This window comes from Pseudomonas sp. R4-35-07 (assembly GCF_003852235.1).
GTDB lineage: Bacteria > Pseudomonadota > Gammaproteobacteria > Pseudomonadales > Pseudomonadaceae > Aquipseudomonas.
Window position 1 is genome coordinate 113,936 of the sequence record NZ_CP027732.1, and the last position, 461,373, is coordinate 575,308.

The 461,373-nt window shown below is 60.0% G+C and carries 351 protein-coding genes, 5 tRNA genes, 4 rRNA genes and 10 pseudogenes (2 of these 370 only partly in view); 193 read left to right on the forward strand and 177 right to left on the reverse strand.

What is annotated here, in order from left to right:
• The 3 genes from C4J89_RS00545 to C4J89_RS00555 all read right to left on the reverse strand — a co-directional run.
• Positions 1–98, reverse strand: partial view of an NAD(P) transhydrogenase subunit alpha gene (locus tag C4J89_RS00545; protein ID WP_124413458.1) — the beginning only. The gene continues 226 nt to the left of window position 1, outside the view; the window shows 98 of its 324 coding nt (coding positions 1–98); the start codon lies at positions 96–98; the stop codon falls past the left edge of the window.
• Between the two features lie 15 nt (positions 99–113).
• A complete protein-coding gene (locus tag C4J89_RS00550) occupies positions 114–1,235 on the reverse strand; it encodes a Re/Si-specific NAD(P)(+) transhydrogenase subunit alpha (RefSeq protein WP_124413459.1) in 1,122 nt (373 codons plus the stop codon).
• Positions 1,236–1,687: 452 nt separating this feature from the next.
• The gene (locus tag C4J89_RS00555) at positions 1,688–2,587 is read right to left on the reverse strand and encodes a LysR family transcriptional regulator (protein ID WP_124413460.1); all 900 of its coding nucleotides are present in this window, start codon (positions 2,585–2,587) and stop codon (positions 1,688–1,690) included.
• A gap of 157 nt (positions 2,588–2,744) precedes the next feature.
• On the opposite strand from C4J89_RS00555, the gene C4J89_RS00560 reads away from it, so the two are divergent.
• The 9 genes from C4J89_RS00560 (at position 2,745) to C4J89_RS00605 (ending at position 13,344) form a co-directional block, all read left to right on the forward strand.
• Positions 2,745–3,926: an acyl-CoA dehydrogenase gene (locus C4J89_RS00560; protein ID WP_124360672.1), complete on the forward strand. Its 1,182-nt coding sequence runs from the start codon at positions 2,745–2,747 to the stop codon at positions 3,924–3,926.
• Positions 3,927–3,939: 13 nt separating this feature from the next.
• Positions 3,940–5,160, forward strand: coding sequence for a CaiB/BaiF CoA-transferase family protein (locus C4J89_RS00565; RefSeq protein WP_124413461.1), 1,221 nt, complete (start codon positions 3,940–3,942; stop codon positions 5,158–5,160).
• Between the two features lie 564 nt (positions 5,161–5,724).
• Positions 5,725–7,261, forward strand: a 16S ribosomal RNA gene (locus tag C4J89_RS00575).
• A 122-nt stretch (positions 7,262–7,383) separates the two neighbouring features.
• Positions 7,384–7,460: transfer RNA gene (locus C4J89_RS00580), tRNA-Ile, on the forward strand.
• Positions 7,461–7,470: 10 nt separating this feature from the next.
• Positions 7,471–7,546, forward strand: a tRNA-Ala gene (locus C4J89_RS00585).
• Positions 7,547–7,785: 239 nt separating this feature from the next.
• A 23S ribosomal RNA gene (locus C4J89_RS00590) occupies positions 7,786–10,677 on the forward strand.
• Positions 10,678–10,848: 171 nt separating this feature from the next.
• Positions 10,849–10,964: ribosomal RNA gene (gene rrf / locus C4J89_RS00595) — 5S ribosomal RNA — on the forward strand.
• A 109-nt stretch (positions 10,965–11,073) separates the two neighbouring features.
• Positions 11,074–11,189 (forward strand): 5S ribosomal RNA (gene rrf, locus C4J89_RS00600).
• Together the 16S, 23S and 5S rRNA genes with 2 tRNA genes alongside form the textbook arrangement of a ribosomal RNA operon.
• A gap of 274 nt (positions 11,190–11,463) precedes the next feature.
• Positions 11,464–13,344, forward strand: a complete 1,881-nt coding sequence (locus tag C4J89_RS00605) for a methyl-accepting chemotaxis protein (protein WP_124360674.1) — start codon at positions 11,464–11,466, stop codon at positions 13,342–13,344.
• Positions 13,345–13,412: 68 nt separating this feature from the next.
• Here the strand turns inward: C4J89_RS00605 and C4J89_RS00610 are convergent, their stop codons facing one another.
• From C4J89_RS00610 to C4J89_RS00625, 4 genes are all read right to left on the reverse strand, one after another.
• Positions 13,413–16,790 carry an amino acid adenylation domain-containing protein gene (locus tag C4J89_RS00610; protein ID WP_124413462.1) on the reverse strand — a complete coding sequence of 1,126 codons (3,378 nt, stop codon included), beginning with the start codon at positions 16,788–16,790 and terminating at the stop codon, positions 13,413–13,415.
• Positions 16,787–17,734 (reverse strand): diiron oxygenase, encoded by a 948-nt coding sequence (locus C4J89_RS00615; protein WP_124360676.1) that lies wholly within the window; start codon positions 17,732–17,734, stop codon positions 16,787–16,789. The genes C4J89_RS00610 and C4J89_RS00615 overlap by 4 nt, the downstream gene beginning before the upstream one ends.
• Positions 17,731–18,489, reverse strand: a complete 759-nt coding sequence (locus C4J89_RS00620; protein ID WP_124360677.1) for a DUF3050 domain-containing protein — start codon at positions 18,487–18,489, stop codon at positions 17,731–17,733. The genes C4J89_RS00615 and C4J89_RS00620 overlap by 4 nt, the downstream gene beginning before the upstream one ends.
• 374 nt (positions 18,490–18,863) lie before the next feature.
• Positions 18,864–19,574: a GntR family transcriptional regulator gene (locus C4J89_RS00625; protein ID WP_124360678.1), complete on the reverse strand. Its 711-nt coding sequence runs from the start codon at positions 19,572–19,574 to the stop codon at positions 18,864–18,866.
• A gap of 321 nt (positions 19,575–19,895) precedes the next feature.
• Here C4J89_RS00625 and lapG point away from each other — a divergent pair, with 321 nt between their 5' ends.
• Positions 19,896–20,519, forward strand: coding sequence for a cysteine protease LapG (lapG, locus tag C4J89_RS00630; RefSeq protein WP_256657439.1), 624 nt, complete (start codon positions 19,896–19,898; stop codon positions 20,517–20,519).
• A 14-nt stretch (positions 20,520–20,533) separates the two neighbouring features.
• The gene (gene lapD / locus C4J89_RS00635; protein ID WP_124413463.1) at positions 20,534–22,480 is read left to right on the forward strand and encodes a cyclic di-GMP receptor LapD; all 1,947 of its coding nucleotides are present in this window, start codon (positions 20,534–20,536) and stop codon (positions 22,478–22,480) included.
• Positions 22,481–22,606: 126 nt separating this feature from the next.
• Here the strand turns inward: lapD and C4J89_RS00640 are convergent, their stop codons facing one another.
• Together C4J89_RS00640 and C4J89_RS00645 are read right to left on the reverse strand one after the other, a co-directional pair.
• Positions 22,607–22,945 (reverse strand): hypothetical protein, encoded by a 339-nt coding sequence (locus C4J89_RS00640; RefSeq protein ID WP_057725300.1) that lies wholly within the window; start codon positions 22,943–22,945, stop codon positions 22,607–22,609.
• 151 nt (positions 22,946–23,096) lie between these two features.
• The gene (locus tag C4J89_RS00645; RefSeq protein ID WP_124413464.1) at positions 23,097–39,533 is read right to left on the reverse strand and encodes a retention module-containing protein; all 16,437 of its coding nucleotides are present in this window, start codon (positions 39,531–39,533) and stop codon (positions 23,097–23,099) included.
• Between the two features lie 338 nt (positions 39,534–39,871).
• Here C4J89_RS00645 and C4J89_RS00650 point away from each other — a divergent pair, with 338 nt between their 5' ends.
• From C4J89_RS00650 to C4J89_RS00685, 8 genes are all read left to right on the forward strand, one after another.
• On the forward strand, positions 39,872–41,230 hold the full coding sequence (locus C4J89_RS00650; protein WP_124360682.1) for a TolC family outer membrane protein: 1,359 nt from the start codon (positions 39,872–39,874) through the stop codon (positions 41,228–41,230).
• A gap of 40 nt (positions 41,231–41,270) precedes the next feature.
• On the forward strand, positions 41,271–43,427 hold the full coding sequence (locus C4J89_RS00655; protein ID WP_124360683.1) for a type I secretion system permease/ATPase: 2,157 nt from the start codon (positions 41,271–41,273) through the stop codon (positions 43,425–43,427).
• The gene (locus tag C4J89_RS00660) at positions 43,417–44,781 is read left to right on the forward strand and encodes an HlyD family type I secretion periplasmic adaptor subunit (protein ID WP_124413465.1); all 1,365 of its coding nucleotides are present in this window, start codon (positions 43,417–43,419) and stop codon (positions 44,779–44,781) included. The genes C4J89_RS00655 and C4J89_RS00660 overlap by 11 nt, the downstream gene beginning before the upstream one ends.
• A 214-nt stretch (positions 44,782–44,995) precedes the next feature.
• Positions 44,996–45,862, forward strand: coding sequence for a TauD/TfdA family dioxygenase (locus tag C4J89_RS00665; protein WP_124413466.1), 867 nt, complete (start codon positions 44,996–44,998; stop codon positions 45,860–45,862).
• 60 nt (positions 45,863–45,922) lie between these two features.
• A complete protein-coding gene (locus C4J89_RS00670) occupies positions 45,923–46,843 on the forward strand; it encodes a LysR family transcriptional regulator (protein ID WP_124413467.1) in 921 nt (306 codons plus the stop codon).
• Positions 46,844–47,080: 237 nt separating this feature from the next.
• On the forward strand, positions 47,081–48,616 hold the full coding sequence (locus C4J89_RS00675; RefSeq protein WP_124413468.1) for an MFS transporter: 1,536 nt from the start codon (positions 47,081–47,083) through the stop codon (positions 48,614–48,616).
• A gap of 15 nt (positions 48,617–48,631) precedes the next feature.
• Positions 48,632–49,690, forward strand: coding sequence for an HlyD family secretion protein (locus C4J89_RS00680; RefSeq protein ID WP_124413469.1), 1,059 nt, complete (start codon positions 48,632–48,634; stop codon positions 49,688–49,690).
• Positions 49,687–51,135 carry an efflux transporter outer membrane subunit gene (locus tag C4J89_RS00685; RefSeq protein WP_124413470.1) on the forward strand — a complete coding sequence of 483 codons (1,449 nt, stop codon included), beginning with the start codon at positions 49,687–49,689 and terminating at the stop codon, positions 51,133–51,135. The genes C4J89_RS00680 and C4J89_RS00685 overlap by 4 nt, the downstream gene beginning before the upstream one ends.
• Before the next feature lie 36 nt (positions 51,136–51,171).
• Here C4J89_RS00685 and C4J89_RS00690 read toward each other — a convergent pair whose 3' ends face one another.
• The 4 genes from C4J89_RS00690 to C4J89_RS00705 all read right to left on the reverse strand — a co-directional run bounded on the left by C4J89_RS00690 (position 51,172) and on the right by C4J89_RS00705 (position 55,701).
• A complete protein-coding gene (locus C4J89_RS00690; protein ID WP_124413471.1) occupies positions 51,172–52,395 on the reverse strand; it encodes a type II toxin-antitoxin system HipA family toxin in 1,224 nt (407 codons plus the stop codon).
• Positions 52,373–52,732 (reverse strand): helix-turn-helix transcriptional regulator, encoded by a 360-nt coding sequence (locus C4J89_RS00695; protein WP_124365330.1) that lies wholly within the window; start codon positions 52,730–52,732, stop codon positions 52,373–52,375. Before C4J89_RS00695 ends, C4J89_RS00690 begins: the two co-directional genes overlap by 23 nt.
• A gap of 105 nt (positions 52,733–52,837) precedes the next feature.
• Positions 52,838–53,542, reverse strand: coding sequence for a DUF3142 domain-containing protein (locus C4J89_RS00700; protein WP_124413472.1), 705 nt, complete (start codon positions 53,540–53,542; stop codon positions 52,838–52,840).
• A complete protein-coding gene (locus C4J89_RS00705) occupies positions 53,539–55,701 on the reverse strand; it encodes an outer membrane assembly lipoprotein YfiO (RefSeq protein WP_124413473.1) in 2,163 nt (720 codons plus the stop codon). The genes C4J89_RS00700 and C4J89_RS00705 overlap by 4 nt, the downstream gene beginning before the upstream one ends.
• Positions 55,702–55,860: 159 nt before the next feature.
• Here C4J89_RS00705 and C4J89_RS00710 point away from each other — a divergent pair, with 159 nt between their 5' ends.
• Genes C4J89_RS00710 through C4J89_RS00725 form a run of 4 tightly spaced genes read left to right on the forward strand, consistent with a single transcriptional unit; the run spans position 55,861 to position 60,570 of the window.
• Positions 55,861–56,631 (forward strand): efflux RND transporter periplasmic adaptor subunit, encoded by a 771-nt coding sequence (locus C4J89_RS00710; RefSeq protein ID WP_124413474.1) that lies wholly within the window; start codon positions 55,861–55,863, stop codon positions 56,629–56,631.
• The gene (locus C4J89_RS00715; RefSeq protein WP_124360695.1) at positions 56,628–57,947 is read left to right on the forward strand and encodes an efflux RND transporter periplasmic adaptor subunit; all 1,320 of its coding nucleotides are present in this window, start codon (positions 56,628–56,630) and stop codon (positions 57,945–57,947) included. Before C4J89_RS00710 ends, C4J89_RS00715 begins: the two co-directional genes overlap by 4 nt.
• A complete protein-coding gene (locus C4J89_RS00720) occupies positions 57,947–60,043 on the forward strand; it encodes an HlyD family efflux transporter periplasmic adaptor subunit (protein ID WP_124413475.1) in 2,097 nt (698 codons plus the stop codon). The genes C4J89_RS00715 and C4J89_RS00720 overlap by 1 nt, the downstream gene beginning before the upstream one ends.
• 11 nt (positions 60,044–60,054) lie before the next feature.
• On the forward strand, positions 60,055–60,570 hold the full coding sequence (locus C4J89_RS00725) for a GNAT family N-acetyltransferase (RefSeq protein ID WP_124413476.1): 516 nt from the start codon (positions 60,055–60,057) through the stop codon (positions 60,568–60,570).
• Here C4J89_RS00725 and C4J89_RS00730 read toward each other — a convergent pair.
• Together C4J89_RS00730 and C4J89_RS00735 are read right to left on the reverse strand one after the other, a co-directional pair.
• On the reverse strand, positions 60,546–60,854 hold the full coding sequence (locus tag C4J89_RS00730; protein WP_124413477.1) for a hypothetical protein: 309 nt from the start codon (positions 60,852–60,854) through the stop codon (positions 60,546–60,548). The two genes, C4J89_RS00725 and C4J89_RS00730, sit on opposite strands and share 25 nt — an antisense overlap.
• Positions 60,855–60,903: 49 nt before the next feature.
• Positions 60,904–61,494 carry a phage tail protein gene (locus C4J89_RS00735; protein WP_124360699.1) on the reverse strand — a complete coding sequence of 197 codons (591 nt, stop codon included), beginning with the start codon at positions 61,492–61,494 and terminating at the stop codon, positions 60,904–60,906.
• A 201-nt stretch (positions 61,495–61,695) separates the two neighbouring features.
• Here C4J89_RS00735 and C4J89_RS00740 point away from each other — a divergent pair, with 201 nt between their 5' ends.
• The 23 genes from C4J89_RS00740 (at position 61,696) to C4J89_RS00850 (ending at position 102,830) form a co-directional block, all read left to right on the forward strand.
• A complete protein-coding gene (locus C4J89_RS00740; RefSeq protein WP_124413478.1) occupies positions 61,696–63,309 on the forward strand; it encodes a glycosyltransferase family 39 protein in 1,614 nt (537 codons plus the stop codon).
• A gap of 110 nt (positions 63,310–63,419) precedes the next feature.
• Complete coding sequence (locus tag C4J89_RS00745; protein ID WP_124415985.1) at positions 63,420–64,262, forward strand: sulfotransferase; 843 nt, start codon at positions 63,420–63,422, stop codon at positions 64,260–64,262.
• 49 nt (positions 64,263–64,311) lie between these two features.
• Positions 64,312–72,189 carry an Ig-like domain-containing protein gene (locus C4J89_RS00750; protein WP_124413479.1) on the forward strand — a complete coding sequence of 2,626 codons (7,878 nt, stop codon included), beginning with the start codon at positions 64,312–64,314 and terminating at the stop codon, positions 72,187–72,189.
• A 41-nt stretch (positions 72,190–72,230) separates the two neighbouring features.
• Positions 72,231–73,745: a TolC family protein gene (locus C4J89_RS00755; protein WP_124413480.1), complete on the forward strand. Its 1,515-nt coding sequence runs from the start codon at positions 72,231–72,233 to the stop codon at positions 73,743–73,745.
• Positions 73,729–74,340 carry an adenylyl-sulfate kinase gene (gene cysC, locus C4J89_RS00760; RefSeq protein WP_124413481.1) on the forward strand — a complete coding sequence of 204 codons (612 nt, stop codon included), beginning with the start codon at positions 73,729–73,731 and terminating at the stop codon, positions 74,338–74,340. The genes C4J89_RS00755 and cysC overlap by 17 nt, the downstream gene beginning before the upstream one ends.
• A 9-nt stretch (positions 74,341–74,349) precedes the next feature.
• The gene (locus tag C4J89_RS00765) at positions 74,350–74,607 is read left to right on the forward strand and encodes a DUF2789 domain-containing protein (protein WP_124360704.1); all 258 of its coding nucleotides are present in this window, start codon (positions 74,350–74,352) and stop codon (positions 74,605–74,607) included.
• Positions 74,608–75,027: 420 nt separating this feature from the next.
• Positions 75,028–75,438, forward strand: a complete 411-nt coding sequence (locus C4J89_RS00770; RefSeq protein ID WP_124360705.1) for a MarR family winged helix-turn-helix transcriptional regulator — start codon at positions 75,028–75,030, stop codon at positions 75,436–75,438.
• Positions 75,435–77,513 carry an FUSC family protein gene (locus C4J89_RS00775; RefSeq protein ID WP_124413482.1) on the forward strand — a complete coding sequence of 693 codons (2,079 nt, stop codon included), beginning with the start codon at positions 75,435–75,437 and terminating at the stop codon, positions 77,511–77,513. The genes C4J89_RS00770 and C4J89_RS00775 overlap by 4 nt, the downstream gene beginning before the upstream one ends.
• Positions 77,510–77,719 (forward strand): DUF1656 domain-containing protein, encoded by a 210-nt coding sequence (locus C4J89_RS00780; protein WP_003187469.1) that lies wholly within the window; start codon positions 77,510–77,512, stop codon positions 77,717–77,719. Before C4J89_RS00775 ends, C4J89_RS00780 begins: the two co-directional genes overlap by 4 nt.
• Entirely contained in the window at positions 77,716–78,606 is an 891-nt protein-coding gene (locus C4J89_RS00785) for an HlyD family secretion protein (RefSeq protein ID WP_124360707.1), read from the forward strand. The genes C4J89_RS00780 and C4J89_RS00785 overlap by 4 nt, the downstream gene beginning before the upstream one ends.
• Entirely contained in the window at positions 78,603–80,045 is a 1,443-nt protein-coding gene (locus C4J89_RS00790) for an efflux transporter outer membrane subunit (protein ID WP_124413483.1), read from the forward strand. The genes C4J89_RS00785 and C4J89_RS00790 overlap by 4 nt, the downstream gene beginning before the upstream one ends.
• Before the next feature lie 77 nt (positions 80,046–80,122).
• Positions 80,123–80,755: an NADH:ubiquinone oxidoreductase subunit N gene (locus C4J89_RS00795; RefSeq protein ID WP_124365346.1), complete on the forward strand. Its 633-nt coding sequence runs from the start codon at positions 80,123–80,125 to the stop codon at positions 80,753–80,755.
• 145 nt (positions 80,756–80,900) lie between these two features.
• The gene (locus tag C4J89_RS00800) at positions 80,901–82,397 is read left to right on the forward strand and encodes a YdgA family protein (protein ID WP_124369134.1); all 1,497 of its coding nucleotides are present in this window, start codon (positions 80,901–80,903) and stop codon (positions 82,395–82,397) included.
• 304 nt (positions 82,398–82,701) lie between these two features.
• Positions 82,702–85,182: a poly-beta-1,6 N-acetyl-D-glucosamine export porin PgaA gene (gene pgaA / locus C4J89_RS00805; RefSeq protein WP_124413484.1), complete on the forward strand. Its 2,481-nt coding sequence runs from the start codon at positions 82,702–82,704 to the stop codon at positions 85,180–85,182.
• A gap of 12 nt (positions 85,183–85,194) precedes the next feature.
• Positions 85,195–87,192: a poly-beta-1,6-N-acetyl-D-glucosamine N-deacetylase PgaB gene (gene pgaB, locus C4J89_RS00810; protein ID WP_124360712.1), complete on the forward strand. Its 1,998-nt coding sequence runs from the start codon at positions 85,195–85,197 to the stop codon at positions 87,190–87,192.
• A 2-nt stretch (positions 87,193–87,194) separates the two neighbouring features.
• Positions 87,195–88,535 carry a poly-beta-1,6-N-acetyl-D-glucosamine synthase gene (pgaC, locus tag C4J89_RS00815; RefSeq protein WP_124360713.1) on the forward strand — a complete coding sequence of 447 codons (1,341 nt, stop codon included), beginning with the start codon at positions 87,195–87,197 and terminating at the stop codon, positions 88,533–88,535.
• 2 nt (positions 88,536–88,537) lie between these two features.
• Entirely contained in the window at positions 88,538–89,020 is a 483-nt protein-coding gene (pgaD, locus tag C4J89_RS00820) for a poly-beta-1,6-N-acetyl-D-glucosamine biosynthesis protein PgaD (protein ID WP_124360714.1), read from the forward strand.
• 528 nt (positions 89,021–89,548) lie between these two features.
• Positions 89,549–91,270: a ShlB/FhaC/HecB family hemolysin secretion/activation protein gene (locus tag C4J89_RS00825; protein WP_124413485.1), complete on the forward strand. Its 1,722-nt coding sequence runs from the start codon at positions 89,549–89,551 to the stop codon at positions 91,268–91,270.
• Positions 91,271–91,301: 31 nt separating this feature from the next.
• Positions 91,302–100,433 (forward strand): filamentous hemagglutinin N-terminal domain-containing protein, encoded by a 9,132-nt coding sequence (locus C4J89_RS00830; RefSeq protein ID WP_256681765.1) that lies wholly within the window; start codon positions 91,302–91,304, stop codon positions 100,431–100,433.
• Positions 100,430–100,735 (forward strand): hypothetical protein, encoded by a 306-nt coding sequence (locus tag C4J89_RS00835; RefSeq protein ID WP_124413486.1) that lies wholly within the window; start codon positions 100,430–100,432, stop codon positions 100,733–100,735. The genes C4J89_RS00830 and C4J89_RS00835 overlap by 4 nt, the downstream gene beginning before the upstream one ends.
• A gap of 271 nt (positions 100,736–101,006) precedes the next feature.
• Positions 101,007–101,630, forward strand: a complete 624-nt coding sequence (locus C4J89_RS00840) for a hypothetical protein (RefSeq protein WP_124413487.1) — start codon at positions 101,007–101,009, stop codon at positions 101,628–101,630.
• Between the two features lie 186 nt (positions 101,631–101,816).
• Positions 101,817–102,299: an SMI1/KNR4 family protein gene (locus tag C4J89_RS00845; protein ID WP_124413488.1), complete on the forward strand. Its 483-nt coding sequence runs from the start codon at positions 101,817–101,819 to the stop codon at positions 102,297–102,299.
• 138 nt (positions 102,300–102,437) lie between these two features.
• Complete coding sequence (locus C4J89_RS00850; RefSeq protein WP_372238963.1) at positions 102,438–102,830, forward strand: hypothetical protein; 393 nt, start codon at positions 102,438–102,440, stop codon at positions 102,828–102,830.
• A gap of 143 nt (positions 102,831–102,973) precedes the next feature.
• Here C4J89_RS00850 and C4J89_RS00855 read toward each other — a convergent pair whose 3' ends face one another.
• Positions 102,974–103,231 carry a hypothetical protein gene (locus tag C4J89_RS00855; protein ID WP_124413490.1) on the reverse strand — a complete coding sequence of 86 codons (258 nt, stop codon included), beginning with the start codon at positions 103,229–103,231 and terminating at the stop codon, positions 102,974–102,976.
• A 344-nt stretch (positions 103,232–103,575) separates the two neighbouring features.
• On the opposite strand from C4J89_RS00855, the gene C4J89_RS00860 reads away from it, so the two are divergent.
• From C4J89_RS00860 to C4J89_RS00870, 3 genes are all read left to right on the forward strand, one after another.
• Complete coding sequence (locus C4J89_RS00860; protein ID WP_177413020.1) at positions 103,576–103,968, forward strand: DUF2846 domain-containing protein; 393 nt, start codon at positions 103,576–103,578, stop codon at positions 103,966–103,968.
• 74 nt (positions 103,969–104,042) lie between these two features.
• Complete coding sequence (locus tag C4J89_RS00865; RefSeq protein WP_124413492.1) at positions 104,043–104,735, forward strand: hypothetical protein; 693 nt, start codon at positions 104,043–104,045, stop codon at positions 104,733–104,735.
• 396 nt (positions 104,736–105,131) lie between these two features.
• Positions 105,132–107,720 (forward strand): autotransporter outer membrane beta-barrel domain-containing protein, encoded by a 2,589-nt coding sequence (locus C4J89_RS00870; protein ID WP_124413493.1) that lies wholly within the window; start codon positions 105,132–105,134, stop codon positions 107,718–107,720.
• Positions 107,721–108,353: 633 nt separating this feature from the next.
• Here the strand turns inward: C4J89_RS00870 and C4J89_RS00875 are convergent.
• On the reverse strand, positions 108,354–108,941 hold the full coding sequence (locus C4J89_RS00875; protein ID WP_124413494.1) for a hypothetical protein: 588 nt from the start codon (positions 108,939–108,941) through the stop codon (positions 108,354–108,356).
• A gap of 16 nt (positions 108,942–108,957) precedes the next feature.
• Positions 108,958–109,569, reverse strand: coding sequence for a hypothetical protein (locus C4J89_RS00880; protein WP_124413495.1), 612 nt, complete (start codon positions 109,567–109,569; stop codon positions 108,958–108,960).
• 270 nt (positions 109,570–109,839) lie between these two features.
• On the opposite strand from C4J89_RS00880, the gene C4J89_RS00885 reads away from it, so the two are divergent.
• The 6 genes from C4J89_RS00885 (at position 109,840) to C4J89_RS00910 (ending at position 114,713) form a co-directional block, all read left to right on the forward strand.
• Entirely contained in the window at positions 109,840–110,520 is a 681-nt protein-coding gene (locus C4J89_RS00885) for a CsgG/HfaB family protein (protein ID WP_124360727.1), read from the forward strand.
• Positions 110,521–110,549: 29 nt separating this feature from the next.
• Positions 110,550–110,912 (forward strand): DUF4810 domain-containing protein, encoded by a 363-nt coding sequence (locus tag C4J89_RS00890; RefSeq protein ID WP_124360728.1) that lies wholly within the window; start codon positions 110,550–110,552, stop codon positions 110,910–110,912.
• The gene (locus C4J89_RS00895) at positions 110,909–111,559 is read left to right on the forward strand and encodes a DUF799 domain-containing protein (RefSeq protein WP_124413496.1); all 651 of its coding nucleotides are present in this window, start codon (positions 110,909–110,911) and stop codon (positions 111,557–111,559) included. The genes C4J89_RS00890 and C4J89_RS00895 overlap by 4 nt, the downstream gene beginning before the upstream one ends.
• A 206-nt stretch (positions 111,560–111,765) precedes the next feature.
• Positions 111,766–113,388, forward strand: coding sequence for a VWA domain-containing protein (locus tag C4J89_RS00900; RefSeq protein WP_124413497.1), 1,623 nt, complete (start codon positions 111,766–111,768; stop codon positions 113,386–113,388).
• A gap of 153 nt (positions 113,389–113,541) precedes the next feature.
• Positions 113,542–114,114: an RNA polymerase sigma factor gene (locus C4J89_RS00905; RefSeq protein ID WP_124413498.1), complete on the forward strand. Its 573-nt coding sequence runs from the start codon at positions 113,542–113,544 to the stop codon at positions 114,112–114,114.
• On the forward strand, positions 114,111–114,713 hold the full coding sequence (locus C4J89_RS00910; RefSeq protein ID WP_124413499.1) for a hypothetical protein: 603 nt from the start codon (positions 114,111–114,113) through the stop codon (positions 114,711–114,713). Before C4J89_RS00905 ends, C4J89_RS00910 begins: the two co-directional genes overlap by 4 nt.
• A gap of 292 nt (positions 114,714–115,005) precedes the next feature.
• Here C4J89_RS00910 and C4J89_RS00915 read toward each other — a convergent pair whose 3' ends face one another.
• Positions 115,006–115,257: a hypothetical protein gene (locus C4J89_RS00915; RefSeq protein WP_124402679.1), complete on the reverse strand. Its 252-nt coding sequence runs from the start codon at positions 115,255–115,257 to the stop codon at positions 115,006–115,008.
• Positions 115,258–116,077: 820 nt separating this feature from the next.
• On the opposite strand from C4J89_RS00915, the gene C4J89_RS27335 reads away from it, so the two are divergent.
• From C4J89_RS27335 to C4J89_RS00945, 5 genes are all read left to right on the forward strand, one after another.
• A complete protein-coding gene (locus tag C4J89_RS27335) occupies positions 116,078–116,410 on the forward strand; it encodes a 4-fold beta flower protein (protein ID WP_372238978.1) in 333 nt (110 codons plus the stop codon).
• 403 nt (positions 116,411–116,813) lie between these two features.
• On the forward strand, positions 116,814–117,371 hold the full coding sequence (locus tag C4J89_RS00930; protein ID WP_124413501.1) for an ATP-binding protein: 558 nt from the start codon (positions 116,814–116,816) through the stop codon (positions 117,369–117,371).
• On the forward strand, positions 117,368–118,426 hold the full coding sequence (locus C4J89_RS00935; RefSeq protein ID WP_124413502.1) for an N-acetyltransferase: 1,059 nt from the start codon (positions 117,368–117,370) through the stop codon (positions 118,424–118,426). The genes C4J89_RS00930 and C4J89_RS00935 overlap by 4 nt, the downstream gene beginning before the upstream one ends.
• Positions 118,404–118,817: an ASCH domain-containing protein gene (locus tag C4J89_RS00940; protein WP_124413503.1), complete on the forward strand. Its 414-nt coding sequence runs from the start codon at positions 118,404–118,406 to the stop codon at positions 118,815–118,817. The genes C4J89_RS00935 and C4J89_RS00940 overlap by 23 nt, the downstream gene beginning before the upstream one ends.
• 46 nt (positions 118,818–118,863) lie before the next feature.
• Positions 118,864–119,427 (forward strand): GNAT family N-acetyltransferase, encoded by a 564-nt coding sequence (locus C4J89_RS00945; protein WP_177413003.1) that lies wholly within the window; start codon positions 118,864–118,866, stop codon positions 119,425–119,427.
• Here C4J89_RS00945 and C4J89_RS00950 read toward each other — a convergent pair.
• The 3 genes and pseudogenes from C4J89_RS00950 to C4J89_RS00965 form a co-directional block, all read right to left on the reverse strand.
• Positions 119,403–120,707 (reverse strand): hypothetical protein, encoded by a 1,305-nt coding sequence (locus C4J89_RS00950; RefSeq protein WP_124413504.1) that lies wholly within the window; start codon positions 120,705–120,707, stop codon positions 119,403–119,405. The two genes, C4J89_RS00945 and C4J89_RS00950, sit on opposite strands and share 25 nt — an antisense overlap.
• A gap of 636 nt (positions 120,708–121,343) precedes the next feature.
• Positions 121,344–121,997: pseudogene (locus C4J89_RS00960) on the reverse strand (DUF927 domain-containing protein); the annotation flags it as partial.
• An 85-nt stretch (positions 121,998–122,082) separates the two neighbouring features.
• Positions 122,083–122,159, reverse strand: a tRNA-Arg gene (locus C4J89_RS00965).
• Between the two features lie 370 nt (positions 122,160–122,529).
• Here C4J89_RS00965 and gabD point away from each other — a divergent pair.
• Together gabD and gabT are read left to right on the forward strand one after the other, a co-directional pair.
• Positions 122,530–123,972 carry an NADP-dependent succinate-semialdehyde dehydrogenase gene (gene gabD, locus C4J89_RS00970; RefSeq protein WP_124360737.1) on the forward strand — a complete coding sequence of 481 codons (1,443 nt, stop codon included), beginning with the start codon at positions 122,530–122,532 and terminating at the stop codon, positions 123,970–123,972.
• A gap of 179 nt (positions 123,973–124,151) precedes the next feature.
• Positions 124,152–125,429: a 4-aminobutyrate--2-oxoglutarate transaminase gene (gene gabT / locus C4J89_RS00975; protein ID WP_124402684.1), complete on the forward strand. Its 1,278-nt coding sequence runs from the start codon at positions 124,152–124,154 to the stop codon at positions 125,427–125,429.
• A 78-nt stretch (positions 125,430–125,507) separates the two neighbouring features.
• Here the strand turns inward: gabT and C4J89_RS00980 are convergent, their stop codons facing one another.
• The 4 genes from C4J89_RS00980 to desA form a co-directional block, all read right to left on the reverse strand.
• Complete coding sequence (locus C4J89_RS00980) at positions 125,508–126,707, reverse strand: hypothetical protein (protein WP_124413505.1); 1,200 nt, start codon at positions 126,705–126,707, stop codon at positions 125,508–125,510.
• A gap of 13 nt (positions 126,708–126,720) precedes the next feature.
• Positions 126,721–127,608 (reverse strand): nitrilase family protein, encoded by an 888-nt coding sequence (locus C4J89_RS00985; RefSeq protein ID WP_124413506.1) that lies wholly within the window; start codon positions 127,606–127,608, stop codon positions 126,721–126,723.
• A gap of 171 nt (positions 127,609–127,779) precedes the next feature.
• Positions 127,780–128,781 carry a sensor domain-containing diguanylate cyclase gene (locus tag C4J89_RS00990; RefSeq protein ID WP_124413507.1) on the reverse strand — a complete coding sequence of 334 codons (1,002 nt, stop codon included), beginning with the start codon at positions 128,779–128,781 and terminating at the stop codon, positions 127,780–127,782.
• 188 nt (positions 128,782–128,969) lie between these two features.
• A complete protein-coding gene (gene desA / locus C4J89_RS00995; protein WP_124413508.1) occupies positions 128,970–130,154 on the reverse strand; it encodes a delta-9 fatty acid desaturase DesA in 1,185 nt (394 codons plus the stop codon).
• 166 nt (positions 130,155–130,320) lie between these two features.
• On the opposite strand from desA, the gene dibA reads away from it, so the two are divergent.
• From dibA to C4J89_RS01025, 6 genes are all read left to right on the forward strand, one after another.
• Positions 130,321–132,234: a phosphodiesterase DibA gene (gene dibA / locus C4J89_RS01000; RefSeq protein ID WP_124413509.1), complete on the forward strand. Its 1,914-nt coding sequence runs from the start codon at positions 130,321–130,323 to the stop codon at positions 132,232–132,234.
• 299 nt (positions 132,235–132,533) lie between these two features.
• Positions 132,534–132,716, forward strand: a complete 183-nt coding sequence (oscA, locus tag C4J89_RS01005) for a sulfur starvation response protein OscA (RefSeq protein WP_010565387.1) — start codon at positions 132,534–132,536, stop codon at positions 132,714–132,716.
• Between the two features lie 146 nt (positions 132,717–132,862).
• Positions 132,863–133,873 carry a sulfate ABC transporter substrate-binding protein gene (locus C4J89_RS01010; protein ID WP_124384594.1) on the forward strand — a complete coding sequence of 337 codons (1,011 nt, stop codon included), beginning with the start codon at positions 132,863–132,865 and terminating at the stop codon, positions 133,871–133,873.
• A gap of 196 nt (positions 133,874–134,069) precedes the next feature.
• Entirely contained in the window at positions 134,070–134,888 is an 819-nt protein-coding gene (gene cysT, locus C4J89_RS01015) for a sulfate ABC transporter permease subunit CysT (protein WP_124413510.1), read from the forward strand.
• Between the two features lie 13 nt (positions 134,889–134,901).
• A complete protein-coding gene (cysW, locus tag C4J89_RS01020) occupies positions 134,902–135,774 on the forward strand; it encodes a sulfate ABC transporter permease subunit CysW (protein ID WP_122686303.1) in 873 nt (290 codons plus the stop codon).
• A 3-nt stretch (positions 135,775–135,777) separates the two neighbouring features.
• Positions 135,778–136,758: a sulfate/molybdate ABC transporter ATP-binding protein gene (locus tag C4J89_RS01025; protein ID WP_124360744.1), complete on the forward strand. Its 981-nt coding sequence runs from the start codon at positions 135,778–135,780 to the stop codon at positions 136,756–136,758.
• A gap of 142 nt (positions 136,759–136,900) precedes the next feature.
• On the opposite strand, the gene C4J89_RS01030 is transcribed toward C4J89_RS01025, so the two are convergent.
• From C4J89_RS01030 to C4J89_RS01040, 3 genes are all read right to left on the reverse strand, one after another.
• Positions 136,901–137,425 carry a DUF962 domain-containing protein gene (locus C4J89_RS01030; RefSeq protein WP_124413511.1) on the reverse strand — a complete coding sequence of 175 codons (525 nt, stop codon included), beginning with the start codon at positions 137,423–137,425 and terminating at the stop codon, positions 136,901–136,903.
• 102 nt (positions 137,426–137,527) lie between these two features.
• Positions 137,528–137,938, reverse strand: a complete 411-nt coding sequence (uraH, locus tag C4J89_RS01035; protein WP_124360746.1) for a hydroxyisourate hydrolase — start codon at positions 137,936–137,938, stop codon at positions 137,528–137,530.
• A 28-nt stretch (positions 137,939–137,966) separates the two neighbouring features.
• Positions 137,967–138,440, reverse strand: coding sequence for a heme-binding protein (locus C4J89_RS01040; RefSeq protein ID WP_124360747.1), 474 nt, complete (start codon positions 138,438–138,440; stop codon positions 137,967–137,969).
• Between the two features lie 100 nt (positions 138,441–138,540).
• On the opposite strand from C4J89_RS01040, the gene C4J89_RS01045 reads away from it, so the two are divergent.
• Positions 138,541–138,906: a response regulator transcription factor gene (locus C4J89_RS01045; RefSeq protein WP_124413512.1), complete on the forward strand. Its 366-nt coding sequence runs from the start codon at positions 138,541–138,543 to the stop codon at positions 138,904–138,906.
• A 117-nt stretch (positions 138,907–139,023) separates the two neighbouring features.
• Here the strand turns inward: C4J89_RS01045 and C4J89_RS01050 are convergent, their stop codons facing one another.
• Positions 139,024–140,028: an AraC family transcriptional regulator gene (locus C4J89_RS01050; RefSeq protein WP_124365386.1), complete on the reverse strand. Its 1,005-nt coding sequence runs from the start codon at positions 140,026–140,028 to the stop codon at positions 139,024–139,026.
• A gap of 101 nt (positions 140,029–140,129) precedes the next feature.
• On the opposite strand from C4J89_RS01050, the gene C4J89_RS01055 reads away from it, so the two are divergent.
• Positions 140,130–141,200, forward strand: coding sequence for a fatty acid desaturase (locus C4J89_RS01055; RefSeq protein ID WP_124413513.1), 1,071 nt, complete (start codon positions 140,130–140,132; stop codon positions 141,198–141,200).
• Here the strand turns inward: C4J89_RS01055 and C4J89_RS01060 are convergent.
• On the reverse strand, positions 141,187–142,002 hold the full coding sequence (locus C4J89_RS01060; protein ID WP_124360751.1) for an ABC transporter ATP-binding protein: 816 nt from the start codon (positions 142,000–142,002) through the stop codon (positions 141,187–141,189). The two genes, C4J89_RS01055 and C4J89_RS01060, sit on opposite strands and share 14 nt — an antisense overlap.
• The gene (locus C4J89_RS01065) at positions 141,999–143,573 is read right to left on the reverse strand and encodes an ABC transporter permease (RefSeq protein ID WP_124413514.1); all 1,575 of its coding nucleotides are present in this window, start codon (positions 143,571–143,573) and stop codon (positions 141,999–142,001) included. Before C4J89_RS01065 ends, C4J89_RS01060 begins: the two co-directional genes overlap by 4 nt.
• Positions 143,574–143,850: 277 nt before the next feature.
• Here C4J89_RS01065 and C4J89_RS01070 point away from each other — a divergent pair, with 277 nt between their 5' ends.
• Positions 143,851–144,852 carry an ABC transporter substrate-binding protein gene (locus C4J89_RS01070; RefSeq protein ID WP_124413515.1) on the forward strand — a complete coding sequence of 334 codons (1,002 nt, stop codon included), beginning with the start codon at positions 143,851–143,853 and terminating at the stop codon, positions 144,850–144,852.
• A gap of 105 nt (positions 144,853–144,957) precedes the next feature.
• Here the strand turns inward: C4J89_RS01070 and C4J89_RS01075 are convergent, their stop codons facing one another.
• The gene (locus C4J89_RS01075; RefSeq protein ID WP_124360754.1) at positions 144,958–145,878 is read right to left on the reverse strand and encodes a LysR family transcriptional regulator; all 921 of its coding nucleotides are present in this window, start codon (positions 145,876–145,878) and stop codon (positions 144,958–144,960) included.
• A gap of 181 nt (positions 145,879–146,059) precedes the next feature.
• On the opposite strand from C4J89_RS01075, the gene C4J89_RS01080 reads away from it, so the two are divergent.
• A complete protein-coding gene (locus C4J89_RS01080) occupies positions 146,060–146,965 on the forward strand; it encodes a TauD/TfdA family dioxygenase (protein ID WP_124365392.1) in 906 nt (301 codons plus the stop codon).
• A gap of 135 nt (positions 146,966–147,100) precedes the next feature.
• Here the strand turns inward: C4J89_RS01080 and C4J89_RS01090 are convergent, their stop codons facing one another.
• Positions 147,101–148,708, reverse strand: coding sequence for an alkaline phosphatase family protein (locus C4J89_RS01090; RefSeq protein WP_124413517.1), 1,608 nt, complete (start codon positions 148,706–148,708; stop codon positions 147,101–147,103).
• 121 nt (positions 148,709–148,829) lie between these two features.
• Positions 148,830–149,774, reverse strand: a complete 945-nt coding sequence (locus C4J89_RS01095) for a LysR family transcriptional regulator (protein ID WP_124413518.1) — start codon at positions 149,772–149,774, stop codon at positions 148,830–148,832.
• Between the two features lie 155 nt (positions 149,775–149,929).
• Between C4J89_RS01095 and C4J89_RS01100 the strand changes: the two genes are divergently transcribed.
• Positions 149,930–152,269: a TonB-dependent receptor gene (locus C4J89_RS01100; protein WP_124413519.1), complete on the forward strand. Its 2,340-nt coding sequence runs from the start codon at positions 149,930–149,932 to the stop codon at positions 152,267–152,269.
• Here the strand turns inward: C4J89_RS01100 and C4J89_RS01105 are convergent.
• Positions 152,240–153,439 (reverse strand): CynX/NimT family MFS transporter, encoded by a 1,200-nt coding sequence (locus C4J89_RS01105; protein ID WP_124413520.1) that lies wholly within the window; start codon positions 153,437–153,439, stop codon positions 152,240–152,242. The two genes, C4J89_RS01100 and C4J89_RS01105, sit on opposite strands and share 30 nt — an antisense overlap.
• Positions 153,440–153,795: 356 nt before the next feature.
• Here C4J89_RS01105 and C4J89_RS01110 point away from each other — a divergent pair, with 356 nt between their 5' ends.
• From C4J89_RS01110 to C4J89_RS01155, 10 genes are all read left to right on the forward strand, one after another.
• Positions 153,796–154,602, forward strand: a complete 807-nt coding sequence (locus tag C4J89_RS01110; protein WP_124413521.1) for an energy transducer TonB — start codon at positions 153,796–153,798, stop codon at positions 154,600–154,602.
• A 25-nt stretch (positions 154,603–154,627) separates the two neighbouring features.
• Positions 154,628–155,350 carry a MotA/TolQ/ExbB proton channel family protein gene (locus C4J89_RS01115; protein WP_124365087.1) on the forward strand — a complete coding sequence of 241 codons (723 nt, stop codon included), beginning with the start codon at positions 154,628–154,630 and terminating at the stop codon, positions 155,348–155,350.
• Between the two features lies 1 nt (position 155,351).
• Positions 155,352–155,753 carry a biopolymer transporter ExbD gene (locus C4J89_RS01120; RefSeq protein WP_124360761.1) on the forward strand — a complete coding sequence of 134 codons (402 nt, stop codon included), beginning with the start codon at positions 155,352–155,354 and terminating at the stop codon, positions 155,751–155,753.
• A gap of 288 nt (positions 155,754–156,041) precedes the next feature.
• A complete protein-coding gene (locus C4J89_RS01125) occupies positions 156,042–156,623 on the forward strand; it encodes an alpha/beta hydrolase (RefSeq protein WP_124413522.1) in 582 nt (193 codons plus the stop codon).
• A 47-nt stretch (positions 156,624–156,670) separates the two neighbouring features.
• Positions 156,671–157,597, forward strand: a complete 927-nt coding sequence (locus C4J89_RS01130; protein ID WP_124360763.1) for a sigma 54-interacting transcriptional regulator — start codon at positions 156,671–156,673, stop codon at positions 157,595–157,597.
• A gap of 106 nt (positions 157,598–157,703) precedes the next feature.
• Complete coding sequence (locus C4J89_RS01135; RefSeq protein ID WP_124360764.1) at positions 157,704–158,486, forward strand: MetQ/NlpA family ABC transporter substrate-binding protein; 783 nt, start codon at positions 157,704–157,706, stop codon at positions 158,484–158,486.
• A 371-nt stretch (positions 158,487–158,857) separates the two neighbouring features.
• Positions 158,858–159,523, forward strand: a complete 666-nt coding sequence (locus tag C4J89_RS01140; protein WP_124360765.1) for an amino acid ABC transporter permease — start codon at positions 158,858–158,860, stop codon at positions 159,521–159,523.
• On the forward strand, positions 159,504–160,163 hold the full coding sequence (locus tag C4J89_RS01145; protein WP_124413523.1) for an amino acid ABC transporter permease: 660 nt from the start codon (positions 159,504–159,506) through the stop codon (positions 160,161–160,163). The genes C4J89_RS01140 and C4J89_RS01145 overlap by 20 nt, the downstream gene beginning before the upstream one ends.
• Positions 160,160–160,936: an amino acid ABC transporter ATP-binding protein gene (locus C4J89_RS01150; RefSeq protein ID WP_124360767.1), complete on the forward strand. Its 777-nt coding sequence runs from the start codon at positions 160,160–160,162 to the stop codon at positions 160,934–160,936. Before C4J89_RS01145 ends, C4J89_RS01150 begins: the two co-directional genes overlap by 4 nt.
• Positions 160,933–161,787, forward strand: coding sequence for a transporter substrate-binding domain-containing protein (locus tag C4J89_RS01155; RefSeq protein WP_124360768.1), 855 nt, complete (start codon positions 160,933–160,935; stop codon positions 161,785–161,787). Before C4J89_RS01150 ends, C4J89_RS01155 begins: the two co-directional genes overlap by 4 nt.
• Before the next feature lie 116 nt (positions 161,788–161,903).
• Here the strand turns inward: C4J89_RS01155 and C4J89_RS01160 are convergent, their stop codons facing one another.
• On the reverse strand, positions 161,904–163,067 hold the full coding sequence (locus tag C4J89_RS01160) for an AAA family ATPase (protein ID WP_124413524.1): 1,164 nt from the start codon (positions 163,065–163,067) through the stop codon (positions 161,904–161,906).
• A 121-nt stretch (positions 163,068–163,188) separates the two neighbouring features.
• Here C4J89_RS01160 and C4J89_RS01165 point away from each other — a divergent pair, with 121 nt between their 5' ends.
• From C4J89_RS01165 to C4J89_RS01180, 4 genes are all read left to right on the forward strand, one after another.
• Positions 163,189–164,271 (forward strand): efflux RND transporter periplasmic adaptor subunit, encoded by a 1,083-nt coding sequence (locus tag C4J89_RS01165; RefSeq protein ID WP_124413525.1) that lies wholly within the window; start codon positions 163,189–163,191, stop codon positions 164,269–164,271.
• On the forward strand, positions 164,268–165,338 hold the full coding sequence (locus tag C4J89_RS01170; RefSeq protein WP_124360771.1) for an efflux RND transporter periplasmic adaptor subunit: 1,071 nt from the start codon (positions 164,268–164,270) through the stop codon (positions 165,336–165,338). Before C4J89_RS01165 ends, C4J89_RS01170 begins: the two co-directional genes overlap by 4 nt.
• Entirely contained in the window at positions 165,335–168,391 is a 3,057-nt protein-coding gene (locus C4J89_RS01175) for an efflux RND transporter permease subunit (RefSeq protein ID WP_124360772.1), read from the forward strand. The genes C4J89_RS01170 and C4J89_RS01175 overlap by 4 nt, the downstream gene beginning before the upstream one ends.
• A 250-nt stretch (positions 168,392–168,641) precedes the next feature.
• Positions 168,642–170,831, forward strand: coding sequence for a glycoside hydrolase (locus C4J89_RS01180; protein ID WP_124413526.1), 2,190 nt, complete (start codon positions 168,642–168,644; stop codon positions 170,829–170,831).
• 94 nt (positions 170,832–170,925) lie between these two features.
• Here C4J89_RS01180 and C4J89_RS01185 read toward each other — a convergent pair whose 3' ends face one another.
• The 12 genes from C4J89_RS01185 to C4J89_RS01240 form a co-directional block, all read right to left on the reverse strand.
• Positions 170,926–171,552 carry a bifunctional 2-polyprenyl-6-hydroxyphenol methylase/3-demethylubiquinol 3-O-methyltransferase UbiG gene (locus C4J89_RS01185; protein ID WP_124413527.1) on the reverse strand — a complete coding sequence of 209 codons (627 nt, stop codon included), beginning with the start codon at positions 171,550–171,552 and terminating at the stop codon, positions 170,926–170,928.
• 39 nt (positions 171,553–171,591) lie between these two features.
• Positions 171,592–172,236: a methionine ABC transporter permease gene (locus tag C4J89_RS01190; protein WP_034117212.1), complete on the reverse strand. Its 645-nt coding sequence runs from the start codon at positions 172,234–172,236 to the stop codon at positions 171,592–171,594.
• On the reverse strand, positions 172,226–173,341 hold the full coding sequence (locus C4J89_RS01195; RefSeq protein WP_124413528.1) for a methionine ABC transporter ATP-binding protein: 1,116 nt from the start codon (positions 173,339–173,341) through the stop codon (positions 172,226–172,228). The genes C4J89_RS01190 and C4J89_RS01195 overlap by 11 nt, the downstream gene beginning before the upstream one ends.
• A complete protein-coding gene (locus tag C4J89_RS01200; RefSeq protein ID WP_124413529.1) occupies positions 173,338–174,153 on the reverse strand; it encodes a MetQ/NlpA family ABC transporter substrate-binding protein in 816 nt (271 codons plus the stop codon). Before C4J89_RS01200 ends, C4J89_RS01195 begins: the two co-directional genes overlap by 4 nt.
• Positions 174,154–174,297: 144 nt before the next feature.
• On the reverse strand, positions 174,298–175,650 hold the full coding sequence (locus C4J89_RS01205; RefSeq protein WP_124413530.1) for an LLM class flavin-dependent oxidoreductase: 1,353 nt from the start codon (positions 175,648–175,650) through the stop codon (positions 174,298–174,300).
• Positions 175,650–176,843 (reverse strand): SfnB family sulfur acquisition oxidoreductase, encoded by a 1,194-nt coding sequence (locus C4J89_RS01210; protein WP_124413531.1) that lies wholly within the window; start codon positions 176,841–176,843, stop codon positions 175,650–175,652. Before C4J89_RS01210 ends, C4J89_RS01205 begins: the two co-directional genes overlap by 1 nt.
• Positions 176,844–176,867: 24 nt before the next feature.
• Positions 176,868–178,109 carry an SfnB family sulfur acquisition oxidoreductase gene (locus C4J89_RS01215; protein ID WP_124413532.1) on the reverse strand — a complete coding sequence of 414 codons (1,242 nt, stop codon included), beginning with the start codon at positions 178,107–178,109 and terminating at the stop codon, positions 176,868–176,870.
• Positions 178,110–178,296: 187 nt separating this feature from the next.
• Positions 178,297–179,073 carry a hypothetical protein gene (locus C4J89_RS01220; protein ID WP_124413533.1) on the reverse strand — a complete coding sequence of 259 codons (777 nt, stop codon included), beginning with the start codon at positions 179,071–179,073 and terminating at the stop codon, positions 178,297–178,299.
• Positions 179,074–179,383: 310 nt separating this feature from the next.
• Positions 179,384–180,130, reverse strand: coding sequence for an L-cystine ABC transporter ATP-binding protein TcyN (tcyN, locus tag C4J89_RS01225; RefSeq protein ID WP_124413534.1), 747 nt, complete (start codon positions 180,128–180,130; stop codon positions 179,384–179,386).
• A 3-nt stretch (positions 180,131–180,133) separates the two neighbouring features.
• Positions 180,134–180,799 (reverse strand): cystine ABC transporter permease, encoded by a 666-nt coding sequence (gene tcyL / locus C4J89_RS01230; RefSeq protein ID WP_003187646.1) that lies wholly within the window; start codon positions 180,797–180,799, stop codon positions 180,134–180,136.
• On the reverse strand, positions 180,799–181,593 hold the full coding sequence (gene tcyJ, locus C4J89_RS01235) for a cystine ABC transporter substrate-binding protein (RefSeq protein ID WP_124413535.1): 795 nt from the start codon (positions 181,591–181,593) through the stop codon (positions 180,799–180,801). The genes tcyL and tcyJ overlap by 1 nt, the downstream gene beginning before the upstream one ends.
• Positions 181,594–181,870: 277 nt before the next feature.
• Positions 181,871–182,866, reverse strand: coding sequence for a D-cysteine desulfhydrase (locus C4J89_RS01240; RefSeq protein WP_124360784.1), 996 nt, complete (start codon positions 182,864–182,866; stop codon positions 181,871–181,873).
• 246 nt (positions 182,867–183,112) lie between these two features.
• Here C4J89_RS01240 and epsC point away from each other — a divergent pair, with 246 nt between their 5' ends.
• The 3 genes from epsC (at position 183,113) to mgrA (ending at position 187,579) form a co-directional block, all read left to right on the forward strand.
• The gene (epsC, locus tag C4J89_RS01245) at positions 183,113–184,039 is read left to right on the forward strand and encodes a serine O-acetyltransferase EpsC (protein ID WP_124360785.1); all 927 of its coding nucleotides are present in this window, start codon (positions 183,113–183,115) and stop codon (positions 184,037–184,039) included.
• A gap of 399 nt (positions 184,040–184,438) precedes the next feature.
• Positions 184,439–186,400 carry a choline transporter BetT gene (gene betT, locus C4J89_RS01250; protein WP_218565848.1) on the forward strand — a complete coding sequence of 654 codons (1,962 nt, stop codon included), beginning with the start codon at positions 184,439–184,441 and terminating at the stop codon, positions 186,398–186,400.
• Between the two features lie 141 nt (positions 186,401–186,541).
• On the forward strand, positions 186,542–187,579 hold the full coding sequence (mgrA, locus tag C4J89_RS01255; protein ID WP_124413537.1) for an L-glyceraldehyde 3-phosphate reductase: 1,038 nt from the start codon (positions 186,542–186,544) through the stop codon (positions 187,577–187,579).
• Positions 187,580–187,725: 146 nt separating this feature from the next.
• Here the strand turns inward: mgrA and tauD are convergent, their stop codons facing one another.
• The 7 genes from tauD to C4J89_RS01290 form a co-directional block, all read right to left on the reverse strand.
• Complete coding sequence (gene tauD / locus C4J89_RS01260) at positions 187,726–188,562, reverse strand: taurine dioxygenase (RefSeq protein WP_124413538.1); 837 nt, start codon at positions 188,560–188,562, stop codon at positions 187,726–187,728.
• Positions 188,563–188,576: 14 nt separating this feature from the next.
• On the reverse strand, positions 188,577–189,413 hold the full coding sequence (gene tauC, locus C4J89_RS01265; RefSeq protein ID WP_124413539.1) for a taurine ABC transporter permease TauC: 837 nt from the start codon (positions 189,411–189,413) through the stop codon (positions 188,577–188,579).
• Positions 189,410–190,189: a taurine ABC transporter ATP-binding subunit gene (gene tauB, locus C4J89_RS01270; protein ID WP_124413540.1), complete on the reverse strand. Its 780-nt coding sequence runs from the start codon at positions 190,187–190,189 to the stop codon at positions 189,410–189,412. The genes tauC and tauB overlap by 4 nt, the downstream gene beginning before the upstream one ends.
• A 13-nt stretch (positions 190,190–190,202) precedes the next feature.
• Positions 190,203–191,180 carry a taurine ABC transporter substrate-binding protein gene (gene tauA, locus C4J89_RS01275; protein WP_124408813.1) on the reverse strand — a complete coding sequence of 326 codons (978 nt, stop codon included), beginning with the start codon at positions 191,178–191,180 and terminating at the stop codon, positions 190,203–190,205.
• Between the two features lie 246 nt (positions 191,181–191,426).
• Positions 191,427–193,010 carry a glutamate--cysteine ligase gene (gshA, locus tag C4J89_RS01280; RefSeq protein WP_124406013.1) on the reverse strand — a complete coding sequence of 528 codons (1,584 nt, stop codon included), beginning with the start codon at positions 193,008–193,010 and terminating at the stop codon, positions 191,427–191,429.
• 214 nt (positions 193,011–193,224) lie between these two features.
• Positions 193,225–193,608: a PaaI family thioesterase gene (locus C4J89_RS01285; protein ID WP_124360793.1), complete on the reverse strand. Its 384-nt coding sequence runs from the start codon at positions 193,606–193,608 to the stop codon at positions 193,225–193,227.
• Complete coding sequence (locus C4J89_RS01290; RefSeq protein ID WP_124413541.1) at positions 193,608–195,932, reverse strand: Tex family protein; 2,325 nt, start codon at positions 195,930–195,932, stop codon at positions 193,608–193,610. The genes C4J89_RS01285 and C4J89_RS01290 overlap by 1 nt, the downstream gene beginning before the upstream one ends.
• 355 nt (positions 195,933–196,287) lie before the next feature.
• Here C4J89_RS01290 and ompR point away from each other — a divergent pair, with 355 nt between their 5' ends.
• Both ompR and C4J89_RS01300 read left to right on the forward strand, forming a co-directional pair.
• Positions 196,288–197,028 carry a two-component system response regulator OmpR gene (gene ompR, locus C4J89_RS01295; protein ID WP_003236035.1) on the forward strand — a complete coding sequence of 247 codons (741 nt, stop codon included), beginning with the start codon at positions 196,288–196,290 and terminating at the stop codon, positions 197,026–197,028.
• Between the two features lie 117 nt (positions 197,029–197,145).
• Positions 197,146–198,459 carry an ATP-binding protein gene (locus C4J89_RS01300; RefSeq protein WP_124360795.1) on the forward strand — a complete coding sequence of 438 codons (1,314 nt, stop codon included), beginning with the start codon at positions 197,146–197,148 and terminating at the stop codon, positions 198,457–198,459.
• Positions 198,460–198,600: 141 nt separating this feature from the next.
• On the opposite strand, the gene rimK is transcribed toward C4J89_RS01300, so the two are convergent.
• The 3 genes from rimK to C4J89_RS01315 form a co-directional block, all read right to left on the reverse strand.
• Positions 198,601–199,506, reverse strand: a complete 906-nt coding sequence (gene rimK / locus C4J89_RS01305) for a 30S ribosomal protein S6--L-glutamate ligase (protein WP_057725432.1) — start codon at positions 199,504–199,506, stop codon at positions 198,601–198,603.
• The gene (locus C4J89_RS01310; RefSeq protein ID WP_372238979.1) at positions 199,503–199,919 is read right to left on the reverse strand and encodes an ATP-dependent zinc protease; all 417 of its coding nucleotides are present in this window, start codon (positions 199,917–199,919) and stop codon (positions 199,503–199,505) included. Before C4J89_RS01310 ends, rimK begins: the two co-directional genes overlap by 4 nt.
• A gap of 78 nt (positions 199,920–199,997) precedes the next feature.
• Positions 199,998–200,777 carry an EAL domain-containing protein gene (locus C4J89_RS01315; RefSeq protein ID WP_124360797.1) on the reverse strand — a complete coding sequence of 260 codons (780 nt, stop codon included), beginning with the start codon at positions 200,775–200,777 and terminating at the stop codon, positions 199,998–200,000.
• Positions 200,778–200,893: 116 nt separating this feature from the next.
• Between C4J89_RS01315 and C4J89_RS01320 the strand changes: the two genes are divergently transcribed.
• Complete coding sequence (locus tag C4J89_RS01320) at positions 200,894–201,301, forward strand: RNA-binding S4 domain-containing protein (RefSeq protein WP_124360798.1); 408 nt, start codon at positions 200,894–200,896, stop codon at positions 201,299–201,301.
• 137 nt (positions 201,302–201,438) lie between these two features.
• On the opposite strand, the gene C4J89_RS01325 is transcribed toward C4J89_RS01320, so the two are convergent.
• A complete protein-coding gene (locus tag C4J89_RS01325) occupies positions 201,439–202,242 on the reverse strand; it encodes a phosphatase PAP2 family protein (protein ID WP_124413543.1) in 804 nt (267 codons plus the stop codon).
• A 123-nt stretch (positions 202,243–202,365) separates the two neighbouring features.
• On the opposite strand from C4J89_RS01325, the gene hslO reads away from it, so the two are divergent.
• Positions 202,366–203,268: an Hsp33 family molecular chaperone HslO gene (gene hslO / locus C4J89_RS01330; protein WP_124369215.1), complete on the forward strand. Its 903-nt coding sequence runs from the start codon at positions 202,366–202,368 to the stop codon at positions 203,266–203,268.
• 179 nt (positions 203,269–203,447) lie between these two features.
• A complete protein-coding gene (locus C4J89_RS01335; RefSeq protein ID WP_124360801.1) occupies positions 203,448–204,989 on the forward strand; it encodes a phosphoenolpyruvate carboxykinase in 1,542 nt (513 codons plus the stop codon).
• 43 nt (positions 204,990–205,032) lie between these two features.
• Here C4J89_RS01335 and C4J89_RS01340 read toward each other — a convergent pair whose 3' ends face one another.
• Together C4J89_RS01340 and C4J89_RS01345 are read right to left on the reverse strand one after the other, a co-directional pair.
• Positions 205,033–206,583: a hypothetical protein gene (locus tag C4J89_RS01340; RefSeq protein WP_124413544.1), complete on the reverse strand. Its 1,551-nt coding sequence runs from the start codon at positions 206,581–206,583 to the stop codon at positions 205,033–205,035.
• Positions 206,584–207,645: a hypothetical protein gene (locus C4J89_RS01345; RefSeq protein ID WP_124413545.1), complete on the reverse strand. Its 1,062-nt coding sequence runs from the start codon at positions 207,643–207,645 to the stop codon at positions 206,584–206,586.
• Between the two features lie 316 nt (positions 207,646–207,961).
• Here C4J89_RS01345 and C4J89_RS01350 point away from each other — a divergent pair.
• Positions 207,962–208,234, forward strand: a pseudogene (locus C4J89_RS01350) (phosphoenolpyruvate carboxykinase (ATP)); the annotation flags it as partial.
• 57 nt (positions 208,235–208,291) lie between these two features.
• Here C4J89_RS01350 and C4J89_RS01355 read toward each other — a convergent pair.
• The 5 genes and pseudogenes from C4J89_RS01355 to C4J89_RS01375 form a co-directional block, all read right to left on the reverse strand.
• On the reverse strand, positions 208,292–209,155 hold the full coding sequence (locus C4J89_RS01355) for a DMT family transporter (RefSeq protein WP_256681767.1): 864 nt from the start codon (positions 209,153–209,155) through the stop codon (positions 208,292–208,294).
• A 161-nt stretch (positions 209,156–209,316) separates the two neighbouring features.
• Positions 209,317–209,673, reverse strand: a complete 357-nt coding sequence (locus tag C4J89_RS01360) for a DUF1493 family protein (RefSeq protein ID WP_124360802.1) — start codon at positions 209,671–209,673, stop codon at positions 209,317–209,319.
• Positions 209,674–209,959: 286 nt separating this feature from the next.
• Complete coding sequence (locus tag C4J89_RS01365) at positions 209,960–210,442, reverse strand: hypothetical protein (protein WP_124413546.1); 483 nt, start codon at positions 210,440–210,442, stop codon at positions 209,960–209,962.
• Between the two features lie 273 nt (positions 210,443–210,715).
• Positions 210,716–211,039 carry a hypothetical protein gene (locus C4J89_RS01370; RefSeq protein WP_124413547.1) on the reverse strand — a complete coding sequence of 108 codons (324 nt, stop codon included), beginning with the start codon at positions 211,037–211,039 and terminating at the stop codon, positions 210,716–210,718.
• Positions 211,040–211,313: 274 nt separating this feature from the next.
• Positions 211,314–211,466 (reverse strand): annotated as a pseudogene (locus C4J89_RS01375) (YhfG family protein); the annotation flags it as partial.
• Between the two features lie 162 nt (positions 211,467–211,628).
• Here C4J89_RS01375 and C4J89_RS01380 point away from each other — a divergent pair.
• The 3 genes from C4J89_RS01380 (at position 211,629) to C4J89_RS01390 (ending at position 215,467) form a co-directional block, all read left to right on the forward strand.
• Positions 211,629–212,804 (forward strand): tetratricopeptide repeat protein, encoded by a 1,176-nt coding sequence (locus tag C4J89_RS01380; RefSeq protein ID WP_124413548.1) that lies wholly within the window; start codon positions 211,629–211,631, stop codon positions 212,802–212,804.
• Between the two features lie 270 nt (positions 212,805–213,074).
• On the forward strand, positions 213,075–215,012 hold the full coding sequence (locus C4J89_RS01385) for an ATP-dependent DNA helicase RecQ (protein WP_124413549.1): 1,938 nt from the start codon (positions 213,075–213,077) through the stop codon (positions 215,010–215,012).
• Between the two features lie 23 nt (positions 215,013–215,035).
• Positions 215,036–215,467 (forward strand): thioesterase family protein, encoded by a 432-nt coding sequence (locus C4J89_RS01390; protein WP_124413550.1) that lies wholly within the window; start codon positions 215,036–215,038, stop codon positions 215,465–215,467.
• 144 nt (positions 215,468–215,611) lie between these two features.
• Here C4J89_RS01390 and C4J89_RS01395 read toward each other — a convergent pair whose 3' ends face one another.
• The 3 genes from C4J89_RS01395 to fdhD all read right to left on the reverse strand — a co-directional run bounded on the left by C4J89_RS01395 (position 215,612) and on the right by fdhD (position 219,502).
• The gene (locus C4J89_RS01395; protein ID WP_124360808.1) at positions 215,612–216,100 is read right to left on the reverse strand and encodes a glycine zipper domain-containing protein; all 489 of its coding nucleotides are present in this window, start codon (positions 216,098–216,100) and stop codon (positions 215,612–215,614) included.
• A gap of 217 nt (positions 216,101–216,317) precedes the next feature.
• A complete protein-coding gene (locus tag C4J89_RS01400) occupies positions 216,318–218,666 on the reverse strand; it encodes an FdhF/YdeP family oxidoreductase (protein WP_124360809.1) in 2,349 nt (782 codons plus the stop codon).
• Positions 218,663–219,502, reverse strand: coding sequence for a formate dehydrogenase accessory sulfurtransferase FdhD (gene fdhD / locus C4J89_RS01405; RefSeq protein ID WP_124406020.1), 840 nt, complete (start codon positions 219,500–219,502; stop codon positions 218,663–218,665). Before fdhD ends, C4J89_RS01400 begins: the two co-directional genes overlap by 4 nt.
• Before the next feature lie 211 nt (positions 219,503–219,713).
• Here fdhD and lysM point away from each other — a divergent pair, with 211 nt between their 5' ends.
• The gene (gene lysM, locus C4J89_RS01410; RefSeq protein ID WP_124360811.1) at positions 219,714–220,154 is read left to right on the forward strand and encodes a peptidoglycan-binding protein LysM; all 441 of its coding nucleotides are present in this window, start codon (positions 219,714–219,716) and stop codon (positions 220,152–220,154) included.
• A gap of 109 nt (positions 220,155–220,263) precedes the next feature.
• Here the strand turns inward: lysM and yrfG are convergent, their stop codons facing one another.
• Positions 220,264–220,926, reverse strand: coding sequence for a GMP/IMP nucleotidase (gene yrfG, locus C4J89_RS01415; protein WP_124413551.1), 663 nt, complete (start codon positions 220,924–220,926; stop codon positions 220,264–220,266).
• A gap of 87 nt (positions 220,927–221,013) precedes the next feature.
• On the opposite strand from yrfG, the gene nudE reads away from it, so the two are divergent.
• Together nudE and cysQ are read left to right on the forward strand one after the other, a co-directional pair.
• Positions 221,014–221,580, forward strand: coding sequence for an ADP compounds hydrolase NudE (gene nudE, locus C4J89_RS01420; protein ID WP_124360813.1), 567 nt, complete (start codon positions 221,014–221,016; stop codon positions 221,578–221,580).
• Complete coding sequence (gene cysQ, locus C4J89_RS01425) at positions 221,577–222,413, forward strand: 3'(2'),5'-bisphosphate nucleotidase CysQ (RefSeq protein WP_124413552.1); 837 nt, start codon at positions 221,577–221,579, stop codon at positions 222,411–222,413. Before nudE ends, cysQ begins: the two co-directional genes overlap by 4 nt.
• Before the next feature lie 127 nt (positions 222,414–222,540).
• Here cysQ and C4J89_RS01430 read toward each other — a convergent pair whose 3' ends face one another.
• The 7 genes from C4J89_RS01430 to rfbB are packed head-to-tail and all read right to left on the reverse strand — an operon-like array spanning position 222,541 to position 229,612.
• Positions 222,541–222,996 (reverse strand): thioesterase domain-containing protein, encoded by a 456-nt coding sequence (locus C4J89_RS01430; RefSeq protein ID WP_124415988.1) that lies wholly within the window; start codon positions 222,994–222,996, stop codon positions 222,541–222,543.
• 26 nt (positions 222,997–223,022) lie between these two features.
• A complete protein-coding gene (locus tag C4J89_RS01435; RefSeq protein WP_124402742.1) occupies positions 223,023–224,408 on the reverse strand; it encodes a sigma-54 dependent transcriptional regulator in 1,386 nt (461 codons plus the stop codon).
• Positions 224,405–226,213 (reverse strand): ATP-binding protein, encoded by a 1,809-nt coding sequence (locus C4J89_RS01440; protein WP_124365448.1) that lies wholly within the window; start codon positions 226,211–226,213, stop codon positions 224,405–224,407. Before C4J89_RS01440 ends, C4J89_RS01435 begins: the two co-directional genes overlap by 4 nt.
• A 36-nt stretch (positions 226,214–226,249) precedes the next feature.
• Entirely contained in the window at positions 226,250–227,119 is an 870-nt protein-coding gene (gene rfbD / locus C4J89_RS01445) for a dTDP-4-dehydrorhamnose reductase (RefSeq protein ID WP_124413553.1), read from the reverse strand.
• Entirely contained in the window at positions 227,116–227,661 is a 546-nt protein-coding gene (gene rfbC / locus C4J89_RS01450; RefSeq protein WP_124360818.1) for a dTDP-4-dehydrorhamnose 3,5-epimerase, read from the reverse strand. Before rfbC ends, rfbD begins: the two co-directional genes overlap by 4 nt.
• The gene (gene rfbA, locus C4J89_RS01455) at positions 227,658–228,533 is read right to left on the reverse strand and encodes a glucose-1-phosphate thymidylyltransferase RfbA (RefSeq protein ID WP_124360819.1); all 876 of its coding nucleotides are present in this window, start codon (positions 228,531–228,533) and stop codon (positions 227,658–227,660) included. Before rfbA ends, rfbC begins: the two co-directional genes overlap by 4 nt.
• The gene (rfbB, locus tag C4J89_RS01460; protein ID WP_124413554.1) at positions 228,530–229,612 is read right to left on the reverse strand and encodes a dTDP-glucose 4,6-dehydratase; all 1,083 of its coding nucleotides are present in this window, start codon (positions 229,610–229,612) and stop codon (positions 228,530–228,532) included. Before rfbB ends, rfbA begins: the two co-directional genes overlap by 4 nt.
• A 185-nt stretch (positions 229,613–229,797) precedes the next feature.
• On the opposite strand from rfbB, the gene C4J89_RS01465 reads away from it, so the two are divergent.
• The 4 genes from C4J89_RS01465 (at position 229,798) to C4J89_RS01480 (ending at position 236,003) form a co-directional block, all read left to right on the forward strand.
• Positions 229,798–232,704 (forward strand): aminotransferase, encoded by a 2,907-nt coding sequence (locus C4J89_RS01465; protein ID WP_124413555.1) that lies wholly within the window; start codon positions 229,798–229,800, stop codon positions 232,702–232,704.
• 121 nt (positions 232,705–232,825) lie between these two features.
• Complete coding sequence (gene aguA / locus C4J89_RS01470; RefSeq protein ID WP_124413556.1) at positions 232,826–233,932, forward strand: agmatine deiminase; 1,107 nt, start codon at positions 232,826–232,828, stop codon at positions 233,930–233,932.
• 237 nt (positions 233,933–234,169) lie between these two features.
• A complete protein-coding gene (locus C4J89_RS01475) occupies positions 234,170–234,385 on the forward strand; it encodes a hypothetical protein (RefSeq protein ID WP_124360823.1) in 216 nt (71 codons plus the stop codon).
• A gap of 301 nt (positions 234,386–234,686) precedes the next feature.
• Positions 234,687–236,003: an OprD family porin gene (locus C4J89_RS01480; protein WP_124360824.1), complete on the forward strand. Its 1,317-nt coding sequence runs from the start codon at positions 234,687–234,689 to the stop codon at positions 236,001–236,003.
• A 106-nt stretch (positions 236,004–236,109) separates the two neighbouring features.
• Here the strand turns inward: C4J89_RS01480 and C4J89_RS01485 are convergent, their stop codons facing one another.
• The 5 genes from C4J89_RS01485 to C4J89_RS01505 all read right to left on the reverse strand — a co-directional run bounded on the left by C4J89_RS01485 (position 236,110) and on the right by C4J89_RS01505 (position 241,418).
• Positions 236,110–237,687, reverse strand: a complete 1,578-nt coding sequence (locus tag C4J89_RS01485; protein ID WP_124413557.1) for a M48 family metallopeptidase — start codon at positions 237,685–237,687, stop codon at positions 236,110–236,112.
• A 13-nt stretch (positions 237,688–237,700) separates the two neighbouring features.
• On the reverse strand, positions 237,701–238,066 hold the full coding sequence (locus tag C4J89_RS01490; protein ID WP_124369238.1) for a hypothetical protein: 366 nt from the start codon (positions 238,064–238,066) through the stop codon (positions 237,701–237,703).
• Between the two features lie 37 nt (positions 238,067–238,103).
• Positions 238,104–239,447, reverse strand: coding sequence for a CHASE2 domain-containing protein (locus C4J89_RS01495; RefSeq protein WP_124413558.1), 1,344 nt, complete (start codon positions 239,445–239,447; stop codon positions 238,104–238,106).
• Between the two features lie 124 nt (positions 239,448–239,571).
• A complete protein-coding gene (locus C4J89_RS01500; protein ID WP_124413559.1) occupies positions 239,572–240,570 on the reverse strand; it encodes an NADP-dependent oxidoreductase in 999 nt (332 codons plus the stop codon).
• Positions 240,571–240,629: 59 nt separating this feature from the next.
• Entirely contained in the window at positions 240,630–241,418 is a 789-nt protein-coding gene (locus C4J89_RS01505; protein ID WP_124413560.1) for an SDR family oxidoreductase, read from the reverse strand.
• Between the two features lie 192 nt (positions 241,419–241,610).
• On the opposite strand from C4J89_RS01505, the gene C4J89_RS01510 reads away from it, so the two are divergent.
• On the forward strand, positions 241,611–242,186 hold the full coding sequence (locus C4J89_RS01510) for a TetR/AcrR family transcriptional regulator (RefSeq protein WP_124413561.1): 576 nt from the start codon (positions 241,611–241,613) through the stop codon (positions 242,184–242,186).
• A gap of 11 nt (positions 242,187–242,197) precedes the next feature.
• On the opposite strand, the pseudogene xerC reads toward C4J89_RS01510, so the two are convergent.
• The 4 genes and pseudogenes from xerC to C4J89_RS01530 form a co-directional block, all read right to left on the reverse strand.
• Positions 242,198–242,764, reverse strand: a pseudogene (xerC, locus tag C4J89_RS27050) (tyrosine recombinase XerC); the annotation flags it as partial.
• A 359-nt stretch (positions 242,765–243,123) separates the two neighbouring features.
• Positions 243,124–243,553: pseudogene (locus C4J89_RS27340) on the reverse strand (DUF4158 domain-containing protein); the annotation flags it as partial.
• A gap of 158 nt (positions 243,554–243,711) precedes the next feature.
• Positions 243,712–243,975: a bacteriocin immunity protein gene (locus C4J89_RS01525; protein WP_124360831.1), complete on the reverse strand. Its 264-nt coding sequence runs from the start codon at positions 243,973–243,975 to the stop codon at positions 243,712–243,714.
• On the reverse strand, positions 243,975–246,092 hold the full coding sequence (locus C4J89_RS01530) for an S-type pyocin domain-containing protein (protein WP_124413562.1): 2,118 nt from the start codon (positions 246,090–246,092) through the stop codon (positions 243,975–243,977). Before C4J89_RS01530 ends, C4J89_RS01525 begins: the two co-directional genes overlap by 1 nt.
• Before the next feature lie 321 nt (positions 246,093–246,413).
• Between C4J89_RS01530 and C4J89_RS01535 the strand changes: the two genes are divergently transcribed.
• Entirely contained in the window at positions 246,414–247,181 is a 768-nt protein-coding gene (locus tag C4J89_RS01535; protein WP_124413563.1) for a DNA adenine methylase, read from the forward strand.
• A 56-nt stretch (positions 247,182–247,237) separates the two neighbouring features.
• Here the strand turns inward: C4J89_RS01535 and C4J89_RS01540 are convergent, their stop codons facing one another.
• The 11 genes and pseudogenes from C4J89_RS01540 to C4J89_RS01595 all read right to left on the reverse strand — a co-directional run bounded on the left by C4J89_RS01540 (position 247,238) and on the right by C4J89_RS01595 (position 259,076).
• Positions 247,238–247,726: a hypothetical protein gene (locus C4J89_RS01540; RefSeq protein WP_124413564.1), complete on the reverse strand. Its 489-nt coding sequence runs from the start codon at positions 247,724–247,726 to the stop codon at positions 247,238–247,240.
• Positions 247,727–248,135: 409 nt separating this feature from the next.
• Positions 248,136–248,633 carry a hypothetical protein gene (locus C4J89_RS01545; protein ID WP_124413565.1) on the reverse strand — a complete coding sequence of 166 codons (498 nt, stop codon included), beginning with the start codon at positions 248,631–248,633 and terminating at the stop codon, positions 248,136–248,138.
• A gap of 94 nt (positions 248,634–248,727) precedes the next feature.
• Positions 248,728–249,453 (reverse strand): hypothetical protein, encoded by a 726-nt coding sequence (locus C4J89_RS01550; RefSeq protein WP_124413566.1) that lies wholly within the window; start codon positions 249,451–249,453, stop codon positions 248,728–248,730.
• A 4-nt stretch (positions 249,454–249,457) separates the two neighbouring features.
• Entirely contained in the window at positions 249,458–250,588 is a 1,131-nt protein-coding gene (locus C4J89_RS01555) for a hypothetical protein (RefSeq protein WP_124413567.1), read from the reverse strand.
• Positions 250,572–252,986 (reverse strand): sensor histidine kinase, encoded by a 2,415-nt coding sequence (locus C4J89_RS01560; RefSeq protein ID WP_124413568.1) that lies wholly within the window; start codon positions 252,984–252,986, stop codon positions 250,572–250,574. The genes C4J89_RS01555 and C4J89_RS01560 overlap by 17 nt, the downstream gene beginning before the upstream one ends.
• Positions 252,979–254,679, reverse strand: coding sequence for a class I SAM-dependent DNA methyltransferase (locus tag C4J89_RS01565; RefSeq protein ID WP_164487583.1), 1,701 nt, complete (start codon positions 254,677–254,679; stop codon positions 252,979–252,981). The genes C4J89_RS01560 and C4J89_RS01565 overlap by 8 nt, the downstream gene beginning before the upstream one ends.
• 314 nt (positions 254,680–254,993) lie before the next feature.
• Positions 254,994–255,290 (reverse strand): hypothetical protein, encoded by a 297-nt coding sequence (locus C4J89_RS01570; protein WP_124413570.1) that lies wholly within the window; start codon positions 255,288–255,290, stop codon positions 254,994–254,996.
• Positions 255,287–256,267, reverse strand: coding sequence for an integrase domain-containing protein (locus C4J89_RS01575; protein ID WP_124413571.1), 981 nt, complete (start codon positions 256,265–256,267; stop codon positions 255,287–255,289). The genes C4J89_RS01570 and C4J89_RS01575 overlap by 4 nt, the downstream gene beginning before the upstream one ends.
• Before the next feature lie 897 nt (positions 256,268–257,164).
• A complete protein-coding gene (locus C4J89_RS01585; RefSeq protein WP_038445259.1) occupies positions 257,165–257,494 on the reverse strand; it encodes a hypothetical protein in 330 nt (109 codons plus the stop codon).
• 1 nt (position 257,495) lies between these two features.
• Positions 257,496–258,829, reverse strand: a pseudogene (locus C4J89_RS01590) (tyrosine-type recombinase/integrase).
• A 171-nt stretch (positions 258,830–259,000) separates the two neighbouring features.
• Positions 259,001–259,076, reverse strand: a tRNA-Thr gene (locus tag C4J89_RS01595).
• A gap of 328 nt (positions 259,077–259,404) precedes the next feature.
• On the opposite strand from C4J89_RS01595, the gene bcsQ reads away from it, so the two are divergent.
• Complete coding sequence (gene bcsQ / locus C4J89_RS01600; RefSeq protein ID WP_124413572.1) at positions 259,405–260,298, forward strand: cellulose biosynthesis protein BcsQ; 894 nt, start codon at positions 259,405–259,407, stop codon at positions 260,296–260,298.
• A 241-nt stretch (positions 260,299–260,539) separates the two neighbouring features.
• Here bcsQ and C4J89_RS01605 read toward each other — a convergent pair whose 3' ends face one another.
• The 5 genes from C4J89_RS01605 to C4J89_RS01625 form a co-directional block, all read right to left on the reverse strand.
• A complete protein-coding gene (locus C4J89_RS01605; protein ID WP_124413573.1) occupies positions 260,540–261,727 on the reverse strand; it encodes a methyltransferase in 1,188 nt (395 codons plus the stop codon).
• The gene (locus C4J89_RS01610; RefSeq protein WP_124365093.1) at positions 261,708–262,397 is read right to left on the reverse strand and encodes an ABC transporter permease; all 690 of its coding nucleotides are present in this window, start codon (positions 262,395–262,397) and stop codon (positions 261,708–261,710) included. The genes C4J89_RS01605 and C4J89_RS01610 overlap by 20 nt, the downstream gene beginning before the upstream one ends.
• A 38-nt stretch (positions 262,398–262,435) precedes the next feature.
• Positions 262,436–263,131, reverse strand: a complete 696-nt coding sequence (locus tag C4J89_RS01615; protein ID WP_065883173.1) for an ABC transporter permease — start codon at positions 263,129–263,131, stop codon at positions 262,436–262,438.
• A gap of 74 nt (positions 263,132–263,205) precedes the next feature.
• On the reverse strand, positions 263,206–263,958 hold the full coding sequence (locus C4J89_RS01620; protein ID WP_057725474.1) for an ABC transporter substrate-binding protein: 753 nt from the start codon (positions 263,956–263,958) through the stop codon (positions 263,206–263,208).
• A gap of 13 nt (positions 263,959–263,971) precedes the next feature.
• Positions 263,972–264,745: an ABC transporter ATP-binding protein gene (locus C4J89_RS01625; RefSeq protein WP_124365477.1), complete on the reverse strand. Its 774-nt coding sequence runs from the start codon at positions 264,743–264,745 to the stop codon at positions 263,972–263,974.
• 554 nt (positions 264,746–265,299) lie between these two features.
• Between C4J89_RS01625 and gabP the strand changes: the two genes are divergently transcribed.
• Positions 265,300–266,691 (forward strand): GABA permease, encoded by a 1,392-nt coding sequence (gene gabP / locus C4J89_RS01630; protein ID WP_124406044.1) that lies wholly within the window; start codon positions 265,300–265,302, stop codon positions 266,689–266,691.
• Between the two features lie 117 nt (positions 266,692–266,808).
• Here the strand turns inward: gabP and C4J89_RS01635 are convergent, their stop codons facing one another.
• Positions 266,809–267,222, reverse strand: a complete 414-nt coding sequence (locus C4J89_RS01635) for a hypothetical protein (RefSeq protein ID WP_057725477.1) — start codon at positions 267,220–267,222, stop codon at positions 266,809–266,811.
• A gap of 140 nt (positions 267,223–267,362) precedes the next feature.
• Between C4J89_RS01635 and C4J89_RS01640 the strand changes: the two genes are divergently transcribed.
• The 8 genes from C4J89_RS01640 (at position 267,363) to C4J89_RS01680 (ending at position 285,879) form a co-directional block, all read left to right on the forward strand.
• Positions 267,363–268,328: an arsenic resistance protein gene (locus C4J89_RS01640; RefSeq protein WP_124413574.1), complete on the forward strand. Its 966-nt coding sequence runs from the start codon at positions 267,363–267,365 to the stop codon at positions 268,326–268,328.
• A gap of 86 nt (positions 268,329–268,414) precedes the next feature.
• The gene (locus tag C4J89_RS01645; RefSeq protein ID WP_124413575.1) at positions 268,415–270,022 is read left to right on the forward strand and encodes a hypothetical protein; all 1,608 of its coding nucleotides are present in this window, start codon (positions 268,415–268,417) and stop codon (positions 270,020–270,022) included.
• A 238-nt stretch (positions 270,023–270,260) separates the two neighbouring features.
• On the forward strand, positions 270,261–271,979 hold the full coding sequence (locus C4J89_RS01650; protein WP_124413576.1) for a ShlB/FhaC/HecB family hemolysin secretion/activation protein: 1,719 nt from the start codon (positions 270,261–270,263) through the stop codon (positions 271,977–271,979).
• Positions 271,980–272,010: 31 nt separating this feature from the next.
• Positions 272,011–281,712, forward strand: coding sequence for a filamentous hemagglutinin N-terminal domain-containing protein (locus C4J89_RS01655; protein ID WP_124413577.1), 9,702 nt, complete (start codon positions 272,011–272,013; stop codon positions 281,710–281,712).
• A gap of 518 nt (positions 281,713–282,230) precedes the next feature.
• Positions 282,231–282,785, forward strand: a complete 555-nt coding sequence (locus C4J89_RS01665; RefSeq protein WP_124413579.1) for a hypothetical protein — start codon at positions 282,231–282,233, stop codon at positions 282,783–282,785.
• A 150-nt stretch (positions 282,786–282,935) separates the two neighbouring features.
• A complete protein-coding gene (locus C4J89_RS01670; protein ID WP_124413580.1) occupies positions 282,936–283,718 on the forward strand; it encodes a hypothetical protein in 783 nt (260 codons plus the stop codon).
• 132 nt (positions 283,719–283,850) lie between these two features.
• The gene (locus tag C4J89_RS01675; protein WP_124413581.1) at positions 283,851–285,044 is read left to right on the forward strand and encodes an IS4 family transposase; all 1,194 of its coding nucleotides are present in this window, start codon (positions 283,851–283,853) and stop codon (positions 285,042–285,044) included.
• Positions 285,045–285,174: 130 nt separating this feature from the next.
• Positions 285,175–285,879, forward strand: coding sequence for a hypothetical protein (locus C4J89_RS01680; RefSeq protein WP_124413582.1), 705 nt, complete (start codon positions 285,175–285,177; stop codon positions 285,877–285,879).
• A 571-nt stretch (positions 285,880–286,450) separates the two neighbouring features.
• On the opposite strand, the pseudogene C4J89_RS01685 reads toward C4J89_RS01680, so the two are convergent.
• From C4J89_RS01685 to C4J89_RS01705, 5 genes and pseudogenes are all read right to left on the reverse strand, one after another.
• A pseudogene (locus C4J89_RS01685) lies at positions 286,451–287,121 on the reverse strand (hypothetical protein).
• A gap of 169 nt (positions 287,122–287,290) precedes the next feature.
• Positions 287,291–287,366: transfer RNA gene (locus tag C4J89_RS01690), tRNA-Phe, on the reverse strand.
• 103 nt (positions 287,367–287,469) lie between these two features.
• Positions 287,470–287,742, reverse strand: coding sequence for an oxidative damage protection protein (locus C4J89_RS01695; protein ID WP_124360851.1), 273 nt, complete (start codon positions 287,740–287,742; stop codon positions 287,470–287,472).
• Complete coding sequence (gene mutY / locus C4J89_RS01700; protein ID WP_124360852.1) at positions 287,739–288,806, reverse strand: A/G-specific adenine glycosylase; 1,068 nt, start codon at positions 288,804–288,806, stop codon at positions 287,739–287,741. Before mutY ends, C4J89_RS01695 begins: the two co-directional genes overlap by 4 nt.
• The gene (locus C4J89_RS01705) at positions 288,803–291,019 is read right to left on the reverse strand and encodes an AsmA family protein (RefSeq protein ID WP_124413583.1); all 2,217 of its coding nucleotides are present in this window, start codon (positions 291,017–291,019) and stop codon (positions 288,803–288,805) included. Before C4J89_RS01705 ends, mutY begins: the two co-directional genes overlap by 4 nt.
• Positions 291,020–291,343: 324 nt before the next feature.
• Here C4J89_RS01705 and C4J89_RS01710 point away from each other — a divergent pair, with 324 nt between their 5' ends.
• The 7 genes from C4J89_RS01710 to C4J89_RS01740 all read left to right on the forward strand — a co-directional run bounded on the left by C4J89_RS01710 (position 291,344) and on the right by C4J89_RS01740 (position 297,290).
• Positions 291,344–293,005 (forward strand): OFA family MFS transporter, encoded by a 1,662-nt coding sequence (locus tag C4J89_RS01710; RefSeq protein WP_124360854.1) that lies wholly within the window; start codon positions 291,344–291,346, stop codon positions 293,003–293,005.
• A gap of 279 nt (positions 293,006–293,284) precedes the next feature.
• Entirely contained in the window at positions 293,285–293,878 is a 594-nt protein-coding gene (hisB, locus tag C4J89_RS01715; protein WP_003237513.1) for an imidazoleglycerol-phosphate dehydratase HisB, read from the forward strand.
• Positions 293,878–294,516 (forward strand): imidazole glycerol phosphate synthase subunit HisH, encoded by a 639-nt coding sequence (gene hisH, locus C4J89_RS01720; RefSeq protein ID WP_124413584.1) that lies wholly within the window; start codon positions 293,878–293,880, stop codon positions 294,514–294,516. Before hisB ends, hisH begins: the two co-directional genes overlap by 1 nt.
• On the forward strand, positions 294,517–294,777 hold the full coding sequence (locus tag C4J89_RS01725) for a DUF2164 domain-containing protein (RefSeq protein ID WP_122305409.1): 261 nt from the start codon (positions 294,517–294,519) through the stop codon (positions 294,775–294,777). It abuts the gene before it with no gap.
• A gap of 90 nt (positions 294,778–294,867) precedes the next feature.
• On the forward strand, positions 294,868–295,617 hold the full coding sequence (hisA, locus tag C4J89_RS01730; RefSeq protein ID WP_124413585.1) for a 1-(5-phosphoribosyl)-5-[(5-phosphoribosylamino)methylideneamino]imidazole-4-carboxamide isomerase: 750 nt from the start codon (positions 294,868–294,870) through the stop codon (positions 295,615–295,617).
• Between the two features lie 83 nt (positions 295,618–295,700).
• Positions 295,701–296,471, forward strand: a complete 771-nt coding sequence (hisF, locus tag C4J89_RS01735) for an imidazole glycerol phosphate synthase subunit HisF (RefSeq protein ID WP_003171107.1) — start codon at positions 295,701–295,703, stop codon at positions 296,469–296,471.
• A gap of 63 nt (positions 296,472–296,534) precedes the next feature.
• Positions 296,535–297,290 carry an ABC transporter substrate-binding protein gene (locus tag C4J89_RS01740; protein ID WP_124413586.1) on the forward strand — a complete coding sequence of 252 codons (756 nt, stop codon included), beginning with the start codon at positions 296,535–296,537 and terminating at the stop codon, positions 297,288–297,290.
• 166 nt (positions 297,291–297,456) lie between these two features.
• On the opposite strand, the gene C4J89_RS01745 is transcribed toward C4J89_RS01740, so the two are convergent.
• The 4 genes from C4J89_RS01745 to gpmI form a co-directional block, all read right to left on the reverse strand.
• Entirely contained in the window at positions 297,457–298,230 is a 774-nt protein-coding gene (locus tag C4J89_RS01745) for a divergent polysaccharide deacetylase family protein (RefSeq protein ID WP_124413587.1), read from the reverse strand.
• Position 298,231: 1 nt separating this feature from the next.
• Positions 298,232–299,548 (reverse strand): S41 family peptidase, encoded by a 1,317-nt coding sequence (locus tag C4J89_RS01750; protein ID WP_124413588.1) that lies wholly within the window; start codon positions 299,546–299,548, stop codon positions 298,232–298,234.
• Positions 299,549–299,578: 30 nt separating this feature from the next.
• Positions 299,579–300,874 carry a murein hydrolase activator EnvC gene (locus C4J89_RS01755; RefSeq protein ID WP_124413589.1) on the reverse strand — a complete coding sequence of 432 codons (1,296 nt, stop codon included), beginning with the start codon at positions 300,872–300,874 and terminating at the stop codon, positions 299,579–299,581.
• 258 nt (positions 300,875–301,132) lie between these two features.
• On the reverse strand, positions 301,133–302,659 hold the full coding sequence (gene gpmI / locus C4J89_RS01765; protein WP_124413591.1) for a 2,3-bisphosphoglycerate-independent phosphoglycerate mutase: 1,527 nt from the start codon (positions 302,657–302,659) through the stop codon (positions 301,133–301,135).
• Between the two features lie 151 nt (positions 302,660–302,810).
• On the opposite strand from gpmI, the gene C4J89_RS01770 reads away from it, so the two are divergent.
• The 3 genes from C4J89_RS01770 to secB are packed head-to-tail and all read left to right on the forward strand — an operon-like array spanning position 302,811 to position 303,994.
• A complete protein-coding gene (locus C4J89_RS01770) occupies positions 302,811–303,224 on the forward strand; it encodes a rhodanese-like domain-containing protein (protein ID WP_124360862.1) in 414 nt (137 codons plus the stop codon).
• 1 nt (position 303,225) lies between these two features.
• Entirely contained in the window at positions 303,226–303,480 is a 255-nt protein-coding gene (grxC, locus tag C4J89_RS01775) for a glutaredoxin 3 (protein WP_124365491.1), read from the forward strand.
• A 34-nt stretch (positions 303,481–303,514) separates the two neighbouring features.
• The gene (secB, locus tag C4J89_RS01780) at positions 303,515–303,994 is read left to right on the forward strand and encodes a protein-export chaperone SecB (protein WP_012721755.1); all 480 of its coding nucleotides are present in this window, start codon (positions 303,515–303,517) and stop codon (positions 303,992–303,994) included.
• Between the two features lie 120 nt (positions 303,995–304,114).
• On the opposite strand, the gene C4J89_RS01785 is transcribed toward secB, so the two are convergent.
• Entirely contained in the window at positions 304,115–304,570 is a 456-nt protein-coding gene (locus C4J89_RS01785) for a tRNA (cytidine(34)-2'-O)-methyltransferase (RefSeq protein WP_003171120.1), read from the reverse strand.
• Here C4J89_RS01785 and C4J89_RS01790 point away from each other — a divergent pair.
• Positions 304,569–305,009, forward strand: a complete 441-nt coding sequence (locus tag C4J89_RS01790; protein WP_124360864.1) for a hypothetical protein — start codon at positions 304,569–304,571, stop codon at positions 305,007–305,009. The two genes, C4J89_RS01785 and C4J89_RS01790, sit on opposite strands and share 2 nt — an antisense overlap.
• A 450-nt stretch (positions 305,010–305,459) precedes the next feature.
• Here the strand turns inward: C4J89_RS01790 and ntrC are convergent, their stop codons facing one another.
• The 4 genes from ntrC to glnA all read right to left on the reverse strand — a co-directional run bounded on the left by ntrC (position 305,460) and on the right by glnA (position 310,499).
• Positions 305,460–306,896 (reverse strand): nitrogen regulation protein NR(I), encoded by a 1,437-nt coding sequence (ntrC, locus tag C4J89_RS01800; protein WP_003218003.1) that lies wholly within the window; start codon positions 306,894–306,896, stop codon positions 305,460–305,462.
• Positions 306,893–307,978 carry a nitrogen regulation protein NR(II) gene (gene glnL, locus C4J89_RS01805; RefSeq protein ID WP_005783937.1) on the reverse strand — a complete coding sequence of 362 codons (1,086 nt, stop codon included), beginning with the start codon at positions 307,976–307,978 and terminating at the stop codon, positions 306,893–306,895. The genes ntrC and glnL overlap by 4 nt, the downstream gene beginning before the upstream one ends.
• Positions 307,979–308,350: 372 nt before the next feature.
• Entirely contained in the window at positions 308,351–308,887 is a 537-nt protein-coding gene (locus tag C4J89_RS01810; protein WP_124413592.1) for a chorismate mutase, read from the reverse strand.
• Between the two features lie 205 nt (positions 308,888–309,092).
• Positions 309,093–310,499 (reverse strand): glutamate--ammonia ligase, encoded by a 1,407-nt coding sequence (gene glnA, locus C4J89_RS01815; protein ID WP_124360867.1) that lies wholly within the window; start codon positions 310,497–310,499, stop codon positions 309,093–309,095.
• A 334-nt stretch (positions 310,500–310,833) separates the two neighbouring features.
• Here glnA and thiI point away from each other — a divergent pair, with 334 nt between their 5' ends.
• Together thiI and typA are read left to right on the forward strand one after the other, a co-directional pair.
• On the forward strand, positions 310,834–312,288 hold the full coding sequence (gene thiI, locus C4J89_RS01825; protein WP_124360869.1) for a tRNA uracil 4-sulfurtransferase ThiI: 1,455 nt from the start codon (positions 310,834–310,836) through the stop codon (positions 312,286–312,288).
• A gap of 139 nt (positions 312,289–312,427) precedes the next feature.
• Positions 312,428–314,248, forward strand: coding sequence for a translational GTPase TypA (typA, locus tag C4J89_RS01830; protein WP_053140412.1), 1,821 nt, complete (start codon positions 312,428–312,430; stop codon positions 314,246–314,248).
• A gap of 176 nt (positions 314,249–314,424) precedes the next feature.
• Here the strand turns inward: typA and C4J89_RS01840 are convergent, their stop codons facing one another.
• Positions 314,425–314,859: a YkgJ family cysteine cluster protein gene (locus C4J89_RS01840; RefSeq protein WP_003237464.1), complete on the reverse strand. Its 435-nt coding sequence runs from the start codon at positions 314,857–314,859 to the stop codon at positions 314,425–314,427.
• Positions 314,860–315,087: 228 nt separating this feature from the next.
• Between C4J89_RS01840 and C4J89_RS01845 the strand changes: the two genes are divergently transcribed.
• The 4 genes from C4J89_RS01845 to C4J89_RS01860 all read left to right on the forward strand — a co-directional run bounded on the left by C4J89_RS01845 (position 315,088) and on the right by C4J89_RS01860 (position 319,836).
• Positions 315,088–317,538, forward strand: a complete 2,451-nt coding sequence (locus tag C4J89_RS01845) for a glycogen/starch/alpha-glucan phosphorylase (RefSeq protein WP_124413593.1) — start codon at positions 315,088–315,090, stop codon at positions 317,536–317,538.
• 256 nt (positions 317,539–317,794) lie between these two features.
• Complete coding sequence (locus C4J89_RS01850; protein ID WP_124360871.1) at positions 317,795–318,805, forward strand: class 1 fructose-bisphosphatase; 1,011 nt, start codon at positions 317,795–317,797, stop codon at positions 318,803–318,805.
• Between the two features lie 176 nt (positions 318,806–318,981).
• Complete coding sequence (locus tag C4J89_RS01855) at positions 318,982–319,236, forward strand: lipoprotein (RefSeq protein ID WP_033897714.1); 255 nt, start codon at positions 318,982–318,984, stop codon at positions 319,234–319,236.
• A gap of 30 nt (positions 319,237–319,266) precedes the next feature.
• On the forward strand, positions 319,267–319,836 hold the full coding sequence (locus C4J89_RS01860; protein WP_124360872.1) for a lipocalin family protein: 570 nt from the start codon (positions 319,267–319,269) through the stop codon (positions 319,834–319,836).
• Positions 319,837–319,931: 95 nt separating this feature from the next.
• Here C4J89_RS01860 and C4J89_RS01865 read toward each other — a convergent pair whose 3' ends face one another.
• Positions 319,932–321,296: a formimidoylglutamate deiminase gene (locus tag C4J89_RS01865; protein WP_124413594.1), complete on the reverse strand. Its 1,365-nt coding sequence runs from the start codon at positions 321,294–321,296 to the stop codon at positions 319,932–319,934.
• A gap of 78 nt (positions 321,297–321,374) precedes the next feature.
• Here C4J89_RS01865 and hutC point away from each other — a divergent pair, with 78 nt between their 5' ends.
• The 20 genes and pseudogenes from hutC (at position 321,375) to C4J89_RS01970 (ending at position 346,262) form a co-directional block, all read left to right on the forward strand.
• Positions 321,375–322,154: a histidine utilization repressor gene (hutC, locus tag C4J89_RS01870; protein WP_177412738.1), complete on the forward strand. Its 780-nt coding sequence runs from the start codon at positions 321,375–321,377 to the stop codon at positions 322,152–322,154.
• Positions 322,151–322,711, forward strand: coding sequence for a HutD family protein (locus tag C4J89_RS01875; RefSeq protein ID WP_124413595.1), 561 nt, complete (start codon positions 322,151–322,153; stop codon positions 322,709–322,711). The genes hutC and C4J89_RS01875 overlap by 4 nt, the downstream gene beginning before the upstream one ends.
• Before the next feature lie 383 nt (positions 322,712–323,094).
• Complete coding sequence (gene hutU / locus C4J89_RS01880; RefSeq protein WP_124413596.1) at positions 323,095–324,798, forward strand: urocanate hydratase; 1,704 nt, start codon at positions 323,095–323,097, stop codon at positions 324,796–324,798.
• A gap of 141 nt (positions 324,799–324,939) precedes the next feature.
• Positions 324,940–326,400 carry a cytosine permease gene (locus C4J89_RS01885; RefSeq protein ID WP_124413597.1) on the forward strand — a complete coding sequence of 487 codons (1,461 nt, stop codon included), beginning with the start codon at positions 324,940–324,942 and terminating at the stop codon, positions 326,398–326,400.
• A 68-nt stretch (positions 326,401–326,468) separates the two neighbouring features.
• The gene (locus C4J89_RS01890; RefSeq protein WP_124413598.1) at positions 326,469–327,434 is read left to right on the forward strand and encodes an ABC transporter substrate-binding protein; all 966 of its coding nucleotides are present in this window, start codon (positions 326,469–326,471) and stop codon (positions 327,432–327,434) included.
• Positions 327,435–327,505: 71 nt separating this feature from the next.
• Positions 327,506–328,357 carry a proline/glycine betaine ABC transporter permease gene (locus C4J89_RS01895; protein WP_124360879.1) on the forward strand — a complete coding sequence of 284 codons (852 nt, stop codon included), beginning with the start codon at positions 327,506–327,508 and terminating at the stop codon, positions 328,355–328,357.
• On the forward strand, positions 328,354–329,178 hold the full coding sequence (locus C4J89_RS01900; protein WP_124360880.1) for a glycine betaine/L-proline ABC transporter ATP-binding protein: 825 nt from the start codon (positions 328,354–328,356) through the stop codon (positions 329,176–329,178). The genes C4J89_RS01895 and C4J89_RS01900 overlap by 4 nt, the downstream gene beginning before the upstream one ends.
• 132 nt (positions 329,179–329,310) lie before the next feature.
• The gene (gene hutH / locus C4J89_RS01905; protein WP_124413599.1) at positions 329,311–330,819 is read left to right on the forward strand and encodes a histidine ammonia-lyase; all 1,509 of its coding nucleotides are present in this window, start codon (positions 329,311–329,313) and stop codon (positions 330,817–330,819) included.
• Positions 330,820–330,858: 39 nt separating this feature from the next.
• Positions 330,859–332,391, forward strand: coding sequence for a histidine ammonia-lyase (gene hutH, locus C4J89_RS01910; protein WP_124413600.1), 1,533 nt, complete (start codon positions 330,859–330,861; stop codon positions 332,389–332,391).
• Positions 332,392–332,557: 166 nt separating this feature from the next.
• Entirely contained in the window at positions 332,558–333,763 is a 1,206-nt protein-coding gene (gene hutI / locus C4J89_RS01920; protein WP_124413602.1) for an imidazolonepropionase, read from the forward strand.
• Between the two features lie 11 nt (positions 333,764–333,774).
• Complete coding sequence (gene hutG, locus C4J89_RS01925) at positions 333,775–334,575, forward strand: N-formylglutamate deformylase (protein ID WP_124413603.1); 801 nt, start codon at positions 333,775–333,777, stop codon at positions 334,573–334,575.
• A 518-nt stretch (positions 334,576–335,093) separates the two neighbouring features.
• Positions 335,094–336,305 carry an RNA-guided endonuclease TnpB family protein gene (locus tag C4J89_RS01930; protein WP_124360886.1) on the forward strand — a complete coding sequence of 404 codons (1,212 nt, stop codon included), beginning with the start codon at positions 335,094–335,096 and terminating at the stop codon, positions 336,303–336,305.
• Between the two features lie 145 nt (positions 336,306–336,450).
• Positions 336,451–337,422: a prolyl aminopeptidase gene (pip, locus tag C4J89_RS01935; RefSeq protein ID WP_124360887.1), complete on the forward strand. Its 972-nt coding sequence runs from the start codon at positions 336,451–336,453 to the stop codon at positions 337,420–337,422.
• The gene (gene dtd / locus C4J89_RS01940) at positions 337,419–337,856 is read left to right on the forward strand and encodes a D-aminoacyl-tRNA deacylase (protein WP_124360888.1); all 438 of its coding nucleotides are present in this window, start codon (positions 337,419–337,421) and stop codon (positions 337,854–337,856) included. Before pip ends, dtd begins: the two co-directional genes overlap by 4 nt.
• 267 nt (positions 337,857–338,123) lie before the next feature.
• Positions 338,124–339,875: a glucan biosynthesis protein G gene (locus tag C4J89_RS01945; protein ID WP_065950185.1), complete on the forward strand. Its 1,752-nt coding sequence runs from the start codon at positions 338,124–338,126 to the stop codon at positions 339,873–339,875.
• Positions 339,868–342,440: pseudogene (mdoH, locus tag C4J89_RS01950) on the forward strand (glucans biosynthesis glucosyltransferase MdoH); the annotation flags it as partial. The gene C4J89_RS01945 and the pseudogene mdoH, both read left to right, overlap by 8 nt.
• A gap of 183 nt (positions 342,441–342,623) precedes the next feature.
• Positions 342,624–343,433: a transporter substrate-binding domain-containing protein gene (locus C4J89_RS01955; protein ID WP_124413605.1), complete on the forward strand. Its 810-nt coding sequence runs from the start codon at positions 342,624–342,626 to the stop codon at positions 343,431–343,433.
• Positions 343,434–343,643: 210 nt separating this feature from the next.
• Complete coding sequence (locus tag C4J89_RS01960) at positions 343,644–344,441, forward strand: transporter substrate-binding domain-containing protein (protein ID WP_124360892.1); 798 nt, start codon at positions 343,644–343,646, stop codon at positions 344,439–344,441.
• Positions 344,442–344,575: 134 nt separating this feature from the next.
• On the forward strand, positions 344,576–345,535 hold the full coding sequence (locus tag C4J89_RS01965) for an amino acid ABC transporter permease (RefSeq protein WP_124360893.1): 960 nt from the start codon (positions 344,576–344,578) through the stop codon (positions 345,533–345,535).
• Positions 345,528–346,262, forward strand: coding sequence for an amino acid ABC transporter ATP-binding protein (locus C4J89_RS01970; RefSeq protein WP_124360894.1), 735 nt, complete (start codon positions 345,528–345,530; stop codon positions 346,260–346,262). The genes C4J89_RS01965 and C4J89_RS01970 overlap by 8 nt, the downstream gene beginning before the upstream one ends.
• Positions 346,263–346,314: 52 nt before the next feature.
• Here the strand turns inward: C4J89_RS01970 and C4J89_RS01975 are convergent, their stop codons facing one another.
• From C4J89_RS01975 to C4J89_RS01985, 4 genes and pseudogenes are all read right to left on the reverse strand, one after another.
• Positions 346,315–348,222: a methyl-accepting chemotaxis protein gene (locus C4J89_RS01975; protein WP_124413606.1), complete on the reverse strand. Its 1,908-nt coding sequence runs from the start codon at positions 348,220–348,222 to the stop codon at positions 346,315–346,317.
• A gap of 133 nt (positions 348,223–348,355) precedes the next feature.
• On the reverse strand, positions 348,356–349,228 hold the full coding sequence (locus C4J89_RS27345) for a methyl-accepting chemotaxis protein (RefSeq protein WP_372237489.1): 873 nt from the start codon (positions 349,226–349,228) through the stop codon (positions 348,356–348,358).
• A 33-nt stretch (positions 349,229–349,261) separates the two neighbouring features.
• A pseudogene (locus C4J89_RS27350) lies at positions 349,262–350,272 on the reverse strand (methyl-accepting chemotaxis protein); the annotation flags it as partial.
• Positions 350,273–350,381: 109 nt separating this feature from the next.
• On the reverse strand, positions 350,382–351,572 hold the full coding sequence (locus tag C4J89_RS01985; RefSeq protein ID WP_124413608.1) for a murein transglycosylase A: 1,191 nt from the start codon (positions 351,570–351,572) through the stop codon (positions 350,382–350,384).
• A 126-nt stretch (positions 351,573–351,698) separates the two neighbouring features.
• Between C4J89_RS01985 and C4J89_RS01990 the strand changes: the two genes are divergently transcribed.
• A complete protein-coding gene (locus C4J89_RS01990) occupies positions 351,699–352,148 on the forward strand; it encodes a cytochrome c (RefSeq protein WP_124413609.1) in 450 nt (149 codons plus the stop codon).
• A 5-nt stretch (positions 352,149–352,153) separates the two neighbouring features.
• Here C4J89_RS01990 and C4J89_RS01995 read toward each other — a convergent pair whose 3' ends face one another.
• Positions 352,154–352,549, reverse strand: coding sequence for a DUF1090 domain-containing protein (locus C4J89_RS01995; RefSeq protein WP_124360899.1), 396 nt, complete (start codon positions 352,547–352,549; stop codon positions 352,154–352,156).
• 39 nt (positions 352,550–352,588) lie between these two features.
• On the reverse strand, positions 352,589–354,250 hold the full coding sequence (gene ligB, locus C4J89_RS02000; protein WP_124413610.1) for an NAD-dependent DNA ligase LigB: 1,662 nt from the start codon (positions 354,248–354,250) through the stop codon (positions 352,589–352,591).
• 98 nt (positions 354,251–354,348) lie between these two features.
• Between ligB and C4J89_RS26860 the strand changes: the two genes are divergently transcribed.
• Positions 354,349–354,489, forward strand: a complete 141-nt coding sequence (locus C4J89_RS26860) for a hypothetical protein (RefSeq protein ID WP_164487585.1) — start codon at positions 354,349–354,351, stop codon at positions 354,487–354,489.
• Positions 354,490–354,549: 60 nt separating this feature from the next.
• On the opposite strand, the gene metK is transcribed toward C4J89_RS26860, so the two are convergent.
• Both metK and C4J89_RS02015 read right to left on the reverse strand, forming a co-directional pair.
• Positions 354,550–355,740 (reverse strand): methionine adenosyltransferase, encoded by a 1,191-nt coding sequence (gene metK, locus C4J89_RS02010; protein WP_124360902.1) that lies wholly within the window; start codon positions 355,738–355,740, stop codon positions 354,550–354,552.
• 19 nt (positions 355,741–355,759) lie between these two features.
• On the reverse strand, positions 355,760–356,755 hold the full coding sequence (locus C4J89_RS02015) for a metalloregulator ArsR/SmtB family transcription factor (protein ID WP_124360903.1): 996 nt from the start codon (positions 356,753–356,755) through the stop codon (positions 355,760–355,762).
• Between the two features lie 259 nt (positions 356,756–357,014).
• On the opposite strand from C4J89_RS02015, the gene tkt reads away from it, so the two are divergent.
• The 6 genes from tkt (at position 357,015) to fba (ending at position 363,408) form a co-directional block, all read left to right on the forward strand.
• Positions 357,015–359,012 (forward strand): transketolase, encoded by a 1,998-nt coding sequence (gene tkt / locus C4J89_RS02020; RefSeq protein ID WP_124360904.1) that lies wholly within the window; start codon positions 357,015–357,017, stop codon positions 359,010–359,012.
• 169 nt (positions 359,013–359,181) lie between these two features.
• Complete coding sequence (epd, locus tag C4J89_RS02025; RefSeq protein WP_124360905.1) at positions 359,182–360,237, forward strand: erythrose-4-phosphate dehydrogenase; 1,056 nt, start codon at positions 359,182–359,184, stop codon at positions 360,235–360,237.
• Between the two features lie 17 nt (positions 360,238–360,254).
• Entirely contained in the window at positions 360,255–361,418 is a 1,164-nt protein-coding gene (locus C4J89_RS02030; protein ID WP_057014011.1) for a phosphoglycerate kinase, read from the forward strand.
• A 31-nt stretch (positions 361,419–361,449) separates the two neighbouring features.
• Entirely contained in the window at positions 361,450–361,677 is a 228-nt protein-coding gene (locus C4J89_RS02035) for a hypothetical protein (RefSeq protein WP_124413611.1), read from the forward strand.
• A gap of 60 nt (positions 361,678–361,737) precedes the next feature.
• Positions 361,738–362,070 (forward strand): MliC family protein, encoded by a 333-nt coding sequence (locus C4J89_RS02040; protein WP_124413612.1) that lies wholly within the window; start codon positions 361,738–361,740, stop codon positions 362,068–362,070.
• 273 nt (positions 362,071–362,343) lie between these two features.
• Positions 362,344–363,408, forward strand: coding sequence for a class II fructose-bisphosphate aldolase (fba, locus tag C4J89_RS02045; RefSeq protein WP_003177554.1), 1,065 nt, complete (start codon positions 362,344–362,346; stop codon positions 363,406–363,408).
• Positions 363,409–363,641: 233 nt separating this feature from the next.
• Here the strand turns inward: fba and C4J89_RS02050 are convergent, their stop codons facing one another.
• Entirely contained in the window at positions 363,642–364,307 is a 666-nt protein-coding gene (locus C4J89_RS02050) for a polysaccharide lyase family 7 protein (protein ID WP_124360908.1), read from the reverse strand.
• Positions 364,308–364,617: 310 nt separating this feature from the next.
• On the opposite strand from C4J89_RS02050, the gene C4J89_RS02055 reads away from it, so the two are divergent.
• Genes C4J89_RS02055 through C4J89_RS02065 form a run of 3 tightly spaced genes read left to right on the forward strand, consistent with a single transcriptional unit; the run spans position 364,618 to position 367,580 of the window.
• A complete protein-coding gene (locus C4J89_RS02055; protein WP_124413613.1) occupies positions 364,618–366,723 on the forward strand; it encodes a bifunctional diguanylate cyclase/phosphodiesterase in 2,106 nt (701 codons plus the stop codon).
• Between the two features lie 42 nt (positions 366,724–366,765).
• A complete protein-coding gene (locus C4J89_RS02060) occupies positions 366,766–367,266 on the forward strand; it encodes a M48 family metallopeptidase (RefSeq protein WP_065937088.1) in 501 nt (166 codons plus the stop codon).
• Positions 367,267–367,283: 17 nt separating this feature from the next.
• The gene (locus tag C4J89_RS02065) at positions 367,284–367,580 is read left to right on the forward strand and encodes a helix-turn-helix domain-containing protein (RefSeq protein WP_124413614.1); all 297 of its coding nucleotides are present in this window, start codon (positions 367,284–367,286) and stop codon (positions 367,578–367,580) included.
• 105 nt (positions 367,581–367,685) lie between these two features.
• On the opposite strand, the gene C4J89_RS02070 is transcribed toward C4J89_RS02065, so the two are convergent.
• Positions 367,686–368,138 carry a GNAT family N-acetyltransferase gene (locus C4J89_RS02070; RefSeq protein ID WP_124402818.1) on the reverse strand — a complete coding sequence of 151 codons (453 nt, stop codon included), beginning with the start codon at positions 368,136–368,138 and terminating at the stop codon, positions 367,686–367,688.
• A 199-nt stretch (positions 368,139–368,337) separates the two neighbouring features.
• Between C4J89_RS02070 and C4J89_RS02075 the strand changes: the two genes are divergently transcribed.
• The gene (locus tag C4J89_RS02075) at positions 368,338–369,075 is read left to right on the forward strand and encodes an ABC transporter substrate-binding protein (RefSeq protein WP_124365528.1); all 738 of its coding nucleotides are present in this window, start codon (positions 368,338–368,340) and stop codon (positions 369,073–369,075) included.
• A gap of 96 nt (positions 369,076–369,171) precedes the next feature.
• On the opposite strand, the gene yccS is transcribed toward C4J89_RS02075, so the two are convergent.
• On the reverse strand, positions 369,172–371,355 hold the full coding sequence (gene yccS / locus C4J89_RS02080) for a YccS family putative transporter (protein WP_124413615.1): 2,184 nt from the start codon (positions 371,353–371,355) through the stop codon (positions 369,172–369,174).
• A gap of 217 nt (positions 371,356–371,572) precedes the next feature.
• Here yccS and C4J89_RS02085 point away from each other — a divergent pair, with 217 nt between their 5' ends.
• On the forward strand, positions 371,573–372,721 hold the full coding sequence (locus tag C4J89_RS02085) for a DDE-type integrase/transposase/recombinase (RefSeq protein ID WP_124413616.1): 1,149 nt from the start codon (positions 371,573–371,575) through the stop codon (positions 372,719–372,721).
• Positions 372,722–372,856: 135 nt separating this feature from the next.
• Here C4J89_RS02085 and C4J89_RS02090 read toward each other — a convergent pair whose 3' ends face one another.
• The 9 genes from C4J89_RS02090 to betI form a co-directional block, all read right to left on the reverse strand.
• A complete protein-coding gene (locus C4J89_RS02090; protein ID WP_124365530.1) occupies positions 372,857–374,035 on the reverse strand; it encodes an NAD(P)/FAD-dependent oxidoreductase in 1,179 nt (392 codons plus the stop codon).
• A 157-nt stretch (positions 374,036–374,192) separates the two neighbouring features.
• Entirely contained in the window at positions 374,193–375,530 is a 1,338-nt protein-coding gene (gene dbpA, locus C4J89_RS02095; protein WP_256657486.1) for an ATP-dependent RNA helicase DbpA, read from the reverse strand.
• Positions 375,531–375,660: 130 nt separating this feature from the next.
• Positions 375,661–377,088 carry a multidrug transporter subunit MdtD gene (gene mdtD, locus C4J89_RS02100; protein WP_124413617.1) on the reverse strand — a complete coding sequence of 476 codons (1,428 nt, stop codon included), beginning with the start codon at positions 377,086–377,088 and terminating at the stop codon, positions 375,661–375,663.
• Positions 377,089–377,123: 35 nt separating this feature from the next.
• Positions 377,124–378,014: an alpha/beta fold hydrolase gene (locus C4J89_RS02105; protein WP_124413618.1), complete on the reverse strand. Its 891-nt coding sequence runs from the start codon at positions 378,012–378,014 to the stop codon at positions 377,124–377,126.
• Between the two features lie 182 nt (positions 378,015–378,196).
• The gene (locus tag C4J89_RS02110) at positions 378,197–379,513 is read right to left on the reverse strand and encodes a TldD/PmbA family protein (protein ID WP_124413619.1); all 1,317 of its coding nucleotides are present in this window, start codon (positions 379,511–379,513) and stop codon (positions 378,197–378,199) included.
• On the reverse strand, positions 379,513–380,955 hold the full coding sequence (locus C4J89_RS02115) for a TldD/PmbA family protein (protein WP_124413620.1): 1,443 nt from the start codon (positions 380,953–380,955) through the stop codon (positions 379,513–379,515). Before C4J89_RS02115 ends, C4J89_RS02110 begins: the two co-directional genes overlap by 1 nt.
• 208 nt (positions 380,956–381,163) lie before the next feature.
• A complete protein-coding gene (gene betA / locus C4J89_RS02120; protein ID WP_124413621.1) occupies positions 381,164–382,870 on the reverse strand; it encodes a choline dehydrogenase in 1,707 nt (568 codons plus the stop codon).
• A gap of 160 nt (positions 382,871–383,030) precedes the next feature.
• Positions 383,031–384,503: a betaine-aldehyde dehydrogenase gene (betB, locus tag C4J89_RS02125; RefSeq protein WP_124413622.1), complete on the reverse strand. Its 1,473-nt coding sequence runs from the start codon at positions 384,501–384,503 to the stop codon at positions 383,031–383,033.
• Between the two features lie 112 nt (positions 384,504–384,615).
• Positions 384,616–385,209 (reverse strand): transcriptional regulator BetI, encoded by a 594-nt coding sequence (betI, locus tag C4J89_RS02130; protein ID WP_124360922.1) that lies wholly within the window; start codon positions 385,207–385,209, stop codon positions 384,616–384,618.
• Positions 385,210–385,587: 378 nt separating this feature from the next.
• Here betI and C4J89_RS02135 point away from each other — a divergent pair, with 378 nt between their 5' ends.
• Positions 385,588–387,522 carry a BCCT family transporter gene (locus C4J89_RS02135; protein ID WP_256681804.1) on the forward strand — a complete coding sequence of 645 codons (1,935 nt, stop codon included), beginning with the start codon at positions 385,588–385,590 and terminating at the stop codon, positions 387,520–387,522.
• 169 nt (positions 387,523–387,691) lie between these two features.
• Here the strand turns inward: C4J89_RS02135 and choV are convergent, their stop codons facing one another.
• The 3 genes from choV to C4J89_RS02150 form a co-directional block, all read right to left on the reverse strand.
• Entirely contained in the window at positions 387,692–388,870 is a 1,179-nt protein-coding gene (choV, locus tag C4J89_RS02140; protein WP_124413624.1) for a choline ABC transporter ATP-binding protein, read from the reverse strand.
• Complete coding sequence (choW, locus tag C4J89_RS02145; protein WP_124413625.1) at positions 388,867–389,712, reverse strand: choline ABC transporter permease subunit; 846 nt, start codon at positions 389,710–389,712, stop codon at positions 388,867–388,869. The genes choV and choW overlap by 4 nt, the downstream gene beginning before the upstream one ends.
• A gap of 69 nt (positions 389,713–389,781) precedes the next feature.
• The gene (locus C4J89_RS02150) at positions 389,782–390,729 is read right to left on the reverse strand and encodes a choline ABC transporter substrate-binding protein (RefSeq protein WP_124365538.1); all 948 of its coding nucleotides are present in this window, start codon (positions 390,727–390,729) and stop codon (positions 389,782–389,784) included.
• 416 nt (positions 390,730–391,145) lie between these two features.
• Between C4J89_RS02150 and C4J89_RS02155 the strand changes: the two genes are divergently transcribed.
• Positions 391,146–392,522, forward strand: coding sequence for an L-serine ammonia-lyase (locus tag C4J89_RS02155; protein ID WP_124413626.1), 1,377 nt, complete (start codon positions 391,146–391,148; stop codon positions 392,520–392,522).
• 35 nt (positions 392,523–392,557) lie between these two features.
• Here C4J89_RS02155 and C4J89_RS02160 read toward each other — a convergent pair whose 3' ends face one another.
• Positions 392,558–393,832, reverse strand: a complete 1,275-nt coding sequence (locus tag C4J89_RS02160; RefSeq protein ID WP_124413627.1) for an MFS transporter — start codon at positions 393,830–393,832, stop codon at positions 392,558–392,560.
• A 123-nt stretch (positions 393,833–393,955) separates the two neighbouring features.
• On the opposite strand from C4J89_RS02160, the gene C4J89_RS02165 reads away from it, so the two are divergent.
• Complete coding sequence (locus C4J89_RS02165) at positions 393,956–394,849, forward strand: LysR family transcriptional regulator (RefSeq protein WP_124413628.1); 894 nt, start codon at positions 393,956–393,958, stop codon at positions 394,847–394,849.
• An 87-nt stretch (positions 394,850–394,936) separates the two neighbouring features.
• Positions 394,937–395,323, forward strand: coding sequence for a type II toxin-antitoxin system PemK/MazF family toxin (locus C4J89_RS02170; RefSeq protein WP_124402828.1), 387 nt, complete (start codon positions 394,937–394,939; stop codon positions 395,321–395,323).
• Positions 395,324–395,515: 192 nt separating this feature from the next.
• On the opposite strand, the gene C4J89_RS02175 is transcribed toward C4J89_RS02170, so the two are convergent.
• The 20 genes from C4J89_RS02175 to C4J89_RS02270 form a co-directional block, all read right to left on the reverse strand.
• The gene (locus tag C4J89_RS02175) at positions 395,516–395,911 is read right to left on the reverse strand and encodes a hypothetical protein (protein ID WP_124369316.1); all 396 of its coding nucleotides are present in this window, start codon (positions 395,909–395,911) and stop codon (positions 395,516–395,518) included.
• Between the two features lie 26 nt (positions 395,912–395,937).
• Entirely contained in the window at positions 395,938–397,164 is a 1,227-nt protein-coding gene (locus C4J89_RS02180; RefSeq protein ID WP_124413629.1) for a beta-ketoacyl-ACP synthase, read from the reverse strand.
• Positions 397,164–397,892: a 3-ketoacyl-ACP reductase FabG2 gene (locus tag C4J89_RS02185; protein ID WP_124413630.1), complete on the reverse strand. Its 729-nt coding sequence runs from the start codon at positions 397,890–397,892 to the stop codon at positions 397,164–397,166. Before C4J89_RS02185 ends, C4J89_RS02180 begins: the two co-directional genes overlap by 1 nt.
• The gene (locus C4J89_RS02190) at positions 397,889–398,350 is read right to left on the reverse strand and encodes a hotdog family protein (protein WP_124360932.1); all 462 of its coding nucleotides are present in this window, start codon (positions 398,348–398,350) and stop codon (positions 397,889–397,891) included. Before C4J89_RS02190 ends, C4J89_RS02185 begins: the two co-directional genes overlap by 4 nt.
• Entirely contained in the window at positions 398,347–399,513 is a 1,167-nt protein-coding gene (locus C4J89_RS02195; RefSeq protein WP_124360933.1) for a beta-ketoacyl-[acyl-carrier-protein] synthase family protein, read from the reverse strand. Before C4J89_RS02195 ends, C4J89_RS02190 begins: the two co-directional genes overlap by 4 nt.
• A complete protein-coding gene (locus C4J89_RS02200) occupies positions 399,510–399,992 on the reverse strand; it encodes a hypothetical protein (protein WP_124413631.1) in 483 nt (160 codons plus the stop codon). The genes C4J89_RS02195 and C4J89_RS02200 overlap by 4 nt, the downstream gene beginning before the upstream one ends.
• Positions 399,989–400,738 carry a class I SAM-dependent methyltransferase gene (locus C4J89_RS02205; protein ID WP_124413632.1) on the reverse strand — a complete coding sequence of 250 codons (750 nt, stop codon included), beginning with the start codon at positions 400,736–400,738 and terminating at the stop codon, positions 399,989–399,991. The genes C4J89_RS02200 and C4J89_RS02205 overlap by 4 nt, the downstream gene beginning before the upstream one ends.
• Positions 400,735–401,982 (reverse strand): NAD(P)/FAD-dependent oxidoreductase, encoded by a 1,248-nt coding sequence (locus tag C4J89_RS02210; protein ID WP_124413633.1) that lies wholly within the window; start codon positions 401,980–401,982, stop codon positions 400,735–400,737. The genes C4J89_RS02205 and C4J89_RS02210 overlap by 4 nt, the downstream gene beginning before the upstream one ends.
• A gap of 33 nt (positions 401,983–402,015) precedes the next feature.
• Positions 402,016–404,334, reverse strand: a complete 2,319-nt coding sequence (locus C4J89_RS02215; protein WP_124413634.1) for an MMPL family transporter — start codon at positions 404,332–404,334, stop codon at positions 402,016–402,018.
• The gene (locus C4J89_RS02220; protein ID WP_124413635.1) at positions 404,318–404,968 is read right to left on the reverse strand and encodes an outer membrane lipoprotein carrier protein LolA; all 651 of its coding nucleotides are present in this window, start codon (positions 404,966–404,968) and stop codon (positions 404,318–404,320) included. The genes C4J89_RS02215 and C4J89_RS02220 overlap by 17 nt, the downstream gene beginning before the upstream one ends.
• A 29-nt stretch (positions 404,969–404,997) precedes the next feature.
• Positions 404,998–405,423: a thioesterase family protein gene (locus C4J89_RS02225; protein WP_124413636.1), complete on the reverse strand. Its 426-nt coding sequence runs from the start codon at positions 405,421–405,423 to the stop codon at positions 404,998–405,000.
• Entirely contained in the window at positions 405,416–406,957 is a 1,542-nt protein-coding gene (gene hutH, locus C4J89_RS02230; RefSeq protein WP_124413637.1) for a histidine ammonia-lyase, read from the reverse strand. The genes C4J89_RS02225 and hutH (C4J89_RS02230) overlap by 8 nt, the downstream gene beginning before the upstream one ends.
• Positions 406,941–407,876, reverse strand: a complete 936-nt coding sequence (locus C4J89_RS02235) for a glycosyl transferase (protein WP_124413638.1) — start codon at positions 407,874–407,876, stop codon at positions 406,941–406,943. The genes hutH (C4J89_RS02230) and C4J89_RS02235 overlap by 17 nt, the downstream gene beginning before the upstream one ends.
• Complete coding sequence (locus C4J89_RS02240; protein WP_124413639.1) at positions 407,873–408,607, reverse strand: glycosyltransferase family 2 protein; 735 nt, start codon at positions 408,605–408,607, stop codon at positions 407,873–407,875. The genes C4J89_RS02235 and C4J89_RS02240 overlap by 4 nt, the downstream gene beginning before the upstream one ends.
• A gap of 171 nt (positions 408,608–408,778) precedes the next feature.
• A complete protein-coding gene (locus C4J89_RS02245) occupies positions 408,779–410,446 on the reverse strand; it encodes an acyl-CoA synthetase family protein (RefSeq protein WP_124413640.1) in 1,668 nt (555 codons plus the stop codon).
• Positions 410,443–410,988, reverse strand: a complete 546-nt coding sequence (locus C4J89_RS02250) for a hypothetical protein (RefSeq protein WP_124365556.1) — start codon at positions 410,986–410,988, stop codon at positions 410,443–410,445. Before C4J89_RS02250 ends, C4J89_RS02245 begins: the two co-directional genes overlap by 4 nt.
• On the reverse strand, positions 410,985–411,239 hold the full coding sequence (locus tag C4J89_RS02255) for an acyl carrier protein (RefSeq protein ID WP_003209389.1): 255 nt from the start codon (positions 411,237–411,239) through the stop codon (positions 410,985–410,987). The genes C4J89_RS02250 and C4J89_RS02255 overlap by 4 nt, the downstream gene beginning before the upstream one ends.
• 9 nt (positions 411,240–411,248) lie before the next feature.
• A complete protein-coding gene (locus tag C4J89_RS02260; RefSeq protein WP_124360945.1) occupies positions 411,249–411,524 on the reverse strand; it encodes a phosphopantetheine-binding protein in 276 nt (91 codons plus the stop codon).
• Positions 411,502–412,314, reverse strand: coding sequence for a 1-acyl-sn-glycerol-3-phosphate acyltransferase (locus C4J89_RS02265; protein ID WP_124413641.1), 813 nt, complete (start codon positions 412,312–412,314; stop codon positions 411,502–411,504). The genes C4J89_RS02260 and C4J89_RS02265 overlap by 23 nt, the downstream gene beginning before the upstream one ends.
• Positions 412,290–413,009 (reverse strand): beta-ketoacyl synthase chain length factor, encoded by a 720-nt coding sequence (locus C4J89_RS02270; protein ID WP_124413642.1) that lies wholly within the window; start codon positions 413,007–413,009, stop codon positions 412,290–412,292. The genes C4J89_RS02265 and C4J89_RS02270 overlap by 25 nt, the downstream gene beginning before the upstream one ends.
• A 315-nt stretch (positions 413,010–413,324) precedes the next feature.
• On the opposite strand from C4J89_RS02270, the gene C4J89_RS02275 reads away from it, so the two are divergent.
• Both C4J89_RS02275 and C4J89_RS02280 read left to right on the forward strand, forming a co-directional pair.
• A complete protein-coding gene (locus C4J89_RS02275; protein ID WP_124360948.1) occupies positions 413,325–414,095 on the forward strand; it encodes a ParA family protein in 771 nt (256 codons plus the stop codon).
• Between the two features lie 481 nt (positions 414,096–414,576).
• On the forward strand, positions 414,577–414,801 hold the full coding sequence (locus tag C4J89_RS02280; protein WP_124413643.1) for a DUF6124 family protein: 225 nt from the start codon (positions 414,577–414,579) through the stop codon (positions 414,799–414,801).
• Between the two features lie 128 nt (positions 414,802–414,929).
• On the opposite strand, the gene trxC is transcribed toward C4J89_RS02280, so the two are convergent.
• A complete protein-coding gene (trxC, locus tag C4J89_RS02285) occupies positions 414,930–415,364 on the reverse strand; it encodes a thioredoxin TrxC (RefSeq protein ID WP_124413644.1) in 435 nt (144 codons plus the stop codon).
• 223 nt (positions 415,365–415,587) lie between these two features.
• Here trxC and C4J89_RS02290 point away from each other — a divergent pair, with 223 nt between their 5' ends.
• Together C4J89_RS02290 and C4J89_RS02295 are read left to right on the forward strand one after the other, a co-directional pair.
• Complete coding sequence (locus tag C4J89_RS02290; protein WP_124413645.1) at positions 415,588–415,884, forward strand: type II toxin-antitoxin system HigB family toxin; 297 nt, start codon at positions 415,588–415,590, stop codon at positions 415,882–415,884.
• Positions 415,881–416,282 (forward strand): type II toxin-antitoxin system HigA family antitoxin, encoded by a 402-nt coding sequence (locus C4J89_RS02295; RefSeq protein WP_124413646.1) that lies wholly within the window; start codon positions 415,881–415,883, stop codon positions 416,280–416,282. The genes C4J89_RS02290 and C4J89_RS02295 overlap by 4 nt, the downstream gene beginning before the upstream one ends.
• Positions 416,283–416,286: 4 nt before the next feature.
• Here C4J89_RS02295 and selO read toward each other — a convergent pair whose 3' ends face one another.
• The 5 genes and pseudogenes from selO to C4J89_RS27360 all read right to left on the reverse strand — a co-directional run.
• On the reverse strand, positions 416,287–417,750 hold the full coding sequence (gene selO / locus C4J89_RS02300; RefSeq protein WP_124413647.1) for a protein adenylyltransferase SelO: 1,464 nt from the start codon (positions 417,748–417,750) through the stop codon (positions 416,287–416,289).
• Between the two features lie 49 nt (positions 417,751–417,799).
• Positions 417,800–421,177: a mechanosensitive channel MscK gene (gene mscK, locus C4J89_RS02305; RefSeq protein WP_124413648.1), complete on the reverse strand. Its 3,378-nt coding sequence runs from the start codon at positions 421,175–421,177 to the stop codon at positions 417,800–417,802.
• A gap of 48 nt (positions 421,178–421,225) precedes the next feature.
• Positions 421,226–422,968, reverse strand: a complete 1,743-nt coding sequence (locus C4J89_RS02310) for a potassium/proton antiporter (RefSeq protein WP_124360955.1) — start codon at positions 422,966–422,968, stop codon at positions 421,226–421,228.
• A gap of 227 nt (positions 422,969–423,195) precedes the next feature.
• Complete coding sequence (locus C4J89_RS27355) at positions 423,196–424,068, reverse strand: methyl-accepting chemotaxis protein (RefSeq protein ID WP_371850830.1); 873 nt, start codon at positions 424,066–424,068, stop codon at positions 423,196–423,198.
• A 30-nt stretch (positions 424,069–424,098) separates the two neighbouring features.
• Positions 424,099–424,875: pseudogene (locus tag C4J89_RS27360) on the reverse strand (MCP four helix bundle domain-containing protein); the annotation flags it as partial.
• A 223-nt stretch (positions 424,876–425,098) separates the two neighbouring features.
• On the opposite strand from C4J89_RS27360, the gene C4J89_RS02320 reads away from it, so the two are divergent.
• Both C4J89_RS02320 and C4J89_RS02325 read left to right on the forward strand, forming a co-directional pair.
• Entirely contained in the window at positions 425,099–425,329 is a 231-nt protein-coding gene (locus C4J89_RS02320) for a hypothetical protein (protein WP_124360957.1), read from the forward strand.
• Positions 425,326–425,616: a cell division protein ZapA gene (locus C4J89_RS02325; protein WP_057724383.1), complete on the forward strand. Its 291-nt coding sequence runs from the start codon at positions 425,326–425,328 to the stop codon at positions 425,614–425,616. Before C4J89_RS02320 ends, C4J89_RS02325 begins: the two co-directional genes overlap by 4 nt.
• Here the strand turns inward: C4J89_RS02325 and C4J89_RS02330 are convergent.
• Entirely contained in the window at positions 425,613–427,415 is a 1,803-nt protein-coding gene (locus C4J89_RS02330) for an acyl-CoA dehydrogenase (RefSeq protein WP_124413649.1), read from the reverse strand. The genes C4J89_RS02325 and C4J89_RS02330 overlap by 4 nt on opposite strands.
• 291 nt (positions 427,416–427,706) lie before the next feature.
• A complete protein-coding gene (gene putA, locus C4J89_RS02335) occupies positions 427,707–431,660 on the reverse strand; it encodes a trifunctional transcriptional regulator/proline dehydrogenase/L-glutamate gamma-semialdehyde dehydrogenase (protein WP_124413650.1) in 3,954 nt (1,317 codons plus the stop codon).
• A 462-nt stretch (positions 431,661–432,122) separates the two neighbouring features.
• Between putA and putP the strand changes: the two genes are divergently transcribed.
• The 4 genes from putP to C4J89_RS02355 all read left to right on the forward strand — a co-directional run bounded on the left by putP (position 432,123) and on the right by C4J89_RS02355 (position 437,474).
• Positions 432,123–433,607, forward strand: coding sequence for a sodium/proline symporter PutP (gene putP / locus C4J89_RS02340; protein WP_124360960.1), 1,485 nt, complete (start codon positions 432,123–432,125; stop codon positions 433,605–433,607).
• Between the two features lie 205 nt (positions 433,608–433,812).
• The gene (locus C4J89_RS02345; protein ID WP_124413651.1) at positions 433,813–435,834 is read left to right on the forward strand and encodes a type VI secretion system tip protein VgrG; all 2,022 of its coding nucleotides are present in this window, start codon (positions 433,813–433,815) and stop codon (positions 435,832–435,834) included.
• Positions 435,834–436,559 (forward strand): DUF4123 domain-containing protein, encoded by a 726-nt coding sequence (locus tag C4J89_RS02350; RefSeq protein WP_124413652.1) that lies wholly within the window; start codon positions 435,834–435,836, stop codon positions 436,557–436,559. Before C4J89_RS02345 ends, C4J89_RS02350 begins: the two co-directional genes overlap by 1 nt.
• A 78-nt stretch (positions 436,560–436,637) precedes the next feature.
• Complete coding sequence (locus C4J89_RS02355; RefSeq protein WP_124413653.1) at positions 436,638–437,474, forward strand: 23S rRNA (adenine(2030)-N(6))-methyltransferase RlmJ; 837 nt, start codon at positions 436,638–436,640, stop codon at positions 437,472–437,474.
• A gap of 534 nt (positions 437,475–438,008) precedes the next feature.
• On the opposite strand, the gene msrA is transcribed toward C4J89_RS02355, so the two are convergent.
• The 4 genes from msrA to aceE form a co-directional block, all read right to left on the reverse strand.
• Positions 438,009–438,656 (reverse strand): peptide-methionine (S)-S-oxide reductase MsrA, encoded by a 648-nt coding sequence (gene msrA, locus C4J89_RS02360; RefSeq protein WP_124360964.1) that lies wholly within the window; start codon positions 438,654–438,656, stop codon positions 438,009–438,011.
• A 72-nt stretch (positions 438,657–438,728) separates the two neighbouring features.
• Positions 438,729–441,422 carry a bifunctional diguanylate cyclase/phosphodiesterase gene (locus C4J89_RS02365; protein ID WP_124413654.1) on the reverse strand — a complete coding sequence of 898 codons (2,694 nt, stop codon included), beginning with the start codon at positions 441,420–441,422 and terminating at the stop codon, positions 438,729–438,731.
• Between the two features lie 302 nt (positions 441,423–441,724).
• The gene (gene aceF / locus C4J89_RS02370; protein ID WP_124413655.1) at positions 441,725–443,371 is read right to left on the reverse strand and encodes a dihydrolipoyllysine-residue acetyltransferase; all 1,647 of its coding nucleotides are present in this window, start codon (positions 443,369–443,371) and stop codon (positions 441,725–441,727) included.
• A gap of 11 nt (positions 443,372–443,382) precedes the next feature.
• Positions 443,383–446,028, reverse strand: coding sequence for a pyruvate dehydrogenase (acetyl-transferring), homodimeric type (gene aceE, locus C4J89_RS02375; RefSeq protein ID WP_124360967.1), 2,646 nt, complete (start codon positions 446,026–446,028; stop codon positions 443,383–443,385).
• Positions 446,029–446,411: 383 nt separating this feature from the next.
• On the opposite strand from aceE, the gene glnE reads away from it, so the two are divergent.
• The 8 genes from glnE to C4J89_RS02415 are packed head-to-tail and all read left to right on the forward strand — an operon-like array spanning position 446,412 to position 456,364.
• Positions 446,412–449,351: a bifunctional [glutamate--ammonia ligase]-adenylyl-L-tyrosine phosphorylase/[glutamate--ammonia-ligase] adenylyltransferase gene (gene glnE / locus C4J89_RS02380; RefSeq protein ID WP_124413656.1), complete on the forward strand. Its 2,940-nt coding sequence runs from the start codon at positions 446,412–446,414 to the stop codon at positions 449,349–449,351.
• Between the two features lie 54 nt (positions 449,352–449,405).
• Positions 449,406–450,440 (forward strand): lipopolysaccharide heptosyltransferase II, encoded by a 1,035-nt coding sequence (gene waaF / locus C4J89_RS02385; protein WP_124402858.1) that lies wholly within the window; start codon positions 449,406–449,408, stop codon positions 450,438–450,440.
• Position 450,441: 1 nt separating this feature from the next.
• On the forward strand, positions 450,442–451,503 hold the full coding sequence (gene waaC, locus C4J89_RS02390) for a lipopolysaccharide heptosyltransferase I (protein ID WP_124360970.1): 1,062 nt from the start codon (positions 450,442–450,444) through the stop codon (positions 451,501–451,503).
• Positions 451,503–452,627 carry a glycosyltransferase family 4 protein gene (locus tag C4J89_RS02395; RefSeq protein WP_124360971.1) on the forward strand — a complete coding sequence of 375 codons (1,125 nt, stop codon included), beginning with the start codon at positions 451,503–451,505 and terminating at the stop codon, positions 452,625–452,627. The genes waaC and C4J89_RS02395 overlap by 1 nt, the downstream gene beginning before the upstream one ends.
• Positions 452,624–453,430, forward strand: a complete 807-nt coding sequence (gene rfaP / locus C4J89_RS02400) for a lipopolysaccharide core heptose(I) kinase RfaP (protein ID WP_124413657.1) — start codon at positions 452,624–452,626, stop codon at positions 453,428–453,430. The genes C4J89_RS02395 and rfaP overlap by 4 nt, the downstream gene beginning before the upstream one ends.
• Positions 453,430–454,164, forward strand: a complete 735-nt coding sequence (locus C4J89_RS02405; protein WP_124360973.1) for a lipopolysaccharide kinase InaA family protein — start codon at positions 453,430–453,432, stop codon at positions 454,162–454,164. The genes rfaP and C4J89_RS02405 overlap by 1 nt, the downstream gene beginning before the upstream one ends.
• Positions 454,161–454,913 (forward strand): lipopolysaccharide kinase InaA family protein, encoded by a 753-nt coding sequence (locus C4J89_RS02410; RefSeq protein ID WP_124413658.1) that lies wholly within the window; start codon positions 454,161–454,163, stop codon positions 454,911–454,913. Before C4J89_RS02405 ends, C4J89_RS02410 begins: the two co-directional genes overlap by 4 nt.
• Entirely contained in the window at positions 454,913–456,364 is a 1,452-nt protein-coding gene (locus C4J89_RS02415) for a lipopolysaccharide kinase InaA family protein (RefSeq protein WP_124413659.1), read from the forward strand. Before C4J89_RS02410 ends, C4J89_RS02415 begins: the two co-directional genes overlap by 1 nt.
• A 127-nt stretch (positions 456,365–456,491) precedes the next feature.
• Here C4J89_RS02415 and C4J89_RS02420 read toward each other — a convergent pair whose 3' ends face one another.
• A complete protein-coding gene (locus C4J89_RS02420; protein ID WP_124413660.1) occupies positions 456,492–458,570 on the reverse strand; it encodes a TonB-dependent receptor in 2,079 nt (692 codons plus the stop codon).
• A 206-nt stretch (positions 458,571–458,776) separates the two neighbouring features.
• On the opposite strand from C4J89_RS02420, the gene C4J89_RS02425 reads away from it, so the two are divergent.
• From C4J89_RS02425 to C4J89_RS02435, 3 genes are all read left to right on the forward strand, one after another.
• On the forward strand, positions 458,777–459,112 hold the full coding sequence (locus C4J89_RS02425) for a YceK/YidQ family lipoprotein (RefSeq protein ID WP_124360977.1): 336 nt from the start codon (positions 458,777–458,779) through the stop codon (positions 459,110–459,112).
• Positions 459,113–459,244: 132 nt separating this feature from the next.
• Positions 459,245–461,002: a carbamoyltransferase gene (locus tag C4J89_RS02430; protein WP_124413661.1), complete on the forward strand. Its 1,758-nt coding sequence runs from the start codon at positions 459,245–459,247 to the stop codon at positions 461,000–461,002.
• A protein-coding gene (locus tag C4J89_RS02435; RefSeq protein ID WP_124413662.1) for a GNAT family N-acetyltransferase crosses the window boundary here: on the forward strand, positions 461,003–461,373 show its 5' end (the start). It continues 526 nt past the right edge of the window; the window shows 371 of its 897 coding nt (coding positions 1–371); its start codon is at positions 461,003–461,005; its stop codon lies off the right edge, out of view.

Consider the following 461,373-nt stretch of genomic DNA (forward strand, 5'->3'; position numbering starts at 1 on the left):
AGCGCGGGTGTCACGTTCCAGACCACGTGGTAACCGACATAAATCGCCAGCACAAAGATGATCAGGTTGTAGATACCGGGGGAGATAAGCTCTTCCATCGTCTGAATCCCTGCTTAGGCGTTTTTGCGGATGACTTGGCCGTCGCGGCACATCAGGCACGCGGCGACGATGTCGTCTTCGAGGTTGATTTCAAACTGCCCTTCCTTGGTGAACACCAGCTTCAGGAAGTCCAGCAGGTTGCGTGCATACAAGGCCGACGCATCGGCGGCCACGGCGCCGGCCAGGTTGGTCGGGCCGCAAATGATCACGCCGTTTTCCACCACCACTTGATCTGCGACCGTCAGCGGGCAGTTGCCGCCCTGGGCTGCCGCGAGGTCAATGACGACCGAGCCCGGCTTCATCTGTGCGACGGTTTCGGCGCTGAGCAAGATCGGTGCTTTGCGACCGGGGATCAATGCCGTGGTGATGACGATATCGGCTTGCTTGGCGCGCTCGTGCACAGCCAGGGCCTGGCGCTGCATCCAACTGGTGGGCATCGGGCGTGCGTAACCACCGACGCCGACCGCGCATTCACGTTCCTCATCGGTTTCGTAAGGCACATCGACGAACTTGGCGCCGAGGGATTCGATCTGTTCCTTTACGGCCGGGCGTACATCAGAGGCTTCGATTACTGCACCCAGGCGTTTCGCCGTGGCGATGGCCTGCAAACCGGCGACGCCAGCGCCAAGGATCAGCACGCGGGCCGCTTTCACGGTGCCTGCGGCGGTCATCAACATCGGCATGAAGCGCGGGTAGTGGTGGGCAGCCAGCAATACCGCCTTGTAGCCGGCAATGTTGGCTTGTGAAGACAGCACATCCAGGCTCTGGGCCCGCGAGGTGCGTGGCGCCGCTTCGAGAGCGAAGGCCGTGATGCCGCGTTCTGCGAGCTTGGCGATGGTTTCGTTGCTGAACGGATTGAGCATGCCCACCAATACGGTGCCGCTTTTGATCAGCACCAGTTCGCTGTCGCTGGGGGCAACCACCTTGAGGATCAGTTCGGCGCCAAACGCATCGTTGGCGCTGCCAATGGTTGCGCCTGCCGTTTCATAGGCACTGTCGACGATGCTGGCTTTAATGCCTGCGCCGCTTTGTACAGTGACCTTATGGCCCTGGCCGATCAGCTTCTTGATGGTTTCCGGGGTGGCAGCCACCCGCGTTTCACCGGTCTGGGTTTCGAGAGGAACACCAATGTGCACGTCAAATCTCCTGCATGATCTTTTTGCTTTTGATCTTTTTGTAAAAAGGCCAGTGCGCCGTGAGTGGCGCAGCTGGGGCGGCCGATCAGCACGATCCCGCTGAAATGACAGCGGGGCGCGGCATTTTGCAGGCGAACTTTACGGCCTTCAAGGGATTATGACGGGTGACGAAAAATTAACTACAAGTCACCCTGTGACTGATTGTCGCAACGCATAGGAATAACCTTATTAAATACAGGCTGTTAAGCACTTTTGTAGTGAAATATACAGTTTCCACATGGTCATGGTGAATAGTCGGTTATTGACCCGTGATGGTCGCTATAGGCCATGAAAATCATGGCTTTGAGCCTCATCTGTGTTCGGCAGGTACAGTCTGTTTAAATGCGACATCTACGTATATCTGTAGGGCTGTTGTTTATCTGACTACAAGGTCAATAAATTGCCGTACGCCTTTAAATATTGGAGTTGTAGCGCTGAGATTGGCCGATAAGCCAGTCTCGGAACGCATGCAATGAAGCAGATTCGACCTTTCGTTCTGGAATCATCAAGTAATAGGCCTTATCGCTGCTCAGGGTCTGGTTAGCGGCGATCATCAACTGTTTCTCCTGTAACTCCCGCTGGATCAAGAAGGGCGGGATCAACGCGATGCCCATGTCATGCATAGCCGCCTGGGACAACATTGAGAATAGCTCGTAACGCGGGCCTGTCATGTCGCGGGGAACGCTCAGTTGCTGGGCGTTGAACCACTGGCGCCAGGCATAAGGGCGGGTTGTCTGCTGCAGCAGAGGCAGTTCGGCGATTTCCCGAGGAGTGAAGTGCGCAAGGTCGCCGAGTAAGCGTGGGCTGCAGACGGGCACCGGGTTTTCACCCATGAGCCGATGGGATTCCGTGCCGGACCAGTCGGCATCGCCGAAGTAGATCGCAGCGTCGAACTCGGTGTCGGCAAAGAGGAAGGGGCGTGTGCGGTTGGTCAGGTTGACCGTCACTTCCGGATGCTGCTGTTGGAAGTCCTTCAGGCGCGGGATCAGCCACTGGGTGCCAAACGTCGGTACCACCGCCAGTTCGATCACGTTCGCGCCCTGCTGGCCCATGACTGAAAGGGTATCGCGCTCCACCGCATCCAGTTGCTTAGCCACTCTGCGGCTATAGGACAGCCCCGCCTCGGTCAGCTTCACCCCGCGCCGCGAGCGCCGAAACAGTTCGACACTCAAAAACTCTTCAAGGCTGGCGATCTGTCGGCAGATCGCACCTTGCGTGATGGAAAGCTCCTGCGCCGCCTTGGTGAAGCTCTCGTGGCGGGCTGCTGCTTCAAAGCTGATGAGCGCGGTAGTGCTGGGGATTTTCCTGCGCATGTACATTGTCCTCACATGTAAGGCGCATTTTTGGCCTTATCGAGCATCACGAAGTGAGAAATTAGCACAAGCTCATGCAGAAACCTCGTTTGCCCTCTGCACCTTCCCGACCTAGTCTGCATGCACGACGTTTGATTCTTTTCGTGAGGACTTATTCATGGCTGGCAAGGCAAGCTTCAACTGGATCGATCCACTGCTGCTGGATCAACAGCTCACCGAAGAAGAGCGCATGGTGCGTGACAGTGCCGAGCAATTTGCTCAGGACAAGTTGGCGCCTCGAGTGCTTGAAGCTTTCCGTCATGAAAAGACCGACCCTGCGATCTTCCGCGAGATGGGCGAAACCGGCTTGTTGGGAGCGATGATTCCCGAGCAATACGGTGGCAGTGGCTTGAACTACGTCAGCTATGGGTTGATTGCCCGTGAAGTCGAGCGTGTCGATTCCGGTTATCGCTCGATGATGAGTGTGCAGTCCTCACTGGTGATGGTGCCGATCAATGAATTCGGTACCGAGGCGCAAAAGCAGAAGTACCTGCCGAAATTGGCCTCGGGCGAATGGATCGGCTGCTTCGGTCTCACCGAGCCCAATCATGGTTCTGATCCAGGCGCGATGATCACCCGTGCGCGTAAAGTGGAGGGCGGCTACAGCCTGAGCGGCGCGAAGATGTGGATTACCAACAGCCCGATCGCCGACGTGTTTGTGGTGTGGGGCAAGGACGACGCCGGCGACATACGCGGTTTTGTCCTGGAGAAGGGCTGGAAAGGCCTGAGCGCGCCGGCGATTCACGGCAAGGTCGGCCTGCGGGCGTCCATCACCGGCGAAATCGTGATGGATAACGTATTTGTACCGGAAGAGAACATCTTTCCGGATGTGCGTGGCTTGAAGGGGCCTTTTACTTGCCTGAATTCGGCACGATACGGCATCTCCTGGGGCGCGCTGGGCGCTGCGGAGTTCTGCTGGCATACCGCGCGTCAGTACACCCTTGATCGCCACCAGTTTGGCCGGCCATTGGCCGCGACGCAGTTGATCCAGAAGAAGCTGGCCGACATGCAGACCGAGATCACGTTGGCGCTGCAAGGCTGCCTGCGGTTGGGTCGGATGAAGGATGAGGGGACGGCGGCGGTCGAGATCACTTCGATCATGAAGCGCAACTCATGCGGCAAGTCCCTGGATATCGCGCGCATGGCCCGGGACATGCTGGGTGGTAACGGCATCTCCGACGAGTTTGGGGTGGCGCGCCATTTGGTCAACCTGGAGGTGGTCAACACCTATGAAGGTACCCATGACGTGCATGCCTTGATCCTGGGGCGCGCGCAAACCGGTCTTCAGGCGTTCTATTAATAGGAGCATGGGCATGGGCGCGCTTTCGCATCTGCGAGTACTGGATTTATCGCGAGTACTGGCGGGCCCTTGGTCCGGGCAGATACTTGCGGACCTCGGGGCCGAGGTGATCAAGGTCGAAAGGCCGGGCAATGGTGACGACACGCGCGCCTGGGGGCCGCCCTTCCTCAAGGATGCTTATGGTGAGAACACCAGTGAGGCGGCGTACTACCTGTCTGCCAACCGTAATAAGGAATCGGTGACCATCGACTTCACCAAGCCTGAGGGGCAGAGGCTGGTGCGTGACCTGGCTGCCAAGTCGGACATCCTGATCGAGAACTTCAAAGTGGGTGGCCTGGCGGCTTATGGTTTGGATTATGAGTCGCTCAAGGAGATAAATCCGGAGCTGATCTATTGCTCGATCACCGGTTTTGGCCAGACCGGGCCTTATGCCACGCGTGCCGGCTATGACTTCATGATTCAAGGGTTGGGTGGGTTGATGAGCCTGACCGGTCGGCCTGAGGGGGATGATGGCGCGGGGCCGGTGAAGGTTGGGGTGGCATTGACCGATATTCTCACGGGGCTTTATTCAACCGTGGCTATCCTGGCAGCCCTCGCTCACCGGGATCACGACGGCGGCGGGCAACATATCGATATGGCGCTGCTGGATGTGCAGGTGGCTTGCCTGGCTAATCAGGCGATGAATTACCTGACGACGGGGGTCTCGCCAAAACGCCTGGGCAACGCGCATCCGAATATCGTGCCTTATCAGGACTTTCCTACGGCCGATGGTGATTTCATTCTGACGGTGGGAAATGACGGGCAGTTTCGCAAGTTCGCCGAGGTGGCTGGGCAGCCACAGTGGGCGGATGATCCGCGGTTCTCTACTAACAAGATGCGGGTTGCCAATCGTGCGGCGCTGATCCCGTTGATTCGTCAGGCGACGGTCTTCAAGGCCACGGCAGAGTGGGTATGGCAACTGGAGAAAGTAGGCGTGCCGTGTGGGCCGATCAATGATCTGGCGCAAATGTTCGCTGATCCGCAGGTCAAGGCGCGGGGGTTGGCCATGGAGCTGCCTCATGCTTTGGCGGGGATGGTGCCTCAGGTCGCCAGCCCGATCCGGCTTTCCAAGACGCCTGTGGAGTATCGCAGTGCGCCGCCGCTGCTGGGTGAGCACACGCTTCAAGTGCTGCAGAGTGTACTGGGGCTGACGCCGTTGAATGTGGCTGCTTTAAGAAAGTCTGGCGTCATCTGAGTGCGCTCTCTATATAGAAGAGGTATCTGTCGGTCGTTTTATGATCAATCCTAATTATTTGATAAGAAAACGAAATTAGAAGTTGACGGCAGATTTTGTGCGCCTATAATTCGCCCCACTTCCGGCGCAGTCGAAACGGAAAACTTCTTGGTAAACAATGAGTTAAGTAGTTTTCGGCAGCAAGTTGCTTCAGTCCATCGAAGCCAAAAAGAAGTTGAAAAAGAGGTGTTGACAGCAGCGTGTAACGCTGTAGAATTCGCCTCCCGCTTACGAGAGATCGCAAGCGCAAGTGGTTGAAGTTGTTGAAGAAATCTTCGAAAACTTCTGAAAATAACCACTTGACAGCAAATGAGGCTGCTGTAGAATGCGCGCCTCGGTTGAGACGAATAGCTCTTAACCAACCGCTCTTTAACAACTGAATCAAGCAATTCGTGTGGGTGCTTGTGGAGTCAGACTGATAGTCAACAAGATTATCAGCATCACAAGTTACTCCGCGAGAAATCAAAGATGTAACCAACGATTGCTGAGCCAAGTTTAGGGTTTCTTAAAAACCCAAAGATGTTTGAACTGAAGAGTTTGATCATGGCTCAGATTGAACGCTGGCGGCAGGCCTAACACATGCAAGTCGAGCGGTAGAGAGAAGCTTGCTTCTCTTGAGAGCGGCGGACGGGTGAGTAATGCCTAGGAATCTGCCTGGTAGTGGGGGATAACGTTCGGAAACGGACGCTAATACCGCATACGTCCTACGGGAGAAAGCAGGGGACCTTCGGGCCTTGCGCTATCAGATGAGCCTAGGTCGGATTAGCTAGTTGGTGAGGTAATGGCTCACCAAGGCGACGATCCGTAACTGGTCTGAGAGGATGATCAGTCACACTGGAACTGAGACACGGTCCAGACTCCTACGGGAGGCAGCAGTGGGGAATATTGGACAATGGGCGAAAGCCTGATCCAGCCATGCCGCGTGTGTGAAGAAGGTCTTCGGATTGTAAAGCACTTTAAGTTGGGAGGAAGGGCAGTTACCTAATACGTGATTGTTTTGACGTTACCGACAGAATAAGCACCGGCTAACTCTGTGCCAGCAGCCGCGGTAATACAGAGGGTGCAAGCGTTAATCGGAATTACTGGGCGTAAAGCGCGCGTAGGTGGTTTGTTAAGTTGGATGTGAAATCCCCGGGCTCAACCTGGGAACTGCATTCAAAACTGACTGACTAGAGTGTGGTAGAGGGTGGTGGAATTTCCTGTGTAGCGGTGAAATGCGTAGATATAGGAAGGAACACCAGTGGCGAAGGCGACCACCTGGACCAACACTGACACTGAGGTGCGAAAGCGTGGGGAGCAAACAGGATTAGATACCCTGGTAGTCCACGCCGTAAACGATGTCAACTAGCCGTTGGGAGCCTTGAGCTCTTAGTGGCGCAGCTAACGCATTAAGTTGACCGCCTGGGGAGTACGGCCGCAAGGTTAAAACTCAAATGAATTGACGGGGGCCCGCACAAGCGGTGGAGCATGTGGTTTAATTCGAAGCAACGCGAAGAACCTTACCAGGCCTTGACATCCAATGAACTTTCCAGAGATGGATTGGTGCCTTCGGGAACATTGAGACAGGTGCTGCATGGCTGTCGTCAGCTCGTGTCGTGAGATGTTGGGTTAAGTCCCGTAACGAGCGCAACCCTTGTCCTTAGTTACCAGCACGTCATGGTGGGCACTCTAAGGAGACTGCCGGTGACAAACCGGAGGAAGGTGGGGATGACGTCAAGTCATCATGGCCCTTACGGCCTGGGCTACACACGTGCTACAATGGTCGGTACAGAGGGTTGCCAAGCCGCGAGGTGGAGCTAATCCCAGAAAACCGATCGTAGTCCGGATCGCAGTCTGCAACTCGACTGCGTGAAGTCGGAATCGCTAGTAATCGCGAATCAGAATGTCGCGGTGAATACGTTCCCGGGCCTTGTACACACCGCCCGTCACACCATGGGAGTGGGTTGCACCAGAAGTAGCTAGTCTAACCTTCGGGAGGACGGTTACCACGGTGTGATTCATGACTGGGGTGAAGTCGTAACAAGGTAGCCGTAGGGGAACCTGCGGCTGGATCACCTCCTTAATCGACGACATCAGCTGCTCCATAAGTTCCCACACGAATTGCTTGATTCATTGAAGAAGACGATAGAAGCAGCTTTAAGCTCCAAGCTGATAGCTCTTAGCTAATCAGTTGCGCTCGAAATTGGGTCTGTAGCTCAGTTGGTTAGAGCGCACCCCTGATAAGGGTGAGGTCGGCAGTTCGAATCTGCCCAGACCCACCAATTTTGTTATGGGGCCATAGCTCAGCTGGGAGAGCGCCTGCCTTGCACGCAGGAGGTCAACGGTTCGATCCCGTTTGGCTCCACCATTAACTGTTTCTGCTGTTAGAGTTTAGAAATGAGTATTCCGCTGTGAATATTGATTTCTAGTCTTTGATTAGATCGTTCTTTAAAAATTTGGGTATGTGATAGAAAGATAGACTGACCGTTACTTTCACTGGTAACGGCTCAGGCTAAGGTAAAATTTGTGAGTCGCTCTTAATTGAGTATGATCGAATTTTCGGCGAATGTTGTCTTCACAGTATAACCAGATTGCTTGGGGTTATATGGTCAAGTGAAGAAGCGCATACGGTGGATGCCTTGGCAGTCAGAGGCGATGAAAGACGTGGTAGCCTGCGAAAAGCTTCGGGGAGTCGGCAAACAGACTTTGATCCGGAGATGTCTGAATGGGGGAACCCAGCCATCATAAGATGGTTACCTTACACTGAATACATAGGTGTATGGAGCGAACCAGGGGAACTGAAACATCTAAGTACCCTGAGGAAAAGAAATCAACCGAGATTCCCTTAGTAGTGGCGAGCGAACGGGGACTAGCCCTTAAGTGGCTTTGAGATTAGCGGAACGCTCTGGAAAGTGCGGCCATAGTGGGTGATAGCCCTGTACGCGAAAATCTCTTAGTCATGAAATCGAGTAGGACGGAGCACGAGAAACTTTGTCTGAATATGGGGGGACCATCCTCCAAGGCTAAATACTACTGACTGACCGATAGTGAACTAGTACCGTGAGGGAAAGGCGAAAAGAACCCCGGAGAGGGGAGTGAAATAGATCCTGAAACCGTATGCGTACAAGCAGTGGGAGCCTACTTTGTTAGGTGACTGCGTACCTTTTGTATAATGGGTCAGCGACTTATTTTCAGTGGCGAGCTTAACCGAATAGGGGAGGCGTAGCGAAAGCGAGTCTTAATAGGGCGTCTAGTCGCTGGGAATAGACCCGAAACCGGGCGATCTATCCATGGGCAGGTTGAAGGTTGGGTAACACTAACTGGAGGACCGAACCGACTACCGTTGAAAAGTTAGCGGATGACCTGTGGATCGGAGTGAAAGGCTAATCAAGCTCGGAGATAGCTGGTTCTCCTCGAAAGCTATTTAGGTAGCGCCTCATGTATCACTGTAGGGGGTAGAGCACTGTTTCGGCTAGGGGGTCATCCCGACTTACCAAACCGATGCAAACTCCGAATACCTACAAGTGCCGAGCATGGGAGACACACGGCGGGTGCTAACGTCCGTCGTGAAAAGGGAAACAACCCAGACCGTCAGCTAAGGTCCCAAAGTTATGGTTAAGTGGGAAACGATGTGGGAAGGCTTAGACAGCTAGGAGGTTGGCTTAGAAGCAGCCACCCTTTAAAGAAAGCGTAATAGCTCACTAGTCGAGTCGGCCTGCGCGGAAGATGTAACGGGGCTCAAACCATACACCGAAGCTACGGGTATCACGTAAGTGATGCGGTAGAGGAGCGTTCTGTAAGCCTGTGAAGGTGAGTTGAGAAGCTTGCTGGAGGTATCAGAAGTGCGAATGCTGACATGAGTAACGACAATGGGTGTGAAAAACACCCACGCCGAAAGACCAAGGTTTCCTGCGCAACGTTAATCGACGCAGGGTTAGTCGGTCCCTAAGGCGAGGCTGAAAAGCGTAGTCGATGGAAAACAGGTTAATATTCCTGTACTTCTGGTTATTGCGATGGAGGGACGGAGAAGGCTAGGCCAGCTTGGCGTTGGTTGTCCAAGTTTAAGGTGGTAGGCTGGAATCTTAGGTAAATCCGGGATTCTAAGGCCGAGAGCTGATGACGAGTTGTCTTTTAGACGACGAAGTGGTTGATGCCATGCTTCCAAGAAAAGCTTCTAAGCTTCAGGTAACCAGGAACCGTACCCCAAACCGACACAGGTGGTTGGGTAGAGAATACCAAGGCGCTTGAGAGAACTCGGGTGAAGGAACTAGGCAAAATGGCACCGTAACTTCGGGAGAAGGTGCGCCGGTGAGGGTGAAGGACTTGCTCCGTAAGCTCATGCCGGTCGAAGATACCAGGCCGCTGCGACTGTTTATTAAAAACACAGCACTCTGCAAACACGAAAGTGGACGTATAGGGTGTGACGCCTGCCCGGTGCCGGAAGGTTAATTGATGGGGTTAGCTAACGCGAAGCTCTTGATCGAAGCCCCGGTAAACGGCGGCCGTAACTATAACGGTCCTAAGGTAGCGAAATTCCTTGTCGGGTAAGTTCCGACCTGCACGAATGGCGTAACGATGGCGGCGCTGTCTCCACCCGAGACTCAGTGAAATTGAAATCGCTGTGAAGATGCAGTGTATCCGCGGCTAGACGGAAAGACCCCGTGAACCTTTACTATAGCTTTGCACTGGACTTTGAATTTGCTTGTGTAGGATAGGTGGGAGGCTTTGAAGCGTGGACGCCAGTTCGCGTGGAGCCAACCTTGAAATACCACCCTGGCAACTTTGAGGTTCTAACTCAGGTCCGTTATCCGGATCGAGGACAGTGTATGGTGGGTAGTTTGACTGGGGCGGTCTCCTCCTAAAGAGTAACGGAGGAGTACGAAGGTGCGCTCAGACCGGTCGGAAATCGGTCGTAGAGTATAAAGGCAAAAGCGCGCTTGACTGCGAGACAGACACGTCGAGCAGGTACGAAAGTAGGTCTTAGTGATCCGGTGGTTCTGTATGGAAGGGCCATCGCTCAACGGATAAAAGGTACTCCGGGGATAACAGGCTGATACCGCCCAAGAGTTCATATCGACGGCGGTGTTTGGCACCTCGATGTCGGCTCATCACATCCTGGGGCTGAAGCCGGTCCCAAGGGTATGGCTGTTCGCCATTTAAAGTGGTACGCGAGCTGGGTTTAGAACGTCGTGAGACAGTTCGGTCCCTATCTGCCGTGGACGTTTGAGATTTGAGAGGGGCTGCTCCTAGTACGAGAGGACCGGAGTGGACGAACCTCTGGTGTTCCGGTTGTCACGCCAGTGGCATTGCCGGGTAGCTATGTTCGGAATAGATAACCGCTGAAAGCATCTAAGCGGGAAACTAGCCTCAAGATGAGATCTCACTGGGACCTTGAGTCCCCTGAAGGGCCGTCGAAGACTACGACGTTGATAGGTTGGGTGTGTAAGCGCTGTGAGGCGTTGAGCTAACCAATACTAATTGCCCGTGAGGCTTGACCATATAACACCCAAGCAATTTGACTACTCCTGACTTTAAAAAAGCAGAAGCATCAGATTGCGGTGTGTGAAGACGCAATGAACCGAAAGTTCGATACTCACAAAACACCGACTTCTATCCCATACCCAATTTGCTGAAGCGAGGCCATCTGGCCACGACTCAGTACCCGAATTTCTTGACGACCATAGAGCATTGGAACCACCTGATCCCATCCCGAACTCAGTAGTGAAACGATGCATCGCCGATGGTAGTGTGGGGTTTCCCCATGTGAGAGTAGGTCATCGTCAAGATTAAATTCCAGAACCCCTGTTTGCGTACGCAAACAGGGGTTTTGTTTATGTAGAAGTCCATGAATTTCACCGGTACGTTGCTAGCGCAACGATCTGGTACACAGAATTTCTTGACGACCATAGAGCATTGGAACCACCTGATCCCATCCCGAACTCAGCAGTGAAACGATGCATCGCCGATGGTAGTGTGGGGTTTCCCCATGTGAGAGTAGGTCATCGTCAAGATTGAATTCCGAAACCCCTGTCTGCTTACGCAGACAGGGGTTTTGTCGTTTAGGGTTCTAAGTGGCTGATAATCGACTGTGCTCATACCGCCTGTCGTTCTCTTACGCTAAAAGCGGAAGATTCACACAAATCTCTAAGTTTTATCGATTTCTGGCCGAAAGCCTGACGAGCCATGCGTGCACCGAAATAGAGCGGTCGCAGAGTCCGCCTATCGCGATACATGGAATGTTCCACTCGGCACGCTCACCCCCCTTTGGCAAAAGAAGTCGATGAAATGAATCTCAAGTTCAGTCATAAAATTCTGTTGGCTGCGTCAGGCGTCGTGGTTCTGGCCTTCGCGCTATTCACGTTCTACAACGATTACCTGCAGCGCAACACGATCAGGCAGAACCTGGCGTCCTCCATCCAGCAATCCGGAGAGCTTACCGCCAGCAGTGTGCAGAACTGGCTCAGCGGCCGTATCCTGGTTCTCGAGAGCCTGGCACAAAACGTTGCCCATCAAGGCAGCGCCGCCGACCTTCCCGGCTTGGTCGATCAACCGGCGCTCACCTCAAACTTCCAGTTCACCTACGTTGGCCAAATCAATGGAGTGTTCACCCAGCGCCCCGACGCGAAGATGCCCGAAGGCTATGACCCACGTCAGCGCCCTTGGTACAAGCAAGCCGTAGCAGCCGACAAAACCATGCTTACCCCGCCTTATATGGCGGCTGTAGGCGGCCAGATCGTGACGATCGCCATGCCGGTGAAGAAGAACGGAGAGTTGTTGGGCGTGGTGGGTGGCGACTTGAGCCTGCAAACCTTGGTGAAGATCATCAACTCGGTGGATTTTGGCGGTATTGGTCATGCATTCCTGGTCAGTGGTGATGGCCAGGTCATCGTCAGTCCTGACCAGGACCAGGTGATGAAAAACCTCAAGGATATCTACCCGGGCACCCAGGTGCGCATCGAGAAGGTTAACCAGGAGGTTGTCCTCAATGGACAAGACCGAATCCTGTCCTTTACACCAATCAACGGGTTGCCGGGGGCTGACTGGTACATCGGTCTGTCTATCGACAAAGATAAAGCCTATGCCGCACTGGGTAAATTTCGCACTTCAGCGTTGATCGCAATGCTCATCGCCGTGGTGGCGATTGCCGTACTGTTGAGTGTGCTGATTCAGGTGTTGTTGCGTCCGCTGACCACCATGGGCGTTGCCATGCAGGACATTGCCCAGGGCGAAGGTGACCTGACCCGACGCCTCGACGTGACCAGCAAAGACGAGTTCGGTGAAGTCGGTAGCGCATTCAATCAGTTTGTCGAGCGGATCCACGCCTCGATTTCCGAAGTGTCCTCGGCCACCCGCCAGGTGCATGACCTGTCCCAGCGCGTAATGGCGTCGTCCAACGCGTCGATCATCGGCTCCGATGAACAAAGTGCACGTACCAACAGCGTGGCTGCTGCTATCAACGAGCTGGGTGCCGCTACCCAGGAAATCGCACGTAACGCCGCTGATGCCTCGCAGCATGCCAGCGGTGCCAGTGAGCAAGCTGATGATGGGCGCAAAGTGGTCGAGCAAACCATCCAGGCGATGTCGGAACTGTCGCAGAAAATCAGCCTGTCCTGTACCCAGATCGAAACCCTTAACGCCAGCACCGACAACATCGGACACATTCTCGATGTGATCAAGGGCATCTCCCAGCAGACCAACTTACTTGCGCTTAACGCGGCAATCGAAGCTGCCCGTGCCGGCGAAGCAGGGCGTGGGTTTGCCGTGGTGGCGGATGAAGTGCGTAACCTGGCTCACCGTACCCAGGAATCGGCAGAAGAGATCCACAAAATGATCACTTCGCTGCAAGTGGGTTCGCGTGAAGCCGTGACCACCATGAACGCCAGCCAAGTCTCCAGCGAGGAAAGCGTTGAAGTGGCTAACCAGGCCGGCGAGCGTCTGGTCAGCGTGACACAGCGAATCGTTGAGATCGACGGCATGAACCAATCGGTCGCCGCTGCCACCGAGGAGCAAACGGCGGTGGTTGAAACCCTCAATGTCGACATCAACCAGATCAACCTGCTGAACCAGCAAGGCGTGGCCAATCTCAACGAGACGCTCAAGGACTGCGACGCGCTGTCCCAGCAGGCCAGTCGATTGAAGCAATTGGTCGACAGCTTCAAGATCTGATCCTCGCTGTATCGGAGCGAGGCCTCGCTCCGATACAGCCGAGCAACTTCAATGCGGGCCAAAGCCGCTCAGAGAAAGCCGATGGCCCTGAGGTAGTCACAGCCCTTGCGTAACAGTGCGGGGCTCTTTGGCGGATACTGTGTGCCCATTTGTTCCAGGCCCCACTGCGCGTTGCTGTAATGGATCATCGACGTGTCGCCGATGTCTTCACCCAACCCATCAAGGTAAAAGCCCAGTACGCCGAACAACGCATTGTCGTGGCGCACTGTGCGCAACGCCCGTTGCCAATGTTGAAGGCTTACCCGTTCGAAGGTGTGTCCGGCCTGGCTGAACGCATTAAGGTACTGGTCCCAGCTCAAAGGTTGAGGATTGTGCAGGTTGAAGACGTTTCGCCCAGGGACAAAACGCGCGCTGTGAAACGCGATGAAGCGCGCCAGGAAGTCCACCGGCATCAGGTCGAAATTGCCCTCCATTCGAGGAACCCTGCCCAACTGCAGTGACCCTTTGAGCATCAACATCAACCGATTTTTATGGGGTTGGCAGACACCGTTCCGGCTGTTGAAACTGATATTCCCTGGCCGATGAATATTCACCCATGCCCCTTGCTCGACTGCACGCCCCAACAACCGCTCGGCCACCCACTTCGAGAGGTTGTAGCCGTTTTTTACATAGAGCGGCAACGCGCGGCTTGCGGGTGCTTCGAGCACATACCCATCAGTGTCGAGGCGACTGCAGGCTGACAGCGTTGAAATGAAATTGAAAACTTTCTTACAGTGGGTCTCGCAAAGGCGCAGGCATTCAAACACCGGTTCGACGTTGTCGTTGGCCAGTGCTATGTAGTCCATCACATGGTTGACCTGCGCCGCATTGTGCACCAGCACACCATGATTGCGGGCGAGGTGGTCGTACGCCTCTGCAGACAGACCCAGGCGGGGTTGGCGCAGGTCGGCGGCATACACCTGCACTCGGCTCAGGTCCAGCTGTTCCAGGCGGTATTCGCGCAACGCCTGAGAGAATCGGTCCGCCGCCGACTGGCCTGGGAGCGCCCGGACCAGGCACGCTACCTCCTGCGCCCCACCCGCCAGCAAGGCCTGGACGATGTGCACGCCGACAAAGCTGTTCGCCCCTGTGACAATCGCCTTGCGTGGATCCCCGGCGCGTGCCTCGGGCAGCACCTTAAGCGTCAAGGCTCGGGACGCATCTTTTTCCATCTGGCTGAACGATGTATTCGGCAGCGCTGCGCCCTCCATCTGCAAGGCCAGCGTACGAATCGTCGGCGCTTCAAAAAATTGGCTCAAGGAGAGGCTGCGGCCAAACTGCTCGCGCAGGCGCAGCAACAAGGTGGACAGCAGGATCGAATGGCCGCCTAGGTTGAAAAAGCTGTCGTCGATCGACACGTCACCGGCAGGCAACCCTAACAACTCCCCCCACAGGTCTACCAACTGCGCCTGGACTGGCGTGAGCGTGCTGCAACGCGTCATCTCCTGGGCGCGGGTAATTGGCGTCTCCCGCAACGCCTTGCGATCGATCTTGCCGTTGCTCGAAGCGGGGAGGCTCGGCAGCTCGCTCCAGGCGACAGGTTGCATATGTTCAGGCAGCCACTGCCGTGCGTGCTCCTTCAGGCTGGCCAGCGTGGCGCCGGGTTCGGGCTGGGCCGCAAAGCCGATGATTCTGTGCGTCTGATCAATCACCACTGCCACTTGGCGAAACAACCGACTGCTGCGCAGGCAGTGCTCGATCTCCTGAGGTTCGACCCGAAAACCGCGGATCTTGACCTGGTCATCCCGTCGGCCGCCCAACTCGATACCGTCTTGCGTCCATTTCGCCAGATCGCCGCTGCGGTAAGCCTGCAGCCATTGCCCGTCGGGCAACGTCAGCTTGATGAACGGGGAGTCGGCCTGCGGTGGTCCGTTCATATAGCCCAGGCTCACGCCCGGTCCTGCGAGGTACAGATCGCCCATCACCTGCTCGTCCACCGGTTGCAGCTGGTCGTCCAGGATCAAGACCTGACTGTTGGCAATGGGCAGACCGATGTTGCGATTGCTATCACCAAGCCGAAACGTTCGATGGGTTGCCAGTACCGTGGCTTCGGTGGGGCCATAGAGGTTGTGAAACTGGCATTGGCCGGCCATTCGCTCGATCACGTAGGGTTCGCAAAAGTCGCCGCCGGTGAGCAGGTGTGCGAGGCCCAGCGGCTGGTCCAGCGGCAAGATGCCGAGCAGTGCCGGTGGCAAGAAAGCATGAGTGACGCGTTGCAGGCGAATCAGCTCGACCAATTGCCGGGGATCGTGACGTTGTTCTGCGCTGGGGACAATCAATGCTGCGCCCGCGATCAAGGCAGGGAAAATATCGATCAGTGAGGAGTCAAAGCTCAGCGGCGAAAATTGCAGGACGCGACTCTTATCGTCCAGCGCCACACAGGTACCGAGCCAGGCCGTGAAATGCGCCAGATTATGTTGGCTGAGCAGCACACCCTTGGGTTGCCCCGTGGTGCCAGAGGTAAAAAGCGCCATGCACGGCGCATCGGCCTGGGGACGATGGCGCATCAGCGGCTGTGTGGAGTCGATGCCGTGTGGGGTGAGCGTACTGACATCAAGTGAAACGAATTTATCCCGCAACGGGTGCAGGCCATTTTCCAGTAATACGCCTGCACCTGCGCTTGTCAGCATGCTGTGCTGGCGTTTTACCGGATGGTCCGGAGACAGCGGCAAATACACCGCGCCACAGCCCAGCACCGCCAGAATGCTTGCGTAAAGCTCGGTAGATTTTTCCAGGCATACACCCACCACCGGTGGTGTTTCAATGCCCTCCAACAGGGGCAGCAGGTGTTGCTGAATCGCCACGGCTTTTTCCTGAAGCTGGCGATAAGTCACCCTGCGCCCCGCAATATTAAGCGCTGTACGATCGGCGAAGGCATTCAGGCTGGCCTGCAACCGTTCGATCATGGGCACCTGTGCCGCCCGCAGCAGTGCCGGATCGGCTGTACGGTTGAATCGATGCATGAACGCCAGTGACTCCAGTCCTCGCAATCCCTGTTCGGGCAAGGTGCCCGGGTTGGTCGTTGCACAGAAATAACCAGGGTCTCTCGAGAATCCGCTGACCAATGACGCTACCCACTCCACCAGAGCGTGCGCCGCACGACGACGCAGGCGCTGGCCGTTGCCGCTGGGCTCCTCGGCAACGTCGTGCACGGCCAACAGGCGCCGATCACGGTCATAGCAGCGAAACTGAAGTGCGGGTAACCCAGTTTCGGACACGGGGCCGATGCCCAGGCGCAGGCTCATCCACGGCGCATCGGTGGATAAGGCTGACGGTGACTGGCTGCCGTCCTCAATCACCAGGTCGACCGACCCCGCCCCCGCGATATGCCCGTATTGTTCCAGAACCTGCTTGAGGGCCCCCAGTGCTTCACTGGCACCGCCCCATTCAATCGTCAAGCGCCTCATGCCAGCCTCCCCGCCGCGGGCAGGTAGTCGTCCAGTGCGCGTGCCACGCTTGGGGTGTGCAGCACGCCGCTGTGGTGCAGGAAGCTCATGATGTTGCCGATCAACGGGTGCTGGCGGGTGATAGGAAAATCCAACGCAATGATTTCATCCTGCAGCGCCAAACGAATATCGGTACTGACATCCAGGTGTTCGATCAACTGCAAGTCGAAGCCTTTCTGTATGTCGTTGGTCAGGTAATGGGCCAGAAAAGTCGGGAGCACGCCGGCAATGCTGTCGCGGTCTTGCGCGCTTGCCGACTGCCAGTAGATACGCACCAACTGTGTCCAGAACTGTGCGTGGCGCCCTTCATCGAACAGGTGATCGGCCATCAGGCCGCGTACGGACGACTTGATACTGTCGTCCTTGGAAAAGGCCGCCACATCATGGGTGACGGTGTTTTCGGCGATGGCCACGACAATCAACTCGACGGCATCGTGCAGGTGCTCCGGTGCCTGCGCCTGCGCGGCCGGCAAGGCGCGGCTCAGTTCGATCTGCCCCGGCAGGTCCAGGGGCTCGATACCGGTCAACGCTACGGCTTGCTGCAGGAAGTCCAGTGCCACCAATGCGTGGTAATCCTCATCCACCACGACGGTCATTGCATCGTAGCGGCAGGCGAGGGGGAGGGGCAGCGAGAAGCGATTCTTGGCAATACGGCGGGCAAGTTTATCGACGATCTCGGTTTCGAAAACCACGATGTCATGGATGAATCGATAAAAGCTTTGCACCAGCACAAAGTCGCGGCATTGCGAGCAGCGCTCGAGAAAGGTCGCACTCAATACAAGGGGTTGGCGGCTCAGGGGATAGATCAGTTTGCCGTCGTTTTCCAACATGCGGCGCGGGCGTGTGCGGATGGTTGCGCGCCGCTCCCAGTCTTCGGCAAAGGAGTGATAGCCGGTGGCGCTCATGGGTGTACCTCATGCATTGAGGCGTGTACGTCGTCCCAGAAGGTCATGCGGCTTTCCAGGGCACCGAAGGCAGCGCTATCGGCTTGTCGCTGGCGAGTCGGGTCTGCGCCGATCAAATGCTGGAGCACCTGCTCCGCCGCCGGGCCGTGCTCCTGGCTATCCAACTCGATATGACGGTTGAGGTAGTGACACAAGATGGGTGCCTGATGAGCAATCAAGGGGCTGCTGCACAGAAGGCGCTCGAACATGGATGCAATGACGCCTTCACGACCATGCAGGAAGGCCGCCGCGACGCAGTGGGTGGGGGCGCTGAGTGCGATCTGCCATGTGCTGTCGACAAAGCGCGGCACGCCGGGGGGCGCACCGATCATTCGCAGCGCTGCGCTGACCTCTACACCCTGGTGTTGCAGGTCAATGAAACGTGCGATGACACGGGTATTGGCGCCCACCTCCGCCATGGCTTCCAGATACAGCTCAAAGTGACTGCAATGGCCTCGCGTCGGATGTTCGTCCGACTCCTCGCCCAGCACGATTTCATTGATCAGGCGTGCGGCCTGCGGATTGGCTGGCGGGAGCCAGGGTATTTGGGTGCACGTAAGGTCCTGTTGCAGGCGTTTGGTCAGGGTCATGAAGTCCCAAACCGCAAATACATGGCTTTCCATAAAGTGTTGTAATTTGCTAAGAGAAGTTATTTCAGCAAATAACGGGTGACGGTACAGTTTAAGTTTCTTTTGTTCGAGCGAATGATGATGCATGGTTGACGCCTATGAAGTTGTTGCGACTGCTCTAGTTGCAGTGATGGATTTTGTAGTTGTTAGTTGGAAGATTAGCGTTACGGCGCGCCCACGCGAGGAGCGCTGGCTCAATACGCGGGCAGCGATTGCAAGGTTTTTGGGTGAGTCGCTGATACTAAGCTGATTAAACGTTTGGATGAGCTTATAAGTGTATTAAATGTTTTTTCGAACAAAAACTTCCCGGAGAAATAGTTGTTTGAGGTGTGAGAAGTTTCCTTATATAACGCCGATTTGATTAAGGCTTGCCGGTTTGTTCACAGTGTTATCAACGCGGGACGCTTCCTGATAAGGGATGGTACCCCGCGATGCTCAGGCTCAAGAGAGGTACGAGCGCCTTATGACGTGGCTGTTCTATTCGCAGTTTCGAGGCTATTGAGGTATCTATTGATGACCTCCATGCCTCGCATCAAGTGATTACGCAGTGTCAGGATGCTTTCATCGATTTTCTTCTGCACCACCAGGTTGAGCAGTTCGCGGTGATCCTCCTGTGACGTCTCGCCCAGTCCCATCGCCTCGAGGTTGAAGCGCAGAAACCGCTCCTCTTCATTCAGCCCATGTTCCACCAATTTGAGCAGGCGATGGTTAGGCGCCTTGCCATACAGGATCATGTGAAACAGGCGATTGAGGCGACCGATCTCGCTGTAGTCTTTCTCGCATTCCAGCGCAGTGATACAGGCCTCTGCCTTGGCAATGTCCGACTCCGTGAGCAATGGGATCGACAAGCGCAAGGCTTCGGACTCCAACAGCATGCGCAGGGCATAGGTCTCAGCCGAATTGTCCTCGATCAAGGGCGCAACCACAGCGCCTTTGTGAGTCACCACATGCAGCAGGGATTGTGCCTCCAACTGGCGCAAAGCTTCGCGCACCGGCATACGGCTGACGCCGAACAGGCTGGCGAGTTCTTGCTGGCGCATAGCAGTGCCACAAGGCAATCGACCATCGAGAATGGCGTTACGCAACGTTTCTTCAATAACGGCGCGGGCAAGATGAGCGGGAATAGGTCCGCTGACCTTGATACTGCTTAAAGGGTTCGGCTTCTGTGTCACGGTTACGCTACCCTCCTTTCTTGAGTAATAAAGTGTGTTTATTGGATCCAATGAACACTAGAGATGGGCCATGCACTTGTCAAACAGCCAGAGTTTCCGTTTGTAAGGGCCCACAGCGTGTATTTTGTACGTCCCACAGGAGGCGGTTATAAACTCGCTCCACCGATGAATGATCGCACTGTGCCATTGTTTTTTGTGAGACGAAGCTTCACCATCCCTTGAAATTCCGTCTCTCTTCATGGACTGAACGCCTTGGCGGTAAGTTTTATTCCCTATCGAGTTTTTTGCTGGCTCTTATCAGCGATCTTATTGGCCGGCCTGATGCTTGGCGGGCTGCATGCCGATTGGGATTTCTCGCAGATCAGCCGCAAGGCCAGCGCCTTGTACGGGCCGTTGGGCGAGGGCCAGCAACGTATTGACGCGTGGCAGCGGCTGCTGAGCACCGAAAAACAGGTCAGCGAGCAAGACCAGCTCAAGGTCGTCAACGTGTTCTTCAACAAACAAATGACCTACGTGGAGGACATCGATCTCTGGCGCGCGGTCGACTATTGGGAGACACCCATCGAAGCACTCTGGAAGGGCGCCGGTGACTGTGAAGACTACGCCATCGCCAAGTATTTCAGTTTGCGTCATCTGGGCGTGTCCAGCGATAAATTGCGCATTACCTACGTCAAGGCCTTGCGTCAGAATCGTGCGCACATGGTCCTGACCTACTATTCGACCCCCGACGCGATCCCGTTGGTGCTCGACAGCCTGATGGACGACATTCTGCCGGCAACCCGCCGTACCGATTTGATCCCGGTGTATTCATTCAACGCCGAGGGGCTGTACCTGCCCGGCGCCAAGGGCAACAAGAAAGTCGGCGATACCAAACGCTTGTCGCGCTGGCAGGATGTGTTGAGAAAAATGCGTGCGGAAGGCTTCCCAGCCGAGCCTGCCAACTAGGAGTAACTGATCGGATGTCTTTGTTCAAACAGCTGTTGATCGCAATCTGTCTGTTCCTGGTGGTCGCCTTCAGCGGCAGCTTCATGGTCAGCCTGGAAAGTTCGCGCACGCAATACGTCAACCAATTGCGCTCCCATGCGCAGGATGCCGCGACGGCACTGGCGTTGTCGCTGACTCCCAATATCGACGATCCGGCCATGGTCGAGTTGCTGGTCAGCTCGATCTTCGACAGCGGTTATTACGCCAGCATCCGTGTGGTGGACTTGGCCACGGACCAAACCATCGTCGAGCGCAGCGGCATACCCGACAACAATGGCGTGCCCCATTGGTTTGTAAAGTTGATCGGCCTGGAGCCGGCCGGTGGTGATGCGCTGGTGAACCGTGGTTGGGAGCAGGCGGCGCGAGTCGAGGTGGTCAGCCATCCGATGTTCGCCCTGGCCAAACTCTGGCAGAGCGCCCTGGGCAGCCTTGGCTGGTTGCTGCTGTGCGGTGCGGTCAGCGTGGTGCTCGGCGGGCTGTTGCTGCGCCGGCAACTGAAGCCGTTGGACTATATGGTCAAGCAGTCCCACGCGATCGCCCGTCGGGAATTCCTCAGCCTGCCTGACCTGCCGCGTACGCCGGAGTTGCGCCGGGTGGTGCAGGCCATGAACCAAATGGTGGAAAAGCTCAAAGCGCTGTTCCAGGAGCAGGCCGAGCGCAGCGAAAAGTTGCGCACTGAATCCTATCAGGACAACCTCACCGGCCTGGCCAACCGCCGCTATTTCGAGATGCAGCTCAACGCCCGAGTCAGCAACCCCGAAGAAACCAACTCCGGCTACTTGCTGGTGTTGCGCGTCAAGGACCTGGCCGGCCTGAACCAGCGCCTGGGCGGCCAGCGTACCGACCAGCTGCTGCAAGCGGTCGGCGAACAACTGCTGCGCCAGTGCGAGCCGTACCCGGAAACCCATAACCTCGTGACCCGTATTCGTGGCGGCGAATTCGCCGTGCTGGCGCCTGGGCTCACGCGTGAAGAAGCGCTGCAATTGGCGCAGAACCTTGAAAGCACGTTGCTCAGCCTGCAGGCCACCGGCGCCAGCGATGTTACGCCCGTGGCCTACATCGGCCTGGCACCGTTCAACCATGGCGATGCGCCGCAGGCGCTGCTGACCCTCGCCGACCAAGCTTTGGCTCAAGCCGAAGGGCAGGGTGACAGCACCTGGGCGTGCCTCGACCACAGTGCCGCCGCCAGCGTCGGTGATGATCACCATGCCTGGCACACACTGTTGGACCAGGCGCTGACCCAACAGCGTTTCGAGTTGTACTTCCAGCCGGTGGTGGCCAGCCAGGACCCGCAATTGGTCTTGCACTACAAAGTGCTGTCGCGCTTGCAGGACTTTGACGGCCATACCCTACCCGCCGGGCGTTTCCTGCCGTGGCTTGAGCGTTTCGGCTGGTCAGCCCGCCTGGACCGCATGATGCTGGAGCAGGTGCTCAAACAGATGAGCGGCCACAGCCACAACCTGGCGCTGAACCTCTCAGCCGCAACCTTGCAGGATCCTCAGGCACTGCAACGCATTTATGACCTGCTGCGCCAGCACAGCAACCTGGGCTCGCGCCTCACCCTGGAGATCGGTGAAGAGCAACTGCCGGAACAGCTTGTGTTGGAACAGATGACCCAGCGCCTGCGCGAGTTGGGCTTTTCCCTGAGCCTTCAGCGTTTCGGTGGGCGATTCAGCATGATCGGCAACCTGGCCCGCCTAGGCCTGGCGTACTTGAAAATCGACGGCAGCTACATCCGCGACATCGACCAGGAAAGCGACAAGCGCCTGTTTATCGAAGCCATCCAGCGCGCGGCCCACAGCATCGATCTGCCGTTGATTGCCGAACGTGTGGAGACCGAAGGTGAGCTGAAGGTGATTCGTGAGATGGGGATTTTTGGCGTGCAGGGCCAGCTGTTCGGCGAGCCCGCGCCCTGGAAATAACGCAGAACCAATGTGGGAGGGGGCTTGCTCCCGATAGCGGTGTATCAGTCGCCTAAATATCGACTGGTCTACTGGTATCGGGGGCAAGCCCCCTCCCACATTTTAGAGCCGATGGAACTCTAGGGCTCAGATAAGCCCTTTCTCATCATCATTGATCAACTGGCTCAACCCACCCAACGCTTCCCGCGCCTGGTTACGGTCCATCAATTTGGCCTGAGCCGCAGGCGGCAGGTCGGTCACGCTGATGACGCCCTTGCGGGTGAGCACCTGGATCAAGTCGTCCAGTACCCGGATCATCTCCAGGTCACTCTGTTTGAGCTGGGCCAGGCTGGTTTCCACCACTTCGTTGGCGTACCAGGCCTGGATCTCATGGTGATCGGCCGGCAGCGTTTCGGTGGATTCGGCAAAGGCGGCGGCCTCTACGCGACTCAACGCGCCCTGCGCATCACGTTGCACGTAAAACATAAGAACCCCCTCGAAAAAAGCCACACATCGTCAGCCGCATAGGGCGGTCGTGTGTTGATAAGCGCGAGTATGCGATGCAACCGGCCGCCAGGGCCAGCAACGTATCGCCCAAATAAATCGGCCGCCTCGAGGGCGGCCGATAAACCCAAGCTTAGGCGGTGTGATCGATCTTGATGGTCGGGTCGGCACCGCTGATCAGCGAGTTGATGTTGGTGTGGGACCAATCATTGCCTTCCAGCTTGATGGTCACATCCGCATTGGCCAGGCCACCGGCGGCGTTGAGCTTGCCTTCGCTGCTCACCTGCAGGGTCGACACGCCTTCTACCGTGGTGATCTTGAGGTAGTTATCGATGGTGCTGTCCGTCTCGCCCTTCAACAGATCACGCAGGTCAATTCGGTCACCTTCCGACGCCTTGAAGTCCTTGATCACATCGTTGCCGATGTCACCGGCCTTCCACACGAAGGTGTCGGCACCCGCACCGCCGATCAGGATGTCGTTGCCCTGACCGCCCATCAACGTGTCGTTGCCGGTACCGCCCAGCAAGATGTCATTGCCCTTGCCGCCGTCCAGCACGTCGTTGCCGCCCTGGCCGAACAAGATGTCATCGCCATTGCCGCCGAGCAGCGTGTCGTTGCCGTCCTTGGCGCCGGACACGTCGAAGTCCGCGTAGTGCTCGGTGACGTACTGGTGCACGTTCGAGGTGCTAACCGCCGAGACAGCCACACCGGCTTTCTGCGCCACGAAAGCCTGCAAGGCGTTGTAACCCTCGCCGGTCACCCCGCTGAAGCTCACCAGGTCGCCAAAGAGGATGTCATTGCCGTCGCCACCGCTGATGCTGTCCGCACCCGGCAGAGTCGCCTCGGTATGGCCGAGGATGGCGTTGGCCAGGTCTTTCGGATCGATATTGGCCTGTGGTTTGCCATCGCTGTCGTAAGGCTTCAGGTCGCTTAAGCTGATGTCGCTGTTGATCCCGATCGCTTCCACCTGCGACAGCCCGCCCAGCAGCGCAAAGGCGCTCTTGGAATTAGCCAATGTTGCCGCGTCAGTGCTGTTGCCTCGGCCGTCAAGATTGGACAGCTCAAAGGTGCCGTCGCCCTGAGCGCGCACCAGGCCCAGATTGGCGGCCGTCCACCAGAAGCCGTTCCAGGTTTGCAATTGAGCGGCACCCGAGGTGTCGATGCTGAAGTAATGGGTGTTATCCAGGTACTTGCCGACCGAGGTGCCGGGGGTGTAGTTGGCCGTCGTCACCACGTCATCGAACTTGACGTTGCCGTACAGCGTCACGTTGGTCTGCTCGCCGCTCTGGTAGAACGTCGGCTGACCGTCGGTGATGAAGTACGTCAGGTTGGTTGCGCCGGTGTTTTTGCTCGCCAGGTCGCTCTGGAAGAAGTTGGCGGTGGTCTTGAACACGTCTTCGTAGTTGGTGCCGCCTTCCGACACCATCGAGTCGAGCACCACTTTGAGCTGGGCCAGCGCATTGGGGGCATTGAGGTTGATGGCAATCGACTTGTTCACCTGGCTATCGAAGTCGGCCAGGAAGATATTCACCGTGCCCGACGTGTTGGCGCCCAGGCTGTTTTTCAGCGAATTGAACACCGTGGTCAATGAAGCCTTCGCCGCGTCGATCGATGCGGTGCTCATGCTGCCGGAACTGTCCACCATGAACGCGATGTTGTAGTTCTTGCCCTGCACCACGTTCAGGCCGCCGATGTCGGCTACCACGATGTCGTTGCCATCGCTGCCGATAATCGAGTCGCTGCCCGACGTGCCGGTTACCGAGTTATACGCCGCCGGGTAGACCGTCACCGGCAATTGCGCGGTGGTGCTTGCCGAGCCGCCGATGCTTTCGGTCGACGTCGAGGTCACGGTCAGGTTGAACTGGCCGCTGTAATAGGTCGGCGGCTTGATGGTCAGGGTGCCCAGGTCCCAGCCGCTGACGTTGACTTCGCCCACGGTTTTCGTCGCGGTGAAGGTGTGTCCCGACGCGTCGGTAAGCACCGAGCCTGCCGGAATGCCGCCGATCTTCACCGCCAGGGTTTCCGAACCATCGGTGTCGGTCAACGCGGTGGTGATCTTGGACAGTTTGACGCTGCCGTTTTCCAGGCCTTCGTTGAGCTTATAACCCACGTAGTAACCGTCACCGTTGCTGCCATGCAGGTCGGACACGGTCACGCCGGCATTGGTCAGGTCGGCGATGCCGGTGTACAGCGGGACGTTGCTGGTGCTCAAGTTCTGCGTCGCGCCGCCATTGATAGACAGGTTGACGTCAAAGCTACCGGGGCCCGCCTGGTTGGCCTGATAGATCTCAAGACTGTAGTAACCGCTGACCGCCGGCGTGAACGTACCGCTGAACTTGCCGCTGTTAGTGCCCCACAGGCCGCTGGCCACGTCTTTACCGCCGACGTTGATCAGCAGGCTGTCATCGGCGACGCCGCTGAAGGTGTAGTTCTTACCGGCTTCCATATACATCAGGCCGGAGATTTTTCCGCCTGAACCTGGGGTGACGTCGGTGGTGGACTCGACATTGGTCACCACCGCCGTGCTGTTCGGCGTGCCGGCGCCATCGATGGCTTTTTTCAGCACGTCCGGTGCGGCGCCGTTGCCGTTGGTGCCAAGGCCGGGAAGGCTGTTCCAGCTCTGTTTGATCAGGCCGACCGAGTTGACGTTGTTGTCAGCCACACCCAGGGTTGGCGCGTCGGCCACTGGGGTGATATCGACTTTCACCGTGGCGCTGGTGCCCAGGTCCTTGCCGTCGGTGGGCTGGAACTTGAACTGTGCGTAATCGGCCTGCTTGTTACCGATGCCCGTGCCGCCATAACCGTCGGCGCCGGACTCGTTGGCGTTTGGCGTAAAGCGTAACTGGCCGCCATCGATCTGGGCTTTGGTAAAGGTCTGGCCGCTGGTCACGTTGGTCCAAGTGGTGCCGTCGGTTGCCAGGTATTGCAGTTTGCCGGCCACCGGCAGGTCGGTGATTTTCACGCCCAGGCTGGCTGATGGCGAGTCCACGTCGCTCACGCCGAAGTTTGCCCAGGTCAAGGCCAGCGCAGTGTCTTCCGTACCGGTCACGGCCCCGCCCGTTGCCACTGGCGCATCGTTGACCGCCACCACGTTGACTGTGGTGGTGGCGACGTTGGAGTAATTGCCGCCGTCGGTCACCGCCACGGTAATGGTGCGCGGCGTGGTGCTTGGGTCGTGGCTGGTGTTGGTGAACGTGATGTTCTGGATACGCTGCATGTAGTCAGCCAGCGTCGCGCTGCCCGACAACGTCAGGGTGATACTGCCCGTCTGATTGTTGGTGCTGACGCTGATGCCGTTCACGCTGTTGCCCAGGTTCAAGGCATCACCGGCTTGTGCGTTGGTCAGGGTGACCGTTGCGCCCGTCAGCAGGGTGCTGTCCGGATCGGTGATCTTGATATCGGTGTCGGCAATCGACACACCCGGCCCGGTGGTGCCTTCGGTGAAGGTGGTCTTAAAGTCGTTGCCACTGGCACCGCTGGAGTTGTTGGCGTCCAGGTCGATAACCGGTGGCGCATCGTTGTCGAGGATGTCAGTGCTGACAGTGCCCTTGTCGATCACCAGGTTCTCGAAGTTACCGCCTGTGGCCTTGTCGATGGTGATGACGATTTTTTCGGTCGGCTCGGTGATTCGGTCATCAAGCGTGCGGATATCAAACGGCACGCTGCTGGCGCCGGCTGGGATCTTCACGGTGTACACACCATTGAAATCCGAACCATCGGTGGCCGTGCCGCTGTACTTGAGGGTGACGGTTACATCGGTTTGCGCCGGGTTGCTCAAGGCCAGGGTGTAGTGCGCCGTACCGCCCTCGGTCACCGAAGCGTCGCCGCTGATGCTGAGGGTGGTGTTGGTGACCACATCCGTGACTTTGGTGACCACGGTGCTGCCGTCGACCATCAAGTGCTCGTATTTGTCGCCGCCACTGACTACGGCACTGATTTTGGCAGTGACATCATTGGCGCCGACATACGCATCGTTCGGTGCGGTGGCCGTGGTGAAGTTGCTGGACTTGCCGTTGCCGATGGTAATGGTCGAGCCGTTATCCAGCTTCACCACCAGGTCGGAACCGACGTTGGTCACTGCCGCACCATTTTTGTCGACCAGCGACACGGTGTAGACGATCTGCCCGCCCTCGCTGACTGAACCCGTGGCCTTGAGCACCACGGTTACATCGTCGATGGTGTCGTTGATCGTGGTGGTTGCGCCGTTGCCTGCGACTGCCAGTTTTTCGAAGTTGCCGCCAGTTGCGTCGGTGATCTTGACCGTTTGAGTGCTCTTGTCGATGAACACGTCATCGCTTGGCGCGGGCACAGTTACGGTACCGACGGTGTCGCCAGCCTTGATCGTGATGCTCGAACCGTTGTCCAACTTCAGGGTGACGTCGCTGCCGGCCTTGTTGCTCAAGGTGGCGGTGTAGGTGATCTGGCCACCCTCGTTGACGGCGCTTGGCGCGGTCAGCGTGACGCTGGTGAGGTCGGTACTGCCTGGGGTATCCGTGACGGTCGTGTTAACCGCTGTGGTACCCGGCACCAGGTTTTCAAAGTGCTCGCCACCGGTCACGCCTTTAATGGCGGTGGTGACGGTTTGATCGCCTTTGTAGACATCGTTCGGTGCCACGCTGGTAACCGTACCGCTGGATTGGTTCACGCCGATGGTGATGGTTTTACCGTTATCCAGAGTGACAGTCAGCGGATTGGTGGTGTTGTTCACCAGCGCGCCGTTTTTATCCACAAGGGTAGCGGTGTAGACGATGTTGCCACCTTCGCCGACGGTAGGAGTGGCGGTCAGAACCACGTCGACCTTGTCGATGGTGTCGTTGACCGTGGTGGTTGCGCCGTTGCCTGCGACTGCCAGTTTTTCGAAGTTGCCGCCAGTTGCGTCGGTGATCTTGACCGTTTGAGTGCTCTTATCGATGAACACATCATCGCTTGGCGCAGGCACAGTCACGGTGCCGACGGTCTCGCCAGCCTTGATCGTGATGTTCGAACCGTTGTCCAACTTCAGCGTGACGTCACTGCCCGCCTTATTAGAGAGCGTAGCGGTGTAAGTGATCTGACCACCTTCGTTAACCGCGCTTGGCGCGGTCAGCGTGACAGTAGTGGTATCAGCAGTGTCTGGGGTGTCGGTGACGGTGGTGTTAACCGCTGTAGTACCTGGCACCAGATTTTCAAAATGCTCGCCACCGGTCACGCCTTTAATGGCGGTGGTGACGGTTTGATCGCCTTTGTAGACGTCGTTCGGTGCCACGCTGGTAACCGTGCCGCTGGATTGGTTCACGCCGATGGTGATGGTTTTACCGTTATCCAGAGTGACAGTCAGCGGATTGGTGATGTTGCTCACCGGCGCGCCGTTCTTATCCACAAGGCTGGCGGTGTAGACGATGTTGCCGCCTTCGCCGACGGTGGTGGTCGCGGTCAGGACCACATCAACCTTGTCGATGGTGTCGTTGATCGTGGTGGTTGCACCGTTACCTGCAACTGCCAGTTTCTCAAAGTTGCCACCAGTCGCGTCGGTGATCTTGACGGTCTGGGTGCTCTTGTCGATGAACACGTCATCGGTCGGAGCAGGTAGGGTCACGGTGCCGACGGTATCGCCAGCCTTGATGATGATGCTCGAACCGTTGTCGAGTTTCAGCGTTACATCAGTACCTGCCTTGTTGCTCAAGGTCGCGGTGTAGGTGATCTGACCACCTTCGTTAACTGCACTTGGCGCAGTCAGGGTGACGGTAGTGGTATCAGCTGTGCCCGGAGTGTCCGTGACAGTGGTGTTAACCGCTGTGGTACCCGGCACCAGGTTTTCAAAGTGCTCGCCACCGGTCACGCCTTTAATGGCGGTGGTGACGGTTTGATCGCCTTTGTAGACGTCGTTCGGTGCCACGCTGGTAACCGTGCCGCTGGATTGGTTCACACCGATGGTGATGGTTTTGCCGTTGTCCAGAGTGACGGTTAGCGGATTGGTGATGTTGCTCACCGGCGCGCCGTTTTTATCCACAAGGCTGGCGGTGTAGACGATATTGCCGCCCTCGCCAACGGTAGGAGTGGCGGTCAGGACGACGTCAACTTTGTCGATGGTGTCGTTGATGGTGGTGGTTGCGCCGTTGCCTGCGACTTCCAGTTTCTCAAAGTTGCCACCAGTCGCGTCGGTGATCTTGACGGTCTGGGTGCTCTTGTCGATGAACACATCATCGGTCGGAGCAGGCACAGTCACGGTGCCGACAGTGTCGCCAGCCTTAACAGTGATCGACGAGCCGTTATCCAACTTCAGGGTGACGTCACTGCCGGCCTTGTTGCTCAAGGTCGCGGTGTAGGTGATCTGCCCACCTTCGTTGACGGCACTTGGCGCGGTCAAAGTGACGGTAGTGGCATCCGCTGTAGCTGGTGTGTCGGTGACAGTGGTGTTAACCGCTGTAGTACCAGGCACCAAGTTTTCGAAATGCTCGCCACCGGTAACGCCTTTGATGGCGGTCGTGACGGTCTGGTCGCCCTTGTAAACGTCATCCGGTGCAACAACCGAAACAGAACCGCTCGACTGGTTCACACCAATGGTGATGCTCTGGCCGTTATCCAGGGTGACGGTCAGCGGATTGGTGATGTTATTCACCGGCGTGCCGTTTTTATCCACAAGGCTGGCGGTGTAGACGATGCTGCCGCCTTCGCCAACGGTAGGAGTCGCGGTCAGAACTACATCGACCTTGTCGATGGTGTCGTTGATGGTGGTGGTCGCACCATTACCCGCAACTTCCAGTTTCTCGAAGTTGCCGCCGGAAGCGTCGGTGATTTTGACGGTCTGAGTGCTCTTGTCGATGAACACATCATCAGTCGGTGCTGGCACAGTCACAGTGCCGACGGTATCGCCGGCTTTGATGGTGATGCTCGAGCCGTTGTCGAGTTTCAAAGTTACGTCACTACCGGCCTTGTTGCTCAGGGTCGCGGTATACGTAATCTGCCCCCCCTCATTGACGGCGCTTGGCGCGGTCAGCGTTACGGTAGTGGCATCTGCTGTACTTGGTGTATCAGTGACGGTGGTATTGACCGCCGTGGTGCCTGGCACCAGGTTTTCGAAGTGCTCGCCACCGGTCACACCTTTGATGGCGGTGGTGACGGTTTGATCGCCTTTGTAAACGTCGTTTGGCGCCACCGTGGTAACCGTGCCGCTGGATTGGTTCACACCGATGGTGATGGTTTTGCCGTTGTCCAGAGTGACAGTCAGTGGATTGGTGATGTTGGTAACCGCATTCCCTGACTTGTCGACGAGCGACGCGGTGTAAACGATGTTGCCGCCTTCACCAACAGTGGTGTTGGCAGTCAGAACCACATCGACCTTGTCGATGGTGTCGTTGATCGTGGTGGTTGCACCGTTACCTGCAACTTCCAGCTTCTCGAAGTTGCCGCCCGTGGCGTCAGTGATCTTGACCGTTTGAGTGCTCTTGTCGATGAACACATCATCAGTCGGAGCAGGCACGGTCACGGTGCCGACGGTCTCGCCAGCCTTGATGGTGATGTTCGAACCGTTGTCGAGTTTCAGCGTGACGTCACTGCCGGCCTTGTTTGAAAGCGTGGCGGTATACGTAATCTGCCCGCCTTCGTTAACCGCGCTTGGCGCGGTCAGCGTGACGGTAGTGGTGTTGTCGGTACCCGGTGTGTCGGTAACAGTGGTGTTAACCGGAGTAGTACCTGGCACCAGGTTTTCGAAATGCTCGCCACCGGTCACGCCTTTAATGGCGGCGGTGACGGTTTGATCGCCTTTGTAGACGTCGTTTGGTGCCACGGTGGTGACCGTGCCGCTGGATTGGTTCACGCCGATAGTAATGCTCTGGCCATTATCCAAGGTCACGGTCAGTGGATTGGTGATGTTAGTCACCGGCGCGCCGTTCTTATCCACAAGGCTGGCGGTGTAGACGATGTTGCCGCCTTCGCCAACGGTGGTTGTGGCGGTCAGAACCACGTCGACCTTGTCGAGGGTGTCGTTGATGGTGGTGGTCGCACCATTACCCGCAACTTCCAGTTTTTCGAAGTTGCCGCCCGTGGCGTCAGTGATCTTGACCGTCTGAGTGCTCTTATCGATGAACACATCATCGGTTGGCGCAGGGACGGTCACGGTGCCGACGGTATCGCCCGCTTTGATCGTGATTGATGAACCGTTATCCAGCTTCAGTGTGACGTCGCTACCCGCTTTGTTTGAGAGCGTGGCGGTGTAGGTGATTTGACCACCTTCACTAACGGCGCTTGGTGCAGTCAGCGTAACGGTCGTGGTGTTATCGGTACCCGGCGTATCGGTAACGGTCGTGTTGACCGGAGCAGTACCTGGCACCAAATTCTCGAAGTGCTCGCCTCCGGTCACGCTCTTGATGGCGGTGGTGACGGTTTGATCGCCTTTGTAGACGTCATCCGGCGCAACAACCGAAACGCTGCCGCTCGATTGGTTTACACCAATGGTGATGCTCTGGCCGTTATCCAGGGTGACAGTCAGCGGGTTGGTGATGTTAGTCACCGGTGCGCCGTTTTTATCCACAAGGCTGGCGGTGTAGACGATATTGCCGCCTTCGCCGACGGTAGTGGTGGCGGTCAGAACCACGTCGACCTTGTCGATGGTGTCGTTGATTGTGGTGGTTGCACCGTTACCTGCAACTTCCAGTTTCTCGAAGTTACCGCCAGAAGCGTCGGTGATTTTGACGGTCTGGGTGCTCTTGTCGACGAACACGTCATCAGTCGGTGCTGGCACGGTCACGGTGCCGACGGTGTCGCCAGCCTTAACAGTGATCGACGAGCCGTTATCCAACTTCAGGGTGACGTCACTGCCGGCCTTGTTGCTCAAGGTCGCGGTATACGTAATCTGCCCACCTTCGTTAACCGCACTTGGTGCGGTCAGCGTAACGGTGGTGGTGTTATCGGTGCCAGGGGTATCAGTCACAGTTGTGGTGACTTTATCGGTACCCGGCACCAAGTTTTCGAAATGCTCGCCACCGGTCACGCCTTTGATGGCGGTAATGACGGTTTGATCGCCTTTGTAGACATCATCCGGCGCAACAACCGAAACGCTACCGCTCGATTGGTTCACACCGATAGTGATGCTCTGGCCGTTATCCAAGGTCACGGTCAGTGGATTGGTGATGTTAGTCACCGGCGCACCGTTCTTATCCACAAGGCTGGCGGTGTAGACGATATTGCCGCCTTCGCCGACGGTAGTGGTGGCGGTCAGAACCACGTCGACCTTGTCGATGGTGTCGTTGATTGTGGTGGTTGCACCGTTACCTGCAACTTCCAGTTTCTCGAAGTTGCCGCCAGAAGCGTCGGTGATTTTGACGGTCTGAGTGCTCTTATCGATAAACACGTCATCAGTCGGAGCAGGCACGGTCACGGTGCCGACGGTCTCGCCAGCCTTGATGGTGATGTTCGAACCGTTGTCGAGTTTCAGCGTGACATCAGTGCCGGCCTTGTTTGAAAGCGTGGCGGTATACGTAATCTGCCCACCTTCGTTGACTGCGGTTGGCGCGGTCAGCGTGACGGTAGTGGTGTTGTCGGTACCCGGTGTGTCGGTAACAGTGGTGTTAACCGGAGTAGTACCTGGCACCAGGTTTTCGAAGTGCTCACCGCCAGTGACAGTCTGAATGGCAGTGGTGACGGTCTGGTCGCCTTTGTAAACATCATCCGGTGCCACGGCGGTGACCGTGCCGCTCGATTGGTTTACCCCGATGGTGATGCTCTGGCCATTATCCAAAGTGACGGTCAGCGGGTTGGTGATGTTGGTCACCGGCGTACCGTTCTTATCCACAAGGCTGGCGGTGTAGACGATGTTGCCGCCTTCGCCAACGGTAGGAGTGGCGGTCAGAACTACATCGACCTTGTCGATGGTGTCGTTGATTGTGGTGGTCGCACCATTACCCGCAACTTCCAGTTTCTCGAAGTTGCCGCCAGAAGCGTCGGTGATTTTGACGGTCTGAGTGCTCTTATCGATAAACACGTCATCGGTCGGAGCAGGAACAGTCACGGTGCCAACGGTATCGCCGGCTTTGATGGTGATCGAAGAGCCGTTGTCCAGCTTCAGAGTGACGTCACTGCCGGCCTTGTTGCTCAAGGTCGCGGTGTAGGTGATCTGTCCACCTTCGTTAGCTGCACTTGGCGCAGTCAGGGTTACGGTGGTGGCGTTATCAGTGCCTGGGGTGTCAGTCACAGTTGTAGTGACTTTGTCGGTGCCCGGCACTAGGTTTTCGAAATGCTCGCCACCGGTCACGCCATTGATAGCGGCGGTGACGGTCTGGTCGCCCTTGTACACATCATCCGGCGCAACAACCGAAACAGAACCGCTCGATTGGTTTACCCCAATGGTGATGCTCTGACCGTTATCCAGGGTGACGGTCAGCGGGTTGGTGATGTTGGTCACCGGCGTACCGTTCTTATCCACAAGGCTGGCGGTGTAGACGATGTTGCCGCCTTCGCCAACGGTAGGAGTGGCGGTCAGAACTACATCGACCTTGTCGATGGTGTCGTTGATCGTGGTGGTTGCGCCATTGCCTGCGACTTCCAGTTTCTCGAAGTTGCCGCCGGAAGCGTCTGTGATCTTGACTGTTTGAGTGCTCTTGTCGATGAACACGTCATCGGTCGGAGCAGGCACAGTCACGGCGCCGACGGTGTCGCCAGCCTTGATGGTAATGCTCGAACCGTTATCCAACTTCAGGGTGACGTCGCTGCCTGCTTTATTTGAAAGCGTGGCGGTATACGTAATCTGCCCACCTTCGTTGACTGCGGTTGGCGCAGTCAGCGTGACGGTAGTGGTGTTGTCGGTACCCGGTGTGTCGGTAACAGTGGTGTTAACCGGAGTAGCACCTGGCACCAGGTTTTCGAAATGCTCGCCACCGGTCACGCCTTTGATAGCAGCGGTGACGGTCTGGTCGCCCTTGTACACATCATCCGGAGCCACAACCGAAACAGAACCACTCGACTGGTTCACACCAATGGTGATGCTCTGCCCGTTATCCAGAGTGACGGTCAGCGGATTGGTGATGTTGCTCACCGCCGCGCCGTTTTTATCCACAAGGGTAGCAGTGTAGACGATGTTGCCACCTTCGCCGATGGTAGTCGTAGCGGTCAGAACTACATCGACCTTGTCGATGGTGTCGTTGATTGTGGTGGTCGCACCGTTACCTGCAACTTCCAGTTTCTCGAAGTTGCCGCCAGAAGCGTCGGTGATTTTGACGGTCTGGGTACTCTTATCGATAAACACATCATCGGTCGGAGCAGGCACTGTCACGGTGCCGACAGTGTCGCCAGCCTTAACAGTGATCGACGAGCCGTTATCCAACTTCAGGGTGACGTCACTGCCGGCTTTGTTGGAAAGCGTGGCGGTGTAGGTGATCTGCCCACCTTCGTTGACGGCACTTGGCGCGGTCAGCGTAACGGTGGTGGTGTTATCAGTGCCAGGGGTGTCAGTCACAGTTGTGGTGACTTTATCGGTACCCGGCACCAAGTTTTCGAAGTGCTCGCCACCGGTCACGCCATTGATAGCGGTGGTGACAGTTTGATCGCCTTTGTAGACATCATCCGGCGCAACAACCGAAACAGAACCGCTCGTTTGGTTTACACCGATGGTAATGCTCTGGCCGTTATCCAACGTCACGGTCAGCGGGTTGGCGATGTTATTCACCGGCGTACCGTTTTTATCCACAAGGGTAGCGGTGTAGACGATGTTGCCACCTTCGTTGATGGTAGGAGTGGCGGTCAGAACTACATCGACCTTGTCGATGGTGTCGTTGATCGTGGTGGTCGCACCGTTGCCTGCAACTTCCAGCTTCTCGAAGTTGCCGCCAGTGGTTTCGGTGATCTGAACGATCTGGGTGCTCTTGTCGATGAACACGTCATCGGTCGGAGCAGGCACGGTCACCGTGCCAACGGTGTCGCCAGCCTTGATGGTGATGCTCGAACCGTTGTCCAACTTCAGCGTAACGTCACTGCCCGCTTTATTGGAAAGTGTCGCGGTGTATGTAATCTGACCACCTTCGTTAACTGCACTTGGCGCGGTCAGCGTAACGGTGGTGGTGTTATCGGTACCCGGCGTATCGGTTACGGTCGTGTTGACCGGAGCGGTACCCGGCACCAAGTTTTCGAAATGCTCGCCACCGGTCACGTCCTTGATAGCGGCCGTGACGGTTTGGTCGCCCTTATACACGTCGTCTGGAGCTACAACCGAAACAGAACCGCTCGTTTGGTTTACACCGATGGTAATGCTCTGGCCGTTATCCAACTTCACGGTCAGCGGGTTGGCGATGTTATTCACCGGCGTACCGTTTTTATCCACAAGGGTAGCGGTGTAGACGATGTTTCCACCTTCGCCGATGGTAGGAGTGGCGGTCAGAACTACATCGACCTTGTCGATGGTGTCGTTGATCGTGGTGGTCGCGCCATTGCCTGCAACTTCTAGTTTTTCGAAGTTACCGCCAGTGGTCTCGGTGATCTGAACGGTCTGAGTACTCTTATCGATAAACACGTCATCAGTCGGAGCAGGCACGGTCACGGTGCCAACGGTGTCGCCAGCCTTGATGGTGATGCTCGAACCGTTGTCCAACTTCAGCGTAACGTCACTGCCGGCTTTGTTGGAAAGCGTGGCGGTGTAGGTGATTTGACCACCTTCACTAACGGCGCTTGGTGCAGTCAACGTAACGGTCGTGGTGTTATCGGTACCCGGCGTATCGGTAACGGTCGTGTTGACCGGAGCAGTACCCGGCACGAGGTTTTCGAAATGCTCGCCACCGGTCACGCCCTTGATAGCGGCCGTGACGGTCTGGTCGCCCTTGTACACGTCATCCGGTGCAACAACCGAAACAGAACCACTCGACTGGTTCACACCAATGGTGATGCTCTGGCCGTTATCCAAAGTGACGGTCAGCGGGTTGGTGATGTTGGTCACCGGCGCGCCGTTTTTATCCACAAGGGTAGCGGTGTAGACGATGTTGCCACCTTCGCCAACGGTAGGAGTGGCGGTCAGGACGACGTCAACTTTGTCGATGGTGTCGTTAATCGTGGTGGTTGCGCCATTACCCGCAACCTCCAGTTTTTCGAAGTTGCCGCCAGTGGTTTCGGTGATCTGAACGGTCTGAGTGCTCTTATCGATGAACACGTCATCGGTAGGTGCAGGCACAGTTACGGTGCCGACGGTGTCGCCAGCCTTGATAGTAATGCTCGAACCGTTATCCAACTTCAGGGTGACGTCGCTGCCTGCTTTGTTGGAAAGCGTGGCGGTGTAAGTGACCTGGCCACCTTCGTTGACTGCGATTGGCGCGGTCAGTGTGACGGTAGTGGTGTTGTCGGTACCCGGTGTGTCGGTAACAGTGGTGTTAACCGGAATAGCACTTGGCACCAGGTTTTCGAAATGCTCGCTCCCGGTCACGCCTTTGATAGCAGCGGTGACGGTCTGGTCGCCCTTGTACACATCATCCGGAGCCACAACCGAAACAGAACCACTCGATTGGTTTACACCGATGGTGATGCTCTGGCCGTTATCCAAGGTGACGGTCAGCGGGTTCGTGATGTTGTTCACCGGCGCGCCATTCTTATCCACAAGGCTGGCGGTGTAGACGATATTGCCGCCTTCGCCGACGGTAGGAGTGGCGGTCAGGACGACGTCAACTTTGTCGATGGTGTCGTTGATCGTGGTGGTCGCACCGTTGCCTGCAACTTCCAGCTTCTCGAAATTACCGCCAGTGGTCTCGGTGATCTGAACGGTCTGGGTGCTCTTGTCGATGAACACGTCATCGGTCGGAGCAGGCACGGTCACCGTGCCAACGGTGTCGCCAGCCTTGATGGTGATGCTCGAACCGTTGTCCAGCTTCAGCGTGACGTCACTTCCCGCTTTATTGGAAAGTGTCGCGGTGTATGTAATCTGACCACCTTCGTTAACTGCACTTGGCGCGGTCAGCGTAACGGTGGTGGTGTTATCGGTACCCGGCGTATCGGTTACGGTCGTGTTGACCGGAGCGGTACCCGGCACCAAGTTTTCGAAATGCTCGCCACCGGTCACGTCCTTGATAGCGGCCGTGACGGTTTGGTCGCCCTTATACACGTCGTCTGGAGCTACAACCGAAACAGAACCGCTCGATTGGTTCACACCAATGGTGATGCTCTGCCCGTTATTCAGGGTGACGGTCAGCGGATTGGTGATGTTAGTCACCAGCGCGCCGTTCTTATCCACAAGGCTGGCGGTGTAAACGATGTTGCCGCCTTCGCCAACGGTAGTCGTAGCGGTCAGAACTACATCGACCTTGTCGATGGTGTCGTTGATTGTCGCCGTCGCACCGTTACCCGCAACTTCCAATTTTTCGAAGTTGCCACCAGTAGTCTCGGTGATCTGAACAGTCTGGGTGCTCTTATCGATAAAGACGTCATCGGTAGGTGCAGGCACCGTCACAGTGCCAACGGTATCGCCGGCTTTGATGGTGATGCTCGAACCGTTGTCCAACTTCAGCGTGACGTCGCTGCCGGCTTTATTAGAAAGCGTAGCGGTGTAGGTGATCTGACCACCTTCGTTCGCCTCGGCCGGAGTTGTCAGCGTGACGGTCGTGGTGTCGATGGAGTCGGTAATGGTGGTAACCGCTGGCGTCGTACTAGGCACCAGGTTTTCAAAGTTGCCGCCGGTTGCGCCAGTAATGGTGGTGCTGATGGTGCTGCCGTTGACGTAGACATCGTTGGCCGGGGTATCGACTACAACGGTGCCCACGGACTCGCCGGCCTTGATGGTGATCACCGAGCCATTGCTCAAGGTGACGTTCACCGGCGTCTGCGCCGGGTTGGTCAAGGTCGCGGTGTAAGTAATCTGGCCGCCTTCGGTCACAGCCGTGTCGGCTGTCAGCGTAACGGCGGTGGTATCGACCGAATCATTGATGGTCGTAACGGCAGGCGTCGTACTCGGCACCAGGTTTTCAAAGTTGCCGCCGGTTGCACTGGTAATAGTGGTGCTGACAGTCGACCCATTAACGTAGACGTCGTTGGCCGGGGTATCGACTACAACGGTGCCCGTCGACTCGCCGGCTTTGATGGTAATCACCGAGCCATTGCTCAGGGTCACGTTCACCGGCGTCTGCGCCGGGTTGGTCAAGGTCGCGGTGTAAGTAATCTGGCCGCCTTCGGTCACAGCCGTGTCGGCAGTCAGCGTGACGGCGGTGGTATCGACCGAATCAGTGATGGTCGTAACGGCAGGCGTCGTACTCGGCACCAGGTTTTCAAAGTTGCCGCCGGTCGCGCCCGTAATCGTGGTGCTGACGGTCGAACCGTTAACGTAGACATCGTTTGCCGGGGTATCGACTACAACGGTGCCCGTCGATTCACCGGCTTTAATGGTAATCACCGAGCCATTGCTCAAGGTGACGTTCACCGGCGTCTGAGCCGGGTTGCTCAGGGTAGCGGTGTAGGTGATCTGACCCCCTTCGGTCACAGTCGAACCGGCCGTCAGCGTGACAGTGGTGCTATCAACCGAATCGGTAATCGTAGTGACCGCAGGCGTGATGCTCGGCACCAGGTTTTCAAAGTTGCCGCCGGTTGCGCCGGTAATAGTGGTGCTGACAGTCGACCCATTAACGTAGACGTCGTTGGCCGGAGTATCGACCACGACCGTACCCGTCGACTCGCCGGCTTTGATAGTGATCACCGAGCCATTGCTCAAAGTGACAGTCACCGGCGTCTGTGCCGGGTTGGTCAAGGTCGCGGTGTAAGTGATCTGCCCCCCTTCGGTCACGCTCGAACCGGCCGTCAAGGTCACGGTGGTGGTGTCGAGGGTGTCCGTAATCTGCGTCACGGCCGGGTTAGGGTCGAGGGTCAGCACCAGGTTGTTACCGCCGGTGGTGCCGGTGACGTTGACGCTGATCTGGCTGGCGTCGATGTACGGGCTGTCATTAGGTGCCAGGGGCACGTTGACGGTGCCGGTCAGTTGGCCGGACGGGATGGTGATCACCGCGCCGTTGGACAGGGTGACAGTCAGGTCGCTGGTGCCGGGCTGGGTCACGGTGGCGGTGTAGGTCAGCACGCCTCCGGCTTCGGTGATGCTAGGCGTGGCGCTCAGGCTCAGGGTCGCAGGCTGCAGCGCCAAGTTGCCGTTGCCGGTAGAAGCCTGGGCACCCGTAAAGGTGTTCAGGGTTGACGTGCCCTGGCCGATAGGGGCGGTGGGAAAACCGATCGTCGGGTCGACACGGCCGGCGGTCGCGTCCAGCACTACAAAGCTGTGGCCCCCGCCTGCGGCGCCGTTACCGGCAGCGGTTGCGCCTGCTGCCGTGGCTTCGAGGTCGGTGGTCGGGTCGGCGCCGGCGGCGATGGCTTGTTGCAGTTCGGCTACCGATGGCGCGGCCTGTTCGGTGGCGGCGGCCAAGTCGGCAGTGGAGTCCGGCATGTCGGCGCTCCACTGGGTGTCGCGGCCCAGGTCCAGTGTGCGCCCATCAGCCAGTTCCAGGCTCACCGCGCCCGACAGGCCCGTGTCAATCTGGTCGCCCGCGAACAGGCGATCACCCTCTACCAGGACACGGCGCGTGCCTTCCGGAGAAATAACGAACACTTGACCAACAATGCTTTTGACGATGGCAACAACATTGCTCATTAAATATTTCTCCGGCGATCCGTTTCTGATGATTTCCATGTGGCCACTAAAGAGTAGGGCCAAACTGGAGGGGGCGTAGTCTAGATAGTTACTGGCGTCAAATATTTGGCTGGAATTTTTAGTTATCTAGTTTATGCCAAACTATTGACCTTATGGCCGCCATCCTAAACAATCGCCTCCGTAATGTCACATTGATATTTATGCGGCGAACCGTCCTACATGTGTGAAGCAGTTCCGCTTTTTGAACTTTCCGACGTACGGTCATTACGGTAGCCATTATCCGACGCGGCGGCGCCAATCGCTGTGATTTGAGACAAGAAGTCCTGGGGAATTTTTTAATGCGTCTGCACCTGCTTAAGGCAATACCGTTCGTTCTCGCCGCCAGTTTTGTACAAGCCCAAACACTGCCCCAAGCCATGCAACAGGCACTGGATGTGCACCCAGAGATTCAGGCCGGTGTAAACAGCCGTATTGCCGCCGATTACCAGTTGCGTGCGGCGCAGGGTGGGTATCTGCCGCGTGTTGATTTGAATGCCGGCTATGGCCGTGCAGGCACCGATAACGCGTCCACCCGCCTCGCCAATGGCACGGGCGGCAACCACTGGGAAACCCTCAATCGCGGCGAGTCCAGCCTGCGCCTGCAACAAATGATTTTTGACGGTTTCGCCACCTCCAGCGAAGTCGGGCGTCAACAAGCCAACGTCAACGCCCGTGCCTACTCCCTGCTCGGTACATCCGAGCGCACCGCGTTGACCGTTGCCCAGGTTTACCTGGAAGTGTTGACCCGTCGCGAGTTCGTGCGCCTGGCCGAAGACAACCTGCGCAACCACGAACGCATCTACGATCAGATCAAGCTGCGCACCCAGCGCGGCGTCGGTAACGGTGCCGACCAGGACCAGGCCGAAGCGCGTCTGGCCCAGGCCCGCAACAACCTGATCACCGAGCAGACCAACCTGGCGGATGCGCAAACCAACTACCTCAGCGCCGTTGGCCAGATGCCCGACCAGCTCGAGCGCCCGGCACCGTTCATGGCCATGCTCCCGGCCGACCTGAATGAAGCGCGTCGCCAGATGCTCGACAACAGCCCGGTCCTGCGCTCGGCCGAGTCGGACATCTCTGCCGCCGAGAAGCAGTACGCCGCCGCCAAGTCCAGCTTCTATCCGCGCTTTGATGCTGAGCTTGGCACCAACGCCGACAACAACGTCGGCGGCGACGCCAACCACAGCAACGGCTGGGAAGCCATGGTGCGCATGCGCTTCAACCTGTTTGCCGGTGGCAGCAACAAAGCCGACCTGCAATCGAAGTCGTACCAGGCCAACCAGGCCCTGGACATCCGCAACAACGCCCTGCGCCAGCTCAATGAAGAACTGGGCCTGGCCTGGAACGCCTTGAACAATGCCAACGCGCAACTGCCGGTGGCCCAGCAGTATGTGGACCACAGCACCCGCGTGCGCACCTCCTACCAGCAACAGTTCAGCCTGGGCCAACGTACCCTGCTGGACCTGCTCGACAGCGAGAACGAATTGTTCACCGCTTCGCGTCGCCTGGAAGAGATCAAGAACATTCAGTTATTTACTCAGTACCGAATCAAGGCGACCATGGGCCAATTGCTCAAAAGCCAAGGCGTAGTCGCTCCAATGGCCTCCATCGTGCAAAACGATGTGAAGCCCAAAGTCCAGCTGCCTGGGATGAACTGAGTCACCCCATAGCCCCATCTGTTAGTCGAGAGTGCACCGCGTGGAATCCGAAGTCAGTCGAGTTCATCTCAGTCATGATCCACGCACGCTGCACGACGACCCGTTACTCGACGGGTTGTTGGCACTCTGCGCCCTGCACCAGAAACCGGCCAGTGCGGCCATGCTCACCACCGGCCTGCCGCTGCCTTCGCAGCGCCTGAGTGCCGAACTGCTGGCGCGTGCTGCCGCGCGTGCCGGGCTGCAGGGCCGGCTGTTGCAACGCAAGCTCGAACAGATCCCGGCCATCGCGTTGCCAGCGCTGCTGCTGCTCAAGGATGGGCGCAGTACTGTGCTGGTCGGCTGGCAGGGCGACGATGAAGCGCGGGTGCTGCTCAGCGAAAGCGACGGCGGGGAAGTGCTGATCAAGCGTGAACTGCTGGCCGCTGACTACATCGGCAAAGTCTTCTTCGCCCAGCCGCAGCACAAATTCGACGTCAACCATGGCACCCTGATCCCGCGGGCGCGGTCCTGGTTTCGTGACACCCTCAAGCGCTCGCGCTGGCTGTACACCGACGCCATCGCCGCCAGTTTTTTGATCAATATCATCGCCATGGCCGCGCCGCTGTTCGTGATGAACGTGTACGACCGCGTGGTGCCGAACCAGGCCACCGCCACCCTGTGGGTGCTGGCCGTGGGCATCTGTGGCGCGTACCTGTTCGACCTGGTGCTCAAAAGCCTGCGCAGCCTGTGCCTGGACCTGGCCGGTAAAAAAACCGACCTGATCATCTCCGCCACCTTGTTCGAGCGCATCGTCGGCATGTCGATGAAATACCGCCCGGCGCGGGTCGGCAGCTTTGCGCAGAACATCCATGAGTTTCAAAGCCTGCGCGACTTTCTCGCCTCGCTAACACTTACCAGCCTGATCGACCTGCCGTTCACGCTGCTGATTTTCCTGGTGATCGCCCTGCTCGGCGGCCATCTGGTATGGATTCCGGTGCTGGCGTTCCCGATTGCCCTGGGTATCGGCTACGCCCTGCAGAAGCCGTTGGTCGCGACCATGGAACGCACCATGGCCCTGGCCGCCGAGCGCCAGTCGAGCCTGATCGAAACCCTCGCCGGGCTGGATGCGGTCAAGGTCAACAACGCCGAGAGCGAACGCCAGTACGGTTGGGAACAGACCATCGGCACCTTGAGCCGGCTCGAACTGCGGGTGAAGTTGCTGTCGGGCCTGTCGATGAACATGACCCTGCTGATCCAGCAACTGGCCGGCGTGATCATGATCGTCTTCGGCGTGTACCAGATTATCGACGGCAACCTGAGCATGGGCGGCCTGATTGCCTGCTACATGCTCAGTGGCCGCGCGTTGAGCCCGCTGGCCTCGCTGTCGGGCCTGCTCACGCGCTACCAGCAAGCCAAGGTCACTATGACCTCGGTGGACCAGATGATGGAACTGCCCCAGGAGCGCAACTTCGAAGAGCGCCCCATGAGCCGCCGCACCCTGCAAGGCGCCATCGAGTGCCGGGGCCTGAACTTCACCTATCCGAACCAACAGAACGCTGCGCTGAAAAACATCAACCTGGTGATCAAGCCAGGGGAAAAAATCGGCATCATCGGCCGCAGCGGTTCGGGCAAAAGCTCCCTGGCCAAATTGATCGTCGGCCTTTACCAGCCTGACTCCGGCGCGTTGCTGGTGGACGGCGTGGATGTGCGCCAGATCGATGTCAGTGAACTGCGCCACAACATCGGCTACGTCGCCCAGGATATCCAACTGCTGGCCGGCACCCTGCGTGACAACCTGGTCAGCGGCGCACGCTACGTCGAAGACGAAATGGTCCTGCAAGCGGCGGAACTGGCCGGCGTGCACGAGTTCGCGCGCCTGCACCCGCAAGGCTACGAACTGCAAGTCGGCGAGCGTGGGCAGAACCTGTCCGGCGGCCAGCGCCAGAACGTCGCCCTGGCTCGTGCGCTGCTGCTCAACCCACCCATCCTGCTGCTGGACGAACCCACCAGCGCCATGGACAACACCGGTGAAGAGCGCTTGAAACAACGCCTGCACGCCGTGGTGCAAAACAAGACCGTGGTGTTGGTGACGCACCGTGCCTCGCTGCTCTCCCTGGTAGACCGCCTGCTGGTGGTCGACCGTGGGCAGATTCTCGCGGACGGCCCGAAAGCCGTGGTCATGGAAGCGTTGAAGAAGGGGCAGATCAGTGTTGCTTAACTCCATAAAAAGCGCGGTCGGCCGCTACTTCAAAGGTTCCGACTCGCTGCAGGGCCAGCCGCTGCCCGAGGTCAACAAAGCGTTGATCGAAGATGCGCCGCGAGTCATCCGCCTGACCATCTGGGCCATCATTGCCTTCTTCCTGTTCCTGGTGGTGTGGGCGGGTTTCTCCGAAATCGACGAAGTGACCCGTGGCGACGGCAAGGCGATTCCGTCGTCCAAATTGCAGAAAATCCAGAACCTGGAAGGCGGTATCGTCGCCGAGCTGTACGTCAAGGAAGGCCAGATCGTCGAGGCCGGTGCGCCGCTGATTCGCCTGGATGACACGCGGTTCGTGTCCAACGCCGGGGAAACCGAAGCCCTGCGCCTGGCCATGCAATTGCGCGTCGAACGCCTGAGTGCGCAGGTGGATGATCGCCCACTGAACATTCCCGACGAGGTGCTCAAGGCCGCGCCCAGCCAGGCCGCCAACGAACGCTCGCTGTATGAAAGCCGTCGCCAGCAGTTGAAAGACGAAGTCGGCGGCTTGCAGGAGCAACTGGTGCAGCGCCAGCAGGAATTGCGCGAGTTCACCTCCAAGCAAGGCCAGTACCGCAGCCAGCTGTCCCTGCAACGCCAGGAAATCAACATGTCCGAGCCGCTGGTGGCCCAGGGCGCGGTGTCGCCGGTGGAAGTGCTACGCCTCAAGCGCGCCGAAATGGAAACCCGCGGCCAGCTGGACGCCACCACCCTGGCAATCCCCCGCGCCGAATCGGCGATCAAGGAAGTGCAGCGCAAGATCGACGAAACCCGTGGCAAATTCCGCAGCGAAGCCCTGACCCAACTCAACGAGGCCCGCACCGAACTGAACAAGGCCGAATCCACCGGTCGCGCCCTGGAAGACCGCGTCAGCCGTACCCTGGTCACCTCGCCGGTGCGCGGGATCGTCAAGCAGCTGCTGGTCAACACCGTCGGCGGCGTGATCCAGCCGGGCAGTGACATGGTGGAAATCGTGCCGCTGAACGACACCCTGCTGGTGGAAGCCAAGATCCGCCCGCAAGACATCGCGTTCCTGCACCCTGGGCAAGAAGCGGTGGTCAAGTTCACCGCTTATGACTACACCATCTACGGTGGCCTGAAGGCCAAGCTCGAACGCATCGGCGCTGACACCATCACCGATGAAGACAAGAAAACCACCTACTACATGATCACCCTGCGCACCGACCGCAGCCACCTGGGCACCGATGAGAAGCCGCTGCTGATCATCCCCGGCATGGTCGCCTCGGTGGACATCATCACCGGCAAGAAAAGCATCCTCAGCTACCTGCTCAAGCCGATCATCAAGGCGCGGGCCGAGGCGTTGCACGAGCGGTAATCTCTATAGGCTGCTCGGGCCTCATCGGGGGCAAGTCGAATCGTCGCACCGCCCCTCCCACACTTGATCTGTGAACGCATTCAAATGTGGGAGGGGGCTTGCCCCCGATAGGGCCATCAGCATCACCCAAAGCATATGGATATGCCCTAACAGTATTTAAACTTCCATTCTTAGACCTATAAATTCACTCCCCTGTCTGCCGGAAGTGAATCCAATGTCCACCATCAACCAAACCTTCGACATCCGCCCCTTCCCCGGCAGTGTCGGCGCCGAAGTCATCGGCCTGGATCTATCCCAACCCGTCAACGACCAGGACTTCGCCCGCATCCATCGCGCACACCTGGACCACCACGTCATCGTGTTCCGCGACCAACGCATCACCCCCGAACAACAGATCGCCTTCAGCCGCCGCTTCGGTGTGCTGCAAATCCATGTGCTCAAACAGTTCCTGCTGGCCAATCACCCGGAGATCCTGATCGTCTCCAACATCATCGAAAACGGCCAATCCATCGGCCTGGGCGACGCGGGCAAGTTCTGGCACTCGGACCTGTCGTACAAAGAGCTGCCCAGCCTGGGCTCGATGCTGCATGCCCAGGAACTGCCGTCCGAAGGCGGCGACACGCTGTTTGCCGACATGCACAAAGCTTGGGAGCAACTGCCCGAGCACCTGCGCAACGCCGTCGAAGGGCGCCGCGCCGCGCATTCCTATACCGCGCGTTACAGCGAGAGCAAATTCGAGGGTAACTGGCGTCCCACCTTGACCCCTGAACAGCTCGCCCAAGTGGCCGAAGTGGAGCACCCCATCGTGCGCACTCATCCTGAAAACGGCCGCAAGGCACTGTTCGTCAGCGAAGGCTTCACCACCCGCATCGTCGGCCTGCCAGAGGACGAAAGCCGCGACCTGCTGGCCCAGCTCTACGCCCACAGCGTGCTGCCGGCAAACATCTACCGGCACCAGTGGCAGCCTCACGACCTGGTGTTCTGGGACAACCGCTCGCTGATCCACCTGGCGGCCGGCTGCCCGAGCCATCTGCGCCGCAAGTTGTTGCGCACCACCATCCAGGGCGACGCGCCGTTCTGAACCGCTAAAGCCTGCTAGGATTGCGTCCAGTTCACTCCCGACCGAACACGAGTGCTTGGCATGCAACTACCCGACATGAACCTTCTGGTCGCCCTCGACGCCTTGCTCGATGAAGGCAGCGTGGTGGGCGCCGCGCGACGGATGAACCTGAGCCCGGCGGCCATGAGCCGTACCCTCACGCGTATCCGCGAGGCGGTGGGTGATCCGATCCTGGTGCGTGCCGGCCGCGGCCTGGTGCCGACGCCCAAGGCGCTAGAGCTGCAAGCTCAGGTGCGCAACGTGGTGGAGCAGGCGGCGTTGTTGTTTCGCTCGGCGGACCAGGTCGATTTGAGCACCTTGCGCCGCCGCTTCAGCGTGCGCGCCAATGACTTTTTCATCGGCGTGTATGGCGGTCGGCTGTTCGACACCCTGCAACGCGCGGCGCCGTTCTGCGAACTGCGCTTCGTGCCCGAAGGCGACACCGACGATGAAGCGCTGCGCGAAGGGCGGTTGGACCTGCGGGTGAGCAATACCATGCCGGCTGGTCCCGAAGTGAAGGTGCAGAACCTGTTCTCGACCACGTTTGTTGGCCTCGCGCGGGAAGATCACCCGCTGTTCGACGAAGAGATCACCGCCGCTCGGTTTGCCAGCTATTCCCACATCAGCATCTCGCGACGCGGCATCGCCCGTGGGCCCATCGATACCGCCTTGAATGCCCAGGGCCTGGAGCGCCACGTCGCAATGATCGCCCCCGGCTTTCACGGCGCGATGTTCATGTTGCCCGACTCCGACCTGCTGCTGCCGGTGCCCAAGGAAGCCCTCCTGAGCGCCCGGCGCCTGAAGCTGCCGCTGCGCTCTTTCGCCTTGCCGATTTCGCTGCCGACCCTGGTATTGGCGCAATCCTGGCACCCGCGCTTCGACAAAGACCCGGCGCACAAATGGCTGCGCGAGACCATGCGCGAGAGCTGCCACGCCACCTGGCTGGAAGCCCAGCCCAGCTGATTCTGAAGCCACACACAGTCAAATGTGGGAGGGGGCTTGCCCCCGATAGCGGTGTTTCAGTTTCACATCAGGTGACTGTCACCCCGCAATCGGGGGCAAGCCCCCTCCCACATTAAAAGCCCTGCATTACCCGGTGGATTGCGTATGACGCACTTATAACCTGCCAACAAGTCACTTTTTGTCATGCATTTGCCTGATTAAACTACTCGGGTATTCCCCATTCCGAGTTACCTGTCCATGACTTCCCTCGCTGCCCCCGCCTTCGAGGCCGCAGCCAAACCCACTGCGCCCAGCCCTCCGGTGTTCGGCCCGCGCATCATCATCGGCCTGGTCGGCGTGTTGCTGGCGGTGCTGGTGTCTGGCCTCAACGAAATGGTGACCAAGGTCGCCCTCGCCGATATCCGGGGTGCGCTGTACATCGGCTTTGACGAAGGCACCTGGTTGGTCGCGGCGTACACCGCCACTTCCGTCGCGGCCATGGCATTCGCGCCGTGGTGCGCGGTAACGCTCTCCCTGCGCCGTTTCACCCTGGGTGCCATCGGCGTGTTCACGCTGCTCGGCATCCTGTGCCCGTTTGCGCCGAACTACGAAAGCCTGTTGCTGCTGCGCACCGTGCAAGGCCTGGCCGGTGGCGCGTTGCCGCCGATGTTGATGACCGTGGCGCTGCGCTTTCTGCCGGCCAACGTCAAATTGTACGGGTTGGCCGGCTATGCACTGACCGCCACCTTCGGCCCGAGCCTGGGCACGCCATTGGCGGCGCTGTGGACCGAATACGTCGGCTGGCAATGGGCGTTCTGGCAGATCGTCGGGCCGTGCCTGTTGGCGATGGCCGCCGTGGCCTACGGCTTGCCGCAGGATCCGCTGCGCCTGGAACGCTTCAAACAGTTCAACTGGCGTGGTCTGCTGTTGGGCTTCCCGGCGATCTGCATGCTGGTGATCGGCCTGTTGCAAGGCAATCGCCTGGACTGGTTCGAGTCGGGCCTGATCACCTTTTTGCTCAGTGGCGGCGCGCTGCTGCTGGTGCTGTTCATGCTCAACGAATGGTCGCAGCCGCTGCCATTCTTCAAGCTGCAGATGCTCGGCCTGCGCAACCTGTCGTTCGCCTTGATCGTACTGGCCGGTGTGTTGATGGTGCTGACCTCGGTGATCATCATCCCCTCGAGTTTTCTCGCCCAGGTCCAGGGTTACCGGCCGCTGCAAACCGCACCGGTGATGCTGCTGATGGCGCTGCCGCAGTTGATCGCGCTGCCGCTGGTGGCGGCGCTGTGCAATCTGCGCTGGGTCGATTGCCGCTGGGTGCTGGGCATGGGGCTGGGCATGTTGGCGTTGTGCTGTATCGGCAGTTCGCACCTGACCTCGGCGTGGATTCGCGATGATTTTTATGGCTGGTACCTGCTGCAGATTTTCGGTCAACCGATGGCCGTTCTGCCCTTGCTGATGCTGTCCACCGGCAGTATTCAACCCATCGAAGGGCCGTTCGCCTCGGCGTGGTTCAACACCGTCAAGGGCCTGTCCGCCGTGATCGCCACGGCGGTGCTGGATACGCTGACCACCCAGCGCGGGCATTTCCACTCGAGCATGCTGGTGGACCGCCTGGGCAACTCGCCCCTGGCCGACGGCGACGCGCCGGGCCTGGCGCATCGCCTGCACGAGCAGACTGTGGTGCTCACCTCTTCGGATCTGTATGTCGTCATGGCCGGTGTCGCGGTGGCGTTGATCCTGCTGATTTTCTGGATGCCCACGCGGATTTTCCCGCCTCGCGCACCGACCTGACCCCAAGGATTTTTCATGAAACGCAAAGACAAAATTGCCGTCTCAGTCATCGCCGTATTTGCCGTGGGCGTGCTGGTGTACCTGGTTGCGCCGGGCATCCTGGGCAGCCAGCGCCAGACCACCAACGACGCCTTCGTCGCCGCCGACTTCACCCTAGTTGCACCGCGTGTTGCCGGGTTCATCAAGGAGGTGCTGGTGGAAGACAACCAGCGCGTCAAGGCCGGCCAACTGTTGGCGCTGATCGACGACCGTGATTTTCGCGCCGCCGCCCAGGCCGCCGACGCCGACACCCTGGTCGCCCAGGCCCAACTGAAAAACGCCACCGCGACCCTTGAACGCCAAAGCTCGGTAATCGCCCAGGCCCAGGCCACCGTAGCGGCCGATCGCGCCGAAGTGGCGTTTGCCGAACACGAACTGAACCGCTACAACCACCTCGCCGGCGTCGGCGCGGGCACCGTGCAGAACGCCCAGCAAGCCAAGACCCGCATCGACCAGGCCACCGCGCGCCTGGCCAAATCCACGGCGGTGCTGGCGGCCGAACGCAAGCAAGTGGAAATTCTCACCGCCCAGCGTGACGCTGCCGAAGGCGGTCTCAAGCGCGCACAGGCCGCGCTGGAAATGGCCAGTTATCAGCTGTCCTACACCCGCATCGTCGCGCCGGTGGACGGCATGGTCGGTGAGCGTGCGGTACGGGTGGGCGCTTATGTCACGCCGGGCAGCAAGATCCTCGCCGTGGTGCCGCTGGCCCAAGCCTATGTCGTGGCCAATTTCCAGGAGACCCAGCTGTCTCACATGCAGGCCGGCCAAGCTGTGCAGGTGCGGGTCGACAGCCTCGATGGCGAGTTGCTTAACGGCCATCTGGAAAGCCTGGCGCCTGCCACGGGGGTGACCTTTGCCTCGGTCAAGCCGGACAACGCCACCGGTAACTTCACCAAGGTGGTGCAGCGTATTCCGGTGAAGATTGTGCTTGAGCCAAACCAACCGCTGACCGAACGCTTGCGCGTAGGGATGTCGGTGGAAGCCAGCGTCGACACCCACGCCGCCGCGCAACAACATGAGGTGGCCCAGCAATGAGACATCTCGCCTGGCTCACCCTGAGCCTGATCAGTTTGAGCGCTTGCACCGTCGGTCCGGATTTCCAGCGGCCGCAGGGTCCGTCTGTGGCCCAATGGACTGAGCCCCAGGGGCGTCAGGCGGCCAGTCGCGCCACCAGCGACCCGTTGCAAGAGCGCTGGTGGGACGTATTCCACGACGAGCAACTGTCGGCCCTCACACGCCGCGCCCTCAGCGATAACCTCGATCTGAAACTGGCCAGCAGCCGCCTGCAACAAAGTCGCGCCGTGCGCCAGGTAACCACCGCCGAGCGTTACCCCAACGTCGACGGGAGCGGCGCTTACCAGCGCAAGCGCAACAGTGGCAGAGGCTTGAACGACCCCTCCGGCGAAAACGGCCGCTCGGCGTTCAACCAGTGGGACATGGGCTTTTCCGCCGCTTGGGAATTGGACTTCTGGGGCCGGGTCAAGCGCGAGACCGAAGCCGCCGACGCCACCCTGGAAGTCGCGGAAAACGACCGCCGCGCCGTGTTGCTGTCGGTGCTGGCCGAGACCGCCCAGGACTACATCCAACTGCGCGGCGTACAAAACACCCGCGCCGTCACCGAGCAGAACCTCGACGTCGCCCGCCACAGCCTCAAGCTTTCGCAACTGCGCCTGGCCGATGGCGTGGCAACCGACCTGGACGTGGCCGAAGCCGCCGCCCAAGTCGCCGCCATCGAAGCGCGCCTGCCGGATTTGCAGCAGCGCCAGGACCAGTTGATCAACGCCCTGAGCCTGCTGATGGGCGAGCCTCCGCAAGCCCTGCACGCGCAACTGTCCAAGGACGCTGCCGTACCGCAGACCCAGCGCCAGGTCGCTATCGGCCTGCCGTCGGAACTGGCCGAGCGCCGCCCGGACATCCGCCAGGCCGAAGCCCGCTTGCACGCTGCCACCGCCAGCATCGGCGTGGCCAAGGGCGATTTCTACCCGCGCATCACCTTGTCCGGCAGCCTTGGCTCCCAGGCCATGCAGCTCTCGGATCTCGGCTCCTGGGGCTCGCGCGCCTTTGCCTTCGGCCCGCAGTTCAGCCTGCCGCTGTTCAACGGCGGGCGCTTGCAAGGCATGGTGAACCTGCGCGAAGCCCAGCAACAGGAAGCGGCGCTGGCCTACCAGCAAACCGTGCTGCGCGCCTGGCATGAAATCGACGACCAGTTGACCCGCTACAACGCCAGCCAACTGCGCCGCGACAGCCTCGCCGAAGCCGTGCGCCAGAACCAGATCGCCCTGACCACCGCACAACACCAGTACGTCGAAGGCGTGGCGGATTTCGTCAACGTGCTCACCGTGCAAAGCGCGCTGCTGGCGACTCAGGAACAGTGGGTGGAAAGTTCTACGGGTGTGTCATTGGCGATGGTGGGCTTGTACAAAGCACTGGGTGGCGGCTGGGAGTCGGTGTATCCACTGGCGCGTTCAGATGCGCAATAGGACGGACGTGACGTCGTTTTAGGTTGCGCACCCGGGTCATGCGACCAGCTGCGTTCCAAACCGGGTGCACACCGTGGAAAGCATGCTGGTATCGGCACTGCTACAGCCTGCCGCCTCAAAAAAACCGGAGGCTTCTCGCACGACGGTATATACGTCAGTGACGATGGATCTTGCTTCATCAACCCCCAACCCAAAGCGCTCGGGCGTACTCAGCAAATTGCTGACAGACGATACCCTTCCTTCATTCCCAATGATGAGCGCCTGCAAGCCTAGTTGCGTCGGATGGGGCAGCACGTCAAATACTGGCGCAAGGGAGTAGCCCGACGAGCTGGTCAAAAGTAGTCCGGTTTGTTTCAGGTGGTCGTCGCTATTTCCGATGAGCACATTGAATGCCATACGCCGGTAAAGCTCACGCATGTCGAGCGTTGCGTCGTCGCTGACCTTCTTCAAAACGTCTGCGATTCTGGAATAGGAAACGTCACTATCAACCGCGCCAACGCGCATTCTCGGCTTCTCGGCGCTTACCAAAGAGTTGCAGCTGACATAGTGCTCGCGCCCCGTTCCTTCATGCCGGTCAAAACGCTCGACCATCAACACCGGTCTGCCGGCTACCTCGACCAACTTGTGCCCCGCTGCCGGTAGACCCGCCGCGTTCGCCATTTGCAGGCTGGCAAATTCAGCACGGGGCTGATCGAACACATCGTCGCTGCGGCCGAACTTGGCAATCCATTCCTTACCTTCAAAAGTCACGGTGACCTTGGGTCTGGCGCCGCCCATAGAGCTTCCGAACTCGAATAGCCGTGCGATTTCCGCAGGGAGGTCCACATCGCCTTTCTCGACTTGATCGAGGCCAACCATGATTTTTTCGAGATCTTCAAATTGTGGCGGCTGGTGCAGGGTAGGTAACAGATGGCGCGAAGCACTGAAAAGCAGGCAACCGACCCCGGCACCCCGCGAGGCAAGCAGCCATTCGATGTCGTTTTGTGGATGCTGTTTGTGGGTGGCCAGCAGAACACGCCGGCCCCAATTGTCCGGAGTGGCGTCGTCAAGCACCCCAAACATGCGTGTGGAGGAATACTGGTTGGGGGTCAGTGGCAAATTCAGCGGGTCAATCGCGAATGCGTTGGGTCGTGCGAGCCAGCTGTTCGCGTAGCGAAAAACGAACCCGCCCCCGTGCATCGCCACTTCACCGACGGGGACCGGATCACCGACTGAGTGAGCCGAAAAAACAAATGCATTACCAATCGGCTTCCAGGACATGAGGGTCTCCTTCTGTGCGAATTCGGTCAGGCTCACGGGCGAGGCTCAGGGTTATCCCAACCTGGTCAAGGTCTGGCGATGCGATGCTCGCCATCCCTTCCTCCAGGTCCATCGCGCTGAGCACATTCATCAGTACACCGAGGGATACGCCGGCTTCTCCCTGTCTCAGTCGTTGATACGTTTGCCGGGTGATACCCGCGCGGCTGCATATGGTGGAAATTTTCAGCCGACGACGAACACGGGCTATTTCGATACCGTTTCCGATACCTTTCATCAGCTCATCGCTTCGCTCTGAGATGTACCCTTTATGAGGGTTCGGCTTGCCCGACGCTTGCATGATATATCACCCTTTAATACGGTAAGAGTAACTTATATCATCCACTCTGTTTAAGCTAGTGTGCATAAACTCCAGCTCGATGCGGATTTTTCCCTGTCGGAGGACTTACCGGTTCTGCAAAAACACCACATACCCCCGAAACCACTCACTCCCCTGCAAATACTCCGGCGCTTGCCATTCCCCGCCCTGAATCAGGCCGACCTTGAACGGCACGCCCAGCCGATTCATCCGGGGCAAATACGCGGCGTAGTCGGGGATGCTGTGCCGCCCTTGATAGGTCTGCACCACCACTTCATCCACCACGCCCTTGAGCTGGGCGATGGCGGCGGGGTCGGCGTTGCTGCTCCAGTCCATCAGGCCGGTGATGCTCAAGCGCAGGTCGGCCGGCAGGCGGTGGCGCAGGTCGCGCAGGAAGGCCGCATATTCGTGCAGGTACTGGGTGCGGGCGTCGAAGTCGATCTGGATGCCGACCACCGGGTTGCCCGCGTCGCGCCAGCGTTGCACCTGGCCAAGCAGTTGGGTGTAGACCTGTTCCGGCCATCGCAGAGTATGGGCGCGGTAGACCACCCAGATGTCGCCCTGGGTAATGCGCGGCACGTTCATGCCCTGGGCGATCAGTTGCACACCGCGTTGCGGCGCGCGGCGGGTGGAGTTGATCTGGCCCTGCAGGATGTAGAGGGTCTTGGCCTGCTTGAGCACCGGCTGGGGCGCGACGCCGCTCCACAGCCAGAAGGCGTCGTAGTCACGGGCGTCAACAGCACCGAAGGCCGGGCCTGCCAGCAACAGCAGGCCCAGCCACAGCATTTTCACCAGTAGTACTGCAGCGATTTGCTCCACTGGGTGTCGGCGAAACCGCTCTTGAGCTGGCGGAACCAGCCTTTGCGCACGCCCGGCGCCACGTCTTCGCCGCCGCAGCTGTTGTAGCCGGCCGGCGCGTAGCAATTGATCGCGCGAAACAGTGCGTAGGCCCGGTCGGTTTTGGGCGCCTTGGCATTGGCGATCACCTGCTGGTAGCCGTCCAGGCGCGAGAAGGTTTCACCTTTGAACTCCGAGGCGGTGCTGCCAAGGCTGCCGGTGGCGCGGGCTTGCTCCAGCGGCATGCCGTCCAGGCCATTGCGCAGGATAAATTCCCCCAGGCAGTTGAGGGCTTGCGGGTTTTTTGCGTCGCTTTGCAAAGTCGCGGCGGTTTGCGCGACGCTCGGGCAGGCATAGCCGGATTCGGCCTTGTCACCGTTCCACTGGAACAGCTTCAGGCTTTGCCCGCCGCTGTAGGTGTAACCCAGGCTGGTGCCGAGTTTGTCGTCAGACAGCGAGGCCTGCTTGAGGTCGTCGGCGAAGGTCGCGAACTGGCGGTGCAGCAGGTCTTTGTAGAGCAGCACGAATTGGGCGGTCTGGCGTTCAGTCGGGTCGTTGGCCTTGGCGATCTGCTGGCGCAACAGGTCGGGACCGGCCACGTTGCGCAGCAGGATGTAGCGCACCTGCCTGGCACTGATGGGCGAGTCGGCGGCGAACACCTTGGCCAGTTGGCCGCTGCGCTCGTAATTCATCGCCAGTGCCAGCTCCAATTGGTCGCGTTGCAGCGGTTGCTTGGCCAGCGGCAGCAGTTGCAGCCACAGCGCTTCGGCGCCTTTCCAGTCTTGCTTGGCTTCCAGGGCCAGGGCGCGCAGGGTCTGCTGGCTGAAGGCGAAGTAATCCAGGTTTGGCGGCAGGTCCGTCGGCAGGTGCTTCAGGGCCGTGTCGGGTTGGTGCTCGACGTACAGGGCATAGGCCGCTTGCAGGTAGTCGAACAAGGCCGGCTCGTTGGCGAAGGTGCTCTTTTGCTTGTCGAGGGCTTCGCGACTCAACAGCGGCGGGGTATGGGCACGCATGGCCATCAGGTCGCTGACCAGTTGCAGCATCGGGCTGTTGGCCGCCTGGTTGCTGGCCATCAGCAATTTGAGGTCGGCTTCTTCCACCAACGCGTCCACGCTCACATTGCGCTGGGCGTCGCTGGCTTCGGTGAATTGCCAGGTGAAGTCTGCGGCGAGCTTGGTCTCGTCATTCGCCAGCCAGTGCACCCGGCGCAGCAGGCCACGGGCGGACGTGACGTAAGCGCCCTGCGGGTAGGTTTTCAGGTAGCCGAGAAAGCCTTCTTCGGCGTCGCTCAACGCGGCCTTGTCCACATGCTCGCGCTGGGGCACACCGTATTCGTCGAAGGCTTCGGCCTGGGCTTGGTTCAGCGAGGTGCGCGCGGCCATGTACAGCGCAGTTTCCTTCAGCCAGGGCACCTCGCTGGTCGCGGCGGCGGCGAAACCGCGTTCGGCGTTACCGAAGCGGCCGCTGTAGAAGTCAGCGGCGGCCTGCAGATAAGTGCGAAACAGTTGGGCGCTGGCCGAAGGGGTCAGCTGCGCATCCACCACCTGGCCGTCCCAGTCACAGGTGGTCAGCAGTTGCAAACGTGCTTTCACCAGCAGGTCGCGCTCGGCGGGCGGCATATCGGCCTTGATCACCTGGCTGATAAACGCGGTGGCGCTGTCATCAGCGTTGCTGCGGCAGCGGCTGCCTTCGCCATCGAGGAACGCTTCGCCTGCCGTCTTGTACTCCTCACGCTTGATGCCCAGCGGCGCGAGCAGGGTGTCGAGCTCGGCGGTGCGCGAATCGTCCGCTTGGTTATCGGGTTCGTCCTCTGCGGCCGGGACCGGCACCAGGCGATACACCGGAAACGGCACCGGGCCGAAACCCTGGGCCAGGTCGTCTTCGCTCAGGGCATTCGGCGCCAGGGGTGCGGCCTTTTTGTCGGCCAGCAACAGGCGCAGGTTTACTCGGCTATCGTTGCCTGGGCTGAGAAAGGGTTGGTTGCTGCAGGGTTCGAGACTGTCACGCGACACCCGCCAGTCGGGGTAGCACGAGTCGTCGGAACTGGCCTGGGCCGCCAGGGGAATACCGGCCAGCAGGGCCAGTGCCAGAGGTGACAAAAAACCGATGCGCATGACGTGTCCTTGATCCTGGGTCCTTGGAGGACGGCAATCATAGCGTGATCCGACGCCAGCTTCGGTGAACGCTCACACAAATCACGGATTTGTCCGATTGAGGGTAGTGGCGTTTTAACCTTGCTGACATAGACTGCGTTCTTCATCAGGGAGGATCGTATGAAGCTATTGCGGCTATGGCTGTTGAGTGTTGCCTGCGTGATCGGCGTGGCGCCTGTCGCCATGGCGGACGACCCCTTGCTGGATCACCCGCCGGCGGCTGCGGCCGGCACTGATGAGGCGCGCGGCGTGTTACGGGCCCGCGACCAAGCGATGCTGGCCAGCGAGTTGTCGGGGCGCATCGTCGAACTGCCGTTCAGTGAGGGCGAGTCGTTCAAGAAGGGCGACACCCTGGCACGTTTCGATTGCTCGGCCTACCAGGCGCAATTGAATGCCGCCCAGGCTTCCAGCCGTGGCGCCGGTGAAGAGCTGGCCCACAACAAACAGCTGGCGGCGCTCAATTCAGTCGGGCGCTTTGAAGTGGCCCGCGCCGAAGCCAAACTCAGCGAAACCCAGGCCCAGTCCCAGGTCTATCAGGTGCAGGTCAAGCGTTGCAGCGTGCTGGCGCCGTATGACGGCCAGGTGGTGCAACGCAAGGTGCAACGCTATGAAAGCGTGTCGGCCGGGGCGCCGCTGCTGGAAATCGTCGACAACCGCAGCCTGGAAATCCACCTGCTGGTGCCGTCACGCTGGATGGACAAGCTCAAGCCCGGCCAGACCTTCACTTTTACCCCCGATGAAACCGGCCAGGCGTTCAGCGCCACGGTCAAACGACTCGGCGCGCGCATTGACGAGGGCAGCCAGACGCTGCTGCTGGTCGCCACTTTACCCAATGCCGCCGGGTTGATGGCAGGCATGAGTGGCACCGCACACTTTGCGCAATTGCAATGAACGCCCCGATGCCGGGCAGCAGCGAGCGGGTGTTTGCGCAGTTTCTGGACCTGGAACGTCAGACCCGCGCCGCGCGCACCACCGAGCAACTGGCCTACAGCCTGGTCAATGACAGCCAGCCGCTGTTCGGCTATCGGCATGCCGCACTGTTGATCGCCGGCAAGGTGCAGGCGGTGACAGCCGTGAGTAACGTCGACCCGAATGCGCCGTTCGTGGCCTTTGTCGAGCAGGCGGTGGCGCAGTTGCACAAGCAGGCGCTGGCCCAGACCGCACGCGTAGTGCCGGCGGAGCAGTTGAGCGAGGCGGTGCGGGCGGACTGGCAAAGCCTGTCTGCCGGCCAGGTGTTCTGGTTGCCGTTAATCGACCCCCAGGGCCGAGTGTTCGGTGGCCTGTGGCTGGCGCGAGATACCCCGTGGAATCCGGCCGAGCAAGTGTTGCTGGCGCAATTGGGCGACACCTGCAGCCATGCCTGGCATGCACTGCAGCCGCAGCGGCCGTGGCGGTTGCGCCTGACTCGCAAGCGCCGGCTGATGGTGGTGGTCGCCTTGCTGCTGTTGCTGCTGATTCCGGTGCGCCAATCCGTGCTGGCGCCCGCCGAAGTGGTGCCGCTGGCCGGGCAGGTGGTGGCGGCGCCGCTGGATGGGGTGATTGCACAGTTTTTGGTCAAGCCCAACCAGGCGGTAAAAACCGGTGACCTGTTGCTGCGTTTCGAAAGCACCACCCTCACGGCCCAGGCCGACGTGTCGGCGCGTGCCCTGGGCGTAGCCGAGGCCGAGTTGAAGGCCAGCGCGCAGCGAGCTTTTGCCGATGCCGAATCGAATTCGCGTATCGACCTGCTGGCGGCCCGGGTCGAGCAAAAACGCGCCGAACGCGATTACGCCCGCGAACTGCTCAAGCGCAGCGAAGTGCGCGCCGAGCGCGACGGTATCGCCGTCTTCGCCGACGCCGAGCGCTGGACCGGCAAGCCCGTGCAAACCGGCGAGCGCCTGTTGCAGATTGCCGACCCCGACCAGGCCGAGTTGCGCATTGAGCTGGCGGTAGGCGATGCGATCGCCCTGGAACCGAACGCCCAGGTAGCGCTGTTCCTCGACAGCGACCCTTTGCATCGCCACCTGGCGACCTTGCAACGGGCAGCCTATGAAGCGCAGCCCACACCGGGTGGCCAACTGGCCTATCGCCTGGATGCGCAATTCGACGAAGCACCGCCGCGTATCGGCCTGCGCGGCACGGCCAAGCTGTTTGGCGAGCGCGCGCCGCTGGCGCTGTACCTGTTGCGGCGGCCGCTGGCAGGCCTGCGCCAGAGCGTGGGTCTCTGATGGACTTGCCCAAACTGCGTGAAGACTTGCAACCGTCCAGCGCCGGCGCGGCCCTGGACGGTTCGCCGCGCTGGACCCTGGCCGACCCGGTGCGCGGGCGTTATTTCAAACTGGGCGCCACCGCCATTCGCTTGCTGCGCCACTGGTCTTTGGGTGACCCGGAAAAAGTCCTGCAGGCCGCCAACCGCGAGCCGGGCCTGGCGTTGGGCGGCAGTGAAGTGGATGAACTGCTGGGTTTTCTGCGCGCCCACGACCTGATCGCCGCCCTCGACCCGCAGCAGCGCGCCAGTTACCTCTACAAATCTGCCGCGCGTAAACAAAGCCTGTGGCAGGTGCTGCTGCATCAATATCTGTTTTTCCGGATTCCGCTGTGGCGACCGGATGCATTTCTCAACCGTGCCTGGCCGCTGCTGGCGCGCTTTGGCCCTGGGTTGTTGCGCTACGGCTTGCCGATCATTTTGGCGCTTGGGGTGTTTCTGGTCGCGCGCGACTGGCAGCGCTTTGTGGCGACGTTTCCGCATCTGTTCAGCCTGGGCGGCGCCCTGGCGTTTGGCGTGGCGCTGTTCTTTGCCAAGCTGTGCCATGAATTCGGCCATGCCTTTATGGCCAAGCGCGCCGGGTGCAGGGTGCAGAGCATGGGCGTAGCGTTCATGGTGCTGCTGCCGATGTTCTACACCGACGTAAGCGATGCCTGGCGGGTCAATGATCGTCGCGCGCGCTTGATGATCGGGGCCGGTGGGGTCATGGCCGAGTTGTTGCTGGCGTGCATCGCCCTGCTGGCCTGGTCGCTGCTGCCGGACGGCCCGGCGCGCACGGCAGCGTTCATGCTGGCAAGCGCCACCTGGCTGACCACCCTGGCGATCAACCTCAACCCATTCATGCGCTTCGATGGTTACTTTCTGATCAGCGATTGGTGGGAGGTGGATAACCTGCAAGGTCGCGCCTTTGCGCTGTGTCGCTGGCGCTTGCGCGAGCTGCTGTTCGGTTATGGCGAACCGGCACCGGAGCCGTGGTCGCCCAACCTGCAACGGCGGCTGTTGTGGTGGGGCTACCTGGCGTGGCTGTGGCGCGCGGCGCTGTTTTTAGGGATCGCCCTTGCGGTGTATCACCTGTTTTTCAAGCTGCTGGGGATCGTCCTGATGGGGGTGGAACTGGTGTGGTTTATCGGCCTGCCGATCTTCAAGGAGTGGCGCCAATGGTGGAGCCGACGCAGCCAGGCCCATGCGCCGCGAGTCATGCTCAGCAGCCTGGGCCTGGTGCTGGTGGTGCTCGCGCTGGTAGTGCCCTGGCGCAGCGCGGTGGAGCTGCCGACCATGCTCGAAGCCGGGCGCGCCAGTGCGCTGCATGCGCCGGTGGCGGCGCGGGTCAAGCACTTGCGGGTGGTGGACGGGCAAGTGGTGACCCAGGGCCAGGTGCTGATCGAGCTGGAATCACCGGACCTGGACGCCCGGCAAAGTATCGTGCGCCGCGAAGTGGAGATTTTGCAGTTGCAGATGCGCCGCCAGGCCGGGCGCAGTGAAACGGCAGTGGACGCGGGCATCAATGATCAGCGCCTGTCCCAGGCCCTCGCCGAATACCGTGGCCTGGCCGCCCAGCGCGAACGCCTGCTGCTGCGCGCGCCTCACGCCGGCACGGTGCGCGATGTGCTGCCGCAATTGAGCGTGGGGCGCTGGCTGTCGCCCAAGGATTCGCTGGCGCGGGTGGTGGAAGAAGGCGCCCGCCTGCGCGGTTACATCGCCGAGGCCGAGCTGTGGCGGGTGGCGCCGGGGGCAACCGGACGGTTTATCGCCGATGACCCGATGCACTCGGCCATCCCGGTTGAATTGACCGATATCGACGCCAACGGTGTGGCCTACCTGGACCAGGAGGCGCTGACCTCAGACCACCACGGGCCGATTGCCGTGCGCCGCGATGAAAACCAGCGCCCGGAGCCGGTGCAGGCGCAATACGGCGCACGCTTGAAAAGTCTGCAAGCGATTGCAACGCCCCGTCAGCCGTTGCGCGGCGTGGTGATACTGCAGGGGCGCAGTGAGTCGGTGCTGGGCGTGGCCTGGCGCCGGGCGGCGGCGTTGGGTGTACGGGAAAGCGGGTTCTAGGAGTGAACGCAATGTCGAACAAGCAAGATGCCCTGGCGCAGGGCCTGGTGATGCGCCCCTCACGCAGTACCGACGGGCCGTTTTTGCAGCGCCTTTACCGCTCGGCACGCGCGGATCTGCAGTGGATTGATGGCGAGCAGGCGCTGGTCGAGGAGGTGATCGCCCAGCAATTCCAGGTCCAGGAAAAGGGCCTGGACGAGCATTTCCCCGGTGCGCTGCACTATGTCATCGAAAAGCTCGACACGCCCATCGGCGCCTTGAGTGCCGACTTCGGGCCCCATGAAATCCGGGTGTTGTACCTGGCATTCATCCCCGCCGCGCGTGGCCAGGGTTTTGGCCGCGCGGTATTGCAGGGGGTGCAGCAGGCGGCCACGCAGGTGATGTGCCCGGTGAGCACGGTGGTGTGGGCGAGCAACCCCCATGCGTGCCGGCATTACCTGGCGCTGGGGTTTCGAGTGGAAGAACAGACGCCCGCCGCGCAGCGGTTGGTGTGGTACCCGCCTCAGTTGAACACGATGCAGAAATAACCCCGCTCGCTGTCGCGGCCCATGGCGGGCTCGCGAGACACAAACACCTGTTCGAGGCAGGCGTCCGCCAGCGGTAAACGGCATAAGCCGTCGACGAAATCCGTGGGTACAAGGCTTTCGAGCAGCACCCTGAAGGCCCCGCGCGGGCTGCCTGGCAAGGTGGCTTTGGGGGTTTCGGTGAGGCTTTGGACTTGGATCGGCAGCGCCGAACCGTCGGGCAGGTAAAGCACGGCGGTGCCCTCAAGCAACGGTCGAAAGTGTTCCGGGGTGACCAGGTTCAACATGTGAGGCTCCATTTCAGAGATGCCGGGGCCTGCGAGCCCCGGCCAGGGGTTAATCGCGCGACGGAAAAAGCCCGTTCAAGGCAATGCTGAAATTGATCGCAAGGTAAGGGTTCATGGTGGCCAAGGCCTGGCCCTGGCCGGCGACACTGATCGTGCCTCCGGCCACGGCGGTGCTCACGCCCTGCAGAGGGACCGGCGTGGCGCCCTGCTGGTCTGAATAGATTGCGGCGCTGCCTGGCCCACCGCCGGAAGCGCCGATAAACGCGTTGGTAGCGCTGGGTACTGTCAGCGGGTTGCTGGAGGTGTTCGCCAGTTGCACCGAAGTGGTGGCGGTGAGTGGTGTCATGGCGTGGGTGTGGGCAGGCAGGTTGAGCAGGGTGGCGGTGACGGATTCCGTGCCGGAGATTTCGCCAATGACGCGCGCCGACAACCCCGCGCCGCTGCCTTGACCAATGGGCATTCGACCTTGCAGGTTAGGCAGCATGAAGCTGACGCTGCCATTTCCGCCGTAAACGACACCGAGCAGGGCGTACAGCGCCTGGTACTGGTTGACGGCAAGGGTTTGCCCGGCGCACAGGGCCCAGTCTCTGGGGGCGAAATCAAACGCAAAGGGTTGGATGGTGCCGATGAAAACTTCCATGGATCGTTCATCCTTGTGATGGCGTGACAGGGGGGAAGACGCCAATCGGTCCGGCGCCATCGCAGAGCGTAGTCGCCGTTGTTGCTTGCTGCCTGGCGGTTGCGAAACAGCGAGCGAAACCGGGGCTTTTGTCCTAGAGTGGCGCGTGTTTGCGCATGTGTGGGGTTTGCCTGGTAAACGGGCTGTGTCTGGGGAGTTGAGGTGCGACGGTCTGTGGTAGAACAAGACGAAAAAGTGGCGGCACTTTCCTTAGTCAATCGTCTTTCGAGCGCCTGGGAAGGCGCCGGTTGGCTAGGCCGTTTGTGGTGGGTGCCGATCCTGGCGCTGGCCATGGCCGTGCGGTTTTATGGCCTGACGGCTGCGGCGATCTGGGGCGATGAGGGCTCAAGCCTGCTGCTCAGCGAATACGCCCTGGACGACCTGTGGTTTCACGCCGCCCATGATGTGCACCCGCCGCTGTACTTTTTCATGCTGCGCGGCTGGATCGAACTGTTCGGCGACGGCATCTGGTCGATTCGCGGCATGAGTGCGATCCCCGGCGTGCTGGCGGTGGGCCTGGGCGTCTGGCTCACACGGCAACTGTCTACCCGTCGCGCTGCGGTGCTGGCGGGGGTGCTGCTGGCGCTGTTTCCCTCCGCCGTGCGCTACAGCCAGGAAGTGCGCATGTACTCGCTGCTGGCGGTGTGGTTACTGGGGGCCACGCTGGCGCTGGTGTACTGGGTGCGCCAACCCGCGCGCACGCGTTACCTGGTCGTTTATGCGCTGTTGATGGCCGCGGGTTTTTATACCCATTACTTCACTGCACTGTGCGTGCTGGTGCACTGGGCTTACCTGGGGCTGCTGTGCCCGTCCCAGGCGCCCGGCCAGCGCCTGATCCTGCGTCCGTCGTGGTGGTGCGCCAATGCGCTGGTCGTGGCGTTGTACCTGCCCTGGCTGCCGAACCTGCTTGACCTCGTGCAACACGTCGAACAGCTCAAGGTCGGCGGTGACATTGGCTGGGAAGACCCGGTCACGTTGAGCTCCGTGCCGTCGATGATCTGGCAGTTCACGCTTCAGGATGAAGGGGTGGACTTCTGGCGACCGCTGTTCTGGCTGTTCCCGCTGTTGTTGATCGCCGTCGTGATAGCCACCGCCTGGCAGGATCGCCAGCGCCATCATCCGGCCCGCCTGCTGGCGCTGTTCTTCCTGTTGCCGCTACTGCTGGTGTATGCGGTGTCGTTCATCTCGCCGGTGTTTATCGAGCGCTACCTCACGGTATACGCCCTGGGCTTGCCGATCCTTGTGGCCCTGGCCATCGACCGCCTGCCCACGCGCCTGGCATGGCTGGGCGCGGCGTTGTGCGTGGTGTTTGTCGGAGTGGAGCTGCTGGGGCTGAAAAACAATGCCACGGTGGATGTGCATGATCAGTTCAACGTGCCGGTGGAGTTCGTCAACCGCAACTATCAGGAAGGCGACCGCATCGTTCTCAGCGACATGATGTGGTACCTCAGCTACGTGTATTACGACCAGACCGACGCCCAACTGCAGCTTTACACCCCGCCCAGGCCCGACGGCACGCCGACTCGGCCGAATGCCTATGGCTTCGGCACTCTGGTGGATCAGGACGGCGGGCGCATCTACCTTGACCGTCTGTCTGCCTTAGCGCCCGACACACGACGTGTCTGGCTCATCAGCAGCAACGAGCTGCCGGATGAATTCGCGCCGATTCCGCCAGGCTGGCAAGAACTTTTGCAGCAGGACGGCGGCGGCGCACGGGCGCGGCTGTTCGTGCTGTGTGGCGGGCCAGAGCCTTCGCGGCCCGCCGGTTGCCGCTAATCACAAATTGGTATTAGGGGCATGCCAAAATAGTGGCAAATGATCGCTAGTCGGCACTGTGTTTCTCAACTACGCTCCGGCCCACAAATGGATTTTTGTCCTACAAAGTGGTGAACGGATTGCAGTATCACTTTATCTCGGGCTTGCCGCGCTCCGGCTCGACCCTGCTCTCTGCGATTTTATTGCAGAACCCGCGTTTTCAAGCCGGCATGAGCAGCCCTTTAGGCACTTTGTTCAATGGTGTGCTGGCGCAGTGCAGCGCCGGCAGCGAGTTTGGCTCGGTCATCGATGCCAACACCCGTCGTCGCCTGTTGCGCGGCCTGTTTGATTCCTACTACGCCGACAAAGCCTCCATCCCGGTGGTATTCGACACCAACCGCCAGTGGTGCGCGCGTATGCCTGCGCTGCACGACCTGTTTCCCCAGGCCAAGGTCGTCGCCTGTGTGCGCAACGTCGCCTGGATCATGGACAGCCTGGAACGCCTGTATCGCGCCAATCCTTTCGAAAACACCAAGCTGTTTGGCGATGACGTCGAGCGCAACACGGTCTACAGCCGCTGCGAAACCCTGGCCCAACGCAACCGTCTGGTGGGGTTTGCCTGGGCGGCGCTCAAGGAAGCCTATTACGGTGAGCATGCCAATTCTTTGCTGATCGTCGATTACGACCTGCTCAGCCAGGCCCCGGAGCGGGTCATGCGGTTGGTCTACGATTTTATCGGCGAGCCATGGTTTGAGCATGACTTCGACAACCTCGCCTACGACGCGCCGGCATTCGACGAGGCGCTGGGCGTTTCCGGCTTGCACAAGGTCCAGCCCAAGGTGCGTTTGCAGACGCGGCGCACCATCCTGCCGCCGGACTTGTTCCAGCAGTACACCGAGTTGTCGTTTTGGCAGGACGGCTCAGCCAGCGCCGCCAATGTGATTCGTATGAAGGCCAACGCCGCGATCAGTTGATCGCGGCGTTTTCATTTTTCTCAAGAACGTTTGACGCCGGGTGAGCAGCATGTGGTGGAGCAATCGCAAGTCGCGGGAAACCGAAGCAGTACGGGCACGGGTCTCGCCGATGATCATGCACCTGGAGCCGCGCATGCTGTTCGACGGCGCAGTCGCCGCCACCGTGGCTGAAGCGGCGCAACCCGACAGCCATCCCACCGCTGACGCCGCCAAGCCGCCGACGGCTGACCACCCGAGCGTGAGCAAAGACACCCACGGCCAGGCCGACGCGCCAGCCGTTTCCCCCGTAGCCGTGCCCGGTCAAACCGTGGTGTTCGTGGATGCCCGGGTCAAGGACTCCGCCAGCTTGTTGCAAGGCGTGGCCCCGGGCGCCCAGGTCATCCAGCTGGATGCGAGCAAGGACGGCCTGCAGCAGATTGCCGACTACCTCGACACTCACCAGGGCGTCAGCTCGGTGCAGATCATTGCCCACGGCAACGCGGGCGATCTGTGGCTCGGTACTACCTACCTGTCGGCCGACAATGTCGCGGCCCGCAGCGCGGTGCTGGGGCAAATCGGCAAGGACATGAACGTTGGCGGCGACATTCTGATTTACGGTTGCTACACCGCCGAGGGCGAACGCGGCCTGAATTTTGTCGATTCCCTGGCGCAGTTGACCGGCCGCGACGTGGCGGCGTCGATCAACCGCACGGGCGTGGGCGGCGACTGGGACCTGGAGATCGCCACCGGCTCCATCGAAAGCGCCAACGTGCTGTCGACCAAAACCATGAGCGATTACCAGTGGGGCCTGGCGACCTGGACCGCTACCAACAACCTCAACACTGGGGTCGGTTCGCTGCGCGCGGCCATCGCCTCGGCGCAGAACGGCGATATCGTCACGTTCAATGCCGGCCTCTCCGGCTCGACCGTGGCGCTCACCTCCGAGTTGCTGATCAATAAAAACATCACCGTCGATGGTGACCTGGACAACAACGGCACCGCAGATATCACCCTCGATGGCCAGTACCGGTCGCGCGTCGTGGAAATCGCGTCCGGCAGCACGGTAACCCTCGATGGCCTGGTCATCACCAAAGGGCTGGTGGCGGGCAACGGCGGCAACGGCGGCGCGGCAGCGGCGGGCGCGATGGGCGGCGGGATTTTCAACGCTGGCACCCTTACGCTCAACAACGTGACGGTCACCGCCAACGCCGCGTCCGGTGGCGGTGGCGGCGGTGGCGTGACGCCTGCCTATTCCGGCGGCGGTGGTGGCGGCGGCGGGGGTATCGGTGGGGGAAGCGGCGGCCATGGCGGTTCGACCGGCCCAGGCAACCTCACGTATGCAGGGGGCGCCGGCAGCGCCGGCGCTGGCGGCTACGGGGGTGGCTACTCAGTCAACGACATGGGCGGACGCGGCGGCACCAGCACTGGCGGCCTGGGTGGCAATGGCGCGTCCGGCTACAGCCACGGCGGTGACGGCGGATCGGCGACCAACGGCACGCTTTCGATTGGCGGTGGCGGTGGCGGCTCCGGCTGGGACAAGGTCGGCGGCGTCGGCGGCAATGCGTCGGGTGGTATCTACAACGCTTCAAGCGGCACCCTGAAAGTGATCGGTGCTTCGGTGATCAGCAACAACATCGCGGCCGGCGGCGGCGGTGGGGGCGGCGGCAGCGGCGGCAAGATCTTCGACGGCGGCGCCGGTGGTCGCGGTGTGGGAGCCATCTGGAACAACGGCGGGACCGTGTTGATCACCGCCGCCAACTTTGCCGCGCTGAGCGGTAACGCCGCGGCCAGCGGGGTAGGCGGCCCCACTAGCGGGGGCACCGCGGGTACCACGCCGAGCGCGCAGCCCTCGATTTACAGCAGTGGCGGCGTCCTCAATACCGCCTACGTCGAGCCCCCGACCGCCACCATCGTGCTGGCTGATAGCGCCCTGAAAATCGGCGATACCTCACTGGTAACCATCACCTTCAGCCGGGCCGTGAGCGGTTTCACCAATGCCGACCTGGCCATCGCCAATGGCACGTTGACAGCCGTTTCCAGCGCCGACGGCGGCATTACCTGGACGGCGACGTTTACGCCCACCAATGCCATCTCGGACACCACCAACGTTATCTCCCTGGACAACACCGGCGTGGCGGCCATCTCCGACGGCGCAGTCGGCGTCGGCACCACCAATTCCGCCAACTACGTGGTCGACACGCTTCGCCCGACGGCCACGATCGCTATCACCGACACGGCACTCAAAGCCGGTGAAACCACGGCAGTGACCTTTACGTTCAGTGAAGCCGTAAGCGGTTTCACCAACGCTGACCTGACCATCGCCAACGGTACGCTGAGCGCGGTGAGCAGCAGCGACGGCGGTATCACCTGGACGGCGACCTTTACCCCGACCACTGCTATCACCGACGCCACCAACCTGATCACCCTGGACAACACCGGCATTGCCGACCAGGCCGGCAACGCCGGCAGCGGCACCACCGATTCGGCCAACTACGCCATTGATACGGCTCGGCCGACCGCGACCATCGTGGTCGCCGACAATAGCCTGAGCATCGGTGAAACCTCGCTGGTGACCATCACCTTCAGTGAGGCCGTGAGCGGTTTCACCAACGCGGACCTGACCCTCGCCAACGGGACGCTGTCGGCCGTCACCAGCGGCGACGGCGGCATCACCTGGACGGCCACGTTCACGCCCACCAACAGCGTCACTGACACCACCAACGTGATTACCCTGAATAACACCGGGGTAGCAGACGCAGCCGGAAACACCGGGCAGGGCACCACCGATTCGAACAACTTCGTGGTCGACACCACGCGTCCGACCGCCACCCTCGTCGTGGCCGACACCGCGCTGGCCATCGGTGAAACCTCAACGGTCACCATCACGTTCAACAAGGCCGTCAGCGGCTTTACCAACGCGGACCTGGCTGTCGCCAACGGTACGTTGTCGGCCGTCAGCAGCAGCGACGGCGGCATCACCTGGACCGCGACGCTCACCCCGACGGCCAGCATCACCGACACCACCAACCTCATCACCCTCGATAACACCGGGGTCAGTGATGTGAATGGCAACCAGGGCCTCGGCACCACCAGCTCCAACAACTACACCATCGACACCCAGCGCCCGGCTGCGTCCATCGTGATGGCCGACACGGCCCTGAAAATCGGCGACACCTCGCTGGTGACCATCACCTTCAGTGAAGCCGTGTCGGGTTTCACCAATGCCGACCTGACGATTGCCAACGGCACATTGACGGCCGTCAGCAGCAGCGACGGGGGGATTACCTGGACAGCGACGTTTACCCCTGCCGCCAGCACCAGCGACACCACCAACCTGATCACCCTGAACAACACCGGCATCGCCGACCAGGCCGGCAACGCCGGCAGCGGCACCACCGATTCGGCCAATTACGCCGTCGATACCGTCCGGCCAACCGCGACCATCGTGGTCGCCGACCCGGTGTTGAGCGCCGGTGAGACCTCGCTGGTCACCGTCACCTTCAGTGAGGCCGTCAGCGGTTTCACCAATGCCGACCTGGCGATTGCCAACGGTACGTTGACGGCCGTCAGCAGCAGCGATGGCGGTATCACCTGGACCGCCACCTTCACGCCGACGCTTGGCGTCAATGACGCCACCAACCTGATTACCCTGGCCAATACCGGCGTCGCCGACCTCGCCGGCAACGCCGGGTCCGGCACCACCAACTCGGCCAACTACACGATCGACACCGTACAGCCGACAGCGACCATCGTGGTCGCGGACACCTCGTTGAGCATCGGCGAAACCTCACTGGTCACCATCACTTTCAGCGAAGCGGTCAGCGGTTTCAGCAACGCCGACCTGGCCATCGCCAACGGTACGCTGAGCGCGGTGAGCAGCAGCGACGGCGGTATCACCTGGACGGCGACGTTCACGCCCACCAGCGCCATTACCGACGCCAGCAACCTGATCACCCTGGATAACAGCGGTGTACAGAACGGCTCGGGCAACGTCGGCAGTGGCACCACCAGCTCCAACAACTACGCCATCGACACACAGGCCCCGACCGCCAGCATTGTGCTTGCCAATACCACCCTCGGCGTCGGCCAGACTTCGCTGGTAACGGTCACCTTTTCCGAGGCGGTCACAGGCTTTACCAACGCCGACCTCGCGATTGCCAACGGTACCCTGAGCGCCTTGAGCAGTAACGATGGCGGCATTACCTGGACCGCAACCTTCACGCCGACGGCCGGAATCACCGACACCAGCAACCTGATCACGCTGAGCAACACCGGCATCGCCGACCAGGCCGGCAACGCAGGCAGCGGCACCACCGATTCGAACAACTACACCATCGACAGCCAGCGCCCAACGGCCACGATCGTGGTCGCCGACCCAGTGTTGAGCGCCGGTGAGACCTCGCTGGTGACCATCACCTTCAACGAGGCGGTTTCAGGTTTCGACAACAGCGACCTGAGCGTGCCCAACGGCACGCTCTCGGCGGTGAGCAGCGCCGACGGTGGCATCACTTGGACGGCAACCTTCACCCCGAACGCCAGCGTGCGCGACACCACCAATCTGGTCATCCTGAACAACGCAGGGGTCGCCGACCTGGCCGGTAATGCGGGCACCGGCATCACCAACTCGGGCAACTTCACCATCGATACGGTGCAACCGACGGCAACCATCGTGGTCGCGGATACCGCGTTAAGCGTCGGCGAAACCTCACTGGTCACCATCACTTTCAGCGAAGCGGTCAGCGGTTTCAGCAACGCCGACCTGGCCATCGCCAACGGTACGCTGAGCGCGGTGAGCAGCAGCGACGGCGGTATCACCTGGACGGCGACGTTCACGCCGATCAGCAATGTCACCGACACCAGCAACCTGATCACCCTGGACAACAGTGGCGTGCAAAATGGTGCGGGCAACGTCGGCAGCGGTACCACTGACTCCAATAACTATGCCATCGACACACAGGCCCCGACCGCCAGCATTGTGCTTGCCAATACCACCCTCGGCGTCGGCCAGACTTCGCTGGTAACGGTCACCTTCTCCGAGGCGGTCACCGGCTTTACCAACGCCGACCTCGCGGTTGCCAACGGTACCTTGAGCGCCTTGAGCAGCAGCGATGGCGGTATTACCTGGACCGCAACCTTCACGCCGACGGCCGGAATCACCGACACCAGCAACCTGATCACGCTGAACAATACCGGCATCGCTGACCAGGCCGGCAACGCAGGCAGCGGCACCACCGACTCGAACAACTACACCATCGACAGCCAGCGCCCAACGGCCACGATCGTGGTCGCCGACCCAGTGTTGAGCGCCGGTGAAACCTCGCTGGTGACCATCACCTTCAGCGAGGCGGTATCAGGTTTCGACAACAGCGACCTTAGCGTGCCCAACGGCGCGCTCTCGGCGGTGAGCAGCGCCGACGGTGGCATCACCTGGACGGCAACCTTCACCCCGAACGCCAGCGTGCGCGACACCACCAATCTGGTCACCCTGAACAACGCAGGGGTCGCCGACCTGGCCGGTAATGCCGGTACCGGCATCACCAACTCGGGCAACTTCACCATTGATACGGTGCAACCGACGGCAACCATCGTGGTCGCGGATACCGCGTTAAGCGTCGGCGAAACCTCACTGGTCACCATCACTTTCAGCGAAGCGGTCAGCGGTTTCAGCAACGCCGACCTGGCCATCGCCAACGGTACGCTGAGCGCGGTGAGCAGCAGCGACGGCGGTATCACCTGGACGGCGACGTTCACGCCGATCAGCAATGTCACCGACACCAGCAACCTGATCACCCTGGACAACAGTGGCGTGCAAAATGGTGCGGGCAACGTCGGCAGCGGTACCACTGACTCCAATAACTATGCCATCGACACACAGGCCCCGACCGCCAGTATTGTGCTTGCCAATACCACCCTCGGCGTCGGCCAGACTTCGCTGGTAACGGTCACCTTCTCCGAGGCGGTCACCGGCTTTACCAACGCCGACCTCGCGGTTGCCAACGGTACCTTGAGCGCCTTGAGCAGCAGCGATGGCGGCATTACCTGGACCGCGACTTTCACGCCGACGGCCGGAATCACCGACACCAGCAACCTGATCACGCTGAGCAACACCGGCATCGCCGACCAGGCCGGCAACGCTGGCAGCGGCACCACCGATTCGAACAACTACACCATCGACAGCCAGCGCCCAACGGCCACGATCGTGGTCGCCGACCCGACCCTGGCCGCCGGGGAAACTTCGCTGGTGACCATCACCTTCAGCGAGGCGGTATCAGGTTTCGACAACAGCGACCTGAGCGTGCCCAACGGCACGCTCTCGGCGGTGAGCAGCACGGACGGCGGCATCACCTGGACGGCGACGTTTACGCCGACCAGCGACATTCACGACACCACCAACCTGATCACGCTGGATAACGCCGGTGTCAGCGACCTGGCAGGCAATGTCGGCAGTGGCGTGACGGGCTCCGATAACTTCAGCATCGACACGCTGCGGCCGACCGCGACGGTTGTGGTCGACCACGGCGCATTGAAGGTGGGTGAGACTGCCCAAGTCACCATTACCTTCTCCGAGGCAGTCAGTGGCTTGAGCACCGGCGACCTGAGCGTGACCAATGGCACTCTGGGCAACCTGGCCTCCAGCGATGGCGGCGTGACCTGGACCGCGACCCTGACGCCGACAGCCAACATCACCGACACCAGCAACCTGGTCACGCTGAACAACAGCGGCGTGCAGGACGCGGCCGGCAACGCAGGCAGCGGCACCACCGATTCCAACAACTATGCCGTCGACACCCAATGCCCCACCGCGAGTATTTCCGTGGCCAACGGCACCTTGGGCATCGGGCAGACCACCACCGTTACCATCGCTTTCAGCGAAGCAGTGAGCGGCTTTGACCTGTCGGACCTGAGTGTGGCCAATGGGGTGCTGTCCAACCTGGCAAGCCAGGATGGCGGTAAAACCTGGACCGCCCTCCTGACCCCAACCGCGGTGATCAGCGATGCGACCAACCTGATCGTGCTGGATGCGGGTCAAGTCAATGACGCGGCGGGTAATGCCGGCAACGGCATTGCGATCTCCAACAATTATGCGATCGATGGCGAACGCCCCACCGCGACGATCAGCATCGCCAACCCGAACCTGACGGTGGGCCAGACCACCACCGTGACCTTCACCTTCAGCGAGAAAGTCAGTGGCTTCGACCTTGATGACCTGAGCGTGGCCAACGGCAGCTTGTCCAACCTGGCAACCAGCGATGGCGGCCAGACCTGGACGGCCACTTTGACCCCGGCAGCCAACCTCAACGACCCGAGCAACTTCATCACCCTCGATACCGGGCTGGTGAATGACCTGTCGGGCAATACGGGCAGCGGTTTTGCCAACTCCAACAACTTCTCGATCAATACCGTTACGTTGACTGGCGACCCGCTGTTTCGCGTCACCGAACCGGCACCGTCGCAGGTTGCGACGAACGTGCCATTGCAGCCCGTTATCTTCGGCCAGCCGACCGGCAATCTCGGCTCACTCATCGGCTTCTCGCCGTTGTTTGCACCGCGCGAAATAGGCGCGGGCTTGCCGCCCCTGGGCAGTATCTTCATTCAGAACGGTGCGTCGGCGCCGAGCTTTATCGCCCAGGTGTTCAGCAACAACGACGCCGGTGATGGCAGCGGCAAGGGCTTTCTCGGCTTTGGCGGCGGCGATGGCGGAGTGTTTGGTTCAAGCTCCTTGTCGAGCCTGTTCAACCGTGACAGCGGCGGCGACGACAGCGGCCTCAAGGCGTTCGACAGCAAGTCGATCAAGGGCCAGTCCGACCCGGCCCACGGGTTGCGTGGCGTATTTGGCGCGCCAACCCTCGGCCAGCAATTGCAGCAACTCAAGGACACCGAACAACGCCAGGTGATTGACCTGGCGCGTGCACTGCAACAGGTCGGCATCAGCGAAATGCAGGCTTGAACATACTTAACTCAAGACGCAGGAACAGGGGCGCTCCAAGGATGAAAACAGGTCATAAGTTGTTCGGCGCCAGCTTGCTGGCGCTGGCGATCGGCGGTTGTGCGGTCACCAGCGAGCCGATTGAACGCAGTGTCAGTGAGCAGCGAGCCCGCAGCGATCTGCAAGGCATGTACAAGGACCAGGAGCCGCTGAGCGGCCCGCTCACGCTGCACCAGGCCATGGCCCGTGCGGTGAAGTACAACCTCGAAGGCCGCTTGAAGATCATGGAAGAAGCCCTGGCCATGCGTCAGTCCGACCTTTCCAGCTTCGACATGCTGCCGCGCATGGCCCTGTCTGCGGGCTACGCCGGGCGCAATAACACCAACGCCTCCAGCAGCCAGAGCGTGCTCAGTGGCAACCAGTCGCTGGAACCGTCCACCTCCCAGGACCGCGACCGCCGCGTGGCGGACCTGACCATGGTGTGGAACGTTCTCGACTTTGGTGTGAGCTACATCAGCGCCAAGCAGCAGGGCGACCAGCGTCTGATCATCCAGGAACGTCGGCGCAAGGTGATCAACACCATCGTGCAGGACGTACGCTCGGCCTATTGGCGCGCCGTGGCGGCTGAACGCTTGCTGACCCAGATCGACAGCCTGATGGCGCGGGTCAACCAGGCCCAGACCAACAGCCAGAGCATGAGCGAGCAGCGCATCGGCGACCCGGTGCAGGCCCTCGGTTACCAGCGCTCGCTGATCGAAGCCACGCGCCAGTTGCAGGAACAGCGCCGCGCGCTGTCCCTGGCCAAGACCGAACTGGCTACCCTGATCAACCTGCCCATGGGCACCGACCTCAAGCTGGTAACGCCCGATGACTACAGCGTGCCGCAACTGAAGGTCAAGCTGGCCAGCCTGGAGCAGGAAGCCCTGGCCAACCGCCCTGAACTGCGCGAGCAGGACTACCAGACCCGCATCAGCGCCGCCGAAACCCGCAAAGCCATGCTGCGCCTGCTGCCGGGCCTGGAGTTTTCGGCCGGAGGCCATTACGACAGCAACTCGTTTTTGGTCGACAACCGTTGGGCCGACTACGGCGCCAAGATCACCTGGAACCTGTTCAACGTGATCTCCGCGCCGGCCGCCATCGACGTCGCCAAGGCCGGTGAAAACGTCGCGACAGCCCGACGCCAGGCGATGTCCATCGCGGTGCTGGCCCAAGTCTACGTGGCCAACGCCAATTACCAGGAAGCCGTGCGCCAGTTCAAGACCAGCGAACAACTGGCCAGCATCGACGGGCAAATCCTCACTCAGTTGCGCAACCGCCATGAGGCCGCCGGGTTAGGCGAGCTCGACTTGATCCAGGGCGAACTCAACACCCTGCAAGCCGACCTGCGCCGCGACCTGGCCTACGCCGACCTGCGCAACGCCTATGGCCAGATCTTCGCCAGCGCCGGGCTCGACCCGTTGCCCGAAGAGCTGGACTCGGACCGCGTACAGTCCATCGCCACGGCGTTGGCTGGCCGCGAATCAGCGTGGGCTGCCGGCAATATCGCCACGCCGGTGCCACGTGCCGTCGCCAAATAACCTGGTGGCGCCGACGGCGAGCGTCACTCGCCGTCAACGCGAAGCGCGCAATGGGCATCGCGGCGTGGCGATCCTGCTCACCGGTTTGCCTGCCTCGGGCAAATCCACCCTGGCCCAGGGGCTGCAAGCGGCGTTGTTCGAACAGGGCCGGCAGAGCCTGGTCCTCGACGGCGACGCCTTGCGCGGTGGCCTCAACAAAGACCTGGGGTTTGCCGACAGCGATCGCCTGGAGAACATCCGCCGCGCCAGCGAACTCTCGGCACTGCTGGTAGAAAACGGGCACATCGTGATCCTGGCGTTGATCGCGCCGCTGGTTGAGCTGCGCGCGGTGTTTGCCGAGCGCCTGGGCGCCGATTATCGCGAAGTGTGGTGCAGCGCCTCACTCGTGGTGTGCGAAGGCCGCGACCCCAAGGGGCACTATGCCCGGGCGCGAAGGGGAGAACTGCCGGGGTTCACCGGCATCGGCTCGCCTTACGAGCCACCGCCCCATGCGTCGCTGGTGTTGGATACCGGCGTGCTGCCGGCACAGCAGTGCGTCGAGCGGTTGCTGGCGTGGCTGGCGCCTGGGCTAGACTCTGGGAAATCGTCTTCTTAGGAGCCCGCCATGGAATCGCCTGTGCATAGCTTGTCGTCACTGTTCAAACAGCTTGGATTAGCGGATGACCCGGTGAGCATTGAGCAATTTGTGGCGGTTCATTCACCGCTCAAGCCGGAGCTGAAACTGGCGGATGCGTTTTTCTGGACCGATAGCCAAAGAGCGTTTTTGCGTGAGGAGATTCTGGAAGATGCGGATTGGGCGGTGGTGGTGGATGAGTTGAATGTGATGTTGCGGGGCGGGCGAGATGTGCAAAAAAATGTGTGAAAAGGCCAAAACTTGAAAAAAAATGGTGAGGGTTGAAAAAAACCGAGCTTTAGTCGGCTAGGTGAATTTTTTTTGAGAATGTGGGAGGGGGCTTGCCCTAATGTCAGTCAGTTAAGGCTTTTTGTAGGAGCGAGCTTGCTCGCGAAGAACTCAAGGCCCCCTCGTTCATCCAGAATGAATGCGTTGTCTGGGCGTTTTTCGCGAGCAAGCTCGCTCCTACAGTGAAGCCCTTTCGCTTAACTGACGGCATTAGGGCTTGCCCCCTCCCACATTTGCCCTGCGGTGTTGCCGCCAAGTCGCTCCACTCATCCGCGAAATTGTTTCCAAACTTGACGGGCGCGCATCGATCCACCATATTGATAGTTAGCAAACTAACTGTATGCGAACTATCCAGTGCCTCAATCTCTCGAACAACTCCAGATGAACCTCAGCAGCAGCATGGTGGTGGGCGCCCGTCACTGGCGCAAAATCTGCCAGACCACGCTGGTGAGCTATGGCATCTCTGAAGCCTGCGCCGTGCCGCTGTTGATGATCGGTCGCCTGGGGGACGGGGTGCATCAGGTCAAAGTGGCCCAGGCGTCGGGGATGGAAAGCCCGTCGCTGGTGCGCCTGCTCGACCGGCTGTGCCACGACGGCTATGTGTGCCGTACCGAAGACATCCACGACCGCCGCGCCAAGGCCCTGAGCCTGACCGCGCGTGGCCGCGAGTTGGTGCAGGCGGTCGAGGCGCAACTGGTGCGCCTGCGCCTCGAAGTGCTGGCGGACATTACGACCACCGATATGGAAGCCGCGCTGCGCGTACTGCGGGCCTTTGAGGCGGCGACGCCTTGAACGGATTCTTGACCGGCGTTCCGCCCGCTCGCGACTGGTTCTACGGGGTGCGTACGTTCGCCGCCTCGATGATCGCGCTGTACATCGCCATGCTCATGCAAATGCCGCGTCCCTATTGGGCGATGGCCACGGTGTATATCGTCTCCAGCCCCTTTGTCGGCCCCACCAGTTCCAAGGCGTTGTACCGCGCCATCGGCACCTTGATGGGCGCGGCGGCGGCGGTGTTTTTTGTGCCGATGTTCGTGCAGTCGCCCTACATCCTGGTGGTGGTGATCGCGTTGTGGACCGGGACCTTGCTGTTTCTCTCCCTGCACCTGCGCACCGCCAACAACTACGCACTGATGCTGGCCGGCTACACCTTGCCGCTGATTGCCCTGCCGGTGGTGGATAACCCGTTGGCGGTGTGGGACGTGGCTGAGGCGCGTACCGAGGAAATCTTCCTTGGCATCGCCGTGGCGGCGGTGGTGGGCGCAATGTTCTGGCCGCGTCGCCTGATGCCTGTGTTCGATGGCTCCGTGGCCAAGTGGTTTACCGACGCCCAGGTCTACAGCCAACGTTTTCTCACCCGCGATGTAGACACGGAAGCCGTCAGCAGCCTGCGCGGTGGCATGGTCGCGACCTTCAACACCCTCGAATTGATGATCGGCCAGTTGCCCCACGAAGGCGCACGGCCGCAGACGGTGCGCAACACCAAGGAACTGCGCGGGCGCATGATTCACCTGTTGCCGGTGATCGATGCCCTGGACGATGCGGTGTACGCCATCGAACATCGCGCCCCCGAGTTTCTCGCTCAGCTCACGCCGTTGCTCCAGGAGGCCGACGCCTGGCTGCAAAGCACCACCCAAACAGCCCCGCTTGAACGTTGGCGCGTGCTGCGCGACCAGATTGACGCCGCGCAACCCCAAGGCGAAGCGCTGGACGACCGCCACACGTTGCTGTTCTCCAACGCCCTGTACCGCCTCGGCGAATGGGTCGACCTGTGGCAAGACTGCCGCAGCCTGCAAGCCGCCATCCAGTGCGAAAGCCAGGACACTTGGCGCGCCGTGTACCGTCACTGGCGCCTGGGCCGGCTCACGCCGTTCCTTGACCGAGGCCTGATGTTCTACTCGGCGTTTTCCACCGTCAGCGCGATCGTCGTCGCCTCGGTGCTGTGGATTCTGCTGGGTTGGACCGACGGCGGCAGCGCAGTGATCCTGGCCGCCGTCGCCTGCAGCTTTTTCGCCTCGATGGACGACCCCGCACCGCAGATTTACCGGTTCTTTTTCTGGACCGCCATGTCGGTGCTGCTCGCCAGCCTGTACCTGTTCCTGGTGCTGCCCAACCTGCACGACTTCCCGATGCTGGTGCTGGCGTTCGCCGTGCCGTTCATTTGCATCGGCACCCTCACCGTGCAGCCGCGCTTTTACCTGGGAATGCTGCTGACGCTGGTCAACACTTCATCGTTCATCAGCATCCAGGGCGCCTATGACGCGGACTTTCTCAACTTCGCCAACGTCAACCTGGCCGGTCCCGTAGGCCTGCTGTTTGCCTTTATCTGGACCCTGATCGCGCGGCCCTTCGGCGCGGAACTGGCGGCCAAGCGCCTGACCCGTTTCAGCTGGCGCGACATCGTCAGCCTCACCGAACCTGCGAGCCTGGCCGAACACCGGCACATGGCCGCGCAAATGCTCGACCGCCTGATGCAGCACCTGCCGCGCCTGGGCCTCACCGGCCAGGACACCGGCACCGCGCTGCGCGACCTGCGCGTGGCGCTGAACCTGCTCGATCTGCTCGCCTACTCGCCGCGCATCCTCGGCGTGCCTCGCGTGCTGCTCAACCAGGTGGTGGAAGGCGTGGGCGGCTATTTCAAGGCGTGCCTCAAGGCCGGTGAACGCTTGCCCGCGCCCAGCGGTCTGCTGATGACCCTGGACCGCACACGCCGCGCCCTCAACGGCCAGGGCCTGCAAGACGACGGTGACACGCGCCTGCACCTGCTGCATGCCCTGGCCGGCCTGCGCCTGGCGCTGTTGCCTGGCGTGGAGTTCATTGGCGGCACGGAAATGGAAGCGCCGCTACCCGATGGAGCGCCTTTATGATCGGTGACCTGGATATCAGCGGCGTATTCCTGCCCACGCTGCTGGTGCTGATGGGCATTACCTATGTGTTGTTTCTGGTGGTGCACGGGCTGTTGACGCGCATGCACTTCTATCGCCTGGTCTGGCACCGGGCATTGTTCAATGTGGGGCTCTACGCGCTGTTGCTGGGCGCGGTGGACTCACTCAGTCGATATTTGATGACATGAAAAAACCTTTTTTGACCATCGGCCGTGTAGTCCTGACGCTGTTGATCGTGAGTTTCGCGGTTGTCGTCGTGTGGCGCATGGTCATGTACTACATGTTTGCGCCCTGGACCCGCGACGGGCACATCCGCGCCGACATCGTGCAGATCGCCCCGGACGTGTCCGGGCTGATCCAGCGGGTGGACGTGCGCGACAACCAACTGGTGACCAAGGGCCAGGTGCTGTTTGCCGTCGACCAGGACCGCTTCAAGCTGGCCCTGCGCCAGGCCCAGGCCGCCGTGGCTGATCGCCAGGAAACCCTGGCGCAGGCCCAGCGCGAGTACAAGCGTAACCGTGGCCTGGGCAACCTGGTGCCCAGCGAGCAACTGGAAGAAAGCCAGTCCCGCGTGGCCCGTGCCCAATCGGCGCTGGCCGAGGCGCAAGTGACGGTGGATTCCGCCCAGCTCAACCTCGACCGTTCGGTGATCCGCAGCCCCGTGGACGGCTATGTCAACGACCGCGCGCCGCGCACCCAGGAGTTCGTCACCGCCGGGCGGCCGGTGCTGTCGGTGGTGGACAGCAATTCCTTCCATATCGACGGCTACTTCGAAGAGACCAAGCTCGACGGCATCCACGTCGGCATGGGCGTGGATATCCGCGTGATCGGTGACAACGCCCGTCTGCATGGGCATGTGCAGAGCATCGTCGCCGGTATCGAAGACCGCGACCGCAGCAGCGGCTCCAACCTGCTGCCCAACGTCAACCCGGCGTTCAGCTGGGTGCGCCTGGCCCAGCGGATTCCCGTGCGCATTGCCTTCGATGACGTGCCGCCGGACTTTCGCATGATCGCCGGGCGTACGGCGACGGTGTCGATCATCGATGACAAGGCCAAAGCCGGAGACCAGCCATGAAGCAACTGCTGGCCACCGCTGCGCTGGGGGTGTTGCTGTCGGCCTGCCAGGCGGTAGGCCCGGACTACAAATTGCCGAACGCCGCTGCCGTCAACCGTGGCGACCTGCAAGGCGCTATCGCGGGGGAGGGCAATAACGTGGTGTCGGCGCCGGTGCCGACGGACTGGTGGAAACTCTACAAAGATCCGCGCCTGGATGAGCTGGTGCGCCAGGCCATGGCCTCCAACACCGACTTGCGCGTGGCGGCCGCCAATTTGCAACGCGCGCGCTATCAGACCCAGCAGGCCGAATCCGCAGGCGGCTGGAGCGCCGGTGCCAAGGCCGAAGCCCAGCGGTTGCAGGAGTCCGGCGAAGCCTTCTTGCTGGAAGACAAAGTCCCGGTGGGCAACATCGGCAGTGTCGGCATCACCACCTCGTATCAATTCGACCTGTTCGGCACCCTGCAGCGTGGCATCGAAAGCGCTCAGGCCAGCGCCGATGCGGCCCAGGCGGCCGCCGATATCGCGCGCATTACCCTGGTGGCCGATGTGGTGCGTTCCTACGCCCAGGTCTGCGCCGCCAACGAAGAGCTGGCGATTGCCAACGAATCCCTCGACCTGCAAGCGCAAAGCACCCAGCTCACTCAGCGCCTGCGCGACGCCGGGCGTGGCGATGAAACCCAGGTCACGCGCTCGCAAACCCAATACAAATCCCTGCGCGCCGATATGCCGCGCTACGAAGCCGCGCGCCAGGCGGGGCTGTTCCGGCTGTCGATGCTGCTGGCCAAACCCCTCGATCAACTGCCGGCCGGCACCGCCAATTGCGCCGAGCTGCCGCACATTGCGCAATTGTTGCCGGTGGGCGACGGCGCGGCCCTGCTCAAGCGCCGCCCGGATGTACGCCAGGCCGAACGTCAACTGGCCGCTGCCACCGCACGCATCGGCGTGGCCACCGGCGCCTTGTACCCCGACATCGCCATCGGCGCCACGGTGGGCACAGTGGGCCTGCTCGACAACCTCGGCCAGCCGGCGACCAATCGCTGGGGCTTTGGCCCGATGATCAGCTGGACAGTGCCGACCAACGGCGCCCGTGCCCGTATCCACGAAGCCGAAGCCGCGACCCAGGGCGCCCTGGCGCACTTCGACGGGGTAGTGCTTAACGCGATCCGCGAAACCCAGACCGGCCTGGCGCAGTACACCGCCATGTTGCAGCGCCGTGAGGCGCTGGCCGATGCCGAACGCTCGGCACGTGAAGCGGCAGACCAGACCCACCGGTTCTTCCAGGCCGGGCGCGAGTCGTTCCTCGCCGACCTGCAAGCGACCCGCACCTACACCACCATGCGCGCGCAATTGGCGGCGGCCAACACCCAGGTTGCGATGAGCCAGATCGACCTGTTCCTGGCCCTGGGCGGCGGCTGGGAAAGCGGACGAACGCAAGGGGTAAAACCCGGCAATCCGTGAGGTGATGGCTATGCTGTGTCTAAGGGGCGTAACGCCTCGCCTGACACTGCTCGCGTTTGCTCATGGGGATTCCAATAATGAAAAACCCTTATGCTCCCGCTTTCTGGTGCGTGCTCTTCGCACTGGTGCTGTTATCGGCCGCGTATTTCTACGGGGTGATGCTCGCCCACCAGCTCGACAAGGCCATGGTGTTTCTCGACAGCGCCTGCCTGGTCATCGGTACTTTGTCCATCGGCGTGGTGGCCTGGGCGTCGTATCAAAACCAGCGGGTGAAGCGAAAGCTGCTCGAGCAAGGCAAGACCCGCGTAACGATCTGGGACACCAAGGTTGCCCTGCGCCGTGTCGAAACCGTGTTCGACCGCTATTTCTGGGGCAGCTACTGGCAACCCGGGCGCACCTTCCAGGAAGTCATGGGCGACCTCACCGGCACGCCCCTGGAAAAAAGCCTCGAAGTCCTCAAGAAACAGTGCGTGGTGCTCGACCGGCAGGTCGCGGACGGTAGGCACTGGCTCAATAATGCGCGGGAATTGTCCGATGTCGCCACGCAGATGGCCCGTGAACGCTATCAGCTGGACTTCTGTGACCCCAAGACCGACACCCCCGGCAATGCCGTGATACACCGCGAGTTTGAGGTGCTGGTCTACACCTGGACGGCGCGCTTGAAGAGTTTCGATCACCAACTGGACGAAATTGAGCTGGAGTACTCCTGAACTCCTGCTGAACTGATCCCTCTGAAAGGCTGGGCCGTTTATGCCCGCCAGTGCTAATCTTCACCCGTTTTCGGCGGGCTTGAGCCAATCCCTCGGGGTTCAAGGAAGACAGCCCACTTCTCACAGGATTTGATCAGGTCACTTCATGAATAAGCCAGCAGTCGTTCTTTTGGGTTTCGTTGTCGCCGTTGGCGTCGTCAGTGCAGGCGGCGCCTGGTACACCGGTAAACAACTGGAGCCGGTCCTGCAAACCGCGATCCAGAACGCCAACAAGGAACTGCAAACCTCCATGGCCGGCGTCGACGGCAGCGTGTCCCTGGAACTGGTGTCCCTGGACCGCGGCGTGTTCAGCAGCACCGCCCATTACCGCCTCAAGGGCCAGGGCAGTGTGTTCGGCGAGCAAAACCCGAACCCCGAGCTGCTGTTCGTCGACCATATCGAACACGGCCCGCTGCCGTTCTCGCGCCTGGTCAGCCTGAAGTGGCTGCCAGTGATGGCCACCAGTCACTACGCACTGGAAAAGAACGCCACCACCGAACAATGGTTCGCCGCCAGCAAAGACGTGTCGCCGCTTAAAGGCGTGGCCAATATCGGTTACAGCCGTTCGGTCAGCGGCAATGTCGAACTGCTGCCCCTGGAGTTCAAGGACGACAAGTCCTCGGTGAGCTTCTCCGGCGCCAACCTCGACTTCGACAGCAGCGCCGAAGGCCAGAAGGTCAAGGCCGACGGCTACATGAACAGCCTCAAGGTCGCGGCGGTCGATGCCAACGGCGACGCGTTCGAAGCCGAACTGGCCGGCCTGACCGTCGCCAGCAACCTGGCCAAATCCACCTTCGGTTTCTACACCGGCCAGAACACCATCGAACTGACCGACACCAAGGTTACCTTCGGCCCGCAGAAAGCCGTGCTGACCCTCAAGGGCTTCGAGCAGAAAGACTCCAGCGAAACCAAGGACAATAACCTGGCCGGCCGCGTCGACTACAAGATCGACGAGATCGGTTACCAGGGTAAGCCGGTGGGCTCGGCTGCCATGGCCGTCAGCATGAAGAACGTCGATATCCCGGCGATGCTTGTGTTGACGAAGCTCTACCAGGACAAGATGCAGCCGGTGCAAGCCGCTGCCGCTGCCGGCCAACCCGCGCCGGAGCTGCAACTGACCGAAGCCGAGCAGACCCTGGCCGAAGCCAACGTCAACCAGGTGCTGGCCGCCAAGCCGCAACTGGCCGTGGAAAACCTGTCGCTGAAAACCACCCATGGCGAAAGCAAGTTCAGTCTGGTGCTGGACCTGGCCAAGCCGGCCTCCATGGAACTGCCGCCGGTTGAACTGGGCAAGCAGATGATCTCCCTGCTGGACGCCAACCTGACCCTGTCCAAGCCGATGATCGGCGACGTGGCCGCGTTGCAGGCGCAGGTCGGCGGCGTGACCGACCCGAAAGCCATCGAACAGCAATCGCAGATGGCGGCCGATATGGTCAGCGGCATGGCCGTGGGTACTCAACTGGCAACCCTGGAGGGTACCGATGTGGTGTCCAAGCTGCACTATGCCAATAACGAAGTGACCTTCAACGGCCAGAAGATGACGGTTGAGCAGTTCATCAGCTTCGTCATGTCCAAGGCCGGCGCAATGAGCGGCGCCCAATAAGCAAGCCTCAAATGCGGTAAAAATGTGGGAGGGGGCTTGCCCCCGATGGCGGAGTGTCAGTCAGAATATTCATAACTGACCCACCGCTATCGGGGGCAAGCCCCCTCCCACATTTTGTTTTGTGTTCGGCAAGAAATCGCTTTCAGCCAATTCTGAACAATTGTTCTGAATTGCCCTTGGCCTCGCCTGGCTGGGGGATAGTCCCCATAGGAAAGCTAGGTCGGGTCCCGAGACGCCGACACCCTGATGCACATCGCTCAGGATCACCCATCGTTGCAGCTTTCCTTGTAAGGAAGCTGACGCCATGTTGCCAATCCATTCACTCAGTGCATCAGGCCGGTTGCGGTTGCTCATCGGAGCAGCCCTGTGCAGCCAATTGCTGATGCCCGCCTACGCCGTGGCCGATCCTGCCTATGACGCGCTGATCATTCAGGCCCGCAACGGCCACTTCACGCCGGCCCTGACCCAACTGCGCCAACTGTCCGCCGAACGTCAAACCCCTGGGCAGGTCAGCGATCACCTGGTGATCGCCGGTTGGGCCGGGCAGGACGCCGAAGTGCTGAAGGTGTATGAAGCCCAGGGTAAAAATCGCAACCTGACCAGCCAGGCGCTGGCCACGGTGGCGCGCACCTACCGCAATCAAAAACAGTGGGCCCAGGCCGAGGCGGTCTATCGCCAGGCGCTGCTGCGTGAACCAAACAATATCGACCTGCAACTGGGCCTGGCGCTCACCCAGGCCGATGGCGGCAAAGCCACCGAGGCGGTGCAACGTTTGCGCGCGCTGGTGGCCGCGCAGCCGAATGACCCCAACCGTCGCATGGCCCTGGGCTACGCGCTGAGCCGTGCCGGCTTGAACTACGACGCGCTGTTTGAGTTCGACCAGGCGTTTATACGCGCCGGCGACAAACCCGACGTGGCCCGTGAATACATCGTCGCCCTGCAAAAGGCCCGGCTGCCGGAAGCCGCGCTGCGCCTGTCGGCCAAACGCCCAGGGCTGGTGGATGCGGTGACCCAGCGCCGGCTGGAAGGCGACCTTGCCGCCGAGCGCGTGCGCATCGCCGAGTTCGCCACGCGCACCGAAAAAGAACGCTACGTGGTGGCCGACCGCGCGCTCAATGACTACGACCGGCTGATCGCCCGCTGGGCCCCGGACGCCAGCGCCCATGACGACGTGGTGCGCTGGCGCATCGACCGCCTGGGCGCGCTCAAGGCCCGGGCGCGTACCGCGGAAGTGATCCGCGAATACCAGACCTTCACCGGCGAAGGCGTGCAGTTGCCCACTTACGCGTTGCGTTGGGTTGCCGCGTCGTACCTCGATCAGCGCCAGCCGGAGAAAGCCGAACCGCTGTACCGCCAGGTGTTGACCGCACCGGATGCCGACGCCAGTTACCGCGTCGACGACAGCACCGCGTTGTTCTACGCGTTGCTGGAAAGCGACAAGGTCGAGGACGCCCGCCAGGTCGCCAACACCCTGGCCAAGGAACAGAACCCCCGCGTCGAACTCAAGGGCCTGCCGATTGGCAACCCCAACGATAACTGGATGGACGCGCAACAACTGGCCGCCCAGGCCGGCACCTTCGGCGGCGACCTGCCGGGCAGCGAAGCCAGCCTGGAAGCCCTGGTGGCCAAGGCGCCAGGCAACGTCGGCCTGCGCATCGCCCAGGCCGACATGTACCGCGCCCGTGACTGGCCGCGCCGCGCCGAAGGCACCCTCAAGGAAACCGAAGCCCAGGCCCCACGCGACATCGGCCTGGAAGTTTCCCAGGCCTACACCGCCATGGACCTGCAGGAGTGGCGCCAGATGGACGCCCTCACCGACGACGTGGTTGCGCGCAACCCGGACAACCGCCAAGTGCAACGCCTGCGCCGTCTGCGCGATGTACATGACATGGCCGAACTGCGCGTCGAGGCCTACACCGGCAAAAGCTATGGCGGTGGCAATGACAACGACGCGGGTGCCGTGGCCGGCAGCCGCGACTGGGGCATTGAAAGCGTGATCTACACGCCGCCCATCGACGAAGACTGGCGCCTGTTCGCCGGTGCCGGCTACGCCACCGCCGACTTCAGCGAAGGCACCGGCCAGCACCGTTGGCAGCGCGTGGGCGTGGAGCGGCGTACCCGCGACATGACCATTGAGGCCGAAGTGTCCAACCATTCCTACGGTGATGGCTCCAAGCAAGGCGCGGCAGTGTCGATTGCCCGCGACATCAACGACCACTGGCAGTACGGCGGCAGCGTCGGCTACCTGCTCACCACCACGCCATTGCGCGCCTTGAACGACGGCGTCACCGCCAACGGCGGCAGTGGTTTTATCCGCTGGCGCGCCAATGAAAGCCGCGAGTGGAAACTGACCCTCAGCCCGTCGCACTTCAGTGACGGCAACGACCGCTTCGAAGCGCTGCTCAGCGGCCGCGAAGGCCTCTACAGCTCGCCCCATGTGCAAGTCGACCTGGGCCTGGAAGTGGGCGCCAGCCGCAACAGCAAGGAAGACACCGCGTACTTCAACCCGAAGTCGGACTTCACGGTGTTACCGATGATCAACGTCAATCACGTGCTCTATCACCGCTACGAGACCCAATGGAGCCAGCAGTTCCAGATCGGTGCGGGCACCTACAGCCAGCGCGACTACTCCACCGGCGGCATCGGCCTAATCGGTTACGGCCAACGCTTTCGCTGGAACGACGTACTGGAAATGGGCGCCAACCTCAGCCTGATCAGCCGACCTTATGACGGTGATCGCGAACGCGATCTGCGCCTGCTCGTCGACCTCACTTACCGTTTCTAGAAGAGCCTGACCATGACCGTCCTCAGCCGTTGCTTGTTGGTCCTGGGTGTAATGCTGGCCGCCGCCTGCGCCCAGCAACCCGCGCCCTATACCCCACCCGCGCAGCGGCCAACCGCGCCGAACGAAGCGCCTTGGCCGAAAAACCATTTCCTGGGCATTGCCTACCACGACGTCAATGATCGCGACCCCGACCAGACGGTGGTGGCGGTACGCACCGAACGCTTGATCGAGCAACTGTCGTGGCTGCGGGAGAACGGCTACCAGGCGGTCAGCGTCGACCAGATCCTGGCGGCGCGCAACGGCGGCCCTGAACTGCCGCCCAAGGCCGTGATGCTCAGCTTCGACGACGGTTATACGAGCTTCTACACCCGCGTGATGCCGATTCTGCGCGCCTACCACTGGCCCGCCGTACTGGCGCCGGTGGGCTACTGGATCGATACGCCACTGAACAAGCCGGTGGACTTCGCCGGCTCACCGCGACCGCGTGGCGAATTCCTCACCTGGCAGCAGATTCGTGAAGTGTCCCAGTCGGGCCTAGTGGAAATCGCCGCGCACACCGACGCCAGCCACACCGGGATTCTGGCCAACCCCCAGGGTAACCTGGAGCCGGCGGCGACCTCGCTGCGCTACGACCCGGCGACCCAGCGCTATGAAACCCAAGCGCAGTTCCAGGCGCGGATGCGGGCCGATGTGGCGGCCATCACGCAGAAAATCCGCAGCGTGACCGGCAAGGCGCCCCGGGTTTGGGTATGGCCGTACGGCGCGGCCAAAGGCACGTCCCTGGCGGTGGTCAGCGAGCAGGGCTACCAGATGGCCCTGACCCTGGAAGACGGCCTCGACAGCCCCGGCAACCTGATGAACAGCCCACGCTTCCTGGTGGCCTCCGACCCGGACGGCGAGCACTTCGCCAACAGCATTGTCGCGGCGCAGACCCCGGCGCCGCTGCGCGTATTGCACGTTGACCTGGACAACGTCTACGACCCCGACCCGGCCCAGCAGGCGCGCAATCTCGACGTACTGGTCCAGCGGGTAGTGGACATGGGCGCCGGCACGGTATTCCTGCAGGCCTTCGCCGACCCCAAGGGTGACGGCCTGGTGCATTCGCTGTATTTCCCCAATCGTCATCTGCCGGTGCGCGCCGACTTGTTCAACCGCGTCGCCTGGCAATTGCACACCCGCGCCCATGCTGCGGTGTATGCGTGGATGCCGGTGCTCAGTTTCGCCCTCGATCCCAAGCTGCCACGCGTGACCCGCTGGGACCCGCAAAGCGGCAAGCTGGGCGCCGATCCTGATCAGTACAAACGCCTGTCGCCGTTCGACCCGCAGGTGCGCAAAATCATCGGCGAGATCTACGAAGACCTCGCCCGCAACAGCGCCATCGACGGTGTGCTGTACCACGACGACGCCGTGCTCTCGGACTTCGAAGACGCCAGCCCCGCCGCGCTCAAGGCTTATGCGGCCAATGGCTTGCCGGGCAGCATCGCGGCCTTGCGCGCAGATCCGGCAACGCTGCAGCGCTGGACCCGCTTCAAGAGCCGCTACCTGATCGACTTCACCCAGGAATTAACCACCAAAGTCCGCGCCATCGCCGGGCCGCAGGTGCTGACCGCGCGCAACATCTTCGCCGAGCCGATGCTCAACCCGGCCAGCGAAGCCTGGTTCGCGCAGAACCTCGATGACTTCCTGCAGGCCTATGACTGGACCGCGCCGATGGCCATGCCGCTGATGGAAGGCCAGTCGCTGGAGAACTCCAACGCCTGGCTGGAAAAACTGGTCGCTACCGTCAAGGCCCGCCCCGGCGCGCTGGAGCGCACCGTATTCGAACTGCAAGCCAAGGACTGGCGCACCCAGCAAGCCCCCGATATCAACGCTGTGCAAATGGCCGAATGGATGGGTGTGCTCAAACGCCAGGGGGTCAAGAGCTTTGGCTACTACCCGGACAACTTCCTGGAAAACTCGCCGGACCTGAAGACCGTACGCCCGGCCCTTTCCAACCAGTGGAACCCTTGATCATGTTCGACAGAATCCTGGCTTTATTCGTGCTGGCGTTGGTATTGGGTGTGCCCTTGGGCCTGATCTTCCTGGTCACCGGGCAGTTCCTGATGGACTTCGTGTTTTTCTACCCGTTGTTCATGTCTGCGCTGTGGATCGCCGGCGGCCTGTACTTCTGGCTGCACTGGGAGCGCCACTGGCCGTGGAAGGAGGACACCCCGGCGCCGACCCTGGCCGGCAACCCGCTGATCTCGATCATCATCCCTTGCTACAACGAAGGCGATAACGTCGCCGACACCATGGCCGCCGCATTGGCCCAGGTGTATCCGAACATCGAAGTGATCGCGGTCAACGACGGTTCCAGCGACAACACCGCCGCCGTACTCGACGCGCTCGCGCTGCAACACCCACGCCTGCGCGTGCTGCACCTGGCGCAGAACCAGGGCAAGGCCGTGGCTCTGCGCATGGGGGCGGTGGCCGCGCGCAGCGAATACCTGGTGTGCATCGATGGCGATGCGTTGCTCGACAAAAACGCGGCGGCCTATATGGTTGCGCCGATGCTCGACAACCCGCGCCTGGGCGCCGTGACCGGCAACCCGCGTGTACGCACACGCTCAACCCTGATCGGCCGGGTACAAGTGGGCGAGTTCTCCTCGATCATCGGCCTGATCAAGCGTACCCAGCGCGTGTTCGGGCGGATCTTCACCGTGTCGGGGGTGGTGGTGGCGTTCCGTAAGAAGGCGCTGAACCGCATCGACTACTGGAGCACCGACATGATCACCGAGGACATCGATGTCAGTTGGAAGCTGCAGCTCGATCACTGGGCGATCTTCTACGAGCCGCGCGCGCTGTGCTGGATCCTCATGCCCGAAACCGTCGGCGGCCTGTGGAAACAGCGCCTGCGCTGGGCCCAGGGCGGCGCTGAAGTGCTGTTCAAAAATATCCGCGGCATCTGGCAATGGCGCCATCGCTACCTGTGGCCGCTGCTGTTCGAGTACTGCCTGTCCACCGGCTGGGCGTTCACCTTCCTGCTCTCGGTGTTTTTCTGGGGGCTGGGTAAATTCATGGTGTTGCCGCAGGCGATTACCGTCGTCTCCCTTGTGCCGCCGGCGTTTACCGGACTGGTCCTGGCAATGGTGTGCCTGCTGCAGTTCGCGGTGAGCATCCTGATCGACCGGCGCTACGAAAAAGACCTGTGGAAAACCCTGTTCTGGACCGTGTGGTACCCGATGGTGTTCTGGCTGGTGAGCCTGTTCACCACGCTGGTCAGCTTTCCCAAGGTGTTGTTCAACCAGCACCAGAAACGCGCCCGCTGGGTCAGCCCGGACCGTGGTATCAAACCTGCCCAAGAGGAGGCGTGACGATGAAACTGGTCAGAACCCGCCAGCACCTGGTGATGTGGATCATCGATGTGTTGCTCACCCTGCTGGCCTGGGGCGGCCTGGTCTGGCTGCTGGCCCGGGGCATGAGCGCCATGCTCGAAACCCACGGCGGCCCGCGCCTGGAAGCGCCGATTTTCGCCGCGCTCAATACCTTGCAGATCTATCTGTGGATCGCCCTGTTCAACGCCGTGATCCTGATCGCCTGGGCGCGCTACCAGCAACGCAAAGGCCGCAAATTCGCCCAGCGGCGCGCCGAGGCGAATGCGCTCAGCGACCAGCACTTGAGTGAAAGTTTCAACCTCGGCGCGGGCGACCTGGAGCAACTGCGCCGGCCTGGCGTGCTGGTGATTCACAACGATGAAGAGGGTGGGGTGGGAGAAGTGAAGTCCCACGTGTCCCGCGACGTCGAACGCCCCGGCCTGGCCCTGGTGCCCGGCTCGGAAAAAGACAAGGGCATTGGCTAGCCTCTTCAATGCTGTGAATCCCCAATGTGGGAGGGGGCTTGCCCCCGATAGCGGTCTAAAGATCATTCCCACGCTCCCGCGTGGGAATGCCTCCTCGGACGCTCCGCGTCCCGCCAACCGCTCACACAGGTGACGCGGAGCGTCACGGGCTGCATTCCCACGCGGGAGCGTGGGAACGATCACCTAGGCGCAGCAGTTCAATCCCTGTTGTGGGAATTCCGATAAATGGGATCGGATTCACAAAACCCCCGCGAACTTTCCTCCAATCCCCGGTACTAACCTAGCGACGACACCTGATGGCTAAATAATGGCGATCAAAGGCTGCTCAGTCGAATTCTCATCGAAACAGCTGCCGCCGGTCGGATTAAACGTTTCCGCGATCAGCCTGAAAGCTGTTAGATGATTAAATTTTGTTACTAATCAATACATTAACGGCCAGGCCCGCTCGAACACCCAACAGCCCCAGCGTCTTGGACTGCTGGAAGTTCGATGTTAGTTTGCCGGCCCTTGATTTTCGACGGATCGAACATGTCTCTGTTAATGCCACGGACTCGGTTTCTTCTATGCACTGTGTTGCTCACTTGCCTGGGCCTGAACACTGCATTCGCCGCCCCCACCCCCGGCGACCAGGACCTGATCCGCGACCGTCAAAACCGCCTGCTCGAAGAGCAGCAGCGGCGTCTGCAGGAACTCCAGGACCTGCCCGGCAAAGCAGCCAAGCCCGAAGCACCGGCCACCCCCGCCGATACGCGCTGTTTCCCGATCAACGACATCGAACTCAAAGGCGCCGACAGCCTGCCGGCCGCCGACCGCGAGCGCCTGCTCAAGCCGTATATCGGCCAGTGCCTGGGCGTGTCCCAGCTCAACGAACTGCTCAAGGCCATCACCGACTACTACCTCGGCAAAGGCCGCGTCACCAGCCGTGCTTACCTGCCACAGCAGGACCTTTCCAGCGGCCACCTGCAAGTGCTGGTGGTGGAAGGCAAGCTCGAAGCCCTGAAAAGCGCCGAAGGCAGCACGGTGACCGAGCGCGAGTTGGCCATGGCCTTTCCCGGCAAGGTCGGCGAGGCGCTGAACCTGCGCGAGATCGAGCAACTGGTGGACCAGCTCAACCGCCTGCCGTCGAAACAGGCGCAGATGGAGCTGACCCCCGGCAGCCAGGTCGGCGGCAGCGACGTGGTGGTCAAGAACACCCCACAAAAGCCCTGGCGCGCCAGCCTGTCGCGCAATAACGACGGCCAGAAAAGCACCGGCGAACAGCAATGGGGCGCCGGCCTTGAGTGGGACAGCCCGCTCGGCCTGGGCGACCAGTTGATGCTGCGCGGCGGCCACGACGCCATCAGCGACCATCAGAAAACCTCGAAAAACACCCTGCTCTACTACAACGTGCCATGGGGCTGGTGGAACTTCAGTTACAGCTACAACGAGAGCGACTACCGCACCTACATCGTGGCCGATAACGCCAAGTACAAGCAGGACGGCGACAACCAGAACCACCAACTGCGCGCCGAGCGGGTGATTCACCGCGATGACGTGAGCAAGACCTCGGTCAACGTCGGCCTGGCGCACCTGCGCACCAACAACTACCTCCTCGACGTGCGCACCGCGCCCAGCAGCAACCGCCTCAGCGAACTGCAACTGGGCATCAACCACGGGCGGCGTATTGGCAGTGCCTTCGTCAACCTCGACCTGGGCATGCAAAACGGCATCGGCCTGCTCGACGCCCAGTCGCAGGAAGAGCGCGACCCGCTCGGCCGCCGCCAGCCGAATTCGCGCTACCGCAAATACACCGCCACCGTCAGCTACCTGCAACCGTTCAGCCTGTGGGGCGAGTCGTTCAGCTTCAGCAGCCTGGCCACCGGCCAACGCAGCGAAGACATCCTGTTTTCGCCCCAGCGCATGAGCCTCGGCGGTTCGGCCTCGGTGCGCGGCTTCAAGGACCAATTGTTGACCGGCGACAGCGGCGGCTACTGGCGCAACGAAGTGCGCTGGGCACGCCCGGTGACCCTCGACTGGATGCGCCCGGCCTTTTTCGAATACGGCGCCAGCGTCGGCTACGACCAGGGCGTGATCAGCAACGACCGCTACAACGACAACTCGCATGGGCGGGTCTCCAGCAACTCCCTGGAACTGTTCGCCCGCGGCAAACACGTCAGCACCAGCGTGACCTTTGCCCATTCGTTAGAAAGACCTGGGGTCGTGACCGAGCGCGAAGCGCCGATCTACTTCCGCATGGATTTCTTCCTGTAATTCAACGCCCCGCTGCAATGAGAACCTGACAATGGACGTTCGCCAATTCGCCTTCCTGGCCCGCCAACCTTCTGCCGCCCTGAAGCCGCGCAACGCGTTCTTCGGCCTGCCCAAGCGCGGGCTGGCGTTGATCCTCGCCAACGCGCTGTTCTGGCAGCCGCTGCTGGCCCAGGCCGAGGGCATTGTGGTCAGTGCGCCGGGTACTTCGGTTGGCCAGGCGGGCAATGGCGTGCCGGTGGTGAACATCGCCACGCCCAACGGCGCGGGTTTGTCCCATAACCAGTTCCAGCAGTACAACGTCGGCCCCAACGGCGTGATCCTCAATAACGCCACCGGTACCCTGGTCAACACCCAGCTGGGCGGTTACATCGTCGGCAACCCCAACCTCAAGGGCGGCGCGGCCAGCGTCATCCTCAACGAAGTCAACGGCGGCAGCGCCAGCCAGTTGCGCGGCTATACCGAAGTGGCGGGGCAGTCGGCCAAGGTCATCGTCGCCAACCCGTACGGGATTACCTGCAGCGGCTGCGGCTTCATCAACACGCCGAACGTGACCCTCACCACCGGCAAACCGGTGCTCGACCCGACCGGCCAGCTGAAAAGCTACCAGGTCGACGGCGGCGCCGTGACCATCGACGGCGAAGGCCTCAACGCCAGCAACGTCGACCGCTTCGACATCATCACCCGCTCGGCCAAAATCAACGCACAGATCAACGCTCGCGAACTCAACGTGATCGCCGGGCGCAACGACGTCGATGCGCAAAGCCTGAACACCACGCCGCGCGCCGATGACGGCAGCGCCAAACCCGAGCTGGCGATCGACTCCTCGGCCCTGGGCGGCATGTATGCCGGTGCGATCAAACTGGTGGGCACCGAGGCCGGTGTGGGGGTGAAGCTCGACGGCACCCTGGCGGCCAGTGGTGGGGATATTCAGCTCGATGCCAATGGGCGCTTGAGCATGGCGCAGGCGGCGGCCACCGGCAACGTCAAGGTCACGGCGCAGAATGTCGACCTGACCGATAAGGTTTACGCCAACGGCAACGTGCAGGTCACCAGCGCTCAGAACCTGGTCAACCAGAAAAGCATCGCAGCCGGCCAGCGCATCGAACTCAACGCGGCCAACGTGAACAACCCCGGCATCATCGAAGCCGGCGTCGCCGCCGATAACACCCGCAACACCACCGGCGATCTGGTGGTCAACGCGCAAACCGTCACCACCTCCGGCAACCTGCTGGCCAGCCGCGCCCTGGCGATCACCGCCGCGCAAGCGCTGACCAATCAGGGCGCAATCATCCAGGCCAAGACCGTCGACCTCAGCAGCGCCAAGCTGACCAACCAGGGTGCCAGCGCACGCCTGTTCGGCGAGCAGAGCCTGGCGATCAACTCGCCGGCCATCGTCAACCTCGGCGGGCTGATTCGCTTCGGTGAAGGCCAGGCCGCCACGCTCAACAGCGCCTCCCTGGACAACCGCCAGGGCCGTATCGAAATGGCCGGTGGCAGCCTGGTCGTGACCAGCGCCAACCTCAACAACAGCGGCGGGCAAATCATCGCCAACGACCTCACCGTCAACGCCGGCAGCCTGAACAACCAGAACGGCGTGCTGGTGGGCAAAACCGCTACCGTCAATGCCAGTAACCTCGACAACAGCCTCAAGGGCCTGGTCCAGGCCGACGGCGGCACGCTCAACCTCACCGTTGCCAACACCTTCAACAACAACCAGGGTTTCGCCCAGGCCAGCACCGACCTCAACGTCACTGCCGGCAGCCTCAGCAGTAATGCTAACGGCGTGCTCAGCGCCGACACCGGCAAGCTGACCCTCACCGCCGCGCAACAGCTCAACAACGCCCAGGGCCGCCTGCAGGCCGGGCAGGGCGATATCGCACTGCGCGCCGCGAACCTGGATAACCAGAACGGCGTGATCGTCGGCAAGCAACTGCTGCTCGACGTTGCCGGTGGCGATATCGACAACCGTGCCGGGCGCGTCTTGGGCGACCAACTCGACGTGCGCGCTTCCGGCCTCGACAACCGCAGCGCCGGCCTGCTGGCCGGTGGCGCCCAGGGCGTCAGCCTGCTGCTCAAAGGCCCGGGCCAGTTGCTTAACGCCCAGGGCCGCATCCAGAGCGAAGGCCTCCTGCAATTGCAGGGCGAGCGTTTCGACAACAGCGCAGGCATCCTGCTGGGCCAGACCGTCGACGTGATCGCGCAAACCTTCAACAACAGCGACAAAGGCGCGCTGGTCAGCGATGGCGGCGACGTGGTGCTCAAGGTCAGCGACCTGCTCACCAACGTCGGCGGCCAGATCGACGCGGGCGAGCGCAGCGTATTGGTCAAGCAGCTCACCACCCTCAACAACGACGGCGGCACCCTGCGCGGCAAGCATCTGGACATCGCCGCCCAGCACCTGAACAACAACAACGGCCAACTGCTGGCCGGCGCCGGGGGCTTGAGCTACAGCGGCCAGGACCTGAGCAACCGCAAGGGCCTGATCCTCAGCGGCGGCGCCCTCACCGAATTGACCACCGCCAGCCTGGATAACCAGGACGGCACCGTGCAGGGCGACAGCCTGAGCGTCTCCGCCGACAGCGTGAACAACGGCAGCGACGGCCTGATGGCGAGCTTGGTGGGCAATCTGCAACTCACCGTGCAAACCCTGGCCAACCGTGGCGGCAAACTGTTCGGCAAAGAGCAGGTGACCGTCAACGGCGCCACCCTCGACAACAGCGCAGGCGGCCAGATCAGCGGCAACCAGCTCAACCTCACCTCTCGCGACACCCTCACCAACCAGGGCGGCCTGATCGAAGCCAACCAGGGCCTGACCCTCACCGGCGGCAACCTGGACAACAGCGCCAACGGCCAATTGCGTGGCCTGGGCGGCGCCAGCAGCAGCGTCAATCTCAGCGGGACGGTAAACAACCAGAACGGCACCCTGGAATTCGGCAGCCAGGCCTTCAGCCTCGACGCCGCCAGCCTCAACAATCAGAACGGCATGCTGCAACACGCCGGCTCCGGCCTGTTCCACCTCAACACCGCCAGCCTGTCCGGCAGCCAGGGCAATATCCAGGGCATGGGCAGCGCCGACTGGGCATTCGGCAAAGTCGACGGCCTGGGCCGCGTGCAACTCAACGACGTGCTCACCTACAAGAGCGACCAAGCGCTGGCCCTCAAGGCCGGTGACCGCATGGCCAGCGCCAAGGGTTTGGTCCTCAACGTGGCCAGCCTGGACAACGGCGGCGAACTGCTCAGCGACGGTGACATCAGCATCACCACTGGCGATATGAGCAACAGCGGCCGCGTCTCGGCTCTGCAAACCCTCACCGTCGCTGCGAACAATCTCAACCAGAACGGCGGCCGCCTGGCGGCCACCAATGCTCGCCTGACCCTCAACGGCACCCTGGCCAACCTCGGTTTCCTCACCGCCCGGCAGCAGTTGGATATCGCCGCTGCGCAAATCGACAACCGTGGCACCCTCGGTGCCCAGGGCGCGGTGAACCTGACCGCCGTCAACGGCATCACCAATGCGGCCGATTCGCTGTTGTTCAGCGGCGGCGACATGACGTTGCGCAGCAATGGCTTCAGCAATAGCTATGGCGATGTCTACAGCAAAGGCAACTTGAGCTTCGCCGCACGGGATGGTGGGCGTGCCGTGCTGTTCAGCAACCGCTCCGGCACCGTGGAAAGCGAAGGCTCCATCGGCATCAATGCGGGCTTCATCGAAAATGCCAAAGACGAATTCGAACTCGGGCAAACGCTGACCACCGGCAGCTTGTATTGGGTTTGTTCGCAACACTGCGACGAGAGCGACAACTGGGAACGTGGCGAGATCACCATCTACGAAACGTACCTTGAGGCGGCGACCAAGGATTCGGCAGCGGCGCGCCTGGTGGCGGGCAAAAACATGCTGCTGCAAGGCGACAATGTGCAGAACCGCTACAGCCTGATGGCCGCCAATGGCGACCTGAGCATCACCGCCGGTGACCTGCTCAATCAGGGCGCCGCCACGCGTACGGGGCAGCGCAAGATTGTCGTCAACACGCCAGGGCACGTTCCCGACGATTTGTTTGAACGCATGCGATACGTCGACGTTCCCGCGTTCAATGCGGCCACGGCGGCTGGGCATTTCGATAAGGCGCGCTTCGAAGAACTGAAAAGCCGCTCGCCCAATAGCCGGCCTTTCGTCCACTCAAGCGACGTCACCACCTGGACCGACAACGGCGGCCCTGGCTACGACGCCACCCTGCAAGCCGGCGGCACGGTCAACCTAAACGTCGCCCGCACCCTGCAAAACGGCACGCTGCACAACAACACCCTGGCCCAGTTGACCGGCACCCTCGGCGACGACCAGACCGGCATCCCCGTCGGCGGTATCAACATCAACCTGAGCAAACACGCCAACGACCCGAGCGCCCAGGCGCCCGGCAGCGTATTGCCTGTAGTGGGCGTGGCCCCCGGCGGCGGCTTCGTGCCTGTGGACTACACCGGCACCGCCTTCGCCCCGGTCGACCCCACCACCTCGCCCACCTTCCAACTGCCCAAGGGCGAGTACGGCCTGTTCGTCAAGAACGCCGACCCTACCAGCCACTACCTGATCGAGACCAACCCGGAGTTCACCTCGGTGTCCGGCTTCTTCAGCTCCGACTACATGCTCGGCAAACTCGGCTTCAATTCCGATAATGCCTGGCGCCGCCTCGGTGATGGCCAGTACGAAACCCGCCTGATCCGCGACGCCGTGCTCGCGCAAACCGGCCAACGCTTCCTCGCCGGCGGCCTGTACAGCGACGCCGACCAGTTCCGTTACCTGATGGACAACGCACTGGCCAGCAAAGACGCCCTGCGCCTTAGCCTCGGCGTGTCCCTCACCGGCCAGCAAGTCGGCGCCCTGACCCACGACATCGTGTGGATGGAAAACCGCGTCATCGACGGCCAGACCGTGCTCGTACCGGTGCTCTACCTGGCCCAGGCCGACTCGCGCAACGTGCGCGGCAACAGCCTGATCCAGGGCCGCGACCTCAACCTGGTCACCGGCGGCGACCTGATCAACGTCGGCACCCTGCGCGCCAGCAACAACCTGTCCGCCATCAGCAGCGGCAGTATCTACACCGGCGGCCTGGTCGAAGCCGGCAACAACCTGAACCTGCTGGCCCAGGACAGCATCCGCAACGCCATGGCCGGCGAAATCCGCGGCAAGCAAGTCAGCCTCACCGCGCTCAAGGGCGATGTCACCAACGACAACACCGCCATTCAGGTGCGTGACGGCGTCGGCATGCGCACCCTCACCGACACCAGCGCTGGCACCATCGTCGCCCGCGAAAACCTCGCCATCGACGCCGGCCGCGACCTCACCAACCGAGGCGCTTTGGTAGCGGGCAACGACGCCAACCTCACCGCCGGCCGCGACCTCAACCTCATCGCCGCCAGCGACACCAGCGTCAAGCACGAGACCCGTGACAGCGGCGAAAAATCCAGCATCACCACCGACGTCAAAAACCTCGCCGCCAGCGTCACGGCGGGCGGCAGCATCAATATGCAAGCCGGGCAAGACGTCAACATCATCGGCAGCACCGCCACCGCCGGCAAAGACCTTACCATCGCCGCCGGCCGCGACCTCAACGTCGCCTCCGTCAGCGACATGCACAACGTCGAAGGCAAGGAAAAACACGGCAAAAAACGCATCAAGACCTCAGACGACCAGACCACCCAAGTGGCCAGCGTACTGACGGCGGGCGGGGATTTCGTCAGCCAGGCTGGGCGTGACACCACGATAGTGGCGAGCAGGATCAGTGCGGGGAATGAGGCTTATCTGTATAGCGGGGATAAGTTGAACCTGCTGGCGGCGCAGAACAGCACCTACAGCCTTTACGACATGAAGGAGAAGGGTGGTTGGGGCGCGAAGAAGACCAAGCGCGATGAAGTGACCCACGTCACGAATGTGGGGACTGAAATCAAGACTGGTGGTGATCTGTCGCTGGTCAGCGGCGGTGATCAGCTGTATCAGCGGGCCAAGCTCGAGAGTGGTAAGGACCTAGCGATCACCAGTGGCGGCGCGGTGACCTTCGAGGCGGTCAAGGACCTGCACCAGGAGAGCCACGAGAAGAGCAAGAGTGACCTGGCGTGGACCAGCGCCAAGGGCAAGGGGAATACCGACGAGACGCTGCGCCAAAGTGAGTTGAAGGCACAGGGTGAGTTGGCGATCAAGGCGGTCAACGGGCTGAAGATCGACATTAAACAGATTGATCAGAACACGGTTAGCCAAACGATTGATGTGATGGTCAAAGCAGACCCACAGTTGGCTTGGTTGAAAGAAGCCGAGAAGCGCGGGGATGTGGATTGGCGGCATGTGAAGGAACTGCACGACTCCTTTAAGTACAGCCATTCCAGCCTCGGCCAAGGCGCAATGCTGGCAATCATTATCGTTGTCACCGTGTTGACGGCGGGAGCCGCCAGTGCACTTGCTGCCTCTGCAGGGAGCGCAGTCGGCGCGGGCTCGACCATGGCGGCTGCGACAGCCGCTACTGCTGCGACGTCGACCACCGCTGCAGTTGCAGGAACTGCGGCTGGGTTGGGCAACGTTATCGCGACGGCGTCGTTGACTTCGCTTGCTAGCACCGGCGTTGTTAGCACCATAAACAATAAAGGCAACCTGGGGGCAGCATTCAAGGAAACGTTCAGCAGCGACAGCCTGAAACAATCGCTGATCGCGGGTGCTTCTGCAGGTTTTGTGAATTACGCGAGTGGCAATTGGTTCGGCGCACAGAGCGACCCCGTAACTAATAAAGTAAGCGGCCCAAGCGTCGTGCCCCATTGGAACGACCCGGCAGCAATTGGCCGTTTTGGAACGATCCAATTAGCTGGTGGTGCAGTGCGCGGGACGCTTTCTGAAGCCCTTGGACAAGGGAGCTTCAAAGACGCCATGAAGGGCAGTCTTTTTGATGTGATGCAGGCGACCGCCTTCACAGGCGTTGGTGATTTTGGCAATGCCTACAAACTTCAAGACAGCGGTCTAAGCAAAACGGCACTGCACGCCGTTGTAGGCGGGTTGCTTTCGGAAGCCATGGGTGGCGACTTCAAGACGGGAGCGATTGCTGCGGGTGCTAATGAAGCCCTTATTGTGACGTTGGATAAGTCACCTCTACTCAGTAGTAGTGATCCAGCAGAGCATGATCGACTGGTCAATGCAGCATCCAAGCTGGTGGGATTGCTCGCTGCCGCAAGCGTTGACGGCGATGTTGCAATGGGCTCGGAAATTGCTGGAAATGCACAATCATACAACCGCAAGTTGCACGCTCAAGAAGAGAAACGATTGGCCCAAGAGGCCAAGAGTTTAGATGCCACTAAAGGTCAAAGCCGATCTGGCTTTGAGTGGGATGCCCTCTTAACGTTTGTTGCCGGAGGTGAGGTCGATCAGAAAACCAACAATGAGCTTCAAGGGATTCTGGCCGGTTACGGTCCCACAAATCCTGAAGGGCAAGCACTAGGAGACGACCTGGCTGTTGCGCGGGGAGTTATCAATAAGCTGCAAAACGAGAAAGTCCTACTGACCTGGGGTGATGGCAGCCCCATTGTTGCGAACGGGGATCAGGTCGTCGCGTTCAAGTCTACAGATAAGCAGTACAAGGATTCGCTGCTGTTCAATCCTTCGAGCAACACAACCTACAACAACGAACCCGGTGGTGTGGGTGTTGTGCCGGATGCGTGGGCCGAGCAATACGGAGAGCGTACGGCTATCAGGAAATTTCCTGAAATCGCCGCGCTCAGTTCTGATACTGCCTCCCAAGCAGAGCAAATAGACCGGCTACGCGTTTTGGTGGGCGGTGGCATTAATTCAGATATAGATCTCAAACTGCTTGCTGAGCTTATGCCTGTAGGTGGCGTAGGCAAGGGAGCACTGTTAAGCGCAATCAAAGAGTTGGCGGCGCGGGACACATTGGCGGTTAAAGGAACGGAGGCTATCGCTGGGAAGGCTGCGGAGACTGTTTCTGGAAAGGCCATTGAGTCAGCAGCCGGTAAAGGCTTGGATGCGGCGGCGGGTAAGGGGACTGAACAGTTTGCCAACCAAGCACAGGCCAAGTTAGCAGGCTATAGCCCATGCTGTTTTGCTGCCGGGACTATGGTCGCCACCCCTGATGGTGAACGAGCCATTGACGCCCTCAGGGTGGGCGACGTCGTCTGGACCAAACCTGAAGAAGGAGGTGAACCGTTCGCCTCGAAGGTCTCGGCAACCCACATTCGCACGGATCAGCCGATCTACCAGTTGACGCTTGTGAAGAACGGCAGTGCCGGTGAAGGTATCACTGAGACTCTGCAAGTGACGCCGGGTCATCCGTTCTACGTGCCGGCGCGCAAAGGCTTTGTACCACTTATAGAGCTCAAGCCGGGTGATCAACTGCAGTCGTTGGGGGATGGGGCGACGCAAGAGGCTTCGATCTCCGTAGTATCAATAAAGCTGCTGCAGTCGCAGGGGAAAACGTACAACCTGACGGTGGACATTGGGCATACTTTCTATGTTGGCAAGCTAAGCACGTGGGTACATAACATTGGACCTTGCTATACCTGTAATGCGGGAAGCTGTTCGGTTCATGGGCTAGATTCCAGCGCGACAGATAGGGTATCTCAGAATTGGAATCGTCAAGACACACCAACGGCTGAAACAATCAAAGTCGACAGCAGTAAATCAGTCAAAGGATCGCCTGAGTACGAAATGCTCAACAACCCAGAAGCACGTATGCCCAACCAGCGTTATGAGCTGGACAACGGCACTACTTTTGTAACCGACAGTAGAGGTCTAGTCGAAGAGCTCACGTTCACCCCGGTTGATATCAAGGTTCCACGGGACGCGAGGCAAACTGCTGCTGGGAAGACCGGTAGAGAAACTGATGTAGGCGGACACGCACAAGCGTGTAGTCAGGGTGGGACATGCGATGGTTACAACTTGTTCGCCCAAGATCAGAATTTCAATAGCTCAGCGTATAAGGTATTTTACGAACACAAAATCAAAAGCGCTTTGAACGATCCAAATAAAGTAGTAGGACCGACAACTATAAAATTTAATCGCGAAGATCCTCGATCGTTGCGCCCAGATACGTTGGATGTTACTTATACAATCGATGGAAAGCGTCAAACTGTTCGATTTGAAAATGAAGCTCGCAGAATACCGGAGCATAAAGAATGATTACCAAAGATATAGAAATTGTTAAAAGTATTTTTGAATTGCTTCAATCAGGAATTGTTGAAGATTATGATGCATTTAGGTATGAGACTGAGGTGTGCGACGGATACATGGTTGAAGAAATCTCCATTGAGAAAAATGGCGTTGTAAATGAACAGCCGCAAACTGAATTCAATGGTGCTGTTTTGTATCGATTAATTAAAGAGTTGAAGGCTAGCGCAGCATCGCGGGGTGAGAACTGGAGTTCTTTTGTGATGAGTTATGATGTTGGGGGGCAGGTAAAGACGAATTTCGTTTATCCGTGAGTAAAAGTGTAAAAGTAATTTTTAAGTGTGGTTGATTGTCCATTTGGTTTGTGCTGAGGGGGTTATATAACCGGGGCGGGGTTTTTTGAATTTGTCAAGATGGTAAAAAGCAAATTTAATAAATTCGCCCTATTTTTAATTTTCATCATGAGCTAAAAGCTGTTATTGATAATAGTAGATCCCTAGGCGAGCCTAATAAAGGCGTAGCGGTATTTTTCAATAGTTAGTTAATCGGTCCTTCTCTTTTATCAGATTTACCAAGAGCAAAATGATGTCTACCCTTTTGAATGACTGGTGCATTTTTTGTGAGGGAAAAGCTTATTTTGATAAGTCGCACTTTTTAGCGCTGTTCAAAGTGCATTCTTCTCTACCTGAAATCACTAAAGCGTTAAGCTATTTTCCTCAAGCTGACAGTTTGGTGTTGCGCGTGAATGAGGTGATTCAAGCTGGTACGCTTGAAGATAACTTATATCTATGCTCGACGATTGAATCTAGCGATTTTGAATTGTTGCAAAAGGCGAAACTCTGGTTGCAAGCTCAGGCAAGTTTCTGTAAGGCTCTTGGAGACGATGAGTTGTACAGAATATGCCAGCGTGCAAAATTGCTTTATGGAAGTAAAGATCAGTTTAACGACTATGATAAGTTAGCTGTTCCCAGCAACTGGGTGCTCGAACTGGTGGGGGATCAAGTCAGGGATTGCATGTTGCTAAATACAGAGCAGGAATATGCACTGTTTGAGGCTCTTTATGGAGTTGCCGCTGATTATTATTTGGCTTGGTATATGGGGCAGCCTTTAATAAAGCTGGATTTTGACTTCCGTTCATATTTTGATTTTTGGCGCTTGGGCGGTATTGGGTATCTCAGTAAAGATAAATTCTTTGTTTGTCGAAGATGAAAGAGGAAGAGGGATTTGTCTGGTTTGTCATAGCAGTACAGGACTTTTTAGATAAATTAGTCTCCTTTGTTCAGGGGGAAAGGAAAAGCAGGGGCAGATTTATTTAAATTTGCGCTGGGAAAACTATTAAATGAGAATGTCCTCTTTTTTTCGCATCGGGTGGAAATCGATGAGTAGGCGCATTAAATGATCGCTGGAATAAATTTTGATTCTTATTATGGTCAAGGTAATTCTGCTGATATAGAAGCTTTCGAAGAATTGGCGGGTATAGTTTTTCCTGCGAAATACAAAGAAGTTTCAGTGGAGTTTAATGGGTCGTTTATTTTAAATAAACCTGTTTTCAATTTTTATAATCGTCTACTCGGGGAAGATGTTACGAGCAGCGCTGGTCTGTTTTTGCCTTTCGGTGAAATCGAAGGATCATTTGAAACGATGGAGATAAAGTATCAGTATCCTCCGGAGGAATTTGCTCAAGGATTAATTATTTTTTCAGCGTTGGGGAATGGTGACGCGCTCTGTTTTGATTATCGAGAGAACCGCTTGACCGACGATCCAAGCGTGGTGATGTGGCATCATGAATCGACACCCGGCAGTGACCTCGAATTGTCATTCGTTGCGCCCTCCTTCTCCGAGTTTCTAAAAAAGTTATTTGAAAGGCCAGCTGATTAATAAAGTTGTTAGCCAAGGTGGAACGGGAATAGGGATCAGACCACGGTTTCGCGGGGAGTTATGGCGGTTTTGAATTTCCCAATCAAAAAGAATAGAGTAATAGTGTTCTGACCCCTATTTTCCAAGGAAAAAAAATAAATGATAATCGGAGGGTACACGCTTAGTCCTGAGTACGGTAGATTGCAAATCCCTCTGGTTCATCAACCGACCATGGATGATGTAAAGGCCATTTTAAATGAATATATTGAATTCGATGGCGTCGCGTCTTTGTCTATTTTCCCTGCGCCTAAATATGGGCCTTACGAAATCAATCTTTACGCTGATTCTGGAAATTATTTTTTGATGCTAAATCAATATCTAGATGATGGGGAGCACGCTGTGCGTACTCTTAGTAATGCGTCGGCTGGAACAAGTCCAGTTGAGATTTTGGGCGATTGTTATCCGGCGAGTTTCATCACAAGGGATATAGGTTTCGTCATTTCTTGCTTTCGAGAATTTTTGAATTCTAGAGATGTAATTTCTTTATATTGAATGATGAGAGGAAGTAGAAAGTAAAAAGGGGCAGATTTATTTTAATTCGAGGTGTCAGTTAAAACCTATTAAATAAATCAGTCCCCTTTGTTTCTATTCTTAGCGCACCAAATCGGGCGACACGACGGCCGCCCGATTTTCACTCAGGACGGATCGGCATTAAGCCTGCGACTGATGACATCCAGCAAATCACACCCATCGCATAGCGGAATGGCCAGCAAATGGGCGAAGTCTGAAAGCACTACGGCATCGCTGCTGAGTTGTTCGCGGAAGGCCAGGTTTTCCAGCAGTTGAGTGACGGCCCGAATGCGGTGCACGGCGGCGTCGTGAAGGACGTCGAGAGGTGCCTGGGTGTCGATGATCAGCGCTGGGGCAGTGCAGTCGTGGCCGGTTAGGGGCATGTATCGATTCATGATTAAGCTCTCTAGATTATTGAGGGCTCGGTTTTTCGGGTCGCCAAACCCGGTCGCTTTTTGAGCGACCGCCGGACTATAAGCCTCTCGCCCAAACTCGCGCAAGGCATCACAGCAGTGGCACCGGCCCTCATGCCATGCCAACCCTTGCCGACACATTGGCGATGACCCAACGCATCAAAAACTGAGACCCCGCCATCATCGGCGCTCTCGCAACCGCTCCACCGTTACCCACAAGGAAGAAGTACATGATCAAGTTGTTTTGCAAAGCTGCTGTCGTTCTGTCCCTGGCCACTCTGTTTGGCTGTTCCTCCACGCCGTCGGTAGAGAAGATGCAAGCCGACGTGGCGAACTACTCGTTGCCCAAGGCTGCCGTGGCCGATAAAGGCCTGGTGTATGTCGTGCGCCCTAGCAACGTTGGGATGATGGTGCGGTTCAACGTGTTTCTGGATGACAAGGAAGCCAACTCGGAGATGGGTTACAACCGTGGTAACCAGTACATCTATTTTTTCGTGACGCCGGGCAAGCACGTAATCAGCTCCAAGGCTGAAAACTGGGCGGACATGCCGATCGACGTCAAGGCGGGTGAGGTGGTTTACCTCAAGCAGGAAGTCGAAATGGGCTTCGCCGTAGCGCGCAACAGTCTCAAAACACTGAGCGACGTTGAAGGCCGTTACTTGGTGAAAGATGCCTCCTTGGGCACCATTGCCAAAGAAAGCAAATAAGTTGAAGCCGGTCTGTCGGCAGGGTCAGGTCCTGCCGACAGCTACTTATTCTCTGCAAACATTAAGGGACTGATGTGAAAAACCTCCTCCTAATCCTCCTCACAACCCTCATCCTCGGCGGTTGCGTCAGCCACCCCCTCACCCCCGAAAACCGCGCGCAGATCAAGACGGTAAAAGTCCTGCCCGTGAAGTGGGAAAAGAACATGGTGTACTTCGGTCGCGAACAAGCCTGGGGCGCGGCACTCGGGGCCGGGGTTGGCGCGGGTGTTGGCATGGCCAGCGGTGCGTCCAAGGTGGGTACTGCGGCGTTGAGCGGCGCCGGTTTGGCTGGCGGCATGAAGCTTGGGCAGTTGGCTGAGATGCCGACGTCGATGGCGATTCTGACGCTGATCGAAGCGGAAAAAATCGATGTGGGTGTGTTGCTCAAGCAGGGCTTTGTCGATGCGCTGGGCAAGACCTCGACGCTCAAGGTAGTCGGTGACGATGAACCGGCCGATGCGCAGATCCAGTTGACCGTGTCCGAGTGGGGTTTTCGCCTGACCCAGGGGTTCAGCAGCGTGATTTACCCCACCATTAGCGTGGTGGCGCAGATGAATCGCGGCGATGAGATGATCTGGCGCACCTTTGAAACGGTTACACCATTCAATGGCCAGAACGTTTATGGCTACACGCCGCTGACTTATCGCACCGACCCTGAAGCCTTGCGCCGGGCGCTGACCGGGATTACGCAGATTTCTGCGCAGTATCTGGTGAAGGAGCTCAAGTAAGTCTGACGGTGATGTAACAGCGTCTATGCGGCGTTTTTCTGGTTGCTCGCGTTATCGTTGACGATTTTCGCGAGCAAGCTCGCTCCTACAGGGTGGGCGGTGTTGGGTGTGTGTCGCTTATAGCTTTGAACATTTTGTTTATCCCAGTGTCTTTACCCCGCCCACCCGCAATCGGTCGGGCTGCATGGACTGCAGCGTTTTCAAATGACATTAAGGATTGATGTGAACTTCTTCCTCTTACGGCCCCTTTCTGCCACCGCCTTCGGTGCACCGGCTCGCGCCTGCGATTCCCAGGGACGTCGGAGGCATCATTCGGATCGATTGATCCTTTCCCACAGCACACCTACTGCCGCCGGGCCTCTTGGCGGTTTTGACCTGTAGTTCATGGAGTTAGAAATGAAGCGCAAGCAGTTCCAGAAAAGTCTGTTGGCAATCATGGTTGGCGCGATCAGCACCCAAGTGCTGGCCGTGGAGTTCGACCTGGGTCAGGGCAAGAATATTTGGGCCAATGAGACGTTTAACGAGCCGGTAACCATCACCGGCCAGTTTTCCCGAGTGGTCGATTCCAACACCACCGACCCCGCCGGCCTGGGATTTGCAAACACCCGCATTCAAGGCTCGCTGATCAACCGCGCAGACATCACGCTGGAGTCGCAAGGCGGCACCATTCGTGCGATTGCCATCGACCCGATGTTCTGGACTGGCCCGACCGGTTTGGCCCCGAGCACTGTCACCGGGGATGTGGTTCAGGCAGGCAACGTGCTGATGCGCAACGGCGCGTATGAAGGGCTTGAGATCGGCCCCACTACGATTGGCGGCAGCGTTATCAACTCCGGCACCATCCGCTCCACGCCTCCCGTAGGTACGGTGACGACGCCCGGCTACCTGGGCGGTGGCGAAGGCATTTACCTGCACGGCACCACCATTGGGGGTGACGTTTCCAACACGGGTGTGATCGATATGGCCGGCGAGGGTGCGATTGGCTTGATCCTTGACATCGACGGCGACACGCCGACCACCATCGGCGGCAAAATCCTGAACTCGGGCTCGATTACTGCCACAGGCGAGGGCGCTTGGGGTGTGGAAGTGGAAACCGACACCAGCCCTCTGCGTATTGAAAACAGCGGCCTGATTTCCGCCAATGGCAATGAGGCGAAAGGGCTGTTTCTGTACGGCGGCACCTTTGATTACATCCTCAACACCGGCACCATTGAAGCCAAGGGCGCGTCGGCCAATGCCTTCGGCCTGTCCGGCGCCAGCTTTGCGCAGAACAGTGCCGCAGGTGCGCGCGGTATCGTAAACCGCGGCCTCATTACCGCCGACGGCACCGCGATCCAGGTGAGTGCGGCTGAGCAGTCCTCGCCGTTCGAAATCAACCAGCAAGCCGGCGAAATCCGCAGCAACAGCGGTATCGCCGTCGACGCCAACAACCTCGCCAGCCTGAACTGGACCGGTGGCAAAATCACCGGCGACTTGCTCAACCTCAGCGCCGTCAACGTCGATGGCCAGGCAGGTTTCACCGGCAGCCGTATCATCGCGCCGGTGTCGGTCAATTCGGGTTCGCTGAACCTCTCCGCGCCCGGCACCGCCATCACCGGCAACCTCAATGTGGCCAGCGGCGCAGGTCTTGATATGCACCTGTCCGACAGCGTGGTGCCGACCACGCCGTACCTCACCGTCAACGGCACCGCCAACTTGGCCCAGGCCTCCAAGCTGACCGTCAGCGCCAACCCCGGCGACTTCGCCGCGCCTAAAGCCGGCACGCAATACACCCTGCTGCAAGCCACCAACGTGCAGAACAACGGCGTAGCCGTGGCCAGTGCGTCGTCGTTGTTGAACGTGCTCAGCTACTCGGCCGATGCGCAGACGGTCAAGGCCGTGGTGGCGGTGAAAAGCGATCAGCAGGTGCAGCAGGAACTGGCGGGTGCCAGCGCGGGGGCGTCGGCCGCAACCGCCGTCAACGTGTTGAAAAACGATGTGCTCGGCCAGCTCAACCAAAACGACCCGGTGTTCCAGAGCCTGGCCAACGCCGGGACGGCACAGCAACTGGCGCAGCTCGCCGACCAACTCACCCCGGACGTCAACCGTGGCGCCCTCGACGTGGCGTTGTCGGGGCAAACTGTGGTCAACGGCGCGATCTTCAATCGCCTCACCGACCAGCGTGAAAGCCATCAGGTCGGCGGTGTTTGGGTGCAGGGCCTGAGCAGCAACATGGACCAGGACGGCCGTGGCGGCAACAACGGTTACTCGGCCAACAGCAGCGGCATGGCGGTGGGTGTGGACGGTCGTGTGAACGACACCACCACCTTGGGCGTGGCGTACAGCTATCTCAATTCCAATATCCATTCGGACCTGGGCAACAAGACCGACGTAGAGGGCCACGCGCTGTCGTTGTACGGCAACTGGACGCTGCAGAACTGGTTCGTGGATGGCAGCCTCAGCTACGGCCATAACGAGAACGACAGCAAGCGCCACGTCGCGGGCACCACGGCCAAGGGCAGCTACGACAGCAATGTGTTGGCGGCCAGTGTGATCGGCGGCTACAGCTTCAAGCCATCCCAGGCGGTGGTGATCGAGCCACGTGTGGCGGCGCGGTATGCCAACGTGCGCATGGATGGTTTTACCGAGAAAGGTTCGTCGGCGGCGTTGAACACGGCTTCGCAGCGTTATGAAGTGGGCGAGTTGGGCGCCGGTGTGCGTTTGGCGGCCAACCTGCCGTTGAGCGCCGGCACACTGCAACCGGAAGCTACGTTGATGGCCTATCACGACCTGATGGGTGATCGCGTCGCGCAAACCTCCAGCTTCGTGGCGGGTGGTTCGCCGTTTACCGTGACCGGCGCGTCGGTGGCGCGTGACAGCTATGAAGCCAGTGTGGGCGTGAATTACCAAGTGTCGGACTTCACCGTCGGCGCCAGCTACACCCGCCAGGCACGCAGCGGTTTCGATGCTGACGGCGTCATGCTCAAGGCACGCTACGCCTTCTAACCCACACCGCAAAACAAGTGTGGGAGGGGGCTTGCTCCCGATTGCGGTGGTCCAGCCAATCATGCATTGACTGACTCGCCGCCATCGGGAGCAAGCCCCCTCCCACATTTGGATTTGTGTGAATCCGTCAGAACAACTTGCGCTGTACGGCCTCAACCCGCGTACGTAGAGCCTGCCGCTAATCCCCTGTGGGAGGGGGCTTGCTCCCGATAGCGGTGGTTCAGCCAATGATGTGTTGGCTGACTCGCCGCTATCGGGGGCAAGCCCCCTCCCACATTTGGATTTGTGTGAATCCGTCAGAACAACTTGCGCTGTACGGCCTCAACCCACGTACGTAGAGCCTGCCGCTAATCCCCTGTGGGAGGGGGCTTGCCCCCGATAGCGGTGGTCCAGTCAATGTTGTGTTGACTGACTCACCACCATCGGGGGCAAGCCCCCTCCCACATTTGGATTGTGTGAATCCGTCCAGACAACTTGCGCTTTACTGCCTCAACCCGCGCAAGTAGAGCCTGACGCTATACCCCTGTGGGAGGGGGCTTGCTCCCGATAGCGGTGGTCCAGCCAATGATGTGTTGGCTGACTCGCCGCCATCGGGAGCAAGCCCCCTCCCACATTTGGATTTGTGTGAATCCGTCAGAACAACTTGCGCTGTACCGCCTCATCCAGCGTGCTGCGTGTCAACGCTTCTACCACGTCCCGGGTGTCTGCCTGGAACGGGATGCCCACGATCAGCACCAGGTGCATCCAGGTGCGTACCGACTCGCTCTTCTTGACGCGGCCCAACTCCTTTCCGTCTTTGTCCTTGAACACGGTTTCCAGGGTGAAGGTGTTCTTGGCCGTGGACGGGATGATGAAGAACGTCACGCCGGTGATGATCGCCGAGGCCATGCTGAACTGTTCGTTGTTGTACAGGGTGGCGTCAGCGTAGATGTCCGAGTCAACCTTGTCGGTGCTCACCCGTGCGAAGCGGTTGGACTGGCGGAACCCATCCGCCACGGCTTTTTCCCACAGGGCGGCGGGTGCGCCGGCAGCGGCGTTGGCGGGGCCGCCGTTGACCTGGTTCAGCCCGGTGGTGCGCACGTATGCCGTAGGTTTCTGCGCTGGCGCGTTGGCGGTCGGTGGCCAGGTCTGTACCGGTGGCAGTTCGTGTTGCGAGTAGGACACGCAGCCCGTCAGCAAGACGGCCGCGAGTACCAGGCTGTGCTTGATCAATCCTTTCATGTGGGGCTCCTTGAGTTTACGGTTTGGCCAGTTTGGCGGTGGCGGTGTCGAGCAGTTGCGCGACGAGTTCGTTCAGTTGTTTGGCGCCCATGGTCGGGGCCCAGTATTCGCGACCGTAAAGGCCCACGTTGCGCTCGAACTTGACCTCTTGTTTGCTGCTGGCCAGTTCCTTGCCGTCGCGGTCGACGATCACCAGGTCGCCGGCCAGATCGAACGTGTCGACGTAGATCGGGCCGTTGACCCAGATCCAGATCGTCAACGTCAGCAAAGCACCGGGCACGTAACCGGGGTGCACGCCGCGATGGCCCTTGAGCGACGTCATGTTGAACTTGAGCGAAACATCCTGCTCACCCAGGCGCACCGGGTACTCGGTAACCTGCTTGAAGTAACCGGCCGCGCGCACGTACTGGTTAAGCTGCAGCGTCAACGAACGGCTGATAGCGGTTTTGTTGGCGTCGTTGACGTCGGCGGCGTTCACCGTTACATCAGCGATTTGCGCGCTGCGCGGGCTGCTGACAGAAGCCTGGTGTAACGGGGCGCCGATGGGGCCGGTGACGGTGTAGGACACACAGCCGGTCATCGACAGTGCGGCAACGAGGGCCGCTGCCCGCAAGAGGATTTTCAACACGCAATATCCCTATTAATGAATGAACCAGGTCAGGGTCTCGGCACGTCGGCTCAGAACTTTAGGCCGATCCGGTTTCCCTCCCTCAGCAGCCCCACTCATCACTTAACCCTGCGTTTATTCAAAACACCTTGAGAACCGCTCTCAACCCCGTAAAATGCCGCAGCCGTTGCGGCACGACAGGTTCAGGGATGAATACAGACGCACGTGTTTCCCTCCCCGAAAATGGCCGCAGCCCTGCGCTCTGCCGATTTCTCACTTTAGGAGCAACACGTGAAGACACTGTCCAAAATCCTGCTGTCGGGCCTCACCGCCGTGGCGCTGTTGACCGTGGCCGGTTGCGCCACCGAGAGCAACCGCGCAATGCCGGTGGAGCAAGTCGCCAGCGCCAGCGTGGCCTATTCCGGCGTGCGCGTGCCGATTGCCGTGGGCAAGTTCGACAACCGCTCCAGCTACATGCGCGGTATCTTTTCCGACGGCGTCGACCGCCTCGGTGGCCAGGCCAAGACCATCCTCATCACCCACTTGCAGCAGACCAACCGCTTCAGCGTGCTGGACCGCGACAACATGGGCGAAATCTCCCAGGAAGCCAAAATCAAAGGCACCGTGCAGAAGCTCAAGGGCGCTGATTACGTGGTGACCGGCGATGTGACCGAGTTCGGCCGCAAGGAAACCGGCGACCGCCAGCTGTTCGGCATCCTCGGCCGTGGCAAGACCCAAGTGGCCTACGCCAAAGTCGCGTTGAATATCGTCAACATCAACACCTCCGAAGTGGTGTACTCCACCCAGGGCGCCGGTGAGTACGCGCTCTCCAACCGTGAAGTGATCGGCTTCGGCGGCACCGCCAGCTACGACTCCACCCTCAATGGCAAGGTGCTTGACCTGGCCATGCGCGAAGCGATCAACCGCCTGGTGGACGGCATCAACGCCGGCGCCTGGAACCCACGTAACTGATCAGCAACACCTCAAGGAGCAGTACACGGATGAGCAAGGCAGTGAAGTTGGCGCTGACGCTGGCAGCAATCGTGACGGTAACCGGGTGCCAAACGGCGCCCCAGCCCCTGTATCAATGGGAAAGCTACCAGCCGCAGGTTTACGAATACTTCAAGGGTGAGCCCAAGGAAGCGCAGGTCGAGGCACTGGAGCGCGACCTGCAAAAAATCAACGCCACCGGCCGCAAGGCGCCGCCGGGCTACCACGCGCATTTGGGCATGCTGTACATGAACATGGGCAAGGACGACCAGATGGTGCAGGAATTTCGTACCGAGAAGGCGCTGTTCCCTGAGTCCGCCGCCTACATGGACTTTCTGCTGAAAAACGCCAAGACCGGAGTCGCCACTAAATGAGCCTGTTAAAACTCACCGGCGCCCTGCTGGCCCTGGCTTTTCTCAGCGGTTGCGCGGCGCCCAAGACGTTTGATTACTCAGCCTACAAACAGGCGCGGCCCAAGTCGATCCTGGTACTGCCGCCGATCAACGAATCGCCGGAAGTGCAGGCGTCCTACAGCCTGGTGTCGCAAGTCACCTACCCGTTGGCCGAAGCCGGCTACTACGTGCTGCCGATCGCCCTGGTGGACGAAACCTTCCGCCAGAACGGCCTGACCACCGCCAACGATATCCAGGCCGTACTGCCGGCCAAGCTGCATGACATCTTTGGTGCAGACGCCGCGCTGTACATCACTGTCAGCGAGTACGGCACCAAGTACATGCTGATCTCCAGCGACACCTCTGTGACCGCCTCGGCCAAACTGGTGGACCTGCGCACCGGCACCACCCTGTGGACCGGCACGGCGCGTGCGTCGAGCGAGGAGGGCAACAACAACAGCGGTGGCCTGGTGGGTATGTTGATTACAGCGGCGGTCAAGCAAGTGATCAACAGCTCCACCGACGCGGCGCACCCGATTGCGGGCATCACCAGCGCACGGTTGCTGTCGGCCGGGCAGCGCACCGGCATCCTGTACGGCCCGCGTAACCCGAAATACGGCACCGACTGATAGCTCTGCAGATCAAATGTGGGAGGGGGCTTGCTCCCGATAGCTTAGTGTCAGCCACCGCATCTGGTGGCTGACCCACCGCCATCGGGAGCAAGCCCCCTCCCACACTGATTTCTGGCGTTATCTAAATCGAGAGTGTTAACCCGAACCCCACATTCCCCGCGTCTGACCTTGTGAACGGACTATTCACTCACGAGGTTCAGCCCATGTCCCGTCCTCTGCTCTTCCTGCGTCCTGCTGCCCAAGGCTTCACCCTTACCCTGCTGGTGGCGTTGGCCGGGTGCGGGCTATCTTCCTCGCCTGACCTGGCGAAACCGGCTGAGCCCGTCGCAGAGCTTCAGCGTGCGACGGCCCAGGGCGCATTGGTCAAGCGCATGGCCATGCCTGCACCGATGCAAATGCGCGAGACCGCGACCATGGACTACCGCAGCGAACCCCGCGAGCAATACGCCAACCTGCCCGACAACCCGGTGCATCGCGTCGCCGAAACCCCGGTCTCCACCTTCAGCGTAGATGTCGACACCGGCAGCTACGCCAACGTCAGACGCTTCCTCAACCAAGGTAGCCTGCCGCCCGAAGGCGCGGTGCGCCTGGAGGAAATGGTCAATTACTTCCCCTATGACTACGCATTGCCTACCGACGGCTCACCCTTTGGCGTCACGACCGAAGTCGCCGCCACGCCGTGGAACCCGCGTACGCAACTGCTGCGCATCGGCATCAAAGCGTCGGACCGCGCCGTGGCGGATCTGCCGCCGGCCAACCTGGTGTTTCTGGTGGATGTGTCCGGCTCGATGGACCGTCGCGAAGGTTTGCCATTAGTGAAGAGCACCCTGAAATTGCTGGTGGATCAACTGCGTGATCAGGACCGCGTGTCATTGGTGGTCTACGCCGGCGAGTCGCGCGTGGTGCTCAAGCCGACTTCGGGCCGCGACAAAACCAAAATCCGCAACGCTATCGACCAACTCACCGCCGGTGGATCCACTGCTGGCGCGTCCGGCATCGAACTGGCCTACCAGATGGCCCGCGAAGGCTTTATCGACAAGGGCATCAACCGCATCCTGCTGGCTACCGACGGTGACTTCAACGTGGGCATCAGCGACTTCGACAGCCTCAAGCAAATGGCCGTCGACCAGCGCAAAAGCGGCGTTTCGCTGACCACTCTCGGCTTCGGTGTGGGCAACTACAACGAGCACCTGATGGAGCAACTGGCCGACGCCGGTGACGGCAACTATGCCTACATCGACAACCTGCGTGAAGCCCGCAAGGTGTTGGTAGACCAGCTCAGCTCAACGCTGGCGGTAGTGGCGCGGGACGTAAAATTGCAGGTGGAATTCAACCCGGCAAACGTCAGCGAGTACCGCCTGCTCGGCTATGAAAACCGCGCCTTGAAGCGTGAGGATTTCAACAACGACAAAGTCGATGCCGGCGAAATCGGTGCAGGGCACACGCTGACCGCGCTGTACGAAATCGTACCCAAGGGCGAGAAGGGCTGGTTGGAGCCTTTGCGCTATGCCAGAGCGCCTGCGGCTGAAAACACCTCGGCCGAACTGGCGACGGTGCGCGTACGCTACAAACCTGCGGCGGGCGGTGATAGCCAATTGATCGAACGGGCCGTCGGTAAAACATCCACCAAGCCCAGCGACGACCTGCGCTTCAGCGCCGCCGTAGCCGCGTTCGCCCAACAGCTCAAGGGCGATGGCCGCTACACTGGCAACATGAGTTTGCAGGACACCGCCAAACTGGCGCGCTCAGCCCGCGGCGACGACCCGTTCGGCCTGCGCAACGAGTTCGTACAACTGGTCGAACTGGCCCAAAGCCTGAAACGCTGATCTCAAATCCTACACTGTCCAAATGTGGGAGGGGGCTTGCCCCCGATAGCGGTACATCAGCACCAAATGTGCTATCTGACCCACCGCATCGGGGCAAGCCCCCTCCCACAGTTAATCCTGCTTCGGCTGACAAAAAGGAGTTCACCCCAGCACATGGCCGTCCCAGACGATCCACCCAGCGACGAATCGCTGCTGGCCCGCTACCGCACCGGCGACGCCGCTGCTTTCGAAGCCTTGTACGCCCGGCACCGCCAAGGCCTGTACCGCTTCCTCATTTCCCTGTGCAACAAACCCGAGCTGGCCGAAGAAATCTACCAGGACACCTGGCTCAGCCTGATCCGCAGCACCACCCAGCCACAGGGCCGGGCGAGTTTTCGTACGTGGCTGTTCCAGATTGCGCGCAACCGCCTGATCGACCATTGGCGCAAGCACGGCATCCACAACCCGTTGCACGACAGCTACGACGAGCAGCTGCACGCCCAGGCCGACCACAGCGCCGGCCCCGAGCAACACCTGAGCCTGAGCCGCGACCAGGCGCGCCTCGACGCCGCCGTGCAAGACCTGCCCGAAGACCAGCGCGAAGTCTTCCTGCTGCGCCTGCACGGCGAACTTGAAGTCCCGCAAATCGCCACGCTCATCGGCGCCCCGCTGGAAACCGTAAAAAGCCGCCTGCGCTACGCCCTGCAGAAATTGCGGCGCTTGCTGGCCGACGAGGTAACCGTATGACTGACACTCGACCCACCCCAGACGACGAACTGCTCCAGCACTACCGTCAACACAGCACCGGCGAACCCCCCGCGTCCCTCGACGCCTTCATCCTCAACACCGCCCGCCGCGAAGCCCCGACGCCACAACCCAACCTGTGGCAACGCTGGCTGCAAGCCTGCCAACGCCCACGCTGGCAAATGGCATTCGCCACCGTCGCAGGTTTAGCGCTGATGATCGGCGTGCTCACACGCTCCCCCGTGCCGCAGCCCGAAATCTCCACCGCGACATTCTCCGCCCTGCACCACCAAGAAGCCGCCCAGCCAACGCCGCAAGCCTTCTCCGCCCCCGCGCCAATGGCCCGAATAGCTGCGGCACCCAGGCCTGAAAGTGCGCCGGCTCCGGCTGAAACCGCAGATACACTGGCGGCTCCGCCAGCGGTAAAGCTCAGCAAGGCAGCGCCGGTTGCATTGCCGTCTTTGGAGCAGGAGCTGCAGGCCATCGTGAAGTTGCGTGAGGCGGGAGAGAGCAAGGCGGCTGATGAGAAGCTGCTGGCACTGCATAAGCGCTTTCCGGAGGAGGATTTACCGGGGAGGTTGGAGGCGTTGCGGAAGCGTTGAATTGGCATATACGGAAAAGCCTCAGGTCTTTCGACTTGGGGCTTTTTCATTTATATCTGGTGCCCCGGCGTCGTTTGAACTGGGCGGTAAGATGCCCGTATTTATTGGGCTTCTTTGGTGGTGCGTCGGTTAGGCATACACGTGGGCATACAGGGCGCAGTGTGCTGACGCCTTTAACGCTCTTTCTGGAGGTTCCATCGAAGCTCCTCGTGACCTAGATCCCGATGGGTGACTCGCTTTCTTCAATGGCCTCTCCACGTTGAACCCTGTGGTCCTTTCGCCACCAGCACAACTACCGTGCTTTCGCTGCCTTCAGTAATTGGGTGAAGCTGTAAATTGCGAGGTGTATGTCATCCTGGGTATCTCCGTCCCACTCCTCAACCGTTTCTAACTCGGCTCGTAAGCTGACGATACGCTGTTCGATTTCTTCGATCTCAGCGGCACCGCATTGCTTAGCGATTGCCTGCCAACTGTCATCAGAGATTTTTTCGTCGAGAGCTAAGCCGGATCGGGCATTTACGATTAGGTTCTGGAGGTTACTCATCTGAGATCTCGGGTGGGTTGCAGAAGAAGGTGCTGGGGACCCTGACGATATCCTGAGTACACGGGGCATGAAACCCGCGGGATCGTGGTAGCGGCAACCACACCAGCTTACTGAAATTTCAATGTTGAAATTGAAAGGATCTTGAAGAAAAAAGGGCATCGTTACCGTATTGGTAACGGTACTCACAGATGGCTTAAAGGGTAGGGCATATGCACAGGTGAACTGGAGTTCACCAGGTTCACCTGTTCACTAAGCTGAGTGCCCTTCTGCTAACACAATCCGGCGGGTTTCCGACCCCGCACCCACCGAACACTCCCAGGGTCCCAGGCGATGTCGATGCCCCCGGTCGATGCATCTCCCCTGTTCGTTGTTGGCAGACGGCACCTCCCAAGCGTCTAGGCGTTCGGCGACCCCGCGTTTGAATTCTGCATTAGTCGGTACCAAGCTAGTATTGCTTTCGCTGGCGGCGCTATCACCGACGGGGTGTGGGGGCTGGAAAAGATGTGTTATAGGTGTTACGGATGTTGCGGAATGTTTTAACTAATTGAATCTATTATGACTTTTTACGTTACACGCTGTTCATCGTTCACGTGCGTTGGGTGTTACAAGCCAAGTAGGTGTCACAGCAGCGTTTACAAATTTGGGTAAACCGTAGGCTGCCATCGGCCAAGAGCAGATGTTTCAGAAAGCACAACAAAGGGCCCTTAAACAGAAATTTCTCTCCTTCTCCAACGCCGAGCCGGCGTACTGCTAGCATCAAAGACTCATTATGAGGAGGATCATCATGCTCTATCCGTTATTCGATCAGAGTTGTGAATTGATGGCTTGGATTGACCCGGGGCGGCATATATTTGATTCTGACATGAATTGGATTGCCTACCTTGCGAATAATCAGGCTTGGTCTGCTGATAGCGGTAATTGGCTGGGAGCGGTTCGTGGGCTGTTATGCATGGATCACGCTGGAAAGCCGGTCCTTTGGAATCCAAATGAACAGGTGGGAGGAACCGCTCGTCCTGCCCGACCAGCTCGTGTTTCTAGAGCCGCCCGCCCCGCGCGTCCGTCCAGACCTGCTCGACCATCTCGCCCAGCGAGACCTGCCCGTCCAGCAGGCGGATGGTCTGATCTCACTGTGTTCAGCTGGCTCGCCCAATAAGGGATGGGTATTCCCGCACTGGAATACCTACGTTGCGTTCATCGAGATCGGTGAGATCTACACCGAGATACCCAATGCATTTGGGAAACACCCATCATTCGTATCAACGGCTTGTATGAGCTGTCAGAGCAAGGATCAATCTTCATTGATCAGCGCTATTGAAGTGGGCCTTGGTCTGGAGTTTGCGCTTGATGAGAATGACGCGATACGCGATATGTAACCTTGCAGCACTTGTTAGCTCGTTGCACAGGTTTTGATATTGGGCGGGTCGAGGGCACGCTTGCCTAGTGGCAGAGTAGTGGCAATATCTTTAGACATATAGTAAAACGCCTTTAGCAAGCTATGATCCTTACTCAGGCGTTGTCCGTCTTGAGGAGAACGGTTGCTTGCATAGGATGGCCACATGATTTTTTTTCTCGCAGGGGTCCATGGTGTCGGAAAAACAAGCTTGTCCTCAAGGCTATCTGTCAAGCTGAAAATTCCGACCATCAGCGCAGGTGCGTTGATTCAAAAGCAAATCAAGCACCCTACCTGGTCGTTCGATAAAAAAACAAAAGAGATTCTACATAATCAATTGCGACTTATATCTGCTGTTCAATCGTATCAGTTGCAAGTCAAAGATTTCATATTGGATGGCCATTTCTCCCTGTTGAATGAATCGGGAGAAGTTACATCAATTGAAGTTGATGTTTTCGATGCCTTGAAACTGTCGGGTGTTATTTTTATTGAAGACAAACCTCGAGAAATTGCAGCTAGGCTAGAGGCTCGAGATAAGTTGTCGTGGGATGTTGATTTGATTGCGGCGCTCCAGCAATCAGAAAAGAAAGTGGCATTTCAACTTCGGGATACATTCAATCTTCCTTTGTTAATAAGCGAGCCGAAACTTTTTGAGAGTGTTTACGAATTTATTTTTGAGATCATGAAAAAATCTCGCAGTGAGTCTTTCGAAGGAATGAAATGAAAAATTTAAAATACTGTAGTTTTTCAGAAGTAGACTTGGACGACCCTTTTTTTGATTCTCTAAAACTTGACTATAAAGGTTTTGAAGCTTGGTTTGGTAAAAAAACTTTAGCAGATGAATTGGCTTATGTATTTTATAACTCTAAGAAGGCGATCGACGGTTTTCTTTATTTAAAAGCTGAAGCCGGAGGGGGTGATGAAATAGTCCCTCCTTTACCGAAAGCCAGGACTTTAAAGGTAGGCACATTAAAAATAAATGCACATGGAACTAAGCTGGGGGAAAGGTTCATAAAAAAAATCTTTGACCATGCAATTAGCGACAGGTTTGAGCAAATATACGTTACCGTGTTTTCGCGTCATCAAAGTTTGATTGATCTGTTTGAGCGTTATGGCTTCGAGTGCTATGCAACTAAGATCACCGCTGATGGTGAAGAGCAGGTTCTAGTTCGTAGAATGAAATCCTTAGTAGGTGATGTCGTAAAAGAGTTTCCTTTATTCGGATTCGACGATCGTAACTATTACCTTCTAGCGATCTATCCCGAATACCATTCGGCTTTTTTACCAGACTCCATACTCAATAACGAGAATCACGACATCGTTCAAGATGTCTCTCACACCAATAGCATCCATAAAGTTTTTATATCAGGTATTGTAAGAACGAAAGTCATGAAGGCGGGAGATCTTGTTCTTATTTACAGGACGTCGGATGGCAAGGGCAAAGCCTATTATCGGTCAGTTGCCTCATCAATTGGTGTGGTCGAAGAAGTAAGGCAAATTAAATCGTTCAGTTCTGAAGCGCAATTCATTAAATATACGAAACCATACAGTATTTTTACATTGGCTCAGCTAAAAGATTATTTTACTAACAAGAAGAAATCATATATAATAAAATTTACTTATAATGCTGCTCTCAAAAAAAGGATTATTCGTAAAAGGCTCATGGAGGAGTGCATGATTAGCACCCGGACTAGATGGGATTTCATGTCGTTAACTGAAGCGCAAATTAGATGGGTCGCAGCGGCAGGAGAAATCAATGAAAGTCTTATTATCAATTAAGCCAGAATATGCTAATAAAATACTTAGCGGAGAGAAAAGATTTGAGTTTCGCAAGGTATCCTTTACTAATAGTGGTGTCAGAACCGTTGTGATATATGCAACCAAACCAATTGGGAAGGTTATAGGTGAATTTGAAGTTCTTGATATTTATAGTGATTCTCCCTCGAATATTTGGGAAAGAACAAAAAAGCATGCAGGAATAGAGAAAGACTTTTTTGATAGTTATTATCAAGGCAAAAAAGTCGCAGTCGCTATAGCCGTCGGCGAGGTCCAACGGTACAAAAAGCCCATGGAATTATCTGAGTTGGGGGGGTCGCTTACTGCCCCACAATCATTCCGTTATATGGAGGCTTCTGAGGGGAGGCGTCAAAATGAGCTGGAGCTTGTATAAAAGTCTTATGGTGATTGGCTCGGAAGATCGAGTCGAAGGACGACCTATGCACGACATTTCCTCTTCTGTGCGTTTAATTGATCACGAATTTTTACTTCGAAATCCCGATGCGTATACGACTACGCTGCCGATACTTATACAACATCTCCAAGAATTATCTGGCTTTTATCCAGAATTCAATACCTGGCTTTATCAAAAAATGATTCCGGGTATTGTCACTGGAGAGCGTAGTATTTTGCTTGAACATCGGCGTGGCACTCTCTCAGGGTTGGCAATAGTCAAGAATAGCGACGTCGAGCAAAAACTTTGCTGTCTTCGTGTGCTGCCAGCGTTTCAAGGTACTGGGGTAGGGCTTCGTTTATTTGAGCGCACTTTCGAGTTGCTTAATAATGATCGGCCGCTCCTTTCTGTCGCTGAAGAGCAGATTGAGGTGTTTCGCAAGCTATTTGCTTACTACGGTTTTGAGCTGGAAAAAAAATATAATGGGTATTATCGTCCGTTAAAAGATGAGCTCAGCTTCAATGGTTTGATTGAAGCCGAACCTCTTATCTGCAGACGAGCGGACAGGACAGTCAAAAGTGAGTTTCAGCTAAAAAATGCTTTGAGATAGCTCTTAGTTTTTCTCAGTATATAGCCAGTAGATATAACCGCTCCTGCAGCCAATATGAAAAATAATAGTCTTTCAAAGTTGCCAGTTTGGCCAGAATAGAGTTCTTTCGCGATTTCCCAAGAGCCGCTTCCCGCGGCGCCCAAAATAATAACTAAAAAGACAAATCTAATAATCGAAGTGGCATCTGACTTAACCTTGGAAAACCGCCCAAGCACTATTAGATCTTTGACCTTCTTTATTTGCCCATTTTTCAAAACTTCAGAGGCCGCAGTCCATTGATAGCCTAGGTAATTCCGTACGCTGTTCTCGGCGGAAATTCCTATCGCCGTATCAAGTCGAACGTATTCGTTCCAAACGTCTTCATCCATTAAAGATCGATAACCAGAATAATTCTGGCTTTGGGATATGCACTCTTCGCTCCTTTCTGTAGTTAAGAAGCAATGAATTTTGTCAAACTCAGGAAAGAATAGTCTCTCATCCCCGCTCAAAAGCTCCTCGGGGATGCCGCGCCTGACATTTATTCGAAAGTCAACGATCCTCGTTTCGGTGGTTGAGCTAATCAATGTCCTATCTTTTTGGCTGAATACGTTAGTGTAAACTTTCTCCGGAATGTTTCTTATGCGGAATCTTATGTATGCAGACTTTCTTATGTTTTTGGATTCTATAGTGGATAGTAACGATGGTATTTTAATCGTTAGGCGTGATGCGGGGCTGCCATCGCTTAGGTACATTTTTATTGATTCGAAGTGTTGAGAATTTAACCTGAGTAACGAGAATGGTTTTACATCGCTATTGTTCTTTCTAAAACTTATATTCGCAAAATTGCCCTCGGCAAAGCCGTCGTAGTGAACGACTTCGTTAAAAATCGCTGCAACACTTTTTTCACCGTTGAGCCTGGCACCTAAATCGCTTATATCTTTTAATTCTACAGACCAAGGTAGATCTACAACTAGGTGCCCAACACTGGCTCTGTTGCCAATCATGACCCCAATATCCATAAATGGATTAACAGGGCGCTTCCCCATCTCCCAGAGATTGACGTGTAATTCGTCTGGTAAATACGTTTCAAGCAGGGCCGATCTCTGCTCCCCGTTTTCATTTCCTGATTCCGAGGTTGCTCGTGCAGAGCCATCATCCGTATCGGTCACTTTTCCAGACGGTTGGGTACGTATATCGGGGGAGGACGATTCAGCCTCAGTGCGTTCTGTGTGGGGGCCGCAGCATTTTTCCTGCGAGACTGGGAGATACCTAACCAGTATTCCTGAAAAAGGATAGCGCATTTGATGAATTCCCTGCACTTAAAAGTAAGTCCATACCAATCATCATTTCATCTTGTCGCTGGAGAGATGTCAATATGATGTCGCGCCAGCGTTATCGATATTTGTCTTAGGCCCTTCTTTCGAAGCAATCACTGAGAAATCAGGTACGTAAAATAGCGTATCAACCCCCCAATTTTATCCGCTACCGAGGCCCGAAATGGCTTTCCAAGTTTTTTGGATTATAGATTGCCTGGCGATATAGGACGGCAGGAACAGAATGCAGATGACGGGCATCAGCGGTTGCCAGTAAATGAGCGAAATTGAGAGGATCGATATCAAAGGTTGGTGGCGTCGACCAAGCAGTGTTGGTCGGTAACGGAAGCACGACGGCCTCCGTTTTAATATTAGCCCCGGTTCTTAAGCTGATGCTCAAGGCAAATTTCTGCTTTCATCGCGTTAATCGTGAGGGATTGTGTTTTCTTACCTTTATATGGGCAGACGTTAATTAGGCTCAGCAATGCCATTAGATGGGCGCTTCTTGCTTTCAGGGTGTCAGATAGGGGTTGAACTGTTCTGTGTCGATGCGTTCATTGTTTATCCTTGAGTGAGCTAAACAGCCCACGTTCGCGGCTGCTTCGGGTGATTTAGGTCGTTACATTCATCCAGCACCAGGAGGCCGTCTGAGTGCGCTGCAGCGATGAACTCCAGGCGTTATCTGTCGAGCGCCATGAGCGCACCAGGCGCGGCCCGCCATAAACCGAGGCAGCGACCTGCAGGTGGGTGGTCTTGCCGCCGGAGCTGCCGCCGTACAAGTGGAAGCCACCTGACTCATGTCCGAGCAGGTTCAGCAGAGGCCCTGCAAACGCCACAGAGACGACAAACGCTAGGCGGTGGTTGGCCAGCACACAGCGCGCCGATTTGCTGCTGCCATTGCTCCAGAGAACCCGCCTCGCTGATCGGCGGCAACCGCGCACCGGCCTCGTAAAAATGCAAGTGTTCGGCGTGCGAGTCGATCTGTTGTTCGGGCAATAGGAACGCATTGTCGTGCCAGCCCAAGCGCGTCACCAAGCGTGCGCGCTGGGCGCTGTCGAAGCCGCCGAGATAACTCTGCAGGTCGTTGCGGGCATTGCGCCCTTATCGGGTTCCCGCGAGGCGCAGGCCGATGTCGACCGTCGGACCGAGTACGTCCTTTCCCAAGTCGCCAGCCATGGTTCGGGCCGGAATGTTCCAGGGCTTTTTGGCGCCGTCCGGGTAGTCGAATTCGACCAACAAGCCCCAGTTGTGGCCCTTGTCGTCGTGACTACAGGCGACGGATAGCCAGAAACAAGAAAGCCCGCACTAGGCGGGCTTCTTGAGATGACTCGTAGACTGTCTGAGACAGGTCTAAACAGCTATATGGTGCACCCGGCGGGATTCGAACCCACGACCCCTGCCTTCGGAGGGCAGTACTCTATCCAGCTGAGCTACGGATGCTTGTGCGGGCGACATCATACCCATGTCGACCTTGGGCGTCCATGCTGGTCTTTGGGCGTTTATGCGTAGGATTCTGCCGTGTGCAGGCTCTGGGCCGGGGCCATCGATCAGTGCGATGAAACCAAGGGCAACTACGCTGATCAGAAAGGTCTAACGGATATGCCGTTTTTGTTCTTTTTTTCGAACATCCTATTGCCCTGTACCCCCATTGATCCTAGGATTCGTTTGAGATTTCAAACGCTCTGTCTCCCGTGCGCACTTTATTGGTTCTTGCGCACCGAGGCTGATTTCCCTGACGGCAGCCCACCAGGCGCCTTTCAACAACTCTAATTCGCTCCGCGTGCGCGCGGTGCTGTTAAGGAAAGCCGACATGCAGCTTAAAGACACCCAGTTGTTCCGCCAGCAAGCCTTTATCGATGGCGCTTGGGTCGATGCGGACAACGGTCAAACCATCAAGGTCAACAACCCGGCCACGGGCGAAATTCTCGGCACCGTGCCGAAAATGGGCGCCGCCGAAACCCGCCGCGCCATCGAAGCCGCCGACAAGGCCCTGCCGGCCTGGCGTGCACTCACCGCCAAGGAGCGCGCCAACAAGCTGCGCCGCTGGTTCGAACTGCTGATCGAAAACCAGGACGACCTCGGCCGCCTGATGACCCTCGAACAAGGCAAACCGCTGGCCGAAGCCAAGGGCGAAATCGTCTACGCCGCCTCCTTTATCGAGTGGTTCGCCGAAGAAGCCAAGCGCATCTACGGTGACGTGATTCCCGGCCACCAGCCCGACAAGCGCCTGATCGTGATCAAGCAGCCGATCGGCGTGACCGCTGCCATTACCCCGTGGAACTTCCCTGCGGCGATGATCACCCGCAAAGCCGGCCCAGCCCTGGCCGCCGGTTGCACCATGGTGATCAAGCCTGCCTCGCAAACCCCGTTCTCGGCCCTGGCCCTGGTTGAACTGGCGCACCGTGCCGGTATCCCGAAAGGCGTGCTGAGCGTGGTCACCGGCAGCGCCGGCGACATCGGCGGCGAGCTGACCAGCAACCCGATCGTGCGTAAATTGTCCTTCACCGGCTCCACCGAAATCGGTCGCCAGCTGATGGCCGAATGCGCCAAGGACATCAAGAAAGTCTCCCTGGAGCTGGGCGGCAACGCGCCGTTCATCGTGTTCGACGACGCCGACCTGGATAAGGCCGTCGAAGGCGCGATCATCTCCAAGTACCGCAACAACGGCCAGACGTGCGTCTGCGCCAACCGCCTGTATATCCAGGATTCGGTCTACGACGCGTTCGCCGAAAAACTCAAAGTGGCCGTGGCCAAGCTCAAGATCGGCAACGGTCTGGAAGAAGGCACCACCACCGGCCCGCTGATTGACGAAAAGGCCGTGGCCAAGGTCCAGGAACACATCGCCGACGCCCTGAGCAAAGGCGCCAAATTGTTGGCCGGTGGCAAGGCGATGGAAGGCAACTTCTTCGAGCCGACCATCCTGACCGACGTGCCGAAAAACGCCGCCGTGGCCAAGGAAGAAACCTTCGGCCCACTGGCGCCGCTGTTCCGCTTCAAAGACGAAGCCGAAGTGATCGCGATGGCCAACGACACCGAGTTCGGCCTGGCGTCCTACTTCTATGCGCGTGACCTGGGCCGTGTGTTCCGTGTGGCTGAAGCCCTGGAATACGGCATGGTCGGCGTCAACACCGGGTTGATCTCCAACGAAGTGGCGCCGTTCGGCGGCATCAAGGCTTCGGGCCTGGGCCGTGAAGGTTCCAAGTACGGGATCGAGGATTACCTGGAAATCAAATACCTCTGCCTGGGCATCTGACCGGTAAGGGATTGCAGTAAACGCAGAGGGCACGAGAGCGCTGTCCCTTTGCGTGTTTCACAGCGTTATTCGTAGTGGCCGGGAAAGCTGTGGCAGTCGATCATCGCATGCTGCCGTAGTTGCCTCCCCGCCACCTATCCTTGAGCCACGCCGCCCGATGAGCGGCGAATGAGGACTTTATGAGCAAGACCAACGCTTCCCTGATGAAACGCCGCGAAGCCGCTGTACCGCGCGGTGTTGGCCAGATTCACCCGATCTTCGCCGAATCCGCGAAGAACGCCACCGTGACCGACGTTGAAGGTCGCGAGTTCATCGACTTCGCCGGCGGTATCGCCGTGCTGAACACCGGCCACGTGCACCCGAAAATCATCGCAGCGGTGACCGCGCAGCTGAACAAGCTGACGCACACCTGCTTCCAGGTCCTGGCCTACGAGCCTTATGTGGAGCTGTGCGAGAAAATCAACGCCAAGGTGCCAGGTGATTTCGCCAAGAAAACCCTGCTGGTCACCACCGGTTCCGAAGCGGTCGAGAACGCCGTGAAAATCGCCCGCGCCGCCACCGGTCGTGCAGGTGTGATCGCCTTTACCGGCGCGTACCACGGCCGCACCATGATGACCCTTGGTCTCACCGGTAAAGTCGTGCCGTACTCGGCCGGCATGGGCTTGATGCCGGGCGGCGTGTTCCGAGCGCTGTTCCCCAATGAGCTGCACGGCGTGAGCGACGACGACGCCATCGCCAGCATCGAGCGTATTTTCAAGAACGATGCCGAGCCGCGTGATATCGCTGCGATCATCATTGAGCCGGTGCAGGGCGAAGGCGGTTTCTACGTCGCGCCGAAAACCTTCATGAAGCGCCTGCGCGAACTGTGCGACAAGCACGGCATCCTGCTGATCGCCGACGAAGTGCAAACCGGTGCCGGCCGCACCGGCACCTTCTTCGCCATGGAACAGATGGGCGTCGCCGCCGACCTGACCACCTTCGCCAAATCCATCGCCGGTGGTTTCCCGCTGGCCGGTGTGTGCGGCAAAGCCGAATACATGGACGCCATCGCCCCAGGCGGCCTGGGCGGTACCTACGCCGGTAGCCCGATCGCCTGCGCGGCCGCGCTGGCGGTAATGGAAGTGTTCGAAGAAGAGCACCTGCTGGACCGCTGCAAGGCCGTCGGCGAACGCCTGGTAACCGGCCTCAAGGCCATCCAGGCCAAATACCCGGTAATCGGCGAAGTGCGTGCACTGGGCGCGATGATTGCCGTGGAGTTGTTCGAAGATGGCGATAGCCACAAACCGAACGCCGCTGCCGTTGCATCCGTGGTGGCCAAGGCGCGTGACAAGGGCCTGATCCTGCTGTCCTGCGGTACCTACGGCAACGTCTTGCGCGTATTGGTGCCGCTGACCTCGCCGGACGAGCAGCTGGACAAAGGCTTGGCAATCATTGAAGAGTGCTTCTCTGAGCTTTGAGCCCAGCGCCTTTTCGATAAAAAACCCCGCCTCGGCGGGGTTTTTTATGCCTGATGAATCACCTTCAGTGTTGTTTGGTCAATCCGCGATCACCACACCAATCAACGGCACGATCAACGCCGTACTGATCGCCATGGATAAGACGTTGCCGATATAGGGGTGCAGGTAGCTGGGCAGGCGCCCGGCAATCGCGCAGGCCAGCGGCGGGGCGATCAGCGCGCCCAGTATCGCGCTGGCTACAATCACTGTCGGGTTGCCGCCATAGGTCAACACGGCAGCGGGTACCACCGAGACCAGGGGCACGTAGGTTGGGTACCAGCCGCGCTCACGCCATTGCCGGCGCCACAGGATAATGCCGATGAGTGAGGTTAGCGCTTGGCCTGCAATCAGGTGTGGCAACCATCCAGATCCATACGCGGGGCTCAGGGGGTTCAGTGCGTAGGCCAGCAACACCCCAGCGAGCAGACCCAGGCTGGCCCACTCATTTCCATAGAACGGTGCTTCGGAAAAGTCCGCCAGCACCCGACGTAACGTCCAGCGTATACCGTAATCGGGCAATTTCAGGGCTGCAGCGGGAGGGATGCTGGCCTTGGGGTCAGCTGCACGGCTTACCAGTACCGGCAGGGCACGGCATAGTAAAAACGCAACCACACTGCCTAAAGCCATGCCCAATACATTGCCAATCACCACCGGCAAACCCAGCGGAATGCACAGGTAGTTGACCAGCAACAGGCAGCTCGGCGTTACCAGGAGCGCGCCGAGCAAGGCGCCATTGAGCGTGACCTTCCATCCCCCGCCAAACAGCAGCACCATGGCCGCCGGCAGCGAAACAAAGGCGGCGAACGTGGGTTGCCAGGCGTCTGCCGTCACGGTCCAGCCCCACATCGCATTGCTCAGCAGCAAGCCCAGCAATGAACTGGTCACCAACCAGGGCCAGAGCCCCGTGCCGTAGGCGATGCTGAAGCCTTGCCAGGTTTGAGCGTAACGACTGGTCCAGTAACCGAAGGCGCCACCGAGCAGCAGGCCGAGTGACGCGAACTCGTGTTTATAGAAGGCCACCTCACTGATATCGCCGACCACCCAACGCAACCACGCTGTCGGTGTGGGCAGGCTGGCCATCATGTCGTTGTAGCTTGGCCAAAGCTCCGGCGCCGAAGTGGAGTAAGCCACTGACAACCCGGTGAGTGACACTCCCAGGGTGAGCGAGGCCAGGAGCAGAATGACAAGGTGGCGAACAGGTGAGTCTGATGACAGTTTTTTTGTCGGTAGGAAAGCCATGGTCGCACCCCCATCAGCGTGGCAGGCACGGGTGAAGGCGGTAGCCGAGCATCCCGTCATACAGGTCGCTGCGACGATCCCGTTGCAGGTCGTTGAGGCTGTTCCAGATGGGTGCGCTGCGAGCGCTGGAGAGGTCGATGTCGGCGTAAATAATCGCTTGCTCGTTAGGTGAGGCGATCTTGCCGATGGGCCAGCCGTTGGTGCCGGCAATCAATGAACACCCAAGGTAACGTGCATCCTGTTCCTCGCCGATACGGTTGGCCGCAGCAATGAACACGTTGTTGACGTGGGCGGCCGTCATGGTCAAGTACGAGGCCATGCATTTGCCGGCTTCGTCGAACAGCGGCGGCGGGGTCCACACCCAGTTGTTCAGGCTGCAGATGATATCGGCGCCTTGCTGGGTCAGGATGCGCGGGACCTCGGGGAACCAGATGTCCCAGCAGATCAGTAAACCTATACGGCCTATGGGGGTTTCAAACACGGGGAACCCAAGGTTGCCGGGGCTGAACCAGAGCTTTTCCTTGTTCCAGAGGTGGGCCTTGCGGTATTTGCCAATCAGGCCGTCCGGGCCCAGCAGCACGGCGGTGTCGAACAGTTGCATGCCGTCGCGTTCAGCCAGGCCTGCCACGAGATGCACTTGGTGAAACTGCGCGAAATCCATCCAGGCCCGCACGCTGGGGCCGTCTGGAACGGGCTCGGCATGCAAATAGGCGTCCTGGCGATTGTTGAATAGGTAACCGGTATTGGCCAACTCGGGCAGCACAATCAGATTGGCGCCATTGTTAACCGCTTGCAGGGCAAGGCTCAGGCTGGTTTCGAGGTTGGAAGCGCGATTGTGGGTGCCGACTTGCGGATCAAATTGCACAACGGCGACGCGTACAGGGCTCGTGGACTCGTTCATGGTGCAGACCTCTTATTGTTATGAGCCCACCGGAATGGGTGGGCCGTTTAATAGGAAGTCTTCTTTTGCTGTGCGTCAGTAGGTTGTTTCCTTTTGAAGCGTAGGCAGTTGCTGTATCAGCGGCTGCCGCGGTAGCGCGGTACGCGACTAGCGCTGCCAAACCAATACGAGCTAACCCGCGATCACCCGGTTTTTACCCTGACGCTTTGCCTCATACATCGCCGCATCCGCGCGGCCGAACAGGCTGTCCAGGGTCGAGTCGTCTTCGCGCAGGCTGGTCAGGCCCTGGCTGACGGTCACTGTAAACGCGTGGCCTTCAACGCTGAAGCTCAGCGCCTGGATTTCCTTGCCTAGCCGCTCGGCTACCTGCAGGGCCATGTCCGGGGCGCAGCCGGGCAGTACGGCGGCGAATTCTTCGCCGCCGATGCGGCCGAACAGGTCGCCACGGCGTAACACGCCTCGGCCACTTTCGGCGATGCGCCGCAGCACCTGGTCACCTTCGAGGTGGCCATAACTGTCGTTGATGTCTTTGAAGTCGTCGATGTCCAGCAACAGGAACGCCAGCGGCGTGCCCTGCATACAGGCGTTGTCAAAGGCTTGGTTGGCGAGTTCGAAGAAGTGCCGGCGGTTGCTGCTCTGGGTCAGCACATCGGTGGTGGCCAGGCGATGCAGTTCCAGCTCCAACTGCTTCTTTTCGGTGATGTCCTCGGCCATGCCCACGACGATCATCGGCTTGCCCGGCTCGGCCTGCTGATTGATATAGCATTTGTCGCTGAGCCAGCGGATCTGCCCGTCGACTGTGACGATGCGGTATTCGCGGTCTTCCACGGCGCCCTGTTCCAGCACGCGGGCCAGGCTGTGTTCGGCGTAGTCGAGGTCTTCGGGGTGGATGCTGTTGCGCCATTCCCGGTGATCGGCCAACAGCAAACCGGCGCTGCGGCCGAATATTCGTTCGTAGGCCGGGCTGACGTAGAGCACGCGACGCGTTTCCCAATCGATGGCCCACAGCACCGCATTCACACTCACCAGCAGCGAGCTGAGCAGCTGCTCACGCTCACTCAGCCGCTCGACCTCACCCTGGGCATGCATCAGCGCCAGCAGGGTCGACGCCGCCGCCGGACGCGGTGGCTGGGCGGTGGACAGGTCAGTCGGGCAGGGCTTTTCGTGAACCATCGGAACAACTCTCTCTGGGCGCGCCGCAGGATGGAACAGCGGTCACTACAAGGGGTCACCATGATGGCGAAGTGTTCTTTGAGAGAGGGGAATTGCAGTGAAGTTCCGTGATCGTGGTGGATTGGCGGTGCCCGTAAAATGGCGCCAAAAAGCCAGTGTGCGGGAGGGCGAGCCCTCCCGCGGTACCGTCAGGCCGCTGCGGGACGCAGTGAATAGGTCTTCAATTGGTGAGCGAAATCACGCAGAGATTGAATGCCGCTGGCCTCGGCTTCGTGCACCCATTCCTTGATCGCAGCCAGCATGTCGTGGCCGTTGGAACTGGTTTTGAGCCAGATTTGCTGCAGCGCCAGGCGCTTCTCGTAGATCACGCTCAGCGCATGGCTGTGTTCCAACATGCTCTGGATGCGCACGTGGTGGCGATCGCTCAGCAGGCTGGTTTCCCGCGACAGCAGGCGCTTGGCGCGGTGAAACTGGTGGCGCACCGAATGATCGACTTTCTCGAGCTCCTGCTTGACCAGCGGGCCGATCACCAATTTGCGATATTGGGCCATGATCTGGAAGCGGTTGTTGAGGATCGCCATCGCGGTGTCCATGTCCAGATGGCCCTTGCCTTCGACACGGTGGGCGATCGGCGCGACGCGCTGCACCTTGGCCAGACGCAGGAAGCTGAACACCTTGATCCAGGCCCAGCCCAGGTCGAATTCCCACTTCTTCACCGACAACTTGGCCGAATTGGGGTAGGTGTGATGGTTGTTGTGCAGCTCTTCGCCACCGACGATGATGCCCCACGGCACCAGGTTGGTCGCCGCGTCGCGGCATTCGAAGTTGCGATAGCCCACGGCGTGGCCCAGGCCGTTGATGACGCCGGCGGCCCAGAACGGAATCCACATCATCTGGATCGCCCAGATGGTGATGCCGATGGTGCCGAACAACAGCACGTCGAGGACACCCATGATCGCCACGCCCAGCAGCGGGTAGCGCGTGTAGAGGTTGCGTTCGATCCAGTCGTCCGGGCAGTTCTTGCCGTAGATGCGCAGGGTCTCGGGGTTTTCCGCCTCGGCGCGGTACAGCTCGGCACCTTTGCGCAGCACGGTGGACAGGCCCTTGATCACCGGGCTGTGCGGGTCATCGACGGTTTCGCATTTGGCGTGATGCTTGCGGTGGATGGCGGTCCACTCGCGGGTGTTCTGCGCCGTGGTCAACCACAGCCAGAAGCGGAAGAAGTGTTTCAGGCCAGCATTGAGCTCGAGCGAGCGATGGGCCGAATAACGGTGCAGATAGACGGTGACCCCGATAATGGTCACATGGGTCATCAACAACGTGACTGCCACCAGTTGCCAGGCTGACAGGTCAAGAAAACCGTTGTACCACATAGGCTGTATGGCCCTCAGATAAAGTAAAGAACAGCTCACGCATTATCACTAAGCCTACAGAGAAAACCAGCCGCCCTTTCAGATAGAAGTGACTGGATGTTTCTTATTCTATAATCCTCAGCCTTCGTAGGGCGATTGTGTTTTTTTGGTAAGGATTACTGAGCATATGTTGTTTTCATACCGAGGAGCCCTACGTGCGGGGCTGGTATACCTGCTGATTTCCATTCTATGGCTCCAGCTTAGCCACCATCTATTAATCAGCTTTATCGATGATCCACGGGCCATGGCGCATTGGCTGCAACTGCGCGGCTATGTGTGGGTAGGCCTGAGCGCGCTGGCTATTTACCTGATGGGCGCGCGGTTTGCTCGTGCCCACGCGTTGCAACAACCCCTGAAAGAAAACCGTGAGCGCCTGCAACAGGCCGCTGCGGTGTTTGATTGCACCCGCGAAGGCGTGCTGGTCACCGACGCTCAGGGCCTGATCGTGCACGTCAATCGAGCGTTCATCGAGATCACCGGATACCGCCGCGAAGACGTCATGGGCCGGCCACCGAGCCTGTTCAAGTCCGGGCGCCATTCGTCGAATTTTTATCAACAGATGTTCCAGGCCCTCGAGCGCAGCGGCGAATGGAGCGGCGAAATCTGGAATCGACGCAAAAGCGGAGAAATTTACCCCCAGTGGCAAACCATCCGCGTCATCCGTGATGACCAGGGCCACATCAGCCACTACGTCGCGGTGTTCTCGGATATCAGCGCCATCAAGGACTCTGAACACGAGCTGGCGCACCTGGCCCACCACGACCCGCTGACCGGCCTGCCCAACCGCCTGCTGTTCACCGACCGCGCCGAGCAGGCGCTGGCCTCGGCACGCGTGCACAAGCGCGGGTGTGCGTTGCTGTTGATGGACCTGGATCACTTCAAGATCATCAATGACAGCCTGGGCCACAATGTTGGCGATCAACTGCTCAAGCTGGTGGCCGACCGTTTCAAGGGGCTGTTCGGGCCTGGGGTGACCCTGGCGCGCTTGGGGGGCGACGAGTTCGCCGTGCTGGCGGAAAGTTGTCCACAGGTGATGCAGGCTGCGGCCATGGCCCAGCGCATGCTTGAGGCCATGAAGGAGCCGTTCATTTTTGACGGCAATCAGCTGTTTATCAGCGCCAGCATCGGTATCAGCCTGTTCCCCAGCGATGCGCTGAGCGCCGAGCAATTGTTGCGCAACGCTGACTCGGCTTTGTTCAAGGCTAAGAACGCGGGCCGTGAAAGCTACGCCTTGTACACCGAGGAACTGACGGCTCACGCGCAGAGTCGTGTGGAAATCGCCAGCGAATTGCGCCGCGCCCTCGACCAGCAGGAACTGCGCGTCTATTACCAGCCCGTGCACGACCTGCAGGACAGCCGTTTGATTGGCGTGGAAGCGCTGGTGCGCTGGCAGCACCCGGAGCGCGGCCTGGTGCCGCCGGCTGAATTTATCCCCATCGCCGAGCGCACCGGGTTGATTGCCGATATCGATGCCTGGGTGATGGACCAGGCCTGCCGCCAGATGTGCCTATGGTTGGCGGACGGCGCGCCGTTGGGGTTTATCGCGATCAACGTCTCCAGCCGTCTGTTTGCCCGGCGTGAACTCTACGAACAAGTAGGCCAGGTGCTCCACGACACCGGCCTGGACCCGGCCTTCCTTGAGCTGGAAGTCACCGAGAGCGCGGTGATGGACGACCCGGAAGTCGCCCTTGAACAACTGCACCGCCTGCGCGAACTGGGCTTGCGCCTGGCCATCGACGACTTCGGCACCGGCTATTCCTCGCTGTTACGCCTCAAGCGCCTGCCGGTGCAGAAACTCAAGATCGACCAAGGCTTTGTCGCCGGCTTGCCCTGGGATGAAGACGACGCCGCCATCGTGCGCGTGGTCATCGCCCTGGCCAAAAGCATGGGCATGCAGGTGCATGCCGAAGGCATCGAGCAAGTGGAGCAGGCGCGCTTCCTGCTGGACCAGGAGTGCGACATGGGCCAGGGGTATTGGTTTGGCAAGCCGATGCCGGCCCAGGAGATAGATTGGACCCGGACACCCCCCATCCACATTTGAAATGCATTCAACTGTGGGAGGGGGCTTGCTCCCGATAGCGGTCTATCAGGTTAAAAAATCTTGTCTGACCCACCGCCATCGGGAGCAAGCCCCCTCCCACATTGGATTGCATCACGGCTCAATTTCAGCGGCTGAACGCAAAACCCTCGCGCAACCCCACGTCCCGTCAGAAAATTCTTTCTGGTTATATAAACATTCTTAAATAGTATTTTTAAGAATATCCGCGCTTATCTACTATCGCCCTCACGCCGCAAGCAGTGCCGCCACTGCCAGGCACTATTCATTTCAGGAGCGAGACCATGAGCGCATCTCTACGTAGCGTCGACGGCCAGGACGAAGCAGCCATTTTGCGTGAGATCCAGAGCGCCTTGCGCGATCTGCGGTTTGGCGCGGTGGAAATCACCGTACACAACGCTCAAGTGGTACAGATCGAACGCAAGGAAAAATTCCGTCTGCAGAACCCGGGTAACAAACCCGCCTAAGAATAAGCCACCAGTAGGAGCGAGCTTGCTCGCGAAAAACGCCAACGATAACGCAGCGCATCAGGTTTAACGCGGTGCTCCTGGGTTTTTCGCGAGCAAGCTCGCTCCTACAGGGTTGCGCCAACATAAGAATTTCAGGAGCTTCTATGTCGTCGATTCGCCGTTACGCCCTGGCCGCATTGGCCAGTGCCGTGTTTGCCGGTTCCGCCGTTGCCAAGGACTACGAGTTGCTCAACGTCTCGTACGACCCGACCCGTGAGCTGTACCAGGACTACAACGCTGAGTTCACCAGCTTCTGGAAACAGTCCCACCCGGGCGACAACGTCAAGATCCAGCAATCCCACGGTGGTTCGGGCAAGCAGGGCCGCGCTGTGATCGACGGCCTGCGCGCCGACGTGGTGACCCTGGCCCTGGCCGGCGACATCGACGAAATCGCCAAACTGGGCAAGACCCTGCCGGAAAACTGGCAGACCCGCCTGCCGGATGCCAGCACCCCGTACACCTCGACCATCGTGTTCCTGGTACGCAAGGGCAACCCCAAAGGCATCAAGGACTGGGGCGACCTGATCAAGAAAGACGTTTCGGTGATCACACCTAACCCGAAAACCTCCGGCGGTGCGCGCTGGAACTTCCTCGCGGCCTGGGCCTACGGCCTGAAGACCGGCGGCAGCGAAGCCAAGGCTCAGGAATACGTCAAGGAGCTGTTCAAGCATGTGCCGATCCTCGACACCGGCGCACGCGGTTCCACCATCACTTTCGTCAACAACGGCCAGGGCGACGTGCTGCTGGCCTGGGAAAACGAGGCGTTCCTGGCGCTGAAAGAAGACGGCGGCGCCGACAAGTTCGACATCGTCGTGCCGTCCCTGTCGATCCTCGCCGAGCCGCCAGTGGCAGTGGTCGACAAGAACGCCGAGAAAAAGGGCAATACCGAGATCGCCACCGAATACCTCAAGCACCTGTACAGCCCGGCTGGCCAGGAGATTGCGGCGAAGAACTTCTACCGCCCACGCGATGAGAAAGTCGCCGCCAAATACGCCCAACAGTTCCCGAAACTGGACTTGGTGACCATCGACAAAGACTTCGGCGGCTGGAAAACTGCCCAACCGAAATTCTTCAACGACGGTGGCGTGTTCGATCAGATCTACACGGCGCAGTAAGCCAAAGTACCTGTAGGAGCGAGCTTTCTGTGGCGAGGGAGCTTGCTCCCGCTGGAGTGCGAAGCGCTCCCAGTACCGGTCCCCACGGTTCATCGGGTCACCTGGTCCTGGGGCTGCTGCGCAGCCCAGCGGGAGCAAGCTCCCTCGCCACAACAGCTGGCTTCTACAGTGGTTTCCACCCTTACCAAGGACTCTTATGTCGCGTCGTATCTCCCCCGTCATACCCGGCTTCGGGCTGACGCTGGGCTACACCGTCGTGTACCTCAGCCTGATCGTGCTCATCCCGCTGTCGGCGATGTTTGTACACGCCGCTCAACTCACCTGGGATCAGTTCTGGAACATCATCTCCGCACCCCGCGTGCTGGCGGCGTTGAAACTGAGCTTCAGCACTGCGTTGTACGCCGCGCTGATCAACGGCGTGATCGGCACCCTGCTGGCCTGGGTGCTGGTGCGCTACACCTTCCCCGGGCGCAAGATCATCGATGCGATGATCGACCTGCCGTTCGCCCTGCCTACCGCTGTGGCCGGTATCGCGTTGACCGCGCTGTATGCGCCTAACGGCCTGGTTGGCCAGTTCGCCGCCGACCTGGGCTTCAAGATCGCCTACACCCCGCTGGGCATCACCCTGGCGCTGACCTTCGTTACCTTGCCCTTCGTGGTGCGCACCGTACAGCCGGTACTCGCCGATATCCCCCGGGAAGTCGAAGAGGCCGCCGCCTGCCTGGGCGCCAAGCCGCTGCAAGTGTTCCGTCACATCCTCGTACCGGCGCTGTTGCCGGCCTGGCTGACCGGTTTTGCGTTGGCCTTCGCCCGTGGCGTCGGCGAGTACGGTTCGGTGATTTTCATCGCCGGCAACATGCCGATGAAAACCGAGATTCTGCCGCTGCTGATCATGGTCAAGCTTGACCAGTACGACTACCGCGGCGCCACCTCGATCGGTGTGCTGATGCTGGTGGTTTCCTTTGTCTTGCTGCTGCTGATCAACTTGTTGCAGCGGCGCATCGAACGTCCATAAGGAGGCGCGGAACATGTCCCAATCGTCTATTTCCGCCGCGTCCTCGGCCAACGCCGCCCGGCGCGGCAGCGCCACCTCGCGACGCATCCTGATCGGCCTCGGCTGGCTGGTGTTCGCGCTGTTTTTGCTGCTGCCGCTGTTGATCGTGGTGTCCCAGGGCTTGAAGAATGGCCTCGGCGCGTTCTTCACTGCGATCCTAGAACCGGACGCGCTGTCGGCGCTGAAACTCACGGTAATCGCCGTGGTGATTTCGGTGCCACTCAACCTGGTGTTTGGTGTCAGCGCCGCGTGGTGCGTGAGCAAGTATTCTTTCCGTGGCAAAAGCATATTGGTAACGCTGATCGACCTGCCGTTCTCGGTCTCGCCCGTGATCGCAGGCCTGGTGTACGTGCTGATGTTCGGCGCCCAGGGCTTTTTCGGGCCGTGGTTGCAGGACCATGACATCCAGATCGTGTTCGCCTTGCCCGGTATCGTGCTGGCGACCATCTTCGTCACCGTGCCGTTCGTGGCCCGCGAGCTGATCCCGTTGATGCAGGAGCAGGGCACCCAGGAAGAAGAAGCCGCGCGCCTGCTCGGTGCCAACGGCTGGCAGATGTTCTGGCATGTCACCGTGCCGAACATCAAGTGGGGCCTGATCTACGGCGTGGTGCTGTGTACCGCGCGGGCCATGGGTGAGTTCGGCGCGGTGTCGGTGGTGTCCGGCCATATTCGTGGCGTAACCAACACGCTGCCGCTGCACGTCGAGATTCTCTACAACGAATACAACCACGTCGCCGCCTTCGCGGTGGCCAGCCTGTTGCTGATCCTGGCGCTCTTCATCCTGCTGCTCAAGCAGTGGAGCGAGAACCGAATCAACCGCCTGCGCAACAGCGCCGGTGAGGAATAAGTCATGTCGATCGAAGTCCGTAATGTCAGCAAGAACTTCAATGCCTTCAAGGCCCTGGACAGCATCAACCTGGATATCCAGAGTGGCGAGCTGGTGGCCTTGCTGGGCCCGTCCGGCTGCGGCAAGACCACCTTGCTGCGCATCATCGCAGGTCTCGAAACCCCGGATGACGGCAGCATCGTGTTCCACGGCGAGGACGTCTCCGGCCACGATGTGCGTGATCGCAACGTGGGCTTTGTGTTCCAGCACTATGCGCTGTTCCGCCATATGACCGTGTTCGACAACGTCGCCTTCGGCCTGCGCATGAAGCCGAAAAACCAGCGCCCAAGCGAAAGCCAGATCGCGACCAAGGTTCACGACCTGCTGAACATGGTGCAGCTCGATTGGCTGTCGGATCGCTATCCGGAACAACTCTCCGGCGGCCAGCGCCAACGTATCGCCTTGGCCCGCGCCCTGGCGGTAGAGCCTAAAGTGCTGCTGCTGGACGAACCCTTCGGCGCCCTCGATGCCAAGGTGCGCAAGGAGCTGCGCCGCTGGCTGGCGCGCTTGCACGAGGATATCAACTTGACCTCGGTGTTCGTGACCCATGACCAGGAAGAGGCCATGGAAGTTGCCGACCGTATCGTGGTGATGAACAAGGGCGTGATCGAGCAGATCGGCTCACCGGGCGAGGTGTATGAAAACCCGGCCAGCGATTTTGTGTACCACTTCCTGGGTGACTCGAACCGCCTGCACCTGGGCGAGGATAAACACCTGCTGTTCCGCCCCCATGAGGTGTCGCTGTCGCGGCATGAGCTGGAGGATCACCATGCGGCTGAGGTGCGCGATATTCGGCCGCTGGGCGCGACCACGCGGGTGACGTTGAAAGTCGAAGGCCAACCCGAGCTGATCGAAGCCGAAGTGGTAAAAGATCACGACAGCCTCACCGGCCTGGCCCGTGGCGAGACCCTGTTCTTCAAACCCAAGGTCTGGCAAAAAGCCTAAGCTCACCGCAAAACCAAATCTGAAACTGGGACCAAATGTGGGAGGGGGCTTGCCCCCGATAGCAATGGATCAGTCAAAACATTTGTGACTGAGACACCGCCATCGGGGGCAAGCCCCCTCCCACATTAAACTTCACCCGGCTTTAGACCGTGGCGTTTTTCCCGCGCACCGCCACCGGCCCCGAGCGCGCTTCAATCTGTTGTTTCAGGTCCTGCCGCAAACCCACCAGAAACGCCAACTCCGCCACCACAAACAACGGCCCCACGATCAGCCCCGACACGTCGTTCACAAACGCTGGCTTGCGGCCTTCGTAGTAATGCCCGACAAACTGGATCACCCAGCCCAGTACAAACAGGCCCACGCCGCTGCCCAGCCACACCGTCGTGCTCTGCGCCGCCAGTACGTGCCCGGCCCACACCGACAAACCCATCAGCACCGTCATCAACCCACCCAGCGCCAGCTCCAGGCGCAGGTAGAACCACGCCGAAAACAGCGCCAGCAACACCGCCGGCGATAGCCACAGCCCGCCCACCGGCCATTCGGGGCGTGACAGCAGCACGGCGACCGCCACCACGATCAACGGAATGCCGATGAAATGACTGGTGATATTGCGCGGGTCGCGGTGGTAGGCGGCGTATTGACTGAGATGGTCGACGAGGCTTTTCATTGTTATTCCTCTTGTAGGATGTTTGATCATGCCCTGTCAGTCGGCTGCCAGCGGCTGCTGATGATGATCGCGCAAGGCCAGGGTGAAGTCGAGCAGGCGCGCCTATGAACCGCGATAGGTGGAGAAGCCATAAGGGCTGAGCAACAGCGGGATGTGGTAGTGCTGGTCAGCCTGCTTGACCTGGAAAATCACCGGCACTTCGGGGAAGAAGGTTTCGCGGTTGGCTTTCTTGTAATAGTCGCCGGTCTTGAACACCACGCGGTACTCGCCCGGCTTCATTTTGCGATCAGCCGGGAACAGTTCGGCGATGCGCCCTTGCTGGTTGGTCACGCCTTGGGACAGCGCCTGCCATTGGTCGCCCACGTGTTCTTCCAGGGTGACGTTGACGCCGGCGCTCGGCAGGCCATTTTCCAGGTTGAGCACATGCACGCTCAGCGGGTTGCCGTCGGCCAGGGCCAGATTGCACAGGCCGCTCAGGCTGAGGGCGGCGAGGGTCATGCTTAGGGTTTTCATCGAGAAGTCCTTGTTGGCAGGAGTGGAATCAAGGGGTGATTTTCAAGCCCAGTTGCTCGGCCGCCTGTACGGCGCAGGCTTCATCCTGCGGCGCGCCGCCGGCACCGGCGATGCCCAGCGCGCCGACCAGTTCGGCCTCGGCAAACAGCGGCACGCCACCGCCGAGCAACAGCAATTCGGGCAAGCTGTTAAGGTTGGCGGCCTCGGGGTTGTTGCGCGCACGCTCGGCGAACAGCCGGGTTGGGGTTTTGGTCGACAACGCCGTGTACGCCTTGCGCTGGCTGGCGAGGCTGTTGTGCGGGCCAACGCCGTCGGCGCGCAGGCTCAGCAGCAGGTTGCCGCCACGGTCGAGCACGGTCAGCGCGGCGGTGCAGTGAGCCAGGCTGGCATCGGCCAATTGGCGTGCGGTGTGTAAATCAAGCGTGGCGTGGCGTGGCAGTTGTGGCGTCGCCTGGGCGGCAGTCGCCACGGCGAGGCTCAGGCATAAAGCAGTGCGATACATGGTGAACGCTCCAGAAGGCAGGCCGTCACGGTAGCCAGTGGAGGTGGACAAAAGCCGCACAATTTGATGACAGGTTTGTAATCAAACCCAGAGGTAAGGCATGCACGTGTTGTTAGTGGAAGACCAGCCGCAACTGGCGCAACGGATGGCCCAGGCCTTGAGCGAGGCCGGTTTTACCGTGGAAGTCGCGGCCAACGGCATGGCCGCGCAACGGTTTGTGGAAAGCACCGTGTACGACCTGGTGATCCTCGATGTGATGCTACCGGGTCTGAATGCCTGGAAGTTGCAGCAGGCGATTCGCCAACGCGGCGAAACGCCCGTGCTGTTTCTGACCACGCCCGATGGCATCGAAGATCGTTTGCGTGGGTTGGAATTGCATGAAGACGACTACTTGCTCAAGCCGTTTGACGCCAAGGCATTGGTGGCGCGGGTGAGGAAGGTGTTGCGGCGTGACCGAGGGCGGTGATGGCCTCCACCACCGCTATCGGGGGCAAGCCCCCTCCCACAGTTGATTTGTGAATACAGTTCAAATGTGGGAGGGGGCTTGCCCCCGATGAGGTCCTCAAAGCCACCACACATCCCCCTACCGCAACCCATCCCTGAACTGCCCCGGCGTCATCCCCGTCCAGCGCTTGAACGCCCGATTGAAACTGCTGGTATCGGCAAACCCTAGCAAATGGCTGATCTCGGCCAATGAACACTGCGGATCGCGCAGGTGCAACAGCGCCAGGTTCTGCCGACACTCATTGAGCAGCGCATCAAACCGGCAGCCTTCATCTGCCAGGTGCCGCTGCAGGCTGCGCAGGCTCAAATGCAGCGCCTGGGCGATCCGCTCCGCGCTGGGTTCGCCGTCGGGCAGTTGCGCCTCGATGGCGGCGCGCACCTTGCGTTCCCAGGTCAGCGGTTGCAGTTGGGCCAGGGTGCGCTTGAGCACGGTTTCATTGTGTTCGGCCAACTCTGGGTTGGCGTCGTCTAGGTGGCTGTCGAAGTCGCGGGCGGCGAACTCCAGGCGGTCTTCCTCGGCGCCGAAGAACACCGGTGAGCGAAACACCGTGTGCCAGGGCGCAGGGTCGGCCGGTTCCGGGCGCCGCAGGTACACCGCCAGCGGTGCGTAGTCACGCCCCAGGCGATTGCGGCAGGTGCGCACATAGATCGCCGCGAACGCATCGATGGCTTCCAGCGCCGGCGCCGGGCTGCCTTCGGGTTGCAGCAGGCGGAAACGGTAGCCGTCACCGTGACGGCTCAGCTCCAGGCTCAGGGCATCACTGACCACCTGGTGATAGCGCACGATACGCTCGAACACCTCGCGCAGGCTGCCGCTGGCCACCAGCGCATACCCCAACGCATGAAAGGTGGTGGGGCTGACAAACCTCGACACCCGCAAGCCAATCGCCGGATCGCCACTGGCCTGCACCGCCAGTTCCCACAGGCGCGTGGTGGCCGACAACGGGTAGCGCGCATTCGGGTCGTCCATCAACAGCGGGTCGAGCCCGGCCTCGCGGCAGAGCGCGGCGCTGTCCAGGCCCAGGGCGTCGAGTTGCTTGCGCAGGGCGCGGGTCCAACTGGCGAGGGAGGTGGGTTCGGTCATGGCGATTGGCGCTTGCGGTCAACAGGTTGGCGTGCGGAGCTAGCGCCCTGCGCCAGGGTTGGGTGCAGGATGCAGGCATCACTCCACTAGAGAATGGAAGCATGGACGGTACTTGTGCAAGTCCCCAGCAGATGAACGCCCAACAGCGTTCGGCGCATATCCGTGAGGTGGTGCTGGCCGAGGGCGTGCGATTGCGCCAGCGCCACCCCTGGCTGCTGCATCAGGACGCCCTGGGCGCGGGCATCCTGGCGTTTGCGCTGGTCGGCATGCTGGGTTCGGCGGCGCTGTATATCAGCGGCCAGATGGCCTGGTGGGTGTGCCTGCTGCTCAACGCCTTCTTCGCCTCACTCACCCATGAGCTGGAACATGACCTGATCCACAGCATGTACTTTCGCAAGCAGCGCGTGCCGCACAACCTGATGATGGGCCTGGTCTGGCTGGCGCGGCCGAGCACCATCAACCCATGGATTCGCCGGCACCTGCACCTCAATCATCACAAGGTTTCCGGCACCGAGGCCGATATGGAAGAGCGCGCGATCACCAACGGCGAGCCCTGGGGCATCGCGCGCTTGCTGATGGTCGGCGATAACATGATGTCGGCATTCATCCGTCTGCTGCGCGCCAAGACCTGGCGGCACCGGTTCAGCATCCTCAAGCGCGTGGTGCTGGTGTACGCACCGCTGGCGCTGCTGCATTGGGGCGCGTGGTACGTGTTCCTGGGTTTTCATGCCGCCAATGGCATCGCCAGCCTGATGGGCGCGCCCATCGAGTGGTCAGCCGGGACGCTGCAGATGATGCAGGTGATCGACATCGCCGCCGTGGTGATCATCGGCCCCAACGTGCTGCGCACCTTCTGCCTGCACTTTGTCAGCTCCAACATGCATTACTACGGCGATGTGGAGCTGGGCAATGTGATCCAGCAGACCCAGGTGCTCAACCCCTGGTGGATGTGGCCGTTGCAGGCGTTCTGTTTCAATTTCGGCAGTACCCACGGCATCCACCATTTTGTGGTGAAGGAGCCGTTCTATATTCGCCAGATGACCGCCAAGGTGGCGCACAAGGTCATGGCCGAGATGGGTGTGCGCTTCAATGACTTGGGCACCTTTGCGCGGGCTAATCGGCTTGAGCGCCAGGAGCAGCCGCGCAGCGAACTGTCGTTCAGCAAGCGATGAACGCCAACGGCAGGTCGCGGATCTGCTCGCGCGCCGGCGGCTGGTAGTGATCGTCGCTGGTCAATTCATGCAGCAGCTCTTCGCGCAACTGGTGGAATTCAAAGCTGCTGCGCTGGCGTGGATGGGGCAGGGCAATCTCGACCACCTGCTTGATCCGTCCCGGTCGGGGCTCCATCACCACCACCCGGTCGGCCAGGAAAATCGCTTCCTCCACGTCGTGCGTCACCAGCACCGTAGTGATGCTGGCGCGGGCGCGGATCGCCAGCAGTTCGTCCTGCATCTGCTGGCGGGTCAGCGCATCCAGTGCGCCGAACGGCTCGTCCAGCAGCAGAATCCGTGGGCTGGCAACCAAGCCGCGAGCGATCGCCACCCGTTGCGCCATGCCGCCGGACAACTGGTGAGGATAGGCGCGGGTGAAGTCAGTCAGGCCCACCAGTTCGATAAAGTCGCTGATGCGCCGGCTGCGCTCGGCCTCGCTCAAGGGCTCGTTGACCAGGCCCAGGCCGATGTTCTGCGCCACCGTCAGCCACGGAAACAAGCGGTGTTCCTGGAACACAATGCCGCGTTCGCCACCGATGCCGTTCACCGGCTTACCGTCCACCTGAATCTCGCCGCGAAACTGCGTATCCAGCCCCACCAGCAAGCGCAGCAGCGTGGATTTTCCGCAGCCGCTGGAGCCGACAATCGCAACGAATTCGCCCTCGGCGATCTGCAGGTTGAACTCACGGATGGCCTCCAATTCGAAGCCCTCCACATCGAAAGACTTGCCCACATGGTTGAAGCTGACAATCGGTGCGTTCATGCGTGTCTCCAGCGGGTGGCGCAGGTTTCAAGGCGTTGGCCGACAAGGTTGAGGGTGGCGCCGGTAAGGCCGACCAGCAGCATGCCGCTCATGATCAAGTCCATGCGCAGCAGCTGTTGGGCGCCGATCATCAGGCTGCCGATACCGCCGTTGGACGGCATGAAGTATTCCGCGCCGATGGTGCCCAGCCAGGCGTAGATCAGGCTCAGGCGCAGGCCGGCGAAAATTCCCGCTGCCGCGCCGGGCAAGATCAGGCGGAGCAGCCGTTGGGGCAGGTCCAGGCGCAGCACTTGGGCGGCTTCGCTCAGTTGCGGTGACAGGTTCAACACGCTGCGCTGGGTGGCGACAAACAAGGGGAAAAACGCCGCCAGGCCGATAAACACCCACTTGGCCAATTCCCCCAGGCCAAACCAGGCCGTGAGCAGTGGCACCCAGGCGAAGATAGCGATCTGGCGCAACGCGGCGAGGGTAGGGCCGAGTACCCGTTCACTGCGCGGTGACAAGCCCAGCCACAAGCCCACGGCAAACCCCAGGCTGCCGCCCAGCACCAAGCCGCCCAAGGTGCGCCCCAGGCTTTTGCCCAGCGCCCCCGACAGCGTGCCATCCGCGACACCCGAGGCGGTGGTGTGCAGCACCGTCCAGGGGCTCACCAGGATATTCGCATCGACCCAGCCCTGTTGCGTCGCCACCTGCCACAGCGCCAGCAACCCCAGCGGCAGCAGCCACGGCTGCAGGCGTTGCCAGCCGTGGTAACGCGGGCCGCGACGGATCTGCGCCGTGGCCGGATGCGGCCAGTGCACCCAGCGCCGATCCAGCCAGCCGATGCCACGGTCCATCGCCACGCCCAGCACGCCGATGACCACGATGCACACAAAGACAATATCGAGCATGAATAACTGGCGCGCCCACACCATCAGGTAGCCGATGCCTTCGCTGGAGGCGAGCAATTCCACCGCCAGCAGCGACGTCCAACCGGCCGCCAGGGCCAGGCGCACGCCAGCCATGAACGCCGGCAGGGCGGCGGGCAGGATCAGCCGGCGGATCAGCAGAGGGGTGGGCAGGCGCAGCACCCGCGCAGCCTCACGCAACTGCGGTTGGGCGTCGCGCACGCCGACCAGGGTATGCAGGGTGACTGGCACCACGATGGCCTTGACCAGCACCACCAGTTTCAGCGTCTCGCCAATGCCGAAAAACACCATGAACAGTGGGATCCACGCCAGGGTCGGCACCTGCGACAGCGCGCTGAATGTCGGAAATACCAGGCGCTCGGCACGCGCGCTGAAGCCCAGCCAGGCGCCGAGCAAGGCCCCGGCGCTGATGCCCGCCAGCAAGCCCCAGCACAAGCGTTGCAGGCTGATCGCCAAATGGCTCCACAACTCGCCGCCCGCCAGTTCCACCGCGCTGCTCCACACCAGTGACGGCGGCGGCAGGATCTGTTCGCTCATCCACTGCTGACGGCTGGCCAGCCACCACAGGGCAAACAGCGACAGCGGCAGCAGCCAGTGGCTGAACGACGGCCAGCGCAGGTTGGGCGTTGTAAGAGGCTGGCTCAACCGTGCGCTCCGGGCCATTGAGGACTTCCCTTTCGTTATGTGATTTCGATCTTATAAAAACGTAATCAAGATGATTGTGGGATAAGAGAAGTCATTTAAAGCCTGCGCTCGACACGCATCCAATGCATTCGAAGAATATTTTCAATGCTGTTTATGCATAGGTCGCTGGAGCCTGCGGTTTGGCTCGCATAGTGCTAAAAGCTATAAAATAGTGAATTTATAGTATTTAAAGTTTTTATCGGCCTGTGCCTACTTTCAGCTCCCCGGCGACCGTCGCCCACCAGGAGCTGCGCTTATGAAATTGCCCTTCAAACGTCTGATTACGCTGTTCGCGGGCACCGCACTGGCGGGGCTGGTGCATGCCGCCGAACTCAAGGAAATCCGCATTGCCGTGCCCGACCTCAGCGCTGGCACCCAACACAGCGGTGGCGGCATCACCGATGTGTTGCGCGAACAGCAGATCTTCGAAAAGGCCTTCGCCGACCAAGGCATCACGATTCAGTGGAATTACTTCAAGGGCGCGGGCCCGGTGATCAACGAAGCCTTTGCCAACGGCCAGGTGGACCTCGCCTACCTGGGCGACCTGGCGGCCATTATCGGCCGCTCCAATGGCCTGCAGACCCGCTTGCTCAGTGCGACGGCACGGGACATCAAGCAGTACCTCGGCGTGGTGCCGGGCTCGGGCATCAAGACCCTGCAAGACCTCAAGGGCAAGCGCGTCGCGGTGTTTCGCGGCACGGCCAGCCAGTTGTCGTTCGACAGCGCATTGGCCAGCCAGGGCTTGAATGAGAAAGACCTGAAAATCATCAACCTGGATTTCAACGCGGCCGGTGCGGCGCTGGCCGCCAAGCAGATCGACGCGACCTGGGGCGGCTCGAACCTGACCGCGCTGCAAGCCAAGGGGCTGGCCGAAATCGCCCTGACCACCAAGGACCTCGGCGGTGCCGGCAGCATTCAGGCGGTGCTGGTGGGCAGCAAACAGTTTGTCGATGAGCATCCCGACGCCGTGGCCAAGCTGCTCAAGGCCCAGCAGCAGGCGGTGCAATGGTTGACCGATGACAACAACAAGCAGGCTTACATCGAACTGGTGTCGGGGCTGGCCAGTTATCCGCCGGTGATCCTGACCAATGATTTGAAAGACCAGCAGCTCAGCGCGATTTTCCCGGCAACGCTTGATCCGGTGTTCCTTGGCAAATTGCAGGATGCGGTGGATCTGGCGTCCAGGGAAAAGCTGATTCGCCGGTCGTTTCAGGTGAGTGACTGGGTGGCGCCTGGGTTGGTGGCGGCGGGGCTTTGAGCTGAGTGGTGCCTGGGCAATAGCTATCGGGGGCAAGCCCCCTCCCACAGTTGATCTGTGAATACATTCAAAATGTGGGAGGGGGCTTGCCCCCGATGAGGCCCTTCAAACCGCCACACTCACCTCCTGCCGATCAACTTCCACCAACGTCTCGATCATCGCCTTGGCCGCCGGCGACAAGCGCGACCCGGTACGGCTGACAATCCCGCACCGCGCACTCAGGGTCTCCAGGTTCTGCGGCAGGTTGCGCCAGTGCAGCAGCACCAGCGCACCTCGGGCGATATCCTCGGCGAACGCTTCTTCGGTGCCCACGCCGATGGCATTGGACTGCAGCACAATCTTTACCAGCGCCGGGAAGTGTTCGGTCTGGATGCTCGGTGAAAAGTCCATGCGCCCGCTCAGGTTTGCCAGCAGTTTGCGAATGCCCTGGGAGATCAGCGGCGCGGCCAGCGGGTAGTCGAACATGTCGTTGGTCGACAGGCTGTCCTTGGCCAGCAGCGGGTGCCCCGGGCGGCAGAAAAACACGCCGCGCTTGGGGGTCAGCGCACGGGTCTGGAAGTTCGGGTCGGCTTCGAACTGGCGGATGTCGGCAATGAAGAATTCGATCTCTTCACGGCTCAATGCACGGCTGAGCTTTTCCCAGTTATCCACTTGGAAACTGGTGCGGATTTTCGGGTGCGCGCCGATAAAACGCGCCACCGCATCCGGCACCAACTTCACCGCCGGCGCCGGGCCGCAGCCGAAGCGCAGGTCGCCGGCATCGAGCTTGGTCATGCGCGTGACTTCACTGCTCAGCAAGGCGGCGCCATGCACCAGGGTCAGGGCGTGTTGCAATACCACCTGGCCTTCCGGTGTCGGGCGCAGGTCCTTGTGGCCACGGTCCACCAGCACGCAGCCAAACTCCTGTTCCAGCCCCTGGATACTGCGGCTGAACGCCGGTTGCGTGATGCCCATGGCGTCCGCCGCACGCACAAAACTGCGGTGTTCGTTGAGGGCGATGAAGTAGCGCAGCTGACGAAGATCCATATGCATTCCCGGCATTTGAAAAATAGGTCGAAGGCATTTGCGAGCGACGCAGCTGAGGTTTTAAATGCAAGCTCTTATTCCGTCAACGAAGCATTGGTTCAATTGCTAGATCTAAAAAGCATATGAATAGAGCGTTGTCGGCGAGCGTTCCACCATCCGCAGGCACATGAGGGTCACTACAATGAGCAACGCCGCATTAGCTGTTCAACCCATCGCCCAGGCACTGGAGATTCATCCGGTTGCCGGCCGCATCGGTGCCGAGATTCGTGGCATCACACTGTCCGGTCACCTCGATGCCGCCACGGTCGAAGCCATCCAGCAAGCGCTGGTGCAGTACAAGGTGATCTTCTTTCGCGAGCAAACGCACCTCGATGACCAGAGCCAGGAAGCCTTCGCCCATCTGCTCGGCGAGCCGATTGCGCACCCGACTGTGCCGGTACGCGACGGCACGCGCTTTCTGATGGAGCTGGACGGCACCCGCGGCCAGCGCGCCAATTCCTGGCACACCGACGTGACCTTCGTCGACGCCTACCCGAAAGCCTCGATCCTGCGTTCAGTGCTGGCGCCAGCCTCCGGCGGCGACACCGTCTGGGCCAACACGGCGGCCGCCTACAACGACCTCAGCGTCGAACTGCGCGCCCTGGCGGATAACCTGTGGGCCATCCACAGCAACGAATACGACTACGCCGCGCGCAAGCCGGATGTGGCGGTGGAGAAGCTTGAGGAGTACCGCAAGGTGTTCACCTCGACGGTGTATGAAACCGAGCACCCGGTGGTGCGCGTGCATCCGGTCAGTGGTGAGAAAACCCTGTTGTTGGGGCATTTTGTCAAACGCCTGAAAGGCTACTCCCAGGCCGACTCGACGCAACTGTTCAACCTGCTGCAAAGCCACGTCACCCGCCTGGAAAACACCGTGCGCTGGCGCTGGAACAGCGGCGACGTGGCCATCTGGGATAACCGCGCCACCCAGCATTACGCGGTGGATGACTACGGCACCCAGGAACGCATCGTGCGCCGGGTGACGCTCAAGGGCGATGTGCCGGTGGGTGTGCAGGGCCAACGCAGCCAGACCACCAAAGGCCTTTAAATTCACAGAGATGATCGTTCCCACGCTCCGCGTGGGAATGCCTCCTGGGACGCTCCGCGTCCCGCTACCGCGCACAGGTGACGCAGAGCGTCACGGGCTGCATTCCCACGCAGAGCGTGGGAACGATCATAGGCCTTACCAGACGCCGATCTGCACGACCTTCTCCGCCTCCGGCTCCCCGTAGCGAAACCATTGGCCACGCACTTCAATCTCCGTGTGGCTGATGGTGGTGCGCCGCTTCAGCCCGCGCAGCCACTCGAACAGATAACCCGCGTGTGTCTCGCGCACCTGCGCATAGGCCGGATCGGCGCCCAGGTCGTGCACTTCCTGCGGGTCGTTTTCCAGGTCGAACAGCTGCGCGCGAAAGCCGTCGTACGCCAGGTATTTCCAGCGCTCGCTGCGCACCATGGTCATGCGGCAACGGTCGATCGGCTGGCCCAAGCGCTCGCGGGCCGGAGCCTGGAAGGCGTAGTCGTATTCGGCAATTGCATACTGGCGCCAAGGGGTCGGCTGACCATGCAGCAGCGGGATCAGCGAGCGGCCTTCCAGGCGGTGATCGGCGGCGGGCAGGCCCAGCGCATCGAGGAAGGTCGGCAGGGCATCGATGGTCTCCACCAGGCGCGCGTCCACCGAGCCGCGGCTGCTATCGGCACTGGCGCGCGGGTCGCGCACGATCAGGGGAATGCCCACGGCAGGCTCCAGCAGAAATTCCTTTTCACCGAGGAAGTGGTCGCCGAGGAAGTCGCCGTGGTCGCTGGTGAACACGATCAGCGTGTCATCCCAGCGCCCGTTGCTTTGCAGGAAATCGAACAGTCGCCCGAGCTGGTCGTCGATCTGTTTGATCAGCCCCATGTAGGTCGGAACCACCGTGAGCCGCACCTCGTCGCGAGAGAAATTCACGCTCTCCTGGTGCTGGCGGAACGCCTGGTACACCGGGTGATCGCTGGTCTGCTCCGGTTGAATCGGCGCCTGCACATGCTCGGCGGCGTACAACGCGTGGTACGGCGCCGGTGCGATATAGGGCCAGTGCGGCTTGATGTAGGACAGGTGCAGGCACCAGGGTTGCTCGGCCTGCTCCTGGATGAAGTCGATGGCGCGGTCGGTGGTGTAGACGGTTTCCGAATGCTGCTCGGCGACCCGTGCCGGCAAACCGGCGTTGCGCATATGCCAGCCGCTGAGCACTTCGCCGTTTTCACCTTGTGCGGCATTGGCCCATTCATGCCACGGGTTGCTGCCGCTGTAGCCCTGCTCGCGCAGGTAATGCGTGTAGGGCGCGGACTCGCGTTTATCCTCGAACAGCGGGCTGTCGGGGTAGATGCCGTCGTGACGAAAGTAGGCGTCGAAGCCCACTTCATTCAGCGGCTCGGCCTGGGCGCTTTCAGGGTCAATGTTCACGCGTTGCAGCGCATCCAGATTCGGCGTGGCGTGGGTCTTGCCCACCAGCGCAGTACGGATGCCGTGGGGGCGCAGATAGTCGCCAATGGTCAACTCGTCCAGCGGCAGCGGCACGGCATTCCACGCCACCTGGTGGCTGCTGACATAACGCCCGGTGTACGCCGACATTCGCGACGGCCCACAAATGGTGCCTTGGGTGTAGGCACGGCTGAAACGCACGCCGGCAGCGGCGAGGCGGTCGATATTGGGGGTGTGCAAATGCGCGTGGCCATAGCACGACAGGTAATCGCGGCGCAGTTGGTCGCACATGATGTACAGCACATTGCGCACGGGTTGGGGTTTGGACATGAGGCTTCACCGAACGGAGGACAGGTGACGGTTTTCGCCGTTCGGATGGGCGCTGGCAAGTGCATTTGGGGTCTGGGTTTCATGCAGTGAATGCATGGAGCTTGCCCCCGACGGCGTCGGTTCACACAGCGACATTTTCCAGCGTACAAATATCTTCATCCAACTCATCTATCTGCTTGATCTGCTCAATCATCGCCTCCGCCAGCGGTGACAACCGATACCCCGCGCGGCTGACGATGCCGTAGCGGGTGTAACTCTCCTCCAGGTTTTCATCCAGGCCGTCGATCGTCAGGCACACCAATTCGCCGCGAGCCATCTGCAGCACGTCGCTGTTGGCGCTGACGATGCCGATGGCGTCCGAGCGCAGCACCACCCCCAGTAGGCTGTAGCCGTTTTCGCATTCGACATTGGGCAGGTAATCCGGTCGGCCGCTGAGGTCGACGATGACTTTGCGCAGGTTCGGTGGGCGGATGGTCACGGCCAGCGGATAGCTCATCAGTTCGGCGGCGCTGACGCTGTCGCGGGCGGCGAGGGGGTGGCCGACGCGGCAGCAGAAGTACCAACGGCGCGGGCGCAGGCGATGGGTGTGATAGTCGGGGTTGGCTTCGAAATGTCGAGTGTCGGCGACGAAGAATTCGAACTCTTCGCTGAGCAGGCGTTTGCTCAGGCTTTCCCAGTCGTCCACCTGGAACTGCACGCGGGCCTTGGGATAGCGCCCGATAAAACTGCCGATGGCGCGGGGAATCAAGCCGCCCGCCGGGGCCGGGCCGCAACCGAAGCGCAGTTCGCCCGCCTCGAGGCCATTGAATTGGCTGATTTCGTTAGCCAGTTGCTGCGCGCCGCTGACCAGGCGCCGGGCATGTTCGAGCAGCACCTGGCCTTGTTTGGTCGGCGCCAGGTCTTTGCGCCCGCGGTCCACCAACTGGCAGCCGGCGCTGTGTTCCAGGGCCTGGATGCTGCGGCTGAAGGCCGATTGCGACAGGTTCACCGTCAACGCCGCCGCGACAAAACTGCGTTGTTCGGCGAGCGCGATGAAGTGGCGAAGTTGGCGCAGGTCGATATGCATTTTTCACATCAAAAATATCCGGGAAATGCATTGGCTATGCATTAGGTCGACTCCTTATAAAGGCTATCTCTTATGCAGTAAATGTTCGTAAAAACATAAATAAATAACCTAAAGGAATATCAGAGATTGAATATTCCTGGGTTCCGGAGCCGCTCATGAGTCTGTTCACGCCCGCTGTACCTTGCTCTCCCTGGACGCTCAAGCGCCTGCCCCTGGCCCTGTTGTTTGCGGGCAGTGCCGGTTGGTCGTCCAGCTACGCGGCCGAGCCTGCGCCTGCGGGCGAAAGCGCCAGTGGTCAACTGGAAACCGTCACGGTCACGGCCCGCCGGCGCACCGAAAGCGCCCAGGCGGTACCGACGCCCATGAGCGTGGTCGGCGGCCAGGCGCTGGAGAGCCAGCGGGTGTACCGGATTCAGGATTTGCAGCAACTGGTGCCCAGCGTCAACGTCGCCTATATGCATGCGCGCCAGTCCAGCGTGTCGATTCGCGGTCTGGGCAACAACCCGGCCAGTGACGGCCTGGAAGGCAGCGTGGGGTTGTATATCGATAACGTGTACCTCGGCCGTCCCGGCATGGCGGTGTTCGACCTCATGGACATCGAGCAGCTCGAGGTGCTGCGCGGCCCGCAAGGTACGTTGTTCGGCAAGAACACCACGGCGGGGGTGATCAATATCAGCACCCGCGCGCCGAGCTTCACCCCGGAGCGCAGCATTGAAACCTCGTTGGGCGAGGACGGTTATTTCCAGACCAAGGGCACGATTTCCGGGCCGCTGACCGATGACTTGGCAGGGCGTTTTTCAGCCTATCGCACGCGCAGCGACGGCGACATCAAGAACGAGCATGACGGGCACGACCTCAATGGCGGTTCACGCCAGGGCTTTCGCGGGCAACTGCTGTACAAGCCCAATGAGGCGTTCAACCTGCGCTGGATCGGTGACTACAACGAGGAGGATTCCAGCGCCGGTACCCGTGTGCTCTACAGCACCGGGCCGACCATCAACGGCACCAACCTCTACGAGTCCAGGGCCAACGCAGCGGGCGCCACGCTGGTCGACGGCACCCACCGCAAGGTCAATCTGGACAATGACCAGCACGTCACGGTGTTTCAGGGCGGAACGTCGCTGGAGGCCAACTGGACCTTGCCGAGCGATTTCACCCTGACGTCGGTCAGCGCCTACCGCTGGTGGAATTTCACCCCGCGCAATGATGACGGGCTTAACGTGCCGGCCTCGTATAACGCCGGCGTATCGGTGGAAGACAAACAGTGGTCCCAGGAATTTCGCCTGGCTTCACCCCAGGGCGGGTTCTTCGACTACGTGCTCGGCGCCTATTACTTCGGCTCAGACCTGGATAACCAAGCCTTCGCCTATTACGGCCCCAGGGCCGACATCTGGAACGGCACGCCGACCGGCGCGTTGAATAATGTCAGCAGCGTCGGCAACGGGCACATCCGCACCGACAGCTTTGCGCTGTTCGCCCAAGGCACCTGGCACCTGACTGAACGCCTGGATTTCACCGCTGGCCTGCGCGGCACCTACGAAGAAAAAAGTGCCTGGGTGACACGCAATGCCCCGCTCGGCGGCGTAGCGGTCAGCGGCGCGGCTGCCACGGCGCGGCGCGGGCGTGCCGGGGCGTATGATTCGGGTGACCTGACGCAATACAGCGCCACGCCGTCGGGCCTGCTCAACCTCAGCTATCACTTCAACGACAACCTGCTGGGCTACGCGACGCTGTCCCACGGCGAGAAGTCCGGTGGCGTCAACCTGGCGGTGGGCTCGGCACCGACGGCCGGGGCCGACTCGCTGCTGATCGGCACCGAGCGGGCCAACAATGCCGAGTTGGGTTTCAAGAGCACGTTGTGGGATCGACGCCTGCAGCTCAATGCCAACCTGTTCTGGACCCAGGTCAATGGCTACCAGACCAACGCTTACGATCAGGACAACCGGGTGCAATACCTCACCAACGCCGGCTCCGTGCGCTCGCGGGGCGTTGAAGTGGAAAGCACCCTGGTGCCGATCAAGGGCCTGACGCTGAATCTCAACGGCTCGTTCAACGACGTGAGTTACCTGTCTTACAAGGACGCGCCATGCCCGCCGGAAGTCAGCCTGCGCCCCGGTGCGCCGGCGTCCTGCGACTTGACCGGGCACCAGGTGGTGGGCGCGTCGAAATGGATTGCCAATGCCAACGGCGAGTACAAGTGGAACCTGGATAACGGCTTTGAACCCTACGTCACCGCCAGCTACGCATTTCGCTCCAAGGCGGTGGGCACGGTGGAAGACTCCGACTACGGGCAGATCCCCGCCTATGCGCTGGTCAACCTCTCCACTGGCCTGCGCGGCAACTACGAGCAAGGCCAGTGGGATGTGTCGTTGTGGCTGAAAAACGCCTTCGACAAAACCTACTACACCACCCTGTGGACCGGCGGCAACGGCGGTTACGAAGGCCTGCTGGGCACCCCGCGTACCCTAGGCGTGACCGGGCGCTACGACTTCTAGCCCGGTGCGATAGGTGGCCGGGCTGAACACCCGCGTCACCAGCAGCATCGCCACCGCCGTTACCGTGAGCACGACCCAGGCGCTGATGAAGTTGCCGGTGAGTTCGCGCAGCCAGCCGGTCAACCACGGCGAAATCGCGTTGATCAAAAAGCCCACGCCTTGTACGAAAGCTGCCAGTTGCCCGGCCTGGCGTGGGTCGCGGTGATGGTCGAGGGTCAGCAGCAGGCTCAGGGCGAAGCACGCACCCAGCCCAAACCCGCACAAGGCCACCCACAGGTGGGGGAATTCGGTGGGCGCGATGATCAGGCCGAGGTAGCCGAGGGTTTGCGCCAACAGGCTGATGGCGAGCAGCGGGCGACGGTCGATCCCACGTTGCGCCAGTACCGGCATCAACAGCGCGGCGATGACTTGGAAAATGGTCATGAACGCCAGCAACGAGCCGCTGGGCAGCACGCCCCAACCCAGTTGCTGATAGTAGGCGGGCAGCCAGGCCACCATGCTCATGTAGCCGCAATTAACCAGGCCGAAATACAGCGCCAGCAGCCAGGCGCGGCGGTTGCGCAGGCCTTTGAAGGCCGGGGCGACCTGTGTATTTCGGGCGGCGCCCAGCGGCAACCCTGCCCATAGCAACAACGCCCCCAACGCTGGCAACAGCCACACGCCCAGGCCCGCCTGCCATTGCTGGAAATACGTGGCTACCACCGGGCTGAGCAGCGCCGCCAGCCCTCCACCGGCCATCAGCGACGCCGAATACACACCCATCGCCACCGGCACGCGGTGCTGAAATTCGCGCTTGATCACCGCCGGCACCAACGCCTGGATCAGCGCTACGCCCGCGCCGCCGAGCAATGCCGTGACCAACAGCGCCGAGGCCTGGCCCATCAGCCAGCGCGCCAGGCACGCCAGCAGAATCATCACTAAACCCAGAGCAATACCGCGCCGTTCACCCAATCGCGCTTCGACCCTCACGCCCACCAGCGCCACCAACCCCATGCACACCACCGGCAAGCTGGTGAGCAAGGCACTGCTTTGAAAGCTCAGGCCGGTGGCTTGGCGAATTTCACCGAGCAGCGGGCTGATGGAGCTGAGGATGGGCCGCAGGTTCAGTCCCAGGACCACCAGGAGGCCCCAGCCTGCGAGCTTGCTCGCGATCGAATGGTTAAGCGTCATGCAGGCCTGCCGGAGTGCAAAAAGAGGCAGCGAGTATGCCAGCCGTTGTGCTGGGTCGACAGCCTGAGCACGCCCGTGGTGAGTTGCTTGCGTGTTGCGATGCAAATCCCGTTTGAACCATGCCTTCGCTGAATATTTTGTATGCCGTAAACGCATGCAAAAACAAGCGCTTCGCGCAAAGCCACGGAAGACGCGGGCTTGACGCAGCGGGCCCATTTTTATATTCGCTTTAGATATATCCATAACTGTAAAGATTACTTTAAGAGATAAGCGCTCACCCCCGATGATTCAGCCCTCGACGGCCTTTCAGGCAGGCCTGTCGGTTTTTTGGTCTTAAAGCCGTAGGGAGTGAATCAATGGGCAATGTCCAGACCGCCGCCAGTGCACAAGAGGCGCAATGGCGCCTGGCACCGAGTGGTGAGTTGGTCGACCTTGGCCGGCCGCACCGTGCGCCGTTGGGTCAGTTACGCCTGCAACAGACCCCCAAGCGGTTTTCCAGCCGACGCGAAGGCGTTCTGCTGGGCTTGTTGGTGCTGGTCTTGCACGGCGCCGTGATCTATTGGGTGAGCCAGAAGCCCACTCCGGTGCTGCCAGTGGTGCCACCGGAAATTCCGCCGATGACCATCGAGTTTTCCCGGCCGGCGCCACCCGTGGTCGAGCCGCCTCCGCCCGTGCCTCCGCCACCTGCGGTGGTCGAGCCGCCGCCGCCGGTGGTGGATGAGTTGGCCGCCAAGCCGGCGCCGCCCAAACCGATTCCTAAACCCAAGCCCAAGCCCGTGCCCAAACCTGAGCCCAAGCCGGTACCCAAGGCGATCGAACAGCCGCCCGCGCCGCCTGTACCCGCGCCGCCGGCACCTGTTGCACCGCCCGCGCCGGCCCCGGTAACGCCCGCTTCGGCCAACGCCGCGTACCTGAAGAACCCGGCGCCGGAATACCCGTCGCTGGCCCAGCGTCGCGGATGGGAGGGCACCGTGTTGTTGCGGGTGCACGTACTGGCCAGCGGCAAACCGGGTGAGATCCAGTTGCAGAAAAGCAGCGGTCGCCAGCAACTCGATGACGCCGCACTGGCCGCCGTGAAGCGTTGGAGCTTCGTGCCGGCCAAGCAGGGTGACGTGGCCCAGGACGGCTGGGTCAGCGTGCCGATCGATTTCAAGATCCATTAATTATTCAGCTGCACAGAGGGAACACATCATGGCTTTGGCATCTCCACTTGAATCCATTGAAAGCGCGGTGATCTGGCTGTTGGTGGTCTTTTCGGTCGCCACCTGGGGCTTGGCGTTGTTGAAGGGCGTGCAATTCGGGCGCCTCAAGGCCCAGGATCGCCGGTTTCATAAAAAATTCTGGGCTGCCTCAAGCCTGGACGCCGCCGCCGAATTGACCGAAACCCAACCGGGCGCGGCGGCCCGAGTAGCCCATGCCGGTTACGCCGCGATCCAGGTCGGCGATACCCAGCACGCGGCTGACCTGAGCCAGGCCATCAATCATCAAGACCGCCTTGAACGTGCCTTGCGCCAGCAGATCGTGCGTGAACGCCGTTCCCTGGAAACCGGTCTGGCCGTGGTCGCCAGCATCGGCAGCACCTCGCCGTTTATCGGCTTGTTCGGCACGGTGTGGGGCATCATGGAGGCGCTCAAGGGGATCAGCGCCGCCGGCTCGGCCAGCTTGGAAACCGTGGCGGGGCCCATCGGTGCAGCGTTGGTTGCGACGGGCGTGGGGATTGCCGTCGCGGTGCCAGCGGTGCTGGTCTACAACTATTTCCTGCGTCGCCTGAAGCTGACGGCTGCCGACCTGGACGACTTTGCCCATGACTTCTACAGCCTTGCGCAGAAAAACGCCTTCCGCGTGCTGTTGCACCCGGCGCTGACCAAGACCAGCGCCGCCCACCCGCAAAAAGTAAAGGAGGCCTCCTGACATGGCCTTCTCCACCCAAGACAGCGACGAGGTGCTGAGCGAGATCAACGTCACGCCGCTGGTGGACGTGATGCTGGTGCTGCTGGTGGTGTTCATCGTCACCGCGCCGCTGCTCACCAATGCGATTCCGATCAATTTGCCCAAGACCGAGGCCGTGGCCCCGGTCGAGCAGAAAGACCCGCTGGTGGTAAGCATCGACGGTGCCGGCAAGCTGTTTATCAACAAGGACGAAATCCAGCCGGACCTGCTGGAGTTCAAGCTGCAGGCGGCCAAGGCCAAGGACCCCGATGTGCGGGTGCAACTGCAGGCTGACGATGGTGTGAACTACGGCGAAGTGGCGCGAGCCATGGCGTCTATCGAGCGCGCGGGGATAACCAAGCTGTCGGTGATTACCGCACGTTAATCGCAACAAAGCCGCGACGATTTTTGGGCCGTTTCCTTGGCAGGGTGCGGCCTTTTTTTTGGATCGCCGATGAGATAAATGTGGGAGGGGGCTTGCCCCCGATAGCGGTGTATCAGTATCAGATGTACTGACTGACAGAATGCTATCGGGGGCAAGCCCCCTCCCACATTTTGACCGGATGCGGGGTTGAGATTTTGGTTATTAATAAATAGCTTCTTATTCCTTAACGAATATAAACCGCGTCCCTATACTGGTCAGCAACGTTAAACGCTGCAGGAGGGCACACCCATGCACAGCGAATCGATTCGTTACCTGATCGTGCCGGGCTGGCAAGGATCGCCAGAAGATCATTGGCAAACTCACTGGCAGAACAGCCTGCCCAACAGTGCGCGCGTGGAGCAGGATGACTGGCTGACCCCGCGCCGCGAAGACTGGGTGGCGGCGTTGGCCGAGGCCATCGCCGCCGACAGCACGCCGGTGATCCTGATCGCCCATAGCCTGGGCTGCATCACCGTGGCGCATTGGGCGGCCACCGCGCCTGTGAATTTCCTGCGCCAGGTGCGCGGTGCCTTGCTGGTGGCCCCGGCGGACGTCGAGCGTCCGGCCTGCGCCCCCGCCCTGCGCAACTTTGCGCCGATTCCTACCGACCTGTTGCCGTTTCCCAGCCAAGTGGTCAGTTCCGACAACGACAGTGCCGTCAGCGCGCCACGGGCGTTGGAGCTGGCGCGTCACTGGGGCGCCGAAGCCGGCATCCTGTCGGGGGCCGGGCATATCAATGTGAAGTCCGGCCACCAACGTTGGGAGCAGGGTTTCGCGTACCTCTATCGCCTGCAAAATCGCCTCGAGCATCACGCTCGGCGCCGTGCATAACCTATTTCAACGCCCTGTCCCTGAGTGGATGGGGGCGGGAGCCTGCCATGAGTCTGCATGAAACCTACGGCCAGCCATTGCTGACCTTCCCCGATGCCGAAAAAAGCCCGCTGAGCATCCGCGCCAAGGCGCTGGTGTTCGTCGACCCACGTTCGCGGCAACTGCGCGAAGAGCTGGAAAATCTCGCACCGCGTGCGCTGCCCGTGTTGATTCGCGGCGAGACCGGTAGCGGCAAAGAGCTGCTGGCGCGGCATATTCACCGTGGCAGTGATCGCTCGGGCTTGTTTGTGTCGGTCAATTGCGGCGCGATCAGCCCGACTTACGCCGACGCGGAGCTGTTCGGCTATGCCGCCGGCAGCCACAGCGGCGCGGCGAGCAGCCGGGCGGGGTGGTTCGGTTCGGCCAACGGCGGCACGTTGTACCTGGACGAAATCGGCGACTTACCTTTACCGATCCAGGTCAAATTACTCGCCGCCCTGGAAAACCACGAAGTCACCCGCGTTGGCGCACACCAACCCAGCCCGGTGGACGTGCGCCTGGTGGCCGCCACCAGCATCGACCTGGCCCAGGCGGTGGCAGCGGGCAAGTTCCATGAGCGCCTGTTCCATTATCTGAGCGAAGGTCAATTGGACCTGCCGGCATTGCGCGAGCGGGTCGGCGACATCCTGTCCCTGGCCGAATACTTCCTGGGCATCTACAGCCAGCGCCTGGAACTGCCGGTGCCGCTGATCAGCGACGCCGCCCAGCGCGTGCTGGAACGTCATAGCTGGCCGGGCAATACCCGCGAGCTGGAAAACGTTATCCACTTTGCCCTGTTGGTGAGCAGCGGCGATGAGATTCTGCCCGAGCATCTGAACCTGCCCGCCGCCGGCTCGCCGTTGGAGCAGGTGCAGCGGATTTTCGCGAACGCCAGTCCCACCGAACGGGAGACGCTGCGTACCTTCCTGTATGAGCAAAATGGAATATCAACGTGAATAAAAGATATTGTTCGGGAATAAAAAATCTAGGTATTGTCCACTCCACGCCGCGATAGCACTTCGCTGGCACTCCACATAAAAACGGTCGTTAGAAGGACATTGCATGAAAAAGGTTCTGTTGTTTACCGCACTGGCGGCTGCCCTGACTGCCAGCTTCGCCCAGGCCAACGAGAAACTGGTGGTGGCCGCCACCCCGATCCCGCACGCCGAAATCCTTGAGCTGGTCAAGCCAACCCTGGCCAAGGAAGGCGTAGACCTGCAGATCAAAGTCTTCACCGACTACGTACAACCGAACGTGCAAGTGGCCGAGAAGCGTCTGGACGCCAACTACTTCCAGACCCTGCCGTACCTGGATAACTTCAACAAAGGCAAGGGCACCAACCTGGTGACCGTAGTCGGTGTGCACGTTGAACCGTTCGGCGGTTACTCGAAAAAGATCAAAAATATTTCCGAGCTCAAGGATGGCGCCACCGTGGCTATCCCGAACGAAGGCTCCAACAGCGGCCGCGCCCTGTTGCTGCTGCAGAAAGCGGGTGTGATCACCCTCAAAGACCCGACCAATGCCCTGGCCACGCCGAAAGACATCGCCAGCAACCCGAAAAACCTGAAATTCAAGGAGTTGGAATCAGCTCTGCTGCCACGCGTGCTGGACCAGGTTGACCTGGATCTGATCAACACCAACTACGCGCTGGAAGCCGGCCTGAACCCAGCCAAAGACGCGCTGATCATCGAAGACGCCAAGTCGCCCTACGTGAACTTCCTGGTCGCTCGCCCGGACAACAAGGACAGTGACGCTATCCAGAAACTGGCCAAGGCCCTGACCAGCCCGGAAGTCAAAGCCTTCATCGAGAAGAAGTACAACGGTGCGGTGGTGCCGGCGTTCTGATGTAACTCAAAACCCCCTTCAAGGTTTCAACGCCGGTGGCTGGTACAGCACCGGCGTTTTTTATTGCTGAAAATTTGGAATGCAATCGAAAGGTGGGAGGGGGCTTGCTCCCGATGGCGGCAGGTCAGCTACACATGAGCTGACTGACAGACTGCTATCGGGGGCAAGCCCCCTCCCATATTTGATCTTGATTCCACCGTAAATCTTCAGTGGGCCCCCTCCCGGCGACCTTAGCTTTTTGGGTGATATCAATATGCTATTTCGGTATTTAAAGTTTGCTTTTTATACCTTTAAAGTTCGCGCTACCCGACGTTACCCACGCCGGAACGGACAGCGCCCGCCGCATTATCCTGCGGCGTCATGGACTCAAGATGACCTTCGATTTTGCTTTTATCCTCAGCACCTTGCCGGCATTTCTGAAAGCGGTCGGAGTGACGCTGCAAGTGGGTCTGATCGCCATTGCCACCTCCTTGCTGGTGGCACTGATCAACGCAGCGCTGTTGGTGTTTCGCACCCCCTACCTGTCGCGGCTGGTGGCGCTGTATGTGGAGCTGGCGCGTAACACGCCGCTGCTGATTCAATTGTTCTTCGTGTATTTCGCGCTGCCGGCCCTGGGCTTGAATATTTCCGGGTTCTGGGCGGCAATTATCACCATGACCTTCCTCGGCGGCGCCTACCTCACCGAAGTGCTGCGCGCCGGTGTGGATGCGGTGCCACTGGCGCAGATCGAGTCGGGCAAGTCCATCGGCCTGTCCGACTGGCAACTGCTGCGCCATGTGATTCTGCCCCAGGCCGGCATCCTCAGCCTGCCGGCGCTGTTCGCCAATTTCATCTTTCTGCTCAAGGAGACCACGGTGGTTTCCGCTGTGGCGGTGCCCGAGATTCTCTACACCACCAAGAGCTACATCGCGCTCTACTACAAGACCTACGAAATGCTCGCCGTATTGACGCTGATCTGCGTGCTGCTGTTCTTGCCGTTGTCGCTGTTGCTCAGCCGTTTGGAAAGGAGGCTCCAGCATGGCCAGTTCGGGTCTTGAATTGTTATGGGTGTCGTTGCCGCAACTGGGCAAGGGCGCTGCGCAAACCCTGTCGATTTCATTCTTGAGCATCGCCTTCAGCACGGTCGGCGGCATGTTGTATGGCGTATTGCGCACCTTGGACAACCGCTTGATCAATGCGCTGCTGCGGGTTTACCTGGAGCTGTTTCGCGCCATCCCGGTGCTGGTCTGGCTGTACCTGTTGTTTTTCGGCCTGCCGATCTTCTTCGGCCTGAGCATCCCCAGTTTCTGGTGTGCGGTGCTGGTGTTGTCGTTGTGGGGCGCCAGTGAAGTCGGCGAAGTGGTGCGCGGCGCCTTGCATTCGCTGCCCCGTGGCCAGCGCGAAGCCGGCTTGTCGATCGGGCTGTCCGACCCGCAGCTGTACGGCTACGTGCTGCTGCCCCAGGCCCTGAAACGCATGACGCCGCCGACCATCAATGTCTACACGCGGATCATCAAGACCAGCTCCCTGGCGGTGCTGATCGGCGTGGTGGATGTGATCAAGGTCGGCCAGCAAATCATCGAGCGCACCTATGAGTCGGTGTTGATCTACGGCGCGCTGTTCCTGTTTTTCTTCTTTATCTGCTACCCGTTGTCGGCCGCCTCCAAGGTGCTGGAACGGCGCTGGGCCCAAGCATGAGCGCATTGATCGAGTTTCAGGGTTTCAACAAATTCTTCGGCGAACAGCAGGTGCTCAAGGGCATCGACCTGAGCGTGCACAGCGGCGAAGTGGTGGTGATCCTCGGCCCCAGCGGTTGCGGCAAAAGCACCTTGCTGCGCTGCCTCAATGGCTTGGAAGTGGCTCACAGCGGGCACTTGCGGTTCGCCGGCAACGAGCTGTTGGCAAAACATACCGACTGGCGCCAGGTGCGCCAGGACATCGGCATGGTGTTCCAGAGCTACCACCTGTTCCCGCACATGAGCGTGCTCGACAACATTCTGCTCGGTCCCTTGAAGGTGCAAAAGCGCGACCCGCGTGAAGCGCGTGAGCAGGCGGAAAAACTGCTGGCGCGCGTGGGCCTGGCCGACAAGCGCGACGCCTTCCCACGCCAGCTTTCCGGCGGCCAGCAGCAACGCATCGCCATCGTCCGTTCGCTGTGCATGAACCCGCAGGTCATGCTGTTTGACGAAGTCACCGCTGCCCTCGACCCGGAAATGGTCAAGGAAGTGCTGGAAGTTATCCAGGACCTGGCCCGCGACGGCATGACCCTGCTGATTGTCACCCACGAAATGGCCTTCGCCCGCGCCGTCGCCGACCGCGTGGTGTTTATGGAGGCCGGTCGCATCCTCGAACACAACACCCCCGAGGCATTCTTTACGAACCCGCAAACCGCACGCGCGCAGCAGTTCCTGGAGAAGTTCTCCTTTGTTTCAACACTGCCCAGAAAGATCAAGGAACCGGAGCTGCTATGAAAAAGTTACTGCTGCCACTGTTTGCCGTCGCGTTACTGGCCGGCTGCGACAAGAAGGCCGAAGAGCCTGCCAAACCTGCCGCCAGCGCGGTGAGTGCGATCGACAAGATCAAGGCCCGCGACAAGCTGATCGTCGGCGTCTTCACCGACAAGCCGCCGTTCGGCTTCGTCAACGAAGCCGGCCGCTACGTCGGCTTCGATACCGACATCGGCCGCCAATTCGCCAAGGACCTGTTGGGCGATGAAAACAAAGTCGAGTTCGTCGCCGTGGAGCCGGCCAGCCGTATCCCATTCCTGCAAAGCGATAAGGTCGATCTGATCCTCGCCAACATGACCGTGACCCCTGAGCGCAAGGAAGCGGTGGACTTCACCAACCCCAACCTGAAAGTCGCGGTACAGGCCCTGGTGCCGAACGACAGCCCGGTCAAGAACCTGGATGACCTGGCCACCCGCACCACCATCGTCACCACCGGCACCACCGCCGACATCTGGCTGACCAAGCACCATCCGGACTGGAAGCTGCTCAAGTTCGAGAAAAACTCCGAGTCGCTGCAAGCGCTGTCGGCCGGCCGTGGCGATGCCTACGCCCAGGACAACCTGGTGCTGTTCAGCTGGGCCAAGCAGAACCCCGGCTACCGCGTGCTGGAGCAGAAGCTCGGTGACGAAGCACCGATTGCTCCGGCGGTGAAGAAGGGCAATATCGAACTGCGCGACTGGGTGAACGCAGAGCTGGCGAAGTTGGGTGAAGAGAAGTTCTTGCTCAAGCTCTATGACCAATATGTGCGTAAAGAGCTGAGCGATGACACCAAGCCTGAGAGTGTGATTGTTGAAGGGGGCAAGTGGCAGGGCTGATAAAGCTATCGGGGGCAAGCCCCCTCCCACATTTGAATACATTCACACATCAGAACCTGTGAACCCAATCCAGTGTGGGAGGGGGCTTGCCCCGATGAGGCCTGTGCAGTCGCCCTCTATTCCGGCCATTGCCACGCCGGCGCATCCAGCATCCCTTGCCCCACAATCCGCGTCTCCCCCAGCACCTTCTCCAGCACAATCGAATTGCACTCTTGATCCTGCTGCAACGCCGCAATCAAGCGGCTGGCATGGGACACCACCCACACCTGGCACTGCGCCGACGCCTGGATGATCAAGCGCGCCAACGCCGGCAACAGGTCCGGATGCAAGCTGGTTTCAGGCTCGTTCAGCACCATCATGGTCGGCGGCCGTGGCGTCAGCAGCGCGGCGATCAGCAGCAGGTAGCGCAAGGTGCCGTCCGACAGCTCTGCCGCCGACAACGGGCGCAGCAGGCCTTCCTGATAAAACTCGATGGCAAAGCGTCCGCCCTGTAACGGTTGGATACTCAGGCGTGCGCCCGGGAATGCATCACTGACGGCGTGCTGCAACGCCTCGGCGTCGCCCACTTCCCGAATCGTCTGCAACGCGGCCGCCAGATCCCGACCGTCGTGATGCAAGACCGGCGTGCGCGTACCCAATTGCGGTTGGCGTACCGGCGCATCCCCATCGCTGCGAAAGTGGTCATAAAAGCGCCAGCCACGAATGCTCTCGCGCAGCAGCAACACTTCCGGCGAGCCGCGCAGGTTACCCACCTGATCGAACAGGCTGTGGTAGTTGGGCGTGTGCTGGGCCAGCACATCCCAGGCGCGGCCTTCACGCGCCCGCACCATCGGCCCGGAACGTTGCACCAGCAGGCTGGCCGGGCGGTAGAGGGGGCCGGCCCAGATACATTCCTTCTTGATTTCCGGGTCCAGTTTGAACTCGCTGCCGGGAACCGGAATGGGCATTCCCAGGGAGATGGCATAGCTGAAGTCCTCCCCGGCAAAGCCCAGGCGCAAGCGTTTGACGCCTTGGGCCACGACGGCCTCCACCGGCACTTCGCCGCTGTGCATGCGCCGGCTGATGGTTTCCGGTCCGGCCCAGAACGTCGAGTCCAGCCCGCCCTCCCGGGCCAGGGCATTGATCACCCCGCCCTGGGCGGTTTCGGCCAGCAGGCGCAGGGCGCGATACAGGTTGGACTTGCCGCTGCCGTTGGGGCCTGTGACCAGATTCAAGCGGCCCAGGGGCACCACCAATTTATTGATCGAGCGGTAATTGGCCACCGCGAGGGTCTTGAGCATGGCAATTGAGTCGGTAGGGGAACCATTGAAGTATGGGATCCTCCATGCAGATAAGGAACCCTGATCTAAGCTCACAGTCGCATACACACTGGCACGTCGGCATCACGCAAAAGGAGCCTGCATGGGCGGTCGCATTTCCACATTTTTATTCGGGCTTGGCTTACTGACGCTGCTGGGCGGTTGTGGCCAGGAAAAGACCGAGCCCAAGGCCCATTCACGGGTGTTCGTGCAAACCGTGCAGCCGGCGGATTTTGCCGCAGCGGTCACGCTGACCGGAGATGTTCAGGCGCGGGTGCAAACCGATTTGTCCTTTCGGGTGGGTGGCAAGATCATCCAGCGCCTGGTCGACGTCGGTGATCGGGTGACGGCCAAGCAAGTGCTGGCCAAGCTCGACCCCAAGGACCTGCAGACCAACGTCGATTCCGCCCAGGCCCAGGTCGTGGCCGAGCAGGCGCGGGTCAAGCAAACCGCCGCCGCCTTCGTGCGCCAGGAAAAACTCTTGCCCAAGGGCTACACCAGCCGCAGCGAATACGACGCCGCCCAGGCCGCGTTGCGCAGCAGCCAAAGCGCCCTGGCCGCCGCCCAGGCGCAGTTGGCCAACGCCCGTGAACAACTGGGCTACACCGCGCTGATCGCCGATGCGCCGGGCATCATCACGGCGCGCCAGGCTGAAGTCGGCCAGGTCGTCCAAGCCACCCTGCCGATCTTCAGCCTGGCCCGCGATGGCGAACGCGACGCGGTGTTCAACGTTTACGAATCGCTGCTGGTGGAGCCGCCGCCGGACGCGCCGATCACCGTCAGCCTGCTGGATAACCCGAGCATCAAGACAGTGGGCAGAGTTCGCGAAGTCACCCCTGCCGTGGCCGCCAATACCGGCACCGTGCAAGTGAAGATCGCCCTGCAAAGCCTGCCCAAAGGCATGGAGCTGGGCTCGGTGGTGAGCGCCACCGCCAATGGCCCGGCCAAGGCCAGCATCGAGTTGCCGTGGTCGGCCTTGACCAAGGACCTCAGCGAACCCGCCGTGTGGCTGGTAGACGGCGACGGCAAGGCGCAACTGCACAAGGTCACAGTGGCGCGTTACCTCACCGGCAAGGTGATCATCGGCGACGGCCTTAAAGGCGGCGAAAAAGTCGTGGTGGCCGGTGGGCAATTGCTGCACCCCGGCATGCTCGTCGAAATCGCCCAGCAAGGAGCCCAGCCATGAAGCACCTGACGGTTATCCTCGCCGCCAGCCTGTTGCTGGTGGCCTGCTCCAAGGAAGACGCGCCGCCCGAACCGGTGCGCCCGGTGTTGTCCATGGAGGTGAAGGCCGAAGACCAGGCACAGCTCGGACGCTTTGCCGGCACCATTCAGGCCCGCTACGAGAGTAACCTGGGCTTCCGTGTGCCGGGCCGTATCGCCCGCCGCGCGGTGGACGTGGGCGCCGAGGTGGAGAAGGGCGCCTTGCTCGCCGTTCTCGACCCCACCGACCAGCAGAACCAATTGCGCGCCGCCCAGGGTGACCTGGCCCGCGTGCAGGCACAGTTCATCAATGCCCAGGCCAATGCCCGCCGCCAGCAGGAGCTGTTCGACCGTGGCGTCGGCGCCCAGGCGCAGTTGGACGTGGCCCAGACTGACCTGAAGACCACCCAGGCGACCCTTGACCAGGCCCGCGCCTCGGTCAATCAAGCCAAGGACCAGCTCAACTATGCCGAACTGCGCACCGACCACGCCGGCATCGTCACCGCCTGGAACGCCGAGGCCGGCCAGGTGGTCAGCGCCGGCCAGCAAGTGGTGACCCTGGCCCGCCCGGACATCAAGGAAGCGGTGATCGACCTGCCTGCCGGCCTCGCCGAGCGCTTGCCGGCGGATGTGGTGTTTCTGGTGGCCGGGCAACTGGACCCCAGCGTGCACACCACCGCCATCGTGCGCGAGATCGAGCCCCAGGCCCAAAGCGCCACGCGTACCCGTCGCGCACGCTTGAGCCTGACTGACACCCCCGCCGCGTTTCGCCTGGGCACCGCCATCAGCGTGACCTTGAGCAGCGCCATCGCGCCGCGTATCGAGCTGCCGTTGAGCGCGTTGCAGGAAGTCGATGGCAAGACCCGCATCTGGTTGCTCGACACCCAGAGCCAGACGGTGCAACCGCGTGATGTCACGGTTGTCAGCCGTGACGTCGACAGCGCAGTGCTCAATGGTGGCATCAAGCCCGGCGAGCGCGTCGTCACCGCCGGTGTGAACAGCCTGAAACCCGGGCAGAAAGTCAAAATCGACGAGGACAGCCCGCGATGAAAGGCAGCTTCAACTTATCCGACTGGGCCATCAAGCATCAGTCCTTCGTCTGGTACCTGATGTTCGTCGCGCTGCTGATGGGCGTGTTTTCGTACATGAACCTGGGCCGCGAGGAAGACCCCTCGTTCACCATCAAGACCATGGTCATCCAGACCCGCTGGCCGGGTGCGACCCAGGAAGAAACCCTCAAGCAGGTCACCGACCGCATCGAGAAAAAACTCGAGGAACTCGACTCCCTCGATTATGTGAAGAGCTACACCCGGCCGGGCGAATCCACGGTGTTCGTGTTCCTAAAGGACACCACCAGCGCCAAGGCTATCCCGGAGATCTGGTACCAGGTTCGCAAGAAGATCGACGATATACGCGGCACCTTCCCTCAAGGTTTACAGGGGCCGTCGTTCAACGACGAATTCGGTGATGTGTTCGGCTCGGTGTACGCCTTTACCGGCGATGGCCTGTCGATGCGCCAGTTGCGCGACTACGTGGAGCAGGTGCGCGCTGAAATTCGCTCGGTGCCGGGTCTGGGCAAGGTCGAGATGATCGGCCAGCAGGACGAAGTGATTTACCTGAATTTTTCCACACGCAAACTGGCGGCCCTGGGCATCGATCAGCGCCAGGTCGTGCAAAGCCTGCAGTCGCAGAATGCCGTGACCCCCGCCGGCGTGATCGAGGCCGGGCCGGAGCGGATTTCCGTGCGCACCTCGGGGCAGTTCGCCTCGGAGAAGGACCTGGCCAACGTCAACCTGCGCCTGAATGACCGCTTCTATCGCCTCGCCGACATTGCCGACATCAGCCGGGGCTACGTCGACCCGGCACGGCCGATGTTCCGTTTCAACGGCAAGCCGGCGATTGGCTTGGCGATTGCGATGCAGAAGGGCGGCAATATCCAGTCGTTCGGCAAGGCGTTGCACGGGCGCATGGATGAGCTGACCGCCGACCTGCCGGTGGGCGTCGGGGTGCACAAGGTTTCGGACCAGGCTGAAGTGGTGGAAGAGGCGGTCGGTGGCTTTACCAGCGCGTTATTCGAAGCGGTGATCATCGTGCTGGTGGTGAGCTTTATCAGCCTGGGCATGCGTGCCGGGCTGGTGGTGGCGTGCTCGATTCCGTTGGTACTGGCCCTGGTGTTTGTGTTCATGGAATACAGCGGCATCACCATGCAGCGGGTGTCGTTGGGCGCCTTGATCATCGCCCTCGGCCTGTTGGTGGACGATGCGATGATCACCGTGGAAATGATGATCACACGCCTGGAAAAAGGCGAAACCAAGGAGCAGGCCGCGACTTACGCCTACACCTCCACAGCGTTCCCGATGCTCACCGGCACGCTGGTGACCGTCGCCGGTTTCGTGCCGATTGGCCTCAACGCCAGTTCGGCGGGGGAGTACACCTTCACCCTGTTCGCGGTCATTGCCGTGGCGATGTTGGTTTCGTGGGTGGTGGCGGTGCTGTTTGCGCCAGTGATCGGCGTGCATATCCTCAGCGCCAACGTGAAGCCCCATAGTGCCGAGCCGGGGCGCATCGGCCGCGCGTTCAATGGCGGCATGTTGTGGGCCATGCGCAACCGCTGGTGGGCCATCGGCATCACCGTGGGCCTGTTTGTGGCGTCGGTGTTCTCCATGCAGTTTGTGCAGAACCAGTTCTTCCCGTCGTCGGATCGCCCGGAAATCCTCGTCGACCTCAACCTGCCGCAAAACGCCTCGATCAACGAGACGCGCAAGGCGGTCGACCGTCTGGAAGCGATCATCAAGGACGACCCGGACATTACGCGCTGGAGCACCTATATCGGCCAGGGCGCGATCCGTTTCTACCTGCCCCTGGACCAGCAATTGGAGAACCCGTACTACGCGCAGTTGGTGATCGTCAGCAAGGGCCTGGAAGAGCGCGGCGCTTTGATTGCGCGCCTGCAGAAGCGCCTGCGCGATGATTTCGTCGGCATCGGCAGTTTCGTGCAACCGCTGGAAATGGGCCCGCCGGTGGGACGACCGATCCAGTATCGCGTGTCCGGCAAAGACACCGACCAGGTGCGCAAGCACGCCATCGAACTGGCGACCCTGCTCGACCAGAACACCCACCTGGGCGAGATCATCTACGACTGGAACGAGCCGGGCAAAGTGCTGCGCGTCGACATCGCCCAGGACAAGGCGCGGCAACTGGGGCTGTCGTCCGAAGACGTGGCGCAGTTGATGAACAGCGTGGTCAGCGGCGCCTCGGTGACCCAGGTGCACGACGACATTTACCTGATCAATGTGGTCGGCCGCGCCGAAGACGCCGAACGCGGTACACCGGAAACCTTGCAGAACCTGCAGATCGTCACGCCCAACGGCACCTCGATTCCGTTGCTGGCCTTCGCCACCGTGCGCTACGAGCTGGAGCAGCCGCTGGTGTGGCGTCGCGACCGCAAGCCGACCATCACCATCAAGGCCGCAGTGCGCGACGAGATGCAGCCGACCGACCTGGTCAAGCAGCTGGCGCCGACCATCCAGCAGTTCAGCGACGGCCTGCCGGTGGGTTACAAGGTCGCCACCGGCGGCACCGTGGAAGAAAGCGGCAAGGCCCAGGGCCCGATTGCCAGCGTGGTGCCGCTGATGCTGTTCCTCATGGCCACGTTCCTGATGATCCAACTGCACAGCGTGCAGAAGATGTTCCTGGTGGCGAGTGTCGCGCCGCTGGGGCTGATTGGCGTGGTGCTGGCGCTGATCCCCACGGGCACGCCCATGGGCTTTGTGGCGATCCTCGGTATCCTCGCGCTGATTGGCATCATCATCCGCAACTCGGTGATTCTGGTGACACAGATTCATGAGTATGAGGTGGCGGGGTATTCGCCGTGGGATGCGGTGGTGGAAGCCACCGAGCATCGGCGCCGGCCGATCCTGCTCACGGCGGCGGCGGCGAGCCTGGGCATGATCCCGATTGCCCGGGAAGTGTTCTGGGGGCCGATGGCCTACGCGATGATTGGCGGGATCATCATCGCCACCTTGCTGACGCTGTTGTTCCTGCCGGCGCTGTATGTGGCCTGGTACAAGATTCGCGAGCCAAAGCAGGAAGAACGCGGTTAAAAATGTGGGAGGGGCTGATCGTTCCCACGCTCCGCGTGGTAACGCCTCCTGGGACGCTCCGCGTCCCGCCAAGCGCTGCAAATTTCGGCTACTGCGCACAGGTGACGCGGAGCGTCACGGGCCGCATTCCCACGCGGGAGCGTGGGAACGATCTTTGAGATGTGGGAAGCTTCTGAAAGTGACGCCTGTTGCCCTGGTCACCCGTTGAGTGTTTTACCCTCCGGCCTCCACTTCTCAACGGTCGCCTGCCATGAACCGTCTGCGTCATACCTTGCTGATCTGCTGCTGCTTCCTGTCGCCCCTGGCCTTTGCCAGCACCGTATTGGAAAACCCGTTGTGGCGAGTCGAACTCGACCCGGCCACCCTCGCCATCCGTGTGACACCCAGCGGCCAACCCGAGGTTCAAGCCTCCAAAGGCGTATCGGCCCGCGCCGTCAGTCAACTCGCACAAAACGATCAACAGGTCAGTTGGCAATGGGACGACGGTGCCTATCGCGTGACTGCCAGCCTTGAGCAGCGCGACCTGCTGCTGTCGATCAGGGCGCGGGAAGACGGTGAACTGCCGATCCTTGTGCAGCCGGCGAGCGCCCTGGGCAAGGGGTTGATGTGGCCGTTGGCCGAAGGGCATTACGTGCCGGCCGGCAATGCCCTGTGGAGCGAGTTCCTGGTATCGCAGGGCGAAATCAACACCACCCAGGACCTCAGTCTGCCGTTGTGGGGGGTCGATCACGGCGCCTTCACCTTGAACTGGCTGCTGACCAATCCCTACAACAACCGTCTGCGCTGGCAAGGCCAGGCGTTGTCGTTGGCCCATGAGTTCACGTCGCTCGCACCTGCCGCGCCCATGACCCTGTTGTTGCACCTGGGCGAAAGCGACCCGCTGGCCGGCGCCAAGCGCTATCGCCAATGGCTGGTCGAACAGGACCGTTACGAACCCTTGGAGGCCAAGCTGCGGCAAACGCCGGGTGCGCAAAAACTGCTGGGCGCCAGCCATGCCTACCTGTGGGGCAATGACCTGCTGGCGCTGGAGGATGTGCGTGATTGGCCGCTGTTGCTCAAGCGCTTGCGCGATCATGCGCTCAAGGGCCTGTTGGACAAGGACTCCGCAGCGCTGCTGGCGCAGCCGCGCAGGTTGAATCGCTACGAGCAAACCGTGCTGTTGCGCGGCCTCAACGCGGCGATCAACCAGAAGACCCGGCAGAGCTGGCAGGTGGACGAGCCCGATATGACCCGTCTTGCCGCCCGCTACGGTGAGTTGCGTCGCGAACTGGTCGTGGATTTTGCCGGTGCCCTCGGCGGTAGCCCCGACACCTGGGGCAGCAAGGTAGTACAGACACTGCGCGACGCCGGGCTGCCACGCTTGATGCTGACCCTGGGCGAAGGCTGGGAAGGCGGCCTGTGGCACCCCGAAACCATCCGCGCCGGTGTCGACGCGGGCTACCTGATGGCGCCCTACGACTCCTATCAAACCGCGTTGTCCGCCACCGAAAACCCCGACTGGACCACCGCCCACCTGGGCAGCAAGGCCTACCGCGACTGCGCCATTGTATTGAAGGACGGCCAGCTCAAGACTGGCTTCCAGCGGTCCGGCCACTACACCGATCCGCGCTGTGTGCGGCCGTTATTGGAAGCGCGGGTGAAAGCCGTACAGGCCAGGGCCGGCTTCAACGCCTGGTTTCTCGATGCGTACGCTACCAGCATGCTGCTCGACAGCTATCGCGACAGCGCACCGATGACCCAGGCGCAAAACGCTGAAGGCAATATCGATGCGTCCCGTTGGCTGAACACCACGCTGCAATTGCCGACAGGCTCCGAAGACGGCAACGCCATCACCGCCCAGGGCATCCTGTTCGCCCATGGCATGCAAACCCCGGTGCTGGGCTGGGGGGATCGCGACATGACTCAGGACAAACAGTCGCCCTACTACGTGGGCAACTGGTATCCGCCGGAGCAACCGGCGGTGTTCTTCAAGTCGGTGCCGCTGAACGAGCCGTTTCGCACGCTCTACTTCGATCCGACGCTGCGCCTGCCGCTGTACCAGGCGGTGTTCCATGGCTCGGTGATCACCACCCATCACTGGCTGTTCGATAGCCTCAAACTGAGCAATGTGCGGGCTGAAAATGAGCTGACGCAGTTGCTCTACAACGTACCGCCGCTGTATCACCTGAGTGCTGCGACGCTCAAGGAACGGCTGCCGTTGATCCAGCGCCAGGACCGTTTTTTCCGCCCACTGCATGAGCGATTGGCGACTCAGGCGATGACCGGGTTTCGCTGGCTGACGGCGGATCGGCAGGTGCAGGAAACCACGTTTGTCGATGGCACGCGGCTGGTGGCGAATTTTTCGGCGGGAGAAAAACAAGGCTATGCCGGGCGCAGTGTGACGGCGCTGGTGGAGGGTGAAAGCCCGGTGGTGTATCAGGTGGATCAGCGGGGCCATTGAGACCATCGGGGGCAAGCCCCCTCCCACAGGGGAATGCATTCCAAATGTGGGAGGGGGCTTGCCCCCGATAGCGTCAGCCCAGGCAATACATCACTTAAACCCGACGCCACACACTGGCCAACCAAGGCTGCTGTTCCCGAGGCAATCCCGCCGGCCGGTAATAGTGCTCCAACTCCACAAACCCCGCCGTCGTCAGCAATGCCTGCCAGGCCGCCAGATCGTGATAAGACCCATACCGTGGCCCATTCCAGCCTTCCTGGTTGTCACCGCGAGGGTTGGAGCTGAACAGCACGCCCTCAGGCTTCAACGTGCCATGCAGTTGCTTGAGGACCCGGGGCAATTCCTGCTTGGGAATATGAAACAGCACCGCATTGGCAAACACCCCATCGAAGCGCCCGTCGGGCAGGTCCAGCTTGAGGAAGTCCTGCTGCAACACCTCACAGCCACTGTCGTCCCGCGCCATCTGTGCAAACCGTTCGGAACCATCGAGCCCCACGGCGATATGCCCCAGGCGTGTAAAGGTCTGCAGATCCCGCCCCGGCCCGCAGCCAAAATCCAGCACGGTAAACGGCGGCGTGCCCTGGATGTGCCGCAGCAACGCGTCGATGTTCTGGCTCACATCGTGATCGCGGGTGCCCTCGCGGAAGTCTTCGGCGACTTTGTTGTAATGGCCGAGGGTGGTAGCGGTAATCTGGTTAAGGTCGTCGGGCTTGAGGGTCATGACAGGCAATACCGGGCGCTGGGATGCGCCGACTATACCTCACCTCTTGTTCAGCACCCGCGCCAGTCGATCGCCGCCGAGTTGGATCACCGCCACCAACACCACCAACAGCACAATCACCGTCAGCATGATCTGCGTATCGAAGCGCTGGTAGCCATAGCGGTACGCAATGTCGCCCAAGCCACCGGCGCCAATCGCCCCGGCCATGGCCGACGAGTTGATCATGGTCACCAGGGTAATGGTGAACCCGCCGACGATCCCCGGCAGCGCTTCGGGCAACAGCACATGCCAGATGATGTGCCAGCGGCGGCACCCCATGGCCTGTGCGGCTTCGATCAGCCCATGGTCGACCTCGCGCAGGCTGACTTCGGCGATGCGCGCAAAGAACGGCGTGGCCGCGATGGTCAGCGGCACGACTGCCGCCCATACACCGTAGGTGGTGCCGACGATCAGCCGGGTGAACGGGATCAGTGCCACCATCAGGATCAGAAATGGAATCGAGCGGAACAGATTGACGAAGGCGCCCAGCACGCGGTTCAGCGCCGGTGCCTGGTAGATGCCACCTTTGTCGCTGGTGACCAGAAACACCGCCAGCGGAATCCCTACCAGCAAGGCGATCAACGACGACACGCCCACCATCAACAAGGTGTCGATGGCGCCCTGTACTAAACGATCAAACCACATAGCCCAGCACCTCCACCTGTTGTGCCCAGTTCGCGGCGCGTTTGCGCAGTTCTTCGGTGCTATGGGGCGAGCCATTCACCGCCAGCAGCAGTTGCCCCAAGGCATGGCCCTGAATCCGTTCGACGCCGCCCTGCAGCAGACGCACACGCCCGCCGAGGGCACTGAACAGCGCGGCCAGGTCGGGTTCATCGCTGGCACTGCCGGTGAACTGCAAGCGCAGCACCACGGCGGCTTCCGGCGATTCAGGCTGGGTATGCAACCGGTTTTGCAGTTCTTCCGGCAGCCCATGTTGCAGCGGCGCCAGCAGGGTCTTGCTGACCTCGTGTTGCGGGTTGCCGAACACGTGCCACACCGGGCCTTGCTCGACGATGCGCCCATGCTCCAGCACCACCACGCGGTCACAGATGTCGCGGATCACCGCCATCTCATGGGTAATCAACACGATGGTCAGGCCCAGGCGCCGGTTGATCTCGCGCAGCAGGCCGAGGATCGATTGGGTGGTTTCCGGGTCGAGGGCCGAGGTGGCCTCGTCGCATAGCAAAATCTGCGGGTCGTGCACCAGCGAACGGGCGATGCCCACGCGCTGTTTCTGCCCGCCCGAGAGCTGCGCTGGATAGGCCTGGTGCTTGTCTTGCAAACCCACCAGTTCCAGCAGCTCACGCACCTTTTGCTCACGCTGCGGCTTGGGCACCCCGGCGACCTTGAGTGGCAGTTCGACGTTCTGCCAGACGGTCTTGGCCGACATCAGGTTGAAGTGCTGGAAGATCATGCCAATGCGCCGGCGCAGCGCGACCAGGCGGTCTTCATCGAAGCCGCCGATGTCCACCTGATCGATCAGCACGCGCCCGCTGCTGGGTTGTTCCAGGCGATTGATGGTGCGGATCAGCGAGGACTTGCCGGCGCCGCTGCGGCCGATGATGCCGAACACTTCGCCGCGCGCAATCGCCAGGTCAATGCCTTGCAGGGCATGCACCGTGCCGTCATAGGTTTTGCCCAGGTTGATGAAACGCACATGGGCGCTGTTCAAGTCCGGATGCAGTTCGGTCTGCTCGGCGTCCCTGGGCGGTGTGCCCAGGTCGCGCAGTTGGGCGTTGGCGGCGGTCATTTTTTATCGTCCCAGCCGACCTGGTAGAGCTTGCCGAGGGATTTATCCAGGGCGGCGCGCACCGTCGGCGAGTGCTGGTAAATGTCGACGAACTTGATCACCCTCGGGTCGGTTTTGCTCTTGGGCTGGATCACGAACTGGATCACGTATTCCGGGTGGTCGAGGCCATCGAACAGCAGCGCCGACTCGGCATCGAAGGTCTTGGACAGGCGGATGTACGCCGGGTAGCCCTGCACCAGGTCGGCGTCGTCATAGGCGCGTACCAGTTGCACGGCCTCGACTTGCAGGATCTTGATCTTTTTCGGATTGCTGACGATGTCTTCTTCAGTGGCCTTGTAGCCCACCCCCGGCTTGAGCATGATCAGCCCGGCCTTGGCCAGCAGTTGCAGGCCGCGCCCGCTGTTGATCGGGTCGTTGGCGATAGCCACGCTGGCGCCTTCGGGCAGGTCATTGAAGCTTTTGTACTTTTTCGAATACAGGCCGACGTTGTTGATGATGCCCGGCGCGTAGGGCACCAGGTCAAAGCCGGCGGCGGCCTTGGCGTTTTCCAGGAAGGGGATGTGCTGGAAGTAGTTCACGTCGATATCGCCGGCGGCGAGGCTGACGTTCGGCGCGATCCAGTCGGTGAATTCCACCAGTTCGACCTTCAGGCCCTGTTTGCCGGCTTCTTCTACAGCGGCTTCCAGGGGAATCGCGAAGGCGGCGGTGGTGCCGACTTTCAACGGCGCATCGGCGGCGAATACGGCCGAGCTGAACAGGCCGAAGGCCAGGGCCAGTGCTTTGACTGGGTGGGTGAGCAGGATTTTTTTCATAAATTTTTCCAGTCATAAGGTATTGGTACAAACAATGAAGATCCAATGTGGGAGGGGGCTTGCTCCCGATGAGGGAGTGTCAGTGAATGTCGCTGTGTCTGACCCACTGCTATCGGGAGCAAGCCCCCTCCCACAATTTTTGGTTCAGTGTCGATAGGTAGACCCGGTGTGTTGTTCGGGAAGACGCGCAGTGCCATGGAAGACTTTTTCGCGCAGCGTTCCTTGCTCATATTCAGTCTTGTACGAGCCACGCTTTTGCAGCTCCGGCACCACCAGATCAATGAAATCCACATAGCTTTCCGGCGTCACGATGCGCGTGAGGTTGAAGCCATCCAGGCCGGTTTCGCTGATCCACGATTCCAGTTCGTCGGCGACCTGCTCGGGCGACCCCACCAGCGTGATGTAGCGCCCACCGAGGGCGTGCTGTTCGAGCAATTTGCGCCGGGTCCAGTCGTTGTTCTGCAGGTTCTTGGTCGCCGACTGGATGGCGTTGCTCTTCACGTACTGGATCGGTTCATCCAGTTCGTACTCGGAAAAGTCGATCGCCGTGGACGCCGAAAAGTGCGCCACGCCGGCCTCCGCGCTGGCATAGCTGAGATACTCGGCGTGCTTGGCCCAGGCCAGTTCCTCGGTCGCGCCGACGATCACGTTCAGGCCCATGAACACCTTGATGTCATCCGGATTGCGCCCGGCCTCCACCGCGCTGGCGCGCACTTTGTCCACCTGGATTCGGGTTGCGGCCTTGTTCTGCCCGCTGATGAACACGCACTCGGCATGGCGCCCGGCGAACTGCAGGCCGCGGTCCGAACTGCCGGCCTGGAACAGCACCGGCGTACGCTGCGGCGATGGCTCGCACAGGTGATAGCCCTCCACCTGGTAGAACTCGCCATGGTGTTCGACCTTGTGCACCTTGCCCGGCTGCGCATACACCCGTGCCTTGGGATCGTTGACCACCGCGTCATCTTCCCAGCTGCCTTCCCAGAGTTTGTACAGCACCTCCAGGTATTCATCGGCCTGGTCATAGCGGCGGTCATGTTCGACCTGCTCGGTCAGCCCCATGGCCTTGGCGGCGCTGTCGAGGTAGCCGGTGACGATGTTCCATCCCACCCGGCCTTGGCTCAGGTGGTCGAGGGTGGACATGCGCCGGGCGAACAGATACGGCGGCTCGTAGGTCAGGTTGGCGGTGAGGCCGAAGCCGAGGTTCCGGGTAACGGCCGCCATGGCCGAGACCAGCAGGAGCGGGTCGTTGACCGGCAACTGGATTGCTTCCTTGAGCGGCACGTCGATGGACTGCTGGTACACGTCATACACGCCGACGATATCGGCGATAAACAGACCGTCGAACAGCCCGCGCTCGAGGATTTTTGCCAGGTCAGTCCAGTACTCGAGGGTCTTGTACTGGGTGGACGTGTCCCGTGGATGGGTCCACAAACCGTGGTTGATATGCCCGATGCAGTTCATGTTGAAGGCATTGAGCAGGATTTTTTTCTTGCTCATCAGATGGTCCCCCGCAGCGGCGGGTTTTCATCGTTGAGGTAGTAATTGCCCACCGCGTGGTATTTCCAGCGCACCGGGTCATGCAGGGTGTGCACCCGTGCGTTGCGCCAGTGGCGATCCAGGCCATGCTCGGCCAGGGTCGCCTGGCTGCCGGCCAGTTCGAACAGCGTGCTGCCGGCGGCCAGGGAGATTTCGGTGCTCAAGGCGCGTACTTCGGCGACGGCGATGGAGGCGGCCGCGACGGTCTGGGCATTGCTGTCGGCCTGGGCACGGTCGAGGAATTCGCCCGAGCGCTCCAGCAGCGCTTCGGCGGCGTGCAGGCGAATGCTCAAGTGGCCGAAGCTCTTCAAGGTCAGCGGGTCGTCGGTGGCCTTGTCGCTGCCCGAGTCGATCCAGGGACGGGTCTTGGTGCGCACAAAATGCAGCGCGTCTTCGAAGGCGGCGCGGGCGATACCGGTGTCGATGGCGGCATGAAGAATCTGCGCCAAGGGGCCGACGGTGGTCGGGCGTTCGAAAGCGCTCTGGAACGGGACCACGTCCTGCGCCGCCACCCACACGTTGTCGAACACCACTGAGCCGCTACCGGTGGTGCGCTGGCCGAAGCCGCTCCAGTCGTCAATCACGCTCAGGCCCGCGCTGTCGCGGGGCACAAAGGCGAGTTGCTGCACGCCGTGTTCATCCACCACCGAGGTGGGGATACGCTGGGCGTAGATCGCGCCAGTGGAATAGAACTTGCGGCCGCTGATGCGAAAACCCTCGCCATCACGCGTGAGCCTGGTCACACGGTCGTGGGCGGTCTTGGTGCCCAGCTCCGCCAAGGCGTTGCCAAAACGCTGGCCGGCCAGGACCTCGGCGTACAGGCGCTGCTGCTGCTCGGGGCTGCCGTTGACCCGCAGCACTTCAAGGGCATAGAAGTGGTTCTGCGGGATCTGGCCCAGGGAGGCATCGGCCTGGGCAATCAGCGCGATGACCTTGGCCAGGGTGACGTTGGACACGCCAGCACCGCCGTAGGCCTTGGGCACGCTGATGCCCCACAGGCCGGAGCGCGAGAACACGTCCAGTTCGGGCAAGGGCAGGCGGCGCTCGCGGTCGCGCTGGGCGCTGTCGCGACGGAAGTCTTCAGCCAGGTCGCTGGCGACAATAAGGGCTTGTTCGTCGCTGGTGATGACCGCGACGGGGTGAGAGAAAGTCATGATGTTCTCCAGATGTCTGGTCGGTCAGATCCAGGAATGGCGAGCCGGCAGAGTGCCGTTCAGGCGATAGGCGCCCACCGCGTGATACTTCCAGCGCACCGGGTCATGCAGCGTGTGGACCCGCGCATTGCGCCAGTGCCGGTCAAGGTTGAATTCGGCGAGGGTGGCGCGGCTGCCGGCCAGCTCGAAGAGTTTTTCGCTGACCTGCAACGCCACCTCAGTGGTGAGTACCTTGGCTTCGGCGACGGCGATCGACGCGCGTGCAGCGGACTGCGCGGTGAGCGGCGCAGCGCTGACCTGGTCCAGCACCTGGCCGGCCTTGCGCAACAGCGCCTCGGCGGCGTGCAGTTCGATTTTCAGCTTGCCGATGTCCGCGATCACATACAGGTCGTCGCTGGCCCGTTCGACCTTGGCGTCGATCCACGGGCGCGAGCGTTCACGTACAAAGGCGATGGTGTCGTCCAGGGCGCCACGGGCAATACCGGCGTCGATGGCCGCCTGGATCAATTGCGAGACGGCACCCTGAATATTCGGGCTTTCGCCCAGGCGCCAGTTGTCCACCACCAGTTCTGCGTCCACCGGTACCCGGTCGAGCAGCACGGTGCCGCTGGCGGTGGTGCGTTGGCCAAAGCCCGACCAGTCATCCACGATGCGCAGCCCTTCGCTGCCACGGCGCACGAACGCCATGACTTGCTTGCCGTCGTCGTTGAGCGCTTTGATGGCCACCCAGTGCGCAAACAACGCGCCGGTGGAGTAGAACTTCTGGCCGCTGACCACGTAGCCGTCACCCTCGGCGGTGATACGCGCCTTGAGCTCCAGGGTATTTTTGGTGCCGCGTTCCGGGCCGCCATTGCCGATGCGCCAACCGTCGAGCACGCTCTGGAACAACTGCTTTTTCTGGCGCTCGCTGGCGATGCTCTGCAACAGGTGCAGGATGCCGAAATGGTTCTGCGGGATCTGCCCCAGGGCCGGGTCGGCCGCGCTGATGATCGCGAAGACCTCGGCCAGGGTGACGAATGAAACCTGCGGGCCGCCGTATTCACGGGGAATGGAAATGCTGCCCAAGCCGCTGCGGGTGAACTGTTCGACCTGCGCCCAGGGCAATTGGCGTTGCTGGTCGCGCTTGGCGGCTTGCAGGCGCGCGGCGTCGGCCAGCTCATGGGCGGCGCTCAGCGCCTGGGCGTCGTTGCGCAGCACCGTGGCCGGCAACAACAGTGGGGCTACGTCCAGATCACTCTGGAGGGGTGTTAGAGCCAAGTTAGACATCAGCGCCGCTCCTTGGCTGCACGTAATGCCCTGGCGTTATGCACCGGGGTAATTCTGACCATACCGACCTCGCATTCAATGAAATAAAAACAAAACAATCAGGAATGTCCGGTGGTCCGGTGCATATACCCTAAGCGTGTTTATTTTTTAAATAAACTAACTTTTAGGAATATGCATAGAAGGCGCGTCACCCCGGTTCGCAGGGGGAGCCGAAAGGGCGAGGTTGATACACGTCCTTGGCTGCGCCAGGGCAGGTGGGAACCCAGGCGGCGATGCGCAAGGTGCGGGCTGGCGCCCAGCGCGAATTGTTGCCGACGCGGTCCAGGATGCAGTACGTCACCTCCAGGCGGCAGTCGTCACCGCCTTCGATAATGACTGTCGAAGGCACCCAGACCTGCACCGCCAGGCCGACGTCCCTGGCCAGGATGTTCGGCAGGTCCATGCGCACGTCACCCCAGCGCAGCGTGATGGCATCGCCACTGGCCATGTTCGCGTAAGGCTCGATGCTCAGCGGAATTCCGCGTTGCACCTGGCGACTGTTGACGCCCTGGCGGCGGATGGTCTCGGGCAGGCTGACCGGCGCGAGGTTCTGGTTTTCGTCGCTGTACAGGGCCGACGGCGCGCCGCCCGGGTAGTTGGTTTTGACGCGGACCTGGGTGGTGGCCGAGCGCGCCGGGCCGTGGCCGATCTGCATGATCTGGTAATGCACCCGCGCCGGGCCATCCTGTACAAAACTTTCCGGCACTCGCAGGTGGGTAGGCGTGCCGATTTTGCCGGCGGTCACCCGGCGTGAGGCGGCAAAGCAGTTGTTCCAGAACAGCTCGATCAGGTCGCCTTCTTCCATGCCGGGGTAAGGTGCGATGTCGACCTGCAATTGGGCAGCCGCATGGGCACTGATACCGTTTCGAACGGCTTGGGGCAGGGTGGGTGCGGTCAGCATGGCCGGGGTTGTAGTGTGCGTCATAAGTGATCTCCTTGATGCAGCCAGCAGCAATCGTTCCGGGCCTGGGCGCGGGTGCGCAAAGGGGCCGAAAGAACGATTCAGTGAGTAGCCGGGATAGGATCCAATCCTCTGGACGCTAGATAAGAGGGTTGGGCCGGGGGCGTCAATGGCGGCAAAAGGCTAAACGGCGGGTTCGAGGATATTCAGAAGGGTCTGACTGGAAGGGGTATTTCAAGAGGGGCGCAACGTGGTGTTTTACCGGTGGCACTGGCGATTCGGTGTAGGAGCGGCTCTTTGTGGCGAGCAAGCCCGCTCGCCACAAAAAGCTGGGTCAATGGGCGAGAAACTTGCTCAGGAACTGCTGGGTGCGTTCTTCCTTGGGATTGGCGAACAGCGCCTTTGCTTCACCCTGTTCGACGATCACGCCCTTGTCGAAAAAGATCACACGGTTGGCCACATCCCGGGCAAAGCTCATCTCGTGGGTGACGATCACCATGGTGCGGTTTTCTTCGGCCAGGCTGCGGATGGTCGCCAGCACTTCACCTACTAATTCGGGGTCGAGGGCCGAGGTGGGTTCGTCGAACAGGATGACCTCCGGCTCCATGGCCAGCGCCCGAGCGATCGCCACACGCTGTTGCTGCCCACCGGACAAGCGCCGAGGATAAGCCGCCTCCTTGCCCGCCAGGCCCACTTTGGCCAGTAGCTTGCGGCCCAGCTCGGTCGCCGCCTCGCGTGGCATCTTCTTGACCACGATCGGGCCTTCGATGACGTTTTCCAGCGCGGTGCGGTGGGGGAACAGGTTGAAGTTCTGGAAGACAAAACCGACGTGCTGGCGCAGGCGTCGCACCAGGCCCTGTTGCTGGTTGAGTGGCTTGCTGCTGTCGATCTCGATGTCGCCCACCTTGATGCGGCCGCTGGTGGGTTCTTCGAGAAAATTCAGGCAGCGCAGGAACGTGGTCTTGCCGGAACCGCTGGGGCCGATGATGGCCACGACTTCGCCGGCCTTGACCTCCAGGTCGATACCGTTGAGCACCACCTGGCCGTTGAATTGTTTGGTCAGCTTTTCAACCACGATCATGCTTCAAGACTCCAGGTCGTGCCGGTTGACCCGGTCTTCCAGACGATTTTGCAGATGCGCCAGGATGCTCGCCAGGATCCAATAGATCAGGGCTGCGGACAGATACATGGTGAAAATTTCGAAGGTGCGCGCCGAGACCAGTTGCGCCTGGCGGAACAGCTCGGGCACCTGGATAGTGGCGGCCAGCGCCGTGTCCTTGACCAGCGAAATGAAACTGTTGCCCAGCGGCGGCAAGGCCGTGCGCATGGCCTGCGGCAGGATGGCCCGGCGCAATGTCTGCGCGCGGGTCATGCCGATACTCGCGGCGGCTTCCCACTGGCCACGCTCGATGGACGCGATGGCGGCCCGCAGGATTTCACAGGCGTAGGCGGCCATGTTCAGCGAAAAGCCGATCATGGCGGCCGGGATCGGGTCCAGCTCGATGCCCACTTGCGGCAAGCCGTAGTAGATCAGGAACAGTTGCACCAGCAAGGGCGTGCCGCGAAAGAACGACACGTAAACCCGCGCCGTCCAACTCAGCAGCTTGAAGCGCGACAAGCGCATCAACGCCAGGCCGAAGCCCAGCAGCAGGCCGAAAAACATCCCACCCAGGCTGAGGATCACCGTGTAATACGCGCCCTTGAGCAAAAAGGGCGCGGAGTCCAGCGCGAGTTGGAAACCTGCTTCCATTATTGAGTGACGTCAGCGTTGAAGTACTTCTCGGACAACTTCTTCAAGGTGCCGTCGGCGCGCAGCTTGTCGAGGGCCTTGTTTACCGCCTCGAGCAGTTCAGGCTCGCCCTTGCGCAGGGCAATACCGGCTTCCTGGCGGGAGAAGGCGTCGCCGGCAGTGGTGGTGTCTTCGGCTTTCTTGGCGTATTCCAGGGCGGCGAGGCGGTCGATCAGGATCGCGTCGATGCGGCCGATGCGCAGGTCCTGGAATTTGGTCGGGTCATCGTTGTAGGTTTTGATGATGGCTTTAGGTTGGTTGTCCTTGAGCCATTGCTCGTAGTTGGTGCCCAGGCCCACACCGACTTTCTTGCCGGCCAGGTCGTCGGCGGTCTTGATGCTGTCGACATTCTTCGCCAGGGTCAGCGCCTGGATACCGGAAATGGTGTAGGGCTTGGAGAAGTCATACTTCTTCTTGCGCTCTTCGGAAATCGTCACCTGGTTGACCACGGCGTCCAGGCGTTTGGATTCCAGGGCGGCGAGGATGCCGTCCCATGGTGTGGCTTGCAGCTTGACCTTGACGCCCAGCTCCTTGGCCAGCGCCTCGGACAGCTCCACCTCGAAGCCGCTGAGCTTGCCGCTTTCATCGACAAAGCTGAACGGTGGGTAGGTGCCTTCCAGGCCGATCTTGATCTCGCCGGCTTTCTTGATGGTGTTCAGTTGCTCGCCGGCAACCGCCTGGCCAAGCATGCCTGCGCCGAGCGCCAAGCCCAATGTGCCGACCAGCAATGTGCGACGCAATACAGAAATAGTCATGAAGAGCCCCTGTGGTTTTTTATGGTGAGCGAAGCCGGTGACGCAGTAGCCGTATCCTGCCTTAAAGCGCGGTGCGCGTCTTCGCCTTCGGCGCGATGATAAAGCCGGTTTTTAAGACTTGAAAATAATATAAATCATGTTTGATATTCGTTTTTGAAATATACGCGAAGCCAATGTGGGAGGGGGCTTGCTCCCGATAGCGGTATATCAGTCAACTCCTCGGACACTGACCCACCGCTATCGGGAGCAAGCCCCCTCCCACATTTACAGCGCTCGGTCAGTTAAACACCGAATCATAGGCAAACAATGCCGGCGCTCCGCCGGTATGCAGGAAGATGATCGGCCCGTCTGCGAACCGCTGACGCCCGATGCCGTCCAGCAGGCCGGCCATGGCCTTGCCCGTGTAGACCGGGTCGAGCAACAAACCTTCCTGACTGGCCAGAAGTTTGATCGCCGACAACGTACCCGCATTCGGTTCGCCATAGCGCGGGCCGAAGTATTCGTCCCACAGGATCACCTTGAACGCCTCTGGCACGTTCATGCCGAGCAGTTCGGCCGTGCGCTCGGCCAGGCCTTGCACTTTCGGGCGTTGGGCTTCATCGGTGCGCGATACGGTGACGCCGATCACCGGCAGGTTTGGCAGCGCTTCGCTCAACGCCAGTGCCAGGCCGCTGTGGGTGCCTGCGCTGCCGGAGGCCAGTACCACCGCCGCAAAGTCGAGGCCGCTGTCTTCGATCTGCGCCGCCAGTTCCAGGCCTGCGCGCACATACCCCAGCGCACCGAGGGCATTCGAGCCGCCGATAGGCACCAGGTAGGGCTTCTTGCCGTTGCTGCGCAGGCGATCGGCGAGGGCGTTGAGTTGGTCGTCGGCATTGTCGAGGTTTTCCACCCGCTCCACCTTGGCGTCGAACAGCTCCAGCAACAGGCGGTTGCCGTTGCCCAGGTAGTTGGGGTCTTCGGTGCCGGTGGGGTTTTCCAGCAGGGCGACGCAGCCCAGGCCGAGCCTGGCGGCCAGCGCGGCGGTCTGGCGCACATGGTTGGACTGGATAGCGCCGGCGGTGACCAGGGTATCGGCGCCCTGGGCGATGGCGTCAGCGGCGAGGTATTCAAGTTTGCGCAATTTATTGCCACCCATGGCCAGTGGGGTGGTGTCGTCGCGCTTGACGTAGATATCCCTGCCCAGCCAGGCCGACAGCCGCTCGAGTTTTTCCAGGGCGGTGGCGCCGCCCAACAGTTCCAGACGGTTAAAGCGGTCGAGCTGTTGTTTGATCATTGCTATGCACGGTGGCTGAGTGATGGGGCGACTATAGGCAGGCACTTTTCATCGGGCAACCGCCAATCGCTTATGGGCTGGGGTTATATGTTTGGGATAATTGGTTATTAAGGCTGCTTTCAGTGCATGTCGTAGAGTGGGTGTCTTTTCAGGGGCAAGCTGTAAGCGGCAAGCTGCAAGTTGATCGCGGTTTGCTTGCAGCTTGCAGCTTGCCGCTGCGCCCCCCCTATTCAGGAGCAAACCCCTTTGAGCGAGCGTTCCAGCCATTGGCAACTACAGACCATCGTCAGCCAACTGCGCAGCGCCCGGGACCAGTGGCGAACGCGCAATGGCCGCTTGAGTGGCGAACATGGAGGCCGCGAACTACCGTCTCGCCAGGCGGTGGCGCAGATTCTCGAAGCCTTGTGCGGCGCACTGTTCCCGATGCGCCTGGGCCCGGTGGACCTGCGCGAAGAAAGTGAAGACTTCTACGTCGGGCATACCCTCGACGTCGCCCTTAACGCCTTGCTCGCCCAGGCCCGCCTGGAGCTGCGCTACGCCGCGCGCCAGGGCGGCCAGGATGACCGTGAGGTCGACGCCCAGGCCATTCGCCTGATCCAGGATTTCGCCCTGGCCTTGCCGGCGTTGCGCAGCCTGCTGGACACCGACGTACTGGCCGCCTACCACGGAGACCCGGCCGCGCGCAGCGTGGATGAGGTGCTGCTGTGCTACCCCGGCATCCTGGCGGTGATTCACCACCGCCTGGCCCATCATCTGTACCGCGCCGGTTTGCCCTTACTGGCGCGGATCAGCGCGGAAATCGCTCATTCGGCCACCGGTATCGATATCCACCCCGGCGCGCAGATCGGCCCGAGTTTCTTCATAGACCACGGGACCGGCGTGGTGATTGGCGAGACGGCGATCATCGGTGAGCGAGTGCGCATCTACCAGGCGGTGACGCTGGGCGCCAAGCGCTTCCCGGCGGATGAAGATGGGCAATTGCAGAAAGGCCATCCGCGCCACCCTATCGTAGAGGATGACGTGGTGATCTACGCCGGCGCTACGATTCTGGGGCGGATTACCATCGGCCAGGGTTCGACCATTGGCGGTAATGTGTGGCTGACCCGCAGCGTGCCGGCCGGGGCGAATATTACCCAGGCGAATTTGCAGCATGATGATGGTGCGCAAAAGTAACGAACCTGCACAAATCCCTTGTGGGAGGGGGCTTGCCCCCGATAGCGCTGCACCAGCCAATACCTGTGCTGGCTGACCCACTGCTATCGGGGGCAAGCCCCCTCCCACATTTTTTATGTGTATTTCAAACCGGCGATTGCTGAACGTTTTGTCATCCCCACGCGTCATACCAGTCCCTAAGCTAGTGTAGGAATCACCTACCACTCGGCCCCGAAATTAGTCCCAAACCGCCTATCCATGTTTAACTTGAACGTTCGTTCAAGTTAAACCGGTGGTTCGCTGCCCGCTCACAACAGGAGGCTTACCTTTGCTGAGTCCGTTATTGACAGCCACATTTCACACCTCGGGGGTGCATGGTTCATGAGTGCATCGTCTACCCCGTCCAGCGGTCAGGTGCGCATGAATGCGCCCGTCTTCTACTTTGCTGCCACGGCTATTCTGCTGTTCGGCATCATTGTCATCGCTATCCCGCAACAGGCCGGTGCCTGGCTGCTGGCGGCGCAGAACTGGGCGGCCAATACGGTCGGCTGGTACTACATGCTGGCGATGACCCTGTATCTGGTCTTCGTGGTGGTCACCGCGTTATCGGGCTATGGCAAGATAAAACTCGGTGCCGACCACGACGAGCCCGAATTCAGTTACCTGTCCTGGGCCGGCATGCTGTTCGCCGCCGGGATCAGCATCACGCTGTTCTTCTTTTGCGTGTCCGAGCCGTTGACCCACCTGGTGCAACCGCCCCAGGGCGAGGCGCTGAATGCCGATGCGGCGCGCCAGGCCATGCAGATCCTGTTCCTGCACTGGGGCCTGCACGGCTGGGGCGTGTTCGCGTTTGTCGGCATGGCCCTGGCGTACTTCGCCTACCGGCATAACCTGCCGCTGGCGCTGCGTTCGGCGCTGTACCCGTTGATCGGCAAGCGCATCAATGGCCCGATCGGTTACGCGGTGGATGGCTTCGGCATCATCGCCACGGTGTTCGGCCTGGGCGCCGACATGGGTTTTGGCGTGCTGCACCTCAATTCCGGCCTGGATTACCTGTTCGGTATTGCCCATACGCAGTGGATCCAGGTGGGCTTGATCACCTTGATGATGGGCGCGGCGATCATCGTCGCCGTGGCCGGCGTCGACAAGGGCGTGCGGGTGATGTCCGACATCAACATGCTGCTGGCCTGCGCGTTGCTGCTGTTTGTGTTGTTTGCCGGGCCCACCCAGCATTTGCTCAACACCTTGATCCAGAACATCGGGGACTACCTGGGCGCCCTGCCGACCAAGAGTTTCGATGTGTACGCGTACGACAAACCCAGCGACTGGCTGGGTGGCTGGACGGTGTTCTACTGGGCGTGGTGGATCGCATGGTCGCCGTTCGTGGGCCTGTTCATCGCACGCATTTCCCGTGGCCGCACCATCCGTGAATTCGTGTTTGGCGTGCTGCTGATCCCGCTGGGTTTCACCCTGGCGTGGATGTCGATCTTCGGCAACAGCGCCATCGACCAGGTGCTCAACCATGGCATGACCGCGCTGGGCCAGTCCGCCATCGATGAACCGTCGATGAGCCTGTACCTGCTGCTGGAAACCTACCCGTGGAGTAAAACCGTGATTGCGGTCACGGTGTTCATCAGCTTTGTGTTCTTCGTGACCTCGGCCGATTCCGGCACCGTGGTGCTGTCGACGCTGTCGTCCAAGGGCGGCAACGCCGATGAAGACGGACCGAAATGGCTACGCGTGTTCTGGGGCGCGATGACCGCCCTGGTTACCAGCGCCTTGCTGTTTGCCGGCAGTATCGATTCGTTGAAATCAGCGGTGGTGCTCACTTCGCTGCCGTTCTCGCTGATCCTGTTGCTGATGATGTGGGGGCTGCACAAGGCGTTCTACCTCGAATCGCAAAAGCAGATCGCGCAGTTGCATTCGTTGGCGCCGGTGTCGGGCTCACGCAAGGGCACGGGCGGTTGGCGCCAGCGTTTGAGTCAGGCCGTGCATTTCCCGTCGCGGGATGAGGTGTACCGCTTCCTTGAGACCACGGTACGTCCGGCGATCGAAGAAGTGACGGCGGTATTTGTCGAAAAAGGCCTCAACGTCGTCACCCAGCCCGACCCGTCCAACGACAGCGTCAGCCTGGAAATCGGCCACGGCGAAGAGCATCCGTTCGTTTACCAGGTGCAGATGCGCGGCTATTTCACGCCTTCATTTGCGCGCGGCGGCATGGGGTCCAAACAGCTCAACAATCGCCGCTATTATCGGGCGGAAGTGCACTTGCGTGAGGGCAGCCAGGACTACGACCTAGTGGGCTATACCAAGGAGCAGATCATCAACGACATCCTCGACCAGTACGAGCGGCACCTGCAGTTCCTGCACCTGGTGCGCTGAGAAAACGTACGGCGCACCGTTCCTCTCAAGTAGGTCTTTGCTGTAAAAGGGAAAGGCAGACTTAAGCGATTCAGCGGGCTGAAAGGCCTGGGAATAACCTTATTCCCAGGCCTTGTTTGCCCCAAGCCTAGAGAGGATTCGATGACGTACATTGCTGCCGAAAACCGCTATGAATCTATCCCTTATCGCCGCGTAGGCCGCAGTGGATTGGTGCTGCCGGCACTGTCCCTGGGGTTGTGGCACAACTTTGGCGACAGCACCCCGATCGCCACCCAGCGCGCCCTGCTGCGCACCGCGTTCGACTTAGGCATCAACCACTTCGACCTGGCCAATAACTACGGCCCGCCCTACGGCAGCGCCGAGATCAACTTCGGCCGGTTGCTGCGCGAAGACTTCAAGCACTACCGGGACGAGCTGATCATTTCCAGCAAGGCCGGTTGGGACATGTGGCCCGGCCCCTATGGTCAGGGCGGGGGTTCGCGTAAATACGTGCTGGCGAGCCTGGACCAGAGCCTGCAACGCCTGGGCGTCGACTATGTGGATATTTTCTATTCGCACCGTTTCGACGCCGACACGCCGCTGGAAGAAACCGCCAGTGCGCTGGCCACCGCCGTGCAGCAGGGCAAGGCGTTGTACATCGGTATCTCGTCCTACTCCGGCGTAAAAACCCGTGAGATGGCTGCGCTGCTCAACGAGTGGAAAGTGCCGCTGTTGATTCACCAACCGGCCTACAACCTGCTCAACCGCTGGGTGGAAAAAGACCTGCTCGACACCACCGAAGAACTCGGTGCCGGGGTGATTGCGTTCACACCGTTGGCCCAGGGTTTGCTCACCGATAAATACCTCAACGGCGTGCCGGCCGACGCACGAGTGAACCGCCCAGGTGGCGGTTCGTTGCAGGCCAAGCACCTGTCCGACGCCAACATTGCCCATGTTCGCGCCCTCAACGAAATCGCCCAGCGTCGCGGCCAGAGCCTGGCGCAAATGGCGCTGGCCTGGACCCTGCGTGATCCACGGGTAACCAGCGCGCTGATCGGTGCCAGCCGACCGGAGCAGATCATCGAGAACGTCGGGGCGTTGAAGAACCTGAGTTTCAGCGCGGAAGAACTGGCGGAGATCGATCGGTTTGCCCTGGAAGGTGGGATCAACTTGTGGGAAAAACCATCCACCGCCGAATAACCTGACGCAGCTCGGTCAAACATGTGGGAGGGGGCTTGCTCCCGATAGCGGTGGATCAGTCAATAGATACAGTGACTGATCCACTGCCATCGGGAGCAAGCCCCCTCCCACATTTGGTCCTCAGTGTTGCTTGAAGTGTGTATGACTCAGAACGGCACATCGCCCAGGATGGTTGCCCTATGCATCACCCGCCGCTGTGGCCGGTAGTCATCCACTGCGTAATGCTGGGTCACGCGGTTGTCCCAGAACGCCACGTCATTTTCCTGCCAGCGCCAGCGGATGGTGAATTCCGGGCGTGTGGCATGGGCGAACAATAGTTTGAGAACCGCCGCGCTTTCGGCCGATTCCAGTTCATTGATCCGGGTGGTGAAGCCTTCGCTGACGAACAGCGATTTACGCCCGCTCACCGGGTGCGTGCGGATCACCGGGTGCGACAGGGGCGGGTTTTTTCGGCGGGCTTCTTCCCAACGGGCTCGGTCGTCGGCGGTGTTGCCAAAGCGCTCCAGTGGGAAAGACTGGGTGAAGTCGTGGGTGGCAGTCAGCCCATCGAGCAATGCTTTGAATGGCTCGGACAGCGCTTCATAAGCCGCTATGCCACTGGCCCACAAGGTATCGCCACCGAACGCCGGCAGCAGTTTGGCGCTGAGCACCGCGCCCAGGGCTGGCGTGGGCAGGAAGGTCACGTCGGTGTGCCATACGGCGTTATCACGCACATCGGTGACCGCCGTGTCGAGGATCAACACTTCGGGCTGCTCCGGCACGTTGGGGTAGATCGGGTGGATGTGCAGGTCGCCGAAATTCGCCGCGAACCGTGCCTGTTGCTGCGGGGTGATCGGCTGGTCCCGGAAGAACAGCACCGAATGCTTAAGCAGGGCTTGTTCGATGGCGTCGCGCTGTTCGGTGCTCAGTGTCTGGGTGATATCGACGCCACTGATCTGGGCGCCGAGCGCGATGCTTAGTGGGGTAACGGTCAGGCTGCTCATTTATTCATCATCACTCAGTGTGCCTGGCCATGCCACGGCACTAATTTACGCTGCAGGGCGCGCAGGCCCATTTCCATGGCGAAGGCGATCAGCGCGATCACCAGGATGCCGAGGACCACGACGTCAGTGACCAGAAACTGCGCCGCCGACTGCACCATGAAGCCCAGGCCGCTGGTGGCGGCGATCAGCTCGGCAGCCACCAGGGTCGACCAACCCACACCCAGGCCGATGCGCACGCCAGTGAGGATGTCGGGCAGGGCGCTGGGCAGGATCACATGCCGAATCAACTGCGCACGGGTCGCGCCCAGCGACTGTGCGGCGCGCAACTTGGCCGGGTCGACCGTGCGTACGCCGGTCGCGGTGGCGATGGCAATCGGCGCAAAGATCGCCAGGTAAATCAGCAGTACCTTGGACAGCTCGCCAATGCCGCACCAGATCACGATCAACGGCAGATAGGCCAGCGGCGGGATCGGCCGGTAAAACTCGATCAGCGGGTCGAGAATGCCACGGGCGATACGGTTGGCACCGATGGCGATGCCCACCGGCACGGCCGTCAGCACCGCAAAGCCCAAACCCAGGCCGATGCGGCTGAGGCTCGCGCCCAGGTGCTGCCACAAGGTGGAATCCATATACCCCGTAGTCGCCAGCAACCAGCCTTTTTGCAACACGGCAGAGGGCGGCGGCAGGAACAGCGGCTCGATCAAGCCGGTGGCGGTCACCGCCCACCAGATAGCCAGCAAGGCCAACAGGGTCAACAGGCTGATCCAGCGCGTGCTCACGCGGCGGCGTACGGGAATGACGGCGTGTGTCACCGGCTTGGCCGCCGTGGCGGCGAATTCGTAGCTGCTCATGCGCACACCTGCCGTTGCGAGAACACTTTGCCCAGCACGTGTTCGCGGGTTTCGATAAAGCGCGGGTCGGACTTGATCGCCCGTGCCGATTCGCCCGCCGCATAGCGTTGGCCGAAGTCCAGGTGCAGGCGCTCGACGATCTGGCCGGGGTTGGGCGCCAGCAGGATCAAGTCCGTGGCAAGGAACACCGCTTCTTCGATGTCATGGGTGATCAGGAACACCGGCTTGGCCGCGCGTCGCCAGACTTGCAGCAGCAGTTCCTGCATCTGTTCGCGGGTGAAGGCATCGAGGGCGCCGAAGGGCTCGTCCATCAGCAATACGCGAGGGTCGGCCGCCAAGGCGCGGGCAAGGCCGACGCGTTGCTTCTGGCCGCCAGAGAGTTGCCAGATGCGGCGGCTGTCGAAACCGCCCAGGTCAACCAGCGCGAGCATTTCCCGGGCGCGCACTTCACGTTGCGCCTTGGGCACGCCGGCCAGTTCCAGGCCGAAGGCGACGTTGGCCAGCACGTCCTGCCAGGGCAGCAGGGCATCGTCCTGGAACACCACGCCGCGTTCGGCGCTGGGCCCCTTGACCGGCACGCCATCAAGGGTGATGCGCCCGGCCGAGGGCTCGACAAAGCCGGCAATCAGGTTCAACAGCGAAGTCTTGCCACTGCCGGACGGGCCGAGGGCAACCAGCAATTGCTGGGGCCCAAGCTCGAGTGAAATATCCGCCAGTACCGGTTCCGGAGCGCCTGGGTACTGTGCGCTGATGCGCTCCAGCTGTAGCAAGGCCATCGCGATGAACTCCTCAGTTAGTGATGAATTTGGCGCTGATGTAAGGGGCGTAGTCTGGGAGCACGGCATCGACCTTGCCCTGTTCCTTGAGGAACGCCGCAGTGTCGGTGACGGCCTTGGTGGTCGGCGCGCCCAGCAGGGTCACCTGGTCAGCGGCCAGCGGGTAGACGTTGCCTTGCAACAGCAGTGGGATGTCGCTGGCCTTGGCACCGGAGAGCTTGACCAGTTTGTCGACGTTGCCTTTGTCGGCGAGCCAGGCTTGTGGGTCTTTGCGGTAAGCCGCGTAGGCATCCAGGGTGACTTTGGCGAAGGCGGTGACGATTTCCGGATGCTTCTCGGCAAAATCCTTACGCACGATCCAGGCATCGAAGGTCGGTGCACCGAACTTGGCTAGTTCGCCGGAAGTGATCAACACCTTGCCGTTTTCCTTGGCTACGCCCAGGGCCGGGTCCCACACATAGGTGGCGTCGATATCACCGCGCTTCCAGGCGGCGATGATGGCCGGTGGTGCGAGATTGAGGATGGTTACTTTCGAGGGGTCGATGTTCCAGTGCTTCAGCGCGGCCAACAGGCTGTAGTGACCGGTGGACACGAACGGCACGGCGATCTTTTTACCGATCAGGTCCTGCGGGCTGTTGATCCCCGAACCATCGCGTGCCACCAGGGCTTCGGCGCCGCCGATCTGGGTGGCGACGAGAAAGGTCTGCACCGGTACGTTGCGGGTGATTGCGGCGGTCAACGGGCTGGAACCGAGGTAACCGATCTGCACGTCGCCCGAGGCGATGGCGGCGATGATATCGGCGCCATTGTCGAATTTGCGCCAGTCGATTTTGGCATTGGTGGCTTTTTCATAGGCGCCATCGGCCTGGGCAACTTTCGCCGGGTCGACGGTGGTCTGGTACGCGACGGTCACATCCGCCGCCTGGGCAAACAGACTGGCACCGGCCAGGGACAACGCCGCCAGCAAGCGCAGGGGGGTCAGCAGTTTCAAAGGGAAGCTCCTCGATCAGGCGGCCGGGGGTCGGCGTGTGAGGAGACTAAATGATCTAAGAATTCGAAAATAAATAACATTTTCGAATTAGCTTAGTCGGAGAAGAATTGAAGTAAACCTTTGAGCATATGAGAGACAAATGTGGGAGGGGGCTTGCTCCCGATAGCGGTGGATCAGTCACTGATGGAGCGACTGCCACGCTGCTATCGGGAGCAAGCCCCCTCCCACAATGGACCGCGTTCGGTCTTAGTTACTGATCGCCAGAATACTCGCCTGGTACGACCCTACAAACACATCGAAATCGCCCACTTCATTCTGCTCAAGCTCCGCCTGCTGGGCCAGCGACGTACGTGCCAGTTCCTCAAAGCGTGCCTGTTCCTCAGCGGGAAGCGGCTCCTTGCGAAAGTACTCAGCATGCACCTCGCTCTGATGCAGGGAGAACTGCGCAAAGCTTTCCTTGCGCTCGGCCATCGCTGCCAGCACCTGAGCCGATGGCGTCAGTGACGGGTCATTGACCTTCGCCAACTGCGCGTCCAGGGCCTGGCTGTGCTCAGTAATGCCGTGGCTTGCATCGAGCAGCGCGGCCAGGGGGGCAATGTGCTCCAGCAGCTCGGTGGCCCACTCTTTCATATCCACCGCTTGGCCCTCACGCTGCAATTGCAGGCCCGGACGGCGACCTTCCTTGACCACGCTGAGGAAGTTGGAGGTGGCATTCCCGCATTCATTATTGGCGAACAGCGGGCTGTCATTCAGCGCGCAATACAGCAGGAACGCATCGAGAAAGCGCGACTCTGGAAGATCGATGCCCATCGGCAGGAACGGGTTGATGTCCAGGCAGCGCACTTCGATGTACTGAATGCCTCGCGCCATCAGCGCCTGGATCGGCCGCTCGCCGGTATAGGTCACGCGCTTGGGGCGGATGTTGGAGTAGTACTCGTTTTCGATCTGCAGGATGTTGGTGTTGAGCTGCACCCATTCACCGTCCTTGTGCGTGCCGACTTCGACATAGGGCGCGTAGGGCGTTGCCACCGCTTCGCGCAGGCTGTCGGTGTAGCTGGCCAGGTCGTTGTAGCACGGCGTGAGGCCGGCCTGGGCGTTGCTCTGGTAACCCAGGTCGCTCATGCGCAGGCTGGTGGCGTACGGCAAGTACAAGGTGTCGGCGTCGAGCACTTCAAGCTGGTGCGAGCGACCGCGCAGGAAGCCCGCGTCCAGGGCCGGCGAGGCACCGAACAGGTACATCAACAGCCAGCTGTAGCGCCGGAAGTTACGGATCAGCGCGATATAGGCGGTGGACTGATAGTCGCGGTCGGTGCCGACAAACCCTTCGGCTTCCTTGAGCAGCGGCCACAGCTGTTCCGGCAGCGAGAAGTTGTAGTGGATGCCGGCAATGCATTGCATGGTCTTGCCGTAGCGCAGGGCCAGGCCCTTGCGATAAACGTACTTGAGCTGCCCGATATTGGAGGTGCCGTAGTAGGCAATCGGAATATCTTCCTCGGCCGGCAACGGACACGGCATCGAGGGGCTCCATAGGTACTCGCTGCCCAGCTTGGTGTAGGCAAAGCGATGGATCTTGTCCAGGCTGCTCAGGGTATCGGCCGGGTTGGGCAGCGCGGGGGTGATGAACTCCAGCAGCGATTCCGAGTAATCGGTCGTGATCTGTTCGTGAGTCAACGCGGCGCCCAGGGCTTCCGGGTGCGGCGTCTGGGCCAGGCGACCCTCGCTGGTGACGCGCAGGCATTCACGCTCGATGCCATGCAGGCAGTGCTCTAGCAGGGAGAGGTGTTCGCGCTTGCCGAGCAGAGCCAGGCGGCGGTTGAGAAGTTCGCTCAAGTTGGATTCCTTCACGCGTCAGTCGCCCCAATATGGGGGTGGGCAAGACGGTCTACAAGGGTGAAGTTGAAACTGGCGTGATCGCCTGGTTCTGAGTCGATTTGACCCGCTCTGAATATGCCGACTTCACTCCATGAATTGGGCTACAGCGCAGCGAGAAAATTCCGACGCTGTTGTCACAGCGCCGAAATTAACTCAAATCATGGGCGGGGAGCTATAGGACAGCGAACGTGCCCTGCGCTTTTGCGACAAGTCTGTCGCCTTGGTACACGTCGGCTTCGACTACTAATGTGCGCCTGCCGGCGTGGATCACCCGGCTGGTGCACAGTACGTCACCGTCTTCCACGGCGCGGATATAGTTGATTTTGCACTCGATGGTCGCGCTCTGCTGGTCGAACCCATGGGCGCTGGAGCAGGCCAGGCCCATGGTGATGTCCACCAGGCTGAAAATCGCGCCGCCATGCAACTTGCCGCCGCGATTGCGCAAATGCGGCGCCAGGCTCAGGGCCACCTCGGCAACGCCCTCATCCAGGCGCTGCAGGCGGCAGCCGATCAGTTCGCTGAACGCGCTCTGGGTCAAACCGGCCGGGATATCCATCAGCGCTTCTTCAACTGCTTGGCGTTGGCGAACAGCGAGGCCATGGCGTTGTTGCTCGGTGCGGCTGTCGCGGTTTCCTTGCGCGGCGCGGTGTTCTGCGACGAGCGCGGGGCCGAGCCAGGACGAGCACCACGGGCGCCGTCGATTTTCTCGCCGGGGGTGTCGCTCATGCGCATCGACAGGCCAACGCGTTTGCGCGGGATGTCGACTTCCATCACCTTGACCTTGACCACATCACCGGCTTTCACTGCTTCGCGGGGATCCTTGATGAACTTCTCTGAAAGCGCGGAGATATGCACCAAACCGTCCTGATGCACGCCGATATCCACGAACGCGCCAAAGTTGGTCACGTTGGTCACCACACCTTCGAGGATCATGCCCAGTTGCAGGTCCTTGAGGTCTTCGACACCGTCTTGGAACTCGGCGGTCTTGAATTCGGGGCGGGGGTCGCGGCCGGGTTTTTCAAGCTCTTGCAGGATGTCGGTGATGGTCGGCACGCCGAAGGTTTCGTCGGTGTACTTCTTCGGGTCCAGACGCTTGAGGAACGCGGCGTCGCCGATCAGCGAGCGGATGTCACGGTCGGTTTCGGCGGCGATTCGCTGCACCAGCGGATAGGCTTCCGGGTGGACCGCAGAGGCATCCAGCGGGTTATCGCCGTTCATTACGCGTAGGAAACCGGCGGCTTGCTCGAAGGTTTTCTCGCCCAGGCGCGCAACCTTTTTCAGTGCGGCGCGGGTTTTGAAGGCGCCATTCTCGTCGCGGTGGGTGACGATATTCTGCGCCAGGGTAGCGTTGAGGCCAGAAATACGTGCGAGCAGCGCCACGGAAGCGGTGTTCACGTCCACACCCACGGCGTTCACGCAGTCTTCCACCACAGCATCCAGGCCACGCGCCAGCTTGAGCTGCGACACGTCGTGCTGGTATTGGCCGACACCGATGGATTTAGGATCGATCTTCACCAGCTCGGCCAGCGGGTCCTGCAGGCGACGGGCAATCGACACGGCGCCGCGGATCGACACATCGAGGTCCGGGAATTCCTTGGACGCCAGTTCCGAGGCCGAGTACACCGAAGCGCCTGCCTCGGAGACCATGACCTTGGTCATCTTCATGGCCGGGTATTTTTTGATCAGCTCGGCGGCCAACTTATCGGTTTCGCGGCTGGCGGTGCCGTTGCCGATGGCGATCAGGTCCACGGCATGTTTGGCGCACAGGGCGGCCAGGATGGCGAGGGTCTGGTCCCACTTGTTGTGCGGTACGTGCGGGTAGACGGTGGCGTGGTCCAGCAGCTTGCCGGTGGCGTCGACCACCGCGACCTTGCAGCCGGTGCGCAGGCCCGGGTCCAGGCCCAGGGTGGCGCGTGGGCCCGCCGGAGCGGCCAGCAGCAGGTCATGCAGGTTGTGGGCGAATACGTTGATCGCCTCGGTTTCGGCGCCGTCACGCAGCTCGCCGAGCAGGTCGGTTTCCAGGTGGGTATAGAGCTTGACCTTCCAGGTCCAGCGCACGACCTCACTGAGCCACTTGTCCGCAGGACGATTCTGATTCTGAATGCCGAATTGTTGACCGATCATGCCCTCGCACGGGTGCATGGTGCCCGGCAGCTCGTCGCCGACTTTCAGCGCGGAGCTGAGAATGCCCTCGTTACGGCCACGGAAGATCGCCAGGGCGCGGTGGGACGGCATGCTCTTGAGGGGCTCGTCGTGTTCGAAGTAATCGCGGAACTTGGCGCCTTCTTCCTCTTTGCCGGCGATGACGCGGGCGCTGAGGATGGCTTCCTGTTTCAGGTAGGTACGCAGTTTTTCCAGCAGGCTGGCGTTTTCCGCGAAGCGCTCCATCAGGATGTATTTGGCGCCCTCCAGGGCAGCCTTGATATCGGCGACGCCTTTTTGCGCGTCGACAAAGCGCGCGGCTTCGGTTTCCGGGGTCAGCGATGGGTCGTTGAACAGGCCGTCGGCCAGGTCGCCCAGGCCAGCTTCCAGGGCGATCTGACCCTTTGTGCGACGTTTCTGTTTATACGGCAGGTAAAGGTCTTCGAGGCGGGTCTTGGTGTCGGCGAGCTTGATGTCGCGTTCCAATTGCGGGGTCAACTTGCCCTGTTCCTCGATGCTGGCAAGGATGCTGATACGCCGCTCGTCGAGTTCTCGCAGGTAACGCAGGCGTTCTTCCAGGTGCCGCAGCTGGATGTCGTCAAGGCTGCCGGTCACTTCTTTTCGGTAACGGGCGATGAAAGGCACCGTGGAGCCTTCATCCAGTAGCGCGACGGCCGCTTCGACCTGTTGTGGGCGTACACCGAGTTCCTCGGCGATGCGGCTGTTGATGCTGTCCATAAAACCACCTGAAATTCTGAAAAGCAGCTCGCAGACCCGGAAAACAAGGCCTTGCGAGGCTGGTTGAGCGGCCCGACTGGCGCCGCTGCCTGGGTCAAGAGGCAGTCTGTTGACCCTCGAAATCGAAAAAACACGACAAGCGGGTAAAAAAAGCCTGGCAGTAAACGGTAACGATCTGACGTTGCCCTGCACGAAGGCGCCGCATTATAACCAGCGTTCTGCCCTTGGGGGCTACTGCGCCAGTGGTTGTAGAGCGCGGCTTGGCTGGCAGTAGAGGAAAAATCTGCTAACAATGCACACGGTGCGTATAACGGCAGCTAGGCCATAATGCGCGCCGAGATAAGAGGAGCATCTAATGAGCAGCACTGCACAAACTGCTGAAGGCGAAAAAATTCTCATCGTTGACGACGATCCGGGGCTGAGCAGCCTGCTGGAGCGTTTTTTCAACTCCAAAGGCTACCGGGCGCGCGCGGTGCCGAACACCGAGCAGATGGACCGCCTGTTGGGGCGTGAAGTGTTCAATCTGGTCGTGCTCGACCTGATGCTGCCCGGCGAAGACGGCCTGACCGCCTGCAAGCGTCTGCGCGGCGCGAACAACCAGATCCCGATCATCATGCTCACTGCCAAGGGTGATGAGCTGAGCCGCATCAAGGGCCTTGAACTGGGCGCTGATGACTACCTGGCCAAGCCGTTCAACCCGGACGAGCTGATGGCACGGGTCAAGGCCGTATTGCGTCGCCAGGCCCCGTCGGTACCGGGTGCGCCGGGCAGCGAAGACGAAAGCGTGACCTTTGGCGACTACGAGTTGTCCCTGGCGACCCGCGAGCTTAAGCGTGGCGACGAAGTGCACATGCTCACTACCGGCGAATTCGCGGTGCTCAAGGCCCTGGTGATGAACGCTCGCCAGCCGCTGACCCGCGACAAGCTGATGAACCTGGCCCGTGGCCGAGAATGGGACGCCCTGGAGCGCTCCATCGACGTGCAGATTTCCCGACTGCGCCGGATGATCGAGCCGGACCCTTCCAAGCCGCGGTATATCCAGACGGTGTGGGGTGTGGGTTATGTGTTTGTGCCGGATGGCACCGCAACCAAGTGACCGATGATTTGCAGGGGGCGGGCATCCGGCGTTTGATTCCATGAGGATCGACGGGGTGTCCGGCGTCTGCAATTCTGCGAGCGCCGCTCGTTCCTGCAAGGTGTCTAGCTGTCTCCTATGAAAACCCCGCTGTGGTTCCCGCAAAGTTTCTTCTCCCGCACCCTTTGGCTGGTGCTGATCGTCGTTCTGTTTTCGAAGGCACTCACACTGGTTTATCTCTTGATGAACGAGGACGTGCTGGTGGATCGGCAGTACAGCCATGGCGTCGCCTTGACGTTGCGCGCCTACTGGGCCGTAGACCCTGAGAACCGTGAAAAGGTAGCCAAGGCCTCAACCCTGATCCGGGTTGATGGGGCCGGCGTGCCTGAGGGCGAACAGCATTGGCCCTACAGTGAGATCTACCAGCGCCAGATGCAGGCGGAACTGGGCGACGACACCGAGGTGCGGCTGCGCATGCATGTGTCGCCTGCGCTGTGGGTGAGGGCGCCCAGCCTGGGAGATGCCTGGATCAAGGTACCGCTGTATCCGCACCCGTTGCGCGGGCAGAAAATCTGGAACGTATTGGGCTGGTTCCTCGCCATTGGCTTGCTTTCAACCGCGTCCGCGTGGATTTTCGTGCGCCAGCTCAATCAACCGCTCAAACGCTTGGTGTTCGCGGCCCGCCAATTGGGCCAGGGGCGCAGCGTGCGCCTGCCAGTCAGCGATACGCCCAGTGAGATGACCGAGGTGTACGGCGCGTTCAACCAGATGGCGGAGGATGTCGAGCAGGCCGGGCGCGAGCGCGAGCTGATGCTGGCGGGCGTGTCCCATGACCTGCGTACACCGTTGACGCGATTGCGCTTGTCCCTGGAGTTGATGGGCAACCATACCGACCTCACCGATGACATGGTGCGCGACATCGAGGACATGGATGCGATTCTGGACCAGTTCCTGGCATTCATCCGTGATGGGCGCGACGAGGTAGTGGAGGAGGTTGACCTGACCGATCTGGTACGTGAAGTGGTCGCGCCCTACAACCAGAGTGGTGAGCAGGTGCGTCTGCGCCTGGAGCCGATTCAACCGTTTGCGTTGCGCAGGGTGTCGATGAAGCGCCTGCTGAACAACCTGATCGGCAATGCCTTGCATCATGCCGGTTCGGATGTGGAAGTGGCGGCGTACGTGTCTGGCGACAGCGCTGCGCCCTATGTCGTGCTGAGCGTGATGGACCGCGGCACCGGTATCGACCCGGCGGAACTGGAGGCCATCTTCAACCCGTTCACTCGTGGCGACCGCGCCCGGGGCGGTAAAGGTACCGGCTTGGGCTTGGCGATTGTGCGGCGGATTGCGTCGATGCATGGCGGCAATGTCGAGTTGCGCAACCGCGAAGAGGGCGGCCTGGAGGCGCGGGTGCGCCTGCCGCTTGGATTGATGTTGCCCAGGGATGCGGTCTAACAGACAACATGAATCAAATGTGGGAGGGGGCTTGCTCCCGATAGCAGAATGCCAGTCAATGCAGATGTGACTGACCGACCGCTATCGGGAGCAAGCCCCCTCCCACATTTGAACTGATGTTGTGTCAGGGGCAAAGCTTTTTCAGCCCTTTCCCTTGGTCCGGGTCATGTTCGGCCCGCCATTTTTTTCCAGATGCTCAATGATGATCCCCGCCACATTTTTACCCGTGGTGGTCTCGATCCCTTCCAGGCCCGGCGATGAGTTCACCTCCATGACCAACGGGCCATGGTTGGAGCGCAGGATATCCACGCCCGCCACGGCCAACCCCATGACCTTGGCTGCACGCAGCGCGGTCATGCGCTCCTCCGGGGTGATCTTGATCAGGCTCGCGCTGCCGCCACGGTGCAGGTTGGAGCGAAACTCACCCGGTTTGGCCTGACGCTTCATGGCGGCAATCACCTTGTCGCCCACCACGAAGCAGCGGATATCCGCACCGCCCGCTTCCTTGATGTACTCCTGCACCATGATGTTCTGCTTGAGGCCCATGAACGCCTCGATCACCGATTCCGCCGCCGTTGCGGTTTCGCACAGCACCACGCCGATGCCCTGGGTGCCCTCCAGCACCTTGATCACCAGCGGTGCGCCATTGACCATTTCGATCAGGTCGGGGATGTCATCCGGGGAGTGGGCAAAGCCGGTGACCGGCAGGCCGATCCCCCGGCGCGACAGCAGCTGCAGCGAACGCAACTTGTCCCGCGAGCGCGCGATGGCTACGGATTCATTCAGCGGGAAGACCCCCATCATTTCAAACTGGCGCAGCACCGCGCAGCCATAGAACGTCACCGAGGCGCCGATGCGCGGGATCACCGCGTCAAAGCCTTCCAGCGGCTTGCCCCGGTAGTGGATCTGCGGCTTGTGGCTGGCAATGTTCATATAGGCCCGCAACGTGTCGATCACCACCATTTCATGGCCACGTTCAGTGCCGGCCTCGACCAGGCGGCGGGTAGAATACAGACGCGGGTTTCGCGACAGCACAGCGATCTTCATGCAGCACCTGGGGCAGAAATAGTAGAGACCGGGAACGCCGGCTTGTCTTGAACGTACTTGACGCCCGGGCTGACCACCAACTGGCCGTCAATCAGCGCCTTGGAGCCCAGCAACAGGCGATAACGCATGGCTTTGCGGCAAGCCAGGGTGAATTCCACCCGCCACACCCGATCGCCCAACGCCAGGGTGGTGCTGATCACGTAGCGCACCTGTGCATGGCCGTTGGAGCTCTTGATGGTTTTCATCGTTACCAGGGGCGCTTCGCAGCGGCGGTGACGCAGTTGCACCACGCTGCCCAAGTGGGCGGTAAAACGCACCCACTTTTCGCCATTACGCTCGAATGGCTCGATTTCAGTGGCGTGCAAGCTCGAGGTACTGGCGCCGGTGTCGATCTTGGCGCGCAGGCCAGCCACTCCCAGGTCGGGAAGCGCCACCCACTCTCGCAGACCCACAACGGTCAAATGGTCAAATGTCTTCAATATGGGTACCGGTCAATGTGCCCAGGCGTCAGGCGAAACCTTGGCCAGGGCATTGAATGCGGGCTTGGCGAACCAATAGCCCTGCATTAGAAATATTCCACAGTCGGAGAGGAAGTCCCGCTCGCCGGCACTTTCGATGCCTTCGGCGATGACAGTAACCCCCAACTGCTCACAGATTGTGACAATCCCCCGGACGATCACCTGACGGACACGGTCTTGATCGACATCGCGAATCAGCGCCATGTCGAGTTTGATCAGGTCCGGCTGGAAATCGGCCAGCAGATTCAGCCCCGAATAGCCCGCGCCGAAATCATCGATGGCGGTCTTGAAGCCGAATTCGCGGTATTCACGCAGAATATTCGTCAAATGGCGATTGTTATCTACATGCTCGCTTTCCAGTGTCTCGAAAATCAGGCGGTCCAGCGGAAAATTGTGCGCGCGGGCGGCCTCCAGGGTGCTGCGGATACACAGTTCCGGACGGTATACGGCATTGGGCATGAAATTGATGGAAAGGTGAGTCTGCATGCCCAGGGCGGCAGCGCCGGCAATTGCCTGGGTGCGGCAGCGCTGGTCAAAGCGGTAGCGATTGGTTTCGTTGATATGTGCCAGCACCGATAACGCGTTCTCACCCTGGGTGCCGCGCACCAAGGCTTCATTGGCAAATATCGAATGGTCACGCAGGTCTACGATAGGCTGGTAGGCGAAAGCGAAATCGAACCCCAGGGGCTCGCTTTGCTGGCAACCCACGCACCGCTGGTTGGGCGAGGTGAGTGAAACGGGAAAGTCGGTCACAGCGTGTCCTCGCGAAAACAGAGTGCTACCTGGCGTATCTTAGGTGAGCCTCAGGGTTTATGCGTCGAAGCGTTTCAACGGTAAGGTTGCGACATTTTTCAGAGCGAGGAATTCAAGTGGCTCAAAAACAGGAAGAGGAAGAAAAGGTCCGCCTGGACAAGTGGCTGTGGGCCGCGCGTTTCTACAAAACCCGTGCCCTGGCCAAGGCCGCTATCGAGAGCGGCAAGGTGCACCATCGCGGTGAGCGCTGCAAGCCGGGGAAGGAACCGCGTGTCGGCGACGAGTTTCAGATTCGTACAGGGTTCGATGAAAAGACTGTCGTGGTTCAGGCGCTTTCCGCCGTGCGCCGGGGTGCGCCAGAAGCGCAGACGCTGTATGTGGAGACCCAAGCCAGCATTGCCAAGCGCGAGAACGCTGCGGCCATGCGCAAGGCGGGAGCTTCGGGTTTGACCACCGACGGCAAGCCGAGCAAAAAGCAACGCCGTGACTTGTTCAAGTTTCGCGGCAGTGGCAATGATGATTGACTGCGCAAATCTCCAGCGCAAAGAAGATCAAAAATGTGGGAGGGGGCTTGCCCCCGATTGCTGTAGGTCAGCTACCTATAAGCCGACTGATCCACTGCTATCGGGAGCAAGCCCCCTCCCACATTTGGCCGGTGGTGTTAACGGGCTGTGCGTATCACACTCAATCGCCCGATCACCGGCAATTTGCCAAGCAACCCGAAAACCGGCGCTGTTACCCGCAACAGGAACCCCGACACCTTCGCTGCAAACGGCGTGTAGTAACCCCAACCCAATGCCAACAGCGCCAGCAAAACCCCGCCGATGTAATCGTCCTGGCCCCAGTGCGCGCCTGCTACCAGTCGCGGCATCATGAACAACAGCGCCAGGCCCCATATCGCCAGTACCTGGCCGCTGCGCCTGGCGAACACGGTCATGAACATCGCCCAGATCAACAACACCGACGCATGATCGCCGGGAAAGCTCTGGCTCGATCGGTCTTTCAGTTCCCAGGTTTTCTCCAGCCCAGGGAAAAAATCACTCATCTGCACTGCGCCGCCGATCACCATCGACGGGCTGCTGTGCTGCCAACCCATCTGCGCCGCGAGTTTGGAAAACAGCATGCGGATAAACAGCAGCAACAAAAGAATGCTGAGGAAGCCAAAGAACGCTTGGCGAACCTGCACGGCCTTGAACACCCAGTCGCCGCGTATCAGCAGCGCCAACAGAATTACCCCGACGACCGCATCAAACGGCCGCAGGCTCGCCACTGCCCACACATGCAACCAAGTGGAGTTGCTCGCCAGCGGACCGTTGAGCAGATGAAACAGCCACTCGTCGAAAACCACACACAGCATCTGCCCAGTGGGCCACAGCCAAAAACACAGCAGCCCGATAGCGACTAGATTGCAAAGAGCCCATCGCCGGAGGTTCCAGTTCGCTTGGAACAAACCCGGATTGTTCATAAACTGTCCCTCATCGCTCTATCAAGCTCCTTGTTTTAGGAGAATCCGCACCAATATGGCGCTAAAGCGTTTAATTTTATAAACGTTGTAATCATTTTGTCATCACTTCAGATACCCAGACCTATGACTGATCTACCGGATACCGACTTCACCCAACGCTTTATCTTTGACGAGAACGACGCCCGCGGCGAATTGGTTTCGTTGGAGCTCAGCTATGCCGAAGTCCTTGCCAAACACGCGTATCCGGAGCCGGTCGCGCAGTTGCTCGGTGAGTTGATGGCTGCGGCTTCGCTGCTGGTGGGCACGATGAAATTCGATGGCTTGCTGATCCTGCAGGCGCGTTCCGAAGGTCCGATCCCAATGCTGATGATCGAGTGTTCCAGCGAGCGCGAGATCCGTGGCCTGGCCCGTTATGACGTCGACCGGATTACACCGGATGCCACTTTTTCCGAGCTGATGGCCGATGGCGTGCTGGCGATCACCGTTGACCCCACCGAAGGCCAGCGCTACCAGGGCATCGTTGACCTCGACGGCGAGACCTTGGCGGACTGCTTTACCAACTATTTCGTAATGTCCCAGCAAGTCGGCACCAAGTTCTGGCTCAACGCCGACGGCAAGCGCGCTCGCGGCCTGTTGTTGCAGCAATTGCCGGCTGACCGCATCAAGGATGAGGATGAGCGCACGGATAGTTGGCGCAAGCTGACCGCTCTGGCGGGCACCCTGACCGCTGAAGAATTGCTGGCACTGGACAACGAGACCATCTTGCACCGCCTGTACCACGAAGAGGCCGTGCGCCTGTTCGACGAACAGTCCCTGCGCTTCAATTGCAGCTGCTCCCGCGAGCGCTCGGCCAATGCCCTGGTCAGCCTGGGCCTGGAAGATGCGCAGAATCTGGTGGTGGAGCACGGTGGCCATATCGAGATCGACTGCCAGTTCTGCAACGAGCGTTATCTGTTCGATGCTGCCGATGTCGCCCAATTATTCGCCGGCGCAGGCATCGACACCCCTTCCGACACCCGCCACTAAAACGTTTAAGCACAGGTAAATCACCTGTCAAATGCCGGATTAGAGGCGTTCTGACGGGAGGGCCCTACTTTTTTTGGGCTTTTCTGGCATAATCCGGCCCACTTTTTTCGCGGTAGTAGTGCGCAACTTTCTACTACAAAACGTTTGGAGCACTCGGCCATAGGCCGACGGGGAACCTCATGACGCAAGCCAATAACGCCGTATACACCGATCTGAGTGTTGACGATCTGGTCAAAGAAGCCCTGCAGCGCGGTGAAGGCGTGCTTGCCGATACTGGCGCGCTGGTCGTAGAAACCGGTCACCGCACCGGTCGTTCGCCGGTCGATCGTTTCATCGTTGAAGAGCCGACTACCCAGGCCGCAATCGCCTGGGGCCCGATCAACCGCAAGTTCCCGGCCGACAAGTTCGATGCCCTCTGGGCTCGCGTCGAGGCCTTCAACAATGCGCAAGAGCATTTCGTTTCCCACGTTCACGTAGGGGCTGCCGAAGACCACTACCTGGCCGTGAAAATGACCACCCAGACGGCCTGGCAGAACCTGTTCGGTCGCTGCCTGTTCATAAACCCGGCCCAATACAACCCGGCCGGTCGTGAAGAGTGGCAAGTGCTCAACGTCGCCAACTTCGAGTGCGTGCCGGAGCGTGACGGCACCAACTCCGACGGTTGCGTGATCCTTAACTTCGCCCAGAAAAAAGTGCTGATCGCCGGCATGCGTTACGCCGGTGAAATGAAGAAAGCCATGTTCTCGGTGCAGAACTTCCTGCTGCCGGCCGCCGACGTGCTGCCGATGCACTGCGCCGCCAACATCGGTGAAGCAGGCGATGTGACCCTGTTCTTCGGCCTGTCCGGCACCGGCAAGACCACCCTGTCCGCTGACGAAAGCCGTTACCTGATCGGTGACGACGAGCACGGTTGGGGCGAAGGCGTGGTGTTCAACATCGAAGGCGGTTGCTATGCCAAGTGCATCGACCTGTCCGAGCAGAACGAGCCGGTTATCTGGAAGGCCATCAAGCACGGCGCCGTGCTGGAAAACGTCGTCATCAACGAAGCCGGGCATGCCGACTACGCCGATGTCAGCCTGACCCAGAACAGCCGCGCCGCCTACCCGCTGGAACACGTTGCCAAGCGTTCCGAGAAGAACCTGGGCGGCGAGCCCAACGCGGTGATTTTCCTGACCTGCGACCTCACCGGCGTGCTGCCGCCCGTGTCGATCCTCAGCGAAGAACAAGCGGCCTACCACTTCCTGTCCGGCTACACCGCACTGGTGGGCTCGACCGAAATGGGTTCGGGCAGCGGCATCAAGTCGACTTTCTCCACCTGCTTCGGCGCACCGTTCTTCCCGCGCCCGGCCGGTGAATACGCTGAGCTGCTGATCAAGCGCATCCGTGGTTTCGGTTCCAAGGTCTACCTGGTCAACACCGGCTGGACCGGCGGCGGCTACGGCGTCGGCAAACGCTTCAACATCCCGACCACGCGCGGCGTGATCGCAGCGATCCAGAGCGGCGCGTTGATCGGTGCCGAAACCGAACACCTCGACACCATCAACCTCGACGTGCCATTGGCCGTACCGGGCGTCGAGACCGGCCTGCTGAACCCACGTAACACCTGGGCTGACAAGGCTGCCTACGATGAAGCAGCGAAGGCGTTGGCTGGGTTGTTCATCGAGAACTTCAAGAAGTTTGAAGTGAGCGATGCGATTAAGGCTGCTGGGCCTAAGTTGTAAGTAATTAATCGTAAACTACTAAACCGCCTCCAGGGGCGGTTTTTTATGTAGATAGAAGATTGGTTTTAGGTAGGATAATTTTTTTGCTTTGGTCTTTAACCGATGGCGGAGTAACTAAATCATTTTTAGGGCTGGGCTTTTCAATGTCAGATTTTGAGATGGCAACCCCAATTGAAAATACCAGAAAAAACGACACAATGGTCAACACCCATAGCACTGTGTATTTTTTGATTCTTTCTTCTGTGTGAATATCTACACTAACGATTACAGGATCAATGCTTGAATTTAATTCATCCTCACTTAAAATGTTTTTGTAATTCGAAAGAATTGAATTTTTCGTCTGTTTCGTTATATAAACGATCCTGTCTTGTGTGTCTTTTCTGGAAAAATATAACCAGAAAGTAGACGCCACACAGATAAAAATAGAAATTAAAAAGTACTCTTTGGAAAATATTTTCTCAGAACCTGCATCTTTTAGTCCGTTAATTACTACGACTGAGACTATAAATGAGATAAAGGCAACTGTGCTATTTTGAAACGAGCTTATAAAGCCGTCGGTCGAGTCTAAGGCCCGCTTGTTGAACTCAGATATAAATTCTAAAAGTTTTCCTTTTAATTCAAGATATTGAGTTACATTTTCCTTTAAGTATATTTCATAATTTGATTGGATTGTATGCCAAGTATTAATTGTTAAGTTGAGTTTTCCGTCTTGACTGTTAAGGGTGAAGATATTTCTCACTAACCCTAGTTTGTCAGTAGAGGGACCGTCTGAGAAGACCCACGAGTAAATCTTAAATACAATTTTATTATTTTCTTTAATGTCCTCCGGTTGCTGAGCTATTGTACTAAAAGAGCGGTAGCCATTAAATTTAAATTGAATTTCTCCGCGCGTATTAACTTCTGTACTGTTAGATAAATATGCAAGAGCATAAATAAGTTTTGAGCTTTGAAAGAACTTTATTAGCTTGGATGGTATATTTTCTTGCATTGAAAAGTCGAAATCGGCCGCCGTAAAATTGTAGGGTAATCCTATTAATGTGGTGCCTTCTTTGAAAGACGCTATTTTTTTATTACGGTTTTTCTGCATTTGTGCTTCAATTTTTCTTATATTTTCGCCATGCTTTATGAATTTTATTGTCTTGCTTCCAAAGCAGTTTATTTCTTCAAAAAGTTCAAATATAAGTTGCTCTCTCATGTTCCTGCTGAGGAGCTCTATAGATTTTAGTATGCTTTGGGATGAAAGAAAGTCTGCAAAAAGTTTTAGGTTGTAAATCGAATAGGTTTGTTCGATGAAATTTTTATTAATTTTTAGTTCTAATGTTAAGGTTGTGTTATCTCCGTTGTACTCGTTGTAGTGAATCTCTAGTTTATTTATTTCACTTGGAGTGCAAGAAGTTATTGTTTTATCCGATCCATCCAGTTCAATTGTGAATTCAAAGTTATCCCTAACTGATATTTTCTCCAGCTGAGATACTAGGTTTTTAATATCTAGCCAAGAATGTAGCTCAAAGCTGGCGTCAAGTGTGTATCTAGAAAGTACATCTTGGGCTTCGAATGTTTTGGATTTATTCTTGAGATCGGAGAAGTTCAACATCTACAGTTCTCGTTCTTTTCTTTTGAATTGTTTGGCAAGTTTTGATTCAATGACCACGAGCTCTCGTCCATCGGACGTGATCTCGGACCAGACTTTTTCGGATAAATTACTGATTCCTTCTCGGATTGAAAGAGAAATCTCAGTGGTGAGTTTGTAATTTGTATTTCGGAAAGGTACGGCTGAGGGCACTAATTCAAAAACAGTATCGAAGCCTTTGTTTTTTGGGAGGTCTTTAAGCTTTATAATAAGTTTTTGTTTTGCTTCTTCGAATTCGTTGTTGTCTGATTTATAATTAGATATTGTTGCGTCAAGAAATTTAAAGTAGTCAATTGAGCCTTCCTGCTTGAAGGCTGCAACCGTCGCGTTTCTAAGTATTGTGTAGTCTTGAGGGAACTCTTTCTTTAGCGTGGCGAGCTTGGTTATCGTTTCCGTGCAAGCCGTAGTTGTATTGAAGGTATCTGTATTTCTTTCCCTCAACTCAAGAAACTCTGCCCACCAGTATTTAGTCAGGCCGGATTTTGAGTCATAGATATTGATGCATGTAGGAGACTTTTTATCATCGAAGTCAACCTTGAATGCTTTGTATACTTTCTCCGTTAGGCTGAGCCCCTTTCTTTTCTTGAAGTCTATATCATCTAAAATTACTAAATGGTCGACTTTTACGCCAAGATAACGCAGATTGCCATTTTCTTTGTAAATAAATTGTAGAAAACTGCCAGTTTTCACGTGGGCGCCGTCATTTTTTCCGAGATGCTTATATCGCTCATTGGTTGTTATTTCTTGGTCTAGCAACTTCTGAACTAAATTCTCACCAGCAAAGTTGACACTTAAGTCTGCGCTTTCCGATACTGTTCTTGTTGAGAGTTTGAAGGCACTTTCCGGCTCGCTAAAATCAAAAATTCGTTTTTGCTCTTTATTGTTGATTTCTACTAAGAGTGTTTCGAGATAAACTTCGAGATCTTGGTTTTTAAGATCTCCAGCGATTTGCTCTTTTGTTTTGTTCAGGATGTCTACATGGAAAAAGCAAGTGCTAATAACACTGTTTCTATCAAGAATTGCCATAAGAACCTCTTTTGAATGATTTCTAGCTGATTAATTATTATTTTTTGAAAATTTTGTCGGCGCGTGTTTATCAACCCATAACTGCTTATGGGCCGTGAGTACGGATACCCTCATATTTGTTTGAATTAAATATCGAACTTCCATTTTTTCAGGCCCTATCCTTGACTTTTACCGTTTTTATTCGCTGCGCTGGCGATCGGATCTATTTCAGAGACTAAACTGGAATGGCATCATTTTGCTAGCATTAAGTGATGCGAGTGACGTCGCTTTGGATACTCTATAAAAACGCTATTGGCTTAGTGAAAATTGATCGTGCAAACGCTTCAACATCCCGACCACGCGCGGCGTGATCGCAGCGATCCAGAGCGGCGCGTTGATCGGTGCCGAAACCGAACACCTCGACACCATCAACCTCGACGTGCCATTGGCCGTGCCGGGCGTCGAGACCGGCCTGCTGAACCCACGTAACACCTGGGCTGACAAGGCTGCCTACGATGAAGCAGCGAAGGCGTTGGCTGGGTTGTTCATCGAGAACTTCAAGAAGTTTGAAGTGAGCGATGCGATCAAGGCTGCAGGGCCTAAGTTGTAAGATCCGATCGTTGTGAAAAAGCCGCCTCTTGAGGGCGGCTTTTTTGTGCGCGAAAGGTCAGTCGGCGATATGTAAAACCACTGCCCCGACCAGCACCAGCACAACCCCCAGCACCTGCACCGCCGTCAGCCGCTCCTTGAAAAACACAAACCCCAGGATCGCTGCAATCCCACCTGACAGCGTACTGATCACCGTTACCACCGAAACCGACCCTGCCATTGCCCCCCACGAAAACGCCGAGAAACCACCGAGGTTCATCACGCTCGCTCCGGTCAATGTCGCGCAGTTTTTCAGCGGCGGGATTTTCAAGCCGTCCTTGATCTTCAGCACCATCATCACCATTACGCACCCCCCAACCAGATAGCCCAGCCACAGCATGGTGATGGGGCCCAGCGCCGGCAGCGTATAGCGGCCTTGCAGCCAGAAACTGGTGCCGTACAGCAGCGCGGCGAGCATGGCGTAGGCGATGGACAGGCGCGGATTGTTGTGGGGTACGCCGTTGTCCTTATGGAGGCTGGAAAGGATCACGCCGATGGCGCACAGGCCGATGCAGCCGAGTTGGACCAGGCTGATCTGCTCGCCGCTGGCCCAGGACAGCAAGGTGGTGACTACGCCGTATGAGGTCACGAGTGGCGCAACAATGGCGGCTTTGCCCAAGGCGAAGGCCTTGGACAGTGCGAGGGCGCCGGACACGGTGAGCAGCGCGGCCGCGATACCCAGGAGCCAGACGCTCAACGGCGCATTGAGGGATTTGGAAAAGAAGGCAGGAAAACTGACCAGCAGCAGGGTCATGATCAAAAAGCCGAGGGCTTGGCCGAAATACACCGCGCGTTTAACACCAACGGCCCGGGCGTTGAGGCCCACCAGAAAGTCCGTGCCGCCCCAGAGCAGGGCGGCCAGCAGGCCCATCGTTACGTCCATGTAAGGTCCTTGTTATGCATACCGTTCGCCAGGTTAGCGCAGATCCAAATGTGGGAGGGGGATTGCCCCCGATTGCGGTGTAACAGTCAAAAGTTGGCCGCCTGACACACTGCTATCGGGAGCAAGCCCCCTCCCACACTTGATTCTCGGTGTACTTCAGTTCAGCTCAGGTTTTCCAGCGTTTGCGTGTCCCAGCTGTGGGTCTTGATCGCCAGGTAGAGCATACCAATGGTCAGCGGGACTTTGTCGCCATGCCCCTTGGCCCGGCGCTTGAGGAACACGTCGAAGACCGGTGGGTTGAAGTAACGATAAGTGTCGTAGTCGCCCAAGTCGAGGGCGAACTCCTGCTCCAGTGAGTCCATCAGTTGCTTGGCCTCGCTGCCGTCACAGCCCAGGTCGAAATTGAGTGAGGTTTGCAGATGGATGGTCTTGTGTTTCGGCAGGCCGATTTCTTCGTGCAGCAGTTGCAGAAGTTGCTGCATGACGGGGTCTTCGGGGAAGTTGGGGGCGAGGTTCATGGTGGGGGCACGCAGGAGTGGGTGAGGGGGACGGTTGCGTTGGTGGCGATACTTGTTTTGGCTTTTTAACAAAATGATGCCTGTTACAAAAGCGATGACCGGCAGGCTCTCTGTTTGTGTCTCCCTTATCCAAGAGGTGGCGCAGAATAAGATTGTCGGACCGCTCACCACGAGTATGAGCCCAAAAGCCTTTCTGAATACGGGCCGCTTGATTGTTTTGTCGGCTAAAGCGGGAAGTGCCAAGAGTAGAATCAGATTTATCCATTGGATGTACATGGTTATCGTATTAGCCACCCTGAAATTGTCGGACCATTGACGAGAGAGATCGCTGAGGGCCGATGCCTCCGTTGACCTGAGCGTCGATCCCTATAACGACGTCACCGGCGTGATAGCTACGAATGAGGCCTTTGATAGTCAGACCTACGGCTGCTCCTGCGGCGAGTCCAACTGCTGGAGATGCCAGACTCATTGGCGCTGATATCGCGCCGCTGATTAATCCTGCAACGATTTCCCCGCGAATGTTGAGCAAGTCGGCATGTTGCCGGGTGATTGGCTTCGAGATGCCGATGGTGATTTTGCAAGGCAAATCACGGGCAAGCATTTTGTCGTATAAATCTACGAGCCGCTGGCGCAGCTCATTTGCGAATGTGCCTGCTTCCAGTAGGCATAGATTTGCCAGTGCGTGCCGGTTGGCTGGTAAGGCTATAAGGCGAAGCACCGTGAAGGTGATGCCATAATGGCCGATGTATTGAGTCCTTTCGATGTTCACGGGTGTCCGCCGAGAAAGTTGAGACCGCGCTATTTTCATTCAGCTACGGGTAACTTCTGTAGACGTTAGGTGGGTATTTGGAGCAGTTTGGGAAGGGGATGTCGCGGTGTTTGGAAGTTTCTTACAGCGGTTTCCGGCATTTGTGCCTTGGCAGCGACGCCATAGGTAAAACTGGTCAAATGTGGGAGTCGGGCTTGCCCGCGTTGACGTTGGGTCAGGTGTGGAAATGTCGCCTGATGCTCCGCTATCGCAGGCAAGCCAGCTCCCACAGGGTTAGCTGCGTGGCTGGCCAGTTTGTGTTGGACTGTCGGCCGCCGGCTGTAGCTGCACGTGTTGCGCCGCTTCCAGCAAATCACATCCGTCCTGGACGAGCAGGTACAAGGCGTTGGTGATGTGGGAGATGTCTTTGAGGTCGGCGTGTTCGAAGGTCAGGCAGGAGAAGGTTTCCAGTAGGTCCGTAGCTGCGCGGATGCGTTGGTGGGCGGCGGACTGGATGTCTTCGGCTTTGGCTTCGGTGTCGATGACGAGGGGGTAGGTATCGGTGAAGTTAGTGCGCAGAATGCGATAACGATTGGTTGGGAGGTTGGGCTTTGTCATTTCAGTTCCAATACAGATTCAAAGAAATACACCAAACGAGTTGGCACGTTTGTCCCTGCTGTTTTTCGGATGACCAAACCCGGTCGCTGATTTGGCAGCGACGGAACGAACCTTAGAAGTGAGTGTGTTCTCGGGCAATAAACGAATGGTTTAACTGTTCATGGCCTCAGATCATTCCCACGCTCCTGCGTGGGAATGCATCCGGTGACGCTCTGCGTCACCAACACCTGAGGTTCAAGCCGTGCAGTGATGAGGCGTTGAGTTCGCGAGGCAAATACTGGGCAAGGACCGCGGCTCTCGTCGGCAGAGCATTGTCGACATCGGACGGTTGGGTGTCGAAGCCTGCCAGACGCAAGCTGGCAAGATAGTTGGAGCGTTGTATCTGCTTGTAGTAAGCCTGTTTCTGCTTGAACGTCATCTCTTCCACGGCGCAGTTCTCCAAGACAGAGGCTGGTTTCATCGTGCGGTCAGTGTTCGCTATAACCACGTCACATTCCTTATAAAAAATCCGCCAGCGCGCTGAATTCAGCGTATGTTTCACCGCAAAATCTTGTAGGGCAATTCCGCCCACTACTTAAAGGGAATTAGCATGGGTTTGCTTCGTGTCGCTTCGGCGATGTCATTGTGTGCGGTGGCTTTTTCCGTTCAGGCCGAGCAGTTGCCGATCGAGGTGCTGAGCGCGGTGGTCAAGGACCAGAAAATCGCCGACGCCGAGGTGTTGCTGCAACGCAACGGTGCGCAGAACGTGGTGGGCCGCACCAACGCTCAAGGGCAGGTGACGCTGACCAGCGAGGCGGCTGACGACGCCAGCAATCTATTGATCATCAAAAAACCGGGCTATTCCAACCTGGTGGTGAAATGCCCGTGCAAGGGCATGACCTACGCTATCAGCCCTGTGATGGAAAACCTCGATGGCTTGCGCGTGGTGCTGAGCTGGGGCCAGACGCCGGAAGATCTCGACTCCCATATGATCTTCCCCGGCAACAATATCTACTTCGAGAACAAGACCGGCGCCGACGCCGAGCTGGACGTGGATGACACCGACAGCTACGGCCCGGAAACCATCACCCTGCAGAAAAAACACTACGGTGAAAGCTACGTTTACGCCGTGCATGACTACAGCAACGGCGGCAATCCAGGCTCGCGTCAGTTGTCCAACAGTGAAGCCAAGGTGTTCGTATACATGGGCCAATCGCTGGTGCGCACCTACTACGTGCCGAAAAACCGCAGCGGTAACCTGTGGACCGTGTTCCGCATGACCGGCAGTGGCGACTTCCAGGACATCAACACCTTCAGCGGCGTGACCGTGAATGCCGCCAATGTACTCAACGAAGTCAAACCATTACTGGACGACAGCGTTGCGGTTACCGCAGTGGCCGTCAGCTCTTCCGCACAGACCGACGCGAAGCGTCTGAACGTGCAGGGTGAAGCTGCTTACCAGGCGGGTAATCTGGACCAGGCGATTGATCTGTTCCGACAGGCCATTGATCTGGATAACGGCTTCGGTAAAGCTTATGGCAACCTCGGCTTGGCGTATCAGAAGGCTGGCAACACCGCCGAATCGATCTGGGCCAACCGCAAGGCCATCGCCCTGGCGACGGGGGCCAATGCGGCAACCGTACGCGCGGGTGCCTACTACAACATTGCCCGAATCTACGAAGCGGCGGGCCAGTTCCCGGATGCGCTGCGTCACTACCAATTGGCCAAGGAGCAGAAGGCCAATCCGGTGTACGACACGGCGATTGAGCGGGTGCAGAACCGCTGATTCGGTTCTAGCGCGGTTTTGAAATGTGGGAGGGGGCTTGCTCCCGATAGCAGTGGATCAGTGAGTTATTTGTAGCTGATCCACCGCCATCGGGGGCAAGCCCCTTCCCACATTTGGTTGTTGGTGTTCCTACAGTCGTATTTGGCCCAAGGCCATTGCTGCACCCTGTGTATCATCCTGTCTCTTTTTTCCATGCGACCTTTCTCGATCCGCTGAACTTAATGGGCTACGTTTTTAAGCCACGTTCAACGGTCAATGGAGTGACAGCCTATGCACGACACCCTCCAGCAGGTCTTTGGTTATCCACAGTTTCGTTTGGGCCAGCAAGAGACGGTCAGCGCCGTGCTGGCCGGTCGTTCGGCGGCCGCTATTTTCCCCACCGGGTCGGGCAAGTCCCTGTGTTATCAACTGTCAGCCGTATTGCTGCCACACCTGACGCTGGTGGTGTCGCCATTGTTGGCATTGATGCAGGACCAGTTGGGTTTCCTGCGGCGTCACGGCATTTCAGCGGGCAGTATCGATTCGGCGCAAAGCCGCGAGGACGCCAATGACGTGATGGCTCGCGCACGTTCCGGCGAATTGAAAATCCTGATGATTTCCGTAGAGCGCTTGAAAAACGAGCGTTTCCGCAACTTCCTGCAAAGTGTGCAGCTCTCGCTGCTGGTGGTGGATGAGGCGCACTGCATTTCCGAATGGGGCCACAACTTCCGTCCGGACTATCTGAAGCTTCCCGACTACCAGCGCCAGTTCAAGATCCCACAAGCGCTGCTGCTGACGGCTACGGCCACGCCCAAGGTAATTGCCGATATGCAGGCCAAGTTCGCCATTGCGCCGCAGGACGTGATTACCACGGGCTTTTACCGGCCCAACCTCAACTTGTTGGTAGAACCGGTGAGCGGCGCGGACAAACGCCGCCGTCTCGTGCAATGGATGAGCGAGCGGGCCAATCAGCCGAGCATCGTCTACGTCACCCTGCAAAAAACCGCCGAGCAGATCGCCGAGCACCTGAACCGTAACGGCATCCAGGCCGAGGCGTATCACGCTGGGTTGCCGCACGACAAACGCGAGGGCATCCAGCAGCGTTTCATGGGCGGGCGCTCCAATTGCATTGTCGCCACCATTGCGTTTGGCATGGGCATCGACAAAAGTGATATCCGCAATGTGGTGCACTTCGACCTGCCCAAATCCATCGAAAATTACAGCCAGGAAATCGGCCGCGCCGGGCGCGATGGCCAGCCTTCGGACTGCCTGGTGCTGGCCAATCGCGACAGCGTCAATGTGCTGGAAAACTTCGTGTACGGTGATACGCCGGAGCAGGAAGGTATCCGCCGGGTGCTGGAAGAGGTGCAGGCCGCGCGAGACGAGGGCCAATGGGAGTTTTTACTCAGGTCTTTATCGGACCACAGTAACATTCGCGAGCTGCCGTTGAAGACGCTGCTGGTGCAGTTGGAGCTCAAGGGCGTGATCGCGCCGCGCTACGCGTTTTATGCCGAGTACCGTTTCAAGTACCTGATCGAACCCGATGCCTTGCTGGCCCGATTTTCCGGGGAGCGGCAACAGTTTGTCGCGGCGATCATCCAGGTGTGCAAACGTGCGAAAACCTGGGCGACGGTGGATTTCGACGCGCTCTACCTGCAGCACAACGCCGAGCGCAGTCGCGTGGTGAAGGCGTTGGATTACTTCCAGGAGCAGGGCCTGATCGAATTGGAAAGCAAGCAGATGACCGAGGTCTACAGCTTGCTGAACACCGATTTTGACCCACAGGTGCTGAGCGCCGGGTTATACACAGGCTTCAAGCAGCACGAGGTGACAGAAGTGGCGCGGATTCACGCCATGCTTGATCTGTTCGCCACCGAGCAGTGCCTGGGGCAACGCCTGGCGCGCTATTTCGGCGATGAAAATGTACCTGAGCGTTGCGGGCATTGCTCGGTGTGCCACGGGCATGTCGCCCATCTACCGCCGCCGCCGAGCCTGCCGCCGCTTGTGGATAAGAATTTCATGGGGCTGTGCGGCGATTTTATCCACAGGCATCATGAGCACACCGGCCAATTGCCGGGTGCGGAACGGTTGACGCGCTTTCTGGGTGGGATCAGCGTGCCGTTGTTCACCAAGTTGAAGGCGCGGGGTATTCCCGGGTTCGCTGCGCTGGAGGACTACCCCTACGCCGAGGTTCGTGAGTGGGCCGAAGCTCATTTGAATGACCTGTAAACTCCTTCTAACGAGAGGTGCCCATGCCTGACTCAGTGCCACAACGTGCCGATTACGCACACTTCCAGCCGATCATTACGCGCTGGCACGACAATGATGTGTACGGCCATGTGAATAACGTCACCTACTACAGCTTTTTCGACACGGCGGTGAATACCTACCTGATCGAACAGGGTGGGTTGGATATTCATGACGGGGAAGTGGTCGGGTTTGTAGTCAGTTCGGCGTGCGATTACTTTGCGTCGATCGCTTTCCCTGAGCGCATTGATATCGGCCTGCGGGTGGGCAAGTTGGGCAATAGCTCAGTGCAATACGAGTTGGCGGTATTCAAGGCAGGCGAGCAGGAAGCCTGTGCGGCGGGGCGTTTTGTGCATGTGTTTGTCGACCGGGGCACGAACCAGCCGGTTACGATTCCGGGGAGGTTGCGTGAGGCGTTGCAGAGGTTGGTGGCCTGACTCGGTCCTGCAAACACCGCTGAACCAAATGTGGGAGGGGGCTTGCTCCCGATAGCGGTGGATCAGTCAATACATACAGTGACTGATCCATCGCTATCGGGAGCAAGCCCCCTCCCACATGGGATTTTCTGTGTTCGTCAGGCCTTAGTCATCATAACGATGATGGCGCTTGTGCTTGTTCTTGCGATGCCCATAGGCATGACCGCGGCCAGGGTGGCCATCGCGGTAGTAGCGACGGTCGTCGCGGCCACGGTAACGACGGTCATCGTCATCGCTCTTGTTGCCCATGTAGTTGCCCAGCGCGCCACCTGCGCCACCGCCGGCAGCTGAGCCGATCAGTGCGCCGGTGCTGCCGCCGACACTGCGGCCTACCACGTTGCCGCCGGCAGCGCCCAGTGCGCCGCCAATGGCGGCTTCGCCACGGCTGCGTTTGTCGGCGCCGACCGCGCTACCGCCCGCGCCACCCAGCGCTGCGCCGATGGTCGAACCGGTGTTGCCGCCCAACTGCTGGCCGACAACCGAGCCTAGAACCCCGCCCAATGCGCCGCCCACACCGGCTTCGGTGGTGCCACCGGCCATGGCTGCGCCACTGACCAGGCCAAGGGACAACAAGAGAATCGAGGAGAACTTCATTCAGGGAAACCTCAAGGGGATGACGGCGCGATCCTGAGGTTGTATCGAGCCGCTGACAATCGAAATCCGACCGGCGGCAGCAGTTGTATACAATTTGCTAAGTTGCTGTTTTGTATAGGGAACTTAAGTTGTTTTTACGAGTCTTTAGCTACTTGGGAAAGGCCGCTTTTATATAAAAAGCGGCCTTTTTTTGTGCCTGCAAAATGTGCAGCACACGTCAGGCCGAGCGCGCCATGATCAACCCATTATCGCTCGCCGCTTCCAAACGAATCGCCACAAACTTCGACGTTGGCGTATGGCTACCGTCGCCCGTGCTTTCCAAGGGCACCAGAGGGTTCACTTCCGGATAGTAAGCAGCGGCCTGCCCGGCCGGAATATCGAACGCCAGTAGGGTGAAGCCCTTGACGCGCCGCTCTCGGCCGTCTTCCCACAGCGAAATGATGTCCGCCTTCTGCCCCGGCTTGAAGCCCAGGCGGATGATGTCGGCTTCGTTGACGAACAGCACATCCCGTTGGCCTTTGACCCCGCGATAACGGTCGTCTAGCCCATAGATAGTGGTGTTGTACTGATCGTGGGAACGCATCGACTGCATGATCAGGTCCGGCACACGCCCTGTGGCGTGGGTGCGTTCGTGAATCAGGTCTTTGGGCAGGACGTTCGGTCGGAAGTTGGCGCGGCCCGATGGGGTGTTCCAGCGGCGTGCGCCGGCGGAGTTGCCCAAGTAGAAACCGCCCGGGTTTTTGAGCTTCTCGTTGAAGTCCTTGAAGCCTGGAATGGTGTCGGCGATCAGGTCGCGAATGCGTCTGTAGTCAGCCACCAGCCAATTCCAATCCACCGGTTTGCTGCCCAGGGTCGCGGCGGCAATGCCCGCCACAATCGCGGGCTCCGATTTCATCAGCTTCGACAGCGGCTGCAATTGGCCGTTGGAGTCGTGGACCATGCTGAACGAGTCTTCCACCGTCACCGCTTGCGGGCCCTCGGCCTGGATATCGATGTCGGTACGGCCCAGGCATGGCAGGATCAGCGCGTCTTTGCCGTGCATCAGATGGCTGCGGTTGAGCTTGGTGCTGATCTGTACAGTCAGGTCGCAGTTACGCAATGCTTCGAACGTGCGGGTGCTGTCCGGCGTGGCCTGGGCGAAGTTGCCGCCCAGGCCGATAAACACCTTGGCGCGGCCTTCAAGCATCGCGTGGATGGCTTCGACCACGTTGTGGCCATTGGTGCGCGGCACCTGGAACTGGAAGCGGCGCTCCAGTGAGTCGAGGAATGCCACCGGTGGGCGTTCGTTGATGCCCATGGTGCGGTCGCCCTGCACGTTGCTGTGACCGCGCACCGGGCACAGGCCTGCACCTGGGCGGCCGATATTGCCGCGCAGCAACATCAGATTGGCGATTTCCTGGATGGTCGGCACCGAGTGACGGTGTTGGGTGATGCCCATCGCCCAGCACATGATCACGTTCTTGCCTTTGGCATACATGCGCGCGGCTTGCTCGATCTCCACCAGCGTCAGGCCGGACTGCTCGACGATTTCCTCCCACGAGGTGTCGTCGATCTGGCCCAGATAGTCCAGCACGTTGATGGTGTGTTCGTTGAGGAAGTCGTGATCGAACACCGCTTCCTTGCCTTCGGCCAGGGCTTGACGCTCCCACAGCAGCAGGAACTTGGCCATGCCGCGCAGAATGGCCATGTCGCCGCCCAGCGCCGGGCGGAAATAGGCGGTGTTGGTTGGCTTGTCGCCGTTGGTGAGCATTTCCAGCGGATGTTGCGGGTGCTGGAAGCGTTCCAGGCCACGTTCTTTCAGGGGGTTGATACACACCACCTGAGCGCCGCGCTTCACCGCTTCGCGCAGCGGCTCGAGCATGCGCGGGTGGTTGGTGCCGGGGTTCTGGCCCCAGACGAAAATCGCGTCGGCATGTTCGAAGTCATCAAAGGTCACAGTGCCTTTGCCCACGCCCACACTCTGGGCCAGGGCGACGCCGCTGGCTTCGTGGCACATGTTCGAGCAGTCCGGGAAATTGTTGGTGCCGTAGGCGCGCACAAACAGCTGGTACAGGTAGGCGGCTTCGTTGCTGGCGCGGCCCGAGGTGTAGAACTCGGCCATGTCCGGGCTGGGCAGGGCATTGAGGTGCTTGCCGACCAGGTCGAACGCGGCGTCCCAACTGATGGGCTGGTAGCGGTCGGTCGCGGCGTCGTAGCGCATAGGCTCGGTGAGACGCCCTTGGTACTCCAGCCAGTAATCGCTTTGTTCCAGCAGCGCGGTCACGCTGTGTTTGGCGAAGAATGCGGCGTCCACGCGGCGCTTGGTGGCTTCCCAATTGACCGCCTTGGCGCCGTTTTCGCAGAACTTGACCATGCCACTTTCCGGCGAGTCGCCCCAGGCACAGCCCGGGCAGTCGAAGCCGCCGTTCTGGTTGGTCTTGAGCATCATGCGCAGGTTTTTCAGCGCGTTGTCGCTGGTCAGCCAGGCGTGCGCCACGCTGATCAATGCACCCCAGCCGCCTGCCGGGCCTTTATAGGGCTTGTAGCGTGGGGTTGGGGTTTGGTCGGCTTGGTGGTGAAGGCTCATGGCTGGTACTCCATCGCTGGGCTGTAGACCCGCGGCGCGCTTTTCTGCGGCAGGTGGATGAGATTGAGGTTATGCCGACGCGCCCATTGCAGGGCAAGGCCGGTGGGCGACGACAGGCTGACCAGGGTCTGGATGCCCGCGCGCAGGACTTTCTGGATCAATTCGAGGCTGCAGCGGCTGGTGACAATTGCCAGGCCACCGTCGGTCGGAATCTGTTGGCGGATCAGTGCGCCAATCAATTTATCCAGAGCGTTATGCCGGCCGATGTCTTCGCGGCCCATCAGCAATTCGCCCTGGTTGTTCATAAATATGGCTGCGTGCACCGCGCCGCTGTGTTGGCCCAAGGGCTGGAAGGCGCTGATGCGCTGGCGCAGGCCATCAAGCCATGCGGCGGGTGGCAAGGGTGCGCCGGGTAGCACCTGCAGGTCGGGCAAAGCCTGCTCCACGGCTTCGACGCCACACAGCCCGCAGCCGCTGGTGCCCGCTAATTGGCGGCGCTGCTGCTTGAGGTTCCAGAACGCCCGGCTGGAAATCTGTACCTGGGCATACTGTGCAGAGCCCGAACCGCTGAGCTTCAGGTCATAGATGTCGCTGACGTCGGTGATAATGCCGCTGCCAAGGCTGAAGCCGACAATGAAGTCTTCCAGGTCGGTCGGCGTCACCAGCATGACGGCCTGGCTGATGTCGTTATAGGCAATCGCCAACGCCACCTCTTCGGCCAGCGCAGTACTGCCGACGTCTGTGTGTTCGAGATTGCTGTACTCATAGCTCTGGCTGGCGGCGGGCGCGGGCATTTCAAGGGCGGGCGCCGCGCAGGTTGGGCGCTTGGCGTTCATGAGGCAATTACCACCGACGGATTGATCAGTGTTCAGACTAGGCGCGACAAAGGGTCGCGTCTAATTGCCAGTATTGATGTAGTGATAGACGGCGTCGATCAAGGCTCGGTTTTGCGCGGTTGTCTGCTCGTCTTTGGGGCCGCTGGAACCCAAATCCTTGGGACTGGTCTAGTCTTGGGCATCAGGAACTTAAACCCAAGGAGAGCGCACTATGAGTATTTTCAGCTTTATCAAAGAAGCCGGCGAAAAGATCGTCGACCTGTTGACGCCGGGTAATGCTAATGCGAGTGAGCAGTTGAAGGAGCATGTGAGCAAGGTGGGCCTGGGTAATCCAAACGTGCAAACCACCGTGGATGGCGACAAGGTCACCGTGACCGGTGAAGTGGCCACCCAGGAAGAGAAAGAGAAAATCCTGCTGGCACTGGGCAACATCGCCGGCGTGGCGAGCGTGGATGATCAGATCACCGTCACGGGTCCTACGGTTACCGCTGCGCGTTTCGTCGTGGTGAAAAAGGGCGATACCCTCAGCGCGATTTCCCTGGCTGTGTACGGTAATGCCAACCAGTACAACAAGATTTTCGAGGCCAACAAGCCACTGTTGTCGCACCCGGACAAAATCTACCCAGGCCAGACCCTGCGTATTCCTGAGTAATACGCACAACAACCCTGTGGGAGGGGGCTTGCCCCTGATGGCAGAGTGTCAGTCACTGGATGTGTTTCTGATATACCGCCATCGGGAGCAAGCCCCCTCCCACATGGGTTCAGAGTCCGGCTATTAGATCGCGGTAGTCCGCGACAGCCGCGAATTCAGCTGTGTCCTTCGGCCCCTTCTTGCTGTCCGGCTCCTTCACCGCCAGCAAATGCCCCACACCGAACTCCCTGGCGCTGCGCAGGATCGGCAGGGTGTCGTCGATAAACAGGCTGCGGGCCGGGTCGAACTGGATATCAGCGTGCAGCGCTTCCCAGAACTGCTGGTTTTCCTTGGGAAAACCATAATCGTGGGAGCTGATCAGTTGCTCGAAGTAAGGCGCCAGCTCAATGCGCTCCAACTTCAATGACAACGAATCGCGGTGAGCATTGGTGATCAGGATCACGCGTTTGCCGGCCTGTTTGATCGCCGCCAGAAATGTATCGGCGTCCGGGCGCAGGGCGATCAGGTGGGCGGTTTCAAGCTTGAGTTCGCGTACTGGGATCTTCAGTTCGGCGCTCCAGAAATCCAGGCAATACCATTGCAACTGTCCGGCGTTACGCTCGAACAGGGGCTGCAGTTCCATTTCGGCCATGGCCCGGCTTACGCCATGCAATTCGGCATAACGCTGGGGCAGGTGCTCCATCCAGAAATGGTTGTCGTAGTGCAGGTCGAGCAAGGTGCCGTCCATGTCCAGCAGGACGGTATCGATGGCGTGCCAGGGCAAAGAGGGCATGGGGCGTTCTCATGTAAGTAAAGATATCCGACACAGACAATCGGAAAAGCCACGGTATAGTAACCCGATCACGCCAAGGAGCCGTTCATGCGCCAGAAACCCACCGTCCTCGCCCGCGAAATAGTCGCCAGTAGCCGTTTGTTCCGCGTGGAGGAAGTGCAATTGCGCTTTTCCAATGGCGTTGAACGGACCTACGAGCGCCTGGTGGGCCGTGGTGCCGGTTACGGCGCAGTGATGATCGTCGCGATGATCGACGAAGACCATGCTTTGCTGGTGGAAGAATACTGCGGAGGCACCGACGAGTATGAGTTGTCCCTGCCTAAAGGCTTGATCGAGCCCGGCGAGGATGTATTGGCGGCGGCGGATCGCGAACTCAAGGAAGAAGCCGGCTACGGCGCACGCCAGTTGGAACACATCACTGAGCTTTCGCTGTCACCCGGCTATATGAGCCAGAAAATCCAGGTGGTGCTGGCCACCGAGCTTTATGAAGAACGCCTGGAAGGCGATGAGCCCGAGCCCATGCGCGTGGAGCGGGTCAACCTGCGTGAGCTGTCTGCACTGGCGCAAAACGAGCAGTTCAGTGAGGGCCGGGCGCTTGCCGCGCTGTACCTGGTGCGAGACCTGCTGACCCAGCGTGGAGTGTTTACCTTATGAGCGAACTGTTTCTGGGCCACCCTCTTATCGCGCCCGTCATCGAACTGGCTCGCCAGGCCGGTGAAGCCATCCTGCCGTACTGGCGTGCCGACGTCGCGGTTACCTCCAAAGCGGATGATTCTCCGGTGACGGCCGCCGATCTGGCTGCGCACCATCTGATTCTCGCTGGCCTGACTGCGCTGGACCCAAGCATTCCGGTGCTGTCCGAAGAAGACGCCGATATCGACCAGAGCGTGCGCGCCGGTTGGCAGCGTTGGTGGCTGGTGGACCCGTTGGATGGCACCAAGGAATTCATTGGTGGCAGTGAAGAATTCACCGTCAATATCGCCTTGATCGAACAAGGCCGCGTGGTGTTCGGCGTGGTGTCGATGCCCACCAGTGGTCGTTGCTACTTCGGCGGCGCGGGCCTGGGGGCTTGGCGTTCGGATATGAATGCCGCGCCCAGGCAGATCCAAGTGCGCCAGGCTCCGGCCGCGGGTGAAGCCTTTACCGTGGTTGCCAGCCGCCGTCATACCAGCCCGGAACAGGAGCGTTTGCTGGAGGGGCTGAGCCAAGGCTTGGGGGAGCTGAAACTGGCGAATATCGGCAGCTCGTTGAAGTTCTGCCTGTTGGCCGAGGGCAGTGCCGACTGCTATCCGCGCCTGGCGCCGACCTCGCAGTGGGACACTGCGGCGGCGCAAGGCGTGCTGGAAGGGGCGGGGGGCGAAGTGCTGGAGTTGAATGGCAAGCCGTTCAGCTACCCGGCGCGGGAATCGTTGTTGAACCCGTTCTTCCTGGCATTGCCGGCCAAGGCGGCGTGGCGTGAGCGCCTGTTGACCCTGGCCAGATCTTAAGACCACAGCAAAACAAAATGTGGGAGAGGGCTTGCTCCCGATGGCAGTATGTCAGTCAATATCTAAGTGACTGATCCACCGCTATCGGGGGCAAGCCCCCTCCCACATTTGCTTTGTGTGATGGCGGCTAGCGGTGCAGGACGTACTGGCCGGTGAAGGTCACTGCACGTTCTTCACTGCCCTCATTCACAATCCACGTCTCCAGCGTCAACCGCGCACGGCCATAGCGCTTGTACGTTGCGACAAAACGCTTCCACACTTTCTCCTCCGGCGCTGCGCAAATCACCGTCGCGTCCTGCGTCACCGGCAAGGGATAGCTGATCTGCCCTTCCTGAATCACGATATGCCCGTCTTCGATCCCTTCCTCGCGCAGTTTCAGGTGCAACCAACCCCAACCCGCCAGCACGGCGCCGCAGTAGAGGCTGCCGCCAAACATGGTGCTCTTGTGGTTGATATTGGCTTGCAAGGGTAAATGCAGTTGCAGTTGGCCGTGTTGCCAGTCGAGCACCTTGAGGCCCATTTCCCGGGTGAGGGGGATGTCGTGATGGAGGATGGATTCCAGGTAACGGCTGTCGCGGCTCATGGCGGTCTCTTGGCGGGTGGGCAGGGTCATTCGTCGTCTGCGCTGTGGCTGGCGCTGTCGGCGAAGTTCAGGCCATGCTTGCGCAGTTTGTCGTGCAGGGTTTTGCGGGGCACGCCGAGGGCTTCGGCGAGGCTGCGCATGGAGCTGTGGGGGCGGGTCAGTTCGGCAGCGATCAGGCTTTTTTCGAATTGTTCGACCTGCTCGCTCAAGCCGCCGGGCGTGGAGGTCAGTGTGCTGGCGGAGGGATTGTCCAGCGTACTGTCCAAGGCCAGTTCCAGGCCCAGGGCAAAGCGTTCGGCGGCGTTTTGCAGCTCGCGCACGTTACCCGGCCAACTGTGGCGCAACAGCAGCGCGCGCTGGCCCGGTTGCAGCTCATGCAAGGGCAGGCCGTGGCGACTGCTGGCTTCGTCGGCGAAGTGCTGGAACAGCATCAGCGCATCCTCACCACGCTCGCGCAGTGGCGGAATACGCAGTGGCGCGACATTCAGGCGGTAATACAAGTCGGCCCGGAAGCGGCCTTGGTCGGCCGCCTGGCGCAGGTCTTCCTTGGTGGCGGCGATAATGCGGATATCCAATGCAATCAACTGATTGCCGCCCAGGCGCTCCACAACGCGCTCCTGCAGCAGGCGCAACAGCTTGACCTGTACATCCAGGCTCATGCTTTCGATTTCATCGAGGAACAGCGTGCCGCCATTGGCGAATTCGAACTTGCCGATGCGGCGCTTCTGCGCGCCGGTAAACGCGCCCGGTTCATGGCCGAACAGCTCGCTTTCCACCACCGATTCGGCCAGGGCCCCGGCGTTGATCGCCACGAACGGACCGCTGCGGCGGCTCGACAGATCGTGCAAGGCGCGGGCGACCACTTCCTTGCCGGCGCCGGTTTCGCCGAGGATCAGCACATCAGCCTTGGTCGCTGCCAGTGCGCCGATTTGCTCGCGCAGGCGCAGCATCTGCGGCGAATGCCCCACCAGGCGCGTGCTTAGTTGCTGCCGGTCACTGAGGGCCAGGCGCAGGCTGCGGTTGTCCAGCACCAGTCGGCGCAGGGCCAGGGCGCGGCGCACGCTGTCGAGCAAGGCGTCGCTGGCGAAGGGCTTTTCGAGGAAGTCATAGGCGCCGGCACGCATGGCCTGCACCGCCAGCGGCACGTCACCGTGGCCAGTGATCAGCAGCACTGGCAGGTCAGGGTCCTGGCCGTGCAGCTCGGCGAGCAGCTCCAGGCCGTCCATGCCGGGCATGCGGATATCGCTGACCACGACGCCCGACCAGTCCCGCGACAAGCGCGCGGTGAGGCCGCTGGCTTCGCCCAGGGGCAGCACTTTCAGCCCGGCCAGGTCCAGGGTCTGGCACAGCGCCTGACGCAAATGGGGATCGTCATCGATCAGCACCACCTGAATCTGGTTATCGATACTCATACACTGCGGTCCTCGGACGGTTGCAGACTGACGCCCGGCGAGCCGGCACGCAATTTCAAGGTTAACAGCGCGCCGCCTTCCTTGTGGTTGGCGAACAGCAGTTCGCCGCCGAAGGCGCGCATCAGGGTGTCACAGATCGCCAGGCCCAGGCCCAGGCCCTGGGTGCGCGTCTTGGTGGTGTAGAACGGCTCGCTGGCGCGGCCCAATGCCTCCATGCAAAAGCCCGGGCCATTGTCGCGAATGTACAGGTTGACGCCCTGGTCAGTGGTTTGGGCACTCAGCCACAGTTTGCGTGGCGGACCTTTTTCGGTAAGGGCGTCCAGGGCATTGGCCAGCAGGTTGCCCAGCACCTGGCGCAGACGGGTTTCACCGGCTTGTACCCATAAGGTCGCCTCGGGTAAGTCGCGGATCAATTCCACTTCCATCGAGCGCCGCCGTTTGGCCAGCAAAGCCAGGGCATCATCCAGCGCGGGTTGCAGCGCCACGCTTTCCGGCGCGTGGCGGTCACGGCGGGCGAACGCGCGCAAGTGGGCGATGATCGAGGCCATGCGCCCGGTCAGTTCGCTGATCAGCTTGAGGTTGCCGCGCGCATCGGCGGTGCGTTCATGGTCGAGCAGGATTTCAGCGTTTTCCGCGTAGCTGCGAATCGCTGCCAGGGGTTGGTTCAGTTCATGGCTGATACTGGCCGACATGGTGCCCAGCGCCGAGAGTTTACCGGCCTGCACCAGGTCATCCTGGGCACGCACCAGTTCCTGCTGGGCGTGTTCGCGCTCAAGCACTTCCTGTTTCAGGCGCCGGTTCAAGCCCTCCAGGTCGCTGGTGCGCTCGGCCACGCGCATTTCCAGCTCGCGGCGGGCCTTGGCTTCGAAGGCGATGCGCTCCAGGTAATGCCGGCGGCGCTGCATCATCAAACCGAGCAGCAGCATCAGCACCAGCAAGGTCGCGCCGCCTACGGCCACCACGGTACGCACCGGGCGGTTGATCAAGGATTGGGGGGCGAGGATTTCCACATTCCAGCCGGTCTCGGCGATGGCGGTGGATTGGCGCAGCCAGGCGCTGCTGCTGAGGTTCAGCGGCTGAGGATCACGGGTGGGATAAGGCTGAATGGCAATAATGGCCTGGCGCTCTGCGGCGGTCAGCGGCCGGGTGGCGCGGAACCGCCATTGCGGGCGCGAGGTGAGGATTACCACGCCGTTGTGGTCGGTCACCAGGAGTTGTTCCGGGGTGTTGCCCCACAAGCTCTCGGTGTGGTCCAGGTCTACCTTGACCACCAGCACGCCGATGATGTTCTCACCATCGCGTACGGCGGCGGCGAAGAAGTAGCCGCGCTTGGCCGAGGTGGTGCCTAGCCCGAAAAAGCGCCCCAGGCGCCCGGCCATGGCTTCGCTGAAATAGGGGCGAAAGGAAAAGTTGCGCCCGACGAAGCTGTCTTGTTTGTCCCAGTTGGACGCGGCGAGGGTCTTGCCGGTGGTGTCCATCAGGTACATCACCTCCACCCCGGCCTGGGCGGCCACGTCCTTGAGCAGCGAGTTGGCGTTGACCAAGTTGGTGCTGACGTGGGGCGCATCCAGTGCGGTGCGCAGGGCCGGCAGGTCACCGAGGATCTGCGGCAGCACTTCATAGCGGTGCAGGGTGCCCAACAGGTTGGCGACGTACAGGTCGAGGGTCTGGCGGTTCTGCCCGGCCAGCTCGCTGCGGTAGTAGCGCTCGGCCAAGTGCTCCAACGGCCAGAGCAGCGGCGCCAGGCACAGCGCCAACAGGGCGAGGCTGCGCCAGCGGGGTCTTCGCGGAAGGGGTGGGGTCATGGGAATCGTGCGCCTGTGGGTACAGGCGCATTATGCCTAGTGCTGCTCGGCAAGACACTCGTGCAATGCGTCTCGCCACTGCGGCTGGCTGACCTGCCACTGCTGTTGCAGACGGCTGCAATCCAGGCGCGAGTTCAGCGGGCGTTTAGCGGGTGTTGGATAGGCGCTGGACGGGATCGCTTCCAGTTCGGCGCAGGCTTTGCCCGCAGCGCGAAGGGCTTGGCCAATGGCCTCGGCAAAGCCGAACCACGACGTTTCGCCTTGGGCCGTGAGGTGGTAAACCCCCCAATCCCCGGCGTTACCGGCTTGCCAGCGCTCAATCAACGCACGCGTACTGTTGGCGATGGTCCCGGCCCAGGTTGGCGCGCCGATCTGGTCGGCGACGATGCGCATCTGCGGCTTCTCCTGCAGCAAGCGCTGCATGGTCAGCAGGAAGTTCTTGCCGTGGCTCGAATACACCCAGCTGGTGCGCAGAATCAGGTACTCGCCGCCCACGGCTGCAATCGCCTGCTCGCCTGCCAGTTTGCTCTGGCCGTAGACGCCCAGTGGGTTGGGCGAATCGCTTTCGGTGTACGGGGCCGGTTTGCTGCCGTCGAACACGTAGTCGGTCGAGTAGTGAATCAGCGGAATGCCTAGGGCCTTGGCTTCTTCGGCGAGGATGCCGGGGGCGATGGCGTTGATGGCGAAGGCTGCTTCCGGCTCGCTTTCGGCCTGATCGACCGCGGTGTGGGCGGCGGCGTTGATGATCAGGCTTGGGCGGTGGGCGCGCACTTGTTGGCGAATCTGCTCGGCGTGGGCCAGGTCAAGCTGGTCGCGGCCGAGGACGATGAGCTCACCGAGGCCTTGGAGCCGCTGTTGCAGCTCCTGGGAGACTTGGCCGTGTTGGCCGGTGATCAGTATTTTCATGGGAACAAGTCGGCTTCCATCAGAAGTTTACCGACCTGGTCCTTGGCAGACAGTCGCGGCGGCTCGGACAGCGCCCAGTCGATAGCCAGCGTCGGGTCATTCCAGAGAATGCTGCGTTCGGCGCTCGGTTGATAGTAGTCGGTGGTTTTGTATAGAAACTCGGCATAGTCACTCAGCACCACAAACCCATGGGCGAAACCCTCCGGCACCCACAGTTGGCGATGATTCTGCGCGGATAAACGTACGCTCACCCATTGGCCGAAGTTCGGTGAGCTGCGGCGGATGTCGACGGCAACATCCAGCACTTCACCGTAAGTGACACGTACCAGTTTGCCCTGAGTGTGTTCAAGCTGATAGTGCAGCCCGCGCAGCACGCCTTTTTGCGAGCGTGAATGGTTGTCCTGCACGAAGTCACGTTTGAGCCCGGTGGCGGCTTCAAAAGCGCGAGCGTTGAAGCTTTCGTAGAAAAAACCGCGCTCATCACCGAATACTTTTGGCTCGAGAATCAGCACGCCAGGTAACGAGGTTTCAACGACATTCACTTGGTTTCTCCGGCCAGCGAGTAGAGGTATTGACCGTAACCGGTTTTGCCGAAGTACTTGGCACGTTCCAGCAGATAGTCACGATCAATCCAGCCGTTCTCGTAGGCGATTTCTTCCAGGCAGGCTACTTTCAGGCCCTGGCGGTGCTCGATGGTCTGCACGTAGGTCGAGGCTTCCAGCAGGCTGTCGTGAGTGCCGGTATCAAGCCAGGCGAAACCACGACCGAAACGCTCAACGTGCAGATCGCCGCGCTTGAGGTAGGCGTTGTTGACGTCGGTGATCTCCAGCTCGCCGCGTGGCGAAGGCTGGACGGCCTTGGCGATGTTGATCACGTCGTTGTCGTAGAAATACAGGCCGGTGACGGCATATGGCGACTTGGGCTTGGCAGGTTTTTCTTCGATGGACAGGGCGCGGCCTTCCTTGTCGAAGTCGATTACGCCGAAACGCTCTGGGTCTTTGACCCAATAACCAAATACTGTGGCGCCGCTGGTGCGTTCTGCCGCAGTGCGTAGTTGGTCGCCAAAATGCTGGCCGTGGAAAATGTTATCTCCCAGGATTAGGCAGACAGGGTCATTACCGATGAAGTCTTCACCAATCAGAAATGCCTGGGCCAGGCCATCCGGTGTGGGTTGCTCGGCATAGCTGAAGTGCACGCCAAACTGGCTGCCATCACCCAACAGGTTGCGATACTGCGGCAAGTCTACCGGGGTGGATATGACCAGGATGTCCTTGATGCCCGCCAGCATCAGCACAGAGATCGGATAATAAATCATCGGTTTGTCGTACACCGGCAACAGCTGTTTCGACACGCCCAGCGTAATGGGATGCAAACGGGTGCCGGAGCCGCCGGCCAATACGATGCCTTTCATCATGCGATCAAATCCTTCAAGTCGGTGTTGCCCAATCGTTGGCCTTGATAACTACCGTCCTGGACCCTGCGGCACCATTCCAGATTGTCGAGGTACCACTGCACGGTTTTGCGTAGACCCGTTTCAAAAGTCTCTTCAGGCGTCCAGCCCAGTTCACGTTCGATCTTGCTCGCATCGATCGCATAACGTTGGTCGTGACCGGGGCGGTCTTTGACGAAGGTAATCAGATCGCTGAACTTCTCCACCTCGGCCGGGCGTTGTGGCGCCAGCTCTTCAAGCAGGTTGCAGATGCTGCGTACCACGTCGATGTTCTTTTGCTCGTTGTGCCCACCGATGTTGTAGGTCTCGCCAACCACGCCTTTGGTCACGACTGTCAGTAGCGCCCGTGCATGGTCTTCGACATACAGCCAGTCGCGTACCTGCAGCCCATCGCCATATACCGGCAGCGGCTTGCCCGCGAGGGCGTTGAGAATCACCAGCGGGATCAACTTCTCGGGGAAATGGAACGGCCCGTAATTGTTGGAGCAGTTGGTCAACAGTACCGGCAGGCCATATGTACGCTGCCACGCGCGTACAAGGTGGTCGGACGCCGCCTTGCTGGCTGAATAAGGCGAGCTGGGGGCGTAAGGCGTGACCTCGGTAAACAGGTCGTCCACGCCGTGCAGGTCGCCATACACTTCGTCAGTAGAAATGTGATGAAAACGAAACGCACGCCTGGCGGGCTCGTCGAGCTTCTGCCAATAAGCACGGGCGGCTTCCAGCAGGCTATAGGTGCCAACGATATTGGTCTGGATAAAGTCCGATGGGCCATCGATAGAGCGGTCTACATGGGACTCGGCCGCCAGGTGCATGATCGCCTGTGGCTCGAAGCGCGCCAGTACGGCGCTGACTGTCGCCTGGTCGACGATATCGGCGTGAACGAACTCATAGCGGCTACTGGACGCGACGCTGGTAAGCGACTCCAAGTTGCCGGCGTAGGTGAGTTTGTCCAGGTTGAGCACTTCGTGCTCGGTATGTTGAATCAAGTGCCGGATCAAGGCAGAGCCGATGAAGCCAGCGCCGCCGGTGATGAGAATACGCATATCGGAGGCCCTTTCCTTAGACGGACATTAAGCGAGTGAAGCATAGCTTGAGTTGTGTAGCAGGGGTGGCGCAAGCACGGTGTATGTTGGGGGTTGCCTAACCCTTTCATCAATGGCGATATAGGCCCTGTCAAAAATAGACACCTGTCAAAAACAGACACCTGACAAAACGCAGAGGTTGTCCCATGTTGCTCGCTACCTTGATTCACCGCGCCAGCTTAGCCTGCCCGCAAGCAGGGCCTACCCACGCGGCGAGGTTGCTTGAGCAGCATTATGGCCTCACGGGCAGATTAACTTCATTGGGTAGCCAGCAAGACCTCAATTACAAAGTTGAAAGCCCCCTGGGCCGCTTCGTTCTGAAAATCTGCCGGGGTGACTACGCCGCAATCGAGCTACTGGCCCAGCATGCAGCCCTCAACGAGCTGCAGGCCCACGTACAGGTGCGCGTGCCCAAGGTCATCAAGGCCCTCAATGGCGACGAACTGCTGAGCGTCACCGTCGATGGGCAAACCCTGCACCTGCGGCTACTGGACTACATCGACGGCCAGCCGCTGACCGATTTGCCTCACCTGGGTCGCGATGTGATCGCAGGGTTCGGCGACCTGTGCGGGCGAATGAGCCTGGCACTGTCAACGTTCACCCATCCCGGCCTGGATCGCACTCTGCAATGGGACCCACGCCACGCGCAGGAGCTGATTACCCATCTGCTGGCGACCTTGCCCGAGCTTCCCCATCGCACTGCACTGGAGCAAGTCGCCGGGCGGATCGAAGCGCATATCCGCCCTCTGGCTGCACACCTGCCCTGGCAGGCCGTGCACATGGACATCACCGATGACAATGTGGTTTGGCAGCGCGATGCGCAGCGGCATTGGCAGGTCCAGGGTGTGATTGATTTCGGCGACCTGGTACACACCTGGCGCATCGCTGACCTGTCGGTGACGTGCGCTGCGCTGCTGCATCACGCTGAGGGCGACCCGTTTGCCATCCTGCCGGCGATCCAGGCCTGTCACGCGATCACGCCGTTGCAGCATGAAGAGTTGCGCGCGCTGTGGCCGTTGATCGTCGCCCGCGCGGCGGTGTTGGTGTTGAGCAGTGAGCAGCAGCGACGTCTGGACCCTGATAACGCCTACCTATTGAAGAATGCCGAGCACGAGTGGGAAATTTTCCATGTCGCCACGTCGGTGCCGTTCGAACTGATGGAAGCGGCGATCCTGAGTAGCGTCGGCGAGGCGTTGCCTGCCTTGGCCAGCCAGGACTTTGCCCCCTTGCTGCCGGGGCTGGTCGGTCGGGAGTTCGCGCTGATCGACCTGGGCGTGCTCAGCCCGCATTTCGAGGCGGGCAATTGGGAGACGCCGGGCATGGATCGGCGGCTGCTGAATGAAGCCGCAGCGGTGCATGGGCTGGCAGCCAGCCGTTATGGGCAATATCGCTTGTCGCGCACCCGCCCGGACAGTGCTGTGGAACCGGACACCTTCGCCCTTCATGTCGAATTAAGCCTGCCCCATGGCACAGTGCTTGAGGCACCTTTCGCCGGGACACTGCGCGAGGGCGCCGACGGTTTGCTGTGTGTGTACGAAGAGCGCCTGAATCTGCGCGTATGGGGCGTGACAACGCGGCTCAAAGCCGGTGCGCAGGTGGTGAAGGGGCAAATACTCGGTGAAGTCCACGGGCCGTTGATCGTGCAGCTGTGTCGTGCCGATCTTGCGCCCCCGCTCTTCTGTGCGCCTTCCCGGGCGTCGGCGTGGCAGGCGCTGTGCCCGTCACCGGCGGCGCTGCTCGGGCTTGCCTGTGATGCCGAACCGGAGCTGGACCCCGAAGCCCTGCTGGCCCGGCGCGACGCCAGCTTCGCCCGTTCGCAGAAGCACTATTACGTCGACCCGCCCCGTATCGAGCGGGGCTGGCGCAATCACTTGATCGACATGCAGGGCCGCTCCTACCTGGACATGCTCAACAACGTGGCGGTGCTGGGCCACGGCCACCCGCGCATGGCAGCGGTGGCGGCGCGGCAATGGTCACTGCTCAACACTAATTCACGTTTTCACTACGCGGCGATCGCCGAGTTTTCCGAACGCCTCCTGGCGCTGGCACCGGCGGGCATGGACCGGGTGTTCCTGGTCAACAGCGGCACCGAGGCCAATGACCTGGCGATCCGCCTGGCCTGGGCCTACAGCGGCGGGCGCGACATGCTCAGCGTGCTGGAGGCCTATCACGGCTGGTCGGTGGCGGCGGACGCGGTGTCTACCTCGATTGCCGACAACCCCCAGGCGTTGAGCAGCCGCCCCGACTGGGTGCACCCGGTGACGGCGCCGAATACCTACCGGGGTGAGTTTCGCGGGCCAGACAGTGCGCCTGACTATGTACGAAGCGTGGAGCGTAACCTGGCGAAAATCGCCGCTGGCCAACGCCAACTGGCGGGTTTCATCTGCGAACCGGTGTATGGCAACGCCGGTGGCATTTCGTTGCCGCCCGGCTATTTGCAGCAGGTCTATGGGCTGGTCCGCGCCCAGGGCGGTGTATGCATTGCCGATGAGGTGCAGGTAGGTTATGGGCGCATGGGGCATTTTTTCTGGGGCTTTGAAGAGCAGGGCGTCGTGCCGGACATCATTACCATGGCCAAGGGGATGGGCAACGGGCAGCCGCTGGGCGCGGTGATCACCCGTCGAGAGATTGCCGAAGCCCTGGAGGCCGAGGGCTATTTCTTCTCGTCATCGGGCGGCAGCCCGGTGAGCTGCCGTATCGGCATGGCGGTGCTGGATGTGATGGAAGAGGAAAAGCTGTGGGAAAACGCCCAGGTAGTGGGCGGGTATTTCAAGACACGCCTGCAAGCGTTGATCGAGCATCACCCGTTAGTCGGTGCGGTACACGGTTCCGGCTTCTATCTGGGCCTCGAGCTGGTACGTGACCGACAAACCCTGGAACCCGCGACGCAAGAGACTGCGCTGTTATGCGACCGTCTGCGCGAACTGGGAATCTTCATGCAGCCGACCGGCGACTACCTGAACATCCTCAAGATCAAGCCGCCGATGGTCACGACCCGGCGCAGTGTGGATTTCTTCGTCGACATGCTATCGAAGGTGCTGGATGAGTTGTAGTAATTCGATTGTTATCGACTAAATTACCTGATCTAGCCTAATTATTATTCCTGCTCACTATTAAAGCAGATATTTATCCGTTATAAAGTCGGCTTTCACCCCATTCGGAGTCCTCATCGCCATGACCACCCTGCACAGCACACCTCGCGCCGATGGCTTCCATATGCCCGCCGAATGGGCGCCACAGACTCAAACCTGGATGATCTGGCCCGAGCGCCCGGACAACTGGCGGCTCGGCGGCAAACCGGCGCAAGCGGCCCACGTGGCGGTGGCCAAGGCCATCGCACGGTTCGAGCCGGTGACCGTTGCGGTTTCCGCCGGCCAGTATGAAAACGCTCGTAGCCGCCTGGATGTGCCGAATATCCGCGTGGTGGAAATGTCCAGCGACGACGCCTGGGTACGGGACACGGGGCCGACTTTCGTGATCAACGACAGCGGTGAAGTACGCGGGGTGAACTGGGATTTCAACGCCTGGGGCGGTTTCGATGGCGGCCTGTATGCGCCGTGGAACCGTGACGCACAGGTGGGCGGCAAGATTCTCGAGATCGAGCGCGCGTCGCGTTATCGCACCGAAGGTTTTGTGCTGGAGGGCGGTTCGATTCACGTCGACGGCGAAGGCACCCTGATCACCACCGAAGAATGCCTGTTGAACCGCAACCGCAACCCGCACTTGGATCGCGCCGCCATCGAAGCGGTGCTCAGCGCCAACCTGGCTGTGGATAAGGTCATCTGGTTGCCGGATGGCCTGTTCAACGACGAAACCGACGGCCATGTGGATAACTTCTGCTGCTATGTGCGCCCAGGTGAAGTGCTGCTGGCCTGGACCGATGACCCGCAAGACCCGAACTACCCGCGCTGCCATGCCGCCATGGACGTACTGCAAAGCAGCACCGACGCCCGCGGCCGCTCGTTCACGGTGCATAAGATGCCGATTCCGGGGCCGCTGTATGCCACCGAAGAAGAATGTGCCGGTGTCGATCCGGTAGACGGCAGCCAGGAACGTAATCCGAGCGTGCGGTTGGCCGGTTCCTACGTCAACTTTCTGATCGTCAACGGCGGCATCATCGCGCCGAGTTTCGATGACCCGCTGGACCATCAGGCCAAGCAGATCCTGCAGAACCTGTTTCCACAACACGAAGTGGTGATGGTGCCAGGCCGCGAACTGTTACTGGGGGGCGGCAATATTCACTGCCTGACCCAGCAGCAGCCAGCACCGCAGAGAAATTGAGTGCAGTTGTAACAGCGCCTTGAGGGCGAGCGAGCACTGCGCGAGCGCAGTGTTCCAAGCAAGCCCGCGACCCAGCACGGTCGCGGGCTTTTTTGTGCCTGAGTACCTGTGAATGCGGGAGATTGGCATAGCTCTTGTATCGGCAAACACACCACAGAGCGCCAAGGTGATGACCGCATGGTTCTGTCACAAACCTTGAGTAAGTTAGCCGCTCACGCAGCAGGAGAGAGCGCTGAAATGAATGCCGAAATCAACCCGATGTACACGCGCACGTTCCACCCGGTGCGGGTCGACGGCGACGCGATCCACGCGCTGGCGCTCTGGTTGAAGGAAAACGGCGCGCGCCAGGGCAGGCAACAGCCCGACTTGCGCAGCGTGATGAGTGAACGCTACCCAGCGGGCTTGTTCACGGAGGATGAGGTGCAGGTATTGTGCGCGCTGGAGCGTAACTGAAAGCGCCGACGAATCAATATGGGAGGGGGCAAGCGCTTTTTTGTAGGAGCGCTATAGGTCTGTGCTTAGAATTATTTAGCCTAAATACAAGCTGTTCACGAAATTGACACATAGTTCAACGCGCGCATAGGATTGCGTCCAACGCCTGTGGCTAACAGCCATGACTCATCCAATAAGAAAAGGCCCGCGGCAGTTCAGTCGTCCGCGGGCCTTGTTTTTTCTGGAGAAAGTCGACACCAGAAAGCGATACGGGGCCTGGTGTCATAGCGCGTACTCAACCAGTAATAAGGAATATAAGAAAATGTTGAAGCAACGGATGAGTCTGATCGCTCTGGGGATTTTGAGCGCATCGACAGCCATGGCGAACGACCAGGAGCAATCCAAGGGTTTCGTTGAAGACAGCCACCTGAACATCGCAGCACGCAACGCCTACATCAGCCGTGACTACAAAAACGGCAAGCAGGACAAGGCCGAGTGGGGCCAGGGTTTTATCGGCAAATTGGAATCCGGTTTCACCCAAGGCACCGTCGGTGTGGGTGTGGACGTGATTGGTCAGTACGCGATTCGCCTGGATGGTGGCCAAGGCCGCGCCGGCGCCGGCGGTATCGACTTCTTCAAGCAGGGCAACGGCACGGTTGATGCCAACGGCAAGCCGAACCCAGGCCCGGCCCCCCACGACCTGGCAAAGGGCGGCGCGGCCGTGAAATTCCGCGTTTCCAACACCGTGCTCAAGTACGGTGATCAGTTCCCGGCCGTGCCTGTGTTGCAGTACGACAACTCCCGCCTGTTGTCGGAAACCTACACCGGTACCTCGATTGTTTCCAAAGAGATCGCCGGTCTGCAACTGGACGCCGGTCACTTCACCAAAGAAGCCCGCAAGAGCATGGAAGGCACCGACAGCGGCCGCCTGAAAAGCATCAACTACATCGGTGGTAGCTACAAATTCACCGAAAGCCTGTCGGCAGCGTTGTATGCCTCCGACATGCAGGACGTACTGAAGAAGCAATACGTCAACGTCAACTATGTGCTGGCGCTGCCAGAGAAACAGTCGCTGACCTTTGACTTCAACGGCTACAAAACCAAGCTGGACCGCAGCTTCGCCCTGGAAAACCAGAAAGACGCCGACGCTCGCGACAACAAAATCTGGAGCCTCGGCGCTACCTGGGCCGTTGGCGCGCACAGCTTCACCATCGCGCACCAGCGCAGCACCGGTGACACCGGCTACCTGTACGGCGGCTACCGCAACGCTGGCGGCATCGGCGACGGCGGCAATACCATCCTGCTGGCCAACTCCTACTGGTCCGACTTCAACGGCAAGGACGAGCGCTCCTGGCAAGCGGGCTACGGCATCGACTTCACCACCTTCGGTGTACCGGGCCTGACCTACAACATTGCCTATGTACGCGGCACCAACATCGACGACGGCACTGGCCGTGGCGATGGCACCGAGCGCGAAATCTGGAACCAGTTCAAGTACGTGGTCCAGAGCGGCCCGGCCAAAGACCTGAGCCTGCGCGCTCGCGCCTCGTGGTTGCGCGTTTCCAACAATGCCAGCGAATACAACGTGGGCGGTAACGAAATCCGCCTGTTCGCCGACTACCCGATCAATGTTTTCTGATTGATCGCAGGTCGCGCCTGATGCCAGGCGAGAAAAACCCCGACTGGTTCGGGGTTTTTTTATTTCTGACGACGAGCATTTCCCGCTAGGCGGTGAGCATCGAACGTCAGGCCTTGATCGGAGCGAGCTTCTTGCAGTTTTCCTTGCGTGTCGGGTATTGCGCACACTTGCGCAGCACGGTTTGCACCTGCTGCACATTCTGCAGTTGCTGATTGGCCAACAGTTTTTCTGTGATGAACAGTTCCTCCGAGCCCAGATTGCGTTCGGCCTTGTCGATCATCTCCAGTGCCGATTGCCCGTCGCCCCGCTTGAGGTGGTAGCTGATCATCAAGTCATAGGTGGAAGGGCCGGCCAGGGACCAGTCCTTGATCGCTTGCAACTCTTTCACCGCCTCGCTGTTTTTACCCTGGGCCAGGCGCAGGGTGTAGGCAGTGCGCCGAATGCTCGGCTGGTCCTTGACGGGCGAGGCCAGGGCCTTGCGAACAAACCTTTCGGCATCCGGTACCTTGTTTTTCTCCAGGGCATCGATTGCGAAGTACGCGTCTTTGTAGCCCTGCAAGGCCTCCGCCACTTTGGGCGTAGCCTTCATCTTCGACCAGCTTTGCGGGTTGACCCGGGCGCGGCGTTCCTGGCGATATTCGCGCTGCAAATATTGGCGCAGCTCGGTGTCGCGGTCCGTGGCCGACATATGCGAGCGGTTGAAGTACTGCGTGGTTGCGGTGATGCCGGTGGTCAAGCCGTCCTTGACCAGTACGTCGAGCTCCTTGGTGAACTGGTTGAGATTGAACTGTTGCAGCGAATCCTGCATGGCATTCTTACGTGCCGTGAGGAACCCAGTGAGCAAGGGTTTCTGTTTGCCCTGGAAGTCGTTGAGACGCTCCAGACTATGGGTGGCGGCGCGCGGCGCGTAACCGGCGCGGATCATCAAGTCGGTGCCAAGCAGGTCGGCCTGGTCTTCCTGGCTACGGCCCCAGGCGGTGCTCCACACTTGGTCGGAAAACGTATTGGCCAGCGCGGTGTACAGCACCGTGTTGCCGATGGTCTTCTGGGTACCGGCCGGGTCTTTGCTGAACAGCTTCATGGTACCGGCGCTACGGTCGACGCCAGTATCGGCTGCCATGGTAGCCAAGGCGACCGTGGAGGCGACGGTGGTAAACATGTCTTTCTGCTGCTGGAAGGCCGCCATGCGGTCATGGTGATGCAGCAGCACATGGCTCATTTCGTGGCCAAGCATCGCCGCGATTTCGTCTTCGCTGGCAACGTTGTCCAGCATGCCCAGCGGTACGAACAGGTTGCCGTAAGGGTCTGCCGACGGTCCGAACCCATAACTGTCGGTGATCTTCACCTGTAGCGGCGGAACTTCGCCCGGCCAGCCCTTGGACAAGCGCGTGACAATGCCCTGCAAGTAGCCTTGCAGCATCGGGATATCCACCAGGTTCTGCTGGCGCGCTTCGGCAGCCGGCACCGCCCGCCCGTCGTAGCTCAGGCGCTGTTGGCTCTGGCGTTGGGGGTCTAGCTTGTAGTACTGGCGCACGTCGATGTTGTCCACGTAGTGGCCTTGGACCCGCGATTGGGTCGACGGCCCTACCAGGTTCAGGAACGCCTGGTCCGCGCCCTTCAAGGTGGCGCAACCACTGAGCACCGAACTGGCCAATAGGCTGGCTGCTACTAGATATTCCCTCACCGCAACGCTCCCTTTATTGATTGCAACCGGCACCAAAACCTATGGTGGAATTATTGCGGGCGTCCCTGGCCTGGCTTTTCGTCAGGCCGAGACAGGGCAGGTCGACCACGTTCAGCGGCGGTTCGATACGCAGGTCCATGGTGTCCAACCAGACCTTCTGGCCTGCCAGTTCTACCTGCACCAGGTCCAGCGCCTGGTTGTACTGCAGCACCGGCATGGGTTGGGTAGGCGCATCTTTTTTCGCCAACTCGCGCTGTGGCTTGCCCTGCTCGTCGAGCACCGTCACCGGGTCGGCGAGGAACGCCTGGATACTGTGGGTTTCCGCCCAGGCGCCCTGGGTAAAGACGGCTGCGAGCAAGACGATGAGGCTTCTGTTCATCCTTGAGTTCCTTGAGACAAATGGCAAAGCGGCACGCTCAACGATCGCGGTCGAAGAAGGCTTCGATCCGCTCGCTGAACAACACCAACGACAGCAATACAATGCCCAGCACGTTGACCGGGGTGATGTCATTGAGGCTCAGCAGCACACTGACCACCCCGAGCATTGACATCACCAACAGCCACGACGGGCACGGCGAGGTGAAAAACCAGATTTCCTGGCGCCGCCAGCGGCTCCAGGTGCGATGGCCCGCCAGGCGTCGTGCGTGCAGCGCCTTGAGCACAGCGATCAATGCCAGCAGCCCGAGCTCCAGCAGGTCCAGCCAATTGAAAGGCAGGTGGGGGAAGTCGGCGGGTTCATGGTCATAATTCATACCTGCATTGATCAGGTTATCCAGGGCCATGGCGTGCAGGTAAACGCCGGGGAGCTGGCCGTGTACCGGCGACTCCACCAGGTCCCCGGTGGACGCAATATTGGCGCCGATCAGCACCAGGCGGTCGTGGAGTAATTCGGTGATCAAGGCTTGGTCGTCCGGGTCACTGACTTCCAGCTCACTGGCCGATAACGTCAGCGTATAAGGGCACTGCGCCTGGGCGGAGTCATCCAGTTTCCAGAATACGGCCTGGAAGAACTGCGCCACCCCGTCCAGCAAGAAATGCCGCGCCGCTGCGCAGTGGCGAATATCGGCAATACGCGCCTGGTCCGCTGCCAGCTTCAGCCCCCATTGCACCGCGATTGGCTGGCGCTGCGCAGCGGTTTGTACATCCACAGGCGGCGACGTGCAGTCTTGGGTGGCACAGAACGCCCGGTATAGCGCCAAGGCGGGAGTTTCCATCAGCCCGGCCTGTGTGTGCTTAGCCAGTGGGTACTTGTCGTCCACCCCTTCCCACGCTACCAGTGCTGGCCGGCTGACCTGCATAAAAGGCGCCAGCGTATTGGCCTGGCCTGCCTCCGCGCGCGTCAGCCCAGTATTGGCCAACCACAGCGGAATGCCCTGGCGTTGATAACGCTCAAACACATTTGCCAGCAATTGACTGCCCCGCGACGGGTCGCCGAGCGAGTGGTCGTGGCTGTAAAGCAAATCTACAAACACAGCCCGTGGCTTGTACGCCAGCAGACGCTTGAACAATTTGCTTTGGTCGCTGTACGGCATTGGCCATGGGCTGTCATTGCGCATCAGGTAGGCATCATCAATCAACACCACCGCCACCTGCTGCTGTCCGAGGCTTGGGTAGTGGCCGGCGAACATTCGATTGAGCCACTGCGCCGACGCCTTGTCGCTGGAACTGGCCAGGCCAAAAGGATCAAGAATCGCCAGCAACACGATGATGGCCGCCAGCCAATAGCGGCGGTATTTGAACAGCGGGGTGTTGGACAACATCCATGTCTCGATTAAATGCATAGCAAGGCGGGGTTTTTAACGGAGTAGAGAAGGGGTGTCAATCAAAGGGGTGGCTAAGTGCCATATTGTTCGTGCGCGCGGATCGCCTTTCGCAAAAAAAAACCTATCGGAGCGTGATGGTCACCTTGCCTTTTGCTCTGCCCTGCTCGACGTACCGCAACGCCTCTGCGGTCGATGTAAACGGGAAAGAGCGATCAATGACTGGTCTGATAACGCCAGCCTCGATCAGCGAGCTGATTTTTTGCAGCTGTTCCCCATCGGCATGCATGAACAAAAACCCATAGCTCACCCTCTGTTTGCGGGCTTTTCTGCGAATGCCACTGCTGAGCAGGCGCATGACCTGCCCCAGCACCCAGGGCAGACCTTGGGCTTGGGCAAATTGCGCAGTCGGCGGCCCCGACAGGGAAATTAGCTGTCCGCCAGGCTTGAGAACCTTGATCGATTTCCCCAGTACATCAGTGCCAAGGCTGTTCAACACCACATCGAAATCGCGCAACTCGTTGGCAAAGTCCTGCTGTTTGTAATCGATGACCACGTCCGCCCCAAGTGATTTCACCCATTCGACATTCGCCGTGCTGGTGGTGGTGGCAACGAAGGCGCCGAGGTGTTTGGCGAGCTGGATGGCAAGCGTGCCAACACCGCCGGAGCCGGCATGGATCAACACCTTCTGGCCTTTTTTCAGCTGGGCGGTTTCAACCAGCGCCTGCCAGGCCGTCAAGGCGGCCAAGGGGATGGACGCCGCCTGGGCCATGTCGAGATTCGACGGTTTCAGCGCCAGCGCGTCTTCGTGCACGGCGATCAGTTCAGCAAACGTCCCGATCCGCGCCTCGGGAGGCCGAGCATACACTTCGTCTCCCGGCTTGAATCGCGTCACCGCCGCACCCGTACGAACCACCACCCCGGCCAGGTCATTGCCCAATATCAATGGAAACCGATAGGGCAGGATCAGTTTGAACGCTCCCGTCCTGATCTTCGAATCCAACGGGTTCACGCTCGTTGCATGCACTTGGACCAGCACGTCATGCACACCGACCGCAGGGTCAGGCACTTCGCCAATCATTCCGTTCTGCTTGCCGTAGCGGTCGATGAAAAATGCTTTCATGGTGCAACTGCTCTTGTCGGTGGAGTGAGCGAGGCGCGGCCCCGGCAACGTCAAGCCGTTCAGGCTTGAGTCAAATAGCGCTGCGCCACCGTGGACTGCTTGATCTGCCCCAACAACCCCCCACGCGCGGCTTGCAGCGCATCCCAACGCTCGCCTTCCTGCAGCGCAGGAATAGTCACCAATTCGCGTCGGTCGAAACCAAGCAGGGCGGCATCGACCAGCTCACCCACTTCCATGATTTCGCTCAGGGAGTTGATGTCGATACCGGCGCGGTCCCAAATCTCCGTGCGGGTGGCGGCGGGCAGTACGGCTTGTACGTAAACACCCTGGGGCGACAGTTCCAGGCTCAGGCCTTGGGAAAGGAAGAGCACAAACGCCTTGGTCGCCCCATAGACCGACATGCCGAACTCAGGCGCCAGGCCCACCACCGAGCCGATATTGATGATAGAGCCTTCGCCTGCTTTGGCCAGGCGTGGCGCGATGGCGCTGGCGAGCCGCACCAGCGCGGTGGTGTTGAGTGCCACCAGTTGCGCAACGCTCTCGGTGCTTTGCTCGATGAACGTGCCGGATTGTGCGGCGCCGGCATTGTTGACGAGGATGCCGATGCGCACGTCATCGCGCAGGCGCGCTTCAACACTGTGCAAGTCGCTGAGTTGCGTCAGGTCGGCCTGAAGCACGTCAATGGCGACGTTGTGTTCGTCCTGCAACTTCGCGGCGAGCGTTTCCAGGCGCGCGTGGTCGCGGGCGACCAGCACTAGATCATGCCCGCGTTGGGCGAAACGCTCGGCGTACACCGCGCCGATGCCAGTGGAAGCGCCAGTGATGAGAACGGTAGGGCGGGTAATCATGATGTCAGCTCTTTATCAGGGATTGGGATTGAGGTGCGCGTGAATCCAGGCTTGATCAGCCGGTGACTTTGGTAGAGGTCATGTCACTTGCGATTAGGATGATGATCGAAATCTAAACTGTCAACGGTTTTGATTATGAACGACATCTATGTATCATCAGCTCATGAATTCTGCGGTAGAGAGGTAGCGAACATGCGCGTGTCCAAGGCCAAGGCCCAAGCAAACCGGGAGCACATCGTCGAAACGGCTTCAGTGGTGTTCCGCGAGCGCGGTTTCGACGGCGTCGGCGTGGCCGACCTGATGGCCGCCGCCGGCTTCACCCACGGCGGCTTCTACAAACATTTCGGTTCCAAGGCCGACCTGATGGCCGAAGCCTCGGCCAACAGCCTTGCCCGATCCCTCGCCGGCGCCGAAACATTGAGCGTGAAGGACTTCATCGACATGTACGTGTCCAGGGCCCATCGCGACAGCCGCGCCACGGGCTGCACGATGGCGGCGTTATGCGGCGACGCGGCGCGCCAGTCGGATGATTTGAAATCGACCTTCGCTGAAGGGATTGAGCAGATGTTGCAAACCCTTGGCGGAAACTACCCTATTGGTCCGGATGCGGAGCCGGATGAGGCGAGGGTGAAAATGATCGACCTGCTGGCAAGGGCGGTTGGAGCGATTGTGTTGTCGCGCGCTTGTCCTGATGATTCGGCGCTGGCGGATGAGATTTTGGGGGTGTGTCGGGGGGAGATAATTGAGTCGTTGTCGGCGAAGGCGTAGAGTCGGTCGTTTATACCGCGTAGACGGCAGAGGTAGCCTATCTCCATCACATACCAGAGGTAAGGCGAGCAGGCCCCAGGCTGGCCGCTCTTGAGCTGACCTTGCTGCTGCGCGAACCTGATCAGGCTGGCCATGACGATGTCGTCGGGCAGCCGCCGCAGTTTGCGCTCTTTTGGCGACTCGATGCCCCTGGCCGGGTTGTCCTTCACGAAACCACGGTTGCGGCCCCACTGCATCACGCGGCGCAGGTAGCGCAAGGCGTGCGCGGCCTTTGATGGTTTGCCCTCCTGGGCGATCTTATCGATGATCCGCTGGATAAGCGCCGGCGTGAACTTGAGCACCGCCAGCTCGCCCAACGGCTTGCCGAGCTTTGTGGGGAATGCCAGAAGCACGTCGCGGGAGTAGACGTAGTCGTCGTGGGTTTTCTCGCTGAGAGCCTTGTACTGATCACTTTTGTGGAACTCGTTACAGAGATACTGCAGGCTGTCTCGGTCCACGCCGTTGCGCTCCTCGATCAGCCGGTGAAGCTCCGAAAGCGTCACGTTGCCCGCGCATAGATTCTGCCGCTGATTACGACCAGGCAGTTGACCGGCAGATCTCGCGCTGGCGTCAGATTCAGCATCAGGCAGAAATGCAACGCCAGGCCAAGGAAAAAGCCCATGCCATGCCTACTGATGGTGACAGCCATCAGCCAGACGAGCCCACAGAGGGTGCGTATCAGCAACTGCCGAATACTGGGCAAAGCTGAACCTAAAAGAGCTCCAGATTGAGAAAGAGAGCGGGGTAGATCCAGCCACCAAAAAAATCGCGCTGCTGGCGAAATCTAGTATTTGGATTACATTTAGCTGTACCGCAGAAGGGCGGCGGACTGACGGATCATCCAGCAGTACACCTGTGCTGCGCTTTGCCAAGGAGAGTTACATGTCAAATGCTCTAAAGACCGGTTAAACAACTCGCCCGGACGATCCGTCCCTGTCCAGCAGAGTGCATATAGCCAGCGGGTTAACCGAAAGCCGACACTGACGTCAGAAAGTACTCGATGACCGTAGCGGTCCTGAATCTCGACGGCACGGCGGTGACGTTGAAGTGTTTCGGAGTAGAGCAGGACGCAAGTCAAATCATTAACACCCAACTGTTTACTGAGTATTTGCAGTACCTCCTGTGGAATGGCTGAAAAATCATCGGGGAAGGCCCCCGAGATAACGAAGGCTGGTCAGTTGTACGGCGTAACCGAGACGGTTGTGTTCGCCACGCAGTGGCACGAGGACTTTGTAGTCGTCATCGCTCAGGTGAAAATAGCGCTCTAGCTCATCCCTTCTGGGGGACTCGACGTAACGCCCAAAACCATCGCGTTGCTCTTGGGTCAAAAAAAACGACTGGCATCGATCACAGCGCCTCGACGTAAAGTAACGGTTTTGCGCTTATACACTCGTGGCTGACGGTGCGGCAAATAAAATGTCAAAGGTCTGCAAATAGCGAAAAGCCCAGTCGCCTTTTTTTGACGACTAGGCTTGGTTAGCTTTGATTAAGCTGTTTTGAAGCCTGGCTTGCCATTGGCGGCCCGCCATTCTTTAACCTTATTAGTTATCGCCTCGGGCGTGCTTTCTGCGTCCGTCGCTGCATAATAAATAAGGTCTGTGCTTTCAGGATGTTCGGTGATTCTTTCGAAATGCTCCAAAAGTATATCTAGCTGATCATCGGTCTTGGCGATATTCTCTTTAAATATCTCCTTCATGAACTCCAAAAACTCAGCTTCTGTATATTCTGAAATACTGCTTTTAAGTTCCATTATTTTACTTCCTTATGGATATCTATGTGACGCTTAGGTGTCAAAACACGCATGTTTTCGATATTGTAAATATCTCCGCCTTTCGCAACTTCGTCAATATGATGAAGTTCAAAAGATGATCGTTTACCCACAGCATCAGCTTTTCTGGACTTTGCAGCTTTACCGGTGATCATGCGGTCTCTGTTTGTCAAAATAAATTGTTTCGCAAGTTCTGGGTCACTAGCTACGGCTTTCCAGAAGGTTTCTCGAAACTCTCTGAAGTTCTTAAATTCCTTCCCTCTAAGTTGATCGGCAATCTGCGACGGGATGGGTGCACCCTCACCTTGTGATGCAGCGCCTAACCAAGTCCCCGACACAGGTTGGCCAACACCTGTCGCCACGCCTGGATCCTCTCGCCGGTCCCTGAACATCACATAGATTGGAGGCAGACCCGAGTCTGCCGGGAACACGGTGACGAAGTCATCAAAACCAGCGTCTGCAACCCCTGGGAAAGTGTCAATCCTTCCTTCAACCGGCGTTACACTAGCTCCAGTGTAGACCGGTGGAGTAGGTTGTTCGGCAGGTAGGGTGGTCGAGCTGTTACCAGGGTCGACAATCGGTGTCCAAGTCAAAGTCCTTGGTGGGGCGTCTCCTGTCGTCACACTGTACAGGTTCTGTTCGGCGTTATAAGTAGCAGCCACCACCCTGACTTTCGAAGGAATCGTCACACCATCAGTCTTTACCACAATGACTTCTGACTGCCCATCTGCAGCTGTTTTCGAGCTAAGCCGAACAGGCAAATCAACGGTACCACCGGCGGCGGCAATGGCTGGCAAATCTTGGCTTAGCTCAGGGGTAAGATCCGACACAGGGGTACTAAACGTATAACGTTCAGGCAACTCCCCATTAGCCAGTTTGGGCGAATAGATTAAAGCAGAAACCCCAACCAGAAGACCTGAGGCGGTGCCAGCTGCCAAACTGGTCAAGGCGGCAATTGCAGAGCGGATAGCTGTTTGCAAGGTCACTGCCGCCGCTTCAATGACAGCTATGGTTCCCGCCGAGGTTATAACAAACGGTGCAGCCGCTGACGCTGGGCCTGGAGCACGAAACGTATTGGCAACGCGAATAGCCTCTGCAGCTAAACGGGCTTGCTCAGCTGCTTCGGTGGCGATCCTGGCTGCCTCCGCTGCTGCCGCTTCATCCGCGATCCGCTTAGCTTCAGCCTCTGCCGCGACTCTCGCCGCTTCAGCAGCGGCAGCCTCATCAGCCACGCGTTTTGCTTCAACCTCAGCGGCGATTCTGGCGGCTTCAGCGGCTGCCGCTTCATCGGCAATGCGCTTGGCCTCGGCCTCAGCAGCGACCCTGGCTGCCTCAACTGCAGCCGCTTCATCGGCAACACGCTTGGCTTCGACCTCAGCGGCGATTCTGGCGGCTTCAGCGGCTGCCGCTTCATCGGCAATGCGCTTGGCTTCGGCCTCCGCCGCGAGACGTACGTCTTCTGCTGCCTGGGCCGTAGCAACATTCTGGGTCAGTAATGCGGACTTTTCTGTAAGAATTCGTATTTTTTCCTCAAGTATTTTTGCCGAATACGCCGCCGTAGCTGACGCTTCCCAGTTTTTATAAGTATCAAGGGGACTGTTTGGGTTTTTAGGTGATTGAAAGATATTTACAAAATAAACCGCACTTTTTTTCATTTCCACCGCGAGCACATTTCTACCAAAAAAAGCGGTAGCAGCTGCGTTAGCGTTAGCCAATTCTGCGGTGTTCTGCGCAATCAGGCCGTCTACAACGGATTTTTCCTTGTTGGCCTTCTCAAGTTCGGAGAGAGGGTTAGGTCCTACACCTGCCGCGATCTCTGCTTCAACATCAGCCGGCAATTGGGGCAAGTAAGCCGTATAGGATTGCTCCATACTTCGTTGAGCGCTAGCGACGGTTACAACCACAGACATTGTGTACCGATCGCTCGTAATTCGTTCCTGATTGAAAAATGCATCAACTTCAGGGCCAGAAGCGAACTTGCCGTCCCATGGCAGTGGTTTAGCAATGACCCCACCCCCTGGCAGAGGCCCTGGTGGATTGGGCAATGGTGGATCAGGGGTCACGATAGTGGAAGGCAGAGTAATATCTGGTGGTGACATGTGTTTCTCCTTGATGTTTAGATCCCTTACGAATGCCTTCCAGTGGCTATCGATAGCATGGGCAAGCAAACACTTAATGTGCAAACAGAATGTTCGCGAATCCACTGTACATAAACACAGCTATCGCACCAAGCCAAAATATGCACAAATGCATAAATATTGGACGAACGGTATTGATTTCGATTGGCCATCACTCGAAACCAAACGAGCCCCACGATCAAGCCTTTACTGAAGTGATGCTATACAACGCGGCTTGATCAGCTATGGACGATCAGCTGCAAATAAGCACCACCACCAAAACCCCATTGCAAAGGATTGCAAATGACAAACCCAATCGTTCCATGGATGGGCGGCAAGCGCCGTCTTTCGAAGCGCCTGCTGGCGCTGTTCCCAGACCACGAGTGCTACGTCGAAGTGTTTGCCGGCGGCGCTGCGCTGTACTTCAAGCGAGAACAGCCCGCAAAAGTCGAGGTTTTGAATGATCTCAACGGCGACCTGGTGAACTTGTACCGTGTAGTCCAGCACCACCTTGAGGAGTTCGTTCGTCAGTTCAAGTGGGCACTCAGCTCCCGACAGATCTTCGAGTGGCAAAAGATGACAGCGGCCGAGACACTGACGGATATCCAGAAAGCGGCCAGATTCCTCTACCTCCAACACCACGCGTTCGGTGCAAAGTCCACGGGACAGACATTCGGAACCGCTACTACCGGCCGGGCCATCAACCTGCTGCGGATTGAGGAAAACCTATCGCTGGCTTGGCAGCGCTTGTCCGGCACGTACGTCGAGAACCTTCCGTGGCTGAAGTGCGCCCAAAAGTACGATCGGCCTCACACCTTTCACTATATGGACCCTCCGTACTGGGAAACCCAGGGCTACGGAGCTGAGTTTGGCTTTGACCAGTACGAGCTTATGGCCGAGTTCATGCGCGCCTGCGAAGGCAAAGTGATGGTAAGCATCAATGATCACCCGGATATCCGCCGGGTGTTTGAAGGGTTCCGCATGGAGGCGATGGATATCCGCTACAGCACGGCCAACCCTAGGAAGGGCGTAGCAGAAAGAACAGGTGAACTGGCGATCATGAACTGGTAGCGGTCGCTATCAGCGCAGCAACAGCAACAGCAACAGCAGTGGTTGCTGAAACCTGATCAGTATCGAGGGCCAGGAGACGGTCTTGGCTTCAAGTCCAGCGACAAATGCTCGTTCTGTTTACGGATCAATCTGGCCAGATATTCCAGCCAATCCGCGATAGCGTCGGCCGCAGCTGGGCGGTCCTCTGGCACCCATGACGACAGGTGTGCTTCTAGCAACTCCTGAAAGTCCAGGTCTTCCCCTGCTTCATGTATGAGGCCGACCAGAGGGGAGTAGTCTGGAAGACCCGACTCGATGGCCGCGTCCACAAGGTCCATTGCATCAAGCGAAATGAAAGGACGAATGCCGTCTTCTGCTTCGCTCTCGTCAGGAACTTCAAACGTAACTTTGATCTTTCCGGAGAGCATCTTCGCCCCTTTCGTGTCCCTTACCGCATGTCGGGAAATGGCGGTGGATAAATGGCCGAAAGCATAGCGGGTTGAATGCTGCCCGCCGCCTATTGTACGTGTGATTGTACGTATTGCAGAAACAACAAGGGCCTGCATCGCTGCAAGCCCTTGTTTTGTATGGTGCGGCACCAGGAGTCGAAAAATGAGCTAACTAGCTGAATTGTAAGTTGCTTAAAGTAATGAAAATAAATTCTATCCCTAAAGCTATCCTAATAAAGGCTTGCAGTTTATATTCCGCAAACTGACGCACTCGAAGTGCGCTGATTGATTCAGCGAGAATAAAAGCTGACGTTGAGATTTCTGTGTGCAAGGAGATTTATTGGCGGCAGAAAAGTGGTAGAGCCCTAGTGGCGGTTGAAAAGCTAATCTAGCTCTGCTGCCTTTGACTGACTGGGCGCGGACGATTTTGGGGAGGCTAAATTATATAGCGCATGCACACCTAATAACTTGTTTGCCCTCGAGCTTCACTAAAAATGCAGATCGGTATTAATCAAAAGCTCTATCGCTAAATTTGGACTGATAACTGCCATGTAGATGATTTTGCGCGCGCGATTATTTCAGGTACAGATGTTAGCAGAAGCTCCTCCGTAACTTTGTTATAAAGAGCTACTCTATGACGTGCTCCCAATTGATCTGCTGCAGATATTTCACTTTCGGTAAGTGCGAAGAAGAAACCAGAAAACCCAGGCTTGACTCTCGGCTGACTTGCACTTTTTATCTCAATAAATTGCATAAGTGGAAGGGATTGAGCTACTGCCACGGAATCTAGGAAGTCGAGTTCACACCCATGTGGAAGGGCTATAGCATCGAAGCTTGACGATTTAATTGAAATGCCAGAGTTTTTCAGGGAGGTCAGAAGCACTTGCAGAGCCAGCCCCTTTGGGCGCGGTATCCAATGGGACATCGCTGATAGTACAGAAATTTCACCTAAAGCACCATTTTGATTGGCTAGCCGTGCTAGATGGGCATGTTTGTTCTTAATAACTTCTAGTAGTGACATCATATTTTAATAATTTCTCATATGAAGCTAGCGCGATATTATTTATATGATGCGCTCGCTTGTACTATTGGGCGCCGAACGGCGCCCGTATTGCAGCTTAAGCAAGATGTGGCATAAGCGCAGCAGTTTTCGCTTTTTCATCTTTTTGGGGAGTTTCCCACCAGTTTGCTAGACGTTTCAAATAAGGTTGCCATAGCGTTTTTTGAGACTCTTTAATGAGCCTTAAGTACGGTGCTTGTTTACGCATGAAGCCCCAGCACTCCCCTGAAAAATTTGAAAGTACGAAATCGATTGCAAGAACCGCGTCCATAGGAGGGAATGCCAAGCGTGGCGCAGGCAGCAGTAGACTATTGCCAAGCATACCAGCATAAGGCAACATGGCGTTACCGCCGTGTTGGAAGTGATATAGCGGGTGAGCTTCAAGCGTAGGGTTGCCTTCTTGGTTATGACGGTCGAAGTGCCACGCGCATAGAAGAGATCCACAAGATGATTTTATTATAATATCTAGTACTAAAGCAGTTAGCTGGTCTGCTTCATCATTGTTAAGGTCTCCAGCAAGTGAAAGGCTCACTTCAATCGTGAGGGGGCCAGGGCAATTTACAGGTTGTGTGCTCTGGGGCACATTCACGCGAAGTTGAAGTCCAGAGATCTTGTAGTTCCACGTGGACCCTTTAGTGGTTCGCGTTATAGTATTAGCGGAAGATTTTAGTACGTCCGGATTTACAATTGTCCCGTGCATCCCTGATTTTAGTACTTCAGCTAAGGCAATCAGGTCAGACGACATTTTTTTTCGAACGAATTCTGGTGACTGTTTCTTAGCCATGAAATTAAGCTCCTTCTTCCTTTATCCATGCAAGCCTATCCCTCTCTAAAGGATCTAGGCGCCAGAGGTCCTTATTAATACGCTCAAGTGCAGCATGAGTGGATACATAGAAAGTATCCTGCCATGTGCGCGAGGACCGTCTAACAACTCGCAGGCCGTCTATCGGATCCAGCGGCAAAAAAGTCCCTACGCACAGAGTGGTAAAATATGTGCTGTAAGTATGGACTATCGGTTGGCTGGCGATAAGCGCTGTGGAAAATATCTCGTTTAGCTTATTTACACGTTCTTGGCTATCTAATAGTCCTAGCTCGGAAATTTCGGGCTGTAGGTTAGCCCACCAGTCTTCAATTCGGAACCACCAAAAGCGTGGCCATGCCTCGCGGAAAGGACCCGTATACTGAGCATGTTCAAGATTTTTTATTATTACCTCCCACGACTCCTTCGATTCAGATATGTTGACACCTAGACGTGCTGCGACCATCGCCTCTGTCACAAGAAGGCCTTCGACTCGAATAAGTTCGTTAAGGAGGAAATGAGCTATTTCATGAGTTGTAGAATCATTAAATATTTGAGTGTATTCATCTAAGAACTGAGAATAAAGAGGCAGGTTTGCTTCTTCTCCTAAACCAAGAGTGCTTACGAGGTTGCGCTCATTAAGACTTCGTAACTGATGATAGCCGTGCGCTAAAGATACAAGTTTTTCCGCGACTACAATTGGTTCGTCAGTTACTTCACGATCTTTACCGAAAATGTCGTCAAAGAGATCATGAGACGATTCATCTCCAAAATATGACTGACGAAATTTGGTATTTACTGACCAGAGTACGATTGGGAATGGCGCGATAACCCCTTCTGCCATTCTTGTGCGTAACTCTTGCGCCAGTGTGGGGCCACGATAAGATACACGATTCCCATCCGGATCGGCGTCCACATCTAACCTAAGGTCAAGAAGTAGCCCTGACGGGCCTGTTTGTTGGGCGAAGAAGTCCTGAATCGCCGGTAGTTGGCCCTCTAGGTTTTTTGGTGTCCATCGTTCAAAGGATATTAATCCGTCATTCGCTAGCTTGGTTAGCAATGGATCAATAGTTGAATCCTGTTGATCGTCAATGCACAGATAATTAATACTGGTCGGCATCGATTTGGTCCTCACGCGCTTTAGGAACAGTCAGGCGAATGCATGTGGAGTAACCTACTGCGGGCTCAATGGCTTCGATTGACCCACCAGCGGCCTCAATAATGTCTCTCACGATCTTTAGACCAAGACCTGTCCCGACTAGTTGCTCTTCGTGTGTTTCGGAGGTAGAGGGAGGAGCACTTGTTGTGAAAAAAGCATCAAATATTTTTTCGCGATTTTCTACAGGAATTCCGTCGCCATTGTCAGAAAAATCTATCTGAAGTTCCCCGTCAACGACAGAGCAAGCAATTAATATGGCACCTTTCACTTGTGCTCGGTGAATTGCTTTTAGGGAGTTTGTAAAAAGATTAAGTAAGGTGGACGCCCATTCAGATTTGTGCATCGGTCTGGTGAATAAGTCATAGCCCTGGAACGACGTTTCCACTTTGACATTTTGCCTGGTGAATGTAGGGCGTACTACTTTAATGAACTCACTTATTACATCCCTAAGTTCATGCGCCTCAAGTTTTCGATGCGCGTTCTGCATTACTGCGTCATCGAAGTAGTGCATGTAACTTCTGAGAAGCATTACATGCTCTGTGAGCTCTTCCGCAAGATCGGAATTCTCCCGGCTTTTATTCAGGTCTGTAACAATTGTCCCTAGGGCAGCGAGGGCATGTCTTACTTCATGCGTAAATTCGCCTATTGTCAATCCGAGGCTGGCCAGTACTCTCAGCATTCCTACTTCCTGCAGCGCCGACTCCGATGCTTGTCCGATTAGTTCTATTTCGTCGGCAAGGGTACTCAGTTCTTGCGCGGCATGAGCTAATGAACCGGTATCCTGTGGTTGATTGGAATCGAGTAAAGTTTTCGGCGCATCTGTTTCGTCTGGGTTATCCGTTATAGCCGGAGGAGCATCATTGGTGGGTACAGCCGCGCCCGCAATAGCCCTGAGCCTCCCGGCTACCTCTGCCGCTTGATCTTTTACGCTTTCGGGATTGGTTTTTGTCTCACGCAAAGTCGGTGATTTATCTCCTGCGTATAATTTTCTGCCCCTTACTCTAGCAATTTCCATCACCGCTGCGATGATTGTTCGATAGGCAAAGTCTTGCAGTTGATGGAACGCCTCATTTTCTATAAGGCCTTCTCTACTAGCTGTTTCTTGAAAATGATCCCCGTCTACGTCAGTTATTTCAACGAAGCCCAGGAAGTTTGTATTGTGATGTGGAGGAAGAACTTCCCGCAATGCACTGGAACGTTGTAGGCTTAGCCAGTCGTCAAAACTTTCGCCATAGGGGAGCACGCGGAAACCATTGCGATATATTCGAATTCCTCCAGTGCGATTCAAGATATCCCTGACCATGCCTCTGGTGCCTTGTGGTAATTCGTCAGCGATAAAGTAATGTGCGGATAATTGTATTCCATCAAGAAGATTGTAGCTGGTCACCCTGTCTTTGGATTTTGTGCGTAATTTTGCATCGAACTTTAGCGGTACGTTATCCAGTTTTACGGGGTGCATACTGGAGGACAGGCTTATAAAAGCTTGACCTCCATTTTCAACACGCGCTGTGACGTAGCCTGACGCGGTCGACAAAATATTTTGCTCATGGCTAGCAATTTTTTCTCGATCACCGTCAACTGTTTTATAAAAATTTACTACAAAACCGGGATCAGGAGCATAGGGGACTTGGAAAAGGTCAAGCTTAGGAAGGATTTCAGGAGGGGATAGTTTAAAGGGTTGTAATAGATCTGATACGAACCTAAAAGCGCGTCTAATTTGGGCTTCCGACCAAGAGTCACGCAGTTCTTCGATCCGCATAGTAGTTCCGCTCATTTCATGAGCAGGGAGCACTATTATTTGACTTGCGATCATGTGCAAGTCAATGCCGGTTAAGAATTTATCCCAGTCGATAGTTAATTTTAAACAAAACTGTGCCCCATCTTGCTGCGTCACAATACTTAGTTTTCGTCCAAGTCGCTGTGCGGCAAATCGCCCTATGCCTTTTCGCCCCGCACGTTGCCGGCCGTACTTTGGGGAAAGCGGTTCAGTTACTTTCTCCGCTGTAGATATTCGCATGAAGCCATTTAATAATTGTTCTCGTGACATTCCTGTGCCGTAGTCAATTATCTCTAGAACTCCACCGGCAGTATCAGTTTTATAAAAATCTACTTCCACACAAGGCGTATCAGCATCGTACGCATTTTTTATAAGTTCCGAGATTGCGGTTTCTTGTTTTGAAACTAGCTCTAGACCAAGTCTAGAGATATGGCTCGCGTCTACTGAGAATCGAATGGTGTCTTTATCTTCTTCAGATAACTTATGTGCGAGTTTTAGAATGTTTCCATAATCCAGATTGGGCTCAGTTAGAGCTGCGGTCAGCGCGGTTTTAGCATCAAAGTCCTTGTCTTGTTCAGTCATCACTAACTTCCTTATTTCTAATCCTGCGTTTTCTAGCGATCATCAAGCTTTGTGTTAAATGAGGGATTTCTTTGCGAAATACTGACGAACCTGAAAATATAAACTGATCAGCGGCAGTACGGGCATGCTCTTCATTTCCTTCGCGCATGTGTCTATCAATGATTGAGAATGCGTGCTCTATCTCTACTTCCGTTTTGTGCGGTAAATATAGAGGAAGCAGTTTGGCATCGCAGGGCTCCAATTTGAGAGCTCCTGAGCCACGAGGCCTTCCAAGCTTTTCAGCTTCAAGTTGCGTGAACGTAGTCTGCAATGAGATAGCTATTAACCTAAAGGAAATATTGATGTTGGGTTTAAAATTTACTCTATAGAATCCATTCGTTGTGTTTGCATGTACGCTATTTAGGATAACTCGTGGGCCGTTATGAGTCATGAATACGAAAAAAGCGTCGGGGATTCTACCGTCTAAAAATCTGAACCAGCAGCCACGTTTTGCAAAAGTAGCATTGGCCTTGATATTGGAGTTTCCATAACCTGAAAGATATTTCAAAACTGGCTCAGATTTCGTGTTTGATGGCGCATCCAGAGCAAAGCATGGGACGTCCATTTCTTTGTGGCGCTCTCGGTCTGAAGTTGATACTTCCAGCCCAGTAACAAATCTGCTTTTTGGTAAAATATAGGTCAGGTGAGAATTGCCAATGCCGTCAGCTCTCCAATGGGCGTGTGGCCTAATGAAGAATTTTGCATCGCCTGTAACCACTCCAATGCCGACATCTGAAAGTTCGCCTAATTCTTTTACTAGGGGGTCAAGCTTTAGTCTGGATATTGAGGATTCCACTATGGCGCTAACAATGCCAAAGTTGGACTTGCTGTTGCTTGGATAATCTTCGTTGCTGCTCACTGTCCATTTTTCTATTTCGATATAGAGTTCTGATAAATTGTCGACATAGCTAGATGTTATATGGGCGTCTTGTGAATTGTAGCCAAAACCATCACCTAAAACAATAAGTGCCCTTTCTTCGGTGCCTTCCAGTAAGAATATTCGTTCGGTAAGAGTGAAGAAAGCCAGCTTTTTAAAGCTTTTAAAAAATAGTTCGCGAAGTCCTGCGGCATACTGGGCTGTCATAAAGCTAACTGGTAAAACCCACGCTATCCGCCCACCATTTTTTAGAAAATGCAGGGCGTGATAGCTAAAGTACGTCCAAAGGCTTGCGCGTCGATTGAGTTTTAAATTGTACTTTTGTTCCCATATATGAATGGCAGCGCGCTGCGCTTCGTCAAGCTTGCTATAGCGAACATAAGGAGGGTTTCCAATTACGGCATCTGCTTTTTCGGCTGATAATTCATTTGAATCAATTAATAGAAAGTTTTTAAGTTTAAAGTTCTCTGCGTGCAATTTCAGCTTTCTGTCGTTTAGCATTTCAAATGCAGCGGGATCTATGTCGCAGCCGTATATTGTTTCGGTTGAGTCGGATCCGAGTTCTTGTACTCTTCTCACGGATGCTTCTAAAAAATTACACCCACCAAAGCTAGGCTCTAGCAAAACGTCGGAAGGAGTTCTTATCGCCCAATCACATAATATCTTCGTCACGGACGGTGGAGTGTAGAAAGCGCCTAGTTCTCGCTTTCGTGCTAGCGAGACCGGTCTTTCTTCAGCGGATGGTATCGAGCGCTGAGCATGCACAGCCAATGTCACGACTACTTGCCCCCGTTCTGAGGCGATAATTTGTGCTTACTCGGGGATATTTTTCGCAGGCGAATCTCACCGGTCTCTACCATCAACGCGACGTCTAGGCTATCGCCTTCCTCCAAGCCGAGCGTCCGCAAGAGGTTCGCATCCAAGGAAATCCTTCGCATTTTTTGTATCATGGTAGGACCAAATGATACTTCAGATAGTACGTTTTTAGATGTCATGAGGTTTCGCGCAATACTGGAAACAGGTTTGAATAGTAGCAGATTCAGTGACTAGGCCAAATGTTGAGCGACGTAATCCTCGACTCACTGCGGTAATCAACGGTTTTTGGCGTCAGCCTGCCTTTGGAATGTCCATGACTTTCGTAAGCGTGATGAAATCAGGCCGATGGTCAGCAGGTAGTAATAGCACGTTGATCCCGAGCGCGACTGGATGTGGCTATCAAGAAACCACACAAGGTGTTTCCGCTGCCATGACCATGGATTGTCTAGTTGCCATCGTTCATGAATAGCTGCTTGGATCGTCTTTGCTTGTTGAATGTGGCGTTTGCGCGTGGCATTTGCGCCCTTCAGAATCCCGGCTAAGAACAGCTCCATATCGAATGGCTTGCTCATGCTCTCCCCCCAATGTAAGCCGATGCCACGTCCATACGGCCGTGTCCAAGTTCATAGCTGATTTGCTCTCGGGCCTCCTGATCGAGGCGTCGGTTGAGTTGGTAGCAACGGCCAACGCTTATGGGCGCGGGATGCTGGGTGATTTGTTCATAGCGTTCGCATGCGTAGGCCGCGCGCAAGTCGTGGAAGCCTTTGAGTTCGTGCGTATGGAGGATGTCTCGGGAGGGACGGACGGTGCCCTGTATGAAGTCCAGGTAGCTTTCGTTCGGGGCTAACAGATTGCGGCTACCACCAGGCGAGAAATGTTGGGCGAATGCTAGTGCGTCACGGATGTAATCGTTCACCATGATCCAGCAAGGTGCAGACGCGCCTGAGCGTCCGCCCTTGGTACCCTCCTGGATATTAACTCTGCCGAATTTCTCGGCTTCACATTTTAGGCGCGATAGGTCGGCCAAAATGGCCTCGCGTGAACGCATACCGATGGCTCGTGCCAGGTACACAATGGCAGCAGCGCGCGCCAGTTGATGTTCGCAGAGTGCATTGATGATCTTCATCACTTGGTCACGATCCTGACCTTGCGGAGTCGTAGTTCGAACAGTGGTGCGCTGCATTCCCAGCGCCTTGCTCGGGCTTAGCACTTTCACATACTGGTCACCGCGGAGCGCCGCCATGGTTCGGTTGACGCTGGACAATCGGTTTTGCGCAGTAGCGATGGCAAGCTCACCATGTTCAACTTGCTGGCGTAGGTATCCTGCGTAGTCCAGCAAGGTCTGCCGGTCGATCTTCCTCGCATCGTTGAATCCCGGCCCATCTTCGGACCGACACCACCGCACAAACGCTTGCCAGCGATCGGTGTGTGCTTTGACAGTCCCATAATGCCCACCGCCGAACATGTCTTTCAGCGCCTGCGGCCCGGCGTAGCTCAGTTGCCGGCCATAGCCAAAATTGCGGCCACCTCGTTTGCCCACTAGTGCCATGATCGAACTCCTCTCGAAGCCAAAAATTTAAAACCTTCCCCACGTCATCCCGCCAAGAATGTTGAGTGTTATCAGGGATCAAGGCCCCTGCGGCCTGTGAGGTTTGTCCACTAACGCGGGACTGACGGCTCTTTACGACCGGGAGCTTGGGCATCTCATGATCTGGCCTCCTGAACACCTCCGAAGAGGTGGGCTGGTGGAGGCTGCACTGGCTGACGAGACCAGCGCCGCGAGATCCTGAGTCAGGTGAAGGCAGTGAAGCGATGACCGGGGCATGCCTGACTGTCAGTCAGGTGCAGTCCATTTCCTTGGGCTGCGGCACCATCATCTGCATCGCTGTTGCTGGTGACATTGGTGTTTGTCACGCCGATTGTCACGAGGGGGAATGCCGCAATGCCTTGTACGAGTTGGGCTGCAGCAGCGGTAGGAGCGCCCGTCTCTTTCCGGAAGAAAGAGACGGGCGCAGGTTGGCGCAATGAAATGGCCAAGCGGATAGGTTGCTGCAGGGCAGCTATGAAAGGGGATGAGTTGCCGCAGCGGGCACACTGGTAAAAGTAGGCATCCATCACATTGCTGTGACCGTGCGAGCCGCCGGACGCTAATCGCACTTTGGGAGAACCACCACGGTGTGGCGTAGCCTTAAAGGTTCTGGCTACCTGGGTTGCTGTCAACGACAGCGCTTTGCCCGATCTTTTCTACTCCTGTGGGTAATTCGGGTTAAGGCTCGAATTTTCGGGAGCTCTGCGGCTGTGGATGAAATTATCCATCGGTGGAAATCTGTGGTTTTCCACAGACAGTTGCATGGGCTCTAGATTTTTTAAGTGAGGTCCATCCAAACAGGGCGGCTTTGCAGCCCTGTTTGGATGGACCCGCGTGGCAGAGCAGATTGCGAGAGTCTTACGGATGTACGCTTACTTTACTGCGGCACTTTAAAAGCCAAAGCAGTGTTAGCACCGTCGGCCAAAACAACGTGTTGAGAACGTCGTGAGCGCTTGCCTGCCAGCGCCAGTATCCGAAGCTTCCAATGTCGTCTCGCCGATCTACCCACTCGCCTGCACACGCAATGATGAAAACAACCAGCCAGCCAAGGTATGGCCTGAATCGTCGGGTGCCAACGATCAACGTCAAATAGACCGCCATGCCCAAATAGATATGCAGCGCGTCTTTTGACAGTCCGGTTGCCGACACAATGGCGAGCTTGATGCTTTGTGCGGTTGAGATATCCATGTCAATTCCTCCTCTCTGCGCCAGTGCCAGGCTTCGCTTTTATCCAAGTGACGTTCGCTCCTGTCTGGTTCGCGAATTCGTGTGGAGTGACATGCTCCTGTCGGTTGGCCTCCAGGTACCGGCTCCACCAGTTCATGATCAGCCTGCGCTCCTCGATGAACTCGGCCTTGTGGATGTAGGCGGCACGGACGTTGTTGCGTTCCTTGTGGCTCATCTGCCTTTCAATGGAGGTCTCCGACCACAATCCTGACTCGATCAGTGCGCTGCAGGCCATCGAACGAAACCCATGCCCGCAGATATCGGTTTTGGTGTCGTATCCCATCGTCCGTAGCGCGTTGTTCACCGTATTTTCGGACATGGGCTTCCAGGGTTTGGCATCCCCTGCGAAGACCAATGCGAATTTGCCTGTGAGTGCATGGATTTTTTCGAGTAGCGCCACTGCTTGCGGCGATAAGGGTACTAAATGGATATCCCCTGCCATCTTCGTACCCCTTGTGGAAAAGGGTACTCCCTCCAACGCGGGTCGAGTGTCGGGTATCTCCCAGGTGCCACGCTTGAGGTCGAACTCGCTCCAGCGGGCGAAACGCAGTTCGCTGGATCTTACAAACACATGCAGCGACAGCATCACCGTCAGACGGGTAAGTGCCCGGCCTTTATAGGTGTCGATCCGCTCCTGCAGTTCCGGCAGTCGCGATAAGGGTAGAGCAGGGCGATGTACCACTCGCGGGGCTTTGATCAAGCCTTCGAGGTCGTAAGCAGGGTTTGCGGTGATAAGCCGGAGGCGTTTTGCCTCGCGCATGATGCTCTGCAGGTAGTTTTGTACCCTTAAAGCAACGTCGATCGTTCCGCGCTTCTTGATCGCTTCCAAGGGCTGCATAAGGTCATGGGTGTCGAGATCAACAATGGCGCGTGCGCCGATCAGCGGGAATACGTGGGTTTTGAGGCGGCTCATCACTGTCTTGGAATGGCCTGGTGCCCACTTGGCCGACATTTCCGTATGCCAGTCGAGCGCAACGCTTTCAAAGGTTCTGCCTTTGATCACAGCTTCCGCCTTGGCTTGGTGCTTGGTCTCTATAGGATCAACGCCATCCGCCAGCATTCGCTTAACTTCCAAGCGCTTGCGACGCGCGTCGGCGAGGCCAATGACGGGGTAGTTGCCGAACGAGGTCAGTCCTTCGCGTCCGTCAGGTTTGACGTAACGGAGCCGCCAGAATTTGCGGCCATTGGTTGGACTAGGAGGTAGAGGCCATCGCCGTCGAAAAGCTTGTAAGCGCCGTCGGTGGGCTTGGCTGAGCGGCAAGCCGAATCGGAGAGTGGAGCAGTGGTGCGCGACATAAGGGTACTCCCCCTTTATCGAATTACCTTACCCCTAACACTACCCCTAAAACGGTTGGAATCCACCAGTTTCTGACGGAAACCGATGGAACGCCAAAACGAAAAAACCCGCCAGAAGGCGGGTTTTTCGGGGGTTCCAGAGATTTTGAAAGCCTTCTATGGAGCCTTGTATGGTGCCGGCACCAGGAGTCGAACCCGGGACCTACTGATTACAAGTCAGTTGCTCTACCAACTGAGCTATACCGGCGTGTTAGGGCGACGATTATAGCGATTGAAAAGGTTCTGTAAACCCCTGAATTCTGACTATTTTTGCAAACGCTGCGGTTTTTTGCGGTCACCGTGTTTTTTAACCAATGTCACTGCTTGAAAATGCGCGCAGACAGCGCTCAGGGAAAAGCCATTAAATTGACTTTTTACCGTTCATCCAGAAAGCACAAAACAAAAACATCAAAATAATGACACGCCCTACCCGTTGCCACAGAATGCACAAACAAGGACGCCTATAATAAGACCTGCGGTAAGTATCCGCGCTTGCCGAGCTTCACGTCTTAACGCTGCGTCGTGAGGAGCAGGTTATGAGCCTTAGCAGAGAAATCCTGGCGTTGTTCGGCAAGGATGTCGCCCATGACGCCGATGGCATCAATGCGCGAATGCACTTTTTCGGCAGTGTCCCTGAACAATCCCATCTCCAACCGCTGGTTACCCCTGTGTTGCGCCCAAAAATAGTGGCGCTGGTGTCGATCAATGGCGGTGTCGGGCGCAGCACGCTGGTTACGGCGTTGAGCAGCGGTTTGCAGCGCCACGGTGAGTCGGTGGTGGCGTTGGACCTGGACCCGCAGAATGCCTTGCACCATCACTTTGGCGTAAGTTCCACCTTGCCAGGAATCGGGCGCACCAGTCTGGAGCATGGGCAATGGGGACCGCTGCAGCAGTTGGGGTTTGCCGGTTGTCAGGTGATCACCTTCGGCGATGTCGATATTCAGCAGCAGGAGAATCTGGAGCGTTGGCTCAAGCATGAGCCCGATTGGTTGGCGCAGCGTCTGGCGTCCCTGGGCTTGAGCGAGCGGCAGACGGTGATTATCGATACGCCCGCCGGCAATAACGTCTATTTCCATCAGGCGCTGAACGTGGCCGATGTGGTGTTGCTTATTGTGCAGCCGGACGCTGCGTGCCTTGGTACGTTGGATCATCTGGACACGCTGCTCGCCCCGTACCTTGAGGGCCAGTGCCCACCGGCTGTGCACGTAGTGGTCAACCAGGTGGATGAAAGCAATGCCTTTAGCCTGGACATGGTTGAGGCATTCAAACATCGGCTTGGCACAGACCTGCTGGAGGTGCATCGCGACATGGCGATCAACGAGGCATTGGCCTTCGCGGCCGACCCGTTGGATAACGTGACCAAACGGCTCGCCAGTGACGATATCAGTGCGTTGTGCCTGCTGCTGAAGGCGCCGAGGAAAACCGTGTGAAAGCGCGGTTTATATGGTTTACGCCAGATGCTTATGCACAATCGGTTGGTAACGGGGGTTGCTGAACGGCCATTTTGTGGAGCCGTTCTCAATACGCTGCAACTGCCTGTTTTGCGTGCGTTTTATTGTGTGAACAAAAAATGACCAGCGCTGCTTTTGGGCTGTAGCGCTGATGGCTACAGCTTTGGCAAAGAATTCATCAACAGAGTTATCCACAGGGCGCGGTAGGAAGTTTTGCCCCTTAATCGCGCTCGGCGAGCACCATCAGGTTGCGTGGGGTGAGGGTGGGTTCACAGAAGCTGCCGAGCTCGACGCTGTAGCCGTGCTCCACCAGAAATAACGCGCGATCCAGTATCAGCCACATTTCCAGCGGGCGGCGAAACAGGCCTCGGACCAGTTCCAGGTTTCGCACCTCGGCCAGCCGGCGCCAGCCGTGTGCTTCCAGCTCCCCCCAATCCTGTTCACCGGTGGATAAACCCTTGAGGCTCGCCAGCTCCCGGCAATAGTCAGCGAAGGATTTACCCAGCCACTTCGTGGGCAGGGACGGCGTGGGCAGGTAGTCGTCGCAACCGCGTAGCTGCCGTTGCAGTCGGTCGAAGCCCAGGCGTCGGGCCATGGAGGTATCGCGTTGCCGGCGTACGCGGTTGCCAGCAGTGACGGTTTCGCTTAGCGGCAGGCCCAGATCATCGATCGACAAGTGCAATGCTGACGCGCGCCCGGTCGTGGACAGCGCTTGATAGTGGTCGGCGCCGATGCGGTTATAGCAGCACGGCGCCAGCGCCAGTTGCTTGCAGCCGGCTGCGCTGGCCAGTTGCAGCATGCGCACGTGCAGGTCGCCGCAGGCATGCAGGGCGACGGGTGTGTGCTCGGGGCTGATCGCCACATCCGCCATCACGTCTTGCAGGCGATGGGTAACGCGCAAGCCGTGGTGATCACTCAAAGCTGTGCCGGAGGCAATCAGGGCCGGGTCATATTCCAGGCAGGTCAGCTGTTGGCCGGGTTGCAACAGGCGGCGGCCGAGATGGCCTTTACCGGCGCACCAGTCCAGCCAGTGGTGGGGCTCTGCGGCAAAATTCAGGGCGGCGCCGAAGGCTTCGATCTGTTGCCACTTGCGCCCCGGAACGTCGACATCCAGGCGATGGCGAGCGCGTGCAAGCGCGTGTGTCGGCAATTTGTCCACGGCGCTGAGGCGCAGCGCCTGTGCGGCCAACTGTGGAAAAGGCGCGGGCGCCGGCAGGTCGTGGGGGTGATTGTGGCTGGCTTCGGCGTCGTCCAGCGAGCGTTGGCGTAGCCACTGCGCTAGCGCGGGATGTGCGGTTTCCCAGGGCAATAGAAGCTGGGTAAAGGGCCGCGGTCGCCACAGCCCCTGGTGCTCGATCAGAAACCCATCCAGTGCCTGGAAGCGTGCCTCAACGTCCTTGGCATGCATCGACGCGCAGCCATTTTTCCAGGAGTTTGAAACCGCGCACCAGCACGTAGGCCATCACCAGGTAGAACAGCCCGGCCGCAAAGAAGATCTCCACCGGCAGGTAGGTACGGGCGATGATGGTCCGGGCCATGCCGGTCAGTTCCAGCAAGGTCACGGTACTGGCCAGGGCGCTGGCCTTGAGCATCAGGATCACTTCGTTGCTGTAGGCCGGCAGGCCGATACGCGAGGCGCGGGGCAGGATGATGTAGAACAGTGTCTTGGGCCTGGACATGCCCAGGGCGCGAGCTGCTTCGATCTCGCCTGGGGGAATGGCCTGGATCGCGCCGCGCAGGATTTCAGCGATATAGGCGGCGGTGTGCAGGGTCATGGTGGCGGTGGCGCACCAGAACGGATCGCGCAGGTAGGGCCACATGAAGCTGCCACGCACGCTGTCGAATTGCGCCAGGCCGTAGTAGACCAGGAACAACTGCACCAGCAACGGCGTGCCACGGAAGAAGAAAATGTAGGCATAGGGCAGGGCGCTCACGTACCAGCGGCGCGAAGAGCGAGCGATGCCCAGTGGGATCGCCAGCAGCAGGCCGGCAATCACGGCGATTGCCACCAGCTCCAGGGTCAGCGTCGCGCCCTGGGCCAATTTGGGCAGCCATTTGATGATCACGGCCCAGTTCAGGCCCAGGTCGAAATGCGACAGCCAGCTGTAATCAGCACTCATTGGGCGCTCCTTGCAAAGCCGCGGGCGGCGCGTTTTTCCAGGAAGTGCATGCTGGTCATGGCGAGCACGGTCAGGCCGAGGTACATGAAGGCGGCGACCATGAAAAAGGTGAACGGCTGCTTGGTCACGGTCACGCCGATCTGCGCGTGGCGCATGATCTCTTCCAGGCCGATCACCGATACCAGCGCGGTGTCCTTCATCAGGATCATGAACAGATTGCCCAGTCCCGGCAGGGCGATGCGCCACATCTGCGGCATGATCAGCCGCGTGAAAATCCGAAATTTCGACAGCCCCAACGCCACACCGGCTTCACGGTGGCCCTTGGGAATGGCGAGGATCGCACCGCGAAACACTTCCGTGGCGTAGGCGCCAAAGCACAGGCCCAGGGCGATGACGCCGGCGGCAAAGGCGCTCAGGGACAGGTCGGGGTTACCGAAGAATTCCCCTAGGGCACGCATCAGATTGACGGTGCCGAAATAAATCAGCAGCACCCACAGCAACTCGGGAATACCGCGAACGATGGTCGAATAAGCACCGCCCAGCCATTGCAACGGCTTGTACGGTGAAGTCTTGGCCAAGGCGCCGGCCAGGCCGAGCACCAGCCCAAGGCACAGGGCCGTGAGCGCCAGTTTGACGGTCATCAGCGCGCCGGCGGCAAGGGCCGGGCCGAATCCGTAGAGGTCGAAATTCATGGTGTTTTCATATCGCGGCAGGCATTGCTGGAAGCCGGCGCGCTCGGCTGAGCGCGCCGGTCAGGCCGTTCAGATCATTCGATGCTGAACGGGAAGTACTTGTCGTTGATCTTCTTGTAGGTGCCGTCTGCCTTGATCTCTGCCAGGGCTTTGTTCAGGCGCTCGCGCAGCGGGTCGCCCTTGCGCACTGCGATACCGATCTTGTCGCTCTCCACAACCGGGTCGCCCTTGAATTCATAGGCCGAACCGTCTTTGCTCTTGAGCCATTCGTACTGCACGTACTTGTCGGCCAGGATGCCGTCCAGGCGGCCGGAAGTCAGGTCGAGGTAGGCGTTTTCCTGGGTGTCATACAGCTTGGCCTCGGTGTCCGGCAGCTTGTCTTCCAGGTAGGTGCCAGCCAGGGTCGCACGTTGTGCACCGATCACCTTGCCCTTGAGGTAGGCGGCGTCGGGCTTGAAGTCGGCGGTGGCTTTTGGCGCGATGAACTGCAGCTTGTTGGAGTAGTACGGGTCGGTGAAGTCGACAGCCTGCTTGCGCTCATCGGTGATCGACAGCGAGGACACCAGGAAGTCGAATTTCTTGGCGTTCAGGGCCGGGATGATGCCGTCCCAGTCGGACACATACACTTCGCACTTCTCGACTTTCATCTTGGCGCACAGGGCGTCGCCGATGTCTTTGTCGAAACCGACGACATTGCCACTGGCGTCTTTATTGTTGAAGGGTGGGTAGGCCGCTTCGATCCCCATTTTCAAGGTTTCTGCCATGGCCGTGGCGCTGAACGCCATCGAGACGGCCGCGGCCAGAAGGAATTTTTTATAGGTCTGCATGCATGTTGCTCCGTTAGCGGTTGCTGGACATGAATTGTTTGCAGCGCGCCGAAAGCGGGTTGTCGAACACCTGCTGTGGCGATCCTTGCTCTTCGACCAGGCCCTGGTGCAGGAACACCACCTCGCTGGACACTTGGCGGGCGAAGCCCATTTCGTGAGTGACCAGCAGCATGGTGCGGCCTTCTTCGGCCAGCGCGCGGATCACATTAAGTACTTCCTGGACCATTTCCGGGTCAAGCGCCGACGTCGGCTCATCGAACAGAATGACCTTGGGCTGCATCGCCAACGTACGCGCAATCGCTGCGCGCTGTTGCTGGCCGCCGGACAGTTGCGCCGGGTAGGCGTGGCGCTTGTCGGCGATGCCGACCTTGGCCAGCAGGGCCTCGGCCACTTCTATCGCCTCGGCCTTGCTCTGGCCGAGCACGCGGCGAGGCGCCTCGATGATGTTGTCGAGGATGCTCATGTGCGGCCACAGGTTAAAGTTTTGAAACACAAAACCGATTTCGCTGCGCAGGCGGTTGATCTGCTTGCCGTCGGCGGCCATCAACTCGCCGTTTTTTGCGGCCTTGAGCTTGAGTTCTTCGCCGGCCACCAGGATCTGGCCCTGGTGCGGGTTTTCCAGCAGGTTGATGCAGCGCAGGAAGGTGGACTTGCCGGAGCCGGAGGAACCCAGGATCGAGATCACATCGCCGTCGCGAGCGGTCAGCGAGATACCTTTGAGTACCTCCAGCTCACCGTAGCGTTTGTGCAAGTTGCGGATTTCAAGCGCGGGCGCGGCCTCGGCCATGTGCGGTCCTCATTGTGTGCATTGCATTCCTGCTGTTGGGCCGCCTTCCTGGCGAGGCGCCAAGCTAGCATAGCGTTTGGATGACAGCCAACAGCGCTGCGGACGGTTAACAGGTGGTCTGCGGCAGGGTGTCGCATCGGCGCAGCAGCGTGTCGCGCCATCAACAACTAACAGACGTCTGGACCTGGCCAATCCACAGGCTTCGCGTAAAAAAGGGCGCGATGGTGCCAGCTTTGGCCGGGTGTTGGAAGGGTTAACCGGGTAAACGGTGTATATCGGCCCTTTTATAGAGCGCCGCCTACTTTTTGTGTGTGTTTTTGGTGCGCTCTTGCGCTATGAAAATGGGTCGCTCGGTAACGCTATAGCGAAATGCCATTGTTCTCAATGACTTGCGACGACTGAGGGATTGTCCTACAGCCCGCGTAAATCCAGGCTTTGTAACATTTTGGCGCAAAACTTGCGTAAAAAATAAAGAACGCCCTGTTGGTTTCTTTTCACGAGAAAGACTGCGGGCCGGGCGAACCGTTTTCGCAATTCCTCCCAAAGGTGTGTCAATGAGTAGTACGCAAAGCTGCAATGACCTCGAACAGGGGCTTAAACCGCGTCACGTGACCATGCTCTCGATTGCCGGGGTGATTGGTGCCGGTTTATTTGTGGGCTCCGGCCACGCGATTGCCGCCGCCGGCCCCGCTGTACTGCTGGCGTATGCCGCTGCGGGTACGCTGGTGGTACTGGTGATGCGCATGTTGGCCGAAATGGCCGTTGCCTCGCCGGACACCGGTTCGTTTTCTACTTACGCCGACCGTGCGATCGGCCACTGGGCCGGGTTTACCATCGGCTGGCTGTACTGGTGGTTCTGGGTGCTGGTGATTCCGTTGGAAGCCAACGCGGCCGCGACCATCCTGCATGCCTGGTTCCCGGGCGTAGCCATTTGGGCCTTCACCCTGATCATCACCTTGCTGCTGACGGCGACCAACCTGTTCAGCGTGAAGAACTACGGTGAGTTCGAGTTCTGGTTCGCGCTGATCAAGGTCGTGGCGATCGTGGGCTTTGTCATCCTCGGCCTGGCGGCGATTTTCGGCTTTTTACCCACCAGCCAGGTCAGCGGTGTGTCGCACCTGTTCGATACCCAAGGCTTTATGCCGAACGGCATGGGCGCGGTGCTGGCGGCGATCCTGACCACCATGTTCTCGTTCATGGGTACTGAGATCGTGACCATCGCCGCCGCAGAATCGAAGAACCCCGGCCAGCAAATCACCAAGGCCACCAACTCGGTGATCTGGCGGATTGGTTTGTTCTATCTCTTGTCGATTTTCATCGTCGTGTCCTTGGTGCCTTGGAATGATCCGACGCTGGCTGCCGTGGGTTCCTACCAGACCGTGCTCGAGCGCATGGGCATCCCGAATGCCAAGCTGATCGTCGACCTGGTGGTATTGGTTGCCGTGACCAGCTGCCTCAACTCGGCGCTGTACACCGCCTCGCGCATGCTGTTCTCCCTGGGCCGTCGTGGCGACGCCCCGGCTGTGGCCAAGCGCACCAATAAAAGCGGCACGCCCTACTGGGCCGTGTTGCTGTCCACGGGCGCTGCGTTCCTGGCGGTGTTTGCCAACTATGTGGCGCCGGCGGCGGTGTTCGAATTCCTGCTGGCCAGTTCGGGCGCCATTGCCTTGCTGGTGTATCTGGTGATTGCCGTGTCGCAACTGCGCATGCGTCAGAAGCGTACGGCGGCGGGTGAGAAGATTGTGTTCAAGATGTGGCTGTTCCCAGGCCTGACCTACGCGGTGATGGTCTTTATCGTGGGCACGCTGACCATCATGCTGTTCCAGGAAGCGCACCGTGTTGAGATCATCGCGACAGGGATCCTGAGCTTGCTGGTGGTGTTGGCGGGGCTGTTTGTTGCGAGTCGTCGCAAGGCCCAGAGAATGGGCACTCCCGTACTGAACTGACGAAATGCAGATCAAAATGTGGGAGGGGGCTTGCTCCCGATGACGGTGGGTCAGTTAGCAAATAAGTGACTGACACACTGCCATCGGGAGCAAGCCCCCTCCCACATTTGGTATGTGTCAGTCTGCTGAATTCGTCAGGGCCTGGGATGCTGCTACATAGTCCGCCTGGAACTGCGGCGATTCGATCCACGCCAATGCGGCGGCCTCGTCATCGCTGTCAGTGGCCCATTGCCGATATTCAATCAGCGCGGCCAGGATAAAGTCGGTCGCTTCCTCTTCGCCTTCCTGTTCCAGCACCAGCGCCAGCAGCGGGTGCGCCAGGAATACCGCACACAGCGCCTGCTGGCTGATTTCGCCCGCCGTGCGCATCTCCACGAACAGCTCGGTCAAGTCCACCGACTCAAGGTCGATACGGCTGTCGTCGCCTGCGAACGCGTCCGGCTTGGTTGCGACGGCACGCTGGGTGCGGTTTTGCTTGGCCTTGGTTTTTGCCCGCTGGGCGCGTTTTTGCTGCTTGTTTGGCGAGGCCATGGGCGTAACGTCCTTGGGTTTGGGGCAGGTATTGAAGCGCAGGTTGGGAGAAATCCCAAGAAGGTTTGGTCGCTCATCCAACTCGACCGCCAGGCAATAGATGAATAGGCTTGGCCTTTGCAACTTGCCAGAGCGTCTTCATGACCCGCGACACCCTCGAGCACAACCAGATTCCCGTCTACTTTGGCGCCATCCTGCTCGCCGCTCTGTGTGGCGTATTCGCGCCATCATTCGCTCAGGACCTCAGCGTGCTGATCACGCCGGCCATCGCGGTATTGATGTACGCGATGTTCCTGCAAATTCCTTTCCTGGAGCTGCGCCGCGGTTGGGGCAGCAAGCGCTTCATGGCGGCGTTGCTGCTGGCCAATTTCATCCTGGTGCCTTTGCTGGTATGGGCGCTGACCCGTGGCCTGCTGGGGCACCCTGCGCTGTTGGTGGGCGCGTTGCTGGTGTTGCTGACGCCGTGTATCGATTACGTGGTGGTGTTTACTCACCTCGGTAAAGGTGATTCGCGGTTGGTATTGGCAGCCACGCCGCTATTGCTGCTGATGCAATTGGCCCTGCTGCCGGTGTACCTGGGTTTGATGCTGGGCACGCAATCCGGGGTGGTGATCGCGGTCGGGCCGTTTATCCAGGCGTTTCTGGTGTTGATCGTGGCGCCAATGGTGCTGGCCGCGTTGACCTTGGTCCTTGCGCGCCATTCAACACGCATAAGCCGATGGAACAGCGCCTGGGCCTGGCTGCCGGTGCCGGCGATGGCCCTCGTGCTGTTTGTGGTGATTGGCTCGCAAATCACATCGGTGATTCGGGACATCGGCGTACTGCTGCCAGTGCTGCCGATCTACGCAGGTTTCGTGCTGCTGGCGCCGCTGATGGGAATGTTGGCCGCGCGACTGTTTGCGCTGCCGGCGGCCTCGGCGCGGGCGGTGACGTTCAGCGCATCCACCCGCAATTCGCTGGTGGTGCTGCCCCTGGCGCTGGCGTTGCCTGAGGGCGTGCGCGGGTTGGCCGCGACGGCGGTCATCCTGCAGACCCTGGTCGAGCTGGTCGCGCAGTTGATCTACATCCGCCTGATCCCGGCCCTGGTGTGGCCCGCCAGCCGCTGACGCGTGAATAATCAGGTTTGTTCAGGCGCTATTCAGGGAGGCGGCCGGCACCATAAGCGCGCGCTTCCCACCTGACAGGTCACCCGATGGATCATCGCAACCGCTTTCGCCTGGAGTCACTGGGCATCTTTCTGATCGCCTTATTGCTGTTCACCTGGGGTATCTGGGACCAGCAGCCCCAAGGCTTTGACGGACGTTGGGCTCTGTTCCTGCAGGAAATGTTTCGCCACGGCGCGAGTCTTTTCCCCACCACCTACGGCCAGCCGTACGCGGATTACCCCGGCACCGCGACCTTCTTCAGCTACGTCTTCGCCCGGTTGTTCGACGCGCCGAACCATCTGGCGAATGTGCTGCCCACCGCGCTGGCTTCGGCCGGGGTGATTGCGTTGATCTATCGCCTGCTGGCGCCGTCCAGCCGGCCCTGGGCATTACTGACGGTGCTGCTGACATTGCTCACCACCCAGTTGCTCGAAAAGTCGCGCTCGGTGTGCCTGGACCAGATGATCGCGCTGTTGTGCATCGGCACTTTCTACCTGCTGCACAGTGGTGAGCGCCTGGGCTCGCGGTGCAGGCAACTTGCGGTGTTCCCCCTGTTTATCCTGGCCTTTGCGATTCGCGGGCCGCTGGGGTTGATCGAGGTGTGTGGCGTCGCCTGCGTGTACTCGGCGCTGGGCCGGCCGGGGGAGCGGGTCAGGCAGGTGTTGATTCACGGCGTTGTCGGGTTGGTGCTGCTGGCGGCATGCTGGTGGCTGTTGATGAAGCTCGCGCGAATCAGTGGTGGCTATGCCTTTGCCGATGAGGTGTTCAAGATGCAGGTCGGCGGGCGTCTCGATGAGTCCGGCGAGCCGTTCTACTTTTACTTCCAGCTGAGTCTGTACCGGTATTTCCCGGTGGTGCCATTGGCGCTGGCTACCTTGATTGCGCTGCGCCATCGCTGGGCGCAACGCTGGGCCAACGAGGATGTGCAGTTATTGATACGGCTCGGCGCGTGCGGCCTGATGATTCTGCTCGGCCTGTCCGTGCCGCATTTCAAGCGTGCTTATTACATTCTGCCCATGGTGCCGATGTTTGCCGCCGTCGCGGCTTATGGGTTGCTTCAAGCCCAAGGCTGGCTCGTTGGCGTGCGCCGCAGTTACGAAGGGCTCGTTGTAGCGCTGCCGGCGCTGTGCGTGGTGGTGCTGTTTGTGTGTCGGCATGCCTGGCACAAGCAGGGTTACTGGCCCGACGTCTCCATGCCGCTATTGATCGGCGTGCTGGTGCTTCTGCAGGTGGCGGCGATGCTTGCGTGGCATCGGGCTACGCGATTGGTGTGGCTCAGCGCAATCGCCCTGACGGCCCAGTGGTTGCTGCTGGTGAGCGTCATCGAGCCGGCCAAGGATCTTCAGTTCGATACCCGGCAGTTTGTCCGCCAGGTAGAGGCATTGCGGGATGCGCAGCCGGGGCCTTTGGTATTTGTCGACCTGGCCCGGGACACCTGGGCGGTGCGCTACATGATGAACCTGGATCACGATGAGCAGCCGCTGTTCGTCGGGCGTAACGAGTTGGAGAAGCTCGTCACATTGCCCCGGCCATCCTGGGTGATTGTGCCGCGCAAGGACACGGCGCTGTTGAAGGGCTCGCCAGTGGAACCATTGGCGCCGAGCTTTCAGGGGCGATTGAATGACAATCCATTGATGGTGTTTTTGCTCAACTGAGAAGCCCTTTTTAGAAAGCATCTGAGGCGACGCTCAGCGCGTTACCGTTGCTCGTTCAGTTAGACCACCGCTACCGTCTATCGGAATCGCAACGACAAATACTCTAGATTTATAATTTTTTATTTAAAAATCAGTTAGTTAAGAGTTATTAACGCATCTGCCGATAAGACAGTCGGGATATTGGCTGACGCATGCTTCGATGTTAATTTGCCACCCTTTGTAAATCGACGGATCGAACATGTACTTTCTCCTGCCATGGACTCGGCTGCTGGGCGCCTGCCTGCTGACTTTTTTCACGCTGAACAGCGCATTCGCCGCCCCCACCCCCGGCGACCAGGACCTGATCCGCGACCGTCAAAACCGCCTGCTCGAAGAGCAGCAGCGGCGTCTGCAGGAACTCCAGGACCTGCCCGGCAAAGCGGCCAAGCCCGAAGCCCCGGCCACCCCCGCCGATTCGCGCTGCTTCCCGATCAACGACATCGAACTCAAAGGCGCCGACAGCCTGCCGGCCGCCGACCGCGAGCGCCTGCTCAAGCCGTATATCGGCCAGTGCCTGGGCGTGTCCCAGCTCAACGAACTGCTCAAGGCCATCACCGACTACTACCTCGGCAAAGGCCGCGTCACCAGCCGTGCCTACCTGCCGCAGCAGGACCTTTCCAGCGGCCACCTGCAAGTGCTGGTGGTGGAAGGCAAGCTCGAAGCCCTGAAAAGCGCCGAAGGCAGCACGGTGACCGAGCGCGAATTGGCCATGGCCTTTCCCGGCAAGGTCGGCGAGGCGCTGAACCTGCGCGAGATCGAGCAACTGGTGGACCAGCTCAACCGCCTGCCGTCGAAACAGGCGCAGATGGAGCTGACCCCCGGCAGCCAGGTCGGCGGCAGCGACGTGGTGGTCAAGAACACCGCACAAAAGCCCTGGCGCGCCAGCCTGTCGCGCAATAACGACGGCCAGAAAAGCACCGGCGAACAGCAATGGGGCGCCGGCCTTGAGTGGGACAGCCCGCTCGGCCTGGGCGACCAGTTGATGCTGCGCGGCGGCCACGATGCCATCAGCGACCATCAGAAAACCTCGAAAAACACCCTGCTCTACTACAACGTGCCATGGGGCTGGTGGAACTTCAGCTACAGCTACAACGAGAGCGACTACCGCACCTACATCGTGGCCGATAACGCCAAGTACAAGCAGGACGGCGACAATCAGAACCACCAACTGCGCGCCGAGCGGGTGATTCATCGCGATGACGTGAGCAAGACCTCGGTCAACGTCGGCCTGGCGCACCTGCGCACCAACAACTACCTCCTCGACGTGCGCACCGCGCCCAGCAGCAACCGCCTGAGCGAACTGCAACTGGGCATCAACCACGGGCGGCGTATCGGCAGCGCGTTCGTCAACCTCGACCTGGGCATGCAAAACGGCATCGGCCTGCTCGACGCCCAGTCGCAGGAAGAACGCGACCCGCTCGGCCGCCGCCAGCCGAATTCGCGCTACCGCAAATACACCGCCACCGTCAGCTACCTGCAACCGTTCAGCCTGTGGGGCGAGTCGTTCAGCTTCAGCAGTTTGGCCACCGGCCAACGCAGCGAAGACATCCTGTTTTCGCCGCAACGCATGAGCCTCGGCGGCTCGGCCTCGGTGCGCGGCTTCAAGGACCAATTATTGACCGGCGACAGCGGCGGCTACTGGCGCAACGAAGTGCGCTGGGCACGCCCGGTGACCCTCGACTGGATGCGCCCGGCCTTCTTCGAATACGGCGCCAGCGTCGGCTACGACCAAGGCGTGATCAGCAACGACCGCTACAACGACAACCTGCATGGGCGGGTCTCCAGCAACTCCCTGGAACTGTTCGCCCGCGGCAAAAACGTCAGCACCAGCGTGACCTTTGCCCATTCGTTAGAAAGACCTGGGGTCGTGACCGAGCGCGAAGCGCCGATCTACTTCCGCATGGATTTCTTCCTGTAATTCAACGCCCCGCTGCAATGAGAACCTGACAATGGACGTTCGCCAATTCGCCTTCCTGGCCCGCCAACCTTCTGCCGCCCTGAAGCCGCGCAACGCGTTCTTCGGCCTGCCCAAGCGCGGGCTGGCGTTGATCCTCGCCAACGCGCTGTTCTGGCAGCCGCTGCTGGCCCAGGCCGAGGGCATCGTGGTCAGCGCGCCAGGCACCACGGTGGGTGCGGCGGGCAATGGCGTGCCGGTGGTGAACATCGCCACGCCCAACGGCGCGGGCTTGTCCCATAACCAGTTCCAGCAGTACAACGTCGGCCCCAACGGCGTGATCCTCAACAACGCCACCGGCACCGTGGTCAACACCCAGCTGGGCGGCTACATCGTCGGCAACCCCAACCTCAAGGGCGGCGCGGCCAGCGTCATCCTCAACGAAGTCAACGGCGGCAGCGCCAGCCAGTTGCGCGGTTATACCGAAGTGGCGGGGCAGTCGGCCAAGGTCATCGTCGCCAACCCGTACGGGATTACCTGCAGCGGCTGTGGCTTTATCAACACGCCGAACGTGACACTCACCACCGGCAAACCGGTGCTCGACCCGACCGGCCAGCTGAAAAGCTACCAGGTCGACGGCGGCGCCGTGACCATCGACGGCGAAGGCCTGAACGCCAGCAACGTCGACCGCTTCGACATCATCACCCGCTCGGCCAAGATCAACGCGCAGATCAACGCGCGCGAACTCAACGTGATCGCCGGGCGCAACGACGTCGATGCGCAAAGTCTGAACACCACCCCACGCGCTGATGACGGCAGCGCCAAACCGGAGCTGGCGATCGACTCGTCGGCCCTGGGCGGTATGTACGCCGGTGCGATCAAACTGGTGGGCACCGAGGCCGGTGTGGGCGTGAAGCTCGACGGCACGCTGGCGGCCAGTGGTGGGGATATCCAGCTCGATGCCAATGGGCGCTTGAGCATGGTCAATGCCAAGGCCAGCGAAGCGGTGGTGATCAAGGCCGACCAGCTTGATGCCACGGGCGCGATCTACGCGGGCACCCGTATCGACGCGCACACCACCACAGGCTTGAGCAACCAGAAAAGCCTCGCCGCGCGCGACAGCATCAGCCTGACCAGCAGCGGGCAGGTGATCAACAACGGCATCATCGAAGCCGGCGTGAATGGCGATGAAAGCCGCAATGCCAGCGGCGACGTCAACCTGACGGCGGCGAGTTTGCAAAACACCCAAAGCGTGGTCGCCAGTCGCACCCTGATGGTGACCGCTGCGCAGACCCTGAATAACCAGGGCGGCACATTGAGCGGTGTGAACACCGTGGTCAGCGCAGGCCAGCTCGATAACCGGGGCGGCCGGGTTCTGGGGGCCGAGGCGCTCAAAGTCAACGCCACCGGCCTGGATAACCGCGCGGCTGGCTTGGTGCACAGCGATAACAGCACCGACGTTACGGTGACGGCTGCCCTGGATAACCAGAACGGCCGAGTGATCGGCCTCAAGCGCCTGACGCTCAACGCCGGGCAATTGACCAACGATAATGGCTTGGTCGCCAGCCAAGAGCAGGCCCAGGTAACCGCCGGAGCGTTGAGCAACCGAGCCGGCGAAATCTCCGCCCAGCAAACCACCCTAAGCGCCACGTCGCTGGATAACCGTTCCGGCAAACTGCTGGGCAGCCAACTCAACGTGACCGCCAGCGGCGCCATTGATAACCGCCTGGGGATTTTCTCCGCCACCAGCCTGCTGACGGTGCAAGCCGCGAGCCTGGATAACAGCGACCAAGGCGCCGTCGCCAGCCAGGGCAACCTGACCGCGACCATCGCCGGGCTGTTCGACAATCACAATCAAGGCAACCTGGTCAGCCAAGGGGCCCAGCAGGTTCGGGTCGGGCAGCTGAACAACGCCCAGGCTGGACTGGTATCGAGTAAAACCACCCTGGCGCTGCACGGCGATACCCTGGCCAACCAGAGCGGCCAGGTGATCGCCGATGGGGCATTGACCCTGACCGGCGGTAGCGTCGACAACAGCAATGGCGGCCAACTGAGTAGTCATAGCCGGTTGACGCTCAATGCCAACCAACTCGACAACAGCGCCGGTCGGATCAGTGCCAAGGGTGATCTGCAGGCCACCGTCGGCGTGCTCAACCAGCAAGCGGGTGAGCTGGTCAGCGAAGGCGCGCTGAGCCTTACTGGCACCTCGGTGGACAACCGCAACGGCGGTTTCATCGCCGCCACCAACGGCGTTGATTTGCGCAGCCAGAGCGTGCTCAACCAGCAAGGCGAGATCTCCAGCCAGGCCAAGGTGCTGCTGGTGGCCGACCAGTTGAACAACAATGCTGGCAAGGTGATTGGTGACAGCGGCTTGAGCCTGACCGTGCAACGCCTGCTCAACCAGAGCAAAGGCCTGCTGGCGGGGCGCGACGGCCTCGTGCTGAACGGCGGTCAACTGGATAACAGCCTGGGCGGCCGCATCACCAGCCAGAAAGACCTGAATATCAACCTGAGCGGCGACCTGCTCAACCATGACCAGGGCACCTTGCTCAGTGAAGGCACGTTAACGGTCAAGGCTGGCACGCTGGACAACCGCCAGGGCGGTATTCTGTCCGCCGCCAACGCCCTGTCGATCACAACGGACGGCCAACTGAACAATCAGGCGGGCAAGCTGCTGGCCGATGGCGCGGCCACGCTGGTGAGCGCTGCGCTGAACAACAGCCAGGGCGGTGTGATCAGCGCCAAGCAACAGGTTGACGTGCGCAGTGCTGGGCTGGACAACAGCCAGCGCGGCAGCATCAGCAGTGACGCCGGCATCACCCTGAATGCCGGGCAACTGGACAACAGCCAGCAAGGTTCGATCTTCGCCAAGTCAACCGTCAAGGCCACCCTGACCGGGCTGGACCAACATGATCGTGGCGAGTTGGTCAGCGATACCCACATCGATCTGGACTTGAACCACGGGCAACTGATCAACCGCGACCACGGCCTGATTGCGACCCCCGGCCAATTGCTGCTGAGCAACCTGGGCAGCGTCGACAACAGCCAGGGCGGCGAGATTTCCAGCACCCAGTCCTTCCTGTTGACGGCCGACGCGCTGAACAACCGGGGCGGCAAAGTCATCAGTGGCGACAGCCTTCAGGTGCGCATCGCCAAGGCGCTGGATAACAGCGTTGAAGGTGTGTTGTCTGCCAAGAACCTCTTGCAGGTCGACGCAGGCAGCCTGGACAACCAGGCCGGCGGCGCCCTCGCCAGCCGTGGCGCGCTGGACCTGAAGGTCACAGGCCTTCTGGACAACCATAACCAGGGGCTGATTTCTGCTGCCACTGCCCTGACTGCAACGTCGGGCACATTGAACAACAGTGACAAGGGCCGGCTTTCTGCCGGCACGTTCCACACCCTTAATACCGGCGCACTGAATAACTCCCAGGGCGGGCAACTGGTCAGCGATGGCAGCCTGACAATCACCGCCGCCAATGTGGATAACCGCAGTGGCGTGATCGGCAGCCAGCACGCCTTGAACCTGACCGTCGCCAACCTCGACAACGGCGCGGGCCTGATCAACAGTCAAAGCGACCTCACCCTGGCGGGCCAGCGTGTGGACTCAAGCCGGGACGGTGAAATCTCGTCCAAGGGCGACTTGAAACTCACGATCCAGAAGCTGATCCAGCGCCAGGGCCGCTTGATCGGCGAGCGCGCCGTGAGCCTCGATCTGCAAGGCGGTGATCTGGACAACAGCGCGGGCTTGATCAGCGCCAAAGGGCCGTTGACCTTCGCGCGCCTGGCCAACCTGAACAACCGCGAACAAGGCGAAATCTCCAGCCAGACGGCATTCAGCGTGGCGGCCAAGCGCATCGACAACGGCGATCGCGGGGTCATCCTCAGTGCCGATCAATTGCGTCTCGAAGCCGATGCCGTGGTCAACGCTGACAAGGGTTTGATCTCTGGCTGGAATGGCCTGACCGTCGTCGGCGGCAGCCTGGACAACAGCGCCGAAGGCACGTTGTCGAGCAAGAGCGGCATCTTGCAAACCACGCTTACCGGCGCGTTGGATAACCACGCGGCAGGTGCCCTGGTCAGCCAGGGCAAGCAAACCATCAGCGCGGCCAGCCTGAACAATGATCAAGGGATCATTTCCGGCCAGGCGGATGTCAGCCTCACCGTCGCCGGGCGCCTGGACAACAGCAACGGCGGCTTGATTTCTGCCGGTCAGCACCTGGACTTCAACCATGCCCAGAGTGAAATCCTCAACCGTGGCGGCCAGATCAGTGCTGCCAGCATCACCCTGATTGGCCAAAGCCTGGACAACAGCGCAGGTCAACTGATCAGCCAGGGCACTCTGGAAGGTACCCTCAGCGGTGCGCTGATCAACGCCAACAACGCCCGCCTGGCCAGTGGCGCAGCCTTGCTGCTGAACGCGTCGAGCCTGGATAACCGGGGCGGCCAACTGGTCAGCCAGGACCGACTCGACCTGACCCTCGCCGATGATCTGGATAACCGCGACAAAGGCACCCTCGCCAGCCAGAAAGACCTGGTGATCAAGCTGTTGGCCGGTGACATCAACAACCAGCAGGACGGCCTGATTTTCAGCCAGAAGGGCAAGCTTGATCTGGCTGCGCGTACCCTGAATAACCAGAAAGGCACGCTGCAAAGCCAAGCCGATAACCGGCTACGCCTCAGTGGCGCCCTGAACAACCAGGGTGGCCGGGTCGACAGCCTCAGTGGCAACCTGGACCTGGAAGCAGCCAGTGTGGCCAACACCGCCGGCGGCATACTCAACAGCAGCAAGGGCTGGATCAAACTGGTCAGCGGCCTGTTCGACAACGGCAGCGGGATCACCCAGGCGCAATCGCTGGACATCACCGCCAACGGCGGCTTGCTCAACCAACTGGGGCACCTCTCGGCCCTGGCCGGTGAAAACCGTATCGTCACCAGCAGCTTTAATAACCAGGGTGGCGGTGTGTATGCCGACACCTTGCTCAAAGTCACGGCCCAGGATTTCGATAACCAGGGCACGGCTGCCGGCAACGGCGGCAAGGTCGGCGCGCGCACCATCGACTTCGGCCTGACAGGCACCCTGAGCAACCGCTTTGGCCTGATCGAAAGCGACGAAACCCTGGGCCTCACCGCGCAAACCATCAGCAACGTGGGCGGTACCCTGCGGGCCATGGGCCGCAGCGGTTCCACCCGCATCAGCACACAGGGGCTGTTCGATAACCGCCTGGGTGCGCTGGAAAGCGCCAACGAAGAACTCAACCTGCAAGCGGCCAGCCTGGACAACAACGGCGGGCGCATCGTGCACACCGGCAGCGGCACATTCGACCTGACTTCCGACCAGGTCACCCGAGCCGGCGGCAGCTTCATCACCAGCGGCCAACTGGACATCACGGCCGCCAAGTGGACCAACAGCAGCGTGATTCAGGCTGCACGCCTGAACCTCGACATCGGCGAGTTCACCCAGACCGCCAGCGGCCAGTTGCTGGGCGCACAAAGCCTGACCGGCATCGGCGGCACCTGGACCAACGAAGGCCTGCTGGCCAGTGACGGCATCCTCAACCTGACACTGACCGGTGGCTACAGCGGCAATGGTCGGGTCAGCAGCCTGGGCGCCATGAGCCTTACCAGCGCCCGCATGGACCTCGGCGATAACGCACGCATTGCCGGTGGTGCACTTACCCAGATCAACAGCACCACCCTGAACAATCGCGGACGCCTGACCGCCATCGGCGACCTGACCGTCAACGCCACCACCTTGAACAATTACGGCACCCTGGGCGGCGCTGGAAAGGTCCGCCTGAACGCCACTCACCTGCTCAACGACAAGGGCCTGATCTTCAGCGGCAACGACATGACGTTGCGTGTCAGTGATTTCAGCAACCGCTATGGCGACGTCTACAGCCTGGGCGGCCTGGACATCGCTCGCGACGACGCCAATGGGCGCAGCGCCCTGATCGAAAACGTCTCCGGCACCCTGGAAAGCACCGGCAACATGCGTTTGCTGGCCGACACCCTGAGCAACCGTCGCGACCAATTCAGCACCGAAATGAAACTGGTGTCGGGCAGCTTCGACACCTACTACGACGACTTCTGTGACGGCAAGGGCTGTGAAGTGCACTTCCGCTCGGTTGAGCGCTACGAGGACGTCGTCACCGGCAGTTCCCCCACGGCGTACATCTCGTCGGGCGCAGGCCTGACCGTTGGCGCGCAAACCGTCGACAACCTCTACAGCTCCATCTCGGCTGCGGGCAATATCCAGATCGATACCGGTGTACTGAACAACACAGGCGCGGCAGGTGGCGAGGATCGTCACTTCGACTCGGAGTTCTATACCCGCAACGACAGCGTCTACAACACGTTCATCATCCGCAGGAACCAGTTCAACCTCTACAACAACCCCAACTCGGCCGACTACCGTCCCGGCGAAATGACCATCGCCAAGCTGAGGGACGGGATCGGTAACTTCTACAACGATTCCAGCTATGTCGTCGCCACCGCCGGACGTGTGATTGCCCCCGCTGTTATTCAGGCGGCTGGATCAGTCACCGTTAACGCTACGCAGCAAATCAACAACAGCGTGATCCGCGCTAACGCCACGGATATCAATACGCCGGCGCAAAACCGCAATACCAACTCCGACGTGTTTGCCTCCACGGTCAAACCGGCGATCACCGCGCAACTGCCGCCGGACCTTGCCCAGCGCCAGGTCAACCCGGTGACCTTGCCCGGCTTCAGTTTGCCGACCAGTCAGAACGGCTTGTTCCGCCTCAGCGGCCAGGCCGCGAAAGCCGGCGCAGCGGGTAAAACCGCTACCGGCAGCGGTGACTTCAGCGTGAACGGGCGAGTGGTCAGCGCCGCCGAGCGCGAGAAAACCCTCGACTACAGCGCCGTGCAAGAGCGCGGCTTCAGCCTCGATGGCCAGCCGGTCAGCGGCGCGGTCAACGGCCAGGGCCCGCTGGTGCTGGACGGCCGCGCGCCTTCGGTCACCCGCGTGCAGGGTGTGCCGGACATTGCCCCGGTGGATAACAGCCACAAATACCTGATCGAAACCAACCCGGCGCTCACCGACCTCAAGCAGTTCATGAGCTCCGACTACCTGCTCGGCAAACTCGGCTACAACCCCGACGCCAGCTGGAAGCGTCTGGGCGACGGCCTCTACGAGCAACGCCTGATCCGCGAAGCCGTGGTGGCGCGTACCGGCCAGCGCTATATCAACGGCATCGCCAGCGACGACGCGCTGTTCCGCTACTTGATGGACAACGCCATCTCCTACAAGGACTCGCTCAACCTGCAGCTCGGCGTGTCGCTCACCGCCGAACAAGTGGCGGCGTTGACCCACGACATCGTCTGGATGGAAGAGGCCGAGGTCAACGGGGAAAAAGTCCTGACCCCGGTGTTATACCTGGCCCAGGCCAACAACCGCCTGGCGCCCAACGGTGCGTTGATCCAGGGCCAGGATGTCAGCCTGATCAGCGGCGGCGACCTGCACAACAGCGGCACCCTGCGCGCCACCAACAACCTGAGCATGGTCGCGGGCAACATCGACAACAGCGGCCTGATGCAAGCCGGCAACCGCCTGGAAATGCTCGCCACCGACTCGATCCGCAACAGCCGTGGCGGCATCATCACCGGTCGCGACATCAGCGCCACGGCGGTGACCGGCGACATCATCAACGAGCGCACCGTCACCACCTTCAAGCGCGACGGCGAGAAATTCCAACTGCGCGACGACGTGGTCAGCGATGCCTCGCGCTTCGAAGCAACCGATACCCTGCGGCTTAACGCCGGCCGGGATGTGCTCAACGTAGGCAGCAATCTAAAGGCTGGCGGCAACGCCAGCGTGACCGCAGGCCGCGACGTAGTGATCGCCAGCCAGACCGAAGAAGACAGCGCCGCCTACCAGCGCCGCCGGGTCAAAAGCACCGAGCAAACCCTGCTGCAACACGGCTCCAGCGTGGAGGTGGGCGGCAACCTCGCCATCGACGCCCGACGCGACATCGCCGTGGTCGCCAGCACCGTCAGCGCAGCCAAAGACCTCAGCGTCAAAGCCGGCGAAAACCTGACCCTGGCCGCCGCCGCCAACGAACAACACGACTACTCCAAAGGCAAAAAAGGCGACACCAAAACCACCACCCAACTGGACAGCGTCACCCAACAAAGCGCCGAACTCAAAGCCGGCGGCGACCTGATCGCCGTGGCCGGCACCGACCTGACCCTGGTCGCCAGCAAAATCAGCGCGGGCAACGAAGCCTACGTGCATGCCGACAACGAACTGCAACTGCTCGCCGCACAAGACAGTAATTATTCGCTGTATGACATGAGCAAGAAAGGCGGGTGGGGCAGCAAGAAGACTCAGCGGGATGAAGTGACCGATGTGAAGAACATCGGCAGTGAGATCAAGATTGGGGGAGACCTGACGCTGGAAAGTGGTGGGAATCAGAAGTATCAGGCGGCGAAGCTCGACAGTGGCGGGGATATAGCGATTGTCAGTGGTGGGGCGGTGACGTTTGAAGCGGTGAAGGATTTGCATCAGGAGAGTCATGAGAAGAGTAAAAGTGACTTGGCGTGGAACAGTGCCAAGGGGAAGGGAAATACTGATGAGACGTTGCGTCAGACGGAAATAGTGGCGCAGGGAAAACTAGCCATTCAGGCTGTGAATGGGCTGAAGATCGATCTCAAGAAAATCGACCAGCGCTCCGTCAGCGAGACTATCGACGTCATGGTCAAAGCAGACCCGCAACTGGCTTGGCTGAAAGAGGCCGAGAAACGCGGAGATGTGGATTGGCGCAAAGTGCAGGAAATGCATGACTCGTTCAAGTACAGCCATTCCAGTCTTGGGCAGGGCGCGATGCTGGCGATCATTATTGTGGTTACCGCGCTGACAGCGGGTGCCGCCAGTGGGGCGTTAGGTGCAGCGGCAGGCGCTGGTGCCGGATCGGGCACCGCAATGGCTGCGGCGGGTAGCTCTGCGATGGTTACAGCAGGTACAGCGGTCGGGACGGCTGCGGCTGGATGGGGGAACGTTATGATCACCACGGCCTTATCCTCAATGGCAGGCACGGCGGCTGCGAGCACCATCAATAACAAAGGCAATCTCGGTCAGGTATTCAAGGACGTCACCAGCGAAGATAGCCTGAAGGGCTATGCAACCGCCTCCGTGATCGCTGGTTTTGGTGCAGCGTTTACCGACGGGTGGGGTAGAGAGTTGACGTCCGAAGGCAACTATAAAACAGTGAGTTACGCTGAGCGTGTCAAAGCCTACACTGCCAATACCGCATTGAAAGGGGCACTGAGTGGGAAGGATAAGGATTCTTGGATGACCATTGCCGGGACTGGGGCGTTAATGGAAATCTATCAGTATTCGGCTGGACGAGGACCTGATGTTAGACCAGGAGTGGATAGGCAAACTGGAGCCGCATACAAAGTTGGTCCGGATGGTTTTGTACCGATGGAATTAACGGACGGGGTGATGCGAGAGGGCAAGAATATCGGCTTAAATAAAGCAATTGGTTGCGAAGCTTTTTATGCTGTGTGCCATGGAACGCCGATTAGTAACATGTTAAATAATATACCGGGATTCAACGCTTTTGCGGCATTGCACGATGGGTGGATGATTGATTTGGAAGCTTATAAAGGTGCCGAGATGTCCTTGTTTGAAAATTTAGGTAGTATGCCTCCTGCGCTTATCACTAACTATGGCGGCTTATATGACAAGTATCGGCCTCAGATTGAGGCGGAGAAAAAACGTGAGAAAAATTAATTTGATCATAATGGCTTTGATATCTTTGGTCGGATGCGCGCCCTCGCGTTCGGCATGGGTATCAAGCAAGGATGGGTGGGTGGGGACGAGTTTTGAGTCCCATGTGTATAGTATTTGCTCGCGTACACCGCATACTTGCGTGGAGCCTTTTTGGTCACCTGCCGTTAATAGTGAGAAGTTTGATAATATAGTCAATGAAGTAGGAGGGCGGCGATACTATATTACATGGATAAGGGAGTGTCGTTATTCCGTTCTTGTATCTCCAGAAGGAAAGATTGTTTCGTGGCGATATGAAACTGATAATACTAAAAGCTGTTATATTTTCTAATTCTTTTGTAGCGCTGTAAATAGCCAGGAATGAGGGCAGGTCCGAAGACTAGAAAGAGTGCAGATTTTTCTCAGAATAATAAGTCTGTCCCCTTTTTTGCACTAGCAGGTAACGACAGATAAAGGGATTTCATTTATGCAAAAGCGCCTGCGCGATAGGCGTGGTGTACGATTGATTTAGGAAGGTAATCATGACCGTTTTGAAAGTTGAAAAAAAAGATTTGAGTTTTTTGCTTGATAGACTGTCAAGTGTCATTAATTTTAATAAAGACCTGCCGATGAATGTTTTTGTCGGTGGTGGATTTTTATTTTGGTTTTTTGAGAGGCCATTGCTCTGTTATTTTGAGGTTTTTGCAGAGTTGATCTCAAAGAGTGTTTCCAGCTTTAAGTCGGATGTATTTATAAAGTTTTCAGGGGGTGAACCATTGGAGAGTTCTTGCTTTTCCTTAGATGGGAAGGACTTAGAGAGAGATATTCCTTGGTTGAGTAGTAGGTTTGACAATTTTTTTGATGGGGCAGTTGGCTATCCAGTTGTTATATGCGATGGCGCATGCAATTGGGTTGCCTTTGAAAGTGCATGTGAGGAGTTTGGTGTTGTTGCTGTGAAAGAATCGGAGCTTCAAGAGGTTTTTTATGAGTATTTAAACTCCAATTTTATCTCGATGGAGGAGTTGACGGAGCTGGCGGCCGGTTCTTCCGTGGAAGGTAAAATCGCGAAAGCTCTAATTTCTTCCTATTGTAGATAGTTGGTGAAATACAACAGGTTTTGCTGGGAAGGTAGCAGACGATATTCCGGGGAAGCAGCGTCAGACCACAGTTTCAATCTTTAATGGCTTGGTGTTTTTGTTATGCGCAGGCCCCCTTTTTCTATTTTAAGGTAAGGCGAAAAGTTGATAATGATAAGCTCACATCATAAAGCACATGTTTTTAAAAAATTCTTAAAATTAATTACTTATTTAATTGGGTGTTCAGCCCTAACCTTAAGCTGTTTAGTTTTTGCTAACTCCAGCGCATTATTTTCTGATGAAAGCCTTGATATGTATGATGCACCAAAACTAATAGAGGAAGGAAGGTACAAAGAAGCAAAAGCCATACTGATAAAAGAGGAGAAAAGCATAACTGATCTTTCAAGGTTATGTTCTATATACAGCTATATGCTCGGTATATCATCAATTACTGAAAATAAATCAGAGGGGGCAAAATACGCTGAGTTATTTCAAAAGTGTTACTCGGTGGACAGTGACCCATATGTTTTTTTGGGAGTCATGACCCTTTATTTTAAAGGTGAGTACGAGAAGGCGGAACGCATTACGGATAAACTTTTAAATAAGGTAAGTGGTGAATTGATAAAAGGAGGGAAGTCAGACGCTAAAATTTTTATGGATAAAAACTTAGTATCTTCCATGTATAGGCTCAAAGCTTTTATTATATTAAGTCGAGACGAGCCACAAAAGATGAAATATACTGTAGTTTCTTTTGCAGAAAAATCTTATGAGGTTACTCCATTTGGCGATGCTGAAGCTTTTTTGGCTGCTATTTATCAGCTTTATGGTGAGACTAATCTTTCAAAATCACTGTTAGAGAAAAGTGATGGGAGAACCAGTGAAGCACACGCCGCTGATGTAATACTGAATTCGCTTAAGCAGAAAGTAAATAATGCTCCAGGCTTATCTCAATGATACTGGCAAATGGGGTCAGACCCTGAGGGATCCCCGATTTTTCTTACCAAAAATCAAGAAGTTGGAATATTGAAGAGGCCTGCATGAGCCGGCAACTTGGTTTGCACCACACAAAAACAAGAACCCGATCCCATGCAGGCCATCCGATTTTTACACAGAGCGCTCGCTCAAGCACTGCCTTCAATCCATTCTCGCCGCCTGACAACGCTGATGAGTTGTGTCAGTTCGTTACTGCAAGGCCGTCGCCTGACGCTGACAGCGCTGGGACGTTTTATGCCAGGTCAGGCGTATCCAAAACATGCGATCAAGCGAGTGGACCGATTGTTGGGTAATCAACACCTCAGAGCAGAGCGGCCACTGTTCTATTGGGTGATGCTGCGGGCGTTGTTGGGCTCCTTGAAACATCCTTTAATCTTGGTCGACTGGTCTCGAATTGATGCGTCTGGCGACGCCTTTTTGTTGAGAGCCGCGGTCCCGTTTGCGGGACGCTCGTTTCCTATTTATGAAAGCGTTCATGAGCGCGAGAGTTGCCCCAAATATCAAAGTCGCCTGCTCAAAACGTTGGCTGCATTACTACCTGAGGGATGCGTTCCAGTCCTGGTCACTGATGCAGGTTTCCGGCGCCCCTGGATGAAAGCCGTAGCGGCGCAGGGCTGGTATTACGTGGCCCGCATACGAAATCGTGAGCTTTATCGCCGCGAAGAAAATGACTGGCAGCCTGTGAAGAATTTGTACGCTTTAGCCACTTCATCACCTAAGTCGTTAGGCCGTTTCGAGCTGACGCGTAGCGCCCCTCACTTCATCGATTTGTACTGCGTCCGCCATTCAGCCAAGGGTCGTAAGCATCAACGGGTCACCGGCTCAATTGCCAGAAGCAAGCTCAGCCGGCAGTCTGCCAGACGTGAGCGTGAACCGTGGTTGCTTGCCAGCAACCTGAAGCAAGAGGAGTGGAATCCAGCAAAAGTCGTGGCGATTTATAAGCGCCGTATGCAGATCGAAGAAGGCTTCCGAGATGTAAAAAGTGAGCACCTGGGATTGGGCCTGAATCTGCATCGAAGCCATTGTCCCAAGCGCATCGAAGTGTTGTTGTTGATTGCCGCTTTGGCCAACTACCTCATCTTCTTAACGGGGTTGCAGGCACGGGAGAACCAATTGGAGCGGCGCTATCAAAGCAATAGCCTAAAAGAGAGGCGAGTCCTTTCATTGTGGCGATTAGGTTTGGAATACTGGCGCAGTTGCACCGATTTTGGTGGCCGAGAACACTTGGAAATACTGGAGCATGCTCTGCGTGATGAGGTGCATCATCAGGCACAGAGCTTGGCGTAAATTTGTGGGGATCCCTCAGGGTCTGTCCCTATTTTTTCTACAAAATACTAGATGGGTCCACTTTTGCGAGGTGCTTGTAAAAATTAGAATTTTCTTAAGCTCAGTCGCTACTCGGTAAAGGATTAAACCTATGCTATTGAAGGCTGTGTTGCTACTTATTGGTTTTACTGCGGCAGTCTTAAATGCCGAGGCCGAAATAATGCCTGGTGAGGTGGAGTACCAACAAGGAGTAGCTATCCTGAGTGAAACCGACCCTCGGGTAGTCGAGTTGTTGAGATCATTCCATGCAAACAAAAATGCCCGTGATTCTGACGCTCTCATGGATAATTTGCGTAAGAAGAACATGCATGCCGTCCAACGGCTCAGCGAATCTGCTGCGCTCGGCCATCCCGTGGCTCAATATCGGCTTGCGCTCTATTATCAAGCGTACTTGATTCCGGATAGCGAGCAGAAGGTTTGCCAATTATATAAATCGAGCTTGCAGCAAGGGTTTGCGCCAGCTGTGCTGCGTGTAGCCAACGCCTGCATGATTTATACCTTGGGACCAGAATTTATGCCTCTTCTGGAGAAAGCATTTGACCGGATGTCGCAGTTTTCGAGTTACTACCCACAACCGACTGTCTATTTGGAGTGTGGCAAATCAATGCCTACAGATGTTGAACTCCAATGGGGAAGTCAGAATGACTACCTTGCTGAGCTCTATAAGCTCATGGCTAGCCAGTTTGGTCGTGGGGCGGAAATGCCCAAGCGCATTGAGTACCTTGAAAAGGCGCTTGCAACTAATGGTTGCCCTGCTGCGCGAAAAAAGCTGGATATCTATCGGTCACCAAAATAATTCAGTGATGCCTATACAGTGCGCACTTATTATAAAGAACCGGTTCGCGCCAGCGTGCTGCTGCCCGCAAGGTAAGGTAGCTATACGTGGCAAAAAAAAGAGAACGGTTTGGTATTGCGTGGGGAAGGAGACGTATCAAATTGGGAGATTAGTAGGTGAAGCCAAAAACGCTAAGGTGGCACCTATTGGGTACGTTAGTGGTATATTTTTTTCTGGTTTTTTTTGTGGTGGGTATTACCGGTAATTTGCTTGTGGCGACAATCGCATATTTCAAGTTGGGTCATTGGGCGCTTGAGGCTGGCGTTATCAATGCTTCTCTGAAAATAGCTCTTTACTGCGGGGTTCCAGTAGGTGCGGGTATTTGGACGTTGTCATGGTTGAAAGGTCGCACAGACAACAAGAGGCACTAGTATTGGTTGGAAAGGTGATCCAGCCAGTGTTGATGAAATGCCTAATGGCATAACCGACGTGGATCACACTCAAGTTGCCGCTACCAGAGAGGCGGGGACCGACGTTGAAGCTCGTGTTCGTGGATTTGAACAAATGGCAGATCTATTCCGCGATTCGAAGCCTACCTACAACGAAACCCCTCTGGCATCGTAACAGTGTAATTACGCTGCACCCGATCCTGAAAATTCAGATTGCGCAGTCCCTGCTCCACCAAAAAGGCTTCCACCTTGGCGGGCTGGCAGTCGTCGTTGTAGGACGATGCCCTCAGCAAGTACACCGCGCGCTTGCTCGTTTCATCCCGGGCGGTGCCTTGAAGGTGGTGAGGGTGGTGTAACCGGTGCGCTCAGAGGTGCCTACGGGGCCGTAGGTGGTGTTTGGGGTGCTGGTGCAGGTCAGCTGGTCGGTTTTCTTTTTGTTCTTCTTGCACTCGGTGGTGGTGCTGTTTGCCACCTGGCCGTATTCGGTGGCGGTATAGCGGTAGGTGACTTGCTTGCTGTCGACGTCCAGGGTGACGGTCATTTTGATGGGGGTGTGGTTTTTGGGCAGGGTGGTGTCGGTGAAGACATTCTGAAAGCCCTGGTCCTTCATGGCGCTGACCATGTCGCGCAGGTAGTAGCGGGCGTTGAGTGCGTTTTCGTCGCTGCCGCCGGTGGATGTCACCAGTACCGTGGCCTGGCGGTCGAAGTGGTAGTCGGGGTCAGGTGTTGCGTTGATCGCTACGTCCATTTGCGTGGCGCATCCACTGAGCATTGCGGTCAGTAGCAGTAGCGTGCAGAGCAAGAAGCGGGTCATGAAGGAAACCTTACAGCGGCGAATTGGGTAAAGGCTGAACGATCGGGCCCAGCGAAAAAACCCTCAATCGTCTTGCTGCGACACCGTGACGCCGTCAGGTCGGTCGCCATCAAATCGCAGGCAATAAAAAACCCCAAGGAACATGGTTCCTTGGGGTTTTTCGGTATTTTGGTGCCCAGAGACGGAATCGAACCGCCGACACGGGGATTTTCAATCCCCTGCTCTACCGACTGAGCTATCTGGGCAACGGGGCGCATTAAACGGGTTTTTCAGGGGGTCGTCAAGCAAGTTTTCAAAAAATATTTAATTATTACCGTCGCTTACGTGCCGACCCCGGTTTTTGATCAATTATTGAGCAGGCGGAACGTAGCCTTCGGCTTGGGCGTATTCCTCGCCGGAAAAGAACTTGTCCATTTCGCCCTGCAGGTATTTGCGGTCTTCGGCATTCATCATGTTCAAGCGTTTTTCGTTGATGAGCAGGGTCTGGTGTTTTTGCCAGTCGCCCCAGGCTTTGGCGGAGACGTGGTCGTAGATGTCCTGGCCCTTGGCACCCGGAAAAGGGGCGCGTTCGAGTGCGGGCAGTTCTTCTTTGTACTTGCGGCACATGATGGTGCGGGTCATGACGACTCTCCTGCGTTCAATACTTCAGCCGCGCGCTTCAGCAGTTTTTTTACCGGGGCGGCAAGGCCCAGGCGCGGCGGGGTGGCGAGGTTATACCAGAGCCAGTCGGCCTCGGCCACGTGATGGGCGCTTTCCTCGACCTGGACCAGCCAGGGTTCGATGGCCAGCTGGAAGTGGCTGAAGGTGTGGATCAGCCCCGGCAGTTCCTGGTGCTTGCCCAATGCCAGTGCGTGCTGGTTGGCCAGATGATCGAGGTCTTCCAGGTCGTCCAGCTCCGGCAGGCTCCACAACCCCCCCCACAGTCCCGTGGAGGGGCGACGGTAAAGCAGGATCGCGCCTTCGGCATTGGCCAGCATCGGCATCAGTGTGCGTTTCTGCGGGATGGTCTTGCGTGGCTTGGGGATCGGGTAGCGCGTTTCCAGGCCGAGCATGTGCGCTTCGCAGCCTTTTTCCAGCGGGCACAGCAGGCAGCTGGGTTTGCTGCGGGTACAAAGTGTTGCGCCCATGTCCATCATCGCCTGGGTGTAGGCGTTGACGCGGTCATGGGGCGTGAAGCGCTCTGCGGTGGCCCACAGCTGTTTGGCGACCTTGGGTTCGCCTGGGTAGCCCTCTTGCGCGGTAAAGCGTGCCAGCACGCGTTTTACGTTGCCGTCGAGGATCGGCGCGCGCAGGCCCATGCTCAGGCTGGCGATCGCTCCGGCGGTGGACAGGCCGATGCCGGGCAGCTCGGTGAGCTTTTCGACATCCCTGGGAAACTCGCCACCGTAGTCGGCTACCACGATCTTTGCGGTTTTTTGCAGGTTACGCGCCCGGGTGTAGTAGCCCAGGCCGGTCCACAGGTGCAGCACTTCGTCTTCCGGCGCGGCGGCCAGGGCTTCGACCGTCGGCAGGGACGCCATGAACCGGTCGAAGTAATTGAGCACGGTGCTGACCTGAGTCTGTTGCAGCATGATTTCCGACACCCACACCCGGTAAGGCGTGATGCCTTGTTGCCAGGGCAGGTCGTGGCGACCATGGCGGTCGTACCAGTCGAGTACCGCCGCTGAAAACTGCTCGTTTCTCATCGGTTGAACAAGCCTTTCAGTGCGTCTTTGAGCTTTGGATTCACTTTGTCGAGCTTCTCTTCGAGCTTCTCGTTAAGACGGTTGCCCGCCGCCTTGATGGCGACCTGGCCAAGCCCGTCCTTGTCCAGGCGGCAGGCCTTGGCGCCCAGTTCCAGCGGGCCACGGCAACGCAGCGGCACTTCGATGCCCTGGAAGTTGGCGCCGACCTGGCAGGCCGGGTCCGGCACGTCGCGCTGATCGCCTTCGACGATGATGCCCACGCGGTAGTCCATGCCCAGCACGCGCAGGTCGACATCGCCATCGCCGTTGAGCGTCAGCCCTGGAATGCGCACCTTCAGGTCAGGGTTACTGGCCACGCCATTGCGGAACGTCAGGTTGCCGCGCAGTTCCTGGAAGGGCGTGTCCTTGCCTTGTGGCGTGGTGCTCAGGGTCTTGCGGTTGAGCAGGGCGATACCGGTACACAGTTGCTGCTCGATGTTGGCGTTGAGCAACACACCGTTGTTGATCACGACGTTGGCGGTACCGTTGAGGCTGTCGATCAGGGCCTTCTGGCTGTTGCCTCGACCACTCAGGTTGCTGTCGAGGGTGATCAGGCCTTTGACCGGCGGGGTTTTCCCCTGGGCCTGCAGGATGCGTTCGACGGGCACCTGCTTGATATGGCTTTGCAGCGCCAGCAGCGGGATGTCCTGGCGCACGTCGAGGCTGCCGTTGGCCTGGAATGTACCGTTGTAGAGGCCGCCGCTGAGGCTGTCGAGCTTGAGCTGGCCGTCGATGCCGGAGGCTTTCAATACTGCATTCTGGATTGGCAACTGGCTCAAGGTCAGCTGACCAAAGGCGAGGTCTGCGTTCACATCCAGGCTGCGCAGGCGGGTCAGCGGCAGCAGTTTGTCACTGCTCCAGGCGCCCTTGGTCGGTGCTTCCGGTAGCGGAGTGCTACCGCCGGCGGCCATCGCCCCGGCTTCGCTGCTCTGCACTTCGGCCTGGCGTGCGGCGGTGGCGCCTTTGGCGGCTTCGGATTTGGCCGGCAGGTAATTGTCGGCGTTGAAGGTATCGCCCTTGAGTTGCACGCGCAGGGACTGTTTGGCGAAATCATCCACGGCGACGCGACCGGTGAAGGTGCTGCCGTCGAGTTTCAGGTTGAGGTCTTCCAGCGCAACGCTGGTCGGGGTGCCTTGGAGGCGGCTGACCAGTTCGACTTTGCTCAGGCTATCCGGCGCCATGGCCGGCAGCGGGTGGCCGACGCTTTCCAGAAACTTGGCCAGGTCGAACTGGGCGACCGACAACGCGCCGCTGACCTGCGGGGTTTTGTCCAGGTCATTGACCCGCAGTTCGCCCAAGGCGCGCAGTTGGTTGGCCGAGAGTTTCAGGTTGGTCCATTCGGCGAAGTTGGCCGCCAGGTCCACCAGCACCTGGCCCTGGGTGGAGAAGGTCAGGGTCTTGCCTTGCAGGGGCTCGCCGGTAGCTTCGCCACTCAGGCGCATGTCTTCGAACTGGTAGCGCTTGAGGGCGCGTTGGATGCGTAGATTGCCGTTCAGCTCGGTCTTGAGCCGCATGACCGGTTGGTTGCTGCCCAGGAACGCGGTGAGTTTCAGCGGGATGTTGGCGCCTTCGTGGATCGCGCCGGCACTGAGCTGGATGCTTTCGGCGCTGAACTGCTTGCCAGTCTGTTCATCGTTGTATTCAACGCGGGCGTTGTTGATGGTCAGGCTGTCGATGTCCAGGCGGATCGGCTGCGGCGGTTTTTCCGGCTTGGTTTCAGCAACCGGCTCGACCGGCGCGGGAGCGGGGGTACCCGTGGGTTCATCGGGCAGGTTCTTGCCGATGTCTTCCCAGTTGCCGTGGCCGTTCTTGTCGCGGTTGAGGCGCAGGTTCAGGCCTTCTACGCGCACATCGCTCATCTGCACTTCGCGGCGCAGCAGCGGCAGCACGCGTACCGACAGGCCGAGCATCTGCAGGTCGGCGAACGGTTGGGTCGGGTTGGTCAGGGTCGCCACCCCGGCTTCGTGCAGCTCCAGGCCCAGCCAGGGGAACAGGCTCCAGCCGATGTCGCCATTGAGCGTCAGCTCGATGTGGGCTTTGTCGCGGGCAATCTGGCGAATTTCTTCTTTGTAGTCGTTGGGATCGAAGAGGTGGGTCAGGGCAAAGCCGAGAGCCACAATGATCAGCAACAGCCCGAGAAATACCAGACCCAGGATTTTGCCGAACGCTTTCATGGGCGAGTCCTTGTATGTCGATTTCAAAATTTAGCCGCAGAGTATAACGCCCGACGGCCTGCATCAGTTCGTGGATCGTTACATTGTATCTACGACCGCCGAAACAAGATTCTGGCGTCAAAAAAAACCGATTTGCTGAAAAAAGTGATGTCACTTTGGTTTTTCTCGCGCCTGCAAGTGCTAATCTCTGCGCGTTCGTGCGCCTTCTGCGACCTATCGTCGCGCCAAAATGGAGTTTCACCCAAAAAAACGGTCACGCTTTGCGTGCAAGGCCGAGGGGGAGAGCGCCTGACGGACGCATACCAATAACTGGGGGAAACACCAATGAGCACTAGCACTGCGGCCGATATCAACGCCGCACAGCCTGCGTTCCTGTCCAAGGAGCGCATTATCGCCAAGCCCGGCTTCAACCGCTGGCTGGTTCCGCCGGCCGCCCTGGCCATTCACCTGTGCATCGGCATGGCCTACGGTTTCTCGGTGTTCTGGTTGCCGCTGTCCAAGGCGCTGGGTATCACTGCGCCGGTCGCCTGTGCGCCGGACATGGGCTTCATCGCCCAAGTCTTTTCGTCCCAATGCGACTGGCCCATCTCCATGCTGGGCTGGATCTACACCCTGTTCTTCATCTTCCTGGGCTGCTCGGCAGCAATCTGGGGCGGCTGGCTGGAACATGCCGGGCCACGCAAGGCCGGTGTCGTATCGGCACTGTGCTGGTGTGGTGGCCTGCTGATCTCGGCCTTGGGTATCTATACCCACCAGATCTGGCTGATGTGGATCGGTTCCGGGGTCATTGGCGGTATCGGCCTGGGCCTGGGCTATATCTCGCCGGTATCGACCCTGATCAAGTGGTTCCCGGACAAGCGCGGCATGGCCACCGGCATGGCGATCATGGGCTTCGGTGGCGGCGCGATGGTCGGTGCACCGCTGGCCGCAGCACTGATGGGCCACTTCGCTTCGCCGACCAGCGTGGGCGTATGGCAGAGCTTTTTGGTGATGGCTGCGATTTACTTCGTGTTCATGATCGGCGGCGCACTCTCGTATCGCGTGCCGCCGACCGGCTGGAAGCCTGAGGGCTGGACCGCGCCGGCGAAAAAAGCCAGCAACGCGATGATCACTCACCGTCATGTACATGTGAACGTGGCGTGGAAAACCCCGCAATTCCGTCTGGTATGGCTGGTGCTGTGCCTGAACGTGTCGGCCGGTATCGGCATCCTCGGCATGGCGTCGCCACTGCTGCAGGAAGTGTTCGGCGGCAAGCTGCTGGGTGTGGATGTGCCGTTTGGTCAGCTGGATGCCGGGCAACTGGCGTCGATTGCAGCCATCGCGGCAGGCTTCACCGGGTTGTTGAGCCTGTTCAACATCGGTGGCCGGTTCTTCTGGGCGTCGTTCTCCGACTACCTGGGCCGTAAAAACACCTACTTCGTGTTCTTCGCCCTGGGCTTTGCCCTGTACGCGCTGATCCCGAACCTGGGGCACCTGGGCAACGTGGCGCTGTTCGTGGCGGCGTTCTGCATCATCCTGTCGATGTACGGCGGTGGTTTTGCGACGGTGCCGGCTTACCTGGCCGACCTGTTCGGTACGCAAATGGTCGGCGCGATCCATGGTCGCCTGTTGACCGCCTGGGCTGCGGCCGGCGTGCTGGGCCCGGTGTTGGTGAACTACCTGCGTGAATATCAGCTGAGCATCGGCGTCGAGCGCGCTGCGGCCTACGACATCACCTTGTACATCCTCGCTGGCCTTCTGGTGCTGGGCTTTATCTGCAACCTGCTGGTGCGTCCGGTCGCTGACAAGTACTTCATGACCGACGCCGAACTTGCCGCCGAACAGGCGCTGGGCCATGACAAAGGTGCTGATGCCAGCACTTCCCTGGAGTGGAAAGCGGCTCCCGGCACCGTGCCCATGGCGATCGCCGCCTGGCTGGTGGTGGGCATTCCGCTGGCGTGGGGTGTGTGGGTGACCCTGCAGAAGACGGCTGTACTGTTCCACTAACACTGCAAAACCTTTGTGCCTGATCGTTCCCGCGCTTCGCGTGGGAATGCATCCCGTGACGCTCCGCGTTACCAGCGCGCAGGCTCTGAGTCTTACACCCGTTGGCGGGACGCGGAGCGTCCCAGGCGGCATTCCCACGCAGAGCGTGGGAATGATCTTCGCGCACCATGCTGGGGCGCTTTGATCAACTCGTCAGTCTTATCCCCTCCGATGTTTCTGTTTAGCGCCCGCGCCCCTATAATGGCTGCCTTTTTCGCCCAATGATTTGCGGAGCTGGTGATGGTCGAACGTATGGCGTCCGTCGAGCGCGACACTCTGGAAACCCAGATCAAAGCCTCGATCAACCTGGATGGCACCGGAAAGGCCCGATTTGATATCGGTGTCCCTTTTCTTGAGCACATGCTGGACCAGATCGCCCGTCACGGGCTGATCGACCTGGATATCGTCAGCAAGGGCGACCTGCATATCGACGACCACCACACGGTGGAAGACGTAGGCATCACCCTCGGCCAGGCATTTGCCAAGGCCATCGGCGACAAAAAAGGCATTCGTCGCTACGGCCACGCCTATGTCCCGCTGGATGAAGCGCTGTCGCGCGTAGTCATCGACTTCTCCGGCCGCCCAGGCCTGCAGATGCACGTGCCCTACACCCGCGCCACCGTGGGCGGCTTTGATGTCGACCTGTTCCAGGAATTCTTCCAAGGTTTCGTCAACCACGCACTCGTCAGCCTGCACATCGACAACCTGCGCGGCACCAACACCCACCACCAGATCGAAACCGTGTTCAAGGCCTTTGGCCGCGCGCTGCGCATGGCCGTCGAGCTCGATGACCGCATGGCCGGGCAAATGCCGTCGACCAAGGGCGTTTTGTAATGCAGACGGTCGCGGTTATCGATTACGGCATGGGTAACCTGCACTCGGTGGCCAAGGCCCTCGAGCACGTAGGGGCCGGCAAGGTGCTGATCACCAGCGATGCCAGCGTGATTCGCGAAGCCGACCGCGTGGTGTTCCCCGGCGTGGGCGCGATTCGCGACTGCATGGCCGAGATCCGTCGTCTGGGTTTTGACAGCCTGGTGCGTGAAGTCAGCCAGGACCGCCCGTTCCTCGGCATTTGCGTGGGTATGCAAGCCTTGCTCGACAGCAGTGAAGAGAACGATGGCGTTGACTGCATCGGCCTGTTCCCAGGCCAGGTGAAGTTCTTTGGCAAGGGCCTGCATGAAGACGGCGCCCACCTGAAAGTCCCGCACATGGGCTGGAACGAAGTGAGCCAGAGCGTGGATCACCCGCTGTGGCACGAAGTGCCGGACATGGCGCGCTTCTACTTCGTGCACAGCTACTACATCGCCGCCGGTAAACCGGAGCAGGTGGTGGGTGGCGGGCACTACGGCGTCGACTTCGCCGCCGCGCTGGCCGACGGTTCGCGCTTTGCCGTGCAGTTCCACCCGGAGAAGAGCCATACCCATGGCCTGCAATTGCTGCAGAACTTTGCCGCGTGGGACGGTCGCTGGTAAATGGCCAAGAAGCCCAAGCCGCCGATCTTGAACCTCACGCCCGAGCAGGAGCGTGAGGCTACCGACAAGATCAAGCGCTTCATGGAGGACCGCTTCGAGCTCAAGCTGGGCTCGTTCGAGGTCGCCGAGATTCTTGAGCTGTTCACCACCGAAGTGGCGCCGCACTATTACAACAGGGCGATTTTCGATACGCAGACGCTCCTTAAAGAAAGGTTCGAAAGCATCGAAAGCGACTTGTGGTCGCTTGAAAAGAGCAGCTGAGAGCGTCAAGCCCCAAGCTGCAAGAATTGATACGCGTGCTTGCTTGCAGCTTATAGCTTGCAGCTTGCAGCTCTTTGACGAAGGAAAAGCATGCTCATTATCCCCGCTATCGATCTCAAGGACGGCGCCTGCGTACGTCTGCGCCAAGGCCGCATGGAAGATTCCACCGTGTTCTCCGATGACCCGGTGAGCATGGCTGCCAAATGGGTGGAAGGGGGCTGCCGTCGTCTGCATCTGGTGGACTTGAACGGCGCCTTCGAAGGCCAGCCGGTCAATGGCGAGGTGGTTACCGCCATCGCCAGGCGCTACCCGAACCTGCCGATCCAGATCGGCGGTGGCATCCGTTCCCTGGAAACCATCGAGCACTACGTCAAGGCCGGCGTGAGCTACGTAATCATCGGCACCAAGGCCGTGAAAGACCCGGCCTTCGTTGCCGAAGCCTGCCGCGCCTTCCCAGGCAAAGTGATCGTGGGCCTGGACGCCAAAGACGGCTTCGTCGCCACCGACGGCTGGGCGCAGATCAGCACCGTGCAAGTGATCGACCTGGCCAGGCAGTTCGAAGCCGACGGCGTGTCCGCCATCGTTTATACCGACATCGCCAAAGACGGCATGATGCAAGGCTGCAACGTGCCGTTCACCGCAGCGCTGGCGGCGGCGACGAAGATTCCGGTGATTGCGTCCGGTGGTATCCACAACCTGGGCGATATCAAGTCGCTGCTGGACGCCAAGGCGCCTGGCATCATCGGCGCCATCACCGGCCGCGCGATCTACGAGGGCACGCTGGATGTGTCCGAAGCTCAAGCTTTTTGTGATGGCTACGCGGCCAGCTCCAAGTCGTAAGCTACAAGCGGCAAGTAAAAGCAGATCCGCTTCTACTTGCCGCTTGCAGCTCAAAGCTTGCAACTCTTATCGGAGATAAGCCTATGGCGCTGGCCAAACGCATCATCCCTTGCCTGGACGTCGACAACGGTCGCGTGGTCAAGGGCGTCAAGTTCGAGAACATCCGGGATGCCGGCGACCCGGTGGAAATCGCCCGTCGCTACGATGAGCAAGGTGCCGACGAAATTACCTTTCTCGACATCACCGCCAGCGTCGACGGCCGCGACACCACCTTGCACACCGTCGAGCGCATGGCCAGCCAGGTGTTTATCCCGCTGACCGTGGGCGGCGGCGTGCGCACCGTGCAGGACATCCGCAACCTGCTCAATGCCGGCGCGGACAAGGTCTCGATCAATACCGCCGCGGTGTTCAACCCGGAATTCGTTGGCGAGGCCGCGCAGCACTTCGGCTCGCAGTGCATCGTGGTTGCCATCGACGCCAAGAAAGTCTCCGGCCCTGGCGAAACCCCGCGTTGGGAGATCTTCACCCATGGCGGGCGCAAGCCCACCGGTTTGGACGCGGTGGAATGGGCGATGAAAATGGAAGGCCTGGGCGCGGGTGAAATCCTGCTGACCAGCATGGACCAGGACGGCATGAAAAACGGCTTCGACCTGGGCGTGACGCGCGCCATCAGCGACGCGCTGGGCATCCCGGTGATCGCTTCCGGCGGGGTCGGCAACCTGCAGCACCTGGCCGATGGCGTCATTGAAGGCCACGCCAGCGCGGTGCTGGCGGCGAGTATTTTCCACTTCGGCGAATACACGGTCCCCGAGGCCAAGGCCTACATGGCCGCGCGCGGTATCGTCGTTCGCTAAACGCTGGACACCATGGCAGGCTCGCGGCACTCTCTGCGCTTGCCATGGATTCCGGTAGCCTTCATGTTCAAACACCTGCTGCTCGCCCTCGCCAGTTTCTCCATGCTCATGGTGGCTACGGCACACGCCGAAGAATCGTCTGACGCCTCCCTGGTGTTGCTGACGGAAAATTTCCCGCCCTACAACATGGCGAAAAACGGCAAGAATTTCGCCAAGGACGAGAACATCGAAGGCATCGCCGTGGACATTGTGCGTGAAACCTTCAAGCGCGCCGGCATTTCCTACAATCTCACGTTGCGGTTTCCTTGGGAGCGAATCTACAAACTCGCCCTGGAAAAACCTGGCTATGGCGTGTTCGTCATGGCGCGTTTGCCGGACCGTGAAGCGCTGTTCAAGTGGGTCGGCCCGATCGGCCCGGACGACTGGGTGCTGCTGGCCAAGGCTGACAGCAAGATCCAGCTCGACGGCCTTGAGCAGGCGCGCCGCTACAGGATTGGCGCCTACAAGGGCGATGCCATTGCCCAGAGCCTGGACAAGCAGGGGCTCAAGCCGATTGTCGCCTTGCGTGACCAGGATAATGCGCAAAAGCTCATGGAGGGCCAGATAGACCTGTGGGCCACCGGCGATCCTGCTGGCCGTTACCTGGCGCGGCAGGTGGGGGTGAACGGGCTCAAGACCGTACTGCGCTTCAACAGTGCGCAGCTTTACTTGGCGTTGAACAAGGAGGTGCCGGATGAATTGGTGGCCAGGCTTCAGGCCGCGCTGGATGAATTACGCAAGAGCGGTCGAGTAGACGAAATCATGGCGCGTTACCTCTAAAGGTTGCAGTTCCCATGTGCAGCGCAGGGGAATCAGCAGAATAAACGCGGTCAAAAATGTGGGAGGGGGCTTGCTCCCGATGGCGGAGTGTCAGTCAATACATTAGGGGCTGGCCCACCGCATCGGGAGCAAGCCCCCTCCCACATTGGATCTTCGCAGCCTTCATTTAGCGGTAAATGCCGTCTTTGCCGTGCCCGGCCATCGCCCGGTTACTGCGCACGCTGATCATCAACTTGATATCAATCCACTCCACGCCCTGGGCCTTGAGCTTGGGCAGCTCGCGCTCCAGGACCGCCAGGGTCTGAGGGTAAGGATGCCCGATCATCACCGCCGAGCCCTGCTTGTGCGCCAGCTTGATTGCGGTTTGCAACTGCGTGGTAATCGCCGCCTCGGTGCGTTCGTCATCCAGGAACACATCCCGCGAAACATGCGCCAAACCGATTTTCTGCGCCTCAGCCGCAGCCACCGTTTGTGCGCTGGTACGGCTGTCCACAAAGAACTTGTGGCGCCGCTGCAGCTCGCCCATCAACCACGCCATCGCCGCCGGCTGCGCGGTCATGCGGCTGCCCATATGGTTATTGATGCCGGCGGTGTAGGGCACCGCCTTGAACGCCGCGTCCAGGCGCTTGCCCAGCTCTTCGATCGACAGCTCGGGGTGCCAGGCAAACGGCCCGGTGGCCGGGTCCATGGGCATGTGCAGGATGACAATCTTGCCGGCCTTGTGGGCTTCGCGGGCGAATTCGGCGGCGTGAGGGGTGTCGGGCATGATCGCGGTGGTGACCGGCCCAGGCAGGGCCAGCACGCGACGATCCCTGGGCAGGTTTTGCCCCAGGTCGTCGATGATCAGGGTCAGGTAGGCTTTGTGCGGCTCGCCGGCCGGCGTCGCTTGGGCGAATCCGGCCAGGCTGCACAGCACGGCGATAATCAGTGCAACACGCATATCAACGGCTGCGCGTGATGCTCAGGCCCTTGAGCAGGCTCAGCGCCTGGGCCAACTGGTAATCGTCGTCCTGCGGCATCGGCTTGGCTTTGGCGCCGCTGCCGGTCGGCTGGTCGGCCCCGCCGTTGCCATTGCCCAGGTGGCCTTGCAGATCGGCTTCCTTGTAGTACTCGCTGTCGATCTCGTTGGTGATCTTGGCCCTGCGCACTTCGATGTCCGGCACGATGCCCTGGGCCTGGATCGAGCGACCATTGGGTGTGTAGTACAGCGCCGTGGTGATCTTCAGCGCACGTTCGTTATTGAGCGGCAGCACCGTTTGCACCGAACCTTTACCGAAGCTGGTGGTGCCCATCAGCACGCCGCGCTTCTGGTCTTGCAGGGCGCCGGCGACGATCTCCGATGCCGAGGCGCTGCCGCCGTTGATCAGCACGGCCAGCGGCACGTTCTCGCTGAGGTCGTTGCCGGTGGCCGAGAAGCGCAGCTCGGAATTGGCGATACGGCCCTTGGTGTAAACGATCAGGCCCTTGGTGATGAAGTGATCGACCACTTCCACCGCCGACTGCAACACGCCGCCTGGGTTGTTGCGCAGGTCGAGCACGATGCCGTTGAGCTTCTTGCCGTTGTCCTTGCGCAGCTTGGCCAGGGCCTTGGCCACTTCGTCGCCGGTCTTGACCTGGAACTGGGTGATGCGGATGTAACCGTAGCCCGACTCCAGCAACTGGCTCTTCACGCTCTTGACCGTGATGGTCGCGCGGGCCAGGGTCACGTCGAACGGGTTGCCGCCGTCGCGCACCAGGGTCAGGGTGATTTTCTGGCCGAGCTTGCCGCGCATCTTGTCGACGGCTTCGGTCATGGATTGGCCGCGGGTCGGCTGGCCGTTGATCTTGACGATCAGGTCACCGGCCTGGATGCCGGCCTTGGACGCAGGGGTGTCGTCGATGGGCGAGACCACTTTGATCTGGCCGTCTTCGGAGCCCACTTCGATGCCCAGGCCACCGAACTCACCGCTGGTGCTTTCCTGCAGTTCGGCGAAATCTTCCGGGCCCAGGTAGGCGGAATGCGGGTCGAGGTTGCTGAGCATGCCCTTGATGGCATTTTCCAGCAGGGTCTTGTCGTCTACGGGTTCGACATAGGCTGCCTTGATCCGGTCCATGACCTCGGCAAAGGTACGCAGCTCGTCCAGCGGCAACGGCGCCTTGGTGCTCGCGGCCATAGCGGCGGGCGCAGCCGGTGCGGCCTGGTCGGCGAAAGCCAGAGGCGCGCCGATCACCAGGGCGATCGTCAGGGCCAGCGAAGTGAGGCGGGACAAATGCAGCATGTCGAACGAGCTCCTAATGTAGATGCGACCCTATCCTTGGGATCGGCACCATTGTGCGGGATCGCTCGGGCGACCCTGCTGACGAATAGCGAAGTACAGCGCCGGCGTGTCCTGGCCACCACTGTTACCGACAGTGGAGATGGATTCACCGGCTTTTACCACATCACCTGCCGACTTGAGTAACGTCTGATTGTGGCCATAAAGGCTCAAATAGCCATTACCGTGGTCAAGAATCACCAGCAAACCGGCCCCGCGCAGCCAATCGGCGAACACCACGCGCCCGCCGTGGACGGCGTGGACCTGGCTGCCGGCAGAGGCGCTGATCATCACCCCATCCCACTTGGCGCGGGTGTCATCGCCACGGGTTTCCCCGAAGCGTGCCAATAGTCGACCATCAACGGGCCATGGAAGTTTTCCGCGAGCTGAAGCAAAAGGCCCGCCGAACGACTCGCCACTGCTGGAAACCAATGGGCCAGGCGCTGCATGTGCCGACTTGCGTGGAGCCGGCGCATCGCTAGTGGCCGCCAGTTCGGCCTCACGCTGGCGCTTTTTTTCGGCTTCCTGCTGCGCGATCAACGCCTTCTGCCGCGCCTCTTCGGCCTCGCGCGCCTGGCGGGCCAGAGTTTCTTCGATAGTCTTGAGCACTTTGGCCAAATCGGCCTGGTCTTGCTCGCGCGCTTGCAGCTTGGCGTCGCGGGCTTTCACGTCGTCGTTGAGCTTGGCCAGGGCTTGCTGGCGTTCCTTGCGGACTTTATCGAGTTCGTTGCGCTGGGTGTCGAGTGCGGTTTTCTGGTCGAGCAGCTGTGCCTGCTGATCGTTGATCTCCTGCTCGACATTGGCCAACTGGCGCAGGGTTTCGTTGAAGCTCTTCAATTGCGCCAGGCGCGCCTGGCTCACGTAATCGTAATAGGTGAGGGTGCGGGCGAATTTTTCCGGGTTCTGCTGGTTGAGCAGCAGCTTGAGGTATTCCTGGCGGCCGCTCTGGTAGGCGGCGCGGGCCTGGATCGCGATCAGGCGTTGCTGCTCAACGCGTGCGCTCTGGAGTTTTTTTTTCTCAGCGTCGAGTCGCTCCAGTTCCGACTCGCTCTTCTTTAATTCTTTTTGCAGCTCCTGGACCTGCTTCTCCAGCTTGCCCATTTCGGTTTCCGTGCCGCGCAGGTCTTTCTGCACGCCGGATTTCTCTTCCTGGAGCTTGCCGAGCAGTTTTTTCAGCTCGGTAATGTCCTGACGCGTAGCGTCCAACTGTTGTTGGGTTTGTGCGCGCTCATCGGCAAATGCCGGTTGGAGCAGGCAGACAAGAGCAAGGGTAATCAAGGCGCGAAGCATAGAGGCGGGCGACACCAGGGGAAAGGGACGGCCTAGTATGCCCGCCAAGCGCTGCAAAAAAAACGCCCAATTGGGGCTGGCGGGCAAGATAGGTGCCGAGTGGCGGTGGTATGGCAAAAAGATATCTACCAAACGCTGCAAAGCTAATGTGGGAGGGGGCTTGCCCCCGATTGCGGTGGGTCAGCTAAATAGGTGCTGGCTGAGCCACTGCTATCGGGGGCAAGCCCCCTCCCACACTGTTTTGTGGTGTGTTTTGGATTAGACCAGGATCGAGGTCCCAGTCATCTCTTTCGGCTTCTCCAGCCCCATCAACATCAGCATGGTCGGCGCCACATCCGCCAGTACGCCGCCGTCACGCACGTTGAAATTGCGCTTGCCGACGTAGATGAACGGCACCGGTTCGGTGGTGTGGGCGGTGTGGGCCTGGCCGGTGGATTCATCGGACATCTGCTCGCAGTTGCCGTGGTCCGCCGTGATCAGCGCTTCGCCACCGACCTTGTCCAGGGCATCGACAATGCGACCGACGCACAGGTCCAGGCATTCCACGGCCTTGACCGCCGCTTCCAGGTTGCCGCTGTGACCGACCATGTCGCCGTTGGCATAGTTGACCACGATCACGTCGTAACGCTGATGCTCGATGGCGTCGACGATCTTGTCGGTGACTTCCGGTGCGCTCATTTCTGGTTGCAGGTCGTAGGTGGCGACTTTGGGCGAAGGGATGAGGATGCGCTCCTCGCCCGGGAACGGTTCTTCACGTCCGCCGGAGAAGAAGAAGGTCACGTGGGCATATTTTTCGGTTTCGGCAATGCGCAGTTGCGTCTTGCCGTTTTTCGCCAGGTAGTCGCCCAGCACGTTTTCCAGGCTGCCCGGCGCGAATGCCGAGGGGGCCGGAATATTGGCAGCGTATTGGGTCAGCATGACGAACTCGACGTTCGGCTGGCGCGCGCGTTCGAAGTCTTTGAAGCCGTCGTCGACAAACACATGGCTCAGCTCACGGGCACGGTCGGCGCGGAAGTTCATGAACACCATGGCGTCGCCGTCTTCGACCTTCACCGGCTCGCCGATGGTGGTGGCCTTGACGAATTCATCGCTCTCGCCACGCGCGTAGGCGGCTTCCAGGCCTTGTTGGGCGGTAGCGGCGTTGAATTCGGCCTGGCCGTCGACGATCAGGTTGTAGGCTTGGGCCACGCGGTCCCAGCGGTTGTCGCGGTCCATGGCGAAGTAGCGGCCCACGATGCTGGCGATACGGCCCTTGCCCAGGGCGGCGAAGGTGGTGTCGAGCAGTTCGATGGACGACTGCGCGCTTTTGGGCGGGGTGTCGCGGCCATCGAGGAAGGCGTGCAGGTAGATTTTGTCGGCGCCGCGCTTGAAGGCCAGTTCAGCCATGGCCACCAGGTGGTCCTGATGGCTGTGCACGCCGCCATCGGACAGCAGGCCCATGAAGTGCACGGCCTTGCCGGCGGCGACGGCTTTATCCACCGCAGCGCAGATGGTCGGGTTCTCGAAGAACTCGCCATCGCGGATCGCTTTGGTCACACGGGTGAAGTCCTGATAGACCACTCGTCCGGCGCCGAGATTCATGTGGCCGACTTCCGAGTTGCCCATCTGGCCGTCCGGCAGGCCCACGTCCATGCCGGAACCGGAGATCAGGCCGTTGGGTACGGTGGCGGTGAGGCGGTCCAGCACGGGCTTGTTCGCTGCGTACACAGCGTTGTCGTGGTGGCTTTCACTGTGTCCGAAGCCATCGAGAATAATCAGGACCAAAGGTTTAGGCGTGGTAGTCATAGATCCTCTCGCGGCGGTAATAAAGGAAGGCAATGGAAAAGGGAGTGGCAGTTTAAAGCGAAGTTCCAACCGCGTCACCGCTTTACGGGGGTTGGCCGCCCCTGGCGGCTGTGTATACTTACCGCCATTTTAACGCCCTGGAACCTCCTTGATGGTTGATCACCTGATTGCATTTGCCACTGCCCACTATCTGCTCGTGGGTGCCTTCGTCATCCTGCTGGCGCTGCTGATCGCTCACGAATTGAGCCGTGGTGGCCGCAGCCTGAGCACGTCGGAGCTGACCGCGCTGGTCAACAAGGATGAAGCGGTTGTCGTGGATATCCGCCCGGCCAAGGATTTCGCCGCCGGCCATATCGTCGGCGCCCTGAACATTCCCCAGGACAAGCTGATGGCGCGCCTGGGCGAGCTGGAAAAGCACAAGGCCAAGACCATCATTCTGGTCGACGCCCAGGGCCAGCATTCCGGCACTCACGCTCGCGAAATGCTCAAGGCCGGCTTCACCGCCGCCAAACTGTCCGGCGGTATCGGCAGCTGGAAGGCCGATAACCTGCCGCTGGTGAAGTGATATGAGCCAGGTTGTCGTGTATTCCAGCGATTATTGCCCTTATTGCGTGCGAGCCAAGGCTTTGCTGGGTAAGAAGGGCGTTGCCTTCGAAGAGATAAAAGTCGATGGCAAGCCCCAGGTGCGCGCCGAAATGGCCCAGAAGGCAGGGCGCACGTCGGTCCCGCAGATCTGGATCGGCACCCGGCACATCGGTGGCTGCGACGACCTGTTTGCCCTTGAGCGCGCCGGTAAACTTGATGCGCTGCTGTCCGCCTAACCCCTAAAAGCCCCAAGATAGAGAAGGATCTGCGATGACTGATCAACAGAACACCGAAGCAGCAGAAGCCCAAGGCCCACAGTTTTCGCTGCAGCGCATCTATGTGCGTGACCTGTCGTTCGAAGCACCGAAAAGCCCGGCCATCTTCCGCCAGGAGTGGACCCCAAGCGTTGCGCTGGACCTGAACACCCGTCAAAAAGCCCTGGAAGGTGACTTCCACGAAGTCGTGCTGACCCTGTCGGTCACCGTCAAGAACGGCGAAGAAGTGGCCTTCATCGCTGAAGTGCAGCAGGCCGGTATCTTCCTGATCCAGGGCCTGGACGAAGCGTCCATGAGCCACACCCTGGGCGCGTTCTGCCCGAATATCCTGTTCCCGTACGCCCGTGAGACCCTGGACAGCCTGGTCACCCGTGGCTCGTTCCCGGCGCTGATGCTGGCACCGGTGAACTTCGACGCCCTGTACGCTCAAGAGCTGCAGCGCATGCAACAGGAAGGTTCGTCGACGGTTCAATAAGTCGATGCGGTAAAAAATGTGGGAGGGGGCTTGCTCCCGATGGCGGTGGGTCAGCTACAGATATGCTGGCTGATATACCGCTATCGGGGGCAAGCCCCCTCCCACATTTGCTATGCGGTGTTACTTGAAGCCGAGTTGGCGCCAGCCTTCATAGACCGCCACGGCGACGGTGTTCGACAGGTTCAGGCTGCGGCAGCCTTCGCGCATCGGCAAGCGCAGGCGATGGCCGTCGGGCAGGGCGTCGAGCACTTCGGCCGGCAGGCCCCGGCTCTCCGGGCCGAACAGAAACGCGTCGCCCTCGGCGAAGCTGGCATCATGAAACGGCCGCGAGCCCTTGGTGGTAAACGCGAACAAGCGCGGGTGGCCCAGGCTCTCCAGGCAGCTTGCCAGGTCGGCGTGGCGCTTGAGGGTGGCGTACTCGTGGTAATCCAGCCCGGCGCGGCGCAGGCGTTTATCGTCCATGTCGAAGCCCAGCGGCTCGATCAAATGCAGGTGGCAGCCACTGTTGGCGCACAGCCTGATAACGTTGCCGGTATTCGGCGGAATTTCTGGTTGAAAAAGGATGACGTGAAACATGCACGGCTCCGAAGGTAAAGATGCGCTGCATTCTACCCCCGAAGACGACCCGAGGCCGAAGCTATTGCCACGGGTGCTCGGCTCACTGGCGATTGTCGGCTTGATGATTGGCTTGATGATTGGTCGCTTGACCACTGCGGACCCGGTCGAGCTGCAACAGGTGGAAGCTGCGGCGGACGGTTTGGTGGTGTGGTTCAACAGCGAACCCAAGCTGCACGGCGAGCATATCGACGGCACCGTGGCGCTGCTGTTCGACGCACAGGGCAATGCCGCCAGTGGGCAACTCAAGGTCAATGACAAGGATGTGAACTGGCGCGTGCGCAAGACCGACAGCGGCTTGCTGCTGAACCTGGTGGCGGCTCGGCCATTACGCGGGGAGTGGAAGGGCGAAGAGGTCGATGACCGCTGGCGGCTGGAGATCCATCTCCACGAGCAATAAAAGAGGGAGTTCCCGGCCTGCCTGTACCAGGGCTCCCAAAACGGGGTGAAGCCTAGGGCTTCGGTGTTAAAGAGGGGATTCTCGGCCTGCCTGTACCAAGGTCCCCGAAACTGGGTAATACAGGGGTTATTGCAGGGGGCGTGCCAGAGTTTGCAATTGGCGCCATAAAAACTTGCAAGAAAGCGCAAAGCCCCGGAATTCGGGGCTTTGGTGGTTTCAGCTTTGGAGAGTTTTTCAGTCGTAGCAATCTTTCGGGTGCCGGCTCCATGCCCGATGCCGGTTCATGGTGCATTGAATCAGTGCATGACTATGAGCCTTATGAAGATCCAAATGTGGGAGGGGGCTTGCTCCCGATAGCGGTAGATCAGACACAGATGTTGTGACTGAACCACTGCTATCGGGAGCAAGCCCCCTCCCACATTGGATCTTCAGTGGATCAGAGAGCGGTGATCAGCCCTCGTCACCTTCGTCGTCGTCACCGCCGTCGACCTTCATCCCCAGCTCCTTGATCTTGCGCGTCAGGGTATTACGCCCCCAACCCAGCAGCACGGCGGCATCGCGACGGCGGCCAGCGGTGTGCTTCAGTGCGGTCTCGATCATGATCCGCTCGAACGCCGGCACGGCGCTGTCCAGCAGGTTCGACTGGCCGCGTGCAAGGGCCTGGTCGGCCCATTGGCGCAGTGCCTGTTCCCAGTTGGTGACTGGTGCCGAATCCTGCGGCAGGCTCAGCAGTTCCGGCGGCAGGTCGCTGATATGCACTTCGCGCCCAGAGGCCATCACCGTGATCCAGCGGCAAGTGTTCTCCAGCTGGCGTACGTTGCCGGGCCATGGCAGGTTCTTCAGGTATTCCTCGGTCTCGCTCTTGAGCAGTTTCGGCTCGACGGCCAGCTCCTGGGCGGCGCGGCTGAGGAAGTGACGGGCGAGGGTGGGAATGTCTTCGCGGCGGTCTGACATGCGCGGGATGTGGATGCGGATCACGTTGAGGCGATGGAACAAGTCCTCGCGGAATTTGCCGGCGTGTACCAGGGTTTCCAGGTTCTGGTGGGTCGCCGCGATGATGCGTACATCCACCTTGACTGGCGTATGCCCGCCGACGCGATAGAACTCACCATCGGCCAGCACCCGCAGCAGGCGGGTCTGGGTATCGGCTGGCATGTCGCCGATTTCATCGAGGAACAGGGTGCCGCCGTCCGCTTGCTCAAAGCGCCCGCGCCGCAGGTTGGCCGCGCCGGTGAACGCGCCTTTTTCATGGCCGAACAGCTCGGACTCCATCAAGTCTTTCGGGATAGCCGCCATATTCAACGCGATAAACGGCGACGCCGCCCGAGGGCTGTGACGGTGCAGCGCGTGGGCGACCAGCTCTTTACCGGTACCCGACTCGCCGTTGATCAGCACGGTGATGTTGGAGTGGCTCAAGCGCCCGATGGCGCGAAACACTTCCTGCATCGCCGGCGCTTCGCCGATGATTTCCGGCGTGCGCGTCAGGGCCGGCGGGGCTTCCTGGTTCTGCTGTTCCTGGGCGTGCTGGTTGGCGCGCTTGACCAGCGCCACCGCCTCATCCACATCGAACGGCTTGGGCAGGTACTCGAAGGCGCCGCCCTGATACGACGCGACAGCGCTGTCCAGGTCCGAGTGCGCCGTCATGATGATCACCGGCAGGCGCGGATGCTGTTCGCGAATCCGCGCCAGCAGGTCCAGGCCGCTGGCGCCGGGCATGCGGATATCGGAGATGATCACATCCGGCTGCTGGCGAGCCAGGCGGCTCATTACACCGTCGGCGCTGTCGAAGCTCTGGGTGGTCATGCCTTCCTGTTGCAAGGCTTTCTCCAGGACCCAGCGGATAGAACGGTCGTCATCGACGATCCAGACAGTTTCACTACGGCTCATGTCGTGGGGGCTCCTTGTTCCAATGGCAGGAAGATCGAGAACGTGGTGTGGCCGGGATGGCTCTCACATTCGATCAGGCCCTGATGCTGGCTGATGATGTTCTGGGTAATGGCCAGGCCCAGCCCGGTACCGTCCGGGCGGCCACTGACCATGGGGAAGAAAATGGTTTCCTGCAGCTCCGCAGGAATGCCCGGGCCGTTGTCGATGATTTCGACCTTGGTCACCAGGCGATGGCGCACATGGCCAATGGTGAACTGGCGCAGGGCGCGGGTGCGCAGGCTGATGCGGCCCAGGCGCAACTCGTTCTGGCTGCTGATGGCCTGCATGGCGTTGCGCACGATATTGAGCACCGCCTGGATCATCTGCTCACGGTCGATCAAGACATCGGGGATGCTGGGGTCGTAGTCGCGCACCAGGGTGATGCAGCCCTGGCTTTCGGCCTCGACCAGTTGGCAGACGCGCTCCAGCACTTCGTGCACGTTGGTCATCGCCAGCGACGGCAGCTTGTTGGAGCCGAGCATGCGGTCCACCAGGTTGCGCAAGCGGTCGGCCTCTTCAATGATGACGTTGGTGTAGTCCTTGAGATGCTCCTCCGGCAGCTCGCGGGCCAGCAACTGTGCCGCGCCGCGAATGCCGCCCAGCGGGTTCTTGATCTCGTGGGCCAGGCCGCGTACCAGCATCTTGCTGGTTTCCTGCTTGGACAGCTGCGCCTCCTCCTTGGTGATGCGCAGCAGGCGATCGCGGGGGTGCACTTCGAGCAGCAGCAGGGTCGCGCCATTGCTCAGGATCGGCGTCACTGCGTAGTCGACGGTCAAGGTCTGGCCAGTGAGGGCGGTGAGCATCGCTTCACGCTTGGTGAACGGGTGTGCCTGCTCCACGGCCTGGCGCAACGAGCTCAGGGCTTCGGCCGACTCGGTGAACAATTCGCTGATGAACTGCCCATGGCTGCGCTGGCCGCTGATAGCCAGGAGCATCTCCGCCGCCGGGTTCATGTACTCAAGACGCAGGTCGGCGTTGAGCAGGATGGTCGCAGTGGTCAGGTTGTCGAGTAACAAACGGTGCAGTGCATCACTGATGGTCATCAGGACCTCTTTTGGAGCAAGGCGCAGGCTTGAGGCACACGCTGATACAAGGAAAATGCAAAAACCAAACCAAGGCTCCGAAAAGAAGCGTTAAAGCCCTGAAATAAGGGGTTCAGGCGCGAAACTGTGGCGTTCCGCCAGCTTGTTCGGGAATAATCGAACCAAAATGGGCTGGATCGCTGGGATGGGTGCAACCTATCGCACCAATATAGTGCGCTTTGAGAAAGTCTGTTCAGGAAGCTGAATGCACCCAAATCCAATGTGGGAGGGGGCTTGCTCCCGATAGCGATGTATCAGCTGTTAAATATGCTGACTGACACTCTGCTATCGGGAGCAAGCCCCCTCCCACAGTTTTGACTGGGTTTGCACGCGTTAACCTTTGTAAACGCACAGCTCGGCGGTGGCGCGGATCATTGCCAGTTGGCGCAGCGGGTCATTGAGTGGCTCATGCACCGCCTCGGCAAGCCATTGGGGGCATTGAGGATCTGTGCGCAGGGGTGTGAAGTCGGCCAACTGCTGCAGCAGGCGTTTTTGCAGCTCATCCAATCGTGGGCGAATCTGCTTGATCAGGTCCGGACGCGGATCGTCGGGGGCCTTGCCCTGGAATTGCCAGTCGGACAAATGGGTGTACTGCACCAGTTTGTTTGCCTCGATCTGCGCCGCGAAGAATTGCTCGGTAGAGGCGGGGTCCAGTTTGTAGCTCGGCGCTTGGGCGACGACGCTGGCAATCACTTCCTGCTCGCGCTTTTTATCTTCCACGGGTTTATGGCTGTCCCATTTGCTCAAGGCCACCTGGTCGGCGATCTCCAGGCGTTCGGCGATGCTGTTGAGCAGCGGCTCGAGGGTGGGCGGGGCGGCGCAAGCACCGGCACTGACGAACAGCAGAGCGAACACAAGTCTATGTTTCAACGCAGATCTCCTGTGGGAGGGGGCTTGCTCCCGATGACGGTGTGCCAGTCATACCTATACTGCCTGACACTCTGCCATCGGGGGCAAGCCCCCTCCCACATTTTTTATTGGGTTTGAACATGTAAAGCAGCGTAATTCCCAAGCAAAAAAAGACCTCCCGAAGGAGGCCTTTTTCAATCACGCTACGTCAAGCAGCGCTACCGGATCAGCAGCTGTAGTACAGCTCGTATTCCAGTGGGTGTACGAAGGTACGAACCTTGATTTCTTCTTCGCTTTTCAGCTCGATGTAGGCATCGATGAAGTCGTCGCTGAACACGCCGCCTTTGGTCAGGAACGCACGGCCCTTGTCCAGCTCTTCCAGGGCTTCTTTCAGGCTGCCGCACACTTGTGGAATCTCTTTGGCCTCTTCAGGCGGCAGGTCGTACAAGTTTTTGTCGGCGGCGTCGCCAGGGTGGATCTTGTTCTGGATGCCGTCCAGGCCAGCCATGACCAGGGCTGCGAAAGCCAGGTATGGGTTGGCCGCCGGGTCCGGGAAGCGGGCTTCGATACGACGAGCGCGCGGGCTGGACACGTAAGGGATACGGATAGAAGCGGAACGGTTACGGGCCGAGTAGGCCAGCATCACCGGCGCTTCGAAGCCTGGGACCAGACGCTTGTAGGAGTTGGTCGACGGGTTGGTGAAGCCGTTCAGGGCCTTACCGTGCTTGATGATACCGCCGATGAAGTACAGGGCGGTGTCGGACAGGCCGGCATAACCTTCGCCGGCGAAGGTGTTCTTGCCTTCTTTGGCGATGGACAAGTGAACGTGCATACCCGAACCGTTATCGCCGTACAGCGGCTTAGGCATGAAGGTAGCGGTACGGCCGTAGGCATCAGCCACGTTGTGTACGCAGTACTTCAGGGTCTGGACTTCGTCAGCCTTGGCGACCAGGGTGTTGAACTTCACACCGATTTCGTTCTGGCCGGCAGTCGCCACTTCGTGGTGGTGAACTTCGATGACCAGGCCCATTTCTTCCATGGCGTTGCACATGGAGGTACGGATTTCGTGGTCGTGGTCGAACGGCGGAACAGGGAAGTAGCCACCTTTGATGCCTGGGCGGTGGCCTTTGTTGCCGCCTTCCACGTCCTGGTCGGACATCCACGAACCTTGTTCGGAGTAGATCTTGAACATGGAGCCGGAGATGTCGGACTTGAACTTGACCGAATCGAAGATGAAGAATTCTGGCTCTGGGCCTACGAATACGGTGTCGCCGATACCGGTCGACTTCAGGTATTCCTCGGCACGCTTGGCGATCGCACGTGGGTCGCGGTCGTAGCCTTGCATGGTCGAAGGCTCGATCACGTCGCAGACGATGATCAGGGTTGGGTCTTCGGTGAACGGGTCGAGGACGGCAGTGCTGTCGTCCGGCATCAGGATCATGTCGGAGGCTTCGATGCCTTTCCAGCCAGCGATGGAGGAACCGTCGAACATCTTGCCTTCTTCGAAGAAAGCATCATCCAGCGCGTCGCGAGCCGGCATGGTCACGTGGTGCTGAGTACCTTTGGTGTCCGTGAAGCGCAGATCAATCCATTTAACGTCATGATCTTTGATGAGTTGAACCGACTTCGACATGGTGTCCTCCGGGTGGCTTCGGGCTAGGGTAGTGGAGTTAGCCCTTAGAATTTGGGTGATGCCGGCGCGGATACTCCGCCAAGGCAACCTGCCTCACAAGAGAGCAAATTGCATGCCAGTGCGCCAACATGGTCTTTTTGCGTCAAAATGGCCCCTATAACGGTGCAATCGGCCAAAGCGCGGCAAATAGCGCACTGCAATGTAGCGCTAACGGGCGAAAATGACCCGTTTTGGTGCGCAGCGAATGCGCTGCATATTAACTGGTTAAACCTTGAGCGATTTCCGCTATAATCCGCGCCCCCCTTTTTCAGCAGGCCCGGCGCGCGCTGTTTCCATGAAATTAATCGTTAAAGTCTTCCCCGAGATCACCATCAAGAGCCGACCGGTACGGACGCGTTTCATCCGTCAGTTGGCCAAGAACATCCGTGCCGTGCTCCGTGACCTGGACCCGGCTGTGGTGGTGAATGGCGTGTGGGACAACCTCGAGCTGGAAACCCGCCTGACCGACGCCAAAGCCTTGAAGGACATGACCGAGCGCCTGAGCTGCATGCCGGGTATCGCGCATTTCCTGCAGGTGGATGAGTACCCGCTGGGCGACTTCGACGACATCACCGAGAAGTGCAAACAGCACTTCGGTGACGCGCTGGCCGGCAAGATTTTTTCGGTGCGCTGCAAGCGTGCCGGCAAGCATCCGTTCAGCTCCATGGATGTGGAAAAATACGTCGGCAGCAAGCTGCGTCGCGAGTGCGGCGCCGCCGGAATTTCCCTGAAAGCACCGCAAATTGAAGTGCGCATGGAAATTCGCGACAAACGGTTGTTCGTGATCCACAGCCAGCACAACAGCATCGGCGGCTACCCGCTGGGCGCCCTGGAACAGACCCTGGTATTGATGTCCGGCGGTTTCGATTCGACGGTGGCGGCCTACCAGATCATGCGTCGCGGCCTGATGAGCCACTTCTGCTTCTTCAACCTGGGCGGGCGTGCACACGAATTGGGCGTGATGGAAGTCGCGCACTTTATCTGGAAGAAGTACGGCAGCTCTCAACGCGTGCTATTTGTGAGCGTACCGTTTGAGGAAGTGCTGGGCGAAATTCTCGGCAAAGTCGATAACGGTCATATGGGCGTCGTATTGAAGCGTATGATGTTGCGCGCGGCGTCCCGGATTGCCGATCGGTTGCAGATCGACGCGCTGGTGACCGGCGAAGCGATCTCCCAGGTATCCAGCCAGACGCTGCCAAACCTGTCGATCATCGACTGCGTCACCGAGAAACTGGTGTTGCGCCCGCTGATCGCCAGCCACAAGCAGGACATCATCGATCAGGCAGAGCAGATCGGCACCGCCGACTTTGCCAAGCATATGCCTGAGTATTGCGGGGTCATCTCGGTGAACCCCAAGACCCACGCCAAGCGCAACCGCGTGGAGTATGAAGAACAACAGTTCGACATGGCGATTCTGGAGCGAGCGCTCGAGAACGCCAAACTGGTCCCGATCGATCGCGTCATCGACGAGCTGGGCCAGGATGTGCAGATCGAAGAAGTCAGTGAAGCTCTGGCCGGCCAGATCATCGTCGACATCCGTCACCCGGATGCCGCCGAAGATGAGCCGCTGGAAATTCCTGGCATCGACGTACAAACGCTGCCGTTTTATGCATTGAACGCGCGTTTCAAGGAACTGGATGACAGCCGTCAGTACCTGCTGTATTGCGACAAAGGCGTGATGAGTCGCCTGCATGCCCACCATTTGCTCAGTGAGGGGCATGCCAATGTGCGCGTTTATCGACCGAGCTAAGAGCCCGGGGCTGTTTGCCTGTGGCCTGCGTCACCGGCCCCCCGACTCTGCCGTCAAGCTGTAACGGCAAGGCCTGACTCTACTGTAAATCGCTGCCACGACCTGTCAGCACACCGAATCCTCTGATCGAGATACACAAGTGATCGAAAATCTACGTAACATCGCCATCATTGCTCACGTTGACCATGGTAAAACCACCCTGGTAGACAAACTCTTGCGTCAATCCGGCACCCTGGAGCGCAACGAGCTCAACGACGAGCGCGTGATGGACTCCAACGACCAGGAAAAAGAGCGCGGTATTACCATCCTGGCAAAAAACACCGCTATCAACTGGAACGGCTACCACATCAACATCGTGGACACCCCGGGCCACGCCGACTTCGGCGGCGAAGTAGAACGCGTAATGTCGATGGTTGACTCCGTTCTGCTGCTGGTTGACGCTCAAGACGGCCCTATGCCGCAAACCCGTTTCGTGACCAAGAAGGCTTTCGAAGCCGGCCTGCGTCCGATCGTGTGCATCAACAAGGTTGACCGTCCAGGTGCGCGTCCGGACTGGGTTCTGGACCAGATCTTCGACCTGTTCGACAACCTGGGTGCCACCGAAGAGCAGCTTGATTTCCAAGTGATCTACGCCTCGGCCCTGAACGGTATTGCCGGTCTGGAACACACCGCCATGGCGGAAGACATGACCCCGCTGTACCAGGCCATCGTTGACCACGTTCCACCACCGAAGGTTGACCGTGAAGGCCCGTTCCAGATGCAAATCTCGGCACTGGACTACAACAGCTTCCTGGGTGTTATCGGCGTTGGCCGTATCGCCCGTGGCAGCGTCAAGCCGAACACCCCGGTTGTCGCGATCGGCGCCGACGGCAAGAAGCGTAACGGCCGTATCCTGAAGCTGATGGGCCACCACGGCCTGCACCGTATCGACGTTGAAGAAGCCTTCGCCGGCGACATCGTGTGCGTCAGCGGCATGGACTCGCTGTTCATCTCCGACACCCTGTGCCAGCCAGACACCGTCGAGGCGATGAAGCCTCTGACTGTTGACGAGCCAACCGTTTCCATGACCTTCCAGGTCAATGACTCGCCGTTCTGCGGTAAAGAAGGCAAGTTCGTGACCTCCCGTAACATCAAGGAGCGTCTGGACAAAGAGCTGCTGTACAACGTTGCTCTGCGCGTTGAAGAAGGCGACTCGGCTGACAAGTTTAAGGTCTCCGGCCGTGGTGAGCTGCACCTCTCGGTACTGATCGAAACCATGCGTCGCGAAGGCTTCGAAATGGGTGTTGGTCGTCCGGAAGTGATCATCCGTACCGTTGACGGCGTGAAGCAGGAACCGTTCGAAAACGTCACCATCGACACCCCGGAAGAATCCCAGGGCAAGGTGATGGAAGAGATGGGCCTGCGTAAGGGCGACCTGACCAACATGGTGCCGGATGGCAAAGGCCGTGTGCGTCTGGAATACAACATCCCTGCTCGCGGTCTGATCGGTTTCCGTAACCAGTTCCTGACCCTGACCAACGGTGCTGGCATCCTGACCTCGATCTTCGATCGCTACGACACCATGAAGTCCGGCGACATGTCCGGCCGTCAGAACGGTGTTCTGGTGTCGGTTGAAACCGGCAAGGCGCTGACCTACTCCCTGGAAACCCTCCAGGCGCGTGGCAAGCTGTTCGTTGAACACGGTCAAGAGATCTACAACGGCCAGATCGTTGGTCTGAACAGCCGTGACAACGACATGGGCGTCAACCCAACCAAAGGCAAGAAGCTCGACAACATGCGTGCTTCGGGTAAAGACGAAACCATCGCTCTGGTTCCACCTGTTCGCTTCACCCTGGAACAGGCCCTGGAATTCATCCAGGACGACGAGCTGTGCGAAGTCACGCCTAAGTCGATCCGCCTGCGTAAGAAGATCCTGGACGAAGGCGAGCGTACCCGCGCTGCCAAGAAAGCCAAGAACTGAGTTAACTCAGGCTGAATGAAAAACGCCCCCGGTCGAAAGGCCGGGGGCGTTTTTTTATGTCTGATCGTTCCCACGCTCTGCGTGGGAATGCCTCTTGGGATGCTCTGCGTCGCGCCTTTAAGAGCGGACGCGGAGCGTCCAGGGCTGCGTTCCCACGCGGAGCGTGGGAACGATCATCAAAACTTGTCGAGTGTCTTGAAATTAGTCTCGCGCACCACTTCTTTCGGCTTGTACGCGCAATACCCCGGCCGCGGCCCGATTTTCGGGTGGTTGCGGCAGGTATCCGGGCGCTTGTCATAAATAGTGCAAAAGCGCGTCTTACGATCCAGGTACAGGCAGTCGTTGTTGCTCATGCGCTGCAAAGTAAAAATCTCGGATTTGGAATTGAAGCGCTCGACGATGCCTTCCTTCTGCAAACGCTTGGCGATGTTTTTCGGCGGGTCGCCGCGCTCGAACTCATCGACGATGCCGATGCGGATCAGGTCCTTGATCTTCACTTCGACCGGCAGCGTGCAGCAGCTGGACACGCAGCCACCACACATGTGGGCGGAATATTTCTGCCAGGTCTCGAGACGGTCGAGTTCCGCGGCGGCGATCAGTTGAGGCTTCATCAGGGTTCCAAAAGGTGGGGCTGTATCCGGGCGCGCGATCATACCGGGATTGGTGGTTTTTTGAACAACCTTTTCAGAGTTTCTGCGCGAACGGCGATCAGGCACGACCTCTGCATCAAATTCATGCAACGCTCAATGAGTTAAAAAACTGACGAACCAGAGCGTCTACCGTCTGTCAGACCGTCTAGGCTCTAGCAACTCCTTCTATCTCGCCCGAGGTCGCAATTGATGTCTCAGGAACCACTTGCACGAGAAGCAGAGGTAGCCGCATTTCGCGATGCTGTCTTGACCAAACTCACCTACGCGGTGGGCAAGGACCCGGATCACGCCTTCGACCACGACTGGTTCGAAGCCATTGCCCTGGCCGCCCGCGACCAGATGGTCGACCACTGGATGGACCATACGCGGCGCATCTACCGCAAAGGCCAGAAACGGGTTTATTACCTCTCGCTGGAATTTCTTATCGGCCGCTTGCTCTACGACAGCCTGAGCAACCTCGGCGTGCTGGAGATCGCGCGCGAAGCGCTGTCGGAGCTTGGCGTGGACCTTGAGCGCATTCGCCTGCTCGAACCCGACGCGGCGCTGGGCAACGGTGGCTTGGGCCGTCTGGCGGCGTGCTTCATGGAAAGCATGTCGACCCTGGGCATTGCCGGCCACGGTTATGGCATTCGTTACGAACACGGCTTGTTCCGCCAGGCGATTGTCGATGGCTGGCAGCAGGAGCAGACCGAGCGCTGGCTGGATTTCGGTAACCCGTGGGAGTTCGAGCGCGCCGAAGTGATCTACCCGATCGGTTTTGGCGGCAGCGTGGAAACCCTGGCGGACGCGTCCGGCAAGATGATCCAAGTGTGGTCGCCCAGCGAAACCGTGCGCGCGGTGGCCTACGACACTCCGGTGGTCGGCTGGCGTGGCGCCAGCGTCAATACCTTGCGCCTGTGGCGCGCACGGGCGGTCGAAGATTTGCACCTGGAACGCTTCAACGCCGGTGACCACCTGGGCGCCGTCGCCGAAGTGGCGCGGGCCGAGAGCATCTCGCGTGTGCTGTACCCGGCCGACAGCACCGAAGCGGGGCAGGAACTGCGCCTGCGCCAGGAATACTTCTTCGTTTCCGCTTCGTTGCAAGACTTGCTGCGCCGCCACAAGAACATGCACGGCTCGGTGCTGAGCCTGGGCGAACACGCCGCCATCCAGCTCAACGATACCCACCCGTCCATCGCCGTAGCCGAGTTGATGCGCCAGTTGGTCGACCTGCACGACATTCCGTGGGAAGCGGCGTGGGACGTCACCGTCGAAACGCTTTCCTACACCAACCACACCTTGCTGCCTGAGGCATTGGAAACCTGGCCGGTCGGTTTGATGGAACGCATGCTGCCCCGGCATATGCAGATCATCTACCTGATCAACGCCCAGCATATCGACTCGCTACGCGCCAAGGGCATTCACGACTTCGACGTGCTGCGCGCCGTGTCGTTGATTGAAGAAGACAACGGCCGTCGTGTGCGCATGGGCAACCTGGCGTTCCTCGGTTCCCACAGTGTCAACGGCGTGTCCGGTCTGCACACTCAGCTGATGCGCAGCACGGTGTTTTCCGAACTGCATAAGCTCTACCCGGAGCGCATCAACAACAAAACCAACGGCATCACCTTCCGCCGCTGGCTGTACCAGGCCAACCCCAAGCTCACCGATATGCTGGTGCAAGCCCTGGGCCCTGACATTCTCGACAACATGGAAACCCGCCTGGGCGAGCTGGAAACCTTCGCCGAGAAACAGACCTTCCGCAAAGCCTTCGCCGACCAACGCCTGCACAGCAAGCGAGCGCTGGCCGAGATCATCCACGAGCGCCTGGGTATTTCGGTGAACCCGGCGGCGATGTTCGACGTGCAGGTCAAACGGATCCACGAATACAAGCGCCAGCTGCTCAACCTGCTGCACACCGTGGCGCTGTATCAGGCGATCCGGGCCGAGCCGGAGGTCGATTGGGTGCCGCGGGTGAAAATTTTCGCCGGCAAGGCGGCGGCGAGTTATCACCAGGCCAAGCTGATCATCAAGCTGACCAACGATATCGCGCGCACCGTCAACAATGACCCTACCGTACGCGGCCTGCTCAAGGTGGTGTTCCTGCCCAACTACAACGTCAGCCTGGCGGAAAGCATCATCCCGGCGGCGGACTTGTCTGAGCAGATCTCCACCGCCGGTTTCGAGGCCTCGGGTACCAGTAACATGAAGTTCGGCCTCAACGGCGCGCTGACCATCGGCACCATGGACGGCGCCAACGTGGAAATGCACGAGCGGGTGGGCGCCGAGCACATGTTCATCTTCGGCCTCAGTGCCCAGCAGGTCGAAGCCCGCAAGCACGCCGGTGAATTCAACGCCGGGCCGGAAATCGCTGCCTCCCATCGCTTGAGCGATGTGCTGCAGGCGATCCGTGGCGGTGTGTTCTCGCCGGATGATCCGGGCCGGTATGTGGGGTTGATCGACGGGCTGATCGACTACGACCGCTTCCTGGTGTGTGCCGACTTCGACTCCTACTGGGACGCCCAGACGCGGGTCGAGGCGCATTGGCATGACTCCAAGGCCTGGTGGCGCTCGGCGGTGCTGAATACGGCGCGGATGGGCTGGTTCTCCTCGGACCGGACGATCCGCGAATACGCCACCGAAATCTGGAAAGCGCTCGACTAAACGCCACAGTAGAAAATGTGGGAGGGGGCTTGCTCCCGATAGCGGTCTATCAGTTAACAGCTATGTCGACTGGCACACCGCTATCGGGAGCAAGCCCCTCCCACATGGGGTTCTGCGTATATGCACCGTTGTTGGAGATAGCCGTTGCGCCAACCCGTGAACTCTATTGGCGTTAAATCCTCTGATTAGAGGAAATCAGCCCCGACTCGCGTTAAACTGCGCGGGTTTTTAAGCCCCCCATTCTCCGGAGCCGTCCATGTCCCGCGTTACCTTGAGTCGCTATTTGATCGAGCAGACCCGCAGCAACAACACGCCTGCCGATCTGCGCTTCCTTATCGAAGTGGTGGCGCGTGCTTGCAAGGAGATCAGCCACGCCGTGTCCAAAGGCGCACTGGGTGGTGTCCTGGGCAGCATGGGCACTGAAAACGTGCAGGGCGAAGTGCAGAAAAAGCTCGACGTTATCTCCAACGAAATCCTGCTCGAAGCCAACGAATGGGGCGGTCACCTGGCCGGCATGGCCTCCGAGGAAATGGACAATGCCTACCAGATTCCGGGCAAATACCCCAAAGGCGCATACCTGTTGGTATTCGACCCACTGGACGGTTCGTCCAATATCGACATCAACGCGCCGGTCGGTACTATCTTCTCGGTACTGCGTTGCCCGAACGAATACCTGAGCCAGAACGAAGCCCTGAACGAAAAGGCCTTCCTGCAGCCGGGCACCGAGCAGGTCGCCGCCGGTTACGCGATCTACGGCCCACAGACCATGCTCGTCCTGACCCTGGGCGATGGCGTCAAAGGCTTCACCCTGGACCGCGAAATGGGCAGCTTCGTACTCACCCACGAAGACATCTCCATTCCGGCCTCCACCCAGGAATTTGCGATCAACATGTCCAACCAGCGTCACTGGGAAGAACCGGTGAAGCGCTACGTCAACGAGTTGATGGAAGGCGAAGAAGGCCCGCTGAAGAAAAACTTCAACATGCGCTGGGTCGCGGCCATGGTTGCCGATGTGCACCGCATCCTGACCCGTGGTGGCTTGTTCATGTACCCACGTGACGGCCGCGAACCGTCCAAGCCGGGCAAACTGCGCCTGATGTACGAAGCCAACCCGATGTCGTTCCTGGTGGAGCAGGCGGGCGGCGCATCCACTGACGGCCACCAGCGCATCCTCGACATCCAACCCGAAGGCTTGCACCAGCGTGTGGCGGTGTTCCTGGGTTCCAAGGAAGAAGTTGAGCGTGTGACGGCGTATCACAAGAAGTAAGCTGCTGCGATAGGTTATCCGCCGTGTTGTGAGGCGGATCACCGTTAAAGAAGCCCCGAAACGTTTCAGCGTTTTCGGGGCTTTTTTGTTTTCGCTCGTCGGGAACCAGACACCTCTTTTCCCTTCTAAGCTTCTGGCAGATACCCCAGCTGCTTTGTCTCTCCAGGAGCTTTTCCATGTCTTTACGCCGTCTCGCCCTGCTGGCTTTTTGCGTGCTGTTAGCCGCCTGCAGCAAGGTCAACCAAGAAAATTACCAGAAGCTGTCGGCCGGCATGGCCAAGGCCGAGGTTGAGTCGTTGCTGGGCAAGCCGACCGATTGCTCCGGCGCACTGGGCATGTCCAGCTGCACCTGGGGCGATAAAAACAGCTTTATCAGCGTGCAGTACGCCGGTGACAAAGTTCTGATGTTTTCCGGGCAAGGCCTGAAGTAAACCGGGGCGCGAGCCTGCGGGAGAAGAAGAATGATGCGTTTTGTTGTGTTCCTTTGCGCCAGCCTGTTTTTGGCGGGCTGCGCCAGCCATTCTGGCGATGATCTGCAACCCAAGACCGCGAGCAACGTCAACCTCAAGCGTTACCAGGGCACCTGGTATGAGTTGGCTCGCTTGCCGATGTACTTCCAGCGCAACTGCGCGCAGTCCGAAGCCCGCTACACCTTGTTGCCGGATGGCGACATGTCGGTGTTCAATCGCTGCCTGACGCCTGAGTGGAAATGGCAGGAAGCCAAAGGCACGGCCACGCCGCAAGTGCCGGGCAAGACCGACAAGCTCTGGGTAGAATTCGATAACTGGTTTACGTCGTTGTTGCCGGGCGTTGCCAAGGGCGATTACTGGGTGCTGTATGTCAGCGATGACTACAAGACCGCCATCGTCGGCAGCCCGAGCCGGCGTTACATGTGGATTTTGTCGCGTACGCCAACGGTAAGCGCCGATACGCGTGAAGACCTCTTGAGCAGAGCACGACAGCAGGGGTATGACACCACGCGTTTGATCTGGCGCACGTCCGACAAGCAGATGGCGAAAACCTCGCAGTAAAAATGTGGGAGGGGGCTTGCCCCCGATAGCAGTGTGTCAATCAGCGCATCTGATACTGATACATCGCCATCGGGAGCAAGCCCCCTCCCACATTTTTAACCGAGTAAGTTTCTCAAGACTTGAGTGAATGCCCGGCTGCTTTCTTCCTCGCCGGCATGATGCCCATCCCGCACCACCCACTGGCCGTTGACCAGCACATCCCGTACCTGTCGATCACCGCCAGCGAACAGCCAGCGATTCAGAATGCCGTCCTCTGTCGCTGTCGCCAGGTAAGGGTCGTTGCCGTCCAGCACGATCCAATCCGCGCGCTTGCCCACCTCCAATCGACCAATCGGCTGGCCCAATGCCTGGGCGCCGCCGTCCAATGCGGCATCGAACAGCGTACGGCCGACCATCGGCTGGTCATTGCGATACAAGCGATTGCGCCGTTGATCGCGCAGGCGCTGGCCGTATTCCAACCAGCGCAGTTCTTCCACCACGCTCAGTGACACATGGCTGTCGGACCCGATGCCCATGCGCCCGCCCTGGGCCAGAAAATCCACCGCCGGGAAAATCCCGTCGCCCAGGTTGGCTTCGGTGGTCAGGCACAAACCGGCAATCGCCCGGCTCCTGGCCATGCGCGCGACTTCGTCGGCATCGGCGTGAGTGGCGTGCACCAGGCACCAGCGCTCGTCGACGTCCACGTTGTCGTACAGCCACTGCAACGGGCGTTTGCCGCTCCAGGCCAGGCAGTCGTCAACTTCTTTTTGCTGTTCGGCAATGTGAATGTGCACCGGGCACGCCTTATCACTGGCGGCCAGCACGTCCTTGATCTGCTCGGGCGTGACCGCACGCAGGGAGTGGAAACACAGGCCCAGTTGCTGCGCAGGTTGCGCGGCGAGCATCGGCTGCAAGCGCGCCTGCAGATCCAGGTAGTTGTCGGTGCTGTTGATAAACCTGCGCTGGCCGTCGTTGGGCGCCTGGCCACCGAACCCCGAATGCGTATAAAGCACCGGCACCAGCGTCAAGCCGATGCCACTGCTGGCGGCGGCCTGGCTGATCTGGCGCGACAGCTCTGTGCGGTCGGCATAGGGCTGGCCACTGACGTCGTGATGCACATAATGAAACTCGGCCACCGAGGTGTAGCCGGCCTTGAGCATCTCGATGTACAGCTGGCGGGCGATGATCTGCAACTGCTCCGGGTTGATCTTGCCGACCATGCGGTACATCAGGTCACGCCAGGTCCAGAAGCTGTCATTGGGGTTACCCGCCACTTCCGCCAACCCCGCCATGGCGCGCTGGAAAGCGTGAGAATGCAGGTTCGGCATGCCGGCCAATACCGGACCTCTTAGTCGTTCGGCGCCCACCGCGCTGGCGTTGGCCTCAACCTGTGTCAGCACTCCATCGGCACTGACTTCAAGACGTACATCATTGGCCCAGCCATCAGGCAGCAGCGCGCGTTCGGCAAAGAAAGCGGACATGATCAAGGCACCCCGGTCGTGTGTTTATTTGTATATACATATACAGACGTTTGCCTGCTCGGTAAACTCCGGCAATCTATGCATCTTTTCCCCCTGCAAGGATTCCCTGTGCCGACTCCGCCCGCCAAGTCTCCGCTGGCTGCCCACATGGACGAAAGTCCGGCGCCCTTGTATGCCCGCGTCAAACAGATGATCAGCCAGCAGATCCTCAACGGCAACTGGCCGCCCCATTACCGCGTGCCGTCGGAGAGCGAGCTGGTCAGCCAACTGGGCTTCAGCCGCATGACCATCAACCGCGCGCTGCGCGAGCTCACGGCCGAAGGTTTGCTGGTGCGCATGCAGGGCGTCGGCACGTTTGTCGCCGAGCCCAAGAGTCAGTCGGCGCTGTTTGAAGTGCACAACATTGCCGATGAGATCGCCTCCCGCGGCCATCGGCACACGTGCCAGGTCATCACCCTGGGCGAAGAAGCGGCCGGTTCGGAACGTGCCGTCGCGCTGGAAATGCGCGAAGGCGGGCGGGTGTTTCACTCGCTGATCGTGCATTTCGAAAACGACATTCCGGTGCAGATCGAAGACCGTTTCGTCAACGCCCTGGTTGCGCCGGAATACCTGCAACAGGATTTCACCCAGCAAACGCCCTACGCCTACCTCAACCAGGTCGCACCGTTGACTGAGGGCGAGCATGTGGTCGAAGCCATCCTCGCCGATGCCGCCGAGTGCAAGCTGTTGCAGATCGAGCCGAGCGAGCCCTGCCTGTTGATCCGCCGACGCACCTGGTCTGGCCGCCAGCCGGTGACGGCCGCGCGCTTGATTCACCCCGGTTCCCGACACAGCCTCGAAGGACGCTTCAGTAAATGAGTTCAGTCAACGTCTGGCGCGCTGCCGACTATGTGCGCATGCCGTGGAAGAATGGCGGCGGCAGCACCGAAGAAATCACCCGTGATGCGGGCACCGGCCTCGATGGTTTCGGCTGGCGCCTGTCGATTGCCGACATCGCCGAGTCGGGTGGTTTTTCCACCTTCGCCGGCTACCAGCGCGTGATCACCGTGATCAAGGGCGCGGGCATGGTGTTGACCGTGGACGGTGAGGAGCAGCGCGGTTTGTTACCGCTGCAACCGTTCGCGTTCAAAGGTGACAGTCAGGTGGCGTGCCGCTTGATCACCGGGCCGATCCGCGATTTCAACCTGATCTACTCACCCCAGCGTTATGACGCGCGGTTGCAGTGGGTGGATGGCGTACAGCGGTTTTTCAGCTCGGCGCACACTGTGCTGGTGTTCAGCGTGGCGGATGAAGTGAAGGTGCTGGACCATGTGCTGGGTCATCACGATTGCCTGCAAGTGGACGGTAACACCGGCTTGCTGGATATTTCGGTCAGTGGCCGCTGCTGCCTGATCGAACTGACCCAGCGCGGTTAAAATGTGGGAGGGGGCTTGCTCCCGATAGCGGTGGATCAGTCAATATATCTTTGACTGACACACCGCTATCGGGAGCAAGCCCCCTCCCACGTTTGTTTTGTGTTGCTCTTAGGATCTGTTTCCACAGCCCCCGCACCAAATTGTTACCTAACGCCCCAGCGCGGCGCAAAGCCGCGTTGTCGTGACAAACCTCCCTCGCTGCAAAACTCCTTCGTAAGAAATTTCATCACGCCTCGAAGCCTTAATTTCCAAGGCTCCCACGCGCTTTCGAAAAAAATCCAAACCCTCGCTCTGAAAGTTGGCCGCTTGATTGCATATGCTTGTACATACAAGTAAAGATGTGTGCGTAAGAGTCTCCTTCGCACCATCCATGTTCGCGCATCATGCCGAGGAGTCCAGCTGTGACCGATTTTTCGAAAGCAAGGCCTACAAAATACCGTGACGTCGAAATCCGCGCCGCCCGCGGTAACACGCTCACCGCCAAAAGCTGGCTGACTGAAGCGCCGCTGCGCATGCTGATGAACAACCTCGACCCGCAAGTGGCCGAGAACCCCAAGGAACTGGTGGTATACGGCGGTATCGGGCGTGCCGCGCGCAACTGGGAGTGCTACGACCAGATCGTCGAGAGCCTTACGAATCTGAACGACGACGAAACCCTGCTGGTGCAATCCGGCAAGCCGGTCGGCGTGTTCAAGACCCACAGCAATGCCCCGCGCGTACTGATCGCCAACTCCAACCTGGTGCCGCACTGGGCCAGTTGGGAACACTTCAATGAACTGGATGCCAAGGGCCTGGCCATGTACGGCCAGATGACTGCCGGCAGCTGGATCTACATCGGCAGCCAGGGCATCGTCCAGGGCACTTACGAAACCTTCGTCGAAGCCGGTCGCCAGCATTACGACAGCAACTTGAAAGGCCGTTGGGTGCTCACCGCCGGCCTCGGCGGCATGGGCGGTGCCCAGCCTTTGGCCGCGACCCTGGCCGGCGCGTGCTCGCTGAACATCGAATGCCAGCAGGTCAGCATCGATTTCCGTTTGAACAGCCGCTATGTCGACGAGCAGGCCACCGACCTTGACGACGCCCTGGCGCGCATCGCCAAGTACACCCAGGAAGGCAAGGCGATCTCCATTGCCCTGCTGGGTAACGCCGCTGAAATTCTGCCGGAACTGGTCAAGCGTGGCGTGCGCCCGGACATGGTCACCGACCAGACCAGCGCCCACGACCCGCTCAACGGCTACCTGCCGGCCGGCTGGACCTGGGACGAATACCGCGCCCGCGCCAAGACCGAGCCTGCCGCTGTGATCAAGGCCGCCAAACAGTCGATGGCGGTGCACGTCAAAGCCATGCTCGAGTTCCAGAAACAAGGCATTCCGACCTTCGACTACGGTAATAACATCCGCCAGATGGCCCAGGAAGAAGGCGTGGAAAACGCCTTCGATTTCCCAGGCTTCGTACCGGCCTACATCCGCCCGCTGTTCTGCCGGGGTATCGGCCCGTTCCGCTGGGCCGCGCTGTCGGGCGACCCGCAAGACATCTACAAGACCGACGCCAAAGTCAAAGAACTGATCCCCGACGACGCCCACCTGCACAACTGGTTGGACATGGCCCGCGAGCGCATCAGCTTCCAGGGCTTGCCGGCGCGTATCTGCTGGGTCGGCCTGGGCCAGCGCGCCAAGCTCGGCCTGGCGTTCAACGAGATGGTGCGCAGCGGCGAGTTGTCCGCGCCTGTCGTAATCGGTCGCGATCACCTCGACTCCGGCTCGGTGGCCAGCCCCAACCGTGAAACCGAATCCATGCAGGACGGCTCCGACGCTGTGTCCGACTGGCCGCTGCTCAACGCCTTGCTCAACACTGCGAGCGGCGCGACCTGGGTGTCGTTGCACCACGGCGGCGGCGTCGGCATGGGCTTTTCCCAGCACTCGGGCATGGTGATCGTGTGTGACGGCACCGACGAAGCGGCCGAGCGCATTGCGCGGGTGCTGCATAACGACCCGGCTACCGGGGTGATGCGGCATGCGGATGCGGGTTACCAGATTGCGATCGATTGCGCCAAGGAACAGGGCCTCAACCTGCCGATGATCAAGTAACCAGTGTGGGAGGGGGCTTGCTCCCGATGGCCGTGTATCAGCCGGAAAATCAGTGACTGACACACTGCTATCGGGGGCAAGCCCCCTCCCACATTGGATTGGCGTAGCACATAAAAACAATCCATCAGAGGTTGAACACCCATGGCTGCAAACGACACCACCCCGTTGATCGAAAGGCGTTCGATCGACTACATCCCGGAAGCGGAAAGACATGGTCGTCTATTGAGCCAGTTCACCCTGTGGCTGGGTGCCAACCTGCAGATCACGGCTATCGTCACCGGGGCCCTGGCCGTGGTGCTGGGCGGGGATGTGTTCTGGTCGTTGATCGGTCTGTTGATCGGCCAACTGCTGGGCGGCGGGGTGATGGCGTTGCATGCCGCGCAAGGGCCCAAGCTTGGCCTGCCGCAGATGATTTCCAGCCGGGTGCAGTTCGGCGTGTATGGCGCGGCCATTCCGATCGTGCTGGTGTGCCTGATGTACCTGGGCTTCACCGCCACCGGCACCGTATTGTCCGGGCAGGCGCTGGGCCAGTTGTTCGGGGTCAGCGACAGCGTCGGTATCCTGATCTTCGCCAGTGTCATCGTGCTGGTTACGGTGCTCGGTTACCGGGTGATCCACTTCATCGGTCGCGTCGCCAGCGTCATTGGCGTGATCGCCTTCGTCTACCTGTTCAGCCGCTTGATGGGCCAGGCCGACATCGGCGCATTGCTGCAGATCCGCCATTTCAGCTGGAGCAGCTTCTTGCTCGCGGTTTCGCTGGCAGCGTCCTGGCAAATCGCGTTCGGGCCCTATGTGGCGGACTACTCACGTTACCTGCCGAGCAGCACCTCCTCAGTGAAAACCTTCCTGGCGGCTGGCGCAGGGTCGGTCATCGGCGCGCAGGTGGCGATGGTTCTCGGCGTGTTTGCCGCCGCCATGGCCAACGGGCAATTTGCCGGGCACGAAGTGGCTTACATCGTTGGCCTGAGCGGCAGCGGTGCAGCGGCGGCGTTGCTGTACTTCAGTATCGCGTTCGGCAAGGTCACGATTTCCACGCTGAACTCCTACGGCAGTTTCATGTGTATCGCGACCATCATCAGCGGCTTCCAGGGCCACCTGCGGGTATCGCGTCTGCAGCGCCTGCTGTTCGTGCTGGCGATTGTCGGCACGGCCACCCTGATCGCGCTGCTCGGCCAGCACTCGTTCCTGGGGGCGTTCAAGTCGTTCATCCTGTTTCTGCTGGCGTTCTTCACGCCCTGGAGCGCGATCAATCTGGTGGATTACTACTGCATCACCCGCGAGCGTTATGACGTGCCAGCGCTGGCTGACCCCAAAGGTCGCTACGGGCGTTGGAACCCCCTGGGCATCAGCGTTTATGTATTCGGTGTGCTGGTGCAGCTGCCGTTCATTTCCACCAAGTTCTATACCGGCCCGCTGGTAGAAACCCTGGGTGGGGTGGATATCTCCTGGATCATCGGCCTGGTATTGCCGGCGGCCCTGTACTACCTGTGCGCGAAAAAATGGCACGGCACGATGCCTGATCAACTGATCCTGCCGGTCGAGCAGGACAGCGTTGCACCCACGCAAACAAGCGGTATCGGTCGCGCTGCGGCGCAGGCCTGACGGGACGTGGACAAGGCAGGATGCCTTTTGACTGCCGTAATCCATTTCATGATTGGGAGCGTCACACAATGAAAATGCATAAGACCCTGCTGACCACGTTGCTTTCTGCGGGCTTGCTGGCAAGCGCCGGCGCTCAGGCGGCCGGCTGGTGCGAATCCGGCAAGCCGGTGAAGTTCGCCGGCCTGAACTGGGAAAGCGGCATGTTGCTCACCGACATCCTGCAAACCGTGCTGGAGAAAGGCTACGACTGCAAAACCGACAGCCTGCCGGGCAATTCCATCACCATGGAAAACGCCCTGAGCAGTAACGACATCCAGGTGTTTGCCGAAGAGTGGGTCGGCCGCAGCGAAGTCTGGAACAAGGCCGAGAAGGCCGGCAAAGTCGTTGGCGTCGGTGCGCCCGTGGTTGGCGCCGTTGAAGGCTGGTACGTGCCGCGCTACGTGATCGAAGGCGACGCCAAGCGCAAGCTGGAAGCCAAGGCCCCGGACCTCAAGACGATTGCCGACCTGGCCAAGTACGCCGCGGTGTTCAAGGACCAGGAAGAACCATCCAAGGGACGCTTCTACAACTGCCCGGCCGGCTGGACCTGCGAACTGGACAACAGTGAAATGCTCAAAAGCTACGGCCTGGAAAGCACCTACACCAACTTCCGCCCCGGCACCGGCCCGGCGCTGGATGCGGCGGTGTTGTCGAGCTACAAGCGCGGCGAGCCGATCCTGTTCTACTACTGGTCGCCGACGCCGCTGATGGGCCAGGTGGATCTGGTCAAGCTGGAAGAAAAACCGGGCGTGGATAAAAGCGTGAGCATCAAGGTCGGCCTGTCCAAGGTCTTCCACGAGCAAGCGCCGGAACTGGTGGCCGTGCTGGAAAAGGTCAACCTGCCCATCGACCTGTTGAACCAGAACCTGGGCCGCATGGCCAAGGAGCGGATCGAGTCGCCGAAACTGGCGAAAATTTTCCTCAAGGAACATCCTGAAGTCTGGCACGCCTGGGTGAGCGAAGACGCCGCCAAGAAAATCGACGCGGCCTTGTAGGTCAAGCGTGTCCGGCTACCCTGAGGGGCAGCCGGGCGCCTGGCCTCAACCCACTGGATCGAGAGCACGCTATGTTTCCTGAGAGTTTTACGTTTTCCATTGCCGACTGGGTCAACGGTTGGGTGGATTCGCTGGTCACCAACTACGGCGACGTGTTCCGGCACATTTCCGACACCCTGCTATGGGCCATCGTCAATCTGGAAAGCCTGCTGCGCGCAGCGCCTTGGTGGCTGATGCTGGCCATCGTCGGCGTCATCGCCTGGCACGCCACGCGCAAGGTGGTGACCACGGCCGTGATTGTCGGTTTGTTGTTCCTCGTCGGCGCGGTCGGCCTGTGGGACAAACTGATGCAGACCCTCGCGCTGATGATGGTCGCCACGGTGATCTCGGTGCTGATCGGCATCCCCTTGGGCATTCTTTCCGCGCGCAGCAATCGCTTGCGTTCGGTATTGATGCCGTTGCTCGACATCATGCAAACCATGCCCAGCTTCGTGTACCTGATCCCGGTGCTGATGCTGTTCGGCCTGGGCAAGGTACCGGCGATTTTCGCCACGGTCATTTACGCCGCGCCGCCGCTGATCCGCCTGACGGATCTGGGCATTCGCCAGGTCGACGGCGAAGTCATGGAAGCGATCAACGCCTTCGGCGCCAACCGCTGGCAGCAGCTGTTCGGCGTGCAACTGCCGTTGGCGCTGCCGAGCATCATGGCGGGCATCAACCAGACCACCATGATGGCGTTGTCGATGGTGGTGATCGCCTCGATGATCGGCGCCCGTGGCTTGGGTGAAGACGTACTCGTCGGCATCCAGACCCTCAACGTCGGCCGAGGCCTCGAAGCCGGGCTGGCGATCGTGATCCTCGCCGTGGTCATCGACCGCATTACCCAGGCCTATGGTCGTCCACGGCATGAGGCGAGCAAATGACTACCGTCAGCAAAATCGAAGTCAAGAACGTCTTCAAGATCTTCGGCAACCGCTCCAAAGAAGCGCTGGCGCTGATTGGCCAGGGCAAGACCAAGGATCAGGTGCTGGCCGAGACCGGTTGCGTGGTCGGCGTGAACGACTTGTCCCTGAGCATTGGCACTGGTGAGATCTTTGTGATCATGGGCCTGTCGGGCTCCGGCAAATCCACCCTGGTGCGCCACTTCAACCGCCTGATCGACCCCACCAGCGGCGCGATTTTGGTCGACGGTGAAGACATTCTGCAACTGGACATGGAAGCCCTGCGCCAATTCCGTCGCCACAAGATCAGCATGGTGTTCCAGAGCTTCGGCCTGCTGCCCCACAAGAGCGTGCTCGATAATGTTGCCTATGGCTTGAAAGTGCGCGGCGAAACCAAGCAGGTGTGTGCCGAACGCGCCCTGCACTGGATCGAAACCGTGGGCCTCAAGGGCTATGAGAACAAATACCCGCACCAGCTCTCTGGCGGCATGCGTCAACGTGTCGGCCTGGCCCGCGCCCTGGCGGCCGACACCGACATCATCCTGATGGACGAGGCCTTCAGCGCCCTCGACCCGCTGATCCGCGCCGAGATGCAAGACCAGCTGCTTGAGCTGCAAAAGACCCTGCACAAGACCATCGTATTTATCACCCACGACCTCGACGAGGCGGTGCGCATCGGCAACCGCATTGCGATCCTCAAGGACGGCAAGCTGATTCAGGTCGGCACGCCCAGGGAGATTCTGCATTCGCCGGCGGATGAGTATGTGGACCGGTTCGTTCAGCGGCGGGCGGCGGTGGTCTGACTGATCGTTCCCACGCTCCGCGTGGGAATGCATCCCGTGACGCTCTGCGTCACTCCCTGACAGCGGGACGCGGAGCGTCCCAGGCGGCATTCCCACGCAGAGCCTGGGAACGATCAACTTAAGAGGCTGAAAATGTCCCAGGCAACAAAAATCACCCTCGCCGACACCCCAATGCGCTGGCAGGACGTCGTCGCCGTCGCCCGCCATGGCGCCGTGCTCGAACTCTCGGGCCACGCCTGGGCGCGTATCGACAATGCCCAGGCCATCGTGCAGCGCATCGTCGCCAGCGGCGAACGCGCCTATGGGGTGAACACCGGCCTGGGCGCGCTGTGCAATGTTTCGCTTGAGGGCGAGCAACTGAGCCAGTTGTCGCGCAACACCTTGCTCAGCCACGCCTGTGGTGTCGGTCCGGTACTGAGCGATGAGCAGACCCGCGCGATCATCTGCGCCGCCATCATCAACTACTGTCACGGCAAATCCGGCCTGCACCCGCAAGTGGTGCATGCGCTGCTGGCGCTGCTCAACCACGGCATCACGCCGCAGGTGCCGTCCCAGGGTTCGGTCGGTTACCTGACCCACATGGCCCATGTCGGCGTGGCGCTGCTCGGGGTCGGCAACGTCAGCTATCGCGGCCAGGTGGTGACCGCGCAAGCAGCGCTGGCAGCCGAAGGTTTGCAGCCGGTGGTACTCGGCGCCAAGGATGGGCTGTGCCTGGTCAACGGCACGCCGTGCATGACCGGCCTGAGCTGCCTGGCCCTGGCCGATGCGCATCACTTGCTGGAATGGGCCGACGTGATCGGCGCCATGAGCTTCGAAGCCCAGCGCGGCCAGATCGACGCGTTCGACGAAGCAATCATCGCCCTCAAGCCGCACCCGGGCATGCAGCACGTCGGCCGCCATCTGCGCGCCTTGCTCGACGGCAGTGAAGTGATCGCCAGCAGCCGGGGCATTCGTACCCAGGACGCCTTGAGCCTGCGCTCGATCCCGCAAATCCACGGCGCGGCGCGCGATCAGGTGGAGCACGCGACCCGCCAGATCGAGACCGAACTCAACAGCGCCACGGATAACCCGCTGCTGCTCGGCACGCCGGGCAACTACCGCGTGGTGTCCCAGGCCAACCCCCACGGGCAGTCCGTGGCAATGGCCGCCGACATGCTCGCCATCGCCATGGCCGAGATCGGCTCGGTGGCCGAACGCCGCCTGGACCGCCTGATCAACCCGCACGTCAGCGGTCTGCCGGCATTCCTGGTGAGCAACCCGGGGGTCAACTCCGGAATGATGATCGTGCAGTACGTCGCCGCTTCCTTGTGCGGGCAAAACCGCCAGTTGGCGCAACCGGCGGTGCTCGACAACTTTGTCACCTCGGGTCTGCAGGAAGACCACTTGAGCATGGGCACCAATGCCGCGCTCAAGCTGCATCAGCTACTGGCCAACGTTACCCAGATTCTGGCCATCGAATACCTGCTGGCGGCCCAGGCGTTCGAGTTCCTCAAGGACCAGCGTTTCGGCGCCGGCACCGACCGCGCCTGGCGCTTGCTGCGCGAAGTTGTACCGGCCTACGAAGAGGACCGCTGGCTGGCGCCGGACATCGCGGCCGCCGCCCACCTGCTCAAACACACCGCATTATCGAATGTGCACTGAACACCTATTCAAGAAGAACAATTCACAAGGAGAACGAATGTGACTGCGCTAAACCTGATTCCAGGCCAACTGAGCCTCGCCCAACTGCGGGCCATCTACCAGCAGCCGGTAACCCTCAGCCTGGATGACAGCGCCTCGGCCCAGATTGAAGCCAGCGTGGCCTGTGTGGAGCAGATTCTCGCCGAGAACCGCACTGCGTATGGCATCAACACCGGTTTCGGCCTGCTGGCCTCGACCCGCATCGCCAGCGAAGACCTGGAAAACCTCCAGCGTTCCCTGGTGCTGTCCCATGCCGCCGGCGTGGGTGAGCCGATCAGCGATGCGCTGGTGCGGCTGGTCATGGTGCTCAAGGTCAACAGCCTGAGCCGTGGGTTTTCCGGGATTCGTCGACAGGTGATCGACGCGCTGATCGCACTGATCAACGCCGAGGTTTACCCGCATATTCCGCTCAAGGGCTCGGTCGGTGCATCCGGTGACCTGGCGCCGCTGGCCCATATGTCCCTGGTGCTGCTCGGCGAAGGCAAGGCGCGTTACCAGGGCGAGTGGCTTTCGGCCACCGACGCATTGAAAATCGCCGGCCTCACGCCGCTGACCCTGGCTGCCAAAGAGGGCCTGGCCCTGCTCAACGGCACTCAGGTGTCCACCGCCTACGCCTTGCGCGGCCTGTTCGAGGGCGAAGACCTGTTCGCCGGTGCGCTGGTCTGCGGCGGCCTTACCGTGGAAGCGGTGCTCGGCTCGCGCTCGCCGTTCGACGCGCGTATTCATGCCGCGCGCGGCCAACGTGGGCAGATCGATTCGGCGGCGGCCTATCGTGACCTGCTCGGCGAAAGCAGCCAGGTGTCCCAGTCGCACCAGAACTGCGACAAGGTGCAAGACCCGTATTCCCTGCGTTGCCAGCCACAAGTGATGGGCGCCTGCCTGACCCAGTTCCGCCAGGCTGCCGACGTGTTGGTCGTTGAAGCCAACGCCGTGTCGGATAACCCGCTGGTGTTTGCCGCTGAAGGCGATGTGATTTCCGGCGGCAACTTCCACGCCGAACCGGTGGCCATGGCCGCCGACAACATGGCCTTGGCCATCGCCGAAATCGGCTCCCTCAGTGAGCGCCGTACCTCGTTGATGATGGACAAGCACATGTCGCAATTGCCGCCGTTCCTGGTGGGCAATGGCGGGGTCAACTCCGGTTTCATGATCGCCCAGGTCACGGCTGCGGCCCTCGCCAGCGAAAACAAGGCGCTGGCCCATCCCCATAGCGTCGACAGCCTGCCGACGTCGGCCAACCAGGAAGACCACGTGTCCATGGCCCCGGCCGCGGGCAAGCGCCTGTGGGAAATGGCCGAGAACACCCGTGGCATTCTGGCTGTTGAGTGGCTGGCCGCCTGCCAGGGGCTGGATCTGCGCGACGGCTTGAAAACCTCGCCAACACTGGAAAAAGCCCGTGGCCTGTTGCGTGACAAAGTGGCGTTCTATGACAAGGACCGTTTCTTCGCCCCGGACATCATCGCCGCCAGCGAACTGCTCGCCAGCCGTTGCCTGAATGAACTGGTGCCGGCCAAGTTGTTGCCAAGTCTGTAACTGCGTGCCGATCGTTCCCGCGCTCCGCGTGGGAATGCCGCCCTGGACGCTCTGCGTCCGCTTTTAGAGTGGTGACGCGGAGCGTCACAGGATGCATTCCCACGCAGAGCGTGGGAACGATCTTCTCCTCATAAGAATGTCTCATCGATAACTGAGGGAGGCGTTGATGAAAACCCTTTGGCAACACTGCCACATCGCAACCATGGCCCATGGCAAGTACTCGATCATCGAGGACGCCGCCATGGTCACCGCACATTCGCTCATCGAGTGGATCGGCCCGCGCAGCCAAGTGCCGCCGGCGGATTACGCACAGGTCCACGACCTGCAAGGCGCGTGGGTCACCCCCGGGCTGATCGACTGCCATACCCACACGGTGTTTGGCGGTAACCGCAGCGGCGAATTCGAGCAGCGCCTCGAAGGCGTCAGCTATGCGGACATCGCGGCTAAGGGCGGCGGCATCGCCAGCACCGTGCGCGCTACTCGTGCGGCGACGGAAGATGAGTTGTTCGTCAGCGCGGAAAAACGCCTGCGCAGTCTGTTGCGCGACGGCGTGACCACGGTGGAGATCAAGTCCGGCTACGGCCTGGACCTGGCTAACGAACGCAAGATGCTGCGTGTGGCGCGACGCCTTGGGCAAGCGCTGCCGGTGAGCGTGCGCGCCACCTGCCTGGCGGCCCACGCGTTGCCGCCGGAGTACAAAGACCGCGCCGATGACTACATCGAGCACATCTGCAATGAGATGTTGCCGGCCCTGGCGGCCGAAGGGCTGGTGGATGCGGTGGATGCGTTCTGTGAATACCTGGCGTTTTCCACCGAGCAGGTGGAACGTGTGTTCAAAGTGGCCCAGCAACTCGGCCTGCCGGTGAAATTGCACGCCGAGCAATTGTCTTCCCTGCATGGCTCCAGCCTGGCGGCGCGCTATCAGGCGTTGTCGGCGGACCACCTGGAATTCATGACCGAAGAGGATGCCATCGCCATGGCTGCTGCCGGCACGGTCGCCGTGTTGTTGCCGGGCGCGTTCTACTTCCTGCGTGAAACCCAGTTGCCGCCCATGGAGGCCTTGCGCAAACACGGCGTGAAGATTGCCATTGCCAGCGACCTCAACCCCGGCACCTCACCGGCACTGTCGGTGCGCCTGATGCTGAACATGGCCTGCACCCTGTTCCGCATGACCCCGGAAGAAGCCCTGGCCGGCGCCACGCAGCATGCGGCCACCGCGCTGGGCATGGGCGATACCCATGGTTCCCTGGAAGTGGGCAAGGTCGCGGATTTTGTCGCATGGCAGATCGATCGCCCCGCCGACCTGGCCTATTGGCTGGGTGGCGAACTGGATAAACGCGTCGTACGCCATGGCGTCGACGTCACTGTGTAAGGAGTCGCGTTGTGGATAAGGTACTGACATTCAAACAAGGCAACACACCGCTGCTGATCAGCATGCCCCACGCGGGCCTGCGGCTGACGCCTGCGGTGGAAGCCGGGTTGATCCCCGAAGCGCAAAGCCTGCCGGACACTGATTGGCACATCCCCACGCTGTATGACTTTGCCGATGAACTCGGTGCCAGCACCTTGTCGGCCGAGTATTCGCGGTTCGTCATCGACTTGAATCGGCCGTCCGATAACAAGCCGCTCTACGCGGGCGCTACCACCGGCCTGTTCCCGGAGACGCTGTTCGATGGCGTGCCGTTGTTCCGCGACGGACAGATACCCTCCGAGACCGAGCGCGCTACCTATCTGCAAAAAATCTGGGGGCCATATCACCGCACGCTGCAAGAGGAACTCGCCCGCCTCAAGGCCGAGTTCGGCTATGCGCTGCTGTTCGACGCGCATTCGATCCGCTCGGTGATCCCGCACCTGTTCGACGGCAAATTGCCGGACTTCAACCTCGGCACCTTCAACGGCGCCGCGTGCGATCCGCAACTGGCCCGCCAGCTCGAAGCCATCTGCGCCAATCACCCGCAATACACCCATGTGCTGAACGGGCGCTTCAAGGGCGGCCATATCACCCGGCACTACGGCGACCCGGCGCAGGATATTCATGCGGTGCAGTTGGAGTTGTGTCAGAGCACGTATATGGAGGAGATCGAGCCGTTCCGCTATCGCGAGGACTTGGCCGCGCCGACGCGGGTGGTGTTGAGGCAGTTGCTGGATGGATTTCTGGCTTGGGGGCAGAAGCACTATCGTTGATGCAGGTGACTGGTAAGCATGCAGTAGGAATCATGCGATGCGGTGGTAGCAATTGTTGGGTAAAAATGTAAGGCGTCTACCATTGTCCTTGTAGTTGGCGTCTTTATTGATGGCGCGAGAGCTGAGGCATCTAGGTTCCTTGGTAGGCTGCGCACCCGCAGCGTCGATGGAATAAGGTAGGGCCGGGTGTCTCAAGAAGGGGATTTCAACGTTGTTCTAAGCCAAGTGCAGATGGCGGCTATTTTGACGCGCGAATCTTTGAGTCCTATGGAGGTCGCGACCTGCACAATTCGGGTTTATCTTTTTGCGCGAGAACCCTCGCCCTTCAGGGCGGGGATGGATAGCGCTGACGGCAAAGCCGTCCTGAAGAGGTGTCTGCTGCTGCTGCTCTGCCTCCATGCCGGCTCCACCGCAGATGCCGGCGAGCCACAAGACCCAGTGAGCGGTGCATAAAAAACGCAATACTTTCCACGTCTAACATCATTGTCATGAGTCATAAGCCACACTACAGTCGCATGATGAAACGACTCCAAGCCTTTAAGTACCAACTGATGCCAGATGGCAACCAAGAGCGGCAAATGCGCTGTTTTGCGGGGTCGTGTCGGTTCGTTTTTAACAAGGCGCTGGCGTTACAGAAATCCAATCATGAGGCCGGAAACAAGTTCATGGGCTATGTTGAAATGGCTGCCAGGCTTCCCATATGGAAGCGAGAGGCGGGCTTTGAGTGGCTCAAGGATGCGCCATCCCAAGCACTTCAACATACCCTCAAAGACCTTGAGCGGGCCTATTCCAACTTTTTTGCCAGGCGTGCCGACTTTCCCCGCTTTAAGCGCAAAGGCAAGAGCGAGAGCTTTCGTTACCCGGACAGCAAACAATTCAAGATCGACGCAGCCAACCAGCGTATTTTTCTGCCCAAGCTGGGCTGGATACGCTACCGCAACAGCCGCGATATTCTGGGCAAGGCCAAGAACATCACCATTAGCCAGTCTTGCGGCAAATGGTACGTCAGTATCCAGACAGAGCGTGAGGTAGAACAATCATTCCCACAAGGCGATGCCGTGGGTATCGACTTGGGGATCACCCGATTTGCCACGCTCTCAGACGGAACGTTCTACAAACCGCTCAACAGCTTCAGGCAACACGAAAGCCGCCTGCGCAAAGCGCAGCGAGTGATGAGCCATAAGGTTAAATTCAGCAAAAACTGGAAGAGAGCGAAAGCCCGCGTCCAGCGTATTTACAGCCATATCGGTAACGCCCGCCGCGACTACCTGCACAAAACCACATCCAGCATCAGCAAAAACCACGCGATGGTGTGTGTCGAGGACTTGCAGGTTCGGAATATGTCCAAGTCATCGGCGGGCGACAGCGAGCAGCCCGGCAAGAATGTTCGGGCCAAGTCCTGCCTGAACAAGTCCATCCTCGACCAAGGTTGGTTCGAGTTTCGGCGGCAACTGGACTACAAGTTGGCGTGGAAGGGAGGATGCCTCGTTGCGGTCCCGCCGCACTACACAAGCCAGACCTGCCCATGTTGTGCTCATATCTGCAAGGACAACCGGCAGACTCAAGCCAAGTTCCGATGTGTCGAGTGTGGTTTTTCAGAAAACGCCGATGTAGTCGGCGCGATCAATGTTTTAAGGGCGGGATACGCCCGGTTAGCCTGTGAAGTGAACGGTGCTGTCAAGCCGTCAGCAGCAGGAACCCACCGAGGTGAGTCAGCCCTAACAGGCTGAACACGGTAGGAGTCCCCTTCCTTTCCAGCTTGTCTGGCGAGGTTCTGCGTAGCAGACTGAGAGGTGGGGAGGATGTCAAGATGCCGGACGGCAAGAATAATAGACGTCCCCCCAGGGATGAACCCGACACCCTACGGAGCGCGCAATGCAGACTTGGTACCCGCAGATCAAACCCTACGCCCGGCACGATCTGGCAGTCGATGATGTTCACACCCTGTACGTCGATGAAAGCGGCTCCCCCGAAGGGCTGCCTGTGGTTTTCATTCATGGCGGCCCAGGCTCCGGTTGTGATGCCCAGAGCCGGTGCTACTTCGATCCGAACCTGTACCGCATCGTTACCTTCGACCAACGCGGCTGCGGGCGCTCCACCCCGCGCGCGAGCCTGGAAAACAACACCACCTGGGACCTGGTCGCTGACCTTGAGCGCATCCGCGAGCACCTGGGCATCGACAAATGGGTGCTGTTCGGTGGCTCCTGGGGTTCGACGCTGTCCCTGGCCTACGCGCAAACCCATCCCGAGCGCGTGCATGGCCTGATCGTGCGCGGCATTTTCCTCGCGCGCCCACAGGACATCGAATGGTTCTACCAGGCCGGTGCGAGCCGCCTGTTCCCGGACTACTGGCAGGACTACCTCGCGCCGATTCCTGTCGATGAGCGTCACGACATGATCGCGGCCTACCACAAGCGCCTGACCGGCAACGACCAGATCGCCCAGATGCACGCGGCCAAGGCCTGGTCCGGTTGGGAAGGGCGCATGCTCGGCCTGTGCCCGAGCCCGCAGCATGTTGAGCGCTTCTCCGAGCCGCAGCGTGCCTTGTCCATCGCCCGTATCGAATGCCATTACTTCACTAACAACTCGTTCCTGGAGCCCAACCAGCTGATTCGCGACATGCACAAGATCGCCCATCTGCCTGGCGTCATCATTCATGGCCGCTACGATATGATCTGTACGCTGGATAACGCCTGGGAGCTGCATCAGGCCTGGCCGAACAGCGAACTGCAGGTCATCCGCGAAGCGGGGCATGCCGCGTCCGAGCCTGGCATTACCGATGCGCTGGTACGCGCAACCGGCGAAATGGCACGGCGCCTGCTTGATTTGCCGCCTGAAGAAGCATGAAGGGCCTGTTGCAACGGGTGCGAGGCGCCCGGGTCGAGGTTGCCGGCGAAGTCGTCGGGGCGATTGAGCAGGGTTTGCTGGTGCTGGTGGCCGTCGAACCTTCAGATACCCCCGAGAGCGCCGATAAACTGCTGCATAAGCTGCTTAACTATCGGGTGTTCAGCGACGACGAGGGCAAGATGAACCTGTCGTTGAAGGACATCGGCGGCGGTTTGCTGCTGGTGTCGCAGTTCACGCTGGCGGCGGACACCAAAAGCGGGCTGCGGCCAAGCTTCTCCACAGCGGCCCCGCCGGCCCTGGGAGCGGCGCTGTTTGATCACTTGTTGTTACAAGCGCAACAATTGCATGGCAAGGTGGCGTCAGGGCGTTTTGGCGCGGATATGCAGGTGCATCTGGTCAATGATGGCCCTGTGACCTTCCTCTTACAGACCTGAATGTATGAAAAACGACGTTAATGCCTAAAAACGCAGGGTTTCGCTACAAATACTTCGTTGTCCCTGATGCGTTGTCTCGCGGGCTACTAGATAATCGCGCGCTACGGGGATCAGCGTTGTTTGGTCCATTTTTGACTTAGGTAGAGACTTGTCCGACAAACCAGTGGGGAATCATTTTGCCCCTGAGGAGTCGGAACAATGCTCGCCAACCTGGCATATAGATAGCTGGCCGTTGGTTTTTTGATCTGTTTTCGGCGAGGGTTGCTCGTGATTGTTAGTCCCTGTAATGCACCAAAATTGTCTGCCAAACGGTTACGAAACGCACTGGTGACGGGCTCTGCTCTGTTTTGCCTGTTCGGCGCGGGTCAACTGTGGGCATTCAGTCTGGACGATGTGTCGGCCAAGGCAAAAGAACTGGCTGGGCAGAAATACGAAGCTCCGCGCAGCAATCTGCCGAACGAATTCCGCGAAATGAAATTCGCTGACTACCAGAAGATTCGTTTCCGCAACGAAAAAGCCGAGTGGGCCGATCAGAACACCCCGTTCAAGCTGTCCTTCTATCACCAGGGTATGCACTTCGATACACCGGTGAAAATCAATGAAGTCACCGCTGACAGCGTCCAGGAAATCAAATACGACCCCAATCGTTTCGATTTCGGCGACGTAAAGTTTGATCCAAAAGCCACCGAACAGTTGGGTTATGCCGGCTTCCGTGTGCTGTTCCCGATCAACAAGGCTGACAAGCAAGACGAAATCATGACCATGCTTGGCGCCAGCTATTTCCGCGTCGTCGGCAAGGATCAGGTGTATGGCCTGTCGGCCCGTGGCATGGCGATCGACACCGCGCTGCCGTCCGGCGAAGAATTCCCGCGTTTCACCGAATTCTGGATCGAGCGTCCGAAGCCGGGCGACAAGCACCTGGTGATCTTCGCGTTGCTGGATTCCCCACGTGCGACGGGCGCCTACCGCCTGATTCTGCGTCCGGGCACCGACACCGTGGTCGACGTCAAATCCCAGATGTACCTGCGCGACAAAGTCAGCAAGCTGGGCGTGGCCCCGTTGACCTCGATGTTCCTGTTCGGCGCCAACCAGCCGTCCAAGGTCCTCAACTACCGTCGCGAGCTGCATGATTCCAGCGGCCTGTCGATCCATGCCGGCAATGGCGAGTGGATCTGGCGCCCGTTGAACAACCCTAAACACCTGTCAGTCAGCAACTTCAGCGTCGAAAACCCGCGTGGGTTCGGCCTGCTGCAACGTGGCCGCAACTTCAGCCACTACGAAGACCTGGACGACAACTACGACAAGCGCCCGAGCGCCTGGATCGAGCCGGAAGGCGACTGGGGCAAGGGCAGTGTCGACCTGGTAGAAATTCCGACCGCTGACGAGACCAACGACAATATCGTTGCCTTCTGGAGCCCGGCCGAACTGCCGGAAGTCGGCAAGCCGCTGGACGTGTCCTACCGCCTGCACTGGACGCTGGACGATGCTGCCTTCCATTCGCCTGACAGTGCCTGGGTCAAGCAGACCCTGCGTTCCACCGGTGACGTGAAGCAATCCAACCTGATCCGTCAGCCGGACGGCAGCGTGGCTTACTTGGTCGACTTCGAAGGCCCGGCCCTGAAAAAACTGCTGCCGGACGCCCCGGTGCGCAGCCAGGTCAGTGTTGGTGACAACGCCGAGCTGGTTGAAAACAGCGTGCGCTACAACGAGCACACCAAAGGCTGGCGCCTGACCCTGCGCATGAAGATCAAAGACGCGAGCAAGCCGACTGAAATGCGCGCCGCGCTGGTGCAGGAGATCGCACAGGCCGAGCCAGAACAGGTGTCGACCCACGTGCTCAAGGCTGACAAGGTCTTGGCCAAGCAACACGAGAAACAGGCCAAGAAAGACGCCAAAGAGGCGAAGGACAAGGACGCCAAGCAGCCAGAAGCTGCCCCAGCCCCTGTCACGCCGGAGCCGGCCAAGACCGAACAAGTCCTGACCGAAACCTGGAGCTACCAGTTGCCCGCCGATGAGTAATTCACAAGTCAAGCCAGAGACTCTGACCGAGTACCTGGCGCATCTGCCCATGACTGCTGAGCAGCGTGCCGAACTGGCGGGCTGCAGCTCCTTCAGCGAGTTGCACGAACGCCTGTCGTCCGCAACCTTCGACGCACCTACCGACGCCGCTCAGGCGTCGGTGGGCCGCAGGCTGACCCTCAGCACCGCCGAAGAGCTGCAGGACGCCGAGATGCTGGCGCTCGACGCCAGCGGCCGCGTCTGCTTGAAGGCCACGCCGCCGATCCGGCGCACCAAAGTCGTGCCCGAGCCTTGGCGCACCAATATCCTGGTACGCGGCTGGCGCCGGATGACGGGTCGTACCAACCCGCCCAAGCCGCCGAAAGACGAGCGGGTCCTGCCGGCTGCGCGCTGGCGGACCGTGGGTTCGATCCGTCGCTATATCCTGCTGGTGCTGATGCTTGGCCAGACCATCGTGGCCGGCTGGTACATGAAAGGCATCATGCCGTACCAGGGCTGGTCGCTGGTGGACTTCGACGAAATCCGCAACCAGACCCTACTGCAAACCGCTACCCAGGTTCTGCCTTACGCACTGCAGACCAGCATCCTGATCATGTTCGGAATACTGTTCTGCTGGGTGTCGGCCGGTTTCTGGACCGCGCTAATGGGCTTCCTCGAACTGCTGACCGGTCACGATAAATACCGTATCTCCGGTAAAAGTGCTGGCAACGAGCCTATTCCGAAGGATGCGCGCACCGCGTTGGTCATGCCGATCTGTAACGAAGACGTGCCTCGGGTATTCGCCGGTTTGCGTGCGACGTTCGAATCGGTGGCGGCTACCGGTGACCTGGACCGCTTCGACTTCTTCGTGCTCAGCGACAGTAACGACGCCGATATCTGCATTGCCGAACAGCAAGCCTGGCTCGACGTGTGCCGCGAAGCCGGTGGTTTCGGCAAGATTTTCTATCGCCGCCGTCGCCGTCGCGTCAAGCGCAAGAGCGGTAACCTCGATGACTTCTGCCGTCGTTGGGGCGGGGACTACAAGTACATGGTGGTGCTCGACGCCGACAGCGTGATGAGCGGCGAATGCCTGACCAGCCTGGTACGCCTGATGGAAGCCACGCCGGATGCCGGGATTATCCAGACCGCGCCGCGTGCGTCGGGCATGGACACCCTGTATGCGCGCATGCAGCAGTTCGCCACCCGTGTCTACGGCCCGTTGTTCACCGCCGGTCTGCACTTCTGGCAGCTGGGTGAATCCCATTACTGGGGCCATAACGCAATCATCCGCATGAAGCCTTTCATCGAGCACTGCGCCCTGGCGCCGTTGCCGGGCAAAGGCGCATTCGCCGGTGCGATCCTCTCCCACGACTTCGTCGAAGCCGCGCTGATGCGCCGTGCCGGCTGGGGCGTGTGGATTGCCTACGACCTGCCGGGCAGCTACGAAGAACTGCCGCCGAACCTGCTCGACGAACTCAAGCGTGACCGTCGCTGGTGCCACGGCAACCTGATGAACTTCCGCCTGTTCCTGGTCAAAGGCATGCACCCGGTGCACCGTGCGGTGTTCCTGACTGGCGTGATGTCGTACCTGTCGGCGCCTTTGTGGTTCTTCTTCCTGGTGCTGTCCACTGCGTTGCTGGCGGTGAACACCCTGATGGAGCCGCAGTACTTCATGGCGCCACGCCAGTTATACCCGCTATGGCCACAATGGCACCCGGACAAGGCGGTGGCGCTGTTCTCCACCACGATCGTGCTGCTGTTCCTGCCTAAATTGCTCAGCATCATCCTGATCTGGGCCAAGGGCGCGAAAGAGTTCGGCGGCAAGTTCAAGGTGACCCTGTCGATGCTGCTGGAGATGTTGTTCTCCATGCTGCTGGCGCCGGTGCGCATGATCTTCCACACCCGTTTCGTACTGGCCGCGTTCCTCGGCTGGGCCGCGACCTGGAACTCGCCGCAACGCGACGACGACTCCACGCCCTGGAGCGAAGCGGTCAAGCGCCACGGTCCGCAGACTGTGCTGGGCTTCTTGTGGGCACTGTTGGTGGTGTGGCTGAACCCGAGCTTCTTGTGGTGGCTGATCCCGATCGTCGGTTCGCTGATGCTGTCGATCCCGGTGTCGGTGATTTCCAGTCGGGTCAAGCTGGGCCTCAAGTCTCGCGATGAGAGCCTGTTCCTGATCCCCGAGGAATACAATCCACCGCAGGCGTTGCTGTCGACCGAGAAGTACACCCACGAAAACCGTTGGCACGCGCTTAACGACGGGTTCGTACGTTCGGTGGTCGACCCACAGCAGAACGCCCTGGCCTGCGCCCTGGCGACTTCACGTCACCGCGAGGCGGAGCCGATCGAGTACCTGCGTGGGGAGCGTGTTCGCCACGCGTTGAAAGTCGGCCCGGCCGGCCTCAACAACGGTGAACGCCTGGCCTTGCTCAGCGATCCGGTGGCCCTCGCTCGCCTGCATGAACAGGTGTGGAGCGAAGGTCATGCCGAGTGGCTGGACGCTTGGCGTGCTTCGATCAAGGCCGATCCGCACGCGCCGTTGCTACCCCTGCAACCGCAGTTGTCCCAGGCTCTACCGGCCTGATTCAGACGCCCCCGAGGGCTCACCTCGGGGGTGTTCCAAGTGTTTGCCCTACAGCGTTTACCGCTCCTTCCTTTCTCCGCTAACCCCTTGTTATTTCGAAACAAAACACCTTCGTTCGAAGCGTGTTGCCGTGCCTGTGGCTGGGGTAGCATCGCCCCCCAATCTGACTCGCCACGGGGGCACATATGTTCAAAAAGTATGGTTCGGCACTGCTGATGGGTGTTGTCGCATTGATTCACACAGGCTTGCTCAACGCAGGGGCAATTGACGACGCCGTTCGCCGTGGTGTGCTGAAAGTCGGTACCACGCCGACTTACGTACCGTTCGAAATGACGGACAGGCAGGGGCGCATCGTCGGCTTCGAGATCGATTTGCTCCATGCCATGAGTCGCGCGCTGGGGGTTGAACTCGAACTGGTCACGGTGCCCTATACGGAGTTGTTGTCGGGGCTGATGGCGAAGAAGTTCGACCTGATCGGCAGCGGTATGACGGTCACCCAGGAGCGCAACCTCAAGCTCAATTTCAGTGATTCTTTTATCGTGGTAGGCCAGACCGTCCTGCTGCATCCGCGCCTGGCCGGCACGGTGTCGAGCATCGAAGACCTGGACGAGGCGAGCTATCGGATCGCGGTCACCGAAGGCACCACCGGCGAGGCCGCGGCGCAGCGCTTCCTGGGGGCGGCCCGGCTGATGAGTTTCGTAACGCCGGAGGAGGGTGTGCGCGAGGTGGTGGAGGGCAGGGCCGACGCTTTTATTTATGATGCGCCCTACAACCTGATCGCGATGGCCCGGCCCGAGAACAGCGCATTACTGACGCTGGAGCAGCCGTTTACCTTTGAGCCTCTGGCGTTCGGCCTTAAAAAGGGTGATTACGACAGCCTCAACTGGATCAATCATTTTCTCAACCAAGTGGCCCAGGACGGGACCTACGATCAACTGCATGACAAGTGGTTCAAGGACACTGCCTGGATCGCGGAAATTGACTTGTCGTCATAACTGCTTACACATCAACCCATTAGTGAACCCAGGCGCTGACCGGTCTAGGCCTGCGGTCATGCGCGGCGCCGTAGGGTTCCTCTTACACACGCCGAGAACATTTAGCCGTGAAACCTTTGTGACGGGCAACGAGTGGGTTAGGATCGCACCCCGAAATGGCGCAACCCTTTTGTGCGCCCACTTTATGAGAACCGTTCAGGGGACTTGATGATGAAAAAGTATCTTTCGATGCTGATGCTCGGCGTCACCGCGCTGGTGGCGGCCACTGCGGCCCAGGCCGGCGCCATCGATGATGCGGTCAAGCGCGGCACGCTGAAAGTCGGCATGGACCCGACCTACATGCCGTTCGAAATGACCGACAAACGCGGTGACATCATCGGTTTCGAAGTGGACATCCTCAAGGCCCTCGCCAAGTCCATGGGCGTCAAGCTGGAACTGGTGTCTACCGGTTACGACGGTATCATCCCTGCCTTCCTGACCGGCAAGTTCGACATGATCGGCAGCGGCATGACCCTGACCCAGGAACGCAATCTGCGCCTGAACTTCAGCGAACCGTTCATCGTGGTCGGCCAGACCCTGCTGATTCGCAAGGACCTGGAAGGCACCATCAAGTCCTACAAAGACCTGAATGACGAAAAGTACCGCCTGACCTCCAAGCTTGGCACCACCGGTGAAATGGTCGCCAAAAAACTGATCGCCAAAGCCAAGTACCACGGCTACGACAACGAGCAGGAAGGCGTGCTCGACGTGGTCAACGGCAAGGCTGACGCGTTTGTCTACGACGCACCGTACAACGTGGTGGCCGAGAAGAAAGTCGGCAATGGCAAGCTGGTGTTCCTTGACGAACCCTTCACCTTCGAACCCCTGGCGTTCGGCCTGAAGAAAGGCGATTACGACAGCGTCAACTTTATCAACAACTTCCTGCATCAGATCAAGCACGACGGCACCTACGATCGCATCCATGACAAGTGGTTCAAGAGCTCCGAGTGGCTCAAGGACATGGAATAAAGGCTGATTGATCATTCCCACGCTCCGCGTGGGAATGCAGCCCGTGACGCTCCGCGTCACAAAGCAGACGCAGAGCGTCCATTGAGGCGTTCCCACGCGGAGCGTGGGAACGAGCTCTAATCCCGGAATCTGAAATGAAACAGAAAAAAGCCCAATGGCCCTGGCACCTGCTGACGGTGCTCGTACTGGTCGGCCTGGCTGGCGCCTTGTACTACGCCACCTCGCTGATGTCCTACGAATGGCGCTGGAACCGCGTGCCGCAGTACTTCGCCTATCAGGCCGAGGAAGCGCAGCGTGCGGCGGATATTTCGACGGTCATTGAACTGGTACGCAAAGGCGACGTGGCCGAGGTTACCCTGCGCAATGACGCCGGCACCGAACAAACGCTGACGGTTGCCGACAACAGCCTGCAGGTGGCGCGCGGCGATGATGTGGCTGAAGGTGACGTCATCGGTGTCAACCGTCATTGGGCGTTGGGGCCGCTGATGTGGGGCCTGTGGACCACGCTGTGGTTGTCGGTGGTGTCCGGCGTCCTGGGCCTGGCGATTGGCCTTGCCACCGGCTTGTGCCGCCTCTCCAGTAACCCGACCTTGCGCGATCTGTCGACGCTCTACGTCGAATTGGTGCGTGGTACGCCGCTGCTGGTGCAGATCTTCATTTTCTATTTCTTTATCGGCACGGTGCTCAACCTGTCACGGGAGTTTGCCGGGATCGCCGCACTGTCGCTGTTCACTGGCGCCTATGTGGCGGAAATCGTGCGTGCCGGTGTTCAGTCGATCACCCGTGGCCAGAACGAGGCCGCGCGCTCCCTGGGCTTGAGCGCCAGCCAGTCGATGCGGCATGTGGTGCTGCCCCAGGCGTTCAAGCGCGTACTGCCGCCGTTGGCCGGGCAATTCATCAGCCTGGTGAAAGACACCTCGCTGGTCTCGGTGATCGCGATCACCGAGTTGCTCAAGAGTGGACGCGAAGTGATCACCACCTCGTTTTCGCCGTTTGAAATTCTGTTCTGTGTGGCAGGCCTGTACCTGCTGATCAACCTGCCGCTGTCGAAAATGGCCAGCCGGCTTGAGCGGAGGCTCGCGCAAAGTGATTGAAGTCCGCGATCTGGTAAAAGTCTTCGACACCCGTGGTCATGTGGTGCGTGCGGTGGACCATGTCACCACCCAGGTGGCCAAGGGCGAAGTGCTGGTGGTGATCGGTCCGTCCGGCTCCGGCAAATCCACCTTCCTGCGCTGCCTCAATGGGCTGGAGGAATTCGACTCAGGTTCGGTCAGCATTGACGGTTTGCAGCTGGCCGACCCGAAGACCGATGTGAATGCCTATCGCCGTGAAGTCGGCATGGTGTTCCAGCATTTCAACCTGTTCCCCCACATGACCGTGCTGGAAAACCTGTGCCTGGCGCAAAAGGTCGTGCGCAAACGCGGCAAGCAAGAGCGTGAGGCCAAGGCCCTGGCACTCCTGGAAAAGGTGGGTATTGCGCAGAAAGCCAATGAGTTCCCGTCACGCCTTTCCGGCGGTCAGCAGCAACGGGTTGCGATTGCCCGTGCCCTGGCGATGGAACCCAAGGTGATGCTGTTCGACGAACCCACCTCGGCCCTCGACCCGGAAATGGTCGGTGAAGTGCTCGACGTCATGAAGACCCTGGCACTGGAAGGCATGACCATGGTGTGCGTTACCCACGAGATGGGCTTTGCCCGCGAGGTGGCAGACCGGGTGTTGTTCTTCGACCACGGCAAATTGCTGGAGGACGCGGCGCCGGCCGAATTCTTCGCGGCGCCGAAGGACCCGCGGGCCCAGGCTTTCCTGCGCCAGGTCTTATAGGTTCGGGCGCCTATGTGGGAGCAAGCCCCCTCCCGCATTGGATGGCGGTGTTTCAGAGCTTGAATTTGCCGATCAGCGTCTGCAGATCCAGGCTCAACCTCGTCAACTGAACACTCGCGGCCGCCGTTTCCTCGCTGGCGGCGGCGGTCTGTTCCGACGCATCCCGCACCTTCAAGACACTGCGATTGATTTCCTCGGCCACCGCGCTTTGCTGTTCGGCGGCGGCGGCAATCTGCGGGTTCATTTCCTGGATGACCGATACCGTGCGGGCAATCGCTGCCAAGGCCTCGCCGGCGTCGCGAGTCAGGGCAACGCTGTTGTCGGTCAGGTTGCGACTGCTGTCCATGATGTCCGCGACCTGTTGGGTGCCGTTATGCAGCCCCAGGATCAGCCCTTCAATCTCTTCAGCCGATTCCTGTGTGCGCTGAGCCAGGCTGCGCACTTCATCGGCGACCACGGCAAACCCTCGCCCGGCAGTGCCTGCGCGCGCCGCTTCGATGGCGGCGTTCAGGGCGAGCAGGTTGGTCTGTTGGGACACGGACTTGATAACGTCCAGCACGCTGGCGATCTTTTCGCTCTCTTTTTGCAGAGCCAGCATCGCGCGGCCGGATAAGGCCATTTCACTGGCCAGGTTGCCGATTTGCTCAACCGCCTGGATGACTACCTGCTCGCCGGCACCGGCCTGCTGGTCTGCTTCGTTCGCTGCAACGGACGCGCGTTCGGCATGGCGCGCCACTTCCTGGGCGGTGGCGAGCATTTCATTCATCGCCGTGGCCACTTGGTCGGTTTCATCTTTCTGATTGTTCAGCCCGTTGCGGGTCTGTTCGGTCACGGTGGATAACTGCGTCGCCGCACCGGCAATCTGCCGAGCGCTTTCACCGATGCTGCCGATCAGGCTGCGCAGGCTGTGGGTCATTTGGCCGATGCTGTGTTGCAGTTGGCCCAGTTCGTCGCGGCGCTCCACCTGGATATCGTGACTCAGGTCGCCGTTGGCGATACGGTTGGCGGAGGTCAGGACCTGGCGTAACGGTAAGACGATCTGCCGAGCAATCCACCAGGCGGCCAGGGTGCCGAGCAGCAACGCCACAGCGGTGACGCTTGTGAGCAGGGTATGGGTTTGTTTCACTTCCCGGTCGAGTTTAAAGGCCTGGGCCTGGCTTAACAGGTCGTTTTGTTCCAGGACTTGATCGAGTTGTTGTTCGAGTCGGTTCTGCACGGCCTCGGTATTAAGCTGGGCATCCTTGAGCGCTATCAATTGCCCACGGTAGGCGGCCAATTGGGTTTTGAGCAAAGCCGCATCCACCGGGAGGGTCGTGACGGCCTCTTGCGCCGCCTCCATTGCATCGAGCGCCGTACTGACCGTTTGGGCATAGGCTTGCAATGAGTCGGCCGCCCACGCCGGGTTCTGGGTGCCATCATCGGCAAGTGTTATCGCCTGGCGCAGGTCTTCAATGGCATCAAGGGCTTTCTGGTTTTCCTGGTCGGGTAAATCACTGGCGAATTGGGCCAGGGTGTCGCCGGTCTGAAGGGCCATTTGTTTGAGCGGGCTGCGGGCGTTTTCACGACGTTCGACCAGGGACGGGAGCTCATTGAACTCGGCTTTTAATTCAGCTACCAGGCGCGTTGTTTCCTGAAGGTGCTGCTGGTCGGAGGGGGCTCTCATGTGGGTTGAGAGGTCAGCGACATACAGTTCGATTTTTCCGATGCGCGCGTTGATTTTGCTCAGGCTGGCCGTGTCCGCCTGTATTCGGTACACGATTCGTTCGGCACGCATGGCTTCGGCATCAACAGCCCACTGCCCCAATGTTGTCAGCTTGGAAGAGCGTTCAAGCACGGCATTCAGCGCTTGCCAGCTTGTCACGGCGATGGTGAGACTGAGTAACAGCACCAGGCCAAAACCCAGGGCGAGTTTGAGGCGGACGCTGATGTTGTCCAGCAAGCGAGTCAGCCAAGTAAACATGGTGAACCTCCAAATCTGAAAAGCGCTTAGCAACAGAGCAAACGCTAATCCGATTCGAGGTGAGGGCTGGCTGATAACTGTGTAGGAAATTTCACAAGATGCGGCGGCCTCAATCGGCCGCCGCTCAAGTCAGTCAGATGCGGAAGCGCCCGACCAGGGTTTGCAGGTAGATGCCCAGGCGTGCCAGCTCTGCGCTGGACGCCGCCGTTTCTTCGCTGGCCGAAGAGGTTTGTTCGGAAACATCGCGCACATTCAACACGCTGCGGTTGATCTCTTCGGCCACCGCGCTTTGCTGCTCGGCGGCCGTGGCGATCTGCGAGTTCATCGCCTGGATGGTCGAAACGGTGCGCGTGATGTTCTCCAATGCGCTGCCGGCGCGGCGGGTCAGTTCGACACTGCTGTCAGTCAGGCCGCGGCTATTGTCCATGATGGTCGCCACCTGCTGGGTACCGTTTTGCAGGCCGACGATCAGTTCCTCGATCTCCTCGGTGGACTTCTGTGTGCGCTGGGCCAGGCTGCGCACTTCGTCGGCTACCACGGCGAAGCCACGCCCGGCTTCACCGGCACGCGCCGCTTCAATGGCCGCGTTCAGCGCCAGCAGGTTGGTTTGCTGGGCCACGGACTTGATCACGTCGAGCACGCTGCCGATTTTGTCGCTTTCGCGCTTCAGGTCGGCCATGGCGATCGTCGAATTGCCGACTTCGGTGGCCAGGCGCTCGATCTGGGCGATGGCTTCGCCAACCACCTTGTCGCCTTCACGGGCCTGCAGGTCGGCGGCCACGGCGGCTTCCGAGGCTTCTTCGGCATTGCGCGCAACTTCCTGCACGGTAGCGGCCATCTCGTTCATGGCCGTGGCTACCTGGTCGGTCTCGATCTTCTGACTGTTGACCCCGGCGCTGGTCTGTTCGGTCACTGCCGACAACTGCTCGGCGGCGCTGGCGATTTGCGTGACGCCATCGCTGATGCCGCCAATCAACTCGCGCAGGCCCACGGTCATGCTTTGCATGGCGCGTTGCAGTTGGCCGAGTTCATCCTGGCGGGCGGATTCCAGGTTGTGGCTCAGGTCGCCCGAGGCTACGCGTTCGGCGACCTTGAGGGTTTGATTGAGCGGAATGATGATCTGGCGAGTGATGGCCCAGGCGGCGAAGAGACCAAAGCTCAGTGCCAGCAGGGCAGCCAGCAGCAACAGCTGTTTGGCTTGCGCGGCATCATTGTCGCGGACCACGGTTTGCGAGGCGGTGAGTGTGCTGCTGCGGTCCAGCAGAATGTCGCCTTGGACGTTCATGAGTTTCAGCGCAGCGGCGCTGGCCACCTGCGAGTCGCGGTACTGGCTGACAGCGGCGCGGTAGGCTTGCAGCGAGGCACTGGCCTGTTGCAGGTTGGTCGAGAATTGGTCAGGTAGCTGGCCGTTAAGGGCGGCGATTTTCTTCAGCGTATTGTCGATGGCATCCAGCGCAGGCTGCTCGGCCTCGACTTTGCCGCTGTAGGTGTAGCCGCGAACCTGGAACCGCGCCTGCTGGATCAGCTTGCTCAGGTCGACGATGCTGTTGAACTGGCTGACGCTGTCGCCCTGTAACAGGGCCTTTTCCACTTCGCCGACTTTGAGCACTGCGTTGTCGGCGGTATCGCCGAGTTTGCTGCGCGCGTTTTCGCGATTGGCACCTGCCTGGACCATGGCGTCGAATGCACGCTTGTACTGGTCAACCGCCGCAAGTTGGTCATCGACCAACGCGATATCGGCCGGCTGTTCAATCAGCGCCCGCGCAGTTTTCAGGCCGCTTTCCAGTTGGCCGAGAAGGCCATTGACGGTTGCCGGGCCCTGTTCGCCACGACGCATTTCAAAGTCCAGTCGCGCGATGCGCAGGTCCTTGCTCAAGTCGTTGAGGCTGGCGATGTAGCCCAGTTTGTCGCCACGGCTTATCACGCTGGAAAGCCCGGTCCAGCCGGTGAGTGTGATGATTAACGTAAGCAGCAACACCAGGCCGAAGCCCACGCCCAGTTTGGTTTTGACGCTCACATTTCCGAGCTTTTCGGCCGACCAACGATACATGCTGCGAACTCCCCTGGAACAAGGCTTGGACTTATTCACAGGCTATCGGCATGTGCACGGGATTCTGTAGCGCCACCGATTCACTGGGGGAGGAGGCTTGCCCCGATCATCATAGAGCGTCCGTGACAGGCGCCTGAGGCAGCGCCGCACCCTTGGGCCACAACATCCAGATCTGCCCCTGTTGCTTCATGTTGCCCGCCAACTCACCCGCTGCCTCGCCTGTGCCCCAGAACAAGTCTGCCCGCACTTCGCCGGTGATTGCGCCGCCGGTGTCCTGGGCTGCGACGGGTCTGGTGATGGCTGAACCGTCAGGTTTGGTGGTCGACAGCCACAACAGGCTGCCCAGCGGAATCACTTTGCGGTCCACCGCCACGCTGTACCCCGCCGTCAATGGTACATTCAACGACCCGCGCGGCCCTTCGTTGCTGTCGGGGCGGGCGCTGAAGAATACATAGCTGGGGTTGCTCGCCAACAACTCTGGAATACGCTGCGGATGCGCCTTGGCCCAGGCGCTGATGGCACCCATGCTCACCTCTTCTTTTTTCAGCTCGCCTTGCTCGACCAGCCAGCGGCCGATAGGGCGGTAGGGATAGCCGTTCTGGTCACCATACCCCACACGCAGTTGACGCCCACCGGCCAGTTGAATACGCCCAGAACCCTGGATCTGCAGGAACTGCAGGTCCATCGGATCGGTCAGCCAGGCTATCGGCTTGGCGGCCGAGCCTTGGCCGTTGATGGTGCTCGCATCGTCATACGGCTTGAGCACGCGGCCTTCCAGGCGGCCGCGCAGGCGTTTGCCCTTGAGTTCCGGATAGATGCTCTCCAGGTTGACGATAATCAGGTCGTCCGGCACGCCGTACACCGGCACATGCGCGGTGGCGGTTTCTGTCAGGCTGCCGGGGTAGACCGGCTCGTAGTAGCCGGTGATCAGGCCGTTCGGGGTGTTGTCGGCTGAACGCAGGCCGAATACATCCAGGCGTTCTTTAAGAAACCCGCGAACCGCCACGGCATTGCCCGGTACGCTGGCTGCCGCTGCGCAGGTCGCGCCCCAGACCGGGTCGGCCTTGAGGCGCTGACAGGCACTGCGCCAGGATTCGAAGCCCGCCAGCAAGTCGCTGTCGGAAACCGCTGGCAGCGCTTCCCACGGAGCGCTCACGTAAGTGGCGACGGCATGGGGTTTGGGCGCCTCTTCTTTGGCTGTCTCTTTGCCAGCGTCTTTGCCCAGGTCGCAGCCGGCCAGCAGCGCGATCATCGGTAGAGCCCACGCCAGGCGGCTCCAGGGTTTCCAATTAACATTCATGCATGTAATTCCTGAAGCGATTGCCCGTGCTTTTTCGCGCTCGGGCAACCTTATTATTAATAGGGCTATTGGTCTTTGCGGAGGGGGCGGGGATACTGACCGCCGTTTCCGTGACCCTGAGCCACCATGACTTTAAAAAATATGACCGTTGTAGCGTTGGCCTGCCTGGCCTTGTCCGCCTGCAGCGGGGTTGACCCCAATTCTCCCCTGGGCCAACGCAAGGCGATCTTCAAGCAGATGCTCAAGACTGCCGAAGGCCTGGGCGGCATGTTGCGCGGGCGCATCCCTTTCGACGGCACCCAGTTCGCCGACGGCGCGGTCAAGCTGGACGCGTTGTCCCATCAACCCTGGCAGCACTTCCCGAACGTGCGTGAAGAGGACCACACCAGTGCCAGGGACGAGGTGTGGCAAAAGCAGGCGCAGTTCCAGCAAATGGCCCGCGACCTTGAGGCGGCCACCGGTGAATTGGTGATCGCAAGCCAGGTCCAGCCCTATAAGGCCAGCAATCTGCAACCTGCAGTGCAGAAAGTTGAAGATGCCTGCAGCGCCTGTCATAAGCAGTTTCGGGACCACTGACCGGTTTACTGATCGAGTTCTTCCACCGCATCCTGCAGTTCTTTGCGCGATTCGGCGAGCTTGTCCTTGCGCTTGTTGATCTTGTCCGGATCGCCTTTTTTCATGGCCTTGTCGAGGTCGGCCTGACGGCGGCTGACTTCGTGCTTGGCATCCAGCACCTTGTTTTCGCGTTCTTTCTTCAGCGATGCGTCAGTGCAGTTGGCGGTAACCTCGCTCAGGGCTTTTTCCAGGCCGGCCTGTTGGGCGCTGTTGCCATGGGCCTTGGCCTGTTCGATCTGGGTGCTGATGGCCTGGCGCTTGGCGGCGCAGCCGGTCAGTTCGGGCGCTTCGTCGGCGGCCAGCAGCGGCGTGGCCATGAAGCTTGCGACAGTCAGTAAGGCAAGAGGGGCAAGAAATTTCATATAAGGACTCCAAGTAGCATTCAGAGGGTCGGGCCGGACTCAGAAACCGTCTATGCCGGCTCCACGTAATGTTTCAGCCAATGCCTGGACCTGCGGGTCGCGGAAAAAGGCGCTCAGTTGCGCTGCGCGGCCCGGGCCGATGCCGTCTGAGGCCAGCCAGGCTTGGGTGTCTTTGGCGACCAGCGTATGCCAGTCGCCCTCCAGGTTGTTGCGCGCCGCAGGCGGTACGCCCAGGGCTTTGAGCCACTGTGCAAACGGGCGTTGCCGGGCGCTGTGAATACTGTCGAGCACCCGCGCGCGGGTGCGTTCGCCGAAGCCATCAATGTTAGCAAGCTCTGCCGCATCCAGGGTCAACCAATCGAGAAAGCCTGCGATTAGACCGGCCTGGATCAATACGTTCCAGGTTTCCCGCCCCATATGTGGCAAGGCCAGGCCCTGGTTGCTGCTCAGCCAGGTGAGGCGCGAGAGCAGCTGCTCCTCGCAGCCAGGGTCCAGTTGCCAGCAGCTCAAGGCGTGAAAATCTCGAGTATCGGGTACTGGCACTTCCACTCGGGTGTTGTTGCGCAGGATCACCTCGTCGAGCCGGGGAATGACCTGGCCGGCAAGGCTGATGGATACCTGATCGCCGGGCCGGATGTCGAGGGCCTGCCAGTTTCTCAACGAACCCGCGCTGACCCGGCTGATTTGCCGGTCATCCAGTCGCACCGGTTCCAGTTCGAGAATCGGTGTGATACGCCCGGTACGCCCGATCCTGAACTGCACCTTACGCACCAGCGCCAGCGCCTTGATCGCTGGGTACTTCCAGGCCACCGCCCAGTAAGGTGCGCTGGCTTGCCAACGTTTGGCGGGTGCGCGCGCAGCCTGGTGCAACACCACCCCGTCGCTGGCGAACGGCAACGGATGGTTGTACCAATGTGTACGCCAGCGCGTGGCATCGCTGATGCTGTCGATGGACTGGCTATACCGCTGGCTGTCGGTGAACCCCCACCGTGCCAGCATGGCCAGGCGCTCGGTGAAGCCCGCCGGGCCTTCGGGCCAGGCCCAGACGAATAATCCGATCCCGCCCGCCTCGGTGTCGCTCAATTGGCGTCGGTTCATCAAGCCGGCCACTTTGCTACGCGCGTTGAGCCCGCCGTTTGCCGACTGTACGTGACCGTCGAGGCGCCAGTAGAGCTCGCCTTGCAGCACGGCGTCGACGGGCTCCGGCAGTTGCTGGACAATTCCCGGCATCTTGCGCGCGGAAGCTGTCCAATCGTGACCGAGCAGGCCGTCGCCGCGGCTGATGAGTTGGTGCAATTGGCCTTTGCGATACACCAGGGTCACGGCTACCCCGTCGACCTTGGGTTGAATCCAGACGTCCTGGCGGGTGCTGAGCCATTGACCCACAGCGGACGCGTCCAGCAGTTTGTCCAGGCCGGTGTGCGCGATCGGATGGCGCAAGGTGCCATGTGAGCTGGCCAGGGGGTTGTCAGCCTTGAGGGCGGGTTGGCGCGAACATTTGCGCCAATCTGCCAGGCGTTGGCGGGCTTGGTCGTAAAGTTCATCGCTGATGGGGGACTGCCCTTGTCGGTGATAAACGTCATCCCATTCGCTGACCTGCCTGGTCAACGTGTCGATTTGCGCTCGGGCATCATCGGGACAGTCTTCGGCCCAGGCCCAGCACGGTAGAAAGCCGATCAGGAGAACTATAAAAAAACGCATCGTGAGCATCCTTGCTCGAAAAGGGTGCTCAGCCTAAGTGATCCGCATGGCGACAAAAAAGCCTCCACTGAACGGGGCTTTTTACCGGGTGTTTCTGCTTGCTTGAACAGGCCGTCCAGCGCGTTCATCGCGCCGTTGTTTTCAGCCTTGGCCTGCTGCTTTTGCTGGCCCGCGTCGACTCTGGCCTGAGTTTCATCGATTTTGTTGCAACCTTTGTTGCTCGCTCCAGCGCGGCCTGAATCCAACACGTAAAAAAGCCCCGCCGGGTTAACCCGGCAGGGCTTGGCGAGCCACAGCGATTACAAGCCGGCAGCGGTACGCAGGTCGTTGGCGCGGTCGGTTTTTTCCCAGGTGAAGGTGGTGAAGGTGTCGTCGCCGACCGTCTTCTGCGCAGGGGTACGACCGAAGTGGCCGTAGGCTGCGGTTTCCTGGTACATCGGGTGCAGCAGGTCGAGCATGGTGGTGATCGCGTAGGGGCGCAGGTCGAAGATCTCGCGCACCAGCTTGACGATCTTGTCATCGCTGATCTTGCCGGTACCGAAGGTATTCAGCGAGATCGAAGTAGGCTGGGCCACGCCGATGGCGTAGGACACCTGAATCTCGCAGCGCTCAGCCAGGCCGGCGGCGACGATGTTCTTGGCCACGTAACGACCGGCATAGGCAGCGGAACGGTCAACCTTGGACGGATCCTTGCCGGAGAACGCGCCACCGCCGTGACGGGCCATGCCGCCGTAGCTGTCAACGATGATCTTGCGACCGGTCAGGCCGCAGTCGCCCACCGGGCCGCCGATGATGAACTGGCCGGTCGGGTTGATGTGGAACTGGGTGTCCTTGGTCAGCAGCTCGGCAGGCAGTACGTGCTTGACGATCAGCTCCATCACGCCTTCGCGCAGGTCTTTGTAGGAGACATCCGGGTTGTGCTGGGTGGACAGTACGACGGCGTCGATACCCACCACTTTGCCGCCTTCGTAACGGCAGGTGACCTGGGACTTGGCGTCCGGGCGCAGCCACGGCAGCAGGCCGGATTTACGTGCTTCGGCCTGGCGCTGTACCAACTGGTGAGAGAAGGTGATCGGTGCGGGCATCAGCACCTCGGTTTCGTTGCTGGCGTAGCCGAACATCAGGCCCTGGTCGCCAGCGCCCTGATCTTCAGGCTTGGCGCGGTCGACGCCCTGGTTGATGTCGGGGGACTGCTTGCCGATGATGTTCATCACGCCGCAGGTCGCGCCGTCGAAACCGACGTCGGAGCTGTTGTAGCCGATGTCGGTGATCACATCGCGCACGATCTGTTCCAGGTCGACCCAGGCCGTGGTGGTGACTTCGCCGGCGATGATCGCCACGCCCGTTTTCACCAGAGTCTCGCACGCCACACGGGCGAACTTGTCTTCAGCAATGATGGCGTCCAGCACCGCGTCAGAAATCTGGTCGGCGATTTTGTCCGGATGCCCTTCAGACACGGACTCGGAGGTGAAAAGGGAGTATTCGCTCATCTCGATGTTTTCCTGATATTTACCGATGGTGAGTGTCGCCAGCCGGTCGCTGAAAATGGCGGACCTGAATCTGGAAACCATTACGTAAACCTACATAGAGGCTTTCCCCGGGAACGAGTCCCGCAGCGGTGGCCCAACGGGCCAGATCGTCCTGTTCAAAACCCAACCAGAGATCACCGCAGGCCTCCCTGGCCCAATTCTGGTTGTGGCTGCATAAATCCGTTACCAGCAGGCTGCCGCCGGGGTGCAGCAACCCGGCCATTTGCTTGAGCGCGTCGGCGGGGACGGCAAAGTGGTGCAAGACCATGTTCAGCACCACGCAATCGGCCCGCAGGCGGGTGTCGCTCAAGGCGTCGGCCAGTTGCAGGCGGACATTGCCCAACGCCTCGCGTTCACACAGCTGGCGCGCCAGTTCAAGCATCGCCGGGCTGTTGTCCAGCGCCGTCACCTGGCCAAAGCGCCGCGCCAGGTCCGGCAGGAAACCGCCGTCGCCAGGGCCGACTTCCAGGGCTGTGGCCTCATTGCTGAAGCTCAGCTTGTCCAGCAGCGCCAGTACGCTTTCGCGGTACTGGGGCAAGCCGGCGATCAGGTCTTGCTGAGCACGAAATTTCTCGGCAACCCGTGCGAAAAAATCCTGGCTGGCAGCGGCGCGTTGTCCGTGAACCTGACTGACGCGTGACTGTACGTCGCTCGGCAGGTCCAGGCTGTCCACCTCGTCGAGCAGGGCGGCGTGCAGTTTGCCGCCGAGCAGTTCGGTGTGGGGCAGGGCGCGACGGTAAAAAATTGCATTGCCTTCGCGGCGGGTCGCCACCAGGTCGGCCTGGGCCAGTACCTTCAGATGATGGCTCATGCCGGACTGGCCGATGGCGAAGATCTGCGCCAGTTCCAATACGCCGAAGGAATCGTTGGCCAGTGCGCGCAATACGTTCAAGCGCAGCGGATCACCTGCAGCCTTGCAAAGGGCAGCCAGTTCATCGCCGTCGTCAGGACGCAGGGAGGGCACAGGTAGGTTCATAAGGCCAGCAGTCTAGTGACGGGTGGTAATCGCCGCAAGGCCAATATCAAAAAGTTTTGATATTGATCGATAAGTGGCAGTTATAAGCGGGCGCTATAACCTTTGGACGAACCGGCATCCGGGTTCTGCAAGGGATTGGCGGGCAAACCACAGGAAAAACCGCTTCAAGTGACTATCTGTCATTGCCCGCAGGCGGTGGCTGAGGGAAAATGCCGGTCCTTTTTTCCGTTTCTTTGTTCAAGCCCCCAGGAGATCAGCGATGCCCAGCCGTCGTGAGCGTGCCAACGCCATTCGTGCCCTCAGCATGGATGCCGTGCAAAAAGCCAACAGCGGCCATCCCGGTGCCCCGATGGGCATGGCGGATATCGCCGAAGTACTTTGGCGTGACTACCTGAAGCACAACCCGAGCAACCCGTCGTTCGCCGACCGTGACCGTTTCGTACTGTCCAACGGCCACGGCTCGATGCTGATCTACTCGCTGCTGCACCTGAGCGGCTACGACGTCACCATCGATGACCTCAAGAGCTTCCGCCAGTTGCACAGCCGCACCCCGGGCCACCCGGAATTCGGCTACACCCCAGGCGTCGAGACCACCACCGGTCCCCTGGGCCAGGGCCTGGCAAATGCGGTTGGCTTCGCGCTGGCTGAAAAAGTCCTGGGCGCGCAGTTCAACCGCCCCGGCCACGATATCGTCGATCATCACACCTACGTATTTTTGGGTGATGGTTGCATGATGGAAGGCATTTCCCACGAAGTCGCTTCCCTGGCCGGCACCTTGGGCCTGGGCAAGCTGATTGCCTTCTACGATGACAACGGCATTTCCATCGACGGCGAAGTTGAAGGCTGGTTCACCGATGACACCCCCAAGCGTTTCGAAGCCTACAACTGGCAGGTGATCCGCAACGTTGACGGCCACGATCCGGAAGAAATCAAGATCGCCATCGACACCGCTCGCAAGAGCGCGCAGCCGACCCTGATCTGCTGCAAGACCACCATCGGCTTCGGTTCGCCGAACAAGCAAGGCAAGGAAGACTGCCACGGCGCCCCGCTGGGTGACGCGGAAATCGCCCTGACCCGCGAAGCGCTGAAGTGGAACCACGGCCCGTTCGAGATCCCGGCCGACATCTACGCCGAGTGGGACGCCAAGGAAAAAGGCCTGGCCACCGAAGCCGAGTGGGACCAGCGCTTCGCTGCCTATTCCGCCGAATTCCCTGAGCTTGCCAATGAGCTGGTACGCCGCCTGGCCGGTGACCTGCCGGCCGATTTCTCGGAAAAAGCCTCGGCCTACATCGCCGAAGTCGCGGCCAAGGGCGAGACCATCGCCAGCCGTAAAGCCAGCCAGAACACCCTGAACGCCTTTGGCCCGCTGCTGCCTGAGTTCCTTGGCGGTTCGGCCGACCTGGCCGGTTCCAACCTGACCCTGTGGAAAGGCTGCAAAGGCGTGTCGGCTGAAGACGCCAGCGGCAACTACATGTACTACGGCGTGCGCGAGTTCGGTATGAGCGCCATCATGAACGGCGTGTCGCTGCACGGCGGGCTGGTGCCTTACGGCGCGACCTTCCTGATGTTCATGGAGTACGCCCGTAACGCGGTACGTATGGCCGCGCTGATGAAGAAGCGCGTGATCCATGTGTACACCCACGACTCCATCGGCCTGGGCGAAGACGGCCCGACGCACCAGCCGGTCGAGCAATTGACCAGCCTGCGCACCACGCCGAACCTGGATTGCTGGCGCCCTGCCGACGCGGTGGAATCCGCCGTGGCCTGGAAGCACGCGATCGAGCGCAAGGACGGCCCTTCGGCGCTGATCTTCTCGCGCCAGAACCTGCAACACCAGGTGCGTACCGACGCGCAAATCGCCGACATCAGCCGCGGCGGCTACGTACTCAAGGACTGCATCGGCGAGCCGGAGCTGATCCTGATCTCCACCGGTTCCGAAGTGGGCCTGACCGTTCAGGCGTACGACAAGCTGACCGCGCAGGGCCGCAACGTGCGCGTGGTGTCCATGCCCTGCACCAGCGTGTTCGAAGCCCAGGACGCCGGCTACAAGCAATCGGTATTGCCGTTGCAGGTCAGCGCGCGTATCGCCATTGAGGCGGCTCACGCCGACTACTGGTACAAGTACGTAGGCCTGGAAGGTCGCGTGATCGGCATGACCACCTACGGTGAGTCGGCACCGGCACCCGCCTTGTTCGAAGAGTTCGGTTTCACCTTGGAAAACATCCTGGGCCAGGCTGAAGAGCTGTTGGAAGACTAAGGCGCTAACGCGGTGGCCCACTGACCACCGCCTCTACTGTAGGAGCGAGCTTGCTCGCGAAGATCGTTAACGATAACGCAGCGTTTCTGGTTTAACGCGGCGCTCTCAAGTTCTTCGCGAGCAAGCTCGCTCCTACAGTGGTTTGTGTCGCCCCTACTGCGAGAACCCCATGCCCCAACCACGTCCCTACAAAGTTGCACTCAACGGCTACGGCCGCATTGGTCGTTGCGTCTTGCGTGCTCTGTTCGAGCGAGGGGCGGCGGCAGGGTTTGAAATTGTTGCGATCAACGACTTGGCCGACATGGCCAGTATCGAATACCTGACACGCTTTGACTCCACTCATGGCCGCTTTCCCGGCGAAGTGCGGGTCGAGGGCGATTGTCTGCATATCAATGGCGACTGCGTAAAAGTACTGCGCAGTGCCACCCCCGAGGGCATCGACTGGGCGGCGCTGGGTGTCGACCTGGTGTTGGAATGCTCCGGTGCCTACCACACCCGTGCCGACGGCCAGCGTTTTCTCGATGCCGGCGCTCCGCGCGTGCTGTTTTCCCAGCCGATGGCCAGCGAGGCGGATGTGGACGCCACCGTCGTCTACGGCATCAACCAGGACTGCCTGACCGGCGCCGAGCTGCTGGTGTCCAACGCCTCGTGCACCACCAACTGCAGCGTGCCGTTATTGCGCCTGCTGGACCAGGCGATCGGCCTGGACTACGTGTCGATCACCACGATCCACTCGGCCATGAACGACCAGCCGGTGATCGACGCCTATCACCACGAAGACCTGCGCCGCACGCGCTCGGCGTTCCAGTCAGTGATTCCGGTGTCCACCGGCCTGGCGCGTGGTATCGAGCGATTGCTGCCGGAACTTGCCGGGCGAATCCAGGCCAAAGCGGTACGGGTGCCGACGGTGAACGTGTCCTGTCTGGACATCACCATGCAAACCGTGAGCGATACCGATGCGGTGGAGGTCAACCGGATATTGCGCGACGCCGCCACCAGCGGCCCGCTCAAAGGCTTGCTGGCCTACACCGAGTTGCCCCACGCCAGCTGCGATTTCAATCATGACCCGCATTCGGCGATTGTCGATGCCAGCCAGACCCGCGTTTCCGGCCCGAGGCTGGTGAACATCCTGGCCTGGTTCGACAACGAATGGGGCTTTGCCAACCGAATGCTCGACGTTGCAGAACACTATCTGCAAGTGGCTTCCAAACAACCTCAACAGTAATTCAGGAACTGCGACCCATGACCGTGTTGAAGATGACCGACCTCGATCTGCAAGGTAAGCGCGTACTGATTCGCGAAGACCTCAACGTCCCAGTCAAGGACGGTGTTGTCACCAGCGATGCGCGAATCCTGGCCTCGCTGCCGACCATCAAGCTGGCCCTGGAAAAAGGCGCGGCCGTGATGGTCTGCTCCCACCTGGGTCGCCCGACCGAAGGTGAGTTCTCCGCCGAAAACAGCCTCAAGCCTGTGGCCGAATACCTGAGCAAGGCCCTGGGCCGCGACGTACCGTTGGTGGCTGACTACCTGGGCGGCGTTGACGTCAAGCCTGGCGACATCGTGCTGTTCGAAAACGTGCGCTTCAACAAGGGCGAGAAAAAGAACAGCGACGAGCTGGCCCAGCAATACGCGGCGCTGTGCGACGTATTCGTGATGGACGCCTTTGGCACCGCCCACCGCGCCGAAGGCTCGACCCACGGCGTGGCCAAGTTCGCCAAGGTCGCCGCTGCCGGCCCGCTGTTGGCCGCTGAGCTGGATGCGCTGGGCAAGGCCCTGGGCGCTCCGGCGCAACCGATGGCCGCCATCGTGGCCGGCTCCAAGGTCTCCACCAAGCTGGACGTACTCAACAGCCTCAGCCAGATCTGCAACCAGTTGATCGTCGGTGGCGGCATTGCCAACACCTTCCTGGCCGCAGCCGGCCATCCGGTGGGCAAGTCGCTGTACGAGCCGGACCTGCTCGATACCGCCCGCGCCATCGCCGCCAAAGTCAGCGTGCCGCTGCCGGTGGACGTGGTGGTCGCCAAGGAATTCGCCGAAAGCGCCGAAGCCACCGTCAAGCTCATCGCTGACGTGGCCGACGACGACATGATCCTGGATATCGGCCCGCAAACCGCAGCCAACTTCGCTGAGCTGTTGAAGGCCTCCCAGACCATTCTGTGGAACGGCCCGGTCGGCGTATTCGAATTCGACCAATTCGGCAACGGCACCAAGGTGTTGGCCAAAGCCATCGCTGAAAGCTCGGCATTCTCCATCGCGGGGGGTGGCGACACTCTGGCGGCCATCGATAAATATGGCGTTGCTGATCAGATCTCCTACATTTCTACCGGTGGCGGTGCGTTCCTCGAGTTCGTCGAGGGCAAAGTACTGCCGGCCGTTGAAGTGCTGGAAACCCGAGCCAAAGGTTAAGGCGCGCGTGATCAGGAAAAAGGAGCGTCCCATGATCAAGTCGTTGGCACTGGTGATAGCAGTGGGCCTGTTGGCCGGCTGCAGCAGCACGCCAAGCGCGGCGCCGGAAGCTGAAAAGCCGGGGCCGGTGCAGAAGAAAAGCTGCTACCAGGCCGACTGGCAAGCGGAAACCATGCCGGTGATCAACAAGCGCATGGGCAATGAACGGCTGGAGAAATACGACTCCGCGCCCAACGGTCAGGAACAGGGTTGCCCTTGACGGGTCTGATCCACTAACCCACAGCAATGGCGGCCTTGTGTCGCCCTGCGAGGATTGGCAATGAAAGGCGCTATCGCCCTGGCAACCCTGGCCTTGTTGGCCGGTTGCAGCAGCATGAACATGTTCGACAAGGCTGGGCCGGAAGGTAAATGGACGACGTGGACCTGCGACAGCAAGGCCGAGGTCAATTGGCGCTTCGCCAACCCGGCCCGCACTGAGGTGGATGTACGCCTCGGCGGTTCCGACCAGGTTTATCGCCTCAAGGAGGACGTGGCGGCTTCGGGTGTGCTGTACAGCGATGGCCAACTGGCCTTTCATACCAAGGGTGAGGAAGGCCTGGTCTACTGGGTGGCCACAGATGATCTGATTGGGCGCGGCTGCAAGGCCCAATAAGATTTCGAATTTGATGAGATCCAAATGTGGGAGGGGGCTTGCTCCCGATTACGGTAGGTCAGCCAGCACACAGGTGTCTGGCAAACCGCTATCGGGAGCAAGCCCCCTCCCACATTAAATCCGGTTCCAAAGTGACATAGGTTGTGAGCCGGACACTGCAATAACGATTCAGCAGCACAAGGCTCAACCCCTTGATCTGCAATAACTTGAATAGCAGCCGCCGCTACGGCAGGCTTGCACGATTAACGACCCTCGACCGGGAGAGACAACACAATGGCACTTATCAGCATGCGTCAAATGCTGGACCACGCAGCCGAGTTCGGCTACGGCGTTCCAGCCTTTAACGTCAACAACCTTGAGCAGATGCGCGCCATCATGGAAGCCGCTGACAAGACCGACTCCCCCGTGATCGTCCAGGCTTCGGCCGGTGCCCGCAAATACGCCGGTGCACCGTTCCTGCGCCACCTGATCCTCGCGGCCATCGAAGAATTCCCGCACATCCCGGTGTGCATGCACCAGGACCACGGCACCAGCCCTGACGTGTGCCAACGCTCGATCCAGCTGGGCTTCAGCTCGGTGATGATGGACGGCTCTCTCGGCGAAGACGGCAAGACCCCGACCGACTACGAGTACAACGTACGCGTCACCCAACAAACCGTGGCCATGGCTCACGCCTGCGGCGTATCGGTTGAAGGCGAGCTGGGCTGCCTGGGCTCCCTGGAAACCGGCATGGCCGGCGAAGAAGACGGCATCGGCGCCGAAGGCGTGCTGGATCACAGCCAGATGCTGACCGACCCGGAAGAAGCCGCCGACTTCGTCAAGAAGACCCAGGTAGATGCCCTGGCCATCGCCATCGGCACCAGCCATGGCGCCTACAAGTTCACCAAGCCACCGACCGGCGACGTGCTGGCCATCGACCGCATCAAGGAAATCCACAAACGCATCCCCAACACCCACCTGGTGATGCACGGTTCCTCCTCGGTACCGCAAGAGTGGCTGGCGATCATCAACCAGTACGGCGGCGACATCAAAGAAACCTACGGCGTACCGGTTGAAGAAATCGTCGAAGGCATCAAGTACGGCGTGCGCAAGGTCAACATCGACACCGACCTGCGTCTGGCCTCCACGGGCGCAATGCGTCGCCTGATGGCCACCAACCCGAGCGAGTTCGACCCGCGTAAATTCTTCGGCGCTACCGTGACCGCCATGCGTGATGTGTGTATTGCACGTTATGAAGCGTTTGGTACTGCCGGTAATGCTTCGAAGATCAAGCCGATCTCGTTGGAAGCGATGTATCAGCGGTATTTGAAAGGTGAGTTGAACGCTAAGGTCAATTAAGCCTCAGCGTTTAAAAGGAAGCCCGCAGTGATGCGGGCTTTTTTGTGCTTGGAGAGGGCAGGCCGCAACGGAGCCGTAGGACGAGCGCTGCATGCTCAGGCTACGCGATCCAATGTGGGAGGGGGCTTGCCCCCGATGGCTGTATATCAGCTAACACATTCAGAGACTGACCCACCGCTATCGGGGGCAAGCCCCCTCCCACAGGATTCATCGGAACTTGCCTACTCACGATTTTACTCGTGATCAATATCCAACTTCGCAAACGTCACCTTTGCCCCTTCCTTGCTATCCCCACTGTTGTCCTGCACATACACCCCCGCCTTGAAGTACAGCGGCTTGTCGGCCCAGGCCGCGCCGATGCGTTCATTCCACTCACTGTCGGCCGCGTACACGCTCAGTAGCCCGGCTTTGTTGAGGTTGATCACATAGGTGAAGGTCTTTTCCAGTGGCACATTGGAGGCAACGATGATTACCCGGCTTTCAGATTCGTCCGGGCGCATGCGCACTTTGGCGACGATGTTGCCGGTCTGGGTTTTTTCCTTGAACTGGTACTCCAGTTTGATCAGCGGTTTCTGGCTGTCGTAGGCGTGGATCTGGCCGATCACAACCTTGCCGGTGGACGGTACCTGGTTGACGGTGAGCGTGGCGCGCAGGAAGTTATCGGCTTCGGGGTAGGTCCAGTTGCGCAAGCGCCCGTCGGCGTAGGTTTCGCGCAGTTCGCTGCGCGGGTAGATGGCGTTTTCCGTGCGGGTGCCGGTGACAGGGGTCCAGAACTGCACATCGCTGCCTTCGGCCTGGAAATACTGGTCATTGAAGCCGTTGAGCAGCTTCGGGGTTTCGATGGTCGTGGGCGGGGAGCCGACCGGAATGCTCAGGTTCCAGGTGGAAAGGTCGATCATGGTGTTGGCCTTTTACGAGGGGTGAAAGCTTTAGCCCGAGGGCTGCACAGGTTCTTTATAGGTGGTGTTAACCAAGTTGTTAACACTGACTGGCAATTTATTGGCGTCAGCAGAATGCCAAAAAGCCATGTTGCCCATGGTACGCGGGCTACAGAGCCTTACCGTTAGTCGGCTGCCTCGGCTTTGGCGCAATGATGGCATCGACGTTACTTCTGCTTTTTTATAACCGGGGCTAGAGTGAGGCCTCATTATTTGTCCGGTTTAAAGTACCCGAAGTGACCGGTGCAGTTCCTTAAGGAAGAGACGTAGCATGGATTGCGCTCCAAACCTCGGCGACGGCAGTTCAGTTCTCTTGGTGGTCGATGACTACCCGGAAAATCTCGTCAGCATGCGTGCAGTGTTGCAGCGCGAAGACTGGCGAATCATTACCGCCGCTTCCGGTCTGGAGGCCCTGGAATTGCTGCTGGTCCACGACGTCGATCTGGTATTGCTGGACGTGCGGATGCCCGGTATGGATGGCTTCGAGGTGGCACGCCTGATGCGGGGCAGCCAGCGTACGAGCATGACGCCGATCATCTTTCTCACCGCCGATGCACAGTCGCCCGACGCGGTGCTCAAAGGCTATGCCAGCGGTGCGATCGACTACCTGTTCAAGCCCTTCGACCCGCATATCCTCAAGCCCAAGGTGCAGGCGCTGTTGGAGCATCAGCATAATCGCCGCGCCCTGCAGCGGTTGAGCCATGACCTGGAAGCCGCCCGCGCCTTCAATGCCTCGGTGTTGGACAACGCCGCCGAAGGCATTCTGGTGGTGGGCGAGGGCGGCGTGATTGAGTATGCCAACCCTGCGATCTCCAGGCTGCTCAACGCCACGATGGCGGAGTTGCAGGGCGAGAGTTTCTTGAGCTTCCTGCAAAAACCCCATGTGCCAGCCTGGTTGGGGTTCCCGATGTACGAGGCCTATCGCAAAGGCGAAACGTGGCGCTTGCACGATGCCATCTTGCGCACCAGCCGTGGTCAACAGGTGCCGGTGGCGTTGTCCTGCGCGCCCTTGCCCGCAGAGCAGAAGGCGATGGTGGTGACGGTGCTGGACATGTCCGAGGTGCGTCACTTGCACCAGCAGCTGGAGTTCCAGGCGGTGACCGACCCGTTGACCGGGCTGCTCAATCGTCGCGGCTTCTACCAGACAGTGGGCAACATGTTGTCGCGCAGCGAGCGCAATGAGCAGTCGCTGGTGTTGCTGTACCTGGATCTGGATGGCTTCAAACGAGTCAACGATACCTTGGGCCACGACGCCGGTGATCGCGTGCTGCGCTGGGTTTCCGAGCAGATGCAGGCGTGCCTGCGCTCCTACGACATTCTGGGACGCATGGGCGGAGATGAATTCACTGCCTTGCTGGAGCTGGAGTTCCCGGAGCAGGCGGCGAAGATTGCGGAGAAACTGATCGAACGGGTGTCGGTGTGCCAGCAGGTCGACGGTCTGGAGGTGATGCTTGGGGTCAGCATCGGTATTGCGACGTTTCCCGACTGTGGCTCGGATCTGAGCGGTTTGTTGCGCGCGGCGGACATTGCCATGTACGAAGCCAAGCGCGCCGGCCGTCAGCAGTATCGCTATTACGACCAGGAAATGAACGGCCGAGCCCGCTCACGCCTGATGCTGGAAGACAGTGTGCGCACCGCGATTCAAAACAAGGAATTCACCTTGGTGTACCAGCCGCAGGTGTCACTGGAGAACGGGCGCTTGCGCGGTGTCGAGGCATTGCTGCGCTGGCAGCACCCGAGCGTCGGCGATGTGTCGCCGGGTCTGTTTTTGCCGTTGCTGGAAGAGGCGCGCTTGATCAGCCAGTTGAGCACTTGGATTTACCAGCAAGTCGCCGCCCAACGCCAGGCCTGGCAAGCGGCGTTCGATGAAGAGCTGGTGCTGAGCGTGAGCCTGAGCAGCAGCCAGTTCAATATGCCTAACCTGGCCAGTCAACTGCGCCAGGTCCTCGAAAGGCACGGGTTACAGGGGCGGCAGTTGGAAGTGGAAATCGGTGAAGACTGCCTGATGAGTAACCTTGAGGAGTCGACCAAGCAGCTCAAGCTGTTGCGTGGGCTTGGGGTGCGTATCGCCCTGGATGACTTTGGCTCAGGGCGTTGTTCCCTGGCGCATTTGCGCGACCTGGCGTTCGACACCCTCAAGCTGGACCCGCAATTGGTGGCCCGCCTGCCAGGCTCGGCACGGGATGCAGCGATGGCGCGCAGCATCATCGAGCTGTGCGGGCATTTCGATGTTTTGGTGATCGCCGAGGGCGTAGAAACCCTTGAGCAGTCGCAGTGGCTCAAGGCCCATGGCTGCTCGTTCATCCAGGGCACCTGGGCGGCGGCGCCGCTGATGGCCGAGGACGTGGTCGGTTGGTCGCACCCTCACACGCTTTGAATTCGCTACACTGGCGCCCGTCCGAACCACGTTGCAGACCCCATGACCGCGTTGAAATACCTCCAGGCCTATCCCGCTGCCCTTCAGGAGCAAGTTCGCCAGCTGATCGCCAAGGACCAGTTGGGCGCCTATCTGGAGCAGCGTTATCCCGAGCGGCATGCCGTGCAGAGCGACAAGGCCCTGTACAGCTACGCCCTGGCCTTGAAGCAGGAACACCTGCGCAATGCGCCGTCGATCGACAAGGTGCTGTTCGATAACCGCCTGGACCTGACCCACCGCGCCCTGGGCCTGCACACCACGATTTCCCGAGTGCAGGGCGGCAATCTCAAGTCCAAGAAAGAGATCCGCATCGCCTCGCTGTTCAAGGAAGCGGCCCCCGAGTTCCTGCGCATGATCGTGGTGCACGAGCTGGCGCACTTCAAGGAATCGGACCACAACAAGGCGTTCTACAAACTCTGTGAACACATGATGCCCGGCTACCATCAGGTGGAATTCGACCTGCGGGTGTACCTCACCTGGCGCGATCTGCAGGGCAAGCCCTAATCACAAGGCGATTGACCATGGATGTGAGCAAGACCAAGAGCAGCTTCTACCGCCGCCTGTATGTGGCGTACCTGATCGACAGCGGGCTGGCCAGCAGCGTCCCTGCATTGATCGATGCGACTGGCATGCCCCGGCGCACGGCGCAGGACACGATTGCGGCATTGGCCGATCTGGATATTGTGTGCGAGTTCGAGCAGGAGGATGGCGCACGTAACCATGCCGGGCGTTATCGGATTCGTGATTGGGGGGCGATTGATCGACGGTGGATCGAGGCTAATCTGGTGTCAATCAAGCGGGTATTGGATTATCCCTGAAGGCTTGCAGTGCCTGGCCTGACGCTATCGGGGGCAAGCCCCTCCCACACTTGATCGGGTTCACACGGTCAAAATGTGGGAGGGGGCTTGCCCCCGATGAGGCCCTCAGACTCGCCGCATCCCGATATGTGGAATATCGTCTTCCAGGTATTCCTCTCCCGCCACCACAAACCCGTACCGTCCGTAATACCCCTGCAAGTGCGCCTGGGCTGACAGAAAAATCGGTGTCTCGGGCCAGATATCCTCGATCTGCTTGAGGGCCTCTTCCATCATCAAATGCCCCAGCCCGGTGCCGCGTGCCGATGGCGCGACGATCACTCGACCGATCACCACATCGCCGCCCTGGGTCTCTGGGTCCAGCAGCCGCAGATAGGCCACCAGCTCATTGTCGTTCCAGGCCATCAAGTGGTGGGTATCGCCTGACAGGTCCTGCCCGTCTATGTCCTGGTAAACGCATTTCTGTTCAACGACGAACACCTCGCCGCGCAGGCGCAGGATGGCGTAAAGCTGTTCCTTGCCCAGATCGTCGTGATGTTTGCAGACCCAATCAACCGTCATGATGTGCGCTCTTGTCAAAGGCTTGGCAGGGATAGTAAGCGCGACCGGCGCTGCTGTCTAAAACCGGCTATTTTGTGAATGGCGTCAATTTGCCATCATTCAGTGCATGCACGGCCGACTTCTTTGTGTAATAAGCAATGCACGCTCATTGATGAGCTACTGTTATCAGGCCATCGCCTGCCCGCCAAGGATTTTAAGCATGCCGCGATTGTCTCGTGCCGTTGCTTTGATTGCAGTGCTGCTGCTGGCTCAACCGGTGGTGGCGCAGCGTCTGCGCCTGGTGGCGGATGGTTGGCCACCGTTCACCGATGTCACCTTGGTCAACGGCGGGCTGGCCACGGATATCGTCAGCACCGCGCTGGCTCGGGCGGGGTACGCCAGTGATTTTGAGCAAGTGCCTTGGGCGCGCGCGCTGAAGGGTGTAGGCGATGGGCGCTATGACGTGCTGATCAACGCGTGGTACGACGATGCCCGCACGCAGCTGGGGCAGTTTTCCGAGCAATACCTGGTCAACCGTGTGCGTTTTATCAAGCGTCGCGACGACGCTATCGATTATCAGAGCCTGGAACAGTTGCACGACGAAAGCATCGCCGTGGTGCGCGGCTATGCCTATTCGGCGGCGTTCGACCAGGATGCGCTGTTACAGAAAGTCCCGGTGCATAACTTTGCCATGGCTGTGCGCATGCTGGCGGCGGGCCGTGTGCGGCTGACGCTGGAAGACGAGTACGTGGCGCGTTACTACCTGGCGCGGGAGTCACCGAGGGTGCGCAATGCCGTGGAGTTCCTGGGCAAGCCGCTGAGCGAGAACAGCCTGCATATTCTGGTCAGCCTGAAGAACCCCGAGCATGCGCAGATCGTGGCCGGCTTTGATCGGGAGATTGCCAGGATGAAGGCGGATGGCAGTTATGCCAGGTTGATGAAGGCGCATGGGATGTAGTGTTCTTGAGGGCCTCATCGGGGGCAAGCCCCCTCCCACAATTTTGATTTGTGAACACAGTCAAAATGTGGGAGGGGGCTTGCCCCCGATGGCGTTCTAAGCCGCACGGGTATCCTTGATCAAATGCGCCGCCAACGTCCGCAACGGCCCCAACTGCCGACAGATCAACGCCAACTGCGTTTGCACCAGCCGCTGGCCTTCGTCGATCTCATCCGGCATCTGCTCAAGCTGCGCCGCCAGTGCTTCCTCCTCATCACTCTGAATCGCAATCGGCTGTTTATTCGCCAGCCCACTGGCGATCTCGTCGATGCTCAACGCCAGGGCGTGCCCGGCACCGTCGATCAACTGCTCACGCACCTCGGCCGGCAGCTGGGTGTCGCGGTGCGCGCCAAGGCCCGACAAGTAGCTGAGCAGGGTGTGCGACAGCACCAGGAACCTGAAGCCCACATCCGCTTCCTTACGGAAATGCCCCGGTTCCATCAGCATGTTGGCCAGGGTGGTGGACAGCGCCGCATCGGCGTTGTGCGCGTTGCGACGGGCCAGGCGGTAGGCCAGGTCGTCGCTCTTGCCAGCGGCATACTGCTGCATGATCTGGCGCAGGTAGACGCTGTTGCAGGTCAGGGTATTGGCCAGCACTTTGTTCAGGCGCCGACCTTGCCAGTCCGGCAGGAACAGGAACACCGCCAAGCCCGCGATCAGACTGCCGAGCAGGGTATCGAACAGGCGTGGCAGGAACAGTCCGTAGCCATCGCCCACTTGGTTGAAGCAGAACAGCACCATCAGGGTGATCGCCGCCGTGGCCAGGGTGTAGCGCGTGGTGCGATTGATAAAGAACACCAGGCCGGCGGCGATGGCGAACATCGACTGCACCACCGGGCTGGGAAACAGGTCGAACAGCGCCCAGGCCACCGTGAGGCCGATGGCGGTGCCGATGATCCGCTGGCCGAGTTTGCGTCGCGTCGCACCGTAGTTCGGTTGGCACACAAAGAGCGTGGTGAGGATGATCCAGTAGCCCTGTGAGGCGTGAATGGCATGCAGCGTGGCGTAGCCGACGGTCAATGCCAGGGACAGGCGCAAAGCGTGACGAAACAGCAGCGAGGTCGGCGTGAGCTGGGTGCGCAGGCGCGTCCACATTTCCTTGAGGTTGCGCGGGGCGCGGTCCAACAGGTTGCTGTCGGTGGCGTCGGCCAGGGCATCGGGGTTGCTCGCGTCGCCGAGCAGGCGGTCGAGGGTGGACAAGTTGGCGGCCAGGGCGCGCAACGAGCGCAGCAAGCCGCGCCAGGCCGGGTTGCTCTGGATGCGCAGGTGTTCCAGGGAGGCGTTCAAATCGCCCAGGGCTTCGGCGAAGCTGTCGTCATAAATGAACGGCTGGCGCAGCTGGATCGACTCGGCCAGGGCCTGGCACGCCTTGCCTTGCTGGCGCAGCAGGCGTTGACAGCGGAACAGCACGTCGCTGTGGAAGAAGGCTTCGGCCAGGGCGTTATACGGGTAATGGGACGAGCTGGCGCGCTCGTGGATGTCTTGCGCCAGGAAGTACAGCTTCAGGTAACGGCTGACCTTCGAGCCTGGGCGACCGTTGCCGACGCGGTGCAGGATGATTTCCTTGGCGGCATTCAAGGCGGCGACGACCCGGCCATTCTGCTGGGCCAATTCCAGGCGCCGCGCCTCTACGTCCAGCTGGCGGATCGGTTCGAACAGCGACGACTTGAGCTTGAGGTAACGCCCCAGCTCGCGGAACAACCGCGCCAGGCTCTGCTGCACCGGCTGGTTGGAAAACAGCGCCTGCCACAGCACCGACAGCACGCCGTACCAGGCCGCACCCGCCACCAGCAGCAAGGGCTCGTGCCAGAAATCACTGACGGCCCCGCCGCGCTGGTCCACGCCGATCATGGTATAGACCGACAGAATCAACGTGGCCGAGGCAATCGCGCCATAGCGTTCGCCGAGCGCGCCGAGCATGGTCAGGCCGAACGTGGCCAGGGCCAGGGAGGCCGCGAAAATCCAGGGGTAAGGGAACAGCAACTCCACCGACAGCGCCGCGATGCTGAAGCACACCAGCGTCACCGCCAGGGCGTTGAGGCGGCCTTGCCAACTGTCATCGGTCTCGGCCAGGGCGCTGGCGATAATCCCCAGGAACAGCGGGATCAACAGCGTCATTTCATCCTGATACCAGCACAGCGCCATGCTGCCGGTGAGGGCGATGAATACCCTAATGCTGTAGCTGAATTTATCCAGTGCCCACAGGCGCCGCAGGGACTGCTTGAACGAGGTCGATGACATGAAGTCGGGAGTCTTCCGGGACGATGCCGCTAAATTGAGCTATCAAGGACGCCACGGCAAGGGTGGTGATCACATCCACCCGCAAAATATTTCCCTGGCTCACCACAGACCAAATGTGGGAGGGGGCTTGCCCCGGTACAAACCGGGGACATCGTTTACATTTCTAACCGGGGACATGGTTTACAGGTTAATACGCATGATCAGGAGGTAACTGATCATGCCCTGGAACCAAGAGTCTCCGATGAATCAACGAATCAGACTGGTCGCTGACTGGCTTTCTGGTAATTACACCAAAAGCCAGCTGGCGCGCCGCTTTAACGTAAGTCGGCCTACCGTCGACAAATGGATCGGCCGGCACAATGGCGATTTAAAGTCGTTAGCCGAACTGTCCCGACGCCCTCACAACAGCCCCAATAAAATCGACGATGAAATCCTGGCCCGTGTGGTGGCGATGAAGGAGGCGCACGATAAATGGGGTCCGAAGAAGCTTCTCGAGCTATTGCGACTTGAAGATCCCTCCATCGCCTGGCCTTCCCCAAGTACAGCAGGCCAATGGCTTGATCGACTTGGGCTCGTCCAAAAGCGGCGCTTCAAGCGCAGACACGGTAATTCCCCTGTAGTAATGCGCGAGGCCAACGAACCTAACCAGACGTGGTGCGCCGACTACAAAGGGCAATTCAAAATGCATAACGCGCAGATGTGCTTCCCTTTGACCATCACAGACCACGCTTCCCGGATGATTTTGGCGTGCAGGGCTCATTCAAAGATCAAGACTGAACCTGTTAAACAAGCCTTTGAGAGACTGTTTCAGGAGTACGGCATGCCCGAAGTTATTCGGTCGGACAACGGTGTTCCGTTTGCCTCTCCTGGCCTGGCAAGAATATCCACGCTGGCAGTTTGGTGGATACGTCTGGGCATCTATCCGGAGCGCACCATGCCAGGAAGACCGGCCCAAAGTGGTCGCCATGAGCGGATGCACCGTAGCTTGAAACTGGAGCTGCCCTTAGGAGAAAACTTAATCGAGCAGCAGCTTTTGCTGGAGCATTTCAGGCATGAGTTCAATTACGTGCGCCCTCATGAAGCGCTCGGTATGAAACGTCCAGGGGACGTGTATGTGCCGTCTACGCGGATTTACCCAGGATGCTTGCCGGATGTGGAGTATCCGTCCGAAATGAAGGTTCGAAGCGTCAGACAGGACGGGTCGATCAAGTGGAACGGCAAGTTGGTATTTATCAGCGAGGCGCTGTCAGGGGAGCAGATAGGGCTTAAAGAGGCTGAGGATGATGTTTGGGATTTGTACTTGTGTGATTATCCCCTGGGAAGGCTTGGGCGAGGTATGACCCGCGTCCAAGCCTCAAATGTGTAAACGATGTCCCCGGTTTCAGATGTAAACGATGTCTACGGTTCTACACCCCGATAGCAGTGGACCATTCAACTCATCAGGTGACTGACACACTGCTATCGGGAGCAAGCTCCCTCCCACATTTTTTACCGTGTCGTGTCAGACGTACTGCGCAGCCGCATAGCCTGACGCCCAGGCCCACTGGAAGTTGAACCCGCCCAAGTGCCCGGTGACATCCAGCACTTCACCGATAAAGTACAGCCCTGGGCTTTTCAGCGACTCCATGGTCTTGGAAGACACTTCCCGCGTGTCCACCCCGCCCAATGTCACCTCGGCGGTGCGATAGCCCTCCGTGCCCGCCGGTACCAACTGCCAGCTGCCGAGCATCGAAGCGATGTCGGCAATTTCGGCATGGGTGTACTGCTTCATCGGCTTGGACGCGAACCAGGTCTCCGCCAGCAGGTTGGCCATCTTCTTGGTGAAAATCTCGCCCAGCAGGGTTTTCAGCTCGCTGTTGGGGCGCTCGGCCTGTTGCTGTTGCAGCCAGGCGTGGGCGTCGTGGTCGGGCAGCAGGTTGATTTCCACGGTGTCGCCGGATTCCCAGTAGGAAGAAATCTGCAGGATCGCCGGCCCGCTCAGGCCGCGATGGGTAAACAGGATGTTCTCGCGAAAGCTCTGGCCGTTGCAGCTGACCAGGCAGTCCACCGAGGTGCCCGACAGCTCGCCGCACAAGTCCTTGAGCTGATCGGTGATGGTGAACGGCACCAGTCCCGCGCGGGTCGGCAGCAGCTCATGGCCAAATTGCCTGGCCACTTGATAACCGAAGCCGGTGGCGCCCAGGGTCGGGATCGACAGGCCGCCCGTGGCGATCACCAAGGACTCGCAGCGCAGTTCGCCCAGGGTGGTCTGCAACTGGTAGCCGTGGTCGACCTTGGCGATGGCTTCAATCGAGGTATCCAGGTGCAGGCTCACGCCGGTCTGGATGCATTCGTCGAGCAGCATGCCGAGGATGTCGCTGGACTTGTTGTCGCAGAACAGCTGGCCGAGTTTCTTTTCGTGGTACGGCACGCCGTGCTTGGCTACCAGCCCGATGAAATCCCACTGGGTATAGCGCGCCAGCGCCGACTTGCAGAAGTGCGCGTTGTGCGAGAGGAAGTTGGCCGGCTCGGTGTACAGGTTGGTGAAATTGCAGCGGCCACCGCCGGACATCAGGATCTTTTTGCCGGCCTTGTTCGCATGGTCGATCAGCATCACCTTGCGCCCCCGCCCCGCGGCGGTCAGCGCGCACATCAAGCCTGCGGCGCCGGCGCCAATGATCACAACTTCGGTCGAGCGCACAGCAATGTCCTCATGCAAATTCTGAATTGGAATACAGTCAAATGTGGGAGGGGGCTTGCTCCCGATGGCGGTGTGTCAGTCAGTACATCTAGCACTGATACACCGCTATCGGGGGCAAGCCCCCTCCCACATTGGATTTTCATTGGATGGAAGAGCCTTACAGAATCCGCACGCGCAACGAACGGCCCTTGATTTTGCCGTCGTTCAAACGCTGCAGTGCCTGCTTGGCGACCCCGCGCTCCACGGCGACGAAGGCCTGGAAGTCAAAGATCGCGATCTTGCCGACCTGGGCTCCCGGAATCCCGGCATCGCCGGTCAGTGCGCCAAGGATGTCGCCTGGGCGAACCTTGTCTTTACGCCCGGCGGCGATGCACAGGGTGCTCATCTGCGGCAGCAGCGGGCCGCCGCTCTGCGGCTTGAGGTTGTCCAGCTGGTCCCAGTTCAAGGGCGACTTTTGCAACTGCTCGATGGCTTGGGCACGGTGCGCTTCGGACGGCGCCACCAGGCTGATGGCGATGCCGGTCTCCCCCGCGCGACCGGTACGGCCGACACGGTGGATATGGATTTCCGAGTCGCGGGCCAGTTCGACGTTGATCACCATGTCCAGTGCGTCGATGTCCAGGCCACGGGCGGCCACGTCGGTGGCTACCAGGACCGAGGTGCTGCGGTTGGCGAACATGGCCAGCACCTGGTCGCGGTCACGCTGCTCGAGGTCGCCATGCAGGCCAACGGCGGAGATGCCTTTGGCGGTCAGGTGGTCGACGGTTTCCTGCACTTGCTGCTTGGTGAAGCAGAACGCCACGCACGAAGCCGGGCGGAAATGCGCCAGCACCTTGGTCACGGCGTCCATACGCTCTTCCGGCGAGATCTCGTAGAAACGCTGCTCGATCTGGTCGTCGGAGTGGAAGGCTTCGGCTTTCACCTGTTGCGGCGCGCGCATGAACTTGGAGGCCAGCTGCTTGATGCTCACCGGGTAGGTGGCCGAGAACAGTAGGGTCTGGCGGCGTGGCGGGGTCTTGCTGATGATGTCTTCGATGGCGTCGTAGAAACCCATGTCGAGCATGCGGTCGGCTTCATCGAGGATCAGCGTGTTCAAACCGTCCAGTACCAGCGAACCTTTGCGCAAGTGCTGCTGGATACGGCCCGGGGTGCCGACGATCACGTGGGCACCGTGCTCAAGGGAGGCGATCTGTGGGCCGAGGGACACGCCACCGCACAGGGTCAGCACCTTGATGTTGTCTTCGGCGCGGGCCAGGCGACGGATTTCCTTGGCCACCTGGTCGGCCAGCTCGCGCGTAGGGCACATCACCAGGGCCTGGCAACCGAAGTAACGCGGGTTGATCGGGTTCAGCAGGCCGATACCGAAGGCGGCGGTCTTGCCGCTGCCGGTCTTGGCCTGGGCGATCAGGTCCAGCCCCTTGAGGATCACCGGCAAGCTCTGCGCCTGGATCTGCGTCATCTCGACATAACCCAGCGAGTCGAGGTTAGCCAGCATGGCGGCGGACAGGGGCAAAGTATTAAAAGCGGTGGCGATGGTGGTCACGGGACTGGCTCTGCAAAACAAAATGTCGCGCAGTGTACCAGTCTCGTGGGAATTTCCCCGCAAGTTCTAGACGAGACGCCGGTCAATGCTCCAGGTCATGCTCGCGGCTGACCACGCGTTTGCCGTCTTTTGGCGACAATTGCAGGAAGATCGCCGCCGCCAGCATGGCCATGATGCCCACCGTGAGGAACGTCAGCTGGAACGCGCCCAGTACCGTATTCACCCCATCGTTGCCGGTCTCCAAGGTAAACCCGCCGAGCAGCGCACCGGCGCAGGCCACGCCCAGGCTCAGGGACAGTTGCGCCACCACCGACAGCAAACTGTTGCCGCTGCTGGCCTGGGCGTCGTCGAGGTCGATCAGCGTCACGGTGTTCATCGCGGTGAATTGCAGGGAGTTGATCGCGCCCAGCACCGCGAGCATGCCCAGCAGCATGGGATAGGGCGTCTGTTCGCTGACCAGGCCCATGCTCGCCAGCATCGCGCCCAGGGCCAGGGTGTTGCCGGTGAGCACCACGCGATAACCCAGGCGCTCGATCAACGGCCTCGCGATGGACTTGGCAAACATCGCCGCCGCCGCGAGCGGCAGCATGCTCATGCCGGCTTCCGACGGCGAATAGCCCAGCGCCACCTGCAACAGCAAGGGCACCAGAAACGGCAGGGCACCGCTGCCCAGGCGTGCGAACAGGTTGCCGAGGATGCCCACGGCAAAGGTGCGGGTCTTGAACAGCACCGGGGAGAACAGCGGGTTATCGATATGCCCGGCGCGCAGCCAATACGCCGCCAGGCACGCCAGGCCACCGAACAGCAGCAGCATCACCCGCAGGTGCGGCAAGTGCAGTTCGCCCAGGCCTTCCATGGCGATGGTGATCAGCACCATCGCCGCGCCGAACAGCACAAAGCCCAGGCCATCGAAGCGCGTGCGCTCGCTGCCGCGCAGGTCTGGAATGAATTTCCACACGGCATAGCAGCCGATCATGCCCACCGGCAGGTTAATCAGGAAGATCCAGTGCCAGGTCAGGTATTGCACCATCCAGCCGCCCAGGGTCGGGCCGAGCAACGGGCCGAGCAGGCCGGGGATTGTGATGAAACCCATGATCCGCACCAGCTCGGAACGGGGATATGCGCGCAGCACCACCAGGCGCCCGACCGGCAGCATCAGCGCCCCGCCCAAACCCTGGATCACCCGCGCACCCACCAGCATGCTCAAGCTGCTGGACAGGGCGCACAGCAATGATCCGATGCTGAATAGCAAAATGGCGCCAAAGAAGATTTTCTTGGTACCGAAGCGATCGGCGATCCAGCCGGATGCCGGAATCAGCAAGGCGACGGTGAGCATGTAGGCAATGACTACGCCCTGCATGCGCAGCGGGTTTTCCGCCAGGTCCCGGGCCATGGCCGGCAAAGCCGTATTGAGGATCGTCCCGTCCAGCGACTGCATGAAGAAGGCAATCGCTACCACCCAGGGTAACCAGCGGGCGGTCTTGGCGTCGAGAGGGGCACGATTCGGCATGGGATCCCTTTTGTTAGCAGGCTATGTGTCGGCGATTATGCGCCATCCGTCGCTGCTTTTCCCACTGGCGGTTCGTCTAAGTCCGACATTGAAGCGTGCTCGCCCACCAAAAAATCCAGCAAGACGCGATGCACTGCCAGCGCCGCCTCGCGGGATTCCAGGTCAAGCAAATGGCCGGTGTGTTCGGCCACGGCGAAACTGCTGCGCCTCACGTAACTGCCGAACAGTTGTGCATCGGCGGCGGGGGTGTATTCGTCCAGCGTACCGTTGAGAAAGTGCACCGGCGTTTCAATCTGCCTGAGCGCGGGCAGGTAGTTGCCGTCGCCCAGTGCCAGCACCTGATGAATATGAAAGCGCGCCTGGCGATACTCGGTGGTGGCCATGTTCGCCAGATGGCGGTGGTTGTTGCGCTTGAGGCGGGGCGACAAGTATTTCCCGACCGTCTCGTTGAGCAGATGGCCGACGGCGGATTTGTCATCGGCCTCGATCAACACGCGTACGCGCTCCACATACTCAAGCATCGCCTGGTTGAGGTTGGGCGCCAGGGCCATCACTACCGAGCTTTCGATGGAGGGCGGATTATAGGCCAGGGTCAGCAGCGTGGAGATGCCACCCCATGAGGCCGAGACCAGATGGTTGACCGCAAAGCGCTGCACCAGCGCCCGCAGGATCTGCACTTCGTCATCCTTGGTGACCAGGTCGAGGTCGGTGTTGTGCTCGCGGGAATAGCCGGAGAAGGGCAGGTCGAACAGCAGCACATTGAAATGCTCGGCCAGGCATTTGCTGGTGCGGGCAAAGGAGCGCGTGGTGGACAGCGCGCCATTGACCATCAGCACGGTTTTTCTGTGTGGGTCGTTGCCCAGTTGCTCTACGTGGACGTTGTAATGCTTGTACAGCTTGTCTATGACAAAACTTGCCTGGGTCATCGCAACACTCCCTGTCGTGTGGCGGTATGCCATTAGCTTTTATAACGGGGTTTATTGCGGGCGACAACAGGCCGCCCGGAGTATGGGATTGAACGGTAGGAAGGGGCTCAGCGAAGTGTCCGAAATCAACACAGGACAATGTGGGAGGGGGCAAGCCCCCTCCCACATTGGATGTGCGGTGCTTAGAGGGTTAGCGTCAGACGTTTGACCAGGGCGCCTGGCAGCAGGTTGGACGCGGTGTTGCGCTGGCCATACGTACTGGCCGACAGCAGCAGTTCCCGATCAACAGTCAGCGCTTCCAACTGCGAGCCCAGCAGGCTGAACACGCTGTCGTCAAAGCGCATGGTGCTGACCGGCGCCTTGATCTCGCCGTCTTCCACCCAGAACGTGGCGAAGCGGGTCATGCCGGTCAGGCGCGCCGCCGGTAGATCGGAGTAGTTCAGGTACCACAGGTTGCTGATGTACAACCCGGTGCCCAACTGCTTGAGGATATCGGCCTGGGCCAGGTTGCCAGCAGCCATTTGCAAGGCGCTGGGGGACTCGTCGCTGCTGGCGCCATTGGCGCTCAGGCCATATTCGGCGGCGCTGCGCGAGTTGACCAATTGGCCGTCGGCCTGGCCGGCGTTGATCAACGTGACGTCACTGCGCGGGTAGCCTTCGCTGGAAAATGCCTGGCTCAGCGAACCGCTGATCTGCTCGGTTACGGTTACCAGCGGGCTCAGGTGTTGTTCCCCGGCATACAGGCGTTGCAGCGAACTGCCTTTGCTGGCGATGGCCTGCGCCGAAAAACCGCCCCAGGTCACGATGCTGATGATTTCTTCGAGTGCCGCTGGAGCGAGGTAGGCGCGGTACTGTCCGGGTGCCAGCGAGTGCAACGGTCGGCCGAGGAACTCAAGCTGGTCGCGGGCCTGTTGAACGCGCCGGGCGAACTCGGCACTGTCCCAGGTGTGCCCGGCGTAACTGGCCTTGACCGCTTCGCCATTGGCGTGGAACAGGCTGAAGTCGAAGTTGAAGCTGTTGGCCTGGTGCCAGCCGAACGCGCCGTCGGAGCTGGCAAAGCCACGGCTGATCGGGCCGGCGGCATAGAAACCGACCAGGTCCACGCCTTCGGCGGCCTGGCTGATGTCTTGCAGCACCTGGGTCAGTTCCGGCAAGGGTCGCAGTTGTTCGTTGTGGCTTTGCCAGGCGTTGTGGTTGAGCAGCAGGTAGGGGTCTGGCGGCAGCAACGGCAAGGTTTCGCGCAACTGTTGCAGGCCTGTGGCGAGGCGTTGGCGGTCCAGCTGAGGATCACCCGCCAGGGTGATGCCGAGGTCGGCATGGCGACCGGCGTTGATCAGCTTGAGGTTGAGGCTGGCCTGTTGCACCTGGCCGGCCTGGCGTACCTGGGCGTGGTTGAAACGCACGAACTCGGATGCTTCAGCGGCAAAGCCGAGGTGAAACTGTTCCTGCTCGGTGATGGCCTGTTTGAGCCAGTCCACCAGTGCCTTGAAGTCGTTCATCAGGCATCTCCCCCAAATACGTCGACGTTACTGAACACACACGCCGGCGAAGCATGGCCGACGCGGATCACCTGGTTGGGTTCGCCTTTGCCGCAGTTCGGTGTGCCCAGCACCTTGAAGGTGCTAGCATCGCCGACCGCGCTGAGCTTGCGCCAGAACTGCGCGGAAATGGCACGGTAGTTGGGGTTCTTGACCACGCCCTTGAGTTCGCCGTTTTCGATCAGTTGGCCCCATTCGCAGCCGAACTGGAATTTGTTGCGTGCGTCGTCGATGGACCAGGAGCGATTGGTCGACATCAGGATGCCGTGTTCGATACCGCCAATCAGCTGGGCCAGGCTCTGATCACCCGCCTCGATATTGAGGTTGGCCATGCGGTCGATCGGCGGGCGGTTCCAACTGCTGGCACGGCTGTTGGCCACACCGCCCAGCCCCGCGCGAAATTGCGACAACGCGCCGCCCAACGGCTTGAGCAGCAGCCCTTCGCGAATCAGGAACTGTTTGCTGGCGCGGCTGCCGTCATCGTCATGGCTGTAGCTGGCGAGCTGTTCGGGGATGTCCGGGTCGAACGTCACGTTGAGCAGGTTGGAGCCGTATTGCAGATGGCCGAAGTCGCTGGCCTTCACGAAGCTGGTGCCGGCGTAGTTGCGCTCATCGCCCAGAATGCGGTCCAGCTCCAGCGGGTGGCCGATGGACTCGTGGATCTGCAGGATCATCTGGTCGGGCATCAGCAACAAGTCACGCGGACCCTGGGGCGTGTTCGGTGCCAGCAGCAGTTGCAGGGCCTCATCGGCCACACGCGGCGCGGCGCCGATCAGGCCGAAGCGGCTGATCACGTCAAACCCGCCTTGCTGGCCGAAGTTGCTGCCGCCAAGGGTGCGGGTCTGGCTGTCGTTGCCATCGAAGGCGGTGACGTTGACGCCGGGAAACACAAAGCGCTGGGCCTGGCGCAATTGCGCGCCAGCGGTGTTGAGGTAGATCTGTTCGACCGTGGTCTGGCCGAGGCTGACGTCCCAGCTCACCAGGCGCTCGTCCCTGGGCACGGCGGCCGACTCATCGCCGAGCAGTTGGTAGCAGTCGCTCAGGGACGGGAAGGGCTGGTCGAAGTCGGGGGACAGGTAGTCGGCAACGTCACTCGACACCGCTTGCTCGCGCAGGTCGAGCAGCGCGTGGGGCTTGATCCGCCGGGCCTGCTGCTCGGCACGTTCGAGGGCGGCTTGCAGGCCGGCCAGGGACAGATCATTGGTCGCGGCGTAGGCTTCGACGCCGTTGAGGCGCACGGTGAGCATGGCACCTTCGTCATGGCTCAGGTGTGGCGGTTCGGCGACGTTCTTGCGCACCGACAGGTACCGGCCGGATTCGCGCACATAGCGCAGGGAGAAGAATTGGGCGGTGGTGCGCAGGGCACTGAAGTGTTGTTTGAGCGTGGCGTGGTGTTCGAACATGGGGCCTTCCTTGTGGGCAGCTCAGCGCGGGGCAGGCCAACAGAGTAGGCCGGGGCTGGGGGCTGATCAAGGAGGGGGAGGTGATCGTTCCCACGCTCCGCGTGGGAATGCATCCTGTGACGCTCCGCGTCACGACCTCAAGAGCAGACGCAGAGCGTCCAGGGCGGCATTCCCACGCGGAGCGTGGGAACGATCGGTTGGCGGTGTATCAGTTATTGCGCAGCGGCCCCACTTCACGCAGCGGCTTGCCACGCACCGGCGCGTCACCCGCCACGTAGTAGTCGGCGGTGCTGCGCGGCAGCGGCTGGCGGCCGCGGATCTTGTCGGCGATTTTCTCGGCGATCATGATCGTCGGAGCGTTCAGGTTGCCGGTGGTGATGATCGGCATGATCGACGCATCCACCACACGCAGGCCCTGCATGCCATGCACCCGGCCTTCGCCATCGACCACCGCCATCTCGTCGGTGCCCATCTTGCACGAGCAGGACGGGTGGAACGCGGTCTCGGCGTGCTCGCGGATGAACTGGTCGAGCTGTTCATCGGTTTGCACCTCGATACCCGGGCTGATTTCGCGGCCACGGTATGGGTCCAGTGCCGGCTGCTGCATGATTTCCCGGGTCAGGCGGATGCCGTCGCGAAATTCCTGCCAGTCCTGCTCGGTGGCCATGTAGTTGAAGAGGATGCTCGGGTAGTCCCGTGGGTTCTTCGACTTCAACTGCACACGGCCACGGCTTGGCGAACGCATGGAGCCCATGTGTGCCTGGAAACCGTGCTCTTTCACCCCGTTGCTGCCGTTGTAGTTAATCGCGACCGGCAGGAAGTGATACTGGATGTTCGGCCATTCGAATTCCGGACGCGAACGGATAAAACCGCCGGCTTCGAACTGGTTGCTGGCGCCAATGCCCGTGCCGTTGAACAGCCACTCGGCACCGATGGCCGGCTGGTTGTACCAAAGCAGCGAGGGATACAGCGACACCGGCTGAGTGCACGCATATTGCAGGTACAGCTCAAGGTGGTCCTGCAGGTTTTCGCCGACGCCTGGCAGGTCGTGGACCACCGGGATGTCGAGGCTTTCCAGCAGTTTGGCCGGGCCGACGCCGGAGCGTTGCAGCAACTGCGGCGAAGCGATTGCGCCGCTGCAGACCAGCACTTCTTTACGCGCACGGGCTTCAACACGCTCTTCAGCGGCGCCGATCAGGTAACGCACGCCGACCGCACGCTTGCCTTCGAACAACACTTTGTCGGTGAGGGCGTGGGTGACGATGGTCAGGGTCGAACGCTTCTTGGCGACGTCCAGGTAACCGCGTGCGGTGCTGGCGCGACGGCCGTTCGGCGTGACGGTGCGGTCCATCGGGCCGAAGCCTTCTTGCTGGTAACCGTTCAAGTCTTCGGTACGCGGGTAACCGGCCTGCACGCCGGCTTCAACCATGGCGTGGAACAGCGGATTGTTGCCGGCTTTGGGCGTGGTCACGCAGACCGGGCCTTCGCCACCGTGGTAGTCGTTGGGGCCGATGTCGCGGGTTTCGGCTTTGCGGAAATACGGCAGGCAGTCCAGGTAGGTCCAGTCTTCCAGGCCCGGCAATTTCGCCCAGTTGTCGTAGTCCATGGCGTTGCCACGGATGTAGCACATGCCGTTGATCAGGGAAGAGCCACCCAGGCCCTTGCCACGACCGCATTCCATCCGGCGCCCGTCCATGTGTGGCTCTGGGTCGGTCTCGTAGGCCCAGTTGTAGCGACGGCCTTGCAGCGGGAACGCCAGGGCGGCGGGCATCTGGGTACGGAAGTCGAGGCGGTAGTCCGGGCCACCGGCTTCCAGCAACAGGACGGTGACGCCTTCGTCTTCGGTCAGACGGGTCGCCAGGGTGTTACCGGCAGAGCCGGCACCCACAATGATGTAGTCGTATTCTTGGGACATTGAATGCACCCTCTTTGAAGTGTGGTCAGGTCGGGCCTCATCGGGGGCAAGCCCCCTCCCACATTTGACTGTATTTACACATCTGAACCTGTGAACACAGTCAGTGTGGGAGGGGGCTTGCCCCCGATAGCGGCCTCAAAGGCACTACAAGGCTCGGTTCTTAGAACACCGAGGCGTAATCGCCCAGCTCAACCTGTACCGATTTGATGCGCGTGAAGTTATTCAGCGAGCTGATCCCGTTTTCACGGCCCACACCGGATTGCTTGTAGCCACCGACCGGCATCTTCGCGTCGGACTCGCCCCAGGCGTTGATCCAGCAGATACCCGCTTCCAGTTGGTGAATCACACGGTGCGCGCGGTTCAGGTCTTTGGTCACCAGGCCGGCAGCCAGACCGAAGTCGGTGTCGTTGGCGCGGCGGATCACTTCTTCTTCGGTTTCATAGGTGAGGATGCTCATCACCGGGCCGAAGATCTCTTCACGCACGATCACCATGTCATCGGTGCAGTCGGTGAACACGGTCGGTGCGACGAAGGCGCCCTTGGCCAAGTCGCCGTCGGTCATGCGGTCGCCGCCGCACAGCAGGCGTGCGCCTTGCTCTTTGCCTTTGGCGATGTAGCCCAGCACGCTTTCCATGTGCGCAAAGCTGACCAGCGGGCCGAAGTTAGTATTGTCATCTTGCGGGTCGCCCACACGGATGCGCGCAACACGTTCAAGAATCTTGGCTTCGAACGCCGCTTGCAGGTGCTTGGGCACGAACACGCGGGTGCCGTTGGTGCAGACCTGGCCGGAGCTGTAGAAGTTGGCCATCATCGCGATGTCGGCGGCACGGTCCAGGTCGGCGTCTTCGAACACGATCAGTGGCGACTTGCCGCCCAGTTCCATGGTCACTTCCTTGAGCGACGAGCTCGACGCGCTGGCCATGACTTTCTTGCCAGTGTCGGTGCCGCCGGTGAACGAGACTTTCTCGATGCGTGGGTGTTCGGTCAGCCAAGTGCCGACTTCACGGCCGCTGCCGGTCAATACGTTGAATACGCCGGCGGGAACACCCGCCTCGGTGTAGATCTCGGCCAGTTTCAGGGTGGTCAGCGAGGTGACTTCGCTCGGCTTGAAGATCATCGCGTTGCCGGCGGCCAGGGCCGGTGCGGATTTCCACAGGGCGATCTGGATCGGGTAGTTCCACGCGCCGATACCAGCAACCACGCCCAGCGGCTCGCGGCGGGTGTAGACGAAGGACGTGTCGCGCAGCGGAATCTGCTCGCCTTCGATGGCTGGCACCAGGCCCGCGTAGTATTCCAGCACGTCGGCGCCGGTGACGATGTCCACGTATTTGGTTTCGGAGAAGGCTTTGCCGGTGTCCAGGGTTTCCAGGGCGGCCAGCTCATCGTTGCGCTCGCGCAGGATGTCGACGGCGCGGCGCAGGATGCGCGAACGCTCCATGGCGGTCATGGCGGCCCAGATCTTCTGGCCTTTTTCAGCGCTGACCACGGCACGCTCGACGTCTTCCTGGGTGGCGCGTTGCACTTGGGCGAGAACTTCACCGTTAGCCGGGTTGATGGCTTCGAAGGTGGCATCGCTGCCAGCGTCGCTGTAGCCGCCGTCAATGTAGAGTTTTTGCAGGTCGAAACGGGCCATAAAGTCCTCGCAAGTGCATAAGTGGTTGGCGTTACCCGCCGAAAACAGTGGGCCATGTGGATGTGGCAATACTGCGCGGCGGACGTTCAGGGGTTGAGCGTTTATAAGGGCTCTAACTCACCTGCTTGGCCAATTGGAAATCCATGTAGTCGTAAGCGATCCGTTGCGCCTGCTCCGTGTCGAAAGCGTCTCCCGACAAGGCGCCGCGCAACCACAAACCGTCGATCAGGGCCGCCAGGCCTCGAGCTGCGCTGCGAGCCTCGGGTAACGGCATCGCACGGCGGAACTGGCAGCACAGGTTGGAATACAGGCGGTGATCGTTGATCCGCTGCAACCTGTGCAAAGACGGGTGATGCATGCTGGTGGCCCAGAAGGCCAACCAGGTTTTCATTGCCGGGCCGTTGACCTGGCTGGCGTCGAAGTTGCCTTCGATGATCACCCGCAGATGCGCCCGTGGGCTGTCATCGTTCAGGGCACGTCGGCGTTCCTGGACGTTCTCGATCAGCGCGTTCATCAGGTAACGCATCGTCGCTGCGATCAGGCCGTTCTTGTCCTGAAAATAGTGACTGATGATGCCATTCGAGACACCCGCCAGACGGGCGATCAGCGCAATGCTGGCATCTCCCATCCCAACCTGATCGATGGCCGTCAAAGTGGCTTCGATCAACTGCTGGCGGCGTATGGGTTGCATACCGACCTTGGGCATGTAGCACCTCTCCTTTGGCCTGCCGACAGGCGATCCACGTCCATCGGCTTGAGGGCCAGTCTATTTTGTTTTGATTGAACGTTCAATCAACAAAGAATAAGCTCTGCGACAAATCGTCGCTGCTGACAGGTATTTCCTACTTTCGGACAGCGACGTCTGACACCTGGAAAACCCTTGGAACGCCCCATTTACCGCTGCGGCAGGGGCCAGGGAATTTTGAGGTGTCTTTATAACACCCGTCCGTCGACTGCCGAAAAATCGATGTCCCGGGATAACCGTTGCCTTGTGTTTCTCTCTCGCACTGCCCGGAGCATCTGCGCCATGAGTTCTGCCTCTCTTATAAAGACCCCGCCGGAAAAGGTCCGGGTCAACGGTTGGGTGTTCTACACCTCGACCGCGCTGATTCTGTTGTTGACCGCCATCCTGATCATCGCCCCGCAGGAGGCCGGGCGCATGCTTGGCGTCGCCCAGGCCTGGCTGTCGAAAAGCTTCGGCTGGTACTACATGGTGGTCATCGCCGCCTACCTGGTGTTCGTGGTCGGCCTGGCGTTTTCGTCCTACGGCAAGTTGAAACTGGGCAGCAAGGACGACACCCCGGACTTCAGCTACGGCGCCTGGGCCGGCATGCTGTTTTCGTCGGGCATCGGCATTTCGCTGCTGTACTTCGGCGCCTCCGAGCCCCTGGACCACTACTTCAACCCGCCCGAAGGCACGGCCGCCAGCAATGGCGCGGCACGTCAGGCGCTGCAACTGACCTTCCTGCACTGGGGCCTGCATGGCTGGGCGATCTACGCGCTGGTCGGCCTGGCCGTGGCGTACTTCGCGTACCGCCACAACCAGCCGCTGGCCCTGCGTTCGGCGCTGTACCCGCTGGTGGGCGAGCGTTGGGTGAAGGGCGCGGCCGGCCATGCGGTGGACGGTTTCGGCATGTTCGTGACCCTGCTCGGCCTGGTGACCAACCTGGGGATCGGTTCGATGCAGGTGTCGTCCGGGTTGGAAAACCTGTTCGGCATGGCGCACAGCAACACCAACCTGCTGATCGTGATCATCGTAATGAGCACGGTGGCGACTATCGCTGCGGTGTCGGGTGTGGAGAATGGCATCCGCCGCCTGTCCAACCTCAACATCGTGTTGTTCAGCGGTTTGCTGATCTTCGTGCTGCTGTTCGGCCCCTCCCTGCACCTGCTCAACGGCCTGGTGCAAAACACCGGTGACTACCTCAACGGCATCATTCTGAAAACCTTCGACCTCTATGTGTACGAAGGCGACGCCGACAAGACCGAGCGCTGGATGGGCCTGTGGACCCTGTTCTACTGGGCCTGGTGGATTTCCTGGGCACCATTCGTGGGCATGTTCATTGCGCGCATTTCCCGTGGCCGCACCGTGCGCGAACTGGTCGCCGGCGTGCTGCTGATCCCGCTGGGCTTCACCCTGGCGTGGTTGTCGATCTTCGGTAACTCGGCGTTGGACCTGGTGCTGAACCATGGCGCGGTGGAGCTGGGCAAGACCGCGCTGGAACAGCCGTCCATGGCCATCTACCAGCTGCTTGAGCATTACCCAGCGTCGAAAATCGTCATCGGTGTGTCGATCTTCGTGGGCTTCGTGCTGTTCTTGACGCCTGCCGATTCCGGCGCGGTGATGATGGCCAACCTGTCGTGCAAAGGCGGCAACGTGGATGAAGATGCGCCGCACTGGCTGCGGATCTTCTGGTCGGCGGTGATCACCCTGGTGACCATCGGCCTGCTGTTCGCCGGCAACTTCGAAGCCATGCAAACCATGGTGGTGCTGGCGGGGTTGCCGTTCTCGGTGGTGCTGATTCTGTTCATGTTCGGTTTGCACAAGGCCATGCGCCAGGATGTGGCCATCGAACAGGAGCAGGCGCAGTTGGCTGAACGCGGGCGCCGGGGGTTCAGCGAGCGCCTGACCGCGCTCGACCTGCAACCGAGCCAGGGCACCGTGCAACGCTTTATGGACAAGCACGTCACGCCGGCATTGGAAGAAGCCGCCACAGCGTTGCGCGAGCAGGGATTGGAAGTGCAGACCTTGCTGGGCAAATCCAAACGCTGCATCGGTGTGCGGATCGAGATGGAAGAGGGCAACCCGTTCGTCTACGAAGTCAGCCTGGATGCTTATTCCTCGGCGCCCACTGACCTGCCCGAAGAAGAACGCACCCGCTACTACCGCGCCGAGGTGTACCTGCACAACGGGCCGCAGGAATACGACCTGATGGGCTTCACCCAGGAGCAGATCACCCGTGACGTGCTCGATCAGTTCGAAAGCCATCGCCAGCTCCTTGGCCGGGTCTATAGCTGATAGTGGAACCTGGTGGTGTCCTCAATGACACTACTGGGTCAAAAATGTGGGAGGGGGCTTGCCCCCGATTGCGGTGTGTCAGTCAGCACATTTGATGCTGATACACCGCTATCGGGAGCAAGCCCCCTCCCACATTGGCCCGGTTCCTTCAGTTGTTTTGCGGTGTTGGTCAGCCCAGGTTTTTGCCCAGGAGGGCGTGATACAGCTCGCTGTCGCCCAGGATCCCCACCACTTTGTTGTTGTCATGCAACACCAGCTTGTTTCCCGTCTGATAGCGAATCTGCAGCGCATCACGCATGCCGATATTGGAATCCACCAACGTCGGCACCCGGCCCAGGCCTTCTACCGCTTGCCCCGGCGCCCAGTTCTGCAGGTTCATCACCACGCCATTCTGGCGTGCGCCCTGGATGGTGTTGCCTTCGGCCAGGTCCAGCCAGGAATCGCCGCCTGGGTCCAGGCATACCGAACCGTTCACCCGCGTGCAGTTATCCAGCGTGCGCATCAGGCTGCGGCCGCACAGTACGTTCAGTGGGTTAGTGTGGGCGACGAAGGTGCGCACATAGTCGTCCGCCGGGTTCAGCACGATTTCTTCCGGCACGCTGTACTGGATGATCTTGCCGTCTTTCATGATCGCGATGCGGCTGCCCAGCTTGAGGGCTTCATCAAGGTCGTGGCTGACGAACACGATGGTCTTGCTCAGCTTGCGTTGCAGCTCCAGCAGCTCATCCTGCAAGCCCTGGCGGATCAGCGGGTCGAGGGCGGAGAAGGGTTCGTCCATCAGCAGGATATCGGCGTCCATCGCCAACGCACGGGCCAGGCCCACACGCTGTTGCATGCCGCCGGACAGCTCGTCGGGCTTCTTGTTGCGCCATTGGCTCAGGCCCACCAGCTCGAGTTTTTCATCGACCAGGGTGCGCCGTTCCTTCTCCGGACGGCCCTGCATTTCCAGGCCGAAGCTGATGTTCTCGCGCACCGTCAGCCAGGGCATCAGGGCGAACTTCTGGAACACCATGGCGATGCGTTTGGTGCGCATCATTTTCAGCTCGGCGGGGGTGCAGGACGCGATGTCGATCTGGCGACCTTCATGTTCTACGAACAGCTGTCCACGGCTGACCGTGTTGAGGCCGTTGATGCAGCGCAGCAAGCTGGATTTGCCGGAGCCCGACAGGCCCATCAGCACGCAGATCTCGCCTTTTTCCACATCCAGGCTGGCCTTTTCAACGCCGACAATCTGCCCGGTTTTCTTCAGGATTTCGTTACGGCTCATGCCCTGGTCCAGCAGCTTGAGCGCTTCGCGTGGGTCTTTGGAAAAGATCACGTCGACTTTGTCGAATCGGATAATGCTCATGCATCACCCCCTACTTTAGCATCGGGTTGTTTGCAGATACGGTCGAGCATGATGGCCAGCAACACAATGGCCAGCCCGGCTTCGAAGCCCAGGGCGATGTCAGCAGTGTTGAGTGCGTTGACCACCGGTTTGCCGAGGCCATCGGCGCCGACGAGCGCCGCGATCACCACCATCGACAACGACAGCATGATGCATTGGGTAATGCCGGCGGCAATGCTCGGCATCGCATGGGGCAGTTCAATGCGTGAGAGCAACTGACGGCGTGAGCAGCCGAACGCCTTGCCGGCGTCCATCAACTCTTGCGGTACATCGCGAATGCCCAGGTAGGTCAGGCGGATCGGCGCGGCAATCGCGAACACTACCGTGGAAATCAAGCCGGGCACCACACCCAGCCCGAAGAGGGTCAGGGTAGGGATGAGGTAGACGAAGGTCGGTACGGTCTGCATCAGATCGAGTACTGGCCGCATCATGGTGTAGAACATCGGCTTGTGCGCGGCAACAATGCCCAGCGGCACGCCGATGACCACGCAGACCAGAGTGGCGAACAGCACCTGCGCGAGGGTTTCCATGGTTTCCTGCCAGTACCCCAGGTTGAGGATCAGCAGGAAGGAGGCGATGACAAAGATGGTCAGGCCCCATTTACGTTGGATAAAGTGAGCCAGCAGCGCAATCAGACCGATCAATGCCAGCGGATTGAACCAGGTCAGCGCAAACGTCACGCCGTGGATCATCGTTTCCAGTGTCGATGCGATCGCGTCGAAGTAGTTGGCGCCGTGTTGGGTCAACCATTCGACGAAGGCAGCGATGTACTGGCCTAGTGGGATTTTCTGTTCAGTCAGCATGGTAGTGAATGTCCACATGCGAAGAGGGAAACATCCCGGGGCAGCGCACCGCCCCGGGGTCAGCGGGTGCTATTTGGCGAGGTAAGCTTTAACGGCATCGAGACCCGGTTGGCCATCAACGGTGGTGACACCGGCCAGCCAGGTGTCGAGGATTTGCGGGTTCTTCTGCAGCCAGGCCTTGGCGGCAGCATCGGGCTTCATTTTGTCGTCCAGGACGTTGCCCATCAGGGTGCTTTCCATGTTCAGCGTGAACTGCAGGTTTTTCAGCAACTGGCCCACGTTGCTGCATTCCTGGGTGTAGCCCTTGCGGGTGTTGGTGTAGATGGTGGCCTGGCCGTAGTTGGGGCCGAACGAATCGTCACCCCCGGTCAGGTACTTCATCTTGAAACGGGTGTTCATCGGGTGCGGTTCCCAGCCGAGGAACACGATGGCCTGGCCGCGCTTGGTGGCGCGTTCAACCTGGGAGAGCATCCCCGCTTCGCTGGACTCGACCACTTTGAAACCGGCTTTCTTGAGGCCGAAGGCATCCTTGTCGATCAGCGTCTGGATGGTGCGGTTGCCGTCGTTACCCGGCTCGATGCCGTAAATCTTGCCGCCCAGCTCATCCTTGAATTTGGCGATATCGGCGAAGTCTTTCAGGCCCTTGTCATACAGCGCTTCGGGCACCGCCAGGGTGTACTTGGCGTTTTCCAGGTTGGCGCGTACGGTTTCCACGGTGCCGGCATCGCGGTACTGCTTGATGTCGTTTTCCATGGTCGGCATCCAGTTGCCGAGGAAGATGTCCATGTTCTTGCCGTCAGCCAGGGACTTGTAGGTCACGGGTACCGAAATCATCGTGGTGCGCGGCTTGTAGCCCAGGCCCTTGAGGATTTCGCTGGTGGTCGCGGTGGTGACGGTGATGTCGGTCCAGCCGACATCGGAGAAGTTGACGGTCTTGCATTGTTCCGGTTCTGCGGCGTGCGCCATGACCGGCAGACTCAGCATGGCGGCCAACAACAACGAGGGTGAACCTTTCATCGGGGTAGACTCCTGTGTTTTTTCTGGCGGCATTCGCCGCGCTTTATAGGTGCTGCTATTGGAGTATGCGTCGGACAGCTCTGGCACGGTGCCTTGCAAACGAGTCGAGACTGATCATGTACCAGTGAAAATCTGACGCCTACAGGGGGCGTCGTATCCAGTACAGGGAGGGTCGCATCCAGTGTCGGTGACGTCGCTTACAGATTTTTACCACAGTGAAACTGCAGTTTTTACTCATCTGCACCGTTAAAAACGGCCAAAACAGGCGATCGCACGTTAGCGACGCTGGTGAGCATGGGTGCGTCGGTGTGAGACGCCGTGACGGCGGATAAAAGCTGGATGATGCCGCCATCTGGGCGATCTGAGCGTAGCACCTCGTTCAAGCCTGGCCGCGCTTATCGAGGAGTTTCAGGTTAATGGCTATCAGCGTTTTCGACTTGTTCAAGATCGGCATCGGGCCCTCCAGCTCTCACACCGTCGGCCCCATGCGCGCTGCGGCGTTGTTCGTTCAAACGTTACGCGAACGTGGCCTGTTGGAACAGGTTCGGCGTGTCGAAGTGCAACTCTACGGTTCCTTGTCGGCCACCGGCATCGGCCATGGCAGCGACACCGCCACCATTATGGGGCTGATGGGCGAGTGGCCGGACGCAATCGACCCGTCCCAGATTGGCGTGCGCATCCACACGCTGCGCGAAACCGACACCCTGTTGCTCGACGGTCGCTTGCAGGTGCCGTTCATATGGTCACGGGACATGCGTCTGCTCGACGAAAACCTGCCGTTCCATCCCAACGCCATGACCCTGGTGGTGTTCGATGCCGACGGCGAGTTGCACCGCGACACCTACTACTCAGTGGGCGGCGGCTTTGTGGTGGATGAAGCCCAGGCCCAGAGCGGCGTGGCGGACATGGACCGCACCGAGCTGCCGTATGACTTTTCCAGCGCCGCAGAGCTGTTGCAGCTGTGCAAAACCCACAACCTGCGCGTCGCCGAGCTGATGCTGGCCAATGAAAAGGTCTGGCGCTCCGAAGAAGAAATCCGCAGTGGCCTGATGACCTTGTGGCGTGCCATGCAAGCGTGCGTGGAGGAAGGTCTCAAGCATGAAGGCATCCTGCCTGGCGGCTTGAACGTGCGCCGTCGCGCCGCCAAGTTGCACCGCAGCCTGCAGGAGTTGAACAAGCCCAATGTGATCGGCTCGACCTTGAGCGCCATGGAGTGGGTGAACCTGTTCGCCCTGGCGGTCAATGAAGAAAACGCCGCCGGTGGGCGCATGGTGACGGCGCCCACCAATGGTGCAGCGGGGATCATTCCGGCAGTGCTGCATTACTTCATGAAGTTCAGTGAAGAGGTGACCGAGGCCAACGTGGTCGACTACCTGCTCGGCGCGGCGGCGGTGGGCATTCTGTGCAAAAAGAACGCCTCGATCTCCGGCGCCGAAGTCGGTTGCCAGGGCGAAGTCGGTTCCGCCTGCGCCATGGCCGCAGCGGGCCTGGCCGAAATTCTCGGCGCCACCCCCGAGCAACTGTGCAACGCCGCAGAAATCGGCCTGGAACATAACCTGGGCCTGACCTGCGACCCGGTGGGCGGCTTGGTGCAAGTGCCGTGTATCGAGCGCAATGCGATTGCGGCGGTCAAGGCGATCAACGCTGCGCAAATGGCCTTGCGTGGCGATGGGCAGCATTTTATCTCCCTGGACCGGGTGATCCGCACCATGCGCGATACCGGTGCGGATATGCATGACAAGTACAAAGAGACCTCGCGGGGCGGGTTGGCGGTGAGTGCGGTTGAGTGCTGAGACCGGGTCACCTGCATCGGCAGATGCAGGTGATCTCAGGTCTTCACATGGCCCAGCGGCGCCAACTTCGCCAACCTCAACGCCACCAGCAACGCGCCGATCAGCAACGCCAGGATAAATGCGCCTATCCCGTTCCATCCGGCAAAGTGCCAGAAGAATCCGCCCGCTGTGCCGGCAATACTTGAACCTGCGTAATAGCAGAACAGATACAGCGACGATGCCTGTCCCTTCGCCTTCACCGCACGACGGCCGATCCAGCTGCTGGCCACCGAGTGGGCGCCGAAGAAGCCGAAGGTAAAGATCAACATGCCTGGCACCACCAGCCATAGCGGGGTGAAGAGTGTCAGGGCCATGCCGGCGAGCATCAGCACAATGGTGCCCCACAGCACGCGGCGGCGGCCCAGGCGGTCGGCGAGCGAGCCGATCTTTGCCGAGCTGTAGATGCCCGACAGATACACCAGCGACAGCAGGCCGACCACGGCTTGGCTCAGGTCATACGGATCGGCCAGCAGACGATAGCCGATGTAGTTGAACAGCGTGACAAACGCGCCCATCAGCAGAAACGCTTCAAGGAACAACCACGGCAGGCCCGCGTCCTTGAAGTGCATGACAAAACCGTCCAGCAGGTTGCGCGGCTTGAGGCTGCTGGCGCGGAAGTTGCGCGATTCGGGGAGGATTTTCCAGAACACCGTCGCGGCGATCAGCGCCAGGGCGCCGATGATCAGCATTGCGGAGTGCCAACTGACAAAGTCGATCAGCACGCCGATGATCAAGCGCCCGCTCATGCCGCCAATCGCATTGCCGCCGATGTACAGGCCCATGGCCAGGCCGATGTGCTGCGGGTGGATCTCTTCGCTCAGGTAGGTCATGGCCACGGCGGCCAGGCCGCTCAGGGACAAGCCCACCAGCGCCCGCATTAGCAGGATGCCTTCCCAGCTCGGCATCAAGCCGCTGGCAATGGTGGCCAGCGCTGCGCAGAACAGCGCGGCGACCATCACCGGCTTGCGCCCCAGCCTGTCGGAAACCGGCCCGGTAATCAGCAGGCCGAAAGCTAGCATCGCGGTGGCGACCGACAGGATCAGGCTGCTTTGTGCGGCATTGATGGAAAACTCGTGGGACAGCGCCGGCATCATCGGCTGCACGCAGTACAACAGGGCAAACGTGGCAAAGCCGCCGGAGAACAGCGCCAACACCGTGCGCATGAACATCGGCGTGCCTTTTTCGATGTACTCGTCGTTGAGCTGCGCGACGACCTCATCCAGGGCAGTGTGCGGGGCTTCTTGAGCGTGTGCAGCAACAGCAGATTTCACGGTGACCTCGGGGAGGAAAGACTGCCACGGCCGGCAATACGAAAAAGAATATAGCTGGCTAATGATTCTTTCCAATATATTGTTCGACCCGTTTGATAGCTTTAGCGACCTAATGAGGTTTGCATGGAATTACGTCACCTGCGGTACTTCATCGCCGTCGCCGAGGAGCTGCATTTTGGCCGCGCCGCGCAAGTGCTGGGCATCTCGCAACCGCCGTTGAGCCAACAAATTCAGGCGTTGGAGCAAGACGTGGGCGCGCGCTTATTTGAGCGCACCAATCGTCGGGTCGAGCTGAGCGAAGCAGGGCGACTGTTTCTGCACGAGGCGCGCCTGGTGCTGGCGCAGGTCGATAAAGCGGCAGACGTCGCGCGACGGGCGCAGCTGGGAGAGCTTGGAGAGCTGAAAATCGGCTTCACGTCGTCGGCGCCGTTCAACGCCAGCATCCCGCAGGCGATCTTTGCGTTTCGCCAGGCTTTTGCGGCGGTGCATTTGAGCCTGCAAGAAATGAGCAGCACCCAGGTGGCCGAATCGTTGCTGGATGAGTCGATCCAGGTCGGGCTCATGCGACCGTTGCCGTTGCCGGACTCGCTCAGTGTGATCGAACTGATGCGCGAGCCGTTGGTGGCGGTATTGAGCGCCGGGCACCCGTTGGCCCAGGGCAGCGCGGGCGGTTTGCACCTGGCGCAATTGGCTGACGAACCCTTTGTATTTTTCCCGCGCAGTTATGGCAGTGGTCTCTACGCACAATTACTCAATCTGGCCCGCGACGCCGGGTTCAGCCCGCACTTTGCCCAGGAAGCAGGCGAGGCGATGACCATCATTGGCCTGGTGGCGGCGGGCTTGGGGGTGTCGGTGCTGCCCGCGTCTTACCAGCGTATCCGCATTGATGGCGTGGTGTACCGCACCTTGCTGGACCCGGAGGCGGTGACGGCGGTGTGGCTGGTGCAGCGCAAGGGCGCGCAGACGCCGATGGCGCAGGCGTTTGTGGAGTTGTTGACGCGTAAGGCAATGGTGTAGGCCGGGTCACATATCAGGTAACGCAACCGGCTTAGTCATTCGAGAGAAACCTGCGCAAAATCGTTCTTTTCAGACGAGTGAATATGGATGGCACTTCTCTATCAGCCCAAGGAGGGCAGCGTGTTGATTTGTGATTTTCGTGGCTATGAGGTTCCGGAAATCACCAAGATTCGGCCCGTTATTGTGGTACGCAAACATCGGACTAATAAGCTGCTCGTCACGGTGGTCCCTCTGAGTACCACCGCCCCACAGCAGGTGTTGGAGCATCATTTGCAGCTTGATAGCCACCTTCAGGGAGCGAGCCCCATCTGCTGGGCAAAATGCGACATCGTTGCGACAGTTAGCTTGGGCCGACTGGACCGAATCAAAAGTAAAGATCGTCATGGAAAACGAACTTACAAAATCGCAGAACTCACCAGTGACCAATTCTTGGCAATAAAGGCGGCGGTGCGCAGTGCGCTTGGGTTGCGATAAAGTAGGACGGCATTCTGCCACTGATTGCAGGCCGCCTGTTTTCAGGCATACTGGCCGAGTTCCCGAAAGGGGCTTGTGAGACTCTGAGGATCCTGGGCAACCAGCCATCGCAGAGCCAGGCAGGAAGCGGCGATGACAAGCTAACCTGTTTGAGAAGAGGGCGCCGAAAGGCGCCCTTTGTCGTTTCTGGCGTTACTGCATTCCCGCCGAGCGCAACCCGGCCATGATGTCGCGGTCCAGCATGCTCACCCAACGGTTGTAGTTGCGATGGATCTTGCCGTCCTTGTAGCCCAGGTCGCGGCTGTCGCGATAGGTAATGGCATAGCTGTTGCGGGTGTAGCGAATATCGATGGCCGCATAAAACTGGTTGCGCACGGTGATCTCGGCCTGCACCAGTTGCGGGCTTAGGCGTTGTACCGTCCACTCGCGTTTTTGCAGGGCGGCGACGATCACCTGTTTCATTTTTTCTTCGCTGACCTGGGTGGTGGCCGGCAGCTCGTGCTGGGTGTTAAGCACCGGTTTGTTGGTGCAGCCGGCGGTGGTCAGCAGGGCCAGGGTGATCAGGGTCGCGCGTAGCAGGGAAGACATTCCGTTTTCTCCAATCGTTTTAAAAGTCAGGACCAGCGGCGGAAGATCAACGAGGTGTTGACGCCGCCGAAGGCAAAATTGTTGTTCATCACGTAGTCGTGATGCATCTCGCGAAAGCCACCCTGCAGGTAATCCAGCTCGCCGCAGTGCGGGTCGACGGTGTCCAGGTTGAAGGTGTGCACGTATTGGTCGCGGTTCATCATCTCGATGCTGAACCATGACTCCAGCGCCCCGCACGCGCCCAAGGTGTGGCCAAGGAAACTCTTCTGCGAACTGATGGGCATGCGAGGGCCGAACAGGCTGCTGGTGGCCAGGGTTTCGGCGATGTCGCCCTGGTCGGTGGCGGTGCCGTGGCCGTTCACGTAGCCGATGGCGGACGGCTCAAGCCCGGCATCCTCCAGCGCCAGTTCCATGGCGCGGCGCATGGTTTTCTGTTCCGGGCGGGTGGTGTGCTGGCCGTCGGCATTGCTGCCGAAACCGACCAGTTCAGCATGAATATGCGCACCCCGCGCCAAGGCATGTTCCAACTCTTCCAGCACCAGCATGCCGCCGCCTTCACCGATCACCAGCCCATCGCGGCCGCTGTCGTAGGGGCGCGGGCTGGTTTGGGGCGCGTCGTTTTTCAGGCTGGTGGCGTAGAGCGCATCGAACACCATTGCCTCGGTGGGGCACAGCTCTTCGGCGCCTCCGGCCAGCATCAAGGGCAGGCGGCCGAACTTGATCGCCTCGTAGGCATAACCGATGCCCTGGCTGCCGCTGGTGCAAGCGCTGGACGTGGGGATCAAGCGGCCGGTCAGGCCAAAAAAGATGCTGATATTCGCCGCCGTGGTGTGCGGCATCATGCGCACATAGGAGTTGGCATTCAGCCCCTCGGCCACTGAGTTCAGCAGCATGTTGCCGAACGCCTTGATCTCATCGGTGCTGCCGGTGGACGAACCACACGCCACGCCCATGCGCCCGTCCTTGATCGACGCGTCGCCGAGCAGGCCGGCATCCTGCAACGCCTGCTCCGCTGCCCACACCGCCAGGCGCGAGACACGGCCCATGCTGCGCAGCTGCTTGCGCGTCCAGTGGGCGGGCACGACGAAATCGTCGATCGGCCCGGCCAGGCGCGTGTTCAATTCGGTAAAACGGTCCCACTCATCCATGCGCCGGATGCCGCTGCGGTTGGCGCGAAAGTTGGCCGCGATGGTGTCCCAATCGCTGCCCAGGGAGGTCATGCCGGCCATGCCGGTGACGACGACGCGCTTCATCAGCACAAGCCCCCGTTCACGGCCAACACCTGGCGCGTGATATAGCCGGCTTCGGCCGACATCAGGAAGTTCACCGCCCCGGCCACTTCTTCCGGGGTGCCCATGCGCTGCGCCGGGATCATCTTCATCAGCTCTTGCACCGGGACGTTTTCATCCAGCATGGCGGTGTCGATCAAGCCCGGTGCGACACAGTTGACGGTGATCTTGCGCTTGCCCAGCTCGATGGCCAGCGCCTTGGCTGCGCCGATCAGGCCCGCTTTGGAAGCGCTGTAGTTAACTTGGCCACGGTTGCCGATCAGCCCGGAAACCGAGGTGATGCACACGATGCGCCCGGCAGCACGCCGACGAATCATCGGCATCATCACCGGGTGCAGCACGTTGTAGAAACCGTCGAGGTTGGTGCGCATCACCACGTCCCAGTCCTCTTCCGACAGGGCCGGGAAGGCGCCGTCGCGGGTCAGGCCGGCATTGAGCACCACGCCATAATACGCGCCATGTTGCTCCACATCGGCTTCGAGGATTTCCCTGCAAAGCGCGCGATCTGCCACATCGAATTGCAGCACCCGCGCCTTACGCCCCAGCGCTTGGATCTCGGCCTGTACCGCGTCGGCTTCGGCACGCCCGCTGCGACAATGCAGCACGATGTCATGCCCGGCCTGGGCCAGGCGCAGGGCAATGGCGCGGCCGATGCCACGGCTGGAGCCGGTGACCAGTACGGATTCAGTCATGGCGTTTCGTCCTTCGTTTCAGCTAAATAGTTGGCCGCCTGGGGCGGTCGAAATACGTTCAAGCGCGCGCTGGCCTGGATTCCATCGCCAGTGAGGTGGCATTCGAACACCCCCATGCCATTGTCGTCTTCCAGGGAGCGCAGGCCGTGGATGTTCAGCTCGGCGCCGGCGGGGAAGTGCGCCACGTTGCACTCGAATTTACGCGTGCCCAACAGGAAGCCCAGTTCTACCGCCAGGCCTTGCTGGCGCGCGCGACAACCGGCATAGGCGGCGACGCTTTGCGCCATCAACTCGATACCGACCCAGGCCGGCAGGCTGCCGTCTGCGCGGTTGAACAGGCCACCAGGCTTGACGGTGAGGCGGGTATGCACCTGCTCTTCATCGAACGACAGCACCTGGTCGATCAGAATCATGTCGCCCGCGTGGGGCAGCAGTTCGGCGAGTGGCCAATCGATCATGGGGCCTCTCCAATAATCAGGCTGACGTTGTTGCCGCCGAAGGCAAACGAGTTGCTCATCAGGTAGGGTTTTTCCAGGGTGTCGCCCTTGTGCGCCCACTGCAACGCGGGCAGCGCCGGGTCAAGGTGGCCGTCCCACACATGGGGCGGAACAAGGCCGTGAGTCAGGCTCAGCCAGCAGAACGCCGCTTCCAATGCGCCCGCCGCGCCGAGGGTGTGGCCGCTCATGGGTTTGGTCGACGAACAGGCCACGCCGCCCGGAAACAGGTTGGCGACCGCCTGGCTTTCCATGGCGTCGTTGTGTTGGGTCGCGGTGCCGTGCAGGTTCAGGTAACCGATCTGCGCGGGCGTAAGTTTCGCGCCGGCCAAGGCCTTGCGCATCGCCTGCAACGCACCCTTGCCGCTGGGCTCGGGCGCGGAGATATGGTGCGCGTCGCAACTGGCGCCGCTGCCCAGCAGGGCGACCGGCGCCGCCTCGCGACTCATCACGAACAACACCGCCGCTTCGCCGATATTGATGCCGTCGCGGTTCACCGAGAACGGATTGCAGCGCTCGGCAGACACCGCTTCCAGCGCGGTAAACCCGTTCAGCGTCAGCCTGCACAGGCTGTCGACGCCGCCGCAGAGCACCGCATCGCACACGCCCAGGTCGAGCAGGCGCTGGGCGCTCATCAACGCGCGGGCGCTGGACGTGCAGGCGGTAGAAATCACATAGGCCGGGCCGCTCAACTGCAGCCAGTCGGCGAGGAAATTCGCCGGAGCGCTGAGTTCCTGCTGCTGGTAGTCGTAGTCGCCAGGGAACGCGTGATCGCGCAGGTAGTGGGCAATGCCGCGACTGGCTTCATCGATGCCCGAAGTGCTGGTGCCCAGCACAACGCCCACCCGTGAGGCGCCGTAGGTGTCGATCACCTGGCGAATCTGCGCCTCGATCTGCAACGCCGCTTCCAGCAGCAACTGGTTATTGCGGCTGCTCTGCTGGCCCAATTGCGCCGGAATGGTTGCCAGCTCGCCGCGCACCGCCGCGACCGGCACCACACGCTCCGGCACCCAGCCGCTCTCGGCGCGCATGCCGCAACAGTCACCGGCAAACAGGCTGCGGCTGACCTCGGCCTGGCCGCGCCCGAGGGCACAGATCACGCCGAGGGCATTGAGGTAAGCGGTCATCGGCCGGCTCCCAGCGGAGTAATGCGATAGCTCAACGGTTGGCCCGCCATGTTCACGCTGAACACCTCCGAGGACTGATAGACGATTTGCCAATGGCCCGGCAGCGTTCGCGTGAGGTCCCTGGCCTGGGCCGAAGGATACAGCGCACGCACGTCATCCGCCGAGGCCAGGGCAAACAGCAGCGCGGCGAACAGCGCTCGCGCCTGGGGATTGGGCGGCAGCAAGCCATCGGCCTGCCATTGCCCGTCGATCAGCTTCTGCCGGGCCTGGGGAATGCCCAGCGGATCCATCAACGACCAACGAATCGCCGCGTCTTCACGCTGGATCACCAACAGCCAGTCCTGGCTGCGCTCGCCCTCCAGGCGTTGCACATGCAATTGCATCGGCAAGGCCAGCGCCGGGATTTTCTCGGGTAACGGCGCCTGGCTGGCGCACGCGCTGAGCAGCAACAGGCAACCCATCAACAGCCAGCGCATCATGAGCTCGCGGCCTCTAACGGTTTGCGCGCCACACAGTTGACCAGGGTTTCCTCACGCTGGCCCACCGGCGGCGCCTTGCGCAGGCCCCAGCGTTCCAGCAGGCCGAAATCGCTGGAACGGCTCCACCACAGATAGGGATACGAGACGTTCCGCGCGCCGAATTCAAAACCTTGCTCGCGCAGCATCTGCAGATACTCTTCGGCGCTTTTCTGCACGTGCATTGGGTGGCGGAACAGCCAGCGGATTACCCAGGTGTCGATATAGGCTTCGGTGGACTCGGCAAACAGCAAATAGCCGCCCGGCTTGAGTACCCGATAAAACTCCTTGAGTGCGCGATGTTGCTCGACCAGGTGGTGGAAGGTCTGGTGGCAAAACACGATATCGACGCTGGCGTCGGGGACGTCGAGGGTGGCGCAGTCGCTGGCGATCAGCTCCACGGCCAGGCCCTGGCGAGCGGCTTCTTCGCGGCTCAGGGCCAGGCTGTGAGGGTCGGCATCCAGGCCGATCAGGCGGGAGGGCGCAAAGACCTGCTGCAGCAAATTGAAGGATTTGCCCTGGCCGCAGCCGGCGTCGAGCAACACCGGCGCCACCGGCAGCGGTTCGCTGAACAGGCTGCGCAGGTCGTTGATCGCTACGCGCAACACATGGTGCTGCCAGGTGTGGCTGCGCAGGAACCAGAAGCCGAACCGGGTTTCTTCGACGTAGTTCTTACTCAGGTAGTTTTTTTCAACGGCAGGGCTGGTCATACCGTCTCACTCGCGCAGATCTGCGACAACATGCGCAGGCGCCGCTTGGGCTCGCTGACGAACGGGTTGCGTTCATCCCAGGCGTAACCGGCGAGAATCGAACTGATCATGCGGCGAATCTCCGGCGAACTGCCGGCGTGGAAAATCACATCCTGGAACGTCCCGGCGTACCAGCCCTCGACGTAGCAGCGGAAGGTGTCGACGCCGCGCTTCAACGGCTCGGCAAACTCGGTTTGCCAGTCAACCGTTTCGCCTTGCAGTTGGCGATGCAGCAAGCCGGCGGCCATGCTCGCCGAGCGCATGGCGATGGTCACGCCGGACGAGAACACCGGGTCGAGAAATTCTGCCGCGTTGCCCAGCAGCGCAAAGCCCGGACCGTGCAGGGTTTTGACGTTGGCCGAATAGCCGCCGATGCTGCGCGCCGGGGTGTCCCACACGGCGTTTTGCAGCACGCCGGACAGGCTCGGGGTTTGCTCGATAAACCCGCGCAGGCAGGCGTCAAGGTCGCCGTCGCGGCCGTCGAAGTGCTCCTTGGCCGCGACCACGCCCACCGAGCAACGGCCGTTGCTGAACGGGATGGTCCAGAACCAGATATCGCGCTTCTCGGGATGGGTGGTCACTAGAATCTTGGTGCGGTCGAAGCCTGGGTGTTCGATGCGGTCTTCGACGTGGGTGAACACGGCCTGGCGCAGCGGGAAATTCGATGGGGCTTCAAGGTCCAGCAGGCGCGGCAACACGCGGCCATAGCCGCTGGCATCCAGCACGAATTTGGCCTTGAGGTGGTACTCGCTGCCATTCTCGCGGCGTACGTGCAGGTAACGACACTCGCCGGAAAAGTCCACGCCGACGATGCTTTCGCCGTAGCGGATTTCCACACCCTGCAGTGCCGCCTGATCGGCCAGCAGCTTGTCGAACTCGGCGCGCTGCACCTGGAAGGTCGTCGGCTTGCCGTTGCTGAAGGTGTCACCGAAATCGAACGCGCTGTAGCGCTCGCCCCAGGCGAACGCGGCACCGGTTTTCAGTTGAAAGCCGGCCGCCTGCACGGCGTCGAGCATGCCGGCTTCTTCGATAAAGTCGATGCAGTGCGACAGCAGGCTTTCGCCAATCGAGAAGCGCGGAAAATGCTGGCGCTCGATAATCAATACATCATGCCCTTTGCGCTTGAGCAGCGCGGCCGCGATGGCCCCGGACGGCCCGGCACCGATCACCACCACTTGGCGACGTTCCATTTCAACTGTGGGCACGAAGGCTCCTTGCCGCTTTGGCGATAATCACATTCATAAGGCGTGTTTCTGTTGCCCGGCCCAGGGCGCCAGCATAAAGCTGAATGCCAGGCCGAGGCTGACCGACAGGCCGAAATTGCTCACTGCCGGGGTACTGGAGACGGCCAGCAGGCCGAACGATAACCAAGTGGTCAGCGCGGCCAGTAAGGTTCCCAGCAGGCTCACGGCAGCACCGCCGATCTGCTCGCGCATCAGGATCGCATAATCGACGCTGATGGCCGTGACCAGCAGCAGGCCGAACAGGCTGAACAGGGTCAGCGGCTGGCCCAGCCAACCGAGGCTGGCCAGGCTGCACAGCGCCGCCAGCAACGGCAGCGCGACGATGCGCAACGCGCCGATGAAGCCGAAGGGCAGCATCAACAGCACCACGATCAGCACACAGGACAGCAACTTCAACTCGGCGGCGCTGATTTGGGTATCGGCAAACACGCGGTTCAAGTCACCCAGGCGATCCACCAGTTGCACGCCGGGCAAGTCCACGGCCTGCACCCGCAGCAAGGCCGGGTTGTTCAGGCCTTGCAGGCTGACCATCGCCGCCACGCCGCCGTCTACCGGGCCCAGCCACAGCGTACGCCATGGCTCGGCCAGCGGGCCTTTGAGCGCGGCGTCGATGTCTTCGGTGGGCAGCGCCTGCAACTGCGCGACCTCGGCCTGCAACGCGGCGGCGGGCACGCCGAGGTCCAGCAGCGGCTGCCAATGCTGCGCGAGTGTATCCAGCGCCGCGCGCAGTTGCTGCTGCTCGGCAGGCAGGTTGACCAGTTGATTCAGCGCCAGGTAACCCTGGAGCTTGTCCATGTTCACCAGTTGATCCAGGCGCTGGCCCAGCGCCGCTTGGCGTTCGAGTAACTGCTGCTGAGTCTCGGCGCGCACCAGGAAGAACTGGCTGGTGGGCTGGAACCCGGTGATGCGCGCCACGGCCTGGGCCTCCTGCAGCAATTGCGGCGGTGCGCCGATCCACTGGCGGATATCGTTTTTAGTGTTCAACTGCCACAGGCCACCGGCGCAGAACAACAGCACCCACACCAGCAACACCGAGCCTGGTACGCGCTTGATCAATGCAACCCGCCATTGCCACAAGCGTTCGGCGATGCGCAGCGGCCATTGTGCCGGGCGCAGTTCCACACCGCTGAGCAGCGCGGGCAGCAGGCACACGGCCGAGAGATAAGCACCGACCAAGCCGGCTGCGGAGAACACCGCGATTTGTGTCAGCGCCGGGAACGGCGTCCAGGCCAGGGCCAGGTAGCCGATGCAACTGGTGGCCAGGCTCAGGCTCAGCCCTGGCAGGGTCAGGCGCAATGCCGGCCAACTGCGCCAGGGTTGCAGGCTCCAGCTTTTGGACAGGTAGTGCAGCGGGTAATCCACCGCCACGCCGATCAAGCTCGAGCCCAGCACCAGGGTCATCACATGCATATGGCCGAACAGCGCCACACAGGCCACGGCGCCAAACAGCATGCCGACCACGACCGGCACGAACGCCAGCAGCACCCGCCAGCGCCGGAACGCCAGCAGCAGCAACAGCAGGATGCCCACGGTTGCGCCGCCGCCGACCCAGGTGATTTCCCGCGTGGCTTGCTGTTGCCCATTGGCCGCATAGAGCAAGCCGCTGGCGGCGAGCAGTTGCACACCTTGCTCGCCTGCCTCGGCGCGGCTGGCCTGGAGCAGATCGGCCACTTGCAGCGGCAGTTTCATATCGAACGCATTGCCGGTGGTGCGCGCCCGCAACAGCACCCAACTTTTGCCGTCGGCATCGGCGATCAGCGCGCCGCTGCCGATATCCAGCTGTACCGCCCCGTGTTGTGGCTGGCTGTTCTGGATGCGCCCGGTCAGGCCCAGCCAGTCGTCCTGGCTCGGCACCAGGCTGAAGCCGGTGAAGGGGTCGAACAGCGACTGCACACGCTGCTGGATGAAGGCCTCAGGCTGTTCGATCAGTTGCTCGCGGTCCTTGGCCGCCAGCATCGCCAGGCGGCCGCGCAGCAGCTGTTCGCGCAGCGCCGGCAAGTCGGCTTGCAGGTTCCATTGCACCTTTTCAAACAGGCCGCTGGCTTGCCAGCGCTCGGCCAGTTGCTGCGCCACGGCCAGCGCTCGTTGGCGGTCGGCGTGCCCCACCAGCACCAGCATCTCGCGGTTCAGCGGCTCCTGCATGCGCTGCTCGGCTTTGAGTTCCAGGGCGTCCGGCGTACTGCCGGGCACCAGCTCCATCAAGTTGGCCGACAGCGGCGCACCCGCGCGCCACTGCCAGCCGGCCAGGGCCAATACGGCCACCAGCAGGATCAGGAACAGGCGCGGCAGCAGGCGCTCACTGGGCAAAGTCATGTTGCTCGGCAATGCTCAAAGGTTGGTCGGCGCTGCTGTCCTGCATGCGCAGCAGGGTGCTGTCGCCCTGGGTTTCCAGCAGCTCAATGGTATTGACTAGCTCGCCGCCGTCGATATTGATCTGGGTGAACACCTGCTTGAGCAGCAGCGAACGCGGGATCAGCGTCAGCTTCCATTGCTGGGCTTGCCCTTGCAGTTGCAGTTCGAAGTCACGCTGCAAGCCGCTGCTGTCGCCCTGCAGCACCGCGAGGAACAGGCGATTCTGCTCGGCGCCGGCGCTCTTGTTGGGCAGCAATTGCCAGCCGTTGGCGTCACGCCGGGCGATGCCCTGGGCGCTGATGCGGTAGTCCTGTTGCAGCGGGGTCTTCAACAGCCACAGCAAGCCGTGGTCCTTGGCGAGCACGAAGGTGCCTTTGCTGACCAGCGGCTGGGGCAGGGCGCGCAGGTGTTTTTCCTGGATGAAGTTGCCGTGGATCACGCGGGGTTTGGCCAGTTGATCGCTGAGCTGTTGCAGGTCGAAGGCGTGGGCGCTGAAACTCAGCAACGCGGCGGCCACTGTAGGAGCGAGCTTGCTCGCGAAAAACCTGAGGGCTCTGCGCAGTGTCAGGCGGATCGCGTTATCGTTGACGTCCATCGGGGGCAAGCCCCCTCCCACATGGGATCTCATTTCAGGGCCCTTTCGACAGCGTCGGTGAATATTTTGGGGGAAGCGAGTTGCATCTCGCGGCTGGCGATCTCTACCGCCACTTGCACGGTGCTGGCGCGGGTCAGGCGTTCGCCGCTGGCGAGGTCGGTGATCAGGTAATTGATCTTCAAGCGGTTCTCCCACTCCACCAGGCTGGCGCGCACGTTGAGGGTTTGGCCGAAGGTCGCGCCGCGCACATAGCGCAGCTGCATGTCGATGATCGGCCAGGCGTAGCCGGCTTCGAGCATCGCGGTGTAGTTGTGGCCGATCTTGTCCAGCAGCGCGCAGCGCGCCACTTCCAGATATTTCACGTAATGCCCGTGCCACACCACGTTCATCGAGTCGATATCGAAAAACGGCACGAGGATTTCAGTGTCGCTGTGCAATACGCCGGGGCTACGCATGCAGCCTCCAGTGTTGCGCGGCAATACGTTGCAGGCACAGGCGCAGTTCGCCTTCCAGGGCGCGGTCTTCAATGACCGGCGGGAAATCCTTGGCCAGTGCTTCATGCATCGCCGCCAGCGCCGGCGGCAACGGCCGGGCATCGTCGGCCTGGGCGCGCAGCCATACTCCTTGGTTGGCGGCGAGCAAGGTGGCGGCGGCAACCTGCTCGGTCAACTCCAGTACGCGGATCGCATCGCGGGCGGCGATGGTGCCCATGCTCACTTTGTCCTGGTTATGGCACTCGGTAGAGCGCGAAAACACGCTGGCCGGCATGGTGTTTTTCAGCGCTTCGGCGGTCCAGGCGCTGGTGCCGATCTGCACGGCCTTGAAGCCATGGTTGATCATCGCGCGGTCGGCCGGCGCGCCCGACAGGTTGCTCGGCAGGCCGTGGTTGTAACGCACGTCCACCAGCAGCGCCAGTTGCCGGTCGAGCAGGTCGGCGACGTTAGCCACCAGGGTTTTGAGGCTGTCCATGGCAAAGGCGATGTGCCCGCCGTAGAAGTGCCCGCCGTGCAGCACGCGTTCGGCTTCGGCATCGATGATCGGGTTGTCATTGGCGCTGTTCAGCTCGATTTCGATAAACGAGCGCAACCAATTCAGGCTGTCGGCCAGCACGCCGAGCACATGGGGCGCGCAGCGCAGCGAATAGCGATCCTGCAGGCGATGCAGCGGTGCGGTCGGTGCATCGATAGCCAGGTCCTGGCGCAGCCAGGCGGCGACTTGCATCTGCCCGGGGTGGGGCTTGGCGGCGAACAGGCGTTCGTCGAAGTGTTCCGGGTTGCCTTGCAGCGCCACCACATTGAGCGCGGTGATGCGCGTGGCCAGGTGCAGCAGGTAGTCGGCGCGGGCGAAGGCCAGGCAGGCAATACCCGTCATCACCGCAGTGCCGTTCATCAATGCCAGGGCTTCCTTGGGCCGCAGTACCAGCGGCGCCCAGCCCAGTTCGCGGTGCACGTCGGCGGCTTGGCGACGTTCGCCACGAAACAGCACTTCACGCTCGCCGGACAAGGTCGCCGCCACATACGACAGCGGCGTCAAGTCGCCGCTGGCGCCCACCGAGCCTTCTTCTGGAATCAGCGGCAGCACATCGTGTTCGAGGAAACCCTGCAGGCGCTCCAGCAGTTCCACGCGCACGCCCGACACGCCATGGCACAGCGACTGCAAGCGCGCCGCCAGCACGGCGCGGGTGGCTTGGGCGTCGAGCAATTTGCCCAGGCCGCAACCGTGGAAGGTGTAGAGATGACGCGGCAGCGCTTCGACATGGTGCAACGGCACCGCGACCACGCACGAGTCGCCGTAACCGGTGGTCACGCCGTAGATCACGCCTTCCTTGTCCAGCAGCGAGTCAAGAAACTGCGCGCCCTTGGCGATGCGCTGGCGATACGCGGCATCGTTCTGCAAGCGGGTAGGCACCTGACGGTTGGTCAGGGCCAGTACGTCTTCGATGCGCAAGGGGCGTTCGCCAAAGGTGATCGGCTCAAGAGGCGTCGTCATCGGTCTTCCAGAAAGGGTAAAAGTTGAACCACTGTTGGGGCGCCTGCAGGCAGAACTCACCCAGGCGTGCGGCGTAGCGGGCGGTCCACAGGGCGATGACCTGCTCGCGGGTGCTGCGCTTCCATTCGATCGATTGGGCGAAGGGCTCGATGGTCAGGCGATAGCGGCCCTGGTGCTTGAGGCACATCAGCAGGTTGACCGGGCATTTGAGCAGGCCAGCCAGCAGCCACGGGCCTTGGGGGAACGCGGCTGCATGCCCGAGGAAGTCCACGCGCACCGTGCGCCCGCTGTGCAGCGGAATGCGGTCGCCGGCAATCGCCAGCCACTCGCCGTCGTCCAGGCGCTGGCTGAGCAGCAGCATGGTGGCCGGGTCCAGCTCGCTGACCTGGATCAGGCGCAAATGGGTCGCGCCCGCTTCGCCCAGCAGGCGATTGAAACGCTCGGCATGCTTGGTGTGCACCAGCACATTCATGGTGACGCGTTCACCGATTTCCGCCAGGGCGCGGCACACTTCCAGGTTGCCCAAGTGCGCGCCCACCAGCATCTGCCCGCGCTCGCCTCGCAATTGGCCGCGTAATTGCGCCGGGTCGTTGATGTCGATCTGTTCCAGGCGCAGCTTGCCGTTCCACACGTCCAGCTTGTCGAGCAGTGAGTCGGCGAAGGCCATGAACTGGGCAAAGACCGTCCTGTGGCTCGGCAGCAGGTCATCACGCCCGCTCCACTGCGCCAGGCGCTGCTGGTAGTGCCAGGCGCTCTGGCGCGCGGTGCGGCCGAACAGGAAAAAGTACAACACAATGCTGTAGAGCAACGGGCTCAACAGGCGGCGACCGAGGACTTTTGCCGCGACCGCCGTGAGTTTCATCAGCCAGAAGCTGCCGCGCTCCTCGCGATCGGCCCAGTGTTTGCCGCTGTCGCTCATGCCTGCCACCGGCGCCACAAAATGGCCGGCGCGCGCACCAGCATGCCGAAGAACAGCCGCGTGTGCATGGCGCTGATGCGCAGGTTGTCGCGGAACAGGCGGAAGTGCGACAGGCCGTCGGCGGGGTAATGCACCAGGGTCGGCAGCCAGCGCATGGGCTGGTTGCGCCAGGCCAGGCGCACGAGGATGTCCGAGTCGAAATCCATGTGTGTGCCAATGTAGGCCGAGTCCATCAGCGCCAGCGTGGGGGCCAGCGGGTACACGCGAAAGCCGCACATTGAGTCGCGAATCTGCAGCGACAGGGTGTTGATCCACACCCACACGTGGGTCAGGTAGCGTGCGTAGAGGCGGCCTTTGGGCACGCTGTCGTCGTATTCGGGGTAGCCGCAGATGACGGCGTCGGGGTGCCGACGGGACGTATCGATAAAGGTCTCGACTTCGCGCAGGTCATGCTGGCCGTCGGCATCCACCTGCAGGGCATGGGTGTAACCCAGTCGCGCGGCTTCGCGAAAGCCCGCCATGACCGCGCCGCCTTTGCCCTCGTTGCGGGGCAGCGTCAGCAGAGTGACGTGTTCCAGCGTCGCCAAGTGGGCCAGCACTGCCGCGCAGGCCGCGCTGCTGCCGTCGTCCACCAGCAGGCAGGGCAGGCCGCTGTCCAGCAGGCTCCGGACCACGGCGGGCACGGCGGCTTCGTGGTTGTAGACCGGGATCAGGGCGCAGGGGTTATGCATGGTGGACCTTCTCAAGGTTGTCGCTCATCTTGTGGCGAGGGAGCTTGCTCCCGCTGGGCTGCGAAGCAGCCCCAATGCAGGCGAACGAATTCATCCTGGCAAATGGCGGTGCCTGAGTCGGGAGTGCTGCGCACTCCAGCGGGAGCAAGCTCCCTCGCCACAAAAGCCTATTCACTTGGCAGGCTCCAGCACTATCCGCCCACTGGAGCAGGCGGCGACGCCATTGCGGTAGGCGAAGTACAACTTGCTGCGTTCGCGGTCAAAGCGCAGGTGCAATTCGATGTGATCGCCGGGGCGCACCAGTTGCTGGAACTTGAGCACTTCCATACCGGCGAACGTCGTCGGCAGGTCGAGCAATTGCTGGCCCAGGTTGAAGGCCCATTCCACCTGCACCACCCCCGGCAGCACCGGCGTCACCGGGAAATGCCCGCTGAAATAGGCCAGGTCCGGCGGAACGCTCAGTTGCAACGTCCATTCGCCGTCGGTTTCCACCTGCGCCAGCACCTCCGGCGCCTTGGGGCGCGGCGCCAGCAACAGCGCTTCGGTATCGGCCTGGGGCAGCTTGCCCTGGCTGTTGAGCGGCAATTGGCGCAGTAAACGCCAGCGGCGCGGCAAGGCCAGGGCTTCGCAATGCTGGCTCAGGTGTTCGCGCAGGGTTTGGGTCACCGTGCGCCGGCCCTGGTTGCGCAGGGCATGCAGGCCCTCGGCACTCAGCATCACCAGGGCGCCGAGTGAGGCGCGATTTTCCTGCACCACGCCCAGGCGGGTGTCGGCAACCCATGGATGGTGCATCAAGGCCTGTTCGAGCATCGGCAAGGCGATGCGTTTTTCTTCCAGCTTGACGATGCGGTCCAGGCGCCCGAGCAGCTCGAAACGGCCATCGGCATGGATGCGCGCGGCGTCGGCGGTCTGTTCGATATGCCCCTCGGGCAAGTAAGGCGAGGCAATGCGCAGGGCACCGTCGGCATCCTGGCTCAGCTGTACATCGGTAAACGGCTGCCAGGGCTGGGCACCCTGGCGCCAGGCGATACCGCCGGTCTCCGAGCTGCCGAGGATTTCCGTGGGCCATTGCTGCAAGCGGTCGTAGAGGCTGGCGGCGGCCTCGACAGGCAAGGCACCGCCGGAGGAAAACACTCGTGAGACGTGGCTCAGTGCCGGCCAGTCGAGGTTATCGCCCATGCGCTTGAGCAGCGCCGGGCTGGCCACCCAGGCGAAGTGCGGATGCTCGCGACTGGCACGCTGCAGGTCCTCGGGGAATGCCAGTTGCCTGCGCACAAACGTGCGCCCGGCGCACAGCGGCCACAGCACGCGAAACAGCAAGCCGTAGATATGTTGGGTGGCGACGCTGCCGATGATGCAGGCGTCTTTCAGGTCGGCGCCCCACAGCGCTTCCAGCGCCTGGACCTCATTGGCCAGCTGGCGCAGGGACTTGTCGATGCGTTTGGGTTCACCGCTGGAGCCGGAGGTGCACAGGCTCAGTTGGCAGCTATCCAGGTCGAGTGCGGCTGGGCTCAGTGGCGTGTGATACAGCGCTTGCAGGTCCGACGCCTGCGTCAGCCAGGCGTCGACGGCGGCGGCCCAGCGTTGACGGGTCTGGGGTTGCAGGTCAGCCGGCAGCAGCACGCTGACCCCGGCACGCCAGGCGCCGAGCAGGGCAATCGCCAGCACGCCCGCGTCTTCCAGGTGCACCGCCAGGCGCTGTATGCCACGCGCTTGCAGGCCTGCCGCCAGGCGCAGGGATTGTTCCACCAGTTGAGCATGATTCAGCGCAGGCTCAATAGCGACCTGGCGGTGTTCCTGCGGCTCGAGCAGCAGATGCTCAAGTTTCAAACCTTTCATACGCGGCCTCGAACCCTTTGTCGTACCAGCCATTCCACGGCAAACAACAGCCCCATCAGCCCGTAGGCGATCAAACCGTTGTACAACGTCCACCAGCTCAGCGGCGCCCACAGGGTGAGGGCGGCGGCGAGCAGGCCATTACCCAGGAAAAACACACTCCACACAACGGTGACCCGGCGCGTATACACAATTGCATGCGGCGGCAACTGCGGGTCGCTCATGCGCGCCAGGCGCTCGACCATCGGCGGCCCGTATTTAAGGCTCAGGCCGAACAGTGCCAGCATGAACGCACTGACCAGGCTGGGGTACCAGCGCAGCCACTGCGGGTTATCGAACCAGGCCAGCGCCAGGCAAAACACAATCACCACCACCGCCATCCAGCGACTGCCGGGGCGTCGTGCAGCGGTGAGCGCGCGCAGCAGCCACAGGCTGCCCAGCAGCAGGCCGAATTGCCAGGGCGCAAAATGTTCGGTGCCGTAATACACCGCAAAGGGGTACAGCAGCCCCGCCAGCAACAGGCCAAGGCCGATCAGCCGGCTCATGCGGCGGGCTGGACCAGACGGTACACCGCCTCAACCACGTCATTCACAGTGCGCACCGCCTTGAACTCTTCGGCGGCGATCTTCTTGCCGGTCTGGCGCTTGATATGGTCGATCAGGTCCACCGCATCGATGCTGTCGATTTCCAGGTCCTGGTACAGGTTGGCATCGAGGGTGACGCGTTCAGGTTCCAGTTCAAACAGTTCCACCAAGGCGTCGCGCAGGGTGTTGAAAATATCGTCACGAGTTTGCATGGTCCGGTCTCAAGCTGCCTGTCTGGCCGTGACGAATGCCGCAAGGCTGGCCACGTTGGTGAAGTGATTGCGCGTGTCCTTGGCGTCGGCGTCGATCTTGATGCCGTACGTTTTCTGGATGGCCAGGCCCAGTTCCAGGGCGTCGACCGAATCCAGGCCCAGGCCTTCGCCGAACAGCGTCTGCTCGCTGCCGATGTCGTCGGCACTGATGTCCTCCAGGCCCAGGGCCTCGATGATCAGCGTCTTTATGTCGTGCTCAAGGCTAAGGCGGTGTTGGTCGCTCATCTTCGGCGAGCTCCTTAATGAAATAGTGATGCAGGTAATCGTTGAGCTTGCGTGACGCCTGGGGCGCGGGGCCAAGTGCGGCGAACGCCTGTGGTTCTATATCGGCACCCACGCGCAAACTGAAGTGGAATCGGCATCTGGGAATGCGATACCAGGGCTCGGCCTTGGTCAGGGTGGTGGGGCTGACCTTGATCACCACCGGGGTGATGATTGTCGCACCGCGCAGCGCAATGGCCGCGCCGCCGCGATGAAAGGCAGGTGGCGCGCCGGGTGTGGTGCGGGTGCCTTCGGGAAAGATGATCAGGGTCTGGCCTGCGCGCAGGGCGTCGGCCGCCGCGTCCAGCATGTCGGCGCTGCCGTCGTTGCTGATGTAGCCGGCGTCGCGCACCGGGCCCCGGGTAAACGGGTTCTGAAACAGGCTCTGCTTGACCACGCAATTGGTCTGGCGCATCAGGCCGATCAGGAACACGACGTCAATCAGCGACGGGTGGTTGGCGACGATCATCTGGCCGGGGCGGCCGAGTTTGTCCGCACCCTCGACGCTGTAGGTGAGGATGCCCAGAAACTTCATCATCCGGATAAAAAACCAGAACAGGCAACTGATGGTGTGGCGCGCGCGTCGTTGATGCTGCCTGGCGTCGCCCGGCAGGCAACTGAGCAGCGGGAATACCAGCAGGCGCAGGCACAGCCCGCCGACACCGAACATAAAGAAGCTGGTGGCCGTGGCGAGCAGGCGCCAGTAATAGGCCTGCCGTGGTTTGTCGGTCAGGATTTGCGTCGCCAGTTCCATACTCGGTTCTTCCAGGCATGTTGGCAGGCGCCCTGTTCGGTCAGCAGGGTGCGCAGCAGGTTCAGGGCGTGGGGCCACTGGGTTTGAGTGAGTTGGACAGCGCTGCTGTTTAGTTCCAGTTGCCACTCGTCGCCGGGCGTGAGCAAAAGACCGAGCGCGTAGGGGAAGGGCACGTCGGCGATCCAACTGGCATACGCCTCGGGCGGTTGCTCTTCGGTAATCACCAGCAATACCGCCGGGGCGCCTTCGTTGAGCAACGCGGCGGCTTCGAGCAGGCCGTGTTCGAGGCCATCGCCAGCGGCGGCGAGGGCGGTCATTTCGCTGGTTTCATTGCGCAGGATCGACCACAGGCCAATCACCGCATTGTGTACCGACAGGCTGAACTGGGTCGGCGACAGCGGCTGCTCGTTGGCCAGGTCGCTGAGGATGTCGAGGGTGCGCGGGGTCTCGCCGTGGCGCGAGACAAACACCAGGGGCAGCGCTTCATGGCCTTCGGCCAGCGGCCAGCCCACACTGAACGCCATGCGCGCCAGGCGGCTTAAGCGTCGGCGTTGCATGGCTGGCAAAAATGACACATCCGGGGAGGCATCGCTGGCGGGCAGCAACACCGGGTCCCGGCACCATGCCTGCCAGTCGTCCGCACGCTCCAGGCCAGGGGCCCAGGCGCGCCATTGGGCGATGTTGAAGTTGATCACTGAGAAGTTATCCCGCCCCTGCGGGCTTCCATGTGCGGCCAATGGCCCCGGATTCCGGGACAGAGGGCAATGGCCGAATGGCGCGCATTATCCCGGTGCCGTGGGCTTCTAGCAAATATTGGTAAAAATTTGTTCACGACGGATCACAAATAAATTGGACGAATTCACAAATTGTGCGCGATAGAGGGCCGAACTGGATTGTCGGAGCGTTCCCATTCATTCGTGGGCCAGACACAGGGTATGGATGAACGAGGTAGCTAACCGGCGCTTTTGCGCTCTACACTCGGTCATTCATTGATACACGGAGGTTTTCCCATGCGGCGCGTGGTGTTCAATCAGAAAGGCGGCGTGGGCAAGTCCAGCATCGCCTGCAACCTGGCGGCGGTCAGCGCCAGCGAAGGTTATCGAACCCTGTTGGTGGACCTCGATGCACAGGCCAACTCCACCCAGTATCTTACGGGGCTGACCGGCGACGATATCCCCATGGGAATCGCCGACTTTTTCAAGCAAACCCTGTCTTCCGGGCCGTTTTCGAAGAAAAACAAGGTGGATATCTACGAAACGCCGTTCGACAACCTGCACGTCATCACCGCCACTCCGGAACTGGCAGACCTGCAGCCCAAGCTCGAGGCCAAGCACAAGATCAACAAGCTGCGAAAGCTGTTGGATGAGTTGAGCGAGGATTACGACCGTATTTACCTGGATACGCCACCGGCGTTGAATTTCTATGCGGTGTCGGCGCTGATTGCCGCTGATCGTGTGCTGATTCCCTTTGATTGCGACAGCTTCTCGCGCCAGGCCCTGTATGGCCTGTTGGCTGAAATCGAAGAATTGAAGGAAGACCACAACGAAGGCCTGGAAGTCGAAGGCATTGTGGTCAACCAGTTCCAGGCCCGGGCGAGCCTGCCGCAGCAGATCCTCGATGAAATGATTGCCGAAGGGCTGCCGGTGCTGCCGGTGTACCTGGTCAGTTCGGTGCGCATGCGCGAGTCGCATCAGGAGAGCAAGCCGCTGATTCATCTGGACCCACGGCATAAGCTGACGCTGCAGTTTGTGGAACTGCATAACCTGTTGGAAAGCGCCTGACCTTACGGCTACACAGACCCAATGTGGGAGGGGGCTTGCTCCCGATGGCGGAGTGTCAGGCACTTAAGTGTCACTGACCCACCGCTATCGGGAGCAAGCCCCCTCCCACATTTTGGATAGCGATCGAGCAGGGGATTTGGATTTTTCCCACATGGTCTGTAGGAAGGGTCTGGCGCAAGGGGTTGGGCCTTGTAACCTTGCCTACAGCTACGCCAGAATCCGCCGGCTTGTGCGTCTGGATGGGCGTCTCTAAGGTTTGCCGGTCGCTGAATGTTCAGTGATCGGGTTTAGTAGCCCTAACGACCAAAGCATTTGTACCGCTCCAACAGCATGGCGTTTACCGCCTATCTGATGGTGGCTGTATGCAGGGCACCTTCGGGTGCGCCGGTCTTTGCTTTGTTCCCCGGTCTACTAACCTGCGTACAGCTGCCACCCTTCGTTTAGTAGCGGAGCGGTAGCGGCCCTATCAGGGAACAAATGCATGTCTATCAGTCTTTTCAATGTGGTACCCAACCTATCCACCGAAACCCTCGTGCTCAACAGCTACGAAACCTTCGCCTCAGTCCGCACCTTATTACTCAACCTGTCCAACGACCTCACCGGCGAACACCGCGACGTGGCCCTGGCTATCCATCAATTGAGTGAGCTTGGCGTCATGCTGGTCAGCCAAATGATGGACCGCCAATCTCCACTGGCCCAAGGCTGAAACGCGGTCAAAATGTGGGAGGGGGCTTGCTCCCGATGGCGGTGTGTCAGGCACTTAAGTGTCACTGACCCACCGCTATCGGGAGCAAGCCCCCTCCCACACTGTCCTGTGGTGCTTTCCTGATCGGGTTACACGCCTTGGCTACGCAACCAACTCATCAATTGCGGCAACGGAAACGCCCCACTCTGGCGCGCCACTTCGCGGCCATTCTTGAACAGAATCAAACTGGGAATCGAGCGAATCCCCAGCTGCGCCGACAACGGCTGGTTGGCCTCGCTGTCCAGCTTGGCCAGCCGGCACTTGCCCTCCAACTGCCCGGCCGCCTGCTCGAACACCGGCGCAAACGACTTGCACGGCCCGCACCAATCCGCCCACACATCCACCAGCAACGGCAGGTCACCCTTGATCTGGCTGGCGTAGTCGCCTCGTTTCAATTCAAAGGGTTTGCTCAACAACACAGGCTGCTTGCAGCGCCCACATTTCGGCACATCGCCCAGGCGTTCGCCGGGGATGCGGTTGAGGCCGTTGCAATGAGGGCAGGGGATTACAAGAGATTCGGACATTGGGGGCTCCAGGGGACTTGCCAATAGGGTGTATCTGGTGCCGGGGCTGAGATTAATCAAGGCTTGCTGCAGAGACTCATTCGCTCACAGTTTTGCCCGCGCCGCGGTGAATCGTCTGGCTAGGCTTTCTGGTGTGCGCCACCGGTCTGTTTGCGGCTATAGCAAATTGCGATAGTTCGAATTCAGGTTTAACCTTCATAGCAAGATGCGATAAGGACGTTGCATGCGAGTCATCAGTGAAAGCAGGATCTGGGAAGCAAAGGGAAAATGGCCGCGCTCGGCAACGGCGTTGGATCAGTGGTATCGCGTGATCAAACGCAACGCCCCCAAGGACTTCGCCGCAATGAAAACCATGTTTCCCGCCACGGACAAGGTAGGTGAATTTCATGTGTTTGATATTGGCGGTAACAAGCTGAGGTTGATTGCATCGGTGCAGTATCGAATGCAGCGCGTTTACATCAAGCACCTGCTTGACCATCGCGATTATGAGAAGGACAAATGGAAGGAAAAAATCAAATGAGCGCACTTATGCGAGTGGCGGCAGAGCACTGGCAATTCGTTTCGCCCGTGCTGCGCAAGCCGGAAACCGAGGCAGAATACGACGCACTGGTATGCGGTTTGGATGAGTTGTTGAGCCTGGTGGGTGAAGACGAGGACAGCCCGCTGATGAGCCTGGTCGACATTCTGAGCGACTGGATCGAAGCTTATGATCGTGAGCATCGCCCAATGCCCGTCGCCAGCGGGGTGGATGTGCTGCGCTACATGATGCGCGAGCACAATCTCACCCAGAGCGACCTTCCAGGGGTCGGCGCGCAATCAGTCGTCTCGGAAATATTGAGCGGGAAACGCCAGCTCAACGTGCGCCAGATTCGTTGGCTGGCCGAGCGTTTCGGGGTGTCTGTGGAGACCTTTATCTAAGAGGTCAAGACGAGCAACTAATCTCCAGATGCTTGCCCCAATCCGGCGGCCGCTGTGCGTACTGTTCCATTCCCGCTTGTTCCTCAAACGGTTTGGTCAGGACTTCATGCAGCCGTCGCACTTCGCTGTAATCGCCTGACTCGGCAGCGGCGATGGCGTTTTGGGCGAGGTAGTTGCGCAGGATGTACAGCGGGTTCACGGCATGCATGCGTTCACGGCGCTGTGTCTCGCTGTCGTCCCCGTCTCGGGCAACACGGGCCTTGTACAGCTCGGCCCAGGCATCGAAACCGGCCAGGTCGACGAAGTCATCGCGTAACCGCGTGACTGCCAAGGCTGCCGACTCATCGCCAAGGCGTCGGAAAAACAGCGTGTAGTCCACGCCGCTGTTCTGCATCAGCTTGAGCAAGCGTTCCACCAGCTGCTGGTCGTCGTCTTCGGCGGTCGTCAGCCCCAACCGGCGACGCATCAGGTCCAGGTAGTGCGCTTGATACAGCGGCAGGTACAGGCCAAGGGCTTCTTTAAGGGCGTCAACGCTGATAAACGGCGTCAGCGCCTGGGCCAGCGCGCTGAGGTTCCACTGCCCGATCGGCACCTGGTTGCTGAAGGAATAACGCCCCTCATGATCGGAATGGTTGCAGATGAAGTGCGCATCGAAATCGTCCAGAAACGCAAACGGCCCGAAGTCGAAGGTGATGCCCAGGATCGACATGTTGTCGGTGTTCATCACGCCATGGCAGAAGCCATAGGCCTGCCATTTGGCGATCATCTCGGCATTGCGTTCGACGACTTCACGGAACATCGCCAGGTAAGGCTCCGGCTGCTCACGGCACTCGGGGAAGTGCAGGTTCAATACGTGTTCAGCCAATTCGGCCTGCTGCTCGGGCTGCTTGGTGTAATAGAAATATTCGAAATGCCCGAAGCGGATATGGCTGGGTGCCAGGCGCAACACCATCGCCCCGCGTTCCTGTTTTTCACGCCATACCGGTGTACTGGAGCCGATCACGCACAAGGCGCGACTGCTGGGGATGCCCAATGCATGGAGGGCTTCGGAGGCGAGGAACTCACGGATCGAGGAGCGCAATACCGCACGCCCGTCGCCCATCCGCGAGTAGGGCGTCATGCCGGCGCCCTTGAGGTGCAGGTCCCAATGTTCGCCGGCCTGGTTATACACCTCGCCCAGCAGCAACCCTCGGCCATCACCCAGTTGCGGGGTGTAGCCGCCGAACTGGTGCCCGGAATAGACCATCGCCCGCGGTTCCGCTTCGGCCCATAGCTTGTGGCCACCAAACAGTTCGGCAAACACGGGCGTTTCGGCCACGGCCGGGTCAAGGTCGAGCAGGGCCATGGCGGCGGTGCTCGCCACCACCAGGCGCGGCTCGTCGAGGGGCTCGGGCAGCACGTGGGTTGAGAACCCATCGCCCAGGCGTGCGAAGCGGTTGTCGAAGGTCAGTTCGTCGAGGGCTTTCACCGGCCATCTCCAGCAGGATGCCCCCAACGTTTTGCTGGGGGTAAATTCGTTAGTCGAGTTTGCTCGGCGGTGGTTCAGGCGCGTCTGCGACCTTTCCGGCGGGCGGCTCGGGAGTGTCCTGCTCGGGCGCGACGATGGTCTTGTGCTCGTCTTCCACCGGAACCAGTTTGTATTCGTGGCCTTGCATGTTTTTCAGGTACACCTCCATCTGCCTGAACGAGATGTTGATGTGCTGTTTCTTGAACTCACGGTTGATAAAGCGGTTGACCTCGTCCAGCACAGGGTTGCGGTCGCCCAGGTCGCGCACATGCATGCGCAGCTCGTGGTCGAGGGTGCTTTCGCCGAAGTTGAGGAAATACACGTGGGGCTCGGGCTCTTTGAGTACCCGTGGGTTTTCCTTGGCGGCCTTGAGTAACAATTCCTTCACCAGGTCCAGGTCGGAGCCGTAGTCCACGCCCAGTTTCAAGGTGACCCGAGTGATGGTGTCGGTCAGCGACCAGTTGATCAGTTGCCCGGTAATGAAGGTCTTGTTCGGGACAATGATGTCCTTGTTGTCGAAATCGGTGATGGTGGTGGCGCGAATGCGGATCTTGCTCACCGTGCCCGACAGGTTGCCGATGGTGATGGTGTCGCCGATGCGCACGGGGCGTTCGAACAGGATCATGATGCCGGAGATGAAGTTGGCGAAGATTTCCTGCATGCCGAAGCCCAGGCCTACCGACAGCGCGGCCACCAACCATTGCAACTTGTCCCAGCTCACGCCCAGGGTGGACAAGGTGGAGACAAAACCTACGCCGGCAATCACATAGGACAGCAATGTTGTGGTGGCATAGGCGCTGCCTTGTGCGAGCTCCAGTTTGGACAGCACCAATACTTCGAGTAGACCGGGCAGGTTGCGTGCCAGGGCGAAGGTGATACCGATAATGATCAGCGCGCCGAGCATGTCGCCGATGCTGATCGGCACCATGCTGATATTCGAGCCTGTGCCGCTGGTGTATTCGTACAGCGTGACGTTATCGAGGTAGGAAAATACCGAGATCAGGTCCGACCAGACCCAGTACAGGGCTGCGATAAAGCCCCCGAGCAAGGCCAGGCGGATCAGGCGCAAGGATTGCTCGTTGACCTTTTCGATGTCCAGGGTCGGCTCTTCCACCACCGCTTCGCCTTCACCGGCTTCCTTGGCGGCCTGGCGTTTGGCCAGGGCGCGCGCATAGGCCAGGCGTCGGGCGGCAACGCTCAGCCAGCGCACGAAGGTGGCTTCGATTACCAGCCAGAACATCAGCAGGTACAGGGTATTGATCAAGCGATCGCTGAGTTTCAGAGCGGTGTAGTAGTAGCCAAAGCACACGGCAATAAACAATGCGACGGGCAGGGCGGTGAAGACCAGCCCGATCGTCTTGCGAAACAGCGAAGCTTTTTCATGGGTGGGGCTGTTCAGCAGCAGGCGACTGAGCAACCACGCCATCAGCGCGTAGCAGGTGAGTACCACGGCGATGCCCAGCACGTCTTCGGCGAGCGCCGCCGGTTGGTGCTCGGCGATGGCCACCACGGCCACCAGGGCCAGTACCACCAGCCCGAGCTTGCGTACCCAACCTTGCAGGAATTCGACCTGGGGTTTTTCCCAGCGAAAATGCAGCTCGGCCACACCGCCGGGCGCCAGGATGCGGTAAGCGGTGTAGAACACCAGCCAGGCTTGGGCGATCTGCAACAAGGCCGAACCCAGGTTGGCGTTTTGCCCGCGGGCGTCGATCTGCAACGCATAGCCGCACAGCGCCAGGCCCAGGGACACCGGCATCGCCAGCAGGATATTGATCAGGATCGCCTGCGGCGTGTGCCACTGGCTGTCGCGCTTGAAGTGACCGATGTCCAGGTGAACTTTGTTGAGGCGCTGATACAGCGCCTTGCGCCGCCACAGCAGCGCGCCGATCAACAGCAGCAGTGGCAGGAACAGCCACGGGCGCTGGGTCAGGCCGTCATACAGTTCGCTGACGCTGGAGGCCCAGGGCAGGGTGGTGACTTGCTTGCTCAAATGCGCCGGTACGGTTTCCAGCCACTCGGTGTCCAGCGGCTTGTTGCTGGGGATCCAGAACATCTGCTCATCGAGCGTGGCGCGCAGGGTGGTGGCGGTGCTCAGCAGTTGTTTCTGGTTCAGTTGCAGGGTGATGGATTCGTTGAGCAGCGCGCTCAATTCACGGCTCAGGCGCTCCAGCAGGTCGCTGCGGGTAATTGCCAGTTCCAGCAGGGTGCGACGCAATTGCGGGGTGACGTCGTCCGGCGGCTGGTTGGCCAGCAGGTTATCCACATACGCGCTGGGCGAGTTGATCAGCTCGCGCTGCTGGTTGACCTCGAACTGGTACAGGCGAATGTTGGCGATGTCGTCGGCCAGGTCACGGTCGACGGTCAGGCGTGGCAGCGCCTGTTTCTGCTTGTAGAGGATCTTGGACAGCAGCAGGCTGCCCTTGAGCACGTTGATCTGCTCGTCCAGCGCCGAATCGCTTTGGGTGACGGTGTCCAGTTGCTGCTTGGTCTGCAGGTTTTTCTGGGTCAGGTCGTTGAGGCGGTCGGTGCTCTTGAGCAAGTAGTCGGAGAGCTTCAGGTTGGCCGCGCTTTCCGTGGCCAGCAGACTGCTGCCGCCGGCTTTCTGCGCTTCGATGGACTGTTGGGTCACCGTCTGCTGGGACTGGGCCAGGCGTTTCTGGTTGATCAGGGTTTGCAGGTCCTGGATTTCCTGCTCCAGGCGCGCGGTTTTTTCCTGGATCAGGTCGTGCTGGCTGTTGCCCAGGTCTTGCAGCTGGCTGTTGCCGGCCAGTTCCTGGCGGCGCAGGGGGATCAGCGCATTGAGGGCGGCGAGTTCGGCGTTGAGCTGGTTGCGCTGGTCGGCGCTGAGGGCTTTGCCGTTGTCTTTGCCGGTCTTGAGGGTCGCATTGATCTGCTGGATGCGCGTCTGGCTGCTGCTGATTTCGGTTTGGGCGCGCTCGGGGCGGGTTTGGGCGGCGATGGTCAGGCTATTGGCGTCGGCCAGTTCTTTTTGCAGATCACCTTGCTGGGTGGTGCGTTGCACCAGCAATTGTTCAAGCTGCGGCACGGGCAGGCTGGCGTAGCGTTGGGCCACCGGAATGATTTTGGTGGCCTTGAGCCGGGTCAGCTCGCGCTGGTTGTCCGTCGTCTGGCGCGGGGCATCTTCCAGCTGGCGCTTCAGGTCTGCCAGGCGCTGCTCGTACTCCTGCTTGTTAGCCAGGAACGTCAGGGTCTGTTGCAGGATGCTCTGCAACGCCTTCATGTCGGCGTCGGGTAGCTTGCGGTCGGGCAGTTTGTCCAGGGTTTGCTGGACAGCGTCGGCGCTGGGTGGGTCGGCCGCGTGAACGGTGCCAACACAAAGAGTCAGGCCCAGCAGGGCAGTGGCGAGAAAAGTGCGCAGGGTTGGCATAGAGACCGGTCGAGCTAGATGAAGAATCGGGGCGTGTGGCCCCGCAGTTTAGAGGAAGAGTCCGGGGCCCGGGCGACTTCCTTCGGGGAATCTGACGCCGACTTTGCCAATCTTGTTCCCGTCCATGACCGCGACGGTCCAGATGGTGTTGTTCCACTCCACCTGGTCGCCCACCACCGGCGCGCCGCCGACTTTCTGGGTGATGAAGCGGCTCAGCGGCATGTCCGGGTCGATACCCTCGAGCTTGAGCCCGTACAAGGCCGATACCGCGCCGAGCTGGGCGTCGCCTTCGAGTACGAAGTCGCCGAAGAAGCGCAGGTCGAGGCCGCGTTGCGGCGCCTGGCTGAACAGTTTGCCCAGGGCCGACAAGTTATGTTCATGGCCGATGACGCAGAGCAAATCATCGACTTCCAGCACCGTACTACCCGACGGGTGGAGCAGTTGCTGGCCACGGAACAGCGCCGCGATCCGCGTGCCCTCGGGCATTTTCAACTCGCGCAGGGCGGCGCCGATGCACCATTTCTCCGCGCCCAGGCGGTAGACGAACAGCTCCCACTCGCTGGTGACGTGCACTTCCAGGGCGGCGCGGGAAATCGGCGCCGGGTCTGGCGGTACGGTGACTTTCAGCAACTTGGCCACCCACGGCAGGCTGGTGCCCTGCACCAGCAGCGACACCAGCACGATAAAGAACGCCAGGTTGAAATACAGCTGGGCATGGGGCAGGCCGGCCATCAGCGGGAACACCGCGAGGATGATCGGCACCGCGCCGCGCAGGCCGACCCAGGCGATAAAGGCTTTTTCCCGGCCGTGGAACGCCTTGAAGGGCAACAGGCCGACCATCACCGACAGCGGCCGTGCAAACAGGATCATCCACAGCGCCAGGCCCAGTGCCGGCAGGGCGATCGGCAGCAAGTCATGGGGCGTGACCAAGAGGCCCAGCACCAGGAACATGCCGATCTGCGCCAGCCAGGCCATGCCGTCGAGCATATGCAGGATGCCATGACGGCTGCGCACCGGACGGTTGCCGATCACCAGGCCGCACAGGTACACGGCGAGAAAGCCGCTGCCGTGCAAGGCATTGGTCAGCGCGAAGACGAACAGGCCGCCGGCGATCACCAGGATCGGGTACAGGCCGGTAGCCAGGTTGATGCGGTTGACCATCTGCAGCATCAGCCAGCCGCCGCCCAGGCCGACCAGGCCGCCGATGCCGAACTCGCGGATCAGATGGGTCAGCAGGCTCCAATGCAGGCCGGTCTGGCCGCTGGCGAGCATGTCGATCAGGGTCACGGTGAGGAACACCGCCATCGGGTCGTTGCTGCCGGATTCGATTTCCAGGCTGGCGGTCACCCGTTCGTTCAAGCCCTTGCCGCCCAGCAGCGAGAACACGGCTGCGGCGTCCGTGGAACCAACAATGGCGCCGATCAGCAAGCCCTGCACGATGTTGAGGTCGAACAGCCAGGCCGCGGCCATGCCAGTGAGGCCGGTGGTGATCAACACGCCCACCGTGGCCAGGGACAACGCAGGCCAGAGTGCCACGCGGAAACTCGCCACCCGCGTGCGCAAACCGCCGTCGAGCAGGATCACGGCCAGCGCCAGGTTGCCCACCAGGTAGGCGGTCGGGTAGTTATCGAAGATGATGCCGCCGCCATCGACGCCGGCGATCATGCCCACGGCCAGGATGATCACCAGGATCGGGATGCCCAGGCGCGACGACAGAGAACTCACCAGAATGCTCGCACTCACCAGCAACGCGCCGATCAAGAACAGGCTGTTGATGGTCGTCGCATTCAAAGGCAGTACTCCAGAGCAGGGAAAGACAGGGCGCAAACTGACCATGCAGTCTGCGTGCCAGGGATTCTAACCTGTTGAATTGCTGCGCTGTCAAAAGATCGTTCCCACGCTCTGCGTGGGAACGCCTCATTGGACGCTTCGCGTCCGCTCTTGACGTCGTGACGCAAAGCGTCACCTGAGGCATTCCCACGCGGAGCGTGGGAACGATCAAGCCCCCTCCCACATTTTTACAGCCGGAAGCGGCCCACCATGCCATTGAGGTCCACTGCCAGGCGCGACAACTCGCTGCTCGCCGCGCTGGTCTGGCTGGCACCTGTCGCCGATTGCACCGACAGATCGCGGATATTCACCAGGTTACGGTCGACTTCCCGCGCGACCTGCGCCTGTTCTTCCGCTGCACTGGCGATCACCAGGTTGCGCTCGTTGATCTCGACAATTGCCGTGTTGATGGTATCCAGCGACATCCCTGCGCCCTTGGCGATGTTCAGCGTGGATTCGGCGCGCTCAGTGCTGTTGCGCATCGAATCCACCGCATGCTCGGTGCCGGCCTGGATGCTGCCGATCATGCGCTCGATCTCGCTGGTGGACTGCTGGGTGCGATGGGCCAACGCGCGTACCTCGTCCGCCACTACCGCAAAACCACGCCCGGCCTCACCGGCCCGCGCCGCTTCGATGGCCGCGTTGAGGGCCAGCAGGTTGGTCTGGTCGGCCAGGCCACGGATCACGTCTAGCACTTTGCCGATATCGCGGGATTCATTGGCCAACTCACCGATCAAGGTGGCGGTGGCTTGCACGTCGCCGCTCATGCGTTCGATGGCGCTGACGGTTTCCTGTACCAGGTCACGGCCATCACCGGCCGAGGTGGTGGCGTTGCGCGAGGCTTCGGAGGTGCTCACGGCATTGCGCGCGACTTCCTCGACCGCGCTGGTCATTTCGTTCACCGCGGTGGCGGCCTGTTCGATCTCATTGTTCTGCTGGGTCAGGCCACGCGCGCTTTCGTCGGTGACGGCGTTGAGCTCTTCGGCGGCCGACGCCAGTTGCGTGGCGGAGCCGGCGATGCGTTGCAGGGTATCGCGCAGTTTGTCCTGCATCTTGGCCATGGCGGCGAGCAGGCGGCCGGCCTCATCGTTGCCCTCGACTTTGATCGGGCGCGTGAGGTTGCCTTCGGCCACTTCTTCGGCCGCTTCCAGCGCTTGGGAAATCGGCACGGTTATGCTGCGGGTCAGCAGCCAGGCGAACAACAGGGTCAGCGCGGTGGCGATCACCAGCAGGCCCACGACCATGTTGAAAGCCAGATCGTACTGGTCTTCGGCCTGCTGGTTGGTGTCCAGGGCCATGCTGTTGTTGATTTCCAGCAGGCGGCTGAGCACCGCGTTGACCTGCTCGGAGTTGTTCAGCAGTTCGGTGTTGAGCAGGGCGCGCAATTCGTCGACCTGGTTGGCCCGGGACAGGCTTTTCATGCGCTCTTCGATCTGATGGTACTGGGCCAGTAACCGCACGTATTCATCGTAGGTCGCGCGTTCTTCGCGGCTCTCGATCAGCTTTTCATATACGCCCTGGGCGGTGCGGATCTGCTGGTTGCGCACGTCGAAGGCTTCCAGGGTTTTCTGCTGTACTTCCGGCTCGCGGTTGGTGAGCAAGCGGTACGACAACACGCGCAGGCGCAAGGTCAGCTGAGTGAATTCGTCGAGGGCGCGGATGCTTGGCACGCTGGACAGGGTGATGTCTTCGGTGGCTGAGCGGATCTTGCTCATCTGGTTCAGGGCGAACACGCCCAGAAACAACATCAACGCGCCGATAAACGCGAAGCCGAGGAAAGCCCTCGGGGCGATATTCATATTACGAAGAGACATGCTGGAATCCTGGGGAGAAGCGCGATCCGTGCGGCCATGAGACGGGGTGTGCATCGCGTATCGGCTCTGCGACTAAAGTCTTAAGGGGGCGCGCGCTTTTGTCGCAGCTGACCAGGGGTTGCACGGATTCAGGAACCAGATTGGGTAATTACAGTCACTAAGGCTCGAAAGCGCGGCCCGGCCCTTGAACATCGGGCTGCGCGCCGGGGATAACCCTGGCATCCGAGGTGAATTTTCTTTATCGTCACCGCCCTTTCAAAAAGCCCGAGAAATCAAAATGTTAGAAGCATCCCTCAGCCAACTGGAACAACTGGTCAACGACCTGGTACAGCAGAACCAAGACCTGCTGAGCAGCAACGAATCCCTCAAGGCGCAGCTGGCCCAGGCCAAGGATGAAAACGACAGCCTGCAACTGAACCTGATGGAACAGGAAGAAAAGCATGGCGCCACCGCCGCCCGCATCCAGGCACTGGTTGAGCGTGTGAGCGCAGGGCCTGTCAGCGCATGAATGAAGGGATAAAGGTCGTTTCGATTCTCGGTGAGGATTACTCGATCAAGGCGCCGGCCGGGGAAGACCAGACCCTGATGCACGCCGTGACCATGCTCAAGGCTTCCCTGGCCACGACCAAGAAAAAGTACCCGACCCTCATTGGTGACAAATTATTGGTATTGGCCGCGCTGAACCTGTGCGCCGAGCAGATCGAAATGCAGCAGGCCCATCAACAGGAACTCGACCGTTACCAAGAGCAAGTCAGCGCCACGGTCGAGGTGATTTCCAAGGCGATCCAGCCTTAGAACCACGCATCCTGCATGCCCAGGCACGTATCGTCGCGTGCCTCCAGAATCGCCAGTTCATGATGGCAGCTTGGTACTTCCCATGTCAGAAAGTACCGGGCGGCCTGGAGCTTGCCTTTATAGAAGGCCACATCGGCCGCGTTGCCCTTGGCCAGCCCTTCTTCGGCGCGAATCGCCTGTTCCAGCCAGCGCCAGCCAATTACCGTGTGCCCGAACACTTTCAGGTACAGCGCCGAGTTCGCCAGGCTGCTGTTGACCTTGCCCTGGGCGAGATCGCTCAGCAGGCCGAGGGTGACGCGTTGCAGGCGATTGACCAATTGCTCCAGCGGTTCCCTCAGCGCGTTGAGCGTTGGGTATGGCTGCGCCCGAGCACCTGTCTCGGCGATCAGTCGAATCAATTGCTTGAGCCCGGCCCCGCCGTTCTGCGCCAACTTACGCCCAAGCAGGTCCAGGGACTGGATGCCATGGGTGCCTTCGTGGATCGGATTCAGGCGGTTATCGCGGTAGTACTGCTCGACCGGGTACTCGCGGGTATAGCCATGGCCGCCGAGAATCTGGATCGCCAGTTCGTTGGCCTTGAGGCAGAACTCCGACGGCCAGGATTTGACGATGGGGGTCAGCAGGTCCAACAACTCGTGGGCTTGTTTGCGTTCGGTTTCACCTGGCAGGGTGGTGGTGTCGTCGAACAGGCGTGCGGCGTACAGGCCCAGGTCGAAGGCGCCTTCCACGTAGGCTTTTTGGGTCAGCAGCATACGCTTGATATCGGCGTGCTGGATGATCGACACCGGTGCGGTGCTCGGGTCCTTGCTGTCCGGCAGGCGGCCTTGCGGACGTTCGCGGGCGTACTCCAACGAGTAGAGATAGCCCGCGTAACCGAGCATCACCGCGCCCATGCCGACGCCGATCCGTGCCTCGTTCATCATCTGGAACATGCAACTCAGGCCCTGGTGCGGTTTGCCCACCAGATAGCCGACACAGTTGCCGTTATCGCCAAAATTGAGTGCTGTGGACGTCGTGCCGCGCCAGCCCATCTTGTGAAACAGCCCGGCCAGCAGTACATCGTTGCGCTCGCCCAGGCTGCCGTCAGCGTTGACCAGGAATTTGGGCACGATAAACAACGAAATGCCCTTCACCCCGGCCGGTGCATCGGGCAGCTTGGCCAGCACCATATGCACGATGTTTTCCGACAGCGGATGGTCGCCACCGGAGATGAAGATCTTGTTGCCTTTCAGGCGATAGCTGCCGTCAGCCGCAGGCTCGGCACGGGTACGAATATCCGACAGGGATGAACCGGCGTGTGGCTCGGTCAAGGCCATGGTGCCGAAGAAACGGCCTTCGATCATCGGTTGCAGGAAGCGCTGTTTCTGCTCCTCGGTGCCGAAGCTTTCGATCAGGTTGGCGGCGCCCATGGTCAGGAACGGGTAAGACGTAGAGGCCGCGTTGGCGGATTGGAAGTGAGCGAAGCAGGCTTGGGACAGCAGGGTCGGCAACTGCATGCCACCGGCTTCGAAGCTGCGGGCGGCATTGAGGAAACCGGCTTCCAGGAAAGCATCCACCGCCGGTTTCACTTCCGGAATCAGAATCGCCTTACCGTCTTCGTAACGCGGTTCGTTTTCATCGTTCTTGCGGTTGTGAGGCGCGAAGTACTTTTCGGCAATGTTGCGCGCTGTGCTGATGGCGGCGTCGAAGGTTTCGCGATTGTGCTCGGCAAACCGCTCGCGCTGGGTCAGGCCCTCGGCATCGAGGACTTCATATAGCTCGAAAGCCAGATTGCGGGAACTGAGCAGCGTCTCGGACATGGCGGCTTACCTTTGGAGGAATGGCCCGAGTCTAAGTGCGCGAATAGAAGCTGGATAGCAAGATTGATCTGGGTGATGGAGGAGCAAAACGCAGGCAGGGAATTGAAATGAGGCCAAATGTGGGAGGGGGCTTACCCCCGATAGCAGTGTGTTTAAGATCGTTCCCACGCTCTGCGTGGAAACGCCTCTCTTGACGCTCCGCGTCACGCTTCTGGACGCAGAGCGTCCTTGAGCTGCATTCCCACGCGGAGCGTGGGAACGATCAGCCCCCTCCCACATTTTTTACCGCGTTTAACCGATGGTCATCAGGCTCGCATTACCGCCGGCAGCAGCGGTGTTAACGCTCAACGCCCGCTCGATCACCAACCGCTCCAGGGCAATGGATGTCTCACCTTGGGACAAACCATGCACCCCAACAATCGCCCCACCGCGCTGCGCCACTTGCTGGCACACCGCACGCAGTTGGTCGGAATCACCGTGATGCAGGACAGCGTCGAACACCACGTCGTCCTTGGTCCAGTCGGCCACGCGCTTGATCTTCGCCTGAATATCTTTCGGCAGGCGTAGGAACACGGCCTTGGTCAGCTCGGTTTCCGGCCATACCGCAGAACCGCCTACCGCCAATACCGCAGCGAGTTGGGTCAGCAGGTCACCTTCCACTTCCGCCAGGCACAGCACGTGTTCACGCGGCAGGATCGCATAGCTGTTGCGCTCGCCGGTCGGGCCGGCCAGTTGGCGGGTGATACCGCTTTGCGACTGGGCGGCGAATTGGCTGCACAGGGCGCTCAGTTCGCTGAAGTTGTGGCTGTCGGCCCAGGTTTTCAACGCGGTCAGCGGTTGGCTCATGGCGTCGCGCAGGCGCACGTCCGGTGCAGTCAATGCGTCGCCACGTACGAAGGATTGCTCGATCGCATCGGTAGGACGAGTCGACAGCAGGCGGTACAGGTACAGCGGGCCACCGGCTTTCGGGCCGGTACCCGACAGGCCTTCGCCGCCGAACGGCTGCACGCCCACCACGGCACCCACGATGTTACGGTTGACGTAGACGTTACCTGCATTGACGTTGTCGATCACCTTGGCGATGGTCTCGTCGATGCGGGTGTGCACGCCCAGGGTCAGGCCGTAGCCGGAGGCATTGATCTGGCCGATGAGCTGGTCGATCTCTTTGCGCTTGTAGCGCACCACGTGCAGCACCGGGCCGAAGATTTCGCGTTGCAGCTCGTCGAAGCTTTCCAGCTCGATCAGGGTGGGCATCACGAAGGTGCCACGCTTGATCTCTTCGCCATCGGCAATCGCCACCTGGTAAACGTTGCGGCCTTTGTCGCGCATGGCCTGGATGTGTTTCTCGATACCAGCCTTGGCTTCGGCGTCGATCACCGGGCCGATATCCACCGACAGGCGTTCCGGGTTGCCCAGGCGGCATTCCGCCATGGCACCCTTGAGCATTTCGATGACGCGGTCTGCCGAATCTTCCTGCAGGCACAACACGCGCAGGGCCGAGCAACGTTGGCCGGCGCTGTCGAAGGCCGACGACACCACGTCAATCACCACTTGTTCGGTGAGTGCCGAGGAATCCACGATCATCGCGTTCTGGCCGCCGGTTTCGGCGATCAGCGGAATCGGACGGCCCTGGGCGTCAAGGCGACCGGCGACATTGCGTTGCAGCAAGCGTGCAACCTCGGTGGAGCCGGTGAACATCACGCCTTTGACGCGTTCATCACCGACCAGGCGGGCACCGACGCTCTCGCCCTGGCCCGGCAGCAATTGCAGCACGCCTTGCGGAATGCCGGCTTCGAGCAGGATGCGCACGGCCTGGGCGGCGACCAACGGGGTTTGTTCGGCGGGTTTGGCCAGCACCGGGTTACCGGCAGCCAATGCCGCCGCCACCTGGCCGCTGAAGATCGCCAGCGGGAAGTTCCACGGGCTGATGCACACCACCGGACCCAATGGGCGGTGGGCGTCGTTGGTGAAATCGTTACGCGCCTGCACCGCGTAGTAGCGCAGGAAGTCCACGGCTTCGCGCACTTCAGCGATGGCGTTGGCGAAGGTCTTGCCGGCTTCACGGGCCAGCAGGCCCATCAGTGGCTGGATCTCGCCTTCCATCAGGTCGGCGGCGCGCTCCAGGATCGCGGCGCGTTCGGCGGGCGGAGTGGCCTGCCAGATCGGCGCGGCGCTGATGGCGCACTGGATGGCGTTGTCGACGTCTTCGACGGTGGCCTCCTGAACGTGACCGACCACATCGCGCACGTCGGACGGGTTCAGCACCGCTGCAGCCGGTTGTTCGCTGGCGGCGCAACCGAGCATCGGCGCGGCTTTCCAGTTGTTGTGAGCGGTGGCCAGCAGGGCGCAGGACAGCGATGCCAGGCGATGCTCGTTGGCCAGGTCGATACCGGCCGAGTTGGCGCGGTCGCTGCCGTACAGGTCACGCGGCAGTGGGATACGCGGGTGCGGCAGGCCGAAGCCGCCTTCCACCGTCGCCATCTGCTCGATGTTCGCCACTGGATCGGCCACCAGCTCCTGAATCGAGATGGAGTGATCGGCGATGCGGTTGACGAACGAGGTGTTCGCACCGTTTTCCAGCAGGCGACGTACCAGGTACGCCAGCAGTGTTTCGTGAGTGCCGACCGGTGCGTACACACGGCACGGACGGTTCAGCTTGCCTTCGGAGACCTTGCCCACCACCTGTTCGTACAGCGGTTCGCCCATGCCGTGCAGGCATTGGAACTCGTACTGGCCGGGGTAATAGTTCTGACCGGCAATGTGATAGATGGCCGACAACGTATGGGCGTTGTGCGTGGCGAACTGCGGGTAGATGGCTTCCGGCACCGACAGCAGTTTGCGTGCGCAGGCAATGTAGGAAACGTCGGTGTACACCTTGCGGGTGTACACGGGGTAGCCTTCCAGGCCTTCGACCTGGGCGCGCTTGATTTCGCTGTCCCAGTACGCGCCTTTGACCAGACGGATCATCAGGCGGTGGCGGCTGCGGCGTGCCAGGTCGATCACGTAGTCGATCACATACGGGCAACGCTTCTGGTAGGCCTGGATCACGAAACCGATACCGTTCCAGCCGGTCAGTTGCGGTTCGAAGCACAGGCGCTCGAGCAGGTCCAGGGACAACTCGAGGCGGTCGGCTTCTTCGGCATCGATGTTCAGGCCGATGTCGTATTGCTTGGCCAACAGGGTCAGCGACAACAGGCGCGGGTACAGCTCGTCCATCACCCGCTCGTACTGCGCGCGGCTGTAACGCGGGTGCAGGGCGGAGAGCTTGATGGAGATGCCTGGGCCTTCATAGATCCCACGGCCGTGGGACGCTTTGCCGATGGAGTGAATGGCTTGTTCATACGAAGCCAGGTACTTCTGGGCGTCGTGTTCGGTGAGGGCGGCTTCCCCGAGCATGTCGTAGGAATAGCGGAAACCCTTGGCTTCGAACTTGCTCGCGTTGGCCAGGGCTTCGGCGATGGTTTCGCCGGTGACGAACTGTTCACCCATCAGGCGCATGGCCATGTCGACGCCCTTGCGGATCATCGGCTCGCCGCTTTTGCCGATGATGCGGCTCAGGGACGAGGTCAAGCCTGCTTCGTTATGGGTCGCGACCAGTTTGCCGGTCAACAGCAGCCCCCAGGTAGCAGCATTGACGAACAGCGACGGGCTGTTGCCCAAGTGCGGGTGCCAGTTGCCGGTGCTGATCTTGTCGCGGATCAGTGCATCGCGCGTGCCTTTGTCCGGGATGCGCAGCAGCGCTTCGGCCAGGCACATCAGCGCCACGCCTTCCTGGGACGACAGGGAAAATTCCTGCAGCAGGCCCTGAACGATACCGGCACGGCCGCCAGCGCTTTTCTGGTTGCGCAATTTTTCGGCAATCGTGGCGGCCAGCTTGTTGGTGGCTTCGGCCATTTCTACCGGCAGGCGCGCCTGCTCGATCAGCATCGGCACCACTTCCGGCTCGGGGCGACGGTAAGCGGCGGTGATCGAGGCGCGCAGTACAGATTGCGGCAGGATGCTCTCGGCGAACTCAAGGAAGCACTGGTGGGCGTGGTCATGCTGGACTTCGCCGGCGTCGTCGGCATCCTTGCTGCCCGAACCGTTAAGCTCGGAAAGGGTTGCACCACCCTCGAGTTTCTCCAGGTAATTGAAAATTGCCTGTTTGATCAGCCAGTGCGGCGTGCGATCAATGGAGGACGCGGCAGCCTTCAGGCGCTCGCGGGTCGGGTCGTCGAGTTTGACCCCAAGGGTGGTCGTAGCCATTTTGTTATCCTCATGGGTGCCACTACCGAGTGGCATCTGCTGGCGGCAAGATTAGCTTTGCCCATGAAGAGGTGCAACCGGGTGCAACCCTTTTTGTTCATGAAATTTTCGACGGTTGATCGGAAAAAATCTGGCCTTCTGCCGAAACGGCGCCTTGGTGGTGCATTTGCTTCTGAGGTTGACTGTTCTTGCTCCGAAAAGTAGCAAAAAACCGGTGTTTGTTCTTAAATGCGCGTAGGTGCAACTTATTCGCGAGAAACTGGTTGCACCTTATTTGCTTTGTTGAATAGCATTCGCGCACCAAGGTGCAACCACTTCCACAGGTCGGTTCATCGGCTGGCGGCTTTCCTGGGGAAACGCCAGTCATAAATGCGCGGCAAGCAGCTTCGTTTACCCGGTTAACCACCGGTAGCGGGCTGACAGACCGTCGCTACATAAAAACAAAGCCAGGGCGTCACTTCTATGAGCGTTAGTAATCCCACCCTGATCACGTTCGTGATCTACATCGCAGCAATGGTACTGATCGGCTTGATGGCCTATCGCTCCACCAATAACCTTTCCGATTACATCCTGGGCGGTCGCAGCCTCGGTAGCGTGGTGACCGCTTTGTCCGCCGGCGCTTCCGATATGAGCGGCTGGTTGTTGATGGGCCTGCCGGGCGCGATCTACATGTCCGGGTTGTCGGAAAGCTGGATTGCTATCGGCCTGATCGTCGGTGCCTACCTCAACTGGCTGTTCGTGGCCGGCCGCCTGCGCGTGCAGACCGAACACAACGGCGACGCCCTGACCCTGCCGGATTACTTCTCCAGCCGCTTCGAAGATAAAAGCGGGCTGCTGCGGATCATCTCCGCTGTGGTGATCCTGGTGTTCTTCACCATTTACTGCGCCTCCGGCATCGTGGCCGGTGCCCGTCTGTTCGAAAGCACCTTCGGCATGTCCTACGAGACTGCACTGTGGGCCGGTGCCGCAGCGACCATTGCCTACACCTTTATTGGCGGTTTCCTGGCGGTCAGCTGGACCGATACCGTGCAAGCCACGCTGATGATCTTCGCGTTGATCCTGACGCCGATCATCGTACTGCTGGCGACCGGCGGCGTGGACACCACTTTCCTGGCCATCGAAGCCAAGGACCCGACCAGCTTCGACATGCTGAAAAACACCACCTTCATCGGCGTTATCTCGCTGATGGGCTGGGGGCTGGGTTACTTCGGCCAGCCGCACATTCTCGCGCGGTTCATGGCGGCGGATTCGGTGAAGTCGATTGCCAACGCGCGTCGCATCTCCATGACCTGGATGATCCTGTGCCTGGGCGGCACCGTGGCGGTGGGCTTCTTCGGCATCGCTTACTTCTCGGCGCATCCTGAGGTGGCCGGTCCCGTGACCGAAAACCCTGAGCGCGTGTTTATCGAACTGGCCAAGATCCTGTTCAACCCATGGATTGCCGGTGTATTGCTGTCGGCCATCCTGGCGGCTGTCATGAGTACCCTGAGCTGCCAATTGCTGGTGTGCTCCAGCGCCCTGACCGAAGATTTCTACAAGGCATTCCTGCGCAAGGGTGCGTCCCAGCTTGAACTGGTATGGGTCGGTCGGATCATGGTGCTGGCGGTGGCCTTGATCGCCATCGCCCTGGCCGCCAACCCGGAAAACCGTGTACTGGGCCTGGTCAGCTACGCCTGGGCCGGTTTCGGCGCCGCGTTCGGGCCTGTGGTGCTGATCTCGGTGATTTGGAAAAACATGACCCGCAACGGCGCACTGGCCGGCATCCTGGTCGGCGCGATCACCGTAATCGTGTGGAAGCACTTCGAAGTGCTGGGCCTGTACGAAATCATCCCAGGCTTCATCTTCGCCAGCCTGGCGATCTACTTCGTGAGCAAGATGGGTGCACCGACTGCCGGTATGGTCGAGCGCTTTGATGCCGCAGAAAAAGATTACAACCTCAATAAGTAATTCACCGGGCGCTGGGCGCTCGATGAGTTAACAAAAAGGCCCGCGTCCTACGGATGGCGGGCCTTTTTTTGCCTGTGATTTACGACGCTCCGAAGAGGATTCCGACGTTCGCGTGTAGGGTTTTACTGATTTTCCTCGGGCCTGCTCAGCAGGGAGCAACAGTGGTGCAGAATCGGTCGCCTATTTTTTTGCAGAGAAACACCGGATGTTCGCTCCTGCCAATCAAACCGCGTTTACCCTGACCCTGGATGGGGTTGCCAGTGACCTCAGGGTCTACAGCTTCAAGGGTAACGAAGCGCTCAGCCAGCCCTATCGTTTTGACCTTGAGTTGGTCTGCGAGCAGCCCGACCTGGACCTTGAGAACCTGCTGCATCACCCGGCGTACCTCGGTTTCGATGATCAGGGCCATGGTGTGCATGGCCTGGTTTACCGGGTAGCGCAGGGTGATTCCGGGCGGCGCCTTACGCGCTATCAGTTCAGCCTTGTGCCGCACTTGGCCTACCTGAAACACAGCAGCCACCAACGTATCTTCCAGCACAAGACGGTGCCGCAGATTGTGGCGCTGGTGTTGACGGGGCAGGGCATCCAGAGCGATCAATTCGAGTTTCGCCTGAGCGGTACTTACCCCGAACGCGAGTATTGTGTGCAGTTTGCTGAAACTGACCTGGCATTCGTTCAGCGCCTGTGTGCCGAGCAGGGCATTCACTATCACTTCCAACATTCGGCCGAACAGCACCTGCTGGTGTTTGGCGATGACCAGACCGTGTTCGCCCAGGCGCAACAGCCAACCGCGTATATGCCGGGTTCCGGAATGGTTGCGCAGACCCCGGCGATCAAGCGGTTTGCCGTGCAGCTGGAAACGCGCACCACATCGGTGAACCTGCGCGATTACGATTTTCGTAAACCGCGCCTTGAGCTGGAAAGTGCAGCTACCGGCGAGCAACTTCCTACTCTTGAGCAGCAATTCTTCCCCGGCCATTTCAGCGAGCGTCCCCATGGTAAATACCTCGCACAGCGTGGGCTGGAGCGCCATCGCAGTGACTATCGGCTGGCGCATGGCTCGGGTGATGAGCCTGGGTTGGTCAGCGGCCGCTTCCTCAAACTGAGCGGGCATCCGCGTGAGGACTGGAATGGGTTGTGGTTGGTGACGCACATCACCCATGAAGGTATGCAACCCCAGGTGTTGGAGGAGGCTGTCACAGACCTCGCCGGCGGAGATTTTCGTCAGGGTTATCGCAACACATTCATTGCCGCTCCATGGGATGTCATGTTTCGCCCCCCTTTGCCTGAAATACCCCGCCCAAGTGTGTCCGGCTATCAGAGCGCGGTGGTTACCGGGCCCGTCGACAGCGAAATTCACTGCGATGAATACGGCCGGGTGAAGGTGCAAATGGCCTGGGACCGCGCTGGCGAGCGGACCGATCAGTCCAGCTGCTGGCTGCGAGTCGCCAGTGGTTGGGCTCATGACCGTTATGGCACGGTGCTGATTCCCAGGGTCGGCATGGAAGTGCTGGTGGGCTTCATCAATGGCGACCCGGATATGCCGCTGGTGATGGGCTGCCTGCCCAATGCCGCGACATCGGTGCCACTCGATCTGCCGGCGGACAAGACCCGCAGCATCTTTCGCAGCCAGAGCACGCCCGGCGGTGGCGGCTACAACGAGCTGCGCATCGAAGACCGCAAGGGCGCCGAAGAAATCTACCTGCGTGCCCAGCGTGATTGGACCCAGCATGTATTGCACGACCAGCAGGTGCAGGTTGATAACAGGCGTCGGGTGAAGGTCGGCGGCGAGTCGCACCATGAGTTGCACGGCGAAGAGCAGCGCATTACTCATGGCAACCGCCTGACCGAGCTCAAGCAGGATGATCATCTGATGGTCGGCGGCTCGCAGCAGATGCGGGCTGGCAGGACCATTCAGATTGGCGCCGGGCAGAGCATCGTCATCGATGCGGGAGCCAGCGTTACGATTCAGGCGGGAGGGCAGTCAATCACGATTTCGGCGGGCGGGATTTTCAGCAGTGTGCCAATCCAGCTTGGCGGGGCGCCAGCACCTGCGGCGGCGCCGTTGACGCCCGGTTTGAAGGAGACGGTACTGGCAGTTATCCCGCTCCCCCTGAGCCCTGTGCAAATCGCCAGCCTGAAACGCAGCGCGCCGTTTTGCGAAGAATGCGAGCGTTGCCGGGACGGGCAGTGCGATATCACCGATCACGCGCGGAGGGCTTCCTGATGCAGGCACTCATGGATCCTGGCACCTGGTTGGCACAGTTTCCCTTGCGCGGCGATGAGCGCATCTTTGCAGTGCTGGGCAATGCCAGCGCCGCCAAACCGCTCGTCGCCTGGCAAACCCTGACGGCAGGGCCGCTGCCGCGAGCGATCTGGGCGGGTACGGCCTACGCCCATTGGGACGAGGTGATGCCTTACGTGGGCATTGTCGAGCCGGGCAGCGCGTTTCTCGATTGGGTAGCCACCGCGCACGCCACCGATTGGGGTTGGTTGGCGGTATCCTCCAGCGCGCTGGACACCGTGATCGCCCATCTGCAAAGCTTGACCAAGGTGTTTATGCCCAATGACCAGGCGGTGTTTCTACGCTTCTGGGATGGCGCTCAGTTTCAGCCGATGTGGCAGCAATTGGGTGACGAGGCGGGGAAGGTCTTGCCGGTGTTTGGGCGTTATTTGATCAATGGTCAGCCGCTGACGGTGGCGACTGACCCGATCACCCCTGCCAAGCCCTGGCCATGGTGGCGAGTGCCTGCGCCATTGCTCGAGCACCTGGCTGCGCAGTCGCCTCAGGTACTGGTCGGCAACCTGTTGCAATGGCTGCAAGAGCAGCGTCCTGATGTGTATGCCGCGTTCACGCCGGCCACCTTGCAACACAAGCTCGCCTGGTTCGCGCGCAGGCCGGGAGTCAACCATGCAGCGCTGGCCGATTACCTCGCTGCGCAGTTGAGTTAACAAAAACACCAGCCGCCATGCGGCCCTGCACCTTTGCCCCGGTAGAAGGTAAACTTCGCCTCCTGCGCAGGAGCAACCATGAATTATCGTCACGCCTTTCACGCCGGCAACCACGCCGATGTCTTCAAACACCTGACCTTGACCCGCCTCATCGCCTTGATGTCGCGCAAGGAGCAGCCGTTCGCCTACCTCGATACCCACGCCGGCATCGGCCTGTACGACCTGCAGGGTGACCAGGCCAACCGCACCGGTGAATACCTGGAAGGCATCGCCCGCCTGTGGGGCGCAAGCGACCTGCCGCCGCTCACGGCCGATTACATGCGCGTGCTCCACGAGATGAATCCGGATGGCCAGTTGCGCTACTACCCAGGCTCGCCGGAGCTGGCGCGGCGCCTGACACGCCCCCAGGACCGCGTATTGCTCAACGAAAAGCACCCGGAAGACGGCGTGTTGCTCAAGGACAACATGAAGGGTGATCGTCGGGTCAAGGTGCACCTGGGCGAAGGCTGGCATGTGCCGCGCGCCCTGTTGCCGGTGCCGGAAAAACGCGCGCTGATGCTGATCGATCCACCGTTTGAAAAGCTCGATGAAATGCAGCGTTGCGCGGCGTCCCTCAAGGAAGCCGTCAGCCGCATGCGCCAGACGGTCGCGGCAATCTGGTACCCGGTGAAAGACCCGCGCATGTTGCGCCGCTTCTACCAGGACCTGGCCGGCACCGGTGCGCCGAAACTGTTGCGCGTAGAGCTGCTGGTGCATCCGCTGGACACGCCCAACACCCTGACCGGCTCAGGCCTGGCAATTGCCAACCCGCCGTGGGGCCTGGAAGAGGAGCTGCGTGAATTGCTGCCGTGGCTGTCCAGGCAACTGAGCCAGACCCAGGGCGGGTGGCAGATGGATTGGCTCATCGCTGAATAGCCTATCTCAAGCCAAACACAGGACCCAATGTGGGAGGGGGCTTGCCCCCGATAGCGGGGTGTCAGTCAGTACATCTGTCACTGATACACCGCATCGGGGGCAAGCCCCCTCCCACATTTTGTTTTGTGTTGTGCTTTAGATTGGGCGGGTCTGTCCGGAAGAGGAATTGCGTGGGTTGGATTGGCTCATCGCTGAATAGCTTTATCTCAAGCCAAACACAAAACCAGTGTGGGAGGGGGCTTGCTCCCGATAGCGGAGTGTCAGTCAGTACATTTGTCACTGATACACCGCATCGGGAGCAAGCCCCCTCCCACATTTTGTTTTGTGTCGTTCTTCAGATCGGGCGGGTCTGTCCGGAAGAGGAATTGCGTGGGTTGGATTGGCTCATCGCTGAATAGCTTTATCTCAAGCCAAACACAAAACCAGTGTGGGAGGGGGCTTGCTCCCGATAGCGGGGTGTCAGTCAGTACATCTGTCACTGATACACCGCAATCGGGGGCAAGCCCCCTCCCACATTTTGTTTTGTGTTGTGCTTTAGATTGGGCAGGTCACGCCGGTGCCGCCGATGCCGCAATAACCCTGGGGATTCTTCGCCAGGTACTGCTGGTGATACGCCTCGGCGAAGTAAACCGTCGGAGCTTCGTCGATTTCGGTGGTGATCTCGCCCAGGCCGGCCTTGGTCAGCTCTTGCTGATAAGCCTCGGCACTGGCTTTGGCTGCCGCCAGCTGCTCCGGCGTGGTGGCATAGATCACCGAGCGGTATTGGCTGCCGATATCGTTGCCCTGGCGCATGCCCTGGGTCGGGTTGTGCAGTTCCCAGAACATCTTCAACAAGTCTTCGTATTTCACTTTGGCCTGGTCATACACCACCAGCACCACTTCGCTGTGGCCGGTCAGGCCTGAGCAGACTTCTTCGTAGGTCGGGTTTGGCGTGAAGCCGCCGGCATAGCCGACCACGGTGCTGACCACGCCGTCGCGCTGCCAGAACTTGCGCTCTGCGCCCCAGAAGCAGCCGAGGCCGAAGATCGCAAAACCGACGTCGTCGGTAAACGGGCCCAGCAGCGGGTTGCCGTTGACGAAATGCGTCTCCGGCAGGTTCATCGGGGTTTCACGGCCAGGCAGAGCTTGTTCTTGAGTAGGCAGCACGTTTTTGTTCACCAGAATTTCCGAGCGCAAGACCATGATCAGTCCTCTCGTCAGGTTGATTAGCAGTAAATAGTCAGACAGCCAGTGTGCCCGAGTGTTACAGCGCTGTCAGGCGATTGGCCCGCGTGGGTAGCGTTTAAGCTTCTCCAGCAGCTCTGCGCCGGGGATTGGCCGGTCGAACAGGTAGCCCTGGCCCACGTCGCACCGGTGCCGGCGCAGGAACGCCAGCTGCGCGGCGGTCTCGATGCCTTCGGCCACCACCTTCAGCTTTAGGTTGTGGGCCATGGCGATGACCGCCGAGGTGATTTCCATGTCGTCCTGGTTATCCGGGATTTCGTGGATAAAGCTCCGGTCGATCTTAATGATGTCGATGGGGAATTTTTTCAAGTAGCTCAGCGACGAATAACCGGTGCCGAAGTCGTCCATGGCCAGGGTCAGGCCAAAGCTCTTCAGTTGGTCCAGTTGCAGGCGCGTGTCTTCGGTGGCCTCCAGCAGCAGGCCTTCGGTCAGCTCCAGCTCCAGGAGATTGGCCGGCAGCTGTTCTTCCTTGAGAATCGTGGCGATCGAGGCCACCAGGTCCGGGTCGGAAAACTGTTTGGGCGACAGATTGATCGCGACCTGCAGATTACCCAGGCCCGCCGCCGTCAACTGCCGACTCATGCGGCACGCCTGGCGCGCGATCCATTTGCCGATGGGGATGATCAAACCGGTCTCTTCGGCCACGCTGATGAACTGGTCGGGGCGGATCATGCCCTTTTCCGGATGGTTCCAGCGCAACAGCGCTTCCATACCCAACAGGCGGCCACTGCGCAGGCACAGCTTGGGCTGGTAGAACACATCAAGCTCGTTCTGGGTCAGGGCGCGGCGCAGGTTGTTTTCCACGAACAGTTTGTAGCTCGCTTCGGCATTCAGGGCTTCGGTAAACACCTGCACCTGGTGTTTGCCGTTGGCCTTGGCCTTGTGCAGGGCCAAACCGGCGTTGCGCATCAGGGTCTGCGGGTCGCGGCCGTGCAGCGGTGCGCAGGCCAGGCCTACGGAGCCGGTCACGCTGATCAATTGGTTGTCGACGAACATCGGCTTGTCGAGGGTGGCCAGCAACTGGCTGGCGACCTGCTGGCCGGTCTCCAGGTCGGCATCGTCCAGCAACACCGCAAACTCGTTACTGGCAAAGCGCGCCAGGCTGCCGCCGCTGCTCAGGCTGTTGCGTAGACGACGGGCCAGGCTGATCAACAGCTTGTCCCCGGTCTGGTGCCCGAGGCTGTCGTTGATGCGCTTGAAGTTGTCGATGTCCACCAAAAGCAGGCTGATCGGGCTGTCGCTGTCGCGGGCAAAGCGCTCGTCGAGGTTGCGGATGAAGGCCGGGCGGTTGCCCAGGTTGGTCAGGTTGTCGGTGTAGGCCAGGCGTTCGATGCGCTGTTGCGCCAGCTTGGTCTGGGTGATGTCTTCGTAGATGCCGATGTAGTGGGTCAACTCACGGTTGTCGCCATACACCTTGGAAATCGACAGCTGGCCCCAGTAGGGTTCGAGGTTTTTGCGTCGGCTTTTGAATTCACCTTGCCAGCTGTTGCTCTTGGCCAGGCTCGACGGCGCATCGAACAGCAACTCGCTGAGGTTCTCCAGGGCCGGCAACTGTGCCAGGCGGTGGCCGTGCACCTCTTCGGCGCTGTATTGGGTGATCGCGGTAAAGCTTGGGTTGACGTACTCCACCACGCCATCGCAATTGACCAGCAGAAAGGCATTGGCACTTTGTTCCACGGCACGCTGGAACAGGTGCAGAGCGCTGGTGGCGGTGCGGCGGTTGTGGTTGTTGATGACTTGGGCGAACTGGTCCGCCAACTCGCCGGCAAAGGCGATTTCATCGGACTGCCAGGCACGCGAACTGCCGCTTTGCTCCAGGCACAGCACGCCGACGACCTGGCCATCCACCCGGATGCTCGCGTCGAGCATGGCGTGGATATCCTTGGCGAACAGGCTTTCGGCCATTTCCCGCGTACGCGGGTCGCGCAGGGCATTGGTGGCATCGATCGCGCGGCTGCTGTGCAGGGCTTCGAGGTAATCGGGGAAGCAACTGGCGTCAATCGCTTCGGGCAAATGGTATTGCTGATCGGCGCGGTGATAAGCCGAAATCGGCACCAGGCGCTGGCCTTCCAGGTTCCAGATGCTGGCGCAATCGATCTGGTAGATGTCGCAGGCGCTGCGGGTGATCAGTTCGGCGGCTTCTTGCAGCGAATTGGGTGTGGTGTAGCGTTGGCGGGCCAGGAGCAGGATCAACTCCTGCTGGGCGCGTACCCGCTCCAGGTGCTGCAGTTGTTCCTGTTGCGCGCGCTGGTTGAGTTCCAGGGCGATTTGCAGGCGGCTGTTCTGGTTTTCCAGGTCGGCGGTCGGCACCGTGGCGGGAATTTCGCTGAACAGGCCATCAACCACCATCAGGTAGCCGCGCAGCAGGTGACGATTGTGTTGTTTGTAGGCCTCGCCCATTTCCAGCAGGCTCAGCGGGCCATCGTTGGTGTGCAGGGTGTAGCGCACCAGGTAGTGGGGGCTGAGGGTCAGTTGCTGCTGGATCGCGTCGTGCAGTTGATAGCGTGCCTGGGGCTCCATCAGGCTGGCGTACGGCGTGCCGATCAGGGCACAGAGCTCGACCGCCGGCAGGCCGAATTGGCGTTCGCAATTGGGGTCGAGGTAGAGCAGCGCCCAGCTTGCCTCATTAAGCCGCTCGAAACGCAGCATACCGAGGCGCGAAGGCACCGGTAATTGCGTCACTACCTCGGCCGCCGTTCGGGCGACATCGGGTTGGCTTTTCATGGGGAAACTCGCTTGGAAAAATGCGCACGGCGCCGGGCTCACGCCCTCTTTACTGTTGCCTGCGGCAAGGTTGCATCATGCGGCACGCACTGACAAGAGAGGATGAAGGCTAAGTGCTATAACCCTGTTATCGGCCACGCAGGGCGTTTCTGCAGTCGAAGTGACGGAAGGTGTACAAGCCTGTCCTATGTATACAACAAACGGGCAAAAAAAGCCCCGCCAAGTGGCGGGGTTGAGGTACGAGCGTGGCGCTCGGAAATCGGTGCGGCAAAGGCCTCCCGCTCAGGGGAGGCCGCTGCGGCTTACAGCAGCATGGTGCGGATGTCGTTCAGCAGCTGGCTCAGGCGCTGGGTGAAGCGTGCCGCCGCCGCGCCGTTGATCACGCGGTGATCGTAGGACAGCGACAGTGGCAGCATCAGCTTGGGCTGGAACGCTTTACCGTCCCAGACTGGCTGGATAGTTGCCTTGGACACACCCAGGATCGCCACTTCCGGCGCGTTGACGATTGGCGTGAAGCCAGTACCGCCAATATGCCCGAGGCTGGAGATGGTGAAGCACGCGCCCTGCATGTCGTCCGGGGTGAGCTTCTTGTCGCGGGCCTTGGCGGCCAACGCAGCAGCCTCGGCAGCCAGTTGCAGCAGGCTCTTCTGGTCGACGTTCTTGATGACCGGTACCAGCAGGCCGTCAGGCGTGTCTACCGCAAAGCCGATGTGCACGTACTTCTTGCGAATGATCGCCTTGCCGCTTGGCGCCAGCGAGCTGTTGAAGTCCGGCAGTTCCTTGAGCAGATGCGCACAGGCCTTGAGCAGCAGAGGCAACACGGTCAGTTTCACGCCGGCCTTCTCGGCCACGGCTTTCTGCGCAACGCGGAAAGCTTCCAGGTCGGTGATATCGGCCTGGTCGAACTGAGTCACGTGCGGGATGTTCAGCCAGCTCGCGTGCAGACCTGCCGCGCCGATTTGCATCAGGCGGGTCATCGGCACTTCTTCGATTTCGCCGAAACGGCTGAAATCCACGGTGCGGATCGGCGGAATGCCCGAGCCACCGGTAGCGCCGCCGGCAGCTGGCGCTTCCTTGGCTTTCTGCATCATGGCCTTGACGTAGGCCTGCACGTCTTCCTTCAGTACACGGCCGTGAGGGCCGCTGGCCGAGACGGCGCCCAGCTCGACACCAAACTCACGGGCCAGCTGACGCACGGCAGGGCCGGCGTGAACCTTGGCACCGCTTGGCGCGGGTGCGGCGGCAGCAGGAGCCGGTGCAGCTTCGGCTTTGGCAGCCGGCGCAGGCGCGGCAGCGGCCGGAGCAGCTTCAGCCTTGGCCGCAGCCGGAGCGGCGGCAGGTGCTGGAGCAGCAGGCGCTGCGCCTTGTACTTTCAGCTTGAGGATGAAATCGCCAGTGCCGACTTCGTCTTCCAGCTTGACCGCAATGCTTTCGACCACGCCGGCAGCCGGCGATGGGATCTCCATGGAGGCCTTGTCGGACTCCAGGGTGATCAGCGACTGGTCGGCTTCGACGGTGTCGCCGACCTTGACCAGCAGCTCGATGATCTTGGCCTTGCCCGACGAGCCAATGTCCGGAACATGGATGTCCTGAACGGTGGCGGCGGCAGGTGCAGCGGCCGGGGCTGGAGCAGCCTCGGCAGCAGCAGGCTTTTCAGCAGCCGGTGCAGGTGCAGCAGCGGCAGCAGGAGCCGCCGCAGGGGCCGCATCAGCGGCACCTTCGATTTCCAGCTCCAGCAGTTCGTCGCCTTCTTTCAGGCGGTCGCCCAGCTTCACTTTCAGGCTTTTGACCACGCCGGCCTTGGGAGCAGGGATTTCCATGCTCGCCTTGTCCGACTCCAGGGTCAGGATGCTCTGGTCGGCTTCGACGGTGTCGCCAACCTTCACAAACAGCTCGATTACTTCACCTTCACCGCTGCCGATGTCAGGTACGCGAATGAGTTCGCTCACAAAAAATCTCCTCAGCAGTCCAGTGGGTTGCGTTTTTCCGGGTTGATCCCGAACTTGACGATGGCGTCAGCCACCACCTTGGGTTCGATCTCACCACGGTCAGCCAAGGCTTCCAGGGCTGCCAACACCACGAAGTGACGGTCGACTTCGAAGAAGTGACGCAGCTTCTTGCGGCTGTCACTGCGGCCGAAACCGTCGGTGCCCAGGACTTTGAATTCCTTGGACGGGACCCACTGGCGAATTTGTTCAGCAAACAGTTTCATGTAGTCGGTAGAGGCAATGACTGGACCCTTACGGCCGGCCAGGCACTCTTCGACATAGCTCAGTGCAGGCTTCTGACCCGGGTGCAGGCGGTTGCTGCGCTCCACGGCCAGGCCGTCGCGACGCAGTTCGTTGAAGCTGGTAACGCTCCACACGTCGGCGCCGACGTTGAACTCGTCACGCAGGATCTTCGCCGCTTCACGCACTTCGCGCAGGATGGTGCCGGAGCCCATCAGCTGTACGTGGTGCGCCGCTTCCTTGGTGTCTTCTTCGAGCAGGTACATGCCCTTGATGATGCCTTCCTCGACACCGGCCGGCATGGCTGGCTGCTGGTAGGACTCGTTCATCACGGTGATGTAGTAGAAAACGTCCTGCTGCTCTTCGGTCATCTTCTTCATGCCGTCCTGGATGATCACCGCCAGCTCATAGCCGTAGGTTGGATCAAAGGTGCGGCAGTTCGGGATGGTGGCAGCCAGGATGTGGCTGTGACCGTCTTCGTGTTGCAGGCCTTCGCCGTTGAGCGTGGTACGCCCGGCGGTACCGCCGATCAGGAAGCCACGGGTACGGCTGTCGCCTGCTGCCCAAGCCAGGTCGCCAATGCGCTGGAAGCCGAACATCGAGTAGAAGATGTAGAACGGCAGCATCGGCTGGTTGTGGCTGGAGTACGAAGTACCGGCAGCGATGAAGGAGCTCATGGCGCCCGCTTCGTTGATGCCTTCTTCGAGGATCTGGCCCTTCTTGTCTTCCTTGTAGAACATCACCTGGTCTTTATCGACTGGCTCGTAGAGCTGGCCGACGGAGGAGTAGATGCCCAACTGACGGAACATGCCTTCCATACCGAAGGTACGGGCTTCGTCCGGGATGATCGGCACGATACGCGAGCCGATTTCCTTGTCCTTGACCAGCTGCGCGAGAATCCGCACGAAGGCCATGGTGGTGGAGATTTCGCGGTCGCCCGAGCCGTCCAGGATAGCCTTGAGGGTATCGAGTGGCGGCGTCGGGATGCTCATGCTCTTGGCGCGGCGTTGCGGCACGAAACCGCCCAGTGCAGTGCGACGCTCGCTGAGGTAGCGGGCTTCGGCGCTGTTCGGCTCAGGCTTGAAGAACGGCAGGTTCTCCAGCTCTTCGTCCTTGACCGGGATGTCGAAGCGGTCGCGGAACAGCTTCAGGCTGTCAACGTCGACTTTCTTGGTGTTGTGCGCGGTGTTCTTCGCTTCGCCGGCACCGGTGCCATAACCCTTGATGGTCTTGGCCAGGATGACGGTCGGTTGCTCTTTGTGGTTGACCGCTTCGTGGTACGCCGCGTAGACCTTGTACGGGTCGTGGCCGCCACGGTTGAGCTTCCAGATCTCGTCGTCGGACAGATCAGCAACCATCGCCTTGAGTTCAGGCGTGTTGAAGAAGTGTTCACGCACGAACGCGCCGTCTTTGGCCTTGTAGTTCTGGTACTCGCCGTCGATGACTTCGTCCATGCGACGTTGCAGGATACCGTCGACATCCTTGGCCAGCAGCGGGTCCCAGAAACGGCCCCAGATGACTTTGGTCACATTCCAATGTGCACCGCGGAACACGCCTTCGAGTTCCTGGATGATCTTGCCATTGCCGCGAACCGGGCCGTCGAGGCGCTGCAGGTTGCAGTTGATGACGAAGATCAGGTTGTCCAGCTTCTCGCGGCCGGCCAGGGAGATGGCGCCCAGGGATTCCGGCTCGTCGCACTCGCCGTCGCCCAGGAAGCACCAGACTTTCTGCTTGCCTTCGGGAATGAAGCCACGGGCTTCCAGGTACTTCATGAAACGTGCCTGGTAGATCGCCTGGATCGGGCCCAGGCCCATGGATACCGTCGGGAACTGCCAGAAATCAGGCATCAGCCAAGGGTGCGGGTAGGACGACAGGCCCTGACCGTCGACTTCCTGGCGGAAGTTGTTCATTTGTTCTTCGCTGATGCGACCTTCCATGAACGCACGAGCGTAGACACCTGGCGAGGTGTGGCCCTGGAAGTAGATAAGGTCGCCGCCGTGTTCGTCGGTCGGGGCCTGGAAGAAGTAGTTGAAGCCAATGTCATACAGGGTTGCGCTGGAGGCGAAGCTGGAGATGTGACCGCCCAGGTCCGAATCCTTCAAGTTCGTGCGCATTACCATCGCCATGGCGTTCCAACGTACCAGCGAGCGAATGCGGCGTTCCATGAACAGGTCGCCAGGCATGCGTGCTTCGTGGGTAACGGGGATGGTGTTGCGGTATGGCGTGGTGATGGCGTAAGGCAATTGCGAGCCGCTGCGGGTCGCGAGTTCGCCCATACGGGTCATCAGGTAGTGAGCACGGTCTTCGCCTTCTTTGTCGAGAACCGATTCCAGGGCGTCCAGCCATTCCTGGGTTTCGACGGGATCGAGGTCTTGCATGGCTTGCTCCAGGGCGGAAAGGCTACCAGAATCGGTTGCCTGAAGTTTGCGACTGGCCTTGTGGGCAGACGACATAAATTCTTGGATGGCCGAAGGTTGCTTCGGCGTCCTGTAGTTTTACTACAAATCGTCGGCCATTTCAGCCTTTCGAATGTATATACGAGTAGTAAAACTACACAAGACTGAGCGTATGGCTCGGTCTGGCTGGTGAGCATAATCGTTATTGTTGGTCTATTGCGAACAAGAAAAGGTGAAATTTTGATGTTGCCTGCCAAGATTAATTTAATTTCAGCTATTTCTAACTTTTGTTCGACAGTCCTTCATCGAGCATGGCTCCTGCGTTCACAACTACACGCCATTTACACGCCGATCAAGGATAGACCATGAGCCTTCCAACGCTGGCCGAACTGCCGGCCATTCTCTTGCCTTACGCCAGCCGGGCCGAGCAGTCATTTCGTGACGCGGTGGCCGCGCTGGATGACGATCATGGCCTTTCTGGCTGGACGCCGCAACGGTGGGCCGACTTCGCGCGAGTGTGCGCCGCCAGTGATTTTGTCATTGAACAGAGTGTGCGTGACCCTTTGATGTTGCTCGAACTGGTGGCCTGGGGCGAGCTGGACCGGGGCTTTGCGCCGGGTGAGCTGTGCGGGCAGATTGCCGGTGCCGTGCAACAGGCCGAAACAGAAGACGAAATGGGCCGCGTGCTGCGCCGCCAGCGGACGCGCCAGCAGGTGCGCATCATCTGGCGCGACCTGACCCGCCAGGCGGATCTGGTGCAAACCTGCCGCGACCTCTCCGACATGGCCGACGCCTGTATCGACCAGGCCTACCAATGGCTGTACCAGCGCCATTGCGTGCAGTTCGGCACGCCAACCGGGCGGCGCAGCGGCGAGGCGCAGCACATGGTCATCCTTGGCATGGGCAAACTCGGGGCGGTGGAGCTGAACCTGTCGTCGGATATCGACCTGATCTTCGCCTACCCCGAAGGCGGCGAGACGGTGGGGGTCAAGCGCTCCCTGGATAACCAGGAGTTTTTCATTCGCCTGGGTCAAAAATTGATCAAGGCCCTCGACCCGATGACGGTCGACGGTTTCGTGTTCCGCGTCGACATGCGCCTGCGTCCCTACGGTTCGGCCGGCGCGCTGGTACTGAGCTTCAACGCGCTGGAGCAGTACTATCAGGACCAAGGCCGTGACTGGGAGCGTTACGCCATGATCAAGGCCCGCGTCGTCGCCGGTGACCAATTGGCCGGCGCGCAGTTGCTCGACATGCTGCGCCCGTTCGTCTATCGCCGTTACCTGGACTTTTCGGCCATCGAAGCGCTGCGCACCATGAAGCAACTGATCCAGCAGGAAGTAAGGCGCAAGGGCATGGCCGAGAATATCAAGCTGGGTTCGGGCGGTATTCGTGAGGTGGAATTTATCGCCCAGGCGTTCCAGCTGATCCACGGTGGCCGCGATCTCAGCCTGCAGCAACGTCCGCTATTGAATGTGCTGGGCACCCTGGAGGGCCAGGGTTACTTGCCGGCCGCCGTGATCAGTGAGTTGCGCAATGGCTACGAGTTTTTGCGCTACACCGAACACGCGATCCAGGCGATCGCCGACCGCCAGACCCAAATGCTCCCGGACAGCCCGGAAGACCAGGCGCGTATCGCCTTCATGCTCGGTTTTGCCGACTGGGCCGCGTTCCACGAACGCCTGATGTATTGGCGTGGACGGGTGGACTGGCACTTCCGCCAGGTGATTGCCGACCCTGATGAAGAAGAGGGCGAAGAAAGCGAACTTGTCGTCGGCGGGGAATGGTTGCCGCTGTGGGAAGAATCCCAGGATGACGCCGCCGCCTGCCGCCAGTTGAGCGAAGGCGGCTTCAGCGATGCGCCCAAGGCCCTCAAGGCCCTGGCTGGCTTGCGCGGTAGCCCGCAGCTGCGCGCGATGCAGCGCCTCGGTCGCGAGCGGCTGGATGCGTTTATTCCGCGCTTGCTGGCCCAGGCGGTCGAACACGCCAACCCGGACCTGGTATTGGAGCGCGTACTGCCGCTGGTCGAGGCGGTCGCCCGCCGTTCCGCTTACCTGGTGTTGCTCACTGAAAACCCCGACGCCCTGCGCCGTCTGCTGACGCTGTGCGCCGCGAGCCCGTGGATCGCCGAGCAGATCACCCGTTTCCCGCTGTTGCTCGATGAGCTGCTCAACGAAGGGCGCCTGTTCAAGCCGCCGTTGGCGCCGGAGCTGGCCGCCGAATTGCGCGAGCGCCTGACGCGTATCCCTGAAGACGACCTCGAGCAGCAGATGGAAGCCCTGCGCCATTTCAAACTGGCGCACCGTCTGCGGGTGGCCGCGTCGGAAATCGCCGGCAGCCTGCCATTGATGAAAGTCAGCGACTACCTCACCTGGCTGGCCGAAGCCATCCTCGAACAAGTGCTGGCCCTGGCCTGGCGCCAGACCGTTGCCCGCCACGGCTCGCCGCAACGGCTGGACGGCAGCCTGTGCGATCCTGGGTTCATCATTGTCGGTTATGGGAAAGTCGGCGGTATCGAATTGGGGCATGGTTCGGACCTGGACCTGGTGTTTATCCACGACGGCGACCCGCAGGCCGAGACTGACGGTGCCAAGCCGATCGACGGTGCGCAGTTCTTCACGCGCCTGGGCCAGCGCATCATTCACTTGCTGACCACCCAGACCAACTCCGGCCAACTGTATGAGGTGGACATGCGCCTGCGGCCTTCAGGTGCGTCCGGGTTGCTGGTGAGTTCACTGGGCGCGTTCGACCGCTATCAACAAAATGAAGCCTGGACCTGGGAGCATCAGGCGCTGATTCGCGCGCGGGTATTAGTCGGCAGCCAGGATGTGGGCCAGGCGTTCGAGCAGGTCCGCGCCAAGGTATTGGGGCGTGAACGGGACTTGGCGAAGCTGCGCCAGGAGGTCAGCGAGATGCGCGCCAAGATGCGTGACAACCTGGGGACCAGGAGCACAGCGGCCGGTATGGGCGCCAATGCCTTCGAAGCCACGGCGCTGTTCGACCTCAAGCAGGACGCCGGAGGTATCGTCGATATTGAATTTATGGTGCAATACGCCGCTTTGGCGTGGTCTGCGCAACATCCATCGTTGCTGCGCTACACCGACAATATCCGCATTCTGGAAGGCCTGGAGCAGGTCGGGCTGATGCCCGCCGCCGATGCCCATTTGTTGCGGGAGGTGTATAAGGCGTACCGCTCCGCCGCGCACCGCCAAGCCTTGCAGAACGAGGCGGGCACGGTGGCCGGGGACCAATTTGCAGACGAGCGGCGCCAGGTGATGCGAATCTGGCAGGCGCTCGGTTTGAGCTGAAACACTATTAGGGCGGGGAGGCATAAGCCTCCCCGCATCGTTTGTGGAAACTACATGAATATTCTGATCGTTGGGCCCAGTTGGGTCGGTGACATGGTGATGGCACAGACACTGTTCCAGTGTCTGCGGCTGCGCTATCCGGACTGCCAGATCGACGTGCTCGCCCCTGAGTGGAGCCGGCCGATCCTCGAGCGCATGCCCCAGGTGCGCAAGGCCTTGAGCTTTCCGCTCGGCCATGGCGCGCTGGAATTGGCGACCCGTCGGCGCATCGGCAAAGCCATGGCCGGCCAGTACGACCAGGCGATCCTGTTGCCCAACTCGCTGAAGTCGGCGCTGGTGCCGTTTTTTGCCGGCATTCCCAAGCGTACCGGCTGGCGCGGCGAGTTTCGCTATGTGCTGCTTAACGATGTACGCACCCTGGACAAAGCGCGCTACCCGTTGATGATCGAGCGTTTCATGGCCCTGGCCTACGAACCCGGCGCCGAGCTGCCCACGCCGTATCCGCGCCCCAGCTTGCAGATCGACCCGCTGACCCGTGATGCGGCGCTGGCCAAGTTCGGCCTGGCGCTGGACCGCCCGGTATTGGCCTTGTGCCCGGGCGCCGAGTTCGGCGAGTCCAAGCGCTGGCCGTCGGAACACTACGCCAAGGTCGCCGAGACCAAGATCCGCGAAGGCTGGCAGGTGTGGCTGTTTGGCTCCAAAAACGATCATTCGGTGGGTGAGGATATTCGCCAGCGCCTGATTCCGGGCCTGCGCGAAGAGGCGGTGAACCTCAGTGGCGAGACGTCCCTGGCCGAAGCCATCGACTTGCTGTCATGCGCCGACGCGGTGGTGTCCAACGACTCCGGCCTGATGCACGTCGCCGCTGCGCTGAATCGCCCGTTGGTGGCGGTGTACGGCTCGACGTCCCCAGGGTTCACGCCACCCTTGGCCGACCAGGTCGAAGTGGTGCGCCTGGGCCTGGATTGCAGCCCCTGTTTTGAGCGCACCTGCCGTTTCGGCCACTACAACTGCCTGCGCCAATTGCTGCCGCAGCCGGTAACCGATGCCTTGCAGCGGTTGCAGGGCGACGTGGTCGAGGTTCACTGAGTTGCGGGTACTGGTAATCAAGACCTCATCCCTGGGCGACGTGATCCACGCCTTGCCGGCACTCACCGACGCGGCGCGGGCGATCCCCGGCATCCGTTTCGATTGGGTGGTGGAAGAAGGCTTTGCCGAAATTCCGACCTGGCACCCGGCGGTGGACAAGGTGATCCCGGTGGCGATTCGTCGCTGGCGCAAGAACCTCTGGCAAACCATCAAGAGCGGCGAATGGCGGCGTTTCAAACAGGCCGTGCAGTCGACCAAGTATGACCTGGTGATCGATGCCCAGGGCCTGCTGAAAAGTGCCTGGCTGACCCGCTACGTGCGGGCGCCGGTCGCCGGCTTCGATAAAACCTCAGCCCGCGAGCCCCTGGCGGCGCGCTTCTATTCCCGACGCCTGGCCGTGGCCCGTGGGCAACATGCGGTGGAGCGGTTGCGCCAACTGTTTGCCGTGGCGCTGGGCTATGACCTGCCCAAGGGCCTGGGCGACTACGGCTTGAGCGTCGAGAAACTGCTTGGCCTGCCGCCGAAGAAACCCTTCGTGCTGCTGCTGCACGGCACCACCTGGGACACCAAGCACTGGCCCGAAGCCTACTGGCGCGAACTGGCCGAACGCATGGCCCGCCTGGGCGTGGACGTAAAATTACCGTGGGGCAATGCCGCCGAAAAAGCCCGCGCCGAGCGCCTGGCCCAGGGCTTGCCCAACGCTGAAGTGCTGCCAAAACTGAACCTGGCGGGCGTGGCCCGTGTATTGGCCGGTGCGCGCGCCTGTGTGGCGGTGGACACCGGCCTCGGCCACTTGGCGGCGGCGCTGGATGTGCCGACCATTTCGCTGTTCGGGCCGACCAACCCGGGCCTCACCGGCGCCTACGGCAAAGGCCAGGTCCACTTGGCCAGCGACTGGCCGTGTGCGCCGTGCCTGCAAAAGCACTGCACCTACCAACCCACCGCCGATGACCTGCGGCGGTTCGACATCACGCGCGAGTCGCCCCTGTGCTTCACGCGCCTGAATCCTGAGCGCGTAGCAAGCCGACTGAGCGCGTTGTTACTGGCTGAGGAGCAGCACTGATGCAACTGGCTTTCGTACTGTACAAATACTTTCCCTTCGGTGGGCTGCAGCGTGACTTCATGCGCATCGCCCTGGAATGCCAGCAGCGCGGCCATCAGATTCGTGTCTATACGCTGATCTGGGAGGGCGATATCCCGCCCGGCTTCGAAGTGCTGGTGGCGCCGGTCAAGGCGCTGGTCAACCATCGCCGCAACGAAAAGCTCTACGCCTGGATCCAGGCCGACCTGGCCAGGCGCCCGGTGGACCGAGTGGTGGGCTTCAACAAGATGCCGGGGCTCGACCTGTACTTCGCCGCCGACGGCGTGTTCGAAGACAAGGCCCAGACGCTGCGCAACCCGATGTACCGCTGGTTCGGGCGCTACAAGCACTTTGCCGAATACGAGCGTGCGGTGTTCGACAAGAACGCCAAGACCCAGATCATGGTGCTGTCCGAGCATCAACAGCAACTGTTCAGCCAGTATTACGGCACCCAGCCCGAGCGGTTCCACCTGCTGCCGCCGGGCATCGCCCGTGACCGGCGCGCACCGCCGAACGCCGCCGACATCCGCGCTGAGTTTCGCCGTGAGTTCGGCCTGGCCGAGGATGATTTGCTGCTGGTGCAGATCGGTTCGGGTTTCAAGACCAAGGGCGTCGACCGCAGCCTCAAGGCCGTCGCCGCATTGCCGTCCAAACTGAAAAAACGCACCCGCCTGTTTGTAATCGGCCAGGACGACCCCAAAGTCTTCCAATTGCAGAGCGCCACGCTGGGCCTGGGCGACCAGGTGCAGTTCTTCAAAGGCCGCAACGATATCCCGCGCTTCCTGCTCGGGGCGGACCTGCTGATTCACCCTGCCTACAACGAGGCGGCCGGCATGGTGCTGGTCGAAGCGGTGGTCGCCGGCCTCCCGGTCCTGGTGAGCCGGGTCTGCGGCTACGCGTTCTACATCGACAAGGCCCAGAGCGGCCGGGTGTTGGACGAGCCGTTCGAACAGGCCCAGCTCAACCAGTACCTGGTGGATATGCTCGAAGATCCACACGCGCGTGCGACCTGGAGTCGCAATGGTCTGGCCTTCGCTGAGACGGCCGACCTGTTTAGCATGCCGCAGTACGCTGCGGACCTGATTCTGGCGGAGCCAAACCGATGAAGTTGATTCTAGCCGAACCCTTCAACACCCTCTGGGCCGGACGCGATGCGTTCGCCGAGGTCGAGAAGCTGCAAGGCCAGGTGTTCCGCGAGCTGGCCGCTCGCCGTACGTTGCGTACGGTGGTGCAGGGCCAACCCTATTTCGTGAAGATCCACCGTGGCATCGGCTGGGGCGAAATCCTCAAGAACCTGGTCACCGCCAAATTGCCGGTGCTGGGCGCAGGCCAGGAGTGGCTGGCGATCCAGCGCTTGCAGGAACTGGGCGTGCCGACCATGACGGCGGTGGCCTTTGGCGAAAAAGGCAGCAACCCGGCCGACCAGCATTCGTTCATCATCACGCAAGAGCTGGCACCGATCATCAGCCTGGAAGACCTGACCCTCGATTGGGTCAAGCAGCCGCCGGTGCCGGCGATCAAGCACGCCTTGACCGTCGAGTTGGCGAACACCGTCGGGGCGATGCACCGGGGCGGCGTCAATCATCGCGATTGCTACCTCTGCCACTTCCTGCTGCACACCGACCGGCCCATTGCGGTCGATACCCTCAAGCTGTCGGTGATCGACCTGCACCGCGCCCAGGTGCGTGCGACGATCCCTGTGCGCTGGCGCAACAAAGACCTGGCCGGGCTGTATTACTCTGCCCTGGAAATCGGCCTGACCCAGCGCGACAAGCTGCGCTTTCTCAAGCATTACTTTCAGCAGCCGTTGCGCCAGATCCTCGCCGAGCAAACCGCGCTGTTGCGCGAACTGGAACGCATGGCCGCCAAGCTCTATGCGCGCAAGCAGCGCTACGGGGATGCGCTCTGATGGCGGGTTGGAATCTGGAACCTGCCTACGCCGCTCTCGCGGACGACTTCGGAAGCCTGGAAGCGGTGTTTGCCCTGCAAGGTGAGCGCCTGACCCGCGACCCACTGTCGGAAGTGATTCGGGTGGAGCGCGGCGGGGTCAATTATTACGTCAAACGCTATGTCGGGGCTGGCAAAGGCCTGCGCCGCTACCTGGGCAAGCCGCGGGTCAAGTCCGAGTGGCAGAACCTCAAGCGCTTTGCCAAGTGGGGCATTCCCACCGCCGAGGTCATCGCCTGGGGCCTGCAACGTAGCGGATTGGCCTACGACCGTGGCGCGATGATCACCCGTGAGCTGCCCAAGACCGAAGACCTGTCGGCGTTGGCAGAGCGCAACGATCCGCGCCTCAAAGACCCCACGTGGGTCGATGCGATCAGCCGCCAGCTCGCCGAATACACGCGCACCATGCACGATCACCGCTTTACTCACAACGACTTGAAGTGGCGCAACCTGCTGGTCGACGACCAGCGCACCCTGTACCTGATCGACTGCCCCAACGGCGATTTCTGGCGCGGTTTCTGGCTCAAGTACCGCATTACCAAAGACCTGGCCTGCCTGGACAAGGTCGCCAAGTACCATCTGTCGGCCACCCAGCGCCTGCGTTTCTACATGCAATACCGCCAACGCACGCACCTGAAGACGTCGGACAAACAACGAATTCGCCATGTGGTGAAGTTTTTCGAGGGACGTGAATGAGTGACTTCCTGGCGGCCGAAGACCGCGCTTTGCTTGAGCGCAACGGCCTGGCTAGCTTCGACGCGCTGTGGGCCCGGCAACTGGATGCGGTGGACGAGCCGAACATCAGCGGCGACGGCTGGAGCAGCGTGTATCGCCTGGAGCTTGAAGGTCAGGGTTACTACCTCAAGCGCCAGAGCAACTACCTGACGCGCACCTTGCACCGGCCGTTTGGCGAACCGAGTTTTGCCCGCGAGTTTCGCAATATCAGCCTGTACCGAAAGCTGGGTATCCCGGCCTTGCAGGCAGCCTTTTTTGGCGAGCGCAAGGTTGCAGGCGAGCGCCGTGCGATGCTGCTCACCCGTGCCCTGGACGGCTGGAACGACCTGGACTCGTTGCTGGAGCAATGGACGCAACTGAGCGACGCCCAGCAGCACGCGATCCTGCTGGCCTGCGGCAAGCTTGCGCGGCATTTGCACAGCGTGGGCCAGGTGCACGGCTGCTTTTATCCCAAGCATATTTTCCTGCAGGGCCGTGGCGACAGCTATGCCGCGCAACTGATCGACCTGGAAAAGACCCGTCCGCTGTTGTTCGGCTGGCGTGACCGGGTCAAGGACCTGGAACCGCTGCTGCGCCGTGCACCGCAGTGGACCGACGCCCAGGTGCGACAGCTGTTGGCGGCTTACCTTGAGCAGCCCGAAGAGAGTGCATTGGTGTCTACCTGGCACCAGCGCCTGACGGCGCGCCGCAGCCACAAGGAGAACCGCTGATGCGTTTGTCCGAGCTGAAAAGTGCCGGTCGTACACCCCGCCTGCCGCTGACCCTCGATCTGGCGGATGCGGCAGGTCCGGGGCAACTGCAACTGCTCAGCCTGTTGCGGGTATTGCCAGGGCAGCGCTACGTCGGCGCCGCCGTGTGGCGCGGTCGCCCGGTGCTGGCCAAGTTGTTGGTGGGCAGCAAGGCGGCGCGGCATTTTCAACGTGAACTCAGCGGTGTGCGGCTATTGGCCGAGCAAGGCTTGACCACGCCGCTGTTGCTGGCCGACGGCTTGCAGGAAGGCGAGGGGGGCTGGCTGCTGTTCGAGTTTCTCGAAGGCGCCCAAAGCCTGGCCGACGCCTGGCTCGCTGTCGAAGGCTTGCCGCCCTTGGCCGACGAACAAACCGCCGTGCTCGCCGAAGCGCTGGGCGCGATTGCGCAGATGCATGCCCAAGGGCTGTGGCAGGAAGACCTGCACCTGGACAACCTGCTGCGCCAGGACGGCAAACTGTATTTGATCGATGGTGCCGGAATCCGTGTCGAGGAGGCGGGCAAGCCGCTGTCGCGCAATCGGGTGCTGGAAAACCTCGGGGTGTTCTTTGCCCAGTTGCCGAAAAACCTCGAGCCGTTTACCGAAGAATTGCTGGTGTACTACCTGCTGGCAAACGGCGAACATGCCTTGCCCCTGGAAGCGCTCGAAAAGCAGGTGCGCAAAGTCAGCGCCTGGCGCTTGAAGGACTATCTGAACAAGGTCGGTCGCGACTGCACGCTGTTCAGCGTGGTGCGCGGGGCCTTCGGCCTGCGCGCGATTCGGCGTGAAGAAGAGGCCGCCATGCTGCCCGTGCTGGAGCAGGCCGATGCGCTGCTCGACCAGGGCCATCTGTACAAGACCGGTGGCGCGGCGAGCGTGGCCAAGGTCGAAGTGGCCGGCCGACCCCTGGTGATCAAACGTTACAACATCAAGGGTTTCGCCCACTGGCTCAAACGCTTCTGGCGCCCCAGCCGTGCCTGGCATTCCTGGCGCGAAGGCAATCGCCTGGCATTCCTTGGCATCGCCACGCCCAAGCCGCTGGCGGTGTTGGAGAAACGCTTTTTCTGGTTGCGCAGCCGTGCGTATCTGGTCACTGAATACCTGCCTGGACCCGACATTATCGAGCGTTTTGCGCCCTATGTTGAAAACGGCGATGCGCCTGAAGATGAGCTGCTGGCGCTGGACCGGTTGTTTGCCGAGTTGATCCGCGAGCGCATCAGCCATGGAGACTTCAAAGGCCACAACCTGTTCTGGAGTGAAGACCGCTGGGCGATGATCGACCTTGACGCCATGCGCCAGCACCACTCCGCTGCCAGCTTCGCTGCGGCGTATGCCAAGGATCGTGCGCGGTTCATGCGTAATTGGCCGCAGGGCAGTGCGTTGTATCAGGTGATTGATCAGCGTTTGCCTAAAGAGGTCAGCGCCGCCGGTTGAAGCGGGCCTTCGGCCCTATCGGGGGCAAGCCCCCTCCCACATTTGACTGTATTTACACATTTGAAGAGGTGAGCACAGTCAGTGTGGGAGGGGGCTTGCCCCCGATAGGCCCGCCCAGGCGCTGCGTTCAGAACTGATACTCCGCCCCCGCCCCCGCATACCATGACCGCCCCGGCGCCGCTTCGTAGTAGCGACCATTGCCGTCCCCCACGATCACCGATCCCACGTACTGACGATCCAGCAAGTTATCCAGGCGCAAGGTCTGGTGAAAGGTCCAGTGCTCTGCCTTTTGCTCAAACCGCGCGCGCCAGTTGAATACGCTGTAGCCCGGTGCGGCGTGTTGGCGGTTGGTGTCTTCGACGTAGACTTTGCTGCGGTACATGCCTTCGAGGGCGGTACTGACCCAGTCGCGCGGTTTCCAGTTCAGTTCAGTGAACAGCGTGGTTTGCGGCACGCCGGGCAGGTAGTTGCCTTTGTCGATGGTATTCGCGCCGCTGGGAAAGGCGCTGTCGTAGGTCGCCTGCAGGCGTGTATAGGCGAGGCTGGTGCTCCAGTGCTCGCTGAGTTGGCTTTCCACGCCCAGTTCGAAGCCGCGACGCAAGGTTCGGCCAGCGTTCTGGTAGCTGGTGCGGCCACCGATGGATTGCTGCACGACCAGTTCGTCTTCAGTGGTGATCTGGAACACGGCGGCGTTGACGCGGGTGTTGGCCAGTTGGGCCTTCAGGCCTATTTCGTATTGCGTGCTTTCAGACGGCTTCAAGCCAAAGTTGAAGCCTTCGACATTGCCTGGTGCATAGGCCAACTCGGCCTGGGTGGGGGTTTCGAAGCCTTTGCCTGCGCTGATGTAACCGTGCAGGTCGGGCGTGAACGCGTACATCACGCTCATCGATGGGGTGTTCTTCTGGTAGGTCTTGTTGCCGCTGGCGTCGCCATTGCTCAGGAACTGATCGTCGACGTCCATCTGCATGGTGCTATGGCGGATGCCGGCTTGCAGGGTCCAGCGGTCGAGGGCCCAGTTGGCCTGGATATAGGGATCGAGGCTGCGAGCGGTGTCGATTTCGTCGCGGCGTAGCTGGCCTTTCACGCCCAGGGTGTTGCCGCTGTAGTTCTGATAGCCGTGGCGGCTGTCTTCGCTCTGGTCGAAGTCCAGGCCGGTGATGATCATCAACTCGCCAGGCGCGCGTTCGATGGGCTGCATCCAGCGCACGCTGCCACCGTAGAACTTGCGGTCGAATTGCACGACGCCACCGCCACGCTCGTTCGCGGGCGTGCCCTTGGGGATCGACAGGTATTGAATCACGCTGCGCCGCCCGGTGTAGGCGTTGACCTGCAAGGTCGCCTCGCCAAAGTACCGTTCGTAATTCATGCCCAATTGCTGATGATCGATACTTTTACGTGTGTTGTAGGTCAGCGCATTGGCACTCACCGAACGTGGATCAGCCTTGTATGCCGCCCAGGTCTGCCCCAGCGGATCTTGGGTGCCATTCTGTTCCAGGCTGCTGTAGATCAACGCCAGCTTGCTGTCGTCATCCGGCTGGAAATTGAGCTTGGCGAACGTCTGGTCGCGGCGCGCGCTGCTGTGGTCGCGATAACCGTTGGTGTCCATGCGCGAGGCGTCGAGCACGAAGCCGGCGCCGTTGGCCGCACCTTCGGCGGTGAGGTGGTTTTTGTTCAGCCCGTCGCTGCCGACCAGGGTTTCGGCACCGATGCGCGGCGGGCCCTCGCCGTCGCGGGAGAACATCTGGATCACCCCGCTGGCGTTGCTGCCATACAGCGTCGCGGCGGGGCCGCGCAGTATTTCGATGCGTTCGGCGGTGTCGAGGTTGAAGGTCGCTGCCTGGCCCTGGCCGTCCGGGGTGCTGGCGGGAATCCCGTCGGCCAGCAGCTTGATGCCGCGTACGCCGAAGGCTGAGCGGGCGCCGAAGCCACGGGAGGAGATTTGCAGGTCTTGCGCGTAGTTCTGGCGGTTCTGCACCACCAGGCCGGGCACACGGGACAAGGCTTCGGAGGCGTTGATGCCGAGTTGGCCGTCGCTGATCTGTTCGCGGCTGATGCCATCGACCGAGTAGGGCAGGTCAAAGGTGGGGCTGGCGCTGCGCGAACCGGTGACCACGCTGGGGTCGAGGATCAGCGGCGCATCGTCAGCCTGGGCGGTATTTACCAGGCCCAGGAGCAGGGCCAGGCAAGCGGGGGTAGATGAGTTCATGAACAGGTCAGGTCCGTGGCGCCACCCGACTCAGGTGCGCGGGTGCAAATATCGCAAGTTTAACGATTCAGCCTGGGAATTGCCGAGTTCCTTGCCGTTGGGCCGAATGAGAGGTTTCCTACGCCAGGCAGCGGCTATGGAAACCTGAGTCGGCGGCTCTAGGGTGCTAGATTTTCGGTCCTCTCAATAAGAAAGAAGTAGCAAATATGTGGACGCTTATCGTGCGGTTATCGGTGCTGCTGGGAATATCTTTGCTGCTGGGCGGCTGCGGTACCGCGACCACTGTGCTGCGAGGTGATGACGTCACTGTTCGCGAGCTCAGGGGCAAGAAAACCTATTGCCAGTCTGTTTCACGCATCTACAGCGGCGTGGCGTATGACCTGTGTGTCCTGCACGGGCCGCCCAATTCCGCAGGCGGACTCTCGCTGAACGGTATTCCGTGGGCCATTCTCGATGTGCCCCTCTCCGGAGTGCTGGATACGCTCGTCCTGCCCTATACCCTCTACCGGCAAAACGCCGACGGTAACCTTGAGCTTCGCTAGCCCTTGGGGCTAACAGCTTCCTAGTGCTTTTAAGCTATAATCCCGCCCTTTAGCTGTTTCCCGCCCGTGCGGGAGGCACACTTTTTTCAGGCGCGACCCGCCTGCATGCAGACTAAAAGAGGCTAGACCCCAGTGGCATTGACGATTCTTGGCCTGTCCGGCGCCCTTAGCCATGATCCTTCCGCGGCCCTGTATATCGACGGCAAGCTGATCGCGGCCGCCGAAGAAGAGCGCTTCGTACGCGACAAACATGCAAAGAACCGCATGCCCTACGAGTCGGCGAAGTTCTGCCTGGAGCAAGCAGGCATCAAGCCTTCCGACGTTGACGTGGTGGCGATTCCGTTCGCTCCGATCAGCTTGTTCGGCGAAGCGCGATGGCACTATGCCAAGCGTTACTGGTACGCCCCGGACCGCGCGCTCGACGCGATCCTGATGGGCAACCGCCGCTACAAGCGCTATCGCAACAAGATCGTCTGGTGCCTGGAGCAACTGGGCTTTGATCCGAAGAAAATCAAGATCGAACCGGTTGAACACCACCTGGCCCACGCCTCCAGTGCCTACCACTGCTCCGGCTTCCAGGAAAAAACCGCGATCCTGGGCATCGACGGCAAAGGTGAATACGCCACAACGTTTTTTGGTTACGGCGAAAACGGCAAGATCCACAAGATCAAGGAATTCTACGATCCGGACTCCCTGGGCGGCCTCTACGGCGCGATCACCGAGTTCCTCGGTTTCGAGATGCTCGACGGTGAGTTCAAGGTCATGGGCATGGCGCCTTATGGCGATGCCAGCAAATACGATTTCTCGCGCCTGGCCTCCTTTGAAAATGGCGAGTTGGTGATCAACACCGATTACGCCAACGTCATCGGCCTGCGTCGCTATAAAGAGAAGGGCAAGGGGTTCTACTTCTCGCCAAAACTGATCGAGTGGCTGGGGCCCAAGCGCGAGGGCGATATTGCCGACGAGCCGTACATCCACTACGCGGCCAGCATGCAGGCACTGTTCGAGAAACTGGCCTTGCAGATGATCGACCATTACCTGGGCGACATCCTCAAGGACACCGGCAAGCTGGCCTTTGCCGGCGGCTGTGCGCTGAACGTAAAGCTGAACCAGAAAATCATTGCCCGCGATGACGTCAAAGAGCTGTTCGTGCAGCCGGCGTCCGGCGATGCCGGCACTGCCGTGGGTGCGGCCGCCTATGTCTCCCACGCCCGTGGTGTGCCGGTGGAGAAGATGGAGCACGTCTATCTCGGCCCGTCCTACAGCAACGAAGATGTCATCGCGGCGTGCGCCAAGCACGACAGCAAGCCGAACTGGCGCAAGATCGAAAACATGCCCAAGCGTATCGCCAAAATCATGGTCGATGGCAACCCGGTGGCCTGGTTCCAGGGCCGCATGGAGTTCGGCCCGCGTGCACTGGGCGGTCGCTCGATCATCGGTTGCCCCAGCGCCACCGGCGTGGCCGACCGTATCAACCACCAGATCAAGTTCCGCGAGCGCTGGAGGCCTTTCTGCCCGTCAATGCTCGACACCGTGGCCCCGCAGATGATCAAGGTCGATCACCCGGCGCCGTTCATGACCTTCACCTTTGAAGTCTCGGAAGAATGGAAAACCCGCGTGCCGGAGGTGGTGCATGAAGACGGTACCTCCCGTGCCCAGGTGCTCAAGCGCGAATACAACCCGCGCTACTACGACATGATGAAGGAACTGGAAGTACTGACCGGTAACGGCGTGTCGCTGAACACCTCGCTCAACCGCCGGGGTGAAGCGATGATCTGCTCGCCGACCGACGCGCTGAACATGTTCTTCGGCTCCGACCTGCAGTACCTGATCATGGAAGACATCCTGGTGGTCAAGGATGGCGTGGACCCCTATGACGCCGTGGTTTAAATGCTGAACCGCTTGCGGGGCTGGCGTGAACGTGGCTGGACGCCTGTCGAGGCCGAGGTTTACGCCCAGGCCTGGCAGCGTTACGGCGGCAGTGTGGCGACCCATCCGCAGGTGATCGAACGCCTGGCCGGCCTGGCGCAGCTTCCGGTGCGCTACCTGGGTTGGGAGCAGGATGGCGAACTCAAGGGGGCGATTGCCACCTGGGGGCGCGACCTGGCCTTGTCCAAGGACGTACTCAAGCGCACCGGCAGGAAGGGCCTGTTTGACCTGGGCAATGCCGAGATCATCCTGCCGATTGCCGCCGATGCGCAGGTGCCGCTGCGCCACCGTGGGCGTTACTTGTCAGCGCTGAACGAAGGGCGCATCAGCAC

Excerpts from the sequence above, each read along its gene's own strand:
- C4J89_RS00555 (WP_124413460.1), bottom strand. The coding sequence starts at position 2,587 with ATGCGCAGGAAAATCCCCAGCACTACCGCGCTCATCAGCTTTGAAGCA.
- C4J89_RS00560 (WP_124360672.1), top strand. The coding sequence starts at position 2,745 with ATGGCTGGCAAGGCAAGCTTCAACTGGATCGATCCACTGCTGCTGGAT.
- C4J89_RS00565 (WP_124413461.1), top strand. The coding sequence starts at position 3,940 with ATGGGCGCGCTTTCGCATCTGCGAGTACTGGATTTATCGCGAGTACTG.
- C4J89_RS00605 (WP_124360674.1), top strand. The coding sequence starts at position 11,464 with ATGAATCTCAAGTTCAGTCATAAAATTCTGTTGGCTGCGTCAGGCGTC.
- C4J89_RS00610 (WP_124413462.1), bottom strand. The coding sequence starts at position 16,790 with ATGAGGCGCTTGACGATTGAATGGGGCGGTGCCAGTGAAGCACTGGGG.
- C4J89_RS00615 (WP_124360676.1), bottom strand. The coding sequence starts at position 17,734 with ATGAGCGCCACCGGCTATCACTCCTTTGCCGAAGACTGGGAGCGGCGC.
- C4J89_RS00620 (WP_124360677.1), bottom strand. The coding sequence starts at position 18,489 with ATGCATCATCATTCGCTCGAACAAAAGAAACTTAAACTGTACCGTCAC.
- lapG (WP_256657439.1), top strand. The coding sequence starts at position 19,896 with ATGCTTGGCGGGCTGCATGCCGATTGGGATTTCTCGCAGATCAGCCGC.
- lapD (WP_124413463.1), top strand. The coding sequence starts at position 20,534 with ATGTCTTTGTTCAAACAGCTGTTGATCGCAATCTGTCTGTTCCTGGTG.
- C4J89_RS00640 (WP_057725300.1), bottom strand. The coding sequence starts at position 22,945 with ATGTTTTACGTGCAACGTGATGCGCAGGGCGCGTTGAGTCGCGTAGAG.
- C4J89_RS00645 (WP_124413464.1), bottom strand. The coding sequence starts at position 39,533 with ATGAGCAATGTTGTTGCCATCGTCAAAAGCATTGTTGGTCAAGTGTTC.
- C4J89_RS00650 (WP_124360682.1), top strand. The coding sequence starts at position 39,872 with ATGCGTCTGCACCTGCTTAAGGCAATACCGTTCGTTCTCGCCGCCAGT.
- C4J89_RS00665 (WP_124413466.1), top strand. The coding sequence starts at position 44,996 with ATGTCCACCATCAACCAAACCTTCGACATCCGCCCCTTCCCCGGCAGT.
- C4J89_RS00670 (WP_124413467.1), top strand. The coding sequence starts at position 45,923 with ATGCAACTACCCGACATGAACCTTCTGGTCGCCCTCGACGCCTTGCTC.
- C4J89_RS00675 (WP_124413468.1), top strand. The coding sequence starts at position 47,081 with ATGACTTCCCTCGCTGCCCCCGCCTTCGAGGCCGCAGCCAAACCCACT.
- C4J89_RS00680 (WP_124413469.1), top strand. The coding sequence starts at position 48,632 with ATGAAACGCAAAGACAAAATTGCCGTCTCAGTCATCGCCGTATTTGCC.
- C4J89_RS00685 (WP_124413470.1), top strand. The coding sequence starts at position 49,687 with ATGAGACATCTCGCCTGGCTCACCCTGAGCCTGATCAGTTTGAGCGCT.
- C4J89_RS00690 (WP_124413471.1), bottom strand. The coding sequence starts at position 52,395 with ATGTCCTGGAAGCCGATTGGTAATGCATTTGTTTTTTCGGCTCACTCA.
- C4J89_RS00695 (WP_124365330.1), bottom strand. The coding sequence starts at position 52,732 with ATGCAAGCGTCGGGCAAGCCGAACCCTCATAAAGGGTACATCTCAGAG.
- C4J89_RS00705 (WP_124413473.1), bottom strand. The coding sequence starts at position 55,701 with ATGCGCATCGGTTTTTTGTCACCTCTGGCACTGGCCCTGCTGGCCGGT.
- C4J89_RS00710 (WP_124413474.1), top strand. The coding sequence starts at position 55,861 with ATGAAGCTATTGCGGCTATGGCTGTTGAGTGTTGCCTGCGTGATCGGC.
- C4J89_RS00715 (WP_124360695.1), top strand. The coding sequence starts at position 56,628 with ATGAACGCCCCGATGCCGGGCAGCAGCGAGCGGGTGTTTGCGCAGTTT.
- C4J89_RS00720 (WP_124413475.1), top strand. The coding sequence starts at position 57,947 with ATGGACTTGCCCAAACTGCGTGAAGACTTGCAACCGTCCAGCGCCGGC.
- C4J89_RS00725 (WP_124413476.1), top strand. The coding sequence starts at position 60,055 with ATGTCGAACAAGCAAGATGCCCTGGCGCAGGGCCTGGTGATGCGCCCC.
- C4J89_RS00730 (WP_124413477.1), bottom strand. The coding sequence starts at position 60,854 with ATGTTGAACCTGGTCACCCCGGAACACTTTCGACCGTTGCTTGAGGGC.
- C4J89_RS00735 (WP_124360699.1), bottom strand. The coding sequence starts at position 61,494 with ATGGAAGTTTTCATCGGCACCATCCAACCCTTTGCGTTTGATTTCGCC.
- C4J89_RS00750 (WP_124413479.1), top strand. The coding sequence starts at position 64,312 with ATGTGGTGGAGCAATCGCAAGTCGCGGGAAACCGAAGCAGTACGGGCA.
- C4J89_RS00755 (WP_124413480.1), top strand. The coding sequence starts at position 72,231 with ATGAAAACAGGTCATAAGTTGTTCGGCGCCAGCTTGCTGGCGCTGGCG.
- C4J89_RS00765 (WP_124360704.1), top strand. The coding sequence starts at position 74,350 with ATGGAATCGCCTGTGCATAGCTTGTCGTCACTGTTCAAACAGCTTGGA.
- C4J89_RS00770 (WP_124360705.1), top strand. The coding sequence starts at position 75,028 with ATGAACCTCAGCAGCAGCATGGTGGTGGGCGCCCGTCACTGGCGCAAA.
- C4J89_RS00780 (WP_003187469.1), top strand. The coding sequence starts at position 77,510 with ATGATCGGTGACCTGGATATCAGCGGCGTATTCCTGCCCACGCTGCTG.
- C4J89_RS00785 (WP_124360707.1), top strand. The coding sequence starts at position 77,716 with ATGAAAAAACCTTTTTTGACCATCGGCCGTGTAGTCCTGACGCTGTTG.
- C4J89_RS00790 (WP_124413483.1), top strand. The coding sequence starts at position 78,603 with ATGAAGCAACTGCTGGCCACCGCTGCGCTGGGGGTGTTGCTGTCGGCC.
- C4J89_RS00795 (WP_124365346.1), top strand. The coding sequence starts at position 80,123 with ATGAAAAACCCTTATGCTCCCGCTTTCTGGTGCGTGCTCTTCGCACTG.
- C4J89_RS00800 (WP_124369134.1), top strand. The coding sequence starts at position 80,901 with ATGAATAAGCCAGCAGTCGTTCTTTTGGGTTTCGTTGTCGCCGTTGGC.
- pgaA (WP_124413484.1), top strand. The coding sequence starts at position 82,702 with ATGTTGCCAATCCATTCACTCAGTGCATCAGGCCGGTTGCGGTTGCTC.
- pgaB (WP_124360712.1), top strand. The coding sequence starts at position 85,195 with ATGACCGTCCTCAGCCGTTGCTTGTTGGTCCTGGGTGTAATGCTGGCC.
- pgaC (WP_124360713.1), top strand. The coding sequence starts at position 87,195 with ATGTTCGACAGAATCCTGGCTTTATTCGTGCTGGCGTTGGTATTGGGT.
- pgaD (WP_124360714.1), top strand. The coding sequence starts at position 88,538 with ATGAAACTGGTCAGAACCCGCCAGCACCTGGTGATGTGGATCATCGAT.
- C4J89_RS00825 (WP_124413485.1), top strand. The coding sequence starts at position 89,549 with ATGTCTCTGTTAATGCCACGGACTCGGTTTCTTCTATGCACTGTGTTG.
- C4J89_RS00830 (WP_256681765.1), top strand. The coding sequence starts at position 91,302 with ATGGACGTTCGCCAATTCGCCTTCCTGGCCCGCCAACCTTCTGCCGCC.
- C4J89_RS00835 (WP_124413486.1), top strand. The coding sequence starts at position 100,430 with ATGATTACCAAAGATATAGAAATTGTTAAAAGTATTTTTGAATTGCTT.
- C4J89_RS00840 (WP_124413487.1), top strand. The coding sequence starts at position 101,007 with ATGTCTACCCTTTTGAATGACTGGTGCATTTTTTGTGAGGGAAAAGCT.
- C4J89_RS00845 (WP_124413488.1), top strand. The coding sequence starts at position 101,817 with ATGATCGCTGGAATAAATTTTGATTCTTATTATGGTCAAGGTAATTCT.
- C4J89_RS00850 (WP_372238963.1), top strand. The coding sequence starts at position 102,438 with ATGATAATCGGAGGGTACACGCTTAGTCCTGAGTACGGTAGATTGCAA.
- C4J89_RS00855 (WP_124413490.1), bottom strand. The coding sequence starts at position 103,231 with ATGCCCCTAACCGGCCACGACTGCACTGCCCCAGCGCTGATCATCGAC.
- C4J89_RS00860 (WP_177413020.1), top strand. The coding sequence starts at position 103,576 with ATGCAAGCCGACGTGGCGAACTACTCGTTGCCCAAGGCTGCCGTGGCC.
- C4J89_RS00870 (WP_124413493.1), top strand. The coding sequence starts at position 105,132 with ATGAAGCGCAAGCAGTTCCAGAAAAGTCTGTTGGCAATCATGGTTGGC.
- C4J89_RS00875 (WP_124413494.1), bottom strand. The coding sequence starts at position 108,941 with ATGAAAGGATTGATCAAGCACAGCCTGGTACTCGCGGCCGTCTTGCTG.
- C4J89_RS00890 (WP_124360728.1), top strand. The coding sequence starts at position 110,550 with ATGAGCAAGGCAGTGAAGTTGGCGCTGACGCTGGCAGCAATCGTGACG.
- C4J89_RS00895 (WP_124413496.1), top strand. The coding sequence starts at position 110,909 with ATGAGCCTGTTAAAACTCACCGGCGCCCTGCTGGCCCTGGCTTTTCTC.
- C4J89_RS00900 (WP_124413497.1), top strand. The coding sequence starts at position 111,766 with ATGTCCCGTCCTCTGCTCTTCCTGCGTCCTGCTGCCCAAGGCTTCACC.
- C4J89_RS00905 (WP_124413498.1), top strand. The coding sequence starts at position 113,542 with ATGGCCGTCCCAGACGATCCACCCAGCGACGAATCGCTGCTGGCCCGC.
- C4J89_RS00910 (WP_124413499.1), top strand. The coding sequence starts at position 114,111 with ATGACTGACACTCGACCCACCCCAGACGACGAACTGCTCCAGCACTAC.
- C4J89_RS00915 (WP_124402679.1), bottom strand. The coding sequence starts at position 115,257 with ATGAGTAACCTCCAGAACCTAATCGTAAATGCCCGATCCGGCTTAGCT.
- C4J89_RS27335 (WP_372238978.1), top strand. The coding sequence starts at position 116,078 with ATGGCTTGGATTGACCCGGGGCGGCATATATTTGATTCTGACATGAAT.
- C4J89_RS00930 (WP_124413501.1), top strand. The coding sequence starts at position 116,814 with ATGATTTTTTTTCTCGCAGGGGTCCATGGTGTCGGAAAAACAAGCTTG.
- C4J89_RS00935 (WP_124413502.1), top strand. The coding sequence starts at position 117,368 with ATGAAAAATTTAAAATACTGTAGTTTTTCAGAAGTAGACTTGGACGAC.
- C4J89_RS00940 (WP_124413503.1), top strand. The coding sequence starts at position 118,404 with ATGAAAGTCTTATTATCAATTAAGCCAGAATATGCTAATAAAATACTT.
- C4J89_RS00945 (WP_177413003.1), top strand. The coding sequence starts at position 118,864 with ATGCACGACATTTCCTCTTCTGTGCGTTTAATTGATCACGAATTTTTA.
- C4J89_RS00950 (WP_124413504.1), bottom strand. The coding sequence starts at position 120,707 with ATGCGCTATCCTTTTTCAGGAATACTGGTTAGGTATCTCCCAGTCTCG.
- gabD (WP_124360737.1), top strand. The coding sequence starts at position 122,530 with ATGCAGCTTAAAGACACCCAGTTGTTCCGCCAGCAAGCCTTTATCGAT.
- gabT (WP_124402684.1), top strand. The coding sequence starts at position 124,152 with ATGAGCAAGACCAACGCTTCCCTGATGAAACGCCGCGAAGCCGCTGTA.
- C4J89_RS00980 (WP_124413505.1), bottom strand. The coding sequence starts at position 126,707 with ATGGCTTTCCTACCGACAAAAAAACTGTCATCAGACTCACCTGTTCGC.
- C4J89_RS00985 (WP_124413506.1), bottom strand. The coding sequence starts at position 127,608 with ATGAACGAGTCCACGAGCCCTGTACGCGTCGCCGTTGTGCAATTTGAT.
- C4J89_RS00990 (WP_124413507.1), bottom strand. The coding sequence starts at position 128,781 with ATGGTTCACGAAAAGCCCTGCCCGACTGACCTGTCCACCGCCCAGCCA.
- desA (WP_124413508.1), bottom strand. The coding sequence starts at position 130,154 with ATGTGGTACAACGGTTTTCTTGACCTGTCAGCCTGGCAACTGGTGGCA.
- dibA (WP_124413509.1), top strand. The coding sequence starts at position 130,321 with ATGTTGTTTTCATACCGAGGAGCCCTACGTGCGGGGCTGGTATACCTG.
- oscA (WP_010565387.1), top strand. The coding sequence starts at position 132,534 with ATGAGCGCATCTCTACGTAGCGTCGACGGCCAGGACGAAGCAGCCATT.
- C4J89_RS01010 (WP_124384594.1), top strand. The coding sequence starts at position 132,863 with ATGTCGTCGATTCGCCGTTACGCCCTGGCCGCATTGGCCAGTGCCGTG.
- cysT (WP_124413510.1), top strand. The coding sequence starts at position 134,070 with ATGTCGCGTCGTATCTCCCCCGTCATACCCGGCTTCGGGCTGACGCTG.
- cysW (WP_122686303.1), top strand. The coding sequence starts at position 134,902 with ATGTCCCAATCGTCTATTTCCGCCGCGTCCTCGGCCAACGCCGCCCGG.
- C4J89_RS01025 (WP_124360744.1), top strand. The coding sequence starts at position 135,778 with ATGTCGATCGAAGTCCGTAATGTCAGCAAGAACTTCAATGCCTTCAAG.
- C4J89_RS01030 (WP_124413511.1), bottom strand. The coding sequence starts at position 137,425 with ATGAAAAGCCTCGTCGACCATCTCAGTCAATACGCCGCCTACCACCGC.
- uraH (WP_124360746.1), bottom strand. The coding sequence starts at position 137,938 with ATGAAAACCCTAAGCATGACCCTCGCCGCCCTCAGCCTGAGCGGCCTG.
- C4J89_RS01040 (WP_124360747.1), bottom strand. The coding sequence starts at position 138,440 with ATGTATCGCACTGCTTTATGCCTGAGCCTCGCCGTGGCGACTGCCGCC.
- C4J89_RS01045 (WP_124413512.1), top strand. The coding sequence starts at position 138,541 with ATGCACGTGTTGTTAGTGGAAGACCAGCCGCAACTGGCGCAACGGATG.
- C4J89_RS01050 (WP_124365386.1), bottom strand. The coding sequence starts at position 140,028 with ATGACCGAACCCACCTCCCTCGCCAGTTGGACCCGCGCCCTGCGCAAG.
- C4J89_RS01055 (WP_124413513.1), top strand. The coding sequence starts at position 140,130 with ATGGACGGTACTTGTGCAAGTCCCCAGCAGATGAACGCCCAACAGCGT.
- C4J89_RS01060 (WP_124360751.1), bottom strand. The coding sequence starts at position 142,002 with ATGAACGCACCGATTGTCAGCTTCAACCATGTGGGCAAGTCTTTCGAT.
- C4J89_RS01065 (WP_124413514.1), bottom strand. The coding sequence starts at position 143,573 with ATGGCCCGGAGCGCACGGTTGAGCCAGCCTCTTACAACGCCCAACCTG.
- C4J89_RS01070 (WP_124413515.1), top strand. The coding sequence starts at position 143,851 with ATGAAATTGCCCTTCAAACGTCTGATTACGCTGTTCGCGGGCACCGCA.
- C4J89_RS01075 (WP_124360754.1), bottom strand. The coding sequence starts at position 145,878 with ATGGATCTTCGTCAGCTGCGCTACTTCATCGCCCTCAACGAACACCGC.
- C4J89_RS01080 (WP_124365392.1), top strand. The coding sequence starts at position 146,060 with ATGAGCAACGCCGCATTAGCTGTTCAACCCATCGCCCAGGCACTGGAG.
- C4J89_RS01090 (WP_124413517.1), bottom strand. The coding sequence starts at position 148,708 with ATGTCCAAACCCCAACCCGTGCGCAATGTGCTGTACATCATGTGCGAC.
- C4J89_RS01095 (WP_124413518.1), bottom strand. The coding sequence starts at position 149,774 with ATGCATATCGACCTGCGCCAACTTCGCCACTTCATCGCGCTCGCCGAA.
- C4J89_RS01100 (WP_124413519.1), top strand. The coding sequence starts at position 149,930 with ATGAGTCTGTTCACGCCCGCTGTACCTTGCTCTCCCTGGACGCTCAAG.
- C4J89_RS01105 (WP_124413520.1), bottom strand. The coding sequence starts at position 153,439 with ATGACGCTTAACCATTCGATCGCGAGCAAGCTCGCAGGCTGGGGCCTC.
- C4J89_RS01110 (WP_124413521.1), top strand. The coding sequence starts at position 153,796 with ATGGGCAATGTCCAGACCGCCGCCAGTGCACAAGAGGCGCAATGGCGC.
- C4J89_RS01120 (WP_124360761.1), top strand. The coding sequence starts at position 155,352 with ATGGCCTTCTCCACCCAAGACAGCGACGAGGTGCTGAGCGAGATCAAC.
- C4J89_RS01125 (WP_124413522.1), top strand. The coding sequence starts at position 156,042 with ATGCACAGCGAATCGATTCGTTACCTGATCGTGCCGGGCTGGCAAGGA.
- C4J89_RS01130 (WP_124360763.1), top strand. The coding sequence starts at position 156,671 with ATGAGTCTGCATGAAACCTACGGCCAGCCATTGCTGACCTTCCCCGAT.
- C4J89_RS01135 (WP_124360764.1), top strand. The coding sequence starts at position 157,704 with ATGAAAAAGGTTCTGTTGTTTACCGCACTGGCGGCTGCCCTGACTGCC.
- C4J89_RS01140 (WP_124360765.1), top strand. The coding sequence starts at position 158,858 with ATGACCTTCGATTTTGCTTTTATCCTCAGCACCTTGCCGGCATTTCTG.
- C4J89_RS01145 (WP_124413523.1), top strand. The coding sequence starts at position 159,504 with ATGGCCAGTTCGGGTCTTGAATTGTTATGGGTGTCGTTGCCGCAACTG.
- C4J89_RS01150 (WP_124360767.1), top strand. The coding sequence starts at position 160,160 with ATGAGCGCATTGATCGAGTTTCAGGGTTTCAACAAATTCTTCGGCGAA.
- C4J89_RS01155 (WP_124360768.1), top strand. The coding sequence starts at position 160,933 with ATGAAAAAGTTACTGCTGCCACTGTTTGCCGTCGCGTTACTGGCCGGC.
- C4J89_RS01160 (WP_124413524.1), bottom strand. The coding sequence starts at position 163,067 with ATGCTCAAGACCCTCGCGGTGGCCAATTACCGCTCGATCAATAAATTG.
- C4J89_RS01165 (WP_124413525.1), top strand. The coding sequence starts at position 163,189 with ATGGGCGGTCGCATTTCCACATTTTTATTCGGGCTTGGCTTACTGACG.
- C4J89_RS01170 (WP_124360771.1), top strand. The coding sequence starts at position 164,268 with ATGAAGCACCTGACGGTTATCCTCGCCGCCAGCCTGTTGCTGGTGGCC.
- C4J89_RS01175 (WP_124360772.1), top strand. The coding sequence starts at position 165,335 with ATGAAAGGCAGCTTCAACTTATCCGACTGGGCCATCAAGCATCAGTCC.
- C4J89_RS01180 (WP_124413526.1), top strand. The coding sequence starts at position 168,642 with ATGAACCGTCTGCGTCATACCTTGCTGATCTGCTGCTGCTTCCTGTCG.
- C4J89_RS01185 (WP_124413527.1), bottom strand. The coding sequence starts at position 171,552 with ATGACCCTCAAGCCCGACGACCTTAACCAGATTACCGCTACCACCCTC.
- C4J89_RS01190 (WP_034117212.1), bottom strand. The coding sequence starts at position 172,236 with ATGTGGTTTGATCGTTTAGTACAGGGCGCCATCGACACCTTGTTGATG.
- C4J89_RS01195 (WP_124413528.1), bottom strand. The coding sequence starts at position 173,341 with ATGACCGCCGCCAACGCCCAACTGCGCGACCTGGGCACACCGCCCAGG.
- C4J89_RS01200 (WP_124413529.1), bottom strand. The coding sequence starts at position 174,153 with ATGAAAAAAATCCTGCTCACCCACCCAGTCAAAGCACTGGCCCTGGCC.
- C4J89_RS01205 (WP_124413530.1), bottom strand. The coding sequence starts at position 175,650 with ATGAGCAAGAAAAAAATCCTGCTCAATGCCTTCAACATGAACTGCATC.
- C4J89_RS01210 (WP_124413531.1), bottom strand. The coding sequence starts at position 176,843 with ATGACTTTCTCTCACCCCGTCGCGGTCATCACCAGCGACGAACAAGCC.
- C4J89_RS01215 (WP_124413532.1), bottom strand. The coding sequence starts at position 178,109 with ATGTCTAACTTGGCTCTAACACCCCTCCAGAGTGATCTGGACGTAGCC.
- C4J89_RS01220 (WP_124413533.1), bottom strand. The coding sequence starts at position 179,073 with ATGACGCACACTACAACCCCGGCCATGCTGACCGCACCCACCCTGCCC.
- tcyN (WP_124413534.1), bottom strand. The coding sequence starts at position 180,130 with ATGATCGTGGTTGAAAAGCTGACCAAACAATTCAACGGCCAGGTGGTG.
- tcyL (WP_003187646.1), bottom strand. The coding sequence starts at position 180,799 with ATGGAAGCAGGTTTCCAACTCGCGCTGGACTCCGCGCCCTTTTTGCTC.
- tcyJ (WP_124413535.1), bottom strand. The coding sequence starts at position 181,593 with ATGACTATTTCTGTATTGCGTCGCACATTGCTGGTCGGCACATTGGGC.
- C4J89_RS01240 (WP_124360784.1), bottom strand. The coding sequence starts at position 182,866 with ATGATCAAACAACAGCTCGACCGCTTTAACCGTCTGGAACTGTTGGGC.
- betT (WP_218565848.1), top strand. The coding sequence starts at position 184,439 with ATGAATGCGCCCGTCTTCTACTTTGCTGCCACGGCTATTCTGCTGTTC.
- mgrA (WP_124413537.1), top strand. The coding sequence starts at position 186,542 with ATGACGTACATTGCTGCCGAAAACCGCTATGAATCTATCCCTTATCGC.
- tauD (WP_124413538.1), bottom strand. The coding sequence starts at position 188,562 with ATGAGCAGCCTGACCGTTACCCCACTAAGCATCGCGCTCGGCGCCCAG.
- tauC (WP_124413539.1), bottom strand. The coding sequence starts at position 189,413 with ATGAGCAGCTACGAATTCGCCGCCACGGCGGCCAAGCCGGTGACACAC.
- tauB (WP_124413540.1), bottom strand. The coding sequence starts at position 190,189 with ATGGCCTTGCTACAGCTGGAGCGCATCAGCGCACAGTACCCAGGCGCT.
- C4J89_RS01285 (WP_124360793.1), bottom strand. The coding sequence starts at position 193,608 with ATGGATATCCCGGCCGGTTTGACCCAGAGCGCGTTCAGCGAACTGATC.
- C4J89_RS01290 (WP_124413541.1), bottom strand. The coding sequence starts at position 195,932 with ATGGACAGCATCAACAGCCGCATCGCCGAGGAACTCGGTGTACGCCCA.
- ompR (WP_003236035.1), top strand. The coding sequence starts at position 196,288 with ATGAGCAGCACTGCACAAACTGCTGAAGGCGAAAAAATTCTCATCGTT.
- C4J89_RS01300 (WP_124360795.1), top strand. The coding sequence starts at position 197,146 with ATGAAAACCCCGCTGTGGTTCCCGCAAAGTTTCTTCTCCCGCACCCTT.
- rimK (WP_057725432.1), bottom strand. The coding sequence starts at position 199,506 with ATGAAGATCGCTGTGCTGTCGCGAAACCCGCGTCTGTATTCTACCCGC.
- C4J89_RS01325 (WP_124413543.1), bottom strand. The coding sequence starts at position 202,242 with ATGAACAATCCGGGTTTGTTCCAAGCGAACTGGAACCTCCGGCGATGG.
- hslO (WP_124369215.1), top strand. The coding sequence starts at position 202,366 with ATGACTGATCTACCGGATACCGACTTCACCCAACGCTTTATCTTTGAC.
- C4J89_RS01335 (WP_124360801.1), top strand. The coding sequence starts at position 203,448 with ATGACGCAAGCCAATAACGCCGTATACACCGATCTGAGTGTTGACGAT.
- C4J89_RS01340 (WP_124413544.1), bottom strand. The coding sequence starts at position 206,583 with ATGTTGAACTTCTCCGATCTCAAGAATAAATCCAAAACATTCGAAGCC.
- C4J89_RS01345 (WP_124413545.1), bottom strand. The coding sequence starts at position 207,645 with ATGGCAATTCTTGATAGAAACAGTGTTATTAGCACTTGCTTTTTCCAT.
- C4J89_RS01355 (WP_256681767.1), bottom strand. The coding sequence starts at position 209,155 with ATGGACGTAACGATGGGCCTGCTGGCCGCCCTGCTCTGGGGCGGCACG.
- C4J89_RS01360 (WP_124360802.1), bottom strand. The coding sequence starts at position 209,673 with ATGAACCTCGCCCCCAACTTCCCCGAAGACCCCGTCATGCAGCAACTT.
- C4J89_RS01370 (WP_124413547.1), bottom strand. The coding sequence starts at position 211,039 with ATGACAAAGCCCAACCTCCCAACCAATCGTTATCGCATTCTGCGCACT.
- C4J89_RS01380 (WP_124413548.1), top strand. The coding sequence starts at position 211,629 with ATGGGTTTGCTTCGTGTCGCTTCGGCGATGTCATTGTGTGCGGTGGCT.
- C4J89_RS01385 (WP_124413549.1), top strand. The coding sequence starts at position 213,075 with ATGCACGACACCCTCCAGCAGGTCTTTGGTTATCCACAGTTTCGTTTG.
- C4J89_RS01390 (WP_124413550.1), top strand. The coding sequence starts at position 215,036 with ATGCCTGACTCAGTGCCACAACGTGCCGATTACGCACACTTCCAGCCG.
- C4J89_RS01395 (WP_124360808.1), bottom strand. The coding sequence starts at position 216,100 with ATGAAGTTCTCCTCGATTCTCTTGTTGTCCCTTGGCCTGGTCAGTGGC.
- C4J89_RS01400 (WP_124360809.1), bottom strand. The coding sequence starts at position 218,666 with ATGAGCCTTCACCACCAAGCCGACCAAACCCCAACCCCACGCTACAAG.
- fdhD (WP_124406020.1), bottom strand. The coding sequence starts at position 219,502 with ATGAACGCCAAGCGCCCAACCTGCGCGGCGCCCGCCCTTGAAATGCCC.
- lysM (WP_124360811.1), top strand. The coding sequence starts at position 219,714 with ATGAGTATTTTCAGCTTTATCAAAGAAGCCGGCGAAAAGATCGTCGAC.
- yrfG (WP_124413551.1), bottom strand. The coding sequence starts at position 220,926 with ATGCCCTCTTTGCCCTGGCACGCCATCGATACCGTCCTGCTGGACATG.
- nudE (WP_124360813.1), top strand. The coding sequence starts at position 221,014 with ATGCGCCAGAAACCCACCGTCCTCGCCCGCGAAATAGTCGCCAGTAGC.
- cysQ (WP_124413552.1), top strand. The coding sequence starts at position 221,577 with ATGAGCGAACTGTTTCTGGGCCACCCTCTTATCGCGCCCGTCATCGAA.
- C4J89_RS01430 (WP_124415988.1), bottom strand. The coding sequence starts at position 222,996 with ATGAGCCGCGACAGCCGTTACCTGGAATCCATCCTCCATCACGACATC.
- C4J89_RS01435 (WP_124402742.1), bottom strand. The coding sequence starts at position 224,408 with ATGAGTATCGATAACCAGATTCAGGTGGTGCTGATCGATGACGATCCC.
- C4J89_RS01440 (WP_124365448.1), bottom strand. The coding sequence starts at position 226,213 with ATGACCCCACCCCTTCCGCGAAGACCCCGCTGGCGCAGCCTCGCCCTG.
- rfbD (WP_124413553.1), bottom strand. The coding sequence starts at position 227,119 with ATGAAAATACTGATCACCGGCCAACACGGCCAAGTCTCCCAGGAGCTG.
- rfbA (WP_124360819.1), bottom strand. The coding sequence starts at position 228,533 with ATGATGAAAGGCATCGTATTGGCCGGCGGCTCCGGCACCCGTTTGCAT.
- rfbB (WP_124413554.1), bottom strand. The coding sequence starts at position 229,612 with ATGCGTATTCTCATCACCGGCGGCGCTGGCTTCATCGGCTCTGCCTTG.
- C4J89_RS01465 (WP_124413555.1), top strand. The coding sequence starts at position 229,798 with ATGTTGCTCGCTACCTTGATTCACCGCGCCAGCTTAGCCTGCCCGCAA.
- aguA (WP_124413556.1), top strand. The coding sequence starts at position 232,826 with ATGACCACCCTGCACAGCACACCTCGCGCCGATGGCTTCCATATGCCC.
- C4J89_RS01475 (WP_124360823.1), top strand. The coding sequence starts at position 234,170 with ATGAATGCCGAAATCAACCCGATGTACACGCGCACGTTCCACCCGGTG.
- C4J89_RS01480 (WP_124360824.1), top strand. The coding sequence starts at position 234,687 with ATGTTGAAGCAACGGATGAGTCTGATCGCTCTGGGGATTTTGAGCGCA.
- C4J89_RS01490 (WP_124369238.1), bottom strand. The coding sequence starts at position 238,066 with ATGAACAGAAGCCTCATCGTCTTGCTCGCAGCCGTCTTTACCCAGGGC.
- C4J89_RS01495 (WP_124413558.1), bottom strand. The coding sequence starts at position 239,447 with ATGTTGTCCAACACCCCGCTGTTCAAATACCGCCGCTATTGGCTGGCG.
- C4J89_RS01500 (WP_124413559.1), bottom strand. The coding sequence starts at position 240,570 with ATGAAAGCATTTTTCATCGACCGCTACGGCAAGCAGAACGGAATGATT.
- C4J89_RS01505 (WP_124413560.1), bottom strand. The coding sequence starts at position 241,418 with ATGATTACCCGCCCTACCGTTCTCATCACTGGCGCTTCCACTGGCATC.
- C4J89_RS01510 (WP_124413561.1), top strand. The coding sequence starts at position 241,611 with ATGCGCGTGTCCAAGGCCAAGGCCCAAGCAAACCGGGAGCACATCGTC.
- C4J89_RS01525 (WP_124360831.1), bottom strand. The coding sequence starts at position 243,975 with ATGGAACTTAAAAGCAGTATTTCAGAATATACAGAAGCTGAGTTTTTG.
- C4J89_RS01530 (WP_124413562.1), bottom strand. The coding sequence starts at position 246,092 with ATGTCACCACCAGATATTACTCTGCCTTCCACTATCGTGACCCCTGAT.
- C4J89_RS01535 (WP_124413563.1), top strand. The coding sequence starts at position 246,414 with ATGACAAACCCAATCGTTCCATGGATGGGCGGCAAGCGCCGTCTTTCG.
- C4J89_RS01540 (WP_124413564.1), bottom strand. The coding sequence starts at position 247,726 with ATGCAGGCCCTTGTTGTTTCTGCAATACGTACAATCACACGTACAATA.
- C4J89_RS01545 (WP_124413565.1), bottom strand. The coding sequence starts at position 248,633 with ATGATGTCACTACTAGAAGTTATTAAGAACAAACATGCCCATCTAGCA.
- C4J89_RS01550 (WP_124413566.1), bottom strand. The coding sequence starts at position 249,453 with ATGGCTAAGAAACAGTCACCAGAATTCGTTCGAAAAAAAATGTCGTCT.
- C4J89_RS01555 (WP_124413567.1), bottom strand. The coding sequence starts at position 250,588 with ATGCCGACCAGTATTAATTATCTGTGCATTGACGATCAACAGGATTCA.
- C4J89_RS01560 (WP_124413568.1), bottom strand. The coding sequence starts at position 252,986 with ATGACTGAACAAGACAAGGACTTTGATGCTAAAACCGCGCTGACCGCA.
- C4J89_RS01570 (WP_124413570.1), bottom strand. The coding sequence starts at position 255,290 with ATGAGCAAGCCATTCGATATGGAGCTGTTCTTAGCCGGGATTCTGAAG.
- C4J89_RS01575 (WP_124413571.1), bottom strand. The coding sequence starts at position 256,267 with ATGGCACTAGTGGGCAAACGAGGTGGCCGCAATTTTGGCTATGGCCGG.
- C4J89_RS01585 (WP_038445259.1), bottom strand. The coding sequence starts at position 257,494 with ATGGATATCTCAACCGCACAAAGCATCAAGCTCGCCATTGTGTCGGCA.
- bcsQ (WP_124413572.1), top strand. The coding sequence starts at position 259,405 with ATGAGCCTTAGCAGAGAAATCCTGGCGTTGTTCGGCAAGGATGTCGCC.
- C4J89_RS01605 (WP_124413573.1), bottom strand. The coding sequence starts at position 261,727 with ATGCATGCCAAGGACGTTGAGGCACGCTTCCAGGCACTGGATGGGTTT.
- C4J89_RS01615 (WP_065883173.1), bottom strand. The coding sequence starts at position 263,131 with ATGAATTTCGACCTCTACGGATTCGGCCCGGCCCTTGCCGCCGGCGCG.
- C4J89_RS01620 (WP_057725474.1), bottom strand. The coding sequence starts at position 263,958 with ATGCAGACCTATAAAAAATTCCTTCTGGCCGCGGCCGTCTCGATGGCG.
- C4J89_RS01625 (WP_124365477.1), bottom strand. The coding sequence starts at position 264,745 with ATGGCCGAGGCCGCGCCCGCGCTTGAAATCCGCAACTTGCACAAACGC.
- gabP (WP_124406044.1), top strand. The coding sequence starts at position 265,300 with ATGAGTAGTACGCAAAGCTGCAATGACCTCGAACAGGGGCTTAAACCG.
- C4J89_RS01635 (WP_057725477.1), bottom strand. The coding sequence starts at position 267,222 with ATGGCCTCGCCAAACAAGCAGCAAAAACGCGCCCAGCGGGCAAAAACC.
- C4J89_RS01640 (WP_124413574.1), top strand. The coding sequence starts at position 267,363 with ATGACCCGCGACACCCTCGAGCACAACCAGATTCCCGTCTACTTTGGC.
- C4J89_RS01645 (WP_124413575.1), top strand. The coding sequence starts at position 268,415 with ATGGATCATCGCAACCGCTTTCGCCTGGAGTCACTGGGCATCTTTCTG.
- C4J89_RS01650 (WP_124413576.1), top strand. The coding sequence starts at position 270,261 with ATGTACTTTCTCCTGCCATGGACTCGGCTGCTGGGCGCCTGCCTGCTG.
- C4J89_RS01655 (WP_124413577.1), top strand. The coding sequence starts at position 272,011 with ATGGACGTTCGCCAATTCGCCTTCCTGGCCCGCCAACCTTCTGCCGCC.
- C4J89_RS01665 (WP_124413579.1), top strand. The coding sequence starts at position 282,231 with ATGACCGTTTTGAAAGTTGAAAAAAAAGATTTGAGTTTTTTGCTTGAT.
- C4J89_RS01670 (WP_124413580.1), top strand. The coding sequence starts at position 282,936 with ATGATAAGCTCACATCATAAAGCACATGTTTTTAAAAAATTCTTAAAA.
- C4J89_RS01675 (WP_124413581.1), top strand. The coding sequence starts at position 283,851 with ATGCAGGCCATCCGATTTTTACACAGAGCGCTCGCTCAAGCACTGCCT.
- C4J89_RS01680 (WP_124413582.1), top strand. The coding sequence starts at position 285,175 with ATGCTATTGAAGGCTGTGTTGCTACTTATTGGTTTTACTGCGGCAGTC.
- C4J89_RS01695 (WP_124360851.1), bottom strand. The coding sequence starts at position 287,742 with ATGACCCGCACCATCATGTGCCGCAAGTACAAAGAAGAACTGCCCGCA.
- mutY (WP_124360852.1), bottom strand. The coding sequence starts at position 288,806 with ATGAGAAACGAGCAGTTTTCAGCGGCGGTACTCGACTGGTACGACCGC.
- C4J89_RS01705 (WP_124413583.1), bottom strand. The coding sequence starts at position 291,019 with ATGAAAGCGTTCGGCAAAATCCTGGGTCTGGTATTTCTCGGGCTGTTG.
- C4J89_RS01710 (WP_124360854.1), top strand. The coding sequence starts at position 291,344 with ATGAGCACTAGCACTGCGGCCGATATCAACGCCGCACAGCCTGCGTTC.
- hisB (WP_003237513.1), top strand. The coding sequence starts at position 293,285 with ATGGTCGAACGTATGGCGTCCGTCGAGCGCGACACTCTGGAAACCCAG.
- hisH (WP_124413584.1), top strand. The coding sequence starts at position 293,878 with ATGCAGACGGTCGCGGTTATCGATTACGGCATGGGTAACCTGCACTCG.
- C4J89_RS01725 (WP_122305409.1), top strand. The coding sequence starts at position 294,517 with ATGGCCAAGAAGCCCAAGCCGCCGATCTTGAACCTCACGCCCGAGCAG.
- hisA (WP_124413585.1), top strand. The coding sequence starts at position 294,868 with ATGCTCATTATCCCCGCTATCGATCTCAAGGACGGCGCCTGCGTACGT.
- hisF (WP_003171107.1), top strand. The coding sequence starts at position 295,701 with ATGGCGCTGGCCAAACGCATCATCCCTTGCCTGGACGTCGACAACGGT.
- C4J89_RS01740 (WP_124413586.1), top strand. The coding sequence starts at position 296,535 with ATGTTCAAACACCTGCTGCTCGCCCTCGCCAGTTTCTCCATGCTCATG.
- C4J89_RS01745 (WP_124413587.1), bottom strand. The coding sequence starts at position 298,230 with ATGCGTGTTGCACTGATTATCGCCGTGCTGTGCAGCCTGGCCGGATTC.
- C4J89_RS01750 (WP_124413588.1), bottom strand. The coding sequence starts at position 299,548 with ATGCTGCATTTGTCCCGCCTCACTTCGCTGGCCCTGACGATCGCCCTG.
- C4J89_RS01755 (WP_124413589.1), bottom strand. The coding sequence starts at position 300,874 with ATGCTTCGCGCCTTGATTACCCTTGCTCTTGTCTGCCTGCTCCAACCG.
- gpmI (WP_124413591.1), bottom strand. The coding sequence starts at position 302,659 with ATGACTACCACGCCTAAACCTTTGGTCCTGATTATTCTCGATGGCTTC.
- C4J89_RS01770 (WP_124360862.1), top strand. The coding sequence starts at position 302,811 with ATGGTTGATCACCTGATTGCATTTGCCACTGCCCACTATCTGCTCGTG.
- grxC (WP_124365491.1), top strand. The coding sequence starts at position 303,226 with ATGAGCCAGGTTGTCGTGTATTCCAGCGATTATTGCCCTTATTGCGTG.
- secB (WP_012721755.1), top strand. The coding sequence starts at position 303,515 with ATGACTGATCAACAGAACACCGAAGCAGCAGAAGCCCAAGGCCCACAG.
- C4J89_RS01790 (WP_124360864.1), top strand. The coding sequence starts at position 304,569 with ATGCACGGCTCCGAAGGTAAAGATGCGCTGCATTCTACCCCCGAAGAC.
- C4J89_RS01785 (WP_003171120.1), bottom strand. The coding sequence starts at position 304,570 with ATGTTTCACGTCATCCTTTTTCAACCAGAAATTCCGCCGAATACCGGC.
- ntrC (WP_003218003.1), bottom strand. The coding sequence starts at position 306,896 with ATGAGCCGTAGTGAAACTGTCTGGATCGTCGATGACGACCGTTCTATC.
- glnL (WP_005783937.1), bottom strand. The coding sequence starts at position 307,978 with ATGACCATCAGTGATGCACTGCACCGTTTGTTACTCGACAACCTGACC.
- glnA (WP_124360867.1), bottom strand. The coding sequence starts at position 310,499 with ATGTCGAAGTCGGTTCAACTCATCAAAGATCATGACGTTAAATGGATT.
- thiI (WP_124360869.1), top strand. The coding sequence starts at position 310,834 with ATGAAATTAATCGTTAAAGTCTTCCCCGAGATCACCATCAAGAGCCGA.
- C4J89_RS01840 (WP_003237464.1), bottom strand. The coding sequence starts at position 314,859 with ATGAAGCCTCAACTGATCGCCGCCGCGGAACTCGACCGTCTCGAGACC.
- C4J89_RS01845 (WP_124413593.1), top strand. The coding sequence starts at position 315,088 with ATGTCTCAGGAACCACTTGCACGAGAAGCAGAGGTAGCCGCATTTCGC.
- C4J89_RS01850 (WP_124360871.1), top strand. The coding sequence starts at position 317,795 with ATGTCCCGCGTTACCTTGAGTCGCTATTTGATCGAGCAGACCCGCAGC.
- C4J89_RS01855 (WP_033897714.1), top strand. The coding sequence starts at position 318,982 with ATGTCTTTACGCCGTCTCGCCCTGCTGGCTTTTTGCGTGCTGTTAGCC.
- C4J89_RS01860 (WP_124360872.1), top strand. The coding sequence starts at position 319,267 with ATGATGCGTTTTGTTGTGTTCCTTTGCGCCAGCCTGTTTTTGGCGGGC.
- C4J89_RS01865 (WP_124413594.1), bottom strand. The coding sequence starts at position 321,296 with ATGTCCGCTTTCTTTGCCGAACGCGCGCTGCTGCCTGATGGCTGGGCC.
- hutC (WP_177412738.1), top strand. The coding sequence starts at position 321,375 with ATGCATCTTTTCCCCCTGCAAGGATTCCCTGTGCCGACTCCGCCCGCC.
- C4J89_RS01875 (WP_124413595.1), top strand. The coding sequence starts at position 322,151 with ATGAGTTCAGTCAACGTCTGGCGCGCTGCCGACTATGTGCGCATGCCG.
- hutU (WP_124413596.1), top strand. The coding sequence starts at position 323,095 with ATGCCGAGGAGTCCAGCTGTGACCGATTTTTCGAAAGCAAGGCCTACA.
- C4J89_RS01885 (WP_124413597.1), top strand. The coding sequence starts at position 324,940 with ATGGCTGCAAACGACACCACCCCGTTGATCGAAAGGCGTTCGATCGAC.
- C4J89_RS01890 (WP_124413598.1), top strand. The coding sequence starts at position 326,469 with ATGAAAATGCATAAGACCCTGCTGACCACGTTGCTTTCTGCGGGCTTG.
- C4J89_RS01895 (WP_124360879.1), top strand. The coding sequence starts at position 327,506 with ATGTTTCCTGAGAGTTTTACGTTTTCCATTGCCGACTGGGTCAACGGT.
- C4J89_RS01900 (WP_124360880.1), top strand. The coding sequence starts at position 328,354 with ATGACTACCGTCAGCAAAATCGAAGTCAAGAACGTCTTCAAGATCTTC.
- hutH (WP_124413599.1), top strand. The coding sequence starts at position 329,311 with ATGTCCCAGGCAACAAAAATCACCCTCGCCGACACCCCAATGCGCTGG.
- hutI (WP_124413602.1), top strand. The coding sequence starts at position 332,558 with ATGAAAACCCTTTGGCAACACTGCCACATCGCAACCATGGCCCATGGC.
- C4J89_RS01930 (WP_124360886.1), top strand. The coding sequence starts at position 335,094 with ATGAAACGACTCCAAGCCTTTAAGTACCAACTGATGCCAGATGGCAAC.
- pip (WP_124360887.1), top strand. The coding sequence starts at position 336,451 with ATGCAGACTTGGTACCCGCAGATCAAACCCTACGCCCGGCACGATCTG.
- dtd (WP_124360888.1), top strand. The coding sequence starts at position 337,419 with ATGAAGGGCCTGTTGCAACGGGTGCGAGGCGCCCGGGTCGAGGTTGCC.
- C4J89_RS01955 (WP_124413605.1), top strand. The coding sequence starts at position 342,624 with ATGTTCAAAAAGTATGGTTCGGCACTGCTGATGGGTGTTGTCGCATTG.
- C4J89_RS01960 (WP_124360892.1), top strand. The coding sequence starts at position 343,644 with ATGAAAAAGTATCTTTCGATGCTGATGCTCGGCGTCACCGCGCTGGTG.
- C4J89_RS01965 (WP_124360893.1), top strand. The coding sequence starts at position 344,576 with ATGAAACAGAAAAAAGCCCAATGGCCCTGGCACCTGCTGACGGTGCTC.
- C4J89_RS01975 (WP_124413606.1), bottom strand. The coding sequence starts at position 348,222 with ATGTTTACTTGGCTGACTCGCTTGCTGGACAACATCAGCGTCCGCCTC.
- C4J89_RS27345 (WP_372237489.1), bottom strand. The coding sequence starts at position 349,228 with ATGCAAAGCATGACCGTGGGCCTGCGCGAGTTGATTGGCGGCATCAGC.
- C4J89_RS01985 (WP_124413608.1), bottom strand. The coding sequence starts at position 351,572 with ATGAATGTTAATTGGAAACCCTGGAGCCGCCTGGCGTGGGCTCTACCG.
- C4J89_RS01990 (WP_124413609.1), top strand. The coding sequence starts at position 351,699 with ATGACTTTAAAAAATATGACCGTTGTAGCGTTGGCCTGCCTGGCCTTG.
- C4J89_RS01995 (WP_124360899.1), bottom strand. The coding sequence starts at position 352,549 with ATGAAATTTCTTGCCCCTCTTGCCTTACTGACTGTCGCAAGCTTCATG.
- ligB (WP_124413610.1), bottom strand. The coding sequence starts at position 354,250 with ATGCGTTTTTTTATAGTTCTCCTGATCGGCTTTCTACCGTGCTGGGCC.
- metK (WP_124360902.1), bottom strand. The coding sequence starts at position 355,740 with ATGAGCGAATACTCCCTTTTCACCTCCGAGTCCGTGTCTGAAGGGCAT.
- C4J89_RS02015 (WP_124360903.1), bottom strand. The coding sequence starts at position 356,755 with ATGAACCTACCTGTGCCCTCCCTGCGTCCTGACGACGGCGATGAACTG.
- tkt (WP_124360904.1), top strand. The coding sequence starts at position 357,015 with ATGCCCAGCCGTCGTGAGCGTGCCAACGCCATTCGTGCCCTCAGCATG.
- epd (WP_124360905.1), top strand. The coding sequence starts at position 359,182 with ATGCCCCAACCACGTCCCTACAAAGTTGCACTCAACGGCTACGGCCGC.
- C4J89_RS02030 (WP_057014011.1), top strand. The coding sequence starts at position 360,255 with ATGACCGTGTTGAAGATGACCGACCTCGATCTGCAAGGTAAGCGCGTA.
- C4J89_RS02035 (WP_124413611.1), top strand. The coding sequence starts at position 361,450 with ATGATCAAGTCGTTGGCACTGGTGATAGCAGTGGGCCTGTTGGCCGGC.
- C4J89_RS02040 (WP_124413612.1), top strand. The coding sequence starts at position 361,738 with ATGAAAGGCGCTATCGCCCTGGCAACCCTGGCCTTGTTGGCCGGTTGC.
- fba (WP_003177554.1), top strand. The coding sequence starts at position 362,344 with ATGGCACTTATCAGCATGCGTCAAATGCTGGACCACGCAGCCGAGTTC.
- C4J89_RS02050 (WP_124360908.1), bottom strand. The coding sequence starts at position 364,307 with ATGATCGACCTTTCCACCTGGAACCTGAGCATTCCGGTCGGCTCCCCG.
- C4J89_RS02055 (WP_124413613.1), top strand. The coding sequence starts at position 364,618 with ATGGATTGCGCTCCAAACCTCGGCGACGGCAGTTCAGTTCTCTTGGTG.
- C4J89_RS02060 (WP_065937088.1), top strand. The coding sequence starts at position 366,766 with ATGACCGCGTTGAAATACCTCCAGGCCTATCCCGCTGCCCTTCAGGAG.
- C4J89_RS02065 (WP_124413614.1), top strand. The coding sequence starts at position 367,284 with ATGGATGTGAGCAAGACCAAGAGCAGCTTCTACCGCCGCCTGTATGTG.
- C4J89_RS02070 (WP_124402818.1), bottom strand. The coding sequence starts at position 368,138 with ATGACGGTTGATTGGGTCTGCAAACATCACGACGATCTGGGCAAGGAA.
- C4J89_RS02075 (WP_124365528.1), top strand. The coding sequence starts at position 368,338 with ATGCCGCGATTGTCTCGTGCCGTTGCTTTGATTGCAGTGCTGCTGCTG.
- yccS (WP_124413615.1), bottom strand. The coding sequence starts at position 371,355 with ATGTCATCGACCTCGTTCAAGCAGTCCCTGCGGCGCCTGTGGGCACTG.
- C4J89_RS02085 (WP_124413616.1), top strand. The coding sequence starts at position 371,573 with ATGCCCTGGAACCAAGAGTCTCCGATGAATCAACGAATCAGACTGGTC.
- dbpA (WP_256657486.1), bottom strand. The coding sequence starts at position 375,530 with ATGCTGGCTAACCTCGACTCGCTGGGTTATGTCGAGATGACGCAGATC.
- mdtD (WP_124413617.1), bottom strand. The coding sequence starts at position 377,088 with ATGCCGAATCGTGCCCCTCTCGACGCCAAGACCGCCCGCTGGTTACCC.
- C4J89_RS02105 (WP_124413618.1), bottom strand. The coding sequence starts at position 378,014 with ATGACCCAGGCAAGTTTTGTCATAGACAAGCTGTACAAGCATTACAAC.
- C4J89_RS02110 (WP_124413619.1), bottom strand. The coding sequence starts at position 379,513 with ATGAACGACTTCAAGGCACTGGTGGACTGGCTCAAACAGGCCATCACC.
- C4J89_RS02115 (WP_124413620.1), bottom strand. The coding sequence starts at position 380,955 with ATGTTCGAACACCACGCCACGCTCAAACAACACTTCAGTGCCCTGCGC.
- betA (WP_124413621.1), bottom strand. The coding sequence starts at position 382,870 with ATGTCCCAAGAATACGACTACATCATTGTGGGTGCCGGCTCTGCCGGT.
- betB (WP_124413622.1), bottom strand. The coding sequence starts at position 384,503 with ATGGCCCGTTTCGACCTGCAAAAACTCTACATTGACGGCGGCTACAGC.
- betI (WP_124360922.1), bottom strand. The coding sequence starts at position 385,209 with ATGCCCAAGGTCGGTATGCAACCCATACGCCGCCAGCAGTTGATCGAA.
- choV (WP_124413624.1), bottom strand. The coding sequence starts at position 388,870 with ATGAGCATTATCCGATTCGACAAAGTCGACGTGATCTTTTCCAAAGAC.
- choW (WP_124413625.1), bottom strand. The coding sequence starts at position 389,712 with ATGCTGACTGAACAGAAAATCCCACTAGGCCAGTACATCGCTGCCTTC.
- C4J89_RS02150 (WP_124365538.1), bottom strand. The coding sequence starts at position 390,729 with ATGAAAGGTTCACCCTCGTTGTTGTTGGCCGCCATGCTGAGTCTGCCG.
- C4J89_RS02155 (WP_124413626.1), top strand. The coding sequence starts at position 391,146 with ATGGCTATCAGCGTTTTCGACTTGTTCAAGATCGGCATCGGGCCCTCC.
- C4J89_RS02165 (WP_124413628.1), top strand. The coding sequence starts at position 393,956 with ATGGAATTACGTCACCTGCGGTACTTCATCGCCGTCGCCGAGGAGCTG.
- C4J89_RS02170 (WP_124402828.1), top strand. The coding sequence starts at position 394,937 with ATGGCACTTCTCTATCAGCCCAAGGAGGGCAGCGTGTTGATTTGTGAT.
- C4J89_RS02175 (WP_124369316.1), bottom strand. The coding sequence starts at position 395,911 with ATGTCTTCCCTGCTACGCGCGACCCTGATCACCCTGGCCCTGCTGACC.
- C4J89_RS02180 (WP_124413629.1), bottom strand. The coding sequence starts at position 397,164 with ATGAAGCGCGTCGTCGTCACCGGCATGGCCGGCATGACCTCCCTGGGC.
- C4J89_RS02185 (WP_124413630.1), bottom strand. The coding sequence starts at position 397,892 with ATGACTGAATCCGTACTGGTCACCGGCTCCAGCCGTGGCATCGGCCGC.
- C4J89_RS02190 (WP_124360932.1), bottom strand. The coding sequence starts at position 398,350 with ATGATCGATTGGCCACTCGCCGAACTGCTGCCCCACGCGGGCGACATG.
- C4J89_RS02195 (WP_124360933.1), bottom strand. The coding sequence starts at position 399,513 with ATGACCGCTTACCTCAATGCCCTCGGCGTGATCTGTGCCCTCGGGCGC.
- C4J89_RS02200 (WP_124413631.1), bottom strand. The coding sequence starts at position 399,992 with ATGATGCGCTGGCTGTTGATGGGTTGCCTGTTGCTGCTCAGCGCGTGC.
- C4J89_RS02205 (WP_124413632.1), bottom strand. The coding sequence starts at position 400,738 with ATGACCAGCCCTGCCGTTGAAAAAAACTACCTGAGTAAGAACTACGTC.
- C4J89_RS02215 (WP_124413634.1), bottom strand. The coding sequence starts at position 404,334 with ATGACTTTGCCCAGTGAGCGCCTGCTGCCGCGCCTGTTCCTGATCCTG.
- C4J89_RS02220 (WP_124413635.1), bottom strand. The coding sequence starts at position 404,968 with ATGGACGTCAACGATAACGCGATCCGCCTGACACTGCGCAGAGCCCTC.
- C4J89_RS02225 (WP_124413636.1), bottom strand. The coding sequence starts at position 405,423 with ATGCGTAGCCCCGGCGTATTGCACAGCGACACTGAAATCCTCGTGCCG.
- hutH (WP_124413637.1), bottom strand. The coding sequence starts at position 406,957 with ATGACGACGCCTCTTGAGCCGATCACCTTTGGCGAACGCCCCTTGCGC.
- C4J89_RS02235 (WP_124413638.1), bottom strand. The coding sequence starts at position 407,876 with ATGAGCGACAGCGGCAAACACTGGGCCGATCGCGAGGAGCGCGGCAGC.
- C4J89_RS02240 (WP_124413639.1), bottom strand. The coding sequence starts at position 408,607 with ATGCATAACCCCTGCGCCCTGATCCCGGTCTACAACCACGAAGCCGCC.
- C4J89_RS02245 (WP_124413640.1), bottom strand. The coding sequence starts at position 410,446 with ATGAAAGGTTTGAAACTTGAGCATCTGCTGCTCGAGCCGCAGGAACAC.
- C4J89_RS02250 (WP_124365556.1), bottom strand. The coding sequence starts at position 410,988 with ATGAGCCGGCTGATCGGCCTTGGCCTGTTGCTGGCGGGGCTGCTGTAC.
- C4J89_RS02255 (WP_003209389.1), bottom strand. The coding sequence starts at position 411,239 with ATGCAAACTCGTGACGATATTTTCAACACCCTGCGCGACGCCTTGGTG.
- C4J89_RS02260 (WP_124360945.1), bottom strand. The coding sequence starts at position 411,524 with ATGAGCGACCAACACCGCCTTAGCCTTGAGCACGACATAAAGACGCTG.
- C4J89_RS02265 (WP_124413641.1), bottom strand. The coding sequence starts at position 412,314 with ATGGAACTGGCGACGCAAATCCTGACCGACAAACCACGGCAGGCCTAT.
- C4J89_RS02275 (WP_124360948.1), top strand. The coding sequence starts at position 413,325 with ATGCGGCGCGTGGTGTTCAATCAGAAAGGCGGCGTGGGCAAGTCCAGC.
- C4J89_RS02280 (WP_124413643.1), top strand. The coding sequence starts at position 414,577 with ATGTCTATCAGTCTTTTCAATGTGGTACCCAACCTATCCACCGAAACC.
- trxC (WP_124413644.1), bottom strand. The coding sequence starts at position 415,364 with ATGTCCGAATCTCTTGTAATCCCCTGCCCTCATTGCAACGGCCTCAAC.
- C4J89_RS02290 (WP_124413645.1), top strand. The coding sequence starts at position 415,588 with ATGCGAGTCATCAGTGAAAGCAGGATCTGGGAAGCAAAGGGAAAATGG.
- C4J89_RS02295 (WP_124413646.1), top strand. The coding sequence starts at position 415,881 with ATGAGCGCACTTATGCGAGTGGCGGCAGAGCACTGGCAATTCGTTTCG.
- mscK (WP_124413648.1), bottom strand. The coding sequence starts at position 421,177 with ATGCCAACCCTGCGCACTTTTCTCGCCACTGCCCTGCTGGGCCTGACT.
- C4J89_RS27355 (WP_371850830.1), bottom strand. The coding sequence starts at position 424,068 with ATGGCCAAGATGCAGGACAAACTGCGCGATACCCTGCAACGCATCGCC.
- C4J89_RS02320 (WP_124360957.1), top strand. The coding sequence starts at position 425,099 with ATGTTAGAAGCATCCCTCAGCCAACTGGAACAACTGGTCAACGACCTG.
- C4J89_RS02325 (WP_057724383.1), top strand. The coding sequence starts at position 425,326 with ATGAATGAAGGGATAAAGGTCGTTTCGATTCTCGGTGAGGATTACTCG.
- C4J89_RS02330 (WP_124413649.1), bottom strand. The coding sequence starts at position 427,415 with ATGTCCGAGACGCTGCTCAGTTCCCGCAATCTGGCTTTCGAGCTATAT.
- putA (WP_124413650.1), bottom strand. The coding sequence starts at position 431,660 with ATGGCTACGACCACCCTTGGGGTCAAACTCGACGACCCGACCCGCGAG.
- putP (WP_124360960.1), top strand. The coding sequence starts at position 432,123 with ATGAGCGTTAGTAATCCCACCCTGATCACGTTCGTGATCTACATCGCA.
- C4J89_RS02345 (WP_124413651.1), top strand. The coding sequence starts at position 433,813 with ATGTTCGCTCCTGCCAATCAAACCGCGTTTACCCTGACCCTGGATGGG.
- C4J89_RS02350 (WP_124413652.1), top strand. The coding sequence starts at position 435,834 with ATGCAGGCACTCATGGATCCTGGCACCTGGTTGGCACAGTTTCCCTTG.
- C4J89_RS02355 (WP_124413653.1), top strand. The coding sequence starts at position 436,638 with ATGAATTATCGTCACGCCTTTCACGCCGGCAACCACGCCGATGTCTTC.
- msrA (WP_124360964.1), bottom strand. The coding sequence starts at position 438,656 with ATGGTCTTGCGCTCGGAAATTCTGGTGAACAAAAACGTGCTGCCTACT.
- C4J89_RS02365 (WP_124413654.1), bottom strand. The coding sequence starts at position 441,422 with ATGAAAAGCCAACCCGATGTCGCCCGAACGGCGGCCGAGGTAGTGACG.
- aceE (WP_124360967.1), bottom strand. The coding sequence starts at position 446,028 with ATGCAAGACCTCGATCCCGTCGAAACCCAGGAATGGCTGGACGCCCTG.
- glnE (WP_124413656.1), top strand. The coding sequence starts at position 446,412 with ATGAGCCTTCCAACGCTGGCCGAACTGCCGGCCATTCTCTTGCCTTAC.
- waaF (WP_124402858.1), top strand. The coding sequence starts at position 449,406 with ATGAATATTCTGATCGTTGGGCCCAGTTGGGTCGGTGACATGGTGATG.
- C4J89_RS02395 (WP_124360971.1), top strand. The coding sequence starts at position 451,503 with ATGCAACTGGCTTTCGTACTGTACAAATACTTTCCCTTCGGTGGGCTG.
- rfaP (WP_124413657.1), top strand. The coding sequence starts at position 452,624 with ATGAAGTTGATTCTAGCCGAACCCTTCAACACCCTCTGGGCCGGACGC.
- C4J89_RS02405 (WP_124360973.1), top strand. The coding sequence starts at position 453,430 with ATGGCGGGTTGGAATCTGGAACCTGCCTACGCCGCTCTCGCGGACGAC.
- C4J89_RS02410 (WP_124413658.1), top strand. The coding sequence starts at position 454,161 with ATGAGTGACTTCCTGGCGGCCGAAGACCGCGCTTTGCTTGAGCGCAAC.
- C4J89_RS02415 (WP_124413659.1), top strand. The coding sequence starts at position 454,913 with ATGCGTTTGTCCGAGCTGAAAAGTGCCGGTCGTACACCCCGCCTGCCG.
- C4J89_RS02420 (WP_124413660.1), bottom strand. The coding sequence starts at position 458,570 with ATGAACTCATCTACCCCCGCTTGCCTGGCCCTGCTCCTGGGCCTGGTA.
- C4J89_RS02425 (WP_124360977.1), top strand. The coding sequence starts at position 458,777 with ATGTGGACGCTTATCGTGCGGTTATCGGTGCTGCTGGGAATATCTTTG.